The organism is Pseudomonas sp. Q2-TVG4-2 (genome assembly GCF_013620795.1).
GTDB lineage: Bacteria > Pseudomonadota > Gammaproteobacteria > Pseudomonadales > Pseudomonadaceae > Stutzerimonas.
Map to the genome: position 1 here is coordinate 226,627 of NZ_LGLW01000001.1, position 452,899 is coordinate 679,525.

A 452,899-nucleotide genomic window follows, 5' to 3' on the forward strand; every position below is an offset into this window, starting at 1 on the left:
CATGGCGGCGAACATCGCCGCGGCGGCGATGCCGATGATGACAATCGTCATAACCAGTTCGACCAGGGTCATGCCGCGTTGAGGTCCCGTCATGCCACCTTCCCTTCCTGCGCCCGGGCGACCGCATGGTGCGTCGCCATCCCGTCGAAAATCATGAAGTGGTTTCCACGGGCGGGACGGGTTGCCGGCGAATGCCTGACGCGCATTGGTGGGCGGGTGATACCTCATCCACTCTACGGTTGCGCTACGTCGAGACTGATCAACGCGCGTAGCATCGAAAGCTAAATCACGCTGAAACGACGGTCGAAGCGTTCCAACGCGTGGATCGTTCGAGTTGGCAGATTCAGCCCTGACGAGCGCTGTTCTCACTGAGCCGCCTCGATAAAGCCGGTCGCTGCGTGGACGGTGAGAGTGAAGTCACCGACCTTCGCAACCTTATTACCGGTGGCACAGGTAATTGCCGGAGTGGCGGCAATACAGCCGAGGGAATTGAACATGACATCCAGCCCTTGTTGAACTACCACACCGCTGGGAGCGGCAACGGGATAAGCGTCACCGGAAGGATCTTTAATCGAGCTACTGCTGCAACTACCGTTGCCGTAATCCAATGTGTAACCGGCACTATTAATCGTCACATTAACCAGACACCCACTAGCTACAGCCAGCTTTTGTCCATGACGAACAGCGGCCAACGCTTGTTCAAAATAAAAGCGGCTATCGAACGTCTTTGTCTGAAAAAAACGCGGTCCCACCACAGTGGCGAGGATGCCGATGATCACAATGACCATAACAAGCTCGATGATGGTGAAACCGCGTTGGTTTTTCATCTGGGCGCTCTTGTTCAGCAGAAGCTGGGGCGGTAGCAGCGTAGGGCGGGGGGGCCCGCCGGACCATGGATCGGCGGGTTGCTCTTCTCGGTGCTTCTGTACGTTGTGCTGGCTGTCAGACTCGACTGGCTGCACCCGCCCTATCCCGCCCGCACTATAGTATGGGCCGAGTTAACAGCCGCCGGTCGCAGGGGCAACTGCGGTGATTACTGGCGCAGTATTAGCCGCAGTGGATTGCGCATAAGTAAATGAGCATATAGTTCCTTGAGCAACGGTAACGACATTGTTTGCTGCTGTAACCGTGAACTCCCCGCTCAGCTGTGCTGCGTTAGTGATATCCGCAACCGTCGCCGCGAGATAACCGTTAACCATACTAAGAGCCTGCCCTTCGAGCGTAACAGTGCCGGTCGCACCGGTTTGAACCGGGCTGGCAACCAGCGCCGCGCTATGGGCAATTGCACTGGCCGAGCGCACTGCACCAAGAGCACCGTTAAGCGAAGCCCGGCGAGCATCACCACTGAAATCGGCAAACCGTGGCAACGCTACCGCCGCCAAAATACCTAAAATGACAATCACCATAATCAGCTCAATCATGGTGAAACCGCCCTGTTGTTTATTCATTTTTAGCTTCCTTAGTTTCAGTTAAACGCGTAGGTAACTGCGCCGGTATTAGCGTTGTAGGTAACCGTGTCGTTACCGCCATCGTTGCGGTAGGTAAAGACACATTCGGTATTCGAAGTGCTGACCGCCGTCGAATAGTCGGAATCTGCCGCACCAACTGACGGGGCAGAGCCTTGCAGAACGTTCGCAAACACTTCATTGCAAGTAGCGACCGACATCGCCGCGGTAGCGCCTGCGTTATCTCCCCGACTCACTCCAATTGGCCAGCCATTAGCGTTCACATCAACCAACCCGCCGCCAAAACCGCGAACATTTTGTTGGCAGCTGGTGGTCTCACAACCGAGAGTGCCGCCACTGCGGTTGATCTCATATTGCGCACGAGCGAGCATTACAGCCGGGGCCAGCGCACCAGCTGTCCCTTTGACGGCGGCTTGGTGGGCATCTTTCGTAGCGTTCATAAATTGCGGTAGAGCGACCGCAGCCAATATGCCAACGATCGCAATAACCACCACCAGCTCGATCATGGTGAAACCTGTTTGTTTGCTCATTCCTGTTTCTCGTTATGTGTTGGTTAACGCGGCCTTCCGTAGCCGAACCGGTCTGGTTGTACTGACGAGTCATCCATGAACCGTCAGCGATTATCTGCCCCAATCTGACTGTGACTCGGCACTTCAGCCTGATCGGATGCGCGTCTGCGCCGTTGAGTTGTCATGCTTAGCTCACTGCTCGGCCACCTGCTGGCGTTCTCCCGCTACCCCCTCCCCTGCGCCGCACTACCCAGTTCCCACATCGGCAGGAACACCCCCAGCGCAAGCACCAGCACCATCACGCCCATGCAGACGATCAGAATCGGCTCGATGGCGTCGGCCAGTTGCCTGAGGTCGTAGTCGACCTCCTGTTCGTAGAAGTCGGCGACTTCGATGAAAAGGTCGTCCAGCGCACCGGTTTCTTCGCCGACGGCCATCATCTGCAGCACCAATGGAGTGAACAGGCCGGAATTGTGGGCCGAGCGGGTCAGCGCTTCGCCGCGCTCGACGCTTTCTCGGATCCCGATAATCGCTTCACCAATATGGCGGTTACCGACACTGGCGCTGTTGATCGAAAGGGTTTGCAGGAGTGGCACACCGGCGCGGTACATCATGGCGAAGGTGCGTGTGAAGCGCGCCAGGGCGATACGTTCGAAGATGCCGCCAACGACGGGCAGGCGTAACTTGATGCGGTCCCACTTGAGTCGACCGGCATCGGTCTCGATCCACTTGAAAAAGCCGTAGAGCCCGCCGACGACGCCGAGCAGCAGGAACCACCACCAATCGCGCATGAAGTTGGAGGTGCCGATCAGCACGCGCGTAGCCCAGGGCAACTGTGCGTGGAACTGGGCGAATACCTTTGCGAAAGCAGGAATCACCAGCAGGTTGATCACTGCCAGCGCGACACCCATCGCGACCATGACGAAGATGGGGTAACGGGTCGCCTGCTTGATGCGCTTGCGGGTTTCGCGCTCCAGTTCGAGGTAGGCCGACAGCTGTTTAAAGGCCTGATCGAGCTGGCCGGTGTTTTCACCGACGCTGACCATGCTGACGAACAGGTCGTTGAACACTTTTGGGTGGGCGTTCAGCGCTACGGCCATCGACTGCCCGCTCTCGAGACTGGCGCGCACGTCCTGAAGAATCTGCCGGAAAAACAGGTTTCGATTGGATTCGGCCAGGCCGCCGATGGCGCGAATGATCGGTACACCCGCTTTGCTCAGGCTGTACATCTGCCGGCAGAAGATGATCAGCTCGTCCAGGTCGACGCGTTTGCGTCGCAGCTTGTCGCTCAGCATGGCCAGCGCATCGCCGCGGCCTGCCTGAGCCTCGTTGGCTTCGATGGTCAGCGGGGTGATCTGCCGAGAGAGTAATTCGCCTGCCACCGAGTCAACGCTGGCACCCTCGAGCGCACCGCTGACCTTGCCCCCCTGGGCATTACGGCCGGTATAGCGGAAGGCGGGCATCAGGCGCGCCCTCCAACTGTTTTTGAGGCCGACGGTTGCCGCCGTGCGCTATCCAGAAGCGCCCCCTCACCCCAACCCCCTCCCCGCAGGGGAGAGGGAGCTTCCGTGCTGACGTGGGGTTCAGTGATATCTGAGGGTTGCGAGCACGCCGTACCTACGTAGGAGCGAGCTTGCTCGCGAAAGCGACGCTCCGCCGGGCACTCTAGATTCGCCAGCAAGCTGGCTTGTATGTCGTAGAGTGATCGTTCCCATGCTTCGCGTGGGAACGCAGCCTGCAATGCTCCGCGTCGCTGGGATGCAGAGCGTCCCGCCCTGAGGTTCCACGCAGGAGTGTGGGAACCTTCAATGCGGCTCCCGTAGGAGCGAGCTTGCTCGCGAACACGCTTTTCCGTGCCGCCTTGGTTCGCGAGCAAGCTCGCTCCTACAAGAATGGGGTGACGGAGTCGCGAGGCAATCACGCCGTCACCTCATCATCCGCCAAGGTCGCGCAAACCTTGAGGACTTCATCGACACTGGTGATGCCGGCGATCGCGTAATCCAACGCGCACTCGGCCAGCGGCCGGTAGTGCGGTTGTTCACGTGCGGCTTCGGCGAAGCCCTGTGGATCACCGCGACGCAGTGCGGCGACCATCGGCTCGTCGAGTTCGAGCAGCTCGTAGACGCCGATCCGTCCGCTGTAACCACTGTTGTGACACTGATGGCAGCCGCTGCCACGGCGGAAGCGCTTGTCAGCCAGCGATCCGCCATGCAGCGTCTCCAACCAGGCCAGCTGACGCGGATCGGGTTGATGGTCTTCCTGGCAGTTTTCACAGACGCGGCGGATCAGGCGCTGCGCCAGCACCGCGTTGAGCGCGGTGGCGACGAGGAAAGGTTCCACGCCCATATCGATCAAGCGCATGGCGGAGGTCAGAGCATCGTTGGTGTGCAACGTGGACAGCACCAGATGACCGGTGAGTGCGGCGCGCAGGCCGATCTCGGCGGTTTCCTGGTCGCGGATCTCGCCGACCAAGACGATGTCAGGGTCTTGGCGCAGCGCGGCGCGCAGCACGCGGGCGAAGGTCAGTTCGATCTTGGCGTTGACCTGCACCTGGTTGACCCGCGGCAGGCGGTATTCGACCGGGTCTTCTACGGTAATGATCTTCTTTTCCGGGCTGTTCAGCTCCGAGAGGCCGGCGTACAGCGTGGTGGTCTTGCCCGAACCGGTCGGGCCGGTGACCAGCACCATGCCATGCGGTCTTTGCAGCAGCCGGCGGAAGCGATCGAGCATGGCCGGCGGCATGCCGGTGCCATCGAGCTTGAACATCGCACCGCTCTGATCGAGCAGACGCATCACCACCGCCTCACCGAATTGCACGGGCATGGTCGATACCCGCACGTCGAGGTTGCGGTTCTTCGCCCGGATGTTGAAGCGGCCATCCTGCGGCAGGCGTTTTTCGGAGATGTCCAGGCCGGACATGATCTTCAGGCGCATGACCAGCGCCGAGGCGACGCGGTGTTCCTTCATCACCTGTTCGTTGAGCACGCCATCGATGCGCTGGCGGATGCGCACCACGCCATCATCGGGCTCGATATGAATGTCGGAAGCCTTCATCTGCACGGCATCCTCGAACAGCGTTTGCAGCAGGCGCACCACTGGCGCATCGCTGTTGCTGTCCGCGCCGAGGCGGGAAAGATCGAAATCGCTGTCCTGCAGTTCGCCTTCCAGCTCACCGGCCAGCGACGCGATCTCACTGGTGCGTCGGTAGAGCTGATCGAGCGCGCCCAGTAGCTCGCTCTCACGAACCACCGCAGGGAATACCCGTTTACCCAGCAGGCGCTCCATCTCGTCCTGGGCGAACAAGTCGAGCGGATCGGTCATGCCGACCAGCAAGCCACCCGCCTGGCGCGACAGCACGATGACGCGAAAGCGCCGGGCCACCGACTCGGGCAAGCTCTGCGTCAGTTGATTGTCGAACTTGTAATGCTTGAGCTCGACGAAAGGGATCTTCAATTGCTCGGACAAGGCCTGAAGCAGGCGGCCCTCATCGATGAAGCCGAGATCGAGAACCGTGCGGCCCAGCTTCGAGCCGGTACGTTTCTGATCCTGCAGGGCAAGTTGCAACTGGGCGTCGCTGATCAGCCCGGCCTGGACCAGAACGTCGCCGAGGCGAATCTTGCGCTGGCGAATGTCCTGAGTCATCTCGTTCCTCCCAGGGAACCGGCGCGTTCGATGGCGAACTGACGCGCGCTGTCGTCCAGATCCTGCCCCTGCAGGGCGAGGCGATAGTGCCGACCGGCCTGTGCCGGCTGATCGAGTTGTTCCAGCGCGATCGCTAAACCCAGTTGCCAGGCGGCCTGGCTCGGCCGTATCGAAGTGAGCTGATGGTAGATCGCAGCGCTGGCAGACCAGTCACCGACCTGCTGATAAAGCGCTGCGAGTACGGCGTGATAGCCGGTGTTGCGCTGCAGTTCGGGGGCGTTCTGCTGCAACGTGGCGATGGCTGCAGCTTGATCACCCCCCTGCAGCTGCCCGCGAGCAAGCAGCTCACGGAGTTCTGCATCGAAGGGCCGCGCCTGCAACTGAGCCGGCAACCAGCTGAGCAGCGCAGCAGTGTCACCTGCGCCAAGATAAGCTCGGGCCAGCCAGCGACTGATCTCCGGGTCGTCTGGTTGAGCTAGATGAAGCGCCTGCAACTGTTGGATAGCCGACAGGTGATTACCCCTAGTCAGGGCCTGGCGCGCGCTGGCAAAAGCATCGGGTTGATGAGCGCCAATGCTTAGGCGCTTAGGATCAGCCGGCGTGGGGCGCTTAGCGGCAGCCACGGGACGAGCCAGAGCTTGCTGCGCTGGGGCCTCTTCTGCCCGGGCTGACACTGCGGCCGGTTCAGCCGGCCGGGCCTCGCGCGTCACCCAATCCGGCAGCTGCGCCTCGTCCAGATCAACCGACTCGGCCACCGGCATCGATATAAATTGCTCGTCATCCTCCGGTCCGCTCAGGGATATATCCAGCCACAGCTGTGAGCGACTACCCACTGACTCAAGCCGATCAGACACGTTCAGCCGATCACCAAAACCGACCACCAGTACGTTTATGCTGCCGCCCTGCGGCTCGACTCGCCAGGACAGGGTCTGGCCGCCTTTTTCGATGCGCCCCGTGCGCGTCTCGCCCGAGAACTCGACATCCTTAAGCTGAAAACTAACCGAGCCGGCGGTATCGATTCGCTGATAGCTGACGGGCCGATCCAGCAGAAGCTGCAGCACGAAGCGACGACCATCGTTTTGCGGGAGCACGTCCAGCAGTTGCGTTTGCGCAGCAACCTCAGGAGTCGGCGAGACCTGCTCGACCGCCTTCGCCGCGACCATTGGGGGTTCGACAGCGGCGCGCGGGCGATCGAAAAGAACGAACAGGACGATCGCTATAAGTACCGTGGCCGCGCCGATCAGCAGCCAGCGCCGCAGACGCTCAGAGTGTTTGCGCCGTTTCGCACCGGCTTCGTCCACGGCATAGATGCTGCCCAGCTGCTGGCGTTCGGCCGGCGCGGCGCGGCGCGCCTCCAGATCACGCAGCATGTCATTTACCAGACTCATGGCAGCACCTCGGTGAGGTGCACCAGCCAGGGCCAGGCGCCAGCTATTAGCGCCAGCGACAGGCAGGCGCCGGCCAGGGTCCAGCCGAAGCGCCCCGTAAGGCTTAGCCAGAGAGGTCGGGCGCCTTCGGTGTCTTCCAGCGCACGGCGGACGTGAGCGACCAGGACCTGGCGCGCGCCCTCACCGAAGGCAACCATCAGGCACTTATTCGCCAGTATGTTCAGCAGGCGCGGAATACCGCCGCTGCCACGTACCAACAAACGTACCGCTGGAGCCTGGAACAGCGGTTCGCCACGGTAGCCTGCTACGGCGAGGCGCTCCTGCAGATACCGCGTGGCATCGCTGACATCCAGCGGCCGCAGGCTGTAGGAAAAGGTGATGCGTTGACGCAGCTGGCGGAAGTCCTCGCGTGCAAGTGTCGCGTCCAGTTCTGGCTGGCCGAACAGCACCACCTGCAGCAGCTTGCGGTGCTCGGTCTCCAGATTGGTCAACAGACGCAAGGCTTCCAGCGTTGCGGGCGGCAGCGCCTGCGCTTCGTCGATCAGTAGGACGGTGCTTTTGCCGTGCCCGGCCAGTTCGATCAGCCGCGCGTGCAGCGCAGTGAGCAAGCCGTGATTGTCCAGGTCCACCACGTTGGTGATATGTAACTCGTGCGCCAGCGCCTGGCGTAAGGCCATGGGCGTCAGCGTCGGGTTGGGCAGCCACGCAACCTGATAGCGCTCGGTGTCCAGCTCGTTCAGCAAGGCGCGGCAAAGCAGCGTCTTCCCTGTGCCCACCTCGCCAGTGACCTTGATGAAGCCCTCACCCTCGCCCAGCGCCACGCGTAGCAGATTGAGGCAGGCCTGATAAGGCGCCAGCTGGACCAGAAAGCCGGTGTTCGGCGAAAGCGCGAACGGCTTTTCGCGTAGCCCAAAAAAAGCTTCGTACATGCCGGCCGTTACCTTGTCGACCGGAAGGATTCGGCGGACTTGCGCAGCTCATCCAGCCAGACCTGATCGTCCACGACTTGCGGCCGCATGAGGATGACCAGTTCGGTCTGTTGCAACGCCTTGCGCTGCTGCTGGAACAGCGTGCCTACCACTGGCAGCTTCGACGCCCAGGGAATGTTGGCATCGGTGTTGGTATTGCGGTTTTCCAGCAGGCCGCCAATGACGACAACTTGGCCGCTGCGAGCGCGCACGATCGAATCGGACTGGCGTGTGGTCGAGAGCGCCAACGGCAAATTGAAGACGTTATCCGAGCCTCCCAGCTGGATGCTCTTGTTCTGGTCCTCCACGCGGCTCACGGTGGGCCGTACGTGCAGCGTGACCTGGCCGCTCTCATCGATCTGCGGTGTAACGTCGAGAGAAATTCCGGAGAAGAACGGCGTCAGAGTGATGTCCAGGTCCGGTGCGGTGGTGCCGCCCACGAGTGAAGTGGTGGTGGTCGAGACATCGGTCACGAAGAACTCGTCGGTACCGACTTTGATGACCGCCTTCTGGTTGTTGAGGGTAGAAATCCGCGGGCTGGACAGCACGCGCACCTCGCCCTGAGTCTCCAACAGTTGCAGTACACCGGTGAAGTCGCCGACCTGTACGGCAGCGCTGAACACGCCGCCAACATTGTTCGGGCCGCTCAAGGCATCGCCCTGCACGCCGAGACTGAAATCGGCGTTGCCCATGCTGCCGAGCTGCGCCCAGTTGATGCCGGACTGGAAGCCGTCGGATAGATTCACTTCGAGAATCTTCGTTTCGAGAATGACCTGACGCTGCAGGTTGCGCTGCGCCTGGACCAGAAAGCGTTCCACCGCCTGCTGGTCTGCGCTGGACGCACGCACCACGAGCAACCCACTCTGCGGATTAACGACCACCTGATTACCCTCCTCGCCGCCGATCATCATCTCGATCACGGCGCGCACTTCGCTCCAGAAATCCACGTTGCTGGTGGTCAGCAATTGGCTGGCATTGACGGTCGATGAGGTGCTGCTGGTAGTGGTGCCGGCCGCGCCGACGCCAGTGTTGTCGCTGCTGGTCACCTGACCCGAGCTGACCCGCGTGTCGGTCATGCCCTGGCGCTGAACGTTGAGATAATCCAGGTCGTAGGTTCGGGTGATCGCCTGATTCGGCTGGATCTGATAGCCATAAGCTGTGCGGCGGTAATCGTAGCCGTAGCTGTCGCGAACAGCCGCCAGGGTTTCTTCCAGGGTCACGTTGCGCAGACTGAAGGTCACATTTCCGGTCACGCCAGGATGCACCAGCAGGTTCTCGCCGGCGCTATCCATCAGACTCAGGAAAAACTCACGAGCGGGCATGTCGCTGACTGCCACATCAAAACGTGGTCCCGTTATGATGCGGCTGTCGCCCATCGCCAACGGTGGAATCAGACCTGCCTGAACCGACGCCGGCGGCGCAACCTTTCGCTGGCTCTGTTCCAGGCTTTCGTCGAACAGGCGGTTGCTCTGTTCGTACAAACGCTTGTCGCCATCTTCAAAGGTCTGGCAAGCGGAAAGCAGGCAAAACAGGCTCAACACGCCGAAGCGAGACGTCAGGGTCGGCATCATGGTTGGGTACGGCTCGTTTGAATGATGGGGGCGCTCAGACGCAGCTCTTGCTGCCGGCCGTGGCGATCGATGACGACGGAGTGCGGGCGGATCGCGGAAATGCGGGCGTCGCCAAGGTGATCGCCGACCTTTAGGGTCTGCCCGTCGATCACGGCGTGAGCGCGGCCTCCGCTGCGCAGAATGGCTTGCAAGCGCAACACCGAGGTCGCCTCGGTTGGCGCGTCGCCGACGACTCGTCCGGCGGGCGGCTGGGTCGGGTCTAGTGCGAACACAGGTGCGGAGGCGACCAGCGAAGCCAGGCCGAGGATCTTGACGGCAAACTTAAACACCAACCCACCCCGCATCGCGACTCAAGGTATGCAGATCGAGCGTGACGCGAGCCCGATTGGCACCACCCTCCCCCACTTCGTAATTCAGAGTGTCCCAATGCAGGCGCCAGCCGCTGGCCTGAATCGCATTGAGGTAGCCGAGCAGATCGAAATAACCACCTTCCAGCGTCAGGCGCAGCCCATGGCGATAGAACACCACCGGCGGCATCTTCTCCTTCGGTTCGGACACTGCAGATGTAGGCAGGGCGAGCGGTGCAGACGAGCTTTCCAAGGCAACCAGCTTGAGCTTTGCCTGATTGCGCAACAGATCCTGCAACAAGGCCTTCATCTTCGCCGGGGACACCAGCGTGCTGGTTTCCACATCAATGCGCTGCAGCAATTCATCACGGCTGGCCTGCGCTGTCGCCAGTGCCTGCCGGTAGCTCAGATTGGGATCGGTGACGAGCTTGGCCTGGATCTCCAGCAAGTGGTTGTCGGCCGCGAGTTGGCGGGCATGGGCCTCATTTTGCCGATTGGCTTCAGCGGTAATCCGCAAACCCAACGGCTCAGCGACCAACAGCACGTGGAGCATGATCAGCAGCGCCAGGCCCGCACCGTAAGTCAGCCACTGCTCGCGTGGCGCCAGGTTCTGCCAGTGCTGCGCGAGCTTATTCATCGCCCTGCTCCACTGCCTGTGAGGACAACCGGAAACGCAGCAGATCCTGCCCGTCTCGCTGAAGATCTAAATGTGCGAAGTTCCGGCCACGGAACGCTGTGCTCTGACCGAGGCTTTGCAAATAAAGCGGAAGGAGTTCCTGGTCCTGGGTCAGCCCCCGAAGCGCCAGATCGTCACCGCCGGAGTGCAGGCGAATCTGCGTCAGCCAGAGCCCTTGCGGTGGGTGTCGATCAGCAAGGCCCTGCAGCAGCGCCGCGAAGCCACTACTGCGCTGGGCATCGAGTGCTTTCAGATGGTCGGCCAAACGCTCCAGCTCGTGATTTTCCGCCTCGTGCTCGGCCAGCTGCTGGGGTAGCTTCGGATCGAGTCTTGGTTCACGAAAGTCAGCCTTGATCGCTTCGAGCGTGGCTTCGGCCTGTATAGCCTGTTGTTCGGCCAGCCTGGCAACAACGCGGGCTGCATGCAGCTGCCAACCCTGCCAGGCGCCATGGATACTTAGCGCGGCGACAAGAAGAGCTGCTCCCAGCCGCATCTGACGCGGCCGTGGCCCACCGCCACGCCGGCGTTCGCGTTGATACAGATTGATGTTCTGCATCAGCTCGCTTCCTGGCGGAGGGCAGCGCCAACCGCGCCAATACAGAAGGCCTGGCTCGACTCGGGAAGATCGCTCGCCGGCTGGCCGGGAAACAGGTCACGTAGGTCCAGCCGCTGCAGATTGACCGCAAGCCCGGCGGCAAGCGCCTGATGAGTGCGTTCACCATCCTGCTTCATGGGTAGCAGTAGCAGGCGGCTTATATAGCCTTTGCCTAACTGGCTTTCGTAGTAGTCCAGTGAGCGCTGTATTTCCAGCGTCATGCCGGCCAGATCCTGTTCGGCCCGCGCCAGTCCGTGCTCCATACGCCGCGCCATATAGAGGCCGACACTGTTTTGGACGGTGACGAGTCCTTCACTGGTACGCAGACGCAGCAATGCCAAATTCACTGCGTCCGCGCCAGCCAGCAGTCCCAGGTTGCGAAAGGCCATTTCGGTAATGTCGATGCTCGCCAGGGTCAGGCCGGCGTGCTGCACCAACGAGCGAGCCCCGTTCATTCGAGATTTGCTCAGCACAACGCAGTACACCATGCGCGTGCGGCCGCGATAGGCATCCTCGGACAGGCTGAAACAATCAATGACAACGTCTTCCAGTGGCTCGCTGATCAGATCCTTGACACGCCAGCGCATCGCGTCACGTAGCTCGTCGGCTGGAATTTCAGGCGCTTCCAACAGAAACATTTGATAAGCGGAAGGATGCAGCAAGACGTTGACGGGCATGCCATTCAAGCCATGATCAGCAACAGCCTGTTTGAGCAGTTCGGCTTGAACCTCAGGCTTGCCTTCCAAATAGACGCAACGCTGCAACCGCGGCGCCTCGCCATGAGCGCGCTGAATTTGTGCAAGCGCAATGCCTTGCGGCCCAGGCTCGATGCCTAGCAGGCTGCCTGCGGCGGCTTTGCGACGCTTGAAAAACAAATCCATTGGGAAAGACACTCCTGGCACGACTCGGTGGTTCGGGTACGCGTAAGCAAGCGGTTCTCTGGCTAGCTCTCCGAGCTGATATCAAATAGCCATCGCCCAGCGAGCGAGACTCTAACAAAATGCATCGGCGAGTCCAAATAATGTCGCGCGCCAGATTCAGCGGCTGTTACGTCAAAAAAGCAGCATAACTGGCTGATATGCCGCCGGATCGATATCCACGGCTAACCCATTCGTCGCCCTGCAGCTAAAAGATTCGGTAGGCCGATGAGCGGCACGGAATACGACGGCTGCTCCATTCGCGCCGCTTGGAGCGGCGCATAACAAGCGCGGGCGTAGGTAGACGGAGCAGTAGCGGAAACGACCGGGGCATCTAAAACAGTCGAAGCTGCTCGAACCCGCTGCGCAGATCAATCAGCCGCACGCCGACGCCGATCAGCCGCACCGGGCGCTTGCCGCGCGCGAAAGCGCCGGCGAGCAAATCGGCGTAATCCTCAAGTTCGAGGCCAGCCCCCGCCTGCTCCAATGTGGTCTGGGTGAAATCGTGGAACTTCAGTTTGACGAAGGGCTTGCCCGGCCGATAACCGCTATCGAGCCGCGCCATCCTCTTGGAGAGCTGTTCGAGCAGCTCCGGCAATCGCTTGAGGCAGGCAGCGAGATCCGGCAGATCGCGATCATAGGTATTTTCGACACTGACTGACTGGCGACGGCTTTCCACTTGGACCAACCGCTCGTCGATCCCATGTGCCAGTCCCCACAGCCTTTCGCCGAACGAGCCGAAATCCCGGACCAGGTCCAAGCGCTTCCAGGTACGCAGATCGGCGCAGGTATGGATGCCCAGTCGCTTCAGCTTTTCCGCCGTGACCCGGCCGACCCCATGCAGCTTGTTGACCGGCAACGCCAACACGAACTCATCGACCTGATTCGGAGTGATTACACACAGTCCGTCCGGCTTGTTCCAATCACTGGCGATTTTGGCGAGAAACTTGTTCGGCGCAACGCCTGCGGAAACCGTGATGCGCAGCTGCTGCCAGACCCGCCGGCGGATGTCTTGGGCAATGCGGGTGGCGCTGCCGGCAAAATGCTCGCAACCCGTCACGTCTAGATAGGCCTCGTCGAGTGACAGAGGCTCGATCAGATCGGTATAGGTCCGAAAGATCCCCTGTATTTCACGCGATGCTTCCCGGTAGGCATCCATACGGGGCCGAAGGATCAGCAGATCCGGACAGAGCTTCAGCGCATGCCCGGATGCCATCGCCGAGCGCACACCATACGCACGCGCTTCGTAATTGCAGGTGGCAATCACGCCACGACGATCTGCCAGCCCACCTACCGCAATTGGCCGGTTTGCGAGACTGGGGTCGTCACGCATTTCGATGGCTGCATAGAAGCAGTCGCAATCGACATGGATGATTTTTCGGGTCGGATTAACGGCGGGAAACTCGTAGCTGCACCAATGAACGCCCTCATCGCAGACGACTTGCAGCGGACGGGGACGGGCCGGCGAACATTATCGCTGATCCGTCGCTCGACGAGGACACTACTGGACCACTCGACTCAAGGCGTGCGAACAATACTCCAGGCACCGAGTCGGAATTAGGGAGGTAGGACCTAATATCCCAATACCGGAGGATCTTATGAAAACCATACCCCTGACCGCTGCAATCTTCGCCAGCCTTGTTGCCACCGGCGCGATGGCCAATCAGGACGACATGCATGACGACGCTCACGGCACAACGGGTGATACCCACGGCAGCGCCATGAGCGAGAACCATCAGCGCGCCAATACCGCTAATGTCGGGAAAGACGGCAAAACCATGGATCAGAAAATGAAAAACGAGGTGCAGGATGATTGGCGCGAAGACGCCGAAGAACGCCGCGACGCCGATACCAGCAAGCCGGAACAGCGCTAGGGTCTGTTGCCGTTTCGTCGCGGTCGCGACGGAGCCGGTTTTTTGCGTGAGACAAGGCACGAGTCGCGCAGTTTGGCTGCTCCAAATAAGCGATGAGGAACGCCGTCTTGCGCGAAACCGGCTCGTCTCTGCGGGTTGCGCGCAAATGACCCCAGCCCAAAGGCGGGTTAAAGCTCGAGGGGATAAGGCTGGACCAATGCCTTGCCGTACCCCTCGACGAATTCCGCCGGCATTCGCTTGGGCTTGCCGTTCGATAGCTGGATGCAGACAAAGGTAGTCTGGGCACGCAGCAAGGTTGCGCCATCGACGGGCCTGATCAGCTGAAAGGTGCGCTTCATTTTCAATCGCTGATCCGAATCGACGATCCAAGTCGCCAGCTGCAGGCGATCACCCCGATAGGCCGCCGCCAGGTAATCGATTTCATGCCTGAGCACCGCCATTGCACGATCCAGCCGACGATAGTCCTCTAGCCCCAGCCCGAGGCTCTGCGAGTGCTGCCACGCGCACCGCTCCAGCCAAGACACGTACACCGCGTTATTGGCATGACCCAGCTCATCGATATGTTCGGCCTCGACGGTGAAGTCGATGATGAACGCGTCGGTCTGGTCCCAGATCATGCATACCCCTCGCTGTGCTGTGCGCCGTCGGATCGCGGCCATACCTATTGGAAGCCAGACGTTCATGAATGTCACGCAGGCGGTCATCTTCTGATGACGGGCCATTCAGCGCCTTTTATCGTTTCAGGCTGATGAAAGCGCCTGTCAACGGCTGCAGCCGATTTAAATCGCGCCCAAAACAAAAAGGGCCACTTCGTTAGAAATGACCCTTTGATGCCCAAAACGGGCAAAAAAAATGGCGTCCCCTAGGGGACTCGAACCCCTGTTACCGCCGTGAAAGGGCGGTGTCCTAGGCCACTAGACGAAGGGGACGAAACCTTCGATGAACAGATCGCGAAAACCGCTACGACCCGTCGTGGATTGGTGGAGCTAGACGGGATCGAACCGTCGACCTCTTGCATGCCATGCAAGCGCTCTCCCAGCTGAGCTATAGCCCCGGATTTAACGTCTCCCGACTCGCGCCGCTTACGCTTCGCGTTCTGAATAATGGCGTCCCCTAGGGGACTCGAACCCCTGTTACCGCCGTGAAAGGGCGGTGTCCTAGGCCACTAGACGAAGGGGACGCAAAGCCCTTCAAAGGCAACCGATCGAACCGACCGGTGTGGCAATCGAGATTGGTGGAGCTAGACGGGATCGAACCGTCGACCTCTTGCATGCCATGCAAGCGCTCTCCCAGCTGAGCTATAGCCCCATCTCGAGGACGGGGCGCATATTAGGTGCGGTCCTGCACAGTGTCAACGATATTTTTCCCTCAACTCGAAGATTTTCTGGCATCAGAACAAATACTTACCGCCGACGAGTGGCGACAGCGAAACCTTATGAAGCGGCACAAGTGCATGCCGCCACTCAAAAGCAGGTCAGACCATCGATGCGTACAGCTTTTCCCACTCCTTCACTTCTTTCTTCGATGCGCCCCCTAGCAGCTCTAGCGCCTGACGCAGACGGAAACGAGTCAGGTCCGGACCAATTATCTCCATCGCATCGAGTACCGACACCGAACTGGCTTGACCGGTGATAGAAGCGAACATCAAGGGCATCACGTCGCGCAGCTTCAGCTCCAGATGCGCAGCGACGGCTTGGATACAGTCTGTAACGCGCTCCTTGTCCCACTGCCGTAGCGCTTCGAGCTTCCACAGCGTGAGCTGCAGTACCTGACGGACCTGGGTGGGATCGAGTTTCTTATGTTCGAAGAGTGCCGGGTCGAGGTTGAGCGCACCCGAAAAGAAAAAGCCCGCCAACGGAGCGATCTGGCTGAATGTCTCCACACGCTGCTGCACATGCGGGGCAATCTTCATCATGTAATCGGGATTGAACGCCCACTTCTGCACCTGCTCCGCAAACTGCTCGACCGACAGCTCGCGCAGCCACTGGCCGTTGAGCCAAGACAGCTTCTCGACGTCGAAGATAGGCCCGCCCAGCGACACGCGATTAATGTCGAAGTGCTCGATCATTTCCGTCAGGGTGAATTTTTCGCGCTCATCAGGCATGGACCAGCCCATGCGCCCCAGATAGTTGAGCATCGCCTCAGGCATGAAGCCCATGCGTTCATAGAAGGTCACTGATGTCGGGTTCTTGCGCTTGGACAGCTTGCTCTTGTCCGGATTACGCAACAGCGGCATATAGCACAGCTGCGGCTGCTCCCAGCCGAAGTATTCATAGAGCTTGATCAGCTTCGGTGCGGACGGCAGCCACTCCTCGCCGCGCAACACGTGGGTGATGCCCATCAGATGGTCATCGACGACGTTGGCGAGGAAGTAGGTCGGCAATCCGTCGGCCTTCATCAGGACCTGCATGTCCATGCGATCCCAGCCGATCTCAACCGTGCCACGGAGCATGTCCTGCACCTGACAGACGCCCTCGGTCGGTACTTTCATGCGGATCACATGGGACTCGCCCGCCGCGATGCGCTGCTGCGCGGTATCGGCGCCGATGTGCATGCAATGGCCGTCGTAGCGCGGCGTTTCCTTGTTGGCCATCTGCTCGGCGCGCACTTGATCGAGGCGCTCGGCACTGCAGAAGCAGGGGAAGGCATGGCCTTTGGCGACCAGCTCATCGGAATACTTCTTGTAGATCTCGCCACGTTCACTCTGCCGATACGGACCGTGCGGGCCGCCAACATCCGGACCCTCGTCCCACTCGATGCCCAGCCAGCGCAGCGCATCGTAGATCTGCTGCTCAGATTCACGCGTCGACCGCAGCTGATCGGTGTCCTCGATACGCAGGACGAACTGGCCGCCGTGCTGGCGAGCGAAGCAAAGGTTGAACAGCGCGATATACGCGGTGCCTACGTGAGGATCGCCGGTGGGAGATGGCGCGATACGGGTGCGAACGGTGGTCATGATGTTCTCGAATCGGGAGCACAAGGAAAACACAGCGGCTGGCGACGTCCATGCTGCTCATCGCCGATCAGCGCTTGTAGAAGGCGCGATGTTAACAGGCGCACCTCTACCGGCTCCACCAGACAAGATCCGTGACAGGCATCGACGCACCCTCTACTGAAATACGCTGCGTGCGGGAGCGCATAGAGCCCGACAGGCCCACTCGTGGTCACTTGATGACCACGTGCAACCAAGCGATCAGACCTGCAGCAGGCGGTCGCGCAGCTTATGGATTTCGTCGCGGGTCTGCGCCGCGGCCTCAAATTCCAGGTCGCGTGCGTAGGCGAGCATCTTCTCCTCCAGCTGACGAATCCGCTTGGTGATTTCGCTTGGTGAGCGCAGCTCGTTCTCGTAGCGTGCGGCCTCCTCCGCCGCCTTCGCCTCGCCTCGGCGTTTCTTGCTGCGCGATCCCGGCACCGTGGCACCTTCAAGAATGTCCTGGACATCTTTGAACACACCCTTAGGGACGATGCCGTGCGCCTCGTTGAAGGCGATTTGTTTGTTGCGGCGACGCTCGGTTTCGCCCATGGCCCGCTCCATCGAGCCGGTGATGCGATCAGCGTAGAGGATCGCCCGGCCGTTGAGGTTACGCGCGGCACGGCCGATGGTCTGGATCAGCGAGCGCTCGGAGCGCAGAAAACCTTCCTTGTCCGCATCGAGGATCGCCACCAGCGATACCTCTGGCATGTCCAGGCCCTCGCGAAGCAGGTTGATTCCGACCAGCACGTCAAATACACCCAGGCGAAGATCCCGGATGATTTCCACCCGCTCGACGGTGTCGATATCCGAGTGCAGATAGCGCACCCGAACTCCGTGATCGCCGAGGTAATCTGTCAGGTCTTCAGCCATCCGCTTGGTCAGGGTCGTCACCAGTACCCGCTCTTCCTTGGCGACGCTTTTGGTAATTTCCGAGAGCAGGTCATCGACCTGAGTCAATGCCGGCCGCACCTCGATCTGCGGATCGACCAGGCCTGTCGGCCGTACCACCTGCTCGATTACCCGCCCGGCATGTTCTGCCTCGTAAGGCCCCGGGGTCGCCGAGACGAAGATGGTCTGCGGGCTGATGGCTTCCCATTCGTCGAAACGCATGGGCCGGTTATCCAACGCTGAAGGCAGGCGGAAACCGTACTCAACCAGCGTTTCCTTACGTGAACGGTCGCCTTTGTACATTGCACCAACTTGCGGCACGCTGACGTGGGACTCATCGATTACCAGCAGCGCATCGGCCGGCAGATAGTCATAAAGCGTCGGCGGCGCCTCCCCCGATGCGCGCCCCGAGAGGTAGCGCGAGTAGTTCTCGATGCCATTGCAATAACCCAGCTCCATGATCATCTCCAGATCGAAGCGGGTCCGCTGCTCCAACCGCTGCGCCTCCACCAGCTTATTGTTCGCTCGCAAATAATCGAGCCGATCCTTGAGTTCCACCTTGATCTTCTCGATGGCCTCCAGCAGCGTTTCGCGCGGCGTCACGTAATGGCTCTTGGGGTAAAAGGTGAAGCGCGGCAGTTTGCGGATCACCTCGCCGGTCAGCGGATCGAAGGCCGACAGACTTTCCACCTCGTCGTCGAACAGCTCGATGCGCACCGCCTCGAGATCGGATTCGGCGGGAAAGATATCAATCACGTCGCCACGCACGCGGAACGTCGCACGGGCGAAATCCATGTCGTTACGGGTGTATTGCAGGCCGGTCAGGCGACGCAGCAGCTCGCGCTGATCAAGGCGATCACCCCGGTCGACGTGCAGCACCATTTTCAGATACGACTGCGGATCACCCAGGCCATAGATGCAGGAGACGGTGGTAACGATGATCGCGTCCGGGCGCTCCAGTAGCGCCTTGGTCGCCGACAGCCGCATTTGTTCGATGTGGTCGTTGATCGAGGCATCCTTCTCGATGAAAGTATCGGACGACGGCACATAGGCTTCCGGCTGGTAATAGTCGTAATAGGAAACGAAGTATTCCACCGCGTTGTTCGGGAAGAACGCCTTGAACTCACCATAGAGCTGAGCGGCCAGGGTCTTGTTCGGCGCCAGCACCAGTGTCGGTCGCTGCACATGAGCGATGACGTTGGCAATGCTGAAGGTCTTGCCGGAGCCCGTCACGCCCAGCAAGGTCTGATGCGACAACCCGGCCTCGATGCCTTCGATCATCTGCCGAATGGCTTCAGGCTGGTCACCGGCGGGCTTGAAACGCGTGACCAATTCGAACTGCGACATATCGACCTCTTATGATTGCAAGCCGCCCGAACACCGAGCGATTAGGCGCTTCTGCAGCGTTCGCAGCGCCCGAGGTGCAGCAGTGCGCTGCAGGACGCCGAACGACTCGCCATTCAATGCGGGCGCCGTCGGGGATATCAAGTGCGTCGCCTGTCAGCACAGCGCAAGCGAGGCAAATGGGCAACAAAACAGCCCCGCGTCATCAGAAAAACCGCCCTAGCATATCGCGACGAAGGACCAGGCCCGTTATACTCCTGCCCCGTTTGCGCACGACCCTCCGCGCCGAAGCGAGGGTGCTGTTTCATTTACCTCCTTCTCTTCGAGCCTTCCCACCATGAGTTTGTTCTCCGCTGTCGAAATGGCGCCGCGCGACCCGATCCTCGGCCTCAATGAAGCCTTCAATGCCGACACGCGGCCGAACAAGGTCAACCTGGGCGTTGGCGTCTACTACAACGAAGAAGGCCGCATTCCCCTGCTGCGCGCTGTTGCCGCCGCCGAGATGGCCCGCTTGGAGCTGAACGCCCCTCGCGGCTATCTGCCGATCGAAGGGATCGCCAGCTATGACATGGCCGTGCAGGGCCTACTGTTCGGTGCCGACTCTGCCCTGGTTGCCGGCGGTCGCGTGGTCACGACTCAGGCCTTGGGCGGCACTGGCGCACTGAAGATCGGCGCCGACTTCCTCAAGCGCATGCTGCCGGACGCGGTCGTGGCCATTACCAACCCGAGCTGGGAAAACCATCGTGCGCTGTTCGAGTCCGCCGGTTTTCCCGTGCAGAACTATAGCTACTATGACGCCGCCAGCCACGGCATTGACCGCGCCGGCATGCTGGAAGACCTGAAAAACCTGCCGCCCCGTTCGATCGTCGTGCTGCACGCGTGCTGCCACAACCCGACCGGCGTTGACCTGCAGCCGGAGGACTGGAAACAGATCCTCGAAGTGCTGCGTGCCAATGACCACGTGCCGTTCATTGACATCGCTTATCAGGGCTTCGGCGACAACATCGAAGAAGACGCCGCCGCCGTACGGCTGTTCGCTGAATCAGGCATGAGCTTCTTCGTTTCCAGCTCCTTCTCCAAGTCGTTTTCGCTGTACGGCGAACGTGTCGGTGCCCTATCGATGGTCACGCAGAGCCGTGACGAATCGGCACGTGTGCTTTCGCAGATCAAGCGCGTCATTCGCACCAACTATTCCAACCCGCCCACTCACGGCGCCACCGTGGTGTCGGCCGTGCTCAACAGCCCGGAACTACGCGCGATGTGGGAAACCGAACTGGGCGAGATGCGCACCCGTATTCAGGACATGCGCCTGAGCATGGTCCGCCAACTGGCCGAGAAAGGCGCCAAGCAGGACTTTAGCTTCGTCGCCAAGCAGCGCGGCATGTTCTCTTACTCCGGCCTTACCGCAGCTCAGGTCGAGCGCCTGCGCGTCGAGTTCGGCGTATACGCCATCGGCACCGGGCGTATCTGCGCAGCGGCTCTGAATCATCGCAATCTGGACCACGTCACCGACGCGATCGTCCAAGTCCTCTGATCTGCAGAGGGTTGACTTCCCCTTTGTAAACAGTAGGATACGCACCGCTGTTCCGCGATAGCTCAGTCGGTAGAGCAAATGACTGTTAATCATTGGGTCCCTGGTTCGAGTCCAGGTCGCGGAGCCAACTTCAAAGCCCCAGGTGATAATCTGGGGCTTTTTTTGTGGCCGCTGGACTTTCACCAGACACCATGTCCCAGGTGATTCGCTTCGCTCACCCCTTCGGGGCCGCGCTGAAGCGCGTTCTGCTGCGCAGTCGAGTCCAGGTCGCGGAGCCAACCTCAAAGCCCCAGTTGATAATCTGGGGCTTTTTTTGTGGCCGCTGGACTCTCACCAGGCACCATGTCCCAGGTGATTCGCTTCGCTCACCCCTTCGGGGCCGCGCTGAAGCGCGTTCTGCTGCGCAGTCGAGTCCAGGTCGCGGAGCCAACTTCAAAGCCCCAAATGACAACCTTGGGCTTTTTTGTATCCGCCGGACTCTCGCGACCCTGCAGGAGCCAGCTTGTTAGCGCTCCGCGCTCCGCGCTCAGCCGCTGCCCCGAACCCGCATTACCCATTGATCGGGAGCAAGCTCGCTCCTACGAAAAGCCTGACATGCAACGGTCTGCACAAAGCTTATCTCGAGAAACGAAAACGCCCCGCATCGGCGGGGCGTTTTCGTTATACGGCAGTGCTTATTGCGCTTCGGTGTTTTCAGCCGATTCGCCAGCTTCGGCCTCGGACTCAGCGGCCGGAGCGGCTTCGTTCTCGTCGCCTTTGATGCCCAGCAGTTCGAGGTCGAAAACCAGCACCGAGTTGGCCGGGATCAGCGGGCTCGGGCTCTGCTCGCCATACGCCAGCTCACTCGGGATGTACAGTTTGTATTTCTCACCCACGTGCATCAATTGCAGACCTTCGACCCAACCCGGAATCACACCACCAACAGGCAGATCGATGGGCGTGCCACGCTTGATCGAGCTATCGAAAACGGTGCCGTCGGTCAGGCTGCCTTCATAATGAACGGTGACGATGTCATCCGGACCCGGCTGAGGGCCTTCGGCTTCTTTGATCACTTCGTACTGCAGACCGGACTCGGTGGTCTTCACGCCTTCACGCTTGGCGTTCTCTTCGAGGAACTTCTTCCCGGCCGCAACCGCTTCCTTATTCATTTCGACCATGCGCTCTTCGGCGCGTGTCTGCAGATAGGCGAAGGCTTCCATCAGCTCTTCGTCGGTCAGCTTCTGCTCTTTCTTACCAATGGCATCGTCGATGCCTTGGGCAACCGCATTCGAATCGAGATCAGCCATGCCTTCCTGAGCCAGGCTCTTGCCCATGTTCAGGCCGATGCCATAGGAGGCTTTCTGCGCCGGAGTCTCCAGCTTGGCGCTGGTTTCCGAATCACAGCCCGCCAGGACCAGGCCAACCAGGGCTATCGCAGACGCCAAACGTTGATGTCTCATTCTGTTTCCTTAAATACGCTTGAAGGGGTGAAGCAAATTGATTGCCGGAGCTTAACAGCCGTCCCTAACAGTGGCTACCGAGCGCGCCGACGTAATACGTAAAGACAATGCAAAGTAAGGAAGTGCCGCACGAAACGCACAAACAGATGAAAAACTCAAAACGTAGGCGAAAAAAAAGCGACCCTAAGGTCGCTTTCTTTTCGAGCTATCAAGGCGTTCAGCGGTCCTTGATGGCGAATATGGCGCAGCGGACGGGACTCGAACCCGCGACCCCCGGCGTGACAGGCCGGTATTCTAACCGACTGAACTACCGCTGCGCTAAAACCTCGAGTGGTGGGTGATGACGGGATCGAACCGCCGACCCTCTGCTTGTAAGGCAGATGCTCTCCCAGCTGAGCTAATCACCCGTTTGCTCTCGAAGTGGGGCGCATTCTAGAGAGGGTTCCGAACCTTGGCAACCCCCTTTTGAAAAAAAAATTGAAGAACTTACAAAGACTTAGGAAACCCACTGTTTATGCCCGTTTTTGCGGTTTCCATCGGCATTGCGAGTTTTCAGGGTTGGCCTGCGTTACAGGGAGGAGAATAATGCGCGCTTTGCTTTTACCGGAGTTTCAATCGCCATGTGGTTTCGCAACCTGCTCGTCTACCGTCTCACTCAGAACGTCCCTTTCGATGTCGAGACACTTGAAACCGCACTGGCCGCCAAGCCCGCCCGCCCCTGCGCCAGCCAGGAGCTGAGCACTTACGGTTTCGTCGCCCCCTTCGGAAAAGGCGAAGACGCACCTTTAGTGCATGCCAGCCAAGGCTTCCTGCTGATCTCTACGCGCAAGGAAGAGCGCATCCTGCCCGGTAGCGTGGTCAAGGACGCACTGAAGGATAAGGTGGACGAGATCGAAAACGAGCAGATGCGCAAGGTCTACAAGAAGGAGCGCGATCAGCTCAAGGACGACATCATCCAGTCTTTCCTGCCCCGGGCCTTCATTCGCAAGTCCGGCACCTTCGCCGCCATCGCGCCAGAGCAAGGCCTAATTCTGGTCGATGCGTCCAGCCCCAAGCGCGCCGAAGACTTGCTTTCGACCCTGCGCGAAGCCATCGGCTCGCTGCCGGTGCGCCCGCTGACTGTAAAGATCGCGCCCTCGGCAACCATGACCGACTGGGTCAAGACCCAGAAAGCTGCGGATGACTTCTTCGTCCTCGACGAATGCGAGTTGCGTGACACCCATGAAGACGGCGGCGTGGTGCGCTGCAAGCGCCAGGACCTGACCAGCGATGAAATCCAGCAGCACCTGGAAGTCGGCAAGCAGGTCACCCAGCTGTCACTGGGCTGGCAGGACAAGCTGTCGTTCCTGCTCGACGACAAACTGGTCATCAAACGCCTGCGCTTCGAGGAATTGCTGCAGGATCAGGCCGAACAGGACGGTGGCGATGACGACCTCGGCCAGCAAGACGCCAGTTTCCTGCTGATGATGCTGACGTTCAAGGAGTTCCTCCCCGCGCTGTTCGAAGCCCTCGGTGGTGAGGAGGTTCCGCAGGGCATCTAAACTGCCTTGCGCGCCGTCAGCGTCAGCCACGCTGACGGCGTTCCCTCAATAACTACAAGGTAAACCCGATGCGCGCCCTCGCCGCCCTCAGCCGCTTTGTCGGCAACACCTTTGCCCTTTGGGTCCTGCTGTTCGCCGTTCTCGCCTTCTTCCAACCCAGCTGGTTTCTCCCGGCCACCGCCTGGATCGTCCCGTTGCTGGGGCTGATCATGTTCGGCATGGGTCTGACGCTTAAAACGGCTGATTTCGCCGAGGTTGCGCGGCGTCCGCTGTGGGTGGCACTAGGCGTCGGCGCACAGTTCATGATCATGCCGGCGCTGGCGTGGTTGCTGTGTCAGGTGCTGGGCCTGCCTGCGGAGATCGCCGTCGGGGTCATTCTGGTCGGCTGCTGTCCGGGCGGAACGGCCTCCAATGTCATCGCCTGGTTTTCCCGGGGCGACGTCGCGCTCTCGGTCGCGATTACCGCAGTGACCACCCTGCTCGCGCCGCTGGCGACACCGGCGTTGATCTGGCTGCTGGCTTCGGCCTGGCTGCCGGTCAATTTCGGCGCACTGTTCATGTCCATCGTGCAGATCGTGCTGCTGCCGATCGCACTTGGCCTGGCTGCGCGCCGCCTGCTGGGTAACCGGGTGCATCAGGTGGTCGAGGTGCTGCCGCTGGTTTCGGTGGTCAGCATCGTGATCATCGTCGCGGCAGTCGTCGCAGCCAGCCAGGCAAAGATCGCCGAATCCGGCCTGCTGATCATGGCGGTAGTGATTCTGCATAACAGCCTTGGGCTCGGCATTGGCTATCTCGTCGGTCACCTGTTCGGCCTGCCGCTGGCACAGCGCAAAACACTGTCGATTGAAGTTGGCATGCAAAACTCAGGACTGGGTGCCGCCCTGGCCAGCGCCCATTTCTCGCCGCTGGCAGCGGTGCCCAGCGCGCTCTTCAGCGTCTGGCACAACCTGTCTGGCGCACTGCTGGCAACCGTATACCGTCGAATGAAAGACGATGATCAACCAGCTCGCTAGCCGTTGAAGCGCCACGGGTCCGGGCCACTTGCCCGGCCCTCCTGAATGTGCAAAATAGCGCCTGCTGAGGACGACCTCAGGCTGTACAGACTCACCGGGGACGGCCCCACCCAATCACCGTCCTGTCGAGGTGCGCATGTCCTGGATCATTCTGTTTCTTGCCGGTCTGTTTGAGATCGGCTGGGCCGTTGGCCTGAAGTTCACCGAGGGCTTCACCCGCCCGATCCCTACCGTGCTAACGATCGCTGCCATGACGGCCAGCCTGGGTTTGCTGGGTCTGGCGATGAAGGAATTGCCGCTGGGCACCGCCTACGCCATCTGGACCGGCGTGGGTGCGGTGGGCACCGTAATCGCCGGAATCATTCTGTTCGGCGAATCGATGAGCCTGTTCCGTCTGGGTAGCGTATTGCTGATCTGTGTTGGCTTGCTCGGTTTGAAACTCAGTCATTGAGGACACAGTAACAGCAGCCGGTGGAACGCCGGCTGCCGCCTCATCAGCCGTGCAACGCAGGCTCGCGATAGTGCCGCGAGCAGGCTCCGCCATCCGCGCGAAACAGATGGCACTTGTTAGCCAGCAGGCCGATCGAGAACGCCTGGCACTCTGCGACACGGCGATTGCCATCACTGGTCACCGCCACCATCGCTTCGACGCCTTCCAGATTCAGGTGCAGCAAGTTGTGATCGCCAAGCCGCTCGGCCACGGCCGAGGGCACATCGAGCCCTTCGACCGGAGCCGACAGATCAAAGTGCCGCGCGCTATCGCCCATGTTGAACAGGCATACCCAGACTTCATCATCCAGCCGACGTTAGTACACCAGCAGCGCCTCGTCATCGTAGACGGTGCGCATGCTGCCTTCGATCAGCAGGCGCTGGTCCTGACGCAGGCGAGGAACGTCGATAGATGTTTAGCATCGAGTCCGGCTCCGGCTCTTGCGCGGCTACCGACAGCGGCAGGTGCCGATCGGGCGGCAACCAGGGTTGCTCACGGCTGAAGCCACCGTGCTGGTCCTGGTCGTGCCGGGGCATAGGCGTGCGGCAACCGTCGCGACCTTTGAATTCGGGCCAGAAGCGGATGCCGCAGGGATCGACCAATTGCTCGAATTGCAACTCGGCTTCATCCAGACCCAGCTCTTCGCCCTGATAGAGGCAAACACTGCCGCGCATGCTCAGCAGCATCGCCATGAACATCCGTCCGCGAGCATGATCCGGCATGGGCAAGATCAATGACCTGCTTGAAGTCTTCCAACGTACCGAACAGCGGATCCACACCGCGGTAGTCGGAGACGTCGTAACCAAAGTCCTTCATCGGCGAGGTGAAGAATGGCGATAGCCAGATGGCGTCGACGTTCAGGCTGGCGATGTAGTCGCTCTTCTCGACCACACCGAGCAGATCGCCGACCCCATCGCCATTGCTGTCGAAAAAGCTGCGCGGGTAAACCTGATAAATGACGCCGCCGCGCCACCAGTCATTGCGATTCATACAACCAACCTTCGATGTTTGGGGGAACACGCCGCCACTCTAGGTGCGTCAACCCGCCGCAACATCCGCCCGGCAGTGCATTACCGAGGCGTAAGAACCGGGCGTAGAGGCAGGCCGAACGGGGGGCGTAGTGCGAACTGGCAACCGCTAGCCAAGCTTCCACCGGGGAATCGCCCTTCGCCGCGATGCGCTCCGCCATAAATCCGTCAGACAACAAGCGAATCGACACTTATCTGTCACGAGCAGGCTATAGGATCAGCTCAGTTCCAGGACTGACACCGCAGTAGCTGCCGCGCTGAGCAGGGTTCCCGCGCCGCCGCACCAGTCGGGAGCGACACGCATCCACCAACCATGGAGAGACCTCATGTTCAAGTGCAAGCCCCTCGCAGCCGCCATCATTGCGATCCTGGCCACTCAGGCCTACGCCGACGACAACAGCGCAGAACAGAACCAGTCCGGTGCGGACAACATTGCCGAAGTCACTCAGACTGGCGGTCAGGACAACCTGTCCTATCAGTCGCAGATCGGCGCCAGCAACGACGCCATGGTCACTCAGAATCAGGCCACCCTGTCGGACGCCGTTCAGACCCAGACCGGCAACATGAACCTTGCCAACATCGTGCAGAACTCGACCGAGCAGAGCGAAGCGATCCAACTGCAAGACGGCAACAACCATGACGCGAGCATCGTCCAGAGCGACTCCTTCGGCGCCAGCGCTCGCCAGTACCAGGCAGGCAGCTACAACACCGCCATCACCGAACAGACCGCGGCTGATCTGAGCACCGCCGTGACCGATCAGGAAGGCAACGACAACTTTGCCGAAACCATCCAGAGCAACACCGAATCGAGCGTTTCGGAGCAGCGTCAGGTCGGCAACGACAACATCTCGCTGGTGTGGCAGGAAGGCGGCGCGGGCAATGACGCTATCGTCACTCAAGAAGGTAACGGTAATGACGCGACCGTTTACCAGGTCAACGCTTTCGGTTCGAACGCCGAAATCAATCAGCAAGGGGATTTGCAGGTTGCATCAGTAAGCCAGGAAGGGTCGGACCACTCGGCCAGCATCCAGTCCATGGGCATGATGAACGAGGCCTACATCGACCAGAGCGGCTCACTGCAGACCGCCTCGATCTACCAGGACGGCGTATCCAACAGCGCGGATATCTTCCAGGCTGGCGAAAGCAACAGCGCTACCACCGAACAGACCGGCGACAACAACTACATTACCGTCGACCAGCTCGATGGCAGCTTCCAGACGGCTTCGCTACAGCAGACTGGCGAGTACAACGAAGCCTACGTCACCCAGCAAGGCACCGATCATCTGATCGATTTTGCTCAGGACGGTAGCGACAACCTGCTCACCGCCAGCCAGACCGGCAATGGCAACGAGCTGACAGGTTCGAGCTATGGCGACAACAACCGCGTGGATGTGGTGCAGGACGGCGACCTCAACGTGGCCGACATCCAACAGATCTACGGCTCGGACAACGAAGTCAGCCTGACGCAGACCGGCGAAGGTCATCTGGCTCAGGTGCTGCAGGGTGGTACTGCCAACCAGGCGATCCTCGACCAGAGCGGCATGGGCAACTCCGCCATGGTGTCGCAGATGGGCTCGGGCAACATGGCCATCGTGACCCAGCAGTAAGCGGTACCGGCAGCCGGCCTAGAGCCGGCTGCCGTTTCGGCTCTCAAGCAAATCAGCGGCTACGGGCCGGATTACCCACCACGGTCGCACCCGCCGCAACATCCCGAGTCACTACACTGCCCGCCCCGATCACGGCGTCATCGCCGATGGTCACGCCCGGCAGGATAATCGCACCCCCACCAATCCAGACGTGCTCACCGATCACCACCGGACGCCCGAATTCGAGGCCGCTACGGCGCTCTTGTGCATCGCGTGGATGGTCTGCAGCGTAGATCTGCACGGCTGGCCCGATCTGCGTGCCGGTACCGATGCGTACCTCGGCCACGTCCAGGATGACGCAGTTGAAATTGAAAAACACATCGTCAGCCAGGTGGATGTTGTAGCCGTAGTCACAGTGAAACGGCGGTCGCACCACCGCGCCTTTGCCTACGCTCCCCAATAGCTCCTTCAGCAAGGCCCGACGCACCGCGTATGTTTCGACGAGCGCTGCGTTGTAGCGCGCCATCCAGGCCTTTGCCGCGGCCTGGTCGGCCTGCAGCTCGGGGTCGTCTGGCCGGTACAAGTCGCCGGTCAGCATCTTCTGCTTTTCAGTCATCGGCATGTCTGGCTCCGGTGGGACAAGAAAATGCACCCGACCTTGGACCGGCCGGAAGCGTAATCGGTCATGCAACGCTACTCGCCCTGGATCTTGCTCAACAGGCTGCGCGCCAATTGCACGGCCTCGTTGCGATGGGTGATGTTGAGCTTCTGATACAGGCTGCGGATGTGCGTCTTGGTAGTGGTCGGTGCGACGTTGAGGTGCTCGGCGATCTGCTCGTTCGATTGTCCGGCATGAATCAGGCTGAGCACCTGCCATTCGCGCCGGGTCAGTGGCGAATGGCGGATCAGCTCGGGCACGTCGGGCGATTGATAATGTCCTGAATCACCGCTTCGTCGAGGGTGATGCGAGTCGCCCGGCTGAAGTCGCGCTGCTGCTGCGCCAACTGGATCAGGCGATCGGCGCGTTGCGCTTCGAGTTCGTCGAGCCGGCGTTCGTGCTGCAAGGCCTTGAGCATCGCGATCAGTAGCTTGCCGATACGCAGGAAGCTGCCGATGGCGCCCGTGCTGCTGGCCAGCGTTAGCGCCAGCTGCAGGTGGTCCAGTGCCTGTTGGCGCTCCTCGCGCTGCCAATGCAGTTGCGCGAGGAGGATATGGTTGCGGTTCAAGGCCATGATCAGACCGTGCTGCTCGGCCTCGACCTGCAACTGTCTGAGGATCGGTAGCGCCTTGTCCGCCTGCTTCAATGACAGATAGGCCCGCGCGTGATTGCGGCCGTTGTACTGGGCGAATGATTGACGCCGCGTTCGAGCGCAGGCGCCGTGAGCAACCATTGCTGGATCGCCGTCTTGTCCTGGGTCGAATCCCAGTAGCTGAGCATCACCGCGTGGGCATTGGCGAGCCAGTCGACGTGATAGTTATCACCGGCAAGCATGCTCTGCATCTTGCCGCCCTCCGCATGCTGGATGCCGGCGACTTCACCTACGCTCCCGCGGTCTGAAAGGCGACAGCTGGACGCACGTCTGCGCATAGATCGCACCTACCTGGACAACCCCGGCAACGAGTATTACCTCGTGCTCTACGCCAGCGAAAACCAGTTGTCGGGCCAGACCACCCTGGAGCACCCCGCCAAGGCCTACACCAAGGCGCTCGGCAACGAGCCGCCCAGCCTGCCCGATCCAATCGCGCAGCATTCGCCCACCGGGGTGATCAAGACGGTGCTGGTCGAAGACAAGGTCGCTGGCCAGCAAGCAAACACCTATGTACCCGCCTACAGCATCGGTCGTGAAATGGGGAATGATCTGCCTACCGTACCCGCAGCGGCGGTGCTACCGGAAACCCAGGCCTACTAACGCCAGGGGATCGACGCAGCGCTGGCGAGCAAGGACCTTGAGCGTGCGCTACGGCTCGCCGACGAAGCTGCAAGGGTCGGCGATGCCAGCGCCAAGACCTATCTGCTGGAGCGCATCCAAATCAAGTAGAGACGACGCGGCGGCCTGCGCCTAGCGCCGGTCGCCGCGTAGCAAACTGACCTGCGCCTGCAGCTGCTGACGATTGGCATCGGTCGCGGCGACAGGCGCGCTGGCGATCAGGTCCACCTGCGACCAGATCCGCCGGAAAAAGCCCTTGTTCGGGTCGCGGCTGAAGAAGCTACCCCACAGCCCTCGCAGCGCCATGGGCACCACGGGCACCGGATTCGCCTCGAGAATGCGCTCCACCCCCGCCCTGAACTCGTTGATCTCGCCGTCGGCGGTGAGCTTGCCTTCGGGAAAGATACATACGACTTCGCCGTTGCTCAGATAGCGGCTGATGCGCTCGAACGCCTCGGCGTAGATCGCTTCGTCTTCATGTCGCGCCGCGATGGGCACCGCGCCGGCCGTTCGGAAGACGAAGTTCAGCACCGGGATACGGAAGATCTTGTAGTACATGACGAAGCGCACGGGCCGACGCACCGCTCCGGCGATCAGCAGCGCATCGACGAAGGACACATGGTTGCAGACCAGCACCGCCGGACCATCCTCGGGGATCGCGTCGAGCCCCTGATGGCGCACCCGATACATGGAGTGGCCAAGCAGCCACACCAGAAAGCGCATGCTGAATTCCGGCACGATGCTGAAGATGTAGGCGCTTACCGCCACGTTCATCAGCGACACGACCAGGAACAGCTGCGGAATCGACAACCCCGCGACACTCAACAGCAAGATGGCGACCAGCGCCGAAGCGACCATCAGCAGCGCATTGAGAATGTTGTTTGCCGCGACCACCCGCGCCCGCTCGTGCTCCGCAGTGCGCGACTGGATCAACGCATACAACGGCACGATGTAGAAGCCGCCAAACACCCCAATGCCGAGCACCGAGGCGAGAATCCACCAGGCCTGGCCGAACCCCAGCAATCCCAACCAATCGTGGGGCGACGCGCCCAGCGGGAAGCCCCCCGAATGCCACCACAGCAAGAGGCCGAACAGGGTCAGGCCCATGGAGCCAAAGGGCACCAGCCCGATTTCCACCTTGTGGCCCGAGAGCCGCTCGCAGAGCAGCGAACCAAGGGCGATGCCCACTGAGAACACCGTCAGGATCAGCGTGACGACCGTTTCATCGCCATGCAGCAAATCTTTCGAATAGGCCGGGATCTGGGTCAGGTAGGTCGCGCCGAGAAACCAGAACCATGAGTTACCGATCAGCGAGCGCGACACCGAAACGCGCTGCCCCAGCCCCATGCGCAGGATCGCGCCAGTCTGACGAAACAGGTTCCAGTCCATCTGCAGCGACGGAAAGGACGCGCCGGTTGCCGGTACTCCGCGGCTGGCGAGGTAACCGGCGATTGCCACCAGTACCACACTGCTGGCGATCAGCTGAGCGTAGCCCTCGCTGGCCATCATCACGCCGGCCGTAATGGTCCCGGCGAGAATCGCCAGAAAGGTGCCCATTTCCACCAGTGCGTTGCCGCCGACCAATTCGTGATCTTCGAGCAATTTGGGCAATACCGAATATTTCACCGGCCCGAACAGCGCCGACTGGGTACCCATGCAGAACAGCACCGCGAGTAGCAACGGCAGGTTGCCCAGTAGCATGCCGGCAGCACCGGCGAGCATGATGAAGATCTCACCGGCCTTGATCGCCCGGATCAGGCGCTCCTTGGCGAATTTCTCGCCCAGCTGCCCGCCCAGCGCAGAGAACAGAAAGAACGGCAGGATGAATAGCAGCGCGCACAGGTTGATCAACAGGCTGGTATCGGCGTTAGAGCCAATCTTGTAGAGGATCGCCAGAATCAACGCCTGCTTGAACAGGTTGTCGTTGAACGCACCCGACAGCTGGGTCAGGAAGAACGGCAGGAAGCGCCGTTTGCCGAACAGGGTGAACTGCGAATGGGGAGAGGTCATCGATCCGGTTCCATGGAGAAGACGTTGCTTGTTGGAGCGTGGCTGGCCACAGAAGGACACATCCGGGTCGCTGTCGATTGGCGTGCTGAGCGGCTCTTCACATTGGCAGCTGCCCGAACGCCCAGCGCAAGAGAAAGAAACACAGCAGCCCGCCGGCGATGGTCGCCAACAGGTTGCGGGTAACCGCCGCGATGAGAATCGCGAACAGCCCTCCGAGCAGGTAGGCATTTTGCCAATCCAGCGCCCACTCTCCCTGGGGCATCAACATGCCCGGCACCACGATGGCGGTCAGCACGGCGACCGGCACGTAATGCAGCCCCTGCTCCACCAGTCGGGGGAAGCGCAGGTCAGGCCAGGCGAAGAAGCTGTAGCGAATCATGAACGTGATCGCCAGCATGCCGAGGATCAATAGCCAGGTTTGCATCACTGCACCTCCGTGAGCAGACGGCGCTCGGCGCGCTGTTCGAGCCAGACGCCGACGATGATGCCGGCCAGCGCCGCAGCGATCAGGCCCAGTTTGTACGGCAGCTCCCAAGTCAACAACGCCACAACCGCGGCCACCAACGCCGAAGCCACCTGCGGGCGGGTGCGCATCATCGGCACGGCGATGCCAATGAAGGTCGCGATCATGGCGAAGTCCAAGCCCCAGCTGGCGATGTTTGGTACCGCCTGGCCAAAGGCGATACCGGCCAGGGTTGCCAGTTGCCAGCTCAGGTACATGGTCAGCGCCGCCCCGAAGAAGAACCAATGCTTGTACGGCGAGGCATCGTCGCTAGCATAGCGATGCTGAATGACAGCGAAGGCCTCATCGGTCAGCCAGAAGGCCAGCGGCACCCGCCAACGGCTCGACAGATGACGCACGAACGGCTGCAGCGCCGCGCTGTAGAGCGCATGACGCAGGTTGACCACGAAGGTCGTGAGCAACACGACGGCGGCGCCAACCCCACCGGTAATCAGGGTAATGGCGATGAACTGTGCAGAGCCTGCGAACACCAGCGCCGACATACCAATCGTCTGCCAGGTGGAAAGGCCAGCGCCGATCGAGAGCGTGCCGAAGATGATGCCAAACGGTATCGCGCCGACGATCAGCGGGAGGATATCGCGACAACCATGCAAGAACTCCTGCAAGCGGGACATCGTGGCTCCTTAGGTGTGCACCGCAGACGATGATGGGCTACGCGCCGCCATTACGGCCGGAACATAGGGGATGAAGACGGACTGATGACCGCGGTCGAACCGTCCATGGGAACGACAGACATTATCCTATGTTGGCGCCGAGGGCGACGGGCGCGCAGCGGTGCTCCCGCGACGAGATCCCGCCTCGCTTGCGCGCTGGCCGGTCGCAACGGATCAGCCGTTGGCGCGCGATTCCAGCAGTTCTTTGACGGCGGGCCATTCACGGTCGGTAATGCTGAACAGGACAGTGTCGTCCAGCCTTCCATCAGCGAGGCGACGATGGTTGCGCAGCAGCCCTTCTCGCTGGGCGCCGAGTTTTTCGATGGCACGCTGGGAGCGCAGGTTGCTGGCAGCCGTTTTCAACTGCAGGCGCACCAGCTGCCACTCCTCGAAGGCGTGTCTGAGCAACAGGTACTTGATCGCAGTATTCAGACCGCTGCCGTGCTCGGTCCTGTCCAGCCAGGTCCAGCCGAGTTCACTGGCCGGCAGCGATGGATTGAAATCCGCGAAGCGGGTGGTACCGACGATGCGATCTCCCATGCGCAGGGTGAACACCACCGCCCGACCTTCGCGCTGTTCGCTGAGCGCGAAACGATACCAGTCCGGGCGCAGCGGGCCGTTGAGGTAGACCAGTTCGTCACGGTTATGCTCGGCAAGCTCCACCAGGGCCGTGATATCGGTTTCTGCTAGCGGGTCCAGACGCAGGGCTCCCCGCTGCAACGTGACCGGGCGCGGCGTGAACATCAAAGATTCTCCTGATGATATGGGCGGAAGGGGCGCTGTTGTGATCGCAACACAGACAGGAAGTGCCCGGCAACCAAGGCCATCTGCACGACACTGCGACCCGAGGCGAGCCTGGCAACGTGACGCCCCACTGGCGGCAGAACACGGCGGCGATTTAGCGCGTGGCCAGACCAGCCAGCAGATCGTCTAGCCCGGGCGCTCTCGCCGATCCGCCCGTGACCACTCACCTCATGCGACCATGGTCGCAACCGCAACACGCCAACCTCTTTTACTGCGAAACTTTGCAAATTCATTTATCAATAAGCGGCAGTCTTCCGGCTATCCCAGAAACCTGCCGAGCCTGAACGGCCGACCGAGTGGCATCTCGGTCTGAACAGTCGCATTGCATCGCCTGACCCTGGTCGGCATAACGCGCAATCGACCGCCATATCGGCTCGGACAGGGGGGCCGCTCTTCATTTGTTGTCTGGAGTTCGCATGTCGTTGTCCGGTGGGCTGATCGCGCTGGTCGCCTTCACTTATATGGCCGTGCTGTTTGCCATTGCGTTCTACGGCGATCGCAACAGCGCGCCGATGTCCCCGCGTATGCGCGCCTGGGTCTATAGCCTATCGCTGGCGGTCTACTGCACAAGCTGGACCTTCTTCGGCGCCGTCGGCCAGGCCGCCGAGCAACTCTGGTCCTTCTTGCCTATTTACCTCGGGCCGATCTTGCTGATGCTGCTGGCGCCCCATGTGATCCAGAAGATGATCATGATCAGCAAGCAGGAGAACATTACCTCCATCGCCGACTTCATCGCCGCGCGCTATGGCAAGTCGCAGTTGCTGGCGGTGGTGGTCACGCTGATTTGCCTGGTCGGCGTACTGCCCTATATCGCGCTGCAGCTCAAGGGCATCGTGCTCGGCGTGAACCTGCTAGTCGGCAACCACGGAGAGGCGGCCGCCGGTTCCGGTGCGCAGGACACAGCGCTGATCGTGTCGGTGGTGCTGGCGCTGTTCACTGTGCTGTTCGGTACGCGCAACCTGGACGTCACCGAACATCACCGCGGCATGGTGCTGGCGATCGCCTTCGAATCGCTGGTCAAGCTGTTTGCCTTCATCGCGGTCGGCGTCTTCGTCACGTTCGGTCTGTATAACGGCTTTGGCGACTTGTTCAATCAGGCCTACGATTCGTCTGAGCTGACCGGGTTCTGGGAAGAAACGGTGAACTGGCCGTCGATGCTGGTGCAGACGACCGTCGCGCTGATGGCCATCGTCTGCCTCCCGCGCCAGTTTCACGTGACCGTGGTGGAGAACATCGAACCGCGCGACTTCCACTTGGCGCGCTGGATCTTCCCGTTGTACTTGGTGCTTGCCGCCATCTTCGTCATTCCGATCGCCCTGGCCGGGCAGATGCAGCTACCGGCGGGCGTCAGTTCCGACTCGTTCGTGATCAGCCTACCGCTGGCCGAAGCGCATCCGGCGCTGGCAATGCTGGCGTTCATCGGCGGCGCCTCGGCGGCAACCGGCATGGTCATCGTCGCCAGCGTGGCGCTGTCGACCATGGTGTCCAACGACATGCTGCTGCCCTGGTTGCTGCGTCGCAAGGAGGCCGAACAACCCTTCGAGGTGTTCCGCCACTGGATGTTGTCGGTGCGCCGCATCAGCATTGTCGCCATTCTGTTGCTGGCCTATGTGAGCTACCGATTGCTCGGTTCCAGCGCCAGCCTGGCAACCATCGGCCAGATCGCCTTCGCCGCGCTGACTCAGCTGGCACCGGCCATGGTCGGTGCGCTGTACTGGAAGCAGGCCAACCGGCGCGGCGTGTTCGCTGGCCTCGCCGCCGGCGCGCTGGTCTGGGTCTACACGCTGATTTTGCCGCTGCTGGGCTGGCCACTGGAGATGTTCCCCGGTCTGCAGTGGATGTACACCACCGAGCTGCCGTTCGATACCAGCGCGTTGACGCTCGGCGTAATGTTGTCGCTGGTGAGTAACGCGACGCTGTTCTTCTGGGTTTCGATCCTGTCGCAGACTCGCGTGGCCGAGCATTGGCAGGCCAGTCGTTTCATCGGCCAGGAAATCCACGCCACGCCGAACGCCCGTCGGCTGCTCGCCGTGCAGGTCGAGGACCTGCTCTCTCTCGCCTCACGCTTCGTTGGCGCGGAGCGGGCGGAGCTCAGTTTCCAGCGCTTCGCCCGGCGCCACGGTCATGACTATTCGCCCAAGCAGCAGGCCGACGGCCAATGGATTGCACACACCGAGCGGCTGCTCGCGGGTGTCCTTGGCGCGTCCTCGACCCGCGCAGTAGTCAAGGCCGCGCTGGAAGGCCGAGACATGCAGGTCGATGACGTGGTGCGCATCGTCGGCGAAGCGTCCGAGGTCCTGCAATTCAACCGCGCCCTGCTGCAGGGGGCGATCGAGAACATTACCCAGGGCATCAGCGTGGTCGACCAGTCGCTGCGGCTGGTGGCCTGGAATCACCGCTATCTGGAGATCTTCGACTACCCGGACGGGCTCGTGTATATCGGTCGGCCCATCGCCGACATCATCCGCTACAACGCCGAGCGAGGCCTCTGTGGTCCCGGCGACGCGGATACCCATGTGGCCAAGCGGCTGTACTGGATGCGCCAGGGGCGTGCGCATACCTCAGAACGCATGTTCCCCAACGGCCGGGTGGTCGAACTGATCGGCAACCCGATGCCCGGCGGCGGCTTTGTCATGAGCTTCAGTGACATCACCGCCTATCGCGAGGCGGAACGGGCGCTCAAAGATGCTAACGAAAGCCTGGAGCAGCGCGTCGCCGAGCGCACCCAGGAACTGTCGGAATTGAACAAGGCACTGACCGAAGCCAAGAGCACCGCCGAGGCCGCCAACCAGTCGAAGACGCGCTTTCTCGCAGCAGTCAGCCATGATCTGATGCAGCCGCTGAATGCCGCGCGGCTGTTCTCCGCCGCCCTCTCCCATCAGCATGACGCGTTGCCAACTGAAGCCCGGAAGCTCGTGCATCACCTGGACGGCTCGCTACGCTCGGCTGAGGATCTGATTTCCGACTTGCTGGACATTTCCCGCCTGGAGAACGGTCGCATCACGCCCGATCGCAATCCTTTCCCGCTGGCCACCCTGTTCGACACACTGAGCACTGAGTTCACGGTGCTGGCCGCCGAGCAGGGCGTCGTTTTCAAGGTGCATGGCAGCCGGCTGCGGGTCGATAGCGACATCCGTCTGCTGCGCCGCGTACTGCAGAACTTCCTGACCAATGCCTTCCGCTACGCCAAAGGCCGCGTGGTGTTGGGCGTGCGCCGTCAGGGCTCCTCCTTGCGGCTCGAGGTATGGGACCGCGGTCCAGGCATCGCCCAAGACAAGCTGCGGGTGATCTTCGAGGAATTCAAACGTCTGGACAGCCACCAGACCCGCGCCGAGAAAGGTCTGGGGCTGGGGCTGGCGATTGCGGACGGCTTCTGCCAGGTCCTCGACCACCCTCTGTCGGTGCGCTCCGTACCTGGCAAGGGCAGCGTGTTCAGCGTGACGGTTCCAATCGCCAGCAATGTCGTCCGGCAGGTGAAGGCCAATGGCAATGGCGAAGCGCAACAAACCGCGCTAACCGGCATTCAGGTGCTGTGCATCGATAACGAAGACAGCATTCTGGTCGGCATGCACAGCTTGCTGTCGCGTTGGGGTTGCCAGGTCTGGACCGCCAGCAACCGGGCCGAATGCGAGGCGTTGCTGAGGGACGATGTACGACCGCAGCTGGTGCTGGTCGACTACCACCTGGATCATGGCGAAACCGGTTCTGACTTGATGGCCTGGTTGCGTACCCGTCTCGGCGAGCCGGTACCGGGTGTCGTAATCAGTGCCGACGGGCGACCCGAACTGATTGCCGCCATCCACGCAACGGGATTGGACTTCCTTGCCAAGCCGGTCAAGCCGGCTGCGCTGCGCGCGCTGATGAGCCGTCACGTGCCGCTGCACTGAAGCAGACTTGCGCCAAGACAAGTCTGCGCTAAGCGCGATGGCTAAACTGAAGCGGTCCGAAGCGGCCGGCATATCCGGCCGCAGGGCTGCTCGCAACCTCGGCATTCATATTCCCGCGGGTGCTGCTGGAAGTCGGCTTGATCAACCGAGCACTGCTGCCGTCGTGCTGGCGCCAATGCTGACCGCCGGTTTGATCTACCTGGCCGGGGCGCGGTTGTATTACCTGCGCGCCGGGCACCAGCCTCAAGCGGTGCCGAGCCGCCGTTGAAGACCCGTTCGAGTTTGGCCCTGCGCTGCGGTTTGCCGGCCTGCTGGTGGTCATCCTGTTTTCTCGTCGAAGGTGCACAGCGATTGCTGGGCGATATGCGGCCTGCTCGCCGGGCTTGCGGTGTTGTGGCTGGCATGACGTAGCGCAACGCTCAATCCTCGGCTTCTTCCAGCGGCGTTTCGGCCCCGGCGCGCTCCAGCCAGTCGGCCGGCAATCGCTTGCTGGCGCGGGCGCCCAGCAGTTTCAGCTGCTCGGCGCGCCCCACCAGATTGCCGCGTCCGTCGGTGAGTTTGTTACGTGCGCCGACAAAGGCCTTGTCCAGCTGCTGCAGACGATTGCCGATCTCGTCCAGATCCTGGATGAACGCGGCGAACTTGTCGTAGAGCGCCCCTGCCCGCTCGGCAATTTCACGGGCATTCTGGCTCTGCCGCTCCTGCCGCCACAGGCTGTCGATCACTCGCAAAGTGGCAAGCAAGGTGGTCGGGCTGACGATCACGATGTGCTTGGCGTAGGCGTCCTGGAACAGCTCCGGATCGGCCTGCAGCGCCGCGGCGAACGCCGCCTCGATCGGCACGAAGAGCAGCACGAAATCCAGACTCTGCAATCCTTCGAGACGCTGATAGTCCTTCAGCGACAAGCCCTTCAGGTGATTACGCAGGGACAGCACATGCTGTTTGAGTGCCAACGCGCGGCTGCCTTCGTCTTCGGCGCAGGTCAACGCCTGATAGGCGGTGAGACTGACTTTGGCGTCCACCACCACCTGCTTGTCGCCCGGTAACTGGATCAGCACATCAGGCTGGAACCGTTCGCCGTCGGCACTCCTCAGGCTGACCTGCGTGTGATATTCGCGTCCTTTCTCTAACCCCGCATGTTCAAGTACCCGCTCGAGGATAAGCTCGCCCCAATTACCCTGGGTCTTCTGTCCTTGCAGTGCGCGGGTCAGGTTGGTCGCCTCGTCGCCCAGTCGCTGGTTGAGCTGCTGCAGCCGCTCCAACTCTTTGGCCAGCGAAAAACGTTCGCGCGCCTCATTCTGGTAGCTTTCCTCGACGCGCTTTTCGAACGACTGGATGCGTTCCTTCAATGGGTCGAGCAGCTGCCCGAGCCGTTCATGGCTGGCCTCGGCAAAGCGTTGTTCGCGCTCTTCGAAGATCTTTCCAGCCAGCTCGGCGAACTGCGCACGCAGCTCATCCCGGGCGCCCTGAAGGTCTTCCAGGCGTTGCTCGTGGGTCTTTTGCTGTTCGTTGAGCTCGGCGCTAACCGCTGCATGAGCGGCACTCAGCGCGCGCAGCTCAGATTGCTGCGCATCACGCTCGGCCTCCAGATCGTTGAGCGCATCTCGCGTTTCCATACGCTGCGCCTGAAGCCACTCGGTTTCGCGGCGTAAGGCTGCCAGCTCGGCCTGCAGTGCCGAGCGTGATTCGCTGAGGTCGGCATGGGCGAGGCGACCAGCCTCGAGCTGCGCACTCAAGCCCTCCTGCGCCATGGTGGCCTGAGTGAGACGCTCGTCGAGCAAGGCAAGCGCGGCCTGGCGCTGGGAGAGACGATGCTGCAGGAACATGGCTAGAGCAGCCAGCAGCACACAAAGGGAGCCAAGGCCGACGAGCAAATAGGTGGGATCGAGAGGCATGAAGGGCTCCGGCTGAATTGCCCGGCAGTATAGCCAGCCGAGATGTGCCGGTCAGGCCGAACGCTCTGTCCAGGCCGCTGCGGGCTGCCTTGCCGTGCAGCCCGTTGGAAGCAAGCCCTAGCGCTTGGCGAGGAACCGCTGGAGAACCCGTGAGGCCTCGGCGGACCCCTGCGCAGCGGCCTGTTCCAGCCAATGTCTGGCCTTACCCAGCTCGCGATACTGAGGCTGGCAGTACAACTGCCCTAGCTCCAGTTGCGCCTGACAATCGCCCGCACGGGCGGCCTGCCGTAGCAGTTCGAAACCGATGCGCCGATCGCGCTGGCTGTCGCAGTCCGTGCAGAGCAGCCGTCCGAGGCGACTCTGCGCTTCGACCACACCTTCGAGCGCCGGCTGCTTGAGCATCTGGCCAGCGATTCGTTTGACACTTTTGGTCTGTCCTAGACGCTGGCTGTCCAGCAGCCACAGCGCCATGCGCAACGGCAGGCGCGGAGAAGTTGAAGTGCTATCGACCGTAGTCGATGCGAGAGGACGCGTTCTCATGGTCACCGAAAGCTTCGGGGGGACAAGGGCGCGCACTCTACTCCTTTTTTCACAGAGTTAAAGTCTTGATAAAAAACTTAAAAAGCGAACCGGATCACACAAAAAATTAATCCACAGAAGCTGTGGATAACTCGGTGGACAAACAGGTTACAGATTTCCCTAGGGCCTGTGGCTAGCGGCCTGCGGTTAAACTGGCGCTTTTTTCACCAATGAAAAATCTCTTTATTTTTCAGCAAGTTATTATCGATCTATGCTTTGGCGCGGTTTGCGACAGTTTGTCATAAGCGCTTGACAAGGCGCTCCGACGAATGTGCACAAGTTTGGCACGGCAACCATGAAATGCCCGTTCCAAGCGGTTTTGAGCAGCCAGGCGCCTATGAACACGGAACTTTCGGCCGTGTGACCGGTCGTCGGCCGCACCAGCGCAGGGCACATCGCGCATGAGCATCCGCCGGCTTATGCTGATGCATCGATCACAACGGGAAGGGTCATGTCCAAGCGGCGGAAAGTCCTGGTTCTGGCAGTAGTAGGGTTGCTTCTGGTCGTACTGGGTATCGGTGCCTATGGCGGCTTGCGCTGGCAGCAACTCAAACGTGAGCTCGGCATCGTCACGCTAGACGTCAGCGGTGTGCAGTTATCGGCTAACCAGCTTGAGGTGCGACAAATTGTCTTGGTTCTACAGCCACTAGGCGACGAATGGCTCTCGGTGCGGGTCGATAGCCTGCGGCTCGACATGGAAAGCTGGTGGCGGCCGCTCCCGTTTCAGTCGTTGAGCATCAAGCATCTCGAAGCCCAATGGCGGCCGGCATCTGACGCGGATGTCGCCGGTGCGCCGCTGGCCGTCCCCGATCGGCAGCAACTGGAACGCTGGGCGACCTGGGCACCGCGTACCGGGCATATCAGCTCGTTCGGCCTGACCCTTCCTTGCGAGAGCGGCACCTGCCGAGAACAGGGTGAAATGAGCTGGCAGCATACGGGCAAGGCGGTGCTACCAGCCACGCTGAAGCTTCAACTTCGGCGCGACGCGCATCAGTTGGCACTGGTGCTAGGCGCCCATGAACAATCCCGCGAAACCCATGTGGATCTCCAGCTGCAGCTGGACGGCCAGCAGCGCCTAACCATGCAGAACCAGCTGACGACCGATGCCGACACGACACTGTGGCGCGGCACGCTGGCTATGAGCGAGCTGCCGGAGGCATCATGGCTGATGGACTGGCTCGGCGACTGGCTGGCCTATGATCCGCCGACTCTTCCCGAGTTGCCCGAGCGGATGCGCATCGGCGCCGGTTGGGCGCTGCAGGTCGATACAGAGGACCTGGCGGGCGGATGGAAAACCTTGGACGGCGAGTTTCGCCTGTCCGCCAACCTGCCAGCGCCCTGGCCAATCGTGGGCATCGGTCAGGTGCAGGGACGGCTCGACCTCACCGCCAAAGCCGACCGTGGCACCTGGATACCCACCGAGCTGACCACCGATCTGCTGCTGCAACCGGCGGCAACGCTGGTCGCCGAACTCCCGGCAGAGCTGAGACCCGATGCGGTTAGCCTGCAAATCACGCCCGCCGCAGCCAACCAATCGGCTGCGGCGCTGCCTTTGCAGGCGCAGCTAGCCGTCAGCGGCCCCACGTCGCTCACGCTCCACAGCCAACTCGTGCTTGGGATCGCCGCGCCCTACAGGCTATCGTTCGAACAGACCCGACTTCGCGTGCAAAGCGCCGAACTCTCTTTGCCTGAGATGAGCTTGAAAGGCCTTGAGGCCGACCTGCGACTGCATGGCCACGCCTCTGCAGAAACCGCTGCCGTTCGGCTCGACAAGGGTTCGCAAATTGCCCTGACGCGCTTCACCAGCGGCACGGATCTGGTGGCGAACACGCTACAACTGAACCTATCCGGCTTCGATATCGAGACGAAGTTCTCAGATCGCGAGTTACAGACATTATCGACCGAAGGCCAAGCCGCGATGACCATTGCCGAGCTCAGGCAGCCGGCGCTGCGACCACAAGGCTGGCGATGGAGCGGTCGACTCGATGCCGGACGCGAACGGCTCTTGCTCGAGGGGCCGCTGAGTAACGACGCCGGACTCACCCTGCCCGTGACGCTCGACCATAACTGGTCCAGCAGAGCGACCCGCTTGAACCTGAGCCTTCCCGAACTCTTCCTGCGCGCAGGCAATCCCTTGGCCGCGACCCTTGCCGATTGGCCACAGGTGCTGGAACTGAACACCGGAAGGCTGCAGGGCCAGGGACAGTTCGACCTACCGGGCAATGGCCCTCTCGAGGCAAAGGCGACGCTCAGTGCCAAGGGACTCGGCGGTATCTATGACCGCACCGAGCTGCGCGGACTGAACACGACACTATCGGTCGCGCTGCGGCGAGATCAGTTGCACCTGGAAATACCCGAACTGACGCTGCAGGAAGCCAATCCCGGCTTCACCTTCGGTCCGCTAAGGTTCAACGGTGAATATGCCGGCAACATCGATCACCTCGACCGAGGCCGACTCGCCTGGACAACAGCCGAGCTGCAACTGCTCGGCGGGCGCCTCTGGCTAGACCCGGGCAAAGTCGACCTGGCTGCCGAAACGCAACAGCTGAACGTTCATCTGCGTGGCCTGCAGCTACCGCTGTTACTCGAGGCCTATCCCACCGAAGGGCTGTCCGGCACGGGTGTGATTGACGGCGAACTCCAGCTGCAGCGCAGCGAAGCAGGCATCAGCATCGAACAGGGATCGCTAAAGGCGCGCGAGCCGGGTGGCACCTTGCAGTTTCGTTCGGCGAAGATCCAGGCATTGGGTCAGTCAAACCCGGCGATGCGGCTCGTGACCGAGGCGCTGGATGACTTCCACTACGAGCTGCTCGCCAGCGATGTGCACTATGCCACCGATGGCACGCTCAACCTGGGCCTCAAGCTGCACGGGCAAAACCCGGCATTGGAAGGCGGTCGCCCGATCAACTTCTCCATCAATCTCGAAGAAGACATTCCGGCTCTGCTAACCAGTCTGCAGTTGTCTGATCGCGTCAGCGAGACCATTCAACGACGCGTGCAGGAACGCCTCAGACCAGACCGTTGAAAAAACGAAGGCGAGGCAAGGAAAAACAGCCGAGAACGCGGACCCGGCTCGCGCGCGAGTTTACGAGCTGTAATGAGCAGTCTGACTGGGCTCGCAACCGAGGCTGTTTTAACGCAGCATTGCCAACGCAGGTAGTTTTTTAAAGGCCTGTTGAGGCACTGTAGCGACACCCCCGCCCAGGAGAACACCGTCATGCGGTTGTGCCACCCCATCAGCGTTCTGACGCTGGCCCTGCTGGCCAGCGCCTGCACTCCACGAGTGGAACTGGCCGTGCCCAACGAGCCGATCAACATCAACCTCAACGTGAAAATCGAGCACGAGATCTACATCAAAGTGGACAAGCAGCTCGACTCGATCATCAATGAAGACAGCGGTTTGTTCTGAGGAGCCTTATGAAAACCTACCTGAAACTCGGAACCCTCCTCATGGCGCTGTGCCTGGCTCTGCCTGCCGCTGCCATGTCGCTCAACGAAGCCATGGCCGCGCTAGGTCAGGCCAAGGCCAGCGGCCAGCTCGGCGAAAGGCCCGACGGCTATCTCGGAGTCGTGCAAAGCACTGGCCAGGCGGAGGAGATCGCCAGTCAGATCAACCAGGCCCGGCGCGCCGAATACCATCGTCTGGCGCAGAAAAATGGCATCAACGTCAGCGATGTCGAAGTGATCGCAGGGAAGAAAGCCATCGAGAAAACACCGCCCGGCCAGATCATCCAGCTCAACGGCAGGTGGGTGAAGAAGTAAGCGAAGAGCTTGCGGGGTGCTGATCGCGCCCCGCATGGCTGTCCTTCAGAACCAGGCCGAAACCGTCAATGAACCGAATTGATCATGCTCGTCCTGACCATGAAATTCCCGAGTTCGCCAGACGCTGGCGAATGCCAGCTGCCAGCTGTTCCAGGTCAATGCGACACCGGCCTTGGCGTCACCCACCCACTCCCGACTGTCTACCGAATGGCTGCTCTTAAAGGTATTACCTTCAAGCAACATGTTGTGGGCCATATACCGCCCTTCCACGTTGGCGAAGATGTTCCAGGCAAACCCGCCCCCCTGGTCGAAGAACATGCTGCCACTCTGGGCCGGCGCTACAGCCGGGATGCTGAAGCTGCGTGCTAGCCCTTGCCCGATCCGCAAGCCCAACCCGGCAGAACCGTAGGTGTAGAGATTACCGAGTGAGAAGCCGGCGCTCGGCCCGTACTCAAACTCCAGTCCGGCGAAACGTTGCTGCAGCCACCAGCGGTGCTGGTAGGCCAGGTTGACGAAGGGCTCGTTGCGCAGCTGATTGTCCCAGCCCTTGGGCTCGTCGCTGTCGGTCACGTCGTGCACTCGGCGCTGAACTCGTTCCGCGCCCGCCGCAGGCCCGACTATCCCGAGGTCCAGGTGTAGACCACTGGTCCCGCGCCAACCGTCATGCTGCGTCGTGGAATGGATCGACAGGCCCGCAAACAGCAGGCCGGCATAGGGTCGATCGTCTTCGATAAGCCCCGCTCGCTCGATATCATTGGGCGTGTAAATCTGATGGCCAAGCCGATAGGCAATATTGTCGACTTCGTCCGCCGCCCAACCCGGCACGGTTTCAGCGAACCGCCGCGACCAATGATCACCATCCGGCTCGAACGAGCGCATCAATTCAAAGCCATTGGTGTAGTGGCCATCGCTGCCGGTCGCGATGATGTCATTCTCGATCTTCAACGAGTACAGATCAGCATGGCTGATCACCGGAACACAGCCGATGAATACGGCGAGAAGAACGCGAGCGTGCAAGTACGGGATTGCCATGGCCAGCTCCTTGGTTACATGCAGCAGGGAATGTATGGTTATAGAGCACAGCGGCCGACCAAACGTTCAGGTGCCCTAGCCGCACAAGGCGCAGCGAGCCGCCCTTGTTCAGAGCCTAGCCCACTGGCAAGGCCCCGCTGCTCAAGTGCCGATCACGCCTCCATCGTCTTTGGTGATCAGAACCGTCGAGGACCGTGGACGAGTCTTACCGTCATTCGCCGGGAAACTCAGCTCGGGATGCTGCACGTTGATCCACATGGCACGGTAGTCCGGGCTCCAGGTAATGCCGGTGATCTCGCAGCCGCGCGGGCCGACCAGAAAGCGCCTTACCTCGCGGGTTAGCGGGTCGGCACAGAGCAGCTGGTTGGTCCCCATCGCCTGCATCGCCGCTTCTTCGTCACCGAAGTCAGTCTCGATCCACAGCCGGCCGGCATTGTCGAAGGCCAGCCCATCGGGCGACGAAAAGATATCGCCATTAATGGTGCCAGTGAGGTTGGCCGGCACCGCCTGCCCGTCCGCATTCCTGGCGCCGGGATGCTCGCCCGCCAGCAGGAAGATCTCCCAGGTAAACGCGGTCGCGGTCGGATCGGCGCCCTCCTCGCTCCAGCGCAGGATCTGGCCGTGCAGGTTGACGGGGCGCGGGTTGGCCTTGTCGGTTGGCCATTTCACGCCGCGGGTGTCGTTGTTGGTAAGGGTTACGTAGACCTCGCGAGTGCGTGGATGCACGGCAACCCACTCCGGTCGATCCATTGGTGTCGCGGCCACCTTGTCGCCAGCGGCGCGGGCATTGAGCAGCACCTCGGCCTGATCGGCGAAGCCGTTCTCCGCGGTCAGGCCGTTCTGCCCATGGACCAGCGCCAACCATTCGCCGCTGCCATCGGTATTGAAACGCGCCACATACAGGGTGCCGCTGTCCAACAGCTGACGATTGGCCTGATCGTCTCCCGGCACATAGCGGCCGGTGGGGACGAATTTGTAGACGTACTCGCCCTTGGTGTCGTCGCCCGAGTAGAAGGCCATGCGGCCATCTTCGCCCAGCGAGAGCACCGAGCACTCGCGGCAGTAGCGACCAAGGGCGGTGCGCTTGACCGGTTTGCTCTGTGGATCGAACGGGTCGACTTCCACCACCCAGCCGAAACGGTTCGGCTCATGTACATGGCCGCCGTGAGGTTGCGTCGGGCCAGGGGTGGCGTTGAAGCGCGGGTCGGCAGTTTCCCAACCGTAGAGTTTGCTAAGGCCCTTGCCCTCGATGCCGTAGCGTTTGTGAGATACACGTTGAGCAAGGTCGTCAGCATCGTGGTTGACGAAGTAGTGGTGCCAGTTTTCTTCGCAAACCAGATAGGTACCCCAGGGCGTGATGCCGCTGGAGCAGTTGTTCAGCGTCCCGATGATTTCCTGCCCGCTCGGGTCGGAAGCGGTTTTCAGCGCCTCGTTGCCGGCCAGCGGACCGCTCACGGCCATGGGCGTCATGGCCGAGATGCGCCGGTTGTAGCGCGACGGCATGACCCGTTGCCATCGGCCCTGCGCATCCTTCTTCACTTCGATGACGCTGACGCCGTGGGCCGCCTGCTCCTTGCGCACCTCATCCAGCGGACGTTTGCCGTCGGTGTAGGTCATGCCGTTGGGGTGTAATGGCGGGTTCACGTACTCGTGGTTCATCACCAGCAGGCCATGGCTGTCCGGGTTTTCCGGGAAGGGGAAAAAGTGCATGCCGTCATGGTTATCGCCCGCCTGCTTGAGCTGGGCCTGCCAGTCATCCGTGGCGTCCGGGTTCCACTCGGGGGCGTCTGCCATGACGGCATCCCCCCAAGAAAAGAAGGTCCGTGCGCTGTAGCCCGGTGCGACCTGCACACTGTCGAACGCCGGATCGAGCTGCGGAGGAATACCCTCAAATCCCATCAGCGATTCGCCCTGCACGGCGCGGCGACAGGCGCCCAGACTGCCGCCGAGAAAGCCCAATGCAGCCAGGCCCAATCCGCCCTTGAGCAGACTGCGCCGACTGCGATCGATCAACTGGCCCAGCGAGGCGTTGGAGCTTGGATTGATGGACAGGTCGTCCAGGGCGGAAAGGTTGGCGTGAAAATTCTGGAAATCCTGTTTCATCAGTGACTCGTTCAAATGGGTCCGATCCGCATCACTGGATGCGGTAATGAAAGGTAACGGTCACGGCGCGACCATCAACGATCCGAGGCTGATAGCGAAAGCTTTTGGCAGCTATGAGTGACGGCCGGATAAGAGCGGGTGGTCGTCGTCCAGCGCTTTTCTGGGCGGTTCCGGGCGATCCTGTTCGATCCGCAGATCAACCTGCGGTTCCCGAACGGCTTGCCCGGCCCGCGGATCAGCAAGGGCTGTTGTAGGACCGGCAGCAACTGAAGGCAGCTGACGTTTCGCTCGGTGCGGCGCATATGGCGCTATGGCTCCGATCGAGCTTCCGCACGAGGGCCATCCGGTTCGCCAGTAGACGATACCTGCACCGACTCGGCATCGTTCCGGGTCTGCTGGCGATTCAATGTTGTGAGCGCTCGGCGCAGCAACAAGACGCGATCCCGGCCACAGTGAGAAACGCAATAAGCACCGCTATGGCATGTTCATTCATTGCGCCCTGCCTCACCTGCAAGATCGGCATACGGGACAGCGCTTTGATACTGAATGCACATTGCTGAAGCCAACGGTACGGCAGGAGGTCGTCCAAATGCCTGGGCGTGGGTTGCAGAAGATGTGACCAGGTGTGCGACAAATCGGTTTGCAGCGGGTCCTACCCTGGAACTACGGAACGACTCTAGATAGCAAGGAGGACCACATGCATCGGGACTACACCAGGCAATACCATCAGCTGCGCACGCACATCGAGCGCATGCTCGGCAGCGGAGCGGTGATCGCGAAGAGAGCCCCGCTCACGATCAGGCGTGGGGACCAGCTGTTTCGGGTCTCGTGGGGGATGCTGATTAGCGAGCTGACGCTCGTTGACCATTAGAAAAAATCGGCCGGACTAAGCCAACCTGGCAGAGCCAGGCATATCAGACCAGCCCATCGAACCGCGCATAGGGGTTACCGCATTGGCAGCCGGTAGAACCGGTAACGAAGAACACCGTAGGATGGGCTCGTGCTGTCGACGCAGATAGTCTGCGTCGACACCATGAAGTCTTAGTTCCAGATTCTCCAGTGCAGATGGGCGATCCGGACGCACACGTCACAACTTTCTGACGTTTTTACTCAAGTGATTCGGTTAGCCATCGACGCACCTTTCGACGCTCGCGGCGCGACAACAGCTGATGAGTAAAGGGGCTTTCGGGTCGCAGAACGCAATCCGGATCGCCGCGATCATCCAGACGGAATCGCCGAAGAACACCTATCGGATGCCGCTCGGGACCGTAGAAGGCCACCGCCCGGATCTCCAACGTGTGAAATTGCCAGTCGCCAACGGGTCTATGGCCATCGAGCTCGATCCGATGGCGCTCCGCAACGCTGCGCAGCATTCCCTGGAAGGTGCCAACGTGGATGAACTCACCACTGCGAAGGGGCCCCTGATGGGTCGTCTGATAGATCGGAAGGTCGGGTAAGGCGCCGTCCTCGTCGTCGATGCTCTGTCTGATGTCAGTCACATCAAGTTCCAATGGCCCCTTCGACGTCTCGATGGAGACCACCAGCTGATTAATGAACATGGGCTCGGCGCTCATGTTGGAAATCAGGCAAAGCGAACTCAGCCCCTTGCCGGCACCGCGATTGATAATAAGGCTCGGCTTGCGCTGACGTCGGAAGTTCAGCAGTAACAACTGCGCATAGAACACCCATACCAGCAGCGTGCTGGCGGAGATGGTCAGCGAAATCAGCTGGTGATTGTTTTTCAGCCATTCGATCATCTGGGGCCTCGAAGAGTTGTGAGTTGCTGAGACAGCGCAAAAACAACGCAGTGCCAGCTCGCTCGACGCAGCAACAAGATTGCGACCCCCGATGCAGAGGAAAGACCGCAGACCGAACCGGCAAGGGTCGATGGCGTGGCTAGGCGAAAAGGGCCTTCAAGCAACGTGGCATTTGCGCTTGACGTGTAAACCGATCGTTTTACACTGGCTGTATGGATAAACGCAGTGAAATCATCGCGGGCGCAGCCCGCATATTCGAGGCAGAGGGCTTCCGGGGCGTCGGCGTCGATCGTGTGATCGCCCCATCCGGAGCCTCCACCCGTACGCTCTACAAGCACTTCGGGTCGCGTGACGGTCTGGTCATCGCCGTGCTCGAAGCAAGACATCGCCGCTTCATGAATCAGCTATCTGAAGGGGACACGCCGAAGAATGATCCTGTCGGAATGCTTTTCGATACATTGCGGAGCTGGATAGAAGTGCATGGCGCACGAGGTTGCATGCTGCTGCGGGCGCGCAGTGAATACGGCGACGCCAGCAAGGAAATCGTTCTGCTTGTCAGCCGGCAGAAGCACGAATTCCGTGATGAGGTCGCGAGGCGCGTGGAGCGTGTGCTCGGTCGGAAAGACGCCGTGCTCTCCACACAAATCTGGCTATTGTTCGAAGGCGCAACCGCCGCGGCGAGCGTTGCGGACGCTTCGGTCGTCGACGATGCCAAATGCGCTGTGCTATTGCTTCTTGAAAAGGCACGGATGGACCAGCCGTGAGCCGCCGCGTCAATCTGGTGGCCGCCGCCTTCGCCCTGACAGCGTTATCCTACGGACTGGCACGGTTCGCCTATGGTTTATTGCTGCCGCAGATCCGTGCCGATCTTGGACTAGGCGTTCCTGAAGCAGGATGGATCGGTGGGAGCACCTTCGCGGCATATTGTGCCGGTATCGTCCTCGCTTTTTCGTGCAACGGCAGGATCAGTCCTCGTGTGATCACACTCCTGGCTGGCCTGGCCGCGACGGTGGGGCTGGGAATTGTTGTCGTGGCTACGTCGGGGCTTTCGTTGGGCTTGGGCATTGCACTCGCGGGGTTGAGTACAGGCTTGACCTCTCCCCCACTCGCCTCTGCTATATCCATGCAGTTCGGTGAGAAGGATCGTCCTAAAGCAAACACAGTGATCAACGCTGGGACAGCCGCCGGAATCATATTTTCCGGCATGGCGGCCATCATGGCTGCCGGAGCCTGGCGCGACCTCTATGTCCTGTTTGCACTGATCGGTGGTGGAATAACCCTATGGCTCTGGTTCGCCGTACCTCCGCGTATGGTCGGTGGCGGTCCCAAAGGCTTCGCATTTGGGACCCTGAAGCGGCCTGGCGTTCTGGCACTTTGCTGCAGCGCATTTCTCATGGGCCTGTCGAGCACTGCGATATGGACGTTTGGTGCCGATATTCTGCGTGGTGAATTTGGCTTTACCGATGCCAATATTGCATGGGCCTGGATTGCACTTGGCACAGCGGGCATCACCGGGTCCCTCACCGGAGTGCTCACCAACCATTACGGTAAACGGCGAATCCAGACGTTCGCGCTTCTTGGGATGGCGCTTGGGACCATTGGATTGAGTACGTCGTCATTTTCACCAGCCTATGGGTTCGCCGCGATGGGCATTTTCGGCGCCGCCTATATTATTTCTTCAGGCGCTTATCTCATTCAGGGCATCGACCTTCTTCCGGATCGTCCGGACCTCGGCTTGGGTGTCCCATTTCTTGTTCTTGCCCTCGGCCAGACAGCAGGCACTCCACTCTTCGCCGCCACACTGAGTGCAGTAGGCGTTCTCAATGCCCTCTTTGCCTTTGCCGCCGCGGCTTGTTTTGCTATCGCCATCTACCCCTTGAAGCGGGAGACAGCGGCGGCTCTTCAGAGTGGTCAATGCTAGGCGGCTTGCTCGACTGCGTCGGGGCCGGTGGCCCTATGGTTCGAAGGAAAATCTTACAGTTCGCGCTAACCCAATGGCCGATGTCCTCCAGATCTGCCAATGCTAGTACGTTCGCGGTATGGCCGAGATTGGCACATCCCAAATAGGGGCGCATGTACAAACATTAACGTGGTGAGACAGTTCCAGTTACGGCGAAAGCTCGATGATCCCTCGCTGGATACCAAGTATCACCGCGTGCGTTCGATTACTTGCTCCGAGCTTGTCCATGATTTTGCTCAGATGCCCTTTAACTGTGTCTTCACCTATTGCCAGGGCAACAGCCAGATCCCTGTTGGACAGCCCATTGGCGACCTGTTGCAGCACTTGGACTTCTCTTGGGGAGAGACCGTCCTGATCGATGTTAGCGGCCAATTCCGCCGCGATCTCTGGTGGATAGTGGCGTTTACCGGCAGCCAACGCGCGTATGGTTTCAATGAGCTCATGGCGTAGCGTACTTTTCAAAAGATAGCCGCGCGCTCCCGCCTTGATCGCTTGCAACGCCCTTACATCACCTCGGTACGTCGTAAGTATTGCAATCCGAGCTTGTGGAAATTCCGACATGATAGAGCTGATAGCGCCGATGCCGTTGAGTTCCGGCATCTGGACATCCATGAGGGTGACATCTGGCTGCATCGCACGGTATAGCCCGATAGCCTCCAGCCCGTTGGACGCTTCGCCGACCACGCTTATGTCCTCGAAACCTCCCACCACCGCTGTAATACCCTCGCGTATCAGCGGGTGATCGTCCACGACCAACACGGTGATGGGTTTCTTGATGCCAACCATAGATTTACCCTACCTTACGGAAACGGGTTTGCGTGCTGCCGATTGTAGGTTCATAGGCAACGGAGCCAGGTAGTGACAGGCTGATCCGCGTACCCTTTCCCGCATTGCTTATTATCGACAGAGTCGCGTCAATTCTTTCGGCACGTTCATACATTCCCCTCAGGCCGCCGTGCTCAGGTCGTCCACGCATTCGCTGATAAACCGGATCAATGCCGACTCCATCATCGGCAACAAGCATATCGAACCGATGCGGAGTGTACGTAAAGGTGACGGAAATCTGAGTAGCCTGGGCATGGCGAAGCGAATTGAAAACCGCTTCCCTTCCTACCTGATAGAACGCATCGCGAACGGTGCTCCTCAGCAGCGCTGGCTGACCTATATTGCTAACACGGTACGTAGCAGAACTTAACCCTGCCTCCAGCCGCAACGTTTGAAAAGCGGCGGCCAAGTCCTCCTCCGGGGCCATCTGGCCACGCAAGCCCGTGATCCGGTCGCGGCCCTCAGCAATCACCTGCTCGGCCCGGTCCAGCGCCCGCTCCATTGAATGGCGAGCACGAGAGTCGTTGGGCAAACTATCGGCGACTGCCTGAAAGCTGAGCATCATGCCCTGGACGCTTTGCAGTAAGGTGTCATGCAACTCGCGCGCGATGCGCTCGCGCTCCTGGAAGCGCGCTTCCAGACGCTTCCTGAGGGTTATCTTCTCGCGCCGCGTATAAAAGCGCGACAGCCAGAACGCCAACGCCAGCAACGTTCCTGTAAAGCTCAGCAGGAATCCCGGGCGCAGATAGAAAACCTGGGGAATGATGACAGTTAAAGTCGCGTCAGGAAGATTGAAACTTCTATTCTCGCCAAGCGCACGGACCTGAAATTCGTAATCACCCGGTGGCAGGCTTGGGAAAACAGCTTGCCTGGAGCGCTCAGCATCGACCCATTCAGAGTTGTGGCCATTAAGCCGGTATTGAAAGCGCATGGCGTCCGGTGCGGCAAGATTCAATCCAGAATAGGTAATAATCAGCTTTTCCGGCGCGTCTGATAACCGAACGGCTGCGCCGGAGAGATCAATATCGACTCCATCGGCTGCCAGCGACTTGATCGTGACGGCGGATGGTTGTGTCATACCCCTTGGTTGGTATGGGTCAACAGGAACGACCCCGTTTCCGGTGGCGAACCAGAGCAACCCTTCTTTCGTGAAGACTGCCGTGGGCACCGGCAATACCTTGTAGGGATCCATGGGAAGCCGCCCAATGTGATCATGCGAGCTGTACAAGAGCGTGTCACCACCGGCTATTACCCGCTCGATCTCTGCTGCGGGCAATTTGAAGATGCCGCCGCGGCTGTGCACCCAGATATCCATCCCGGACCACCTGCGTTCTTTTCAGCCGGTACGGCGACCAGCCCATAGATATTCTGAAAGGGTCCGGCAGCCGGCAGCTCCAGACGATGAAAGCGTCCATCCTTGAGATACGCCAAGCCGTGCTGGCCCCCTACCCATGTGCGCCCGGGCAAATGCAGCATTGCCGTAACGTGCCCAATGTTCAGGCCTTGCTCATCACTCCAGCGTGCAACCTTCTGCTCATCGACGGATATCAGAAGATTGTCGCGGTAGCCGAACCACAGCCGACCCGCCAGGTCTCGTGAAGCGGTGACTGGCATCACTTGTCGTTCGGCATCACTGACCGGCTCGATGCGTCGCCAGCGCTGATCAGCCCAGACGAAAAGCCCCGCCCGGTTGATCGAGACCCATATAGCGCCATACTTATCTACCGTCATTGCCCTTACGGCTGACTCGCGGGCGGATTCCACAGGCAGTGTCGCGATGCGCAGCGGCCCGTCATCTGAAAGCGAAAAGATGCCCCGGTGCCCGCCAATCAACAAGCCGTGCTCCTTGCTGTTCACCAACGTGGTGATCGGCATGTTCAATTCCGGGGTGGAGTGGATGTTGCCCCCGACGCTTATCAACTGACCGCTGCCAGTGCCGACCCATAATGAACCATCACCACTTACCGCCAATGCATGACTGCCCGCCTCGACGGGCAAAGCGAGGGGCGACGTTGTTCTGCGCGTGAGTCGATCCAGGCCCGCATCCGTGCCCACCCATAGAGTGCCATCGCGATCGATTAGTTGGGCCAACACCCTGTTGGAGCTAAGCCCGTTCCGAACAGTGAACGAGCTGATTGGACCCTGATCCTTCGCAAACCTAGGACGCTGCCCGACAGCCAGGTGATGCACGCCGGATCCTAGCGTGCCCAGCCAAGCGCCTCCCTGCTCGTCCAGAACCATACTGACCGAGCGTAATGCCGGTATCTCTTCAATTTCAGCGGTGGCATAGCCTGTTTTTTTCAGACGCAGCAGATGACCCCGGGCACGATCAGCTACCCATATGTCGCCTGCAGAGGAAGAGGTAATATTGCTGATCGATTGACTCTTGATAGCGACTGGTATGAACGCAGATGCCCCTGGAGGGAGCGTAAATAATTGCTCTTCGCTTGCTGCCCAGACATAACCATCTACGTCGACATGCACCGCTCGGGCATGGCCCTCTGTATAGCCCGCCTCCTTGCCAACCCGGCGCCAACCCGTACCGTCATGCCGGGCAAGCCCATCATCCGCCGCGACCCAAACCTGACCTTGCTGGTCCTCGACCATGCCGTAAATTACCCCACCGGGAAGACCTGGATCAGCCGGTTGCAGGGCGCCGTTTGCGCTGATCAGGCGGGCACCACCGGCTCGAAGCCCCACCCACAGGCCTTTGTTGGTGCTGAGAAGCGCCGAGACCACACCGAGCGGCTCACCGTCAGCAGGCACGAATTTCTCGAACTCAAAACCATCGAAGCGATACAAGGAATCATGAGTACCCAGCCAAAGGTACCCATCAGCGGTTTGCGCAAGCGCTCCCACAGCACTTGGGCCATGGTCGCTGGCAGTCCAGCGGCGATGGTCCAGGTCTTCAGAAATGCGCGCCGATACGCTCGTACACGCAATGCAGCCAAGCGCAAGGCTCAGCAGCAAAACCACGTAAGTTCGCACGATACTTCAACCCAGGCCTAAGCCTACCGAGGACTAATGGGACGGCTTCATTAGTCATGTTACCGAGTCAAAACAATGCGCGGTAATGAATTACGTAACTCTCAATCCCGTCGTTGGGCTTCTTGATGCCCGCGTTTGAATAAAGGATTGCGCGCAACCCTAGTTCATGGCCACCGACGAAACGAAGGCCAGCGCCTAATCGATCTTCAAACTGGAACGAGGACCCAAGGCCATTGTTTTCGATTTCTGTATCCTCAAATGCCGCGATACCGATGCCTGCCTCCAGATAGGGTTTCACTGCCCCACCACACGAATACCGGTGCAAGCGAGAGGCTCTGGTTACTAGCGGTCTTGTCTCCTTCCCAGTAGGTACCCCGCATCCCAGTAGCCCGTCAGCCTACCGATTCCTGTCTGGAACCAGCTGCGATTGAACTCCTTTTGCACACCCAGCCGATAAGTCGTCGTTGACTCGCCAGTGCGCCCAACCGCAGCGGTAAAGTCCAAAGCGTGGACAGCGGTCACCGAAGCAAGCGCAACTACCGCGAAAGAGATCAACCTTTTCATAACGTATTCCTTGTCAGATATCGGTATTTCATCGCACCTCCCGAGCGGCCAGGCCCTGGTGCATCGCGTCCACTCGACAGGTTCCGGTGCGGGTAGTGGCAAGCCCGCAACGAGGTAGTCGATAATGGGGCCTAAACGAAGCGCAAGAGATCGCTTGCAACGCCGGAAACGCCACAGGTTTGCGCATCAACCCGGCAATAGGGATATTTCCCTCAGCGGGCCGCTCGCGGTGTGGCCGGCGGTAGATCTTCCGGCAACGCAATGAACTCCGCATCGTCGGCATCCGGCAGCTTCATCCTTCCCGCCTTCCAGTCAGATGCTGCCTGGGCAAGCCTATCCTTAGAGGAGGACACGAAGTTCCAGTGAATGAACCGCTCTCCGACCGAGTCGCCGCCAAGGACCATCACTCTGGAATGTTCCAGGGCACGCACGCGTGAAGCGGCGGCGCCGAGCACCAGCATCCTGCCGCTCTCGTAGCGCGTTCCATCAAACTCCACGGCCCCGGTCGCGATGTAGAATGCACGCTCCTCATATCCGCCCGGAATCTCAGCAGTGGCGCCCGCGGACATGTCGAGATGCGCGTAGAACAGCGGTGAGTGCGTTTCGGCTCCGGCGGTCAAACCATAGGCACTGCCGGCGATGAGCTGTCCGACCACGCCTGCATGGTCCCACTGCGGTAGATCGAGCCCTGCATGGTGAGAAAAGGACGGAGCGATCTCCTCCTGCTCGGTTGGCAGCGCCACCCAAGCCTGGATACCGTGCAGATGATCGCCATGCACCCGGGCGTACTCGAACCGCTCGCTATGCGTGATTCCCCGTCCGGCGGTCATCCAGTTGACTTCCTGCGGTCTGATCGCCTGTTCGTAGCCAAGGCTGTCCCGATGCATCACATTTCCAGCAAACAGATAGGTCACCGTTGACAGGCCAATGTGCGGATGCGAGCGGATGTCGACACCCGCATCCATACCAGGCTGGAGATCAAGCGGCCCCATATGATCAAAAAAGATGAACGGGCCCACCATGCGCTGCTTCGCAAACGGCAGCACGCGGCCCACTTCCAGGCCGCCGCCGAGGCCGCGGCGCCGCTGCTCAATGAGCATTTTTATCATTTCGTCTCTCCTGATCGAACTTTGCCATCAAACGTCCTGGCCCGGACCAAGGGCGCTCCTTGGCCTCAAACCTCATCGGGGCCACTGACAGATCATCGTGTCTTGTCAGGCACCGGCGTATTAAGCAGCTGTGTCTCCCACAGGAAGGCGATGCCGCTACCGCCGCTATGCTGCCTCATAACGTCGACCATACCTTCGAGGTTGTCGGTTCGGGCCCAATCACGCTGCCACTCGGCCGCCACAGCCAACCAGGTCATCATGTTCACTCCGGCCCCGATCATGCGCTGAATGGCAACCTCGTGGGCCTCGACTGAGACAGCGCCAGACGCATCGGTTACCACCGCCACATCCCAACTTTCTCCAGCAGTCTGGATGGCTGGCATGGCGACGCAGATCTCGGTCCACAGCCCGGCGATGATCAACTGCTTTCGGCCTGTCGCCTTGACCACGTCCACCACCTTCGGGTCCTCCCAGGTATTGATGAGCGTCCGGTCGATCACCTCCTGGTCAGGGAACACGTCGGTGAAGATCACGCCGCCCTGAGCAGCAAGCACGCTCGTCAGAATGGTGGGTACGTTGAACGCCTTGGCTGCCTTCGCCAGGCCCGCCGAGTTGTTGATCACCATCAGTGGCTCGTGGCTGTTCAAGTTCGCCAGCTGGAACGGCTGGTGGTCGATAAGTACGAGTACCGAGTCTTCCGGACGAAGAAGCGAAGCAAGGCCGTTACGGAAAGCCATGGACCCATCCTCTATTGTCATTGTGGCTCATCTGGTTTCTTGACAGATGTGCCGCTAGTGGTTTCGTGAAACGCTCGCACACTGTCGCAAAGCACCCGCGCTTTTTATTGGATGACTGTCTGAGGTAGGGATGAGTGTGTGATCGGAACCAATCTGTGTCCGCATGCGAACCGCCAGGTTGGTTTTCAGCAGGACATCGTTGACCTGCGGTAGTAGGACCGGGATCGCTTACCTGCCCGGCTGGATCACCATGAACATGTGGCTAGCGGTACATTCGTGCCAATCATGACCCGGCATCCACCACCTCCTGCGGGCGTCTGCGTCATTCGACCAGGTCATTTGCCCAGCGCAGCCGAAAATCCGCCCCTCGCTTGCTTCTAGGCAATCGGATCTGAAATGGACCACGTCAGTTTAGGCGGCTGGGTAGATACCCACTCAAGCGGCACCTGAAGTGACGTCAATACGTGCCGTCCGGCGCGCACCGCTTTGAGCATGCGTTTACAGCATGGCCGTACCAGAACGGCACACCAGTTCAATCCACGTTAGCCGCACATTGCGATAGTGACAACGCGTCTCCAGCATCGCTCCAACCAGAGCATTGCTGGAGAGCGCGTGCGCTGCCGAATGCTCGCAAATAGCGAAGTCGAGCATCTCCATGGCCGAAAAAATCGCTAATGGCAACGAAAGGTGACCCAAGTGACCAACCCGAAACTCGAACTGCTGACCCCCAGCAACTGCCAGGTGATCTTCATTGATCAGCAACCGCAGATGGCCTTTGGTGTGCAAAGTATCGATCGCCAGACTCTCAAGAACAACGTTGTGGGTCTGGCCAAGGCCGCCCGCATATTCTCGATCCCGACCATCATCACCACTGTCGAAACCGAAAGCTTCTCCGGCCACACCTACCCAGAACTGCTGGACGTCTTCCCGGACGCACCGATTCTCGAACGTACCTCGATGAACTCCTGGGACGACCAAAAAGTGCGTGATGCCCTCAAGCGCAACGGCCGCAACAAGGTCGTGGTTTCAGGGCTATGGACCGAGGTGTGCAACAACACTTTCGCCCTGTCGGCCATGCAAGACGCCGGCTACGAAATCTACATGGTGGCCGATGCGTCCGGTGGCACCAGCCAGGCGGCGCACGACTACTCCATGCAGCGCATGATCCAGGCAGGTGTGGTTCCGATGACCTGGCAGCAGGTCCTGCTGGAATGGCAGCGTGATTGGAAAAACCGCGACACCTATGACGAGGTGATGGCCGTGGCCAAGGGGCATTCCGGCGCCTACGGCATGGGCATCGATTACGCCTACACCATGGTGCACAAAGCGCCAGAGCGTGTGCAGCACGGTCCGACCCTGGCGCCTGTGGTCGCGTCTATCTGACTGCTCGGTCCGGGGCGGCAAGTTGCTCGCCTCGGCCCGCTCGCCGGCCCATGAGGGCTCAAAAAGCCCAGAGCCGCAAGTCGATCCAGATTCCAGTCGACGTGGTCAGCCACAGGCGCGCCTCGTTTACAAACCCACTGCTCATCGGCAGTGGCCGGAGCAATAAAGCATGAACACTAGCGCAGCAGAAGCAGCCGAAACCGTCACCCTGGTCGTTCGTCACCGCGTTCGACGCGGCCAGGAACAGGCGTATGAAGCCTGGCTGAGACACATCGTCGCCGTTGCTAGCGAGAGCGCTGGGCACTTGGGCGTCGATGTGGTCCGCGGCATCAGTGGCGGCCTTCCGCTATTTACCTGCGTGCTTCGCTTCAGCTGCCCAGAACACCTGCGTAGCTGGCTTGATTCGGCACAGCGACGCCTGCTGATCGAGGAAGCGAAACCCTTGCTTGCCGATGGCGACCAGACCGAGGTCAGCACCCTCAATGATTTCTGGTTCGTGCCGGCTGATGAAGAAAGACAACCACCGCGCTGGAAACAGGCGTGCCTCACTTTCGTCGTGATTCTGCCGTTGAGCCTGCTGATGCCGCAGCTCTGGCGACCGCTGTTTGCCTGGGAACCTGCGCTGGGCGCCTACCTGCCGAGCAACACGCTGATCACCCTCAGCATCGTGCTGCTTGTTGTGTATCTGTTCATGCCGATGGCAACGCAGCTGTTTGCCAGTTGGCTGAACGGCACCGAGAAGAAACGGACATGAGCGCCGATAAGCCCACCAGCGAAAGCCGTCGTCAGTTCGTCACTACAAGCTCGGTACTAGGCGCCGCCGGAATGCTTTGGGCCGCCCTTCCCTTCGCGGGTCATGCCGGCCGATCTTTCGCCACTACTCGAGGAAGCAACATGAGCGCCGATACCATCCTGTTCAATGGTCACGTACATACCGTAGACCGTGAAAACCCACAAGCCAGTGCCGCGGCCATCAAGGATGGACGGTTCCTGGCAGTGGGCGACGACGCCACTGTGATGGCAACACGCGGCGACAAGACTCAGATCATCGACCTGCAACGCCGCTGCGTCATTCCTGGCCTCAACGACTCCCACCTGCACTTGATCCGAGGGGGACTGAACTACAACCTCGAGCTGCGCTGGGAAGGAGTGCCATCCCTGGCCGACGCCCTGCGCATGCTCAAGGAGCAGGCCGACCGTACGCCGACGCCGCAGTGGGTACGGGTGGTTGGCGGCTGGACCGAATTCCAGTTCGCAGAAAAGCGCCTGCCGACCCTAGACGAGCTGAACAGGGCCGCGCCAGATACCCCGGTATTCGTCCTGCACCTGTATGACCGCGCCCTGCTCAACCGCGCCGCACTGCGCGCCGTGGGCTACCACAAGAACACCCCCAATCCACCCGGCGGCGAAATCCAGCGTGATGCCAGCGGCGAGCCCACTGGCATGCTGATCGCCCGGCCCAACGCATTGATCCTCTATGCCACGCTGGCCAAGGGACCGGCGCTACCGCTGGAGTATCAGGTCAATTCCACACGCCAGTTCATGCGCGAACTCAATCGTCTGGGCATGACCAGCGCCATCGACGCAGGCGGCGGTTACCAGAACTATCCGGACGACTACAAGGTGATCCAGGAACTGGCCGACAACGATCAGCTGACCGTGCGAATCGCCTACAACCTGTTCACCCAGAAGCCGAAGGAAGAGCTGACCGACTTCAAGAACTGGACCGGCAGCGTCAAGCTGCACCAGGGCGACGACTTCCTGCGCCATAACGGCGCCGGCGAGATGCTTGTGTTCTCCGCCGCCGACTTCGAGGACTTCGTCCAGCCACGCCCGGATCTCGCACCGAGCATGGAGGAAGACCTGGAGCCGGTGGTACGCCATCTGGTCGAGCAGCGCTGGCCGTTCCGCCTGCACGCCACCTATGACGAGTCCATCTCGCGCATGCTCGACGTGTTCGAGAAGGTCGACCGCGACATACCCTTTAACGGCCTGCCTTGGCTGTTCGACCACGCCGAAACCATCAGTCCGCGCAACATTGAGCGCGTGCGTGCACTCGGAGGTGGCATCGCCATCCAGCACCGCATGGCGTTCCAGGGCGAGTACTTCATCGACCGGTACGGTGCCAAGGCAGCCGAGGCCACACCGCCGATCCAGCGCATGCTGGCCGAAGGTGTGCCCGTCGGCGGCGGCACCGATGCCACCCGCGTTGCCAGCTACAACCCCTGGACGGCACTGTACTGGCTGGTCAGCGGCAGAACCGTCGGCGGCACACAGCTGCACCCGCAGGGCCTGCCGCGCAACACCGCGCTGCAACTGTTCACCCATGGCAGCGCCTGGTTTTCCAGCGAACAGGGCAAGAAGGGCCAGATCAAGGTCGGTCAGCTCGGCGATCTGGTGGCGCTGACGGCGGATTTCTTCAGCGTCGAGGAAGAGCAGATCAAGTGGCTCGAGTCGGTGCTCACCATGGTCGGCGGCAAGGTGGTGCATGCCACCTCCGAGTTCGACAAGCTCGCTCCTCCGACCCTGCCGGTTGTGCCGGATTGGTCACCCGTAGCCAAGGTGCCGGGGCACTGGAAGCCTACGGTTGCCCCGCTGTCCGCCAGCATCCACCAGTGCATCGGTGCCTGCTCGGTGCATGCACACCAGCATGACCGCGCGCGCCGCAGCAGCATTCCGGTCAGTGACCATCAAGGCTTCTGGGGTGCGTTCGGGTGTTCGTGCTTCGCATTCTGAACCTTGCTATCCAGCAGCCGGCCTCCAAAGGCTGGCTGCTCGGCGTAGCCCTGATGGGTGCAGGTGGCCATGCCGTTGCCAACAACGCCGACGAGCGCGGCAGCTGGAACCTGCTGCTGCGCAACTATTTCCTGCGCGACCGCCCGGGGCCAAGCTACCAGCAGGAATGGGCGCAGGGCTTCATTGGCAACCTGCGTTCGGGTTTTACCGAAGGGACGCTCGGACTCGGCCTGGATGCCCATGCCTTTCTCGGCATCAAGCTCGACGGTGAGCGTGGCCATGCCGGCACCGGCCTGCTCCCGGTCGATGCCCAGGGGCGCGGCCAAGACTACGCCTCTGCCGGCGGCGCCCTCAAGCTGCGCATGGGCGACCATCTGCTGCGCTATGGCGAGATGACGATCGAGACGCCGGTGTTCGATACCGGCGACAAGCGCCTGCAACCGGAGTACGCCACCGGCGTGCTGCTGGAAAGCACGCTGTCGCCCGACCTGTTGTTCCAGGCAGGTCGTTTCACCCGGTTCAAGAACCAGGACGGCAGCTCGTCCCACGACGACTTCAGCGGCTATGGCGCCTCGACCCGGGGGGCGGCCATCTCCCTTGCCGGTGTTCGCCTGTTCAATAGCCGAGACCTCAGCGCTGCACTCTATGCCTCGCGCCTCGAAGACACCTGGAACCAGGGCTATCTCAACCTGAAGGCCCAGCGCGGCAGCTGGACCCTCGACGGCAATCTATACCGCACCCGCGATCAGGGCGCTGCCCGCGCAGGTGACATCGACACGCTGGCCTACAGCGTGTTGGCAAGCTACCGCCGCGATGCGCAGACCTTCACCCTGGCTTATCAGCGAATCGATGGCGACACTCCTTTCGACTTCGTCGGTGGTGACTCGGTTTACCTGGCGAACTCGGTCAAGTACGCCGACTTCAACGGCGCCCAGGAACGCTCCTGGCAGGCACGCTACGACCTGGATTTCTCCGCATTGGGTATTCCCGGCCTGAACCTGACGGCACGTTACGTCAGCGGTCATGGGATCGATGGCTCGCGTGCGCCGGCCGCAGGCGCCTACGCGCCACGGGATCCTCTTCGCACCACGTCTGGCGGCCGCCATTGGGAGCGGGACATCGACCTGCGTTACACGGTGCAGCAAGGCGCGGCGAAAGGCCTGCACCTGAGCCTGGCCCATGTCAGCCACCGCGGCAACGACGCCCAGGACAAGCGCGACATCGATCGGCTCTACATCATCCTTGAATACCCAATACAAGGCCTGTTCTGACCATGACCACTGCCAAGCAATCCCCCTGGAGTGCGCTCAACCACCGCACCTTCCGCTGGCTGTGGCTGGCCAGCATCGCCTCGAACATCGGTACCTGGATGCACGAAGTCGGTGCCGGTTGGCTGATGACCTCATTATCGGCCAGCCCGTTGAACGTGGCGCTGGTGCAAGTCGCCGGGTCTGCGCCGATGTTCTTCCTGGCGCTGCCAGCTGGCGCACTGGCCGATATCGTTGACAAGCGCCGCTATCTGCTCTGCGTGCAACTGTGGATGGCAACCGTGGCGATCATCCTCGCGGGGTTGACCTTGAGCGGGCTGATGACTGTGATGCTGCTGTTGCTGTTGACCGTCGGCATGGGCATAGGCACGGCGTTGATGATGCCCGCCTGGTCAGCCTTGACGCCGGAGCTGGTCGACAAACGCGATCTGCAGTCGGCGATTTCGTTATCCAGTCTGGGCATCAACGTGGCGCGCGCCCTGGGGCCGGCCATCGCCGGGGTGTTGGTCAGCCTGAGTGGTCCCTGGGCCACTTTTGGCTTGAACGCGCTGTCTTTTTTTGCCGTCATCACCGTACTGGCAACGTGGAAGCGTGAGCCGACCACGTCAGCTTTCCCTGCTGAGCGATTTTTCGGCGCGATGCGTATGGGTTGGCGCTACAGCCGCAGCTCAATGCCTTTGCAGGCCGTCCTGGTACGCGCGGCGGCCTTCTTCGTCGGCGCCAGCGCCGGGATGTCGCTGCTGCCGTTGATCGTACGTGGCGAGCTGCAAGGCAGCGCAGCTGATTTCGGCGTGCTGTTGGGGAGCGTTGGCATCGGTGCAGTGGTTGGCGCCATGTTGCTGCCCAGGGTGCGCGAGACGCTGAGTCCGGACGCCCTGGTCGCCGTCGCCAGTGTCATCTATGCCCTTGTGCTGTTTGCGCTCGCGTCGCTGCGCACGCTCTACGCGCTCATCCCGGTGATGCTCCTCAGCGGTGCCGCCTGGATCGCAGTCTTGTCCAGTCTGCAACTGGCCGCCCAGACATCGGTGCCGAGCTGGGTCCGTGCGCGAGCGTTGTCCGTATATATCCTGGTGTTTTTCGGCAGCATGGCTGCAGGCGGTGCGCTGTGGGGCCTGGTCGCCAGCCGCAGCTCGATCGGCACCGCCCTGCTTAGCGCCGGCGCCGTACTGCTGCTGGGTATTGTCCTGACCATGCGATTTCGCCTGCCGGTAACCGATGCGGATGATCTTGCGCCCTCGCTGCATTGGCCGACGCCGGTGCTGAGCGACGATCAGAACCTGGAACGCGGCCCGGTGAAGGTCATGATCGAATACGACATTGCGCCGGAACGGGAGGCCGCGTTTCGCCAGGCCATGCTACAGGTCCGCGGGATGCGACAGCGCAACGGTTCCTACTCCTGGGGACTGATGCAGGACAGCGAGAATCCACGGCTTTGGCAGGAATTCTTTTTTGACGAATCCTGGCTCGAACACCTGAGCCACCATCATCGAATCACCCGCGCAGAACAGCGTATCGAAGCCGCAGCCAGACGACATCAGACCGATGGCGTTGCGGTGCAGATCCAGCACCTGATCTCACCCGCCCTAGTTAAACGCGGCCTTTAGAAGTAGGACGCCCCCCTTGAGCAAACTGGTGGTCTTTATCCATGACGCCTGGCTGACGCCAGCCAGTTGGGATCATTTTCAAAGCCGCTTCACTGCCTGTGGCTATGTTTGCATCGCATTGCCATGGCCGCCCCTGAACGACTCACCAGCGAACTCGCTTGGCTTGGGTTTATCCGGGCTGGTTGAACATCACGCGGTCTTGATCGGTGCCATGCCGCAGCCGCCGCTGTTGGTTGGCCATGGCTTTGGCGGCTTGATCGTTCAGTTATTGATCGACCGAGGCTATGGCAGCGCTGGCATCGCAATCGCGCCGGTACCACCGCGCGGCATTCGTCCCGGAGTGCTGGCCTTCGATCTGCTGCCGGTACTGTTAAGCGCAGGCTGGAGTCCCCAGGTCGACTTGCGCTTCAAGCGATTCGCGACTGATATCGCACCGACCGTGCCCCACACCGAGCAGCTCATGCTGTTCAAGCGACACGTGGTGCCAGCGCCGACGCGAATTTTCTATGAGGCGGCACTGGGAATCGGCAGCCGGGTCAACTTCGCCAATGATCAACGTCCGCCCCTTTTGTTGCTGACTGGCGCGGACGACCGAAGCATCCGGGCAAGCCTCGTCGCGTCTAGCTACCGTCACTACCAACGTTCGGTCGCACCCACTGCGTATAAGTGTTTTACCACTCATAGCCACTGGTTGATCACCGAGGCGAATTGGGAAGAAGTGGCGGATTATGCGATCGAGTGGGAACAGGCTCAATCAGGGCGATTTTGACCAAGCGTAAGGTACCGACATGATTCGATCAATCGCTCATGCTCCCGCCCCTAAGCTTGGCGAATAACCGAACCCACGCGGTCGCCATAGGCATCTAGCGCGGCTTCGCCAACTTATAAGTAATCCCAGTACGTGCGTACCAAGAGCGCGCATCGATCCAAGCCGGGACTCGACGGATTCGGTCATCGTTACCACGACGATGGTTTCGCTTGGAGCGTAAGCTCGATGAATGCAGGTCCAATTAAGACACTGGGATATCTCGATCCCCTCTGGGATCCGATCTACGGCTACGCCCAGGTAGAAAAAATCGGTGACCGCCTGCGCATCATCGGCCAAATGAGTCACGACACAGATGGAAACTTAATCGGCGCCGCGCCGGTGGATGCCGAAGGTCTACCCACCGACTGCTCGAACATGGCACTGCAGTTGCGCATGGCCTACGCCAACGCTAGCAAGCTGCTGATGCTTTTCGGCGGCAGCTTGGACGATGTTATCGAGGAAACGCTCTACGTCGTAGATTTCGGAGCCGCGGTCCCGGTGATTGAGAACGTGCGGCAGCAGGCCTACGGCACTCGCTGGCCCCAATGTAAGAGCAGGCTGGCCAGGACGCCTCTGCTTCTATTCCCAGAACAACTTGTGGAGATCGCGCTGACTGCCAACATCTACAAATGCCATTCGCACCTGAACTCAGGGCAAACGGCATCCGCTTCGAGGAAGAACGAAATGACCGGTACCGATTAGATCCGCAAGTCATTCGTGCGCGGCCAGGCAGACCATGGCTGCCTATAAGCCAGTCACAGCGTCTCCTTCCAGCTGTCCCAGCGGCCCTCATTGATGCGAGCCGTGGGCGCCATGCCTGTCGTGTACTTGTCTTCGGCCTAGAGTCACTCGGCTGCCACCAACGGGTCGGAGCTGATATCTAGGCACTGCTGTCCCCGTCCTGACCAAACATTCGCCGCCACATTTTCGGTGACAGCCCCATCTCACGGCGAAAGGTACGGCAGAAATGAGACTGGTCACAGAAGCCGTGACCAAACGCGATCTCGGTGAGCGAAGTAGAGCTGACCAGCATGACCTGTCGCGCCGACTGGATCCGCCGGCGCGCCACATAGGTCAGTGGCGCAACGCCAAGGGCCTGTTTGAATGCATGAGAAAAATGACTGACGCTGAGGTTGAGGACGGCCGCCAGTTGCGGCGTGCGAATAGTGTTCTGCAGATGCTGGCCGATGAAACTATCCAGGCGGCGGATTTGCCATCCCGCCAAACCGCCATTCCTACGCGACTTCCGGGGCGGCACTGATGTGGCGGGCTGGAGCAGTTCGATGGCCTGCGAGAGTCGGGCAGATGCCCTTTCGCTGTCGTTATGCATCACCGCCTGGGCATCGCTCAGCAGCGTCAGCAGCACCTGAACCTGCTCCGCTGGGATCGCTTCGAAGCGGAGATCGACTACCGGACCGTCCAGTGTCTTGGGAAACATGACCTGGGGGTGGCTCATCATGTTCATGGCGTCTGTCTCCGGATTATCCGAAGCCAATGATGTTGCCCGCCATGCACAGTGCAAAGCCCACTTCAGGGGGGGCTGTACCCCCTCGAAAGTGTGGCCACCATGATTCAGGCGCCTCCTTTTGGCCTGAATGCGGCCAAACACCTTGAGCAGATCAGAGGGATGTATCAGTACAGCATTAAAATCGCTGCTGACTCGCTCTCGCCCCGCAACCAATCAGTCGCCCGTCCACTTTGGATCCCTTGGCTTGGCAGCTGCCGCTTACAGCGGCAGCTTTCGGGCCGGAAGCGGAAGTCTAGAGCAAGGAAAAATCTGTTCCCTTTGCCGACGACCCCCGCCAAGACTGAATACAATATGCGCCCGACTAGCCTGGGCCATGAAAGTGGCAGCCTCGAACAAGGAACTCTCCTCATGGCCTCCCCAGATAAACAGCAAAAACGCGCCCAGCGGGCCAAAGCCAAGGCTAAGCAGAACCGTTCGGGCAAGACCAAAGCCAATGTCGTCCATCCGCTACTGGCCAATTCGCTGATCAACGAGCCGTTCGATGATGTCGAAATCGACCTGAGCACCTTCGACTTCAAAGATATCGAAGAGAACGGTTTCGACCCCGCGCACTTCGAAGATCTGTTCCAGGCGATGAATGTCGGCGAAGGCATCAGCCTGCTAGCGATGTGCCTGGTATTCCTTCAATACCCAGTGTTGGAGCTGGTGGTCGCTGAGGAAGCTGAAGATGCTGCCACCGACTTTATGATGGGTCTGTTAATCATCTATCGCGGGATCTACCACGATGAAGACGAAGACGCGGCGGTGGACTGGATCGGCGGCGACGCCTTCCAGCATGCCTACAATGAAGCGTCGGTGATCCTGCAGAAGAAGAACGCTCGCAGCAACCCTGACGCCCGCGTTTAGACGCGCGACGAGCAGCTATGCTGGCACGTTTATCCGGCAAGTGTGCGGCCCAGCCGGAAGCGAGCAGCCAGGCGATGCCAGTGGTCGTTGAACGTTACGACGAAATCTGGCTGCCCTTCAGACAGTAACCCCCTGGATTGCATGCCCGACGAACGGTCGATTCCTTGAATTGACATATCGGTAAATCTCGATATTATCGCGCCATGGAACTGATCGACGCATTCAAGGCCCTCTCGAACCCGACACGCCTCAAGATTTTGAAAGGCTTGAAGGATCCCTCGAAGAACTTCCCTCCACAGGATGAAGGGGACGTTCATACGGTGGGCGTTTGCGTCAGCAGTATTCAGGAAGGCGTCGGGCTGTCGCAGTCGACGGTGTCCGATTATCTGGCAACGCTGCAACGGGTGGGTCTGGTCGAAGTCCGTCGTATCGGGCAGTGGACCTACTACAAGCGCAATGAAGGCAACATCCGTGCGCTTGCCGAGCTGATAGGCAAGGAGCTGTAATTTTTTAACTCACGATATCTGGAAATCTCGATATCTCTTTTTACCAAAACAAGGGACCCACAACACACTGAGACAGTAGCGAAAACCCGCGCATTTTTTTGCTATTGCATATCTGGATTTCCCTATATCCCTTTTTAACGAAGCGAGGATTTACCCATGAAAGCACAGATACTGAAAGCGTTTGGCGGCCCGGAATCGTTCGAACTGCGTGACGTCTCCAAGCCCGTACCGCAGGCAGGACAAGTACTGGTCCGTGTCCACGCCACCTCCATCAACCCGCTGGATTTCCAGGTCCGCCGTGGCGACTACACCGACTACGTGCCCCTGCCGAGCATTACCGGGCATGACGTTTCCGGTGTCGTCGAAGCCGTCGGCCCGGGTGTGACGAGCTTCGTGCCAGGCGACGAAGTCTGGTACACCCCGCAAATTTTCGACGGCCCCGGCAGCTATGCCGAGTACCACGTGGCAGCCGAAAGCATCGTCGGCAAGAAGCCTGCCTCGCTGAGCCATCTCGAAGCGGCCACCCTGACCCTGGTTGGCGGGACCGCGTGGGAAGCACTGGTCGTGCGTGCGGCGCTCCGTGTGGGCGAAAGCATCCTGGTGCACGGCGGCGCAGGCGGCGTCGGCCACGTGGCGATCCAGCTGGCAAAAGCCATCGGCGCCAAGGTGTTCACCACCGTGCGCGAAGCGAACTTCGAGTTCGCACGGAACCTGGGTGCCGACGTGGTCATCGACTACGAGCAAGAGGATTACGTCGACGCCATCCTGCGCGAAACCGATGGCCGCGGCGTCGATGTGGTGTTCGACACCATCGGCGGCAACACCCTATCGCGCAGTCCCGACGCCCTCGCACAACTGGGCCGCGTGGTCTCCATCGTGGACATCGCCCAGCCGCAAAACGTCATTCAGGCGTGGGGCAACAACGCCAGTTACCACTTCGTGTTCACCCGGCAGAACCGCGGCAAGCTCGATGAGCTGAGCGCATTGATCGAGCGCGGCCAGCTGCGGCCACACATTGGCGCGGTCTTTTCGCTCGCCGACATCCCGCGTGCCCACGCCCTGCTCGAAAGCCCGAACAATGGCCTGCGCGGAAAGATCGCGATCGCCGTCGAGCCCTCGCTCATCCCTTAAGCGCCAGTTCAACCGTTCACGTCACGTTGGAGAAAACCCATGATTTACGAGATCGCAGTGCTCCCCGTTCACCAGGAACGCGTCGAGCGTTTCAAACGTGCATTTGCCGAGGTCGAACCGTTGCTCAAACGCGCAACGGGTTACGGCGGCCATCTGCTCGCGCAAGGCATCGAAACGCCCCAGGTCCTCAACCTCATCGTGCGCTGGCGCTCGCTCACGGACCACAAGGACTTCGAAGCGGGTGAAGACCATCAGGTGTTCATGGACGCTCTAGAGAACTACTTTTCGGAAGAACCGACGGTCTACCACATCGAAGGCGCACCGTTTACGTCCGCAGAACACAACGTTCAGAACAGCTTCTTTGACCAGGCATCGCCACTTCTCAGCATGTTGCCGCCGGTAAACCCTGTTCGTTGCGAGAACCATCAGGCGTGATGTCGCCCCATCACGATTTGACCTGACAGCCCCTGTTTGAAGCCCACGGCTGCCAGGTCATACAGCTGCTCAGTGCGCTGACCTTATTGCGACAACCGTTAAGCAAGCACCGATTGAAGATGGGATCGGCTGACCGCTGCTGTCCGTCAGCAGCCCGTCAAGAACGCGGGCTTCCCCTATCGGTTGCCCGAGTAAGTGGCCCGCACCTTGCCTTTGTTTTGAAACATCCAAACCGTTATTCAATTACTTGGAGTCGAGATATGAACCGCAAAACAGCAACCCTTGTTTCCGCCAGTATTGGCCTACTGTTGTCTTTTAGCGCACTCGCTGAACGCACACCGACACCTTATACCTACGGAACCAAACTCGATATCGTGAAAGTTGTCTCCATACGGACCGAAGACAGCCCGGTCTGCAAGCCGGTGGACTACATCATGAAATACATCGATTCGATGGGGAAAACCCAGGCGCTTAAATACAAGGCTCATTCCAGTGCATGCAGCAAACGGCGCTAACACCTTCCGTGCGGCGCCCCGTGATTTTCCTCTTGTTTCAACCTGCGACGTACAACCCTGGCGCTAGCCGCTTCTGCCTCCCCTCGGATGAAGAGCTAGACAGTCTGTACTCTGTACGACTGTTTCTGGCCGGTTAGCGACCGCCGCTCTGGCTAGCCATCCTTGTTCTCCCACACGTGGAGGACTTGCCATGAACATCATCGCTACCTGCAGCCGTCAGCGCTGGAACAAAGGAAAATTGGTCGGCAGAAAACCCGCTCCGACTGAGAGATATCTGGGCCATCCGAGTAAGGCTCCAAATTGCAGAAAGAACCCGGGATCTGGCTCTCTTCGATCTGGCCATCGACAGCAAGCTTCGAGCCTGTGACTTAACCAAGCTCCGTGTGCGCGATTCTTCGTAGGACCTTAGAGCTGCCGTAAGGCGCGCTTTCGATGCTTACGATCCATTTCAATCATGCTTAGGCGAACCCAGCATTCGACGCATGCACAGCAACTAGAGCTAAGATAAGCATCATCATTAGTACGCAGTGGGCGGTACGCAGCTTGGTACGCACGGAATCGGCCAGTTAGCGCGCTCTGTATCGGACCGCTGGACACAGAGCCAGCCCTTAACAAGCGCAGGTTAACAAACCGATTAACATCGAATTGAACTGTGTAGATACATCGACTTGTTCTGACATCGCTAAGCCCGACGTAGGCTATAGCGCCTCGCCGCGAGTAGTACCTAGCTAGATATCCAAGCTGGTACCATCAAAATTGAATATCAAAAACCCCGTAGTCAACGGGCCTACTTCATACGTGAAACACAAGCGCAGAGTTTCTATCCTCGCGTTTCTATCGATCCTTGATCAGTCACATAGCGTCATCCGCACCAAAGCTCGGTATGGAGGCAGCGACATGCGAAATACTATCTGCGCGGCAGAGCTGCCTGTGACACTCGAAGGACAGACCAAGCAGGCATTAAAGTGGGCAACAGAGCGCGGCCTGAAATAGCAGACGGTGAAGATGCGCCGCTATCGGGGCGACACGTGGAACGAGGCGTTGCGTCCGAATCTGCGCCCCCGGACTTGGATGAAAGGGTGGACGATGAACCCAGCCCGCTCAGAATGATCCTGTGGCGCTCACTAGTCTTCCTAGCGAGGGACGGCCTCCTTGCGGCCTCGGCTTGCGAGCGCGCCTTCAGTCCATCGCCAGCTGTAAGTGGGCGCTGGCTTTGGCATGGCCTTGCGCTGGCTTTGGCATAGCTTAAGACGGCCCGATTGCTAGATTTCGCGCTGGCTTTGGCACTCGGTAATATCCGGAGCTCTCCACAGACTGCACAGCCTACCACCTCAGATATTCACGTGTTGAGTGTCGCCAGGTAGTCCTCAGGCGAGACGCCCATCGCCTGGCAAACGGCCAGAGCCGTGTCGTCCAGCCGCTCAACTGCTGGATCCTTACCCTTGGGTTGCCGACTTTTCAGGGCTGCAATGTCCTTCCTGATTTCCGCTACCAACTGGCTCGCGTCGCGCTGCACCACGGGAGTGGAAGCCACGTTGAAGCGAGCAGCAGCCAAGGTCGGCAATGAATTCATGCCGTCGAGTGCCGGAAAGTTGGTGAGTCCTACATGGTGCAACTCAAGCACTTCGCCGGTTCGTTTGTCATAGCTGAAAACCGGACTTAGGTAGCGGTACTCCTTGCCCGCAATCATGGCTGCTGCATTCTTTGTCCAGCCGACCTGGGTGGCGAACCCCTGAGTAGCCCACGCTCTTTTCCTGCGAGGTAAGGCGGTCATCGGTGGCGATGTTGTAAGCTTCCAGGCCGCTCGTAGCGAGCATCAAAGGCACCGCTGCCCGCCCCAGCCACTTGCCGGCCCCTTTGAATTTGCCGCGCGGCAACAGATCGTCCCCGGCGTCGATCAGCTTCTCGGCGGCGCTTGCAGGGCCGAAACTTTTAGGCATGTTGACGACAAACACCGAAGGCACCCCGGCTGCCTCTTCGAGCGCCTTTCCCATGGCCACGCCACCGGCCAGCTGAGTTCCGCCTTTCAAGGCACCCAACATCTTGCCGCCCGAGGCTAAGCCTTTGAGAAGGTGATAACCGCCATAGAGCGCTCCGCCTGCGGCAACACCAGCTGCGACACCGGTGCCAACTTGGCCTATACGCTTGTTTTCCATTGCGGCCTCACCCAGCGCCCCAGCCCACTCGTTGGTTTTGGAGATCAACTTCGTTAGCGGATCGAGGGCAGGCTCGAACATCGTGGCGAAAGTGGACTTAGCCGTTCCTCTCAATGATTCAAGCTGCGCGTTGTAGCCCTTAAGACGTTCCTGGAGCTTCTCCTGCAGGCCTACCGCTTTTCCCATCTGGCCGACCATATCTTCATAAGAGCCAGCACCCTGACGAAGCAGGATCTGGGCGGCACGGCCGCCTTCATCGCCAAACATTTTTTGCAAGAACCCAGCGCGTTTCGCAGTGCCCATTCCGTCGAGGCGCTTACGTAGGGTGTCGAGGATCTCGACCGTGCTTTTCAAGTTGCCATTGGCGTCCTTGAATGCATCGACTTGAACCGCCTGGCGGAAGAAGGCACTTAGGCTGGTGCCGCCCATCGAGCCTTTCAGGCCGCCCTGGTCCAGGGTTGCAAGAAGCGCGAACATTTCTTTGCTATCGCGTCCCAGGCCAGCCATCGAGCCAGCGGCGTACTTGGCACCCTCTGCGATAGATGTGAAGCTGGCTGTACTGGCAGATCCGGCTGCGCCTGCCTGGTTTGCCAGCATCATGAACTGGTCGCCGGCCAGGTTGAACGGCGTTGCGATGGAAATCAGGTTTTCACCGGCCATCACCGCGTCTATACCTTCATAGGCAGCAAGCGCTGCAGCCGCAGCGGCAGCGCCTTGCTTGCCCACGATCTGCTCAATTTTCGCTCCGCCTTTGAGCAGCTCCTTCTCTAGATTGACGATTTGCGATTGATCGAAAGGGGTCGATTTTTGGATATCGAATGCGGTTGCCTTGATCTCCTGAAGTGCTTTGTCCATCTCAAGCGCGCTATCGACGGCACCCATAAGCTCAGTTTTTACACCGAGCATCGCTTCCTGTAGATCGCCTGCGACCGCCACTCCAGGTTTTATTCTGTTGGCGACGAATAGCCCGCTAGAAGCCTTCGCGAACGAACCGGCCATATCGGCGAAATGACCACGTACATCGTCACTTACCCGGCTGAGCCTGCGCAGTTCCTGCTGACTCTTACGGCTGAAGTTACTGACGTCACGCTCACCCCGCTGCAAGCCAACGCCAAGGAGACGGCTATCGGCGCTGAGGCGTAGAGCTACATCAAGATCGTTGCTTGCCATGGTTTGTCAGCCGTTTCGCGTAATGATCGAGTTCGGTCGGAGGAATACCCAGGATCTCGGCACGAGACCAGCCTGTCCGCATTGCCAGTAGCAGGATCAGATCCCAGCTGTCTCGCTGGTTGGCGGCTCGCCGTTTCCCATGATGTCGAGGCGCGTTTGCGCATCACGAAGCGCCAGAAAATCGGCTTTCGCTTTGATCATCCTGCGTACGAACGGGCCGGTGTAACGCTGACCATCGGTAGTGGTAACTTCCGTGATCTGACGCACCGCTTGTTCGGCATAAAAAGCGAGACCATTTTCAGTACCGCCAGCCTCAGCTGCAGCATCGATAAGATCATCCAAGAGCGCCTCACGCATGGTGAAGTTCGTATAGGTGACACCGGAAATTTCGATGCCGCGCGGTAGGATTCCGGTTACGGTGAAAGTTTGCATGTTTACTCCTGGTTGGCCTCGGCTGGGCGATTGTCGAAAAGATTGGATAGCTCACGCTCGATGGGCGATTGTGCAATGAGCTGTTCCTCAAGTAGCGAAAGGCGCTCGCTCGCGTGTGGTTGCAGTTGGGCTTCAACTGAACGGCGGTGGTGCTGCATCACACGCGGTGTCGCGCTTTCGATACGGCCCGCAAAAGCGGCGCGCTCGGCCTCGCCGAGCTGATAGCCGATCTGGGTTGAAGACTGAACAGCGGATGTATGTTGATCATTGATTGGCATGGCGCACCTTTTCGACTTGACCAGGGATGCACGGGAGAAGAGTTGCGGCAGGGGATGGCTCCTTGAGGATCTCCCAAATGCGCCGGTCGCTCAGGCTGAATTGAGTGGCGAGCTCCTTCACCATTGGCACCATGCTGCGACCGTTGCGCAGGCCATCCTCGACGGTCTTGTGGATGGCTATTTTTCGCGCGGCACGAAGCGCTGACTCACAGCGCGGCACATACAGCGTTACGCCGCCGTAGTGATTGCGCAGGAGTGTCGCCAGCTCAGTGCTCCCCAACGCGCTGGCCAGCTTGGCCCGTGCTTCAATGCTTGTAGCGCCCTTCTTGCCGTTACGCGTAGGAATTACCCAGGTCGTCCCGCCAAGCTTCGCAACTACATGGAAGGCATTTGCATAGCCGATGAACTCGGCCATTTCATGCACTTGCGCCGGAAGAAATTGATCAACTACGGCAAGGTCGGCTCCCACCGAAAGCAATGTCTGAGCAAGGTTGTTACCACTGATTTGGATAGACACTCGGCCGGCCTCTTGAAGAATGCGCTGAATACCTAGTGAATTAGATTCAGTAGGCAGGGCCGGGTGTAGCTTGAAGGGGTTCAGTAGACTGAAGAGCTTCAGTCTGAGGAGCAGTTTTCAGAGGTGTTTGTAGGCGCTTGCGCAGAAGCTTCACTGAGGAACGTTGGCGGCCTCCGGCAGGCACGTTAGACCGCCGTTAGAAACGGCGATCTATGGGTATGCTAAGCAACCCCATCCGATAAGGCTGCAAAAGCCGCCATGAGCGTTGTTGGTGTATTGCGGCTTTCGGCGAGTGCAGCATGGAATGGCCGCTCTTACCAAACGATCGAAAAGAACCGCGCCGGGGGTTCAGAAAATCGGCTCGTCGTCGGCTCGCTGTGGCACAGCAGCAAGGTGGGAGCGCTGCTGTGGCGTCCCGTGCTGGCCGACAAAGCCCTCCATCGCTGTTGATAGCGGATGCTCAATGTCGAAGTCGCCATACATTTTCAGGAAGGCTTGCCAGCGATGACGGAGCACGCCCTTGCGTCGCATGCTAGGAACCACCCAGATCCAATCGAGTGACCAGACTTCTTTCCTCAGAGCGAAGGCACATGCGCCCACGATTGTTCCAGATGCGTGTGTACCTGTGTGGTCGGCAAATAGGTAACCATGATAATTCGGCGATGCCTTCTTCGATTGGCAGCCGTTCCATTGCAGGAAGTCATATCGAAAGTCCCGCTTGAACCGGAGGGCTCGCTCGTAGACTTCCTGGTGCATCCAAAAGGGTGAATCGGAATCGACCAGTTCGGGGTTGGAATGTCGCTCCAAGCGATTCGCGAAGCGTCTGTCTGGCCGAGGTTCCAATAACCTCTTAAGCCGTGCATGTTCGCGTCGGTGGGCAATGCTCGACTCCAGATTGCCCTTGGTGTAGGTCATTCGGCAATAGTCGCACGTGACTTCCTGTCGCGGCTTGATGTTGCGATGTTTCGGACCCGTGATATCTAGGCGATATGCCTTACCTTCAACTTTGGTAAGTTTGAAGCGGTAGCCATTGGCGCCTTTGAAATACTCTTCGCTCCAGGCGTGGGGCCCGACCGCTATATCGGATCGCAGCGTTACCTTTTTTCGATGGCGCTGCTGCTCGTAGCTATACAGGCAAACCTCGCTGTCGGTTAGGTATTCCTTTTTCGCTAAGGGCTTGGCAAGCCGGGCGATCAGTCGTTCTGGATTTACGGCGAATCCTAGATCTTCCAATGCGATTAGCAGCGCAGCGGCGTCGGCCGCCTGCATGCCTTGGCACCCGAAGCTATCACCGTTGGCGTATCGCGGTTTTGGGTAGACGTAACGAATCGGAATGGCTAAGTAAGCCGCTAGTTCTTTGAGCATTCGACCAAGGCCATAACCGCCTCGCGTTTCGGTTTCAAGGATCAAATCCTCGAAGTCGGTCATGAAGATAACGCCGGTACGCAGAAGCGCTCGCTCTCGCTCGGATAGTGCATTCCCGCGAGCCCTTTGGGGGCGTACTTCCTTAAGGAGGCTTACAAGCTCATCCAGGATGGAGGCGGGCAATGTGGGGTGCATATGGCATCCTTCGCTCAGCGCTAGATCGTAGTGGCATTTCGGTCTAAAGCTATCATCAGCGATGGCGGCAACACAGCCCGAAGCATGCAGAGTTAGGGCTGTGACGCGTTCGATATCAACACGAATACCACTTTCCCGAGGTTAGGATCGTACAACTTACCACCACGTTGAATCATCGGTGGAAAAGGACCTGTGTAGCGGCCCCTTATGAAGCGATAGCGCGCATACCGGTCCCCTGGCTTATCAGCGATCATTGCTTGTGCCTCTGACTGAACGCGGTACAGGTTCACCGAGATTCGGCGCAGACACCCGCGCACCGAGCGCCGCAGATCTTCTAAGAGATCATCGTCTATCTGGAGAGCAGGGTAGCTAGCCGCCGCTAAGGTTCGGAGATCTTCCAAGGTCGCTGCCTGTGCTGGTACCCACTCCAGGACGCGGTTATGCAGGCGCTCCAGTTTTGCCAGGCTGGCTGGCACGCGCTCTTCTCCGATTAGAACAATCGTGCCATGGCTGGCGTTGTATAGATCGGTGAGGATGTTCGCGACGGCTTTATCAAGGAGATATTGCACGTCATCAATAATCAATGGGCGAGCGCTTCGCGATAGCTGATCTGCCGCCGCATCTACCATCTCTGATAGCGTACGGCCGGGCGCGATGCCCATCTCTTTAAGGATGGCCAGCAGGAAAGTTTTTTTCGTCCAGGTGTAGCGGCACTCGATGTAATAGCCTCGATACATATTTGCTGCAAACGTGGCGCCAATGGTCTTGCCCAGCCCGCTCGCGCCATACATCACAACCAGCCCTGGAAGGTTTTCTGGCCTGGTCTTGGCTCGCTCCATCGCGCTTGCCAATAGGCCAACATTAGTCAGCGGGACGACCTTTACTTCGTTCATTGTCTGCACACCTCTCGGGCAACGTGCCCCTTGCTTATGGTTGGGACGGCTTCGCCGTGTAGTCAAAAACTCGTTGCACTGCTGTGAAGTCTGGGTGTTTTGAATAGCGAGCGTGCCAGCGCGCTTCCGATGTGCTTAACGGTTCGCCCGTATCGATGCGTCGGTCGAGTTGCTTCCAGAGGCGGTATCGAGCCATCGAGTCGCCTGGCACTTCGAACTGGTCTGTAGCTGGTGCCAGCAGTTGGCCGGCATAACGCTGGGCGCTGGCGAGATCCTCGCCAGTGAGCTGGGCGGATGGCGCCGAGGTCGGTGCAATCATTTCCACTCGCTTGCCGGTGAGCGTTTCGAGTTTGTCCAGGGCGCGTTTCATCTGGCCTTGCTCGCGCTTCTCATAGGCTTGCTCGATCAGCGGCTTGGGCATGTAGTCGCTGGCGTTGCCGTCAAGCAGTGCCTCGCCGAGCAGCTCGCCTTCCAGCGTTCTTACCCAGACACGCGAGGCGTCGCGCACGTCGTAGGCCACCCTGATCTCTTCGCCGTGCAGGTCGCGCAGCGCGTCCAGGAAGTAGCGCTGGCTGGCCCAGGTGACTTCGCCACGGCGTGTCGGGCGGATAACTTGCGGCCGCATCAGGTCGTGGACCAGCTCGGCCGGGGCGAGCATCGGCTCCCAGCCTTCGGCACGGGCCGCTTCCCAGGCCTCGTTCGGGCTCATGTGGCGCAACTTGCCGGTTTCGGGGTCGCGGATCTTTTCCAGCCCCCGGTGAGGGCGGGCGTTGTACGCCTCGATCTCGAACTCGACGCCCGACATGAACTCGCTGAACGTAGGCAGCAAACGGGTGGTACCGGTCTCGCGCAGCTGCTTACGGCTGACGCGGTGCACCTTGGTACCGGCGTGCTTGTCCATGTCGGCGCCGATGTAGCTGGTGAGCTTCTTGGCTGCGTTGACCCATATGGTCTGGTGGACGCGCTCGATCAGGCCGCGCGCCTGGCTGTTGTATGGCAGGGCATGTGTCATGGTGCCGCCGAGGCGGTCGACCACTTCACGCACCGCGCTGTTGGCGAAGCCGGAGCCGTTGTCCACATAGAAGATGGCAAACATGCCGCCGCGCGTGATCGCATCGCGCAGGGCATCCATGACGCCGATGGTCGACTCGGCCTCACCGATAGAAATGCCGAGGATTCGACGCGTGGCTACGTCGATGACGGTGGTGGTTTCGGGGCGGTACGGCTTGCCGGTACGTGGATTCAGAACCTCGGCATCGAACTTGTGGCCATCGGCGGTGAAGACGTCGCACGGGAACAGGTTTTTGGTTGTGCGGCGGCGGAAGGGCTGCAGCGCCTTGAGTTCCTGCGGCGTGCGTCGACCGGCTTCGCGTGCCTCCGGGCTCAGCTTGTTAAGGAAGCGGCGCACCTGGTGGATGCTCGGCCGCTCGCCCTGGCACTTGGTCGCGAACTCGGCATAGCTGGCTTCCACGCTGGGCTTGGTCGGGCGCTGAAAGCAGCGCAGGAATCCCTTAGCCCAATCCGGCACGCCCATGTCCTTGCCGCCACGTGCGGGTGCCAGGCCGGTTTCACCCTGCTTGCGGTAGTCGGCGAGCCAACGCTTGAGCGTCCGCTCGGAAAGAGTGCGGTCATCCGTCTTGCGATCATTGGCGCGAACCAGCAGCTCGGACAGGTAGGGGCTGAGCTGGTCGTTTTTGGCCAGGCCAACCAGCGCCAGGATTGCCCGCTGCTGGCTGATGGTCTGGCTCATACGCTCGATTTCACGCACGAAGCCAAGGCGGGCGGTCATGACTGAGCGCTGTTTTTCGCTCAAGCGTGACGCTGTTTTCTCGTCACGCTGTGTTGAACCTGACGCTTCGGATACGGCTGTAGGTGGCTCGCTGGCGACCGATGCGGCGATCAGCGCGGCCTGGGCTTCGGGCGGCAGTGCGGCAAAGGCGTATTCGATGGCCTTGCTACCGGGACGGCGCTGGCCTATCCAGCGCTCACGCTGGGCTCTAGCTTTTACGCTGCGAGCGGTGCCCGGCATGCCGAGCAACCCTGCAAGCTCTTGGGCTGTATACCAGTTGCGCATCGGTGCCTCTCTCGTGCCGGCCAGTTGTTCGCCGAATGAAGCTCCGGCCCGATAAGGGGCCGAAGTGACCGTTTAGGATGCCCGGCGAGCGGCACCGAGAAGCGATTCGGCGTCCTGGACGAGCAGCAGCAAAGCGCGCGATACGTTGGCCACATCACGTGGGCCAGCGTCTTCGGTCACGCATGTGGAAAGCGCCGTTAGAAGATCCTGGACAGCCCCAAGTCGCCATTCGGCTGCATCGAATAACGAGGCCTGAGAAGCGCTGCGATCAAGGAAGAGAACGGGTTTACTGCAGCCCTGTGAGCCAGACTCAAGCGCCATGAAATTAGCCATGAGTCACCACCTTCGGCAGCACGGCCTCAAGAGAGCGGGCTTTTGCCATGGCTGTGTTATAGCGAGAAAGACGGACGGACAAAGAGGAGTCGGCGTGCAGCGCGGCTATCGCGATAGCACGGTGATAGGCTGCGCGAGCTTTAGCCGGATTGAGGCTGAGAATGTGACGTTTGGTCATGATGTGGAGCGCCTATGTTGCGGTCTGTTCTCCGCGCCCACGACGCCAATCATGGGTGGGCGGAACCGTGCAGGTTGGCGTACCGGACATAGGAACCGGCGCTCCCGAAGGAGCCCCACACGGCCCGCCCATAAAGGCCTTGCCATGCGCTGGACACAAAAAAACCGCTCTAACGGCGGTGTGTCCGCCTATGTGTCAGGACGCCAATCCTGATCGCTGAATTTGCAGCGACGGAGGAACATTAGCGAGTTGCGATGGACATGGCAATAGCTAACGTTCCCAAGGGAACAAAACCGAGAGGGGAATCGGTCGTTCGGACAGTTCCGTTTCTTTTCGTTATCTCTTTTCGTTTTCGGCGTCACTGTCTTGGTTGCGAGCCTTCAAAATCGGGGCTTGCAGAAGATTCGGACGAATCGGCCCTCTGTTTCGCTTTCTCGTCCGATTGTCCCCTTAGGAAACGGACGTTGAGGTTGCCAAAACTTGGGCACGGTGAGGATAGGTCTAGCGGTATCTGTCCTACGGACGAAATTCAAATTCCTTTCAACATCGGTCAATGCGGGAAAAAATCGAAAGTTTGACCATTTCTCCGCAACCCCTGTGGCTGCGAGCGTTGGCCAGCTTGTGAGAAACCGTGGTCGCGGACGGTTGCCGCTATCAAGTTGGTCAAGGTAAGTTGAAAGGGCTTTGGGTGGCACCGCTGCTGGTCCGGTGTTTTACCGGCTTTTTGGCTATGCCAAACGTTGCGCTAATTTTTCGATTTTCCGCTTGCTAAATGGGTTTTTGGTTTCGCGCGCCTTTGGCATTGATTCCGCTTCATCCGCCGTCCCGTCCCGCTCGCAACCCCGCGCCACGCTTGGCTTTCCGGTTTTATCCGGCTTCTTCCCGACTCATCCCACCGACAGTTCCCTTTATGCCAAAGATAAAACCTCCTCACACCAGCGCGAAGGTATCCAACCCGGTATCCATCAAATCGATCCATCCAGGCCACACGGCAAATTCGTTCGTAGCCATGGTAGAAAGCGCTCACGACCGACGCTCAACTGGAGCCGCGCAGAAGCGACCGTCCGCAGATCCCAAGGAACCTCGAAGAGGCAGCGGCAGAGGCAACGACCAACAGAGACAAGCCGACGCCGCAGTGTAGGTCAAAACCTTTAAGCAGACCCAATAAACGAGAAAGCCCCGGAATCCGGGGCTCTCAGGTAAAGTAGTGGCGGAGAGATAGGGATTTGAACCCTAGGTACCCGCGAGGGTACAACGGATTTCGAATCCGTCCCGTTCGGCCACTCCGGCATCTCTCCAGCGGCGCGCATCATAGCAGTTCGTGAGCGATTGTCGAACCCCACGGCGCTGCTTTTTTCTCGTTATTCAGGGTGTTGCGTTGGCCTGCCGCAGTTTAGCTCCGGCTGAGGCCAACCTGCTGGTTTCGGCCAGCCGTCATGCTCAGGCGGTAAGGCGGGTCAGGGCTTCGCGATACTTGTCAGCGGTCTTCTGCGCGACTTCGACCGGGACCGGCGGCGCTGGCGGCTCCTTGTCCCAGCCGGTGGATTCCAGCCAGTCACGGACGAACTGCTTGTCGAAGCTCGGCGGGCTGCTGCCTTCCTGATAGCTGGCGGCGGGCCAGAAGCGGCTGGAGTCGGGTGTCAGCACTTCGTCCATGAGCGTCAGGCTGCCATCCTCGTCGAGACCGAACTCGAACTTGGTGTCGGCAATGATGATGCCGCGAGTCGCCGCGTAGTCGACGGCAGCGGTGTAGAGCGCGATGGAGGTATCACGCACCTGAGCCGCCAATTCCTTGCCGATGACGGCCTCGCACTGCTCGAAGGAGATGTTTTCGTCATGGTCGCCAACGGCAGCTTTGGTCGACGGGGTGAAGATCGGCTGCGGCAGCTTGGCCGCTTCCTTCAAACCAGCCGGCAGCTGGATACCGCAGACGGTTCCGTTTTTCTGATATTCCTTCCAGCCGGAGCCAACGATGTAGCCACGCACGATGGCTTCAACCGCAACAGGCTTCAATCGCTTGGCAACTACCGCGCGACCTTCTACCAGCGGCAACTCTTCAGCCGAGACCACATCCTCAACCTTGTCACCCGTAAAGTGGTTGGGGACCAGATAGGCGAGCTTATCGAACCAGAAGTTGGAAATTGCGGTGAGAATCTTGCCCTTCTCAGGGATCGGCTCGGCGAGAATCACATCGAAAGCCGAGAGCCGGTCGGTGGCGACCATGAGCATGCGCTTGTCGTCGACTTCGTATAGATCACGGACTTTGCCGGAGTAAATTTTCTTCAGGCTGAGGGCATTCGGAGTGGTCATGGTACTTCTCACGGTTACCGAGCCATCGATACGGTACGCAAATTGGCAGCGTAGCGATTGGGTCTTCATCAAACGAAACAGGCGAAACCGAAGGGTTTCGCCTGGATTGGTTGGAGCGGGCTGATTCGCCAGATCAGTCCAGGCTATCCTTGAGCATGTTCAGCACGCGTTGCGCCACATCGGCGGGCGCGACGGTGTCGAGGTTTTCGTCGAGGGTCACCTGTACGTTGCCGCCCACGTCGGTCACGCGAACCTGATAGCGCTCGGCGCGAGCCTCTATCTCCTCAGGATCTGGCGCCCCGCCGAACAGCCGGGAGAAGAAGCCGGGTTTTTCGTCCGGGGTCGCTGCGCCTTCCGACAGGTTGATGTAGTAAACGCCCAGGCTACGATCCAAGTCTTCGACGAGGATGTCACTGGAGGCCAGCGCTCGGCCAACGCTCGACCAGGCACGATTGAAGTCGGTATCGAGCTGCAGCACCGGCGCGCCGCTACCGGCTTCGCTGAGTGTCACGCGGCTAGGCGCATCGAACTCACGTTCGGCAAGCAACGAGGCCGAACCGCCTTGTGCGGCGCTGCTGTTCAGACCTGCCTGCAATTCATCGAGCAGCACGCGGTCGAGTTCGGCATTAGTCGGTACGTCAGGCCAGGAGACGTCGGCATTGCTACCTACGGGACGCTGAACGCTGAGCAAAAATATTTCGCTGGTATCGCGCTGCACACCCGGCTCGATGCGAACTCGGGCCCGGGTCTCACCGTCACCCAGGCCGAGGTTGCGAACCAACGCTGGCGCCAGCTGATCGCGGGTTTGCCAGGCGGTAACGAATTCGCCTATCTGAGGGCGCTCCTCAGCGATCTGGAAGCCATTGTCGGTGAAGAACTGTCGGGCCGCAGCCCAAACCTGCGAAGGCGCACGCATCGCAACGAGCCAGCGCGCGTCTTCCGACGTCTGCAGACTGAACTCGCTGGCCTCTTCAGCGATCAGCAACCGCTGGGGCCGCGGTACTTCGTATTTGCCCGTTGCGCGGGTATCGGCCACCTGTTGAGGGATCGGCAGAAGCGGCTCGATCGGGCGCAGCTCGACATCAGCCGGGACCTGCATCGGCGGTACCTGCTGTGCCTGCAGGTAATCGCTACCACGGTCGCGGAAATATCCGTCTTCGCCCCATAACCAGCCACAACCGCTGGTTCCAGAGATGATCAGGGCTAGGGTCGAGAGGCCGGCCAGTCGCTTCATGCATGTTCCTTCATTGTTAAACCAGTACACCGGATACTGTTCAGGCCAGCACACCGGACTGACGCATAGCGTCGCGAAGCGGCTCTTGGCAGCGTTGGCTGAGCCAGGTCAGAGGCAGGCGAATACCGTCCGGCATCAGGCCCATTTCATGCAGTGCCCACTTTACCGGGATCGGATTGGCCTCGAGGAACAAGGTCTGATGCAGCGGCATCAACAGCGCATTGATTGCACGTGCCTTTTCGGCATCGCCCGCAATCGCAGCCGCGCATAGCTCGCTCATCGCCCGGGGCGCAACATTCGCGGTGACGGAGATATTGCCCTTGCCGCCCATCAGCATCAGTTCGACAGCAGTGGCATCGTCGCCGGAATAAACGAGGAAATCCTTACCGACGCGATCGAGCACTTCCTGGCCGCGATTGAGATCTCCAGTCGCTTCCTTGATACCGATGATGTTAGCCACCTTGGATAAGCGCTCGACGGTTTCCGGCAGCATGTCGCAGGCAGTGCGGCCGGGCACGTTGTAGAGTATCTGCGGAATGGCGACAGCTTCGGCAATATGGCGGAAGTGGAGGTACATGCCTTCCTGGGTCGGCTTGTTGTAGTACGGCGTGACAAGCAGACACGCATCGGCACCGGCGGCCTTAGCGTTTTCCGTCAGCTCAACGGCTTCGCGAGTGGAGTTGGCACCGGTGCCGGCGATAACCGGTATACGGCCATTGACCTGATCCACCACGCGACGAATCACTTCGATGTGCTCGGGCACTTCGAGTGTTGCCGACTCGCCAGTGGTACCAACCGCAACGATTGCATTGGTGCCTTCCTGTAGATGGAAGTCCACCAGTTTGCTCAGGCTATCCCAATCAAGACCACCTTGCGCGTCCATGGGAGTGACCAACGCCACCATACTGCCCGCAATCATGCAACCCACTCCTGCCGGAAAAAGAGAGGCGTTATGGTACAAGGCTCCTGAGCGCTTTGCGAGTACGCTGGATGCATCCTACGGTCGGAACGATAAGGTCGTGGCGATGCACTTTCTAATGAGTACCCTGCCCACGCATTCCCTCTGACGATGGTTTTCGCTACCCTTAGCCCTTTTTCGGCTTGGCTGGCCGACCGATTCATCACCGCCAGGAAACTGCATGTCCACCCCTCCAGTACCCCGAGAACAATTTCTCGTCATCAGCGCCATGGGCCGCAGCCCAATGGCGCTCACCAACGTGCTTTGCCGAGCCAGCAATGAGAATCGCTGCGCCGTAGTCAGCACGCGCCTGACCCGCCATGGAGAGTGCTGTGCGCTGATCCTGGAGATCACCGGAACCTGGGACGCCCTTGCTCGCATGGAGACCGCACTGCCGGGTCTGGCCAAGAAGCACGAGTTCACCACCAACGTGGTGCGCAGTGAGGCATTGGAAACCCGCCCGCAAGCGCTGCCCTATGTGGCCTATGTCAGCTCGGTCTACCGTCCGGACATTCTCAACGAGTTGTGCCAGTTCTTCCTCGATCACCGCGTCGAGCTCGAGAGCCTCACCTGCGACACCTATCAAGCGCCCCAGACCGGCGGCACCATGCTCAACGCGACGTTGACCGTCACGCTGCCGGCGGGCACGCAGATCAGCTGGCTGCGTGACCAATTTCTGGATTTCGCTGATGCACTGAATCTGGACGCCCTGATAGAGCCCTGGCGCCCACAGAACCCTTGAACAAAGGAAAACCAGAAATGCCCGTGGAAATCGATCAACCCGTCCCGCCCTTCCAGGCTCAGGCCACCAGCGACACCCTGGTCAGCCGCGACTCATTGAAGGGCAAGCAGGTAGTGCTCTATTTCTACCCGAAGGACAACACGCCTGGCTGCACCACCGAAGGTCAGGGTTTCCGAGATCTGCATGGGGCGTTCAGCGAAGCTAATACGCTGATCTTCGGTGTCTCACGGGACAGCCTAAAGACCCATGAAAACTTCAAGGCCAAGCAGGCCTTTTCCTTCGAGCTCATCTCCGACAAAGATGAACAGCTCTGCCAGCTGTTCGACGTGATCAAGCTGAAGAAGCTCTACGGCAAGGAATACATGGGCGTGGATCGCAGCACCTTCCTAATCGACCGCGAGGGCGTGCTTCGCCAGCAATGGCGAGGCGTGAAGGTTCCCGGGCATGTCGAGGCCGTTTTGCAGGCCGCCCAGGCACTGCATCACCAATAAGCGAAAGGCCGGCAAATGCCGGCCTTTTTCGTTCTAGCTAACGCTTTCCACCACCGGGACTGTAGCTGCCCTGCGCGGCCAGGCGTACAGCACCGCCTTGAACAAGGTGGCCAAGGGAATCGCAAAGAACACCCCCCAGAAACCCCAGAGCCCGCCAAATAGCAGGACCGAGCAGATGATGACCACAGGATGAAGGTTGACCGCCTCGGAAAACAGCAAGGGCACCAGGACGTTGCCATCCAGTGCCTGGATGATCGCGTAGGCCACCATCAAGTAAATGAACTGATCACCCAAACCCCACTGGAATAGCCCAATCAGGGCGATTGGAATGGTTACCACCGTGGCGCCGATATAAGGCACCACTACGGAGATACCTACCAGCAGGGCCAACAGCGCTGCGTAGTTCAGCTCCAGCGCCACAAACACGGCATAGGACACCACGCCACAGATCAGGATCTCGATCGCCTTGCCACGAATGTAGTTGGCGATCTGCATGTTCATTTCCTGGGAAACCTGAGTGATTAGCGCACGCTCCCGTGGCAGATATCCGCTCAGCCAATCACTGATCTGTTGGCGATCCTTGAGGAAGAAGAACACCAGAATAGGCACCAAGATCAGATAAATCATCAGACTCAACAGCAGCGGCAGGCTGGATAAGGACGAAGTCAGCACTACCTGACCATAACGGCCAACCTCACCCCGCATGAAATCGATGCCACGCAGCACCTGCTCTTCGGTCAGCAGCTGCGGATAGCGCTCGGGCAGCAGCAGCAACAGCGACTGCCACTCCACCAGCATCCTAGGCAACTCGTTGAAAAGTGTTAGCACCTGCTGCCAGACCAAAGGCACGAGGAACAGCATGCAGACCGTGAGCACCCCGACGAACATCAGAAACACCAGCCAGACCGAAACCAGGTGCGGAATCTTGACGCGCTCCAGCGTGCCAACCAGGCCCTGCATCAGAAATGCCAGCACCAGCCCGGCGAGGACCGGTGCGAGCATATCGCCCAGCGTCAGCACCACAGCGAAGGCGACCACAAGCAGTACAGCCAGAACCACCGCTTCCTCGTCGGAGAAGTAACGATGGATCCAACCGCGCAGTACATTGAGCATATCTTTCCTTAACGACTTCAGGCCTTGCGCAGCCAGTAACGATAGAGACCTTCATCCGCCTCTTCACGCAGCAGCGTGTGGCCGGCCAGCTTGGCGAAACTGCGGAAATCCCGTTGCGAGCCGGGATCGGTCGCGGTGACTTTCAACACTTGGCCGCTGGCCAGCCGATTCAGTTCAAGCTTTGCCTTCAGCAGAGGCATCGGGCATTCCAGCCCAACGGCGTCCAATTCGGCATCGCAGACACTCTCCGGCACACTCTGTTGAGTCATATTCATCTCCTCGAAAGGAACGCAGGATACCGACCTGCGCCCGCCCCTGGCCAGTTACCCTGGCGCAAGGCTACAGTAACGCTCCTGCTTTCATGAGCCAGTCTGGATGAAATTGCTGCGCCCCACTCTGCTGACACTGGCATGCCTGATCGGGCAGCCAGTTATGGCCAATGACCTGCCCTCCCTCGGCGATTCCAGCTCAGGCATCGTCTCGCCAGAACAGGAACATCAGCTGGGCCGCGCCTGGCTCAGCCTGCTTCGTGGCCAGGTTCCGCAGCTGTCGGACCCATTGCTTAAGGATTATCTGGAGCGCAGCGTTTATCGCCTGGCCGAGACGAGCCAGCTACAGGACCGCCGCCTCGAGTTCGTACTGCTCGACAGCCCGCAACTGAACGCCTTCGCTGCGCCGGGTGGCATCATCGGAGTCAATGGCGGCTTGTTCCTTCATGCACAAACCGAAGCCGAATACGCCTCCGTCCTGGCACACGAGTTGGCGCACCTGTCCCAACGGCACTTCGCTCGTGGGCTGGAAGCGCAGAAGCGCATGCAGCTGCCGCTGATGGCGGCAATGCTCGCCGGCGTCGTAGCGGCCGCGGCTGGCGCGGGTGATGCCGGCATCGCCGCGATCGTCTCGACCCAAGCAGCCGCGATCCAGGCGCAACGGCGCTTCTCTCGACAGAATGAGCAAGAAGCCGACCGCATCGGTATCGTCAATCTTGAACGCGCCGGCTACGACCCGCGCGCGATGCCGGAGATGTTCGGTCGCCTGATGCGCCAGTATCGCTACGACCAGAAGCCGCCGGAATTTCTCCTCACTCACCCGGTCACCGAATCACGTATCGCCGATACCAAAAACCGCGCCGAGCAATATCCGGACGTGGGCGTCGAAGACAGCCTTCGCTACCAACTCATGCGTGCAAGAGTGGACCTGAAGTTCGAGAGCACACCAGGCGTAAGCGCAAAGCGCTTTCGGGCCATGCTCAGCGAAGATGTAAATCTCGACGCGGCCCGCTATGGTCTGGCGCTAGCACAGATCAAGAGCGGCCAGCTTGAGGAAGCTGCCATCAACTTGAAGCCATTGTTAGCAAAGGAGCCAGACGATGCCACCTACAACCTGGCCCAGATCGAGCTCGACATCACCTCCAACCGCCTTGCCGCCGCACGCGAGCGCACCCAGACCCTGCTCGGCCTGTACCCCGGCAGCTACCCGGTACGCCAGACGCACATCGACCTGCTGATCAAGGAAAACAAACTGCAAGCGGCCGAGCAAGAGCTGGACGCTCTGGTCAAAGACCGCTCCAAGGACCCGGACATCTGGTACCAGGTATCGGAGATCCGCGGCCTCACCGGGAACATCATCGGCCTGCATCAGGCCCGTGCGGAATTCTTCGCGCTGGTCGGTGATTACGATCAGGCAATCGAGCAGCTGGATTTTGCCAAACGTCGCTCGAACAGCTTCCAGATTGCCTCACGTATCGACGCCCGACAGCAGCAGCTGATCGAAGAGAAGCGAATGGTCGAAGAGATGTTGCGCTGAGTCATACGGCGCCGAACGGCGCCGCTTCCACCCCCCACGTTTAAAGCATTGGGTCAAGCGTTGCCAGCTTGCTTAATACGCGCGGCCTGCGTGAAGTCCAGCATGCGCTTCAGCGGCTTGACTGCGCGCGGAATCAGCGCTGGGTCAACAAAGATCTCGTTGCTGCCGGTACGCAGGCAGTCCAGGGTACGTTCAAGCGTGTTCATCGCCATCCACGGACAGTGGGCGCAACTGCGGCACGTGGCGCCACTGCCGGCTGTCGGTGCCTCGATGAATTCTTTGTCTGGGCAGAGCTGCTGCATTTTGTAGAAGATGCCGCGGTCGGTGGCGACGATGAAGGTTGGATTTGCCAGCGTCTGTGCCGCCTTGATCAGCTGACTGGTAGAGCCCACGGCATCCGCCAGGGCGATTACCGATTCAGGCGACTCGGGATGAACCAGAACGGCAGCGTCCGGATACAGCGCCTTCATATCTTCCAGCTGCTTCGCCTTGAACTCCTCATGAACAATACAGGCACCATCCCATAACAGCATGTCGGCGCCGGTCTCACGCTGCACATAGCTGCCAAGGTGCTTGTCAGGTGCCCAGATGATCTTTTCGCCGTTATCCATCAAGCTCTCGACGATCTCCAGCGCACAGCTCGAGGTCACCACCCAGTCAGCCCGCGCTTTCACTGCGGCAGAAGTATTGGCATAGACGACCACCGTGCGCTCGGGATGCTGATCGCAAAACGCTGAGAACTCATCCACCGGGCAGCCGAGATCCAGCGAGCAAGTAGCGTCCAGCGTAGGCATTAACACGCGCTTTTCGGGGTTGAGGATCTTCGCCGTCTCACCCATAAACTTGACACCGGCAACCACCACGGTCTGCGCCGAATGTTCATTGCCAAACCGGGCCATTTCCAGCGAGTCGGAGACACAGCCTCCAGTTTCCTCGGCAAGCGACTGGATCACCGGATCGGTGTAGTAGTGGGCGACGAGCACCGCGTTCTGCCGTTTCAACTCGACGGCGATATCGCTGCGCAATTGCGCTTCTTGCTCGGGCGTTAGCGGCTTGGGCTGCTTGGCCGCCAGGTGAGCCTGCACAAGAATACGTTCGGGTATCTGCGTCATGTTCGCGGTCCTGCAAAGCACGTTATTGCATGAAGCGCCGAGCACCCGCCGGTCAACCGGATCGGCTCGGACAAGGCGAAAGGGAGAAGCAACACGATATGTAGATTCCGCCTTCCTGCCCGCTCAAGGGGCAAGAATACTAGCCGAAGCCTCGGCAAAAGGGAAAGCGAGGGGCTACCTGGCTACGCATTTCTGCGCCGCCCAAATGAAAACCGCCGGCGTTGGCCGGCGGTTTTCATTTTCGATCACACGTGCTTGAGCATGTGACCGCGTTCTTCCAGATTGATGTGCCATTCCATGGCTTCGCGCAGCATGTGCGGGGTCTGGCCGCCTCTGTCGCAAGCGCCTTCGAAGTACTGGTTCAGCGCCTCACGGTAGGACGGATGCACACAGTTATCGATGATCACGCGTGCCCGCTCACGCGGCGCCAGCCCCCGCAGGTCGGCCAAGCCTTGCTCGGTGACGAGGATTTCCACGTCATGTTCAGTGTGATCGACATGCGCAACCATCGGTACGACGCTGGAAATGTTGCCGCCCTTGGCGATCGACTTAGTCACGAAGATGGCCATGTTGGCGTTACGTGCGAAATCGCCCGAACCACCGATACCGTTCATCATCTTGGTGCCGCCGACATGCGTCGAATTGACGTTGCCATAAATGTCGAATTCCAACGCGGTGTTGATACCGACAATACCGAGACGACGCACCAGTTCCGGATGATTGGAGATCTCCTGAGGACGCAGCACCAGCTTGTCCTTGTACTTCTCCAGATTGCCGAATACTCGATCATTGCAACGTTCGGACAGCGTAATGGAGCAGCCGGAGGCAAACTTCATCTTGCCGGCGTCGATCAGCTCGAAGGTGCAGTCCTGCAATACTTCGGAGTACATCACCAGATCTTCGAACGGCGAGTCGATCAGACCACACACTACGGCGTTGGCGATATTGCCGATACCGACCTGCATCGGACCGAGGTTGTTTGGCAGACGGCCGGCCGCCACTTCCTTCTTGAAGAACTCGACCAGGTGATTAGCGATCGACTGGGTATCCTCATCCGGCGGCGTAACAGTGGAATAAGAGTCCGGCTGCTCGGTGATGACAATCGCGGCGATTTTTGCCGGGTCAATGGGAATGGCAGTGGTGCCAATACGGTCGTCCACCTTGGTCAGCGGAATCGGACCACGATTAGGACGCTCGCCCGGGAAGTAAATGTCGTGCAGACCTTCCAGATTCAGGTTGTGAGCCAGATTCAGCTCGACGATGATCTTGTCGGCAAACACGGCCAGGTTGGCGGAGTTGCCTACGGAAGTGGTCGGGACGATGTGGCCCTGCTCAGTAATGCTCACGGCCTCGACGATGGTGACGTCCGGGCGCTTGATCTGGTTGTTGCGCATCTGCTCGACGGTGTGCGAGAGATGCTGATCGATGAACATGACCTCACCCTGGTTGATTGCCTTACGCAGGGTGGCATCGGCCTGGAACGGCCCACGGCGAGCCAGCAGACCAGCTGCGGCCATCTTTCCATCCAGATCATTGCCCAGGCTGGCGCCGGTAATCAGGCTGATCTTCAGCTTCTCATCCTTCGCACGATCGATCAGCGCCAGCGGCACTGCTTTCGCCTCACCCGCGCGGGTAAAGCCGCTCATGCCGACGGTCATGCCGTCTTTAATAAGAGTAGCGGCCTCTTGGGCGCTCATGACCTTGCTCTGCAGGGAGGACAAGCGGATGCGATCGGAATACATTTGAGCCTCAAACCAACGGACAATCGGGAGGTCGCAGTCTATTACGTTTGATCTCGCCCTGGTCACAGACCAAGGTCGTAGTGAAAAACGGCAGTTATAACCAAACGAAATAAACATTTCGTTTTCGGCAGACTGTAGACATAAAAAAGCCGGATGACCCGTCGGCCTCCGGCTTTCTGCTCCCAAGGGAGAATATGGTGGGTCGTGTAGGATTCGAACCTACGACCAATTGGTTAAAAGCCAACTGCTCTACCAACTGAGCTAACGACCCAATGCGGGGCGCATGATACTGATTTGATTAGGTAAATCAACGCTTTTCGAGAAAAAATCTTCAGCGATAGCGAGTCGGATCCGAGACACCGGCCTCTTCGAAGCCCACCGCCCGCAAGCGGCAGCTGTCACACTTGCCACAGGCACGCCCATCGTCATCGACCTGATAACAAGACACCGTCATGGCGTAATCGACCCCCAGCCTAATACCCGCCTGGATGATCTCCGCCTTGCTCAGATTCTGCAAAGGTGCCCGGATAGCAAAGCCTCGCCCCTCGACACCAGCTTTGGTCGCAAGATTGGCCATGCGCTCAAACGCCTCCACGAACTCCGGCCGGCAATCGGGGTAACCGGAATAGTCGATCGCATTCACGCCGATGAAAATGTCACGCGCCCCAAGCACCTCCGCCCAACCCAAGGCCAGAGAAAGAAACAGGGTGTTGCGCGCAGGCACGTAGGTCACCGGAATTCCTTCGCCCAACTCTTCAGGCACCGGAATACTGGTATCGGTCAGCGCCGAGCCGCCGATACCATTCAGATTCATACCGATAACCTTATGCTCGACCACGTTCAACTGTTGGGCGACCCGCTCTGCCGCCTGCAGTTCCGCACGATGGCGCTGACCATAGTCGAAGCTCATGGTGTAACAGGCATACCCTTGCGCCTTAGCGATCGCGACCACAGTTGCAGAGTCGAGTCCGCCAGAGAGAAGAATCACGGCTTTTTTATCAGTCATTGCGGTTACCTGCTGCAAGCACCGGAGCCCTACAGACGTGAAGGATGCTCCGGAGGTATCAGTGGCCGGGTGCGTCGTTCCAGAGAATCTTGTGCAACTGAAGCTGCAATCGCACCGGGAGATTATCGCTGACTATCCAGTCGGCCAGAGCGCGAGCGCTGATCTGCCCATGACTGGGCGAAAACAGCACCTCGCCGGCACGCGCATCCAGCCGGTACTCGATGAGCTTTGATACGGCCCAGTCGTAATCTTCCCGTGAGCAAATCACGAACTTCACCTGGTCATTGGCGGTAAGCTCGCCGATGTTCTCGTATCGATTGCGACTCATCTCGGCCGAACCCGGTGTCTTCAGGTCGACGACCCGGCTCACCCGCCTGTCTGTATCGGAAATATCCAGCGCACCGCTGGTTTCCAGAGACACTTCGTACCCCGCATCACAAAGCAGGCGCAACAAGGGCAGGCAATTCGGCTGAGCCAGTGGCTCACCGCCGGTGACACAAACGTAGCGAGGATTGTAGGAGCCGACCCGATCGAGAATCGTCTCGAGCGGCATGAGCTCGCCGCCGCTGAACGCGTAGGCAGTATCGCAATATTGACAGCGCAGGGGACAGCCGGTCAGGCGAACGAACACAGTGGGTAATCCACTGGTACGCGTTTCCCCCTGCAACGAGTAAAAAATCTCGGAAATTCGCAGGGTATCTTGCATATCAGCCACGGGCGTGACGGCTAAACAGGCCATCCGCCTCCGTTGCGGGAAAGGGATGGCGATTCTAACGAAAAACCCGCCGAGTAGGCGGGTTTTGTTTAGCTAACCAAACGATGGCGACTTATCGATTCAGTTGACGCTGAGCCAATTGCGCGGCCGAGCTGTTCGGGTAATCGGCAATCACCTGGCGAAGAATCCCGTTGGCCTTGTCACGGTTGCCCAGGCGGACCTCAACATCAGCCAGTTTGTACAGTGAATCCGGGACTTTGTTGTGCTGCGGATACGCCTGGCTGACCTTGGCGAATGCCTGGCCTGCGCCTTGCAGATCCCCTTTTGCGAGGTTCACTTCGCCCAACCAATACTGCGCGTTGCCTGCGTACGGGCTGTTGGGATACTTACGCAAGAAAGCGGAGAAGGCCTGACTGGCCTTTTCGAAATCTTTCGCCTTGATCAGATCAAACGCGGCGTCGTAATACAGCTTTTCCTTTTCAGGGTCGGCTGACTGACCAATCGCCACTCCTTGATCTGAAGCGCCTTCACGCGCCTGTATAGAACCGCCGGCACCGTCCGTGCCAGCGGTTGAAGAATTCTGACTAGCCGATCCGCCTGATGAGGCGCCCGACAAGCGAAGATCCAAATCCTGATAACGCTCCAGCCCTTCCTGCTTCAGGCGCTGAATTTCGTTCTGTTGCACTTCTAGCATTCCGCGCAGTTGCGCGATCTCTTCCTGCATCTGCTGCAGTTGAACGAAGAGCATGCCCTGCGCCGAAGACGGAGCTGACGCTCCGCCTCCGACATAGGCACCGCCCGTATCCGCCCCAGAGGAGTAACCGGCCTCAGGCGCACCACCTTGGGTTTGCGAGTCGTATTCCACCACCGGGACCTGGGCCACCGCGAAAAACGGTAAACCAAGCGCAATAAGCGTCAGAGCGTAACGGTGCTTGAGCATGGCTTATTACTTACGCAGCTCAACGCGACGGTTCTGAGCCCAGGACTGCTCGTCGTTACCCATGGCAACCGGACGCTCTTCGCCGTAGGAGACCAGTTCCAGCTGAGCAGGAGACACGCCCTGCAGAACCAGGTAGCGCTGGACCGCCTTGGAACGACGCTCACCCAGAGCCATGTTGTACTCGCGAGTACCACGCTCGTCAGTGTGGCCTTCCAGCACGACACGGTTGCCAGCGGACTGCAGGTCCTTGGCGTGAACATCCAGAGCGCGCATGGCTTCTGGCTTCAGATCCGAGCTGTCGTATTCGAAGTAGAAAGTGGTGATGGCGCGCAGGGCAGCTTCTTCGCCGCTCATGCTGCCGTCGACAGCACCGCTGTCAGCGCCATAGCCAGCGTTAGGATCAACGGCGGTGGAACCTTCGCCAGAGTCGTCGCCGCCCTTGGAGGAACAACCAACAGCTACAGCCATAGCCAGAGCCAGCGCAGCGAACTTACCGAATTTCAGCATTTCCATGTGTAACAACCCCAGTTGTGTTTTTGGTTAGGTAAAGCGTTGATACCGCATCAGTTCAGGTAAGGGGACCACGATGGCTCACGGACTTCGCCTTGAGCAGTAGGAAGCGGGAGCCTAACTCGACCATTGATTGATACGAGCATCAAGACTCCCCGGCCCTGCTGGCGGGTCGCGTAGATTAGCATGGTGCCATTAGGCGCAACAGTGGGCGACTCATCTAAACTCGTCTCGGAGAGTATCCGTAAATTGCCGCGCTGCAGGTCCTGTGCCGCCACCTTGAAATTGGTATAGCCCTCCTGACGATGAATCATCACCAGCGTCTTCTCGTCGGCAGAAAGCTTCGGGTTGGCGTTGTAGTTGCCAACGAAGGTCACCCGTTCGGCGTTGTTACCACCGAGACGCTGCTTGTAGATCTGAGGCTTGCCGGCGCGATCCGAGGTGAAGTATATGGTCTGACCATCGGAACCCCAGAAAGGCTCCGTGTCGATCGCATAATGATTGGTGAGCCGCTGCAATTGGCGAGACCCGAGATCCATGACGTAGATCTCCGGATTGCCATCCTTCGACAGCACGAACGCCAGGCGATTGCCATCCGGTGAAAATGCCGGTGCACCGTTGAGCCCTTCGAAATTGGTGATCTGCTCGCGGCGACCGGTATCGATATGCTGCATGAAGATGCGGGGGCGTTTTTGCTCGAACGATACGTAGGCGATACGGCGCCCGTCAGGCGAATAGCGGGGCGACAGAATCGGCTCACGTGACTGCAGCAGGGTCACGGCACGAGCACCATCGTAATCGGAACGCTGCAATGTATATCGCGTATTTGCCCCGCCGAGGCGTTCGACGGTGACGTAGAGCAGACGCGTGGAGAAGGCACCCCTGATACCCGTGAGCTTCTCGAAGGCCTGATCGGCTGCGTAGTGCGCCATGTCGCGCAGTTGATCCTGGCCGCCGCCCACAGTGCCCGTCATGACCTGTTGTTCCGTGGTGACGTTAAACACCTCATAGCGGATCTGCAGCTTCCCGGCGGAGGGCGCGATATTGCCAACCATGACGTACTGGGCGCCGAGCGCCTTCCAGTCACGAAAGATGATTTCGCTGCCGCGAGTCGGCAGACTGATCATGTTCTGCTTCGGGATAGGCTCGAAGATACCCGTATTGCGCATGTCGTTACCGATGATCTCGGCCATGTCTTCTGGCAGCACGGTTCCCCCCTGCCAACCGAACGGCACCACAGCGATCGGAATCGCACGATCGGCACCACTCGTAACGACGATGTTCTTCTCTTGCGCCACGGCATTACCCAGCACGAACAGGAGAAGGACGATAAAACCTCGAAAGTAATTGATCACAACGCTAAATCCTCAGGCGTAAATGTCATCGTGAACGAGCGATACGGCTGAAACTCCTGAGCAGAGAGCCCCTGCATCTCGGTCAGCCGACCAATATTCTTAACCGCTGCAACCGCGGAATTATCGAACGGCGCATCACCACTGGAGCGCGATACCGTCACAGCGGTGATGGTGCCGTCCGGCAGCATGTTGACCCGCAACGATACGGACATGTTATTTCGCGCCGATGGCGGCCGGGTCCAGCCCTCTGCTGCGCGCATCCGGATCAGATCATCGAAGTTGCCGGCGACCTGATCACCTTGAGTATCAGCCATGGCTTGCTGGCGCTCCGTGTCCTCGGACAACAACTCGGCAAGCGCTTGAGCCTTTTTGTCCTCCGCAGCCTTGCGAGCGGCTTCGGCGGCCTTTTTCTTCGCTTCTTCCGCAGCCTTCTTCTTTGCGGCTTCGGCTGCCGCCTTTTTCTTCGTTTCTTCGGCGGCTTTCTTTTGTGCCGCCTCAGCTGCAGCTTTTTTCTTCGTTTCTTCGGCAGCCTTCTTTTTCGCCGCTTCGTCTGCCGCTTTCTTCTTGGCGATATCCGCCTGCTTCTTCTGCTCGGCTTTTTTCGCCTCTTCGGCTTTCTTGGCTTCGGCTGCCTTTTGGGCAGCATCGGCCTTCGCTACCTCGGCCTTTCGAGCTTCCTCAGCCTTTTTTTGTTCCGCAGCTTTAGCAGCGGCCTGCTTTTGCTGCTCGACCTTGCGCTGCTCCATCTGTTCGGCTTCGTACTGTTTGGCGGCCGTTTTCTGCGCCTCGCCAGCAATCTTCTGATTGGTCTGGGTCTTCGCCTGACTCTGCGATTTAAGCTGATAAAGAGTCGCCTGAACGATTGGCTTGGACGGCGGCAGCTCCGGCGTCATGGCGAAGCTGACAAAGAGCATTCCGAAGATGATGACGTGCAGCCCCACCGCCAATATGGTGGGCCAGTAGTAACTCTCCGAGCGCGAACGTTCCGGCTGCTGCATCAAGGCGCCTCAGTAATCAGGCCGACATTACCCACGCCCGCTTCCTGCAGCCCGCCCATCGCGGACATCACCGAACCGTAGTCCACCGCCTTATCGCCGCGCACGAACACCTGGACCTGCTTACCCTGACTGCGGTTCTGATTCATGATTGCGGTGACCGCCTTGGTCATTTCCTCCAGCGTCAGCGCCTGATCCTGCACGGTCTCGGTATCGACTTCACTACCGATGTTCCAGAAATAGGTCTTGTCCGCCTTGATCGAGATGGTCAGCACGCGGGCATCATTATCCTGAGGCAGGACTTCGCTGCTGACCTTGGGCAGATCGACCTTCACGCCCTGGTTGAGCATCGGCGCGGTCACCATGAAAATCACCAGTAGCACCAGCATCACGTCGATGTAAGGCACCACGTTCATTTCGGCGACAGGTTTGCGTCTGTTGCGAATTCTTGCCATGGCCTGCGGGCCTCAATCTTCTGTGGTGTGAACTTTGCGATGGAGGATCGCCTGGAACTCGTCGGCAAAGGTGTAGTAGCGGCCGATGAGCATCTCGCCACGGGCCGAGAACCGGTTATAGGCAATGACCGCTGGGATCGCCGCGAACAATCCGATGGCGGTGGCGATCAAGGCCTCAGCGATACCCGGTGCCACGGTCGCCAGGGTCGCTTGCTGAACCTGGGCCAGGCCACGGAAGGAATTCATGATGCCCCAGACGGTCCCGAACAGACCGATATAGGGGCTGGTCGAACCGACAGTAGCAAGGAACGGCAGGCTCTGGTCGAGCTTCTCTTCCTCGCGGGAGATCGCAACGCGCATGGCACGGTTGACGCCATCCATCACTGCGTCCGGATCCACACCTTGCTGCTGGCGGAGGCGGGAGAACTCCTTGAAGCCGGCACGAAAGATCTGCTCGACGCCGGAGTCTGGGTCTGGGTTGCTGCCGGCCTGGCGATACAGTTTGGAAAGGTCGATGCCCGACCAGAAGCGCTCTTCAAAGCTGTCCAGCGCACGTTTGGCGGCCCGCAGCATGTTGCCGCGCTGGAATATGATGATCCAAGAGGTCACCGAGGCGCCTACCAAGATCAACATGACCAGCTGAACCACAAAGCTGGCATTGCTGATCAGGCTCCACATGGACATATGATCGACGTTGGCTTCCACGCTTACTCTCCTACTGGGGATAGACCCGACCCGGCGAAAGCAGCACGCAGCGCTTCGGGAATGGGGCGGGGTTTCAAACTCTCGGTGCGCACACAAGCCACCACGAACTGCCCTTCGCAGAGCAGTAAATCATCCTTCGCGCGTCGCACCTGCTGCTTGAAACGCAGGCTTGCACGCTTGACCTCCGCCACTTCGGCAGAGACCAGCAATTCATCATCCAGCCTTGCCGGCGCGAAGTAACGCGCTTCGCTGGAATGCACGACAAATAGCAGGTCTTCACCTACCAGTTGCGACTGGGCGAAACCCAGGCTGCGCAACCGCTCGGTACGGGCCCGCTCCATGAACTTGAGGTAATTGACGTAATAAACGATGCCGCCCGCATCGGTGTCTTCGTAATAGACACGACACCGAAGTGAGAACGGTTGAGCATGTGATTCCGCGCGCATACTAGTGCCAGGCCCTGCAAATGCCAATCGGGTGGAAGAACAATATTTTTGTCACGCTGTGTCATCTTCGAAGAGGTCGCCTACTGGCGAATCGCCCATGCGTTTCGGCAGGTTCAGACCGAAATGCAGATAGGCGTGGCGAGTCACCACCCGCCCTCTCGGCGTGCGCATGATGTAGCCCTGTTGAATCAGGTACGGTTCGAGAACATCCTCGATAGTGTGACGCTCTTCGCTGATGGCGGCAGCGAGGCTATCGATACCCACGGGGCCACCATCGAACTTCTCGATCAGGGTCAGCAACAGCCGGCGGTCCTGGTGATCCAGGCCACGCTCGTCGACGTCGAGCATATTCAAGGCGAGATCTGCGGTCACTCGAGATATTTCGCCGTTGCCACGAACTTCGGCGAAATCCCGGACGCGCCTTAGCAGTCGGTTGCCGATACGTGGCGTACCGCGGGCGCGGCGGGCGATTTCCAATGCGCCCTCGGGCTCGATGGGCAAACCGAGAATACCGGCAGACCGCGTCACGATCGTTGCCAGGTCGGCGGTGGAGTAGAACTCGAGGCGCTGCACAATACCGAAGCGGTCGCGCAGCGGGTTGGTCAGCATACCGGCCCGCGTGGTAGCTCCCACCAGCGTGAACGGCGGCAAGTCGAGCTTGATCGAACGCGCGGCTGGCCCCTCGCCGATCATGATGTCTAGCTGGAAGTCTTCCATCGCCGGGTACAGCACCTCTTCGACGATGGGCGACAGGCGATGGATTTCGTCGACGAAGAGGACATCGCCCTCCTCCAGGTTGGTCAGCAACGCAGCGAGGTCACCCGGCCGCTCAAGCACCGGCCCAGACGTGCTTTTTATCGATACGCCCATTTCCTGGGCGATGATATTGGCCAACGTGGTCTTGCCCAGACCCGGCGGACCAAAGATGAGCGTGTGATCGAGCGATTCCTTGCGCGCCCGTGCGGCACGAATGAACAGATCCATCTGCTCGCGCACGACAGGTTGCCCGATGTAATCGGCCAGGCTGAGTGGGCGGATGGCACGGTCGAACTGCTCTTCGCGGTCACGACCGGTGGCGGTAATCAGACGATCAGCTTCGATCACTAGACCATTCCCTTGAGTGCACGGCGGATCAGGTCTTCACTGCTCAAATCGTCTTCCTGTACGGCGGATACGGCACGGCTGGCTTCTTGTGGCTTGAAGCCCAGCGAGATCAACGCACTGACGGCATCGCTCTCGGCGCTTGAGACTGCCACAGCTCCGCGGGGTTCCACTACCAAAGTTGCGATGGACGGCATGGTCTCCCAAGCCTTGAAGCGATCCTTGAGCTCCACCAGCAGACGCTCGGCGGTCTTCTTGCCCACGCCGGGAATCTTCACTAGCACAGAGGTATCCTGGGCCTGGACACAACGCACCAACTCGTCCACTTCAAGCCCCGACATCAATGCCAGCGCCAGCTTGGGACCCACGCCGTTGAGCCGGATCAGCTCGCGAAACAGCTCACGATCACGCTTCTCAAAGAAGCCATACAGCAAATGCGCGTCCTCACGCACCACTAGATGGGTATGCAGCGTCACCGGCTCGCCTACCGCAGGCAGGCGGTACAGCGTCGTCATCGGTACCTCGACCTCGTAACCGACGCCATTCACGTCCAATATCAGATGAGGCGGCTGCTTTTCAGCCAGGGTGCCGCGCAAACGTCCAATCACAAACTCTTCCTCCTTTGGCCGACATGCCGTGCCGCAGCCGAAATACTCAATCAGCACTATGACTCGGGCGAACGTTTCGGCCGAGCCCATACCCCTTACAGGCGCAGGCGCCCCCCGCGCCGTTTGGCACCGGCCAGCCCATGCGGAATCAGGCTCTGCCGATGATGGGCGTGACACAAGGCGATTGCCAGAGCGTCGGACGCATCGATCTGAGGCTTCTGCACCAGCTTCAGCAGATGCATCACCATCATCTGTACCTGCTGCTTATCAGCTCCGCCAGTTCCGGCGATGGCCTGCTTGACCTGGGTGGCGGTGTACTCGGCTATTTCCAACCCCTGCTCCGCGGCGGCCACAATGGCAGCTCCGCGGGCCTGCCCGAGCTTGAGCGCGGAATCTGCGTTGCGCGCCATGAAGACCTGTTCGATGCCCATGGTCACTGGACCATGCAGGCGAATCACTTCGCTAACGCCGGTAAATACCGCCTGCAGGCGAGCGGATAGCTCGCCGCTGCCGGTGCGAATGCAGCCGGACGCGACATACTCACAGTTGCGGCCGGTATCACGGATTACGCCGTAGCCGGTAATTCGTGAGCCGGGGTCGATCCCCAGAATAAGCGTCATGCCATCGCCATACTGTCTATTTATCCAGCCAGCAGTATAAGGAGCTCCCTGCGCGGCGACCAGCGACATAACGAGACGCCATGGCCACGCCGGCAAAAAAAGACCAACAAAAAGCCGGAAGCGCCGAGGGTCGCTTCCGGCTGTGATGTTGCGCAACGGATTAGTCCAGCTGCTCCATGATCTCATCTGAAATTTCAGCGTTGTGATAGACGTTCTGCACGTCGTCCAAGTCTTCCAGCGCATCGATCAGACGCAGCACTTTCTGGGCGGTTTCCAGATCGGCGAGCGGCGCAGCAATCGACGGGATCATGGCGATATCCGCCTCCTCGCCTTTGAACCCAGCGGCGCTCAGCGCCTCGTTGACGGCATGAAAATCAGCGAAGCTGGTCGACACCAAAGCCGAGCCATCCTCACCCATTTCCACATCATCGGCACCGGCTTCCAGCGCTGCTTCCATCAGCGCATCCTCATCCACGCCCGCGGCGAAGCTGATCTGGCCCTTGCGATCGAACATGTAGGCGACCGAGCCATCGGTCCCCAAGTTGCCGCCGTGCTTGCTGAACGCATGACGCACTTCCGCAGCGGTGCGGTTGCGGTTGTCGGTCATGGCTTCGACGATGATGGCGACACCGCTGGGTGCGTAGCCCTCATAGGTCAACTCCGCCATGTTGTCGGCTTCGTTGGTGCCTGCACCACGTGCGATAGCGCGGTCGATGGTGTCGCGGGTCATGTTGGCAACCAGCGCTTTGTCCACCGCCAGACGTAGCCGAGGATTGTCCGCAGGAGTCGGCCCGCTCTTCGCGGCAACAGTCAGTTCACGGATGATCTTGGTGAAGATCTTGCCGCGCTTGGCGTCCTGGCGCCCCTTGCGATGCTTGATGTTGGCCCATTTGGAATGACCAGCCATAACTGCCTCCCTTTCTGATCAACTTTTCATCTTGCTTAAACCAAGAGCCCAGGTTTCCCTGGGCTCTTGCGTCGCCGTCACTCGGCTTTCGGCTGCTCGCGCAGGCGAATGTGCAAGTCCCTCAATGCTTTGGCATCTACCGCACCCGGCGCCTGGGTCATCACATCCGCCGCGCTCTGGGTTTTCGGGAAGGCGATCACCTCACGAATTGATTGCGCGCCGGTCATCAGCATGACCAGACGATCGAGACCAAACGCCAGACCGCCATGCGGCGGTGCACCGTATTTGAGCGCATCGAGCAGGAAGCCGAACTTCTCGTTCTGCTCCGCCTCGCTGATACCGAGAATGCGGAATACGGTCTGCTGCATTTCCTTGCGATGGATACGGATCGAGCCGCCACCCAGTTCGGTACCGTTGAGCACCATGTCATAAGCGCGCGACAGCGCACCGGCGGGATTCGCCTCGAGCTCTTGCGGGGTACATTTGGGCGCAGTGAACGGGTGGTGTAGGGCTGAAAGCGAGCCATCGTCGTTTTCCTCAAACATCGGGAAATCGACGACCCACATTGGCGCCCATTCGCAGGTCAGCAGGTTCAGGTCGTGACCTAGCTTGATACGCAACGCACCCAGGGCCTCAGAAACGATCTTGGCCTTGTCGGCCCCAAAGAAGACGATGTCGCCGTCAACCGCACCGACGCGGTCGAGGATGACGTTGAGCTTGTCTTCCGGGATGTTCTTGACGATCGGCGACTGCAGGCCTTCCACGCCCTTGGCGCGCTCGTTGACCTTGATGTACGCAAGGCCCTTGGCACCGTAGATGCCGACGAACTTGGTGTAGTCGTCGATCTGCTTGCGCGGCATGCTGGCACCGCCCGGCACACGTAGCGCGGCGACTCGGCACTTGGGGTCGTTTGCCGGACCGCTGAAGACCTTGAACTCGACCTGCTGCAGCTGATCCGCAACGTCGACCAACTCCAGCGGAATACGCAGGTCCGGCTTGTCGGAACCATAGCGCCGCACGGCCTCTTCGAAAGGCATGTGCGGGAACTCGCCAAACTCGACGCCCAGCACTTCCTTGAACAGCTTGCGCACCATGCCTTCGGTAATACCGATAATGTCGGACTCGTCGAGAAAGCTGGTCTCGATGTCGATCTGGGTGAATTCCGGCTGACGGTCGGCCCGCAAGTCTTCGTCACGGAAGCACTTGGCAATCTGGTAATAGCGATCAAATCCGGCCACCATCAGCAATTGCTTGAACAGCTGGGGCGATTGAGGAAGAGCAAAGAAGTTGCCGGCGTGGGTACGGCTGGGAACCAGATAATCACGCGCACCCTCAGGCGTCGGACGTCCTAGTATTGGCGTTTCTACGTCTAGGAAGCCGTTCTCGTCGAGGTAACGGCGGATGCTGGTGGTGATGCTTGAGCGCAGCTTGAGCTTCTCGGCCATTTCCGGTCGACGCAGGTCGATGAAGCGATAGCGCAGCCGGGTTTCCTCACCCACATCGCTGTATTCGTTGAGCGGGAACGGTGGGGTTTCCGCCTCGTTCAGCACTTCCAGTTCATAACCCAGCACTTCAATGGCGCCGGAAGCCATGTTCGGGTTGCGCGCGCCCTCAGGACGCAGACGCACTTTGCCGTTGATTTTCACGACGTACTCGCTGCGCACCTTGTCGGCGGCGGCAAAGGTCTCGGCGCGGTCTGGATCGAACACCACCTGAGCCATGCCTTCGCGATCGCGCACGTCAAGGAAAATGACCCCGCCGTGATCGCGGCGGCGATGAACCCAACCGCAAAGAGTGATTTCCTGGCCGTCCAGGCTTTCGTTCAACTGGCCGCAATAGTGGCTGCGCATCATGGTGAGGTTCGCTTCTCGTATCTTGGAAATTCGTTGGGGTCGCTCGACCCGCGACTGGACAGACGGCTGCTTCGCGGCGCCCCGCCTGAGATATCACCTGTCGGCACTGAAGGAGCGCTCAGCATCAAAGCGCGGCGCTACCCGTACGGCAAACGAGCCGCCCGACACAAGCGCGGGATTATATCTGCATAATTGCTTCAACGCAGCCGGCACCGATAGCCTTGTACCATCGAGGTGATAGACAACCCGGTTGAACCGAAGACCGCTCTGAAGCTTCAAACCGATGATCGTTACGTGACATCGCGCTCACTCACCAAATGCACTCACTTCTGGCATAACTGTCAGTGAATTCATCAAACGGGAGACAACCATGGAAATCGACATTGGCATTGCCGAACAGGATCGCGCCGCTATTGCGGACGGTTTGTCCCGCCTGCTGGCCGACACTTACACGCTTTACTTGAAGACCCACAACTTCCATTGGAATGTGACCGGGCCGATGTTCAACACCCTGCATACCATGTTCGAAACCCAATACACAGAACTTGCGGTGGCCGTGGACGACATTGCCGAGCGTATCCGTGCGTTGGGCTTCCCCGCTCCAGGCACTTACGCCGCCTATGCAAAGCTGTCGTCGATCAAGGAGCAGGAAGGCATTCCTTCCGCCGATGAGATGATCAAGCTACTGGTTGAAGGACAGGAAGCGGTTGTTCGCACCGCGCGCGGTATCTTCCCGCTGCTGGAAAAAGTCAGTGATGAGCCAACCGCTGATCTTCTGACCCAGCGTATGCAGATCCACGAAAAAACCGCATGGATGCTGCGCAGCTTGCTGGCCGCCTGATACGAGGCATCGTGTCGGCTCACAACGAGACAGCCGCCCACGCGACTGTCTCGTCCTTGGGGCCATGAACCAAACACACCTCTGCTGCCCATCAACCTAAAGTTAGCAACCCAAATAGGCTTGCGCCCCGCCTCTTCCCTCACCTGGTCATGGCGTGCCATTTGAGCAGCGCCTTCCTTTACTGTTAAATACGCGCGCGCCGCAGGCTGGGCACCATCAAATACGAGCGATCGCTCTGCCCACGCTCAGCTTCCAATTTTGCCCAACGCCTGCCGCTTTCTATCGTGCTATTTAACTGCGAGTCATATGAATGCTTAAGATCATCCATGTATTAACGGGCGTAGCTGCCTTGGTATTGTCATTCGTACCCAGCCTCACCGGCGCAATGCCGCTTCTGGTACAACCCGAGGCGCTATGCCTGCTCCTTCTCGGTCTGCTGAACGTCCAATTTGCCTCATCTGTGAACCTTGCGGCGAGCGGGCATAACCGCCCAATTCTGCTGGGCGCATCCGCGCTGTTGATTATGGCGGTCGTGATCCAGGCCGCTGTATTGCTGATGCCGATCGCTGCCATTGCAAATCAACCAGCCACTCTTGCCAGCCTTGTGCTCGTCTTTATCTCCGTATTGCTGCAGCTGGCTACAGCTCAATCCAAAGACGTACGCACAACCGATCGCAACCAGCTCTCACATAACCGTAATAGCCAGCCTAAACGCGCGACAGCACCGGCAGCCGGACGCGAGACGGGCACGGTCAAATGGTTCAATACCTCGAAAGGTTTCGGCTTTATTTCGCGCGACAGCGGCGATGATGTCTTCGTCCACTTTCGGGCCATTCGAGGCGAAGGCCACCGGGTGCTGGTAGAAGGTCAACGCGTCGAATTCACCATCATGATGCGCGACAAAGGTCTTCAGGCCGAAGATGTAGTCGCAACCCAATAAGATAGTTAACGCCAAACGCCAGAGCCAAGCTGGCACTGGCGCTCTCGCTCCCGCCGCAGCTTGTCAATAGTGCGGCGGAGGCCCTTCATCCTCCTCTCCACTCATCCTGCTCTGCATATCTTCCTGCCGCCTGGCGAGCAATCCCAGCTGCGCCTGCAGCCGCTCGACCGCACGCTGCTGCGCAACCAGAACATCATTCAACGTCTGAATTGTATCGTCCTGAAAAGCCAGGCGTGCCTCTAGATCGATGATGCGCTGCTCCAGCTCCATTACGTCACTCCACAAAACGAAAATTATCAGTGAGCACCAGCTTCAGCTTCTGCTTGATCGCCTGAACCTGCGTTTCACTATAACGGCTAGCCGGCTGATGCCCCCATACCGGCGCTGGCCAGGCTGCATCGTCCCTGCGCCGAGCGATTACATGCATGTGCAACTGACTCACCATGTTTCCCAGCGTCGCCACGTTCATCTTGTCCGCGCCAAAAATGTCTTTGAGCGTCTCAGCCAGTGCCGTTGCCTCCCGCCAAAGGGCTTGCTGATCAGCAGGGTCCAGCTGAAACAACTCACTGATCTCTTCGCGACGAGGCACAAGGATGAACCAGGGATAGTTGGCATCGTTCATCAGCAGCAACCGACACAGTGGGAAATCACCTAGATTCAGCGTGTCGTGCTCCAGACGCGAATCAAGAACGAACATAGCGGCGCTCCTCATATTTCCAGATAATCAGCGCAGCACAAACCGCGCCTGGTCGTCCCGCGCGAGGATACTCCAAAGCCCCGACACAACAGCAGCCCAAAACGCACCAAACCAGCGCTCGCACGCTCCGAACCAGCCCAGCTTTAGAGCCATCCAGACCTGGAGGCAGGCTAAGATTGCCGCAAAATACGCTCTTTTTCATTCTGAGCACGGTTATTGCTTTGAAGAAAAAAGCATTGAACGAGGGGGGAGAAAAACGGAAATAGCTGGGTTAAGCTTGCTCGCGCTAGTTTACCCAGCTACACAGTAATTCTCGGGATGTACATTCCAGGCTTGCTGCAGGTTTCGACCAGCTAGGCAAACAAGGATTGAATTGAGCTTGTATACCGAAAATAAAAGATGCCTCTTTCCGGCGCACGCAGGAAAGCAAGCACCAATTTGAAACCAAAGGAGCAATCACTATGCAAGTGATGAAGTGGAGCGTAATCGCCATGGCCGTTGCGGCCGGCACGTCGCAGATGGCATTGGCGTCCAGCCAGTCTGAATCGGAAGGCTTCGTTGAAGGCAGCAGCCTGACCATCTTCAACCGCAACCTGTATATGAACCGTGATTTCCGCGACAACGGCGCTGGCGGCACCCCGACTCAGAACGGTCAGAGCTACCGCGAAGAATGGGGCCATGGCTTCATCGGTACCTTCGAGTCCGGCTTTACCCAAGGCACCATCGGCGTAGGTGTTGATGCAATCGGCCTGCTGGGCGTGAAACTGGATACCGGCCGCGACCGTAACGGCAACGGCATCTTTCCGGTAGGTTCGGATGGCCGCGCCCAGGATGACTATTCGGAAGCGGGCGCCGCGGTTAAATTCCGCGTTTCGGATACCGTGCTGAAATACGGCACCCAGTTCGTAGCCCTGCCAGTGTTTTCGACAGACGATGCACGTCTACTTCCAGAAACTGCACGCGGCGCTCTGATCACCAGCAGCGAAATCGAAGGCCTCGAACTGAATGCGGGCCACTTCACTGCGCTGAGCGGCAAGGGTCAAACTGGCCATGACTCCGAAAATCTGGAGGAGATCAACTTCGCCGGTGGTACATATGCGTTCAGCGATAGTCTTAGCACTTCGCTGTACTACTCCGATGTGAAAGATACTTTCCAGAAGATCTACGGCAACGCCAACTACAGCATGGGTCTCGGTGCAGAGCAATCACTGGCCTTTGATTTCAATATCTACCAGAGCGACTACGAGTCGGAGTATACCGGTACCGGTAGCGACGAAGACAACACCATCTGGAGTCTCGCGGGTACTTACGGCATCGATGCGCATAAATTTACCGTTGCCTATCAACAATCCCACGGCGGCTTCAATGGCGTCGGCTATGCGTACGGCCCCGACGCTAACGGCACCGTCTGGCTGGGCAACTCCGTCCAGTACTCCGATTTCAACGGTGAAGACGAGAAGTCCTGGCAAGTACGCTACGACGTCGACATGACCTCCTTCGGCGTTCCGGGCCTGAGCTTCATGACCCGCTACCTGAGCGGCTACGACATCAGCACTCCAACCGGCGAAGGCGAAGAGCGCGAATGGGACGTTGAAGCCAAGTACGTCGTGCAAGACGGGGCCGCCAAGGACCTGTCGCTTCGTCTGCGTCACGCCAGGTACTGGTCCGACACCGACTACGCGCCGATCAACGGTACTGACCTAACCGATCTGCGCCTGATCGTCGAGTATCCGCTGAGCATCCTGTAATACAGGATCATCAGCTATAGCTTGAGCAACACAGGAAGCCCGGCACTCGCCGGGCTTCTTCGTTTACGAGGCAATCGTCCACGTTAACCATTCTGTACGTTACCCTGCGCCCGCCGTACAATGCCGAGCCAAACTTCTCCGCTCTGCAAGGACACAACGGCCCACATGCGCACCAGTCAGTTCCTGCTCTCGACCCTCAAAGAAACGCCTTCCGACGCGGTAGTCATCAGCCATCAGCTGATGCTGCGTGCCGGGATGATTCGCAAGCTGGCTTCAGGTCTCTATACCTGGATGCCGATGGGGCTGCGTGCGCTGCGCAAGGCCGAGGCCATCGTTCGCGACGAGATGAGCAAGGCCGGCGCGCTGGAAGTATTGATGCCCGCGATTCAGCCTGCCGAGCTTTGGCAGGAGTCGGGGCGCTGGGAACAATACGGCCCTGAGCTGCTTCGTCTGAAGGACCGCCATGACCGCGAATTCTGCGTCGGCCCGACCCACGAAGAAGTCATCACCGACCTGGCACGCAACGAGCTGAACAGCTACAAGCAGTTGCCGATCAACTTCTTCCAGATCCAGACCAAATTCCGTGACGAAATCCGCCCACGCTTCGGCCTGATGCGTGGCCGCGAATTTCTCATGAAGGATGCCTACTCGTTTCATGCAGATCCGCAATCGCTGCAGGAAACCTATGACCGCATGCATCAGACCTACTGCAACATCTTCACTCGCCTGGGGTTGAATTTCCGTCCCGTGCAGGCAGATACCGGATCGATCGGCGGTACCAACTCGCATGAGTTCCACGTGCTGGCCGAATCCGGTGAAGACGACATCGCGTTCAGCGATAGCTCCGACTATGCAGCCAACATCGAGAAGGCTGAGGCCATCCCTCGCGAGACTGAGCGTGGCGCCGCCACCGAAGAGCTGCGCCTGGTGGACACGCCGAACTGCAAGACAATTGCCGCACTGGTCGAGCAGTTTCAGCTGCCCATCGAAAAAACCATCAAGACGCTGGTCGTGCATGGTGCCGAGAAAGGCCAGCTGGTTGCACTGGTCGTTCGTGGCGACCATGAACTGAATGAGATCAAAGCGGCGAACCTGGCTCAGGTCGAAAGCCCACTGGTATTCGCGACCGAAGCGGAAATCCGCACCGCCATGGGCGCCGGACCTGGCTCGCTGGGCCCAATGAACTTGCCGATCAGCTGCATCATCGATCGATCGGTCGCACTGATGAGCGACTTCGCCGCGGGAGCGAACCAAGAAGACAAGCATTACTTCGGCGTCAACTGGGAGCGTGACCTGCCGCTGCCGGAAGTTGCCGATTTGCGCAACGTGGTCGCTGGCGATCCGAGCCCCGATGGCGTTGGTACGTTGGTGATCAAGCGCGGCATTGAGGTCGGCCACATCTTCCAGCTCGGCACCAAGTACAGCGAAGCGATGAACTGCAGCGTCATGGGCGAGAACGGCAAGCCGGTCACCCTGGCCATGGGCTGCTACGGCATCGGCGTTTCGCGTGTCGTTGCCGCCGCGATCGAGCAGAACTACGACGACCGCGGCATTCTCTGGCCGGATGCCCTGGCGCCCTTCCAGATCGCACTGATACCAATGAAGTACGAGAACCAGGCCGTGCGCGAGGCAACCGACAGGCTCTACGCAGAGCTCACCGCTGCCGGCTACGACGTGCTGCTTGATGACCGTGACAAAAAGACCAGTCCCGGCGTCAAATTCGCCGATATGGAGTTGGTCGGCATCCCGCACCGCATCGTCATCGGCGATCGCGGGCTTGCGGACGGCACACTGGAATACAAGCATCGTCGCGATGCCGAAAGCCAGGCCATCGCCGCTGCCGACATCCTTGAGTTCATCAATTCGCGCGCCAGCCGCTGACGGAAATCATGCTCAACCGAAGTGCTTCAACCTGCGCCACGCTTTGCGTGGCGCTTTTTGTAGGTGGCTGCGCCAACCAGCTGCCCCAACGCAGCGAACACGAAGCCCGTATCGAGCGCAAGCTGATCGACCACAGCCTGCGCATCGAAGCGGGAGAGCCGTTATTGGAGCTGCCTCAGCGGCGTATTCGGGTCGTCGACCAGAAGACCTTCGAAGTCACCGATTTCGAGGTGACCCGCCGCTATGATCGCTATACCCCGTACCAGGCGTGGCGAGAGCTCTATGAGATTCCATTGGGCGCTGTTGCGGTTGTCGCCGGCATTGGCGCAAACGTACTCAATGTGGCCATGCTCGGCAATCTGCCGGAAAGCGCTACGCGCGATTGGATCAGTTACGGTTTCGCCGGACTCAATCCATTCGTCAACGCCGAGTCCAATGGCCGCTCGCAGCAGAACCTCGCCAGCCTCGACGAACAACGTCGCGATGCCCGCCTCGAGTATTCCAGCCTGCCCTGGGCGGAACGCCCGGTGCAGGTCATTGCTGGCACCGAGACCCACGAACTGAGCACCGATCGCAATGGTGTACTGCGGCTGAATCTGCTCGACGGTCCATTCGCTGATCAGGACATCAGCCAGGTCGGCAGACTCCTGCTGCAGATCGAAGACCCTGAAGACGCGACCCGCGCTGACGCGACGTTGCTGGTCAGCCGCAGTCTGCGCGGAAAGCTGCTCGAAGCCCATGACCTCATCTTCAACGACCTGGAAGGCGACGACGTCAGCCAGTGGGTACATCGGGTCAAGCGCCTCTCAGAGCTTGGACTCGAGGAGGAAGCCAGTGAGCTCGAACAGAGCCTGATCGAGTTGACCCGTAACGATCCCGACCTACAGCAAGAATTCCTTCGCACGCTGATGCAGGACGCTGGCCGTCAGGCCAGCGATCCGGGCGAAGACGACTGAGGCCGCGCCGTGAAGGCCCTCCCCTGGCTGTGGCTGGTGGCATTCATGGCGACCTCGCCAGTCGCTGCGACTGTTCGACAGGCACCGGAACCGGAACTGCGCGAACTGATGCAGCGTACCGTGGCGGAGGCCGAAAGCTTTCAGGATCGGTTTGACGCAGAGGTCTGGCTACTGGATATGTCGACGCGCCTCAAGCGCTATCTCCCCAATCCGCAAGAACGGCTGACACTACTACGGTTGGTGCACCAAGAAGCGAGCAAGGCGGGTCTAAAACCCGACATGGTACTGGCACTGATCCACGCCGAAAGTCACTTCGACCGCTTCGCCATTTCCAGCGTCGGCGCGCAGGGCATGATGCAAGTGATGCCGTTCTGGAAGGCGGAACTGGGGCGCCCGCAGGACAACCTCACCGACAACGCAACCAATCTGCGCTATGGATGCACGATCCTCAGCTATTACCTGAAGAAGGAAAACGGCGATATCAATCGTGCATTGGCGCGCTATAACGGCAGCCTCGGCAAGCATCGTTACCCGGCGAAGGTCATCGGTCTCTGGCAGGATTTCTGGTACGTAAAACCCTGAGATCCGCCGCAGCACTCGCCGGCATTGCTCTGCTATTGCTGCCGTAGTTTCTCCAGACGAGCGAGCAATCCCTCCGCGGTCTGCTCGCCAACCAGACTCTCCCGCACCTTCCCGGTAGCATCCACGATGTAAGTTACAGGCAACACTGCACTGCGCGACAGATCCAAGCGCTCTGCCGGATCGACGCTGAGCACCCTGAACCCGATCCCCAGCGCTTCGGCCGCCGTGATCAGCTCATCGCCCTGAAGCCCGTCGAAATTCACCCCGAGTACGGTGACGTCATCTCTCGATTGGTCCAGCGCGTTCAGCTCAGGAATTTCGGTCCGGCAGGGGCCACACCACTCTGCCCAGTAATTGACCAACACCCATTGATCTTCGAGTTGCCGCGCCGTAACAGCTTCGCCGTGCTGGTCGGGTCCCCAATCTTCTGCACAGCCCGCCAACGCCAGGCTGGCGAGCAAACCGAGCAGCCCAACAGATCGCTTGATCATCTTCGTTCCCTTGCAATGCCGAGTATCGGCTCGTTTCATACCCGCCGCGCCTGCAACCAATCTGCGACACTCCCCCCGAACAGGCTGGCCTGCTCTTTGTTCAGTAACTCCATGGATTGGCGCAGTGTCGGATACCAGGGCTCGTCCAGATGCTCCGGCAGCGCCTGCCTGCCCGAGAGTGGCCAGGGATTGCAGCGCAACAATTCATCGAAGCTGTAATGGTTGAGATCGCGGCACAACACCCAGCCTGACGATCCCGTCCGGCAAACGAGCTGCTCCCGCTCGAAGAATTCAAGGATCTCGTCCCATTCGTCTTCAGGCAGCTCCCAGCCGCTTCGATGGGCGTCGCGCAAGCGTACCTCACGCCCTGCCTGCTGGTTTTCGTAAAGAACCCTTAACAACCCGAGCATCACCAGCAGACGCGGAACCGAGCGACGCCGCCATCGCTGCGACGAAGACAGCCCGCACACCAGCTCGGCACCGAACAGCACTATCATCCAGGAAAGGTACACCCAGAGCAGAAACAGCGGTACCGCGGCGAAGGCGCCGTAGATGAGCTGATAGCTTGGAAAGTAGCTGACATACAAGCCGAACAGTTGCTTGGCCGCTTCGAACAGAACCGCGGTGAAAACACCGCCGACGATAGCGTGCCGCAGCGGCACCCGAGTATTCGGTACGGCGGCGTAGATCAGCGTGAACGCCGCGACACTGAGCACCAGCGGCATCGCCTTGAGTACAGTGCGGGCACCGATCAGCGCATGCGGGCCTGAAATCAGCGATAAGGAGGTGATGTATGTGCTCATGGCAAAGCCCGCGCCCAGCAACAACGGTCCGAGGCTGAGGATCGCCCAGTAGAGCAGAAAGCTCGAGATTCCGCGGCGCGGTTGGCGCACTCGCCAGATCACGTTAAAGGCTTTTTCAATAGTCAGGAGCATCATCAGGGCCGTTGCCATCAAAAACCCCACGCCGAACCAAGTGAGCTGGCGTGCCTGATCGGTGAAGGCGACCAGATATTGCTGAATGGTTGCACCCGTGGATGGGATGAAGTTGCTGAAGATATACATCTGGATCTGCTCGCCGATGCCTTGAAACGCCGGAATGGCGGAGAGCATGGCGAAGGTCACCGTCATCATCGGCACCACCGCGAACAGCGTGGTATAGGTCAATGCAGCAGCGCTGTGTGGGCCGCGGTCCGCCAGAAAGCGTTGCACCAGGAAGCGGCCAAACTCGGTGAAATCCTTGATCCGTTGCTGCATTCCATCCCCTCGGTGCCCACCGCAATCGTCAGAACCCGCTTGTTCACAGGCTTGGTCGCAAGCGAAAGCCTACCTTGGCAGACAGCCATCCGCGACCGGCGTTTCAGGCCTCGCTGCATTGAAGGTTAGAATGGCCACCTCCACTGGCGCGAAGCAATCACAAATGACCGAACTGACCCTTTACCACAATCCACGCTGCTCGAAGTCACGCGGCGCACTGGAGCTACTCGAACAGCGCGGCCTGAACCCTACCGTCATTCGCTATCTGGAGACACCTCCTTCAGCCGCCGAACTCAAGCAAATCCTCACTCGCCTGGGCATCAGCCCGCGGCAGTTGCTGCGCAGTGGCGAAGAGGAATACAAGACGCTCAACCTGACCGACCCATCCCTGACCGATGCCGAAATCATCGAGGCGATGATCACTCACCCCAAACTGATCGAGCGCCCCATTCTGGTTGCCGGTGATGTTGCGGTGGTTGGCCGTCCACCCGAGAAGGTACTGGAGATCCTGCCATGAGCGCGCCGTACGTCCTGGTGCTGTACTACAGCCGCCACGGTGCCACTGCCGAGATGGCGCGGCAGATTGCTCGCGGTGTCGAGCAGACCGGCCTCGAGGCGCGACTGCGCACCGTGCCAGCAGTGTCCACCGAGTGCGAAGCGGTAGCGCCTGCCATTCCAGAGCAAGGCGCGGTCTACGCAACCCTCGATGACCTGAGGAACTGTTCCGGCCTGGCACTTGGCAGCCCGACCCGCTTCGGCAACATGGCCGCCCCACTGAAATACTTTCTCGACGGCACAAGCGGGCTCTGGCTGACCGGCGAGCTGGTAGGCAAACCCGCCGGCGTATTTACCTCGACTTCCAGCCTGCATGGCGGGCAGGAATCGACGCTGCTATCCATGCTGCTGCCCCTGCTGCACCACGGAATGCTGGTGCTCGGCCTTCCCTACAGCGAGAACGCCTTGCTAGAGACCCGAGGCGGCGGCACACCCTACGGCCCCAGCCACCATGCGGGCGCAGACGGTAAGCGTCTGCTGGATGAGCATGAAATCAGCCTCTGCCGCGCACTGGGCCAACGCCTCGCGCAAACCGCCAAGCGTTTGGAGAATGCCCGTGGCTAGAAAGCCCAAACCGCTCCCGTCTCTGGAATGGCTGACGCCCCGAGTGAAACTCAGCCGGTCGATCAGCCTGGCCAGCTTTATCGGCCTCGCCGCCCTGCTCGTCGTCTGGAACCTGGCATTCGCCGACCTGCACGGTGCGCGTACCTGGGTGGTGGTCTGCATTCAGCTGATTCCGCTGCTTCTGGTCGCGCCAGGCATGATCTCTGGCAGCCCACGCGCCCATGCCTGGACCTGCTTCATCGTCAATCTGTACTTCATTCAGGGCGTGCTCGCCGCGATCAACCCGGCCCGGATGGTTTACGGCTGGCTGGAAGCGATCATCAGCCTGACGCTGTTCATCAGCGCCCTGCTCTATACCCGCTGGGCTTATCAGTACGAGCGCAAAGCAGCAGGCGAGAGTTGAGGCAGGCCTGGAATTGAAATGAGGCGTCGCTCGGGCGCCTGCTCAGGTATCGGAGGGCTAAAGCCCACCGACTGGCGGCCTTGGTCGATCGACGGAGCTAGCCCAGCAGCCGGACCCTTACCAGCCGAGCGTTTCCTTGAGAAAGGGGATGGTCAGCTTGCGCTGTGCCTGCAACGACGCCTGATCGAGCCGATCGAGCAGTTCGAACAGCGCACTCATGTCGCGCGCGCCGCGAGTGAGGATGAAGCGACCGACATCATCCGGCAGGTTCAAACCACGGCGCGACGCGCGAAGCTGCAGCGCGCGCAGCTTGTCCTCATCGGACAGCTCCTGCAGCTGAAATACCAGCGAGAGGCTCAAGCGCGACTTGAGGTCCGGCAGCTGCACAGCGATTTCCCTCGGCGAGGCATCGGCGGCGAGCAGCAGCCGTCGGCCGCTATCGCGCAGCCGATTGAACAGGTGAAAGAGCGCCTCTTCCCATACCGGATCGCCGGCCACGGCATCCAGGTCATCCAGACAGACCAGCTCGCTCTGTTCCAAGTTGTCCAGTAGCGCTGGTCCGTACTCGGCAACCTCTGCCAATGGCAAATACACCGCCAGTTCGCCTCGCTGCTCGACGCGCAAACAGGCAGCCTGCAGCAGATGACTGCGCCCGACGCCGGTATTACCCCAGAGGTAGATCAACTCGTCGGACCAACCGGCCTCCGGCGAGCAGACACGCTCGACGTAGCCCAGCGCAGCGGCATTGGCGCCCGGATAGAAGTTGACGAAAGTGGCATCGTCACGAAGGCGAATGCCCAGGGGGAGCTGAATGGGTTTCATGATTGGCGAGGTGGGTCGACCGGCGGCTCTGCGTAAAGGTCGGAGAGTTTATAGAGATCATGCACGTGGCGCAGCAGAACCATGATCACAGCCGCCACCGGCAACGCCAATAACACGCCGGTGAAACCAAACAACTGACCGCCAGCCAACACCGCGAAGATCACTGCAACCGGGTGCAGACCGATCCGATCGCCCACCAACAACGGCGTCAACAGCATGCCTTCGAGCATCTGCCCGACCGTGAATACCGCCGCAACGCCCAGCAATGGATAGGGCTCGAGGCCGAACTGGAACAGCACCGCAACCACTGCCGCACCGATGCCTACCACGAAGCCCATGTAGGGCACGATACTGGCGAGGCCGGCCAGCACGCCGATCAACAGGCCCAGCTCGACGCCGAGCAACATCAAGCCGACCGAATAGACCACGGCCAGCGCCAGCATCACCAGTAACTGCCCGCGCAGGAAGGCACCGATGACCTCATGACATTCGCGCATCAATGCCATGACGGTTTCCTCGCGCCGTCGCGGCAACAATGCCCGCAGCTTGGCCATGATCAGATCCCAGTCCCGCAGCAGATAGAAGCACACCACCGGCACCAGCAGGAGATTCGCCAGCCAGGCCAGCAAGGCAATACTCGACGCTGTCGCCTGGCTGAGGATGATCGCCACCACATCCTTGGTGCTGCCGAGATTGGCGGAAAATGCGCTTTTGATCTGATCGAAGCGCCAGAAGTCGTCGTCGAGGCCGAACTGCGCCTGCACCCAGGGCAACGCCGTTACCTGCAGCCAATCAAGCCCCTGCGGCGCCAACTGATACAGGTGCATCAGCTGCTTGCCAAGCATGGGCACCAGCACCAGTAGCAATAACAGACACAACAGAATGAACAGCGTGAATACGAAAATTACGCCCCAGGTGCGCGACAGCTTCCAGCGCTCCAGCCGGTCAACAAGGGGGTCGCCCAGATAGGCCAACAAAATGCCCACCAGAAAGGGCGATAGGATCGGCGAAAGCTGATAGACCAGCCAGCCAAGCAGTAAGAGCGCCGCCAGCCAGAGCCAGCGGTTGGTGTGAGTGATGCTCATGGTCAGGACGCCTTGTTCCGGTTGATTCGATGCCGCATGGCTTCTGCAGGCGAAAGGAAGGTTACGAACCGAAGAGCATCGCTAGCTGCGGCACTCGTTTTGCCCGCCGCCGCCAGCGATCGGCCATACCGCTACCAGCGGAAGCGCAGCACCTCGCCTTGATCTTCTGGCGGGGACTGTTCGGCTGCAGGCGGACCCGGCTCCTCGAGCGGTGCCTCGGCATCGATCGGTTGCGCATCGTCTGCGGCTGCCAGCACCGCAGTATCAGCGGGCTGCGTACCGACGCGCTCGGCCGGAGCCTGATTATCGAGTGGCTGCGCATCGATTTCATCGGCCGGCACTTCCTGAAGGCGCGCCAGAGCCAACTGTGCCCGCAGTTGCTCAGGGCTGGCATTGAGGCGATACACCAACCGATCGCTTTCGACTCGCTGCAAGCGAGCACCGAACGGTTCGAGCAGGCGATCCAGTTCGGCAAAGCGCTCAACATCAGCGCCCAGGACCTCAAGGGTAATCTCGGACATCTCACCCGGCGCGATGCGGTATTGCGGTGCAAGGAAGGTGCTAACGGCCAGCATCACCTCGTCTGCGACGGCGGCGCGGCTATCGCCGCTCGCCTTGCCCTGCGCCTGCTTGTCACCAAGCCAGAGCCGCCAGCTGGCCTCCCAGGTTTCACCTGATTGCCTCGCCAGTACTGCCAGCAGCCCATCGGCATCGTAACGTTCCGAGACATCACGGAGCGCCTGGGGCTCATTCGCCGTCACAGTCTCGGCAGTGGTTGCGAGCTGCTCACTCAGATCGGCCAACGGCAAACGCAACGGCAAGCCCCTATGTTGGGCCGCCGCACGCAGGTCGGACGAGCCTTCCTGCGCATCACCGACGAGCTGAGAGCCGTTGACCGATTCGCTCAGCCACCAGGTCAGGATGCTCGGGCGATCCACTCCCCATAAAGACAGCCCGGCGGACCGCAGGGCACGCTCGGTGGTGACCGGGTCGAAGCTGACCACGACCGCATCGTCTTCATAGCCGTATCGGCTGACGAGTTGCTGGGGATCCGCGCGCAACTGCGAAACCCGATCAGACTCGGCCTCACCCGTCAGGCGCAGCACCAGCGTATCGAATGCCTTGCGCAGCGCCTCTTCACGCGCCTCGGGCTGTTGGCTCGCGACCGGCTCTCGCACCTTGTACAGATCGTTGAGAGGTGCCGCCATGGCGTGGACGGAAACGACCGCGCAGCACAGAATCAAAAGACGGGAGATAAGGCGCATGGAGATACTCGCTGGCTGGCCAGTCACGGGGGGAGCCAGCCGGTCGCGCGACGACGACCGGGCTCGGCCACGGGGAATCAAGCGCTATACCTTAAACAGGCGTCTGGAGCGGGGCAACCGTCGCACTTGTGAGTTGCGCCTCCGGCAACAAAAATCTGGGCGGTGTGCACCGAGGTTTTGCTCTGTGATCCGCACGCGGGATGGTCGCTATCCGGCAAGCCTGATAAAATCGCGCGCTTTCCGCAGACCGGTCCGGCGCCTTCGCCACGTCGAGACAACCGCCTCGTCGCACCGGTCGCCCCGCACTCTCTTCACAGGTCCGGATCTCTATGAGCAAGCAACCCTCCATCAGCTACAAGGACGCCGGGGTCGACATCGACGCAGGCGAAGCGCTGGTCGAACGCATCAAGGGCGTGGCCAAGCGCACTGCGCGTCCTGAAGTCATGGGCGGCCTGGGCGGCTTCGGCGCGCTCTGCGAAATTCCAGCCGGCTACAAGCAGCCGGTATTGGTGTCCGGCACTGATGGTGTTGGTACCAAGCTGCGTCTGGCGCTGAATCTGAACAAGCACGACAGTATTGGCCAGGACCTGGTGGCCATGTGCGTCAACGACCTGGTGGTCTGTGGTGCTGAGCCGCTGTTTTTCCTCGACTATTACGCCACCGGCAAACTCAATGTGGATATCGCCGCCACCGTCGTCACCGGCATCGGCGCGGGCTGCGAACTGGCCGGCTGCTCGCTTGTGGGCGGCGAGACCGCCGAGATGCCTGGAATGTACGAAGGCGAAGATTACGACCTCGCCGGTTTCTGTGTCGGCGTAGTGGAGAAGAGCGAGATCATCGACGGCTCGAAAGTGACCGCCGGCGATGCGTTGATTGCCCTGCCCTCCTCCGGCCCGCACTCCAACGGCTATTCGTTGATCCGCAAGATTATCGAAGTGGCCGGTGCCGATATCGAGAGCACTCAACTCGAAGGCAAGCCGCTCACCGAACTGCTGATGGCGCCGACCCGCATCTACGTCAAGCCGCTGCTCAAACTGATCAAGGACACCAGCGCGGTGAAGGCCATGGCACACATCACCGGTGGCGGTCTGCTGGACAATATTCCGCGAGTACTGCCTGAAGGCAGCCAGGCGGTCATCAATGTCGCCAGCTGGCAACGTCCGGCGGTCTTCGACTGGCTGCAGCAGCAGGGCAACGTCGACGAGCACGAAATGCACCGCGTGCTGAACTGTGGCGTCGGCATGGTCATCTGCGTCGCCCAGGACCAGGTCGAGACCGTCCTCGACAATCTGCGCGGCTCCGGTGAAAAGCCTTGGGTGATCGGTCAGATCGCAGCGGCTAGCGAAGGTGCCGAGCGCGTCGCACTGAATAACCTGAAAAGCCATTGATGAGTGCGGCCTGCAACGTCGTAGTACTGATATCGGGGTCCGGCAGCAACCTGCAGGCCCTGATCGACAGCCTCGGCGCGGACAACCCGGTGCGCATCTGCGCGGTTGTTTCGAATCGCGCCGACGCCTTCGGCCTGCAGCGTGCGCAAGCTGCCGGGATCGCCACTCACGTGGTGCAGCACAAGGATTTCGCCGACCGGGAGGCCTTCGACGCTGCGTTAATGGAGCTCATCGATACGCATCAACCAGAGCTGGTGGTACTGGCCGGCTTCATGCGAATCCTCACATCAGGCTTCGTTCGCCACTACCAAGGCCGTTTGCTCAACATCCACCCGTCCCTGCTGCCGAAATACAAGGGCCTCGACACCCATCGTCGCGCACTGGAAGCAGGCGATCAAGAGCATGGCTGCAGCGTGCATTTCGTCACTGAAGAGCTCGATGGCGGCCCCGTGGCCATACAGGCTGCCTTCACCGTCGAGGCCGATGAGCGCATCGACAAGCTCACCGATCGGGTGCACGCCGCCGAGCACATCATCTATCCGCTGGCCGTCCGCTGGTTCGCCGAAGGCCGCTTGCGCCTTGCCGAGCAAGGCGCGATGCTGGACGGAATCCTGTTGCCGGCTACCGGCCATCTGTTACGAATCTAGGAGATATTATGCGTCGCGCCTTGCTGCTCGCTCTTGCCGTGCTGGCCCTGCCAGTTCAGGCCCTAGAGCTCAAGCCCTTCTCCGCCAGTTACACCGCGGACTGGAAACAGGTTCCCGTCAGTGGCACCGCCCAGCGCAGCCTTCAGAAGCTTGACGGGGAAACCTGGGAGCTAGACTTTGAAGCGTCCATGCTGGTCGCCAGTTTCAATGAACGCAGCACCTTCAAGGTGGAGGGCGAAACCCTCGTACCGCAGAAGTATCGCCTGAAGCGCAGCGGACTCGGCAAAGGCAAGACCATCAAGCACGACTTCAACTGGGCGGCCAAGCAGGTCGTTGGTGAAGATCGTGGCGACCCGGTCAAGCTGCCACTCAACCGCGGCCTGCTGGACAAATCCACTTACCAGATTGCGCTTCAGCACGCGGTGGCGGCGGGCGAACAGAGCATGAGCTACCAGGTCGTCGACGGGGATGAAATCGAAACCTACGATTTCCGCGTACTCGGAGAGGAAAGGGTCAGCACCAAAGCCGGTCAGGTCGATGCAATCAAGGTCGAACGCGTGCGTGACCCGACGCAAAGCAAGCGCCAGACAATCCTCTGGTTCGCCACTGACTGGGATTACCTGTTGGTCCGCCTGCATCAGGTGGAAAAGGACGGCAAGGAATACCAGATCATGCTCGAAGAAGGCACCGTCGGCGGTAAAACCGTAAAAGGTGACTGATTCCAACTGCGCCAGCCCGCTGGCGCAGTGACTCCCTCCGTCACACCGGGCCCGACCATGACTTTTCCCCGCTCCCTACTACTGACTCTGCTGCCGCTTTTCGCCGCCTGCCAATCCTCGCCCTGGGGCGATGAGCCACCTGGACACCCCATTGAGCGGCTGCAGGGCGAGGTTGCGCTCAGCGATGGCATGCTGCTGTTGCGTACTTGCCAGGGCCAGCGGCAGGTGGAACTGCTCGATGCCGGCGCAACCGGATTGCCTGAGGATGCTCAGGCGCTGCTCTCCGAATCTGGCCAACCATTATTCGCCGACGTTCTCGGCAGGCTGATCTCGCGAGCGGATGGCAGCAGCCAACTGCATCTGACCCAGGTCTATCGTTTGCAGGGCGAAGGGCATGGCTGCGATAACAGCGAATTCGCTCAATTGACACTGCGTGCTAGCGGTCACGAGCCGGGCTGGAGCGTACGCATCACAACTCAAGGTATGTTGCTCGAGCGCCCCGACCAGGCGCCCTTGGCCGTACCTTATCTAGAAGAACAGTTGCCGGGCGGGCAGACCAGCTTCAGCAGCGAGGCCAACAACCAGCGCATTGATCTCTGGGTTGCCCCGCAACGCTGTATCGACAGCGCCTCGGGCGCCGTCACTCACCTGACTGCCGAGCTGCGTCTGGACGACCAAACCTTACGTGGCTGCGCCTACTACGGCGGCGCGCGCACCGAATGAACTACCGAAGCGCGCATTTGCGCGCTTCCCGACGCTTCGAAGACCCGACCATGAATGACGACCTGTCCCTGCTGCAGCCCTACCCGTTCGAGAAACTTCGCGCCTTGCTTGCCGACGCGCAGCCGCCGGCCGTAAAACGCCCAATAGCACTGTCGATCGGTGAACCGAAGCACCCTTCACCTGGCTTCGTCGCCCAGGCACTGGCCGCCAATCTCGATCAGCTGGCGGTATATCCATCCACCCTGGGAATTCCTGCCCTGCGCGAATCAATTGCCCGCTGGTGCGAGCGTCGCTTCGGCGTGGCGGCAGGAAGTCTCGACCCGGCGCGCCACGTGTTGCCAGTCAACGGCACCCGCGAAGCGCTGTTCGCTTTCACGCAGGCAGTCGTCAACCGCAGCGCTGATGCGCTGGTGATCAGCCCCAATCCGTTCTATCAGATCTACGAAGGTGCGACGCTTCTGGCCGGTGCGACACCGCATTATCTGCCGTGCACTGCCGAGAACGGTTTCAATCCGGATTTCGATGCGGTCTCAGCCGATACCTGGCGACGTACGCAGATCCTCTTCCTCTGCTCGCCCGGCAACCCAACTGGTGCGCTGGTACCACTCGAGACACTCAAGAAGCTGATCGCCTTGGCCGACCAGCATGACTTCGTCATCGCCGCGGACGAGTGTTACAGCGAGCTGTATTTCGATGAGGGGCGACCGCCAGCGGGACTGCTGACCGCCTGCGCCGCGTTGGGCCGCGATGACTTCAAGCGCTGCGTGGTCTTTCATAGCCTGTCCAAACGCTCGAACCTGCCTGGACTTCGCTCAGGATTCGTCGCGGGCGACGCGGACATCCTCAAGGCTTTCCTGCTCTACCGCACCTACCACGGCTGCGCCATGCCCCTGCAGACACAGCTGGCCAGTATCGCCGCCTGGAATGACGAAGCGCATGTACAAGCCAATCGTGAGCTATACCGCGAGAAATTCGATGCAGTGCTGGATATCCTCACGCCAGTGATGGATGTGCAACGGCCCGATGGCGGCTTCTACCTATGGCCGAAGACGCCCACCGATGACCAGCAATTCACTCGCGAGCTGTTTGCCCGCGAGCACGTAACCGTGGTGCCCGGATCCTATCTATCACGTGCGGTACATGGCGTCAGCCCCGGCACGGATCGGGTCCGCATGGCGCTAGTGGCGCCGCTGGCCGATTGCGTCGAGGCGGCCGAGCGAATCCGCACCTTTATCGCCACGTTATGACGCCGGAGCCGGACGTTGCGGCGTCCGGCTTACCGGTTCAGGCAACACCTGGCGGGATCTTGTCCTTGCCGTAGTCGCGCAGTTTTTCCAGGTTTTCCGGTTTCATATGTTCCGGGATGTCCGCTGTGGTGGTTTCATCGCGCTTGTCGCGTTCGTCCACATCCGGCTTTTCGGGCTCGTTCATGGCGTCCTCCGTCAGATTGCGTTCTCTTCCCAGATTAGCTCACCGTCGTCGCTGACCTCCCTGACCTTGGTCAGGGCCGCCTCGGCTGCGACATCAGCCTCGGATGCGAGGTCGTAACGCCGGCCGTTGGCCACCTTGACTACCCGAGCATTTTCATCCGTATCGCGACGCTTCACGGCAATCACTGCCTCGAAACCGCCCTCGGCTGGAACGGCAGACGAAATGGCCTCATGGTTTTCGAAATGCTTGCGTGCCATACATGACCTCATCGTTGCGATTGTGATCAGTGGACAACGTGGAAGGAGAAAAAGGTCGAACGGGTTTCAGGATGAACCGACAGCCGTTGCCGCGACTCCACCACTAACAAAATGATCGGGAGCCCAGCCATGCCCATGAACGATATCTATACCGCCAACGCGCCTTCGCGCGACGAGGTCAACGCCCTCGAGGGATTCACCCTGCTCGAATTCGGCACGGCCTGGTGCGGTCACTGCCGCGCGGCACAACCGCCGTTGAGCAGCGCGATGGGCGAGCGCGACATTCGCCACCTGAAAGTCGAAGATGGTCCAGGCCGACCACTCGGCCGTTCATTTCGCGTCAAGCTGTGGCCAACCCTGATTTTGATGCACCGGGGAGAAGAGCTGGGGCGCGTAGTGCGCCCCACCAGTACTCAGGCGATCGAAGAGTTACTCAGCCAGACCGATAGCACTACGGACTGACCTATAGCAGGGCGAACCTGAACCAGAGCGCGGCGTCCCGCTCGATGCAGGCACAGCCTCAGACGGCAGGCTTTGTCTCATCGTGGCATAATCCGCGGCCCAGTTTGGCCGGAGAATGCGGAGCTGTTATGCCCGAGAAAAGCAAAGGACTGTGTCTGTACGGCATCAAGGCCTGCGACACCATGAAAAAAGCCCGTACCTGGCTCGATCAGCAGGGGCTAAGCTATGACTTCCATGACTACAAGAGCGCCGGGATCGACCGCGCCCATCTGGAAGCCTGGTGCGACGAACACGGCTGGCAGATTGTTCTCAACCGTGCGGGTACCACCTTCCGCAAGCTGGACGACGCGCAAAAGGCCGACCTCGATCAGGCCAAGGCCATCGAGCTGATGCTGGCCCAACCGTCGATGATCAAGCGCCCGGTGCTCGACCGGGGCGACAAAACGCTGATCGGCTTCAAGCCGGACATCTACGCTGCCGAGCTGGCAGCCAAGAACTGACACCCGCTCGCCATGACGAGCGTGATTGATAAGAAGGATTCCCCCATGAGCAATACACTATTCAGCCTGGCCTTCGGCGTCGGCACCCAGAATCGTCAGGGTAGCTGGCTGGAAGTCTTCTATGCGCAGCCGCTGCTGCACCCGGCCGGCGAGCTGGTCGCCGTCGTCGCCCCGCTACTCGGCTATGAAGGCGGCAACCAGGCCATCAGCATCAGCACCACCCAGGCCGCACAATTGGCCGATGCCATCAAGCCGCTCGATGCCGTTCAGCATGCACTCTTGACCCGCCTGGCCGAGAGCCAGCGCCCACTGGTGGTCACGCTGCTGGCCGAAGACGCGCCATTGACCTCCACCCCCGAGGCTTACCTCAAGCTGCACCTGCTCTCCCACCGCCTGGTCAAGCCCCACGTCCTGAACCTGACAGGCATCTTCCCCCTGCTGCCCAACGTCGCCTGGACCAACCAGGGTGCGGTGGACCTGGCCGAACTGGCCGAGCGTCAGTTGGAAGCTCGCCTGAAGGGTTACTTGCTGGAGGTCACTTCGGTAGACAAATTCCCGAAGATGACCGATTACGTGGTCCCGGCTGGTGTGCGCATCGCTGACAGCGCGCGTATCCGTCTCGGCGCCTACGTGGGTGAAGGCACCACGGTCATGCACGAAGGTTTCGTCAACTTCAACGCCGGCACCGAAGGCCCCGGCATGATCGAAGGCCGCGTATCGGCTGGCGTATTCGTCGGCAAGGGCTCGGACCTGGGCGGCGGCTGCTCGACCATGGGCACTCTGTCTGGCGGCGGCAACATAGTCATTTCGGTTGGCGAGGGCTGCCTGATCGGCGCCAACGCCGGCATCGGTATTCCGCTCGGCGATCGCAACACCGTTGAAGCCGGTCTCTATATCACTGCCGGGACCAAGGTGAACCTGCTCGACGAACAGGGCGCACTGGTCAAGGTCGTCAAGGCGCGTGAGCTGGCCGGCCAGAGCGATCTACTGTTCCGCCGCAACTCCCAGAACGGTGCCGTGGAATGCAAGACCCACAAGTCCGCGATCGAGCTGAACGAAGCGCTGCACGCGCATAACTGACCGCTTGGCTGGAAGTTCTGAGCCGGAAGCTGGAAGCAACAGCCCACCGCTTTGGCTTCCGGCCTCCAGCTTCAGGCCTAACGCTATGCTCATGTCCCCCTGGCGTTCCGACTTTCCGGCCCTGGCGATTCTCGAAGCCCAGGGCCAGACCTACCTCGACAGTGCTGCCACGGCACAGAAACCCCAAGCCCTGATCGACGCGCTGACCGGTTACTACACCTGCGGTACCGCCAATGTTCATCGCGCCCAACATCAGCCGGCTGAACGCGCGACACGCGCCTTCGAAGACGCACGGATCAAGGTGGCGCAATGGCTCAATGCGGCCTGCCCGACCGAAATCGTCTTTACCCGCGGCGCCACCGAAGCGTTGAACCTGCTCGCCTATGGTCTCGAACCGCTGATTGAGGCGGATGACGAGATCGTCGTCAGCGCGCTGGAACATCACGCCAATCTTCTGCCCTGGCAGCAACTGGCAAAGCGGCGTAACGCCAAGTTGCTGGTGTTGCCGCTGAACGATCGCGGTGTGATCGACATGGAAGCCGCCGCCAGCCTGATCGGCCCACGAACTCGTTTGCTTGCCGTCAGTCAGCTGTCCAATGTGCTCGGCGTCTGGCAGCCGCTTGCGGAGTTACTGCCCCTGGCCAAAGCCCAGGGCGCGCTGACGGTGGTTGACGGTGCTCAGGGCGTCGTTCATGGCAGGCACGATATGCAGTCGCTGGCCTGCGACTTCTACGTGCTGTCCAGCCACAAGCTTTACGGGCCGGAAGGCGTCGGCGCGCTTTATGGCCGCGGCGAGTCGCTGCTCAAGCTCAGGCACTGGCAATTCGGGGGCGAAATGGTCCGTGTCGCTGATTTTCACCACGCCGAGTTCCATGCTGCGCCGTTGGGCTTCGAGGCCGGCACGCCGCCCATCGGAGCGGTCATTGGTCTCGGTGCGACACTTGATTACCTGTCCCGATTGGACGCAGCGGCCGTGAGCGGTCACGAAGAGGCCCTGCACATGAGACTGCTGGCAGGGCTCGCGGTACGCAAAGGTGTGAGGCTGCTGGGCGAGCCGCGGCTCGCGCTGGCCAGCTTCACCGTCGATGGCGTGCATCATGGTGATTTGGCGCACCTGCTCACTGAGCAAGGTATTGCCATACGCAGCGGAACGCACTGCGCCCAACCCCTGATGAGCGCGCTGAAGGTCGATGGCGCCATTCGCGTATCGCTCGGACTGTACAACGATGGCACCGATTTGGAGCGCTTCTTCAGTGCCCTCGATCAGGCTCTGGAGTTGCTGCAATGAGCGAGCTTCCCGCTGCGGCCAGCGAAACCCTGCAACGCTTCCAGCAAGCCGCCGGCTGGGAACAACGTGCGCGCCTGCTGATGCAGCAAGGCGATCGCCTCGATCCGCTCGACGAAACCGAGCGCACCGACAGCAACCTGGTTGCTGGTTGCGACAGCAAGCTGTGGCTGATCGGCGAGACGCGCGGCGATCATTGGCACTTCCGGGGCACCAGCGAGGCGCGCCTGCTACGCGGCTTGCTCGCTGTCCTGCTGGTGCGTGTCAACGGTTCGCGAGCAGACGAGCTGCAGCGGCTGGACGTGGCGGACTGGTTCGGGCAGCTTGGGCTGGCTCGGCAACTTTCACCCTCCCGTGCCAACGGTATGAATGCCGTGTTCCAGCGGATGCGCGAGCTGGCATCGGCCGGCTGATCGAACTCCTCGCGGTCGATGGGTTATCCGCCCGTCTTCAACAACCGTAAAGCCATCAGCCCCGAGTGCGCTCCGCAGGCCGCCTTGCCCCGGCGACCAACTTGTCGACCGCGCGTGCTGCTGCCACCAGGCCGAAACTGGCGGTGACCATCATCGCTGCGCCGAAACCGCCAGCACAGTCGAGCTTGACCCCTTCGCCTACGAAACTCTTGCTTTGGCAGACGCCACCGTCCGGCTTGGGATAGCGCAGTTGCTCGGTGGAAAACACGCAGGGCACACTGTAGGTGCGGCCCGGCGTGCGGGAGAAGTTGTACTCGCGACGCAGCAACGAGCGCACCTTCGCCGCCAGCGGATCGTTGAAGGTCTTGTTCAGGTCGGCGACCTGGATCTGCGTTGGGTCCACCTGCCCACCGGCGCCGCCGGTGGCGATGATCTGGATCTTCCGTCGCTTGCACCAGGCGATCAGCGCCGCCTTGGCCGGCACGCTGTCGATGCAGTCGATGACGCAATCCATCTGCTCGGTGATGTACTCGGCCATGGTTTCTCGGGTAACGAAGTCGGCGATCGCATGCACTACGCAAGCCGGATTGATGGCCCGGATGCGCGCGGCCATCTCGTCAACCTTGGGTTTGCCGACCGCGCCTTCCAACGCGTGAACCTGCCGATTGGTATTGGTGATGCAAACATCGTCCAGGTCGAACAGGCTGATCTCGCCCACCCCGCTTCGCGCCAGCGCCTCGGCCGCCCATGAGCCAACCCCGCCGATACCCACCATCGCCACATGCGCCGCCGCCAGCCGCTCGAGACCGGTGGAACCGTAGAGGCGCGCGATACCACCGAAACGCTGATCGTCGTTAGACATGTCGATCCCCCAGGGAAAAGTCGGGCGATTATAGGACCTTCGTTGTTTCCGACACAGGGCTGGCGGCTTGTGGCAGTCCTCCGGGGCGAGGCGAGCCAACGACCCGGCTCTGCGACGCATTGCCGATGAACAATCCCAAGCAACGCAAGCCACGGTGGAAACGGGTTTTGCTTTAATATGGCGCCCCTTCCCCCGCCTGCCTCGGAGCCGTGATGACTGCCGCCGCCCTCTCGCCAACCCTCGAACTCGCCTGCGAGCTGATCAATCGTCCGTCGGTGACCCCACTGGACGAGGGCTGCCAGCAACTCATGAGCGAGCGTCTTGCCGACTGCGGCTTCGCCATCGAGCCGATGCACATCGAGGACGTCGAGAACTTCTGGGCAATTCGCGGCAACGACGGCCCGGTGCTGTGCTTTGCAGGTCATACCGACGTGGTGCCTACCGGTCCGCTGCAGGCGTGGCAGAACCCGCCCTTCACAGCGCGCATCGACGAGCACGGCATGCTCCACGGTCGTGGCGCGGCGGACATGAAGGGCAGCCTGGCATCGATGATCATCGCGGTGGAACGCTTCACCGCTGACCACCCCGATCACAAGGGACAGATCGCTTTTCTCATCACCAGCGACGAAGAAGGTCCAGCCCACCACGGCACCAAGGCGGTGGTCGAGCGCCTGCGTGAGCGTGGCCAGCGATTGGATTGGTGCATCGTCGGTGAGCCATCGAGCACTCAACTGGTCGGCGACGTGGTGAAGAATGGCCGCCGCGGCTCGCTCGGCGGCACCCTGACGGTGCGCGGCCAGCAAGGCCACGTGGCCTATCCGCACCTGGCGAAAAATCCGATTCATCTCGCGGCGCCGGCACTGGCCGAATTGGCTGCCGAACACTGGGACGATGGCAACGCGTTTTTCCCGCCGACCAGTTTTCAGATTTCCAACCTCAACTCCGGCACCGGCGCCACCAATGTCATCCCCGGCACGCTGGAAGCGGTGTTCAACTTCCGCTTCTCCACCGAGTCCACGGTTGAGGGGCTGCAGCAGCGCACCGCGGCAATTCTCGACAAGCACGGTCTGGATTGGAGCGTTGATTGGGCGCTGTCGGGCCTGCCATTTCTTACCGAGCCGGGTGACCTGCTCGACGGCGTCGCCAAGGCGATCCGCAGCGTAACCGGTCGCGAGACTACACCCTCCACCAGCGGCGGCACCTCCGATGGCCGATTTATCGCCACCTTGGGCACCCAGGTCGTCGAACTCGGCCCGGTCAACGCGACCATCCACCAGGTCGACGAGCACATCCTCGCCAGCGATCTCGATCTGCTGACCGAGATCTACTACCAGACCCTGGTCAATCTGCTCGCATGCTGACCTGTCCTATCTGCCAGGCCGCACTGAGTCGGGTCGACAACGGGGTCGCCTGCTCGGCCAATCACCGTTTCGATCGTGCCCGCCAGGGTTATCTGAACCTGCTGCCGGTACAGCACAAGAACAGCCGGGCGCCCGGTGACAACCAGGCCATGGTGGAGGCGCGTCGACGCTTTCTCGACGGCGGCCACTATGCCCCGCTGGCCGAGCGCCTGGCGCAACTGGCCGCCGATCGCTCTCCACAGCGTTGGCTGGATATCGGCTGTGGCGAGGGCTACTACACCGCGCAGATCGCTCAGGCGCTGCCGCATGCCGAGGGCTACGCGCTGGACATCTCCCGCGAGGCGGTCAAGCGTGCCTGCAAACGTGCGCCGCAGCTGGAATGGCTGATCGCAAGCATGGCCCGGGTACCGCTTGCCGACGCCAGCTGCGATCTGCTCGCCAGCGTGTTCAGCCCATTGGATTGGAGCGAAGCCCGGCGCCTGCTCGCCCCTGGTGGCGGGCTGCTGCGTATGGGCCCGACCCGCGAGCACCTGTGGGAACTGCGCGGCCTGCTGTATGACGAAATACGTGACTACGATGACGAAAAGCACCTGTCGCTGATTCCCGACGGCATGCATCTGGCGTACAGCGAAACCCTCACCTACGAGCTGCAGCTGGACAGCGCTGAAGCCCGCGCCGACCTGCTGGCCATGACGCCGCACGGTTGGCGCGCCAGTGCCGAACGCCGAGCGGCGGTAATCGGCGCGCCACTCAAGGTTCGGGTTGCGATACGCTACGACTGGATCGAGCGAGACCGGTAAATCGCCTTGGAAGCAGGCAGGGGCAGCGGCTGACCCGCTTCGATGCTCACGCGGTTGCTAGCGGTCCCGCTAACACTGCACTCACTGATCAACCTGTAGTAACCACCACCAGACAAGGCCACCGCCCATGCGTCAACCGGACATCGAGATCTACCTCAGGGACGCCAGCCAGGACGCCGTCACCGATTGGCTCAACCAGGCCGTCGGGCCCTGCTCACCATGGCAACCCAAGGGCAAGACCTTCAAATGCAAGGCCGGCGACATCCCGGTGACCTGGCTGCCGAAGGCGGTCGGCAAATGGCACAGCCTGCTGCTGGAAAGCGACGCAACGCCGTGGGAGGACGATATCGCCTGCGCCCGCGACGCCTACGCGGCGCTGGGGGTGGAAGTCCGCTGCGCGCCAGGCGGCTGGCAGGAAGAAGAATCGGTTGAAGATGCTGATCGCTGGATGAGCGTCAGCGAGCGCGGCGAGGCGGAGATCATCTGGCGTACCGACTGAATGCCGGCTCATGCAGCGGCCGGTGCATTCAGGCGCAGCACATGAAAAAGCCCGTCAATCGACGGGCTTTTGTTTTCCGAGCGCGGCTATCAGAGCCCCGCCACGTCCTCGGCCTGCAGGCCCTTCTGCCCTTGGGTCACCGAGAACTCCACCTGCTGACCTTCGGCCAGAGAACGGTGGCCTTCGCCACGAATAGCCTGGTAGTGAACAAATACATCCGCACCACTGCCACGCTGGATGAATCCATAACCCTTGGCATCGTTGAACCACTTGACGGTTCCTGTTTCGCGCTCAGCCATCCTACTTCTCCAACTCGATTCTTATTATTCCCCGTTCGGGGAGGGACGATCAGCCCTGAGCCGCTGCGGGCCGCCTGACAGCAGGATAGCGGAGCAGGCGTGACAAGCGTGTTTCAGGGTGATCGCCGGACGAGTATAGAACAGGAAATATTCTCGTCTTCGAGTTTTTTGCGGCCATCGATGGCAGTAGCAAGCTGACGCCACTGCTGTCGATGGGTCCGCTCAGCGATGCTGATGGACGGCAGCCCGATCAACCCGTTCTGCGCCGGCGCCACAGCCACATCAACAGCACGCCCAAGGTCAACACCAGCGGGACCAGGGCAATGTTGAAGAATTTCAGCACGCGTCCCAGCGCCTCGATGTCGGCGTTGAGTTGGTAACGCACCTCGCGTAGCTCCTTGCGAATGCGCAGTTTCTCCTGCATGTATCCCTGCAGCGCTGCCTGTTGTTCGGCGGTGAGCGCTATCGCACCTTCCGCGTTCGGGTCCTGCAATTCGGCAAGCTGCGCCTCGGTGGCAGCCAGGCGTTGCTGCAGCGCTTCCTCTTTCTCGCGGAAACGGTTCTCGGCCTCTCGCTGCAATTCTTCGACGACCACGAACGGCCGGGCGAAGCGCCCACGCGAGCGAACACTGATTAGCGCATCGGTGCCGGACAGATTGTCCAGCGCATTGACCACGAAGGTGCCATTGTCGGCCCAGGGCTGCGGCATGCGCTGCCCGAAGAAGTCCTGCACCTGCACCCACATGCGATCAGCCAACAGATCGGTATCCGCCACCGCAATGACGTTAATACTGGCACTTTCCTTTAGCCCGTCCTTGCGGCCTTCGATGCCGTTCGGGTAGGCCGACTGCGCCGGACCCTGGATGCGCGCGACAAGCGTATAGCGCTCGCCCGAGGGCTCTAGGTCACGCAGCAGCGCCTCGGGATTTTCAAGCGTCGCGAAGCGCTCCGCCTCGAACGGCATGGCATAACTGGAACTCTGGACCAGTGGCGTGAAACGGGTCGTGGCGCGCTCCAATGGTTCGAGGAAGCCGGCCGTGGCCATGGTCAGGCTTTCCAACGAGGCGGTGGTGACGTCATCGATATCCATGGTGCGCTGCGGCAGGTTCAGCCAGCCCGGGTGCCGGACCGGTCGGCGCTCGGCACCTACGCCTACCGACATCGCATAGGACGCATCGCCTACCACCTGGCCCGGTGCCATGCGCACACCCCAGGCCTTGAACAGCGGCTCGAGGTCCGACGACTTGCCGTCGCCAAACTCGCCCGGCCCGATGCCCATACCCGGATCGGCTTCGCTGTACGGATCGAGGAACACCAGCAGCTTGCCGCCACGCAGGACGAACTGATCGATGGCGTAGAGCGTCTGTTCCGGCAGATCCTTGGGATGCACCAACATGAGTACCGAAACGCTGACCGGAATCATGTCAACGTCGCGCTTGAGGCTTTCGATATGAAACAGCTGACGGATTTCCTCCAGCACCATCCATGGCGGCGTTGCCTGCTGGGTGCGCATGTCGAAACCGCCCGTGATCGGCAAACCCGAGAGGACGCCGACGACGGGCAACTGCGGCGATGCCAGGCTCTGAATCAGGCGGCTGAGCTCATATTCCAGAAACTCTTCCTGATCCAACGCGAAGAACGGGATGCTCTGCGTCTGTCCGTCGGCATTGGTGCCCGCGAGACCGAAGTAGATCTTGTCACCGCCCTGGTTCAGCGGCACGGCCTGCAGCCCGAGTTCGGCGGCACGATCTTCGTCTTCCGAAAACGGCTCGGGGTCGATCACCTGCAGCTTGAGCTTGCCGTCAGCCTCACGCTCGTAAGCACGCAGCAGTTCCTCCACACGTCGCGCGTAATTGCGCAGCGCTACAAGGCCCTTGGTCGCCTCATTCGAATAGAACAGATGCAGCTCGATGGGTTTTTCGAGCCCCTCAAGAATGGTCTCGGTGCCTTCGGAGATGGTGTAAAGCTTCTGCTCGGTCAGGTCCAACCGCGCATCGGTAAATACCAGACTGGAAAAGGCGTTGAATGCCAGGAAGGCCAGCGCGATCAGCAGCAATCCGGCACCCGAATACATCACTCGTTTCATGTGGGTTTCCTTATGCCGCTTTCTTCAGATCGACGACCACGGCGGTGGCTGCCAGCCAGGCGATGATCAGCGTGACGAAGTACAGCAGGTCGCGCAGATCGATGACGCCCTTGCTGAGTGAATCGAAACGGATCAGGAAACTCAGCGATGCCACCGCATCGACCAGCCACTGCGGCGCCCAGGCGAAGACGTCGAGCACCATGGGTAGCCCGCTGACGATGAACAGGAAACACACGCTGACCGCCAGAATGAACGCGATCACTTGGTTCTTCGCCAGCGCCGACATGCACGAGCCGATCGCCAGAAAGGCCCCGGCCAAGAGCCAGCTACCGAAATAGCCGGTGGCGATTGCGCCGTTGTCCGGCTCGCCGAGGTAGTTGACGGTGATGACCATCGGAAACGTCAGCAGCAGCGCAATCCCGGTGAACACCCAGGCTGCGAGAAACTTGCCGGTGACCGCCTCGAAGCGGGTAATTGGCAGCGTCATCAACAATTCGATGGAGCCGGATTTGCGCTCCTCCGCCCATAGCCGCATGGCGATAGCCGGAATCAGGAACAGATAGAGCCAGGTGTGGAAGCTGAAGAACGGTACGAGATCCGCCTGGCCGCGTTCGTAGAAGCCACCCAGGTAGAAGGTGAACACTCCGGACAACACCAGGAAGATCAAAATGAACACGTAGGCGAGCGGCGTTGCGAAATAACTGCCCAGCTCGCGTTTGAAGATCACCGGCAACTGGCTCATAGCGCCTCCCCACGAGTCAATGTTCGGAACACTTCATCCAGCCGGCCACGTTCCACATCCAGCTCCTTCACCGCCCAACCTTGTTGGGTAATCAACGCGTTGATCTGCGGGAAGATCACCTGCCCTGGCTTGGCCAGGACCGTAACGCTATGTTCGCGCTCGTTGAATTCGACCCCAGCTACGCCTGGCAGCGCCGCCAGCGCGATGTCATCCAGACGGTCACTACTGACCAGCGTCACCGCCTGGTGATACCTGGAGCGGCTTTCCAGCTCGAACGGCGTGCCATCGGCCACCAGCCGCCCGCTGGCAATCACCACCGCACGGGTGCAGACCGCCGTGACCTCTTCGAGGATATGGGTGGAGATGATCACGATCTTGTCCTGCGCCAGTCCGCGGATCAACTCGCGCACCTGATGCTTCTGGTTCGGATCCAACCCATCGGTGGGCTCGTCGAGGATCAGTACGCGAGGATCATGCAGAATCGCCTGGGCCAACCCGACACGGCGCTTGAAACCCTTGGACAGGGTCTCGATGCTCTGACCGAGCACCGTATCGAGCTCCACCTGGCCTGCTGCCGTGTCGACCCGCACCCGCTTGTCTAGGCCGCGATAACCGCGAACCTCGGCAATGAAATCGAGAAAGCCGCGCACCGTCATGTCGCCGTAACAGGGCGCCCCCTCCGGCAGATAACCGATCTGGCGCTGGGCCTGCAGCGTCTGGGTCTGAATGTCACAGCCGAAGATACTCGCCGTGCCGGACGTCGGTGCCAGGAAGCCGGTCAGCATCTTCATGGTGGTGGATTTGCCGGCCCCGTTGGGGCCGAGAAAACCGAGCACTTCGCCGGGCTGGACGTTGAATGACAGCGCGTCCACTGCCGTGTGCTGGGCAAACCTTTTTGTCAGATTCTTCAGTTCGATCATCGTTCTCACCCATGGCGGACCCACGGCCGAACTCGGCAAGACGGGTCCAATGCGGGCCGGACTATAAAAAGAGCACGACGAGCATTGCAACCAGAGCGGGCGTCGCAGCGGCGGATATCGCCACGCGCAGGCGCCTCGCTTCTACTATTCTCAAGCCGGCCCGGCCATAGCGAGGCCCGCCACATCGGCGGCTGCCCAGGCTATGCACATGGGATAACCGCTGGCGCTCGATAAGCAGCGAATCCGACATTTTTTTCTGGGGAACATCTGCATGATCATAGCCATCACCCGTTTCCAGCTGCCCAAACCCATTACGCCGAGCGAGGCACGCGAGATATTCCTGAGCACAGCGCCGACCTACCAAGCCGTGGCCGGCCTCGTCCGCAAGCACTATGTGCTCTCTGAAGACGGGACCACAGCCGGCGGTGTCTATCTGTGGAATTCGCGAGCCGAAGCGGACGCCATGTATACCGACAGTTGGAGGGCGTTCGTGCGGGAGAAATACGGCACCGATCCATCGGTCACCTATTTCGACAGCCCTGTCGTGGTCGACAATGTTGCCCAAGAAATTTTTGCGAACGACTAGCCTGCTTGATTGGGTGCTGATAGCGCATAGATGCTCGCCCTTTATCGAACGGCCATGCGCGCTGAGCCTGTAGAGGCGCCTGAGCAGCCATTCCGGTAAAAAGCACACTCCTGCTCGATTCATTCGCTGGGCGCACCCACTCCGGCCGGACGCTGATTCGCTTCGCCCATAGGATCGGCTACTGTCCACGCTTTAACCTCAAAGCTGGATCGACAAACGAATGGACGACGCCGCGCTCTTGGTTATCGATCAACAAAAAGGCATCGATCACCCCAGCCTGGGCCAACGAAACAACCCGCACGCCGAAGCGGTGATTCTCGCCCTGCTAGCCCACTGGCGCGAGCGCGGGCGGCCAGTGATTCATATCCGACATCGTTCTTCGAATAGGGACTCGGTGTTCTGGCCCCAACAGGAAGGCTTCGAATTCAAGCCCGAGTTTCAGCCCGGCGAGACCGAAACAGTCATCGAAAAACCCACGCCCTGCGCGTTCGCCAGAACCGATCTCGAAGCGACTCTGGCGCAATTGGGTATTGGTTCTATCGTCATTACCGGGGTCGCAACAAACAATTCGGTAGAGGCAACGGCAAGGACTGCCGGCTGCAGAGGCATCAATGCTTATGTGGTCGAAGATGCTTGTTTCACCTTTGCCAAGCGGGACTTCCAGGGCCAGCTGCGTAGTGCTGAAGCGGTACATGACATGTCGCTGGCAAACCTGGATGGTGAATATGCGAAGGTCGTCAGCTCGGAGAAATTGCTGCCGCTTGGCGTTAATACCGTCAACGACGGCATCCATAGCGCCCGTTCGAAGGAATGAGTGGTGCTTAGCACCAACCTGTGAGCCATCAATGGCTGACCCTTTCCTTTTTAGCGAGCAGCTGCCGGCAAGCTGCACGTCGTTGTCCATGCTGAACATTCGACGTCAGTCCCGCACCCAGCCGCTTGGCCAGGACTCACTCGCCTGTGACGGGCTACTCTAGTCAACCAACCCGAGCCGAACTGGAAATGCTATGCGCAGCGATGAGATCAAAGCCGTCTTCGATCAACAGGCCGCTAGCTACGACGAGCGTTGGGCCAGAACGGCGCCCATTCGAGACGCGCTGCACTTCATTCTTGAAGCGGTATTGGCGGAACTACCGACGGATGCACGAATGCTCTGCGTCGGGGCCGGTACAGGAGAGGAAATCGTTTATCTCGCCAAGCGCTTTCCTCGCTGGTCCTTTACCGCCGTGGAGCCATCCGGCGCCATGCTCGATGTGTGCCGCGACAAGGCGGTGAAGGGTGGCTTTGCCTCGCGCTGTCATTTTCATGAAGGGTATCTGGAATACCTGCCTGACCAAGGCGCTTTCGACGGCGCGACGTGCTTCCTCGTGTCCCAGTTCATTCTGGATCTCGAAGCCCGTGCCGACTTCTTCCGGGCTATTGCCACAAGGCTTCGTCCTGGGGCGATATTGGCGAGCTCCGATCTAGCCTCCGATACCGGTTCCGCCCAGTACGATGCCCTTCTCAAGCCCTGGCTGACGATGATGGCGGCCGCTGGTATTTCGGCGGCCGCCGTTGAGCAGATGCGTGCAGCCTACGTCAAAGACGTTGCGATCCTGCCTCCTGCACGGGTAGCGTCCATCATCCGATCGGCCGGCTTTGACGCGCCGATCCCTGTCTATCAGGCAGGCCTTATCCATGCGTGGTTTTCCAGACGTGAGGCAGCCGACGCGCCATGAATCGCTCGCGGGCCCTTGCCTTCCTGATCGCCGCCTTCGCGGGCGCTGCCATCTGGGCGCTGTCTCCGTGGCTGACCGGCCATGCCGAGCCATGGGATGCGGGCGGTGTGTACTACACCGCAGCGTTGATCGGGACGGGCTTACTGACAGGCTTAATCGTGCCGAAGCCGCTCTGGGCACTCTATACCGGAGGCGTCTTCGGGCAGTTCATGTACTTGTTACTCCTGCCGTCTGGCCCGCTGATCGCCGTCGGCCTCGTATTTCTGTTGTTGTGGTCGCTGCTGTTTCCGGGCGGTGCCTACCTGGGCGCTCGCGTTCGCAGTAGCCGTCGCCCCGATGTGGGTTGATGACCGTACGGTGGCGCTTCGCGACGACCCAGCCTTATCCACATTGCGGTTTCGCTAAGACCGCGCCCGAACGAACTACTCTCCGGTTTCCCAACTTTTCCGTCTTTAAGTGAGTGAAGTCAGCCATTCGAAAGGATTAGACCTTTTGCTGACCAACCCCGCTTACGGCACACTTGCCGCCTTCGAGGGCACCGCCCCCCTTATCTAGCCGAACCTACCGTATGACCCGCTCCCCCATTCGCCGTCTGATCTTCTTCGTAGTGCGCCGCGTGCTGTACTTCTGGGTGCGCTCGGAAACCATCAATCAATCCGCATTTACCCTCAAGCTGGACCGCAGCAAGCCGGTGTTTTACGTCCTGCAGCGCGCTTCGCTGAGTGATCTGGCGGTGCTCGATCATGAATGCAGCAAGGCCGGTCTGCCGCGCACGGTGGCCGAGGTGGCGGTGGGCGATCATATCGAGCCGGCGGCATTCATCTTTCTCAACCCCGCCGCCAGCTGGTTCGGCACGCGAACGCGCGTCGAACCGCCCGCGCCACTGGTACGTCTGGTCGGCGCGCTGGAACAGAACGCGGTGGACAACGCGCAAGTCATTCCGGTAACGGTGTTCTGGGGGCAGAATCCGGCGCGTGAAACCAGTCCCTGGAAGCTGCTGTTCGCCGACAGCTGGGCTGTAACTGGGCGGCTGCGCAAATTGATGAGCATGATCATGCTCGGCCGCAAGACCCGTGTGCAGTTCTCCGCGCCGATCCAGCTCAACGAACTGGTCGCGCAAAACAAGGGCCACGAGCGCACGCTGCGCATGGCCCATCGCATGCTGCGGGTACATTTCCGTAATCAGAAAACGGCCGTGATAGGTCCGGACCTGTCGCATCGTCGTAATCTGGTCAAAGGCCTGGTGCATGCACCCCAGGTGCGTCAGGCGATCAAGGAGGAAGCCGAACGCGAAAATATTTCGCTGGAGAAAGCTGAAGCCCGCGCCTTGCGCTACGGCAACGAGATCGCATCGGATTACGCCTACACCGCCGTGCGCTTTCTCGAGCTCGTGCTGTCGTGGTTCTGGAACAAGATCTACGACGGTATCCGCGTCAATCATCTAGAGCCGCTACAGGAGGCGGTGCAAGGCCATGAGGTCATCTATGTGCCCTGCCACCGCAGCCATATCGATTACCTGCTGCTCTCCTACCTGCTGTTCCGCAACGGTCTGACGCCACCGCACATCGCGGCGGGTATCAACCTCAACATGCCAGTAATCGGCAGTCTGCTGCGCCGCGGTGGCGCCTTTTTCATGCGGCGGTCGTTCAAGGGCAACCCGCTCTATACGTCGGTATTCAATGAGTATCTGCACACCCTCTTCAGCCGTGGCTTCCCCGTGGAATACTTCGTTGAGGGCGGGCGCTCGCGTACCGGACGCATGCTGCAACCGAAGACCGGAATGCTCGCGATCACATTGCGCAGCTACCTGCGCTCCTCGCGCCTGCCGATCCTCTTCGTGCCGGTCTACATCGGCTATGAACGGGTGCTGGAAGGCCGCACCTATCTCGGCGAATTGCGCGGCGCGACTAAGAAGAAGGAATCGATCTTCGACATCTTCAAGGTCATCGGCGCGCTCAAGCAGCGCTTCGGCCAAGTCTGGGTTAATTTCGGCGAGCCACTGAAGCTCAACGAATTCCTTGAGCGCGAGCAGCCCGGCTGGCGTCAGCAGAACCTCGCGCCAGGTTATCGTCCTGAATGGCTTAGCGAGACCACCAACCGACTCTCCGAGCGCATCGCTCAGCGACTCAACGATGCGGCGGCCGTCAACCCGGTCAATCTGGTGGCGCTGGCCATGCTCTCCACCAGTCGCCAGGCGCTGGACCGGCGCTCGCTGGCACGCGTCCTCGATCTCTACCAGAACCTGCTGCGCGCGGTCCCCTACTCGCCCCATACGACGCTGCCGGACGGCGATGGCGAGGCGCTGATCGATTACGTGAAGGACCTCGGCCTGCTGGCCGAACAGAAGGATGCGTTGGGCAATATCCTCTTTCTGGACGAGCAAAATGCCGTTCTGATGACCTACTACCGCAACAATGTGATGCATATCCTGGCGCTGCCGGCGCTGCTGGCAAGCTTCTTCCAGAGCAGTGCACGGATCAGCCGTGAGCAAGTCCTGCGCTTCACCGAGGCGTTGTATCCGTATCTGCGCGCCGAGCTATTCATTCGCTGGGAGCCGCAAGAGCTGGCAACGGTGGTCGATCAATGGCTGGCCGCCTTCGTCGAACAGGGATTGCTCAAGCTAGACGGCGAAACCTACGTGCGACCGGCGCCGAGTTCGCGCCAGTTCGTGCTACTGACGCTGCTTGCGCGGGTTATCGTGCAGACCCTGCAACGTTTCTACATGGCGATATCGCTGTTGCTCAACAGTGGTCAGCACAGCCTCAATGCCGAGGAGCTGGAGAACCTCTGCACGGTCATGGCTCAGCGCCTGTCGATCCTGCACGGGCTGAACGCGCCGGAATTCTTCGACAAGAGTCTGTTCCGGCATTTCATTAAAAGCCTGTTGGATCAGGACGTGCTGCGTCAGGATGCCACCGGCAAGCTCGGCTACCACGACAAGCTCGGCGAACTGGCCGAAGGTGTCGCCAAGCGCGTGCTGCCCGCCGAGATTCGCTTGTCGATCCGCCAGGTGGCGCTGGAGCGGCACGAGGATGAAGTACGAGCAGATTGATATCTGCGCTAGGTACCGGACAGGAGCAACCGGAAATCATCAGCAAAAACCACGCTAACGGCGATTCGGCTTAATGCCGAATCGTTCGATCAGTAATAAGCACGACACCCATACTCAGCAGGCAATCCAACAATAATCCTTCGGCTGTAGCCGAAAGGGGCCTGTATGACACGCGCCAGTTTGATCGCCCTGTCGTTCCTCGTGGGCCTGGGTGGTTGCGCAACCCCCAGCCTGACCAATCTCACGCCCTCCTCCGTTGCACGTTCGCCGGTGCCGCTCTATCCGCTGCGGGCGCAAGTCGACGGTCGTGGAAATCGGATCGCCCACGTCAATGCGGTAATCCACGGTACGCCGTGGTCGATGATGCTGCTGCCAAGCGATCAATATGCGGTGGGCTACTTCGCCGACACCTGCGAAACCAACATTCCCTATCATTTCAGCGTCGGCTACCAGCGCCGAAATTGGCTCGGCTCCGGCTATTCGAGCACGGTGCGCGAAAAACGCTTCCCGGAAGCCTCGGGCTACGTCTTGAATGTCACTGGCGAGCCGCTGCCAGACGATTGCGCGGCATCCATCGGCCTGACGTTGCGTGTGGACAGTACAGTCGACGAGGTGGATATCGAACCTGGCGATGGCAACTGCCGATCCATTGCCAGTCGCTGCACGCTGAGGGCCGCTGTGATGGAAAGCAACGCGCACCAGGGCCACGATCTGATAGAAGTGCCGTCGGGGCACTATGTGCTTTCGTTGAGCGGTAGCGAGACCGCGGACGTGCTGAACGACGCCATTGGCGATCTGGACATCACCGATGGGCTGACGCTGATGGGGCTCGGGCGCGCCGCGAAGAACGCCGATCTCCAGGTAGTCATCGACGGTGGCGCAATCGACCGGATTTTCGATATCTATGCCGCCGCACCGCGGGCAGTGACCCTTAGCTATCTGCGGCTGGAAAACGGTCGTCCCATGGGCAGCGGCGGTGGGGCGATCTGGAATCGCGGCAACCTGCGCATGGACCGGATGCTGTTGCGCGGGAACACCATCGATCATGAGCTGGAGTCCTCCTGCGCAGCCTCTCCAAGCCGGCGCCTATGCAACCGTGGCGCGGGCCTGTTCAACGAGGGGCAGGCACTGGTCGCACGCTCGACCATCGAACAGAACTCAACCGGGCACGAATCCGGGCACGCCGGTGGCATCTCCAATATGGGCCCGGCGGCGCAGTTGTACGTGCGCGACAGCCTGATCACCGCCAATGACGCTCGCTTCTGGGGCGGGCTGCTCAACTATCAGGGCACCGTCGACATCCTGAACAGCACGTTCATCGACAATCGCAGCACCACCGGTGGCGTCCGGGCCGCGGAGATCGGCAATGTCGATGGCAGCGTATCGGTCCGCAACGCGACGTTCAGCAATCATTCGCAGCTGTTCAGCCATACCGGTACCGGCGAGTTCCGCCTGGCCAACAGCCTGGTCGAAATACGCGCCTTCAGCGATATGCCGTTCTGCAGTGGCACACTGACCAGCGGCAGCTTCAATGCCATCGGCGGCTCCGGAGGGGGACTTTACGATTTCCTCGGCGGCTGCGGCTTCACCCCGACCACCGCGGACGAAGCCGGGGTCCGCCTGTACCTCGGCGCACTGCAGGATAACGGCGGCCCGACCCGCACCGTCGCACTGCGTGAACCGCTCGAAGACAGCCCCTACTTCGACCCCATCGACATGGGCGGCGTGCTTTGCCCGGACACCGATCAGCGTGGCTCGCCGCGTGATGATCGGCAGTGCGACCCAGGCGCATTCGAGTTCTGACTCGCACAGCAGCTGACTAGCGTGCACAGGGGACTCGTTCGGCGAGTTTGCGCGCTTGCGCGCTTGCGCCAACGAAGTGGCCGATACAAGCTGCCATGGTTTTCACGCTGCGCCTGGCGCTTTAAGCTCTTCGCCTGCTTGTTGCATCATTCAGAGGATTCCCCATGTTGCGCACCACCACGTTCATCGCCGGCCTCATGCTGTCCGCCAGCGCTTACGCCCTCTCGCTTTCGGATCTCAGCCAAGGCGACGCCAGCGCCGGACTCAAGGATGCGCTCAGCCAGGGTGCCAAGGTTGCGGTGCAGCAGCTCGGGCGTCCCGGCGGATTCAGCGAAGACCCGGATGCCCGCATCGAGCTGCCGGGCAACATCGGCAAGGCCTCGCGCATGCTCAAGATGATGGGCATGGGCGCCCAGGTCGAAGAGCTGGAAACGGGCATGAACAAGGCCGCCGAGGCGGCCGTACCGCAGGCGCAGGCCTTGCTGCTGGACGCGGTTAAAAAGATGACCGTGACGGATGCCAAGGCGATCCTGGCCGGCGGCAATGACTCGGCCACTGAGTATCTGAACAAAACCAGCCGCGAGGAAATCCGCGCCCGGTTCCTGCCCATCATCAAGCAGGCCACCGACCAGGTTGGCGTCGCTCAGCAGTACAACGCGCTGGCTGGCAAGGCCTCTGGCCTCGGCGCGATCGATGCCAGATACGGCACGGTCGAAGGCTACGTGGCCGAACAAGCGCTCGATGGGCTGTTCACTGTCATTGCCGAACAGGAAGCCAGTATTCGCCAGAACCCGGCACAGGCAGCTACCAGCGTGGCGAAGAAAGTTTTCGGCGTACTGATGGGCAATTGATCAGCATGGTGGTTTGAGGCTGAAAACCGATGTACCACGGGGAAAAACTCAACGCCTGGACGCACCTTGCCGGCGGTGTGCTGGCTCTGATTGGGGCCGTCTGGCTGTTAGCGCTGGCGGCCATGGACGGCGACATCGTGAAGATCGTGAGCGTGTCGATCTACGGTTTCACCTTGGTGTTGCTGTACAGCACCTCGACGCTCTACCACAGCGTGCGGGGCCGAGCGAAAGTGATCATGCAGAAGCTCGATCACCTGTCGATCTATCTGCTGATCGCCGGCAGCTATACGCCGTTCTGCCTCGTCACGCTGCGCGGCGCTTGGGGCTGGTGGTTGTTCGGCATCGTCTGGTCTCTGGCGGTGATCGGCATGCTGCAGGAGATCAAGCCGCGATCGGAAGCACGGGTGCTGTCCATCGTCATCTACGCTGTCATGGGCTGGATCGTGCTGGTGGCCGTCAAACCGCTGCTCGGCGCACTCGGCACCGCCGGTTTCAGTTGGCTGGTCGCAGGCGGTGTGTCTTATACCGTGGGGATCGTCTTCTTCGCATACGACCATCGTTTCCGCCATTGGCACGGCATCTGGCATCTGTTCGTCATCGCCGGCAGCCTGCTGCATTTCGTGGCGGTTCTGCGCTACGTGGTCTGACCCTGACGAGTGCCGCCTTCGGCGGGCTCAAAGCTCATGCATGCGATTGACCTGCTGCGCCAGGCGCATGGTTTCCTGCTCTTCAAGCTGTAGCATTTCCCCGAGCAATTCGCCCGCCCGACCCAGACCGGGGCTACTTTCGAGCGAGCGGTACAGGTCAATGATCTGATTGTGGATGCCAAAGATTTCTCGTGAGATCTCATCGACGCTCATCTGGCCGTAGGACTCGCTATCGAGTTCGAGCACCAGCAGCTCGCCACGAACGGCATCATGGAGCCGGGTCTGCAGCGCCTGAGGGTCAGCATGCTCCTTGATCCGGGCAATGGTTCCGATCAGTTCCCGCTCATGCTGCACCAGATAGTCCAACAGCATCTTCGCCAGCGAATCGCTGCGCTCATCGGCAGCTTCTGCCATACAGTCAGCCAGCCGGGCATGAGCCTGGTGGGTCCAGTCGATCAGGTCTTCGCATCGTTCGATGTTCATGCTGCCTCCTCCGCGCTGAGGGTTGCCTGGCAGGATGTCCGGGCAATGGATCGAGCAGCGCTGTAGCCAGACCGATGCAAGCATGCCCGATGGCAATTGACCAGTGCTGGGTGTCGGCCCGCACAACAATTCGCCTTCCCCAATCTCTCGAAAGCGGGTTCAGGCGCGTTGGCGGACAGAATATCGAACGCTGTCCACCGTCGCGGCCGCTGCAACGAATCTCACCGTGACGTGCGCTCGATGATCGAATGGCATTAGCGTCAACGATAGCAAATGGTGCTCTGACAGCCGCTTGACCTTGCCATAAGGGAAAGGTTGAACATCGAGCCAAGCCGGATTGACCGGCATTCGCGAGGTTTCTCTCATGAGCATCAATCTTCAGGTACAGGGCATGACGTGCGGCGCCTGCGTCCGTCACGTGACCCAAGCGTTGAGCCCTCTCGCAGGCGTCACTGATGTCGAGGTCGATCTCGCTACCGGCCGCGTTCGAATCGAAGGCGATGCCGATAGCACGTCGCTGATCGCGGCGCTGGACGAGGCCGGCTATCCGGCACAACTTGCCAACCAGGCAAGCCCCACCTCAGCGCCCGCGAGGGGTTGTGGCAGCGGCTGCGGTTGTCGCTGATTTTTTCTTCTTCTGGAGTGTTCGCTAATGAAATTCAAACTCGCCATCATCGCCGCGCTGTTCATGGCCGGTAGCGCACAGGCCGCTGAAATCATCGACGTTCACCGCGACGCCAATTGCGGCTGTTGCAAGGACTGGGTCAAGTATCTGCAAGCTAACGGCTTCGAAGTCCGGGACCACGTGGAAAACAACATGAGCGCGGTCAAGCAACGTCTCGGCGTAGCGCCGCGACTCGGCTCCTGCCACACCGGCGTGATCAACGGCAAGTTTGTTGAAGGGCATGTCCCGGTGGCGCAAATCCTTGAGCTGAAGCAGCGTGGAGATCTGGTCGGTGCCGCGGTGCCAGGCATGCCGTCGGGCTCGCCCGGCATGGACTATGGCCAACCCGCGCAGGCGTATCAGGTGATCGGCCTGACCGCCGCCGGTAAAGATGTGATTATGGCCGACTACGCCGCGGAGTAAGTTCGCTGATTCCCGCAGCGCTCGCAGGCGTGCGGCAACCGGTCGCTTCGTGGCTGGGATCCGAGCGCGGGCGCTCCGCGTACTAAGGGCGTCGTACCCGTGCTGAAGCCAAGGTACGATCAGTCAATTTCGCTAACCGAACAGGATCATCATGCTATCCATACCTACCCGGCGAACCTTCATCAAGAGCCTGGCCGCAGGTAGCATCGTTGCCGGTCTGGGCGTTTGGCGTCAGCCCGTATGGGCGGTGGCGCGCCATGGCCAATCAAGCGATCAGGGCGTGCTCGCGGGTACCGAATTCGACCTGACCATCGACTCGCTCGGGGTCAACTTCAGCGGTCGCGAACGCACCGCGATGGCAATCAACGGAAGCATTCCCGGCCCGCTGCTGCGCTGGCGCGAAGGCGAGACCGTGACGCTGCGCGTACACAATCGACTGCCGCAGGACACCTCTATCCACTGGCACGGCATCCTGTTGCCGGCCAACATGGACGGCGTACCCGGCTTCAGCTTCGCCGGGATCGCACCGGATGGCATGTACGAGTACCGCTTCAAGGTGAAACAGAGCGGCACCTACTGGTACCACAGCCACTCGGCCTTCCAGGAGCAGCTCGGCGTCTATGGGCCGCTTGTGATCGATCCACTCGAGCCCGAGCCATTCGAATACCAGCGTGACTACGTGGTGATGCTCACCGACTGGACCGATGAAAGCCCGGCGCGGGTACTGGACAAGCTGAAGAAGCAATCCGATTACTACAACCGCGGTCGCCGCACGCTGGGTGACTTCATCGACGACGTCGCCGACCAGGGTTGGAGTGAAACCCTGACTAATCGCTGGGCCTGGGCGAAAATGAAGATGACGCCCACTGACCTCGCCGATATCAGCGGCGCCACCTACACCTATCTGCTCAACGGTCATGCACCGGACGGCAACTGGACCGGGCTGTTCGAGCCAGGCGAGCGGGTGCGCCTGCGCCTGATCAACGGCTCGGCCATGAGCTATTTCGACTTTCGCATTCCCGGCCTCAAACTCGTTGTCGTCGCAGTAGATGGCCAGAATGTCGAGCCGGTGGAGGTCGACGAGCTGCGGTTGGCGGTAGCCGAGACCGTCGACGTTATCGTCGCGCCGGATGGCAGCCAGGACGCCTACACCCTGTTCGCCCAATCAATGGACCGCAGCGGCTATGCTCGCGGCACGTTGTCGGTGCGCCAAGGCCTGAGCGCGCCGGTACCGCAGCCCGATCCACGGCCCGAGCTGAGCATGGAAGACATGGGCCATGGCGATCACGGCTCGCATGGTGCCGGCACCGAGCCGCCGCCGATGGATCACGGGGCCATGAACCACGGCGAAATGGACCACAGTCAGATGGATCATTCCACCATGGGTCACGGCGATGCCGAGCGCAGCAGCTCGATGCAGGCCCACCCGGCTAGCGAAAACGGCAACCCACTGGTGGACATGCAGACCATGATGCCACTGCCGAAACTGGACGATCCGGGTATCGGTCTGCGCGACAATGGCCGCCGTGTCTTGACCTACGCGGATCTGCGCAGCACCTTCGCCGATCCGGATGGCCGCGAGCCGACGCGCACCATCGAGCTGCACCTGACCGGCCACATGGAGCGCTTCGCCTGGTCATTCGACGGCATTCCCTTCGCCGATGCCGAGCCTATCCGCCTGAAGTATGGCGAGCGCGTGCGTTTCGTGCTGGTCAACGACACCATGATGCACCACCCCATCCATCTGCACGGGTTGTGGAGCGATCTGGAGGATGCGCACGGCCAGTTTCAGGTGCGTAAGCACACCATCGACATGCCACCCGGTTCGAAACGCAGCTACCGCGTCACCGCCGATGCCCTCGGGCGCTGGGCCTATCATTGCCACATGCTGATGCACATGGACCTTGGCATGTTCCGCGAAGTCCGTGTCGAAGAATGAAGGGGAACCCTATGAACAACTCCACGCGCAATAGCCTGATCGCGTTCGGCCTGGTCGCGGCCTTGCAGCTAACTGCCGCTCAAGCGCAAGTTGAACACGACGACCATCACCGGGATGACACCCCGTCGACGCAGAACAGCCCGCAACTCCATCAGCCAGACCGGAAGCACGGCGAGATGATGAATCACGAAGGCATGGATCACGACCGGATGATGCAGATGCACGAACAGCACATGGGCCAGGAGATGAATCACGGCAACATGGGCAAGGGTCAGATGCAAAGCAATGAGCCCGAAGGGACCAACAAGGGCCCGCAACATGACCACTAAGTTGCCCCTGGTCATCGCGTTCAGTCTGGCCGCGGCGACGAGCCAGGCGCAAGAGGCCATGGATCACTCGGGCCATGCGGGACATGGCGGCCACGCGCCAGCGCCTACGATCGAGATGGACCATGGCCGCACGGATCCTGGTCATGGCCAGGTGGATCATCACACCATGGACCACTCAAGCCATGAGATGCCGCGCCCTCCTGAAACAGGCATTCCGCCGGGACAGGCGACGCGTGCGCCGGTCCCGACCATCAGGCCCGCCGATCACAGCACCGCGTTTCCCGAGCTGCCTGAGCACCGAATGCATCAGGGCGGCATCCACTTCATGTTCCTCGCCGACCAGCTGGAATGGCAGGACGCCGACGACGCCAGTGCACTGGCCTGGGATTTCAGCGGCTGGGCCGGCGGCGACATCGATCGTCTGGCGTTTCGTTCGGAAGGCGAGCGGACCGACGGCCATACCGAAGAGGCGGAGCTGCAATTGCTCTGGAGTCACGCCATCGGTCCCTGGTGGGAAACCGTCGCCGGCCTGCGTCAGGACTTCAAGCCCGGCTCGCCACAGACCTGGGCGGCTTTCGGCGTACAGGGAATGCCGCTGTATGGGTTGGAAACCGAAGCCACCGCTTTCATCGGTGAAGGCGGCCAAACCGCGCTACGCCTGGAAGCCGATTACGACATCTTGCTGACCCAGCGTTGGGTGTTGCAGCCCACCGCTGAGCTCAACCTGCATGGGCGCAATGACGAACAGCGCGGGGTCGGCTCTGGCCTCAGCGAGGCCAGCGTCGGATTGCGCCTTCGCTATGAGATCAGCCGGCAATTCGCGCCGTACGTGGGGGTAAGCTGGAGCCGCGCGTACGGTAACAGCGCCGAGCTGCAGCGTGCCGAAGGTGAAGACACAAGCGAAGCTCGCCTGCTGGCGGGTATCCGATTCTGGTTTTAAATAGGCCGGCCCATGCTCAAGACCCTTACGATATTGCTGTTGGCTGTCCTTGCGATCATTCTGGCCGGTGCGGCAGTGGTGTATTCCGGCGTGATTAACGTCGCCGCCGATCATCCGCACAGCTCACCGGTTCACGCGCTGTTGGAAGTGGCTCGGGAGCGCTCCATTGCGGTTCGTACCGAGGGCATCGAGGTACCAGACCTAAGCGATCCGGAGCTGATCCGATCGGGCGCGGGCAACTACGATGCCATGTGCGTCGCCTGCCATCTCGCCCCGGGTGTCGCTGGCACGGAGCTGAGCCAGAACCTCAACCCGGCGCCGCCAAACCTCACCAATCGCAACCGGCCGGACGATCCCGCCAGCGATTTCTGGGTCATCAAACACGGCATCAAGGCCACCGGGATGCCAGCCTGGGGCAAGAGCATGGCCGACCCTTACATTTGGGGATTGGTCGCGCTTCTGGAGCAACTGCCGTCGCTGACCGCGATGGATTACCGGGCGCTGGTGGCAACAAGCGACGGCCATCAGCACGGGGGTGGTGAGATGGCCCCGCTCGATCACAATGACGAGCATACCGATACAGACGATCGCCCGGTCGGCAAGGATCAGGCAGATACTGACCAAAAGGCCGAGCCGGCAACCAACCCCAAAGGCCATCATCACGCCGACGGCAGCGAGCACATGCATTGATATGCTTGCCACCGCCAGGTTTCGTGAACCCGCATCGCGGTACTAGCTCTGCGGGGCTGCTGCTAGAGGCACCTCGCTCCGATCGGGCTGACGGTAAGCATCTCGCCAAACCTGATAGCGTTGGTCCTGCCAGATCCGATGGTGCAGCCGCGCCATCCCGTCCGGGTCATTGAGCAGACGCCAACGTGCCGCTTCAGCCGCGCCGGTGGGGCCCGCATCGAGGACCTGCTGGATGCGCTGCTCACGCAGCATGTCAGCACCGGCCACCACCTTGGCATGCCGTGCGCGCGCCATGCCACACACCAGCGCGTTGAAGATCGGATCCACTGTCGCTGCGATAAAGCCCTGGTGCAGGGCATTGTCCTGATTTTCTCGCGTGTAGCGATCGGTCGAAGCCAGCTCCTGCGGCGGATTGAACTCCTCGGGAATCAGGAACAGCTTGCGGCGAAAGGCCGCGAGGCCAAGACCGGTGCGGCTGGTGATCACCGATACTGGGGCCGACAGGATCAGCGACACCACGATCGGCGCCAGCCACCACAGAAATGCCGGATCGAGCCAGGCCACCAGTGCCGTCCAGAGCACACCCAGTAGCATCTGCGAACCATGCCGACGCAGGGCTTCGCCCCAGGGTGTGGCGTTATCGGCGCGCTGCGGCGAGTTCCACTGCACCGACCACCCCAGAAACGCAGCGGTGACGAATACCGTGTGAAACAGCATGCGCACCGGCGCCGCCAACATCGAGAACAGGGTTTCCAGCAGCATCGACAGCAGCAGGCGGATGCGCCCACCGTACTCGTGCGCGCCCTGAATGCAGATCAACAACACGCTCAGCAGCTTAGGCAGAAACAGCAGCGTCAGCGTCGCGGAAAACAAGGCAATGGCTTCCTCCGGATGCCATTGTGGCCACAACGGATACAGCTGGTTCGGCTGTAGGAAATACTCAGGCACCATCAGGGTGTGAATCGCCAGCAGCCCGGTCGACAATGCCAGAAAGACGAACCAGAGCGGGGCCGACAAATAGGACATGACCCCCGTGAGAAACACGAAACGATGTACGGTATGCATGCCCTTGACCAGGAACAGCCGGAAATTCATCAGGTTGCCATGGCACCAGCGGCGGTCGCGTTTGAGCTCATCGAGCAGATTTGGCGGTAGCTCCTCGTAGCTGCCCGGCAGATCATAAGCAATCCACACGCCCCACCCCGCCCGGCGCATCAGTGCCGCTTCGACGAAGTCGTGGGAGAGAATGTCACCCGCAAATGAGCCTGTTCCTGGCAACGGCGCCAGGGCGCAGTGCTCGATGAAGGGTTTGACCCGGATGATCGCGTTGTGACCCCAGTAATGAGATTCACCCAGCTGCCAGAAATTGAGCCCGGCGGTAAACAGAGGGCCATACACCCGCGTGGCGAACTGCTGCATGCGCGCATACAGCGTGTCCATGCCGGACGCCTTGGGCGCGGTCTGAATGATGCCGGCGCCAGGGTTGGCTTCCATCAGCCGCACCAGACTGGTCAGGCATTCGCCGCTCATCACGCTATCGGCATCGAGCACCACCATGTAGCGATAGCTGCTGCCCCAGCGGCGGCAGAAGTCATCGATGTTGCCGCTCTTGCGCTTCACTCGGCGGCGACGACGGCGGTAGAAGATATGGGCGAAGCCGTCGACCTCGCGGCACAGCTCCAGCCAGGCCTTCTGCTCGGCGACGCAGGTATCGGGATCGTTGCTGTCGCTGAGCACGAAAATATCGAAATGCTCGAGCTGCCCGGTTGCCTTGAGCGACTCGTATGTCGCGCGCAGCCCGGCAAATACCCGCGGCACGTCTTCGTTGGCGATCGGCATCACCAGCGCGGTACGCGCCTCGCGCGTGATCGGCTCGTCACCGAGGGTACTGGCGGAGATGTTGTAGCGATCACGGCCCTTGAGCAGCTGGAAGAAGCCCATCAGCGCAGTCCAGAAGCCCACCGAGACCCAGCAGAACAGTAACGCGAACAGCAACAGGATGCTGGTCTGCACCACATAGGGAAGGATCTGCCGCGCCGACTCCTGCAGTGGCTGCTGGAACACTTCCTGAAGATCGACCAGCGCCCAGCCCTGGTAAGGCAGCACCGATTTCATGTGCCAGGTGGCGATCACCGTCTGCATCAGCATCAGTGCCAGCAAGATTGTTCGGCGCACGGCCGCTACTTTACGCCAGCCCGAGCGTTCAGCGGACTGAGCGGGTGGCAGCTCCACCGTGCGGTTCTTCTTGCGCAGCAAACGCCACCAACTCAGCCGCAGCACGTTGGTATGCCAAGGTTCGGGGACCATCCGGGTGCGCACGATCGGTGGCGTCGAGCGGATGCAGACGCGCCCCTGGTGATCACGTGTGAGCGCTCTGGCACGCTCCAGGGTTTCGCCCCAGCCGAGTCTCAACCGTGCGGCGACCGAGCCCAGCAGGTCGTTACCGCCCGGCTCAGTGTCGCTGGTAGTCGCCACGGTTCGGGCCAGCACCCGGTGCACATCGCTCAGCTCGCCACCCTCCTGATCCACCTCGTGGATCAGGGTCTGGCGTCGTTCGGCGTCTAGCGGTAGTTGGCCGATATAGCGGCCCGTAATCGAAGGCTCTCCTGGATTATTCATGGATCGGAATCTGGTAGCTCCACGTTTCGGAAAGCGTCTTCTCGCCTTCCACAAGAGCCGCCCGCAGCTCCACCGGCCGCTTGGGGTCGCGCACCTTCAACCGCAAGGTCAGGCGCCAGCCCTTGGTCACCGGGTTATGTCGCAGGTTGTTCTCCACCAACTCGGCATTCTCGCCGATGCTGACCCGCGTGTTCATCGGCGCATCCGCCGCCCGCTCGGCCAGGTTGGGACCGACGAAGTCGACGATAAGCGCGGTACTGCCGTCGGGTTGGCGAATCAGGTTTGACTGTTTGACGTCTCCAGCAGACAGGCGCGTCTGATCGACCCAAGCGAGCTCGGGATCATGCAGCGCCGGCTCGTCCATGGTGAAGTGCAGGCGATACTCGAAGTTCAGCGGCTCGCCGGGCTCCGGTCGCTGCTCGGGTACCCAGAAGGCGACGATGTTGTCGTTGGTTTCATCAGGCGTGGGAATCTCGATCAACTCCACCCGCCCCTTGCCCCAGTCACCCCGGGGCTCGACCCAGCCACTTGGGCGCAGATCGTAGCGGTCATCCAGATCCTCGTAACGGCCGAATTCTCGGGTGCGTTGAAGCAGTCCGAAACCGCGCGGGTTCTCGACGCTATAGCTGCTGATCGATAGCCGCTTGGGGTTGTTCAATGGCCGCCAGATCCACTCATCATCGCCGGTATGGATCGCCAGCCCTTCCGAATCATGCAGCTGCGGACGGTAGTTGAGTAGTTCGCTAGGCTGATTGGCCCCGAACAGATACATGCTGGTGAGCGCGGCGATACCGAGCTTTTCCACCGGTTCGCGCAGATAGACGCGCGCCTGCACGTCGACCGTGCTGTCCTTGCCCGGCGTGACGACCATCCGGTAGGCACCGGTGGCGCGAGGTGAATCCAGCAGCGCGTAAATCACCAGGTTGCGGCGATCGGCTTGTGGGCGTTCCACCCAAAACTCGCGAAAGCGCGGAAACTCCTCGCCGCTCGGCAGCGCCGTGTCGATTGCCAGCCCGCGGGCTGACAGGCCATACACCTGGCCCTTGCCGACCACTCGAAAGTAGCTGGCGCCGAGCAGGGTCATCAGCTCGTCCGCCTTGTCCGCCTTGTTCAGCGGATAGAGCACCTTAAAACCGGCGAAGCCCAGATTCTCCAACGCTGCCGGCTCGATCTGCACTTTGCCGAATTCGAACATTTCCGGCTCGTAGCGGATCTCCTTGACACCCTTGGTGGTGATCTCGTTGATCTTTACCGGCACGTTGAAGTGCATGCCCTGATGGTAGAACTGCAACTCGAATGGCGTCGGCGCGTCATGCCAGAGCGCCTTGTCGCCGCGAAAACGCAGTTGCTGATAGTCGGCGAATGCCATGTTGCGAAACACCGGCGGTAGATTGCTCTGCGGCGCGGCATAACTCTCCGCCGCCAGCTTCTCCGCCTTTTTCGCTACATCATCGAGGGTGAATGCCCAGCCATGGCCGGCAAACAGACTCATGCACAAACTCAACGCCGTTCCCAGTGCCCGACCTTTACGAGCGCCTGTTCCGAAATGAAAGGTACGTGACACATCGCCTCCTGAGCTATCACGATTACCGCCGACCGCTTTGCGGCCCGGTTTGCCCTCGTTGGTCTACCGCAGCGGGAAATGATTCCCTGCGTAAACAAGCGAAGCGGCGAATCATCCCATGCCGCACAACCGCCGGATAGCTACCCGGAGAGGACTTTTTTAGGGTCGCCGAGCATCTCAGCGCCAAGCCGAACGAGCGGACGACGCGCGCTGCCCAACGACCACCGCGACGCATCATTGCAACGTGAATTGCCCTTGCTTCACGTGTTGCGAATCCAGCCCGATCTGCACTTCGAACTCACCCGGTTCGGCGACACGCTGCAGCTGCGCGTTAACGAATTTGAGATCATCCTCGTCGAGGCTGAAGCGGATCTCCCGCGCCTCACCCGCTTTGAGGGCGACCTTGCGAAAGGCTCTGAGTTCCTTAACCGGACGGATCACCGAGGCCACCACATCGCGGATATACAGCTGCACGACGGTGGCGCCGTCACGCTGGCCAGTGTTCGTCAGCGTGACGCTTGCGTGCAGCCCGCCCTGACGCGAGATGGTCGGGCTCGACAGGCGCACCTCGGACAATTCGAACTTGGTGTAGCTCAGGCCATAGCCAAAGGGATAAAGCGGGCCATTGGGCTCTTCGAAGTACTGCGAGGTATAGTTGCCCGGTTTGCCCTCGACATACGGCCGGCCGACCCGCAGGTGGTTGTAGTAAGTGGGAATCTGGCCCACCGAGCGCGGAAAGGAAATCGGCAGCTTGCCGGAGGGGTTGTAGGCGCCAAACAGTACATCGGCTATGGCGTGACCGCCTTCGGTGCCGCTGAACCAGGTTTCCAGGACCGCATCGGCATTCGCCTTCGCCCAGTTGAGGTCCAGTGGACGGCCATTCATCAATACCACCACCAGCGGTTTGCCGGTCCCCTTGAGCGCCTTCAGGAGTGCTTGCTGGCTGGGCGGAATCTGCAGGCTGGTACGGCTCGACGCCTCATGGGACATGCCTCGCGATTCACCCACCGCGGCGACGATCACATCGGCCTGCTCGGCAGTGGCTAGCGCTTCGGCAATCATCTCTTCGGGCGAGCGCAGGTCCTGCACGACCTCGGGGTTATCCCAGTTCAAAAAGTTCAGGTACTCAACCATGTGCGGGTCGTCGGTGATGTTGGCGCCACGTGCGTAAAACAGCACCGCGTCGTCGCCCAGCGCATCGAGCATGCCCTGCCGCAGCGTCACCGATTGCTTGGCCACACCCGCCGCGGACCAGCTGCCCATCATATCGACCGGCGAGTCTGCCAACGGACCGACCAATGCAATGGTCCCCCGCTTGCTCAGCGGCAGAGTCAGGTCATGGTTTTCCAGCAGCACAATCGACTGCCGCGCGACCGCTCTTGCCGCCTCGCGGTGCAGACGGCTTTCAGCATTGACGTCTTTCGGATCGTCCACAGCAGCGCCGATGCGCCGAAACGGATCGTGAAACAGGCCCATGTCGTATTTGGCGCCCAGCACTTCGCGCACAGCCGTATCGATTTCACCGATCTTGACCTCGCCGGACTCCACCAGGCCCGGCAGCTCCTGGCGATACAGTGAGTCGGCCATGCTCATGTCGATGCCGGCCTTGATCGCCAACCGGGCAGCCTCGCGACCGTCGCTCGCAACGCCATGACGCATCAGTTCGCTGATCGCGCCATGGTCACTGAGGGTCACGCCGTCAAAGCCCCAGTCCCGTCGCAGAAGGTCCTGCAGCAACCAGGTATTGGCACTGGCTGGCACACCGTTGATGGCATTCAGCGCAACCATCACCCCGCCCGCGCCCGCGTCGATGGCCGCACGATAAGGCGGGAGAAAATCCTGATGCATGCGCATCGGGCTCATATCCACCACGTTGTAGTCGCGCCCGCCCTCGACCGCACCGTAGAGGGCGAAATGCTTGACGCTGGCGGTCACGCTGTCGGGAGCGGCCGGCGACTCGCCCTGATAGGCCCGGACCATGGTGCGAGCGATCTCTGACACCAGGTAGGGATCCTCGCCAAAGCCTTCGGATGTTCGCCCCCAGCGGGGATCGCGGGAGATATCGACCATGGGCGCGAAGGTCATGTCCAGGCCATCAGCGCTTGCCTCGATGGCGGACACGCGCCCGCTGGTGGCGATGGTGTCCATATCCCAGCTCGAAGCCAGCCCCAGCCCGATGGGAAAGATGGTCCGATGGCCGTGCACCACGTCGTAGGCGAAGAAGATCGGTATCTTCATCCGGCTACGCAGGGCGGCTTCTTGCATCGGTCGGTTGTCATGTCGGGTGACCGTGTTGAAGGTACCGCCAATATGCCCCGCCGCCAGTTCTTCGAGAATGCGCGGGCGCGGCATGTCCTCGCCGATGCTGATCAACCGCAGCTGGCCAATCTTCTCTTCCAGGGTCATCCGCTCGATCAGGCTGGCGATAAAGGCCGGCTTGTCATCCAGCAAAGGGGACAGGGGTTCGGCGACGGCCGGCTGCAGCGAAAGACTGGCGATCAGACCGAGCAGATAAAGCCTTTTCATTGTTTGGATATTCCTTGGCCTGCGAGGCGCTTTAGGCGAACCATTTGAAGGCCGGCATGGCCGGCTGAACACCTACTGAGTATGGATATTCAGCGGCCTTACAACCAGCCGTATGGAGCGCAGAGCCAGCGCACAGCGAATCGAGTAGCGGTACATACCCGAACTGCCAAAGGCGCGCCCTCGCGGCGAAGGTGCGTTCAGGTCGAGGCCAACACAAACGCTTCGCCTCGGGGGGACTTCCCACGAGCGCGATGGCTAGGGTGCTGACCTGCGCGAAGCGCGCCCTCGCGCGAACCAGGCCGAAAACCCGCCCAACCATTTCAAATGCGCGTGCCGGGACGCCATCGCCTGGTCAACACAGACAGGTCATTTCTTCGCTGCGAAACGCTTCACCGAATCGAGCCAGTTTTCATGTAACTGGTTCTGATCGATATCAATCCCGCGCGTTTCCATTGATTCTCGGTGTCGGTCGATTTCGCCGGTCACTTCACCGAGCGACGCGCTGTTACCATCGAGCAGATGCATTTGGGTGAGCCCAAGATGGTAGAAGCGCAATAGCTTCATCGCGTCGGGATCGCCGGCCGTCGCCCCCGCAGTGACGTGGTGCATGACATTGGTGACGCTCATCAGGCTGCGCTTGAGGCGCCAGCCATACACCGCACTGGCCATCCAGGATTGCTTCCAGTAAACCAGCCGCACCAGCGCGATTGTCAGCAACAATCCTGCAATAACACCCGCCATATTCAGCCGTAGGTTGTCTCCGCCCGTCTCGCCGAACAGTGCCACCGTCAGAGTCGCCAGCCCCATCGCCAGTATCGTGAAAGTCGCCACCACGACGAGGGTGCTACGACGGGTTTGCTGCCGGTAGGCTTCAGGGCTGAGCGGCTTGATCTCGAATAACACCATGGGCGGTCCTGATGGCTGATGAGGGGAAGCATCTTTCGCGGCATTATCATCGCGCAAACGCGCCTGCGACGAAGCCCATGCTGATGAGCTGATGTACGGATTGCTGCTGAACGAGCAATGAACTGGCATAGCCAGGGGGCACACGAAGAAACGCCGGACAGCCTTAGCCGCCCGGCGCCGTATCAACGGATCAGCCTTTCAGCTTCACCGTGGTCTGCGCCACCAACTCGCCCTGATAGCGAGCGATAGTCAGCTCCTTCTCGGATGGCTGACGCGAACCGTCACCGCCAGCGATGGTCGAGGCACCGTAAGGCGTGCCGCCGTTGACTGCGGAAATATCGAAGAACTCGCCGATGCCGTAGCCGGTGGGCACGATGATCATGCCGTGGTGCGCCAAGGTGGTCCAGGTCGAGGTAATGGTCATCTCCTGCCCGCCGCCGGTCCCGGTGGATGTAAACACGCTGGCTACCTTGCCGTGCAGCGCGCCCTTGGCCCAGAGGCCGCCGGTCTGGTCGAGGAAGTTGCGCATCTGCCCGGACATGTTACCGAAGCGGGTAGGCGTGCCGAAGATGATTGCATCGTAATCGGGCAGCTCCGTCGGGCTGGCAACCGGCGCGGGCTGATCGGCCTTACCGCCCGCGTTCTTGAACACTTCCTCCGGCATGGTTTCCGGCACGCGCTTGATCGTCACCTCCGCGCCCTCGACACGTCGCGCGCCCTCGGCCACCGCGTTGGCCATGGTTTCGATGTGTCCATACATCGAGTGATACAGCACAAGAATCTTCGCCATTTCTGTTTCCTCTTCCTGGGTTTGTGTTCCGGGTTTGCTCAATCGAACCGTGCCGATCAACGAACGTCCACTAGCACGATTTCGCTGTCTTCCAACGCCTTGACCGTCAGCTGCGCCTCATCACGCACCGCGACACCGTCACCCGCCACGGCAACCAGACCACCGATTTCGATGCGCCCGGTGGCCGGGACCAGATACAGCTTCCGACCGATGCCGATCCGGTATTCGGCAACTTGCCCGGCCGAAAGTGTCGCGGCGGCCATGCGGGCATCGGCTCGAATCGGCAAGGCGTCCGCGTCGTCAGTCATGCCGCTGGCGAGGGTGACAAAGGTGCCGGCGCGCTCCCCCGTGGGAAACGGTCGAGTGCCCCAGACCGGCGGCAGACCGGATTGGTCTGGGTAAATCCATATCTGGAAAATCTCGGCAGGCTCGTCTTCCCGGTTGTACTCGCTGTGGGCGATGCCCGTGCCAGCGCTCATTACCTGCACGTCACCGGCTAGCGTGCGGCCGCGATTACCCAAACTGTCCTCATGACTGATCGCACCCTTGCGCACATAGGTGATGATTTCCATGTCTCGGTGAGCATGCATGGGGAAACCGGACTGAGGGGCAATGACGTCATCGTTCCAGACCCGCAGCCTGCCCCAATGCATGCGCAACGGATCGTGATAGTCGGCAAAAGAGAAGTGGTGGCGTGTGTCCAGCCAACCGTGACTGGCGCCGCCAAGCTCGGCATGGGGTCGTAATTCGATCATCGATAGCAGTCTCTCTAGGATGTGAGCCCGGCGCACATAACCCGCCGGGCGATGAATTACCGCCATATTCCATTGGACAGATGAATCGATGGGTGGATTTTCTCGCAAATACCCATCGATTAATTCGATGTGTTTGTTACTGGCAGTTTTCAACGCAGAAACGTAATGACCTCCTCCAATAGCTCTTCGGGTACTTCTTCCGGCAGGTAATGACCGGCCGGTAACGCCCTGCCTTGAACGTTCGCGGCCACCTCGCGCCATTCCTTCAACGGATCGAAGCAGCGCTCGACAACGCCTTTCGATCCCCAGAGCACCAGCAAGGGCGATTCGATACGTTTGCCCGTGGCGCGGTCCTCGCGGTCGTGTTCGAGGTCGATGCCAGCACTGGCCCGATAGTCCTCACAGAACGCATGAATGGTGCCGGGCAGCTTCATGCAGCGTAGGTATTCGGCGTAGGCAGCATCAGCGAAGGGATGCACGTGGTCAGCGCTGGTTGCTACCGCACTGCGCAGCACCAGTTCAGGAGCTGCTTCGAGCAGGGTTTCCGGCAGCGGCGCTGGGCGAATCAAAAAGAACCAGTGCCAGTAAGCCCGGGCGAACGTCTCGTCGGTCTGGCGATACATGGCGAGCGTTGGTGCGATGTCGAGCAGGATCAGCCGGCGCACCGCGTGTGGATGATCCATTGCCAGGCGATGACTGACCCGCGCACCGCGGTCATGGGCAAGGATATCGAAGCGTTCGAAGCCCAGTGTTCGCATCAGCTCGACCTGATCGCGCGCCATCTCGCGTTTGCTGTAGCCGCTGTGATCTGGCCCACCGGCCGGCTTGCTGCTGTCGCCGTAACCGCGCAGATCGGCAGCGACCACGGTGAATCGTTCGGCCAGTTGATCGGCAATCTCGTGCCAGATCACATGGGTCTGCGGATAACCGTGAAGCAGCAGCAAGGGCGGCCCGGACCCGCCTTTGCGATAGTTGATCGTCACATCATTGACGTTGCATTTGCCACGCTGGAACTGCTCGAACATAGGACCGCTCCTGAAGGGATCGCAGTGATTCTAGTCGGCTGTGCGGCTGGCGGATTCGAGCGGGCTCGCGGCGGCGCAACCAGGTCGCCCCGCACCATCAGGTCGTGGCAAACACCCACTCGGCACAGGCAGCCTCGCCATCTGGGCGCTGTGGTTGCGCAACTCTTTGCGCAGCCGGGCCTATTGCTGCGAATCAGGCCATAAAACTGCGCTCTCCAATTGCATGGGCAGATGTTTTATCGCTAGGTTTGCGCGGCCCATGAACGCTCAGCTTCGCCAGCAAGCGAATCAGGCGCGGACAATGATGTCCAGGCCACTCAGCACAAGGATAGTTACGATGACCAACAGCATTAACGACTGGAGCTACCCCTTTGCCAGCGGGGCCGACAGCCCTCTCGCCAACCTGACGAATCTGGCCAGAGCCAAGGGCGGCTATTACCCGATGGGTGCGAATGGTCTGTGGCATGGCGGTGTGCATTTTGACCAAGGCACCGGCGCTGCCTTCGATCAGTCCAGCGTGCGCTGCATCGCTGATGGCGAGGTCATCGCTTATCGTATCGACTCGCAATACCCGGCCAGCGAGTACACAGGCGATATCCCGCGGATCAAGCGCGCCCCGTTTTCCACCGGGTTCGTCCTGGTCAGGCATCGATTGGCATTACCGCCGCTAGGCACCTCGACCGGCCCGACGCTGGCGTTCTATAGCCTGTACATGCACTTGCAGGACTGGGCCGGTTACAACGCCCAGGCATCCCTGCTACGCCCAGCCTTCTGGTGTGACGGAACGTACCGGGTCGAAACCCAGGGATCGGACCTTAATGCGCGCGCCGAGGCCCACCCACGATCAACCATCCTGGCCGCGCTACCTAACGGGACAGAGGTGAGGATCGATGCAGGCGATGGCGAACTTCGCAAGCTGCTAAGCATCGTGAACGGCTCAACGACACCGCAGCTGGCGCCTGTCGAGGGCGTAGAAACCCTGCCCGGCTACCTCGCCATCAGATATCTCAAGGCACAACACGAACCCCGAGCCAAAGATGAAGTAGTGGTGCTGGACACACCGATACGGATCAAGGCCGGCGAGCTCATCGGCCACCTCGGTCAGTACCAGAATCACAGCGACAACGCACCCCAGCCGCTGCTGCATCTGGAAGTATTCAGCTGTGAGGACGTACCGGCATTCATCGCTTCGAGCCGAGCTCATGCGGCTCGTCTGCCGGACGAACACAAGACGCTGCTAAAAATCCACAAGGGTGCCAGCAAACTTGTCCCGCATCGACCAGGCATTGATTCGAACAATCCACCCAGCATCAACGACGAAGGCATGGTCATCGGAGTCGACCTGATCGTCCCCCAGAGCTTGCTCGACGGCCTGCCTGCGGACGCCAAGCTCATAGCGCCAGCTCGCAAAGGTGATAGATCATGCAGCCCAGAGGTCCGCTGGTGGCGTCTCGATGACCTGCTGGCGGACCAGGACGGCAACCCAATCAGCGGCTGGTTGGCCGAACAAGAAATGATCACTACTCGCCACAGCCCGTGGGAATGGGAAAGCTACACCTGCATCGAGGACGGTGAGCCCTCCGCCAGCACCCTGGCTTATCACCTCGAAGCCCTTCGACGCTTGAATGACGATGAGCGCGCGAGCTACCAAGGCGTGATCGACCTGTCCGACAAAGGCCCGATCAAGCAACGCCTGCATGCCGTCCTCGACGGCAACGGCGACAAGAAAATCACCTCGAAGGAAATCCGTGCTGCCATGGCCAAACCATGGCAGGCCCAGTCCATCGCCCAACTGATAACCCGCCACGAAAGCGAATGGCTGTGGAACCCGAACAAGTGGGACGAACTCGACGAGCTGATGGACCACAGTCCCGCTAGCCCGAATCCAAACTGGCTTGAAGAGAAAAAGCGGATCGAGAAGTTGTCGTGGTGGGAGAAATTAGGCAGTGGATGTGGACTGACGCCGGACGGGGTTGCGTGGCATTTTAATCCGGTCAGATTGATTCTTCAGCACTCAACACCAACAAAATTATTGGTCTCTAGAGAGCAGCTCTCCCAAATTATGGTCTCGGCATCTGACGAACTGATCGATAAATATCTTATTCCGATAAACGACGCGATGAAGACATTCGATATAACCACCCACTTTCGAATCGGTCATTTTCTGGCTCAAGTTGCCCACGAAACCGGTGAATTAAAATTTTCCGAAGAAATCAGCTCAGGCACACAGTATGAAGGCAGACGCGACCTGGGCAACTTCCAAGCAGGTGACGGAACAAAGTTCAAGGGGAGAGGACTACTTCAATTAACCGGCAGAAGCAACTATGAACAATGCGAGGCATTCCTAAGAACCATGGAGAAGTACTCTACGCTTGATATAACGTCCTCCAACAACAAAGCTTCCCAATTAGCTTCAGACCCAAACCTATCGGCCCTGGCCTCAGGTTACTATTGGAGCAAATTGAAACCAAAGCTAAACGCTGCCGCCGATAAGAATGATCTATTCTGGGTCTCCGTATATATCAACGGATGGAAACCCCAAAGCAAACCTTACTATCCAAACAGAGAAAGAGAGCCGAACAACATGGCTCATCGCGCTGAAATGACGGAGCGTGCGTTTAAAGTTTTAGGAATCAGACAATGAAAAAAAAATTAGCACTACTGGGAATACTCGGTGCGACAGCAAGGCCGTGCTGGGCGGAAGATATGAGTATCACCGAAATAACTTACTACAGCGGAGCTATAGCGCAAAACCAGATTGCGATGATCCTTGAGAACAACAATGGTGAAGTGCATGGCAAGTACATTCGCGAGAACGAGGGCCCTGCAGTCGCCGTTACGGGGGCTTATAACGGGAACATTCTTGAACTTATCGAGAAGCGTGACAGCACTGGGATAGCAAGAATTAATGCACAGAGGAAAGGCAGCGGAAAGATCGAAGGGACCCTCAAGGATGAGAAAAGATACAAATTTCATGCGACACCTTCGTCAAAAAGTTACAAGGAAACGATAGGTAAAATCGCATCAAACGAAAAATCTTTGATTATCAGCCTAATAAAGGGGACAGACCAAATCATCCCAATCGACACCCTTACCGATTCGTTATCGATAACGTTCGAGGACTTTACATTCGACGGCTATGCTGACATGAGAATCCTTGATCTTGAAGCTGGAGGGAACAGCTCTTATATCTATTTCGAATACATCCCAGCAACACAGAAGTTTATAAAAGCCAAACCAGAAATCTATAACCTCATTAATCCCATGATTATTCACGGAAAAAAATTAATCACCGGATTCAACAAAGATGGGTGCTGCCATTACTCAGTAACTATAATAGATGATAGCAATATATATACAGCCGACTATGACTATATATCCGAAAAAGGCACCGAAACCGTCTCCAATAGAGCTTCTGAAGCACTGACTACCACCTCAATTAACAAAGAGGTATTTGAGGAAAAGTACCTGGCGATCATCCAGAAAGGTAACCTCCAGTAAGTCATGGCTATCTTGTTGCATCTACTGGCAGAGAATATAGGCACGACCGAACAACCGCCATGTCGGATAACGGACAATAGATAGCCCGAGCACAACCTCGAAAATCAACCCAACGTCAGCGGCAAGAACAGCGCAATCAAAATCCCCAGCAAGCTCATGCCCAATGCCGCGAAGGCACCGCACTCGTCGCCCTCCTCCAGTGCTCGCGCCGTGCCAATAGCGTGAGCATTGATGCCGTAGCTCAGCCCGCGTGCGGCAGGGTGGTCGACCCCGGCCCAGCCCAGCAGCAGCGGCCCTAGTGCCGTTCCGATCACGCCAGTAAGCATCACGAAAACCGCGGCCAGCGAAGCGAGGCCTCCAAGCTGCTCGGCCACCAGCATGGCAATAGGCATGGTGGCCGCTTTGGGTGAAAGGCTCATCAGCACCGGCAGGTCCGCCCCCAACGCGCGGGCAATCGCGAGCGTCAGCACGACGCCCAACACACCTCCGCTCACCAGGGTAATGAGGATCGGCCAGAAGAGTTGCTGAATTCGTCGGATATGGCGATACAGCGGGACCGCCAGGGCCACAGTTGCGGGGCCGACCAGTACCGCGATCATCGAGGCATCGGCCTGGTAGCTCGGATAATCGATACCACACAGGTAAAGCGTGCCGACGACCAACAGCATGCCCACCATCACGGGTTGCAGCACCAGCCAGCCGCTACGCCGGTAGAGCGCAAGGGCCAGCTGGAAGGCGATCAGCGTCAGTGCAACGGAAAAGAGCGGGTGATCCAGCGTCATGGACCACACGCTGTGCCAGTCGTGTCCACTCATGCCTGATCGTCCTGTCGCCGGTCCATGCGTCGGATGAGCCGCTGCATCAGCCACCCGCAAAAGGGCACGGTTACCATCAGCGACAGGACCAGCCCGGCCGCAATGGCCGGCAGGTCTGCCAGCAGGGCATCGCTGCTGGTCATGATCCCGGCAGCCGGCACGATCAGCAGCAGCGGCAAATACTGCAGCAGCAGCGCCGCGGTCTTTTCCAGGGGTTCAGGGATGCCTCGACGTAGCAGCAGCACGCCGAAAAGCAACACCATGCCGATGATCGGCCCCGGCAAAGCGGGCAACAGCGAAAGATGGATGACGCTGCCAAGCAACTGCAGCACGACCAGCCAGGTCAGGCCTTTGAGAATCATCGGGTTTCCTTTTTCGACGGGCGGAACGGATGGGGCCGCGCACTGGCCATGCCTGCCTCGACGGCATCGGTCCCATGGCCGCGCGGGGCCGCACAGTAAAAGCCAGGACTATGGCGTGGCGCAACGGCAAGACAACAGGTGCAGATGCGCTTGAAAAAAGCGCATCAGGGATCTAACCGGCTGTGACCCGACGTCGCAGGCCTGGAGCACGCCGAAGCGATGCACCGCAGCGAGGTTACGCCAAGTCCCCGCGTAGCGCGGCACAACGCACGGCTTCCCACCAATCGGGCCCCGGAAACGCGCCGACGATAGATCTGATCCGTTTTTTTACGCCCTACCTGGGTCTGTTACGCATAGGACACCGATCCGATGATCTGCCCCGCCTGATAAGCCTGATGGGGCGTGATATGACCGAGCGAATTCCTGCGACGATCCTCAAGACCGTTGATTCAAGCAAACCAATACGCCTGACACCTGCACAGGCCGGAGGCCCAATCCACACCCGCAGTTTCGCCGGGCTGTTCCGCAATCTGCGACTGATCGGTGCCGGGCTACTGCTCCTGCTCTACTTCGGCACCCAGTGGTTGAATTGGGAGGGTCGCCAGGCTGTGCTCTGGGACCTGGGCAAACAGCAGTTTCATATCTTCGGCAGCACTTTCTGGCCGCAGGACTTCATCCTGCTGTCAGCGCTGCTGATCATCGCCGCCTTCGGCCTGTTCTTCATCACCGTCCTGGCCGGTCGCGTCTGGTGCGGCTACGCCTGCCCGCAGAGCATCTGGACCTGGCTCTTCATGTGGGCGGAAAAAACCACTGAAGGCGATCGCGGTCAGCGTATCAAGCTGGACGCCGCGCCCTGGTCATTGAGCAAACTGCTGCGTCGCAGCGCCAAACATACGTTGTGGCTGCTGGTGAGCCTCGCAACGGCGATCGCCTTCGTCGGCTACTTCACCCCGGTAAGGGAACTGATAGGCGACCTGCTCACGCTGAAACTGGGCTCGACCACCGGCTTCTGGTTGTTCTTTTTCACTGCCGCCACCTATATCAACGCCGGCTGGTTGCGCGAGCAGGTGTGCCTGCACATGTGCCCATACTCGCGCTTTCAGAGCGTGATGTTCGACGCCGACACCCTGGTCGTCTCCTACGATGCCACCCGTGGCGAAAGCCGTGGTGCGCGTCGCAAGGACAACGATCCGCGGTCGCAAGGCCTCGGCGATTGCATCGACTGCACACTATGTGTGCAGGTCTGCCCCACCGGCATCGACATCCGCGACGGCCTGCAGCTCGATTGCATCAGCTGTGGTGCCTGCATCGACATCTGCAACAGCGTGATGGACAAGATGGGCTACGCCCGCGGATTGGTGCGCTATACCTCCGAGCGCGCCCTGGAAGGGGGCAAGACCCGGCTGCTGCGTCCGCGCCTGATCGGCTACGCCGCGGCGCTGCTGATGATGGTGGGCGCCTTCGCCTGGGCGCTGGACGCCCGGCCGATGCTGTCGCTGGACGTGACCAGAGACCGCACGCTGTACCGCGAAAACATGCAGGGCCAGATCGAAAACATGTACAGCCTCAAGATCATCAACAAGACTCAGCAGCGCCGCGACTACATGATTACCCTTGGCGAGGGGCCGTTCGAACTGCATGGTCCGGGTGAGATCAGCCTGGCACCCGGCGAGATCGTCGACCTGCCGGTCAGCGTAGCGCTGGTCGAAAACAATGGCGCCTCCACCCGCGAGCTGCGCTTCGCGGTCAGCGACTCGAGCGACCCGGTAAGGCACGTGAGCGCGCCGAGCACCTTCATCTCCCCCAGGGTTCGGTAGGATGGGCGGCGAGCCGTCTTTGGTGGAACGCGAATGAGCCTGGACAAAATGAAGCGTTACGAGAAATTCGCTGAAGAAATCGCCGAGCTGATTCGCACCGGAGTCCTCGCACCGGGCGAAAAGATCCCTTCGGTGCGGCATGCCAGCCGCACCTATGGTGTCAGCCCGTCCACGGTCTTCCAGGCTTACTATCTGCTCGAAGACCATGGCCTGATTCAGGCCCGACCTCGTTCGGGCTATTTCGTCCGCAAACACGCCCAACGCCTGCTTCCAGAGCCCGAGATCGCTCGGCGCAGCGCTGAAACCACCGAGGTCGGCGTCAGCGAGCTGGTGTTCTCGGTGCTCGCCTCACTACGCGATCCGGACACCGTGCCCTTCGGCTCGGCCTTTCCCAGTCCGGAGCTGTTCCCGCTTCAGCGCCTCGCGCGCTCCATGGCGCAGAGCGTGCGCGACATGCCGGCTCGTCAAGTGATCGCCGAGATGACCGCCGGCAATCCAGACCTGCGCCGTCAGCTCGCATTGCGCTATATGGTCAGCGGCGTGATGCTGCCGATGGAAGAATTAGTGATCACAACCGGGGCCATGGAGGCGCTTAATCTCTGTCTGCAGGTGGTGACCGAGCCAGGTGATCTGGTCGCCATCGAGGCGCCAGCCTTCTATGCCACGCTACAGGTACTGGAACGCCTGAAGCTCAAGGCGGTGGAAATCCCGGTACATCCGCGCGACGGCATCGATCTGGAAACACTCGCAGAGAGCCTCGCCAGTCTGCCGATCAAAGCCTGCTGGTTCATGAGCAGCCTGCAGAATCCACTCGGTGCAAGCATGGGCGAGGTGAAGAAGCAGCAGCTCTACGATCTGCTGCGACAGCACCAGATACCGTTGATCGAGGATGACGTCTACGCCGAGCTCTACTTCACGCGAGAACCCCCCAAGCCGGTCAAAAGCCATGACCGCGACGGCCTGGTGATGCATTGCGGGTCATTCTCGAAAAGCCTCGCCCCAGGCTACCGGGTCGGCTGGGTCGCGGGCGGGCGCTACGCCGAGAAGATCAGCCGACTCAAGCTGATGACCACGATTTCACCTTCAGTGCCGGCCCAGGCGGCCATCGCCGATTACCTGCAGCATGGTGGCTACGATCGTCACCTGCGCAAGCTGCGTCACGCGCTGGAAATGCAGCAAAGCGCGATGCTCTCGTCCGCCGCGCGTCATTTCCCCGCCAGCACGCGCGTGACACGCCCCAGCGGTGGCTATTTCCTCTGGTTCGAGTTCCCCGAGCAGGTGGACTCGCTACAACTGCTCCAGCTCGCCCTTGCCCAAGGGATCAGCCTCGCACCCGGCCCGATCTTCTCGGCAACCCAGCGCTTCCGAAACTGTGCGCGGCTGAACCACGGCCATCCCTGGGATGAGCGCAGCGAGAAGGCCATGGAATTGCTTGGATGGATGATCAAATCGTTCTGAAACGACCGCAACAGTCAGCACCAGAGCGGCGCTAGATTTCGATCGTGCCTTGCAGGTACCGCACCGCATGCCCCGCAACGAAAACCCGCTCGCCTTCCACCCGGCAGTACAGCAGGCCGCTGCGACGCGAGGCCTGCAACGCGACCAGCGACGACTTGCCCAGGCGTTTGGCCCAGTAAGGCGCGAGGCCGGCATGGATCGATCCGGTGACAGGGTCCTCATCGCCGCCGTTGGCCGGCCAGAAGTACCGCGAGACGAAGTCCTGCTCGCGGCCCGGCGCGGTGATGACGACATCTAGAGGCGCCAGCGACTTGAGGGCCGCGAGGTCGGGCATCGATCGACGTACTTGATCCTCATCTTCGTACACAGCGAACCAAGCCTGGCCGTTTCTCAAGACCGCCCGAGGCACAACGCTCAACCCTTCGAGCAACGCCGCTGGTGGGTTCTCTACGCGTTCGGGTTCACGATTGGGGAAGTTCATCTCCAGCCGACCATCGTCCAGCTGCGCGACGCTGATATCGCCCACCGCCGCAGCCCGGAAGGTCAGTGGCGCGCTCGCCATTCCCTGATCGAGCAGAACGAAGGCACTGGCAAGCGTAGCGTGGCCACAAAAATCGATTTCCGTCAGTGGCGAAAACCAGCGGACATGAAAGGCTCCGTCCGGCTCACGGAGGAGGAAGGCGGTCTCCGACAGGTTGTTCTCCATGGCTACCGCCTGCATCTGCGCGTCGCTCAGCCAACGCTCCAGCGGCACCACGGCGGCGGAGTTACCCTTGAATCGCTCGTGGGTGAACGCGTCGATCTGGTGGATCGGTAATTTCATGCTCGCCATTCCTTTGCACGGCGCCCGCCACAGGCGCGCTGAACGAGCAGTCTCGCTGAGCGGCTGGCGGCCGACAATGTCTGGAATGAGATAACCGCCAGCGACGTACACACCGCTGACGGATTCAGGACCTCGAAGCCGTGCCGGCCGTAAGCGTGGGCTGAATCGGCCCCGCCAGCGGCTGGCACTGCGTCTGCGCGCCGACCTGCAGGTAGCGTTGAAGGATGGGTGCCATGCCCTTGAGGACCTGCACCGGCAGCGCTGAGGTGAAGCGAAAGCTATCTGCGCCGCGCCCCGGAACATAGGCGGTCAACGTGCCGAAGTGGTTCGGGCCAAGGTAGAAGACGAAGGTGGCGGTGCGGTTGAGTGCCAGCGAACTGATCAGCCGTCCACCGGCACCTATGGTCTGAATGCGGTTATCGCCGGTTCCGGTCTTGCCGCCAACCTGTAATGGCTCACCGTCAGTCTGCAGGAAACTTCCGCGCAGACGCCGCGCCGTGCCGTCTTCAACCACCTTGGCCAGCGCTTGGCGCAGGGCCGTGGCCACTTCGCTGTGCAGCACTCGAGCCCCCGCGTCCGGCCTGATGCCCAGTCGGGTCTCGTAAGGCGTTTCGCTGGCGAAATGCAGGCTATCGATGCGCACGCTGGGTAGTCGAATGCCGTCATTGACGATGATGCCCATCAATTCAGCCAGCGCAGCCGGACGGTCACCTGAGCTGCCGAGTGCGGTCGCCAGCGACGGCACCAGATGATCGAAGGGATAACCCAGGCGTTGCCAACGGCGATGGATGTCGGTGAACGCCTCCACCTCCAACATGATGCGGATACGGCTGTCGCGAGCGCTCTTGTGCCGGCTGCGGAACAGCCAGCCATAGACTTCCTGACGCTCAGCGGTGCTGGCGGCGATCACCTCGGAGATACCAGCCTCGGGATGCTTGGTCAGGTAACCCAGTAGCCACAGGTCGAGCGGATGAACGCGGGCGATATAGCCCTGGTCCGGCAGGCTGTAGGAACCCGGCGCGTAGCGGCTGTACAGCGAATCAAGCGCCTTGTCGCTGAGCTGGATCTCGGGCAGGTTCACCTTGAGAAAACGATCAAAGGTCGCCCGATCGGCGTCCGGCATCAGATAACGATGCACGGCGGCCAGCCGTGGCGGCGTCGGCCGCATACCATCCAGCAGCACTTCGATGCGTTGTTCGGCGGTCTTGCCACGGTACTTTTTCCAGAATCGCTGGATGAAAACGGAGCCTTCCCGGTCGGCGAAACGCCTCAGGTACTCACGCCGCTCCGGATTGTCGTCACTCTTCAACAACTCGGCACCGTTGGATGTCTGGTAGGTGCTGTAACTCACCAGATCGCGCATCAGCCGCACGAAAGGCAGATTGATCGACTCCTGCAAGGCTTCGCGCATGGTCGGCAGCCGGCCGTCGTCCTCACGGCTGAAGTTACCGAAACGATGCATACCGGCACCGGTAAAGAAACGCTCGTTCGGGCTGGCCGAGTAGCGCCGCTCCAGCGCCGCATCGAGCATTGCCGGTAGGTTGCGGTCCTCGTTCTGGATCAGATAACCCAATGCCCAGCGCGTCAGGGGATCGACTGCCTCAGCCTTGCGCAATTCACTGACGTCGCGCTGTGCATAACGGTCATGTAGCTCGGCGATAACTTCGAGATAGGTGGTCAACACACGCAGCTTGGCCGTGGAGCCCAGCTCCAGCTTACTGCCTTCATTGATGTCGAACGGCTGATTGGTATTGTCCGTCTGCACGCGCACGCGGAATCCCTGCTCGCCACGCTCGAACAACGTGAAGCTGTAACGGACGTCTGCGGTGCGCTCCGGAGACAGCATGCGCTCGCCGAACAAGCCGACTTCACCGGCAAACTCCGGATTCGCCAGGCGATGTAGGTACTCACTGACTTGCGTCTGCAATTCACCATGCAACGGCGTCGTCGCGGCCAGATCGAGGCGATCCAGCTGATACAGCGACACGCCAAGCAGGCTGCTCAGGCGCATGCGAGCGGCTGTGATGCCTTTGCTCGACGGTACTTCGCGAATACCCGATTCGACACGCAGGTTGCGGAACACGACCTTCTGTTGCAACGCGGCATTGCGCAACCGGGTGCCAATCACGCCCCCATTGGCCAGTAGGCGGATATGGCTGTCGGTCAGTTGCGCCATATCCTCGCGCCCCGCCCCTAGGTAGTAGGACGGTCGACGTTGGGCGATCAGCAGCGAAAGCACCTGACGCAGCGCCAGACCTTGAGCTTCATAGCTGGTGCCGGCGTTCCGACGTGAATCGAGCAGGCGGTTGACCTCAGCGAAGTCGGCGCCGAACCAGAGGCGCAACCCATCGGCGATTCCATGCACCTCGCCATGACCATAAGCGGCCGAGAGCGGCACGCTGTTGAGATAGTCGCGGACGATGCGTTTGCGCGTGGACAATGTCTGCTGACCTTCGCGGTAGGTGCGCACGCTCGCGGAAATCATCTGCCGAATCTTTTCTTCCGCGCTTCCGGTTCGCCCCTCAGGGGAGTGGCGATACTTCTCCACCTGGGTTGCGAGCGTGCTACCCCCGGCGGCCTGGACCGGCAGACCCAGCTTCTTTTCCACCTGGCTCACCGCCGCCATGGTGAAACGTGGCCAATCCACGGCCGGGTTGGCGCGGGGGCGCTCCGCGTTTAGCAGACCACGGTCCTCGATGAACAACAGGCTCATCGCAATGACAGGCGGCACGTCGTCGAAGGTTTCGTAGTACTGGTGCGGGTAGCTGTTGGCGTACAGGGGTTCACCACGACAATCATCGATGGTCAGCCCGGCCTGGGACTTCTCCGGATAAGGTACGAAAAAGCCGTGGCTGACGTACCGCTGCAGGGCCGGCGAAAAGCGCACCTGCTGCTGAATATCGAACCCACGTTCGGTCAGCCGCTCGAGAAATGTCGGCAATGCTGCGTAGCCAAGACGCCGGTCGAAGGGCCCGGCCTCCGGAAACTTAATACTGGTACTGGCACCTGATTCGACCTGATAGTCGAGGTTCTCCGCGTAACGGCTCAGCCAGAGCGCCTGCAGCTTCGATGTGTGCATCTCATGCCAGGCGGCATAGCCTCCGCCCGCCAGCAATGAGACGCCCAGCAACACGCCCATGCGGCGCGCCAGACGACTACCGTGAGAGGGTGTTCTACCCGGCTTGCTGGTGGATGGCACGCGCTTGCTGCCACCTGCCCGGGATGTATCGGTCCGCCATACTGCGCCCATCTTTTCCGGCCTGGCTTTCTAAGGAAATCACAGGCTTAAGCTTAGCTGGAGGCGCTTCGTTCAGCGTGCGCAAGCAGACGAACGGAAAGGCTCAAACTAGCGGGTTGAAGGCGAAACGATCAGGACCGGCAACCGCTCGATTCACTCGATCCAGCGCGGATAAAAACCGAGTTGCGCCTGCAATTGGATGTCTTGCATCTGCTCGACCTCGACAGGCAGTGGCTTCGGGTCACTTTCAGTGGCCGCGGCGTCTCCCCGGAAAAAGAAACGTCGACCATCATCCAGGGTCAGAAACAGGCCCAGAGCACCGTGCCCAGGCAGTTTTACCAGCACCAGCCGTTCGTCGCCGACCAGGTCGAGGCTCTCCCGGAACCCGTAGAACGAGCGCCGTTCGAAGCGCAGCGCCTGCCATCTGACGCCATGGGCGAATTGCGCCGGAAGGACCGCAGGAGGCGTCGCGTTGTGTGCGTAGTCGATACTCTCTGGACTGGCCAGAACCGGCACCTCGGCAAAATCGGCCAGCCCGGAGGCGTACTCCCAGCGGGCGCACCCCAATACGACCCGGTCGATCACAAGGCCGTCGCGATCAAGTTGGTCACGAACCGGCTGCACGGTTCCGTAGCGCTTTTCGCGCCATGGGATTTCGCTGTCCAGCTGCGCATCGATCTGCCGCCCCAGGCCCGTACCGAACAGTAGCCGGCGGCCCCGATGCTCGATCAGCACAGCGATGTGATTGATCGGTGGCGGTTGGACCCAGCCGCCATCACGCCAGGCAAACTCACCACTGGACAGGGTTTGCCCGGTACGGACCAGGCTGAACCGCAGTTCCGCTGCCTCCACGCTAGAGGCTAACAGCACCAGAGACATTGCAATCATCCTCAAGCGGCGCATGGCTTACGCTCCTACTCTGGGAAGAAACGGCGAGTTGTGCGGCGCTGCGAATGCCAGGGACAGACGTGAACGCCGCAGAACCCAACGACCCGGCGTCAGCGCGAGCATTCGCTCGGCGCCAGCCGGCGCGGTAATGCCCAATGCGGCGTACTGCTCGGGCCAGACCAGCTCCGCCAGCGCCTCTATCTGGAGTAGATCGCCGCTGGCGAAATCGACGAACAGCAGCCCGCAACGCGGCTCACGAACCAGGTTGCCAAGGGTGTTGAACAACCGATTGCCACTGTAATCCGGCACCCAGAGGCGGCCGTCCCGGCCGGCTTCGACGAAACCCACCGGGCCGCCACGGTGGGATATATCGACGCCTCCGCCCTGCGGATCCGGGCTGTGACTGGCGATGAACAGCGTGTCGGCAATCTGCAGCAGCGCCCGCAATTCATCGTCCAGCCCATCGCCTTTGAGCATGGGCCCTGGCTGACGGGCGGCTGGCCGGCAATCTCGCGCCTGGATGTACTTCGGGCAGTTGCCGAATGACTGCACCACCGCAACACTGAAGCCCTGGGCATCGCTTTCCACGATCCGCCCGTTCATCCGGTTGCGCCGGCGGGTCGGCCACTCCAGCCCCAGCAAACCGACCATGGCGCTCGGGCGTAACAATGGCGCAATCGGATCGTCAGCCTGCGCGCTGGCACCGACGCAAAGCAGCTCAGGGTGTGGCGACCAAGCGAACCCGGACGTCCCCCAAAGCACCGATGCATGAGGCTGCCCTTCACTGTCCACCGCCGCGACCAGCAGTGCAGGCAACTGAGCGAAGAATTCGCGATGCTGATCGGGCATGAACGAGCGGATCACCCGGCTGCCGATCTGCTCGGCTTTTTCACGCACGCCGGCACGGCTCTGCACCCATTGCTCACCGGCATGGAAGGGATTGCTCATGACCGCCGCTCCTATTCCAGGCCCGGCATGTCGATGTAACCCGGCAGCTCGCGAATGCGTGAACACCACGCCCGTACTGCCGGGTAAGGCGCCAGATCGATACCACCTTCTGGGGCCAATGCGGCGTAGGGATATACGGCGACGTCGGCGATGGTTGGCGTCTTGGTTTCAGCCAGCCAGGTGTGTTCGACGAGCTGCTGCTCGAGCAATTGCATGGCGGCCAGCGCACGGTCTGACGTCAACGCTTCGTCGATCGGCCGGCCGAACAAGCGCCCCACTCGAGCCGTGGCCGGGCCATGGTGCATCTCGTTGGCGGCGAAACTCAGCCAACCAACGATGCCTGCCTGCGTCTGTGCATCCGACGCAAACCAGGCCTCATCGGCATAACGCCGCGCCAGATAGATAAGAATGGCCTGCGAGTCGATGACCCGCACATCCCCATCCTCAAGCACCGGCACTTGCCCGCGAGGATTGATCGCAAGAAACGGCGGTTGCTTGTGCTCACCCTTCAGTAGATTCACCGGCACCACCTCAGCCGCTTGGCCGATCAGGCTGAGAAACAGGCGCGCCTTGTAGCAGTTACCGGACAGGGTCAGATCGTAGAGTTTCATCGTGTCGCTCCTTTAAGGATGGGGTTGGGTGAGGCACGACTGGATAATAGACAGACCTGTCTGTACACTGCAAGCGCAATTTATCGCTGAGATGGCGATTGGTGGGAACAGAATCGCTCCCGCATAATGGCCGTCTGAGGAGACCTACATGGCAACGAATAAGCGCGATCTGCTGCTCAGCACTGCCGAGCGGCTGTTCTACACAGAGGGCTATCACGCCACGGGCATCGATCGGATTCTCAGCGAATCCGGCGTGGCTAAGATGACGCTGTACAAACACTTCAGATCCAAGGAAGAGCTGATTCTGGCGGTACTGGACGCTCGACAGCAGCCAATGCTCGAGCGCCTACGCGAGGCGCGCGACAAGCTGCCACCACGCAAGGCGCTGCTCGGCGTTTTCGAAGGATTGAACAACATGATCCACAGCCCCAGCGCGTTCTGTGGCTGCCTGTTCATCAATGCCGCCGCCGAATATCACGACCGCGATCACCCGATTCATCAGCGTTCGGCTACTTACAAGGCACAATTTCAGACCCACCTACGCGAACTGCTCGAAGCGCTCGACGCACCGCAGCCAGCGCAACTTGCACGGCAATTGCAATTTCTGATCGAGGGTGCGCTGAGCATGGCGCACATCGAGGGGCCTGCCGATCAGGCGCTGCTGGCCAAGGCGGCGGCTGACAAATTGCTGCAAGCCGCCGGCATCTGAGAGATACCGGCGATGTGCCCTTATGCTGCGCGCTCTTCCTTCACCCGGAACCAGGCTGCATAAAGCGCCGGCAGGAACAACAGCGTCAATGCAGTCGCGACGATCAGGCCACCCATGATCGCCACCGCCATCGGTCCGAAGAACACGCTACGCGACAGTGGAATCATCGCCAGCACCGAAGCCAGGGCGGTCAGCACGATCGGCCGGAAGCGACGTACCGTAGCGTCGATGATGGCGTTGAAACGATCCTGCCCGGCGCCGATATCCTGCTCGATCTGGTCCACCAGAATCACCGAGTTGCGCATGATCATCCCTGATAGCGCGATGGTGCCGAGCATCGCGACGAAACCGAACGGCTTGCCGAACAACAGCAGGAACAGCGCAACGCCAATCAGTCCCAGCGGCGCGGTAAGAAACACCATGGCCGAGCGAGAGAAGCTCTTGAGTTGAAGCATTAGCAGGCTGACCACGACGATGACGAACAGCGGCATACCGGCATTCACCGAGGCCTGCCCCCGGCTGGAGTCCTCCACAGTCCCGCCGACTTCCAGCAGATAGCCACTGGGCAGGGCATCACGAATCTCGCTCAGCGTCGGCTCGATCTGCAGCACCAGCGAAGCCGGCTGCTGATCACCATAGATGTCGGCACGCACCGTCACGGTTGGCAGGCGATTGCGGTGCCAGATCACGCCCTCCTCGAAGCCGTACTCCAGGGTGGCAACCTGCGACAACGGCACGCTGCGGCCGCTGGCGGTGGGAATCGCCAGGCTCGGTAGCATCGACAGCATCTCCCGCTCGCGGGCGGTGCCGCGTAGCAGGATCTCGATCAGCTCGTTGTCCTCACGGAACTGGCCGGCGGTGGTGCCGGTAAAAGTGCGCTTGAGGAAATTGGACAATTCGACCGTGCTCACCCCGAGAGCACGTGCGCGGTCCTGATCGACGTTCAGCCAGACGGCCTTGCTCGGTTCCTGCCAGTCGAGATGTACGTTGGCTACGTAGGGGTTTTCACGCACCTTCGCCGCCACTTGACGCGCCAGCGTACGTACGACATCGATGTGCTCGCCGGTCACGCGGAACTGCACCGGATAGCCCACTGGCGGGCCATTTTCCAGCCGACTGACGCGCCCACGCAGTGTTGGAAAGTCATCTCTCAGCCGTTCGATCAGCCAGCTGCGCAGGGCTTCGCGCTCCTCGATGTTGTTGGCCAGCACCACGATCTGGGCGAAACTGGTGGCAGGCAGCTGCTGATCCAGCGGTAGATAGAAACGCGGCGAACCGCTGCCGACATAGGCAACGTAATTGTCGATGCCGGCGCGCTTCTCGAGCATTTTCTCGAGGCGGTGCACCTCGGCTTCAGTGGCCTTGAGTGACACGCCTTCGGCCAGCTTCAGGTCGACCATCAGCTCCAGGCGACCTGAGGCCGGAAAGAACTGCTGCGGGACGATACGGAACAGTCCGATCGCGCCGACGAAGAGCAGCAGCGTCAGCACGATCACCGTCTTGCGCCGGTGCACACACCAACGAATCACGCGGCGCACGCGCTGGTAGAACGGGGTCGAATAAGGGTCGTGGCCTTGGTCGCTACCGCCGTGCTTCAGCGCGTGACGCTTGGCCAGATCCGGCAGCAATTTCTCGCCCAGCAGAGGAACGAACACGACCGCCGCGATCCAGGAGGCCACCAGCGCGATGGTCACCACCTGGAAGATCGAACGGGTGTACTCGCCGGTGCTCGATTGCGCAGTGGCGATCGGCAAAAAACCGGCAGCGGTAATGAGCGTACCGGTGAGCATTGGAAAGGCGGTACTGGTCCAGGCGTAACTGGCCGCTTTGAGCCGATCGAAGCCCTGCTCCATCTTGATCGCCATCATCTCCACCGCGATGATCGCGTCATCTACCATCAGCCCGAGCGCCAGCACCAGCGCGCCCAGCGAGATCTTGTGCAGGCCGATGTCGAGGTAGTGCATGGTCGCGAAGGTCATCGCCAAGACCAACGGAATCGACAAGGCGACCACCAGTCCAGTGCGCACACCGAGCGAGAAGAAGCTCACCAGCAACACGATTGCCAGTGCCTCGATCAGCACCCTCACGAATTCACCGACACTGTTTTTCACTGCCGCGGGCTGATCGGAGACCTTGCGCAACTCCATGCCAGCCGGCAGCTCCTGCTGCAGCCGGGCGAACTCGCCTTGCAGCGCCTCCCCCAGCATGAGGATGTCTCCGCCGGCCTTCATCGACACCGCCAGACCAATCGCCGGTTCACCCATGAAGCGCATGCGCGGCGCCGGCGGATCGTTGAAGCCACGATAGACGTCCGCGACGTCGCCAATACGGAAGGTGCTGCCGGCAACTCGGATGGGGAAGTCGCGAATCTCCTTGACCGTCTCGAAGCTGCCGGTGACGCGCAATTGCACGCGATCGCTGGCGGTTTCGACGAAGCCGGCGGACATCACCGTGTTCTGCGCCTCGAGAGCCTGCTTGACCGCGTCAAGCGGCACGCCCAGATTCGCCAGTTTGACATTGGATAGTTCGATCCAGATTTTTTCGTCCTGTAGGCCGATCAGCTCGACCTTGCCAACGTTCTTGACCCGCTGCAGCTGCAACTGGATGCGGTCGGCGTAATCTTTGAGCACCGCGTAATCGAAGCCTTGCCCGGTCAAGGCGTAGATGTTGCCGAAGGTGGTACCGAATTCGTCATTGAAGAACGGTCCCTGGATGCCTGCCGGCAATGTGTGGCGAATGTCGCTGATCTTCTTGCGAATCTGATACCAGAGATCGGGAATCTGTTCGGAGCGCATCGAATCGCGCGCCATGAAGGTCACGTTCGATTCGCCCGGCCGCGAGAAGGAGACGATGCGCTCGTATTCGCCGGTTTCCATCAGCTTCTTTTCGATGCGTTCGGTGACCTGCCGGGAGACTTCCTCGGCGGTCGCGCCGGGCCACTGAGTCTGAATGACCATAGCCTTGAAGGTAAACGGTGGATCCTCACTCTGACCAAGCTTGCTGTACGAAAGCGCACCCACCACTGCCATCAGCAGCATCAGATAAAGAACGATCTGCCGGTTGCCCAGCGCCCAGGCGGAGAGATTGAAGCGCATCTCGATTACTCCTGAGCTGCTAGCACAACCGGACGGTTGTCACGATCGACCGCCCTCACCGGCTGGTTCTCGTGGAGCATCTGCACGCCGGCCAGCACGACCCAGTCATCGGCTTGCAAGCCGTTGAGGATGGGCACCAGTGTTTCGCCAAAGGCACCGGTTTGCACGGTAACGCGCTCCAACGTGGAATCAACCTTCACGCGCCAGACGTAGGCATTGCCCTGCTCAGCGGTGACAGCGGAAAGCGGCACGGCCAGGGGCACCTCGCCGTTGCTGCGGATCGACACCAGCGCGCTCTGACCCAGCTCGGCAGGCACATCGGTATCGGCGAATGCGACACGCGCCGAATAGGTGCGCGACTGCGGATCGGCAGCCGGCGACAGCTCGCGAATGTGGCCGGGATACTGCTTGCCCGGATGGGACCAGATTTCTACCGAGACCTTTTGGCCTACCGAATAGCGGCCCAGCGCCTGTTCCGGCAAGTTGATCGCCACCTCGCGTTCACCATCGGCGGCCAACACAAATGCGGTCTGGCCGGCGGCAACCACCTGCCCCACCTCGACTCGGCGCTGGGCGATCACCCCTTCGTGAGTGGCGCGCAGAATGGCATAGTCGACCTGGTTGTTCGCCACATCGAACTCCGCGCGCGCTTGCTTCAGACGCGCCTGGGCCGAGCGGAAGGCGTTTTCAGAGGAATCGAACTGCGAACGGCTGACCAGTTGCCGATCCATCAGCGTCTTGTAACGCTCATGCTCGGCCCGGGCGACCCGCAGGTTGGCTTCGGCAGCCGTCACCTGGGCACGGATACCCTCGAGCTGTAGCCGCACATCCTGGGGGTCGAGCTTGGCCAACGGTTGATCCTTGCTTACCCGCTCGCCAGCTTCGACCATGCGCTCAGTTACCTTCCCGCCGATTCGGAACGCCAGTTCGGGTTCGTAACGCGCGTGCACCTCTCCCGGATAGCTCTCGAACGCCTCGCTGGCCGGCTGCGGCTGAACGACCATCACGGGCCTATCCGAAACCTGCGCGGGCTCGCCATTGCCGCAGCCGGCAAGCAGGGCGAGACCTATGACACCGAAGAAAGCTAGGGCATGTCGGAACACGTTCGAATCTCTCTCTGTCGCAGGAAGGGTTCTAATACTTATACTGCGCGGTATAGTAAAAATACCGAACTCACCAGTCTAGTATTAAAACGCACATGGCAAAGAACCCACCCGCATCCTCTGGCCCAGGCCGTCCGAAGGATCCCGCCAAGCGCGAAGCCATCCTGATGGCCGCTCAGGTGCTGTTTCTCAACAATGGTTACGAAGGCAGCAGCATGGATGCCATCGCGGCCGAAGCTGGTGTCTCGAAGCTCACGCTGTATAGCCACTTCAAGGACAAGGAGGCGCTGTTCGGCGAGGCGGTGAAGACCACTTGCGAAACACGACTGCCACGCAAGCTGTTCGTGCTCGAAGATGGTTGCTCGATCAGGGAGGCGCTGCTCGACGTCGGTCATGCGTTCCAGGCGCTGGTCAACAGTCCGGAGTCCATCGGTTTGCACCGCGTCATGGTGGCCATGGCGACGCAGAATCCCGCGCTGTCACGCATGTTCTTCGATGCCGGTCCGCAGCGCTTACTGTTGGATCTGGAACAACTGATCGTCCAGGCGAACCAGCGCGGCATGCTGCGTGCGGACGAACCCATGCGCGCGGCAGAGCACTTCTGCTCGTTGATCAAGGGCGCTGCGCATTTCCGCTTGCTGATCGGCTACGCAGAGCTACCCGATTTCGAAGAATCGGCCAGACACGTGCAGGACTGCATCGTTCTCTTCATGCGCGCCTATGGCACCTCGACACCGTGACGGACTGAGCCAGGACGAGTTCGACTCGATCAACGATCGCACCGCATGCGACATCAAAGAGCCAATTGCGCGCAGGCAGACCTCGACGGCACCTGCGCTGCAAGCGAAACAGCGCGCTGTAGAAAAGCGCCCGGAAATTCGACTACAGCGCCGACAAGGTGCGGAACTCGTCCTGGGCCAGCTGATCAGTCATGCCGCTGACGAAGTCCTGCAGCATTCGGCAACGGTAATAGAACTCCCACAGCGGCCAGTCGGGCGTGCCCTCAGCGTGCCCTTTCATCGCCTCGTGGTAGGCCTTGATCAGCTGGCTAGGCAACCGCCGGGCAAGCATCTGCAGGTGTGGCTCGCTGCGACAGCCCCCTTCGGTCAAGGCCTGGAACGTCGCCGGAGCCACGCGCAGCAGCGGTGCGTAGGTGTCCAGCAATCCCTGGAGGATTCGGTATCCCTGCAGCTGCAACGTTTCCACTTCGCGATGGCAGAAGACTCGGTCCATCGCCACGTCCTTGAATGTTTGCACGATGGCGTTGGGTAGGCTGGCATCTTCGAGCAGTGCCCGGTCCAGGGTGCCGTGATACACCGCCTCGATGTTTTCGATGAACTGCTGCGCCGCGTGCTGCACCAGCGGGTGGACCAGATTCACCCGCAACCAAATGAAGAACTCGCCAACCTTGTTGATCGGTTCTTTCTCTGCACGCGATTCGGCATAGTCAACCATGCTGCGAAAGCTGCGGCCGGCTGCCGCAATCGGCTCGTCTGGCGAGCCGTGCTCGGCAAACTTGGCCAGCAACAATTGCGACAGCTGCTCGATAGTGAAGATACCCTTCTCCACCGAATCCTCGATATCCGCCAGGCAATAGGCGATGTCGTCCGCCGCCTCCATGATGTAGGCAACCGGATGGCGGGTACCGGGTTGCAGGTCCAACGCCTTTCGCAGGTCGGTGACGAAAGGTTCTTCGGACAGATAGAAGCCCGGTTTCTTATGCAGGTAGGCGCCAGCCGTGCCCTTTGCCGGCTTCGGCGCGTAGGCAGCACGGACATACTTGAGCAGGCCCGCTGTCTGGGTATAGGTCAGGTTCAGCCGCAATAGGTTGACCACCAGACGAATAGCCTGGGCGTTGCCTTCAAATTGCTTGAGATCGGCCAGCATACGGTTGCGTAGCGCTGCATCGCCCTGTCCTGCCGGTACGGCGGCCTCGAACAAGGCCTCCAGTTTGCCGCCGAACCATTCACCGATGGCGAACTCGCCAAAATGGCCGAAGGGGGGATTGCCGATGTCATGCATCAAGCAGGTCATCTCGACCAGGCTCTCCAGCGCGCCCTCGAGCCCATCAAGCCCATACTCGCCAGCCTTGTTGCCGAGCTGCTTGTATAGCGTGCGAACGATGAAACGACCGGTCTGCTGCACTTCCAGCGAGTGGGTCAAACGGCTGCGCACCGCCGCATTGCGCTCCAGTGGAAACACCTGAGTCTTCTGCTGCAGCCGACGCACGGCAGCGGAGTGGATGATGCGGCCACGGTCGCTTTCGAGCTGATCGATGACGAGTGGCAGGTCGCCCTCGGACGCCTTCAGCCCAGCCTCCACACGACCATAGGGCCGCTGACGGGAGATCTTGTCCTTGAAATTGACAGGCCGGGGCATGAATCGCGCTCGCTGGTGAAAAGAACCGCGAGCCTAGCGCGGCCCGCCGGCTTTACCAAGACCGCCGTACGCCACGTCGGACTCTGTGGACTAGAATTGGCCGCCCAACCATGAGTGAAGCACCATGAACCGGTCCGAATATCACCAACAACATGCCGAGCGAGCGACTGCCGAAGCACGACGGCTACTCGAACAGCAATCGGCACTGGGCGCGCGCTGGCTGGCCTGGGTCGCCGCAGAGCTGTATCAGCTCAGCCCGCCGGAATACGCCGCGATGGTTCGCCGCGAGCTGGCCCACCTCAATGAACGTTGAAGCTCCAGCGCTTTTCGCAGCAGGTATACACCATGCAGTGGCCGGTTGAAGGTCCCTTTCTGCGCAACCAGTTGTCACGCCTGCCTGGCACTGAAAAACCTTCGGCTATCGACAAGCGGCTCGCACGGATACCGGTCTGGCTCGATATCGAAGGTCTGCATGGTGACCGGGTTGCAGATCGTCGGTTTCACGGCGGACCGGATCGCAGCCTCTGCCACTACCCAGCCGAACACTACGTTCATTGGCGCAGCCTGTATCCGCACCGGCCGTTCGGTCCGGCCGCCTTCGGTGAGAATATCTCCACGCTGGGCATTGACGAACATCAGGTGTGCATCGGCGATCGCTTCCGCTGGGGCGAAGCATTGATCGAAGTGAGCCAGCCGCGCTCGCCGTGCGCCAATCTTGACCGATGCCACGATGCGCGCGGCCTCGCACGACAGCTGGCAAGAAGCGGCAGGACCGGCTGGCTATACCGCACTCTCGAATCCGGCAAGATCGCCATCGGCGCCGCGCTGTGCCTGGTCGAGCGCCCCTACCCGACCATCAACGTAGCGCATCTCTGGCACAGCTACATCGATGACGCCACCGCGAACAGTGAACTGGCCCGGCTCGCTGAGCTTGAGCCATTGGCATTTGAATACCGCAAGCGCTTCCGCCAGCGCCTCGATGCGAAGCGCAACCGTCGAGACCAGGGCACTCTGTTCTGACCTGTCGGCGGTGACAGCCCTCGTACCGCCTGGCCATCAAGCAATACGCGAAAAACAATACTCCTGGGCGGAACATTCCAAGTCATCTGACAACCTCCTAAAGAATTAGCCAATTGCGCCGATGAGATCCTACAACCAACATCGACTTTCCCTTACCGGCCCAAGGCATAACAATGAAAAATCTTCAGGTCCGCCACAAGTTGGCTTTAGGCTTCGCCTCCGTCCTGCTGCTGACCATATGCGTCGCCGCTATCGGCGTGTTCAGCATGGATGCGCTCATCTCCCGCAGCGACAAGGCACAAACGGCAGAAAGTCTTCTCAACGAAGCCAACGAGATCCGCTACGCGCAGGTACGCTTCGAGGAACGAGGCGATGCCAAATATGTCAGCCAGGTTGATAACGCGGTGGCAAACATCATCCGGATCGTTGAGCAGCGGAAGTCCAGCTTTTCCGAACCGCGGGACCGTAGCGATATGGAAGCTATCGCCAACGAAGCGCTCAGCTACCAGAGCGCATTCCGGAAACTGGTGGCTCTGCGCGAGCGGAAGAAACAGACCCGCGCCAACTGGGTCAACACCGGTAATGCCACCGATAAGCTGATTGGCGATCTGGAACTTCGCTGGAACGGCGTACCGGGCAATCCCGTGCTGCACCAGAGCAGCGACATTGCCAATATCGCTCTGCTGACAACGGTGCTCTCCAAACAGAACCGCCTGCTGCGCTATACCGTCCGCGGCTATTTGATGGATGAATCCAAGGAAAGCTTGCAGGCGCTCAACCAGCAGTTCGATAACCTAAATGCAGCCATCGAGCCGCTGGAAAGGGAGCTGATCGGTCCACAGGCCGAGAGCCTGAAGGTTCTCAAGACCAGCGCGAATGAATACGTCGAACTGGTGAAAAAACTGCCGCCAATCGTCGACGCGCAGCAGCAGGCTCGCTTGGCCATGGAGGCGATCTTCAGCAAGTTGTACGGTCATGCTCAAGGCATCATCGCCGGTCAGACGGAAAAGCGTACGAACGACGCCCGGACGACGAAACTACAAGTCGTCGGCATCACCCTGCTTGCGATCGTACTCGGCGTGATGGTCAGCGCTCTGATGGTTCGCCAGATCACCCTTCCACTCGATCAGGCCGTACGCCTCGCCGAGCGTATCGGCGCCGGTGACATGACCGGGCAAGAAGCCGGAAAACGCACTGATGAGTTCGGCCGACTGCTCAAGGCGATGGACAGCACACGCCGCAATCTACAACAGCTGATCGGCCATATCGGTGGCATCACTACCCAATTGGCAACTGCCTCCGACGAGCTGTCAACCGTTACCGAACAGACCAGCGCTGGCGTCAACAGGCAGCGACAGGAAACCGATCAGGTCGCCACGGCCATGCATGAAATGACTGCCACAGTGCAGGAAGTAGCGCGCAATGCCGAAGACGCATCGGGCGCAGCCAAACGCGCGGATGAGCAAGCAACCAAAGGTAACGCCGTGGTGCGACGCGCATTGGCGCAGATCGACCGCCTCTCTGGCGAGGTCAACTCATCGGCCGAGGCCATGACCCAACTGAACCAAGAGACCGATGGCATCAGCACCGTGCTCACCGTCATCAACGGTATCGCTGAACAAACCAATTTGTTGGCGCTCAATGCGGCCATCGAAGCCGCGCGAGCCGGTGAAGCGGGCCGAGGTTTTGCCGTGGTAGCGGACGAGGTGCGCAGCTTGGCGCAACGCACGCAGCAATCGACTGCGCAGATCGAGGAACTCATCGGCAACCTGCAGAAGGGAGCACGCAACGCCTCAGGCATGATGAACAGTAGCAGCGGCCTTGCCATTGAGACCGTCGTGTTGGCTCGGGACGTCGAGCAGGAGCTACAGGCGATCACTGAGACGGTGTCGATCATCCAGGCGATGAACCTGCAGATTGCCACCGCCGCAGAGCAGCAGAGTTCAGTTGCTGAAGAAATCAATCGCAGCGTGCTCAGCGTGCGTGACGTTGCCGACCAGTCTGCCGAAGCGGCCCGGGAGACCGCCACGTCCACCGCCGAGTTGGCTCGCCTGGGCAACGAACTTCAAATGCTGATCAGCCGGTTCAGGGTGTGACGGCACCCGCTCCGCAGGGCTTGGCCGCGGCGTAAAGTGGTGCTATCCAGCCCCGACAATCAGGCGTAGTCTCAACGACGTCCTATCTCGAATCTCCTACGCTCACTCCGAGGTGCACTGGCACAGAGCAGACCAACGCAGGGATGCATAACCCAGCCATCAATCCGCGAGGCGACATCATGAGCAAAGGTATGGATACAAAGAAAAATGCGAAAAAGAAACCGCTAAAGACCGCGCAGGAAAAACGCGTGGCCAAACGAGAGAAAGCCAACGGAGCGACACCTCTATTGGGCAGCCACGCTGCCCGCTGACATCCTCCAGGTTGCAGCGCCCCGCCCCGCCCGGCTCCCGGCGCGGGGCGCTTTGTCATCAGGCCGGCGAACCTCCGAATGCCGAGCGCAGACGGCCCGCCACCCAGCCCCCGCCTACATTGATGATTAGCCCCAGCATCACCAGCAGCGCACCGACGGCCTGCAGCACACCCAGATGCTCGCCCAGCAGCAACGCGGCCGAGGTCAGCCCCACCACTGGCACCAGCAGAGAGAACGGTGCCACGGTATTGGCCGGATATCGCGACAGCAGGCGACTCCATAGACTGTAGCCAAGAATGGTGGCGCCAAACGCCAGATAGACCAGCACCAGAATCGAGCTCAGACCTATCCCGCGCAACGCACTTTCGATCGTCTGTGGCCCTTCCATCAGCCAGGACAAGGCAAAGAACGGAATCGGCGGGATCAGGCTGCCCCAGACCACCAATCCCACCAGATTTACCTTGCCTACCTTGCGCGTGACGATGTTGCCCAACGCCCACATCGACGCCGCACAGATGGTCAGTACGAAGCCGGCCAGCGTCATGCTACGGTCACCTTGCATGCCGATCAGCAGCAGCCCTCCGGCGGCGATCAGCAATCCGATCAGATTGGTCGCGCGTAATCGCTCGCCGAGAAACAACGCAGCGAAGAACAAGGTGAAGAACGCCTGCGACTGCAGCACCAGCGAGGCCAGCCCCGCAGGCATGCCGACTTTCATGGCGGAGAACAGAAAGGCGAACTGACCCAGCGAAATGGTCGCGCCATAAGCCAGCAGCCAGCGCAGCGGCATCTGCGGCCTCTTGACGAAGAGAATGGCGGGAAAAGCCGCGAGCGTGAACCGGAGTCCGCCGAGCAGCATCGGCGGGATGTCATCCAGGCCGATCTTGATCACAACGAAATTCATGCCCCAGACAATGATCACGACCAGGGCCAGCAGCAGGTCCTTGGGCGACATGGCGGTTTCTCCGCAAGCAAAGACCTCATTAAAGCCTGAGCACGGCGTCGGCGCACTCATACAGCGAACACGCAAAACGACGATACAGTCGGTGCCGCCTGGTGATGCCCGGCAGCCTGAATCGCGCTCCCCTGCCGGAGACTACACGCTCAGGCCGTGCCTGTATCAGCTGCAACGGCTAGAATCGACGTCAAACGGAAACACCACCAGTTCCACATTAATCACGAGAGTAACCATGGGCGCACAGTGGAAAGCGAAACATAAGGAAGCAGCAGCCAACGCGAAGGGACGCACTTTCGGCAAGCTGTCGAAGGAAATCATGATCGCGGCCCGCAGCGGTGCCGACCCGGACATGAATCCCCGCCTGCGCCTGGTGGTGGAGCAGGCCAAGAAGGCCTCGATGCCACGCGAAACCCTGGAGCGCGCCATTAAGAAAGGCGCGGGCCTGCTCGGCGAAAGCGTCCACTACGAGCGCACCATTTATGAAGGATTCGCTCCTCATCAGGTGCCGCTGATCGTCGAGTGCCTGACCGATAACGTCAACCGCACCGTCGCCGAAATCCGCGTTCTGTTCCGCAAGGGTCAGCTCGGCGCGTCCGGTTCGGTGGCCTGGGATTTCGATCATTGCGGCATGATCGAAGCGGCACCGGCCTCTGCGGATGCCGACCCGGAATTGGCTGCCATTGAAGCCGGTGCACAAGATTTCGAAGCAGCCGAAGATGGCGCAACGCTGTTCATCAGTGACGTGACCGACCTGGACATGGTCTGCCGTGCGCTGCCCGAACAGGGCTTCACCGTGCAGTCGGCACAGCTGGGCTATCGACCGAAGAACCCGGTCACAAGCCTGACCGACGCGCAGCTCGAGGAAGTCGAAGCCTTCCTCAACGCCATCGACGCCCACGACGATGTGCAAAATGTCTACGTCGGGCTGGCGGGCTGACAGCGGTCAGTTCCGGATCTGAATCAGAAGAGGCAAGGTAATGAGCACCAACAAGCCGAACACACCCTATGCCCAGCGCGAACAGGGATATCGTGAAAAGGCGCTGAAAATGTACCCCTGGGTCTGCGGACGCTGCGCCCGGGAGTTCTCGGGCAAGCGGCTGAGCGAGTTGACGGTCCATCACAAGGACCACAACCACGACAACAACCCCGAGGACGGCTCGAATTGGGAGCTGCTCTGCCTGTACTGTCACGATAACGAGCATTCACGCTACACGGACAATCAGTATCACGCCGAAGCCAAACCGGGCAGCGATCTTGGCCCGAAGGAGACGTTCAAGGCCTTCGCCGGGCTGGGCGACCTGCTCAAGAGCAAGCCGGACTGATCCCAGCCCGGTCGCCTCGGTGCCGGTCACTTCACCAGCAGTACCGGTACCGAAACCTCATGAACCACCCGATTGGCAACCGAACCGAGCAGCATGCCGGTGAAACTCCCGAGCCCACGCGTACCCATCACCACGGTGTCACAGCCGAATTGCTGCACTGCAGCGTTCACCTGCTCCGCCACGTTACCCAGAATCGCGTGGGACTGATGCGCGACTCCGGCCGTTTGCAGCGCCGTAGCGGCTTCTTCGATTGTCCGATGCGATTTATCGAGGAAGCTCTTGTTCAGCTCTTCAACCGCGTTTGCAGTGACGAATTCGCCGTATAGCACCGGTTCCTGCTGCACGTTCAACACATGCACCTGAAGCCGCTTAGGTGCGTCGGCGGCGAAATCGATGATGTATTGCAGTGCTCGTTTGGCATTGTCCGAACCGTCGTAAGCTAGAAGAATATTGCGCATTGAGGGTCTCCGTCGATTGTTGGATACAGCATAGACCAACACCCAACCACGCCCGATCGCCAAGATCGGATCGGTTGCTCTGGATCAATACTTTGTAAAACGCCTCCATTTCAAGGCCAGCTCATGAATACACTTAGCGCAGTTCCGTATGGCATCGCTGATGCCTCATTTCAGGCAGCTGGAGGCGAGACAGGCATCGAACGTCTGGTCGCAGACTTCTATCGGATCATGGACGAGACCGAAGCTGCCGCTTGCGTGCGACAGCTGTATCCGCAAGACCTTTGCGAATCGCGCGAACGGCTGGTGGCCTTTCTCTGTGGCTGGCTGGGCGGACCTCGCCGCTACGCTGAGAAGTTCGGCAGCATCAGCATTCCGCAATTCCACACGCGCTGGAAAGTGGGAGAGGCCGAGCGAGACGCCTGGCTCGAATGCATGGCTCAAGCCATTGCCAGGCAGCGCTATCCGGCGGACTTCGCCAACTACCTGTTGGCGCAGCTGCGCGTGCCGGCGGAACGTATTCTCCAAGCAGGACAACGGGCCTGCCCGGCGCACCCACACTAGCCTGGTTCGGCTCACCATGGGCTGAGCGGCCGAACCCTGAGCTGATCGCTGCGTCATACCCATTGCGGAGGCACGATGCGCACCCCGCCGCACCCGGTTCGAACAGCGCAGTCAGGTGAGTCGACATGAAGATCCGCTTTGCCTCGGTCAACGAGCAGAAGATTCGCGATGCAGGAGAATTTCTAGGGCACAGCGGCATCGAGATCATCAATTTTCCGGTGCGCATCGTTGAAACCCAGACCGAAGACCTCTACCAACTGGTCAGCGATAAGTTACTGAGCGCCTTCAAGCTGATCGGCAAGCCCGTGTTTGTCGAACATTCCGGACTCTTCATCACCAGTCTGAACGGCTTCCCCGGCGGGCTTACGCAGGCGTTCTGGGACCGTCTGCACGCGGTGCGCTTCTCCGAACTGATCGGCAATCTGGAGGATCCCTCGGCGGTAGCACGCACCCTGATCGGCTACTGTGATGGCCGCAAGCGGCATTTTTTCGAGGGCGAGGTCGCCGGCCGGATTTCTCGCGAGCCGGCGGGCGATGAAGGCTTCGAGTGGGACAATGTATTCATTCCCGACGGCTACTCCTGCACCTTCGCCGAGCTAGGGGGCATCCATAATGATTTGTCCATGCGCAAACGGGCCCTGGAGGCCTTCGTCACACACCTCCGTGGGGCCTGAGAGAGGTAGTCGATGCAGAAGCTTTTGGAGGCGTACCGGCACAACCGCCTGATTCTTTTCGTGGGCTCTGGCGTATCGGCCAACATCGGACTGCCACCGTGGCGCAACTTGATCGACGAGATTGCGCTACAGCTCGATTACGACCCTGACGTTTTCGATACCTACGGCAATTTCCTCTCGCTCGCAGAGTATTACCGCATCAAGAAGGGCAACATCGGACCACTGCGCAGCTGGATGGACCGCGAGTGGCACAAGGATATTGAGATTCGCGATTCGGAGATCCACAGGTTGATCGTGCAGGGACGTTTTCCAGCCATCTACACCACCAATTACGATCGCTGGCTGGAAAACGCCCACGACGCGCACGGCGTCAGCTATATCAAAATCGCCAACGCCAGCGATCTGGTGAAGGCGCGCGACGGGGTTCGGCAGATCGTCAAGTTTCATGGCGATTTCGATGATGATGACTCGATCGTGCTGGACGAGACCAGCTATTACGAGCGGCTGCAATTCGAAACGCCGCTCGATATCAAGTTGCGCGCCGACACGTTGAGTAAAGCCGTTCTGTTTATCGGTTACAGCCTTTCCGATACCAACATTCGATTGTTGTTCTACAAGCTTTCTAAGATGTGGAACGAACATGAGACCCTTGGCGTCCGACCGATCTCATATGTCTTCTCACACAAACCCAACCCGGTGCAGGAAGAAATCCTCAGCCAATGGGGTATCCGAATGATTACATCAGAGGATGACGAGCCAGGACAGGCACTGCAGAACTTTCTGAAGGAACTCGTTGAGGACTGATTAAACAGTCTCGCTATTGCACCGCGTATAAGCAGTCAAGCGAAGCGTAAGCGAGTGCGATGCCATTGGACATCGCACTCCCAGGCCTCAGTAGTTGTAGCCAATACCGACGCTGTAGAAGAAAGCACCATCATCGTAGCGATCCCGCGCATCGCTCCCACTCTTGAAAAGGAACTGATATTCGGCCATTGCGGTGATGAAGGTCTTGTCCTGCACCCAGTATTTCAAGCCAACTTCCGGACCACCCATGAAGGTCTCATCGACCTCCTCGCCATAGATTCCGCCAACACTCAGCCCCACAAACGGACGGGTATTGCCGGTACCGAAATGGTAGTCGTAGAACACACGGGTCGAGCCGTCGAACTGCACGCTCTCGCCTTCCGAGTCTCGGGCATTGACTGTTTGCCGGACGCCCCACATCGAGGATTCGTCCAAATAAGTACCCCAACTACCTTGTACGGAGAACACTGTATCGTCGAAGTCCTTATCACTACTGCCCGCACCGCCCAACGTGACTTCACGGTCGCCTGCCACCGGAGCGGCAACTGCAAACGCGGGAAGCATGGCGGCGACCAGGAGGGAAGTTTTGAAAAGTTTGTTCATGACAACACCTCTTGTTCTTACTGGCGGAATACGCAACTTACGCGATGCGCATTACTAGTGACCGGAGCATGCCGAGACTGTTCACTTTATTTTAGATATACCGAGTAATTACCTATTTTCAAAAGGTTTTCTCGCCAACTCGCCGCTTCGCCAGTTAACCCATATGGATATTAGAATCGCAAGGACCCAGGATATAAACCGGTCCGCTTGTATAAAGAACTAGCTAAACGGCCCATCCCTCCCGCCGAATAATCAGGCAGAACTACCTTGGCTGGTCGCCGTCTGGTCCGGCAGCGGCTCGTCTTCAGGGTCCGTATCGAAGTCTCGTCCCATGGCGATCCGCAACCATATCGGTATTAGTAACAGGCCTACCGCCAGACATACCCAGCTGAGAGTGGAACTGCCGTCCGGTGGGGGGAACAACAAGCGGCCCACGCCGACCAGCAGCGAGAAAAGCGAAACCGCCGTGACGGCTACGGCAAACAGACGGGTACCGAGCGCCTTGACTGATACCGCTGCGCCAATGCCGTTGAGCATCGCGGCGTGCCGCCAGAAGCCGAACGGTCGCACGCGGCGATAGAAGCGTTTAAGCGTGGCATCGTCGGTGGCTGGCGTAATGAAGGTGACGAGGATGGCTGCCGTGGTGGTAACCAGCGCCATGATGCCGAGGCGTATCCACTCGCCTTCCGGATCGGTCCCCAGATAGTAGAGCAGCAAGGGCGCGGTGATCAGCGAAACACCCATTGCGGTCAGCTCGGAATATAGATTGATACGCTCCCAGAGCCACCGCAGTACCAGCACCGATCCCATCCCCGCGCCGAACAGCAGCGAAATGAACCAGGCTGTCTGGATCGAGCCCAAGTTAGCCATGATGATCATTGCAATTGCGAGAATAAGCACGTTGGACAACCGCGCCACGACCACCAGTTCCCGGTCCCTTGGCTTGCGTTTGAGCACGTGCGGCGCAAACACCCCGCCATACACATCGTTGCTCCAATAGGATGCGCCCCAGTTGAGATGTGTATCGACTGTTGAGGCCAAGGCTGCCAGCAGGCCAACCAGCATCAGCCCGCGTACACCCGGAGGCAACAGCTCCTCGATGCCCTGAACGAATAGCGCTTCCCGTCCGGCAGTAAAGCCATCGCCGGCCATTTCCGCAGGCGTGAATGGATAAAGCACCAATAGCCCGACCGCAATCGCCATCCAGAACAGACTGCGCAGGAAAATTTGCAGCCAGGCAAACACCAGCCCGGCGATCCTGGCGTCGCGGTCAGTTGGGCAGGCCATGCTTCGTTGCGCAAGATAGCCGGTGCCGTCGGAGTTCATCTGGAAGAACCATTGCAAACCAACGATCACCAGAAATGGCATCAGCGCTTCCCCAGCGTTCGCCGGAGGCGCGAACGAGAGCATTTTGCTGGCCTGATCGACACCGTAGAGTTCGACAATGCGATCGGTCAGTCCGCCCAAACCGCCGGCCGCATCGACGACGAACCAGGCATAGAGCAGCGTGCCAATCATGGCCAGACTGAACTGCACGACATCCGTCTGCACCACCGCCCGCAGCCCTCCAGTGATCGAATACATTGCAGTAAACGCAAGGATCAACAGGATCGATATGAGATTGTTGGCGCTCATCATCGCCGGCTCCAGCCCGGTGATGCTCTCGCCGAGTTGAATCCCAGTGCTGGCGATGAAACCCACAATGGGTTCGTATAGGCCGGCGGGCAGCCATAGATGCCAGGGCAGAAACACCTCGGCGATGCGGATAGCCGCCACCAGTACCATGGCGAGCACAACGCAGTTGATCACCGTGCCGTAGTAGATGGCCTTGAGTAAACGCAACGGCGTGACGCCCTTGCCGCTATAGCGCACACGAGTCAGTTCGGCATCGGTCAACACTCCGGCGCGGCGCCAGCCCACCGCAAACACGAACGCCATCAGCAAAAATGCAAGACCATAGATCCACAGTCGCCAGAGCGCGAAGACGCCTGCCGTCGCAACCAGGCCGGTCACCAAAAGTGGCGTATCAGCGGCGAACTGGGTCGCGCCCATGGAAAAACCAGCCTTCCAGCCCTTTATGGTCCTGCCCGCAAGAAAATACTCATCGAGACTCTGAGAGGCCTTGCCGCGTGCGCGCAGACCGGAACCCAGACCGTATAGGATGAAAGCCACCACTATCAGTAGATCCAACATATTGTTTTATCCTTTGTTGGAAGGGCTGCTCTAGCTGAGAACCTGCGCAACGGCCAAAGATTGCAGCGTTCGGATGAACGGGCGAAGGCACCACGCCGCCGCCCACGGACGCAGCGGCGGCCAGCATTGGTTACCATGCGCGGCGCGCCGTCAGGTATCGCTCATGTCCGAATTCCATTTGCGTCAGCTACCGACCGAGTGCCGGCCTCTACTCAACAAGTTCTACCGAGCCCACCGCAGCCATATGCGGATGCCGGCCGGGGCGTGCTGCTGGGTCGCGGAAAACACGGATATCGCTGCGGGACTCTGCATGACCCGTATCGCCGATGGCCGCTGGCTAACCGGATTGCTGGTCGCGCCAAATCAGCGCAACCAAGGGTTGGCAAAGCGTTTGGTGGCTCGGGCACTGGCCGCTAGCGAAGGAGCTGTCTGGCTGTTCTGTGAGCCGAAGCTAATCCGTTTTTACCAACAGCAGGGCTTCAGCGAGCCTTCCACGTTGCCGGAGTCGTTGGCGTCCCGCCTACAGCGCTACAACCGAAACAATACCCTCGTGGCGCTATGGCACGAGAACGAGAGAGCTGTATGTCCCCTACCGTTCTGACGATCGCTACAGCTTGCCTGCTCGACGGAGCCGGCCGGGTGCTGGTCGTACGCAAACGCGGCACAAGCGTATTCATGTTGCCTGGCGGCAAGCTAGAAGCTGGGGAGACGCCACGGCAGGCGCTCAGGCGGGAGCTTCATGAAGAGCTTGATCTAAGGATGGAGACTTCGCAGCTGCAGTCGCTCGGGCATTTCCGCTCGCGTGCGGCCAACGAACCGGGCCACTGGGTCGAAGCGGATGTCTTCATGGGTCGCCTGGCAGGCGAAGTGCAAGTACAAGCGGAAATTGAAGCATTTGCCTGGCTGGAACTGAATACGCAACAGCAGGATCATCTGGCCCCGTTGCTGCATGAGCAGGTGCTCCCTGCGTTACTTCGGCGGCTAGCCGCCGAAGGTTGAAACGCTATCAGAGCCGGTCGGGCTACGGGGAAATGGGGTCACTTGCCGGGAAAGTCTCTTCCAGCGCTTCGTCCAGGTGATCCTCATCAGCCTCGTCTGGACGGCGTTTGATCTGATCTTCCTGATCCTGCCCCGGTTGGGCAGGTGCATTCGGGTCGTTGCCGTTCATGATGAACTCCTTTGAGTGTGTCACGAACATTAGGCCACCTAGTCGAGCAGTCGTTCGCCAAACAGCCGACGATCACTCAAATTGCAGGCAAAAAAAAGGGGCGGGGCTTAAGCCCCGCCCGCCTCCTTCCCTACTTCCTTTTGTTTCCTGCTCATCGTCCTGATGAAACCACATCCAGCGGTTGATCCTGACCGACTTCCATGCCGGCTGTGCTTGTCCTTAAGCACAGGTTCGATATTAAGGCTTTGGGCGACCATAGCAAGGCTGAAAAATGCATGATGGCGCTCTGGGTCTTTATGTATCTTTTTGATAAATCCCTTTATTAACAAAATGTTATGAAAGACAGCCCCTCGAAAAAGGCGATCATCGCGGACCGTTTTCAAGCTTTGCTTACAGCGCATGTAAGCAAATACTTACATGAATTAGAGCTTCGAAGGAAATTTGGCAGAGCGAGATTTAACCCTATTGATTGGCCCGCCCGAGCGCCGCCGATTAGAAGGCGGCGCAGCAAAGCCTGAGCCTCAAGAAAAGCCAATCGTTCAAAAGGGAGTAGTGCCCCTTACCTTGCAGTAAGGGGCGCCGGGCATCAGCGAAACAGGGATTCGCTCGACAGGCCGTTACGCTCGAGTATCTCGCGCAGGCGCTTGAGTGCCTCGACCTGAATCTGCCGCACGCGCTCACGAGTCAGTCCGATCTCCTGACCGACCTCCTCCAAGGTGCAGCTTTCATGACCACGTAGGCCGAAGCGCCGGATGACTACTTCGCGTTGCTTCTCGGTCAGATCGGATAACCACTGGTCAATGCTCTCCGACAGGTCATCGTCGAGCAAAAGATCGCAGGGATCGCTCGGCCGGTCATCGGTGAGGGTATCAAGCAATGTTTTGTCGGTATCCGGTCCCAGGGACACATCTACCGAGGTCACGCGCTCGTTCAATCCCAGCATCCGCTTGACTTCGGCAACCGGCTTCTCAAGCAGGTTGGCGATTTCCTCGGGGCTGGGCTCGTGGTCGAGCTTCTGAGTCAGTTCGCGAGCAGCACGCAGATAGACGTTCAGCTCCTTGACCACGTGTATGGGCAGGCGGATGGTACGGGTCTGATTCATGATCGCCCGCTCGATGGTCTGCCGTATCCACCAGGTCGCGTAAGTGGAAAAACGGAAACCGCGCTCGGGGTCGAATTTTTCCACAGCCCGTATCAGCCCGAGGTTGCCCTCCTCGACCAGATCTAGCAAAGACAGCCCACGGTTGACGTAGCGTCGAGCGATCTTCACCACGAGCCGCAGGTTACTTTCGATCATGCGCTTGCGCCCCGCCGGATCGCCCTTTTGCGCCAGACGCGCATAGTGCACTTCTTGCTCGGGTGTCAGGAGGGGCGAAAAACCGATTTCGTTGAGGTACAGCTGAGTGGCGTCCAGCGCCCGGGTGTAATCGATGAATTTGTGTTGCTTGGCGGTTGCGGTCTTGGATCGGGTGCCCGTTGAACCGGCGCGGGATATATCGCTGACTGGATCAGCGGCCGCGGATGGTTCCATGAGTAGAACGGCATCGTCTACGTCAAACTCCGGCACTTCTTTTTTGAGAGCCATTATTGTTTTCCTGTTCTGAGTTCGACAACAGGCTCGGGCGGCACGCACTCCCTGGTAGCGCTCAAGCCCCTCCTAGTGCCGGAACAGGTAGTAGCAAATCAACGCTTTGGCAGGTATTGCATAGGATCAACAGGCTTGCCTTGGCGGCGAATCTCGAAATGCAGCTTCACCCGGTCGGTTCCAGTCGATCCCATCTCGGCAATGGTCTGCCCAGCTTTGACTTGTTGACCCTCCTGAACCAGCAGCCTGCGGTTGTGGCCGTAGGCACTTACATAGGTATCGCTGTGCTTGATGATCACAAGTTCGCCGTAACCCCGTAAACCACTGCCGGCGTACACAACAGCCCCATCAGAAGCAGCTAAAACAGGCTGTCCTAATTCCCCGGCGATATCAATGCCTTTATTCAAACTGCCGTTTGAGGAGAAACGACCGATGACCGCGCCTCCAGCAGGCCAGGCCCAGCCGCTCGCAGAGCGCGTCACCGGCTTGACCGAGATCTTCGCTGTGGGCGCCTTTGGGGCCGGTAAGCCGGGCTTGGTCAGCGGAGGTGGAGTGGGCACTGGCGTGGCAACCACCGGTGGTGTGGTGCTGGCTGGCGCAGCGGGCGGTGGCGCCGGGCGGGTGGCGATCGCACCAGGCACCTGCCGAGTAAAGCGAATCGTCTGCCCAGGATAGATCACATGTGGCGGCGGGATGTTGTTGACCCGCGCCAGGTCTCGCCAATCCCAGCCAAAGCGAAAGGCTATCGACCACAAGGAGTCACCGCGCCGAACGATGTATTGCCCGCTGGTAACGCGATCGCGACTGTTGCGATCGACGACATGTACCCCTCCCGAAGGCGGGCTGGCGCACCCGGCGAGCAAGGCGCCCGCGAACGTCGCGGCAAGCGCGCAACGGACGGAGGAGGTGAATATCCACCGTATGCTGGCTGTGAGCTTCACTGCTCGCTCCCTATGATCGGCAAGGCTGTTCAGACCGTTTCCGCCAGCGGCTGACGCCGACCGGCGAACCATTCGAGTCCGAGCACAAGGAAGATGCCGGCGATCGCCAGCACTATGGCCAACGCCAGTTGCGGGTCTTGTCCTGTCAGGTCGCCATAGGCACTGGGCAGCAGGTTCTGCTCGATCAGAGGCACCCGTTCACCTTGCGAATCGATTCGCCAGGTCAGGGTTTCCTTCCAAGGCCATACCTTGTTCAGCGAACCCAGCATCAGCCCGGTCAGGAAGGCCAGCGTCAGATCACGCCAGCGACGCAACACCCAGCTCAGCAGCCGGGCGAAACTCAGCAGGCCGACCAGACAACCCGCCGCAAAGGTCAGCATGATCCCTAGATCCAATGCCTTAACGGCCCCGAGGACGACCGGGTATAAACCAAGCAGCACCAGAATAAAGCTGCCGGATATCCCTGGCAGGATCATTGCGCAAATGGCGATGGCTCCGGCAAAGAACAGGCTGATGCCGCTCGCGCTCCACTGCACTGGCGCGGCAACGGTGATCCAATAAGCAAAACCAATACCTAGACAAAGACTGGCCAGACGAGACAGGTTGCGTCGCTGGATCTCCTTGCCGACCAGATGCACGGAAACCAGGATCAAACCGAAGAAGAAAGACCAGACCGGAATCGGATGCTGTTCCAGCAGATAGGTGATCAGCTTGGCCAGGCTGAGCACGCTGGTGAGGATGCCAGCAAACAGAACCAGCAGGAAATTCGCATTGGCGATGCGCCACGCCTCGGCCACACGGCCGCGTAGTAACGGGCCTATCGCGCTCGGCACAGCGCCGATGGAGCGCAACAATTCATCGTAGATACCGGTGATGAAGGCCACCGTACCGCCCGACACACCAGGAACCACATCCGCTGCGCCCATGGCCATGCCCTTGGCGTACAACATCAACGCGTTTTTCATGCTTCCTTCCGCTGAGATCAAACTACAGGTCCATTGAGCAGCGGCACGAAGCGTACGGTATCCAGCAGATGGCGGGAAAAACCATCTTCCTCACGAACGATCAGCATCAGCTGCTGGACTTCGCCAACCCCCACCGGAATTACCAGCCGCCCGCCGGGTGCCAGTTGATCGAGTAGGGCTTGTGGCACGTCGGCTGCCGCCGCGGTAACGATGATGCCGTTATAGGGGGCCAACGCAGGCCACCCTTCCCAGCCATCACCCCAGCGAAAGACCACATTACGCAACCTGAGTTCGACCAGACGCTCTTTTGCCCGGTCCTGCAGCGCCTGGATGCGCTCGACTGAAAACACCCGCTCGACCAGTTGTGCCAGCACGGCGGTCTGATAACCCGAACCTGTGCCGATCTCCAGAACCTTGTCCAGCGGACCATCGGCCAGCAATAGCTCGCTCATGCGAGCAACCATGAATGGCTGCGAAATGGTCTGGTTATGGCCGATGGGCAACGCGGTGTCTTCATAGGCGCGATGCGACAGTGCCTCGTCGACGAAGAGATGGCGCGGCGTTCGCCTGATGACTTCAAGTACCCGAGGGTCCGACAGGCCCTCCTCGTACAGCCGCTGGATCAGGCGGTCACGAGTGCGCTGCGAAGTCATGCCGGTGCCATGGCGCAGCAGGTCATCTTGTCCGCGATGGCTCACAGCACACCCTCCAGCCAGTTATCGAGCCCCTTGAACGCCTCATGGAAGGTCCGATCGAGCTGCAATGGAGTGATCGACACGTAGCCCTGCATCACCGCATGGAAATCGGTCCCCGGCCCACCGTCTTCGACGTCACCGGCCACCGAAATCCAATAGCCATCTTTGCCCCGCGGGTTCGCCTGCTTGACCGGCGGCTTGGCCCGGCTGCGATGCCCCAGCCGGGTCAGTTGAATGCCGCGGATGTGATCCAACGGCAGGTTGGGTACGTTGACACTGAGCACGGTGCGAGGCGGCAAGTCGAGCGTCTCTTGGTGCTCAATCAGCTTGCGCGCCACATAGGCGGCCGTCGGCAGATTATCGGGCAGCCGGGAGACCAACGAGAAGGCGAAGGCGGGCTTGCCGGTGAAGCGCCCCTCGATGGCCGCCGCCACGGTACCGGAATACAGCACGTCGTCCCCCAGGTTGGCGCCCATATTGATGCCGGAAACCACCATGTCGGGCGCCTCGTCGAGCAGCCCATTGATACCCAGGTGAACGCAATCGGTAGGCGTACCGTTCACACCGATGAAACCATTCGGCATGGTCGTAGGATGAAGCGGGCGATCCAGCGTCAGCGAACTGCTAGCGCCGCTCATATCCTGGATTGGGGCAACTACCTTGCACTCGGCGTAATCCGCCAGCGCGTCATAAAGCGCGGCGAGCCCAGGTGCATACACCCCGTCGTCGTTGGCGATCAAAATACGCATCAGATGTCCGTCTGCCCTGCCAGGCTGACCAGCTCGCGCACCACAGCAGTGGCGAAGCATCCGGTCGGCAGGACGAATTCAAGTTGCAGAATGTCAGGCTCGGGATAATGCCACGACAAGCCGCCGATGGGGAGGCGAAGAATGCGCCGTTCATGCTTCATGCCGGCTTCTGCGAGCCATTTGGCGATTGACGGTTCCGCTTCGGCGATAGCCGTCTCCGACGCCTGTATTACGCCGGCTGCGGGTGAATCCCCAGCGCCCCATAGCGGGCCGGTGGGGTGCAGATCGAGCACCGCCAGCCGTGGATCGTTGCACTCGGCTTCGCCTGCCGGAAAAAAACTGCGGCTATCGGTGAATGCCAGCAGATCGCCGACCTGCGCCTGATCCCAGCTACCCGCAGCAACTCGCTCGGCCAGGAGCCGGTTGAACAGATAGCTGCGCCCCGCCGAGAGCAAACGCGAGCGCAGATTGCGTTGAACCGGCAGTTCCTGACGCGCGGCATATTCACGTGCGCCATGGACATTGCTGCCCTCGAAGCCAAACCGTTGCAGGCCGAAATAGTTGGGCACGCCATGGGTCCTGATTCGTTCGAGGCGAGCATCCAGCGCTGCTCGATCCGCCCGTAGCTCGGTCAGGCGCAGGGTGAAACCGTTGGCCGAATGGGCACCGCGCTGCAGCTTGCGCTGATGGCGGCCCGCACTGAGAATCTTCAGCGTTTCGTCTTCGGCCCTGTCCAACTGCGGATCAGCCTTGCCAGGCAGGTGCAGACTGAACCACTGGCGGGTCAGCGCCTGGCGGTCCTTCAAGCCGGCATAGCTGATATTCCGTGCCGGCACGCCGGCCGCTCGGGCGATCCGACGGGCCGCCTCCTCGGTATTGAGGTTGCGCTTTTCTACCCAGAGCCAGAGATGTTCACCGGTGCCGGACAAAGGAATGTCCAATACCTCGTCGACCTGGAAATCCTCGGCGACCGCCTTGAGAACCGCAGTGCCGCAGGGCCCGCCATGAGCCCTGGGACCAAGCAACTGATCTTCGGTCATATCTTGACCAGCAGCGCGACGGCATGCACGGCGATGCCTTCTTCGCGCCCGGTGAAGCCAAGCTTCTCGGTAGTAGTGGCCTTGACGTTGACCTGATCCAGATCGACTTGCAGGTCTTCAGCAATATGCCCGCGCATCGTTTCGATGTGGGGAGCCATCTTCGGCGCCTGCGCGACGATCGTGGCGTCGACATTGCCAACCTTCCAGCCCTTGCCCTGCACCTGCTTGAGCACGTGCCGCAGCAGCGCCCGACTGTCGGCGCCCTTGAATTGCGGATCGGTGTCCGGGAAGTGCTTGCCAATGTCCCCCAGCGCCGCGGCGCCGAGCAGCGCATCGCTCAACGCATGCAGCACCACGTCGCCGTCCGAATGGGCTAGCAAACCGAACCTGTGAGGAATCCGCACCCCGCCGAGGGTAACGAAATCGCCCTCACCGAAGCGGTGCACGTCATAGCCGTGGCCGATACGCATAGTCTGAATACCCTGAAAAGACCAGCTCGGGATTCTACAGGACGCGACGGCAGGTTGAAGCCAGATGGCAGCCAACATGCTCTTCGAAGGATCGATACCGGTAATGAGCACCATCAACCGATTCGATCATGCATCGGAAAATCACGATATATAGTTCGCCCCATCGCGATATACCGAAGCAGGCGAACCCATGCCCGACGAATTCGACGACATCATCAAGGCACTTGCCCATCCCCTGCGCCGGGAAATCCTGCAGTGGCTAAAAGAGCCGCAGCGCTATTTTTCCGAGCAGCACCATTCGTTAGAAAGCGGCGTTTGTGCCGGGCAGATCGACCAACGGGCCGGACTGTCGCAATCAACCGTCTCGGCGCACCTGGCGACCTTGCAAAGGGCTGGGCTGATCACCAATCGCAAGGTCGGGCAGTGGCATTTCTTCAAGCGCAACGAGCCGGTCATCGCAGCCTTTCTGGCTCGTCTCGCCGAGCAACTTTGAGCGTCTTACCGACCCTTACTGAAACAGGAGCAGCATCGCTATGCCAACACTTTTTGACCCAATCAAGATCGGCGAATTCGAACTGGCCAACCGCATCATCATGGCCCCGCTGACCCGCTGCCGCGCCGAACCCGGCCGCGTGCCCGGTGACCTGATCGCTGAGTACTACGCCCAGCGCGCCGATGCCGGCCTCATCATCAGCGAAGCCACTTCGGTCACGCCGATGGGTGTCGGCTATCCGGACACGCCCGGCATCTGGTCTTCCGAGCAAGTTCAGGGCTGGAAGAAGGTCACCGACGCGGTACATGCCAAGGGCGGCAAGATAGTCCTGCAACTCTGGCATGTCGGCCGGATTTCCGATCCGATCTACCTCGACGGCCAGCTTCCAGTTGCACCGAGCGCCATCAAGCCAGCCGGACACGTCAGCCTGGTTCGCCCGATGAAGGATTACGAAACGCCGCGCGCGCTGGAGACCGACGAAATCGCGGGCATCGTTGAGGCCTATCGCAAAGGCGCCGAAAATGCACGTGAAGCCGGTTTCGACGGCGTCGAGATTCATGGTGCCAATGGCTACCTGCTCGACCAATTCCTGCAGGACAGCACCAACCAGCGAACCGACCAGTACGGTGGCTCCCTGGAGAACCGAGCGCGTCTGATGCTGGAAGTAACCGATGCCGCGATCAGCATCTGGGGCGCCGGCCGTGTTGGGGTGCATCTGGCTCCGCGAGCCGATTCCCATGACATGGGCGATTCAAACCGGGCTGAGACCTTTGGCTATGTCGCCCGTGAACTGGGCAAGCGTGGGATCGCCTTTATCTGCACGCGCGAGAAGGCAGGCGAAGACAGCCTCGGTCCGCAACTGAAGCAGATATTCGGCGGCGTCTACATCGCCAATGAACGCTTCACCAGGGACCTGGCCAACACCTGGCTGGCGGAAGGCAAGGCCGATGCCGTGGCCTTCGGCGTCCCCTACATCGCCAACCCGGATCTGGTCCAGCGCCTACGCCAGGACGCGCCGCTCAACGAGCCTCGGCCTGAACTGTTCTACGCGAAAGGGGCCGAAGGCTACACCGATTATCCATCGCTCTAGCTCCTTGCGATGGAAAGGCCCGACCGGAAGCTCCGGTCGGGCCTTTTTTCCGTTCCGCCGTCTCGGATTTGCACCAACAGATGCGACGTCATGTGCGTAATCTTCGGAAAACCACCCGTAACCCGCTCTCGCAGGCGCCAGCTTGCTGGCGATCATGGCTGGAAGTTTCCCCTCCATCCCCAGCGAGCTGGCTCCTATAAACAGGCCATCGCTTTCAGACTTTCAACGCCTGCGCATGGTGTCGCAGATGATCATCGATGAAGCTGCTGATGAAGTAGTAGCTGTGGTCGTAGCCAGGCTGAATGCGCAGCGTCAGCGGGTGCTCTGCGGCCTTGGCGGCCGCCTCGAGCGCTTCAGGCTTAAGCTGATTGGCCATGAAATCGTCGCGATCGCCCTGGTCTACCAAGATCGGCAATTTCTCTTCCGCTTTGGCGAGGAGCGAACAGGCGTCCCACTCTCGCCAGCGTGAACGATCACCGCCGAGGTAACCGGAGAAGGCCTTTTCACCCCAAGGGCAGTCGGCCGGGTTGGTGATCGGCGCGAACGCCGAAAGCGACTGGTAACGTCCGGGGTTTCTCAATGCGCAAACCAGGGCCCCATGCCCACCCATGGAATGCCCACTGATGCCTCGCTTGTCCGATACCGGAAAGTTCGCCTCGATCAGCGCCGGCAACTCATCCACTACATAGTCGTGCATGCGGTAATGCTGGGCCCAGGGCTCCTGCGTGGCGTTGAGGTAGAACCCTGCACCGAGGCCGAAGTCATAGGCTGCCCCGGGGTCGTCGGGTACGTCTGGGCCACGCGGGCTCGTATCCGGCGCGACGATAATCAAGCCTAGCTCGGCGGCCAATCGATGGGCGCCGGCCTTCTGCATGAAGTTCTCGTCGGTACAGGTCAGGCCGGACAGCCAATACAGCACCGGCAGTTTCTCGCCCTGCTCGGCCTGGGGCGGCAGATACACCGCGAAGACCATGTCGCAGCTCAAACTGGTCGAGCGATGTCGATAGCGCTTATGCCAACCGCCGAAGCTTTTTTGGCAGGAAATATTCTCGAGACTCATAGGCCCTCCGGGCAGCGCCAAGCCGCAAGCCACAAGCGGCAAGCAACGCCTGGCCACTTGAAGCTTGGAACGTGTCGTTTGCGGTTATCAGAAATGGATGACGGTCCGAATGCTCTTGCCTTCATGCATCAGGTCGAAGGCCTGATTAATCTCATCCAGCCCCATGTTGTGCGTGATAAAGGTGTCCAGCGGAATCTCACCGGCTTGCGCCTTTTCTACATAGCTCGGCAATTCGGTACGACCCTTGACGCCACCGAAGGCACTGCCACGCCAGACCCGGCCGGTCACCAGCTGGAACGGGCGCGTGCTGATTTCCTGACCGGCGCCGGCGACGCCAATGATCACCGACTCGCCCCAACCCTTGTGCGCACATTCCAGGGCGGCGCGCATCAGCTGAACATTGCCAACGCACTCGAAGGAATAATCCACACCACCATCGGTCATCTCGACGATGACTTCCTGGATCGGCTTGTCATGGTCCTTCGGGTTAACGAAGTCGGTGGCCCCCAGCTCTTCGGCGATGGCGAACTTGGACGGGTTGATGTCGATGGCGATGATCCGGCTCGCCTTGGCCATCTTCGCGCCGATGATCGCCGCCAGACCGATGCCGCCGAGGCCGAATATCGCCACGGTCGCACCTTCTTCTACCTTCGCAGTGTTAAGCACCGCACCGATGCCGGTGGTCACGCCGCAACCCAGCAGACAGACCTTGTCCAACGGCGCTTCCTTGGGAATCTTCGCCACGGAGACTTCTGGCAGTACGGTGTATTCGGAAAAGGTCGAGGTGCCCATGTAGTGGTAGATCGGCTCGCCTTTGTAGGAGAACCGTGTAGTGCCATCCGGCATCAGACCTTTGCCCTGGGTGGCGCGCACCGAGCTGCAGAGGTTGGTCTTACCGGATTTACAGAATTTGCATTGACGGCACTCGGCGGTGTACAGGGGGATCACGTGATCGCCAACGGCCAACGAAGTCACACCCTCGCCCACGGCCTCGACGATACCGCCGCCCTCATGACCAAGAATGCAGGGAAATACACCTTCGGAGTCTTCACCGGAAAGCGTGTAAGCGTCGGTATGGCAGACGCCTGTGGCGACGATGCGCACCAATACCTCGCCGGCCTTAGGCGGCTCGACATCCACTTCTACGACCTGCAAGGGCTGGTTTGGGGCGAAGGCAACTGCGGCGCGGGATTTGATAGTCATCAGCTTTACTCGTGACGTTGAAGTGCCACGCAGTGTAGTTTGCTTGGCTAACAGGTTTAATAAGCCTTCTGTGGAAACATTGTTGCTGCATAGGGATAATGCAGTGCTTCGCCATGGGGCGAGTCGTGCTTTTTCATGAGGAGGCGGATCGTGAGTCGCTGGGAAGGCCTGGACGAGTTTGTCGCCGTCGCAGAGTGCGGAAACTTCATGCGCGCAGCCGAGCAGCTGCGGGTTTCTTCCTCGCACGTCAGCCGGCAAGTGGCGCGGCTCGAAGAGCGCCTACAGGCCCGCCTGCTCTACCGCACTACGCGACGTGTCTCGCTGACCGAGGCCGGCCATACCTTTCTGGCCCGCTGCCAGCGCCTCGTCGAAGAGCGGGACGAAGCCTTTCACGCAATCAGCGATCTGCACGCTGCGCCAACCGGTCTGCTGCGCATGACCGCAGCAGTCGCCTATGGCGAGCGTTTCATCGTACCGCTGGTGAACGAGTTCATGGCGCAGCACCCACAACTGCGAGTCGACATAGATCTCTCCAACCGCACCCTGGACCTGGTTCAGGAGGGCTACGATCTGGCGATACGTCTGGGCCGACTCAGCGAGTCACGCCTGGTCGCGACGCGCATCGCTCCACGTGCCATGTATCTTTGCGCGGCGCCGGCTTACCTCGAGCGCTACGGGCGACCGCATACGCTGTCGGAACTGGCGCGGCATAACTGCCTGGTGGGCACAGGCGATACCTGGATGCTTCAGGTAGATGGGCGCGAGCAGCCATTCAAACCCACCGGCAACTGGCGCTGTAACAGCGGCCAGGCGGTGCTCGACGCTGCGCTTCGTGGTTTCGGCCTCTGCCAGCTGCCGGATTACTACGTGCAGGAGCTGCTTCGCCGAGGTGAGCTGGTTTCGCTACTGGAAGCCAACCAGCCACCGAATACGGCAGTCTGGGCCGTCTATCCGCAACGCCGCTATCCGCTGCCGAAGGTCCGTCTTCTGATCCAGGCGCTTAAGGATGGGCTTGCCAAACGATCCGAGTATCACAGCCAACGCGATTGAGTTGCAGCTGCGCCGCGCGTCCGACTGCCAAACTCAGGTGGAACCCGCGTATGAAGGCCACGTCGATATTCCTGTAGCCGGTGCCCTTTGCCATTTGCCTGGAGCTACCCGGCGATACAATCAGGAGGACATCATGCAGATTCTGGTGAACAGCAATCACAGCGTCAACGTGACCAGCAACCTCGAGGAGCACGTAAAGGCAACGGTGGAGAGCGAGCTGGAGCGTTTCGATGATCAGCTGACCCGGGTCGAAGTTCATCTCAACGACGAGAACAGCGGAAAAAGCGGCCCTCAGGATAAGCGTTGTCAGATGGAAGCCAGGGTCAAAGGCCACGAGCCGATCTCAACGACCCATAAGGCGGATTCCCTGACGCTCGCGATCGACGGTGCCGCCGAGAAGCTCAGCCATGCTTTGGCGCATGCGCTGGATAAACTCAACCATCACTGACAGCGACCCGCTAACGACCTGCCGAACCAGGCCGTCCATACCACGAGGGACCGAATCAACTGACTACAGTGAGGCCGTGCATGAACAGATTGCTCGATCGTGAAACCATGTCCCAACTGCTGGCAAAGCGCGAAGCCCCTTGCCTGTCGCTCTACCAGCCGACCCATCGCAGCTTTCCCGAACGCCAGCAAGACCCTATCCGCTTCAAGCATCTGGTGCGGGAACTGGAGGATTCACTCAAGCAGCAAGGCCGTGCCGATCAGGCCAAGACGCTACTCAAGCCGTTCTACGCACTGATCGACGACGTCGATTTCTGGAATTTCAACCGTGACGGGCTTGCCGTATTCGGCGCCGCCGATTATTTCGAAGTGTTCCGTCTGCAGCGCAGCGTGCCGGAACTCGCGGTCGCCAACGATCGAATGCATCTCAAGCCGTTGCTGCGTATCGCCCAGTCCGCCGACCGCTACCAGATCCTCGCGATTACCCTGGATTCGGTTCGCCTGTTCGAGGGTAACCGTGACGACATCGATGAAGTGCCGCTCGCCGAGGGCGTTCCAAAGACCGTTGAGGAAGCGCTTGGTCGCGAGCTGACCGAAAAAGGCCAGACCGGATTCCCACAAGGCTACAGTCGCGCCAGCGAGCGAGGCGATCCGATGCAAGTGGAAAGCGGTGGCGCGGGCCGGCAGGATGAGATCGACAGGGATCGCGAGCGCTTCTTCCGGGAGGTGGACCGCGCCATTCTCGAACACCATAGTCGCAAGTCCCGACTGCCGTTGATCCTCGCGGCGCTCCCGGAGCATCAGTATCATTTCCGCAAACTCAGCCACAACGAGTTTCTCCTACCGGAGAGTATCGAGAACGACGCATCGCTGCTCAGCCACGATGAGCTGCGGGAAAAGAGCTGGATGGTCATGCAGCCGCGCTACATCAAGCGCCTCGAAGGCTTCATCAACCAGTACGGCGAGTCGCGCGGACAGGGCCTTGCGACGGACCAGCTCGAACAGATCGGCCAGGCCACAATCGAAGGACGCGTAGCGACTCTGCTGGTAGAGGCCGAGCGGCAGATTCCAGGCGTAGCGGACAAGCAGCAGGGCAAGGCGCTGGCGGTCGACGACGGTTCGGCCACGACGCCCGATCTGCTCGATGAATTGACTATCTGGACCCTTGAGCAAGGCGGCGAAGTAATCTCAGTGCCCACCGAGCGTATGCCGACCCGGAGTGGCGCCGCTGCGATCTATCGCTACTAGTCAATCCAGTAACGACCTGGCGGGAGGAACGCACGGGATCTCCCGCCTTGTACCTGGCCACGCAACACAGCGTCTGCCGTCAGGAACGTCGGCGCTGCTCCAGCCATTGCAAGTCTTCCGGGCGAGTCACTTTTAGGTTGTCCGCACGCCCCTCTATCAACCTCGGGCTCTGCCCCGCCCACTCCATTGCCGACGCTTCATCGGTGATAGCCGCGCCCGCCGCGAGCGCGCCAGCAAGCGCATCGCGCAAGGCTTCGAGACGAAACATCTGCGGAGTGAATGCCTGCCAGATCACACTGCGATCGATGGTTTCCTGAACGCGACCCTCAGGATCAGCTCGTTTGAGGGTGTCCCGAGCAGGCGCTGCGAGCAGACCGCCAATCGGATCATCCATCAGCTTGACCAATAGATTGTCTAGGTCTGCGCGCGAAAGATTGGGCCGCGCCGCATCATGCACCAACACCCAATCGTCTTTCCCCGCCCCAAGTTCTGATAGCCGGATCAGCCCAGCGAGCACCGAATCGGCGCGCTCGGCACCGCCATCGGCACGCCGAACACGCGGGTCGTTGGCGCAACCCAATTTTCGCCAGTAAGGATCTCCAGCGGCCAGGCTAACCACTAGCCCCCGTAGCCCGGCGTGATCGAGAAAGCAGTCGAGGGTATGTTCGATGATGGTTTTGCCGGCTAGAAGCAGGTACTGCTTGGGTCGATCGGCCTGCATACGACTGCCGATACCAGCAGCCGGAATGACCACCCAGAATGAAGGAAGCATAGCCACCTTCACTCGGTAAGCTGGTAGAGAGTCTCGCCCTCTTTGACCATACCGAGCTCGTGACGAGCACGTTCTTCGACGGTTTCCATGCCCTGCTTGAGCTCCATGACTTCGGCTTCGAGAATCCGGTTGCGCTCGAGAAGGCGTTGATTTTCGCCCTGTTGTTCAGCGATCTGTTTGTTCAACCCACTGACCTGAGCGAGACTTCCCTCGCCCACCCACAGGCGATACTGCAGGCCACCCAACAGCAGGATCAGAACGACGAACAACCAGTGAGGACTGCGCATGGAAGGCATGAAGCGAATTCGGTTGGTTTCTATTGAAGGCGTATACGCGGCGATCAGCGACATGCTTCGGTTTCCCCTGCTGGCTGATTCGCCGGATATCTGCGGCGACCTTAACAGCGCCGACCCTTATCCACAAAAAAGGGCGACTACCGCCGCCCCTTTCTAGCATGCCTGGTATCAGCCGCGAAACTCGGCACGGCCGTTGTAGGCTGCTTTCCCGCCGAGCTGCTCTTCGATGCGCAGCAGCTGGTTGTACTTGGAGACGCGATCCGAGCGGCACAGCGAGCCGGTCTTGATCTGGCCTGCGGCGGTACCGACCGCCAGGTCTGCGATGGTGTTGTCTTCGGTTTCGCCGGAACGGTGCGAAATCACCGCCGTGTAGCCAGCCGCCTTGGCCATCTGGATGGCTTCCAGAGTTTCGGTCAGCGAACCGATCTGATTGAACTTGATCAGGATCGAGTTACCGATGCCCTTTTCGATACCTTCTTTGAGAATCTTGGTGTTGGTCACGAACAGGTCATCGCCAACCAGCTGAACCTTGCTGCCGATCTTGTCGGTCAGGACCTTCCAACCGTCCCAGTCAGACTCGTCCATGCCGTCTTCGATGGAAATGATCGGGTAGCGCTCGGACAACCCGGCCAGGTAATCGGCAAAACCGGCGGCATCGAACACTTTGCCTTCGCCGGCCAGATCGTACTTGCCGTTCTCGAAGAATTCGCTGGAGGCGCAATCGAGTGCCAGGGTGACGTCGGCGCCGAGCTTGTAGCCAGCATTGGCCACGGCTTCAGCAATGGCCGCCAAGGCGTCTTCGTTGGATGCCAGGTTCGGTGCGAAACCACCTTCGTCACCCACCGAGGTGCTCAGGCCACGCGCCTTAAGCACAGCCTTAAGGTGATGAAAGATCTCGGCGCCCATGCGCAGGGCATCGGCGAACGTCTTTGCGCCGACCGGCTGCACCATGAACTCCTGGATGTCGACGTTGTTGTCGGCGTGCTCGCCGCCATTGATGATATTCATCATCGGTACTGGCATGGAGTACTGACCGGGCGTGCCGTTGAGGTTGGCGATGTGCGCGTACAGCGGCAGATCCTGATCCTGTGCGGCGGCTTTGGCAGCCGCCAGGGACACGGCGAGAATCGCATTGGCGCCGAGCGAAGCCTTGTTTTCGGTGCCATCCAGCTCGATCATGGCGCGGTCCAGCGCCTTCTGATCCAGCGGGTCTTTGCCCAGCAGCAAATCACGGATCGGGCCGTTGATGTTGCTGACAGCTTTCAGCACACCCTTGCCCATGTAACGGCTCTTGTCGCCATCGCGCAGTTCCAGCGCCTCGCGGGAACCGGTGGAAGCACCGGACGGCGCGCAGGCGCTGCCGATGATGCCGTTATCCAGGATAACGTCCGCTTCCACGGTGGGGTTGCCACGGGAATCCAGAACCTCACGCCCTTTGATGTCGACGATCTTTGCCATTTTTATTAACACTCCGTAGATAGCTTCAAGGCTTCAAGCAGTTTCGATTGGCGAAAAATTCTTGATCAGGTCATCCAGCTGCTTGAGCTGGGTGAGGAAAGGTTCGAGCTTGTCCAGACGCAAGGCGCAAGGGCCATCGCACTTGGCGTTGTCCGGATCAGGGTGTGCTTCGAGGAACAGCCCCGCTAGTCCCTGACTGAGGCCGGCCTTGGCCAAGTCTGTGACCTGAGCGCGGCGACCGCCAGCCGAATCGGCACGACCACCAGGCATCTGCAGCGCATGAGTAACGTCGAAGATCACCGGGTATTGCATGCGCTTCATGATGTCGAAGCCGAGCATGTCGACAACCAGATTGTTGTAGCCGAAGGATGAACCGCGCTCGCAAAGAATCAGCTGATCGTTGCCGGCTTCTTCGCACTTGGCGAGGATATGCTTCATTTCCTGCGGTGCGAGGAACTGGGCTTTCTTGATGTTGATCACCGCACCGGTCTTGGCCATGGCCACCACCAGATCGGTCTGGCGCGACAGGAAAGCCGGCAGCTGAATGATGTCGCAGACTTCGGCGACCGGCTGCGCCTGATAGGGTTCGTGCACGTCCGTGATCACTGGCACGCCAAAGGTCTTCTTCACCTCTTCGAAGATACGCATGCCCTCTTCCAGGCCAGGGCCGCGGAAGGAGTTGACCGAGGAGCGATTGGCCTTGTCGAAACTGGCCTTGAAGATGTACGGGATGCCGAGCTTCTCGGTGACCTTCACATAGGTTTCGCAGATTTGCATCGCGAGGTCGCGGGATTCCAGCACGTTCATGCCGCCAAAGAGCACGAACGGCTTGTCGTTGGCGATCTCGATATTGCCGACGCGGATGGTCTTCTGGCTCATGCCTTGCTCGCCTTGTGATCCAGGGCCGCCTTGACGAAACCGCTGAACAGCGGATGCCCGTCGCGCGGAGTGGAGGTGAATTCGGGATGGAACTGACAAGCCACGAACCACGGATGATCCGGCGCCTCGACTACTTCAACCAGTGCGCCATCGCCGGAGCGACCAGTAATCTTCAGGCCAGCGGCCTGCAACTGTGGCAATAGGTTGTTGTTCACTTCATAACGATGGCGGTGACGCTCGACGATGCGCTCCTTGCCGTAACAAGCAAATACGTTGGAGTTCACCTCGAGTCCACACTCCTGAGCACCGAGACGCATGGTGCCGCCTAGATCGGAGGTATCGGTACGGGTTTCAACGGTACCGGCGGCATCCGCCCACTCGGTGATCAGACCGACGACCGGATGGGTGCTGTCTTTGTCGAACTCGGTGGAGTTGGCATCCGTCCAGCCGAGCACATCACGGGCGAACTCGATCACCGCAACCTGCATGCCGAGGCAGATGCCCAGATAAGGGATCTTGTGTTCGCGGGCGTACTTGACGGTCGCAATCTTGCCCTCCACGCCGCGCAGTCCGAAACCACCAGGAACCAGGATCGCGTCCATGCCTTCCAGCAGGCCGGTCCCCTGGTTTTCGATGTCTTCGGAGTCGATATAGCGGAGGTTCACTTTGGTACGGCTCTGGATGCCAGCGTGGCTCATTGCCTCGATCAGAGATTTATAGGCATCCAGAAGTTCCATGTACTTACCGACCATGGCGATGTTGACTTCTTTCTCGGGATTCAGCTTGGCGTCGACCACCCGATCCCACTCGGAAAGATCGGCACCGCCACATTCCAGTCCGAATCGCTCGACAACATAATCGTCCAGCCCTTGCGCATGCAGAATGCCGGGGATCTTGTAGATGGTATCGGCATCCGGCAGACTGATCACTGCCCGCTCTTCAACGTTTGTGAACAGCGCGATCTTGCGCCGCGAGGATACATCGATTGACCGATCGGAGCGGCATACCAGCACATCGGGCTGCAGGCCGATGGAGCGCAGCTCCTTCACCGAATGCTGGGTCGGCTTGGTCTTGGTCTCGCCGGCGGTGGCGATGTAGGGCACCAGAGTAAGATGCATCAGCATGGCGCGCTTGGCGCCCACTTCCACCCGCAGCTGGCGAATCGCCTCGAGGAAGGGTTGCGACTCGATATCGCCAACGGTACCGCCCACTTCCACCAGCGCCACGTCGGCATCGCCGGCGCCCTTGATGATCCGGCGCTTGATCTCATCGGTAATGTGCGGAATGACCTGAATGGTCGCCCCCAGGTAATCGCCACGTCGCTCGCGACGCAGCACGTCCTCGTAGACACGACCGGTGGTGAAATTGTTGTTCTGGGTCATACGTGTGCGGATGAAACGCTCGTAATGGCCCAAATCGAGATCGGTCTCGGCGCCGTCATGGGTGACGAACACCTCACCATGCTGGAACGGGCTCATCGTGCCCGGATCGACGTTGATATAAGGGTCCAGCTTGAGCATCGTGACCTTCAGGCCCCGCGCCTCCAGGATGGCCGCCAATGAAGCCGAGGCGATGCCTTTCCCCAATGAAGAAACAACACCACCCGTGACGAAGATGTAGCGCGTCATGAAAAACCCTAGAAGTCTGCGTTAAGCGGTCAGCGCCGCCGGGGAAAAGCGAAGGTGCCATTGCGCCTGGGGCGGCAATAGCGCAACTGCCACGGTTTTCGAAGAAAGCCGCAGAAGCTGTATTGGGACGGGAGCGTAGTCTACTTGAAAGACCCCATCAGCTCAAACTTGGCGTCGGTCGGCGGCGTCCAGATAAGCGAAAATGCCTGGACATTCAGCTGAGGTAGATTGGCCACAGCCACCAGTTCACCATCATAAAAGAGCAACGGCAGACGGGAGCGAACGAACCCCGGCACTCCGGCCTCGTTGAGCAATCGCTTGAGGTCGCGGCGTCCTCGCCCCGGCAATCTCAACAGCTCGCCGCCCTGGCGGTAACGCACCTGCAACGAGCCCTCACGGTCATAGCCCAGCAAACGCAGGCTGCCATTATCCGGTAGCTGCAACTCGATATCCGGCCTCAGCCAATCGATCGGCGCTTCAGGGGCAATCAGCCAGGGCCCGGAAAGCCACCAGATGCTTTCATCCCCGCGATGCAGCTCGCCGGTAGCCAACCGCCAAATCGGAGCGGCATCCGAAGCGGCGTCGCGCAGCGCATCCCAACCGGCCCAGTGATCGCTATCAGGAAGCGCCGTCAAACCCGCCAACCAATGTCGCAATACATTGCGCTGGCGGGCGGGACTGAGCGCCTTCAGTGCAACCAGCGAGAGGCTCGGTATCGGCAGCCATTGATGCCGACCTCGAATTCGAATTCGAATTCGAATTTCCCGCAGATCGATCTCGGCCAATTCATTCAGCAATTGCTGCGCCTCGCCCAGATGTTCAGCGGCTCGCGCCATGCTGCTCGAGGCTCGTGGCCACCGCTGGTGCAACACCGGCATGACCCGATGGCGAAGGTAGTTTCGCGCATGATCGGTACATTGATTGCTCGGATCGTCGATCCAAACGAACCCCTGCTCTCGCGCACACGCGTCGAGTTCATCACGCCCGGTAGTCAGCAATGGCCGAACCAGCCAGCCCTCACCCAGTGCTCGGACTGCAGGTATACCGGCAAGCCCGCGCACGCCGGCGCCACGCAGCAGACGAAACAGCAAGGTTTCGGCCTGATCATCCCGATGCTGAGCAACAAGCAACACCTCGGCGGGGTTCAAACGCTCGCTGAAGGCCGCATAGCGCGCCTCTCGGGCGGCACTTTCGAGGCTCGGCCCGGGCTCGACCTGAACGTGCACAACTTGCAGCTCTACACCCAGCCGTTCGCAGACAGACCGACAATGCGCCGGCCAATCATCGGCCACTGACTGCAGCCCGTGATGCACGTGAATCGCGCTTATCGGTGGAAGTTGTTCGCGAGCCGACAAGCGCGCCAACAGAAGCAGCAATACGGTCGAGTCGAGCCCCCCCGAAAACGCCACGTGCCAACGCGGCGCAGTACGCCAGGGTTGCAGCGCATCAAGCAGACGGGACTCGAGGGGCATGGGGTAGCAGCTCTGCAGATATAGGAATACAGCATAAACCGTAAAGCCCTGACGTTAGCCACTCGCACGCGGCACGCCCGGCGCCTACGCGCCAAAAGCCTTTTCGACAGGCACAAAAAACGGCGGGTAGCCCGCCGTTCTTGTAAGCCCAATTACCGCGATGTCAGGCGATGCCGTAGCTCATCAGGCGCTCGTAGCGACGCGCGAGCAAGGCTTCGGTATCGAGCCCCTTGAGCATGTCAAGCTGAGCGGTGAGCTCGTCACGCAAGGAAGCAGCTGTCACCGCCGGGTTGCGATGAGCTCCGCCCAGCGGCTCGGCGATAATCTTGTCGACAATACCCAGATTCTTCAGGCGCTCGGCTGTCACGCCCATCGCCTCGGCCGCCTCCGGCGCTTTGTCAGCAGTACGCCAGAGAATAGAGGCACAGCCTTCCGGCGAGATCACCGCATAGGTGGAATACTGGAGCATGTTCAGCTGATCACAGACACCAATGGCCAGGGCTCCGCCCGAACCACCTTCACCAATCACAGTAGCAATGATCGGCGTCTTCAGGCGTGCCATGACGCGCAGATTCCAGGCGATCGCCTCGCTCTGGTTGCGCTCTTCGGCGTCGATGCCCGGATAAGCACCCGGCGTATCGATGAAGGTCAGGATCGGCATCCTGAAGCGCTCGGCCATTTCCATCAGACGGCAAGCCTTGCGGTAGCCTTCCGGGCGCGGCATCCCGAAGTTGCGACGAACCTTCTCGCGGACTTCACGCCCCTTCTGATGCCCGATGATCATCACCGGCTCGCCATTCAGGCGGGCCGTACCGCCAACGATTGCGGCGTCATCGGAGAAGTGGCGATCGCCATGTAGTTCTTCGAATTCGGTGAACAGATGGTTGATGTAGTCCAGCGTGTAGGGGCGCTGTGGGTGGCGAGCCAGGCGGGCGATCTGCCAGCTGGAGAGGTTGCCGAAGATGCTCTCGGTGAGCGACTCGCTCTTGTCCTGCAGGCGAGCAATCTCATCGCCAATGTTCAGCGAGTTGTCGTTACCAACCAGGCGCAATTCTTCGATCTTGGCTTGCAGGTCGGCGATCGGCTGTTCGAAATCGAGAAAATTCGGGTTCATAGGCATCCGTCATGCGTCGACGGCCAGGCGGCCGGGAAGCTGTTCCGTTTTTTGCGCCCTACCTTACGGGACGGACGCAGTCAGGTCGAACAAAATGTTCGCAATCATGACCCGATCGAGGATCGGGCCGGTTCGAGGCGTCATCTGGGTCGCGTGCCAGCGTTGGCGCGCAAACCCGCTGCGTCCCCTATCGGTATTGCAGGAAGACGTTGTCGCGCCCGAACTGGTCACGCAATGCCTGAATCAAGTTATCGGCCGGATCGATCCGCCAGCTCTCGCCGAACTGCAACAAGGCCCGAGCGTCGCTGCCGGTGTACTCCAGCGTGATCGGGCAGGCGCCACGGTGGCGCCCACAGACATCGGCCAGCCAGCGTACCCGATCGCCTTTCAATGCTTCCCCGGCGACCTTAACTCGCAAGCTTTCAGCCAGTCCGGTGCGCGCCTCCTCGAGACTCATCACCCGTTTGGCACGCAAGCGCAAGCCACCCGAAAAATCATCGTTGCTGACCTCACCCTCCACCACCACGAGTGCGTCGGTCTGCAGTAGCGCTTGCGCACTGTTGAAAGCTTCGGCAAAAAGCGACGCCTCGATTCGTCCGGAGCGGTCATCCAGGGTAATGAAGCCCATCTTGTCGCCTTTCTTGTTCTTCATAACACGAAGATTGACGATAAGCCCCGCAATGGTCTGCTCGCCTCGTGCCGGGCGCAGATCGATGATTCTCTGACGGGCGAAGCGGCGTACCTCACCTTCATACTCATCGATCGGGTGACCGGTCAGGTAAAGCCCGAGCGTGTCCTTTTCGCCCTTGAGGCGCTCTTTCAGCGACAACTCCCGCGCCTTGCGATGGTTGGCGTAGACGTCGGCCTCCGGTTCGGCGAACAGCCCGCCGAATAGGTCCGCGTGACCGCTATCGAGGCTGCGAGCGGTCTGCTCGGCCGCCTGAATGGCCTCTTCCATAGCCGACAGCAGTACCGCGCGGTTGCGATCGATGTTGGCCTGATAGGCCTTGGGCTCGTCGGAAAAATAAGGACCAAGGCGGTCCAGCGCACCACCGCGAATCAGAGCCTCCAGGGTGCGCTTGTTGATTCGCTTGAGGTCGACGCGGCTGCAGAAATCGAACAGGTCCTTGAACGGCCCACCTTCACTGCGGCATTCGCAGATGGCCTCCACCGGACCCTCGCCCACGCCCTTGATTGCACCGAGGCCATAGATAATCCGGCCTTCATCGCTCACGGTGAACTTGAATTCGGAGTTGTTCACGTCTGGCGCGTCAATGCGCAGCTTCATGCTGCGGCACTCTTCGATCAGCGTGACCACCTTATCGGTGTTATGCATATCCGCCGACAACACCGCAGCCATAAAGGGCGACGGGTGATGCGCCTTGAGCCAGGCGGTCTGGTAGGAAACCAGGCCATAGGCAGCCGAGTGAGACTTGTTGAAGCCATAGCCGGCAAATTTTTCCACCAGGTCGAAAATGTTGCCCGCCAGGTCGGCATCGATACCATTATTGGCACAGCCCTCGATGAAGCCGCCGCGTTGCTTGGCCATCTCCTCGGGCTTCTTCTTACCCATGGCGCGGCGCAGCATGTCCGCCTGGCCGAGGGTGTAACCGCCCATTACCTGAGCGATCTGCATCACCTGTTCCTGATACAGGATGATGCCGTAGGTGGGTGCCAGGACCGGCTTCAAGCCTTCGTACTGGTAGTCTGAGTGCGGATAGGAGATTTCCGCGCGGCCGTGCTTTCGGTTGATGAAGTCATCCACCATGCCCGACTGCAGCGGGCCGGGACGGAAGAGCGCCACCAGTGCGATGAGATCTTCAAGGCAGTCCGGCTTGAGCTTCTTGATCAGCTCCTTCATGCCGCGTGATTCAAGCTGAAAGACCGCAGTGGTCTCGGCTTTTTGCAGCAGCGAGTAGGTTGCCTTGTCATCCAGCGGAATGAAATCGATGTTGACCGGTTCGAGCCCCTTGCGCGCCTGCTCCCTATTGATGGTTTCCAGTGCCCACTTGATGATCGTCAGGGTACGCAAACCGAGGAAGTCGAACTTGACCAAGCCGGCCTGCTCAACGTCGTCCTTGTCGAACTGGGTGACCAGGCTGCCACCCTCGTCATCGCAGGCAATGGGCGCGAAATCGGTGAGCTTGGTCGGCGCGATCACCACCCCACCGGCGTGCTTACCGGTACCGCGCGTAATGCCCTCGAGCTTGAGCGCCATGTCCCAGATTTCTCGGGCGTCTTCGTCGACGGCCAGAAAATCGCGGAGGGGCTCTTCCATCTCGTAGGCTTTTTCGAGCGTCATGCCGACTTCGAACGGGATCATCTTCGACAGCCGATCGGCCAGCCCGTAAGACTTGCCTTGTACCCGCGCCACGTCGCGCACCACCGCCTTGGCCGCCATGGTGCCGAAGGTGATGATCTGGCTGACGGCATTGCGACCATACTTCTCGGCCACGTAATCGATGACCCGGTCGCGGCCGTCCATGCAGAAGTCGACGTCGAAGTCGGGCATGGAGACCCGCTCAGGGTTCAGGAATCGTTCGAACAGCAGGTCATAGGCCAGTGGGTCGAGGTCGGTGATCTTCTGCACGTAGGCAACCAGCGAGCCCGCACCCGACCCCCGCCCCGGCCCCACCGGTACACCGTTGTTCTTCGCCCATTGGATGAAGTCCATAACGATCAGGAAGTAACCGGGGAAGCCCATCTGGATGATGATGTCGAGCTCGAAATTCAGCCGGTCGACATAGACCTGCTTCTTCGTCTCGTAGTCGGGCGTGTCCTTGGGCAGCAGTACCTCGAGCCGCTCCTCGAGGCCGTCGAACGAGACCTTGCGGAAGTACTCATCCATCGTCATGCCGTCTGGCACTGGGAAATCGGGCAGGAAGTAGGTACCCAACTGCACTTCGATGTTGCAGCGCCGGGCGATCTCAACGGTGTTTTCTAGCGCCTCTGGCAGGTCGCTGAACAGCTCCCACATTTCCTCGGGCGTCTTCAGATACTGCTGATCGGAATAGTTGCGTGGCCGCCGCGAGTCGTCGAGGGTCCGACTTTCACCGATACAGACACGCGTTTCGTGAGCTTCGAAATCCTCCTGCTTGATGAAACGCACATCATTGGTGGCGACCAACGGGACGCTGCAACGTTGCGCCAGTGCGACGGCGGCATGCAGGTGTTCTTCGTCGTTGACGCGACTGGTGCGCTGCACTTCGAGATAGAAGCGTTGCGGGAAGACCGTCTGCCATTCATCCAGCAACGCATCGGCCAGCGCTTCTTCGCCGTCGAGCAGCGCATGACCGATCTCTCCTTCCTTGGCGCCGGATAGCGCGATCAGCCCCTCGGCAGCGGTCTTGACCCACTCACGCTCGATGATGATCTGATCGTTGCGCTGCCCCTCGGTCCAGCCACGCGACACCAGCTCGGTTAGATTCCGGTAGCCCCTGCTGTTCATTGCCAGGAGCGTCAGTCGGCTGAGCGGGCCATCTTCCTCGCGACTGGCGAGCCAGATATCGGCACCACAGATCGGCTTGATCCCGGCACCCTGGGCCGCCTTATAGAACTTGACCAGCGAGCACATGTTGCTCTGATCCGTGACAGCCACCGCCGGCATGCCTGCACCTGCTACCGATTTGACCAGTGGCTTGACGCGCACCAGTCCGTCGACCAGGGAGTATTCGGTGTGCAGGCGGAGATGGACGAAGGAGACGGGCATGAACGAACCTTGGACTGGCGAAACGACAAGCCGGGAATTGTACCGGAAAGACTGGGTGATTAAGGCAGCCGGTGATGGGTTGCATCACCAGAAAAATGGGGGTTCGCTGATTCAGACCGGCAAGGCAACCGTGACGCTGACGGAGTCGGTCAGGGCGGCCTGTTCCAGCAGATTGCGGACAGGGGCAAACGACCGACGGTGAATGATCGTTGGGCCAAGCCGCTGCAGCGCTTCCAGATGATTCGGCGTTGGATAACCCTTGTGTGCAGCGAGGCCGTAGCCGGGATAGCATAGATCCAGGGCACACATTTCCCGGTCACGACTGACCTTGGCCAGAATCGATGCGGCGGCGATTGCCGGCACCTGACCATCTCCCTGAATCACCGGAGCGCTGGGCACCGCGAGCTGCGGGCAGCGATTACCATCAATCAGCGCCAGCCGCGGCGTCACGCTCAGGCCTTCAACCGCACGCTGCATTGCCAGCATGGTGGCGTGCAGAATGTTCAGCTGGTCGATCTCGTGCACCTCGGCGCGAGCGATGCACCAGGCCAGCGCCTTCTCGCAGATTTCATCGAACAACGTTTCACGCCGGGCCTCGGTCAGTTTCTTCGAATCATTGAGCCCTTCGATGGGACGTCGCGGATCTAGGATCACCGCCGCCGTGACGACAGGCCCACAAAGCGGGCCGCGACCGACTTCATCGACCCCGGCGACCAACTCCTCAACCAAGTTGAAATCCAGCCCAATCTGCATCAGTTCGCCCCAACCAATTCGAGTACCGCACTGGCGGCCTGACGCGACGCATCACAGCGCAGGGTTCGATGAATAGCATCGAAGCCCTCGGTCTGAATATCGCCGTTGTCCAGCAGGGGTGACAGCAGCTGCGCCATCGCCTCCGGAGTCGCTGCGTCTTGCAGAAGCTCCGGCACTAGAAGGCGCTGAGCGAGCAGGTTGGGCAGGGCCACGTATGGACTTTTCACCATACGCTTGAGGATACGGAAGGTCAGCGGCGCGACGCTATAGGCCACGACCATCGGCCGCTTGTACAGCAGGGCTTCGAGCGTCGCAGTGCCAGAGGCGATCAGCACCGCATTGCTGGCGGCCAGCGCCTCGTGGGAATGTCCGTCGAGCAGTGTCAGCGGCAAATCCCGCCCCACCAGCATCTGCTCCAGCTGTGCGCGGCGCTCGGGGCTGGCGCAGGGCACCACAAAACGAATGCCCGGACGCATTGAACGCAGCCGATCGGCGGCGGCAAGAAAGAGCTCGCCAAGACGGCCCACTTCGCCCCCCCGGCTGCCCGGCATCAGCGCCACGATCAAACCTTCCCGCGGCAGGTTCAGCGCAACCCGTGCCGCGGCACGATCAGGCTCCAGCGGGATGGTATCGGCCAGCGGATGGCCAACGAAACGCACTGCCACTTGGTGGGCATCGTAGAACTTCGCTTCGAAGGGAAACAGCGTGAGCATCAGGTCGCAGGCGTCACGGATCTTCAACACGCGCTTCTGCCGCCAAGCCCACACTGAGGGGCTGACGTAGTGCACGGTCTTGATACCGTTGCGCCTCAGCTTAAGCGCCAGGTCTAGATTGAAATCCGGCGCGTCGATGCCGATGAAAACGTCGGGACGGACATCGAGCAAGGCTTTCAGCAACCGCTTGCGGCGGGCCAGAAGCTCCGGCAATCGACCGAGCACTTCCACCAGCCCCATCACCGCAAGACGCTCCAGCGGGAAATAGGATTTGAGTCCTTGCAGCTCCATTCGGGAACCACCAACGCCGATGAATTCGACATCGGGGTGCTGCGCCCTGAGCGCCTGCATCAATCCTGAACCGAGGATATCGCCGGACGCTTCACCGGCCACTAGCGCGACTATCAGCGGCCTGGGCATATCAGCGCGTAATACCGCGGTTCGACGCCTGCACCGAGTCCCGGAACAGCGCCACTTCTGGGAATGCCTGAGCATCGGCGGCGAGCGCAGCCAGGGCGGCCTCGACTGTCAGCCCCTTGCGATAGACGATCTTGTAGGCATTGCGCAGGGCTAGGATGGCTTCGGCACTGAAGCCACGGCGCCGCATGCCTTCGAAGTTCATGCTGCGTGCCTCGGCCGGGTTGCCGAATACCGTGACGAACGCTGGAACATCCTTGCCGATCGCGGTCCCCATCCCCGAAAAGCTGTATGCACCGATGTGGCAATACTGATGGACCAGGGTATAGCCCGACAGGATCGCCCAATCGCCAACGTGCACATGGCCCGCCAGCGCAGTGTTATTCACAAGGATGCAATGGTTGGCGATTACGCTGTCATGACCGATATGCGCATAGGCCATGATCAGGTTGTGGTCACCGATGGTGGTCTCACCTCGGTCTTGCACGGTACCGCGATGAATGGTCACCCCTTCGCGGATCACGTTATGGTCGCCAATCACCAGGCGCGTCGGCTCGCCCTTGTACTTGAGGTCCGGCGTATCCTCACCCACCGAGGAAAATTGAAAAATCCGATTGTGCCGGCCGATGCGCGTCGGCCCTTTGATGACCACGTGAGACGCGATCACCGTTCCCTCGGCTATCTCGACGTCCGGGCCGATGATCGACCAGGGGCCGACCTGGACGTCATCCGCCAGTCGGGCCGCAGGATCGACGATGGCGCGAGGGTCGATCAAACTCATATCTTCTGTTCCGCACAAATAATTTCGGCAGAGCATACCGGCTTGCCATCAACCGTGGCGCGGCAATCGAACTTCCAGATCCCACGTTTGGCGCTGATGAACGAGGCCTCGAGAATCAGCTGATCGCCCGGCATGACCGGCTGACGGAAACGCAGCTTGTCCGAGCCGACGAAATAATAGAGCGTGCCATCGGCTGGCTTCGCGCCCATCATCTTGAAACCCAGCAGTCCGGCCGCTTGTGCCATGGCTTCGATGATCAAGACGCCTGGCATGATGGGGTGCTGTGGGAAGTGACCGTTGAAGAACGGCTCGTTGATGGTGACGTTCTTGTAGGCGCGAACACGCTTGGCTTCCGTGTCCAATTCCACCACCCGGTCCACTAGCAGGAAAGGGTACCGGTGGGGCAGGTATTCGCGAATCTCGTTGATGTCCATCATATGAAGAAAAAGCCCGTAAGGATTATGAGAGCCAACACGGCATCACACCGCGCAACCCGATGGTGACGCCTCTAGCAGGGCGATCAGACGATAGGGTCAGGCATCAGAAGACGTATCCCCGCATGGGGTCACGGAAGCCAGGCGTTTTTCCACTTGCTGCAGGCGACGAGCCATGTCGTCGAGGTGACGAATCCGAGCGGCACTCTTGCGCCATTCTGCGGCGGGCTGCATGGCTGTTCCTGAAGAATAGCTTCCCGGCTCGGTGATTGATCTAGTGACCATTGTCATCCCGGTAATGAACACGTTATCGCAGACCTCGATATGACCAACGAGCCCGGCGCCGCCGGCAATCATGCAGTTACGGCCGATCTTCGTACTGCCAGATATTCCCGAACAACCCGCCATGGCTGTGTTATCGCCAATCTGGACGTTGTGGGCGATCATGATCTGATTATCCAGCTTCACACCGTTCCCGATCACCGTGTCGGATATCGCACCACGATCGATGGTGGTGTTGGCGCCAATCTCGACATCGTCACCGATGCGCACACCGCCGAGCTGAGCGATCTTCTCCCAACTGCCCTGCTCGTTGGCGAAACCGAAGCCCTCGCCGCCGATCACCGCACCGGGCTGAATGACTACGCGCTCACCGATGATCACGTCATGGCACAGCGTCACGCGAGCCGCCAACCGGCCGCCGGCACCGACACGGCTTCGCGCACCGACTACGGATTGGGCGCCGACTTCCACATCGGGACCAATCCAGGCGCCAGCCTCGATTACCACCTGAGCGCCGATTCTTGCACTGGGATCGATCTCGGCACTGGGGTCGACGATGGCGCTGGGATGAATACCGAGGGACGCCCGCGGTCGTGTCTCGAACAGATGCGAGAGACGCGCATAGGTAAGATAGGGATTGGCGACGACCAGCGCCGTGCCCGCATAGCCCTCGGCATCCTTGGCGGTAAGCAGGACACCGCCGGCCTGCGTGGTAGCGAGGAATTTTCGATATTGCGCATTGGCCAGGAAGCTCAGCTGCTCAGGACCGGCATCCTGAAGCGTTGCCAGCCCGGACACCTGCAGCGAGGAATTACCGCGCAGCTCAGCCCCTAGCTGCTCGGCGAGATCGCCGAGCGTATAGACAACGCTGCTCATCAGCGCTGCTGATTCATGCGCTCGATGACTTGGCGGGTGATGTCGTATTGCGGCTTGACATCAACCACCGCGCCGCGCTCGAGCACCAAATCGTAGTCACCCTTCTTGATGACTTCTTCCACGGACTTATCCAGCTTGGGCTTGAGCTGCTTGAGCATGTCGCGATCAGCGGCAGCCTTGGACTCGTTGAGTTCCTTGGACAGGAATTGGAAGTCGCGAGCCTTCTGTTTGAATTCCAGTTCGAGACGCTCGCGCTCAGCCTGCTGCATCTTATCGCCGTCCTTACCCAGACGGTCCTGGATGCGCTTGGCGTCGCTTTCAAGCCCTTTGAGTTTCTCCAGCTGCGGACCGAATTTCTTCTCCGCATCGACCGAGTAACGCTTGGCAGCGTCTGATTCGAGCAACGCCATCTGGTAGTTCATTACCGCGATCTTCATCTCGGCGAACGCGGGGGTCGCCACTAGAGCAGCGGCAACAACAAGCAATTGAGTCAACTTACGCACGGTATATACCACTCTTCAGGAATGCGCTGGAGCATCGCTCCAGATGATTAAAAAGTTTGGCCCAGAGAGAACTGGAAGACCTGGGTGTCTGCCTCGTCCGGCTTCATTACCGGCATCGCCAGGCTGAAACTCAAGGGCCCCATGGCCGTGATCCAGGTCAGACCGACACCAACCGAGCTGGCCACGTCGCCGATATCGATATCGCTGCACTTGTCCGATTCCGGAGGGCAGTTCGTATCGTAGACGTTACCGACATCCCAGAACACCGAGGTGCGCAGCGATCGCTGGTCCTTGACGAACGGCATCGGGAACAATAGCTCCACCCCACCCTGGATCAGCACGTTACCACCATAAGGCAACGCATCCTGGTCCGGATCGGCAATGGTTCCCTCATTGCCGGTTACTGACTCGCCGCGACTCGGTGTGCTACGCGGCCCGAGACTGCTGTCTTCGAAACCGCGCACCGAGTTGAAACCGCCCGCATAGTAGTGCTCGTAAAAAGGCAGACGGGAGGTCGAACCGTAGGCATCACCATAGCCCAGCTGAGTATGCACGCGCATGGTGTAGTTCTTGGTTACCGGCACGAAAAGCTGCGCGTTGTAGTCGAGCTTGTAGAACGACAGGTCGCTGCCCGGAATGGTGGTTTCCAATGAAAGGCTTTGCGAGTGCCCGCGCGTCGCCAGTACCCCACGGTTCAAGGTGGATTCCGACCAGCCCACGGAGGCTTTGAAGTTGAGGTAACTGTCGCCCTCCTCCTCCATGAAATCGAAAATCTCGTCGACCGTATAGCGACCACTGTCGATGGTGTCTTGCTGGGCGGACAGGCCAAACGACAGCCGCGACGTCTCGCTGATTGGATAGCCGATGTTTACGCCACCACCCAGACTATCGACCGAATAGCTGGACACGTCATAATCCAACTCATCGTAATCGGTGGTGCGATAGAAAGCGTTGTAGCCCAGGCTGACGCCGTCTTCGGTCCAGTAGGGATCGACGAAACCAAAGTTGTAACGTGACTGGTATTCGCTGCGAGTCAATCCCAGGCTGACACGGTTACCGGTCCCCAGGAAATTGTTCTGGCTGATCGAGCCGCCGAGAATCAGGCCAGCGTTCTGGGCGAAGCCAATGCTCGCCATGATTGAACCGGAGGGTTGCTCCTCGACACTGTAATTCACGTCGATCTGGTCGTCGGTGCCGGGCACCTGCGGGGTTTCGACGTTCACTTCCTTGAAGAAACCCAGACGCTCGAGACGGGTCTTGGACTGGTCGATCAAATAGGTCGACGCCCAGCCACCCTCCATCTGCCGCATCTCCCGACGCAGCACTTCGTCTTCAGTCTTGGTATTGCCGCGGAAGTTGATGCGATTGACATAGGCCCGCTTGCCCGGATCAACCACGAAGGTGATTGCGACGGTATTGTTTTCGTCGTTGGTTTCCGGCACGCCGTTGACGTTGGCGAAGGTATAGCCCTCATTGCCCAGACGCCGGGTGATCAGTTCCGAGGTGGTGGTCATGACCTTGCGTGAAAAAACCTGACCTTCTTTCGCCAGCAGCAACGACTGCAGCTCTTCCTGCGGCACTTTCAGATCACCGCTCAGCTTGACGTCGCTGACAGTGTAACGATCACCTTCGGCAATATTGACCGTGACGTAGACGTCCTTCTTGTCCGGCGTGATGGATACCTGGGTGGAGGTGATATCCATGTTGATGTAGCCGCGATCCAGATAATAGGAGCGCAGGCGCTCAAGGTCACCGGACAGCTTTTCGCGAGCGTACTTATCATCGTTACGGAAAAATGACAGCCAATTGCTGGTCTTCAACTCGAACAGATCGGTCAGGTCCTCGTCCGGGAAGACCGAATTGCCGACGACGTTGATGTGCTTGATCGACGCAACGGAGCCTTCGTTGATATTGATTTTCAGCGCGACACGATTACGCGGCTGAGGAACAACCTCGGTTTCGATGGTTGCAGAGTAACGACCCTGCGCGACGTACTGGCGCTGCAGCTCATTGCGCACACCTTCGAGTGTGGCCCGCTGGAAGATCTCGCCCTCGGCGAGACCCGACTGCTGCAGACCGGAGAGCAGGTCTTCGGTCTTGATCGCCTTGTTGCCATCGATTTCGATGCCGGAAATTGATGGGCGTTCGACCACGTTGATCACCAGCACATCGCCTTCGCGGCCGAGCTGGATGTCCTCGAAGAAACCGGTGCGGAACAGGGCGCGGGTTGCGTCTACCAGGCGACTATCATCGGCCGCCTGCCCGACATTCAACGGCAAGGCGCCAAAGACGCTCCCCGCTGAGACGCGCTGCAGACCATTGACTCGTATATCGGAAATGGTGAAGGACTCGGCGTGAACTTCGGCAATCATCAGTGCGGAAATTACCGCAGGTAGCAGCAGACGTTTCATGAAGTCCTTTCTTTTCAAACCTGATAATTGAACCTGCGCTTGGCGCGGCGACATCAAGGTATATGGCGATTAAAGGCGGCCAAGGTCGTTGACCAACGCAAGCAGCATCACCCCAACAACCAGGCTGATACCGATCTGTACTCCCCAACCCTGGACCCTGTCCGACAAGGGACGTCCACGGACCCACTCGACCATATAGAAGAGCAGATGCCCACCATCCAGGACCGGGATAGGCAATAGATTGAGTACTCCAAGGCTAATGCTCAGGTAGGCGAGGAAGTTGAGAAAGTCGCCCACGCCGGACTGTGCAGAAGCGCCCGCCACTTTAGCAATGGTTATCGGGCCGCTCAAGTTTTTTACCGAGAGCTCACCGAAGAGCATTTTTCTTAATGAATCGAGCGTCAGAACGCTCATCGTCCAGGTGCGACGGAGCCCTTCGCCGACAGCGTCAACCGGCCCGTAACTGACGTTTCGAAGCATTTCTTCCGGCCATTCGGCGCCCGCGACCCCAGCCCCCAGATACCCCCGACGTTGATCGCCGTCGCCACGCTGGGCCAGGGTCACAGGCAGCTCAATAATCTGCCCATCACGCTCGAGTTCCAGCGGTACAGACTGGCCGCCGAGTGGCCTGACACGATCAATGACTTCCTGCCATTCGTTCAGAGACTCGCCATCGAGGCTGACCAAACGATCGCCTAGACGTACGCCCGCCGCTTGAGCAGGCCCCTCCGGGTCTAGCTGTGCGACGATCGGGGCGATTTCCGGGCGCCAGGGTCGAATACCCAGAGAGCCGATCGGGTCCGGCTCTTCGGCACCTTTCAGCCAATCGTTCAGCTCCAGCTGCAGCCGCTGAACCTGGTCACCGTCATTTTCGCGCACGAGCATCTCGAGCGAGCCACTTTCCCCAAGGCGCCTGATCAGCTGAAGATTGACCTCTGCCCAGCCAGAAGTGGGCTTGCCGTTGACCTCGACGATCTCCTGCCCTGCCATCAGCCCGGCGCGCGCGGCGAGGCTGCCAGCCTCGACGGCGCCAACCACAGGCCGGACCTGGTCGGTGCCGAGCATCGCCAATGCCCAGAAGAACACCAGAGCAAGCAGGAAGTTGGCCAGTGGTCCGGCCGACACGATGGCGAAGCGCTGCTTAACCGTTTTACGGTTGAATGCCTGCTCCAGTAATGCGGGCGGGACGTCTCCCTCGCGCTCATCGAGCATCTTCACGTAGCCACCGAGCGGGATCGCTGCAAGGACAAATTCGGTACCTTGACGATCATGCCAGCGCAATAATGGACGCCCGAACCCTACAGAGAAGCGCAATACCTTGACGCCACAACGGCGTGCGACCCAGAAATGGCCATACTCGTGAAAGGTTACCAACACACCCAGCGCCACGAGGGTGCCGATGATCATGTACAGCGCGCCCATATTTTCCTCTGCCCCGAAAGGCCTGTTTAGAGGCCGCCGACACCGACGACCCTGAAGCCTCGTACCGTCACGACCAGTTCGGAACGCTCAGTCGCTAGCGATTGCGATGGTGTAACCAGCGCGACGCCAGCGTGCGAGCCTGCGCATCGGCAGCCAGCACATCTGCCAGGCAACGCGCCGGAACCGATGCTTCCAGGTCCAGGACGTCCTCGATGATACTCGCGATTTCGGTGAAGCGAATGCGACCACTGAGGAACGCATCCACTGCCACCTCGTTAGCCGCATTGAGCATTGCCGGGGCTGTCCCGCCGTCCTGAGCAGCCTGCCGGGCAATGCGAAGACAGGGAAACCTCTGCTGATCAGGCGCCTCGAAGTCGAGACGCCCAGTTTGCAATAGGTCGAGCGCCGATACCCCCGAATTGATTCGCTCCGGCCAGGCCAGTGCATGCGCAATCGGGGTGCGCATGTCTGGGTTTCCCAGCTGCGCCAGAACCGAGCCGTCGATGTAGTCGACCATGGAGTGGATGACGCTTTGTGGGTGAATGACCACCTCGACCTGGTCCGGACGCGCATCGAACAACCAGCACGCCTCGATGAGCTCGAGCCCCTTGTTCATCATACTGGCCGAATCAACGGATATCTTGCGCCCCATGGACCAGTTCGGGTGCGCGCAGGCCTGATCCGGGGACACGGTAGAGAGCTGCTCCAATGGCATCTGGCGGAATGGTCCGCCGGAGGCGGTAAGCAGAATTCGCCTGACCCCTACACTGCCCAGCCCTTGCGAATAGTTACTAGGCAAACACTGAAATATGGCGTTGTGCTCGCTGTCGATGGGTAGCAACACCGCCTCACTGTCACGCAGCGCCTGCATGAACAGCGCGCCGGACATGACCAATGCCTCCTTGTTCGCCAGCAGCACGCGCTTGCTGGCCTGGATAGCCGCCAGGGTCGGACGCAACCCCGCGGCACCGACAATCGCCGCCATGACCACATCGACTTCGGGGTGAGCCGAGACCTCGCTCAGCCCACCTTCACCTACCAGCACGCGCGTTTTTACCCCATCGCCGTCAAGCTGGTATTGAAGCTCGTGTGCCCTGTCGCTATCAGCCACCACGGCATAACGGGGGCGATGCAGACGGCAAAGACCGCGCAATTCGGCGATACGACTGAACGCCGTAAGCGCGAAGGCCTGGTAGCGCTCGGGATGGCGAGCGATGACGTCCAGCGTGCTCAAACCGATGGAACCGGTCGCGCCAAGGACCGTTACCTGCAAAGGCCTGTTCACCAACCACCCCAGCCAGCGAGCCACAGCAAAACGGCGAACATCGGCACCGCAGCGGTCAGGCTGTCGATGCGATCCATCACACCACCATGCCCAGGCAGCAGTTGACTGCTGTCCTTGATGCCCGAACTACGCTTGAACATGCTCTCAGTGAGGTCTCCCACGACCGAAATCACCACAACCAGCGCAGCGCCGAGTAGCGCCAATACCAGTTCCCGCGGCGACCAGCCTCGGTAAAGACCGACGCCGAGGGTAATCAGCAAGCTGGTAATCAGGCCACCGATCAGGCCTTCCCAGCTCTTGCCCGGACTGACCTGAGGCGCCAACTTGCGGCGACCCAGGGCCTTGCCAGAAAAGTAGGCACCGATGTCGGCAGCCCAGACCAGCACCATGACTGCAACGATCAGCCAGTTACCTTGTGGCCACTGCTTGAGTATCACCAATGCCTGCCAGGCAGGAAGCAGTATCAACAGACCAATGATCAGACTGCCCGCGCGCCCGCCCCAATGCCGCTGACTGCCTGGATAGCCGAGCACCAGTGCCGTTGCAACCAACCACCAAACAACACTGAGCGGGAGCAGCCAGGCAGTAAGCATCGGCAGCCGATACAGTGCCGCCAGCAGTAGGACGATGATCAGCGCATAGCCGATTCGCGCGAACTGACCGGAAAACCCGGCCAGACGCGCCCATTCCCAGCCTCCCAGAACCACCACGATGCCAATGAAGATGGCGAATGCGAGACCTTCGAAGAGAAAGAAACCGATCAGTGCTATCGGAAGCAAAATCGCAGCGGTAATGATGCGTTGTTTCAACATTCGGCACGGACCTCTGTCTCGACCTGGTCACCAGTCTTGCCGAAACGCCGTTGCCGCTTGGCGAAGTCGGCCAGAGCGGCGCGCATGGCATCGTGCTTGAAATCCGGCCAGAACAGGTCGGAGAAATACAGCTCGGCGTAGGCCAGCTGCCACAGCAGAAAATTACTGATGCGGCGCTCGCCACCGGTACGAATGCAGAGATCCGGTAACGGCATATCACCGGTGGCGAGATAACTCTGGAAAAGTGCCGGCGTGACCTCGTCAGGATTGAGGCGGCCGTTTTGCGCTTCGCGAGCCATCCGCTGCGCAGCCTGGACAATGTCCCATTGACCGCCGTAGTTGGCGGCAACCTGAAGCACAAAGCGGCCAGACCCAGCGGTCATCTCCTCGGCTTCGAGCATCGCGGTTTGCAGCTCGGGATGGAAGCGCGAACGATCACCGATGATCCGCAAGCTAATGCCGTTCTCGTTGAGCTTGCGCGCCTCTCGACGCAGCGCGGTCAGGAATAACTCCATCAACGCGCCAACCTCATCAGCCGGCCTTTGCCAGTTCTCACTGGAGAAAGCAAACAGCGTCAACACTTCTACACCCGCCTCGGCACACACTTCGATGACAGCTCGCACCGCATCGACACCCGCCTTGTGCCCGGCCACACCAGGCAAAAGACGCCGTTTTGCCCAGCGGTTGTTGCCATCCATGATGACTGCGACATGACGGGGTACATTCCGTCCGGCGATCTGCCTGACCTTTTCCATGAAACGACTCTACCTGCGCTCAATCACGCTGCGAACAATGGGAGAAACTGCCGACAGCAATTCCTGGGGGTACGACTGGTTAGCCCCTCGCGCCTCGGTCCCAGCAGGATCGGCGCACTCCGACGTGAGCAGTACGGACGAAGTCCGGTACAGCACCATCAAACGGCCATCAGATCGCTTTCCTTGCCTTCAAGCGACTTGTCGATTTCCGCAACGTACTTGTCGGTCAGCTTTTGAACGTCGTCCTGGCCACGGCGTTCCTCGTCCTCGCTGATTTCCTTTTCCTTGACCAGGTCCTTGAGCTGCGCAATGGCGTCGCGGCGGATGTTACGCACCGCGACACGAGCATTTTCGGCTTCGGCACGCGCCTGCTTGGTGTAGCCCTTGCGTGTTTCCTCGGTAAGCGCCGGCATCGGAACGCGGATAGTGGTGCCGGCAGTGGCCGGATTCAGGCCTAGATCAGAGGTCATGATGGCTTTTTCCACCGCCTGGATCATGCCTCTATCGAACACCGTCAACGCCAGGGTGCGCGAGTCCTCAGCGACCACGTTGGCGATCTGACGCAGCGGGGTATCGCTACCGTAATAGGAGACCATCACCCCATCGAGAATGCTCGGATGGGCGCGGCCGGTACGGATCTTGGCGAATGCATGCCCCAGGGATTCCAGGGTTTTCTTCATGCGCTCCTGGGCATCTTGTTTGATCTCGTTGATCATTGGTTCTGTTCCTCGATCAGGGTTCCTTCAGCGCCGCCGAGCACAATATTGAGCAGGGCACCGGGCTTGTTCATGTTGAACACCCGCAGCGGCATGTTGTGGTCGCGACACAGACAGATGGCGGTCAGATCCATAACGCCCAGCTTGCGGTCGAGCACGTCATCATAGGTCAACTGCTCGAATTTCTCGGCATTTGGGTCCTTGAATGGATCTGCGGTATAGACGCCATCGACCTTGGTGGCCTTGAGCACGACGTCAGCATGAATCTCGATGGCGCGCAGGCACGCAGCCGAATCGGTAGTGAAGAACGGGTTGCCGGTACCGGCCGAGAAGATCACCACTTCGCCGCTCTTGAGGTGACGCATCGCCTTACGACGATCGTAATGGTCGGTCACGCCGACCATGGAGATTGCAGACATTACCAGCGCAGGAATATTCGAACGCTCCAAGGCGTCGCGCATGGCCAGCGAGTTCATGACGGTCGCCAGCATACCCATATGGTCGCCAGTGACCCGATCCATGCCGGCCGCAGAAAGCGCCGCCCCGCGAAACAGGTTGCCGCCGCCAATGACCAGGCCAACCTCCACACCTATCCCTACCAACTGCCCGACTTCCAAAGCCATCCGATCAAGCACTTTAGGATCGATACCGAAGTCTTCCGAGCCCATCAGGGCTTCGCCACTTAATTTGAGCAGAATGCGTTTATAGCGGGGATTGCGTGCACTCATCTGCTGAGCCATTGGCGTTGTCTCTCCTGCGGCGTTTGTATGACTAAGCTGGCGTTGCGGCCAGAAAATACTGCGCTATGACAACGCAGTCACGAGTTGGTGCCAGGCGGTGACTATAGCGTGGCAAGAAAACATTTCCGCCCTCCAGTCCGACAAAGAGGCCGCACGCGTGAGCGGGCAGCCTCTTCGAGGACAGCAGAAGCGTCTTATTGCTTGGTGGCGGCGACCTGAGCGGCAACTTCAGCAGCGAAGTCGACCTCGCCGCGCTCGATGCCTTCGCCTACTTCGTAACGAACGAAGGAAACGATTTCAGCGCCGGCCTTCTTCGCCAGATCGCCAACTTTGATTTCCGGATTCTTGACGAACGCCTGCTCGACCAGGCTCGCCTCTGCAAGAAACTTGCTGATGCGACCAGCCACCATCTTCTCGACGATTTCGGCAGGCTTGCCCTTGATCTTGTCTTCGTTCAGCGCCAGGAAAATCTCTTTTTCCTTGGCAACTGCTTCCTCGGAAACCTGCGACGGATCCAGGAATTGCGGATTGCTGGCCGCTACGTGCATGGCGATTTCCTTCGCCAACTCGACGCTACCGCCCTTCAGGGCAACCAGCACGCCAATGCGATGACCGTGCAGGTAGGACCCTACCAAATCAGCCTCGACGGAAGTCAGGCGACGAATATTAACGTTCTCGCCACACTTGGCGATCAGCGCTTCACGATCGGATTCCTGAGCGGCGATCAGCGGAGCGGCATCGGTCATCTTCTCGGCGAAGGCTTTCTCGACGCTGCTGTTGACGAAATTCTTGAAGTCGTCCTGCAGGGCCAGGAAGTCAGTCTGCGAGTTGACTTCGATAATCACGGCACGCTTGTTGTCGTCGGCAACCTTGACCGCGATAGCGCCTTCAGCAGCGATATTGCCTGCTTTCTTGGCTGCCTTGATGGCGCCAGCAGCACGCATGTCATCGATGGCTTTCTCGATGTCGCCGCCAGCAGCGGTGAGCGCCTTTTTGCAATCCATCATGCCTTGGCCAGTACGCTCGCGCAGTTCTTTAACCAGGGCTGCAGTGATCTCTGCCATGTTCGCAAATCCTCTCGATTCGATTTTCGATCATGCCCTCAACTCGGGCGATCAATTCGGAATTGGCAAAAAGGGGGCATAGCCCCCTTTCTGTTCAACGGGTATCAGCTATGCGACAGTCGCGCTCAGCCTTGAGCTGCCTCAGGGGCGGCTTCTTCGACGAACTCATCAGCACCACCGGCGCCATTCTGGCGACCACGCAGCACAGCATCTGCCATGGAGCCCAGATAGAGTTGCACGGCACGGATGGCATCATCATTACCAGGAATGATGTAGTCGACACCTTCCGGGCTGCTGTTGGTATCGACGATACCGATAACCGGAATGCCCAGCTTGTTGGCTTCGGAGATCGCAATGCGCTCGTGATCAACGTCGACGACGAACATCGCGTCCGGCAGGCCGCCCATGTCCTTGATACCACCCAGACTGCGATCCAGCTTTTCCAGATCGCGGGTGCGCATCAGGGCTTCTTTCTTGGTCAGCTTCTCGAAGGTGCCGTCCTGCGACTGGCCTTCCAGCTCGCGCAGGCGCTTGATCGAGGCGCGGATGGTCTTGTAGTTGGTCAGCATGCCGCCCAACCAGCGATGATCGACGTACGGCGAACCACAACGAGCAGCTTCTTCACGAACGATCTTGCCAGCGGAACGCTTGGTGCCGACGAACAGAATCTTGTTCTTGCCGGCCGCCAGCTTTTCAACGAAACGCAGCGCGTCGTTGAACATCGGCAGGGTTTTTTCGAGGTTGATAATGTGAATCTTGTTGCGCGCGCCAAAGATGTATTTATCCATCTTCGGGTTCCAGTAACGGGTCTGGTGGCCGAAGTGCACACCGGCCTTCAGCATATCGCGCATGGTGACTTGAGACATGGGACTTCCTCAGATAAGTCGGGTTAGGCCTCCACGCGTCCCGATATCCAACTCTTGCGAGCACCCAGGATACCGTGTCGACACGTGTGTGGGGTCAGGCTCGGCAGGTACTCCCGCAGAGCGGCGCGTTTTATAGCACAAAGGAGCACCAGAGGCTAGCGCAGACTCAAATCCATCACAGCAAGCAAAGCGGCCGTCAGGCGCCGATAGCGCTTCAGCCCCGCCTGCAGGCCGGGGTTCTTTGGTTTATCATTTGCCCCTTCAATACTTCCGCCTGCGCCTCTTGGCGCCAAGAGGATTGCATGACTGTTTCCATCAAGACGCCTGAAGATATCGAGAAGATGCGCATTGCCGGCCGCCTGGCCGCCGAAGTACTGGAAATGATTGCCGAACATGTCAAGCCGGGCGTCACCACCGAAGAGCTGGACCGTCTCTGCCATGACCATATCGTCAACGTGCAACAGGCCATACCCGCCCCACTCAACTACAAGGGATTCCCGAAGTCGATCTGCACCTCGATCAATCACGTGGTCTGTCACGGCATTCCCAACGACAAGCCACTGAAGGATGGCGATATTCTCAATATCGACATCACCGTCATCAAGGATGGCTACCACGGCGATACCAGCCGGATGTTCCTCGTCGGCAACGCGCCGGAATGGGCCGGGCGCCTCTGCAAGATCACCCAGGAATGCCTCTATAAAGGTATCGAGATTGTCCGCCCCGGCACCCGCCTCGGTGACATCGGCGAAGTGATTCAGAAGCATGCGGAAAAGAATGGCTTTTCTGTTGTTCGTGAATACTGCGGACATGGCATCGGCAAGGTATTCCACGAAGAACCCCAGGTACTGCACTACGGCCGAGCAGGCACCGGCCTGGAGCTGAAGGAAGGCATGACCTTTACCATCGAGCCGATGATCAACCAGGGCCGTTCGGAAACCCGTTTGCTTGGTGATGGATGGACAGCCATCACCAAGGATCGCAAGCTATCGGCACAATGGGAACACACGATCGTGGTCACCGCTGACGGCTACGAAATCTTCACCCTGCGCAGCGATGACACCATCGCCCGCACCTCGCCGTGATCGTTTACCCCTATTGACGCTCTGACGGAGGGCGATGGCATGCCTCAGGTTGATCCCGAACTGTTCGACCGCAGCCAGTTCCAGGCCGAGCTGGCTCTCAAGGCCAGCCCCATCGCCGCCTTCAAAAAGGTTATCCGCAAGGCGCGTGAAGTGCTCGATGCACGTTTCCTGGCGGGCCGTGACATCCGCCGCCTGATCGAAGACCGCGCCTGGTTTGTCGACCAGATTCTGCGAGCCGCCTGGGGGCGCTTCGATTGGAACAGCGACGCCGAAATCGCGCTGGTCGCTGTCGGCGGCTATGGTCGCGGCGAGCTGCACCCCTACTCAGATATCGACTTGCTGATCCTGCTCGAGAACAGCGATCACGAGAAATTCCGCGGTTCCATCGAGGGATTCCTGACACTGCTCTGGGATATCGGGCTGGAGGTCGGTCAGAGCGTGCGTTCGGTCAAGGAGTGCGCGGAAGAGGCACGTGCGGACCTGACAGTTATTACCAACCTGATGGAAAGCCGCACAATTGCCGGCCCTGAGCGCCTGCGGCAGAACATGCTGACGGTCACCAGCCCATCGGAAATGTGGCCGAGCAAGGAATTCTTTCTCGCCAAACGTAACGAGCAAGCGGCACGTCATTCGAAATACAACAACACGGAATACAACCTGGAGCCGAACGTCAAAGGCTCACCCGGCGGGCTGCGCGACATCCAGACAATCCTTTGGATCGCACGGCGGCAGCTCGGCAGCCTGAATCTGAGCGCGATTGTCGATCAGGGCTTTCTGACAGAAGGCGAGTACTCGCTGCTGGTATCGAGTCAGGAGTTCATCTGGCGCGTGCGTTACGGGCTGCATATGCTCGCCGGCCGTGCCGAAGATCGCCTGCTGTTCGACCATCAGCGCAGCCTGGCTGCCCTGCTCGGCTATGAAGACAGCGACGCCAAACTGGCGATCGAACGCTTCATGCAAAAGTACTACCGCGTCGTTATGAGCATCTCCGAACTCAGTGATCTCGTGGGGCAGCACTTTGCCGAGGTCATTCTTTGGGAGGGTGACAGCGGCGAACCCGTGCCGCTCAATAGCCGCTTCGTTGTACGCGATGGCTATCTAGAGGTGGCCGATGATTCGGTATTTAGACACAGGCCCTTCGCGATCCTGGAAATCTTCGTGCTGCTGGCGCAACACCCTGAAATCCAGGGCGTACGAGCGGAGACCATTCGACTGCTGCGCGACCACCGCCACCTCATCGACAATGAGTTCCGCAGCGACATACGCAACACCAGCCTGTTCATCGAGCTGTTCAAGTGCAAGGAAGGCATTCACCGCAACCTGCGACGCATGAACCGCTACGGCATTCTTGGACGCTACCTGCCGGAGTTCGGTCATATCGTCGGACAGATGCAGCATGATCTTTTTCATATCTACACCGTCGACGCTCACACGCTCAATGTCATCAAGTACCTGCGCAAGCTGAGCAAGCCCGGCGTCGCCGAAAAATATCCGCTAGCCAGTAAGCTGGTGGAGCGATTGCCCAAGCCTGAGCTCATTTACATCGCAGGGCTTTATCACGATATCGCCAAGGGCCGCGGCGGAGATCATTCGGAGCTGGGCGCGGTGGATGCCCAGGAGTTCTGCTCACGCCACAAGCTTCCAGCATGGGACACGCGCCTGGTGGTCTGGCTGGTGGAGAATCACTTGGTGATGTCCACCACGGCACAGCGCAAAGATCTCTCCGATCCGCAGGTAATCAACGATTTCGCCCAGCAGGTCGGCGACGAAACCCACCTCGACTATCTCTATGTGCTGACAGTGGCGGATATAAACGCAACCAACCCGACCCTCTGGAATTCCTGGCGGGCCAGCCTGCTGCGTCAGCTGTACACCGAAACCAAACGGGCACTCAAACGTGGCCTGGAAAACCCGCTAGGACGCGAAGAGCAGATTCGCCAAACGCAGCGCGCCGCGCTCGACAACCTGGTGCGCAACGGCACCGATCCGGACGATGCCGAGCAGCTATGGTCGCAGCTGGGTGATGATTACTTCATGCGTCACAGCTCCGTTGACGTCGCCTGGCACACCGAAGCCATCATCGAGCATCCGAGCGATGGCGGTCCGCTGGTTCTGATCAAGGAAACCACCCAGCGCGAGTTCGAAGGCGGCACACAGATTTTCATCTACGCGCCGGATCAGCACGACTTCTTCGCCGTGACCGTGGCGGCAATGGACCAGTTGAACCTGAACATTCATGACGCCCGGATCATTACCTCGAGCAGCCAGTTCACCCTGGACACCTATATCGTGCTGGATGCCGACGGCACCCCCATCGGCAACGATCCCGAGCGCACAGAAGAAATCCGCCAAGGCCTAATCGATGCGCTACGCAACCCGGACGACTACCTGACGATCATTCAGAAACGCGTGCCCCGACAGCTCAAGCACTTCGCGTTTCCGCCGCAGGTAACCATCCACAACGACATGCAGCGCCCCCAGACGATAATCGAAGTCGTCGCGCCCGACCGCCCCGGCCTTCTCGCGCGAATCGGCCAGCTGTTCCTGGACTTCGATCTGTCAGTGCAAAACGCCAAGATCGCCACGCTCGGGGAGCGTGTGGAAGACGTATTCTTCGTCACCAACGCGGACAACGAGCCATTGTCCGATCCGCAGCTGTGCATGCAGCTGCAGCAGGCCATGATCAAACAGCTGTCCCAGGAAAACGAGCACCAGCCCTCCCCGAGCAGCATCGTCATCTAGCGCCGCCCGACCTCGGAGCCCGCGCCAGCAGTAGCGGGCACTAGGTTTTGTATTTAATCCCAAGGCTTGCCGCGCGTCCTGGCCGTATACGGCAACTTCTGCTGCAACGCGGCCTTAGCCAGCACATGCGCGCTGACCGGCGCAGTCAGAAACAGAAACAGGGTAATCAGTATTTCGTGCACGCTGAGGCCGTCGCCCTGATTGCTGAAGAAGATCATCGACCCGACCACTATGCCGCCCACGCCCAGCGTGGTCGCCTTGGTGGGCCCGTGCAGTCGGGTGAAGAAATCCGGCAGGCGATATAAACCGATCGCGCCAACCAGTGCGAAGGCGCTGCCGAGTATCAAAAAAGCGCTTACCAGCAGTTCGATCCAGAAAGGCATGCAGACTCCTCAGTCGATGATCTCGCCATGCAGCAGGTGTTTGCCCACCGCAACGGTACTGACGAAGCCCATCACAGCGATCAGCAAGGCCGCTTCGAAAAAAAGATCGGAGGCCAGCCAGATACCGAACAGGACAATCAGCGCCAGCGCATTGATATACAGCGTATCGAGCGCGAGCACCCGGTCGGGCATGTCCGGCCCTTGAACCAGGCGCACCACATTAAGGATTGCTGCGAGCCCTAGAATCGCCATGCACAGCGGAATCACATACGTGAGCATTCGAATATCTCCAGCAATGGCGTTTCGTAACGGTTTTTCACCTCGGCAACCAGCGCCTCGATATCCGGTGCATCCAGCGCGTGAATCAGCAGCACCTTGTGATCGGGCCGCAACGAGGCCGATACCGTCCCGGGCGTGAGCGAAATGATGCTGGTCAGTACGGCAAGAACAAAGGAATGCTCGATCGCCATCGGGATCTCGACGAACGCTGGCTGCAGGCGCCCGCGCGGCCCGAGCACCAGCTTGGCCACGTGCAGGTTGGCAACAACGATGTCGTAGAACACGTTGATGCAAAACAGGCAAAGTTTAAGCGGCCGGCGAACTTTCGGCACATTGATCAGGAATCCTCCTACCAGCAACGGAATCACCCAGCCGAGCAAGAGCCCGAGCAACAGATGCCCCACGCTCAGCGTGTTGTTAAGCATCAGCCAAAGGCCCGCCAGCAGCAGGGTCAGCGGCGGATTGGGCAGCACACGGGACCTCATACGTCACCTCTCCGAATAATCTGCAGATAGGGCGCGAGATCGAACAGCTGTGCTGCGGTCGCCTGTACGTATGCCTGGATCGGCTGCGCCGCCACGACCAGCAGCACGCTGCCCAGCAGCAGACCGAAGGTTGCGGCGAGACGCGTCGTATCCGCCCGCCGACCGACACTGACCGCCTCGCTCGGACGCCAGAAGACCATGCTCCCTGCCCGACTCAACGCGATCACCATCCCCAACCCTCCAACCAGTACCACCGGCCACAGGATCGAGGCATCAAGGCCTGGAGGAATGGCACGCAGCAACATCACCTTGCCTAGAAAGCCCGAAAAGGGAGGCAGGCCGGCAATGGAGATAGCGCCTGCGAAAAACAGCGCGCCCAGCATTAACGGCTGCTTCAACGCCGGCGCCGAGATCAGCTCGGATGCCGTATCGCCGCGTTGCCGAGCGATGATGTCCGCCAGCAGGAACAGGCCGCCGGACACCAACGTGCTATGCACCAGGTAGTAAAGCGCCGCCCCCATCCCCGCCTCCGTTCCCAACGCGATACCGGCCAGAAGGGTCCCCACCGAAACCACCACCAAGTAGGCCAACAGAATCTGCAGATTGCGCGCCGCCAACGCGCCCAGCACGCCACCGGCAAGGGTGAGCATCGACAGCGGCCACAGCCAGTCGAGCACCATATTGCTCAGCACGCCCGCTTCGCTGCCAAAGATCAGCGTGAACACTCGGACGATGGCGTAAAGGCCGAGTTTGGTCATGATCGCGAACAGCGCTGCGACCGGTGCGGTCGCTGAGGCATAGGCACGCGGCAACCAGAAGTAGAGCGGCAGGATCGCCGCTTTCAGGGCGAATACCACTAGCAACAGATAGCCCGCGGCGGCCAGCAAAGGCGCATCGGCCGGGTCGGCGGCGGCCACCCGCCCCGCCAGATCGGCCATGTTCAAGGTACCGGTGAGACCGTAGAGCATGCTGACGCCTATCAGGAACAGCGATGACCCGAACAGGTTCAGCACGACATAATGGATACCGGCCCGAACGCGCTTGGCGCCGTGGCCATGAAGCAGCAACGCGTAGGACGAGATCAGCAGAACCTCGAAGAACACGAAAAGGTTGAACAGATCTCCAGTCAGAAAGGCACCGTTTATGCCCGCCAGCTGGAACTGAAACAACGCATGAAAATTAGGGCCACGCTCGTCGTCGCCCCGTGCGGCGTAAAGCACCGAGAAGCCCGCAAGCACCGCGGTGACCAACAGCATCAACGCGCTCAGGCGATCAAGCAGCAACATGATGCCGAACGGCGGTTGCCAGTCGCCGAGACGATACACCGACAGCTCGCCGCTATCTGCCTGCGCAAGCAGCCAAAGAGTCAGCGGCAGCAGCAACCAGGTTGCCGTGACCGACACCAGCCGTTTGAACGGCGCAGCTTGCCGATGGGCAAGCAGCAGAACGCAACCGGTCAATAACGGCAGCAGGATCGGAAGGACCAACGCATGATTCATTCGCGCGGCTCCCGACCGTCAACATGGTCGGTACGCAGCTCACCGAGGCCACGAAGCGCCAGTACCACAACAAAAGCGGTCATCGCGAAACCAATGACGATGGCAGTCAGCACCAACGCCTGCGGCAATGGGTCACCATGCTCGGCGCTCTCTCCGATAATTGCCGGAACGCCGGTCGCAAGACGTCCCATGGCGAAAATGAACAGGTTCACAGCGTAGGAAATCAGCGTCAGGCCCATGACCACGGGAAATATACGGGCGCGCAACAACAGGTACACACCACTGGTCATCATCACGCCAAGCGTGATCGCGAAGACAATTTCCATCAAAGCACCTCCTTGCACGACTCGTCCTGACTGACATGACCGATATTGGAAAGAATTAGCAGAGTTGCTCCGACGACTGCCAGATACACACCAAGATCAAACAGCATCGCGGTTGCCAGCTCGAAATCGCCGATCAGCGGCAAATGGAAATGGCCAAAGGCGGATGTCAGGAACGGCCGTCCGAACAACCAGCTACCGACCCCGGTCAAGCCCGCGATCAGCACGCCGAGCCCCGCAATGGCGTGATAGCTGAACGGCTGGCGTTGCTGCGCCCAGACCACCCCATGCGAGATGTACTGCAAGATCAGCGCGACCGCAGTGATCAAGCCGGCAATGAAACCGCCACCTGGTAGGTTGTGCCCACGCAGAAAGATAAACACCGACACCAGCAGCGCCATCGGCAATAGCACGCGCGATAGTGTATCCAGCACCATTGGATGCCTGTCGGTCGACCATAAGCGGCCGCCGTAGTCGCGAATCGGATGCGGCAGACGCAACCCATGAAGCAGGCCGTAGATACCCACCGCGGCAATAGCAAGCACGGCGATCTCGCCGAGCGTATCGAAGCCACGAAAGTCCACCAGAATCACGTTGACCACGTTGGTCCCGCCGCCCCCGGGCAGGCTGTTCTCCAGGAAGAACGACGCGATGCTGTTATAGGGACGCGTCAGCACCGCATAGGCGAGCAAGGCGATCATGGTTCCGAAGGAGGCGGCGAGAATCAAATCGCGGAAACTGCGCAGGCTGCTCGACTCCACCGGCGTCCGGTCGGGCATGAAGAACAGCGCCAGAATCAGCAGAATGATAGTCACCACCTCGACCGAAATCTGCGTCAACGCCAGGTCAGGTGCCGAGTAGCGGGCAAACGCCAGGGCCACCATCAGCCCGACCACGCTCAGCACCATCAGCGCCATGAGGCGCCTGCGATGGAAAACCACGGTCATGACCGAGGCCAGACCCAGAATCAGCAGTCCGAGCACCGTAATGCCATCCAGCGGCGTCAGCGGTACCGGCCCGCGCAGCGACTGCAGCGGTGTCAACGCATACACCACCACCAGAAGCGAACTGAACAGCATCAGCGCCAGATAGCGTTGCAGCGAACCACTCTCCATCCGTTCGGTGACCCAGCGCGCCGTTCCGGCGATGTCGTTGACCACCCGCGCGAAAACCTGCAAAGAGTCGACCCTTGGGAGCCCTTCATACCAGCGAAACGCCCACTTGCGCATCGAGTAGATCAGCAGGCCGCCGCCCAGAGCCACGAAGCTCATCGCCAGCGGAAGATTCAAGCCGTGCCATATCGCCAGGCTGTACTCGGGCACATTGCCGCCCAGGCTACCGGCCACCGCCGCAGCTAAGAGCGGCGCAACGGTATAGGCCGGCAACATGCCGACCAGCAGGCAGAGCAGCACGAGAATCTCGACTGGAATCTTCATGTACCGCGCCGGCTCGTGCGGCGGGTATTTCGGCAGATCGATCGGCTCACCATTAAAGAAGACGTCATGCACGAAACGCAGCGAGTAGGCGACCGAGAAGGCACTCGCCAGGGTCGCCAGGGCCGGAATGGTCCAGTAGAAGCTCCCCAGCAAATGCTGGTCGAGGGTCTCGGCGAAGAACATCTCCTTGCTAAGGAAGCCATTGAGCAGCGGCACCCCGGCCATCGCCAGCGACGCCACCATCGCCAGCGCCGCGGTGTGCGGCATGTATTTCAGCATGCCATTGATACGCCGCATGTCCCGTGTCCCGGTCTCGTGATCGATGATCCCTGCGGCCATGAACAGCGAGGCCTTGAACGTCGCATGGTTAATGATGTGGAAGATTGCTGCCACCGGCCCCAGGCGCGAGTCGAGGCCGAACAACAATGTGATCAGACCCAGATGACTGATGGTCGAATAGGCCAGCAGCCCCTTCAGATCGTGCTGAAACAGCGCCATTACCGCACCGATCAACAGGGTAGCCAAACCCGTCAAGCTGACCAGATAGAACCACCACTCCGAATCCGAAAGGGCAGGATACAAGCGCGCTAGCAAGAACACGCCTGCCTTGACCATGGTCGCCGAGTGCAGAAAGGCCGATACCGGGGTCGGCGCTGCCATCGCCTGTGGCAACCAGAAATGAAAGGGAAATTGCGCCGACTTGGTGAATACGCCAAGCAGGACCAGGATCAATGTCAGTGGATACAGTGTATTGGCTCGGATCAGATCGCCGGATGCCAGCACCACGCTCAGCTCGTAACTGCCAACGATATGGCCGATCAACAGGATGCCCGCCAGCAGAGCGAGGCCACCGCCGCCTGTCACAACGAGCGCCATACGAGCGCCCTGACGCGCATCGGAACGATGGTTCCAGAAGCCAATCAGCAGAAACGAAGAGAGGCTGGTCAGCTCCCAGAACATCAGCATCAAGAGGAGATTTTCAGCCAACACCACACCGAGCATGGCGCCCATGAACAGCAGGAAGAAGCTGAAGAAGCGTCCCATCGGCTCGCTTTTCGCGAGGTAATACCGCGCGTAGAGAATGACCAGCAGGCCGATCCCGAGGATCAGCAACGCAAATAGGAAACCTAGGCCGTCGAGCCTGAGACTAAGATTCAACCCAAGCTCGGGGAGCCAGGGCAGCGTCAGTACTTCCGTTTCGCCACCAAACACGGCGGCGCGCTTGGATAACAGCAGCACCAATGCCAGCAAGGGGGCCAGCCCGGCGCCGAATGCGCAAGCGGACCTGCCGTAGCGTTCGAACAATAGCGGTAGGCAGATTCCCAAGAATGGCAAAGCGATTATCAGCGCAAGCGCCATGAGCAAAAACCCCTTAAGCCGCGCAAGCGCGCGGCAGTTATATCCTTGATCGACCGGATCTCAGCCTGAGGAGGCACGGCGGTGTGCGCCGATTATCCATATCGATCGCAGCAACGTCATGATTCAAGTATTTCGAAAAACAAAAAAGGCGCAGCCCAACGACCGTACCAGACGGTATTCAGGCTACGCCTAACCCGTTACCCAACGCGCTCTGCCATCAACCTAGGCATGCTCACGGCAATGGCGATCGGCAGCTGACAAACCCAGACCACGAGCGTTGTCGGGCGCCTACCGCGCCGCGCTGCATCAAGGTGCGATACGACTGGTGCCGTTGACCGTCATGATGCGTACGCGCTGACCGACGCGAAACACCTGGTTGGGCTCTACTTCCTGGACGTATGCGCGCATGTTGCCATCGTCCTCGCGGACCGTGATCTCGACACCTTGCGCGCGGGTGATGCCCTCTTCCGCTGCTGCGCCCAGCAGCCCCCCGGCTACAGCGCCTATCACGGCGGCCACTGCGCTTCCGCGGCCACCGCCTACGCCGCTACCGGCAATGCCGCCTACCACCGCACCGGCACCGCCGCCGATCGGCGTCTTGGTACCCTCGAGCTTGACCGGGCGCAGTGATTCGATGGTGCCGTAACGGACGGTCTGCACCGTTCGCGCCTCATCGCGGGAATAGGAATCCCCAGTGAGGTTGGATGTACAACCGCCTACGGCCAGAGCCGCGGCGGTAAAGGAAGCAACGAAAATGGAGTTGCGCATGATGTACTCTCCTGGGAAACAGATGTTCATCCCCGACCGCATTGAGCAGGCGCCTGCGGCGAAGAGACGCTTGGCAGCGGCCCTGACCTGACTCAGCATTCGTGCCAGTTAGGACCGCACTTTACCCGAGGCGATCCCGCCCCGCATGCATAGCGCTCGCCCAAGCTGTATCACGAAACGACTCATGGACTACTTCGTTATCACCGTTGTGACCTTGGCCGGCCTGGTTTTCCATGCCTCGCTGTTCATTCGTTTCAGGCGCTGGGCCTACCGGGACCTGGCGCTATCCCTGCGGGCAACGATCCAAAGAAACGTGACTGGGCACTGCAACGGCTCGCAGCGGCGAAAGGCGTCGGCGTGAAAAGGAAGAAGTGCAGACTTGGCTGGAGCAGGAACTGAGCACTACAGCGCGGAATGATTGATAGAAACCGCTAATTCCCGCCCCGCGCCTTCTGAGTGCTGCTCCGAACCCAGCAGCAGTCAGCGAATCAGGGCGCCAGGCGCTCTCGCTGCCAGGTGCTGGCGATGTATCGGTAGTTGAGTCGATCATGAAGACGGCCGGGACGTCCCTGCCAGAACTCCATCCGCTCCGGCAGCAAGCGGTAGCCACCCCAGTGAGGCGGACGATGAGGGGCCTGCTCCAGAAAGCGCTGTTCGGTTTCCGCGAGCCGCCGTTCGAGCTCACCTCGATTCTGAATCACCCGGCTTTGTGGTGAAGCCCAAGCTCCTAGCCGACTGCCCAGCGGGCGCACCTGATAATAGGCATCCGACTCGGCAGCGCTGACCTTCTCGACCCTCCCCTCGATTCGCACCTGACGTTCCAGGCTCGGCCAGAAGAAGGTCATCGCAGCAAATGGACGGGCCTCCAGCTGCTCGGCCTTGGCGCTATCGTAATTGGTGAAGAAGGTGAAGCCGCGATCATCCAGCGCCTTTAGCAACAGCACACGACAATGCGGACGGCCTTCCGCATCTACCGTGGCCAGTGTCATAGCGTTCGGCTCGACCGGCAGCTGCTCGGTCTGCACCGCGTCATCGAACCATCGGCGAAAGAGCGCGAAGGGTTCCTCGGGCGCATTCGCTTCGCTGAGGCCTTCACGGGTGTAGTCGCGGCGCATATCGGCCAAGGTCTGGGTCATACAAAGCTCCGTGGAACAGTCGAAACCAAAGCTTACCGATTTGGTACAAAGGCCGCTTGACCCGCGGCAAAACAGGGCCAAACGAGGCACCCTGTCACGGCGAACGCCGCGAACCTCACTTGGCCTTGCTTACCTCTGCCGCCGCCACCTGTGTCGGTTTGGCAGGGGCTTCGCTGTACTGGGCAATCAACGCCAGCAGCGTCGGCTGAGGCACCAGCATCATTTCGACGCGACGATTCAGGGCGCGGCCTTCTTCGTTCTCGTTGGAAGCACGTGGCATATCCGAGCCCAGCCCGCGAATGCGCAGCCGGTCGTGTTTCAAGCCGCTGAGACGGAAGATCGCTGCAATGGCGCCGGCACGCTTGCGACTGATGTCGCGGTTGATTTCGACCGATCCGGTGCTGTCGGCGTGCCCCAGCACGACCACGGCGGTTTTCTCATCGCCTTCTACCAGTTTCGCCACCCGACTGATCGGGCCAAGCGTAACAGGCAACAGCATGCCGGGGCGGTCGGGATTGAACGACGCATCGACCGGCGCAGTGACCACCAGCACGCCCTCGCGACGCTCGAGTTCGAAGTGACTGTCTTTCAACGCATCACGCAACCGGGGCTCATAGCCATCCAGCCAGGCATGATCAATCACAGGATCCGACGCAGCGGCCATCTCGGCCGGCTTGTCACTGTTGGAGCTACAGCCGGCAATGGCCATGCAGAGAATGAGGGAGGCGCTTTTCAGCAGGTTCATGAGCCAGGTTCCGTGAAAGATGAATTTGCGAATACAAGCCGCGCGAGATCAGCGTGCAGCTTAAGCAAGGATCTGTCTCAAATTGTGGACGCAGGTCATTGTTATGAAAAGTCCGCCCGGAGCGAGCAGACGAGCGGTTCAACCCAGGCATGTTTTCACGGTCCGGGCCAACGCCTGCGCGCGGGGATCCATCAGGACATAGGGACCAAGCGTATTGGTGACATAACCGAACGCCACATCGCGCTGCGGATCGGCAAAACCAATGCAGCCGCCCGCGCCGGGATGACCGAACGCGCCGGGGCCCATACCAAAGGTGGCGTTCTCCACATCCGGTTGATCCAGCCAGCAGCCCAATGCGAAGCGGGTGCGGCTCAGCAGGGTGCGGTCCTCGCCAAGGCAATGCTCGCGTGTCATCTCGGTCAACAGCTCATAATCGAGCAATTCCCCTCGCAGCAGCCCGTCATAGAATCCCGCCAGCGCGCGCGCGTTGCCATGCCCGTTGGCGGCGGGCTGGGACATCCGGCGCCACTCGGGCTTATTGGAGCTGTTCATAATCGAAGGCGGGTTAGTGAACGCACGTGCCGTGAGCGACTGCGGATCACCGGTCAATGCTTTAAATACGCGCTGGGCCGCGGCATCACCGAAGTTATTCTTTTGTCGGGTCAGGTAACCGACACGATCGAACTCGGCATCTGCCAAGCCGATATGGAAGTCCAACTCCAGCGGACGAGCGGTACGCGCGACGATCGCTTCGCCCGGCTCACGGCCATCGGCGCGACGGATCAGCTCGCCAAGCAGCCAGCCGTAGGTAATCGCGGCATAGCCATGGCCATCACCGGGTGCCCACCAGGGGCTCTCGGCAGCCAGCGCCGCCGTCATCACATCCCAATCGTACAAGGCTTCGGGAGGGAGGGGTTGGCGAACGGCAGGCAGCCCAGCCTGATGGCTGAGTAGCTGCCGCAGCGTAATGCCCTGCTTGCCATTGGCAGCGAATTCCGGCCAGAGCCGCGCCACCGGCTCGTCCAGCTGCAGCTTGCCCTCACCGACCAGTTGCAGCGCAGCCACGGCGGTGAAGGTCTTGGTGCAGGAAAACAGGTTGACCAGGGTGTCACTTTGCCAGGCTTGCTCTTCAGCGTTGTCGGCCACGCCTGCCCAGAGGTCGACGACGGTTTCGCCACCAACTTTCACACAGACCGCGGCGCCACGCTGCTGGGTCTGCTCGAACAAATTACTGAACGCGTCTCTGACCGCCTCGAAACGAAGATCGAAATATCCCTGGATCTGCACGCTCGCGCCCTCTGGTTGTGTATGTAATCGACGCATTGTTTCAGTCGCACCGGATCAATGAAACAGGCTCGACGACGATTACCGGCCCATCAGCGCTTTGAATGACAGTGCATGTGGCCTACCGGGCGATGTGAAACCCGTTAGTCGATTTCGCGGCGGAATGGCGGCAGCGCGTTGAGAATGGCTTTGCCGTAGCGCTGTGTAACGACCCGGCGGTCGAGCAAGGTGATGGTGCCCCGATCTTCTTCGGTACGCAGCAGCCGCCCACACGCCTGGACCAGACGCAGCGATGCATCGGGCACGGCGATTTCCATGAAGGGGTTACCGCCACGCGCCTCGATCCATTCGGCCAATGCGGCCTCGACCGGATCATCCGGTACCGCAAAAGGAATCTTGGCGATCACCACGTGTTCACAGTAAGCGCCCGGCAGGTCGACGCCCTCGGCGAAGCTGGCGAGTCCGAACAGCACGCTCTTTTCGCCATCATCTACGCGCGCCTTGTGCTTGTTCAGCGTTTCCTGCTTGGACAGGTTGCCCTGAATCAGCACACGCCGACGCCAGTCGCGCTCCAGTCCGTCGAAAACGTCCTGCATCTGTTTGCGCGACGAGAACAGCACCAGCGTGCCCTGCGAAGCCTCCACCAGCTCCGGCAGGTCGCGCACGATTGCCGCAGTATGCGCGGCCGCGTCGCGCGGATCAGCCTTGAGATCGGGTACTCGCAGCACACCGGCGTCGGCATGATGAAACGGGCTTGGCACTACCGCAGTCACGGCGCAGCGCGGTAGCCCGGCGCGCATGCGATAGCGATCGAAACTGTTCAGCGCGGTGAGCGTGGCCGAGGTAACCAGCGCGCCGTAGCAGACATTCCAAAGATTGCGCCGCAAGGTCTCGGCCGCGAGGATCGGACTGGCATTGACCTCGATATCGAACAGCGCGCCGCCTTCGGCCAGCGTCAGCCAGCGCGCCATTGGCGGGCTGTCCTGCGGATCATCCACGGTAAAGGCGGTCCACAATTCCCAGTTGCTCTGAGCCCGGGTCAGCAGGCTACCAAACAACGGATACCATTCTTCCGCCTGATGACTGGCAATGCCGACGCCCGTCTCGCCATCCATCGCTTCTTTCAGCAGCTCGGTCAAACGGGTGAACAGATCGTTTAGCTTGGCGAAGCCTTTTTTCAGCTCGACGCCTAGCTCGATCAGATGTTCGGGCACCACGCCGCCGACAAAACGGTGACGCGGCCGCTCGCGGCCCTCCATGTCTTCGCCGGCCCTGAAATCGGCCAGCTGCTCGCAGGCGCTGAACATGAATTGCTGCTGGCTGCGCAGGTCACGGGCAATTTCAGGTACCGCCTCGATCAATCGACCGAGATCGCCCGGTAGTGGATGCTGAGCGAGCAGCTTGGTCAGGTTTTTCTCAACCTGGGCAAGCCAGTCGGCCGTCGAGCGCAGGCGGGTAAAATGGGCGAAATGGCCGATCGCCTTGTCCGGCAGATGATGACCTTCATCGAAGACATAGAGGGTGTCACGCGGATCCGGCAGTACCGCCCCGCCGCCCAGCGCCAGATCGGCAAGTACCATGTCGTGGTTGGTGACGATGACGTCGACCTTTGTCATGCCTTCACGCGCCTTGTAGAAAGCGCACTGCTGGAAGTTGGGACAGTGACGGCCGGTGCACTGGCTGTGGTCGGTGGTCAGGCGGGCCCAATCGGGATCGGCAAGTTCTTCCGGCCAGCTGTCGCGGTCACCATCCCAACGGTTGCCGGCCAGTTTCTCGATCATGCTGCCGAACAGCTTCTCGCTGCGCTCGTCCACATCGATGCGGAAGCCTTCTTCCTCGAAGAGCTGGGCGGTGGCGCTTTGCGCCTGGCCTTCTTGCAGCAACACATCGAGTTTGGAAAGGCACAGGTACCGACCACGGCCCTTAGCCAGGGCGAAGGAGAAACTCAGACCGCTGTTGCGCATCAGGTCTGGCAGGTCCTTGTGCACGATCTGCTCCTGCAGCGCGACAGTCGCGGTCGCGATCACCAAACGCTTGCCTGCGGCCTTCGCTGTAGGAATGGCCGCCAGGCTATAGGCCACGGTCTTGCCGGTACCGGTCCCAGCCTCGACCGCAACGACTGCCGGCTCGCCATCCCGACGACCTTCGTCATCGGTCTTGATCGCGCCGAGGACCTTCGCCACCTCGGCGATCATCAGACGTTGACCGTAGCGGGGCTTAAGCCCTTTGGCCTCGAGAAAGCGAGAGTAGGCGCCCTGGATCTGGGACTTGAGTTCGGTGCTGAGCATGGGCGCGGAGCTGTATATATTTTCAGTATTTCGAGTGGGTGGCTATGATAGCGCGCGTTTCCTCAATCGCCACCGGAGATTTCCCCATGACCGCTTTTGCCCTGCCCTATCTGCTCCATGTTCTGGCCGCCGTGATCTGGGTCGGAGGTATGTTCTTCGCCTGGATGGTGCTGCGCCCTGCCGCCGTTTCCGAGCTACAGGCGCCCGAGCGACTAAAGCTATGGGCCGAGGTGTTTCGCCGTTTTTTCAAATGGGTGTGGGTCACGGTACTGGTTTTGCCGATCAGCGGTATCGGCATGTGGCATATGCGCTTCGACGGGCTGGAGGGGGCGCCCCGTTATGTGCATGCCATGGCTGGCCTGTTCCTGGTGATGCTGGCGTTGTTCCTGCGCGTCCAAATGCTGCAGCTGCCAGAGCTCAAGCGCGCAATCGCCGCACAGAACTGGCCGGAAGGTGGCGCGGCCCTTGGAAAGATCCGTCGGCTAGTGGGCATCAATCTGCTACTGGGGCTTTTGGTCGTGGCGCTGGCCAGCGCGCGCCCATTGTTCTGACCGGGCGAATCGAACCGACTGCAGCATTCATGAAAAAGCCGGGCGAGATGCCCGGCTCCTTTATTGCAGTGTCGCTTCAGGGGCGCGCTTCAACCTCAGCCTCTACACGACGGTTGATGGCACGACCTTCATCTGTGGAGTTGTCGGCAACCGGACGGGATTCGCCGTAGCCCACCGCATCGACCCGGTTGCTGTCCAGACCATGCTGATTGACCAGCACATCACGCACCGCATTGGCGCGGCGCTCGGACAGGCGCTGGTTGTATGCGTCAGTACCCACCGAGTCGGTATGCCCTTCGACGACGGTCGAAGTTTGGCCATACTGTTTCATGAAATCTGCCAGGTCCCGGATATCGGCCATGCTGTCCTGTTTGACTTCAGCGCGGTCGAAGTCGAACTTGACGTCGAGCTCCACACGAACGGGTTCGGCCGCAGGCTCGGGCTCGGTAACCTGTGTCGGAGTCGGTGTCGGTTCGACGGTTTCAACCATGGCGACTGTCTCCTGCTCGGTGCCGTTGGCCCAGCAATAAGCTGCCGCCATACCGCCACCGATCAGAGCCCCATATCCTGCATAAGTACTGCTTTCTATTGCACCCAGCGCAGCACCGGTGACGCCGCCGACAGCCGCACAGCTGGGCCAATCCTGCTTCTGCACCCCTGCGCAGCCAGCCAGGAAGGTGGTCATTACAATCACGGGTACTGCTGTCCGTAAGCTACTCATTGGTTGAACCTCCTAGTTTGGGATCGGCCAGAGCGCCATGCAGACGGCATAAGCGACTCCAGTTGTAACGAGACTAGGACGGCATGTGCCACCGCGCTAGTCTTTACGCTTTGACAGATCGCGTTAGCTCCGCCCTGCGATCTGTAACGCTGACATCGAGGACCCTCAGATTGACCGTATCCAGCTCATCAAAAACGCCGCAACAGGCACTGGCCGCTCTGCTCGAACACCATGCTCCGACGCGGCTGCTGCATGTCGGCCGTAGCGATATGCCTGCAGTCGAAGCGTTCAGCCGCAGTCACGAAAATAGCTACGTCGAACGCGCCCCGGCCGCGTTTCTAACCGAAGAACTGGCCGGTCGCCGGTATGACCTGGCACTCATCGCCGATTGCCTGGAATATCTACCCAAACAGGACGGCCTACAACTACTCGGTGGCATCCGTAATCTCAATGCCAGCCGTGTCGCGGTTTTGGTTGATTTGAATGCATGCAACTGGCGGATGGCCGACTTCTTTGCCCTCGCGCTGCAGGTCACCGCCCGCTTCGAACGGCACGGGCAGACCCTGACCCTCTTCACCTACGACCTGCTCGATTACAAGCAGGTTCCGGATTGGTTGAACGCGAAGTTCTGGGCTAATCCGCAGATGTTTGGCAAATATTGGTGGTAATAAATGATGACCGATGATTCACAACGCGGCGCCAACTGCCCCTGCGGTAGCGGCGATACCCTTGGTGAATGCTGTGGACGCTATCACCGCGGACTATCGGCCCCCAGCGCGGAGCGGCTCATGCGGTCGCGCTACAGCGCTTATGTGCTCGGGCTCATCGACTACCTGAAAGCCACGACACTTCCTGTTCAGCAGGAGTCGCTGGACCTTCAGTCAATGAGCGACTGGAGCGCCGGCAGCACCTGGCTGGGACTCGAAGTTGAAGAAAGTCAGCTCATCGGAGGGCAGCCGGAACATGCGCGGGTAAGTTTCACCGCTCGGTGGCACGACCTGGCGGGAGAACATGCCCAGCATGAGCGATCGGCTTTCGTTCAGCGCGACGGCAAGTGGTACTTCATCGACCCGACCGTCCCGCTCAAAGCCGGTCGCAACGACCCATGCCCGTGCGGTAGCCGCCAGAAATTCAAGAAGTGCTGCGCCGCCTATCTGTAACGCCTACTCATAAAAAAACCGGCAAGCGCATCGCACCAGCCGGCCTTTATTTGTGTTTACTTAGCGGTTATTTCTCGACGAACGCACGTTCGATCAGATAGTGCCCCGGATCACCCATACGCGGCGATGCCTTGAGGCCGAAGCCATCCAGAACCTTGCTGGTTTCGGCCAGCATGCTCGGGCTTCCACAGATCATTGCGCGATCGTCCTCGGGATTAATCGGTGGCAGACCGATGTCACGGAACAGCTTGCCGCTACGCATCAGATCGGTCAAACGCCCCTGGTTGTCGAAGGGTTCACGAGTCACGGTCGGGTAGTAAATCAGCTTTTCTTTCAGCGCCTCGCCAAAGAACTCGTTCTGAGGGAGGTGCTCGGTAATGAATTCCCGGTAGGCAACCTCGTTCACGTAGCGCACGCCATGGATCAGAACAACCTTCTCGAAGCGCTCATAGGTTTCAGGGTCCTGGATCACGCTCATGAACGGCGCCAGACCGGTACCCGTGCTCAACAGGTACAGATGCTTGGCGGGCAGCAGATCGTCCAGCACCAAGGTGCCGGTAGGCTTGCGGCTGATCATCAGCGAGTCACCTTCTTTCAGGTGCTGTAGACGCGACGTTAGCGGGCCGTCTGGCACTTTGATGCTGAAGAACTCCAAGTGTTCTTCATAATTGGGGCTGGCGATGCTGTAGGCGCGCATCAGAGGCCGGCCTTCCACTTCTAGACCAATCATCACGAACTGGCCATTTTCAAAGCGCAACCCTGGATTACGGGTGGTTTTGAAACTGAACAGCGTGTCGTTCCAGTGATGCACACTGAGGACTCGCTCGACGTTCAGGTTGCTCATGTACGGATTCCCCTTCTAGCGCGCGATGAGCGCTTCGATAATTTACGAAAGTCTACCGACACCGTTAGTATTCGTTAAACTAATATTAACGATATGTCTTATCGGTTATATAGATATGCATTTTACGCTACGCCAACTTCAGGTATTCGTCTCGGTCGCCCGCCAGGAAAGCGTTTCCCGCGCCGCCGAGAGCCTGGCGTTATCGCAATCGGCCACCAGCACCTCATTAGCTGAACTGGAAAGGCAGTCTGGTTGCCAGTTGTTCGACCGCGCCGGTAAGCGCTTATGGCTAAACGCGCTGGGCCGCCAGCTTCTGCCGCAAGCGGTGAGCCTGCTCGATCAGGCCAAGGCCATCGAGGATTTACTGGCTGGCAAGACCGGCTTCGGCTCACTCAATGTCGGCGCAACGCTGACGATCGGCAATTATCTGGCCACCCTGCTAATTGGCAGCTTCATGCAGCGGCATCCTGAATGTCGGGTGAAGCTGCACGTGCAGAACACGGCGCATATAGTTCAGCAGGTCGCACAGCATGAACTTGATCTGGGTCTGATCGAAGGCGATTGTCAGCACCCCGATATCGAGGTGCTGCCGTGGGTGGAGGATGAACTGGTAGTGTTCTGCGCGCCCCAGCATGTGTTGGCGGGACGTGCCGAAGTGAGCCTGGATGAGCTCTCGCGCGAAGCCTGGATTCTCCGCGAGCAAGGTTCAGGGACGCGCCTGACATTCGACCACGCCATGCGCCACCATCCGGCAAAACTGAACATCCGGCTCGAGCTGGCACATACCGAAGCGATCAAGCGAGCCGTCGAGTCGGGCTTGGGAATCGGCTGCATTTCGCGATTGGCACTGCGCGACGCGTTTCGCCGCGGCAGCCTGGTTGCAGTAGAAACCCCTGAGCTGGATCTGGCCCGACAGTTTTACTTCATCTGGCACTCGCTGAAGTACCAAACTGCGGCGATGCGCGAGTTCATCGAGCAATGCCGAGCGTTGACTGCGGGGATCCGGCGCAGTGATGAGATCGTGCTGCCGACTATCGCCTGATCAGCGTGAGGCGATCAGCCACACCGAATGGAAGCGCCAGTCTGTGCAGGCTTATGAAACCACTTGGTATCGCTTTTTCGCCGATCCAGCACACGGCGTCTTCGTCAGCTGCTCGGAATCGACCCCATCTGTTGCAGCAGCAGCGCCGCCTGGGTCCGGGTGCGGACACCCAGCTTGCGGAAGATCGCGGTGACATGGGCTTTGATGGTCGCCTCGGAAACGCTGAGCTCGTAGGCAATCTGCTTGTTCAGCAAGCCGTCACACACCATGGTCAGCACTCGGAACTGCTGGGGCGTGAGACTGGCAAGGCCTTCGCTGGCCGCCTTGGCTTCGGGGCTGACATGGGCGATGTCTTGGATATTGCTGGGCCACCAGACGTCGCCATCCAGCACGACTTGCACTGCTTGCTGAATGGTTTCCAACGAGCTGGACTTAGGGATGAAACCGCTGGCACCAAACTCGCGTGAACGGGCGACTACCGCAGCATCTTCCTGGGCCGAAATCATTACCACGGGCAACTGCGGGTACTGCCCACGGAGCAGCACGAGGCCCGAGAAGCCGTAAGCGCCTGGCATGTTCAGATCGAGCAATACAAGATCCCAGTCAGAGGTCCGGGTCAGCTGGGCTTCCAGCTCGGCGATGCTTGCCGCTTCGGAAAGCCGCAGGCCATCGCCCAGACCAAGCGTTAACGCTTGCTGTAGGGCACTGCGAAACAGCGGATGATCATCGGCGATAAGGATTTCGTAAGCAGCCATGGCAGACCTATAGTTTTTATTGGCGCTTCACCGGCCTGAAGCCGGATGCCGACATCAGGCCGACATGAACCCGGATATTGCTCGGGGATGGACCAGGGTGATGATATCGCGCCACCAGTGGAAATTCGATTACCGTTCCGCATTTAATCAGGCATATCGGCGAGCTGAGCTTGAACCTGTGGCGAAATGCATCGCTTTGATGCAAAGTTTGCGGCTTTCCCATGTGAGCCCGAACATGCGTAACCAAGCCCTCCGCGCCGATTTTCTAATGCTCATTACGGCCATGATCTGGGGAAGCGCGTTTGTCGCTCAGCGAGTCGGGATGGATAACATCGGCCCGTTCCTCTTCACCGGCCTGCGCTTCGCATTGGGTGCGATCGTGCTGCTGCCGCTGGTCCTGTACCAAGGCCGCGGTGCGGCCCGACATGAGCCTTTCCTGCAGCGAGGCTTGCTGCTCGGAGGCCTCAGCATGGGGCTTGCGCTGACCTTAGGCATTAACCTCCAACAGGTCGGCCTCCTTTTCACCAGCGTGACCAATTCCGGATTCATCACAGGCCTTTACGTGATAGTGGTGCCCTTGCTTGGGTTGATTATCGGCCAGAAAACCGGAATGGGCACTTGGCTGGGTGCGATTCTGGCGGTGTTTGGTATGGCCCTCCTCAGCATCGGCGAGAATTTTCAGGTTGCCTCCGGAGATTGGATACAGCTGGCCGGCGCCTTCGTATGGGGCGTGCATGTATTGCTGGTGAGCTTCTTCGTTGGCCGCCACGACGCGATTCGCCTGGCGTTTCTGCAGTTCGTCACCTGTGCGGTGGTTAGCCTGGTGCTGGCGGGCCTGTTCGAGGAAGCCAGTCTGAACAGTATCTGGCTGGCGGCTCCGGCATTGATCTATGGGGGTATGTTCGCGGTTGGCGTGGGCTATACCTTGCAGGTCGTTGCGCAGAAGCATGCGATCGCCTCCCATGCGGCGATCATCCTCTCGCTCGAAGCGGTATTTGCCGCCATTGCCGGTGCACTGTTTCTCGATGAAAGCCTCAGCCTGCGCGGCTACTTTGGTTGCGCGCTGATGTTCGTCGGCATGCTCGCCGCGCAGCTCTGGCCACGCAGGACACCGCCAGTAATAGCCGGCGCCGAAATTCGGCAAACGGCCACCCATTGACCGACCCTGCTCGGTTAGCGGCGACCGTACGCCGCTAGCGCGCGGTGGGTAGCGTCTTCTGGATCCGGCGCGCGGTGGTGTTTAGCTGCCAGGTAGTGATCGGTGAATGCGTCGAGCCAAGTATCCAGCGCCCCCGCCGCCTGATCATCGCCTGCCAGCCCCAGGCACAGCGCAGCGACCTCGGCGGTGCATAGATGCTCGCTACGCGACGAGCGGCGCAGGCGGTAGCGTGACAACACCTCGGCATGCAGGCTCAGCACCGGTAGGTGATTCAGATAAGGGCTCTTGCGAAACATCTTCCGCGCTTCGGTCCAGGTCGCATCGAGCAGTACGAACAGTGGGCGCTTGCCAACAACCGCCTCGACCCCGGACACCACCCGGGCTGGCTCAGCATACTCACCGGGAAACACCACAAACGGCTGATATCGAGGATCAGCAAGCAGATTCAGCAAGGCGGGATCCACGCCCGTCCGCTGCCAAGTGAAAGCGTAAGTGTCAGTCACGACGTCGGCGATCAACCATCCGGTGTTGCTCGGTTTCAACGGCTCGATATCATGCATGATCAGGCACACCGCGCTGTTCGCCGGCACGCGCGGAAGCCAACCACATAGACAGTGGCTGGTCGTGATGCGGCAGCGAACGCAGCGGGGTGTACGCGAACCCCTCGCGATAAAAGGCTTGGCGCTACGGGCCAGGCGCGCCTCGCGCAAACGGGCTACGGCATGTGGCATGAGGATTTCGACCGATTCAGGTGGGGCGGCAGTTTACCAGCCCGGCTGTAAACCATGGCCGCCGCTGAACCGTGCAGACGGACACCGGTCGAACGACGGCAGTCACCAGGAGATCACCATGTACCGTCTGACCACTCTATTCACACTCTGCCTCGCCTTGCCCTTCGCCCATACCGCTTCGGCACAGGATCAAGCGCTCGGCCAGCTGCTTGAGAAGGTTGCCCGCGAAAGCAGCGTAGGCACCCCGCGCGCAATTAATTCCGACCTCCTAGACGAAGGCTACAGCGTCGACGGCAACGAGCTGGTCAACCACCTGAGCGTCCAGCCCCGTCATGCCGCGCAGATGCGCGACAACCCACAACAGGTTCGCACCCAGTTGGCTGCGAGTGTTTGCAATAACGAAGGCCTGCGTCAGTTGATGAACCAGGGAGCGGTGTTGCGCTTCGAGTTCAACGAATATCAAAGCAAGAAGCCGATCACCACCGAGCGGTATCGCTCCAGCGATTGCTGAACCTAGCTAGCCAACGGCAGCAGCAGTGCTGCCCGCGACGGATCCTTCTAGCGCAACACGCGTGGGGGCCCCTTGCCTGCCACCGCAGCCGCCTCGTCAGGCTTGAAGCGCGCCGCTCGCGGCAGGTCGAGCAACCGCGCGCACGGCGCGAGCATATTGGCCCAAGAGGTCCGATGGCGACTGCATCCCGCTTTCACCCAGGTGCCACCGCGATTGCGATAGCCCAGGACCGAGTTGCGCCGCACGTCCGGCAAGATAAGCCAAAGGTGGCCGCGCGCTACCTCCGCCGCATGTGTATGAGCACATGCGCGTTTCCATATCCTCCGGAAATAGCCGCTCGGCCGCGCCGATTGGCGGGCGAATATTCCTGAACCAGGCGACCGGATCGCCCTCTGATTGCATAGCTAGACGCTAACCGCCGGACCGACAGATCTGCTTACTTAACAGAACGCCGGCCCGGATCTACTAGGCGCAGGGACGGCATTCCCGCCTGCGCAATGGGCTACTGTTAGGCTTGTAGGGCTCGTCCTGAAAACAGTTCGCACCAGGCCCAGCAAGAACGATACGCAAGTCGGCGCCGAGCAACACTTCAGGTTCCAATACAAGGGAGATGTTGTATGCCTTTCGAACCGGATGATTATCTGTCGCGACATTTCAAGACCAGCGGCACTGAGCTGTCCAAAAAAATTGATGAGCTCGTGGCGCTAGCCGTCCCACCCACTAGCCAGAATCTGCCGTTGTATAGGGAAATGCTTGTCACCGTCCTGCGCATGGCGCAGGCCGACCGGAGCCGCTGGGATGCGAAGATTCTGCTGCAGACGATGCGGGAGATGGAGCATGCCTTCAGCCGGCTCGACCAGTTCAAGCGCCGCCGCAAGGTCACTGTCTTCGGTTCGGCCCGAACGCCTATCGAACACCCGCTTTACGCACTTGCGCGCGAGCTCGGAGAAACACTGGCCCGTTATGATCTGATGGTCATCACTGGCGCTGGCGGCGGCATCATGGCAGCCGCGCACGAAGGTGCCGGTACGGACAATAGCCTCGGACTGAACATCACTCTGCCCTTCGAGCAGCATGCCAATCCCACCGTGGACGGTACCGACCACCTTTTGTCGTTTCACTTCTTCTTTGTCCGCAAGCTATTCTTCATCAAAGAAGCCGACGCACTGGTGCTTTGCCCGGGCGGTTTCGGCACCTTGGATGAGACGCTGGAGGTACTGACGCTGATACAGACGGGAAAAAGTCCGCTGGTGCCGATCGTGCTGCTGGATGAGCCCAACGGCTCGTTCTGGAAAGACGCGCTAAGTTTTATGCGTCGCCAGCTGGAGGGTAATCGTTACATTCTGCCGACAGACATGCGCCTGATGCGACTGGTAGACAATGCCGAGGATGCTGCTGCTGAAATCGACAATTTCTACAGCAACTTCCATTCAAGCCGATGGCTAAAAGATCGCTTCGTCATGCGCATGAACCATGGCCTGACAGACGACGCTCTTGCTTATCTGAATAACGAGTTTTCCGATCTGTGTGTGAAAGGCCGTTTCGAACAACAAGCCTGCTGCGAAATGGAACTTGACGAACCGGAACTGCAAGCGCTACCCCGGCTTAGCTTCGTTTTCAACGGCCGTGACCATGGGCGTCTGCGCGAGCTGACCGACTTCATCAACGCTAAATGCAACTGGCGACCCTAAAGAGATCAAATGAGGAGCTAGGTAGAATTGCGTCTGCGACGGTTAATCGAACGACCCGCCTCGCAATAGCCTTCCGATCATTTCCAGCGAATAGCCTCGGTAACTCAGAAAACGGCCCTGACGGGCCTTTTCTCGCTGGTCGCCCGGCAACTCTCCGAACTTACGCAGCCATACCTCGTGGAGTTGCGCATTCCAATCAAAACCACTGTCGCGCAAGGTTTGCTCAATAGCCTCACGGGGCAACCCCCGTTGAGCCAGCTCCTCACGGATTCGCAACGGGCCGTAGCCCGCATTGGCGCGCATACGTACGAAGCTCTCCAGATAGCGGGCTTCGCTGAGAAGCCCCTCCTCGGCCAGACGATCCAGTGCCGGCTCGATCAACTCAGTAGGCGCACCGCGCGAGCGCAACTTACGGCTCAGCTCCATGCGCCCGTGCTCGCGACGGGCCAGAAGATCCATGGCTGCCCGCCGCACGGAGGCGGGGTTATCGAGCACAACCGGCATATGAATCAGAGATCGGCTTCGACCAGGTCTGCAGCAACCGGGTTGGCCTTGGTGCTCGGCGCAACCACCAGCAGCTTGTCGCGGATCTGCTGTTCAATCTCGCGGCCAATTTCCGGGTTCTCTTCCAGATATTTAGCGGCATTGGCCTTGCCCTGACCGATCTTGCTGCCCTTATAGGCATACCAGGCGCCGGATTTCTCGACCAATCCCTGCTGCACACCGAGGTCGATAACCTCGCCATTGCGGTAGATGCCCTTGCCATAGAGGATCTGGAATTCGGCCTGGCGGAACGGCGGCGCTACCTTGTTTTTGACGACCTTGACGCGGGTTTCGCTGCCGACCACTTCGTCGCCTTCCTTCACCGCACCGGTACGGCGGATGTCGAGACGAACCGAGGCGTAGAATTTCAACGCGTTACCGCCAGTGGTAGTTTCGGGGCTACCGAACATCACGCCGATTTTCATACGGATCTGGTTGATGAAGATCACCAGGCAGTTGGCGTTCTTGATGTTGCCGGTGATCTTGCGCAGCGCCTGGGACATCAGGCGAGCCTGCAGACCCACATGGGTATCACCCATTTCGCCTTCGATTTCAGCCTTGGGCACCAGCGCGGCCACAGAGTCGACAATGATCACGTCGACCGCATTGGAACGCACCAGCATGTCGGTGATTTCCAATGCCTGCTCACCGGTATCGGGCTGCGAAACCAGCAGGTCGTCAACGTTGACGCCGAGCTTGCCCGCGTAATCGGGATCCAGGGCATGCTCGGCATCGACGAAGGCGCAGGTGGCGCCCATCTTCTGTGCTTCTGCAATAACCGACAGTGTCAGCGTGGTCTTACCTGAGGACTCTGGACCATAGATCTCGACGATCCGGCCTTTTGGCAAACCACCGATGCCCAACGCGATATCCAAGCCCAGCGAGCCGGTGGAGATGGAGGGAATCGCCTGGCGATCGTGATCGCCCATGCGCATGACCGCGCCTTTACCGAACTGCTTTTCGATCTGGCCCAAGGCGGCAGTCAAGGCGCGCTTCTTGTTCTCGTCCATTACAATCCTCACTTGATCAAGAGGGCCAGAGGCCACAACAACAACTGTATAAGTAGACAGTATTAGAGCATAGGCAAAATGAAGCGCCTAGCCCTGAATTGGATTTTCTCCCGCCGCGAGCCGGATCAATCCGACGAGCGCCGCCTCTACGCTCTGCTCGCGTACGGCCTGTCGATCGCCGTCGAATTGAAAGCGCTGGGTCACGATCTTCTCGTCAACCGTCCAGGCCAGCCATACGGTGCCAACCGGCTTATCTGGCGATCCGCCACCCGGCCCGGCAATGCCGCTGACCGCCACACCATAACGCGCCCCACTGGCCCGCTGCGCGCCACGTACCATTGCCTCGACCACTTCGCGACTGACGGCGCCGACCTGGCTGAACAGGCCAGCCGGCACATCCAGCAGATGAGTTTTTTGCGCATTTGAATAGGTCACGAAGCCCGCCTCGAACCAGGCCGAACTGCCGGCAATGCGGGTAATGGCTTCGGCGATCCCGCCGCCGGTGCAGGATTCGGCAGTGGTGACCAGGGCGCCCTGCCGTTGCAAGGCATCGCCCAGTTGCGAGGCGAGATCGGTGAGCGTCATCGAATGATCCGGTTAATAGAAAGACAGCGGATACCCTACACCAGCCTGTCCGGTACTTCAGCCCGTCGCATTGCCGAAGTACCGGAGCGGGCGAACCGAAGCGGCGGCGACGACGGTCATGTCCCCGGCTGCGCCGGTCCGGCCAGATCGCTGTCACGGCGCCTTCCCAGACGGCCGACTGCCCTATCGCCATAGACCTGGATCGGATCGGAAAGGTTTTTCTTGATGAAGAAGGCGAACAGCGTGACGACCGACAGCATGATGCCGATGTACACCGGGCCAGGAATATCCAGCGTCGATGGATGAAATCGCAGACGCGCGGCGATGGCAAATACCGACGGGTGGGTCAGGAAGATGATGTACCCAACGCCTCCGATGGGTGCAAGCCAACGTAGCCCGCCTCCCGTCATTCGCGTCGCCGCCAGAAATATCGCGGCCCCCAGGCTGTAGCTCACGAAGTAGCGGTACCAGGTTTCACCCAGCCCGGTGTCACGGGAATAGGCCAACAGGCAGACCGGCAGCAGGAACGCATAGAACAGCCCGACCGCAGCCCAGGCGTAGCCTCCGGTATCGAGTGCACGCCCGTTATCGGTCCTTTTCCACAGTGCTCCGAGAAAGCACACGCTCACCATCAGCGGCAGCGCCACCGGTAATTTTATTTCCAGGCTGTAGCGCAGGTAGGCGAGCAGCAGCGCAAAGCCGTACTGCAGGACTAGAATAAGCAGATCCCATCGCACTGAATCGCCACGCTTCAAGATAAACAACACCAGGCAGAGCGCGTAGAAGGTGATCTCGATCTGGAGCGTCCAATACAGGCCGAGCACATTTTCAACCAGGAAGAAGCCCTGCAACATCGTCGCGTTGACGGCGACGACCAGCACAGAGAACAGCCGCGCAGGATCATCCCAGGGAAACATCACACCAAGCAGCAGTGACAGCCAGTACAAGGGAAACAGGCGAAAGAAGCGCTGATACACGAACGCCGCCACCGGCCGCTCGAAGGTGCGTCGATTTCTATGCAAGCCGGAGACGATGAAATAACCACTCAGGGCGAACAGCACCAGCACGCTGACCTTGCCGACATCCAGCACCGCCTTGGTGGTCAAAAAAAGGTAGCCAGTCATCTCGTCGAAAGCACCGTCATGCTTCATCTTGGCGATCAGATGAGAATAGGCGACGCACAACGCCGCCGCGCCGCGCAGGGCGTCGAGTCCATATAGTCGGGGCATGTCTGCTGCACTCGCCGATGGGGGAAAGGGTAAGCTCGCCAGGAACCGGCGCACGGGGAAACGCTAGCGTTCGCCCGTCAAAGGGGCCAGCGCGCTGGATAGAATTGAGACGTCATGCCCAGACGGGCAGGTATCGCATTCGTGAGCCGATGCCTTGGGTACGGCGAGGCGAAAAGCCCGGGTATGCTACCGCGGCAGCCGCCAAGGGGCGGCTGCACAGCTTAGAAGACGTATACGAGGCCGTATAAATCCGGAAAGACGCCGAGTCACCATTGGGCGACTGGTTCGGCTCTTTTCTAGCCAAAGGTTATCGGCGGCATCGGCTCGTTTGTCAAGGCGCTCGTCTCGCGTGCCATCACTCCTGGCAGCCCAGAGAAAGCCGACCCGAACCGGGTGCGAAGCCGGTCCGCCTACCAAGCGCGCCCGCCTGCTGAGCAGTGCAGCCGCGTGTTAACCTTGTGGGCTTTCAGCGGGATCCGTTACTCGTCCGGCGATTCTGCTCCACCGAGCCGCACCAGATAGACAATGCCACGCTCCGGCTCTCCGCCCCACCGAAACAGTCGAATAGCCCTAAGTTACTGATGAGCCTAGATATTTCAGATTTATCGAAACACACGCCGATGATGCAACAGTACTGGAAGCTCAAGCGCGAGCATCCTGACCAACTGATGTTCTACCGCATGGGCGATTTCTACGAGCTGTTCTACGAAGACGCCAAGAAAGCCGCGAAGCTGCTGGACATCACCCTGACCGCCCGCGGCCAATCCGGTGGCAATGCGATCCCCATGGCCGGGATCCCGTTCCACTCCGCTGAAGGTTATCTCAGTCGGCTTGTCAAGCTCGGCGAGTCGGTGGTCATCTGCGAGCAGATCGGCGATCCGGCGACTAGCAAAGGCCCGGTGGAGCGCCAGGTGGTGCGCATCATCACGCCTGGTACGGTCAGTGACGAAGCCCTGCTCGACGAGCATCGCGACAACCTGCTGGCCGCTGTGGTGGGCGACGAAAAGCTGTTCGGCCTATCGGTGCTGGACATTACCAGTGGCCGTTTCAGCGTGCAGGAATTCGGTGGCTGGGAAACCCTGCTGGCCGAGGTGGAGCGTTTGAACCCCGCCGAACTGATGATTCCGGACGACTGGCCCGCCAATCTCCCGCTTGAGAAGCGTCGTGGCGTACGGCGTCGCGCGCCCTGGGATTTCGATCGCGACAGCGCATTCAAGGGTCTCTGCCAACAGTTCGGCACCCAGGATCTGAAGGGTTTCGGTTGCGAAAAACTGACCCTGGCCATTGGCGCCGCCGGTTGCCTGCTGACTTATGCCAAGGAAACCCAGCGTACTGCCCTGCACCATTTACGCAGCCTGCGCCATGAGCGCCTTGACGACACCGTGATTCTCGACGGTGCGACCCGACGCAACCTGGAACTGGACATCAACCTCGGCGGCGGTCGCGAAAACACCCTGCAATCGGTTGTGGATCGCTGCCAGACCGCCATGGGCAGCCGCCTGCTCAGCCGCTGGCTGAACCGCCCGTTGCGCGACCGCGGCGTGCTCGAAGCCCGTCAGGACTCGATCACCTGCCTGCTTGAGCATTACCGCTTCGAGCAGATCCAGCCGCAACTCAAGGAGATCGGTGACCTCGAACGCATCCTCGCTCGGATCGGTCTGCGCAACGCCCGCCCACGCGACCTGGCACGACTGCGTGATGCGCTCGCCGCCCTGCCCCAACTACAAGACGGTATGCAGGAACTGGTGGCGCCGCATCTGATCGAGCTGGCGAATACCATCCGCACCTATCCCGAGCTCGCTGCGTTGCTGGCCAAGGCCATCATCGACAATCCGCCGGCGGTGATCCGCGAAGGCGGCGTGCTGAAAACTGGCTATGACGCTGAACTGGACGAGCTGCAATCGCTGTCTGAAAACGCCGGCCAGTACTTGATGGACCTGGAGACCCGCGAAAAAGCCCGCACAGGCCTGGCCAACCTCAAGGTCGGCTACAACCGCGTGCATGGCTACTTTATTGAGCTGCCGAGCAAGCAGGCCGAATCCGCGCCGGCGGACTACATCCGCCGCCAGACGCTCAAGGGTGCGGAACGCTTCATCACCCCGGAACTGAAAGAGTTCGAAGACAAGGCGCTGTCGGCCAAAAGCCGGGCCTTGGCGCGTGAGAAGCAGCTCTACGAAGAATTGCTCGAGCGGCTCATTGGGCACCTGGCACCGCTGCAGGAAAGCGCGGCGGCATTGGCCGAGCTCGACGTGCTGAGCAATCTGGCCGAACGCGCGCTGACGCTAGACCTGAACCGCCCACGCTTCGTCGAGCACCCCTGCATGCAGATCGAGCAAGGCCGCCACCCGGTGGTCGAGCAGGTGCTGCAAACGCCCTTCGTTGCCAACGACCTCGGGCTGGACGACGATACTCGCATGCTGGTTATCACTGGCCCGAACATGGGCGGTAAATCCACCTACATGCGCCAGACCGCCCTGATCGTACTGCTGGCGCAGATCGGCAGCTTCGTCCCGGCAAAGGCGTGTGAGTTGTCTTTGGTCGATCGCATATTCACCCGTATCGGCTCCTCGGATGACCTGGCCGGTGGTCGCTCGACCTTCATGGTGGAGATGAGTGAGACCGCCAACATCCTGCACAACGCCAGCGACCGCAGCCTAGTGCTGATGGATGAAGTTGGCCGCGGCACCAGCACCTTCGACGGGCTGTCGCTGGCCTGGGCGGCGGCCGAGCACCTGGCCCATCTGCGCGCCTTCACGCTGTTCGCGACGCACTATTTCGAACTGACGGTGCTGCCGGAAAGCCAGCCGGTGGTCGCCAACGTGCACCTGTCGGCCACCGAGCACAACGAGCGCATCGTCTTCTTGCACCACGTCCTGCCGGGCCCAGCGAGCCAGAGTTATGGCCTGGCAGTGGCACAGTTGGCCGGCGTGCCTGGGGAGGTTATCCAGCGTGCACGCGACCATCTGTCGCGGCTGGAAACCACTAGCTTGCCTCACGAAACACCGAAAATAACCGCCGGCCAGCCCGCTCCGCCGATGCAGAACGACCTGTTCGCGAGCCTGCCACATCCGGTGATCGAGGAATTGGGGCGGATCAATCCCGATGATATGACGCCGCGCCAGGCACTGGAGCTGCTATACAACTTGAAAACACGCGTCTGACGGCTAAGAAAAAGCTGCTAGAATCGCGCGCATTTTTTGGATATACGCGGCATTGCCTGGTGCTGCTATAACTGCCGAACGGGGGCGTCATTGCAACGCCACCTGACACGCCCGAGGAGATAGCTAGAAATGACCTTCGTCGTCACCGACAACTGCATCAAGTGCAAATACACCGACTGCGTGGAAGTCTGCCCGGTGGACTGCTTCTACGAAGGCCCGAATTTTCTGGTCATTCACCCCGACGAGTGCATCGACTGCGCACTCTGCGAGCCGGAGTGCCCGGCCCAGGCGATCTTCTCCGAGGATGAAGTGCCTGACGAGCAACAGGAGTACATCGAGCTGAACGCTGATCTGGCGGAAGTCTGGCCGAATATCACCGAGAAAAAGGACTCGCTGCCGGATGCCGAGGAATGGGATGGCGTGAAGGACAAGCTGCAGTACCTGGAGCGCTAGTCCGCTACCGATATAAAAAATGCCCGCTGATGCGGGCATTTTTCATGGAGCCTTGTGCGTCAGGCGCGATCGACACCTTTTTTTACGGTGTCCTTGGCTTCACCCTTCACTTGCTGCGCATCGCCTTTGATTTCCTGGCCTTGGCCTTCGTTCTTCATGCGCTCATTGTCGGTTGCCTCACCGAGGCCCTGCTTCGCCTTGCCGGCAGCTTCATTGAGGTTGCCCTTCATCTTATCTTCAGTACTGCTCATGGCATGTTCCTCTTTGCTTCGTGGGTTACGCTCAATGGACCGGATCGGCGGCTCGATAGTTTCGCTTTTCCGAGCAACGGTACCTGCAACCGGCCTTATGGAACGCCTGGAGACTCAACCGTTGCGCGCCTTCACCAAACGATTGAATAGCGGCCGGCCGGCCAGATGCAAGAACAGCGGCGCGCCAGCGATCAGGTAGAAGTAATAAGTCACGAAGCGCCAGATGAGGATGGCGGCCGCAGCGGTCGATTTGCCCACCAACGGTGTGAGCAAGGCCGCCGATGCCAGTTCGGCGCTGCCGGCGCCGCCAGGCAGCAAGCTCAATTGCCCGGCAGTCAGGGCCAGCAATTGAACGATGAAAGTCCAGGCCCAGGCGAGCTGACTACCCAGCCCCTGTAAGGTGAGATACAGCACGCTGTAACGCAGCAACCAATGCAGCGTGGTCAGGATGAATACCCCCAAGAGGATCGCCCGCGGGAGCCGGAAGCATTCCAGCAGAGCGTTGCGGAAGCTCAACACCTTTCGAGCCCAATAACGCTTGCGGGCAGACTTCATACCCAACCGGCCGACCAGCCAGCCGTTGAGCAGAAACACCTGCCGATGGAAACGCCCAAGCAACGCCAACAGCACCATCAGGCCGATCAGTAGCGCCGCGCTGAATCCAAGCAGACTGGCGATATAGGCATTCAGCGAGTGAGTCACCGCATAAATCAGCACGCCCACCAGCGCGCAAGCGAAGAACAGCAGATCGGCCAGCTGCTCGACGGCAAAGGTCGCGGTGCCCTTGGCTGGTGTCACGTCCTGGCGCAGTAACAGCGCCATCATCGTCAACGGCCCGCCGGCGCCTCCCGGTGTGGCGCAGATCGCAAACTCGGTGGCGATGACGACGCCCAGCGCCCGGCCTTGCCCCAACCGGCGCCTACCTACCAGCAGACGCAGACGCCACGCGTTTAGGTACCAGCCGAGCATGATCATGCCGAGCATACCGAGCAGCAACCACAGCGGAAAACTCACCAACCGCTCGAAGAGACCGCTCCCACCCAGCAGCAACGGAATCAGTACCGCAACCAGCAGCGCGCCAAACAGCAACCACCAGCGGCCGCTCATGCCGCGGCGCTCGAATTCAATACATGGCGATTAAGCCAATCGATCTTGGTCATTGGACGCCGCCCGTCTTGCAGCAGGCGAGTCAACAGATCCTGCCAATAATGACGAGAGAAGTCGTGGCGCATATCGACCGGATGCAGCCCCAGGCGCAGCACTGGCGCTTGCCGATGACGAGTGAGCATCTGCTCGCTGAGCAACCGCGACATGCCGCGACGCCAGGCGCTGCGCGCGCTCCAGACCAGCCCAGGGGCGTCGATGGGAGTGTAATCGGGTAGTAGGTACAAGTGCCGGGGGTCGCTGGTGTAGGTCAGTCCGGTTTTAGCCAATGCTCGCCGTGCGCCTGGCCCCAGCAACCAGGCTGGCGCTACGAACCCGTGCAGAGGCCATTGCATTCGTGCGAACAACTCGATGCCCTGCTGCAAGCGGCGTGTGGATTCAGCCTCATCCAGCGGATAGAACTCACCCTCATGGGTGAAGATGCGACGCATGAACCAGGCTCGTGGCGAACGCGGCGTCGGTGCTTCGTCAGCGTGATGACAGCCGTGCAACACGAGCTCATCGCCGCGTGCCAGCCGGCCGTCGAGCATGGTGCAGAATTCGGGATGGTGTTCGAGTCGATTGCGCCGGTGGAAATCCGGTACTACCAGCCAGGAAATCGGTATATCGCCCAGCGCATCTACCGCCTGGACGAAAGGTCGATAGTCGGGCCAGGTTTCCGGCGCCACGTCGTGCAGCACCAGCATCAGGCTCCGCTCAGCCATGCACGGCGACCGGCAGGTCGGCAGTACCCAGCACAGCGTGATAATGCGCGAGCAGCCCCGCCACCACCGCATCCCAGGCGTGATGCGCCTCGACATGCTGACGCGCCTGAGCGCCCAGCAAGCGTGGATCGTCTTCGAACAGCTCGCGTACGGTCTGTGCCATCGCCTGGGCATCCAGCGGTCGGCACAGGCGCCCAGTATGGAACGGCACCAGCTCGGGCAGCGCGCCGGCTCGCGCAGCGATCACCGGAATACCGCTTGCCATCGCCTCCAGCGCGACCAGACCGAAGGTTTCCTGATTACCGGCGTGCAACAGCACATCACAGCTGGCCATGTAACGCGCCACCTCGGATGCAGGGCAGAAACGATCGATCACCGACACGTTGGCCGGCACCCGATGGGGCATACCCGACCCCACCAACAGCAAGTGATACGGCTTGTCGAGCAGTCGGGCAGTTTCCAGCAGCACGTCGATGTTCTTCTCTCTCGAACCACGCCCGGCGAAGACCATGAGCCGCGTGTCGTCCTCGATCCCCAATTCCCGGCGTATTTCCGGATCGCGCCTATCCGGACGGAAAGTTTCCAGATCGACCCCTAACGGCTGCACGTAGACGTTACGAACGCCCAGTTCCTGCAGCTTCTCGGCCATTACCCGGCTGGGCGCCAGCACCCGGTCGAAGCTGCCATACAGGCGCGATACATACCCGTTCATGTTGGTACCAAGCCAGCCGCCGATACGGTTACTGACCAACAGCGGCAGATCGGAGTGATAGAACCCTATCACCGGAACGTCGAGGCGACGTCCAGCATCCAGCGCTGCCCAAGCGGTCATGTAGGGGTCACCAACCTCGATCACGTCGGGCCGCAGCGCGCGCAGCTGGTTGCGCCAGGGCGCCCGCCGGACCGGGAACCGGTAGCCCTTGCCGAACGGCAACGCAGGTGCGGGAATCTGGTAGATACCGGCGTGATGGCTATAGCTGTCGCCCGGCACCAGAATGCTGTGGCGAACGCCCGAATACAGTTGCAGCCGGCGGTGTTTGGCCTCGAGGTAGGTCCGCACCCCACCGCTGGCAGGTGCGTAAAACATGGTCATGTCGGCGATATGCAAGATGGAGCGTCTCCGTGAGGTCTCGATGCAGAGCCTTCGGAGGACGAATGCTGGCAAGGGTTGTATCAGCCAGACCCGGCCGAGTCATAGCCGGGCCTCGCCCCGAAAGATTCTGCAATGAAATCAATGGACCACCGACCCAGGCGGTTGTTCGTCGGTGCATTCAGCTTGCCGACAACCGATGCTGCTGGCATCAACCATCCACCCGCTTGTCGCCCTCGCCCTTGCCGTGTAGCGACGCATGCTCGATGACCGCATTCATCTCTGCACCGAACAGCAGTACCGCAGCGGAGATATAGAAGTAGAGCAACAGCACGATCACCGCCCCGATACTGCCGTAGGTAGCGTCATAGTTGCCAAAGTTCTGCACGTAGATGCCGAAGCCCACCGATGCGGCAATCCAGACGATCACCGCCAGCACGGAACCGGGCGTGATGAAGCGAAACTCCTGTTCGACGTCGGGCGTAACGTAGTACAGCAAGGCCACCACCAGCATCATCAGGATCACGACTATTGGCCAACGCAGCCAGGTCCATAGCGTCACCACGATATCCTTCAACCCCACCTGCGCGGCGAGCCATTCCATCACTTGCGGCCCGGTCACCATCAAGCCCGCTGCCGCAAGCAGAATCAGGGCCAGACCGATGGTATAGAGGACCGCCAACAGCATTAGCTTCCAGGTCGGGCGGCCTTCTTTCACATCGTACGCCTTGTTCATCGCATTCATCAGCGAGCGAACACCGACAGAGGCGGACCACAGCGCAATGAGAATACCCACCGACAGCAGGCCGCTCTTCTGCTCTTGCATCTGGTCGATCACCGGATTGACCAGTTCCAGTGCATCGGGCGGCAAGACCAACGACACCTGCCCGCGAAGCCAGGTGAAAAAGTCCTGCAGATCGAGCATGCCCAACATGGCGATTAGAAACAGCAAAAAGGGAAACAGCGAAAAGATCGCTCGATAGGCCAACGCCGAGGCATAGGTCGCCATGTCGTCATTGCTGAACTCCTTCAAGGTGCGTTTCAACAATTCGAAACTGCCAATACCCCGTGTTTCCAGCAATGCCATTGCGTTATCCCCCGAAGAATGAAGCTGAAGCCGTTGAAAATGGGACGGCCCACCTCTGGAAGAGTTCGCCCGCCGCCGCCCCGGTCGTCGTTCGTACAGCTGCTAGCGAACATGCACCTAGGTCGGGGTCTGCGGTGTCTTGGCCGGCTCATCATCCGAGGCGGAGAGGGGCAAATTCCATGTGAGCACCGTTTTCCGTCAAGGAACTTTCCGCCGCTTAAGCGCTCTTGATGGAGTCCAGTTCGGCGCATCGCTGACGGCAGTCGCAACCACACAGCGTAAAGACCGGAGCATGCGGCGGGTCTAGCTCACGGAGCCATCTCGTCCCGGCACATGTGCCGCATGGAATGCCAGACATGGCTTACGCCGTTTTTTTTTGGCCGCAGGAGCAAATGAAATGGGATACGCAACGGATGCCCCACAGCCAAGAATGAAAGCCGACCTCCTCAGATACGCCAGGCTCATCCTCACCAAAGGCAGTGGGGCTGCCGCGACGCTTGGCCTGAATATCCTGCTGGCGCGCCTGCTGGTGCCCGAGCTCGCGGGCACGGTGTTCTTCTGCGTCGCTCTAGGCATTTTCCTGTCCCTGGTGGCACGGCTAGGCTTGGACATTGCGTGCCTGAAGAACATTTCCTCTTTGAGCGACGGCCAGCAACGCCGCTATTTCCACCGTGCGCTGGGTCTCGCCGCGCTGATGAACGTTCCGGCCTTTCTAATCGGCCTGGTCGTGGTGTATTTCTCGAAAACCACCCAGGCGCATTTCGCTCATGCCGCCATCCTGTTCGGCACCACCGCCCTTGGCCTGTCACTGTTGAGCATCGCAAGCGAAACATTGAAAGCCAAGCATAAAACCAGCGAGGGGCTGTTCTGGCAGACGGCGTTTCAGCCCGCCCTGACGCTGCTGCTGGTATCAGTGACCGGCAACGACCTGACCACCGTGGCCGGCGCCTTTGCAGTCAGCTACGCTCTGGCAATTTTCGGCTCGGTATGGCGCGCCAACACGAGCCTGCCGGCTTCAGACTCATCGCACACGCTTGGCTGGCGCGAGATGCTCATCCTGTGTGTACCGCTGATGCTCATCGCAGTGATGAACAGCATCATCGAACTGTCCGATACGCTACTGCTCGGCGTGCTGCGTTCGGCTGGCGAAGTGAGCATCTACTACATTGCGGCCAAGATCGCCGCCCTCTCGACGACTTTGCTGTTCATCATCAACGGCACCATCGCCCCCGACATCTCCAAACGCTGGGCCCAGCATGACCGTGCGGGCGCCTTCGCCATCGTCAAAAGATATTCTCGCTTCATGCTGGCGCTCGCGTTAGTGATCCTGCTCGCCATAGGCCTGCTGCGTGAATATATCCTGGCCGTATTTGGCCCCGAGTACCGGGCGCAAGGTGTTTATCCCCTGCTGGTACTCGCCGTTGGCTATTTCTTCGTACTCGCCGCCGGACCGCTGGGCATCTTCATGACCATGACCGGCAATCACCGCCGCTACCTGCATAACAACATCGCGGCCTGTGTCATCAACGTGGCACTCAATCTCGTTCTAATCCCGCGCTATGGCGTCAATGGCGCCTGCTTCGCCACCGCCGTGGCGCTGACATTGAAAAACGCGCTGCTGTACATCCAGTTCAAACAAATCGAAAGGAGTCCGACGCCATGACTGACCGGGTAAACGTAATCGCTTACGGAGCCTATGACCGGCATAACTATGGCGATCTGCTCTTCGCAATCGTCCTCAAGCGTTATCTGGAGGCCGACGGCCGTTTCTCCGTACTGGTCGCGGCGACCAAGACATCCGATCTATCCAGCTATGGCGCATTGCCGACCGTCCCACTGAAAAAAGCTCTGGACGCGACGCGCCAGCAACCAAAGACGATGCTCATCGTCGCAGGCGGGGAATGTTTGACCGCGCAATGGGAAAGCATCATCGGCTACCTCGCCCCACAAGCCATCTACTACCCGATCAAGGCGAGCCCTTACTTGATTGGCCATAAGGCATTCATCCGCCTGAGCCGACTGTTTACTTCGATCCCGTCAGACATTCCGCTGGTGCTGGGTGAGCGGGACCTGCCGGGCTACAAGGTGATGTACAACAGCGTCGGGGGCAACGAAATCAGCCGGAAGAAGCCGCTGATCCACGAGGCGATCAAGCGCAACCTGAACGATTGCACCTATGTATCGGTTCGCGATCGTGAAACCTCCGCCGAACTGGACAAGCTCGGGGTCAAACACAACCTGGTGCCCGACAGCGCGATTCTGATTTCGGACATTTTCCCGCAACCGGTCGACCCAACCGAGCCCGGCCATATCGTTTTCCACATCTCTGATCATCACGCCAAGCGGCGCATCGAAGCCATTGCGCAGCAACTGACCGAGCTGAACGTCACCACAGGACTGAAAATCGCCTTGCTGACAATTGGTAAGGCCCCTGGACATTCAGACGACGGCCCGCTGGACAAGCTGCACAGCCTGCTGGGGGACGAGCGCGCCTACCGCATCGACAGCGGAAAGATCGACGACATCATCCGCTGCATCGCCACCAGCAAGCTCTACTGCGGCACCAGTCTGCATGGCGCGATCACCGCATTGGCATACGCCGTACCGCAGATAGCGCTGCTGCCGCAGCGTGTGGTGAAACTATCTAGCTTCCTCGAGACCTGGGTGCCCAAACAGTCCTGCGGGTTCGCCGAGGTTTCGCAGATCAGTCAGATCGGCACCAACCTGCTCAATGCTTTCGGCGACACCCAGCGAGCCGAATTACGAGCGGTGGTCGAAGCCATGAAGAACCGCGTGCGTACGAACCTCGATCATATGGTCGAACTCTACGATCAGGCACCGGCCCGGGGCGAATCCCCTGCCCGCGAAAACAAAAAGGCCGCAGCCGTACCCGCGAACTGATCAGATAGCGCGAAGCAAACAGAAAGGCCCGCAACGAAGCGGGCCTTTCTGTTTGCCATTGGTGCCGGTGAGAGGAGTCGAACCCCCGACCTTCGCATTACGAATGCGCTGCTCTACCTACTGAGCTACACCGGCGTCGAGCGGCGCATTATGAAATTTCGCCGGCACGGACTCAAGCCCGCGCCGGCGAAAGACGTGCCGCGTTCGGTCAGAGCCGAAGCGACCTCATACAGCGTATTACAACCCGGCGGACGTGGAACCGGTTGTGCCGGCCGTGCTCGTGGTGCCCGTCGTCGAACGAGTGGTCTCGCCGCTATTGGCATGCTGCTGCTTGACCTGAGCGGCCACCTCTTCACCCTTGGCGGATGCTTTCTGGTAGCCCTCCTCGGCCTTGTGGCGAAGGCGGTCTTTCATGCGGTCGCGCGCCTCACCCAAGGCTTCGTCCTCGCGCCGTGTCGGTGGCACCGAAGCAGCAAGCAACGCACCCAGCGCGATACCAATGGCACCGAGCGCCAGGGGTTGCTCCTGGAGCAACTGGTTGAAGCCGCCACGAGCTCGGTCAGCACCGCCGCGCAGCCGTTCAGATGCCTGGCGCCTGGAATCGCTGGCCCGAGTACGGGCGTTGCCGAGCGACTCGGAAACGCTGTGGCTCATATGGCTGGCCTTGTCCTTCATGCCAGCGCCCTGCTGCTTGAGGCCGGCGGTCTTGGCGGAGAGCTTTTCTCCCATAGAGGGGCCGGTCGACCCAGCGCCATAGCCGGTAGTGGTCACGTTCGAATGCGGCTGGCGATTTTGCCCCGCCATCATCCAGAGCAGACCGATTGAGGTCAGTACTGTCGGCACCGGGTTGGCCTTGACCGTGTTGCTCAGGTTGGAGAAGAACTCGCCGCCGCCGCCTTTTACGTAGCCCAGCGCGGTATCGATGAGTTCGCCTGGGGACAGCTTGTTTTCTAGCGCGTGAACAATATTGCCGATCTCGGCTCGCTGTTGATCGATCTCCCGCTCCAACTCGGCGGGATCCTTCTGTGCTTCGGCATCTATCTGATTACGTGTGCTCATGATGTGTGCCCCCTGACGGCTTCTTTATCCTTGTTGACCGAATGGATGGTGCGCTCGGGCTTGAAGGAAGACGCCTCGAACTTCTTCTTGCCGGCGGAAACCATGATCAAACCGATCACCACCACCACACCGCCAACGATCAGCGCGGCGAGCCAGGGCTCCATGACGTTGCTCAGGCCGTAGACAGCGGACATCAGCAGGACGATGAATCCGCCGAGCAAGACGGCCCCACCCGTAGCGACGCTCGCGGCGCCGGCCTTGGTGGCACGGATGGACTCGCTCAGTTCCGCTTTTGCCAAGGCCAGTTCCTTGGTCACCAGAGAGGGCACTTCATGGGTAAGCTGCCGCAGCAGGCCACCTACGGAGCTATCGGTCTCGGTGCGCGTACCCGGTTCCAGCGTGCTGGCCGTGGTTGTGGTCGTTGTAGTCTTACGTGCTTCGCTCATGGGAAAAGCCCTCCGTCAGTACCTTTGCCGTCTCGGCTGGAAGTGGAACCGAGGCCAGTGCCCGAAGTGGAGCCCAAGCCTGCGCTGCTGCCTGATCCGGTGCCAGCGCCTGAGGTATTGCTACCCAGGCCGGTCCCAACACCGGTTCCCGATCCCGTACCCAGTCCGCTACCGACACCTGTGCCCGTTCCGGCAGTCGACGTAGTAGAGCGAGAGGTGCTTGTCGCGGAGGAAACGCCGGCATTGCTGACGCTGCCGATGGTTCCGGACTCGCCCGTATCCAGGCGATCGTTGAGCTCGTCCTGCTCGGAGAGATACTCGTCCTGAGACGAGCCATACTGACTGCTGGAATGCTCATGGCGGCCGTAATCGCCCGTTGCAGCGCGCTGGCTGGATGCCCGGGCGAAGCGGGTCAGCCCGAATCCCAGGGCGACGCTGCCGGCAATGAACAGGCCCGGGTTGTCTCGCGCCATTCGATTCACGTCCTGGAACAGCTCGTCTACATTCTTGCCGCGAAGGTCATCGGACAGCCGCACCATGCTTTGCGCCATGGTGGACACATAATTGGACAGACCAAGGCGATCTTGCCCTTCGAGCTCCTGAGCGGCGGCCTTCGCGCTCTGCGCGACCTTCTCGAGCTCGTCGGCGGCAGTATCGCGATAGCCTTCGAGGTGGCTCTTGCCTTGGGCTTTCACCTGATCGGCTGCCTGGCGGGCCTTGGCTTTGGCGTCTTCGGTGGCATGCCCGGCCGTTGAACCGGACGTTGACTGGCCGGATGTGGACGTAGAGGCAGTAGAAGTTGAGTTGGGGCCGGTCTTAGGTTGGCCACCGTAACCAGTGATTTCTTCGTCGGGTGTAGTCATTTGATTCACCTTTATATGGCTTGGCCGGAAGACCACGGTCCGTAGGAACACAGCAACTGCGGTGGACCGCGAACTGTGTAATTTTCGGTGCGCACATATAAGGTGACCGGGGCGATATTTTCGAGTTCCATTATTTCGGTTCGCCCTTGGGCGGAGCGGCCTAGTTATGGAAGTTGCTTCCTCCTCTTGTTTGCTCGATTGTCGGCTAATGGCAAGTGGCCTCAATCTAGCTATAAGCCGCGCGCTTGTTCGGTTTAAGCGAGACGGTATTTATAACAAGCGAAACGGTTGATCAATATGAAACTAACGAGCAATTAGGCAAGGCCATCTACTCAACTCGTCAAGGAGCGAAAACGCAGCCGACGAGCAGCATTCGTTATGCCATACAGGCATCATTATTAAAGGCAAAGAAAAACGGGCCCGAGGGCCCGTTTCCTTTTATACCGGTCGTGTTACAGCGGACCGATGGTGGAGCAGGTTTTCTTCGCAGCGGCGTGCTTCTGCAGCGGCGCCAGCTGGGGACGGTGCTTACCGCTCCGAACGTCCAGGGACATGATGTTCTCACCCCAGCGAGGACCGGCTGCCCAGTAGGTGCTCGGGATGCAGTTCTCGTTCAGGTAGGCCAGCAGGTTGTCGGTAGCGACTACGGCAGACGGAGAGAAGTCCGGAATGCCATGTTCGCCTAGGTAACCGCGCAGCTTGTTCTTCTTCAGCCACTCGACCCACGGCTTGACCCGCTCGACGCCAAGCATCGGAGCGAAGGTTTCGGGGCGCTTGGTGTAGGTACCCGAGTAATCGAAGTCCAGATACTGGTGCGCTTCATAGACCAGGTTGTTCTTCGGATCGCGCATCCACGGATCGTTGATCAGCTGGGTGTTGTACTTCTGCCAATGGAAGGCGCTGGAGTAACGGTCACCTGCAATCATGATCCACTTGGCGGGGTCGATCTTGCGGATCGCCTGGCCAGCAGCCTGGGCAGTTTGCGGCCACATGTTGTTGCCGGTGTTGTACGGCTCGTTCATCAGACCGTAGCCATACAGCGCGGGGTGCTTGGACAGGTGAACAGCGATCTTGCGCCAGGTTTCAGCGAACTGCGCCCGTGGTACTTCCGGCGAGTTGATCACCTTGCCGTAGTAACGGTAGTAGTTGTGCATATCAAGGATGACCTTGATGCCGTGCTTCTGGGCGTAATCCAGCGACTGCTTGATGCGCCCCAGTTCTGCTGCATCCAGTTCAGTACCCAGCTTGGGCTGGATCCGCTCCCAGAGGAAGCCCAGACGCACCAGCTTGAAGCCGAGTTCGCTGTGACGCTTGTAGTAGGACTCATCGGCGAAGGTATAGCCCTTGTTGTAGATACCTGGCACGTTCGAAGGGTCGAACACGCCCGAACCAAAGTTCACGCCAACCAGGTCGATACCGCGGCCGTCGCTGACCACGGGAGTAGTCGGGGCCGGTGCAGGCGTCGGTGCCGGAGCGGGCGCGACGGTAGCCGGAGGCGTAGTCGTGCCGGTGCTGCTGGACACAACGCTAATGGTTTTGGGATAACCGACGGCGCTGCCAGACAACACTGTGCCGCTCAGCATGACCGAGAGGTGGGCGCCCACGTCATAGACCGCGGTGACCTTGCGTACCTGACCGTCCGCCAGCTTCACTGACGCACCGGTAACAAATGCGGCCTTGTTGGCGCCCGTATCCGGAATCGAGAAGCCGGCCGCCTTGCGGTAGATGCCGTTGTCCCAATCCCCACTGGAGAAATTATTCATCCCAGCGGTGTAAGTAGTGCTCGGCGCGGTTGGTGCTGGCGTCGGCGCAGGAGCCGGAGCGACAGCCGCCGGAGGCGTGGTAGTACCGGCGGTGGTAGATACCACGCTGACGGAATTCGGGTAACCGACAGCGCTGGCAGACAGCGCGGAGCCGCCCATCATGACCGAAAGGTGAGCACCGGCGTCATAGACGGCGGAGATCTTGCGCACCTGTCCATCAGCCAGTTTTACCGATGCTCCAACAGCGAACGCTGCCTTGTTAGCCGCGGTATCGGGAATCGAGAAACCGGGCGACTTGCGATAGATGCCCTTGTCCCAATCCGCGCTGGTGAAGCTATTCAACTTGGCGCTGTGGGTGCTGCTAGGTGCAGCCGTGGCCGGGGCGGTTGCCGCCGGGGCCGCTACCGAGTTGACCACAGTGCTGATAGTACGCGGTGCACCAACCTTGCTTCCGTCGAGCAAGCCGCCGTCAACGTAGATGCTGATGTTCTTACCGACCACATAGACCCGGGTGATCTTGCGGACCTGACCATCGGCAAACTTGATCTGCACGCCTGGTTTGAACGCTGCAATCGCGGCGGAGCTCGCAGGAACAGACAAGCCCGCAGTCCGACGCCAAACACCATTAAGGAAATCGTTGCTGGTGAACTTATTGATCGATGAAGTGAAGGCGGTCGAGGAAGACGCGCTCACTGTAATAGCTGCGGCTACTTCACCGGTAAAAGCGACAGCACTGAATACGGCTGCAAGAGCGATGGAGCGAACAAGTGCCTTGGGGGCACCAGTAAATACATTGGTAGACATTCAGTCTCTCCGGAACTTAATACTTCAAAAGGCCAAGGCCTTTAAAAAAGTGGCGGGAGTTTTAATTAAGTCGTACAGGCGCTTACTGGGCAGATGTCTCACTACGCGCAACCGGACGAACCGCGTTACAAAGGACACCGGATCACCTATGTGGAACCCGGCAATCCGTTGCGTGGCGCCTTTATAATAGGTTTCCAAAACGATTCAAAATTTATTTGACGTATTTAGATCGCCAAGCCAACGTCACATTTTTGACCGGCCATTAATCCGCTATTAGAAGATGGCTTATTGCTATCGAATGTAATAGGCACGCAGCCGCTTTAAACCGTTGCGCTAATACTCTTTAGGCGCCATTTTTTTGAATAACTGCGTCACGAAACTCAATCTCGCCTATGCGATGAGCCGACGAACGGTCACAGCAAGACCAGCGCTTTTCCGGTCGGCTTCTTGAGAGGAAGCGCCGTTTCCTCTCCGCGTTCTCTCGCGAACCATCGACACCGGAGCAGCTCATGACGCATCACGAATTCAAAGTCGGCGACCACGTCCGCTGGAACTCAGAGGCGGGCCATGTCACGGGTCGTATCGTCAAAGTGCATACCCAGGACACCGACTACAAAGGCCATCGACGGCGTGCCAGCCCCGACGAGCCCCAGTACGAAATCGAGAGCGACAAGACGGACCACGTGGCAATGCACAAGGGCAGCGCGCTGAGCAAGATTGAATGACCCCGCCTCAGCCCAAGCAGGTCTGGACGGTGGGCCACTCCACGCGCACAACCGAAGCATTCATCGCTTTGCTGGAGCATTACGGCATCCGCGCCGTTGCGGATGTACGCCGCTTTCCCGGATCGAGACGGTTACCTCAGTTCATGTCAGCAAGCCTTGAAACGGCGCTCGCCGAGCACGGCATTCAATATGAATGGATCGAGGAGTTGGGGGGGAGACGACGCGCTCCACCGGGGCCGAGCACGAGCGCCTGGCGCAACACCTCCTTTCGTGGCTACGCCGCGCACGTGAAAACCGATGAGTTTGCCAACGGGCTGCAACGGCTCATGCGTCTGGCCGCTGGGCAGCCGACGGCAATGATGTGCGCCGAAGTGCTCTGGTGGCGCTGCCACCGCTCTATGGTTTCGGATGTGTTGAAGCTGCGCGGAATCGAGGTGCTGCATATTCAGGATGAGCAGCGGCTGACCGTGCATCCCTATACCTCGCCCGCCAGGCTGGACGAAGGCCAATTGTCCTATACCGAAGGCGCAGGGACGCCATTGAAAAAGACGGGGCCAGGTGCTCACTGACACCACGCAACCGAACCCGATAAGCAGGCGGAGCACGCCTGGCTATCGGCCGCGCAAAAAAATCGGCGCAGCTCCGTGCTAGCGACGCGAGTCCACTGCATCGCATGACGGCACGCGTTGACCGATAGATGACTCGCCAGCAACTTTTCCCGGCTACAGCCTCATATGGGCCGGGAGCGATCCCATCCAAGCGTCATCACGCCGCACCACAATAAGCCAGTTGACTGATGTGTCCCCGCACGAAATGGCACACGCTTAGCTAAGCGGCTCGCTCACACACAGGAGTATTCCGTGCATAGCCTCGATCTTACCGGCATGCTCGTTGCGGCCAGACAACGACTGGCCGGCGGATCGTCGGCCCGGGTGTTCAAGGGCATGGCGACCCTGGCAATTGGTAACGGCTTGGCGAGAATCGTCGGCTTGGCCGGTATCCCGATCCTCACCCGAATCTACAGCCCTGAGCACTTCGGCGTCCTATCGGTTTTTACCGCCCTGCTGTTGATCCTTACCCCCTTGATGACCCTGCGCTACGAACTGGCTGTGCCATTACCCCGCCGGGATAGCTCAGCCATGACGCTGATGGCGGTATCGGTTTTTCTAATAGCCGTCATGACGCTGACATTGAGCGTGCTGTTCTGGCTGGTCGGCCCCGCTCTGCTGACGATGGGCTCGATGGAGGCGCTCATACCGTACCGCTGGATGCTGATAATCGCGCTGTTCAGCGCCGGTCTGTATGAAGTGCTGTTGATCTGGGCGGTGCGCCGACGTGCCTATCCCGCCATCGCCCGCACTCAGCTGCAGCAGAGCGCTACCGGTTCGGTTGCAAAAATAGCTTTGGGAGTGCTGGGATTGAAGCCGCTCGGGCTTCTGGCGGGCCAGGTGTTAGGCGCTGGCGCGGGGACGATGACGCTGATACGGATGTTCCGAGCGGACGTGAGATGCTATTGGCGCCACGTCACGCTGAGGCGAGGCTGGTGCATGCTGCTGCACTATAGAAGCTTCCCGACCTACCGCCTTCCGTCACAGCTACTGCAGATTTTCGCCAGTCAGGCGCCACTGCTGCTGACCGCGGCGCTCTATGATGCTCAGACCACGGGGCAACTCGGGTTGGCGATGATGACGTTGGCCCTGCCGATGAATCTGTTGGGGCATTCCACAAGCAAGGCGTATTACGCCGAAATCGCCTCGATCGGGCGCAAACGCCCAGCTGAGATTCGCCGGATGACCTACTCGGTGATCAAACGACTGCTGGCGCTCGCTCTTGCACCGGCATTATTGCTGCTGATGTTCGGCGAAAAGATGTTTGCCCTCGCGTTCGGGGCTCAGTGGGCGCTGGCAGGGGAGATGGCGTCGATACTGGCGCTCTATCTTCTGTTCCAGTTCATGCATGCACCGGCGTCTCATCTGCTATCGGTTTTCGAAGGTCAGCGCCTGCTATTGATGTTGAACGTACAGCGCACCCTGCTGACGCTCGGGTGTTTCACAGCCGCCTATCTTCTTGAACTACCGATCAGCTCGGTGCTGCTGCTCTATGCGATAACGCTTTCGGTGCATTACCTGTTCAGCTTGCTCGTGACGCTGCGGGTGATTCCGCGTTGATACAGGATCATCAAAGCCGTACCTCGGGGTCGATATCGATGCCGCACCGTCCCTGGTCGCGGCAACCAGGACTTCAGGGCTCGCGATTGAGCGCGCTCCAACCACCGACACGCCCACCGGAGAAGGCATTGCGCGAGAGATAGTAGAAGAACAGCGGAATACCCACGGCGTAGCGCTTGAATAGGCGACGCGGCTCGATAAGCATGCGAAACGCCCACTCCAGCCCGAGCCGACGAAAAAGCATCGGGGCACGGGGAAAGCGCTGCGCGGAGAAATCAAGAATGGCGCCGCCACAGATCAGCAACGCACGGGTGTCCATCGCCTTTTGCAGGTGCAACGCCACATGCTCCTGCTTGGGCATGCCCATCGCCAGCACGACGATCGGAAAGCGCCCTGGTACATGGCGCTCTCGGTAGAACGCCAAGTAGTCCTCGGAGTGCTTGAACCCATCTATCGCATGAAACTTGCGATCCCCGAAGAGCTTACTCGCGCCATCGCTCAACCAGGGCTCGCGGGTACCCATGGCGAACAGCTCGTAGCGATCCTCAGAGTCCCCTACAAGCTCTTCGATCAGCTCGGGGATAAAGTCGGATCCGTTGAGGTTGGACTTCGGATCCAGCCCATTGAACAAGCAGGCGATCTTGATTCCGATGCCGTCACGCAGCAGGTAATTGACCTGAAGAAAGCTGTTCAGAACAGATGGGTGACGCTGCGCGATGTTGTAGCCATGCTGATTTAGGAAACCAAGAATGGTCGGCGATTCGCGCTTCTTAAGCTCAGCGATAAAAGGGACGGTATCAGCTTCATTCAGTAGTTTCAGCTTCCCTATCAAAGGATCCGTCCTTTTGGTGAGGGGATTTTTCATAAATAGCTTCTCTGTCTGTAAATCAATGAAAGTCGGTGAGGCTCATTACGGCAAGGCTGATGGCCCGCCGCAGGACGGAAGATTCGCCTAGAAAAAACTGAACAATGCCTGCCTATGTCGGACAAACGAAGCAGCCGCTCCCGCGGTACCTTCCTGAAGAGTAGAAAGAGGTAGTCAGATGTTAAGGACACGTAGCAATTCGAAACGATCAAAAGGAATACTCCTCGGACTCACGCTTATGCTCGGGAGTGCCGCCAGCGAGGCAGAAAATATCGATCTGATCGGCCTGAACATCGGTGGTGCCGCGTTTTCCGGCAATGTCATCCCGGGAAAATATAAAACAAATTATTTCTTCCCCGCCCCCGGCTACCTTTCGAAGTGGAAAGACAGGGGCATCAAGACCATTCGCTTCCCAATCATGTGGGAGCGCCTGCAGCGTGAACTGAATGCTGAACTGGATGAAGACTATGCCCAGCTGATTGAAGGGACGCTGCAACAGGCTGCCGATAACGACATGCGCGTCATCCTCGACATACACAACTATGCCCGTTATCAAAAACAGATCATCGGAACCGATGCCGTACCGATATCGGCCTACGAGGATCTGCTCGAACGTATCGCCAAACGCTGGAAAGACCAGCCAGGTCTTTATGCCTACGACATCATGAACGAGCCACATGGCGCGGACGAATACTGGCCTGCAGCAGCTCAGGCCGGCATCGACGCCATCCGAAAACATGACAAGGAGCGCCCCCTGTATATCGAGGGCAACTTCTGGTCCAGCAGCTTTCTCTGGCCGAAGTTCAATGATCCGTTGCTGCAATTGAAGGACCCCTCCGACAAATTGATATTTTCCGCTCACCTGTACCTCGACAAACACAGTAGCGGGCAATACAAGGAGCCGCTGGAGGATGATTTCGACACCATGCTCGGCGTCAAACGAGTCAAACCCTTTGTCGATTGGCTGATCAAGCATGACAAGCAGGGCCAAATCGGTGAGTTCGGTATCCCGGCCGATGAGCCACGCTTGCTGGAAGCGATGGATAATCTGCTGGCTTATCTGCAGAAGCACTGCATTCCCATGACGTACTGGGCGGCCGGGTCGGCGTGGGGCAAATACAAGCTGTCCATTGAGCCGAAAGACGGACAGGACCGCCCCCAGTGGGACATTCTGAGCAAGTACGTCGGTCAGGGTGATTGCAGCCGCATCGGGCCAAACCACTGAGAGGTACTTGCTCTCATTTACCTATCGACCGCCTCTCGCGCGGCCGATAGGTAGCCTTCAGCTCTTCGATGATGATGTTGCCGGTGCCCATCTACCCAGTATCGATTTCGCCTTGCCGATCAGTTTCGCCTTCAGGCTGTAGGTCTTGCGCAGCGTATTCGCCTTCAGGTTGTGGACCTGGCCCGGCACGTACATTTCGTTTGTCTCGATGCAATACACCGGCTTGCCGCTAAGTTTCATGATCTCGACGGCCTGCTTGACTTCGCTTTCGACGAACAGCCGCGTCAGTGGTTGCTTGGCATAGACCTCCGCCTTGAACTTGTGATGAATATTCAGCCGACGGCGTTCCTCAGCAGTGGGAAGATCGAGCATGTGCAAGGTTCCGTACTGCACGCCATTGCGCTGCAGCCACTCCTCCGTTTCAGCCCGATACTTTTCCAGTCGGCTGGTCACCAGGTGCGCGACCTTGACCGACGGGATGAACAGCGGGCGCGTGCAACTGAGGAAGTCCCGGTAGTTCGGCCCGTCGTCGTTCTCCTCGATCGTCGGGTCGATGCAGAGCACGCCATCTATGTCCAGGCAGGCCTGGGTCAGAAAGGGATGGTGCATGACGTTCCACTCGAACACGCGAGGCTGCTCGACAAGCTCAAGGTACATGTCCACGTGGTGTCGATTGTGCCGCTCGGCGAACACCGCCATGGTCACTAAGCTGCCATCGTACGCGGCGCGAACCTGCTCCTCCGCGGCCCGCATCGACTTGGCCGAAGAGATGCTGTCGTCGACCAGGAGTATTTTCTTCGCATCCTTTGGCTTGGCCAGCTCGGCGTGTTTGTAGGTGCGGGTATTGCCTTTCTTCAGGTCATCGTTGCGCAGGAACGAGTAAAGGTCCGTCAATGGCAGGTTCTGCTTGAGCGCGATGATGCTGGCGACCAGCATCCCGCTTCGCGGTATTCCAACCACCAGATCGATATCATTCGGAATTTTGCCGGCACACTCGGTGCTTAGCCGCGATAAGTCACTCAGGCTTCGGTAATTCATTGAACACTCTCCTGCGCCCTGCGTTTAGAAGACCCACTGGAATGTATGGGCCACCTGTCCTTTCAACGCCCCAAAGAAGCGCGTAGTTGTTTAGTGTGGGTGTGCACGTAATGCAGCACATAGAGCGCGAATGCGTTGGGTTTGGAAAATTTCAAAAAGCGCGTTCTGATATCCATATCCTCACGAATCGCCTCGAAACGGCGCTTATGCGACACGCCAGTGGTATCGAAAATACACAGCGGGAATGCCAGCTGCATGACTTCGCGCTGAAGATCGAGCCCCTGAAGAAACTCTAATAACAAGCAATAGTCAGCCGACAGCTTGTAATCAAGCCTGAACTGGAACTGACGCAGCCGCTCATTCTCGAAGTACATCGTTTGATGGCTGGCCGGCAAGCCCAGCGGTGCGCGCTCAATGGGCCGCGCGCTGGTAAGTTTTAACTCGCCGTCAGCTTCTTTACGATAGAAATCGCCATAGATGAACTTCGGCGTTCCCGGCGTCTTCGACAATTCATCGTTAATACGGCCAAGTACTGCCGGGTCGGCAAGCGAATCACCGCTGTTGAGAAACAACGTATAGCCAGACGTTTCAACAGCGCGAAGGCGACCTTTGTTCATCGCATCATAGATACCTTTGTCCGGTTCTATGATTATTTCCGCCTGGTTATCATCAAGGCTCTTAAGCCATTCGCCACTGCCATCCGTGGATGCGCCATCAATAACGATCCAGCGGAAGTTCCGATAGGCCTGGCTCGCCAGGCTCCGATAGGTTTCCTTCAGGCCATCAAGATTATTCCAGTTTATAGTTACGATACTGAAACTGACCATAATTCACCTGTTCGAGATTTGCCGTAAGAGGGGTATTTGCTGTCTGCAGCTTGGCGTAATAAAGGAAGAACGCTGCAGCCATTCCATAAACATCGCCTGAAAATGTCAGCGCATTGGAAAGCGTAATGTTCAGCATGCTGACTACAAAGCTAAGTTGCAGCGCAGCCAGAAGACTGCCCTTGCCCGAGCACTGACGCATTATCCAGATGAAGCCGCCGTAGAAGATCAACGCGGCGATTGGCGTCAGGAATCCATACCGATAATAGACACCGAATATCCCGACATCAGCCAAGTAGAAGTGCGAGTTATAGATCCGTGAGAACCCACCGTTCCATTGCAGCGACAATGCGCCCATGCCGAAATAATTGTTGGCGCTGATAGCGTCCAGAATGATCGCAACTGTTCTGTCTCGCACACCTGGACCCGAGGTGGCGTCGAAGAGCAACGCATCGAATCGAGCGTATTGCTCATGATAGAACTCCGGCACCAACAGATAGGACACCACCAGAATCGCCACGCCGAGCACGCTGAGTTTCATCAACGAGTCGATACGCTTGCGGAAAATCCATACACCGGCCAATGCCCAGACCAGCATGGTCTGTCGGGTCTGCATGACCAGCCACAGATAGGCCACGAAGTAGAGAAGAATCGCCAGCCTGCCGAGGGTCACCCGATCCTTCATGCTGTACATCACCATGAAGGCGGCGATCGTGACGAAGGGCGAACCGATACGGAAACGATTCGGCCGCAAGAGATCTTCATATTGCGTCCAGTCATCGACCGTGAAGGACGCGACCTTGTTCTGCGGGATGATGCCCAGGTAGTAGGCAAAGCCCAGCGTTGCGCAGAACAGCGCTACGTACAGAAAATACTTCCCCAGCTCTTCCTGGGTCGGGGAGGCCTTGAGAAGCAGGAACAGGGTCGGGAAGAACACCAGATATTGAAAGAACCGGCGCTCTTCCAGGAATCCGTATGCCAGCGGCTGACCGAAGTTCAGGTTGGCGAGCACCGCAGAGATCAACGGCAATAGACAGCCCATGAATATGATCCATAGGCTGGTCTTGGACTGATAGACCCACTTCCATGCGACGAATAGGCAGGCCGTTGCCGCCAGAACGAGCAGCAGAAAAAGCTCCTGAAAGTACGGAATTCCGGCCCGCTTGTCGTCCGTCAGGAAGAAGCAGGTGGAGTTCAGCAGCAGCAGCATGAACAGCAGATTCTTGTACGCCAGAATTTTCCTTAACAAGCGCTTTCCCCATTTTCCAGATGTGACGCGGCGAACATAGAACCGAGCCGGCCCGGTTTGATGGCCTCGATAAGGCGACTCACCACGGCGAGGAATCGTGTGCCATGGATGGACAACAGCAGCGGCGAAAAAGTCCGCTGCTGTATGGGCAAAATGCCTTCTGTCTGACTCCGGGGTCCGCTCCGCCCCGTCCTGGTTCACTGCAGCAGCGGCACGCCCTTACGGTCATGGCCCGCTGCACAATGATCAGTGTCGGGCCTGATGCTGGTTTTCGACGAACCAGCGATAGGCATCGCGCAAGCCATCTTCCAGGCTGATGGTGGATTGCCAGCCGAGGGCTTTGAGGCGCGAGACATCCATCAGCTTGCGCGGCGTACCGTCCGGCTTGCTGCTGTCGAAGGTCAGCCGTCCTTGATATTCAGTGACCCGAGCGATGGTTTCGGCCAGCTCTCGGATGCTGCAATCGACCCCGGTACCGACGTTGATATGCGACAGCATCGGCTGGGTGTGCGCCTGGTAGGTCGCGTCATCCAATTCCATCACGTGCACACTGGCAGCGGCCATGTCGTCGACGTGGAGGAATTCGCGCTGGGGCTTGCCGCTGCCCCAGATGACCACTTCGTCGTCGCCTCGCTGGGTCGCTTCATGGAACCGCTTGAGCAACGCCGGCACCACGTGGCTGTTTTCTGGATGGAAGTTGTCGTTGGGACCATAGAGGTTGGTCGGCATCACGCTGCGGTAATCGCGACCGTACTGGCGGTTATAGCTCTCGCACAGTTTGATGCCGGCGATCTTGGCCACCGCATATGGCTCGTTGGTGGGCTCGAGCACACCGGTGACCAGCGCCTCTTCCTTCATCGGCTGCTCGGCGAACTTCGGGTAGATGCACGAGGAACCGAGGAACAGCAGCTTGTTGACGTCGTTGCAGTGCGCCGCGTGGATGATGTTCGCCTCGACCATGAGGTTCTGGTAGATGAACTCGGCCGGATAGGTGTTGTTGGCGTGAATACCGCCCACTTTGGCCGAGGCCATGTAGACCTGATCGATCTGGTTCTCGGCGAAGAAGGCGTTCACTGCCGCCTGATCGACCAGGTCCAGCTCTTCACGACCACGCGTGATGATGTTGTCGTACCCCAGCGCCTGCAGGCGGCGGACGATCGCGGAGCCAACCATGCCGCGATGCCCCGCAACGAAAATACGTGCGTCACGATTCATTTCAATTCTCCAATGTCACTGGAATGTCAAAGCCGTGCTCTTTGAGCAGGGCATGGCGCTGGGCGATTTTCAGGTCCTCGCGAACCATCTCGGCGCACATTTCCTGCACGCTGATCTCCGGAGTCCAGCCGAGTTTGCTCTTGGCCCGGCTCGGATCGCCGAGCAGGGTTTCCACTTCCGCTGGGCGGAAGTAGCGCGGATCGATACGAACGATGACGTCACCTACGTTGAGCGCCGGAGCCTTGTCCCCTTCGACGCTGGCGACGATGGCGCGTTCATCCACTCCGCTGCCTTCGAAGCGCAACTGGACGCCCAGTTCGGCAGCCGACCATTTGATGAACTCCCTTACCGAGTACTGCACACCGGTCGCAATGACGAAGTCTTCAGCTTGCTCTTGCTGCAGCATCATCCATTGCATACGTACGTAGTCCTTGGCATGGCCCCAGTCGCGCAGCGCGTCGAGGTTGCCCATGTGCAGACACTTCTCCAAACCCTGGGCGATGTTTGCCAGGCCGCGGGTGATCTTGCGAGTCACGAAGGTCTCACCGCGGCGCGGCGACTCGTGATTGAAGAGAATGCCGTTACAGGCATACATGCCGTAGGCTTCGCGGTAGTTCACGGTGATCCAATAGGCGTAGAGCTTGGCCACCGCATAGGGCGAACGCGGGTAGAAGGGGGTCGTTTCCTTCTGCGGGATCTCCTGTACCAGGCCGTATAGCTCGGAGGTGGAGGCCTGGTAGAAGCGAGTCTTCTTCTCCAGCCCCAACAGGCGAATGGCCTCGAGGATGCGCAAAGCACCCATGCCGTCCACGTCGGCGGTGTACTCGGGCGATTCGAAGCTGACCGCAACGTGTGACTGCGCACCCAGGTTGTACACCTCGTCTGGCTGCACTTCCTGAATGATCCGGGTCAGGTTGGAGGAGTCGGTCAGATCGCCGTAGTGCAGGACAAAGTTTTGGTCTTCGACGTGATGATCCTGATAAATGTGGTCGACCCGCTGCGTGTTGAACAACGAGGCGCGGCGCTTGATGCCATGAACCTCGTAGCCCTTTTCCAGCAAAAACTCGGCGAGGTAGGAACCGTCCTGGCCAGTAATCCCGGTGATCAGCGCGCGTTTCTTTTCCATTTCAGAGTACCTGTAGGTTCCAGATGACAAAGGGGGTGGTGACTCGATGCTGAGCGAACAGCGCAGGCGCGACCCAGTGCCCTGCCCCGCCAAACAGCAGGTTCGATTGATTGTTGGCAGCCGAGGTTAACGAAGCGTTACCGAGCTGCCCGACACGGACGAACGGCCCGCTCATGCGAGCATTTCCTCGTACAGTGCCTGGTACTGCCGGGCAATAACCGGGCTGTCGAAAGTGCTGGTGATCTTTTCGCGCGCGTTGAGGGCGAGCTGCGGATAGTCCGCCTCGCTCGTGACCCACTCGACGCCCTCGGCGAGGCCCTGAGCTTCGAAGGGCGCCGCCTTATAGCCGTCGTGTTTATGCGTGACGATGTCCTTCGGGCCAGTGGCATCGAAACACACCACGGGCGTGCCACATCCCATGGCTTCGGCCAGGGTCTTGCCAAACGCTTCCATCAGGCTCGGTGCAATGAAGACGTCTGCCGCCGAATACAGCAGGCGCAACGAGATGCTGTCGTGCAGATAACCGAACGAGGTGTAATCGAACCCCAGGCCATCGGCGATGGATTGGTCCAGCTTGCCGAAGAAGCACAGGTGATACTCGGCCGGATCGAGGTGCTTGAGCATCTCGAGGTATTTGCCGAAGCCCTTGTAGGTATCCTTGGCACTGGTACAACCGGTGAGGATGATTTTCTTCTCGGTATTCAGCCCCAGCAGCTGCCTGGCCAACGCTTTGTCCAGCGGGAAGAATTCGCTGGCATCGACATTGTTGTGGATAGTGCGCACGTCGAAGTCTCGGAACAGCAGGCTCTGCCTGGCCTGCTCGGACACCCAGTCGCTGATGCCAATCATCTTCATCGACTTGGGCAGGTACTTGCGCTTGCGGTTGAGCACGAAACGCGACAGGTCCCTGTCGGATGTGCTGCCGAGCTGATCGCAGCTGCCGCAGCCGGTGATGAATTTCTCGCAGCCCATGGCGTAGTGACAGCCACCGGTCATTGGCCACATGTCGCGCATGGTCCAGACCAACGGCTTGCGCAGCTTGGCCAAGTGTTTCATGTCGACGAAGCCACCGTTGACCCAGTGCAGGTGCACCACATCGGCCTCGCGGCATTCAACGCTATCGGTGAAATCGGCACCCATCACGCCGGCGCTGAACATACCCGACTGACGCCCGCGGTAGAGGCTGGCGAATGCCTGGTCGGCCTGACTCCTGGCGATGCTGATGATCTTGTCTTTCTTGCTACGGCTGACAGACACCACCGAGGTGTCGCCATGGGTGACCTGACTGTTGGTGTAGACGAGGGAGTCGACACCCAGCGAGCGCAGCCCCTGGTGCAACCAGTACGCGCCGCGAGCAGCGCCCCCGGTCAATTCACCAGCGACCAAATGTAGAACCTTCATATCAATCGAAACTCTCTTCGGGGTGCTGGGCTTTCGAATGCTGAGCCGCGTACCACCTGCGCGAGGCGATCAGCACGATCACCATCAGCGACGAATAGATGATGATGCTGGCGACGGCAAAGGCCTGGACGGTCGCCAGCGCGTTACCGATCAGCAGCGCACCGCCAAACAGCGAGAGCACACGCAGGCTGGTGCTAAATATCTCGAACAGCAGGAAACGGCCTTGCAGCGACAGCGCCGGAACCGCGACCACGCAGGGACGCGAGACGAAAATCACGTACTCGGCCAGCGCCAGCCAACGGGCATACTCACCCGCCACATGCCACTGCTCACCGAATACCAGCGCGAAGAGCCAGGGGCCGAACACCGCCACCAGGGAAAACGGCACCAGGCCTACCAGCCCCAGCGCGGTGGTTGCCTTCAATAGCATCGCTGTGACCGGTTCGCGGTCGTGGATGGCGCGGCTGATGCGCGGGTAATAAACGTCGGCAACCGACTTGCCGATCAGGTTGGTCGGCATGGTCAACGCCTGCTTGCACAGCGCGAAGAAACCCGCCGCCGCCGGGCCGAAATAAGCGGCGAGCACCAGAGTCGGCAGGTGCTGCGAGACGGCGTTGATCAGCATCACCGGGGCGCGAAACTTGGGAAAGTCGCTGTGCCGGCGTGCCAGCTCGAGCATGCTCGGATCCTTGCGCTCATCTTCGCTGGCGTGACTGTCCTCGTAAGGTTTGGCCCGCAGCATCGCCAGCCCCAGCATCGCGGCGTGCAGCGCTTGCTGCAGAGCGGTGGTGCATACCAGCACCAGCGCCGAAGACTGCACCAGACCGGCAATGGTCCGCATCGAGTTGAACAGCAGCGAGTGCCCGACCGCCACGCTCGCCGTGATACGGAAACGCTGGGTACGAAACAGCCATTGCTGGCAGATCTCCAACGCGGCCCCGCAGAACATCACGAACGGGATGAGCATCAGGTACGGCTGAATGATCTCGATCTCCAGTGCCGCAGCCAGCTGATCGCCGAAGAACAGCAGCGTCAGCGCAACGATCACTGCCAACGTCAGCGCCGTCGCCAGCGCCAGGCGCACCAGCCCTCGTGCATCGCCATCGCGCCTGGGCAGCACGATGGCGATGGGATAGGTCAGCGCAGCGACCGGAATCAGCATCATGGCCACGCTGAGGAAGGTGCCCAGTACGCCATAGGCCTCCGGCCCGTAGATGCGGGTGATCACTGGCATGAACGCCAGGGTGATCGCCTGCGCACCGGCGGTACCGGTGACCACGGTGAGAATGTTGCGCAGCAGTTTGCTGCGCATGCTTCCGTGCAACAGCGTGGTCAGCCTTTCCCGAACAGGGGAAGGACCGCGCCGCACGCCGGGCTGGTCGATGACGCTCACTCGCTGCCCCTCGTTCAGGCCTGGACCGGTTGCCGGCCGATGCCGTAGTAGCTGAAGCCTTCGCGCTTGACCTGCTCGCGGTCGTACTGGTTACGCCCGTCAATGATCAGCGGCGTGTTCAGCAGGCGCTTCAGGGCACGGAAATCCGGGCGGCGGAATGGCTTCCACTCGGTTACCAGACACAGGGCGTCGGCATCGATTGCTGCCTCGTACTGGCCTTCGACGATCTGCAGACGCCCGTCGGCGAGCCAATCCTGAGGGAATTCGCGGCGCGCGGTCTCGCGCGCAACCGGATCGAACGCTCGGACCTTGGCGCCAGCGTTGATCAAGCTGTTGATCAGAACCACGCTTGGCGCTTCGCGCATGTCGTCGGTGCCGGGCTTGAACGCCAATCCCCAGACGGCGAAGGTGCGGCCGCTGAGATCGCCATTGAAGTGAGTGGAAATCTTGTTGAACAGCGAGTGCTTCTGCTGATCGTTACGGGCTTCGACGGCCTGCAGCAGCTTGGGCTCGAAGTCGTTCTGGTGGGCGATATTGATCAGCGCCTTGACGTCCTTGGGGAAACAGGAGCCGCCATAGCCGCAACCGGCATAGATGAAGTGATAGCCGATGCGCTCATCCGAGCCGATTCCCAAGCGGACGTTCTCGACATCCACATCGAGGCGCTCGCAGAGGCTCGCGATCTCGTTCATGAAGGAAATCTTGGTCGCCAGCATGGCGTTCGCGGCGTACTTGGTCATTTCCGCATCGCGGATGCCCATGAACATGGTGCGCGGACGATTGCGGATGAAGGGCGCGTACAGCGCGCTCATCACCTGCCGGGCATGTTCGTTGTCAGCGCCGATGACGATGCGATCCGGGTGCATGAAGTCATTGACCGCCGCACCCTCCTTGAGGAATTCCGGGTTCGATACCACCGAAAATTCGATATCGACACCTCGCGCCTCGAGACGCTCGGACACTGCCGCGCGAACCAGATCCGCCGTCCCCACCGGTACGGTGGATTTGTTCACCACGATCGCCGGGCCCTGCAAGGTGTCGCCGATCTGACGCGCGACTTCCAGCACGTAGCGCAAATCAGCCGAACCGTCTTCACCGGGCGGGGTGCCGACCGCGATAAAGAAGACTTCGGACTGCTCCACCGCCTCGTTCAACGAGGTAGTAAAATGCAGACGGCCGGAGGCGTGGTTGTCAGTGACGATTTCTTCGAGGCCAGGCTCGTAGATCGGCAGAATGCCCTGCTTGAGGTTATCGATCTTGGACTTGTCGACGTCGACGCAGTAGACCGTGTTGCCCATTTCCGCGATACAGGCACCGGTTACCAGACCGACGTAACCGCTTCCAACGACGGTGATGTTCATAGCAGGATCCTCGATTTATACATTGATACAGGCGTGCCTCGGCGCAGCCCTTTCGGCGGCCGGTGCGCAATTCACTTGCTGGGCAGAATTCTGTCCAGGCCAGGTTCATTACTGACGGAACCTGGCCTGATGACGAAACGAGCGAGCCGGATCAGACCGTTTGCTGCTCGCTATAGCCATAGTGGTCGTAGTAGCCACGGAACTGGCCGTTCTTCTTGGCCTTCTCGATATCGACGTGGTTGAGCACGACACCGGTCAGCGGTGCATTGCTGTTTTGCAGCTGGCTCACACCCTTCTGCACATGCGGAATCAGCGTGCTGTCGGATTTGACGACGTAGATCACCGCATCGGCCAGCGTCGACAGGACAGCCGCGTCGCTGACAGCCTGACTCGGCGGCGAGTCGATGATGATGCGGTCATAACGGCCCTTGACCACCTCAAGCAGCTTGGCGAAGCGCGGCGAGGACAGCAGCTCCAACGGGTTGGACGGCACTGCACCGGCCGCGATCATGTCGACGTTGCCGACGGTGTGGATGCACTCTTCGAGCTTCGCATTGCCACCGATCAGGTTAACCAGCCCCGGCGTGCCCGGTTTGAAGTCGAACGCCTTGTCCAGCGTCGCACGGCGCAGGTCGGCGTCAATCAACAGCACGCGATGCAGTTGACCCATGGCGAACGCGAGGTTGGCCGATACTGAGCTCTTGCCTTCATCAGGCGCAGTGGAGGTGATCACCAGCACCTGTCGCGGCTGACTGGCTTCGCTCAGCAGCAGGTTGGTGCGGATGGTCCGTACCGCTTCACAGAAGCGCTTGTCTCCGCTGCGCTCGAACAGGTGGCTGACTTCCTTGCGCAGCTTGCGTGGCACCTGCGGAACGATGCCCATCACCGGCAACCCCAGCTTGGTCTCAACTTCTTCGGAGCTCTTGAAGGTGTTGTCGAGAATCTCGCGGATGATCGCCTGAGCAACGCCGAGCACCAGTGCCAGGAACAGTGCCACCACCAGAATCAGCTTCTTGTTCGGCGCGCTGGGTTCGGTCGGCGGGATGGCCGCGTCGACCACGCGAGCATTGGTGGAGCTCAGATCCGAGGTGGCGGTGGTTTCCTGCAGGCGGGTCATGAAGGTGTCATACAGCGCACGGTCGCTTTCGACCTGGCGCTGCAGATCACGCACCTTGAACTCCTTGCGAGAGATATCCTGGATGCGCCCTTTGTTCTCATCAAACGAGGCACGCAGCGAGTTCTCGTTGGCGACGGCGAGCTGATAGTTGCGCTCGATGCTCGCCACCACCTGCTCAACCTGTTGCTTCAGGCTGGCAGTGGCGGCATTGAGGTCGGAACGCGCCGAGACCATCGCCGGGTGACGATCGCCATAACGACGCGACAGATCCTCGACCCGCGAACGCGCCTGGGCCTGATTCGCCTTGAATTGCTGAATCAGCGGATGGCCAAGTACGGCCGGCACACTGGCCAGACGCTCCCAGCCCTGACTGCGCATGGATTCGACCTGACGGTACTGGCTCTCGGCTTCGGCGCGCTCACGACGCGCATCGATCATACGATCACCGGTGAGCGACAGCTCGTTGGCGCTGATGGTGCCCACGCCATCCAGATCGACCAGACCCTCGGCGTCCAGATAAGCCTGCAGCTTATCTTCCGACGCCTGAAGATTTTCGCGCAGGGAGACCAGGCGTTCATTCATCCAGCTGGCCGCGGTCATCGACATGTCGACCTTGGCTTCCAGCTGAGCCTCGATATATGCCTGTGCCAGTTGGTTGGTGGCTTGTGCGGCGGTCAGGCGATCGGCCATGGAGATCGACAGATAGACCAACTGGCTCTTGCCTTCGACCCAAACGGACGTCCGCTCCATGAATACCTGCGTCGCGTAATCCATGACTTGCGCTTCGGTGACCGGCTCGGCCTCTTCACCGGTCAGCGCATCGACGATGCCACCGAAATCAACCAGTGGCCCAGGCTGCTGGCGCAGATCGAATTCCGGGTGCTCGGTCAGATTCAGATCGCGAACCACACGTTCAGCCACACCGCGGCTCTGCATCAGGCTGAGCTGGGTCTGCAAGTACTCGCTGAGTTCGACAGGCGAATCAGCCGCTGGCTGGAACGACAGCACCGGGGTGCCCTTCGTCTCGATAAGTACCGACGCCACGGCTTTGTAGATCGGCGTCATCCGCGAGAGCAGGAGCACCGTCAGCACCGCAACGACGCCCACCAGCAGGGCGATGCCCCACTTGCGTGACCAGATCGCGTGCCAGATTTTTTTCAGGTCAATGAAATCGCTATCGGCCGCTGGCCCTACGGGGCGCTGCCATGGTCGGTCCGGGCGAACTGGGCTGTTCATCAGAAGAATCCTTCGTCGATGTTAATCGTGTCGCCAGGGCGGACCTGAGTGTCCATGGTGGCTTTCTCTGCAGCACGGCCGCCTTCGGAGCCCCGCACAATGGTCATGCGCTTGGTCGAGGCACGCTCGGTGAGACCGCCAGCCAGGGCGATCGCCCGATCCAGGGTGAGCCCAGGCTGGTACGGATAACCGCCGGGAAGCTTGACCTCGCCGGCAATGTAGAACTCGCGGTAATTGGCTACCGATACCGAAACGCGCGGATCGATCAGGTAACCATCCTTCAGTTTTTCCACCAGCAGATTGCGCACTTCGCTAGCGGTCTTGCCGTTGGCGTCCACTTCACCGATGAATGGAAAGGTGAAGGTGCCCGCATCGGTCAGGCGTATTTCTTCAAACGAAAGGTCCGGCTCGCCGTGGACGCTAATGCGGATCACGTCGCCCGAGCCCAGCTGGTATTGCGCGGCGCTGGCACCAGCGCTGAGCGCCAACAAGACCAGCAACGAAAAGAATTTGAACAGGTTCGGGATGCGCATGGTCGGCTCCTCCTTAGGCACTGATTAACGTCCTACCCGGCCTCAAAGGCTCAGGTCGAAACTCAGCAGGTAGACGTTTCGGTCGTAAGTCTCCGAGCTCAAGCTGGAGTCGTTTTCAGTTCTGAGGTATGACAGGGTCACGTCGATCCAGCGGTCCGGGGACCAGGTCACGCCAGCACCGTAAGCCGTTCTTTCGTCATCTCGACCGATCCCCTCGTATTCGCGGTCGGAGAAGCGGTACTGCAGCTCTGTCGCAATACGCGAGGTCCACTCGTGATCCCAGGTCGCCAGAGTGGTCCAGTCATTGATGGTGCTGGCACCGTCGTCGCCTTCATCGAATGCGCGCCGCGAGGTCAGGTTGAATGCCGAATAGGAGCGCGGCTTCCAGGTAATGCCGGCCTCCCACATCGGGCTGGTAAAGTCTTCGCGCTGGTCGCTGTCGAAATCCTTGCGCTCGGCACCAAGCTTGAAGGTGCCTGACGTCTTCGCGCCGGCAGCCCAGGTCGCACCGCCTAACAGCGCCACGTTGGTGCTGTCACGCAGGGCACTGCTGAGTTTGTAGTCGTGATCGGTATGACGAACCTCGACGAGCGAGCGTGTTCTGGAGCCAAGACGATGGAACCAGATGGAATTGAACATCAGACTGTCGCGCTCTTCTGACGCGTTGATGTTGCCGCTGTTGTGGTAACGGCGCTGTTCGTAGTTGGTACCGAACTCGAGCTGGTTACGTGCACTTTCGGCACCGAAGCGGTATGCCGCGCGGGCAATGGCCTGGCTGTACTTGTCGTTCTCGGTAGCGTCTTCGGTGTCGGCCGTTTCCTCTACGCGATGATAGGCAAGCCCCCAGCTCAGGCGATGACGTGAGGTGAACTCCATGACGCTTCTGAGCCGCAGGTGGTGGTCGGTGTTACTGGCTTCGGAATCCGAATGAAAGATGTCACTGTTAAAGGAGTATTCGAGCTCGTACTCACTGTTGCGATTCCCGGTTCCCAGCAGGAAGGTCGGATTAATGCCGGTAACCCAGGATGCCTGCTCGTTGTCTGCCAGCCCGCGATAGTTGTCGTCGTAACTTTCACGGAGGACCAGCGTAGGGGTGAACTCGAAACCACCAATGCGAATATCCTGCGGATCGTTTACGGCCCAGCTATTAGTAGCGACAAGGCACAGTAGCGATACACCTGGAAGCGTGATGTTCCTCATTATGGAATCCCTTCTCGGAGATAAATTGTTGTTCATGCCTTACTCCGGCCGCGACGCTGGCTCATGTGAGGTGGCATAGACACGCAACAGACCGCAAATATCCCCGACAGTTGCAGATTCGATGAACGGCGTGCCGCAAAGCATCAAAAAATACCTCGAGGTAGGTTCAGCGCCTCCGTTCGGACACGCTACCGCCACAGGGTGAGCGAGCCTGAACGGACCCATACGCAGCCAGCTGCAGAAACAGCGCAGCAGCCGGCCTCAGCCAGCAAATCAAACGGCAGGCGAAGCGGAAGCGATTCGGTATTTTTTTATTAGTAGAGATGCAATTGCCTGCCAAACCGACTTAACGCTCGTTCGGTCTGCCTATCCGGCCCGGCGCTAATGATTAAGCACACCAGCCGCCACCTCCCTGTCCATGGAAAGGGAAAGCCGAGGGAACTGTTGCCAGGCCCAGCGAAACCCTGAATAGCCAGGGGCCTTTTCTGGACCCAATTCGAACGTAGGGAGTTCCGCGCGCTTGCCCTCGGTAACAACCGAGAAGGACAAGCGGTAACACTGTCATGCCGGACGAACCTGACCGAAATACCGCCAAGCTATGCACGAGGCACACGAACCCGTCGGCTGAAATCGCGCAGTGGAATACGAAAAAGCCCGACCGCTTGCGGGGTCGGGCTTGCTAAGGAGTCGTGAGCGAAGGGGAAAAGGGCCAGGCCGGCCCCAATGCGCAGCTAGGCGCGCTCGATGCGATCAGGATGAATGACGATTCGGCCCTGCTTGTAGAGACCGCCGATGGCCTTCTTGAAGTTGCCCTTGCTGACCCCGAATAGCCGGGCAATTTCGTCGGCTGCCGTTTTATCGCTGACCGGGAGGCTGCCCTGGTTTTCCTGCAGCTTCTGTAGAATCAACGCTTGCAAGGCATCACCGGCTTCGCTGCCTACCGGCTGAAGGCTGAGGCTGATTTTGCCGTCTGCGCGGACTTCCTTGATGTAGCCCGTCTCGCGCGTGCCGCCGCGCAGGAATTTGAAGGCCTCGTTCTTATGAATCAGACCCCAGTGCTTGCCGTTGATGATCGCCTTGTGGCCGAGATCGGTAGGCTCGACCACCAAAAGATCAACGGATTCGCCGACCTTATAGCGCGCAGGCGTCTTGTCCAGATAGCGATCCAGCCGCGCCGTGGCGGTAATGCGACGGGTATGCTTATCGAGATACACGTGGACGACACAGTAGTCGCCCTCGTTAAGCGGGCGCTTTTCCTCCGAATGCGGCAGCAGCAGATCCTTGGGCAACCCCCAGTCAAGAAACAGACCGATCCGGTTGATTTCCACAACCTTGAGGCTGGCGAACTCGCCGACCTGAACCTTGGGTTTCTCGGTGGTTGCGATGAGCTTGTCTTCGCTGTCGAGGTAAATGAAGACGTTCAGCCAGTCGTCGACCTCGGTCGGGATGTTCTTCGGAATGTAGCGATTGGGCAGCAGGATCTCACCATCAGGCCCGCCGTCTAGATAAAGACCGAAACCGGTGTGCTTGACGATTTGCAGGCTGTTGAAGCGCCCAATTGCGGCCATGTCTCGATTCCTCTGGGTCGAAGGCGGCGATTCTAGCAGGCCGCCTGCCTCGCGGCGCGCACGCATGCGTGCCGCTATCGCGGCAATGCGTAGGCGATAACCGAGTCGCCGGCCTTGGTGCCCAGGGACCCGTGGCCACCCGCGACGACCACAACCATCTGCCGGCCAGATCGGCTCTGATAGGTCATCGGCGTCGCCTGGCCGCCTGCCGGCAGACGCGAGCGCCAGAGCTGCTTGCCGGTAGTGACGTCGTAGGCACGCACGTAGTAGTCCAACGTGCTGGACAGGAAAGCCACGCCACCCGCGGTGATCACCGGGCCACCGAGGCTCGGCACGCCCATTTCGAATGGCAGCGGCACCGGCGCTCGGTCGCGGACCGTACCATTCTTGCGCAGCCAATGGGTCTTGCCCGTGCGCAGATCAGCGCCCGCGACATAGCCCCATGGCGGCGCCGTACAAGGCAGGCCGATCGGCGATACGAAAGGCTTCAGTTCCACCGCAAACGGCGCACCGAAGTTTTCGTTCAGATGGGGCTCGCTGTCGGATACATAGGCCTTCTCGTCGTTCTCACGAGGGATCAGCCTCGAGACGAAGGGCAGATAGGATGGCGCGCTGAAAACCATCTGCCGGACCGGATCAACAGCAACGCCGCCCCAGTTGAACACCCCGAAGTTGCCTGGATAGATCAAGGAGCCCTGGGTCGATGGCGGCGTGTAGCGGCCTTCGTAACGCAGCGAATTGAACTGGACGTGGCACATCATCTGATCAATGAACGTGGCGCCCCACAGGTCGGTGTCCTGGAGCGTCGGGGGCTCGTAAGAAAGCGCCGATACCGGCTGAGTCGCGGCGGCGTAGTCACCCTCAGCTGCACCCTGAGGGGCCGGCACTTCCCGAACCGGCAGTACCGGCTCGCCTGTACGGCGATCCAGTACATAGATGTCGCCCTGTTTGGTGGGCGCCACGAGCGCCGGGACCATGCCCGACTCGGTCTGGATATCAACCAGACTCGGCTGCGCAGGCACGTCCATATCCCAGAGATCGTGGTGCACGGTCTGGAACACCCAGCGCAGCTGTCCGGTTTCCAGGTCCAGCGCAACGATCGATGAGGAGAACCGCTCACTGTTTTCGCTGCGGCTGCCGCCCCACTGGTCCGGCACCTGGTTGCCCAGCGGTACGAAAACCAGCCCAAGTTCTTCATCGGCGCTGGAGATGCTCCAGCTATTCGGTGTGCTCTCGCTGTAGGTTTCGCCTGGACCGATGGGCTCGGTCTGCTCCGGATTACCCGGATCCCAGTTCCACTTCAGTTCGCCAGTGATGGCGTCATAGGCGCGGATCACGCCGGACGGCTCGGTGGTCGAGACGTTGTCATTGACCGCCCCGCCAACGATTACGAGGTCATTGGCCACCACAGGCGGCGACGTCGAATAGTAGAAGCCCTCCGTAACGTTCGGCATGTTCTTCCATAGATTCACCGCGCCGTTCTCACCGAAGGAGGGGCAGACCTTCCCGGTCTCAGGGTCCAGCGCGATCAGCCGCGCATCAGCGGTAGGCATGAACAGACGCCGTTGGCAGACCTGGCCTTCGGTCGGCGCATCGGTGGTGTGGTAGGACAGGCCTCGGCAGGTCAGGTGCTGCCGATTGGTCGAGTCCGGCACTTGCGGGTCGAAACGCCAGCGCTCCTCTCCGGTTTCGGCGTCCAGCGCGATGACGAAGTTGTGTGGCGTACAGATATACAGACTGTTATCGATCTTGAGCGGCGTGACCTCGTAGGTGGTCTCGTTGGGGTCGCTCGGGCGGCGCACATCACCCGTATGGTAGTGCCAGACCTCCTCCAGCCGATCGACGTTACTCGGCGTGATCTGCGCCAGCGGCGAATAGCGAGTGCCATGCTGGGTGCGGCCATAGGCGTGCCAGTCGCTGGCCGGCACGTTATCGGCGGTGTTTATTTCGGCGGCCGGCGCGGTAGCCAGGGGTTGGGGCAGCATCCCTTTGATGTCGTTGCTGTCGGTGCTAAGCGCATGCAAAGCGGTCGCGCCCCAGAGCGCCACGGCGATCATCAAAGGGATTGCGCTACCGCCCCAGGCACGAGCGCCGAAATGCTGCCAGCCCAAGCGCTGTGCGATCCACGGCGTCAGGAGCCACAAGCCCAGCGGACCGATGATGCTGCCGCGTGGCGCCAGTTGCCACCAGTCGAAGCCCACCTCATAGATCGCCCAACCGAGGGCACCCAGCATCACCAGGGCATAAACCCACAGCGTAGCGCGACGTCGCGCCAGCAGCAGCGCTCCCGTCAGGAGAAAGCCCACCGCCAGGGCCGCGAAATACCAGGTACCGCCAAGGGAGATGATTTTCCACCCGCCAACGGCGAGCGTCAGCCCCAGGATGATGCACAGGATTGCACTGATGACGACCGCCACTCTCCCCTCCTTTCTAGGTTTGTCAGGCTTCGGAGATGACGAAACGATCGCGCAGCGGGCATCTCCGGAAGGTTTTTCACTGGGGCCGTCGATTCAGGGACTCGCCCGGCACTTCAGTTGACCGGTGGTGGGCAAGAACGCTCCCTGCTGAGACCAAATCAGCACATCCATTTCATCTCGCATCCAGCCCGACCCGTAGCAATTTACCGCTCGGCGAATCGGTCAGCAGGTAGAGATGGCCGTCCGGCCCCAGGCGGACATCGCGAATCCTCGCGCCTATCTGCTTCAGCAAACGCTCCTCGTGGGTGATCTTGTCCCCGTCGAGTTGCAGGCGGATCAGTGACTGATCCACCAGCGCGCCAATGAACAGGTTGTGCTGCCATTGAGGGAAGGCTTCCGAATCATAGAAAGCCATGCCACTGATGCCAGGTGATGTCTCCCAGACGTAATGCGGTGGCTCGGTACCTTCCACCACTTCGCCCTTGGCTTCAGGTACCGGTTGGCCTCCGTAGTTAATGCCATGGGTCGCCAACGGCCAACCGTAGTTGCGCCCCGGCCCGGGGATGTTGATCTCGTCGCCACCTCGCGGGCCGTGTTCATGCGTCCAGAGCCTGCCGCTCCAGGGGTTGAAGGCGGCGCCCTGCTGATTACGGTGGCCGTAGGACCAGATTTCCGGTCGAGCGCCCTCGGCTGTCACGAAGGGATTGTCGTCCGGCACCTCGCCGTCGGGATATATCCGCACCAGCTTGCCTTGAAGCTTGTCCAGATCCTGCGCTGTGGGCCGCTGGTTGTTCTCACCCAGCGCGATAAACAGGTGGCCGTCGCCATCAAAGACCAGCCGTGAGCCGAAGTGAATCCCGGTGGATAGCTTCGGCTGCTGCCGAAAGATAACCGTGAAACCTTCCAGCCCGCTCAGGTCATCAGCCAGCCGGCCGCGGCCCACCGCGGTGCCGGCTTTACCGCTCTCCCCCGCCTCCGCATAACTGAGATAAACCAGCCGATCCTGCTGGAAATCCGGCGACAGGTGCACGTCCAGCAAACCGCCCTGACCACGCGCATAGACCTCAGGCACACCCGTAAGCGGTTCGGACAGTCGCCCATCGCCGCCCACGATGCGCAGCCTGCCAGGCCGCTCAGTCACCAGCATACCGGCCCCGCCCGGCAGAAATGCCACGGCCCAGGGATGCTCCAGCCCTTCGGCAATAGCCTCCACCGTGACGCGGCCTTGTTCGCTGTCGAGATACTCGACGTCCGCGAGCGCCGAGGCAGGACAGGCCAGAACGAAACAACAGGCGAAAGCGCGGCGGGCATAGTGCGGCATCGGTAGTCCTCCGGAGCGTGACTGGAATCATCCCAAGAAGACCATGGACGATGAAAAACGCTTCAGCAAATCGGCGGCTATGGAAAATCGAACAAAAAGTAGCCAGATCTGTATAATGTCCTGTTCGACTGACCAAAGGAACCAGATGACGATGGCCTCCAAAACCACATCCGCCAAACGCAAGCCCGAACCCGCCAGCGAAACCAGCCAATCCCTGGCCGCTCAGATGGCAGCCTTCCTCAAGGCCGGTGGCGAAGTCCAGAAGATCCCCAACGGGGTTAGCGGCCAGACCCAAGGCCCATCGCGCCAGATCACCATCAGCAAGAAATAAACCTGCGCAATACCCAACCGATAAGCGAGCTTTTGCTGCCGTTGCCATACTGCAGTGGCTCGCCAGGTTCCCCCTCCGAAGCATCCGAGCCCCCAATGACCGATCCGATACGCTTGTCCAAACGCCTCGCCGAGCAACTCGGCTGTTCCCGGCGCGAGGCCGAGTTGTATATCGAAGGAGGCTGGGTCAGCGTCGACGGTCAAATCATCGAAGCACCCTTTTTCAAAGTTATCGACCAGCGCGTTGAACTGCTGCCCGGCGCCACTACCACTGAATTGCCGCCCGTCACGTTGTTATTTCACAAGCCCTCCGGCCAACCCACCGCAGCGGACCCAGCAAGTGCTCAGCTGCAGCTCGCCCAGGCGAGCCATTGGAGCGGTGACGATGCGCGCTTGACGCCCCGCGAGCGCCATTTCTCACGCCAGACGGCCTTGCTGCCGCTAGAGTCGGACGTCAGCGGGCTGGTGGTGTTCAGCCAGCAACGCGAAGTGATCCGCAAGCTAGCCGACCCGAGGGACAAGCTGGAGCAGGAGTACATCGTCGAAGTCGCTGGCGAGCCCGAGGAAGGCGGGCTTGCCCTACTGGCCAAAGGCATCGGGCATCGCGGCAGAATCCTGCCCAAGGCCAAGGCGAGCTGGCAGAACGAGACACGCCTGCGCATCGTGCTAAAGGCGCCACAGGCGGGCGATCTGCGTCAGCTCTGCGAGGCCATCGGCCTGCAAATGCTCAACTGCAGGCGCATCCGTATCGGTCGCCTGTCGATGGCCAAGCTGCCGGTGGGTGAGTGGCGCTTTCTCGGTGAGCACGAGCGCTTCTAGCAGCATCGCTTCGGGAATAACCCGACTGCTCGCGCCTTGCGGCCGCTCGGCTATGCTGATGTCAGTGACAACGGACACGCCATCTGTGGCCGCATCATCTGTTGTGATCCGACCGCTTCGCCATCCCGCCGCAAAGGTTAGCCATGCAGAGACTCGTGCTGATGCTAATGCTCGTTCTGTTGCCCTTGGTCTGTGGGGCGCAGCAGCGAGTCGAGGTATGGACCTATCATTTTTCGCCGCCTTTCATTCTCGACAACGACCAAGGGCTTTCGCATGGGTTCGTCGAGCTCCTCAATAACGACCCAGCCAATCAGGGCCGCTTTCGCTTCGACCTGTTGGAGCTGCCGCGCAAACGGGTAGATATGCGCCTTGCCCGAAAGCGACCCGGCATCCTGCTTTGGGCTACGCCGAGTTTCTTCACCGCCGCGCAGGTAGCCAATGGCAGATGGTCGAAACCATTGCTGATCGATCGGCAGGACTTCGTTTCGTTACCTGACGTACCTTTTGAATACGATGGCCCCGAATCGCTGCACGGCCTTATTTTGGGTGGCGTGCTGGGGCATCGGTATGAAGGGCTCGAAGCGGATATCGCCAGCCACGCGATTAAGCGTCAGGATGTTCAGACCGACCTGCAGAACCTCCAGAAGCTGCTCTCGGGCCGCATCAACACCTTGCTGATTCCACGCTCCACCCTGCTTTATTACCGCAAAGAGCAAAGTCTCAGGGATCTATATGTTTCGGACACCCCGCTGTACCAGTTCGCCCGGCATCTATTAATCACCGACACGCTCGGCGAGGACGTCACCGCCTACCTCAACGAATTCCTCGATGCCCTGCCGAACAAGCCCGAATGGCAGATCCTTCTGTTCAAGTATGGACTCCTGCCCATCGCCACCGAGCAATGAAACAGGCTGAACAGAAACGAAGCGCACCTGTCAGAACACGCGCTGACACATCTAAACAATCAAAGAGAACAAGGCAGCAATGAAGAACGCACTGGTGATTGGACTTCTCGCCGTCCTGAGCGGCTGCGCTGCTCAGCCGTGTGACCAACCTGGCAGCGACAGCGCCTGCCGCGCCGAGCGGCTGCTCTATCAGAACGACCTGATGCAGGCGAAGATCCTGATCTCCATCGGCGACGAAGACGGCTACGAGCTCGCCGATGCTTTGCTTGAGCGCAGTGCGCGTCTCGACGAGCGTGGCGAGATCGAGTTCTATCAGGCGCTGTTGCTGATCCGTCAGGGCCCGCAACAAGCGCCAGTGCTGCGTCTGCTGGAACAGGCGCGAGCCAAGGGCCATCCGCACGCCGTGGCGCTGCTCTACAAGATCCACCAGGAACCCTACCTGCTGAACGAGCGCGACGTCGCCAAGGCGGAAAAATACCGCCAGGCCTATGCCGAGCTGGATGTCGCGCAGAGCGGGTACCCCTCCTTCGACAAGGCGCTGGAGCTGGTTTCCCAGCTCGTCGAGCCGCCACCGCCGTTACCCGAGCGAATCGACCCCTGCGTCAATCGGTGTCTCTGATCCCCTTCAGCGAGGCGTAGGCGTCTGCGATATCTTGGGCTCCTGCTCCCCGTCCATCACGAGCTGCGCCTCCTCGCGTGTGGCGTACGGGCCGGCGATAGTCTTACCATCCATCTCCACTACCCAGCAGGTTACCCAGGTCGGACGCCAGCCCTGCGGTACTTCGTCTCCGGTCAGATGCCTGATCGTCTTCTGCATGACTACCTCCTCGTCAATTGCCGTACGGGGTGGGGCGCACCATCAGCGCCCCTACCCTAATAGGGACCACAACTCCCGTGGATTTCTCGCCGAAACAAGCCGTTGCTGTTTCGGCCCGAACTGCCGCAGCGTCCCGTTGCTCTACTGAACAGCGAAATGTCGTTTGATTTGATAACAAAAAGACGAGGACTCCGATGCAGATCCGTCAGGTGCTTGGCTGCAAGATCTTGTTATTCCTGGTGGCACTTGCCGTGCTGATGGCCGGCTGCAGCCGCATGAATCTCGCCTACCGCAACCTTGACCTGCTGATTCCCTGGACACTCAACGATTACCTGGATATGAATCGCGAGCAGCAGCAGCGCTTCCGCGCGCAGCTGCGTGAACATCTGAGCTGGCATTGTCGTACACAGCTGCCTGAGTACCTCGCTAACATCGAACGACTGCAGCGCCAGGTCCGGGAGGGTAACGTCGATGAAACCGCGCTTCGAGGCCACTATCGCGACGCGAAACAGGCGATCCATACCGTCGCCGTGGAAATCACCCCGACCACCACGCAGCTACTGCGCGACCTCGATGACGAGCAGGTCCGCGAACTCGATGAGGCGTTCGAGGATGACCGTCGCGAGCGTGAGGAGAAATACCTGCAGCCACCACTGGCAGAGCAGATTCGCGAACGTTCCGAGCGCATGCGTGAGCGGGCCGAGCAGTGGCTTGGCAGCACCAGCGCGGCGCAACGCCAGCGCATCCTCCAATGGGCGCACACGCTCGGAGCGCAGAACCAGCTCTGGTTGGACAATCGAGTGCAATGGCAGCGAGCGCTGAGTGAAGCGATCAACGAACGCCACGAAGCGGATTTCGCGCAACGCGTCGAGAAGCTGCTGCAAGACCGCGAGTCCTTCTGGTCGGCCGATTACAGAGCCGCCTTTGCTCGCACCGAGCAGGCGGCCATCGATCTGGTCAGCGACCTCTACACCATGTCCGATGCCGGCCAGCGGCGCCATCTCGATGAGCAGCTGGAAGACCTGCGCAAGGATCTGAGTTCGCTGGACTGCTTGTCCACGGCTCGCTGATGCCCACGCGCGACGCGCCGGGCAACGACCTGATAGCCCGAGCGTCCTCGCAGGTAGTTTTTCGACGGTCTGCTAGCGTCTACGGCAGTACAGCAGCAACCCCACTACGCCTGCTGCAATCCCGCCCGCCACCATCAAAGCCCGCTGCTGTGAATCACCGTTGCGCCAGCCGCCGTCGATTCGGCGTTGGCCCAACGCTGGATGGAACAGATTGCCTGAAGAAGGCGCTACCCGCTCAGCGCGACGCAACGCAGCGCCGACCAGCAGCCCCGACAACCGATCGAAGCCTGGCGTGACGAAATGTGCAAAGCGCAGCAATGTCGCCGTCACGCCGACCGAGGTGGTATGGCGCGGGTGCAGCGTCAAGCTGACCATCGCCTCTGCCACCTGACGGGGATCGCAGAGCGGTGGGGGCGGCTGCAGCGAGCGTCCTGCATAGTTCCCACCGTCGCGAAAACCGGGGGTATCGACCACAGAGGGATACACATCGCACACATGGATGCCAGGCCATTGCACAAGCTCACCACGCAATGCATGGGAGAACCCGCGCAGGCCGAACTTGCTGGCCGAATACGCCACCGCGAACGGCTGCGGCACCCAGCTGCCAACGGATAGCGTATTGATCAGAATGCCGCCGTTCTGCTGTTTGAAATAAGGCAACACCACATGTGCACCGCGCAGATAGCCGATCAGGTCGGTCTGCACCACTTGTTCATGCGCATCCAGTGGCGTCTCGTCAAAAGCGCCCACCGCCCCGACGCCAGCATTGTTGATCCAGACATCGATGCGGCCCTGACCGAACTCTGCGGCAGCAGTGGCCAGCTGTTCCACGGAGTCGCTGAGGGTCATATCCGTCGGCACTACGAGCGCTTCACCGCCGAACGCTCGGCACTCTTGCGCCGCCTCCTGCAATGCTTCGTCGTCACGCGCGGCCAGCACCACACGGGCTCCCTGGCGGGCGAAAGCCTGCGCGGCGGCGCGACCGATGCCACTGGACGCACCGGTGATCACCACCACCGCGCCTTCGAGTTTGGTTCCACTCATGCTCGCTTCTCCGGGTTTGCTGTCGTTCATAGCTGACAGCCGCGGCGAGGCAAACATTCCCTGCCGTCCCGAAGGACGACCGCAGTCAGACCATCTGCAGGGCCTGCCGGCGAGTCGGTGGCGGAAAGGCCCCGTCAAGAATGACGAGGTCTTCACTTGTGAGGTTCAGCTCTGCTGCGGATGCATTGGAACGCAGGTGCGTCGGATTGGACGATTTGGGTATTACCAGCACGCCGGGCTGGCGCAAGGCCCAGGCCAGGGCAACCTGCGCCGGTTGCGCGCCGTGCCGGCGGGCGACATCGATGACAGCGGGATGACGCAGCAGGTCGCCGCCCTGCCCTAATGGGCAATAGGCCATGACCGGCATGCGCTGCGCCTGGCACCACGGCAGCAGGTCGTATTCGACACCTCGTTCGCCAGGGTTATAGAGGACCTGGTTAGTCGCGCATGCGGGTGCAGCCAGTTCGCGCATGTCGTCCAGATCGAAGTTCGACACGCCCCAGCGGAGGATCTTGCCCTGGTCTTTGAGACGCTCGAAGGCGTCGACGGTTTCCGCCAGTGGATACTGGCCGCGCCAGTGCAGTAGATAAAGATCGATGCACTCGGTACCCAGGCGGCGCAGGCTGCGCTCGCAGGCCTCCGGCACGCCTTTGCGACTGGCGTTGTGCGGATAGACCTTGCTGACGAGGAAGACCCGATCGCGGCGGTTATGGATCGCTTCGCCGACCACCTCTTCGGCACCACCCTCGCCGTACATCTCAGCGGTATCGATGAGCGTCATGCCCAACTCGATACCGAGCCGTAGTGCGGCCACCTCGTTGTGGCGTTCGGCCGGATTTTCGCCCATGTGCCAGGTTCCTTGGCCGATTACCGGTACCACATCGCCGTCGTTCAGCTTCAAGGTCCGCATCAGGCGTTCCCTCGCGGTGCATTTTGCTCGGCAACCGGTTCAGCCCAAGGATCGTAAGTGCCGAAATTCCACAGATGCCCCTCGAGGTCGCGGCAGCTGAAGCCTCGGCCGCCGTAATCCTCGTCTTTCAACTCGATGACGATCTCGGCACCGGCGGCCTTGGCCTTGGTGTACAGAGCGTCGGCGCTGTTGACGATGACATAGGTGCTTTGCGTGGAGACCCCACCCACCTCATCCGGCTGCCTGACCTGGCGGCCATATTCCGAATCGACTACCGGCCCCAGCATCAGCATGCCGCTGCCGAAGATGAGTTGGGCGTGAATGACACCAACCTGAGGATCTTCGACCACTCGCTGCTGCTCGAAATCGAATACTCGGCACAGCCATTCCAACGCGGCCGGCACATCGCGGTAACGCAGGCAGGGGATTAGATTGGATGTGGTGTTCTTGCTGTACAGGGTCATGGAAACTCCTTCGATTGCCGCGGTAACGCCGTCAGAAAACGCACCGCATAGCATTCAGACCGATACCGGGCCCGACGTTCCCACCATAAGGTCTGCCCGTTTCGGCGCGGCCGCGACGAAACGGCAACAGGCCCTACGCACGTTCGGCCAAGCCGAGACGAATCCCCAGGCCGATCAGCACCGAGCCAAGCACGCGATCGAGCCATTGATTCAAGCGGCGGTTGCTGCGGAACGCTGAACTCGCCCGAGCTGCGAGCAACACCAGGGCACACTCGACAATGATCGCCACTAGAACCACCAGCACCCCCAGCACCAGCAGTTGCAGCGCCACCGCCCCTTGATCCGGGCGTACGAATTGCGGCAGGAATGCCATGAAGAAAATCGCCGCTTTGGGATTGAGGATATCCACCAGAATGCCTTGGCGATATGCCTGCCAGGCAGTGGTCCGCGGCCCGGTCTTGAGGTTGAGCTCGGTGCCCGCGCCCGCTGAGCGCAACGCCTGAATGCCGAGATACAACAGGTAGGCGGCACCGACATACTTGACCACGGCAAAGGCTACCGCCGAGGTGGCCAGGATCGCCGATATTCCCAGCGCCGCGGCCGCCACATGAACCAGGGCACCGCTGCATACGCCACATGCCGAGGCCACACCGACACGGCGACCGCCGGATAACGTGCGCGAAAGCACAAACAGCAAATCAGGCCCCGGTGACACGTTCAGCGCCAAGGCAGCCGAGAAGAAAACCAACCAGAACGCTGGATCCGACATCTCCGCCTCCTACTCGCCGCAACAAAAAAAGGATATTGAATGTAGTTCAGCGACCGGATGTCTTCCAGCTCTAGCCCGTATCGACGAATAAGCACTTCGTCGGAAAACCGGCACCAGAACACACTATCGACTTTTTATTGTCACCGCTCTGAACTACCTTTTTAGCGGCAAGTCCAAGCGCCAGGCCCGGCGAGGATCCCGGGCGCTACTCGTTTAGCCACTTAGCAAAGGATATGCAAATGACCGATGAAGCCCGTCTGGCGTTCGTCGCCTCGTCAGCTCGTCTCGTTCTGCTTTCCAACAGTGAATTGTTGGACAACTCGCTTCATCAATACCTTCTCGGTTGCCCCCAGTTGCGCCTGACTCGCAGCAATACACTTCGCGCTGGACTGAACGACGCGGACCTGACGCTGGTCGATGTTGGCAGCTTCGCGGACGCTGATTGTCTGCGACAGCTTCGGCAATTGCGCGACACCCCTACCGCACTGGTGAACGTTCAAGCCGAGCAGGCGCGACGGCTGCTGGAACTGCATCCCTGGGTCAAGGGTGTGTTCTACCCGAATACCAGCCGCAACAATTTCAGCCGCGGCATCAGCATCATTCTCGACGGCGGTGACTGGCTACCCCGTGCGCTAATGGAGAAGCTGCTCGGCCGCTATCGCCAACTGACACACGCCTCGCGAGCCATCGACGAGCTGTCGGTACGCGAAAAGCAGATCCTGGCACTTGCCGGCAAAGGGCTTTCGAATTCGGAAATCGCCGAGCGCCTGCACCTGAGCACCCACACCATCAAGAGCCATATTCATAACGCACTGGGCAAGCTGGGCGCATCCAACCGCGCCCAAGGCGCATCCTTGGTGATGGGCCATGTCAACGAGGCCGGTATATGAAGGCGGTATGCCTGTGCCTGGCATTGCTCGCCAGTGTTCAGGCCTATGCCGACGAGGCCGAGCTCAAGGGCTTTATCACCAATAACACGGTGTCCCGATCCGGCCAGGAGTTCTACCGCAAGTTCTGCGAGCGGCTGAACGATACCAGTGCGCTGGACTTCAACCTGGCTGTCAAAGAGCGACCATCGGCACGCTGGGGCATTCTGGTCTGGGTCGAACAGGACAACCAGCCGCTCTACCGCCGCTTCCTGCAACCGAACGTCAATGACATGGAGCAAACCGCCTATGAAGCGGCGGATTTCGTATTGCAAGAGATAAACCGTAAGAAAGTCGAAGCATTGTTCGAAGACACCATTGACCTTGCAAAGGATGAGTTATGAACCGGCTACAACAAAAAGCTACCGGCATGCTCTTGGCCGGCTTGCTGCTCAGCACTTGCGTCACCGCGACCGAACTGGTCTACACCCCGGTCAACCCTTCATTTGGTGGCAGCCCACTGAACGGCGCCTGGCTACTGGGCAATGCCCAGGCGCAAAACGACACCAAAGACCCGGATGCGATCGATCGCTCATCGCTGACCGGCACCTCGGCACTCGACCGTTTCACCAGCCAGCTCGAGTCACGCTTGCTCTCCGATCTCCTGAATAAGATGGAAGACCCCAACGGTGGCTCGTTAATCACAGATGACTTCATCGTCAACATCGTGAACCTCGACGGTAATCTGACGGTGGAAATCACGGATCGGCTGACGGGAGAAGTATCGGAAATCATTGTTAACGGCTACGGCGCCATCAATTAATTGCAAGGAGAGCAAAGGCCATGAGAAGCCTATTCGTAGCCATCGGGATGATGGCCGTTCTACAGGGCTGCGCCGTGCGCGAGCCCATGTCGGCGGACCAGGAAACCCCAACCCTTACACCCCGTACCTCGACCTATCAGGACCTGCTTGAGCTACCCCGCCCCAGGGGGCCGCTGGTGGCCGCGGTATACGGCTTTCGCGACCAGACCGGGCAATACAAACCGAGCCCGGCCAGCTCATTTTCTACCGCAGTCACCCAAGGCGCGGCCAGCATGCTCGTCGATGCCATGCAGGCCAGCGGCTGGTTCATCGTGCTGGAGCGCGAAGGTCTTCAGAACGTGCTAACCGAGCGCAAGATCATTCGCGCGTCGCAGGCCAAGCCGGATGTCGCGCCGAATATCCAGTCGGAGCTGCCATCGCTACTAGCCGCCAACATCATCATGGAAGGTGCCATCGTCGCCTACGAGACCAACGTGCGCAGCGGCGGACAGGGTGCACGCTATCTCGGCATTGGCGTCTCGCAGGAATATCGGGTCGATCAGGTCACGGTCAATCTGCGCGCCATCGATGTACGCAGCGGCCAGGTGTTATCCAACGTGATGACCACCAAGACCATTTACTCCATCGGGCGCAGCGCCAACATTTATAAATTCATTGAGTTCAAGGAGCTGCTCGAAGCCGAAGCTGGCTACACCACCAACGAACCGGCGCAGCTCTGCGTGCTCTCAGCGATCGAGGCGGCGGTCGCTCACCTGATCGCCCAGGGCGTCGATCGCCGGCTCTGGCAAACCGCCGAGAACACGCCGGCCATCGAGGCGGAACTGGCGAAATACCTCGCGACACCCACCAAGATCTGAAACAAACGCAACGGTTCGCCCGTTCGATGGATTTGACGGATCGCGGTTTAGGTCAGGATGACTTACCGCGATGCAACCAGGGATGACTGATGAACCACGTGCAATGGATTGCCCGTAACGCACTGCTGCCACTGCTCTTCGCAGCGCTAGCCAGTCCCGCCCTCCAAGCCGCCAGTCTTTCGACCTCGCTCGGCCTGACTGGCAGCGAATTCGCTCAACGCCCTGCTTACGCGACCACCCCGGCCCGGCCAGCTACCGGCGCCGCCGCAGATAACTTCACGCTCATCACCCAGGCCGGAGACCGCCTGATGGTGAAAGCAATCAGAGCGGCAGCGCGCTGGAGGCCTTCATCTTCCAGCGCAGCTATGCACACGAAGCGACCATCGCGCAGCACGGCAGCATAACCAAGGATTGATTGTTCAAGTCGGCCGCGACAACCAGGCCCGCATTGAACAGTACGGCGCGCAGAACAACGCGCAGATAGAGCAGACCGACACCGGGCATCGCAGTCGCGTTACGCAGAACGGCCAGGGTCTGAGCGTACTGGTCCGCCAGTACTCCTTGAAGCAAAGCACCACCAGGAAGTACCGCTGAAAACATTCCATGGAGAGACATAATGTTCAAGATCAAACCCCTTGTCGCTGCCCTTCTGACTGTCGCCGCCACACAGGCTATCGCCGCGGGCAACACATCCGAACAGCACCAGAACGGCATCGATAACCTCGCCCAGGTAGAGCAAAACGCCGGCACCTCGAACATGGCCAAGCAGCTGCAAAGCGGCTGGGGCAACGACGCGATGATCGAGCAGAACGGCTCGCATTCCTCATCAGCCCTACAGACCCAGATCGCAAACTTTCATCAGGCAGACGTCAACCAGACGCTCGCCGTGCGCAGCAGCTCGGTGCAATGGCAGAACGGCAAGGCCAACACTGCCCGCGCCAACCAGACCGGCACCTGGGGCAGCAGCATCGAACAACGTCAACACGGTCACGCCAACAGCGCCGAAACCGATCAGGTCGGCACTCACGACAGCGACGCCGTTACCAAGCAACAAGGCGCTCACAACGTCGCCTCCAGCTACCAGGCCGTGGCCCATGGCAGCGAATCGGCGTTGTATCAGAACGGTAACCGCAACGATGCAAGCATCACCCAGTCGTTCAGCGCCAATGACCGCGCCATGATCGATCAGCAAGGCAACGAGAACGCCGCCGGCATCGTCCAGAGCTGGAGCGTCGGCTCGGTCGCCGAGATCGAGCAGATCGGCAACCTCAACGATGCGTACGTAGCCCAGACGGGCGCCCGACACGAGGCGTACACCTATTCAGGCGGCGACAACAACAACCTGAACGTCGGCCAGCGCGGCGCCAACCAGAATGCTTTCGTCTACCAGCAGGGCAACGAGAACAATGCCGACATCGCCCAGCGCGGCAATGGCAACACTGGCACCGCCAATCAGCATGGTTTCGGCAACGTCGCAGCGATTGACCAGGGCGGCCGCAACCACGTCGCCACGGTTAGTCAGTACGGCAGCTACAACGATGCAACCGTCGATCAGCAGGGTAAGAACAACGAGCTGAACTTCACCCAGTCGGGCATCTTCAACACCCTAACCGCGGTGCAGGAAGGCGAAGGCAACCGTATCACCGGCTCCAGCAGCATTGCCGGCAACGATGTCGATATCGTTCAGGATGGCGATTTCAACCTGGCCAACGTCAACCAGTTCGGTTCCGGCAACGCCGCAACCCTGTCCCAGCACGGTGAAAGCCACCTGGCTACGGTCAATCAGAGCGGCGCCGGACACGACGCATTGGTCGTCCAGAGCGGCATAGGCAATAGCGCACTGATCAGCCAGGCCGGCTTCAACAACATGGCGGTCGTTAGTCAGCACTAACGGGTATGCAACACCGAAGCTGCCGGCCCTGTGCCGGCAGTTTCGTTTCCGGCTGCAGCAAGCAGCCCTGCCCTATGCCATCGCGCAGTATCGCGGCAGGCCGGTGACGCCCAAGGCGCTCTGTTGAAGATTCGTTGGGCTGACCCGCTGAGCCGAAGCATGCCTATTGAAGCCGGTCAGCCATCTTCCCACTCGCCTTGTCGGCTCGGATATATCTCGCACCAGCCGGCTGCTCCGATCACAAAACAATGAAATCCAAGGATTTTTATGGTATTTCCGCTGCGCTTTATCAAAGACAGCGGCGCTGCTTCGAGCGCGACGCCTGCCCAACCACTCGTATAAGCAGTCGTAACTGCATCCAAGGAGCACACCGATGAAACACAGCCTCAGCACCGCCGTTCTCGCCGCGGGCATGGCCCTCGCTGGCCAAGCCACGGCCGCTCCCATGCTTTGGCAGGACAATAGCCTGACCTATCTCTATGGGAAGAATTTCGCCGTCGATTCAGGCGAGGACGGGCGCGAGGCCGACATTCAGCAGACAATCACTTTCGAACACGCCAGCGGCTGGGTCTGGGGCGACATGTTCCTGTTCGTCGACCACAAGTGGTTCAACGGCCACTCGGGTAATGACGGGCGCACCTACTACGGCGAATTCAGCCCGCGCCTGTCGCTGGGTAAGCTCTCCGGTCAGGATTTTTCCTTTGGGCCGGTCACCGACGTACTGCTATCAGCCACTTATGAGCGTGGCGAAGGACGCAACCGTAACTACCTGCTCGGCCCAGCCGTCGACCTAGCGGTGCCGGGCTTTGATCGCTTGTCGATCAACACCTACTACCGCAAACCCGATGGCATCACCGGCCAGGCCGGTGGGCAGTGGCAGATCACCCCAACCTGGGCCATGACCTTCCCGGTGGGCAAGTCCGACATTCTTTTCGACGGCTTCATCGATTGGGTGGTCAATGACGCTGGCTCCAAGTCCGACGGCGACTTCGTCGCCAAGAATCTGCACATCAATCCGCAGATCAAATACGACCTGGGCAAGGCGCTGGAATACACGCCGGGCACACTCTATGTCGGCATCGAGTACGACTACTGGTCAGACAAGTACGGCGTCGAGGACAGCACCGACTTCAACACCGACAACAACGTGACCAACTTCATCGTCAAGGCGCACTTCTAATCGGCGACGAACGCCGAGAGACCGTCAAGCCCTCCGTCAGGCTAGCGCTGCCGCGCTTTGGCTAGCTCCACTGCCGGCGGCTGTCCGCTCACCGTAGTGGAGACCCGCATTTTACGCCGGGCCTGGAACGCCAATCCTGCCCGGTCGACGATCAGAGCGGCTGAAGACCAGTGCTTTCAATCCGCTGTCAGGGCTGATATCCGGAAACTCAGGCGGATTCTCCAGACGCTCCTGAAATATCAATTCCGGCGCCTCGGCGGCCACCCCCTCGATCAGGAAGCCCGGCCCGGTATCAGGGTCATTGATGCACGCCAGCACCGTGCCGGTTGGGGTCAGCAGCTCCGGTAGGCGCCGAAGGATCTTCTGATAGTCCCGGCTCAGTGCGAAGCTGCCTTTCTGGAAGGATGGCGGATCAATGATTACCAGATCATAGGGCCCGCTCTTCTTCACCTTGCCCCAGGACTTGAACAGCTCATGACCGAGAAAGCTGACTTTGCTCAGATCGTGGCCGTTGAGTCGATGGTTTTCACGCCCCCGGCTCAGAGCGGCCCTGGCCATGTCTAGATTGACCACATGCTCGGCGCCGCCCGCAATGGCAGCCACGGAGAATCCGCAGGTGTAGGCGAACAGATTGAGCACCCGCTTACCCTGCGCCTGCTCCTGCACCCAGCGGCGTCCGTAACGCATATCAAGAAACAAGCCGTTGTTCTGCTTGATGCCGAGGTCGAGCTGGTAACGCAGACCGTTTTCGGTGATCAGCCACTCCTCGATCGGCTCGCCTTGCATCTGCTCCATTTGGCTGTCCGGCAGATAGCGATGATGCAGCAGCAGGCTCTGCGCTCCGCTCACTTGCCAGGCAGGCTGCTGAGCCAGCGTTGTCAGCATCGACTTCAACGCCCCAAGCTCGGGCTCGGTGGGCGCGCGAAACAGCGACACCAGCATCACACCCTGCAGCCAATCCACCGTCAGGTGTTCGAGTCCCACCCAGCACCGACCGCGCCCGTGAAACAACCGACGGGTTTCAGCAGGCACATCGGCCAGGGCGGTTATCAGGTATTGCTGCAGCGTCGCGAGGGCATCCGGGTGCATGAATTCATCGTCTCGAAAAGGGCCGGCGCATTCTAAACGCGATCCCGGGAGCCTGCAGGTTCCGGCTCAGACGGCGAGCCCTGCCTGATGACAAACCCTTGGCTAACCGACCCGACGGGCACGTCCACGGTGCGTGCAGCCAGAATGCCAGACCCAACGAGAATGCATGATGAGTCTCGAAATCGCCCTCCACATAACCCGCGATACTGGCAAAGCCGAGGGTTTCGCCGTACCACGAACGAACTCCGCCGTCGCGGAGCTCGAAATGCCCAGCTCATCAGGGTTTGAGGCCGCTCTGGCGCCTCCGCGAAAATGCCCGACGCGGAACGGCACCTGGAAAGCCGAGTCGGATAAGATGACCGCGCCTCTCGACTCTGTGGAACACGGCAGGGTACTCCGAGGGGTTTTTAGCCAGACCAGCACGGCCTTTCCGGGCGTGTTCTTCCTGCCAGTCCCGCCGTCGTGGCTGGGCAGCCGGAGCAAGGAACGCGGCGACGCTCTGCGTAGCGCGTTAAGGAGTACGGAATGACTTATCCCTCTGATCATTTATTCACCGCAGACGACGAATGCCCTCGCATTTCGACCGGCAGCGAAGGCCTGGACGATATTCTAGGCGGCGGTCTGGATCCCAATCGCATGTACCTCTATGAGGGCAGCCCAGGCTCCGGCAAAACCACCATCGCCCTGCAGTTCCTCCTCGAAGGCGTGCGTCACGGCGAAACCGTGCTCTATATAACGCTCTCGGAAACCAAGCGAGAGCTGGAACTGGTCGCCAAGCGCCACGGCTGGACGCTCGAAGGCATCGATGTGTTCGAGCTAGTGACGCCCGAAGACAGCCTCGACCCCGAACTTGAGCTGACTGTGCTGCACCCGGCCGAGATGGAGCTGAACGAGACCACCAAGCAGGTTTTCGATCGAGTCAGCCAAACCAACCCGACCCGAGTGGTTTTCGACAGCTTGTCCGAGATGCGCCTGCTGGCGCAGAGCCCGCTGCGTTATCGCCGCCAGGTGCTCGCGCTCAAGCACTTTTTCACGACCCGCCGCTGCACGGTGATCCTGCTCGATGACCAGACCTCCGAGAGTGGCGATCTGCAGCTACATTCGATTTCGCACGGGGTGGTGATGCTCGAGCAGTTGGCCATCGATTACGGCGCCGAGCGCAGACGCCTGCGTGTAATCAAGATGCGCGGCATCAAGTTCCGAGGCGGCTATCACGACTTCACCATCAAGAAGGGTGGCCTGGCGATCTATCCACGGCTGATCGCGGCCGAACATCATTCGTCATTCGTGGGCGAGACGATCTCCAGTGGCAACCCGGAACTGGATCGGATGCTCGGCGGCGGGCTGGAACGCGGCACTAACGCGCTGCTGATAGGCTCGGCCGGCGTCGGCAAGTCATCGCTCGCATTGGCCTATGCCGCGGCAGCCTGCAAACGTGGCGAACAGGTGGCCTTCTTCATATTCGATGAAGGCATTGGCACGCTACTGGCACGCGGCCGGGCGCTCGGACTGGATCTACAGCCGTGGATCGAAAAGGGCCAGCTGCTTCTGCAGCAGATCGACCCTGCCGAACTGTCACCCGGCGAATTCACCGCCTCTGTACGTCACAGCGTCGAGGTACAGGGCGCCCAGCTGGTGGTGATGGACAGCCTCAACGGCTACCTGAATGCCATGCCCGACGGTCGCTTCCTGATTCTGCAGATGCATGAGTTGCTGAGTTATTTGGGTCAGAAAGGCGTTATCAGCGTGATGGTGCTGGCGCAGCATGGTTTGGTGGGCCCGATGGATACGCCCATCGATATCAGCTACCTCAGTGATGCGGTTATCATGCTGCGCTATTTCGAACATGCTGGCGTGGTACGGCGTGCATTGTCGGTGGTGAAGAAGCGCAGTGGATGCCACGAAAATACCATTCGGGAGTTTCGCCTTGGTGCCTACGGCATCAAGGTCGGGCCACCACTTGTGAACTTCAGCGGCATATTCTCGGGCACGCCGATCTACACCGGCGACGCCACTCCCCTCATGAAAGACGAGCATGACGACACCTAAGCGCGACAGCCCACTAGTAGTCGTCTTCGCTCCCATTGGCAGGGACGGGCCTGCAACGGCCGACCTGCTGCGCCGCAGCGGTATGGCTGCGGACGTTTGCCATAGTGTCGCCGAGGTGCTGGAGCGCGCCGACAACGATGCCGATGCGGTATTCATCGCTGAAGAGGCATTGTTCGGCCAGGAGCTTCAAACGCTGGCAACCTGGGCCGCTCGGCAGCCGGCCTGGTCCGATTTTCCGTTCGTGGTGCTGACCAGCAAACATCGGCAGCCGGCCGTCAGCGCCTGGCGCCAGCGCATGGTCGCGGCCTTGTGCAACGTTTCTCTGCTTGAACGTCCGGTGCAGAGCATCACCCTGACCAGCGCCGTCCAGGCGGCCTTACGCGGCCGTCTTCGCCAGTACGAAGTACGCGCGCTGATCGAGGCTCGCGAGCACGCCTCGCACGAGCTCGAGGCGCTGGTGGTCGAACGTACCCGGGCACTGGAGCAGGCCAACGTCGAGCTGCGCACGCAGATGGCGGAGCGCGCCCACATCGAAGAAACCCTGCGTCAAACCCAGAAGATCGAGGCCATCGGGCAGCTCACCGGGGGCATCGCCCATGATTTCAACAACCTGCTGATGGTCATCGCCGGCGGCCTCGACATGCTCGATCGCCGATCCGACCCGGAGCGCCGCCAGCGCTTGATGGATGGCATGCGCCAGGCCGCACAGCGAGGTGCGGCACTCACCCGCCAACTGCTGGCGTTCTCGCGCCGCCAGTCACTGGCGCCCGAGCCGGTCGACCTCGCTCATCACATCAGCCGGATGCGCGAGTTGCTTGACCGTAGCCTGCGCGGCGATGTGCATGTCGAGGTGCAATTCGCACCAGACCTGTGGCCAGTGGAAGTCGATCCGGGCGAGCTGGAGCTGGTCATACTCAACCTGGCGGTCAACGCTCGCGATGCGATGCCAGAAGGCGGCACGATCCTCCTGCAGGCCTCGAATGCGCCCGATGAGCACGTGCTCGGCCGCCAAGGGGATTTCGTTCGCCTGGCGGTGATTGACTCCGGAACCGGTATCCCGGTCGATGTACGCGGGCGTGTATTCGACCCGTTCTTTACCACCAAGGAGATCGGCAAGGGTTCTGGCCTGGGGTTGGCGCAAGTCTACGGGTTTGCTCGCCAATCAGGCGGCACGGTGTGGATCGATACCGAATTTGAGCGAGGAACCTGCGTTGTGCTCCTGCTGCCCCGCTCGGCGGCGACGCCTGAGCAAGGCCACCCCGGTAATCTGCAAATCGACATTCCGGCGGAAACCTCAGCCGGCCATGTTCTGCTGGTCGATGACGATGGAGAAGTCGCGGCGCTTGTGGGAGAAATGCTTCAGCACCTGGGTTACAGCGTGACCCATGCCGCCAGTGCCGCGGCGGCCTTGGATACGCTGGCCAACAAACGCAATGTAGATCTCGTCTTCTCCGATGTGATGATGCCCGGTGGCATGAACGGCGTGGAGTTGGCGCGAGAGATCCGTACAAAGCACTTCCGCACGCCGGTTCTGCTCACCAGCGGCTACGCCGAAGCTGCGAAGAAAGCTGCCGCCGATCAAGGCGTCTACGTACTGGCCAAGCCCTATCGACTGGAAGAGCTCGCGCTTGCCATCAAGGAAGCCTTGGCAAACGCCGCAGCACCGAGCGAGCACGCAGAGCCGCTCGCATCACTCCGGTGATCCAGACGAGCACACGCTCTCGAGCCTGAGACCGAACTAAGCGCGCCCAGCACCATCGAAACGCCAACTCCGAGCGGCGGCCACACTGCGCCCTGCAACGCCTCGCCGCAGCCCGACAAAGGAATTGGCCATGCCCGAACTGCCCCACATCGCCAGCGACTCCGCCCTCGACACCCTCCTGTCCACGTCACGCTGGACGGCGCTGCTGCTGGGTGCCGTGCTGGTGACTACGCCACCCGTATCCGCAGCGAGTGACCCGTCGCTTTCGGCCCGCGACGCGCAAAACAAACGCTTCAGCGAGCAGATCATGGCGGAGTCCCGCCAGCACTCCCCGACACTGACGACAACATACAACCACATCATTACCTATGGTCAGTCGCTCGCATCAGCTGCCGAAGGTTGGCCTGCGCTCTCGAAGCAACCCGGCTACGACAACCTGATGTTAGGCGACTCGCCACGCTCAGCGACCTTTAGCGGAGCTCGCTTCGTACCGGTGGGTGAGGCGTCGTTCAAGCCGCTCAGAGCGGTGGTCCAGCTCAAGCGAGATCCGAAGACAATTCTCGACAGCGCAGCGATCGCGAAACTGGAGCAGCGCGCCCAGGAAGAAGGCGAATCAGTAGAAGTCGGCGCGCTGAATATGGCGCGCCGTCTGTATCTGGAAAAGCATGGCGTCGAATCCGATCCCGAGCACCTGTTCGTCGCCAGCAACGCATCTACCTCTGGGCGCTCCATCTCGCAGCTGTCCAAGGTCGGCGGCACCCATGAGTACCGACGGGTGCTGCAGGCAGTGGACCAGGCCAAGCGGATCGCCGACGCGCAGGGCGCCAGCTACAGCATCAGCGCTTTTTTCTGGCTCCAGGGGGAATACGATTACGCCGAGGTGCAAGGCGGCATCAACGACAAAGCTGCCTACAAGAAGATGTTGCGCCAGCTACGCGACGACCTGAACACGGACACCGCAAAGGCCATCGGACAAGCGCAGATGCCTGCGTTCATCAGCTACCAGACCGATGCCAAGTCCTCAGTGGTCGATGGCAGTCTCGACATCGGCATAGCGCAATGGGAATTGGCGCAGGAGGAACCCAATTGGTACCTGGCCGGCCCCGTCTACCCCTACGTCGACAAGGGAACGCACCTGTCGGCCAATGGTTATCGCTGGTTCGGACAAATGCTCGGAAAGGTCTATCACCACGTCGTTGTCGAGCAGCGCGGTTGGCAACCATTGTCGCCGCGTCGCGCCACGATCGAGGGACGCGAGATTCTCATGGACTTCCACGTGCCACATCCACCGCTGGCATTCAGCGAGCCCTACCTCGGGCACAAAACCCGGATGATCGAGAATTACGGCTTCGTACTGACTGATGACGAGGGCAAGGTGCCCGTGGAAAACATCGAAGTCGCCGCCGATACGGTGTTACGCCTGGTCGTGGCGCGCGACTTGGCGGGCATCCCGACGATACGCTACGCCAGTCATGAAGTGGGCGGCGCTGGCGAGCTGCATGACAGTGACCCGACCGTAGCGGACACCAACTACGAGTACCTGCCCGAAGAAGGTATGCCGGAAGAAGCGAACATCGAGGCGCTAGTTGGCAAACCTTACCCTTTGCATAACTGGAGCATCGCCTTCGAGATCAAGGCCACCCCCGGACACGACTCGGCGCGCTGAGCGGCATGGTAGTAAAAAAGGCGCAGAGAATTCGGCTATCGGAGGAATCGCTCGTTTAGGGCACTAAGGCTTGCTTCTGATGGGTGTCGCCCCTGGTCGGACTGGTGACTATCCCCTCAGTTGCGACCAGGCTGTGTTAGGCGTCCAACACGATTCGCGAGCAAGCTCGATTTTTTTACCCAGCGCAGCTCTTTCGGTTCGCGTGCCAGGCGGTAGGCCTCTTCGCTGAACTCCTGCGAGTGCGCTTCGTCGCCAGAGATGAAGAGCATCGGACGCGGAGAAATCGTCTCGATGTCATTAAACGGGTAGAAGTTCATGAACTTGACGTTGCTACCCAGCGTCGGGTGCGTGGTCAGCTCTGGGGAAGAACTGGCGGGGGTGAACTCGCCACGGGACGTGCGGTAGAAATAATAGAATTCTCGCTGGATCGGGTGAGTATGGTCCTCCAGCTTATGCACGGTTCCGCTCGAAGACTGGTGCGCGCCGTTTGACGGCTACTACCTGTACTACCCGAGCCGGAAGCAGCCTTCGCCAGCCTTTACGCTTGTCGTCGATGCGCTGCGTCTCGCAACGCCCGCGAACCACCACTGACAGCGGTGACCTGAAAACTGACCTCTCCGAATACTCTGACCGCGGTCTCCCCCATCGACGCCGCGTAGGCGCTGCGGAAAGTACGCGCCCGGTCACAGCAGAGTGAGGTCAGGCGATGCTGCGCAAGCGCGCCATATCCTTGACCGGAGACGCGCCGAATAGCCGGCTGTATTCACGGCTGAATTGCGAGGGGCTTTCATAACCGACTCGATAACCGGCCGCCGATACTTCCAGCCCTTCGGCCATTAGCAAACGTCGAGCCTCCTGCAATCGAAGCTGTTTCTGATACTGCAGCGGGCTCATCGCGGTCAGCGCCTTGAAGCGGTGGTGCAGGCTGGAACTGCTGAGATTGACTCGGCGCGCCAACTCCTCGATGCGCAATGGCTCGACATAGTTTCGGTTGAGCCATTCGATGGCACGGTTGACCCGGTGTGATTGGCTGCCCTGCAGCGCCACGTCCTGCAGATGCCGCCCCTGCGGTCCGCAAAGCAGACGGTAGAAGATCTCGCGCAATGCCAATGGCGCCAGCACCGGAATGTCCTTGGGGTTGGCCAGCAGGCGTACCAGCCGCAGGGTGGCGTCCAGCAGCGGCGCGTCGATCCGGTCCAGATACAAGCCACGCCCGTTCGGCTCGGCGCTGTTCATGAGCGGTTCGGCTTCACTGACCAGCGCGGCGATCAGCGACGGATCGATGTCCAACCGGATGCAGATATACGGCTCGGTACTGGACGCCCGCACCACACAACCGGCCACCGGCAGCGTCACCGAGACGACCAGATAATGCAGCGGGTCGTAGCAGTACAGCTCATCGGCCAGACGTACTTCCTTGCCGCCCTGGACAATGATGCACAGGGCCGGCTTGTGTACGCCGTAGGTCATCTCGCCGGGCCTCTCGCAACGAATCAGGTGCAGCGGTTCGATGACCGTGGGGTGCATGCCGTCACCGCTGACCAGCCCCTCCACCAGTCGCGCCAGTTCGGCGCGTTGTGAACGGGTGTCATCGGCCGGGGGATTAATGAATGAGTTCATGGCAACCGGCTCCCGGGGAAACGAAGGGATTCAGCTTAGCAGGTCCGGATGAAGATGCTGTTTCTGCCGGCTGGTGACGGGTAAAGCATCGCTGGCTGCCACTCTGTCCGTAACTGCGGTTCGGCATTTGACATATCGACGCGGGGCTTCCTACTATCAAATTCAAAATCAAGTATCGCACTGCAAAACAACAACAGGCTTTTAAGCCGAGGAGTGAACGATGCATCGCCTTGCCCGCGCCACCCTGCTTGCCTCCCTTCCGCTGTATCTAGGACTGACTGGAGCCGTCCAGGCCAAAGACGTCGAACTACCCAAGACCATGGCCTGGTCAGCCTATGGCAGCAACTCCAGTGGTTACACCCAAGCCGTGGCCATCGGCGCGATGCTGCAGAACAATTACGGAACGGCGTTACGCGTGCTGCCCGGCGAAAACGATGTCTCACGCATGACCCCGCTCAAGGGTGGCCGTGTTGATATTTGCGCCTGTGGTATCGCTGCCTACTTCGGCGCCGAAGGCGTGCTGATGTTCGCCACGCCGAATTGGGGCCCGCAGCCGCTGCGGGTGATCACCACCTCCATCGCCTCGTTCTCTATGTCTCCGGCCGTAGCCGGCGATATCGAAGTGAAGACGCCAGCCGACCTCAAGGGCCGGAAGATTTCCTACATCCGCGGCGACGATGCTTTGAACAAGGGAACCGAGGCGTACCTCGCCTTCGGTGGGCTGACCTGGGACGATGTCGAGCGGGTCGATTTCCCGGGCTATGGCCGCTCGTTTGACGGCATCATTTCCGGCCAATCCGATGCCGCTTTCACCAGTACGGTAACGCCTGTCGCCCAGCAGCTGGCCAGCAGCCCGCGCGGCATCACCTGGCCAGAACTGGACCCGAACGACAAGGAAGGTTGGGCACGCATGCAGAAGGTTGCGCCCTACTTCCAACCGCATGTGATGACCTCCGGTGCCGGCGGCGTTTCGAAGGGCAACCCGGTCGATAGCGCCAGCTACCCCTACCCAATCATCGTCGGCAACGCCGATCTCAAGGACAAGACCGCCTACTCGTTGATCAAGGCCCTGCAGGACGGCCTTGACGATTACAAGGATGCCGCCCCGGGCGCCGCCGGCTACGCAATGGACAAGCAGAACATGACCTGGGTGATCCCCTTCCATGACGCTGTGGTCGATTACTACAAGGAAAAGGGCGTCTGGACCGATGCCATGCAGGCCCACCAGGATCAACTGGTCAAACGCCAGAACCTGCTGTTAAACACCTGGAAGACCTTTACCGCCGGTAACCCACCGGGAGACGAAGAAGCCTTCGCCCAAGCCTGGATGAAAACCCGCGCCGACGCCCTGCGCCAAGCTGGACTGGAACCGGTATTCGAATAACCGTCTCCAGCGGTTGGCTGTACCCAAGCGGCCGGGTTTTCCGGTCGCGTTTGCGCAAGACGGTTCGGAGCAATCGATGAATTCCACCACCGATCCCACGGGCGAGACCAAGAACCTCGGTGAGCAGGTCTCCAAGGTCCGGGCGTTGCCGCCAGCGCTGCGCTGGTTGCCGGGTACCCTGACGGTCCTGCTCACCCTGCTGACGCTCGATTACCTGTTCAACCTCGGCCTGCTCACCGTGGTGACCGGGCTGGAAACACAATTTTATTATGCGGTGGTGGCCCTGCTGCTGCCGCTGGTTTTCCTGCTATGGCCGGCGCTCGCGTCCGGGCAGGACAAGCCGGTGCCCTGGTACGACTACCTGCTGTTCATCGCCGCAGTGGCGGTGTCTGGCTATTTCGTGGTCCAGGCCGAGACCATCCTTGAACGCGGCTGGGGCTTCGACGCGCCGGCGCAGGCGGTGTGGATGAGCTATGCGTTCTGGCTGCTGATCCTCGAGGCGGCCAGACGTGCCGGCGGCTGGCCGATCGCGCTGATCGCCGCGCTGTTTTCCTGCTACCCGATGATCGCCGACATCGTGCCTGGGCCGATCCAGGGCTTCCCCTCGACGCTGGAGCAAACGGCGATCTACCACACCATGAGCACCGAGAGCGTCATGGGTGTGCCGCTGCAGGCCTTCGCCGGACTGGTGATTGGCTTTCTGATTTTCGGCGTGGTGTTGCAGAAGACAGGTGGCGGCGCCTTCTTCATAAACCTCGCCTTCGCCCTGCTCGGTCATGTTCGCGGCGGACCGGCGAAGGTGTCGATCTTTGCCAGCGGACTGATGGGCTCGATGAGCGGCAGCGTGATCACCAACGTGCTGACCACCGGGGTGCTGTCGATCCCAGCGATGCGGCGGATCGGCATGAGCCGCTCCTTCGCCGGCGGCGTCGAAGCCTGCGCCTCCACCGGCGGCGTGCTGATGCCGCCGGTGATGGGTGCCACCGCGTTTGTCATGGCGATGTTTCTCGACGTGCCCTACGGCGAGGTGGCGCTGGCGGCGGTGATTCCGTCGGTGCTGTACTTCCTCGGGCTGTTCATTCAGATCGATGCGTACGCCGCGCGGGAGAACATCAAAGGCATCCCAAAGGCCGAGCTGCCATCGGTGAGGGAAACGCTCAAGGAGGGCTGGTATTTCATATTCGTCTTCGCCCTGCTGGTGTGGATGTTGTTGGTCATGCAGCGCGAGGCCGTGGCACCCTTCTACGCCACGGCACTGCTGCTGGTGATCAACCAGTTTTCACGCAAGCATCGCTGGGGCTGGGCGCAAGTGCGCGAAACCCTCGGTTCGGCGGCCAAGCTGTTCGCCGAGCTGATCGCTATTCTCACCGCAGTGGGCATGTTGGTTGGCGCGCTGTCGATGACCGGTTTGTCCGGCACCATCGCCAACGACTTCATCCGCCTGGCTGGCGGCAGTGTGCTGCTGTTGCTGTTGATGGGTGCGCTGACCAGCTTTGTGCTGGGGATCGGCATGACCGTGACCGCGGCTTACATCTTTCTTGCCGTGGCGCTGGCGCCGGCGCTAATCCAGGGCGGCGGCATGGACCCGATGGCGGTGCACATGTTCATCCTCTACTGGGGCATGCTCAGCTTCATCACCCCGCCGGTCGCGCTCGGTGCCTTCGCCGCCGCCACGGTTGCCGGCGCACGGCCTATGGAGACCGGCCTGCAGGCCATGCGCCTAGGCAGCGTCATCTACTTCATCCCGTTCCTGTTCGTGCTCAACCCCGCGTTGATCATGCAGGGGCCCGTTTGGGAAATCGCGCTGGTGTTCTGTCAGGCCGTGGTGGGCATCGTCCTCTTCGCGTCGGCAATGCAGGGCTACCTGATCGGCATCGGCCGGCTCGGCCACAACCTGCTGACCGAGACCCTGAACCGAACGTTGATCCTGATCGCCGGCCTCTGCCTGGCTCTACCCGGCGGCGGCTCGATTCCCTTCACTCACCTGCAACTGCTGATCGCCGGCATTGCCACGGCCGTGCCGGCTATTTTGCTGGCACGCTGGAGCCAGCAGCGCATCGTGGCGTCCCGCTCAGCGCTGCTCTGACTCCTGTGCCGCCGCGTCCCAACCGGAATGCGGTGGCCGCTCTATCAACCACAGCGGATAAGACAACGCCCCGAGCCAGTCGGGGCGTTGAGCGTCTTCGCGACATCGTTGCGGCCGCTTAGGAACCTGCAACCGTCGCCGGGCTTGGCATGGCCTGCGCTCGTTGACGCAGCTGACCCTTGAGGATCTTGCCGGTAGCGGTGGCGGGCAGCGCGTCGACCAGGACGAGCTGACAGGGCCGTTTGTAAGGCGCCAGACGCTCCGCCGCGAAGCTCAGCAGCTCCGCCTCACTCACAGTGGAGCCCGCCGCGCGCTGTACGAAAGCGACAACTTCCTCGTTACCCGGAACCTGCCGCCCCACTACCGCAGAAAGCGTGACCTGGGGATGTGCATTGAGTACCGCCTCGACATCCGGCGGATAGATATTGAAGCCGGAACGGATGATCAGCTCCTTGCTGCGACCGACGATGAACAGCTCACCGTGCTCGTCGACGCGGGCGATGTCGCCGGTGTTCAGCCAGCCCTGACCGTCTAGGCAGGCACGCGTGGCCTCCGGCTGGCGGAAATAGCCACGCATGACATTAGGGCCGCGAACCCATAGCTCGCCGGTTTCCGGCGCGTCGGCGTCAGCACTCTCGAGCGGTTCGAGACGGTACTCCAGCAGCGGCAGTACGCGCCCGACGGTCGTGCTGGCGTGGCGATCATCCATACGCGTCTGGCTGATGGTGGGGCTGGCTTCGGTGAGCCCGTAGCCATTATGCAGGGTCATGCCGAAGCAGGCTTCGACCCGCCGCTTGGTCTCGCTGTCCAGCGGCGAACCGCCCGCCGAGGTGTAACGCAGCTCGGGCGCGGTCAGCATCAGCTTCTGCTGTTTGAGGTGCTCCAGAAGCCGCGAATACATGGCCGGCACACCCATTAGAACGGTAATCCGCTCGTCGGCGAGCGCATGTAGCAGCGTTGCCGGCTCGAAGCGCGGCACCGGAAAGAGGCAGGCACCGTTATACAGCGAACCCACGCACACCGACGCCAGGCCGAACACGTGTGACATTGGCAACACGCCGTAGACCCGATCCCCCTCCCCTAGCGCGCGCATCCCGCCGGAGATCGACGCTATGAAAAGAACGCCACGGTGGGTCAGCATCACGCCTTTCGGGCTGCCAGTAGTACCGGACGTATAGATCAAAGCCGCAACCTGCTCTGCACCGCTGTCATGCACCGGCTCAGGGACCGTCTCGGCGAGCGGGCTGATCATCAGTTCGCCCAGGCTGGGGTGGTCGAAGCGCTGGGCATCCTGGCGCTGGCCATGCTCGCGGGCTTCGACGGACGCGCCGGTTGTGTAGAACACCCGCCGCGGTTCGCAGTTGTCACGAATCGCATCCACTTCTGCCGCGGACAGGCGCGCATTGACGATGGCCAGCCAGGCGTCCAGTTCGCTGGCTGCCAGGAGCAGCACAACCAGCGCTCGGCAATTTTCACCCACGCTCATCAAACGGTCGCCTGGACGTACGCCCAAATCCCGCAACCAATCGGCCGCCGCACGGATTTCGCAGCCAAGCTCGGCGTAGCTCCAGCGTATGTCCCCGTCGACCAGGGCCGCGCGCTCAGGATTGCTGACGCCGAGTTGCAGCACTCGGGTACTCAGGCGCTCCGGCAGTTCGGCAATAAGCTCGCTTGCCCAGCGACCATTGATCATCTCGTCCGGAGCAGTAAAGGCGTGTGAGAGTCGCATCAAAAGACCTCACACTGACTGAAGACATGGCGGGGCATGGCGAGAAAGACGGAGCAAGGCATGGATGCCCAGCGACTGTTACGCAAAGGATGTCGGTTATTCATGGCACTCGTCCTGACCGTATTGTCGTTCTTGTTCGGCTTGTTAACGATCACAGCCTTTCGGCCATGAAGTTTCGCTGTGCGAAACAATATTTCGTTATATCGACAAACTTTTGCACAGGCAGGCAGGCGCGTCAATCGGGTCTCCACTGAACGGGGCATGTCCGGTCGACGGACCAACAGCGCTTAGCAAGCGAGTCGAAACGCGTTTCGAAGGGAAAGGATTTCGCTAATACCAGAACGGAGCGCGCCGATTAGCGCATCGGAGCGCATCGACTAGGCTGCCGAAGGAACGTTGAATTACCGGGTTTACGGCACATTAAGGGTTGACGCAGCTCGGCGGCGCAACGAAGCCGCCGAGCCGAATCAGACTGTCAGATGGGCAGATCAGCTGCGAGCACGTTCGGCGTCACGCAGTGCCTTGACCTGATCATGGTTGCGCTGCACGCCCTGGAACTGGCGTTCCACGACCGCGCGGACATCGACTGGCAGGTCCTTCTCCAGTGCCTTGCGATAGCTCTTGAGCGCGACATCCTCACCCCGTTCGCACTCGTTGAGGATCGCCTCGTCATCCTTGCCGGTGACCATTGACTTCAGATCGACCCAGCGGCGATGCATCTCGCCGGCAGTGCTGGTGGAGGTTTCCGGATCGCCACCGAGGGAGCGAACCAGTTGCTGCAGCTCGGCCGCTGCCGTCGCGCAGTCCTGCGCACGCTGGGTCAGGGTGGTTTTCAGTTGGGGATTCTTCAAATCTTCAGCACATTCACGGAAGCCTTTCTCACCGTCCTTGCTGGTTTCGATGAGATCGTTGAGCACGGAAATGGTGTCGTTGGTATCCATTGAATAGTCCCTCCTGAGGCTCAGAAAAAGCCGAAAGCAACACGGCCAAGCTATTCAATCGACTGCCGCGTTTCGGCAAAGGTTCAGCACCATCCGGCACTGCCTGGGGAACGCTCCGCTTTCCGAGCGGCTGACACCATTCTCAATGCCGGGCGGGTGCAGCCGCGGGAAGCCTCCATGCGCTAAACGCCTCTGGTTGCCTCTTATCAGCTGGCTGCGTTGGCAGGTAACCACCGAAGCGCCTCAGCCCGGTTGCCGCAACCGAACACGGCGCACCCTTGCCAGGCCATCGACAACCGCTTCGACGGCCAGGAACAGCAGCAAGCTGGCGCCAAGTACCGGCAGGCAAATGCCAAACAAAACGGCAAAGATGACCGTCATTCCCAGCGCTCTTGGCGGCAGCGCAGCCAGCGCCTGCAGCACGCCAACTCGGCGCACCGTCGTGCGACGGCGCCACCACATCAGGTATCCGAAGGCCACCAACATCGCCAGCCCGAGCGCCGTGGCGGCGAGCAGCAATTGGTTCGCCAGGCCGAACAGCGAACCCATATGCGCATCGATACCCCAGCGCGTCAGCTTGGCGGCGACCGGGAAGGTAGCGAAATCGATGCGATCGGTGATGCCCATGGTGCGTGGATCGACGGCCACGGCGTCGACCTGTGTAGGCCAGCTGCGGTCGATTTCGGTCACCGTCCAGGCGCGATCTGGCCCCGCGGCCGGGACAACCTCGACCTTGCCTGCGTCGATCCCGGCGCTACGTGCCGCGGTCAGTACCTCATCGAATAACTCCCGATTGGAGAGTGCCGGATCGCCGGACCGGTCCGGAGCCATCGCCATGCCGGCGTGGTGCGCGTGTTCGCCGGCAGGTATGACCGCTGCGCCATCAAGCGCGGTGGACACGCTCGGGGACGACATACCCAGCGCCGCACGCGCAACACCGATGTTATCCCCCGCCCAACGCGACCAGGTCAGGCCGGTGGCGGAAAAGAACAATAGCCCAACCAGCAACCACAGCCCCAGCGTTGCGTGCCAGCGTCGCAGTCGAGGCGAGCGCATCGGACCGGAACTGGATTGCCGCCGACGACGAGAAAGCCACAACGTCAAGCCACCCAGCGCGGCGACCCACAGCCAGGAAGCGGCCAGCTCGCTGTACAACCGCCCCGGCTCACCAAGCAGCAGGCTGCGGTGGAACTGGTCGAGCCATGTACGCAACGGCAGAACGCCGCTGGTGCCGTAGACCAATAGATCGCCACGGACTTCGGCGGTCACCGGGTCGATGAACACGGCACGGCTTTCCGACGCACCCGGCATCGGCGCGTTGAACATCACCCGTGTGGTGGTGCCTGGCCGAGGTGCCGGACGCACCGCCGAGAGCGTCGCCGCCTCGCCGATATAGGCCTGAGCGACTTCGACCTGTCGGGCCAGTGGCAGAGACGCACCGACGTAGTCGGTATAGAGCTGTTCGGCGTAGAGGCGATCCTCTAGCTGCGGTGTTAGCGCATAGATCAGACCGCTCAACGCGGCGATGAATATGAAAGGGCCGACCGTTAGCCCGACATAAAGATGCAAACGGATCAGCAATACCAGCAGCGGTTGCCGCGTTTGGGATACCGGAGGTGGCGCCTCGGGACAGGCGCCTGCAGTACGTGAAGACATGCTCGCTCACTCAATCAGAAAGGCCGCCAGCCGAAACAAAGGCCAACGGCAGGGTGCGACCGACAGCGGCGCGCAACGCGACAGACCGCGATCGGGCAGATGAGGTGTGATCGATCAAACGAGCGGAGATGCGCGGGGATTAAGGCTTGGCCAACGGTAGCGCGGTGACAGCGGTGGCGCCGCGTTGAACTGCAGGACGCTCAGCTGTACCTGCCGCGGTGCCTGCAGCTCCGGCGCACTGATGGGAATCGCAGCCAGGCCCGCCGAACCCGCCGCACAGCAGCAGGGCATGCCAAGGTGATGCGCAGGTACCGGCTGCGGAGCCGACTCGCCGCCATGCCCCGCATGGCTATCACGCGCCGCGACACGGAGGAAACCATGCTGGCTGGCCTCAGCCTCTGGACAATGCCCGGCCATGCCCGGCATTTGCGCACCTGCACTCATCAGCGGCATTGCGAACAGATGCAGCAGCACCGCTAGAGCGGCTATCCAGATAAATGCGCGACGGGGACGGTGCATGGGGAAGCCGAAGACTCCAGCGGGACAAAACGCAGCAGAGTCGAGGACCGAACAGTCGTCCAACAAGCTTCTGCGGCGGATTGGATTGTAGATTCCCAGGTCGATGAGCACCACGCAGCAATCACGGCAGTTTTCAACGAACCCGATTGCAGCCTACCCGCCGGGAAACTTAACGTACCAGTGCGACAGGTTTGCTCGTCGATACCAGGCGCAATCAAGCGATGCAATCCTCAGCCCGCCGACGCGCCCATCGGCTGCGGCATTCCAAGCAGGAAGCCCTGAGCTTTGGTTACCCGCAATCCGCGCAGGACCGCCAGCTCCGCATCCGTCTCGACGCCCTCGGCGATGACCTTGCTGCCGGTTTCCTCGGCGAAGCGGATTAGCGCTGCGGCCATTGCACAGCAATCGCTGTCACTGTCGACATTAGTGATAAGACTCCGGTCGAGCTTGATGACATCGGGCTTGAGCTTAAGGATGTGGCGGAAACTGGCATAGCCGGCCCCCGCATCGTCGACGGCCAGGCGCAACCCGCCTTGGCGTAGCGGATCAAGAATCGCGGCGATCTGCGTGTAGTCGACGATGGAAGTGTGCTCGGTCACCTCCAGCATCAGACGATGCAGCGGTTGCTCGGCGAGCAGGCCCACCACTGAACCATCCAGCAGCGCATCCGGGCAGACATTCAGCGACAGGTACGCATCGTTGGGAATCTGCGGGAGGTCTTCAAGTGCCGCTTCGAGCAACATGACTTCCAGCTTCGTGCGCAACCCGACTTCACCTGCCTCGTCGACCCAGCGGTCCGGTGGGCGACAGGGTTCGGGGCGAAACCGTGCCAGCGCCTCGTAGCCGACAACCCTGTCGTCGGCCAGGTGGAATATCGGCTGGTAGACCATCCAGAAATCACGCTGCTCCATGACCGTCCGGATACGATCGATTTTTTCGCGGCGCTGTTGCTCGCTGAGTGCCTGTCGCTCGAGCAACCTGCCGGCAAAGCGGGCAAACAGGCGCAAGGTACTCAGGTCGCCGTCTCCCAAGCTGGGATCCGGCTGTGTACTGAAGCAACAGAAGGTTCCGTAGAGGGAGCCGTCGCTAAAGCGAATCGGCACGCTCATGTGCGCGCCTATCGGGATCGCCAGGGTGGCCGGCAACGCCAGCGCCTCCTGGAACTCGCGGGCGTCGTGAATGAGTTCTGGCAGACGGCCGTCGACGATTCGCTGGCAATAACTGTCATCCAGCGGATCACCCTCCCCAACCACGAGCGATATCGAGTGATGCTGCCCTTCGATCTGGCGAAACACGCGTCGTCCTTCCCGAAACTCGGCAATGAAGGCGACGTCCATCCGCAGGTGGCGACGAACCGAGTGCAAAGCCTCGGTCAACGTGTCGCAAATAGGCATATCGGCCAGCATGCTCGTCGTTACCGCCGGCGATGATTCACTCCCACCAACCCGATCAGCATCCCGATTCGTCATGGAGTACCCCGTTCGCGCTTCAGCGGAAGGATCACGCGCGCTCTGATGGCCTCACGCGCTCGTTGCATAGCCAAGCGTTGAGCCTAGCGCTCATTCCGAAGGCTAATCCGATGTGGACGACGATCGGCGCTTTTGTGGGGTCTTCTGCGGTTCGGCCCCGCCTGTTTTCAAGGCAATCCAGGTTGGTGCATGGTCGCTGGCGCGGTCCTGATCCCGTACCCAGCGATCCACCCCAGCATCGAGCAAACGTGGCGCCAGATCGGCACTGAGCAGCAGATGATCGATACGCAGGCCGGAATTCTTCTGCCAGTGCTGACGGAAGTAATCCCAGAAAGTGTAGATGCGCTCGTCCGGATATCTGGCGCGTAGCGCATCGGTCCAGCCCTGACTCAGAAGGCGTTGGTAGCACTCACGGCTCTCCGGCTGCAGCAGCGCGTCCTTTGTCCAAGAGCGCGGGTTGTAGATATCTTCGTCGGTAGGCACCACGTTGTAATCGCCTGCCAGTACTACCGGGTGGCCATGGTTGTACAGCCCCGCCGCATGCTCGATCAAGCGCTCGAACCAGGCCAGTTTGTAATCGAATTTCGGCCCCGGCTGGGGATTGCCATTGGGCAGGTAAAGACAAGCGACGATGATGCCGTGCGCCGCGGCTTCCAGGTAACGGCTATGGCTATCGTCCGGATCGCCGGGCAAGCCTCGGCGGATCTCTAGCGGATCGTCACCGCGCGATAGGATCGCCACGCCGTTCCAGGATTTCTGCCCGTGCCAGATCGCTCCGTATCCGGCGGCGCGGATGTCATCGATGGGGAAGTCGGCATCCTGCGCCTTCAGCTCCTGCAGGCAGACCACGTCCGGCTGCTCGCGCTCCAGCCATTCGAGCAGATTGCTCCGACGCGCGCGGATACCGTTGATGTTGAAGGTCGCAATTTTCAGGGAATCCACAGGTCGCCTCGCACCGGTACATGTCCCTTGTTGTGACTCGCCTCGGCATGGCGTGGTTCGACGTTTTAGTCACACCGTAGGCTGAAGCGGAGCGCCGCTCGGCCCACCCTACCGAGATCGGCGTGGTTCGACTCAGCGGGTTTCCCAATAACCGGGCGCGTTGTAGACCGCCTTCAGATAGTCGATGAAAAAACGCACCTTGGCCGGCAGATAGCGCTGCTGTGGATAGACCGCCTGGATGTCGTAGGCCGGCAGCGCGAACTCGTCGAGCACCGTGACCAGCTCGCCGCGTTTGAGCTCGGCCTGAATCTCCCAGGTCGAGCGCCAGCCGATGCCGAGGCCCTGCTTGACCCAGTTGAACAACAGTTCGCCATCGTTACAGTCGAGATTGCCCGAAACACGAACCGCCACTTGCTTGCCGTCACGCAGAAAGGTCCAGCCGCGCTGCTGCCCGCCCTGTAGGTTGAATGCCAGGCAGTTATGCCGCGATAGCTCTTCCAGCGTACGCGGCACCCCCTGACGCTCGAAATAGTCCGGCGAGCCACAGATGACACGACGATTGGGAAACAGCTTGATGGCAACGTAGTTGGGGTCGGTCACCTCACCGATGCGGATGCCCATGTCATAACCGTGGCGCACCAGATCGACCACGCTGTCGGTGAAGTTGAACGACAACTGCAAGTCCGGATAGCGCGCCTGAAATGCTGGTGCGTGCGGGCCGATATGCCGCCGGCCGAACGCCGCCGGCGCCGAAACCACCAAGTGCCCGCGCACCGAGGTGCGGTCGTGGCTGATGCTGGCGTCCGCCTCATCGAAGTCTTTGAGCAACCCGCGGGCACGCTCCAGGTACTGCTCGCCCAGATCGGTCAGCGCCAGTCCGCGCGTCGAGCGGTGCATCAGCTTGACGCCCAGGTGCCGTTCCAGTGCATCGAGCCGGCGGCCCATCACCACCGGGGTGACGCCTTCTTTCAGCGCAGCGGCTGCGAAGCTGCCGCTTTCGGCCACCAGCACAAAGCTGTGCAACGTTGTGTAGCGATCCATTCGATACTCCTGATATCGACAGAACTGAAGTTTCGGCCAATTCCGCCTTTCGTTCCAGCCCTGCATGCTTGGGCCACGTATAAAAACTATCGAGTTAACGTAGGAGGAATGATCCATGGCCCGAATGAGAGCAATCGATGCCGCGGTTGCGGTATTGCGCAAGGAAGGCATCGATACCGCCTTCGGCATCCCCGGTGCCGCGATCAACCCGTTGTATTCCGCCCTGCGCGCCGACGGCAGCATCCGCCACATTCTTGCCCGCCACGTCGAGGGCGCCTCGCACATGGCCGAGGGCTATACCCGCACCAAGGCCGGCAACATCGGCGTCTGCATCGGCACTTCCGGCCCCGCCGGCACGGACATGATCACCGGGCTCTACTCCGCCTGGGCCGATTCGATTCCAATCCTCTGCATTACCGGCCAGGCGCCGCGCGCACGGTTGTACAAAGAAGACTTCCAGGCCGTGGACATCGAGTCCATCGCCAAGCCGGTCACTAAGTGGGCCGTGACCGTACGCGAGCCGGCGCTGGTGCCGCGCGTGTTCCAGCAGGCTTTCCACGTGATGCGCTCGGGTCGCCCCGGCCCGGTGCTGATCGACCTGCCGTTCGACGTACAGATGGCCGAGATCGAATTCGATATCGAGACCTATGAGCCGCTCTCCGTCTACAAGCCGGCGGCCACTCGCAAGCAGATCGAAAAAGCCATCGACATGCTCTGCGCTGCCGAGCGCCCATTGATCGTCGCCGGTGGCGGCATCTACAACGCCGGCGCAGAGGAATTGCTGGTGGAGTTCGCCGAGACCGTTGGTGTACCGGTGATCCCGACCCTGATGGGCTGGGGTTCGATTCCAGATGATCACCCGTTGATGGCCGGCATGTGCGGGCTGCAGACGAGCCATCGCTACGGCAACGCCAACATGCTGGCCTCGGACTTCGTCCTTGGCATCGGCAACCGCTGGGCCAACCGTCACACCGGCTCGGTCGAGGTCTATACCAAGGACCGCACCTTCGTGCATGTGGATATCGAACCGACGCAGATTGGCCGGGTGTTCTCGCCGGACTTCGGCATCACCTCCGATGCCGGCGCCGCACTGAAGCTGTTCGTCGAAGTCGCCAAGGAACGCAAGGCCGCTGGCAAGCTGCCGGATCGTACGCCCTGGGCCGCCGATTGCCAGGAGCGCAAGCGCACCCTGCTGCGCAAGACGCACTTCGACTCGGTGCCGATGAAGCCGCAGCGCGTGTACCAGTGCATGAACAATGCGTTCGGCAAAGACGCCTGCTACGTCAGCACCATCGGCCTGTCGCAGATCGCCGCCGCGCAGTTCCTGCACGTGTACAAGCCGCGCCACTGGATCAACTGCGGCCAGGCCGGCCCGCTCGGCTGGACCATTCCGGCAGCGCTGGGCGTAGTCGCGGCTGACCCCACTCGTAAGGTGGTGGCGCTTTCAGGTGACTACGACTTCCAGTTCATGATCGAGGAGTTGGCCGTGGGTGCGCAGTTCAAGCTGCCCTACATCCACATCCTGGTGAACAACGCCTATCTCGGCCTGATCCGCCAGGCGCAGCGCGGCTTCGAGATGGATTACTGCGTGCAGCTGGGCTTCGAGAACATCAATGCCGAGCAACAGGGCATGGAAGGCTACGGCGTCGATCACGTCGCCGTGGTCGAGGGTCTTGGCTGCAAGGCAATCCGCGTGTTCAAGCAGGAAGACCTGCGCCCGGCCATCGAACAGGCTCAGGCCTGGATGGCCGAGTACCAGGTGCCGGTGGTGATCGAGGTGATTCTCGAGCGCGTAACCAACATTGCCATGGGCACAGAGATCGACGCCATCAACGAATTCGAGGCGCTGGCCGAAGGCCGAGAAGATGCACCGACCGCGGTCGGGCTGTTGGATTGATTCAACCGTAACCAAACGCGTGGAAGACGCTTCGCGGTCTTCCACCCTACCAAGTGAACGTAGGGTGGATGTCGCGAAGCACATCCACCAATTGTCCGTACAGACAAGGAGATTCACCCATGCCCCGTTTTGCCGCCAACCTGTCCATGCTGTTCACCGAGATGGACTTCCTCGACCGCTTCGCCGCTGCTGCCGAAGCCGGCTTCAGCGGTGTCGAGTATCTGTTCCCTTACGACTATCCGGCCGAGGAAATCAAGGCACGGCTGGACGCCAACGGGCTGACTCAGGTGCTGTTCAATCTGCCAGCCGGTGACTGGGCCAACGGCGACCGCGGCATCGCCTGCGATCCAGAGCGGGTCGAGGAATTCCGCACCGGTGTCGACCAGGCTATCGCCTACGCCAAGGTGCTGGGCAACACGCAGGTGAACTGCCTCGCCGGCATCGCGCCCAAAGGCGCCGACCTCGGCAAGCTGGAGATGACCTTCGTGGAGAACTTGCGCTATGCCGCCGAGAAGCTCGAAGCCGAAGGCATCCGCCTGGTCATGGAGATGATCAACACCCGCGACATTCCCCGCTTCTTCCTCAATAACACCTCGCAGGCGCTGGAGATCCGCGCCAAGGTCGGCAGCTCCAACCTGTTCCTGCAGTACGACGTCTATCACATGCAGATAATGGAAGGAGACCTGGCGCGGACCATCGAAACCAACCTGGCGGCGATCAACCACGTGCAGCTGGCAGACAACCCTGGTCGTAACGAACCGGGCACCGGCGAAATCAACTACCGCTTCGTATTCGAGCACCTGGACCGCATTGGTTACCAGGGCTGGGTCGGCTGCGAATACAAACCGGCCACCACCACCGAAGCCGGCCTGGGCTGGCTGAAAACGCACAACGCGATCTAAGCGAACGACTGATAGATAGAAGGAGAATTCTCATGGCTAAAATCGGATTCATCGGCACCGGCATCATGGGCCTGCCCATGGCTCAGAACCTGCAGAAAGCCGGTCACGACCTCTTCCTGTCCGAGCATCACGACCCGGCTCCGGCCGCGCTGATCGAAGCAGGCGCCGTGGCCCTGGGCAACCCGAAGGAAGTCGCGCAAGAGGCTGAGTTCATCATCATCATGGTGCCCGACACCCCTCAGGTCGAAGACGTGCTGTTCCGCGAGAATGGCATCGCCGAAGGTGTCGGCCCGAACAAGGTGGTTATCGACATGAGCTCGATCTCCCCCAGCGCCACCAAGCAGTTTGCCGAGAAGATCAACGCCAGCGGCGCGCAGTACCTCGACGCTCCGGTATCCGGCGGTGAAGTCGGCGCCAAGGCCGGCAGCCTGTCGATCATGGTCGGCGGCAGCGAAGAAAGCTTCGCCCGCGCCCTGCCGCTGTTCGAAGCCATGGGCAAGAACATTACCCGTGTCGGCGGAAATGGTGACGGCCAGACCGCCAAGGTGGCCAACCAGATCATCGTCGCGCTGAACATCCAGGCGGTGGCCGAGGCCTTGTTGTTCGCCGCGAAGAACGGTGCCGATCCAGCCAAGGTACGTGAAGCGCTGATGGGCGGCTTCGCCGGTTCGAAGATCCTCGAAGTGCACGGTGAGCGCATGATCAAGGGCACCTTCGACCCTGGCTTTCGCATCAACCTGCACCAGAAGGACCTTAACCTGGCCTTGGCCGGCGCCCGCGAACTGGGCCTGAACCTGCCCAATACCGCCAATGCGCAACAGGTGTTCAGCACCTGCGCATCAATCGGCGGCAGCGGCTGGGATCACTCCGCGCTGATCAAGGGCCTGGAGCACATGTCGAATTTCTCGATTCGCAAGAAGTAACAGCTTCGAGCCAGTTGAGCCGAGCCTGCGGTAGCCACCTTCACGGGACCAGACAGAATCGGGTGGTGGCACACCGCAACGCTTGGCGCCAACGACGCTCAGAGGGTTGAACCGCACGTGCGCAACAGCCAGGCTCGCAGCGTCTCCGCAGCCTTGGCCTGTGAACAGGGCAGCTCAACCGCCGCCTTCGGGTGGCACCCTTTCGATCCGCTCGGCAGAAGGAGTCACGGCCCGACTGCCGGGTGGGTCGATTCCAGACCTTAGCGCTTGCATTGTCGAGCCTTAAGGTCTGGAATCGGCTCCAGACCCATTATAAGGAGCAGTACATGAGCCTCGATCCGCAAGCCTTGTTGCGCGAGCTGTTCTCCGCCGCTATCGATGCCGCCCATCCGCGCCAGGTGCTGGCCGACCATCTGCCCGCCGACCGCAGCGGCCGAGCCATCGTCATCGGCGCCGGCAAGGCGGCAGCGGCCATGGCTGAGGCCATCGAGGCCACCTGGGAAGGCGAACTGTCCGGTTTGGTGGTCACTCGCTACGGCCACGGCGCCGACTGCCGCAAGATCGAGGTGGTGGAAGCCGCGCATCCAGTGCCGGACGACGCCGGTGAGCGCGTCGCCCGCCGGGTTCTGGAGATGGTCAGTAACCTCGAAGAAAGCGACCGGGTGATCTTTCTGCTCTCCGGCGGCGGCTCTTCGCTGCTGGCGCTGCCGGCCGAAGGCATCAGCCTCGCCGACAAGCAGGCTATCAACAAGGCACTGCTGCGCTCCGGCGCCCATATCGGTGAGATGAACTGCGTACGCAAGCACCTCTCGGCGATCAAGGGCGGTCGTCTGGCCAAGGCCTGCTGGCCGGCGAGCGTGTATACCTACGCGATTTCTGACGTGCCCGGCGACGAAGCGACGGTGATCGCCTCCGGCCCGACCGTGGCGGACCCAACGACCTCAGCCGAAGCGCTGGCGATCCTTGCACGCTACAACATCGAGATTCCGCAGAACGTTCGCGACTGGCTGGAAGATCCTCGCTCGGAGACCGTCAAGGCGGGCGATCCCTGCCTGTCACGAAGCCATTTTCAGCTGATCGCAAGACCCCAGCAGTCGCTCGATGCGGCGGCGGAGAAGGCCCGTGCTGCCGGCATTACGCCGTTGATCCTCGGCGACCTGGAAGGTGAAGCACGTGAGGTGGCCAAGGTCCACGGCGGCATCGCCCGCCAGGTAGTGCTGCATGGCCAGCCGATCACCCCGCCTTGCGTAATCCTTTCGGGTGGCGAAACCACGGTGACAGTGCGTGGGAATGGCCGTGGTGGTCGCAATGCCGAATTTCTTCTGAGCCTCACGGAAAACTTGCAAGGCCTGTCCAACGTCTACGCGCTGGCGGGCGACACCGATGGCATCGACGGTTCGGAAGACAACGCCGGCGCGCTGATGACCCCGGACAGCTTCGCCCGCGCCGAAGCCCTCGGCCTGAAAGCTGCCGACGAGTTGGCCAACAACAATGGCTACGGTTATTTCGAGGCGCTTGACGCCCTGTTGATGACCGGCCCGACGCGCACCAACGTCAACGACTTCCGCGCCATCCTGATCCTGCCGTCGCCCCGCTAGTGGCGCGGCAGCCGCGCGAGGCTGCTAAACGTGCCTGCCTCGCGCGCTGCTACGCGCGTCTGCTGCGCGCGTTTTCTAACAACAACTGCCGATAGAGCCTGCCATGACACCCGACAAGAAGGTCAAGATCCTCGCCACCCTCGGACCGGCTACTCGCAGCATCGATGATGTTCGCGAGCTGGTGGAGAATGGCGTCAACCTGTTCCGCCTCAACTTCAGCCACGGCGAGCACGCCGACCACGCCGAACGCTTCACCTGGATCCGTGAGGTCGAGCGCCAGCTCAATCAACCGATCGGTATTCTCATGGACCTGCAGGGTCCCAAGTTGCGCGTAGGTCGTTTTGCCGAAGGCAAGGTGAATCTGGCTCGCGGCCAAACCCTGCGGCTCGACCTCGACCCGACGCCGGGCGACAGCACGCGGGTCAACCTGCCGCATCCTGAGATCATCGATGCGCTGCAGCCGGGCATGAGCCTGCTGGTGGATGACGGGCGGCTACGCCTGACCGTCATCGCCAAGCATGCCGATGCCATCGACACGCGCGTGGTAGCCGGCGGCGAGCTGTCCGACCGTAAAGGTGTCAACGTGCCCGAAGCGGTGCTGGAGCTCAGTCCGCTGACCGACAAGGATCGCCGTGACCTGGCTTTTGGGCTCGAACTGGGCGTCGACTGGGTAGCGCTGTCGTTCGTTCAGCGACCGGAGGACATTCATGAAGCACGCGAGCTGATCGGCAACCGCGCCTTTTTGATGGCCAAGATCGAAAAGCCCTCGGCCGTGCAGCATTTGCGGGAAATCGCCCGGCTGAGCGACGCCATCATGGTGGCGCGCGGTGACCTGGGCGTCGAAGTGCCGGCCGAAAACGTGCCGCGCATCCAGAAGAATATCGTCCGCACCTGCCGCCAGCTCGGGCGTCCGGTGGTCGTGGCGACGCAGATGCTTGAATCGATGCGCTTCTCCCCTGCCCCAACACGCGCCGAGGTCACCGACGTCGCCAACGCTGTGGCCGAAGGGGCCGATGCGGTCATGCTGTCGGCGGAAACCGCTTCGGGCGACTATCCGCTGGAAGCCGTGAGCATGATGAGCAAGATCATCCGCCAGGTGGAGAGTGGCCCGGATTTCCAGGCTCAGCTGGATGTACACCGGCCCAACGCCGAAGCCACTCTGCCTGACGCCATCAGCTGCGCGATCCGGCGTATCTGTGGCATTCTGCCCGTCGCGGTGCTGGTCAACTACACCGAATCTGGACGCTCCAGCCTGCGCGCCTCGCGCGAGCGACCGAGCACGCCGATTCTGAGCCTGACGCCAAACCTGGCGACAGCGCGCAAGCTGACTGTCGCCTGGGGCGTGTACTCGATGATCGATGCGCCGATGCACGACATGGAACACGTCTGCCTGAACGCACTGGAACTAGCCCGTGCCCAGGGCATGGCCGGCACGGGCGACACCGTGCTGATCACCGCCGGCGTGCCGCTGGGGCAGCCGGGAACGACTAACTCACTGCGGATCGAGACGCTCAACTAGCCGCCCGATGCCTATCCGCCTGCTCCGCACCCGTGCATGCAGGCGGGACGCTACCGGACTCAATTACCGTTCAACCAAGACTCCCGATAATGCGCCGTGCTTACCTGCCGCATGCATCGCATGCGGTACTCAACGGTGTCAGCCAGATATTCCTGCAGGCAAACCCTGTCTGCGGGGTGCTGATACTCGTGACGATCGCCCTGTACGCACCTTCGCTGCTGGCCGGTACCTTGCTTGGCCTGCTCAGCGGAACCTTTGCCGCCTGGTGCCTGGGCTATGCACGCGACGACATTGAGATCGGACTGTACGGGTACAACCCAGCGCTGCTCGGGTTGCTGACCACGCTCGTGTTGGGATCATCGGCGCTGGCGCTGCTATCGGTAACGCTGGCCGGGACGCTCTCGAGCGTGCTGCAAAGGCGTCTGTTGCGGCTCATGCGCGAGCGCGGCGGGCCGGCAGTGTTCACCCTCGCCTTCGTGCTGTTCGGCTGGTTGGTGCTGGCCTTGGCCGGAATGCTCGATTCGGTCGCCGAAGCTCGACTGGCCGAATTCCGGGTGGATGGCTGGGGTGCCCTCGGCGCCATGGCGAGCGGCGTGGGCCAAGTGATATTTCTTGGGGAGCCCGCAGCGGGCCTATGCCTGCTGCTGGCCGTACTGGTTGCCGACAAGCGCGCCGGACTATGGGCGCTCTGCGGATCGGCCGTTGGCGTGTATAGCGCCCTGCTGGCGGGTGCAACGGAGCAACAGGCGCTGGCGGGGCTGGCCGGTTACAACCCGGCGCTGGCGGCGCTGGCGCTGAGCCAGTTGCACCGCTCTGCGTTGATACCAACGCTGGGTATCGCGCTGGCCATCGTTTTCAAAATGGTATTCGACCAGTTGAGCATCCCGGCGCTGACCATGCCCTTTATCCTGGCCTGCTGGGTTGTGGCCCTCGCTACCCAACGGGCTCGGCGCCAGTCCGAAACCCGGTTCGTCTGAGTCTAGCCCTTGGTTGCGCGCGGGTCCTGGTCGCGCGGGTAAGTCCGCTCTTCTTCGATTTGGCCGTCGAGGGTGTGAATTTTCACCGAGGCAGTACGCAGCTTCATGTAGTCACGGGTCTCGTTGATGATGTCCTCCTTGGTTGTGGCTTCGAGCAGCGCCCGCTTATCCCCCTCTTCGCGCAGTACCCAACGATCACCGTCGTGCGTGATGTGGTAGTTCTCCATGCTGCAACCTCCATTGGTCATCGATAGTTAAAGCTATAGAACGCTCGCGCGCGCTGCGGTTCGATAGCGTCTCGCGGCCTCCGCCAACACAAGCGGTACTTATAACCAGAGCGGATTTATACGACCCCGCCTATCAGGATCTAAAACCATGGTGAACGGTCTAGCATTGCTATCGTTCGGCGTCGCTGACGCCTATCTTTTCGACCAGCATCAGACCCTCGGTATGGTGGTCGCCTGCCACACGCTGTGATCCTCGGCCCTACCGCGCTCAAGATCGGCTATGTAATGCCTCTACCGGCTCAGCGCCAGCTTAGTGTTGGCCGCATGAATCATAATGCGCGCTTAACTTGGGCGCAGAAGATATGACGCCGTTACCGTTTCGCTGTGCTCCCATAACGCCATAATCTGATTTTAGTTACGAGAACCATTCGTCTGCCGCTTGTTCTCTGCCGGAAACTCCTGAGACGTAACCAAGCTCTTAGTCTATGAAGGCTGATGTTGTGGTTCAGCCCTATTGCGTCTCTATCCATCGAGGAGAAAAAGACATGGCAAACAAGAATCCCGGCAACTTTGCCAATGATCGCGAGAAGGCGTCTGAAGCTGGCAAGAAAGGCGGCCACAACAGCGGCGGCAACTTCGCCAATGACCGTGAAAAAGCCTCGGAAGCAGGCCGTAAAGGCGGTCAGAACAGCCACGGCGGTGGGCGTAACAGCAACAGCTGATGAGTATCGGCACAAAAAGGGCAAAGGCTAAAACCTTTGCCCTTTTTGTTTAGCTCTTCTCCTTAAGCAATATGAATAAGTTCGGCAGACAGTTTTCCTGCGACAATAAACCGACACTCCCCGGTGCTCGGCGGCTTGAAACTTATTTATATAACGACAGATAAAAAACCCAGCAATACCTAACAGCCGCTGGAGACTAACAAGATGAACAAAGCCGATAAGGATAAATTCTCAATCAACCCGGGTGATGAGGCAGCTCCAGGAACACCCGGTACCGGCGAAAACATCTGCCCTGTATGCAACGGCAGCGGGCGCGGGGACACTGGGGAATGCCAAAACTGCGGCGGCACCGGTAAGGTGATCGAAGGTATCGGCGGAGCTTGATACCAGTCCTCCAGCCGTCAGGAGCAGCCAATGAACGTCAGCATCTTTTCCGACCAGATCATCCAGAGCCTGCTGGATACTGATTACTACAAGCTGACGATGATGCAAGCCGTGCTGCATCACTACCCCAACGCCGAGGTCGAATGGGCTTTTCGCAGCCGCTCCGGGGAAAACCTGGCGCCCTATCTCGATGAGATACGCAGACAGACCGAGGCGCTAGCTGACCTGCGCATCACTCAGGACGAGCTCGCCTTCCTCGATGGCATTCCCTACATGCAGCCGGATTTCATCCGCTTCTTGGGGCTTTTTCGCTTCGACTTGCGCTACGTGCGGGTCGAGCTCGAAGCCGGAGAGCTAGTGGTCTATCTACGTGGCCCCTGGCTCCACGTCATCCTCTTTGAGGTGCCGCTGCTGGCAATCATCAGCGAGGTACGCAATCGAGCCCGCTACCCGGACGTGACCCTTGAACAAGCCGAGGCACGCCTCGAGGAAAAACTGCAATGGCTGCGCGACGAAGCCACCGATGAAGAACTGGCGGGGTTCAATCTTGCGGACTTCGGAACCCGCCGACGCTTTTCCTTCGCGGTACAACGGCTGGTCGTCGAGCGGCTGAAAGAGGGGTTCCCGGGCAACTTCGTCGGCACCAGCAATGTCCATCTCGCCCGAACGCTGAACCTGAAGCCCATGGGCACAATGGCCCACGAATGGATCATGGCGCACCAGCAGCTGGGTCCCCGGCTGATCGACAGCCAGAGCGCGGCATTGGACTGCTGGGCCCGCGAATACCGCGGCGCGCTGGGTATCGCCATCACCGATTGCATCACCATGGACGCCTTTACCGCCGATTTCGATCTGTATCTGGCGAAACTTTTCGACGGACTTCGCCACGATTCCGGCGACCCCATCGAATGGGCGGAAAAAGCCATCGCTCACTACCGCCGCCTCGGCATTGATCCGATGACGCGACAGCTGGTGTTTTCCGATGGACTCGATTTCCTCAAGGCACTTGGCATCTACCGTGCCCTGGCGGGGCGCAGCAACACCAGTTTCGGCATCGGCACGCAGCTCACCTGCGATTTACCAGGCGTCGAGCCGACCAACATGGTGATCAAGATGACCAGTTGCAACGGCCAACCGGTGGCAAAGATATCCGACTCACCGGGCAAGACCATGTGTCGCGACGAGGCGTTCGTGGCGTATCTCAAGCATGTGTTCGGCGTGAACGCTCACTGAGCGCTGACAGATGCTGCCGAGCCACGGTTTCGTTACAAAATGTAACGAAGGAGTCGCATGAGCCTGTAGCGGTCATAGCGCCTTCATGCCTGCGGATTCGAGAAGTTTCGAAAAACAAAAAACCGCTAAGTTCGGCCGCGAGTCACCGTGATGGATTACAGAGCCGGTCAGCTGAAAACCGAAGAGTTCGATTTCGTGGTGGTCGCGACCGGCCATTTCTCCACGCCCACACACCATATTTCCCTGGCCTGGAGCGCTTTCCGGGCCGCGTGCTGCATGCTCACGATTTCCGCGATGCGCTGGAACTCAAGGGCAAGGATCTGCTGCTGGTCGGAGCAGCTACTCGGCAGAAGATATCGGCACGCAGTGCTACAAGTACGGCGCCAAGTCAGTAACGGTCAGCTATCGATCCAATCCCATGGGCTACGATTGGCCGGCGGGTTTCAATGAAGTGCCGATGCATGAACGCCTCGAAGGTAACGTCGCGCATTTCCAGGATGGCACCAGCAAGCCGATCGACGCGATCATTCTCTGTACCGGCTATCAGCATCATTTCCCGTTCCTGCCGGATGAACTGCGCCTGCAGACCAACAACCGGCTGTATCCGCTGGGCATCTACAAAGGCATTTTCTGGGAAGCCAATCCGCGCCTTATCTATCTGGGCATGCAAGACCAGTACTTCACTTTCAACTTGTTCGATGCACAGGCCTGGTACGCGCGCGATGTGATGCTCAGACGCATTCCGCTCCCAGATGCTGCCGCTATGCAGGCAGACATCCGGCACTGGCGTGGCCGCGAAGAAGCCCTGCAGACCGCTAGCGAGGAAATCGACTTTCAGGCCGCCTATATTCGCGACCTAATGGACGAGACGGACTATCCCGATTTTGGCGTCGAGCAGCAGGGCGAGCTGTTCAAACAATGGAAGCAGCACAAGAAGGCGGACATCATGGGTTACCGCAACCAGAGCTACGCCTCGACCCTGACCGGTACGATGGCGCCTCCCTTGCCCGCGCCCTGGCTGGAGATCGTCGACGATTCGTTGGAAGCCTTTCTGGACAACGATTTCCAGAGAGCCGCAGCCCTGACGGCAAACGAAACCCTCTGATATAGCGTGCCCGGCTGAAGCCGGGCGCTGTCTTGTTCTGAGTCGGCCATTGCGCCCAGCCGCAGCTTCGATTGAGCAATGTTCAGGCGGCACCCTCGCCTTCGGCGTCGGCACCAAAACTGAGTCGGTTGCGACCCTCCGCCTTTGCCCTCCGCATGCGGGTGCAGGCCATTTCGAGCAATCCAAGATGGCTCTCGGCGAAATCGAAGCAGCGCTCAGCCAGACCAATGCTTGCCGTTAAGGGTTGACCATCCGGCCTCAGCGCCAGGCCGCGCTGCACCAGGCGCTCCATCGCCCGCCTAGCCTGTTTCATATCGGTGTCAGGCATGACCACCACAAACGCATTTCCACCCCAGCGCAGCACACTGTCCGAGCTTCGCAGGCTGGCAAGCATGTTCCGCGTGCACTCGCACATCACTTGGTTCCCCGCCTCGTGTCCCCAGGTATCGTTAATCGAACTGAAATGATCCAGGTCGATAAACGCTAGCGCCAACCCCGTGTCGTTGCGCCGGGAGACATTCCACTGCAACTGCAAAATTTCCTCACCACTGCCGCGGGAGAACACCCCGGTGAGCGGATCGCGGATCGTCTGGCGCGCCAGTGCCATGGTGAAAGCGAGCTGGCTCATGCCCGCCAATGCAGCCACCGCAGCGATAAGCAACAGCAGCCAGGCATTGCCAACGAAGTCGGGCCAGTTCAGCGTTTCCCAACTGACGTACCCGACGAGTGCTTGCGCGACGAGCACGACCAAAGCCACCACCAAGCTCTCCGATAACGTCAATGGAAAGAGTGCAAGCCCGGCCATCAGCACAACCGGCAGAACGGCGTACCCGCTGACGAGCACCGCGGCGACCTCGGCGTGCGGGTAGGCCGTGAGCAGCATTTGCGAGGCGAAATGAAAAACCGCCGGAATGACAAACAGGGCAGCGATCGCTCGATAGGCATCGAACAGCGTACCGCTGGCCCGGCAGAACAGCAGCAGACAGACTAACCCGGCGCATGCCACCAACCTGAAGGTCGCTAGCCCGATCCATAGCGGGTATGTGAAAGCCATCAGGTCGATGAGACTCCACAGCGGAATCAGCACCAGGCACAACAAGGCGATCAGTCGGGCCCGGCGGAGGATTAGCGTCGCTCGGCATTGGCTCAACAGAAACGAATGTCCCTGTGGATCGACCAACTGCTTCAAGTCGTTCCGGTCGAACTCACCGGGGAGCAGGGAGGCCAGGCGATTCAGCAGACGATCAATTACTGACGGCATTTTGCTTGAACCCAAAAGAACGTTTGGCCCTGGCAGGGCGCGTGCGGCCCGATAGCAGCATTTGGTATTCCGCATCAGGCACCTGCCAAAAGTGCTTTCGCTGCAGCACAGCCTCGCCAACCAATGACCCGGATTGTTCAAGGCGGCCGGAATAGCGAGTCGAGATACTCCGTTAGCGGCGGCAATCGGCTAATCCATAGCCTCGCGCGAATATTTCTTCCATGTCGCGATCTGCCGCACATAGCGCATACAGCGTCTGCGCAATACCTACGTTCGATCGCGGGGCGAAGAGGACCGACGCAGGAGCGATCAACCGCTTGGCTGGAGAGATAGCGAACTTGTCGACCTGAGTGAATCGCGCTCGGCGAATCGAAATTAGCCGCTACACCTTATATGTAGCGGCTTTCCCACTCCGTGGGGTAGACGAAGCCCGCTCAGCGACGGTCAATCTGCTCCTGCAGATTGGCAATTTGCGATTGCAACGTGCCGATGTTGCGAGTCATCTGCGCGCGGAAGGCATCGAACTCGGACGTGTTAACCCCAGGCGTGGCGGCGGGCCGGTTATCCAGTTCGCTACGCAGGATCAACACATCCTGTTCGAGCCGGCTGATCGCCTGGCTACTGTCGCCTCGCTGCTTCAGCGCGGCGATATCCTTGTTCAACCCATCGATCCGGGCAGACAGCTTGCCCAGCTCATCCACCGATCCCTTTAGACCAGCCACCGATGATTCGAGCGTAGCCTGTTCACCGGCAACCTTCTTGACCGTCTCTGCGAGCGTTGCGGCAGTGTTTTGATGGCCCTGCAGCTCGGTGGCCATGCTCTCGACACGAGCGCCCTGATCGTCCAGGCGCTTATCCTGATTGCCCTGCCTGCCGGTCAGGCTCTGCTGCTGAGTAGTGATTGCCCGCTGCTGCTCCGCCAGATCCAGCACCTGCTTTTCCAGCTGTTTGATACGCAGCTTCAAGGCTTCGCCTTCGGTGGTGACGCTGGATTCGGTCGCCACGATCTTCCCTGAAATGTCCTGCAGTCGGCCGGTAGCGTCCTCGCTAATGCGCGCAAAGCTTTCCTGGGTGGCCACTAGCTGCGCCTCGAGCCTGGAGACCTGTTGCGTGCTCCACCAGCCCAGTGCCGCCAACAGGCCGAACAGCGCCACGATCATGATCCACAGCGGCGCGGTGCTGACGGCACGTCGCTTCTGCCGCGGCCTTGCATCGTCCGGGCTGTGGCTGACCGGCTTGCTGATTGGCTCGAGCTCCGGCGCAGGATAGGGGTCGCGGTCGCGACCGGCGGTCAGACTGGGTACGTTGTCCAGTTCGTCGTGAGCATCGTTGCGCATGGGGTACCTTTGATGGCGCGAAGCGAGAAACAGCGCGCAGTATAACGATTCAGCAGGGCCACATCAGCGGCATCGACAGGCATGAGTCGCACCTTCAGCAAGCGTTTGGCGCCGCAGCGGCTCAAGATCGTGCAGTCCAGGCGATGCTGACGGCGTGCCTTTACTCAGGTGATGAAACGATTCGCGACCTCGGCAAGCAGTCGGCCACTTACCGTGATATGCCTCCATCCGTCCTGGTGACGAAGCCGCCGCTGCCCCTGATCGCCGTGGACGGCATGGCCCATCGGCGCGGATCTATCGCCGCCAGCGCGCCGTGACCTGAACCGTTAATTGATCAGCCACTGCCTCACCGAGCTTGTCAGCTGTTGAGTGAGCTCGGCAAGTAGCTCGCCGCCATTGCGCCAATGATGCCAATAGAGTGGTACATCGATCGGATTGCCGCGATGCACATCGATCAACGCCCCGCTAGAAATCTCCGCACGCACTTGCAGCTCAGGCACCAGTCCCCAACCGAGATCGCTTTGCAGCAACCGGACAAAACCCTCCGATGATGGGCACAGATGATGACTGAAGGCGCCGCTCAGGCCCAACGAGGCCAGATAGCGATGCTGCAATTGATCATCCGGACCAAACACAATTGCCGGCGCGCGCAATAACGCTTCCGCCGGCCGACCATCATTCAGATACCTCGCAATGAACGATGGGCTGGCCAGGGCGCGATAACGCATGGCTCCGAGAAACTGACTGCGCGCACCCGCCAGCGGCCGTTCCACGGCACATACGCACGCGGCCACCTCCCCCGCTCGCATACGCTTGAGTCCTACGTCCTGATCCTCCAGCACGTGATCGAGCACGACGCCATTTGCCGTGCAGAACGGAGCCACCGCTTCGGCCCACCAGGTCGAAAGGCTGTCGGCGTTAAGGGCAATACGCAACCGCTCGGGCAGCCGCCCTTCGCTCAGCTCCGGCACTTGACCTTGCAGATCCCGCTCCAACAGACGCACCTGCTGCACGTGGTTAAGCAGGCGCCGCCCGACTTCAGTCGGCTGAGGCGGTGTGGCACGCAGCAGTACCGGCTGCCCGAGTCGCGACTCCAGCAGCTTGATGCGCTGAGATACCGCCGATTGCGACAGCCCCAGGGCCTGCGCAGCCCGATCGAACCCAGCCTGCTCGACCACAGCCGTCAGAGCGGCCAGCAACTTGTAATCGAACATCAGTTTTCCTTATGTGGCATTACAATATTTCGTTTTCCTTATACGCCGGGACCACCGAAACTGCGAGCCATCCTCAATGCAGCAGAGGCAGAGCACTATGTGGCAGAGCTATTTCAATGGGCTGCTGGTCGCGGCAGGCCTGATCATCGCCATCGGTGCGCAGAATGCCTTTGTCCTGGCGCAGAGTTTGCGCCGCGAGCATCACCTGCCGGTCGCCGCCCTCTGCATCTTTTGCGACGTCGTGCTGGTCAGCGTGGGGGTCTTTGGCCTCGCCGCGGTACTGGCGGAAAACCCGCTGTTGCTTCAGATCACACGCTGGGGAGGTGTGCTGTTCTTGCTGTCCTACGGTGTCATCGCCTTGCGTCGTGCGTCACGTCCACAAGCCCTATTCGAAGGTGCCCAGCGCGGACAACGCTCGTTAAAGAGCGTCCTGCTCGCCGCGTTGGCGGTGACTTTACTCAACCCACACGTCTATCTCGACACGGTATTGCTGATTGGTTCGCTCGGCGCTCAACAGCCAGAGCCCGGCGCCTACACCCTAGGCGCGGCGAGCGCATCAACGCTGTGGTTTTTGATCCTTGCGCTTGGCGGCGCCTGGCTGGCCCCCTGGCTCGCACGGCCACTGACCTGGCGCCTGATTGACTTGGGCGTGGCGGGAATGATGTTCGCCGTCGCCGCACAGCTGGTTTTCGTTGCCTGAGGAACGCCCGCGCTAATCGGAGGTCCACGCAGAGGGTCTTAAGCACCACAAGCCCTGCGCAGGCCTCGGCCGCGGGGCTCTGGCTTCGGCTTTCCCACACAGTTGGCGCGTGGTTTTGCCGCAGGCTGGGTGCTATGATCCTTGATTCGCGGGCATGGAGCGGAACGCTTCAGCCCGCCACAACGGCCACCCGTGAACGGCCGCAAGAATGCGCACGCATGTAGCGAGCGAAGGGAAAGACAGGCGTAAACGGACGAGCATCAGTGCAGTAGTTTTCTCCGTTCCGCGAGGCGCTGGACACCAGCGCAGACTGCCTCCTTCCGAGCCGCATCTATTCTCGACACCTGAGCAGGAGATACACCATGGCTTTCGAATTGCCGCCGCTTCCGTTTGAAAAGAACGCCCTCGAGCCGCACATTTCCGCCGAGACTTTTGAATACCACCACGGCAAGCACCACCAGGCTTACGTGACCAACCTGAACAACCTGATCCCCGGCACTGAGTTCGAAGGCAAGGATTTGGAAACCATCATCAAGTCCTCATCCGGTGGCATTTTCAACAATGCCGCTCAGGTCTGGAACCACACCTTCTTCTGGAATTGCATGGCACCGAACGCTGGTGGCCAGCCGACCGGCGCCCTGGCTGATGCCATCAACGCCGCCTTCGGTTCCTTCGACAAGTTCAAGGAAGAGTTCACTAAGACGGCCATCGGCACCTTCGGCTCCGGCTGGGCCTGGCTGGTGAAGAAGTCCGACGGTAGCGTCGGCCTGGCGAGCACCATCGGTGCCGGCAACCCGATGACCGCTGGCGACAAGCCGCTGCTGACCTGCGACGTCTGGGAGCATGCCTACTACATCGACTACCGCAATGCGCGTCCGAAGTTCGTCGAAGCGTTCTGGAACATCGTCAACTGGGACTTCGTCGCGAAGAACTTCGCCGGCTAAGTTACTGGCTGCGCCATGGGATGGCTCGTCTTATCCCATGACGCAGCAACCGAAATGCCCGCATTTGATGATGCGGGCATTTTTGTTTCAGCGGTACAACACTCGCGGCCAGGCCAGGCAGGCAAACACCGGGGCAGCGCCGGGTATGCTTGCCACGCCGCCCTCTCGGAGCTTTTCCTATGTCCAAAGCAGTTCTGATCATCGGCGCATCACGTGGCCTTGGCTTGGGTCTGGCCAAGCGATTCGCCAACGAAGGATGGCAGGTGATCGCAACCGCCCGTGATCCTCAGCGTGCGGATGAATTGAAGGCCATCGCCAATATCCGCATCGAGCCGCTTGATATAGACGATGCCGAGGGTGTCGACGCTCTTGCCCGGCAGATATCCGGGACCACGCTCGACGTGCTCTACATTAATGCAGGTACCTCCGGCACTTGCGCGCTCTCGGCCGAAACGGCCAGTCACGAGGAGGTCAGCCAGTTGTTCGTGACCAACGCAGTCGCGCCGGTGCGACTGGCCAGGCGCATGCTGCCCCTGGTCGATCCGCGCGCCGGCGTTATCACTTTTATGAGCTCTATCATGGGCAGCGTCGAAACCGGCCCCGGAATGGGCATGCCACTCTACGGTGCGAGCAAGGCGGCACTCAACCACCTGACCCGCACCTTCGTCGCCGGCCTTGGGGAAGCGACAGACCTGACCGTGCTCTCGATGCATCCTGGATGGGTCAAGACAGACATGGGCGGCGCGGAAGCACCATTGGATATCGAAACCAGTTGCCGCGGGATGGTCGAGCAGGTCACCCGCGCGGCTGGCCAGGGCGGCCATCGTTTCATCGACTATCAGGGCAAAACACTACCCTGGTGATATGCAGGGTGGCGAGCAGGCCCCTTTCAAAACACAATGCGGGTGGCAGCCCAGCCACCACCCGCTTCGATAGCCAGCCAAGCGTTCCCGAAAGGCTTTACGCCTTGGGCAACGTCACGCCGCGCTGCCCCTGGTATTTGCCGCCGCGATCCCGGTAGGACGTCTCGCACTCTTCGTCCGACTCCAGAAACAACATCTGCGCCACACCTTCGTTGGCGTAGATCTTCGCCGGTAGCGTCGTGGTGTTGGAGAACTCTAGCGTCACATGCCCTTCCCACTCCGGCTCGAGCGGCGTCACGTTGACGATGATGCCGCAGCGCGCGTAGGTGCTTTTACCCAGGCAGATGGTCAGCACGTTGCGTGGGATGCGGAAATACTCGACCGTGCGAGCCAGTGCGAAGGAGTTCGGCGGGATGATGCAGACGTCGCTCTTGATGTCGACGAAGCTCTTCTCGTCGAAGTTCTTCGGGTCGACAATTGCCGAATTGATGTTTGTGAAAATCTTGAATTCGTCGGCGCAGCGCACGTCGTAGCCGTAGCTGGAGACGCCATAGGAAATCAGGCGCTCGCTGCCCTCGCCGCGCATCTGGCGCTCGACATAGGGCTCGATCATGCCGTGCTCCTGGGCCATCCGGCGAATCCACTTGTCCGATTTGATGCTCATGGCGGGCGTCCTGATTTGGCTGGTAACTGTCAAAGAAAGGCGTGCATCTTACCGAGCCCACGAGGCCGGTTCAAAGGCCGTCGCCTGGGACCGCGCGCCGCGTCCGTCCGGCGCGGGGAAGAAACTGAAAATAATGCTCGCATTGCTGCGGAAATGCGGTATCTTTCATTGGCTGCTGCTGCATGTGTCACCGTGAATCGCTACATGTTTAGATTTCGATCCGATCATTGCTACGACTCCTTTAACTCCTTGCACACAGTCACCGTTCGGGGTATTTGCCCGTTCAAATCATCTCTACACCTTGTTCAAGGAGACATTTCAAATGTCCAATCGCCAAACCGGTACCGTTAAGTGGTTCAACGATGAGAAAGGCTTCGGCTTCATCACTCCGCAATCCGGTGACGACCTTTTCGTACACTTCCGCGCCATCCAAGGCGACGGTTTCAAGAGCCTGAAAGAAGGCCAGCAGGTTTCCTTCGTCGCTACTCGCGGCCAGAAGGGCATGCAAGCTGAGGAAGTTCAGGTTATCTAACCTGAAGCTTCTCTGAAAAAGCCCCGCTTCGGCGGGGCTTTTTTATGCCTGCAATTTGCTGAACGCCGAGCCGTCGAGCCGTCGAGCTACGGGCAGCGCTAGCCGCTGCCCGCTTATCGCCTTTTAGTCGTCGGATACCATAATGTTCGGCATCGACTGCGCAATAATCTGACCGCTCTGGGATATCCGCGCACCCACTGCGCGCGCCATCTGCTGATAGATCATGGCGATCTGGCTTTCCGGGTCGGCAATCGCCGTCGGCTTGCCTGCATCGGCCTGGGTCCGGATGGCCATGGACAGCGGCAGCGACGCCAGCAACTCGACGTTGTATTGGGCGGCCAGCTTCTCGCCCCCGCCTTCCCCAAACAGATGCTCGGCATGCCCACAGTTCGAGCAGATGTGGATGGCCATGTTTTCCACCACGCCCAGCACCGGAATGTTCACCTTGCGGAACATCTCCACGCCCTTCTTCGCATCCAGCAGCGCCAGATCCTGTGGAGTCGTGACGATGACTGCGCCGACCACCGGCACTTTCTGCGCCAGGGTCAACTGGACGTCGCCGGTGCCCGGCGGCATGTCCACCACCAGATAGTCAAGATCGTTCCAGGCCGTCTGGGTGATCAATTGCAGCAAGGCGCCGGACACCATCGGACCGCGCCAGACCATCGGCGTCTTATCGTCGGCGAGAAACGCCATCGACATAATCTGCACGCCGTGCGCTTCCAGCGGGATGAAAGCCTTGCCATCGCGGATCTCGGGACGCGTGCCCTCGGGGATGCCAAACATGATGCCCTGGCTCGGCCCATAGATATCCGCATCCAGCACACCCACCCGCGCGCCCTCGCGCGCCAGCGCCAGCGCCAGGTTGGCGGCGGTGGTGGACTTGCCTACACCGCCTTTGCCAGAAGCAACCGCGATGATGTTCTTAACGTTACTCAGCGACTCCAGCTGATCCTGAGCCTTGTGCGGCTGGATAATGCAATCGATCTGCACGTCGGCGCGCGTCACGCCTTCGAGTTGCTCTATCGCCATTGCCAGCATCTGCGCCCAGCCGCTGCGAAACAGTCCGGCGGCGTAACCGAGTTCGAGCCTCACATTAACGCGATCGCCCTGAACATCGACCGAACGCAGGCATCCGGCCGCAACCGGGTCCTGATTCAGATGAGGGTCGGTGTACTGACGCAGTACGGCTTCCACAGCTTCGCGTGTGACGGACATGACAACTCCCAAAAAACCAAAATAAAACAGGCGGGCATCTTACCCCGTGGTGCAGCGCCTGGCCCATCAGGGCGAACAAGACGACTGGCATGAGCCATTCGACCTGCCAGAGGCGCGCCAGTGCGGATGAAAAAAATGCGCCGCACCTTTATAGTTGCCGACTTACTTCGCAAACCCGACTGCAGATTTCCAATGTCCGAAGCTCGCCAGATCCTCGTTACCAGTGCCCTGCCCTACGCCAACGGTTCGATCCACCTTGGCCATATGCTCGAGTACATCCAGACGGACATGTGGGTGCGGTTTCAGAAACTGCGCGGCAACCAGTGCATCTATGTCTGCGCTGACGACGCCCATGGCTCGGCGATCATGCTGCGCGCTGAAAAGGAAGGCATCACGCCGGAGCAACTGATCGCCAATGTCCAGGCCGAACACAGCGCCGACTTTGCCGACTTCCTGGTGAACTTCGACAATTTCCATTCGACCCATTCCGAAGAAAACCGCGAACTGTCCGAGATGATCTATGCCCGCTTGGGCGAGGCCGGACATATCGCCACTCGCTCCGTGACCCAGTATTTCGATCCGGAAAAGGGCATGTTCCTCGCCGACCGTTTTATCAAGGGCACCTGCCCGAAGTGCGGCGCCGAAGATCAGTACGGCGACAACTGCGAGAAGTGCGGCGCCACGTACGAGCCCACCGAACTGAAGGATCCACGTTCGGCGATTTCCGGAGCGACGCCTGTTCTGCGTGACTCCAAGCATTTCTTTTTCAAGCTGCCGGCCTTCGAGACGATGCTGAAGGAGTGGACGCGCAGCGGTACTTTGCAGGACTCGGTCGCGAACAAGATCGCCGAGTGGCTCGATAGCGGTCTGCACGAGTGGGATATTTCTCGCGACGCGCCCTATTTCGGCTTCGAGATCCCAGGCGAGCCCGGCAAGTACTTCTACGTCTGGCTGGACGCGCCGATCGGCTACATGGCCAGCTTCAAGAACCTCTGCGCACGCCGCCCGGAACTGGATTTCGATTCGTTCTGGAACAAGAACTCCAAGGCCGAGCTGTATCATTTCATCGGCAAGGACATCATCAACTTCCATACCCTGTTCTGGCCCGCGATGCTCGAGGGCGCGGGATTGCGCAAGCCCACCGCGGTCAACGTGCACGGCTACCTGACCGTGAATGGACAGAAAATGTCCAAGTCGCGCGGCACCTTCATCAAGGCACGCACCTACCTCGAACATCTGAATCCGGAGTACCTGCGCTACTACTACGCGGCCAAGCTCGGCCGCGGCGTGGACGACCTGGACCTGAACCTCGAAGACTTCGTGCAGAAAGTCAACTCCGACCTGGTCGGCAAAGTGGTCAACATCGCCAGTCGCTGCGCCGGCTTCATTCACAAGGGCAATGGCGGCCTGATGGTCGACCAGAACGCTGCGCCGGAACTGACGGACGCCTTCCAGGCAGCCGCCCCGTCCATTGCCGACGCCTACGAGAACCGCGACTTCGCACGTGCCATGCGCGAAATCATGGCCCTGGCCGACCGCGCGAACGCCTGGATCGCCGACAAGGCGCCCTGGGCACTGAACAAACAGGAAGGCATGCATGATGAAGTCCAGGCCATCTGCGCGACCGGCATCAATCTGTTCCGTCAGCTGGTGATCTTTCTCAAGCCGGTGCTGCCGAACCTGGCCGCCGACGCCGAGCGCTTCCTAAGTGTCGATCCGTTGACCTGGAATGACCACCAGACCCTGCTGACCAACCACCAGCTGAACGCTTTTACGCCACTGCTGACCCGTATCGAGCCCGCCAAGATCGAAGCCATGATTGAATCCTCCAAGGAAGACCTCGCCTCCACCGAAGCCGCCACTCAACCCGCCGGTACCCCGGTCGGTGGCAATGGCGAACTGGTCAATGAACCGCTGGCCGCCGAGATCGCCTTTGACGCCTTCGCCGCGGTCGACCTGCGCATCGCCCTGATCGAAAAATGCGAGTTTGTTGAAGGCGCCGACAAGCTGCTGCGCCTGACACTGGACATCGGCGACGCCAAGCGCAATGTGTTTTCTGGCATCAAGAGTGCCTACCCGGACCCGAGCAAGCTGGAAGGTCGCCTGACCCTGTATGTCGCCAATCTGGCCGCACGCAAGATGAAGTTCGGCGTCTCCGAAGGTATGGTGCTGGCCGCCGGCCCCGGCGGCGACGAAATCTACCTGCTCAGCCCGGACAGCGGCGCCAAGCCCGGACAGCGCGTGAAGTAACGACCGACTCGGCCATCAGCCATATCTCCGGGTATGCCTGATGGCCAGCCGGCAGCGCATCGCTCGCTGCACAATCTTCTCAGCGGAATCAGTCATGACCGACGCACCCGACCCGACGCGTTGTCCGCTATGCGGCCAGTCCAATCAGTGCGGCCAGTGCGATCCAGCGAGCGCCCAACAGCCTTGCTGGTGCTTCAACACCGATATCGCGCCCGAAACCCGCGAGCAGATTCCGCCAGAAGCCAAAGGCAAAGCCTGCCTCTGTTCTCGCTGCGCCCGAGGCGAGCAGTCGGCAAAACCCTGATGCGCCTCGATCGCTTTCTTGCCAATCTGCCCCAGTTCAGCCACCAGCAGGCGCGTCTTTTGCTGGCATCGGGACGGATCAGCGTAAATGGTCAATCGGTACGCGACGGCACGCACGATGTCCGCGTATTCGATCGCGTCGAGCTGGACGACGAGACGCTACAGACTGGCAAATCTGCGCGCTTTTTCATGCTTCACAAGCCAACCGGCTGCGTCAGCGCCACGGCCGACCCACGGCACCAGACGGTAATCGACCTACTCGGCGAACCGCACAAGGCAGAACTGCACATTGCCGGCCGGCTCGATTTCAATACCACCGGATTGCTGATCCTGACTAATGACGGCCTGTGGTCACGTCGCCTCACCCAGCCCGCCAGCCGCCAGGGCAAGACCTATCTGGTCGAAACCGAAGACCCGATCGACCCAGACTGCGCCGTATGCTTCGCCCAAGGGCTCTACTTTCGCTTCGAGGGCCTCACTACGCTGCCCGCCGAGCTGGAGCTGCTCGACACATGCAAGGCCCGTCTGACCCTGCATGAGGGGCGCTACCATCAGGTCAAACGGATGTTCGGCCATTTCAACAACAAAGTGATCAGCCTGCATCGTGAAAGCATGGGCCCGTTGACGCTGGATGCCGGCCTCGCGCCGGGCCAGTACCGTGCGCTGACACCAGCCGAAATCGCGCAGATCTGAGCCACTCACCGAAAAGCCAACGAGCCCGCTTCATTTCCACACGGCCTTCTGGTACAAAGGCACCCCTGAGCGGGCGTCGTATAATGGCATTACCTGAGCTTCCCAAGCTCATGACGAGGGTTCGATTCCCTTCGCCCGCTCCAGATACCAAAAGCCCTGCAGACGCAGGGCTTTTTCGTTTATGGCCTGGTAGTCAGGCGGCGGAGCTCATCATCCGCGGATCAGCATCGCACCGTATGGCACATGACGACGCAGTTCGCGGCAGTCGCCGGGCGGCGGCTGTTGGCCGGGGGCGCGGTCGGGGTACCAGATTCGGCATTCGCCCGGTGGTGGCAGATGCCCCTTCGGAACCTCGTAGCCATGCTCACGGCGCTCATGAGGATAGGGCTCGTAGCGCCCATCGGCGTAGGCAACGCAGCCGGTCAATGCGGCCGCACCGAGCAAAGTGCCAATTCGGGCTATACGGGACATATCTAGGCCTTCATGTAAGTAAAGCTTAAGAATAGCCCCGCCGGCTTGCGAAATCTGCCAACGAATTCCACCCGTTTGCTAGAAATCTCAGTGCGGTGCATCGCACATCGCCGCGTTAGCGACGCATGACTGACTATCCAGATCGAGCCGAAGTGCATTGGCATCCTGAACCAGGCGCGGGCCGCAGGCGGAAAAAAGCCCTGCACGCGCAGGGCTTTTTGTTCCTCATGAGCAAACGCTAGCCGAAGCTTGGATGGCCTATGCCCGGATCAGCTTTCGGGCAGGCCGGCAGCAAGTCGCGGGTGGGGATGCCTTCGTTGCGGGTGAACTCGCAGCCATAGGCCGGATCAGCGACTAAACGTGGGTTGAGAACATCATCGCCGGCCGGCTTGATGCCCTGCTGTTCCCACTGCAGCATCGCGGCCATCGCTTCGACCTGCTCCTGGTAGCTGAAATCGCAATGGCTGGGCGCGCGGATTGCGCGTTGCACCAGCAGGTCGCCGTTGCCGTTGGCTTCGGCATTGCGGCGGTAGATCTGCTGATGCTTGAACGGCACGTACAGGTCGCCCAACGTGTGGATGCTGACCACCGGCACATCGAACTGGCCGTTCACCACCGGAATCCAGCGCAGGCCATCCGGGCGGATGCTGTTGGCTGGCGGATGGCCGATCACCCGGATGATCGAGTCGTTGAACTCACGTTCTTCCGGCGACATCGCCTTGCGCGTATCGAACTGGTAGCGGGTAGACAGGTTGCCGGTCAGGGAGTCGGCCAGAATGCCCACCACCGAGCCGTCTCGCCCCCCCGTACCAAGCACGACGCTCTGGAGGCTGGTGCGAAACCCTTCGGCGAAGATGGGACGTTCGCCGCCGCTCAGCTCACGCACGATACCTTCGAGTTTGCGGCCCTGCGCCGAGGGTTCGGTCGGGTAGGTATCCCAGAGGGCATCGATGATTTGCGGCAGCTTCGCCTGGAAGTCGGTCGCCGGGAACGTGGTCGGGCCCAGGCCAGCCAGATGCTGCGCGGCCAGGGTGAAGTTCATTAGGTATTCGAACTCATAGACGTCCCCGGTGACACCGCACATCGGCACCGAGCCGTCATAGCGGACCCGGTTGTTGGCGGTGGCATAGGCTTCCGCTTCCACCGCCGCCGCCGCCACGTGCCCACCCATGGAATGGCCGGTGATGTAGGTCTTGGTCGGCTGCGATTTGCCGGTCAGGCTGCTGAAAGCGAGCGCCAAGGCGTTGGTATCTTCGACCCCGGCACGTACATCGTAGTAATTCTTGCTGTAGCTGGAGGCTGCCCAAGCGTAGCCCTCTTGCAACAGCCATGGGCGGATAGAGGGCGGACCAACGGTAAGTTCCGCGCCGGTGCCGCGGTAGCCATGGGCGTACATGACCAGCATGCCGTTCCAGTTCGGCGGTACTTCGATCTGGTAGGACGAGCCTTCATGAATGCCGGTCCAGCGTTCGCTTGGCAAACCCGGCAGCGGCGCCAGCGGTGATTCGACCGGGACGAAGGTCCGCGAGTCCTGCTCCCGCGACTCGCTGTGAGACAACGGCGGTTTGATCGGTTTCGTACGGGCGTGAACGTCGGCGGCGATTCCGATGGTGCCAACCAGCATCAGGCCGGTAACGGTGCGCGCGCAGGCGGAAGCCAACTTACTTGGAAGCATGTGAGTCTCCTCAATTATTGTTGTTCTATCGATGCGAGTTTTTTCAGAACTGCCAGGCCGAAGCACAACGCGCATTACGACTAACCGTGGCAGAAAGCTTCGACCAGTCAAATACAACAGATACTCAGGGAGCACCCGGTGAGCTTCGTTTCGGAAATATGCCAACTGCCGCCGCGCTTATGGTGGAGGAATTGACGAGGCCGGAGAGAAACAAGAGAAGACGAGCTGCCTTGGCATTAGGCAGAGCGTGAGGCGCTGAATCGGACCGAGAGGCAACGCTCCTCGGTCCTCTGAAAACAGCTACGGTTCAGCAGTTACCTTTCTTCGCCTGCCCTGGCGGGCAATGATTGCCGCCATGATGGCCACCTCCGTCACCGATGTCGATTCCAATACCCGGCAAGCGCAGGCTGCATCCGGTCATCAGTAGGGCCGCCAGCACGACAGCCAAGGTACGAGTCATTACGGGTACTGCTTTCATGGAATACTCCTGAATTTCCGCGGTGGGCCGCCGGCCGCTCCGGCTCCTCTGCGCAGTATCCACTGGTAGTGATCTTGGCGACAGGCAGTTTCGCCACTGAAGTGATCAGGCTCGCTAATTCGCCACGGGATCTGCCAAAGCACGTCGACATTCGATGTAAAAAACATCAGCGTGATCGGTGCGTCAGCCTGCCCTCGCCGTTTAGCAGCGGGTGGCTGGAACGCGACAGGCGCTACCTGTCGCGTCCAACAATCCGCTGAAACTAGAACGCCAGGCGCATGCCCACCGTCAGGTTTCGCCCTGGCAGCAGCACATCATCCTTGATGAAGGACGTGTGCTGGCGAGCCTTTTCATCGAGCAGGTTGTTGCCCTTCAGATAGAGCAGATAGTCGGTCTGGTTCAGCGAGCCGCTATAGCTGAGGCCGGCACCGAGCATGTTGTAGCCGCCGGTTTCGGTCTCGTAATTGGCGAGATCATCCTGGCGCTGCACACGATAAAGCTCCAGTTGGCTATTCAGGACCGTGGTGAAGCGCTGATCCACACGTACGCCCAATCGGTCGGCCGGGATACGCGGCAGATCACCGCCGCCGTCTTTCAGTTTGCCCCGCACATGGTCGCCGAACAGGGTAAACGCCGTGCTATCGGTGGCCTGGAAGCGCACCTCCCCTTCGGCCCCGGTAAGGACTGCATCACGCTGGAGGTACTCGATCTCACGGTAGCCGCCGCCGATGTCATGACCGGTATCGGCGGCATAGATGAAGTCTTTTACCTCGTTCCGGAACAGGCTGAAGCTGAAGGTGGTACGACCGGCAAACTTGCGGAGGGTGACTTCGGCGTTGTGCGAGGTTTCCTCTTCGAGATCGACATTACCCAGCTCGACGGTACGAGTCGCCGCGTGCGGGCCATTGGCGTAAAGCTCTTCGGCTGTGGGCAGCCGTTGCGAGCGCGACAGCGAGAAGCCCAGCGAGTATTCCGGAGCGAAGGTCCAGACCGCACCCGCCGAAACCGACGTACCGCTATGGTCGGTGTCGCGCTGGCCATTGGCCTCGACATCCTGCCACTCATGCCGCAGCCCCAGTTCGTAGCGCCAAGCCCCAGCCGTGTATTCCTCCAGCAAGAACAGCCCGTGGTTGCGGGTCAGGGTCGGCGGCACATAGGCCTCCTCTCCCAGGGCTTCGAAATCACGACGCAACGTTTGCGCGCCGATAACGCCGCGCCAGCCGAACAGCGGCAGATGGGTGAGCTCCAATCGCGCATCGGTGGCGTCATTGTTGAAGCGTGTGCCCACTTCCCCGCCCTCGATTTCCTCATGCTGATAGTCGCTGTGACCGACACGCAGGCGCGCCAGCTCGAAGCCGGCCAGCGGGTCGCTCAGCTCGCCGCGCAGATCCCAGCGTTTCTGCCGCATGTCGACGTAGGGCACGCTGCCGTTTTCGTCCTCGTGGCCATCATGGTCATCGCCCTCCTCGTCCTCGTCGTGGTCACCGCAGTGCCATTCCGTGCCGTCGATATGACACTCGGCATGCTCATGACCGAGCAGCCCGTAGCGGTTGTTCTGCTCGCCATAAGCCATCCCGATGTAGCCACGCTCGCCGATGAAGCTGGCACCCAGGCTGAAGCTGTCGGTGTCGTTGTACGACCCCGTCTGCTTGTCCTGCGAACCCGGTATTTCGTATTCGTCGGCCTGACGCTTGGTGCCCTCGGCTCGTACGGCGAAATTGCCGCTGCCGGCGGTGATGCCGAACACGCCGGCGCCTTCGTTCGCCGCGCTGTTGGCGCGAAGCTCCAGCTCGCCCTCATAGCCCTTTGCCGGGACATAGGTGGGCACCTTCTTGTCGATGACGTTGACTACACCACCGATGGCACCGCCGCCGTAGAGCAATGTGGCCGGCCCCTTTAGCACTTCGATGCGCTCGGCCAGCAGCGGTTCGCTGGTCACCGCGTGGTCCGGGCTGATGGTCGAGGCGTCGAGCAGTTCGATGCCATCGCTCAGTACTTTTACACGCGCACCATCCAATCCACGGATAACCGGGCGTGCCGCACCGGCACCAAAGCTGCTGGAGCGAACGCCCGGCAGGCTTTCCAGGGTTTCGCCCAGGGTCGCCTCACGCCGCAGCACCAACTCATCACCCTCCATGACCGCCACTGGCGTGGTCATCTCATGGCTCTGTTTGGCCAGGCCGCTGGCACTGACCACGACGGGATCAAGTTCGACCGGATCGGCAGCCCAGGCAGTCGGAACAAGGGCCAGGCTGATCGCCCAGGCCAGCGGGTGATGTTTCGGGTTCATATGACTCTCCAGAAAGTGGCGGATGCCTTCCAAGGCAGCCGGACAGTAGCGGCGCAACAACCTTCCCAAGCAGGCTTGTTCAGCGGGCGGAGAATCTATCATGTTATATCGTAACGATTAAACGATTCTTTGCTTTCTATAAAGTGCTGCTCGTTTCAGCGGTTCAACCCCTGGCGCGCTCAGACATTGCTTCGGAGAGGCGGATCAGACAGAGCGGGAGCACGAGGACCGGGAAACCAGATAGCCGGATCGAAGGCCTGCGAGATGGGACCATGCGCATTCACGTCGAGCACGTTTGGCGCACTTGGAACAAAAAACCCCGGGGCTGAACCCGGGGTTTGGTTACGCGGCGATGCAAGTGGCGGGATAAGCGCGCACCGCGATCTTAACCGGCGTGGTACTCCGCATCCGCCGCCTCGAAGCGCTGCTGGATGGTGGCTGCCGGCTCCTTGCCCATCAGGCTGACGACGTAGATGGCGAGACTCGCAAGAATGAAGCCCGGGATGATTTCGTACAGACCGAGGCCGATGAATTCCTTCCAAACCACCACGGTCACGGCACCGACCAGCATGCCAACCAGCGCGCCGTTGCGGGTCATGCGTTTCCACACGAGTGAGATCAGCACCACCGGGCCGAACGCGGCGCCAAATCCGGCCCAGGCGTACGAGACCAGGCCCAATACCTTGCTATCCGGATTCGAAGCGATGCCGATGGCGATCAGGGCGATCAATAGCACCATGCCACGACCGACCCAGACCAGCTCGGTCTGCGAGGCGCCTTTACGCAGAAAGGCCTTGTAGAAGTCCTGCGTCAGGGCGCTGGAGCTGACCAGCAACTGCGCGCTGAGGGTACTCATCACGGCCGCGAGAACACCGGAAAGAATGATGCCGGCGACCCAGGGGTTGAACATCAGCTTCACCAGTTCCATGAATACGCGCTCGCCGTTCTCGGTGACCGCGCCAGCCAGTGCCGGGTTGTCAGCGAAGTAGGCGATGCCGAGAAAGCCCACGGTCACCGCGCCGGCCAGAGTCAGGATCATCCAGGTCATGCCGATGCGACGAGCGTTGGGGATGGTCTTCACCGAATCGGCAGCCATGAAGCGCACCAGAATGTGCGGCTGGCCGAAGTACCCCAGTCCCCAGCCCAGCAGTGAAACGATCGCGATGAAGGACAGCCCTCGGAACATGTCGAAGTTCGACGGATCCTGCGCGGCGATGGTGTCCATCGCGGTACCGAGATCACCGAGTGAGAGGATGACGAACACTGGCGTGATCAGCAGCGCAAAGATCATCAGCGTCGCCTGCACGGTGTCGGTCCAGCTCACGGCGAGGAAACCACCAATGAACACATAGAGGATGGTCGCCGCTGCCCCAACCCACAGCGCAACGTCGTACGACATGCCGAAGGTCGACTCGAACAAGCGGGCCCCAGCGACGACACCCGAGGCGCAATAAATGGTGAAGAACACCAGAATCACCAGCGCCGAGAAGATCCGCAGCAGCCGGCTGGTGTCCTCGAAGCGGTGCGAAAAGTAATCCGGGAGCGTCAACGCGTTGTGGTTGTGCTCGGTATGCACACGCAGCCGTCCGGCCACGAACAGCCAGTTGAGCCAGGCACCGGCGATCAGGCCGATGGCGATCCAGCTTTCCGACAGGCCGGCGACAAAAATTGCGCCGGGCAGGCCCATCAGCAACCAGCCGCTCATGTCCGAAGCGCCCGCCGACAACGCCGTGACGAAACTGCCGAGGCTGCGTCCGCCGAGGATGTAATCGTCGAAGTTCTTGGTGGCGCGATAGGCGGTGAAGCCGATCAGAATCATCGCCACGATATAGATCACGAAGGTGATCAGGGTTGGAGTGCTCACGTTCATTTGTATTTGTTCCTTGTGCTGCGGAGGCATCCCCGCCTCCACTGACGACACGCAGCACCAGCGATGCGAAGCGTCGGCAACGGATGGCCGAGTAACCGCCAAGGATAGCGTCTACTTCGCGTCTTGGCTCGTGACCGGGTGGTTTCGCCACTGATGAATGACGGCCGTCTCGGTACAGGGCCTGGCTGTGAGCAGAGAACAAGTGCCAAAAGCCTCTCCCAGAAGGGGTACGAGCCGGCCGGCCTGATCATTGGTCAGCTTGTTCGCGCTCGCTCCCGGCCTTCCGCCGTGAGCTGCCGCAGGGCAACGGATCGGCGCTGAAGCGGTCAGACAAGTAAGGGTCGCGCACGTCAGTCCCCCTTCACACGACATACCTGGAGGTCCGCCATGTCAGTCACGATCGATACAGCCACCGGCACCTGTTCCGCCACAGTCGCCGGCAACACCTACCGCAGCGCGATTATGGATGTGCACGTCAGTACCGACCCAGCTGCTCGGATGTCGGTCGCTCATATAGATGGCACCAGCGTGCACCTACCTGAAGAACAGGCCGAGCATCTGATCGCTGCTGGTGCCAAGGACGACCGTGAGAATCTGATCGTCGACGACTGACCAGCGGTACTCAGCGAAGCCCAGATGCAAAAAACCCGCGGCCAGGACACTGGCCGCGGGTTCTTCGTTACAGCCGGATCAGTGACCTTGGTATTCGCGCTCAGCATCCTCGAAGCGCTTGATCATGCTCGTCGAAGCGCCGCGCCCCACTTTACTGAACACCACGATGGCGATGCTGGCGAGGATAAAGCCCGGGATGATCTCGTACAGACCCAGCCCGATGAACTCTTTCCACACCACCACGGTGACGGCACCAACGACCATGCCGGCCAACGCGCCGTTGCGCGTCATGTGCTTCCAGAGCAGCGAGATCAGCACGACCGGACCGAAGGCGGCGCCGAAGCCGGCCCAGGCGTAGGACACCAGCCCCAGTACCTTGCTGTCCGGATTGGAGGCGATGCCCAGGGCGATGAAGGCAATGAGCAGCACCATCGCACGGCCGACCCAGACCAGCTCGGTCTGCGAAGCGTTCTTGCGCAGCATTGCCTTGTAGAAGTCCTGCGTCAGGGCACTGGAGCTAACCAGCAGCTGTGCGCTAAGCGTACTCATAACAGCAGCGAGGACACCGGAAAGGATGATGCCGGCGACCCAGGGGTTGAACAGGATCTTCACCAGTTCCATGAACACACGCTCGCCGTTCTCGCTGACCGGGCCGGCCAGCTCCGGATGCCCGGCGAAATACGCGATTCCGAAGAAGCCCACCGCGACGGCACCGGCCAAGGTCAAGATCATCCAGGCCATGCCAATACGGCGAGCGTTCGGGATGGTCTTTACCGAATCGGCGGCCATGAAGCGCACCAGGATGTGCGGCTGGCCGAAGTAGCCCAGCCCCCACGCCAGCAGCGAGACGATGGCAACGAAGGACAGGCCGTTGAACATGTCGAAGGCGGCCGGATTCTGCGCGGCAATGGTATCCATCGCCGCGCCCATGTCGCCCAACGCCAGGATCACGAACACCGGCGTGATCAGCAGCGCGAAGATCATCAGGGTGGCCTGTACGGTGTCGGTCCAGCTCACCGCGAGAAACCCGCCAATGAACACATAGAGAATGGTCGCAGCAGCACCGATCCACAGCGCCACGTCATAAGGCACGCCGAAGCTGCTTTCGAACAGACGAGCGCCGGCGACCACGCCTGAAGCGCAGTAGATGGTGAAAAACACCAGCACGACCAGCGCCGAGAAGATCCGCAGCGTGCGGCTTTCGTCCTCGAAACGGTGCGAGAAGTAGTCAGGCAGGGTCAGCGCGTTCTTGTTGCGTTCGGTATGCACGCGCAGGCGGCCAGCCACGAACAGCCAGTTCAGCCAGGCACCGGCGATCAAGCCGATGGCGATCCAGCTTTCGGAAAGGCCTGCGACAAAAATTGCACCCGGAAGGCCCATCAGCAGCCAGCCGCTCATGTCCGAAGCGCCTGCTGACAGAGCCGTGACAAAGCTTCCCAGACTGCGCCCCCCAAGGATGTAGTCATCGAAGTTCTTGGTGGCACGGTAGGCGACGAAGCCAATCAACAGCATCGCGCCGATATAGATCACGAACGTGATCAGGGTGGGTGTACTGATGCTCATCTTGTTCCCTCGTTAGTTGTTTTTGACGGGCGCGAGCTATTCCCGATCCCATCTGGCAGAGGGCGATGGCGGTTCGTGCCATCACCGGTGACGGACCCAATCGGGCCCATCAGTGGCGGAAGAGCGATCCGCCGACTGTCCAATTGTTGTTGTTGTGATCCGGCCGCCGGGGCGGCCGGAGTGAAACCAGGTTGCGCAGTAGAAGCTTGAATCCTAAAAGCTTCGCCCCGAGGCAGGCCTCCCAACGAAGCGGCAGAACGCACACCGCTTCCTCTGTGGAAGGCGCGCCTTCGCGGCGAACGCATGCCGCCAGGCCTACCCCCTTCAATCGTCGACCAGCGACAGCAAGGACGCGTTACCGCCCACGGCGGTGGTGTTGGTAGAGGTGGTGCGTTCATTGACGAAGCGCAGCAGGTAGCTAGGACCGCCGGCTTTCGGACCGGTACCGGACAGGCCGCAGCCACCGAATGGTTGTACCCCAACCACGGCGCCCACCTGGTTGCGGTTGACGTACAGGTTGCCGACCCGCGCCAGCGCTTCGATGCGCGCAGCGGTTTCCTCGTTGCGGCTGTGCACGCCGAGGGTCAGGCCGTAACCGGTGGCGTTGATGTCGGCGACGACCTTTTCCAGGCCCGCCGCCTCGAAACGCACCACATGCAGCACCGGACCGAATTGCTCTTTCTTTAGCTCATGAATCCCGCCGATTTCAAACGCGACTGGCGCGACGAAATGGCCATTGAGACTGCCCGGCAGCTTGGCTTCGGCGATCAGCTTGCCTTCGGCCTTGAGCTGGTCGATGTGGGCCAGCAGGCCGTCACGGGCTTCGGCATCGATCACCGGGCCCAGATCATTCTCGCGCAGGTGCGTCGGGCCGACTTTCAACTGGGCCATGGCGCCCTTGATCAGCTCGATCACCCGGTCAGCGATGTCACGCTGTACGTAGAGCACGCGCAGAGCCGAGCAACGCTGGCCGGCGCTGGTGAAAGCCGAACCGACAGCGTCCTTAACCACCTGCTCAGGCAGTGCGGTGGAATCGACGATCATGGCGTTCTGGCCGCCGGTTTCGGCGATCAGGGTGGCGATGGCGCCCTCCTTCTCGGCCAGTTGGCGGTTGATGATGCGTGCGGTGTCGGTGGAGCCGGTGAAGCACACGCCCACCACACGCGGGTCGCGGCAGAACACGCCACCCAGGGTGGCACCGTCGCCCGGCAGGAAGGCAATCGCGTCCTTTGGCAGACCGGCTTCGAACATCAGCTCCAGCGCCCGGGCCGCGATCAGGCTGGTCTGCTCAGCCGGCTTGGCCAGGACGGTGTTACCGGCGACCAGCGCCGCGGTGATCTGGCCGAGGTAGATAGCCAACGGGAAGTTCCAGGGGCTGATGCAGACGAACACGCCACGGCCTTCGTGGAACAGCTCGTTGCGCTCGCCAGTCGGGCCCTTGAGCTCCTCGCGGCCGAGTTTCAGACGCGCCTGCAAAGCGTAGTAACGGCAGAAATCGACGGCTTCACGGACTTCGTCGATGCCGTCCTGCAGGGTCTTGCCAGCTTCCAGCGTGCACATCGCCATCAGCTCGGCATGATTGGCTTCCAGCAGATCACCGAGGCGCTCAAGGATCTGCGCGCGCTGCTCGATCGGCGTCCCATTCCAGCGCGGCCAGAACGCGGCCAGGCCGTCGATAGCCTGCTTGGCCTGCTCGGCCGTGGCGAACTGGGCAGTGCCCACTTCCTGGCTGAGGTTGTAGGGGCAATACACCTTGTTCGGCGTACCGGTGAGCTTCTGCCCGCCGATCACCGGAGCGGCCTGCCACTGGCGGTCGAGAAAGGTCTGGTAGGCGCTGGACAGGTCGTTCCACTGAGTCTGGATGTTCATGTTGATGCCTTGCGAGTTGATCCGGTTGCCGTACAGCGCCGGCGGAAGCGGGATGCGATGGTTGCCGAGTGTCTTGAACTGACGCAGCTGGATGACCGGGTGATCAATCAGGGTCTCCACCGGCACGCGCGGGTCGACCAATTGATGGACGAACGACGAGTTGGCACCGTTCTCCAGCAGGCGTCGCACCAGGTACGGCAGCAGATCTTTGTGAGCCCCGACCGGTGCATAAATGCGCACGTTCTTGCGGTACTTCTCGATAACCGTGTCGTACAACGCGTCGCCCATGCCGTGCAGGCGCTGGAACTCGAATTCGCGCGGCGTCTTAAGTTCGCCAACCATCGACAGGATGCAGCTGACGGTATGCGCGTTGTGGCTGGCGAACTGCGGATAGATCACCCCGCGGGTATGCTCGGACAGCAGGTAGCGGGCGCATGCCAGGTAGGAGGTGTCGGTGCCTTCCTTGCGGGTGTAGACCGGATAGCCGTCGAGGCCCTGAACCTGGCACTGCTTGATTTCGCTGTCCCAGTAAGCACCCTTAACCAGACGCAGCGGAATGCGCGCGCCGAGCTCCTTGCCCAGCAACGTCAGCCAGACCAGTACCGGCAGGCAGCGCTTGGAATAGGCCTGGATTACCAGACCGAACTCACCCCAGCCAGCGATGGCCGGGTCACGCAGCAGTTTTTCGTAGAGTTCCAGCGATAGCTCGAGGCGATCGGCCTCTTCGGCATCGATGGTGATGCCGACGTCGAGCTTGCGCGCCAGGATGGCCAGTTCACGTACGCTGTCGAACAGCTCGGTCAGCACGCGCTCGCGCTGGGCGACTTCGTAACGCGGATGCAGCGCCGACAGCTTGATCGATACCGACGGACGCGGCCCGGGACCGACCTGCGGCTCGGCGCCAACGGTTTCTACGGCCTGACGGTAGTCAATCATGTACTTGCGCGCATCCTCGGTGGTGAGTGCCGCCTCACCGAGCATGTCGAAAGAATAGGTGTAGCCTTTTTCACGCTCCGGGCGACCGTTCTTCAACGCCTCGGAGATGCTGCGACCCAGCACGAACTGCTTGCCCATCAGCTTCATTGCCTGGTTCATCGCAGCGCGAATCACCGGCTCACCGGAGCGTTTGATCAAGCGACCCAGGACGTTCTTCGGGCGACCATCGGCGTTTTCCGGATCGACCACCTTGCCGGTCATCACCAAGCCCCAGGCGGCGAAGTTGACCAGCACATTATCGCTCTGGCCGAGGTGACGTTCCCACTCGGCGGCGTTGAGCTTGTCGCGAATCAGAGCGTCGGCGGTAGCGGAATCCGGCACGCGCAGCAGCGCTTCGGCCAGACACATCAGCATCAGCCCTTCGTGGGTATCCAGGCTGTACTGACGCAGCAGCGCATCGAGGGTATCGACCGCGTTATCCCGGCCGCGCACCGCTTCGATCAGACTGCGGGCTTCACGGCGAATGGCTTGGATGCCCGCTTCGCCGGGATCGGCCAGCTGCAACAGCTCATTCAGGTAGGCCGCCTCGTCAACGCTGTAGTTAGCGCTGATAGCGGGAAAGAATTCGGCGGCTTTCAGATTGGCGAAATCGCCCTGCAAGACTTGACCGGCTTTGAACATCGCGCCGCTCCTCTCGTGGAGTGTTGTTGTCTGGAACTGGCTCGACGAGGGGAATGTGCTGGAACTTGCGCAGCGGTTCGCCGAACGGGTAGGCGAATCTACGGCGGGGGCGTGCTGCGTTGTTGCGCAAAACTACGGAAGTTTTACAAGAAACTATGGGTTGGGTGGCCTGTCATGATGCTGTCTTAAAGCGAGAGGGCGATGCGAAGTCAGGGCACCACGACAGCAAACAGCCGTTATCGACGCAGCGCCGCTGGAGCATCGTCGCTGCTACGCAGCCGCTTTGGCGTCAGCCCGAGGTAGCGCCGAGTCGCGGTCGTCAGTGCGCTCTGGCTGGAGAAGCCGCACTCCTCGGCAATCCGCACCAGCGGCAACGGGCTTTCGCGAAGCAACCGTGCGGCGCGGTCTAGGCGGCTTTTCAACAGGTACTGATGTGGGGTCAGACCGACGCTGTCCTTGAACTGTGCATGGAAATGGCTGGGGCTCAGGCAGACCACTTGCGCCAGCTCGGCGACGGTAATGCGCCGTGCCAGATTACTTTCGATATGCGCATCAAGCCGGGCGATGTCCAACGCGCCGGTCGGCTGCCGCGTCGATTCGCCGAACACTCGCAGATGCAGCGCGCGCAACAGGACACCGCCTAATGCCCGCGCCAGCAACGGATCGCTGCCGTAACGCGCCAGTTCGGCGCCAGCATAATTGAGCAGGTTATGGAAGTCGGCATCCAGCGCCGGATAACGCGGGGTTTCGAACAGCTGCGCCAGCAGCCGCGGATCATCGACGCTGAGATCCTGCTCGTCGAGATCAATGATCAGCATGCGGTTATCGCCCCTGCCGGCGAACTCATGCTCGGCATAACCCGGCACTAGACAAGCACGCATGCGGCAGACCTCGCCACCCGAGCCGTCCACTTCGAATTCGGCGCTGCCCGACAGCGACAGTACCAACTGGTGGTAGTCGTGCGCGTGTTCATGGGCTTTGTCATCGAGGCGAAGCAGACGTGCGTTGAGCATTGTGGAGGCACCTGGGTATCGGCGCACTGTACCGGAGGCGTTAGGCTTTTCCCAGCCAGGCCGAAAAGCGCAAAGGCTCAGATAGTTTGAAATCATTCCGTCGATACCCATCTAAGGAGCATGTACTCGAGACAGGTGCCTCATGAACGACGATAGCAATCAGGAATTCGAGCAGAGCGTATCTTCCACCGGGCTGGTCCTGCCCGATCAGGATCTGCCGGACAAGCTCTATGTGATTCCGGTGCACAACCGGCCATTCTTTCCCGCGCAGGTGTTGCCGGTGATCGTCAATGAGCATCCATGGGCGGAAACGCTGGAGCTGGTCTCGAAAACACCTCACCAGCGCCTGGCCTTGTTCTTCATGGATACGCCAGCTCAGGATGCCACCAGCTTCGATCCGGATGCCTTGCCGGAACACGGCACCATGGTCCGCGTGCACCACGCTTCCCGGGAAGGGGGCAAGCTGCAGTTCGTCGCCCAGGGCATGGCGCGGGTGCGTATCCGCGGTTGGTTGCGACGCAAACCGCCCTATCTGGTCGAAGTGGAATACCCGCAGAGCGACGAAGACCCCCGTGATGAGGTGAAGGCCTACGGCATGGCGCTGATCAATGCGATCAAGGAACTGTTGCCGCTCAATCCGCTGTACAGCGAGGAGCTGAAGAACTACCTCAATCGCTTCAGCCCAAATGCACCGTCCCCGCTGACCGACTTTGCCGCGGCACTGACCACCGCACCTGGCCTGGAACTGCAGGAAGTGCTCGACACCGTACCCGTGCTCAAGCGCATGGAGAAGGTGCTGCCGTTGCTACGCAAGGAAGTCGAAGTCGCCAAACTGCAGAAGGAACTGACCGGCGAGGTGAATCGCAAAATCGGCGAGCGCCAACGCGAGTTCTTCCTCAAGGAACAGCTGAAGATCATCCAGCAAGAGCTGGGTATCACTAAGGACGACCGCAGCGCCGACGCCGATGAGTTCCGCTCACGACTGGAAGGCAAGGTGGTGCCTACTGCCGCGCAGAAGCGTATCGACGACGAGTTGACCAAGCTGTCGGTGCTCGAAACCGGTTCGCCGGAATACGCGGTGACCCGCAACTATCTGGACTGGGCCACCTCGATGCCCTGGGGCCTGTACAGCGAGGACAAGCTCGACCTGGGCCGGGCTAGGAAGATCCTCAACGAGCACCATGCCGGGCTCGACGACATCAAAAGCCGCATCATCGAGTTCCTCGCGGTCGGGGCGTTCCGCGGCGAGATCGCCGGCTCCATCGTGCTGCTGGTCGGCCCACCGGGCGTGGGCAAGACCAGCATCGGCAAGTCCATTGCCGAGTCCCTGGGCCGTCCCTTCTATCGTTTCAGCGTCGGCGGCATGCGCGACGAGGCGGAGATCAAGGGCCATCGACGCACCTATATCGGTGCCCTGCCGGGCAAGCTGGTGCAGGCGCTGAAAGAGGTCGAGGTGATGAATCCGGTGATTATGCTCGACGAGGTCGACAAGCTGGGCAACAGCCATCAGGGCGACCCGGCGTCAGCGCTGCTGGAAACCCTCGATCCGGAGCAGAACGTCGGTTTCCTTGATCATTACCTCGATCTGCGCCTGGATCTGTCCAAGGTCTTGTTCGTCTGCACGGCCAACAGCCTTTATTCGATCCCTGGGCCGTTGCTGGACCGGATGGAAATTATTCGGCTGTCCGGCTACATCACCGAGGAAAAGCTGGCGATCGCCAAACGCCACCTCTGGCCGCGGCAGCTTCAACGCGCCGGGGTGCCGAAGAACCGCCTGGCGATCAGCGACAGCGCCCTGCGCAGCCTGATCGAGGGCTACGCACGGGAGGCCGGCGTGCGTCAGCTCGACAAGCAACTCGGCAAGCTGGTGCGCAAGGCGGTGGTCAAGCTGCTGGACGAACCGGATACCAAAATCAAGATCGGTCCGAAGGACATCGAGAGCTACCTGGGCATGCCGTTCTGGCATCCGGAGCAACTGCTCACCGGCGTCGGCGTAGTCACCGGGTTGGCCTGGAACAGCATGGGTGGGGCCACCTTGCCGATCGAGGCGACGCGCATCCACACGCTGAACCGCGGCTTCAAGCTCACCGGCAAGCTCGGTGATGTCATGAAGGAATCGGCCGAGATCGCCTTCAGCTACGTGAATTCGCATCTGAAAGAGTTCAAGGGCGATCCTGCATTCTTCGACCAGGCCTTCGTGCACATGCATGTCCCCGAAGGCGCGACGCCGAAGGACGGGCCCAGCGCAGGTATCAGCATGGCCAGCGCGCTGCTCTCGCTGGCACGCAACCAGGCGCCCAAAAAGGGCGTCGCGATGACGGGTGAACTGACCCTTACCGGTCTGGTGCTGCCCATCGGCGGCCTGCGCGAAAAGGTAATCGCAGCGCGGCGTTTGAAGCTCTACGAATTGATCATTCCCGAATTGAACCGGGGCGACTTCGAGGAGCTGCCAGAGTATCTGAAGGAAGGTTTGACCATGCATTTCGCCAAGCGCTTCCAGGATGTCGTCAAGGTGCTGTTCTGATTCACCTCACCGAACCCAACGGGCTTTCGTAGCTTGTTGGGCTGCGGCTCCCTGACGACAGAACCGCCCTCGCAATCGCCATGACGCTTTACGACCGAGCGCCAGGGTCTTAAGGTTTACTCGACGCCCGAGCGTTTCCCTTTTCCTACCGAGTCGGTCGCCCATGCCTTCTGCCCTGCCCCGCCTGCTGTCGCTTGTCCCTTTGCTCGTCCTCGCCGGGTGCGCTGGCACCTCCGCCAGCAGTGTCGCGCTGACTGACGATGCGACCTGCCCGCTTTCGATGCAGCCTGGCCAGACCCTGATCCTCAGCCTGCCCAGCAACCCAGCTAGCGGTTATCGCTGGACGCTTCGCGACGTCTCGACCGCCCAGCTCAACAGCCTCGGTCCGGAAGTGTTCAGCTCGCCACAAAACGACCTGATCGGCGGCGATGGCATTTCGACCTGGCGCTTCGAGGCCGCAGAAAGCGGCAGCGGCCGCCTCTACCTTGCCTATCAGCGGCCTTGGGAAAGCGACACGGAGCCAGCTGACCTGTTCGACTGCCGCATCGAAGTGCAGTGAACCAGGGGCCAGCGCTCCACGCGCCGGCTGTCCATTCAGCCACGGCGTCCGGCCCGGCTTTCCGGTACACTACCGCCCCTGTTTTTTCAGCCTGCCCAAACGCCGCCGTGATCCACGACCCAGACCGCCTGTTCGCCAAGCCCCTCGCCCAGCCCCAGGATTTCGCCTTCAACGAAGACGTGGCGCGGGTGTTTCCCGACATGATCAAACGCTCGGTGCCGGGCTACCCGACCATCGTCGAGAACATCGGCGTGCTCGCCGCGCAGTTCGCTCAGCCGAATACCCGCCTGTACGATCTCGGTTGCTCGCTAGGTGCGGTAACCCAGGCGCTACGCCGGCATGTGAAGGCGGACAACTGCCAGGTAATCGCCGTGGATAACTCGGCAGCCATGATCGAGCGTTGCCGTGAATACCTGCACGCCCAAGACTCGATGTTCCAGGAACTGGTGCCGGTCGAGGTAATCGACGCCGACATCCTCTCGCTGCAGTATCAGCCAACCTCGCTGGTGGCGCTTAATTTCACCCTGCAGTTCATTCCGCGCGAGCAACGACCGGCGTTGCTCGGCAGGATTCGACAGGCACTGGTACCGGGCGGCGCGTTGATCCTATCGGAAAAGTTGCGCTTCGAAGGCGAGCAGGAACAGGAGCTGCTGACCGAGCTGCACATCGCTTTCAAACGGGCCAACGGCTACAGCGAACTGGAAATCGCACAGAAGCGCAGCGCCATTGAGAACGTGATGAAGCCGGACAGTCTTGAAACCCATCGCCAGCGCTTGCTGGACGCCGGTTTTACCAAAGTCGTGCCCTGGTTCCAGTGCCTGAATTTCGCTTCCCTGATCGCCCTGCCATGAATCTCGATCTGACTCCCCTTGCCTGGCGCGTTGCCGGGACACCGCTGGCTACCTGGGCCAACGGCCTGCAACAGCAACTCGACACCAAGCTCGCCATTGGCCACGGCGATCTACCGCGCTGGCGCCGGGCGGTAGATGCGCTGCCTGACATTCAGCCTGGCGGCATCGAGCTTCGCGATACCTTCCGGCTGGATGCCGATTGCGACGAGGCCACTCGTGCGGCCACCCGTGATGCGCTGTTCGGCCTGTCGCCTTGGCGTAAGGGTCCCTTCGATGTGTTCGGTGTGCACGTGGATACGGAGTGGCGCTCGGATTGGAAGTGGACGCGCGTCGCGCCGCACCTCGATCTTGCCGGCAAGCGCATCCTCGACGTCGGCTGTGGCAACGGCTATTACATGTGGCGAATGCTCGGCGCCGGGGCCGATTCAGTCATCGGCATCGATCCGAACTGGCTGTTCTTCTGCCAGTTCCACGCCATGAAACGCTACCTTTCCGAGCACCCGGTCTGGCACCTGCCTATGGCCCTGGAAGAACTACCGGCGAAGCTCGAAGGCTTCGACACGGTGTTCTCCATGGGTGTGCTTTATCACCGACGTTCGCCTATCGATCACCTATTGGACCTGAAGGACTGCCTGCTCAAGGGCGGCGAGCTGGTGCTGGAAACCCTGGTAGTCGAGGGCGACGAGCACACCGCACTGGTCCCAGAGGATCGTTACGCACAGATGCGCAACGTCTGGTTCCTGCCGTCAGTGGCAGCACTGGAATGCTGGCTGCGCAGGGCAGGATTCATCGACGTGCGCTGTGTCGACGTCAGCGTCACCTGCGTCGACGAGCAGCGCAGCACCGATTGGATGCGCTACCAGTCGCTACCGGATTTCCTCGATCCAAAAGACCGCGGGAAAACCATTGAAGGCCTGCCGGCACCAATGCGCGCCGTGCTGATCGCGCGCAAACCCTAACGACCACGCTGGCAACGCTGCTCCTCCACCAGCTGCCTTAGCGGCATCCGTAGTTTCTCGATGAGCCGCGGCCGGCTCAGGTCGCGCCCGCGCAGCTGCCGATCGCTGAGCCTGAGCAGGCGCTGGTACAGGCGCCGTTTACGCCAGGCAACGAACCAGTCGATTGCCGCTTGCTGAAGCTCGACTGGCCACATCGCCGGCATATAGAAGTCCGGCATTTCCGGCCGGCCTCGGTCTTCGAGCCTATCGCATTGCTGCTGTCGTTCAGAATGTCGCATCGCATCCTCCAACCCTTGAGAGAGTGCACGGGCGCACCCGATACCTGCCGACTGGTCGTGGTCGGCAGATTCAGATTGAGCGCGCTTGACGATTCAGACAAACGACTACAATAGAACTCTCGGTTCAGAAAATTTGAAGGCCCGCCCATGCCCGGTATGCCCGAAGAGCTTCCCCAGTCCGCAATGCCCCTGCTGGAAATCGACGTGCTGCGCACTTTCGTCTCCATCGCCGAAAGCGGCAGCTTCACGCGCGCAGCCGGGCAGATCTTTCGCACAACCTCCGCCGTCAGCATGCAGATCAAACGGCTCGAGACGATGCTCGGCTGCACGTTGTTCATCCGCGAGGCCCGGCGCATCACGCTTACCGATGAAGGCGAGCGGCTGCTGGGTTACGCGCGACGTCTGCTCAAGCTCAATGAAGACACGGTCAGCGCATTTATCGAGCCACGGCTGAACGGGCGGGTTCGCTTCGGAACGGCGTCGGATATCGGGACCCACATCCTGCCTAGCCTGCTGTCGCTGTTCGCCCGGACTCATCCCGGAATCGAGGTGAATGTGTCAGTGGGTCGTAGCATCGAGATGATCCAGCGCGTCGATGCCGGCGAGCTGGATGTTGCGCTCATCAGCGTCGGCAACCTCGGTCAGGACGACTCGCGCGGTGAGCTGATCCACCGCGAGCCATTGATCTGGGCCGGACGAGCCGGTGGCGTCGCGGTCGAGCGCACCCCATTGCCACTGGCCCTGGCCAGCCCTGATTGTGCCTGGCGCCGTCAGGCGCTGGACGCACTCGACCGAGTCGGACGTAGTTATCGCATCGCCTATTCCAGCGATCAGTGCGCAGGGCAGGAAGCTGCCATGATCGCTGACCTTGCCGTGGCACCCTATCCTCTGAGCCTGATCCGTCCTCCACTGAAGCGTCTGGAAGAAAGCGCCAGCCTGCCAGCCCTCGGGGAGTACCAGATCAAACTGCTACGGGCCACAGATCGCAGCGAACCGGTGGAGGTCCTGGCCCGGCATGTCATAGCGGCGTTTTCTGCCTATCACAAATAAACAACGCAACCGGATATCAAGCAACGACGCAAAAAGGGAGGCAGAATGGCGAAATGGCTAATTGGCTAATTGGCTAATTGGCGCAGGCCTGCTGCTGCTCTTGCTCGGCGTGGTTCTTCACTATGCGCCAGGGCTGCTGAGCTGGTTCGGCAAGCTGCCCGGCGATATCCGCATCGAATCGGAGCGCAGCCGAACCTTCATTCCGATCACTTCGATGATCATCCTAAGCGTAGTGCTGACGATCCTGCTGAACCTGTTCAGGCGATAAGTGATCTTCGCTCACCTGGAAGCTTTATCCGCGAGCTGCGGCGGTCAGGATGAGGTGTTTCATTTCTTTGACCGCTTGCTTGAAGCCAACGAACAGCGCGTGAGCGACGATGGCATGACCAATGTTCAATTCGTTGACCCCACGGATGGCAGCGATGGCTTCGGCGTTGTGATAATGCAGCCCGTGTCCGGCATTGACGATCAAACCATGGCTCAGCCCTGACTCGACACCATCGCGAATACGGGCAAGCTCGCACGCTCTCTCGGCCACACCCTGTGCATCAGCATAGCGCCCAGTATGTAATTCGATGGCCGGCGCGCCGACTCTCGCAGCGGCTTCGATCTGCCGTGGGTCGGCGTCGATGAACAGTGATACTTCGGCCCCACAGGCGGCAAGACGGTCGACTGCCTCACGGATGCGAGACGCCTGCCCAGCAACATCGAGACCACCTTCGGTGGTGAGCTCCTGGCGAGTCTCCGGTACCAGACAAACGTGCTCCGGCCGCAGCTGCTCGGCAAAAGCCAGCATCGCCTCGGTCACACCCATCTCGAAATTCATCCGCGTCTGCAGCATGTCCTTCATCAGCAGCACATCGCGCTCCTGAATATGCCGTCGGTCTTCGCGCAGATGCACAGTGATGCCATCGGCCCCAGCTTCCTCGGCATCCAGCGCGGCCTTGACTGGGTCCGGATAACGCGTGCCGCGCGCCTGGCGCAGGGTGGCAACATGATCGACGTTGACGCCGAGCAGGATTCGATTGGCTTCAGTCACGCGGGACCTCCTTGATGTTCATGAACAGTTCACGGCTGACCAGAGGCCGGCCTCCCAGATGTGGCGCCAATGCCTGCCGCATCAATCTTTTCGCTGCTGCCAGGGCGCCGGGTACTTCCCAATCGGCCTCGGCCATGGCCAGGAGTTCCGCGCCATTGAACAGGCCGGGTTGAAACTGACCCACGGGCTCCAGCCCGGTATCCGGTAACAGCCGATAGAGCCCAGCGCTGGCGATCGGATGTCCAGAAACATCCCTATCCAAGGCGAAACCGTAACCCAGCTCGGTCAGCAGCCGCCATTCGAACGCCCGCAGGATAGGCTCCAGCGGGCGCTTGGCCGCCAGCGCGGGTAGGGTTGCGACATAGTGCTCGAACATTGCGGGATGGGCGTCTTCAGCCGGAAGCAGGCGAATCAGCAATTCGTTGAGGTACATGCCGCTGAACAACGCATTGCCATCCAACCAGTAGGCCAGGCCGGCGCTCTCTAGGCGGGCCACAGCCTTGAGGTCGCTACGACCACGGAATTCCACTTCAAGCGGCACGAACGGTCTGGCCAGCGTGCCCGCCTTGCCTCGTGCGCCACGAAGCACCGCGCGCAACCTTCCTTCGGGCGTGAAGAAATCCACCAGCGCGCTGCTCTCGCGATATGGACGACTGTGCAGAACGAAGGCGGATTGGGCGGTCATGGAATGAGGCGAGCGCCGCGAGGTGGGTGATCAGCTACACGCCAATTGCAGCTGGCAACTGCAATTGGCAATCAGGTATGGCAGGAACGGAAAGCGCCAGGCTCAGCTATAGCCCAGCGAATGCAGCGCCCGCTCATCATCGGACCAGCCGCTCTTCACTTTCACCCAGAGATTGAGCATGACCTTGGAATCGAACAGCACTTCCATATCCTTGCGCGCTTCCTGGCCGATGCGTTTGATACGCTCGCCCTTGTCCCCGATGATGATTTTCTTCTGCCCATCACGCTCAACCAGAATCAGCGCATGGATATGCAGAACATGCCCTTGCTGCTTGAAGTCCTCGATCTCGACGGTGATCTGATAAGGCACTTCAGCGCCCAGCTGGCGCATGATTTTTTCGCGCACCAGTTCGGCTGCGAGAAACCGACTGCTGCGATCGGTAATCTGGTCTTCTGGGAAGAAGTGATCGCCTTCGGGCAAATGCGAGGCTACCAGCTTCTCGAACACGTCCAGATTCTGCCCGTGCTGGGCGGAAATCGGCACGATCTCGGCCTTCGGTAACTGCTGCGCCAGCCATTCGAAATGCGGCAGCAACTCGCCCTTGTCTTCCACGCGATCGGTCTTGTTCACCGCGACGATCACTGGCCCTTCGACATACTGAACGCGCTCCAGCACCAGCTGGTCCTCATCGGTCCACCGCGTGCGGTCGACCACGAATACCACGACATCGACATCTTTCAAAGCCGAGGAAGCCGTGCGATTCATATAGCGATTGAGGGCGGTCTCGCCGTTCTTGTGCAATCCGGGCGTATCGACATAGACGGCCTGGACGGCGCCTTCGGTCTTGATCCCGAGCATGTTATGACGCGTGGTCTGCGGCTTGCGCGAGGTGATCGCGAGCTTCTGTCCGAGCACGTGGTTAAGCAGCGTCGACTTACCGACGTTGGGGCGACCGACGATTGCAACGTAACCACAGCGGCTTACCGCTTCTTCCTGCAGGTGCTCATCAATCATGGCCATTCTCCACGCCCAAGGCGATCAGTGCCGAGGCAGCGGCAACCTGTTCGGCAATACGCCGGCTGGCACCCTGCCCTTGCGTCTTCTCGTTGAGCAGCGATATCTGGCACTCGACGAAGAACGTCCGGCAATGCGGCTCTCCCTGAATTGCCACCACTTCATACTTGGGCAATTCACAGGCACGCGATTGCAAGAACTCTTGCAAGCGGGTTTTCGGGTCCTTGTTGGTGTCGACCAGCGTCAACCCTTCCAGTTCGTTGGCAAGCCAGGCGAGCACGCGGTCGCGTGCGGTCTCCATGCCGGCATCCAGGTAGATGGCGCCGATCAGCGCCTCGAGCGTGTCCGCCAGGATGGACTCACGCCGGAAACCGCCGCTCTTGAGCTCACCCGAACCCAGACGCAGGTACTCGCCGAGCTCGAAGCCCCGAGCCAGCACCGCAAGGGTTTCGCCTTTGACCAGGCGCGCGCGTAGACGCGACAGCTGTCCCTCCTTCGCCTGCGGAAAGTGACTGAACAGTGCCTCACCGGCAATGAAATTGAGAATGGCATCGCCAAGAAACTCCAAACGCTCATTGTTGCGTCCGGCATAGCTGCGATGCGTCAGAGCCAGGAGCATCAGCTCCTGATCCTTGAATTGATAACCGAGCCTACGCTCGAGACGGGCTAACGAAGTGCTCACGGCATCCTTAGGCGATATTCTTTGTCGAAGTTCGCCACCAGATCGAGGTTACGGATCAGGGGCTCGCGTTTTTCGTAATCCAGATGGACCTTGAATTCGTTATTCTCGATGACGACTTTCAGCGCCTCCTCCAGATCGAGGTCGCGAATGCCGTTCACGTCCATGCCCTTGCGCACATGGCTGTAGAAGTCCCGAACGGTGCGGACCTCCATCGTCTTGTCACTTTCAACTCCGCTGATGATCTTGTCCATGGACATGTAATCAAAGTAATGCGGCAACATCTTGAATGCAGTACTGGCAAAAAACGCCACCAGGGCAAGCACCATGATCCAGCTCAGCATGGACAGCCCTTTTTGCGAACGAGCAAAACTCATGTCGACCTCTATGTCGTACGTTACCCACCAATCGGGGCGGCTCAAATATAGCGAGCCGGGCCAGGGGAACCGGGCCGTGATTCACAGACTCAGTGAATCAGCCCAACTCGGGAAAAATGCGGAAGGTTGCTGAACTTCGGATCCGGCCAGCTCATCCATACGGCAAACGCCTTGCCGACGATATTGCGATCAGGAACCATGCCGGCAAGATCGGTGGGAATCGCTGCATCTTGCCAATAGCGACTGTCATTGGAGTTGTCGCGATTGTCACCCATCATGAAGTAATGACCTTCCGGGACGCGCCATTCACGATCGGGCTCGACTCGATAGCGCCCCATCTCCTTGCGAATCAGGTGTTCTACCTCGCCCAGCTTCTCCCGGTACAGCTTAGCGCTGCCCAAGCTACCCGGCTCCTCGCCGATCAGCATCTCGGGAACCGGCTTGCCGTTTATGCTCAGCCGCTTGTCGCTGCTGTACCGAACCAAATCGCCAGGCAGACCAACGACACGCTTGATGTAATTGATGTTCGGATCGCTCGGGTAACGGAACACCATTACATCGCCACGCTTCGGGTCGCTGACATCGATGACTTTGGTGTCGATGACCGGCAGACGAATGCCATAGGCAAACTTGTTGACCAGAATGAAGTCACCCACTTCGAGTGTCGGGATCATCGAGCCAGACGGAATCTGAAACGGCTCGATGAGAAACGATCGCAGCACCAGAACGATCGCCAACACGGGGAAGAAGGATTTTCCGTATTCGATCAGAACCGGTTCCTTGTTCAAGGCGTCCAGCGTCGACTGATCGGGTTCGCCACCGGTGCGCCCCTCGTAATTCGCTATCGCAGCCCGTCGGCGTGGTGCAAAAAACACCAGATCGATAAGCGTCAGAAAACCGCATACCGCAACGGCGATGACCAGCAACAGCGGAAAATTGATCGACATCAGCTATCTACCTTAAGCACCGCGAGGAAAGCTTCTTGCGGAATTTCAACGTTACCGACCTGTTTCATACGCTTTTTGCCGGCTTTTTGCTTTTCCAGAAGCTTGCGCTTGCGGCTCACGTCACCACCGTAGCACTTGGCCAGAACGTTCTTGCGCAACGCCTTGACGGTGCTTCGCGCTACGATCTGGCCGCCTATGGCCGCCTGAATCGCTACGTCGAACATCTGTCGAGGAATGAGCTCCTTCATTTTCTCGACCAATATGCGGCCTTTGTAATGCGCATTGTCGCGGTGCACGATAAGTGCCAGCGCGTCGACCTTGTCACCGTTGATCAGAATATCCAGACGGGTCAGGTTGGCCGACTGGAAGCATTCGAAGCTGTAGTCCAGCGAGGCATAGCCACGGCTGACCGACTTAAGCCGGTCGAAGAAGTCCAGGACAACTTCGCTCATGGGCAGATCGTAGCGCACCTGCACCTGTGACCCGAGGAACTGCAGATCCCGCTGTACGCCGCGCTTCTCGACACACAGGGTGATGACGCTGCCGAGGTGTTCTTGAGGCACAAGAATATTGGCCCGCACGATGGGTTCGCGCATGTCTTCGATCAACGATAGGTCCGGCAACTTGGACGGGCTGTCGACGTAGAGGGTTTCGCCATTCTTGAGCGCCAGCTCGTAGACTACCGTTGGCGCCGTGGTGATCAGGTCCAGGTCATACTCACGCTCGAGTCGCTCCTGGATAATTTCCATGTGCAGCATGCCCAGGAAGCCGATGCGGAAACCGAAGCCCAGCGCGTCGGAACTTTCCGGCTCGTATTGCAGGGCGGCATCGTTCAGGGTGAGTTTCTGCAACGCCTCGCGGAAATCTTCGAAATCATCCGAGCTGACCGGAAACAAGCCGGCATAGACCTGCGGCTTGACTCGTTTGAAGCCGGGCAGCATTTCGACGTCCGGCGTGTTGGACAACGTCAGGGTATCGCCGACCGGTGCACCGTGAATGTCCTTGATGCCGGCGATAATGAAGCCCACTTCGCCCGCCTTGAGATCAGCCGTGCTGGTGTGCTTGGGATTGAACACGCCGACGCTATCGACCTGATGCACCTTGCCGGTGGACTTGACCAGAACCTTGTCACCTTTCTTGATCCGGCCATGGCGTACCCGCACGAGCGAGACGACGCCCAGGTAGTTATCGAACCAAGAATCGATGATCAACGCCTGCAATGGCGCGTCAATATTGCCAGTTGGCGGAGGGATGACCGCGACCAGACGCTCGAGAACATCATCCACGCCCATGCCGCTCTTTGCACTGCAAGCGACGGCATCGGTCGCGTCTATGCCAATGATGTGTTCGATTTCATCCTTAACCTTGTCGGGGTCCGCTTGCGGCAGATCCATCTTGTTCAATACCGGCATGACCTCTAGGCCCTGCTCGATAGCCGTGTAGCAGTTGGCGACGGATTGCGCTTCGACGCCCTGACCCGCATCAACAACCAGAAGTGCCCCTTCGCAAGCTGCCAGCGAGCGACTGACCTCATAGGTGAAGTCGACGTGCCCGGGGGTATCGATGAAATTCAGCTGATAGGTCTTACCGTCCCGCGCCTTGTAATACAGCGTGACGCTGTGTGCCTTGATCGTGATGCCTCGTTCACGCTCAAGGTCCATCGAATCAAGCACCTGGGCATTCATCTCACGTTCGGTCAGGCCACCGCACATCTGGATGAATCGATCAGCCAAGGTCGACTTGCCGTGATCGATATGCGCGATGATGGAGAAATTACGGATATGACTCAGGTCACTCACAGCTAAACACTCGAATACGCCGCGGGCTGATTGCCCGCCGAAAATAGCCGCAAAGTGTACCTGATAGGTCTATTCAGCGCCACGCCGGGACCCTAGAACCGTCAGTCCGTTATGCACAGCCGACAGCGCGAAATCCAAACTGACTACCCAGGCATGAAAAAACGGCTCAAAAGCCGCTTTTTCAATACCGAGACGCTTCTACTCAGCGAGTTTAAATGTGATGAAGCTCGCCCGCCCCTGGCGCAACACGCGCATGGATACTGAGCGATTCTTCGGCAACTGCTCTGCAACGCGGCTAAATGTCGATGTAGAGTCGATAGCCTGATTGTTCAGGTGGGTAATCACATCACCTGGACGCAAACCAATCATCGCAGCAGGCCCGCTCGACACCTCTGCAATCACGACCCCGCCAGGCAGGTCAAGACTACGCCGCTGTTCGGCAGTCAATTCCGACACCTTGACACCAAGCCTGTTACTGCTTTTCTCGGTACCGCCGCTGGATGCCGCGACCTCCTCCCCTTCTTCCGGCAAGGCGCCGATCTGGACAGTGAGCATCTCGCGCTCACCGTCACGAACGATACCCAGCTTCGCCTTAGCGTTCGGCTTGATGGCTCCAATGAGGTGCGGCAGGTCAGCCGACATATCAATGGCATTGCCATTGACGCTCAGAATCACATCGCCAACCCGCAAACCACCCTTGGCTGCCGGCCCCCCGTCCATTACCTGCGCGACCAGCGCACCCGCTGGACGCTCGAGGCCGAACGATTCTGCCAGGTCGCGGTTGACTTCTTGTATCACCACCCCCAGCCAGCCGCGACTGACTTTGCCCTCTGCACGCAACTGATCGGCGACGTCCATGGCAACGTCGATAGGGATAGCAAACGAGAGCCCCATGAAACCACCGGACCGAGTGAAGATCTGCGAGTTGATACCGATCACTTCACCCTGCAAATTGAACAGAGGCCCACCGGAATTACCGGGATTTATTGCCACATCAGTTTGGATGAATGGCACGTAGCTCTCACTGGGCAGGTTACGTCCCGTTGCACTGACTATCCCAGCCGTTACAGTGTGGTCGAAGCCAAATGGCGAGCCAATAGCGAGAACCCATTCGCCAGCTTTCAACGCGCTGGATTTCCCCAGCTTGACCGTCGGCAACCCCTTGGCCTCGACCTTCAACAAAGCCACATCGGTGCGAGGATCTGCACCGACAAGCGTTGCCTCCAGCTCACTGCGATCAGGCAGGCGAACAATTATTTCATCGGCGTCAGCGATCACATGATTGTTGGTCAGTACATAGCCGTCAGCGGAAATGATAAAGCCCGAACCCAGAGACTGCGCCTCACGCTGCCGGCCTCCGTCGGGCATGCCAGGAATACTGTGCTCGAAGAATTCGCGAAAAATTGGCGGCAACCCTTCAAGGTCCGGCATGTGCGGGCTCGCACTACGAGCCGGGACCTTCTGTTTGGTGCTGATATTGATTACGGCAGGTGAGGCGTTTTCCACCAAGGGTCTAAAATCGGGTAGCTGGGCATTAGCTACCTCCACCTGCCCTAGACAAAACAATGCAGCGAGAAGAGCGAAGCAGCTATTCCGTGGAACCTTCAAAATCAGTCTCCCTTGACGAAAACAATCCGGCCTGGCTATGTCCTGCCGTGCCGACCAGCATCGCTCGCAACACAATTGGCTGCAGCCCCGGATCGCCTGCCGTTCGCTGACTGCGCTGGCGCACGATCAGCCACGAAACCAGAAAACCAGCAATCCCGGCGAGCATCACGAATGGTTCGGTAGCCGACAGCTCCGAAGCGATGAGTGCCGCGGCAAACAAAGCGATCAGCGGGAAAAGATAAACAAGGATGGCGCCGCGCAGCAACACGCTTTCACGGATACCGACAACAACCGAATCACCCACATTCAGGTTTAGATCAGACAGAGCCCTTATCAGCCCGCGCCGCTCGCGTACGCCAAGCCTGTCCATCAGGCCCTGACCACAGCCGTTCCGGGCGGAGCAGCCGGAACAGGTACTGCTGCGCTGCGTCTCAACCCACACGGCACCGGACTCGATTGCGATCACACGCCCTGGCTCTTCGATCATCGCGACGCCTGATCCGCCCCAGACCGCATCGACAATGCAACTCGCTCAGCAGTGCCCAGCGGTATTTCTCCAACGACCGTCACCATAACATCGCCATCAGCAGTGGAAATGCGCTTGGATACAGCCACGGTCGGCCCCATCTGGCTGCGAGCGTCTTCGACAACAGCCCCATGCAATGGCTCGAGAAACACCGAGAAGCGAGCAAGCCCATCTCCGTAGGAAAGCCACGTGACGGACTCGTCGGACGCAGGGCTGGAACGAACATTGGAGTCAAGAAGCTGGAAGCCATCCGGAAGCCAATCAGAACGCCATTCCGGCGACACCGATTTCTGCTCGGCAGCGAGCGAAACGGGCGTACATGTCGCCCCCGCTTTAACATCGGCAGACTGGATCGAGCCTGGCGAGAAATGAGTGAATTGGAAACGCTCAAGTAATTGCCCGTTCTCATCAAGCAACAGGGACTTGAGTGGCAGCGCTGTCTCACGATCGAGGTGCAGTTCAAAACCATAACGATGCTGATCCCGTGGCCGAATAGCTAACGCCACGGTCGGACGTCCCGCAACTCGGGACTCTCCGATGATCTGAAAGTCGTACCATTTGGATAGTGTTTCAGGCTCAAGCTGCTGTTGGCGCCACGGCTTGGCATCACGCACCTGGGATGCCAGCTCTTCGCTCGCGCACTGAACCTTGCCATCTACCAGCGATACTTCCGCCGGTGGGCCGTCGAGCTGCAACAGGCGCTCCCGCAGCTGTTGGTCTTGAACGAGTTGCCAAACGGCATGACTGGAGAAGCTACCATTGCGCTCGTAAACAAAAGTGCCCTGATAGCTCTGCTTCTTTTCGGCCGCTGCGAGTCGCTGCATCCAGGCATCGGCATTAGCAGCAAAGGCCGGCATTGATAGCCAGCCTCCGAGCACCACACATAGCGGTATTACACGCATGTTTTTCCTTAACGATCTTCCATGCTGGCTGCACGCGCATAGGGCAGCGCGCTTTCAGAACCGCTACCGAACGCGGCCTGCTGAGCATGCTGGCGAACATAGGCTGGCAGTCGCTTCTCATGCCAGCTATCAGCAGACGCTTGGGCACCAGCCGTCTGAGCTTCCGGCGCACCGGCATCCTCACTGTAGCCTGCCAGTACGGCCGGCCCTTGATTGGCTTGCGGAACCGCAATGCTAGGCTGTGCGGCCTGCTGTGCCACCTGCGGACCAGCTACTTCGCTCTGGTTGTACAGGCGCACGCCTGCCAAGACAGCAACGGTAACCGACGCTGCGACGGCAAGACGACCCATATTGCGCCAGGCGAAACGCTGCGGCTTGACCGCAGTGATAGCCGGCTCATCAGCCAGCGCCGCAGACACCGCCGAAGCGATATCCAGACGAGGTTCAATCAGTTCCTTGTGCATTGCGGCACGAGCAACCTGATAACGCGACCAAGTTGATCGCATTTCGGTTTCGCCATCCGCGGCGAGCACTCGACGTAATTCCAACTCGTCCGCTTCGTTATCCATCACCGCGGACAGCGATTCATGCAGGGCTTCACGACTCATGGCGGTTCCTCTCTTGGCTGTCGCCGCTGTCTCAGGATTCATGCAACAAGGGTTGCAATGCTTTATCGATGGCCTCCCGCGCCCGGAATATCCGTGAGCGGACCGTTCCCACCGGACACTGCATTACATTTGCAATGTCTTCATAACTAAGACCATCAAATTCACGCAGTGTTAGAGCCGTACGCAAATCTTCTGGAAGTTGTTGAATGGTTCTATGAACTGTGTCTTCTATTTCATCCCTAAGAAGCGCTCGCTCCGGCGACTCGATGTCCTTGAGTGCGTGATCGCCCTCATAGAACTCGGCATCTTCGGAACTTACATCACTGTCAGGCGGCCTCCTTCCTCGGGCCACCAGATGATTTTTCGCCGTATTAATGGCGATGCGGTACAGCCAGGTATAAAAGGCGCTGTCTCCGCGAAAGTTAGCAAGCGCACGGTAGGCTTTGATAAAGGCTTCCTGCGCAACATCCTGTGCCTCGTGAGAATCATGTACGAAGCGCACGATCAACCCAAGGATCTTGTGCTGGTACTTTAGTACCAACAAATCGAAAGCCCGCTTATCTCCCCGCTGTACTCGCTCGACCAGTTGCTGGTCTTGCTCCTGGGTTAGCATAAACACTCCTCCATGACCTGGAAGGGGTGCTGCGCTCGCCTGCGAGCTGACCTGCCAGAATAGACCCGGGCTTTACACAAAAGTTCTCCCCCTTCAAGCAAGCTGTCGTGCAACACACCTGACGGCATTCGCGAGCAGCGCCTCAAAACGAATCGTTCCGATGACGCTCTCCTGATATCCACAGCGAAGCCGCACCGCCCACCGATCGATGGCCAGCTGGCCCGCATCCACAACTGTCTATAGAGACGGGCTTGCAAGAAAAGTTCCAAAGCTTCGGCCAGATAAAAACGGGGCCGCTATTTTGCCGGGGGATGCGCCTATATACTAGGGTCCGCCTCAATGTGAGAGTCCGAAATGAGCCGACATTATCAATACGACGTTCTTGTCATAGGCAGCGGCGCCGCTGGCTTGACGCTGGCGCTCAATTTGCCCACCGCGCTTCGCGTTGCGGTTCTGAGCAAGGGCGAGCTGGCCAATGGTTCGACGTATTGGGCTCAGGGCGGCGTCGCAGCAGTGCTCGATACCACCGACACGGTCGAATCGCATGTTGCTGACACCCTCGTGGCCGGTGGCGGATTGTGCAAGGAGGAAGCGGTACGCTTCACGGTCGAGCACAGTCGCGAAGCCATCCACTGGCTGATCGAGCAAGGCGTGCCCTTCACCCGGGACGAGGCCGACCGCGAGGATGGCAGCTTCGAGTATCACCTGACCCGTGAAGGTGGACACAGCCACCGACGCATCATCCACGCCGCCGATGCCACCGGCGCGGCGATTTTCAATACGTTGCTTGCTCGCACTCAGGATAGAAACAACATCGACCTGCTTCACCAGCGCGTTGCTGTCGACCTGATCACCGAACGCAAGCTGGGCTTGAGCGGCAAGCGCTGCCTTGGCGCTTATGTGTTGGATCGGACGACCGGTGAAGTGGATACCTTCCAGGCCAAATTTGTCGCTCTGGCGACTGGCGGCGCAGCGAAGGTGTACCTCTATACTAGCAATCCAGATGGTGCATGCGGTGACGGCATCGCCATGGCCTGGCGCGCGGGATGCCGGGTCGGCAATCTGGAATTCAATCAGTTTCACCCGACCTGCCTGTACCACCCAAAGGCTAAGAGTTTCCTGATTACCGAGGCGTTGCGTGGCGAAGGGGCCGTGCTCAAGCTGCCCAACGGCGAGCGCTTCATGCCGCGCTTCGATACGCGCGCGGAGTTGGCCCCGCGAGACATCGTAGCTCGGGCGATAGATCACGAGATGAAGCGACTGGGTGTCGATTGTGTCTATCTGGACATCAGCCACAAGCCCACCGAGTTCATCAAAGCGCATTTCCCGACCGTCTACGAGCGTTGTCTGGAGTTCGGCATCGACATTACTCGCGAGCCAATTCCTGTGGTACCTGCTGCTCACTATACCTGCGGCGGAGTCGTGGTCGATCAAGCGGGCAGAACCGATGTCCCGGGGCTCTACGCCATTGGCGAAACCAGCTTTACCGGGCTGCACGGTGCCAACCGAATGGCCAGCAATTCACTGCTGGAATGTTTCGTCTATGCCCAGGCCGCCGCTCAGGACATGCTCCGCGAGTTGCCCGCAGTCCTGACGCCCGCCCGCCTGCCCTGCTGGGACGCAAGCCAGGTCACCGATTCGGATGAAGATGTCATCATCGCCCACAACTGGGATGAACTGCGACGCTTCATGTGGGACTACGTCGGCATCGTCCGTACGAGCAAGCGCCTAGTGCGCGCGCAGCACCGTGTGCGCCTGCTGCTGGGTGAGATCGATGAGTTCTACAGCAACTATAAGGTCAGTCGCGACCTGATCGAGCTACGGAATCTGGCGATGGTGGCGGAGCTGATGATCCGCTCGGCTATGCAGCGCAAGGAAAGCCGGGGCTTGCATTTCACCCTGGACTACCCCGAGCAATTGCCTCAGGCGAAGGACACTATTCTGGTGCCGCCCACCTACGCCGAGTGAACTTCAGCCGGAGCCGCAAGCGCCGATGCTGATCGGCCGGCATCGCCCCGCGGGGGATGCAAACGCCACGCGTGAACCAGCGGCCTGGCACCTTGAAGCGCAACACCACGACCAGCGGCAGTGCAATGCTATCAGGCCGCAACTGGACGGGTTGCCAGCCTGCCCGCCGGCTCCAGAGCGACCAGCCGTGCTGATCATGGCGCAAGCCGAGCCAGGACGAACCGCGGGAAAGCAAGATGCGCGACGGTATCACCCAGACGGCATGCAGCAGGCATAGCAGCAGGCCGAGCAGCCGGAACCAGAACGGAACTGGCAGCACCAGCAGGGCCGCGACGGCCAACAACAGCGTTGCCACGTAAAGGCCTAGCAACAGGCCTGACGATCGCCAGTGGCATTCGAAAGTTTGATTATTTGGGCTGGACACGATCGAGGATCATGCGAACCATATAACGCAGATCTTCATCGTCCGGTTCGGCGCGCTCCATGAACCAGCCAAACATGTCCTGGTCCTCGCAACTCAGCAGCTTGCGGTAGCGGCGCTGATCCTCTTCATTCAACTGCGGATAGATCTCTTTGACGAAAGGCACCAGCAGGACGTCCAGTTCGAGCATGCCACGGCGGCTCTGCCAGAACAGGCGGTTGAGTTCAGATTGTTCGACCATGCAAATGCTCCTGAGTTGAAGCCCGGCATTATAGCGACTGACGCAACGGGCCGGCATGTTGATTAGCGGCAACCGAGCACGGAGTGTCAGCTGGCGCACGCTGTGTTTTGCCAACCTCCTGCTATGATGCCGGTCCGGATTTCTTCACGGCGACCCGTCATGACCGATACTGCTTTTTTCTGCGTCCTGTCGCACGAAGGCGTCCTGGCCGTACGTGGCCCGGACGCAAGCAAGTTCCTGCAGGGGCAACTGACTTGCAATCTGAATTACCTGGATGCCCAGCATTCGAGCCTCGGCGCGCGCTGTACGCCCAAAGGGCGCATGCAGTCAAGCTTCCGTATTCTGGAGGAAGGCGATGGTTACCTGCTGGCGATGGATCGCGAGCTGGTCCAGACGCAACACGCCGACCTGACCAGGTTCGCGGCATTCTCAAAATCCAAGCTGTATGACGAGAGCGCTCAGTGGGTTCGATTCGGTCTCAGCAAGGGCGACGGCGCCCTGGTCAGCCTCGGCCTGGATCTTCCCCAAGCAGCCGACCAGGTGGTCGCGGCGCACGGATTGATCGCGGTTCGCCTCTCCGATGGCCGCGCCGAACTTTGGATCCGCGCGACGGAAGCCGAAACCACTCAGCTGCGGCTGGCTGCGCAGCTTCCCGAGGCATCGATCGATCGCTGGCTGCTGGCGCAGATTCGCGCGGGAGTTGGTCAAGTGGTGGCGGGTACTCGTGAATTGTTCATTCCCCAGATGATCAACCTCCAGGCTCTAGGCGGCGTCAGCTTCAAGAAGGGTTGCTACACCGGTCAGGAAATCGTCGCGCGGATGCAGTACCTGGGTAAATTGAAGCGCCGTCTGCAACGCCTTGCTGCTGAAGCCAGCGACGCCGAGGTACCGGCTCCGGGTCTCGAATTATATTCGCCGGTTCACGGCTCCAGCGTGGGCGAAGTGGTCCTGGCAGCAAGCGCAGAGGGCTCAATGGAGCTGCTCGCAGTGCTGCAGGAAGACGCCGCGGCTGATGGCCGGATATTCCTCGGCTCGCCGGATGGCCTTCCGCTGACACTGCTCGATTTGCCGTACACGCTAGACGCGGACAAAGAAATCCAGCACTAGTCCTAGCCCGCCACACCCAACACAGAATTATCGATAAGGAACGACATGAGCACTCTTGCCGACAAGGTCCAGCAGGAACTGATGCAGGCGATCGAAAACGACGAGCTGGTCCTGCCGACGCTCCCAGAGGTGGCACTACGCGTCCGGGAGGCCGCAGAGGACCCAGACGTTAGTATTCCGACGCTGGCCAAGGTGATCGGCAACGACACCGCCCTCACCGCACGCATCATCAAAGTAGTCAACAGCCCCCTACTGCGTACCAATAGGGAGATCAACGATCTGCAGATGGCGATCAGCCGTCTCGGCATCAACTATACGTCGAACCTGGCGACCGGCCTGGCCATGGAGCAGATGTTCCAGGCCACCACCGACGTGGTCGACCGTAAGATGCGCGAGGTCTGGAACAAGAGCACCGAGATTGCCGCTATCAGCCACGTGCTATGCCGCAATTTCACCCGCCTTCCGGCCGACCAGGCGACACTGGCGGGCCTGATTCATCAGATCGGCGTCCTGCCCATCCTGACCTATGCCGAAGAGCACAGCGCCCTGCTCAGCGACTCTATAAGCCTCGACCATGTCATCGATCGGATCCACCCGATGATCGGCGAGAAGATCCTGCGCACTTGGGAGTTCCCCGATCCAATCGCAGTGGTTCCGGGGCAGCACTTGGATTTCTCTCGCACTTCCGACAAGGTGGATTACGTCGACATCGTTCAGATCGCTACTCTGCAGAGCTACATTGGCACCTCGCACCCTTATACGCAGCTCGACTGGAACCAGATTCCAGCGTTCGCCAAGCTGGGGCTCGATCCGAACACCCTGCTGGAGGAAGATGAAGACCTGTCCGCAGCGATGGACGCTGCGATGAGCATGCTGCAATAGCGCGCTTCGCGGGTGCCGCCCGGCACCCGCACTCCCTGCCCGCACTATTCCCGCCCCAACCTTCTCCTGACCGCTCGCCGGAATTACGGAACCGCTATTGCCGGCCCAAGTCACAAAATAGACGGCGTTTTGCCGTATCTCGCTCGTGCCCCTGGCCATGCCTCGGCGCCGTACCAGCTTGTCAGCAGATGAAGGAGAACCAACGATGACGACTAAAGCATTCCTATCGGGCACCGCGGCATTGCTATTCGGTGTAGCAGCGAATTTCGCATTGGCTGCGGAAGGTGAAAACTTCGTCGACGAAGCGTCGGCGAAGGGCATGGCGGAAATCGAGACCGCAAAACTGGCGCTGGACAAGGGCACGGCCGAGGACGTCAAGAGCTTCGCGCAGAAGATGATTGATGACCACACCAAGTCGAATCAGAAGCTCGCCGAGCTTGCCGGCCAGCATGACGATCTGGAGATGTCCGACGAAGCGACACTCATGGACAAGGCCAAGGCCATGATCCTGCAATTGCGTGATGGCGAGAACTTCGATCAGGCCTATGCCAATAATCAGGTGGTGGCCCACGAGCAGACCATCGAGCTATATCGCGAGTATGCCCAGAACGGCGAGAACCCAGAGCTCAAGAAGTTTGCCGAATCGACGCTGAAGGTACTCGAACAGCATCTGCAAAATGCTCAGGAGCTAGCCTCCGCCCACGGCAGCAAGCAGTAACGGCAGCGAGCGCCCACCCGGCGCCGCAGCCGCGGCGCCGTCTTTCAAACCTCGGCTGGAAGCTTCCAATCGATCGGTGCCAGCCCCTGCTGCTTGAGGAACTGGTTGGCCCGGCTGAAATGCCCATTTCCGACGAATCCCCGGTGAGCCGACAAAGGGGACGGGTGGACTGACTTGAGCAGCAGATGCTTGGTTGGATCGATCAGCTTCGCCTTGCTTTGGGCATGCGCGCCCCAAAGCATGAACACCACGTTTGAACGGCTTTCGCTTACCACTTCGATGATCCTATCGGTCAGACGCTGCCAACCCCGTTTTGCATGCGACCCGGCCATCCCCTGCTCCACGGTCAGCGAGGTGTTGAGCATCAGCACGCCTTGATCCGCCCAATGCTGCAGATAGCCATGACGAGGAACATCCAGATTTAGGTCGCGTTTGAGTTCCTTGAAGATGTTCTGCAATGACGGCGGCGGTGCTACACCCGGCTGCACCGAGAAACACAGGCCATGCGCCTGCCCGGCGCCGTGGTACGGGTCCTGCCCGAGAATAACCACCCGAACGTGATTCAAAGGCGTCGAATTGAGGGCATTGAAGATCAACGGACCCGGGGGATAGATAACTTTTCCGGCCGCTTTCTCTTGACGCAAAAACGCTCCCAGCTGCTGCATGTATGGCTGCTCGAACTCGTCGTGCAACGCCGCCTTCCAGCTATCTTCGAGTTTGACACGATCAATTTGGCTCATGGCGCTACTCTGGTATGCCGAGGCGCTGACCCTAAGGAAAGGCTTGGGGAGAGTCAATGTATGAGACCGAGCCAGGTGAGCCTCCGCTTATCTTGAATAAAAATGAACACGTCCGGAATGTCGCCCACCGCACACTTGTGCAACCAGCCCTCGCATAAGACCAACGAACACGTGACGAACAGTCGCAACGCGCGCTAAAAAGGTCTCGCCAACAAAAAATACAATAAGGACCTGCAATGAAACGGATTACCCTTCTGGCCCTAGGCTTGGGTTTTTGCCTGGCTGTAGAAGCCGCCGATCCGATCACCCTCGGACTCAACTATCCCCGCACCGGCAGCTATAAAGAAGAAGGCCTTTCCCAGATGCGTGGTGCGCTGCTGGCCATCGACGAAATAAACGCCAAGGGGGGCGTGCTGGGTCGGCCGCTTAAGCTTTCCACTCGCAACTCAGCCTCGCGACCGGAGAAAGCCGTGGCGAACGTCGACAAGCTGGTCGACGAAGGCGCCGCCATGCTATTTGGCGGTGCCTCTAGCGCAGTCGCCATCGCAGCAGGCAAACGCGCGAAAGAGCGTGGACTGCTCTACTTCGGCACCCTCACCTACTCCAACGACACGACCGGCAAGGACGCCCATCGCTATATGTTCCGCGAGTGCAACAACGCCTGGATGAGCGCGCAGGTATTGGGGCAATACCTGAACAAGCATCTTCCGAACAAACGCTACTTCTATATCACCTCCGATTACACCTGGGGCCATACCAGCGAAAGCTCTCTGCGTCAGGCAACCGGCACCCAGAACAGCAGCCAGCACCCCGGTATCAAGACGGCCTTTCCCGGTGCGCGCCTCTCTGACTATCGCCAAGCCTTGACCCAGGTAGCGGAGAGCGACGCCGAAGTGCTGGTACTGGTCCTGTTCGGCGAAGACCTGGTGCGTGCGATGCGGATCGCCGATGATCTCGGTCTGAACAAGAGAATGCAGGTCGCCGTGCCCAACCTGACGCTGAACATGGTCGAAACGGCAGGCCCGGACATCATGCGCGGCGTGCTGGGCACCGAACCCTGGACCTGGCGGGTACCGGACCTGGAAGGCTCGGTTGCGGGTAAGCAGTTCGTTCAGAATTACGACGAGCGTTACCAGACACACCCGTCCAGCTCGGCAGCCTCCGCCTACAGCATCGTCTATCAGTGGGCTGATGCCGCAACTCGCGCACGTAGCCTCGACAGCGAGCGGATCATCGCAGCGCTCGAGGGCCATCGCTACAGCCTGCTCAAGGATGAGCAGCAATGGCGCACCTTCGATCATCAAAACGTGCAGACGGTTTATGCGGTGAAGGTCAAGCCGCGCGAGGAGGTGCTCAAGGACCGTTTCAAGCAGGACTACTTTGAAATCGTTCATCGCCTGACGGGCGAGCAGGCTGCGCCAACCTTGGCGGAGTGGCAGGCCGAACGCCGTGCGGCTGGTCAGACGCTGGTCCTGCAATAATCCTAGAGGAGCGGCACGGTCCCATCCAGGCCGCCCCAGAACCCATCGAATCACTCCACTCGTCTACGGCCGCTGTCATGCTATCGCGACGACAGCCGCCATCCTGCAGACGACACCCCCGACAACGGCTCACAGCTAGGCTTGGCGTATCGGTATGTATTCGCGTCGCGACGGCTGAACGCAACACACGGTCTGTTCGCGCGTCTGATACAGACAATTGCATGCATTTGATCCCGACGAGGATGATCACCGCCATGAGTACGACTGCAGTAGAACCATACAAATCCGGTGTCTTCGACCTGACTCATAAGCTGACCGTGGAGAAGCATGGGCATACGGCGCTTATCACCATCAATCATCCGCCAGCCAATACCTGGGATCGCGAGTCATTGATCGGTCTCAAGCAGGTCGTCGAACACCTGAACCATGACGACGAGGTCTATGCACTGGTCGTCAGCGGTCAGGGTGAAAAATTCTTCAGCGCCGGCGCCGACCTCAAGCTCTTCGCCGACGGTGACCGCACCCGTGCACGGGAGATGGCAAAGCGCTTCGGTGAGGCCTTCGAAGCCCTGAGCGAGTTCCGTGGCGTATCGATCGCGGCCATCAATGGCTTCGCGCTAGGTGGGGGGCTTGAATGCGCGCTGGCCTGCGATATCCGAATTGCCGAACAGCAGGCCCAGCTTGGCCTACCGGAAGCGTCGGTCGGCCTGTTGCCATGCGCCGGAGGCACACAGGCGTTGGCCTGGCTGGTCGGAGAAGGCTGGGCCAAGCGGATGATTCTCTGCGGTGAGCGCGTGACAGCCGACACAGCGTTGCGTATCGGCCTGGTAGAACAAGTGGTCGAGTCAGGTGAAGCCCGGGGCCATGCGCTGTTATTGGCGTCTCGGGTCGCGCGCCAGAGCCCTGTTGCCGTACGTACGATCAAGCCGCTCATCGACTCGATGCGTAACCGCGGCCCGATTAGCCTGGCCGCCGCCGAGCGCGAAGCCTTCGTCGACCTGTTCGAAGCCGAGGACACCTTGGAGGGTGTCAACGCATTTCTGGAAAAACGCGAGCCGCGCTGGAGAAACCGCTGATCTCGGTTGCTCAACAGCGGACGCTCTGATTGTCCAGACGCGCCAGCTTTGACAGACCTGGACGCCGTCACGTCAGCATGCCGTGCCTGAACAGGCTGACGTAATTACTGCCGTAATAGCCTTTCAGCGATGGTGATGCCGACCGCCGAAATCACGGCGTTCATGCATCCGGTAATCACGCCCGTCGCGAACCATTGGCGGGCGGCCAAAGCTTTTCGGGTGATCGCGATGCCAGCGATGCGGGTGGTCGGCCCTCGACTTGCGCCCACGGTCCCAACGCTGCAGCTGGCCAATTTCACCACGGCGTTCATGGTTCCAGCGCTGCCGATCTGACCCACGGTGCCGATCGTAATATTGCGGTGGAAGTTGCCCCTGATAGCGCGGCGGCAGATTCTGCGGATACTGCCGGTGCTGCGGGTAAGGACTGCGCGGGTCGTACTGGTACGAGCGGCTGTCGACGCGATAGCTGCCGCCATCCGGCTGGTAGAACCACACACCGCCGCGCGAGTCAGCGCATGCCTGGGTCCCGAACCCCAGACCTAGCAACAGGATCACTATTCGAATCTTCATTGGATACCTCCAGCAGCCGCTCTGCCTGAAAGCTGCGGCCTCATCCCATCAGACCACAGCAAATGGCCGACCAGCACCTGATCGGACGTCCGGTGCATTTCCATATATGTCACCATCCCCCGCATAAGCCGCCCCGGACCTTCGCGGCCTTGTATGGCCGCCGCCGCTTCCCGATAATAGCGGCCTTTTAGCCTCGGCTCATGCAGAGCGCCACAGGAACCCCGCGATGACCGAACTCGCCCTGATCATGGTTAGCGCCATCCTGGTCAACAATTTCGTGCTGGTGCAGTTTCTCGGTCTGTGTCCGTTCATGGGCGTTTCGAAGAAAATCGAAACCGCCATCGGCCTGTCCTTGGCCACGACTTTCGTTCTGACCTTGGCGGCAATGTGCAGCTATATTGTTCAGCAGTACGTATTGCAACCGTTGGATCTCGAGTTTCTTCGCACCATCAGCTTCATTCTGGTAATCGCCGTAGTGGTGCAGTTCACGGAGATGGTGGTGAACAAGACCAGCCCCCTGCTCTACCGCGTGCTAGGGATCTTCCTGCCGCTGATCACCACCAATTGCATTGTGCTCGGCGTCGCGCTGCTGAATGCCAACAAATCCGAGTTCACTTTCATCACCGCCACGGCGAACGGCTTCGCGGCGGGCTTGGGCTTTTCGCTGGTACTGGTGCTGTTCGCCGCCATGCGTGAACGCATAGCTATCGCCGACGTCCCCAGGTCCTTCCAAGGCGCCGCCATTGGCATGGTCACGGCCGGGTTGATGTCGCTGGCATTCATGGGCTTCAGTGGATTGATCAAGCTATGAGTCTGGTCGTGATTGCCGTGCTCGCGCTCTTGGCGCTATGCCTGGTATGCGGGGCGATCCTCGGCTTTGCCGCGGTGCGCTTTCGCGTCGAGGGCGATCCGATCGCCGAGCAGATCAACGCGCTGCTGCCACAGACTCAATGCGGCCAGTGCGGCTATCCAGGCTGCAAGCCCTACGCAGAAGCGATCGCCGGCGGCGACAAGATTAATAAATGCCCACCGGGCGGTGAGTCGACAATCCAGGCCCTTGCCGATCTGCTCGATGTCGAGCCCGAACCGCTGGACGCCGTCGAAGGTGAAGTGCCACCCCGCGTCGCCTACATCCGCGAAGCCGAGTGCATCGGCTGCACCAAGTGCATCCAGGCCTGCCCGGTGGACGCCATCGTCGGCGCCGCCAAGCAAATGCATACGGTCATTGTCTCCGAGTGCACGGGCTGTGATCTCTGCGTGGAGCCATGCCCGGTGGATTGCATCGACATGATCGAAGTCGGCGGCAACCTGCAGAGCTGGAAGTGGGACCAGCCCTTGATGCCAGGCCAACTGATCGCCAGTGACCGGGGGCAGGCCGCATGAGCTCATTGAATGTATGGGATATCCACGGCGGCATTCACCCGCCGGAGCGCAAGGATCTATCCAACCGCACACCGACCCAGCAGCCGCCGCTGCCCGCTCGCCTGGTGGTACCTCTCGCCCAGCATCTCGGCGCACCTGCCGAACCCTGCGTCACCCTCGGCGAGCGCGTGCTCAAGGGGCAAAAGATCGCAAAGGCCACTGGCTTCGTCAGCGCACCGGTACACGCGCCCACCTCGGGAACCGTCAGCTTCATCGGGCCCCAGCCCTACCCTCACGTTTCGGGCATGCTCAGCGCGGCGATCATCATCGACAGCGATGGGCAAGACGAATGGATCGAGTTGCAGCCACAAACGAATTACCGGGCCAAGCAGCCAGCCGAGCTGCTTGAGCTGATCCGTCAGGCCGGGATCAGTGGCCTCGGCGGTGCCGGTTTCCCTGCTGCCGTCAAGTTGACAGCCCCGCCCACTCGGAAGATCCGCGCCCTGATCATCAACGGCACCGAATGCGAACCCTATATCACCGCCGATGATTTGTTGATGCGCGAGAAAGCCACAGAGCTCGTCGCCGGGATCGAGATACTGGCGCATCTGATCCAGCCGGAGCAGGTCCTGATCGGCATCGAAGACAACAAGCCCGAGGCCATCGAAGCCGTGCGCACGGCGATCGGCGATCGCGATTTTTTGCTCAAGGTGTTCCCGACCAAATATCCATCGGGTGGCGAAAAACAGCTGATTCAGATCCTGACCGGCGAAGAAGTCCCCAGTGGGGGCCTGCCTGCCGACATCGGCATGCTCTGCCAGAACGTCGGCACTTGCGTGGCCATTCATGACGCGGTGCTGCTCGGCAAACCCCTTATTTCACGCATCACCACCCTTACCGGCGAAGCCCTGGCTCGCCCGATGAACGTCGAAGCGCTGATCGGAACACCAGTGACCGAATTGCTCGCCTTTGCGGGGCTCGACAGCAGCAAACTCAATCGGCTAATCATGGGCGGGCCGATGATGGGCTTCACGCTGCCGTCGATGGATGTGCCGCTGGTGAAGACCACCAACTGCCTGCTCGCGAGCACCTTGTCGGAGCTACCGCCGCCTCCACCGGCCCTGCCGTGTATTCGCTGCGGCGAGTGCGCTGAGGCCTGTCCGGCCAGCCTGTTACCGCAACAGCTGCACTTCTTCGCGTTGGGCCAGGAGCATGAACAGCTCAAGGCCTACAACCTGTTCGATTGCATTGAATGCGGCGCCTGCGCCTATGTCTGCCCATCGAGCATTCCGCTGGTGCAGTACTACCGCGCCGCCAAGGGCGAAATCCGCTCGCTGGAGCAGAAACAGCAGAAGGCCGAACATTCCAAGCAACGATTCGAGCTGCGCCAGGAGCGCCTGCGGCGCGCCGAGGAGCAGAAGGAAGCCGATCGCAAGGCCCGTGCCGAACGCGCCGCCCGCGCCAAAGCGGTTCAGGCGGAAACCAGCTCCACGGCCAGTCAGGATGACCCGCTTGCTCGCGTTCAAGCCAACAAAACCGGAATGTCCGACGAGCAGAAGAAGCTCAAGATCGAAGCGAGCATGGCCCAGGTCGCACTGAAAAAGGCCGAGAAACAGCTCGCCGCTCACGCCACACCGGAGCTCGAATCCCAGGTGACCGAACTGCGCGAGGCCGCCAGCATGGCGCAGAAAGCACTGAGTGAGGCCATTGCGGCCACGCCCCCATTGCAAGCCGCGCGCACTCCCGCGAACGACGAGGCGCTGAAGAAGGCCAAGATCGAGGCCGCCATGCTTCGCGCCCAGGTGCGCAAGCTGGAGAAACTCGAAACCCTCGACGCCGAGCAGCAGACCGAGCTAACCCGCCTTCAAGCGCAACTCGCCACAGCCGAACAGACCCTGGCAGATGCACAAACCAGCGCGCCCGCGGCCGGCCCAACCAAAACCAAGCCTGCTGACGACGAGGCGCTGAAGAAGGCAAAGATCGAAGCCGCCATGCTCCGTGCCCAAGTGCGCAAGCTGGAAAAACTCGAAAACCTCGACGCCGATCAGCAGACCGAGCTGACCCGCCTTCAAACGCAACTCGCCGTAGCCGAGCAGACCCTGGCAGACGCACAGATCAGCGCGCCCGCGATCGCGCCACCCAGGCCCTCCGGTGACGACGCGCTGAAGAAGGCAAAGATCGAGCTGGCGATGAAGCGAGCCGAACTGAAAAAAGCTGAGAAAGCCGCGGCAGACGATGCCGAGCTGAGCAGGCTCCGCGATGGCCTGGCCAGCGCGGAACAGGCGCTGCATGACGCCGAAGCGAACTCCGGAAAGCCCGCGCCGGAATTGATTCGTAGCGAGAAACGTCCAGTGGACGAGCTGACCCGCGCGCTGAAGACCGACCTCGCCTTCGCCCGCGCCGAACTTCGCAAGCTTGAGCGCAATGAGGCCAGCGAAGCCAGCGCGCTCGAAGCCGCGCGGATCCGCCTGAGCGAAGCCGAGCGCAAGTTGCAACAGCATACCGATGCTTTAGGAGCAGGCACTCCGCAGGCTTAACCATTCTGGGGCGGTGCGTCACCAACCCGCCCACATCAGCATTCGACCGGAGAGCCAATGGCCCTGCCCCGCGTTACCTCACCGCATACCAAAGGCAACAACCGCACTCAGCGGGTCATGTTGCTGGTGCTGGCGGCAACACTGCCAGGCGTGATCGCTTTGACTTGGCTCTATGGTGCCGGCACGCTGATCAACCTGATCTGGGCGAGCGCCGTGGCGCTGGGTTGCGAGGCGCTGATCCTCAAACTCCGGCAACGTCCGGTGCAATTCTTCTTGCGCGACGGCAGCGCACTGGTCACCGCCGCGCTCCTGGCCTTGGCGCTTCCGCCCTACTCACCCTGGTGGCTGACGCTGATCGCCACCGGCAGCGCGATTATTTTTGGCAAGCAGCTCTATGGCGGCCTCGGGCAGAACCCCTTCAACCCAGCGATGATCGGCTACGTGGTGGTGTTGGTTTCCTTCCCCGTGGAAATGACAACCTGGCCTGTGCCGCACAGCGTTGGCCTTAGCGCCGGATTGCAACACATCCTCGGTATCGCCTCGCTGCCCGACGGCTGGACGCAGGCTACGGCACTCGACGTCCTCAAGGTCAACAAGAGCCTGACCATTGACGAACTCTGGGCCAACCCAGCCTTTGGGCACTTCGGTGGCATCGGTTCGGAAGTAGTCAATCTCGCATTCCTCGCTGGCGGCCTGTTTCTCCTGCACAAACGCCTGTTCAGCTGGCATGCGCCTGTCGGCATGCTCGCCACGCTCACGCTGATGAGCCTGCTCTTCTGGAACGGCTCAGGATCGGATAGCCACGGTTCGCCGCTGTTCCACCTGCTCAGCGGCGCGACGATGCTTGGCGCCTTCTTCATCGTCACGGACCCGGTGAGCAGTGCCACCAGCAACCAAGGTCGACTGATCTTCGGTGCCGGCGTCGGCATCTTGGTTTATGTCATTCGCGCTTGGGGCGGTTATCCGGACGCCGTGGCGTTCGCCGTGTTGCTGATGAACCTGTCGGCTCCCACGATCGATTACTACACCCGTCCGCGCACCTATGGCCACCGCAAGGCCGAGCGCGGCTTCAAGCTGGGCGAATGACATGATCCTTCCTGAACTCAGCCGTTCGATGTTCAAGAACAGCCTGGTGCTAGGCCTGTTTGCTGTGGTGACTGTCGGCGCTGTGACCGTGCTGCAGCAATTCACCGCCGAACGCATCCAAGCATCCGAGCGCGCCGCGCAACTACGCGCACTGAACGAAATCCTGCCCCGTGACAGCTACGACAACCAGTTGCTCGATAACAGCATCGAGGTACACGACCCGCTGCTCGGAACCCGCCAGCCACTCGCGGCGTATATCGCCAAGAAGGACGGTCAGCCCAGCGCAGTCATCCTCCAGGCCATCGCGCCAGACGGGTACAGTGGAGCGATACAGCTGCTCGTCGGCGTGCGGGCGGATGGGCGAGTCGCCGGCGTCCGGGTGGTCAGTCATCGAGAGACGCCTGGCCTAGGCGACAAAATCGAACTGGCTAAGAGCCAGTGGATACGAAGCTTCGAGAACCGCTCGCTGACCGACCCCGAAGAATCCGGCTGGGCCGTGAAGAAGGATCGCGGTGAGTTCGACCAGTTTGCCGGCGCGACCATTACGCCACGCGCCGTGGTCGGCGCGGTGCATCGGGCGCTGCAGTATTTCGATGCGCACAAGGCCGAACTGCTCAATGCCAGCGGCAGCCCGATAGCACCGGAGCAAGCTCTGGAGAGCATGACAGAACCCGCCGAAGTGACCACCCATTCACGGGCCGGCGCTGCCGCCACCCGTGACGAGTTGCAGGTCGACGAACCGCAGCCCGAGCAGAAAGGCCAGACACCATGAGCAACCCCAGCTACCGAGAACTGAGCGTCAACGGCTTTTGGAAGAATAATCCGGCACTGGTCCAGCTGCTAGGGCTCTGCCCGCTACTCGGGGTGAGCAACTCGACTGTCAACGCTCTGGGGCTGGCGCTTGCCACCGCACTCGTGTTGATCTGTTCGAACATTGGCGTGTCACTGGTGCGCGGCGTGGTCAATACGGCCGTGCGCCTACCGGCTTTCGTAATGATTATCGCCGCCCTGACCACCTGCATCGAACTGCTGATGCAGGCCTACACCTATGAGCTGTATCAGATTCTCGGCATCTTTATCCCGCTGATCACCACCAATTGCGTGATCCTCGGCCGCGCCGATGGTTTTGCGGCCAAACACAACCCGTTGATCGCCGCCTTCGATGGCCTAGTCATGGGCTTGGGTTTCGCACTGGTGCTGGTGATATTGGGCGGGTTGCGCGAACTGTTCGGGACGGGTGCGCTGTTCGCCAACATGCACCTGCTGTTCGGCCCGGTCGCTGCCGATTGGCAGATCACCTTATTCAGCGATTACAAAGGGTTCCTGCTGGCGATCCTGCCGCCCGGCGCGTTCATCGTGCTCGGTCTGTTGATCGCGCTGAAGAACCGCATCGACCAGCAACTGGCCGAACGTGCCAAGACCAGGCAGCCCATCGAGCCGGTGCAGAGCCGTCGCGTCCGCGTCACCGGGGTCATCGAGTGAAGTTGCGATCGTTATTCCTCAGTTCGACAAGCTCGACGCTCGAAACTCGAAGTTCGGGACTGCTCATATGAACGCGGAGAAACGCCGGGAGATCTTTCGCCGCTTTCACGAAGACAACCCCGAACCGAAAACCGAGCTGGCCTACAGCACACCTTTCGAACTGCTGATTGCGGTGATTCTGTCGGCACAGGCCACGGACGTCGGTGTCAACAAGGCCACGGCGAAGCTCTACCCCGTCGCCAACACGCCTGAAGCCATCTACGCCCTCGGTTACGACGGGCTGTGCAGCTACATCAAGACCATAGGCCTTTATCCGAGCAAGGCTAAGAATGTGCTCGAGACGTGCCGTATGCTTATCGAGAAACACGGCAGTCAGGTGCCGGATAACCGTGAAAACCTCGAAGCCCTGCCTGGGGTCGGCCGCAAGACCGCCAACGTGGTGCTCAACACGGCCTTTCGTCAGTTCACCATGGCGGTTGACACTCATATCTTTCGCGTCGCCAACCGCACCAATATCGCGCCCGGCAAGAACGTCCTGGAGGTCGAGCGACGGCTGATCAAGTTTGTCCCGAAGGATTATCTGCTGGACGCCCATCACTGGCTGATCCTGCATGGACGTTACGTCTGCAAGGCGCGCAAGCCGCAATGTGGCAGCTGCCGGATCGAAGATCTCTGCGAATACAAGCACAAGACCTCGGACGATTGATCGCTCTCGGGCAAAACCTATCGCCTGATTGAAAAAATCTTTTTTACGACCTCCTCTTTTGTCGCTATAAGGTGCGCCAACAGCGCGCCTTAGCCGTGGAGAAAAGACAGTGTCCGAGAAAGAAGAGATCCAGATTGAAGATGACTTCGTCGCAGACGACGAAGACGATACTGCAGAGGCTCCGGTCGAAGTGGCCAAGACCAACCTAACCAAGCGCCGAATTATCGACAACCTGCTCGAAGAACGCAGGCTGCAGAAACAGCTCAACGAGTTCGATTTCGATCTCTGAATGAAAAGCCCCGGATATCGGGGCTTTTTTGTATGTGCTCGGACTTTTAGTCCCGGCGTGAAGGCGACAGCAGTTCCACTTTGTAACCGTCCGGATCCTCGATGAACGCGAGGATGCTGGTGCCATGCTTCATCGGCCCCGGCTCGCGAGTGATCTTGCCTCCGCGGCTACGGATGTCCTCGCAGGCTTTATAGACGTCCTCCACCTCCAGCGCGATATGGCCGTAGCCGTCGCCCAGATCGTACGTATCGACGCCCCAGTTGTGAGTCAGCTCAAGCACGCTGTTGTGCGCCTCGTCGCCGTAGCCGACGAACGCCAGAGTGAACTTGCCTTCCGGGTAGTCTTTGCGGCGCAGCAGGGTCATGCCCAGCACTTCGGTGTAGAAGGCGATGGACCGATCCATATCGCCCACTCGCAGCATGGTATGCAGCAGTCTCATGGTGTGGTTCTCCTCATTTTTCGGCAAGGCAGAAAGCATAACCCCGGCTCGTGGCCGGGGTTATATCAGAGACGACGCCCCGGTCCGTTAGAACTGAGTGCGGCCCTTGTTCGCGGCAATGCGCATGCGCAGTGCATTGAGCTTGATGAAGCCGCCCGCGTCGGCCTGATCGTACGCTCCGGCATCGTCTTCGAATGTAGCGATGTTGGCATCGAACAACGAATCGTCGGACTTGCGACCGGTCACGATGACGTTGCCCTTGTAGAGTTTCAGACGGACCACTCCGTTCACATTGATCTGTGAGGCGTCGATCATCTGCTGCAGCATGCTGCGCTCCGGACTCCACCAGTAACCGTTATAGATCAGGCTGGCGTATTTGGGCATCAGCTCGTCTTTCAGATGAGCCACTTCCCGATCGAGAGTAATCGACTCGATGGCGCGGTGGCCCTTGAGCATGATGGTGCCGCCGGGCGTCTCGTAGCAGCCGCGCGACTTCATACCGACGTAGCGGTTCTCGACGATATCCAGACGACCAATGCCGTTCTCGCCGCCGACCTTGTTCAGGTAGGTCAATACTTCGGCGGGAGTCATGTCCTTGCCGTCGATGGCAACGATGTCGCCCTTGCGGTAGGTCAGCTCGATGTAGGTCGGGGTGTCCGGTGCGGCTTCCGGCGACTTGGTCCAGCGCCACATATCTTCTTCATGCTCGGTCCAGGTGTCTTCCAGCACGCCGCCTTCGTAGGAGATGTGCAGCAGGTTGGCGTCCATGGAGTACGGCGACTTCTTCTTGCCGTGACGCTCGATCGGGATTTCGTGCTTGGCAGCGTAGTCCATCAGCTTCTCACGCGAGAGCAGATCCCATTCGCGCCACGGGGCGATCACTTTGACGCCTGGCTTGAGCGCGTAGGCTCCCAGCTCGAAACGCACCTGGTCGTTGCCTTTGCCGGTGGCGCCATGGGAGATGGCGTCGGCGCCAGTCTCGTTAGCGATTTCGATCAAACGCTTAGCGATCAGGGGGCGGGCAATGGACGTGCCCAGCAGATACTCGCCTTCGTAAACGGTGTTGGCGCGGAACATCGGGAAGACGAAATCGCGAACGAACTCTTCGCGCAGGTCGTCGATGTAGATCTCCTCGACACCCATGGCCATGGCCTTGGCGCGCGCTGGTTCGACTTCCTCGCCCTGCCCGAGGTCGGCGGTGAAGGTCACCACTTCGCAGTTATAGGTGTCTTGCAGCCACTTGAGGATCACCGAGGTGTCCAGGCCACCGGAATACGCCAGGACTACCTTCTTTACGTCGGCCATTGCCATCCACTCCCGGGATTGTAAGGAAAGCGGGGATTCTACTGGTCGCGACGCCTGTTTTACAGGGGCGTGAGCGCGCTTGGCGTCAGGAGGACGGAGCGCTGCCCTCGGCTGCAGCCGTGATGGTCGCAGAACCGCGCTCAAGACGCAGGGCCACCCGCCGGTTCTTGGCTCGATTGGCCTCACCATTGTTGGGCACCAGCGGGTAGCGTTCACCATGAAAGCGCAACGTGATGTGCTCCTTCGGCACACCATTGGCGACCAGGTACTCCTCGACCGCCAACGCACGGCGACGGGATAGGTCGCGGTTGGTCAGGCGGTTGCCGCTGTTGTCGGAATGGCCGTCGAGCTGTATCCGATTGACGCTCGGGTCGGCCTTGAGAAACTGCAGAATGATGTCGAGTTTGGCTTGGGCCAAAGCATCGAGCGCGACATCACCCGTGGGAAACCCGACCTGCGACTGACGAATCTGATCGAAATTCACCGGCAGCAGCTTCGCCGTGCAAGCACGGAAGTCCTCATAGGCCTTGCCAAAACGCGCCGGCAGCAACCGCACCTCCAGCGCGTCACCGCCTTGCCGCGTGCGGTGACGCACTACCGGGCTCCGCCCTTCGAGCAAGCCGCTGAGGAGCCGGCCTGCCTGCAGCTGCGAGCTGTTGAACGGTATGTCTTCACCGCCAGACACGGCAACAAAGCCCAGATTGATATCGCTGCGTTCCGGCTGCCAGGGTGCGGCTGCTGCGAGTAGGGTCGCCGCCCCGTTGCCTAGCCAACGATCGGGGGACTGCAAACGGAAGATCGCCTGCTCGCCCGCGCGCCGCACGAATTCACCCGCGCCGAAGCCCGCCACCGGCTGTGTCAGCCGGCACTCGAACTGATCCCCTTCCACCTGCCATTGCGCGCGCTCCAAACGTGTCTGGAACGTGAGGGCATTCGCCGGGGAGGCCAGCAAACAGGTAAGAATTAGAAGACGCAAGCGCACGTAAGGCTCCACGGTAAAGACATTCAACCGGGATATCGGTGCAGCCCGTTAAAACTTGAACCTGCTCGGCATCTACCGATGCCTATTTCGTCGGCACTCGTTTCAGCGGAACGTCCCGCCTGCGGCGATTTTTTCACGCGTTTCCGGTAGCATTCCTGCACGTTTTACCCGCCTGGAAATCTGCATGTCCGACCGACTGACACTACTGCGCCCCGACGATTGGCATATTCATCTGCGTGACGGCGCAGCGTTGCCACATACCGTGGCGGACGCCGCACGCCAGTTCGCGCGCGCAATCATCATGCCGAACCTGGTTCCGCCGGTTCGCAACGCAGCCGAGGCGCAGGCGTACCGCCAGCGAATTCTCGCCGCACGCCCAGCGAGAAACGAGTTCGAGCCGCTGATGGTGCTCTACCTCACCGACGGCACGCAGCCCGACGACATACGCGCAGCCAAAGCCTGCGGCTACGTGCATGCCGCCAAACTGTATCCGGCCGGTGCGACCACCAATTCGGCGTCTGGGGTGACCCGCATCGACAATATCTTTCCGGTGCTGGAAACCATGGCCGAAGTCGGTCTGCCGTTGCTGGTCCACGGCGAAGTGACGCGATCTGAGATCGATATCTTCGACCGCGAGAAATATTTCATCGATGAGCAACTGAGCCGGGTGACCGAGCGCTTCCCCAGCCTCAAGGTGGTGTTCGAACACATCACCACCCGCGACGCGGTGCAGTTCGTCGAGGCGGCCAACTGCAACGTCGGCGCGACGATCACCGCCCACCACCTGCTCTACAACCGCAACCACATGCTGGTTGGCGGCATTCGACCGCATTTCTTCTGTCTGCCGATTCTCAAGCGCAACATCCATCAGGAAGCCCTGCTCGATGCGGCGACCAGCGGCAGCACGAAATTTTTCCTCGGCACCGACTCGGCCCCGCATGCTCAGCACGCCAAGGAAAATGCCTGCGGCTGTGCCGGTTGCTATACCGCGTTCGCGGCGATTGAGCTTTATGCCGAGGCGTTCGAACAGCGCAATGCGCTGGATAAACTAGAGGCGTTTGCCAGCCACTTCGGCGCCGACTTCTATGGCCTGCCACGCAATACCGAGCAGATTACCCTGGTACGCGAATCCTGGAGCGTGCCGGCCAATCTGCCGTTTGGCGAGCATAACGTGGTGCCCCTGCGCGCCGGCGAGACCCTGCAATGGCGGCTGGAGGCAAGCGCATGAGTGACGAGCAGTTCGACGACGAACTTGATGGCAACGTGCCTGGCAAGCCGCGCTCGCCCATGGCAAGACGCTTTCGAGGCTTCCTGCCGGTCGTAGTGGACGTTGAGTGCGGCGGCTTCAATTGCGCCACCGACGCGCTGCTGGAAATCGCCGCCGTGACCATCGGTATGGATGAACAGGGCATGCTCTACCCACAGGAAACGCTGTTTTTTCGAGTAGAGCCCTTCGCCGGTGCCAACATCGAGGCAGCGGCGCTGGAATTCACCGGCATCAAGCTCGACCACCCGCTGCGTATGGCGGTCCCCGAATCACAGGCGCTGAACGAGATCATCCGCAGTGTGCGCAAGGCGGTGAAGTCAGCCGGCTGCAAACGCGCCATTCTGGTTGGCCATAACAGCAGCTTTGATCTTGGCTTCCTCAACGCGGCCATGGCGCGCTGCGACATCAAGCGCAACCCCTTCCACCCGTTCTCCAGCTTCGACACCGCCACCCTCGCCGGCCTCGCCTATGGCCAGACCGTTCTGGCCAAGGCCTGCCAGGCCGCCGACATCGACTTCGACGGGCGCGAAGCGCACTCGGCTCGCTATGACACCGAGAAGACCGCCGAGCTGTTTTGCGGCATCGTCAATCGCTGGAGAGAAATGGGCGGCTGGGAAGAGTTCGACGAGTGAGTGGCGAGTACTACCGCTGATCGCCCAGTCGGGCATCTGGCCGGCCCTAGCGCTAACCACAGGTGATCCCGCGCTGATATCGTGCGGGATCGCCAGCGCTGATACATCAGGCCAATGCCTGCTCCAATACCCTCGCCACATGCACCGCTTCACGCTGAGCTCCGTCATGAATCTGGTGGCGGCAACTGGTACCGTCGGCGATTATCAAATCCCCGGCTTCGGCGCTGCGCACCGCCGGCAACAGCGCCAGCTCGGCCATTTGCATCGACGCATCGTAGTGCTCGCGCTCGTAACCGAAACTGCCGGCCATGCCGCAGCAGGAGGTCTCGACGGTTCTGACCTCCAGACCCGGTATCCAGCGCAGCACCTGCTCAACCGGCCGCAGCGCATCGAACGCCTTCTGATGACAATGACCGTGTAGCAGGGCTCGCGGTGCGTCCAACGCCTTAAGTTTGAGCTGCAGATTACCGACAGCCTGTTCCTTCACCAGAAACTCCTCGAACAAGAACGATGCGTTCGATAATTTCTTGGCTTGCTCACCGTAACCGTAACGCAGAAATTCGTCGCGCATGGTCAGCAGGCAAGAGGGTTCAAGCCCGACGATACTCACACCACGCTCGACGAACGGCAGCAGATAGGCGAGCGTGCGCCGGGCTTCCGCCTTGGCCTTGTCGACCTGGCCCGATGCCAGGTAGGTGCGCCCGCAGCACAACGGCCGCTCCTGTGGTGCCTGGTTGAAGTGGACCTGATATCCAGCCGCCTCGAGAACGCGACAGGCGGCCCGAGCATTATCCGGCTCCATGTAATTGTTGAAGGTATCGACGAACAGCAGGACTTCCCGGGCATGCACCGAACGGCTCGCGGGGGCGGTCGCCAGGTAATTGCCGGCGAAGCGCGGCAACGCACGTTGCTCGGCCAACCCTAGCGCGCGTTTTAGCCACTGGGACAGCAGCGGCATGCGCTCGACGAGGTCAGTCACAGCGGCCAACTGACTGGCATATGGCGCGTAGCGCGGCATTTCCGCAACCATTCGCTCACGCAGCGGCAACGGATGGGTTTTTGCCCAGGCGGCGCGGGCCTCGATTTTCATTTTCGCCATGTCGACCCCGGTCGGACATTCACGCTTGCAGCCCTTACAAGAGACGCATAGATCGAGCACAGCCTTGACGTCCTCGCTAGCCAACCCATCGGGACCCAGCTGGCCCGATAGCGCCAGTCGCAGCGTGTTGGCGCGCCCGCGTGTCAGATGCTGCTCGTTGCGTGTCGCCCGGTAGCTGGGGCACATGGTGCCGGCGTCGAACTTACGACAGTGGCCGTTGTTGTTGCACATTTCCACCGCGCTGATCAGCCCGCCAGTCGGATCAGCGCCGCTGCCGGGCGCGCTCTGCTTGCCGGTCAGCGGATCGCGCAGCACGTTCCATTCCGACCAGTCGAGCACCGGCGTTACCGGGATCGGCTGATAAGTCTTGGGGAAGCGGAAGTAACTGTGATCATCCATGCGCGGGGTATCGACGATCTTGCCGGGATTGAGCAAGTTCTCTGGATCGAATAGCTGTTTAATCTCTTTAAAAGCGGCGTTGAGCTGCGGGCCATACTGCCAAGCCACCCATTCCCCGCGGCACAGGCCATCCCCGTGCTCCCCGGAAAACGCCCCCTTGTATGCGCGCACCAGCGCCGATGCCTCTTCGGCTATGGCGCGCATCTTCTGTCCACCGTCGCGGCGCATGTCGAGAATCGGCCGGACGTGCAAGGTGCCGACACTGGCATGGGCATACCAGGTGCCCTCGGTGCCATGTTTATGGAACACCTCGGTGAGCTTGGCGGTGTATTCGGCCAAGTGCTCCAGCGGCACGGCGCAGTCTTCGATGAACGACACCGGTTTGCCGTCGCCCTTCATGCTCATCATGATGTTCAGGCCAGCCTTGCGCACGTTCCACAGCGCCGTCTGTTCCGCCGTCTCGGTCATGCTGACCACACTGCCAGGCAGCCCAAGGTCGGCCATCAGCTCGCCCAGCCTGCCGAGCCGCTCATGCAGGTCAGCCACCTCCTCACCCGCGAACTCGACCAACAGCAGCGCCTCGGGGTGGCCCATTAGCGCCTTCTCGATCACCGGCTTGAAGGAAGGATTTTCCATGGATAGGTCGATCATCGTCCGATCAACCAGCTCGACGGCCGTCGGGTCAAGCGTGACGATGTGCTGGGTCAGGTCCATGGCCTGGTAGAAGGTCGGGAAGTTCACTACTGCCAGCACCTTGTGCTGGGGCAGCGGCGCCAGTTTGAGCTTGATCCGTCGGGTCACTGCGAGCGTCCCTTCCGAGCCGACCAGCAGATGGGCCAGGTTGACCTGGCCACCCGCGTCGTAGGGGAGCGGGTTCTGACAGTCGAACAGATCGAGGTTGTAGCCGCCCACGCGGCGCAGCACCTTCGGATAATGCTCGCGGATACTGGCATTCTCGCGCTCGGCGATACGCTGTATCTCTCGGGCAATCTGCCGTACCCGATCTCCCTGTGCCATTTGATGAAGCAGACCGAAGCGAGCCTCGCCGCCATCAGCCAGCAACGCATCGATGCCGAGGACGTTGTGCACCATGTTGCCGTAGCGGATCGAGCGCGAGCCGCAGGAGTTGTTGCCGGCCATGCCGCCGAGCGTGCATTGAGCCGAGGTCGAAACGTCCACTGGAAACCACAGGCCATGCGGCTTGAGCCAGCGATTCAGCTCGTCGAGCACGACGCCCGGTTCGACCACCACGGTCAGGTTGTCTGCGTCAAACTCAACGATCTGGTTCAGCCACCGGCTGGTATCGACTACTAGTGCATCGCCAACGGTCTGCCCGCACTGGCTGGTGCCCCCACCGCGTGCCAGCAGCGGTACCTTCGCATCCCGGGCGATATCCAGGACCACCTGCAGGTCATGCTGATGACGCGGAATCACTACGCCTATCGGCGTGATCTGGTAGATCGAAGCGTCCGTCGCATAGCGACCGCGTGACGCCTTATCGAACAGCACGTCGCCGGCGATCTCGCGTTGCAACCGCGCAGCCAGCGCCGAAGAGCGCCCTGATGAAACCTTGCTCGCCGTTATTCGGGGTTCGGTAAACGAAGTCATCACGACCTCCCATGTCTGCCGTCAAAGGGAAAAATGTCAGCGCGACTCGTCCAGCGGGTTCGCTGCGAAGTAGTCCAGCGCGGCGAGTACACCGCTGCCCTTGAGCGACACGCCGGACATCTTCAAGCCGGCCTCGCAACCGCCGAGGGCGGCGATCAGGGTGAGATCGTTGCAATCACCGAGATGGCCAATGCGAAACATCTTGCCCTTCGCCTTGCCCAGTCCGGTGCCCAACGAAAGGTCGAAGCGGCGGTAGATCAGGCTGCGAACGTCATCGGCATCGACGCCTTCGGGCATTACCACACCGGTCAACACCGGCGAATAGACGCTCGGGTCCTGACACTGCACCTCCAGGCCCCAGGCTTCGATAGCTATGCGCACCCCGGCGGCCCAGCGCTGATGGCGTGCGACGACACGATCGAGGCCCTCTTCCAACAGCATGTCGAGCGCTTCGTTCAGCCCGTACAGCAGGTTGGTATTGGGCGTATATGGCCAGTAACCGCTGCGGTTGAGCTCAAGGATCTCGTCCCAAGCCCAGAAGCTCTTCGGCAGCTGCGCGCTGCGGCTGGCCTCGATCGCCTTCTCCGATACCGCATTGAAGCTGATGCCCGGCGGCAACATCAGACCCTTCTGCGAACCGGAAATGGTGACATCCACACCCCAGGCGTCGTGCTGATAGTCGGCGCAGGCCAGACCGGAAATGGTATCCACCAGAAACAGCGCCGGATGCTTGGCTGCATCGATGGCACGACGCACCGCCGCGATGTCGCTGGTCACGCCAGTTGAGGTCTCGTTGTGCACCACGCAGACGGCCCTTATGGTGTGGCTAGTGTCCTCTTTAAGGCGTTGCTCGATCATCGCGGCTTGCACACCACGGCGCCAGCCTTCGTAACCCGGTAGCCCGATGAACTCCGGCTCGAGGCCCAAACGGCGTGCCATCTTTTCCCACAGCGTGGCGAAGTGGCCGGTTTCGAACATTAGTACCCGATCGCCTGCCGACAGGGTATTGACCAGTGCCGCCTCCCACGCCCCGGTACCGGAGGCGGGATAGATCACTACCGGCTGCTGCGTCTTGAACACTTGGCGGACCTTGTCCAGCAGTTCACGGCCCAACGCGCCGAACTCAGGCCCACGATGATCGATGGTGGGCAGGCTCATCGCGCGCAGGATGCGATCCGGCACTGGGGAAGGCCCAGGAATCTGAAGGAAGTGACGGCCGGACGGGTGGAAATCAAGCTTCAACATGACGGTTCTCCAAGGCTCTTTTTCTTGTTTTTTGCGTTTTGAATTCAAAAATACTGAAAAAGCTAGCTTCGTTAGCGGATGCAGCCCTCACTCCGCAAACTGCTGATGTCGTCGTCGGTCATGCCGATGCCGTGCAATACCTCGTCGGTGTGCTCGGCAAACAGCGGAGCCGGTCGACGGATCTGCAACGGCGTGCGGGAAAATTTGGTGGGGAAGCCGATCGTTTTCATGTCACCGATAACTGGATGGCTGATTTCCTGAACCATGCCGCGAGCAAGGTAGTGTTCATCGTGCATGGCCTGGGCGAAATCGTTGATTGGCCCTGCCGGCACCCCGGCCGTGTCGCACAGGCCGAGCCAGTGCTTCCTCGGCTGCAGGGACAGGATCTCTTCGAGAATTTCTTCGAGCGCCTCGACGTTGCGGGCGCGGTCGCTATTGGTGACAAAGCGTTCGTCACCGAGCAGATCGTCGCGGTCGATCACGTCGCGGCAGAGGCGCTCCCAGGTCCGCTGATTGGCGCAGCCAAGCATCAGATAGCCGTCCCGGGTCTTGATTGCCTGATATGGCGCCGAGACGCGGTGACGTGAACCGGTGGGTTGCGGCACGGTGCCCTCGGCAAAATAGGCGGCCGCTTCCCAGGCGAACCAGGGTAGCCCGCACTCGGTGATGGCAATGTCAATGTGCTGCCCTTCACCGGTGTTCTGTTTGTGGATATAGGCAGCGAGAATCGAATAGATCGCGGTGATGCCGGCGCCGATGTCGTAAACGGCGATGCCGGTCTTCAGTGGACGCTTGCCGGGCTCGCCGGTCATCGACATCAGGCCGCTCATGCCCTGGGCGACCAGATCGAAGCCGCCCTTGTTACTGTAGGGGCCGGTCTGGCCGTAGCCGGAAATCGAGCAGTAGATGATTCCAGGATTGATTGCACGGATCGTCTCGTAGTCGATCTGCAGCGATTGCGTGACGCCCGGTCGATAGTTCTCGACGATGACGTCCGCATCAGCCGCCAGCCGATAGAAAACGTCTCTGGCCCGCTCGTCCTTGAGATTCAACGAAATGCTTTTTTTGTTCCGGTTGATTTGAAAAAAGCAGGTGGACTCGCCATTGACGTAGGGACCCATTTGTCGGCTGTCATCACCGCCATTGGCTTTCTCGACCTTGGTGACCTCGGCCCCGAGATCGCCCAGCACCATGGTGCAGTAAGGGCCCGCCATGATTTGCGAGATATCCAGGATTTTCACGTTGCTTAGTGGAAGCATGCTTGGTTCTCCAGAACTGGGATCGATGAAAGCTACTCACCGGTCCATTCGAACGGGGTCTTGCTGACGAACTTATCGACTGCGGCCTTGAAGTCGCGGCTGCCGTAACAGGCCCGTATCCAGTCATCGCTGGCGTCCGCCGGCGTACGCCGGTGCGCCAGTACTCTGTTGATAGTCTCCTTGGTCGCCTGCACGGTAAGCGGTGCGCGACCGGCAAACGCCTGCGCCCTGCGAGCGACCTCCGCGCTGATGACGTCGGGCGCGAGTACCGCGCTGACCAGACCGGCCAGTAGTGCCTCCGGTGCCTCGATCAATTCGGCCGCCATCAGTACCTCCTTCGTGCGGGGAACGCCGAGCAAATCCATGAGACGCGACACATTGGTCACCGAGAGGCAGTTGCCAAGCGTCTCGGCGATCGGCACACCAAACTTCAGCGACGGGGTGCAGTAGCGAAAATCGCACGCCAGCGCGATGGCCGCGCCGCCGCCGACACAAAAGCCCTCGAGCATGGCGATGGTCGGTTTGCGCAGGTTTTCCAAGCCCGCAATCACGCTGTCGATACGCCGCTCGTAGTTCACCCCCGCCTCGCCGCCTTCGAAGTCCGCGAACTGCTTGATGTCGGTGCCGGCGACGAAGGCTTTGCCGCCACAACCGTGGAACACCACGGCGGCGACCTGGGGATCCGCCTCCAGCTCCCGGCACAAGCGCTCCAGCGAGTCGTACATCGTCCAGGTCATTGCGTTGCGGCTCTCCGGGCGGTTGAAGCCGACCCAGGCGACGCCTTGATCAATGCGGCAGTCGACCTGCCCTTGAGACACATCACTCATCGTTGTCTCCTCTTGCTCGATGCCGCTTGCCGGCAAACGACCATCAGTTCGCCGCTCAGGCACCATAAATGAGGTTTACCAGCGCCAGCGCGAAGGCCGGGACATAGGTATTGATCAGTAAGATCGCGAAGAGCACTCCAAGGAACCACAAGTTGGTACGGGAGGTCGCCCAGATATCGGACTTGGCAATCGAGCAGGACGCGATCAACACGCTGGCAACCGGCGGCGTCTGCTGACCGATGGCCAGGTTGAGTGTGACGATTAGGCCGAAGTGGATCGGATCGATGCCGACCGCCAGCACCAGTGGCAGAACGATCGGAACAACTAGAATGATTGCTGCGGCGGAATGTAGGAAAATGCCTAGGATCAGGAAGATGATGTTGAGCAGCGCCAGAATCACATACTTGTTGCTAGTCATCTCACTGATGGAACTGGCCAGCTGCTGAGGCAGCTGTGTTTCGGTCAGGTAGAGGCCAACTACTGCGGAGCTCGCCACTAGCAACATGACCACGGCGGTCTGCACACCTGCATCCAGGCAAGCCTTGTAAAAGGAGCGCAGTGTGAATTCGCGATAGACGAACGCGCTGATGAAGATCGCCACCACCACGGCCAGGGCTGCACCTTCGGTCGCAGTAACGATCCCACCGAAGATCCCGCCAAGAATGATCACCGGAATCGACAACGCCCAGATCGCTCCTTTGAAAGCGTCCCATAGCCGCTTGGTCTGGAAGGCCCCCTCCGAAGGAAAGTTATTCTTCCTGGCCAGGTAGTAGCACATGCCCGCCAGGCCCAAGGCGCCGAGCAAACCCGGAAATATCCCAGCAACGAACATTTTTACGACCGACTCTCCTGACATCACCGCGTAAAGAATCATCGGGATCGATGGCGGCAGGATGATCGCCAAGCTGGCCGCCGAGGATGACAATGCCGCGGAGAACTCCTTGGAATAACCTTTTTGGGTCATCGCCGGAATCATGATGCTGCCGATCGCCGACACGCCTGCTACTGCCGAACCGGAGATCTCCGCGAAAAAGATCGAGGCGCCAATGGTCACCATCGACAAACCGCCCTTGATAAACCCGAGCATCGCTGAGGCCAGATCGATCAGACGCCTTGAAATGCTCGAGGCGTTCATGATTGCGCCGGCCAGAATGAAAAGCGGGATGGCAATAAGAGGGAAGCTGGTCGTGCCGTCATACATCACCATTCCGATATTCGGAAGGGCGAGTGCGCCGTAGCTGGAGAAGATCGCAACCGCTCCTACGATGCCCAGCGAGATCGCGACAGGAACATTGATCAAGATGAGAAGTATCAGCCCCACAAACATATAAAGGATGGTCATTGTTATTCTCCGGAGGGCCCTAGCAGGCCCTCGCGCTGAATGATCCGGGTCATGCCTTCGCTGGCTTGACCCCCGCCTCTTCCAATTCGTGATCAACGAACCCATCGCCTTTCGCGCTTTCAATCACTTCAGGCAGGCGCAGGATCTCAGCGATGATGAAAAGTACCGACCCTATCGGCAGCACCGATTGCGTCAGCTGCAGCGAAACGTTGGTAAGACTGATCAATGACGAGCCTTCCAGAATGAGCACAACCTGCATGCCTGTGTAAGCCAACAGCACGAAGAAGCCGATCGTGATCGCCTCGGCGAGCAAGGCGATCGGCAAGCGCAGCCTGGGAGGGAAGTAATTGACCACGGTAGGGCAACCTATGTGCGCGCCCTTCGCCGCGGCCAGAGCCGCGCCGTAGTAGGTGAGCCAAGCCAGCCCAACGGATGCCACCTCGTCGTACCAGCTGAACGGGGAACCGGCCAGCCGCGAGGCGAAACCGACCGTAACGACTAAAGTCAGCGCGATTACGTTAGCAACCACGATGATTTCCAGAAGCTTGGAAAAGCCCTTTCTAAAGGAATCCATCAGCTCTCTCCGGTCTGCCTGAAGCCCCGTAGTGCTCAGGCATTGTCAGAATGCGATCTATGCAGACAGGCGGTTACATCTGGCGAAGCTGTTCGACCTTGTCGAGCATTGCCTGGCCACCTTCGACTTCCTCGGCAAACTTCGCGTAGATTTCCTTGGAGCCATCAATGAAGGCCTGCTGATCAACCTTGTTTACCTCCATGCCCGCCTCCTCCATTTTCTTGACCAGGCTTTCATCGAGCGCTGCTCCTTGCTCCAGCGCAAAGGCTTCGGCTTCCTGAGCCGCCTCGCTCAGAACCTTCCTCACGTCTTCAGGAAAGCGCTGCCAGCTGGCGCCTGCAAGAACAAATGCGGGGGTATAAACGTGGTTGGAAAGTGAAAGGTATTTCTGGACTTCATGAAAGCGCTGGGAATATATCTGCACCAGCGGGTTTTCTTGACCATCCATGGCGCCGGTCTGCAGGGCTACGAAAGCTTCGGAGAGCGCCATCGGCGCGGGGTTGGCACCGTAGCTCTTGAACATCTCGACGCGCCATATCCCGTTTGGCGTGCGCAGCTTCAGTCCTTTGAGATCCTCCGGTACGACGATCGGCCGGGAGTTGTTAGTGATCTGCCGAACACCGTTTTCCCACACGCCGATAATTTGGTAACCCTTGCCTTCGGCGGCCTTGTACATCACATCGCGAACCACCTCGTCGCGGACTCGCTTCATGTGTTCTCGATCGGTTATCAGATACGGCATCTCGAAGAGCGAAAATTCCGGCGCAACGCTGCTCATCACGGTCGATGGCAGAGCCAGGTCGAGTGAACCCAGCTTGAGCTTGTTGAGCATTTGGGAGTCACTGCCCAACTGGCTGGAACCATAGGTCACGACCTTGGCTTTGCCCTTGAGCTTTTCGTTGACGGTTTCGGCGAATTTATTAGCTGTGATTTCGAACAGGGACCCCGGCCCACCTACGTGGCCGAGCTTGATCTGGGTTTCGGCCGCCTGGGCTGCGGATGTGGCTAGACCGAACAGGGATGCGATCAAAGCTGTCTTCAAGACTTTCATGCTGACCTCCACTCTTGTTTTTATTGAGGCGTACCGCAGGACCATCTTTTACAGTCAGGACTGACCCATCGGTCCAACTGCAACGCCGGCAGCGGCTAAACCGGCTAACGAACACCAGGGAAAATGAATTCATTATTCATAACTCGATCCAGACGTTAGACCAGCTTTTTGCTACGCGCCAGGAGTCAAGGCAAGAAAACGGTCACCGCCTGTCTTCTTCGCATGGGCAGGGCGGAGAACAAGACAATGGAATGTTTTGCAGCGCGCCACAGCCGATCACAGCCGCCATGGCTCGGGCTGTTCACAAGGCGCTGCAGGGATAGGCGGAGCGCAACCGGCCTACACAGACTGAAAGCCATGGCTCGCGAGGTTGGCAGGAGGCTCGCATGGGTGCGATGCATTGGCGCGAGTCAGACGACAGCGCCAACGGAAGTTATCAGTGAACTACCAGCCCAAAGCTGGGAGATCCAGCACGCAATCGCTTCGGCATCCGGCTGGCACCGGATCCGCTACGTTTAGCATGCATTAGGCCGGAACGATACCGGGCCGGTACCCCGCCGCTCCTATTCCAACGATGGCTACCTGCTCATCCTCGTCGGAGGAAGCGCCGCTGGCACCCACGGCACCAATCACTTCGTCGTTGTCCGAGAGTATCAGTACCCCGCCCGGCACGGGCACGAAATGTCCACCGGAAGCCGCGGCCACCGAGGCGAGAAAAGCCGGGCGCGACTCGTTTCGCTCACCCACCGTACGGCTGGACACGCCGTTGCCCAGTGCCGCGTAGGCTTTGCCCCTGGCAACCGGCAAGCGCAATGGAGCACAGCCGTCCTCACGTTCGGCCGCGATCAGGTTGCCGCCTGCGTCCATGACGAAAATTGTCAGCGGTTCCATATTCTTGGCTCTCGCTTCAGCAAACGCTGCATCAATAATTCGTCGGGCCTGTGCACGTGGGATGTCTACGCTCGAACGGTATACCTTGCCAGCCACTTTATTTCTCCATTTCTCCGAGAACCCGATACGAAGCCAGGCGAAACTGGTCAGAACAGGTCGCTAGAGGCAAAGGCGCAAAGCCTGGCGTTGGCTTAACGCCTATACACCTGCCTTTTGATGCCCCACTTTTGGCTTATGTCGCACTTATGACCTAGTTTGTATTCTTAATTCAAAAACGCTAGCAGACTTCCGTCGATATCGACAGTCGTCGTCGGATCCCAGCAAGGTTACTCATTCAGGAAACAGCCATTGGAAAAAATCCAGCACAAAATTCTTTACCAGGAAGCCGCAAACCGAATCCGCGGGCTGATTGAGCACGGGTCGTTGGTCGCAGGTGAAAAAATCTCCGAAAAAAAACTTTGTGAGACATTCGGCATCTCTAGAACGCCGCTTCGCGAAGCCCTGAAGGTTCTGACCTCGGAAGGCCTGGTGGAAATTCTGCCGAATCGGGGCGCGCGCGTGAGTCGCTTGTCACTGAGCGATGTGAAACATACCTACGATGTTATGGCGGCCCTGGAAGGACTGGCTGGTGAAGCAGCCTGCTATCGCCTGGACAACGAAGAACTGGCAGAAATCTGCGAACTTCATCAGAAAATGGTGGCTCACTATGAGCACAAAGAGCTGCAGGCGTATTTCAAGGCCAACCAGCAGATACATGAAAGAATCCTGCTCGCTTCGGGAAACCCCGTCCTGCTTGATATGTATAACAACCTTAGCCAGCGAGTAAAACGAGTCCGCTACACCATGGAAATGAACGAAGATTTCTGGCGCAAGGCGATGAACGATCATGAAGAGATGATCGAGGCGCTACGGGATCGAGACGGTAACCGCTTGGGCAATATTCTCAGAGGCCACCTCAGCCACAAGCTGGAAGCAGTCAATCTTGAAGGCGCGATCGTAGCGGACTGACGCGCGACGATCGTCGGTTATTGCTGTCAGGCGAGAGCCGCCAGGGCTGGCGGCTCGAGAGCTCAATGCGCTTGGCCAGGATTTCGATCAAGCACAATCGTTTTTGCTTACAGTGGCTTGCCGCGATTGCCGTGCTCACCGACAAACGTCTGCATGGCCTTGAGGTCGTTCGCCAGTACCGTGCAACGCTCAGGTCGCTCGAACAGGTCGGCGAGATGGGCCGGCAACTCCAGCGCCTTGCCAACGCCCGCCTTCTCGACCGCTTCAGGGAACTTCACCGGATGAGCCGTTGCCAGCGTCACCATTGGCGTTGACAGGCTGCGCCGGCACTCACGCGCGGCATAGACGCCAATGGCAGTATGCGGATCGAGCAGCTCACCCGTGGCAGTGAAGACTTCCGCGATCGTCTTGCAGGTCTGCTCGTCACCGACAGCCAGGGAGTCGAACAGCTTGCGCGCCTCAGTCCAGCGCTCGTCCTCCACCGACAACTTGCCACTGGATTTGAATGTTTTCATCAGCTCCGCCACAGCGGCGCCGTTACGACCGTGCAGATCGAACAGCAGGCGTTCGAAGTTCGACGACACCATGATGTCCATGGAAGGTGATAACGACGGGTGCAGCGTGTCCTTGTCGTAACGGTTGCCGCTCATGAAGCGGTGCAGGATATCGTTGCGGTTAGTCGCCACCACCAGCTGGCTGATCGGCAGCCCCATATTGCGCGCTAGATAGCCGGCAAAAATGTCGCCGAAGTTACCGGTCGGCACAGAGAACGCCACGGAGCGTGCCGGGCCGCCCAGCTGCAGCGCTGCATGGAAGTAGTAGACGATCTGGGCCATGATCCGCGCCCAATTGATCGAATTCACCGCCACCAGACGTGTGCCCTTGAGGAAGCTCTGGTCGGCGAAGCTGTCCTTGACCATTTCCTGGCAATCGTCGAAGTTGCCTTCAATGGCGATGTTGTGGATGTTGTCGCCAAAAATGGTAGTCATCTGCCGGCGCTGCACTTCCGAGACACGGTTGTGCGGATGCAGGATGAAGATGTCGACGTTGTCGCAGCGCCGGCACCCCTCGATCGCCGCCGAGCCGGTATCGCCGGAGGTAGCCCCGATGATCACCACGCGCTCTCCGCGCTTGGCTAGCACGTAATCAAGCAGGCGGCCCAGCAGCTGCAGGGCGAAATCCTTGAATGCCAGGGTCGGACCATGGAACAGTTCGAGCACCCACTCGTTACCGTTCAGCTGACGCAACGGCGCGACAGCGCTATGGGCAAACACGCCGTAAGTGTCTTCCAGAATCTGCTTGAAGTCGGCGTCCGGGATGCTGCCGGTCACGAATGGCCGCATCACCTTGAATGCCAGCTCGTGATACGGCAGGCCGGACCAGGATGCGATTTCCTCGACGGTGAAGCGAGGCAGGTTTTCCGGCACGTAGAGACCGCCGTCAGTGGCCAGCCCGGCGAGCAGAACATCTTCGAAATTCAGGGCCGGAGCCTGGCCACGGGTACTGATATAGCGCATATCGTCAAACCTTCGGATTGAGCTGCAAGCTGCAAGCTGCAAGAGAACCGGTGCTCCTCTTGCAGCTGGAGGCTTGAGACTGCTTTTAGTTGAGTTGTTCCACCCGGATCCGCACCACACTGCCGACCACGTCGGAAAGCGCCTCGAGCGCTGTGATCGCGTCGTCGATACGCTGTTCGACCACTCGGTGAGTGACGAGGATGACCGGCACCAAGCCGTCGTGGACCTCGGCTTCCTTCTGCATGATCGATTCGATGTTGATGCCGCGCTCGGACAGGATGGTCGCGACCTGGGCCAGCACGCCCGGATGATCCTTGGCCTGAATGCGCAGGTAATAGGCGCTTTCGCAGGCGCCGATCGGCAGGATCGGATGCGCTGAAAGCGAGTCGGGCTGGAACGCGAGGTGCGGGACGCGGTTGTTCGGGTCGGTGGTCAGTGCGCGCGCCACATCAACCAGATCCGCCACCACGGCCGAAGCGGTCGGCTCCATTCCGGCGCCGGCGCCGTAATACAGGGTCGAGCCGACCGCATCGCCGTTGACCATGACCGCATTCATCACGCCATTGACGTTGGCGATCAAGCGATCAGCCGGAATCAGGGTCGGGTGGACACGCAGCTCAATACCCGAATCGGTGCTCCGCGCAACACCCAGATGCTTGATGCGATAGCCCAGCGCTTCTGCGTAGTTGACGTCAGCGGTGGTCAGACGGGAAATGCCTTCGGTATAGGCCTTGTCGAACTGCAGCGGCACGCCAAAGGCAATAGAAGCGAGGATGGTCAACTTGTGCGCGGCGTCGATGCCCTCGACGTCGAAGGTCGGATCGGCCTCGGCGTAACCCAGCTCCTGCGCTTCTTTGAGCACGTCTTCGAAGGTACGGCCTTTCTCGCGCATCTCGGTGAGAATGAAGTTGCCAGTGCCATTGATGATGCCGGCCAGCCAGTTGATCTGATTACCCGCCAGGCCCTCACGGATCGCCTTGATGACTGGAATGCCGCCGGCAACCGACGCTTCGAACGCGACGATCACCCCCTTCTCGCGAGCCCTGGCGAAGATCTCGTTGCCATGCACGGCAATCAGCGCCTTGTTCGCCGTGACGACGTGCTTGCCGTTTTCGATGGCCATAAGGACCAGTTCACGGGCCAGGGTATAACCGCCAATCAGCTCGACGACGATGTCGATTTCGGGGTTGTTTGCAACCTCGAAAATATCGTCGGTAATCGGGGTGTCACCGGTGTTGCACTTGGGGTTCGCATGACGGGCCGCGATCTGCGCGACTTCGATTCCTCGCCCGGCACGGCGGGCGATTTCCGCAGCGTTGCGCTCGAGCACATTGAAGGTACCGCTACCGACGGTTCCCAGCCCACAGATGCCAACTTTCACCGGTTTCAAGTTGCACTCCCCATTGCCAGCGAACGGCCCCGCACAGCGGCCGAACAAAAGAGTCGCACATTACGAAGCGCACGGGATTTAGTCAAATCGGCAGCAACCCCGCAGGCCTCTTCGCTAGTCGGGTTTGCTTTGCAACCCCAGACGCCGATGCCATTGGGCGAGCGACTCATCCGGGTACTCATCGAAACAGCGATCGTCAGGCCCCACCTGCGGCTCGACCCATGACGCCTTCGAAGACAGCATGAGATGGGTGGACTCGGGTGGACTCGGCAAGTCGGTGTCGATAGCCGATACGTGCGGATGGACAAGGTCTGGCCAGTTCGGGTCCCACAACCAGAGCGCGCTGCCGCACAGCTTGCAGAAATGACGCTGGCCATCGCTGATGCGGGTTTCTCCGGTTTCCGCATCGACCATCCTGGCCTGATAGAGGCTCAGGTTCTCACGACCCTCGACCTGTAATGTCCGATGATCGCCACCCAGGTTGATTGCATAGCCGCCCGCTCCGGCCGTCTTGCGGCAGATCGAACAATAGCAGCGCATAAATGGGTATGGCTCGGCTGATTCGAGCGAAAAACGAACCGCCTTGCAGTGACAGGAACCTTCGAGCCTCATATTCGCACCTCCACGGTATGCCTTCAGGCTTTGAACGCGAGGGGCAGAACAGTTCAGCCGCTGGCAAAACGGGACAGCGGCTTCATGACCGAAGGTGCAGACCTAGCCGATTACTTGGCTTTCAGAGCCAACTCGGCAAGCTGCGGTGCTGGCTGATAACCGGGGATGATCTGCCCATCAGCCAGAATGATCGCCGGCGTACCCTGAACACCGATCAGCTGACCCAGCTCGTATTGCTCGGCAACAGGGTTTTCGCAGCTTGCGGCGGGGACTTCTTCGCGCGCTTTGGCCTTGTTCATCGCAGCGTGACGATCCTTGGCGCACCAGACGCTGGTCAGCGTATTGGCGCCGTGACTGCCCATCCCCTGCCTAGGGAAGGCCATGTAACGAACCTCGACGCCCAAGCGGTTCAGCTCGGGCACCTCACTGTGGAGTTTTTGACAGTAGCCGCAATCGGTATCGGTGAATACCGTGATATGAGTTTTGGGCTTTTGCGGTGCGAAGACCACCATCTCGCTGACGGGAATCGCCTCTATCGCCTTGGCTACCGAGCGGCTTTGGGCCTGCTCGGTCAGGTTGGTGGCCTGACCTTCCTTGAACTGGAACATGTATCCCTGGATTACGAATTGCCCGTCAGCGCTTGCGTACAGCTGCCGGCCACCCTTGAGCTGGACCTGGTACACGCCATCCATGGGACTTTCGGCAATCGATTCGATCGGCATGCCTGGCTGTATGGATTGCAGCGATTGACGGATCGCCTTGTCAGGGCCTGCAGCCAGGGCAAAGGTGCTGGCAAGACCGAGGGTCGCGGCAGCAAATAAACGAATCACGCGCATGGAGTCTCCGGGCGACTTCGATCGAGGAAAAGGGCGGCAGATTAACATAGCCGCCGCCATCCAGCTCGTGTCACCGGGGCTTCGGTCGTCGGCTTTGTGGATTGCCGCGCACCTCCGAGCGACCGCTGATCACCCGCGCGGATGATGCTGAGCATGGAGCTCCTGCAGCCGCGCGCGAGCGATATGGGTGTAGATCTGCGTGGTGGATAGATCGCTGTGGCCGAGGAGCATCTGCACGGTTCGAAGATCTGCGCCATGGTTGAGCAGGTGCGTGGCGAACGCATGGCGCAGCGTGTGCGGGGAAATCGAGGCCGCCACCCCTGCCTGCCGGGCGTGCAGCTTGATTCGATGCCAGAATGTCTGTCGCGTCATCAGGTCCCCGCGCCGACTGGGAAACACCACATCGCTGACCTTGCCGTTAAGGAGCGTCTCCCGGGGCTCGCGCAGATAGCGCGTCAGCCAGTGCAGCGCTTCCCCGCCCAGCGGCACCAGACGCTCCTTGTTGCCCTTACCAAATGTACGCAACACCCCCTGGCGAAGATTGAGCTGCTCCAGGCTCAGGCTGACCAATTCGGTCACGCGTAGACCGGTCGCATAGAGAACCTCCAACATAGCCCGGTCGCGCATTCCCAGCGGATCGCCGATGTCGGGAGCGGCCAGCAGAGCTTCTACGTCCGTCTCGGATAACGCCTTGGGCAATGGCCGGCCGAGCTGCGGCAGATCGACTCGCAGCGTAGGGTCAACCGAGATGGAGCCCTCGCGCAGCAAGAATCGATAGAAACCACGAAGGCCGGAAAGGAGCCGCGCTGTAGAACGCGCCTTGTAATCGCTGGCTAGACGCCAGGCGAGGTGGTCGAGAATCACGTCCCGGCCCGCGTCGATCAAGCGGACGTCGCGCTCGTCGAGCCAGCTATTGAACAGCGCCAGATCACTGCGATAGGCCTCGCGGGTATTGTCCGACAGTCCGTTTTCAAGCCAGAGAGCATCAAGGAAACGGTCAATCACGGGGTCATCGAGTGCGGGCATGAAAGAATCATCAGCAAGTGAAGGCGCATTAGTGTTCCATAGCCCGCATCCGCCCTGCCAGGCTCAACCCCAATCCAGATTGGCGGAGTGAATTGGCAAGAGGACTGGGAAGAACTCGCTGCCAGGCCGAGTCGTGACGCTGCATGCCTAGCTGAGCGGATATCGCCGAACAAATAAACGCATTTCCAGGCCACTGAAAGCAAATGAACGGCCAAAAAAAAAGCAGCCCGAAGGCTGCTTTTTTGAAGGAAACTTTCCTCAGGAAAGTTTTTCCTTGATACGGGCTGCCTTGCCGGACAGCGCGCGGAGGTAGTACAGCTTGGCTTTACGGACATCACCACGGCGCTTAACGCTGAGGCTGTCGACCATTGGGCTGTAGTACTGGAAGGTACGCTCAACACCAACACCGTTGGAGATCTTGCGAACGGTGAATGCGCTGTTCAGGCCGCGGTTACGCTTGCCAATCACGACACCTTCGAAGGCCTGCAGACGCTCACGCTCGCCTTCCTTTACCTTCACCTGGACGACTACAGTGTCACCGGGGGCGAACGGAGGCAGTTCTTTGGTCATCTGCTCAGCTTCGAGCGCCTGGATAATCTTGTTGGTCATGCTGTGCTCCTAAGGCAGGCCGTCATGGCGTGCCATCGATACGTTAACTATCGTCCCGCTGACGGATGTATTCCTTCAGCAGCTTTTGTTCTTCCCCAGAAAGCGAGCGGCTATCCAGAAGATCAGCGCGGCGTTCCCAGGTCCTTCCGAGGGACTGCTGCAAGCGCCAGCGCCGGATGTGTTCATGGTTGCCACTAAGCAGCACCTCTGGAACACGTTTGTCCGCATACACTTCCGGTCGCGTGTAGTGCGGGCAGTCGAGCAGGCCGTCGGTAAACGAATCCTCCTCGGCGGAATCAGCATGACCCAGCGCCCCGGGGAGCAAGCGGGTCACGGCATCGACCAGCACCATGGCCGGCAATTCACCACCGGACAACACGTAATCGCCAATCGACCATTCCTCGTCGACGTGCGCTTCGATGAAACGCTCGTCAATACCTTCGTATCGACCGGCAATGAGGATAAGTCCCCCCTCCTTCGCCAGATCGCGGACATCAGCCTGTTTCAGCTGACGCCCCTGAGGCGACAGGTAAATCACCTTCGCCTTCTCGCCAGCGGCCTGCTTGGCATCTGCCAAGGCAAGCTCTAGCGGCTTGATCTTCATCACCATGCCGGGGCCGCCACCGAAAGGTCGATCATCCACTGTCTGGTGACGATCTTCGGTATAGCTCCGGGGATTCCAGCACCGTAGCTCCAGCAGCCCCTGCTTCACCGCTCGACTAGTAATACCGTAGTCACGGATGGCAGCGAACATGTCTGGAAACAGACTGATCACTTCGACACGAAAGCTGGACATATCGCTCAGAAGTCCGCGTCCCATTCGACGTGCATCTCGCCTGCATCCAGATCGACCCTTAAGACGCAGGGGTCGGTATAGGGCAGCAAACGTTCACGATCATCCAGGCTACCGTCAAACGGCTTGACTACCAGCACATCGTTGGCGCCGGTCTCAAGCAGATGATCCACCCGCCCAAGCACTTGCCCGAGCTGATTGATGACCTTCAGGCCCTGAAGCTGGAACCAGTAATACTCATCACCAGTCAAGTCAGGCAGTTCATCACGAGGGATGCAGATCTCGAAGTCGGCGTACGTACGCGCCACTTCACGATCAGTCAGTCCATTCAGCGTAGCCACCAGAATCTTGCCCTGGAGGCGCCCCTTGACCAGCTCAACCTGTTTGACTTCGTCGCCTCGCCTGAGCGTCCAGCGTCGATAGTCCAGCAGATTTTCGATCGGATCGGTAAAGGAATAGATCTTTACGTCACCACGCACGCCATGCACCGAAACGATCTTGCCGATAACGATAAGGTCTTCGGCCGGGGCTGACGTGGCGTTCATGTGTTTCAGGCAGCAGCCTTGGAAGCTTCCTTCAGCAGCTGAGCAACACGCTCAGACGGCTGTGCGCCCTGGCCCAACCAATAAGCGGCACGCTCCTGGTTTACCGAGAGCTTCACTTCTGCACCCGAGGCAACCGGATTGAAGAAACCGATGCGCTCAACGAAGCGACCATCACGCGGGTTGCGGCTGTTGGTCACGGTCAGGTGGTAGAAAGGGCGCTTCTTGGAGCCGCCACGGGCGAGACGAATAGTTACCATGTGAACATCGTTCCTGTAGTCGGTACAGCAAATCTGAATGCAGGGCCCAAGGCCCGAAAGGCCGCATATTCTAAGGATTATCCGGACTTTTGCAAATGGCTTTTTCAAAAACAACCGCAGTCCTCTGCAGCAGGCCCATCCCGCTTCGGCGGCGACCAGCAACGGGCCGCGCCGAAAGCCTTGGAAGCTAGAACTTCGGCATCCCACCACCGCCTGGGAACATACCGCCCATGCCGCGCATCATCTTGGCCATGCCGCCTTTGCCGCTGACCTTCTTCATCATCTTCTGCATCTGTTTGTGCTGCTTGATCAGGCGACCAATGTCCTGCACCTGCGTGCCGGAGCCCATGGCGATGCGACGCTTGCGCGAGCCGCTGATGATATCCGGGTTGCGGCGCTCGACAGGCGTCATCGAGTTGATGATGGCTTCCATCTGCTTGAACTGCTTCTCGGCCGCGCCTTGGGCATTGCCCATCTGCGAAAGATTCACGCCGCCGATCGACGGCAGCTTGTCCATCAGCCCGCCGAGGCCGCCCATGTTTTTCATCTGCTGAAGCTGATCACGGAAATCTTCCAGATCGAAGCCCTTGCCCTTCTTCAGCTTCTTGGTGAGTTTCTCGGCCTTCTCCCGATCCAGGGTCTGCTCGGCCTGCTCGATCAGGCTGAGCACGTCACCCATGCCGAGGATGCGCGAGGCGATCCGGTCCGGATGAAACGGCTCGAGCGCATCGCTCTTCTCGCCCATGCCGAGGAATTTGATCGGCTTGCCGGTGATATGACGGACCGACAACGCGGCACCACCACGCGCGTCACCGTCGACCTTGGTCAGCACCACGCCGGTCAGCGGAAGTGCTTCGCCGAACGCCTTGGCGGTATTGGCCGCATCCTGGCCGGTCATCGCATCGACCACGAACAGCGTCTCGGCCGGCTTGATCGCCGCATGAACGGCCTGGATTTCGGCCATCATTTCGGCATCGATCGCCAGCCGTCCGGCGGTGTCGACCAGCACCACATCGATGTATTTGAGCTTGGCCTCGCGAATAGCCGCCTGGGCGATCTCCACTGGCTTCTGGCTGGTATCGGATGGAAAGAAGGTCACGCCCACTTCCGCAGCCAAGGTTTCCAGCTGCTTGATCGCTGCCGGGCGATAGATGTCTGCAGAGACCACCAGTACCGACTTCTTCTTGCGCTCCTTGAGGAATCGCGCCAACTTGCCGACCGTCGTGGTCTTACCCGCGCCCTGCAGGCCAGCCATCAGCACCACGGCCGGCGGCACTACGCTGAGGTCGAGGTCTTCGTTGGCGGCGCCCATCAACTCTTCGAGTTCTGCGCGCACGATCTTTACGAAGGCCTGACCAGGCGTCAGGCTTTTGGAGACCTCCGTCCCGACAGCCCTGTCCTTGACCCTGGCGACAAACTCCTTGACCACCGGCAGCGCAACGTCGGCCTCGAGCAGCGCCATACGCACTTCGCGCAGGGTGTCCTTGATGTTGTCCTCGGTCAGCTTGGCCTTGCCGGTAACATGGCGAAGCGTCTGGGAGAGGCGGTCGGTTAGGTTTTCAAACATGTGCCATTTCCACGCTGGATGTGGTTAAGGCACCGATTATAGAAGCTGCGACCCCCGGGCCGGTACCCCGCCGTCGATGCTTTTCATCGATACCGCTCAACCAACCCCAACGAAGGACGGCACGGTCTTCCAGCAAGCCCACCGCGTCCAGCCCCACCGAGCAACAAACCGCTCTGTCCGCGCACTTTTGTGCGCCCAGTGTTTGTGCCACACTCAGCGCCTTTCGAGCCTGCTAACAGACCTATGCACCCTCTGCTACCGAGCCTAGCCGCCGCCTGCCTATATGCTGGCGTCACCGGATACCAAGGCCTGCGCCTGGCGCAACGCACCGTGCCTGACAAACGTCTGCTTCTCGCCCTGGGCGCGCTGGCGCTCATGGCACACGGGGTGAGCCTATTCATTCAGCTATTGTCGCCGAGCGGCCTGCATCTTGATTTCTTCACAGCCTCGAGTCTGATCGCTGCAGCCGTGATCCTCCTGATCCTGCTCGCGCTTTACCGCATGCCGGTCGAAAACCTTCTGCTACTGCTCTTTCCGCTCGGCTGCCTTACGGTGCTTTTCGCCCAGTTCGCCCCGTCCGGCACCGCGCCGGCCATCACCGAGCAACCGGGCATCCTGGCCCACATCCTGCTGTCGATACTGGCTTACGGGATGCTCACGATTGCGGTTTTCCAGTCCTTGCTGCTGCTCCTGCAGGACCACCACCTCAAGCACAAACACCCGTCCGGCCTGATCAAGAACTTCCCACCTCTGCAGACCATGGAAAGCCTGCTGTTCGGCTTCCTTCTTGCCGGCTGGCTGCTGCTGTCGGCATCGCTGATTTCCGGCTGGCTGTTTCTCGATAACCTTTTCGCCCAGCATCTGGTGCACAAGACGCTATTGTCAGTGGTGGCCTGGGTGGTCTTCGGCATGCTGCTGTGGGGCCGACATCAGCTTGGCTGGCGCGGCTACAAGGCCATTCGCTGGACCCTTGCAGGCTTCTGCCTACTGATGCTGGCCTACTTCGGCAGCAAACTGGTCCGCGAATTCATCCTGCACATCTAGGGCCACTACGTGGAACATTTACACCCCGGCTTTCTGGTCGGCATGCTGGTCTTTTTGCTTTTGTGCTCGGCATTCTTCTCCAGCTCCGAAACCGGAATGCTCAGCCTCAACCGCTACCGCCTGCGCCACCAGGCCAAGGAAGGACATCGGGGCGCAAAACGCGCGAGCACGCTGCTTGAACGGCCGGATCGGCTACTCGGGACCATTCTGGTCGGCAACAATTTCGTCAATATCCTCGCCTCATCCATCGCCACGGTGCTGGCGATCAAGCTGTGGGGCGAGGCCGGTATCGCAATCGCGACCATTGGCCTGACCATCACGCTGCTGATTTTCGGCGAGATAACCCCTAAGACCCTCGCCGCTCTGCGACCCGAGGCGGTCGCCTATCCGGTCAGCCTTCCGCTGCTGCTGCTGCAGAAAGTACTGTATCCGCTGGTGGCATTGCTCAATTGGATCAGCAACGGCCTGCTCAGGCTGCTCGGGGTCGATCTATCCAACAAGGGTAACGACAGCCTGTCCACCGAAGAGCTGCGTAGCGTCGTGCATGAATCGGGCAGCGACATGCCGATGAACCGACAAAGCATGCTGCTCGGCATCCTCGATCTGGAAAGGGTCACGGTCGATGACATCATGATTCCTCGCAACGAAGTTGCCGGCATTGACCTTGAGGACGATCTGGAAACCATCGTGACCCAGCTGCGCACTACCCCTCATACCCGCCTTCCGGTGTATCGCAAGGACATCAATCAGATCGAAGGCATCGTGCACATGCGGCAGATCGCGCGGCTACTCAGCCACGATCAGCTTACCCGGGAAAGCTTGCTTGACGCCTGCAATGAGCCTTACTTCATTCCCGAGAACACCCCGCTCTCCACTCAGCTGGTCAATTTCCAGAAGCAGAAACGGCGTATCGGTATCGTCGTCGACGAATACGGCGATGTGCTGGGGATCGTTACCCTGGAAGACATTCTCGAAGAGATCGTCGGCGAGTTCAGCAATCAGGACGCCTTGCGCAGCCCGGACATTCATCCGCAGGACGACGGAACCCTGGTGATCGACGGCGCCGCCTATCTGCGCGAAGTCAACCGAGCCCTGGGCTGGCACCTCCCCTGTGACGGCCCCAAGACCCTCAACGGCTTGATTACCGAAGCGCTCGAGCATATTCCGGATAGCGGTATCTGCCTGCAGATCAACCAGTACCGGCTCGAGATCCTGCAGGCCGCAGACAATCGCGTCAAAAGCGTACGCGCCTGGGTGATCGAAGACACCCAGGATGCATCGAGCGACGCGCTGTGACGGTATTGATTGCGTTGGCGCCCTAAAACAGTAACCCGCTTGCGCGTGCCCGCTCATGGCAACGCAGCAGCACCTGGCGCCGCTCCTGGTTGTCCATGCGACTCCAGCGACGGATCTCGTCGATGCTGCGCTGACAGCCGGTACAGAAATCCTCCTCATCCAACGCGCAGATACTGACACAGGGCGAGGCGACCGGCTTATCCTCGGTGCTCAATCGTCCTGCTCCACTAGGCCGCGCGCGTAGCGCTGGGCGTTATGCACATAATGGGCAGCGCTCGCTTCAAGCATCTTTTTCTGTTGCTCGTTCAGCTCGCGAATCACCTTGCCGGGCGACCCCACCACCAGTGACCCATCCGGAATTTCTTTGCCTTCGGCGATCAGCGTGTTGGCGCCGATGATGCAGTACTTGCCGATTTTCGCCCCGTTGAGAATCACTGCATTGATCCCAACCAGGCTGTAATCGCCTACGGTACAGCCATGCAACATAGCGTTATGCCCAACCGTGACCCCAGTTCCCAACGTCAGCGGGTAGCCCATATCGGTATGCATGACACTTCCGTCCTGCACGTTGCTGTTCTCACCGATGTGGATAAGCTCGTTGTCGCCACGTAACACCGCACCAAACCAGACATTAGCGCCTGCATCCAGGCGGATCTTGCCAACCAATGTGGCATTCGGTGCTACCCAGCTCTGCGGATGGGTTTCAACGCGGGAATCACCCAGGCGATATTTCACGGTCATGACCTCTTCTGGCTCAGATCGATATAGGAAGCGGGAGGCCGGCGCATTTCGATCCTGGCGTCGTACACCAGGTTTACCAGCTCAACGATCATGATGGCCGTCAGTCCCCAGATTTTGTATTCGCCATACCGGTAGGACGGCACGTACCAGGCGCCGCCCTGGTAATCAATTCGGTGGGTGACCTCGCGCGCGTCCTGACAAAAGAATTCCAGAGGCACGGAAAAGACCGAAGCAATCTCCGCGTCGTTGGCGCGATATTCGACATAATCCGGCACGATGCCGACATAAGGAGTGACATGGATGCCGTGCAGCGAAACCAGACTGCTGAGCGGCCCGACAATTTCCACCATGCCCGGCGCCAGGCCTACTTCTTCTTCCGCTTCGCGCAGCGCCGTATGGATCAGGTCTCGGTCCTCCGGATCACGTCGGCCACCTGGAAACGCCACTTCTCCACCGTGGGTGGACAGGCCGCTGGCGCGAAGAGTCAGCACCAGCTCCGGTGAGTCGCTGCGCGTTATCGGCATCAGCACGGCCGCCTCGGGCATTCGGCCTTCCGGCTCCAGAAGATGCGGAGAATAATCACGCACCCGTTGGAGAATTTTGTCCAGCATGAAACTTCTCTTTCTATCGTTGACTGGCATCATGGCATGAATCACCGAGGCGCCCAAGACAGGCAAAGCAAAACCCGACGGCTCTGGCGCTGCCAGAGCGAACGCGGTAAATAGGCAAGCGGTTGCTGAAAAAATCTTTTTGCGGCAAACCGGCACCTAACAATGCCAGACCACCAGCGAACCCTGAACGACTGAGAATGGCAGGCAAACCGAAGGAAGCGCGATGAAATTCTGCAGCCAGTGCGGCGGCTCGATCACTGAGCGAGTGCCTGATGGGGATAACAGGACCCGGTTCGTCTGCGCCTCATGCGATACGGTTCACTATCAGAACCCGCGCATCGTTGCCGGCTGCCTGCCCGTATGGGAAGACAATGTCTTGCTCTGCCGGCGCGCGATCGAGCCACGTCGCGGCTATTGGACGCTGCCGGCCGGTTTCATGGAGAACGGCGAAACCGTGCAGCAGGCCGCGGAACGCGAAACGTTGGAGGAAGCCTGCGCCAGGGTCACAGACCTTCAACTTTATACACTGTTCGACCTGCCGCATATCAACCAGGTCTATATGTTCTTCCGCGCCGAACTGGTCGACGAACAATTCTGCGCTGGGGACGAAAGCCTGGAGGTCAGGCTTTTCCGACAAGCCGACATCCCTTGGTCTGAGCTGGCTTTCCCGACTATTGGGCGTACCCTAGAATACTTTTTCGCCGACCGGGTGCAGCAGACCTTCCCGGTGCGCAACGAAGCCATCGAAGCAATGCGGGTGGCGCGCAAACAGGTCTGATGCCGTAAAGATTCAGGAATGCTCCAAATGCGCTGGCTGTTAGCAATCTTCTGCTTCACGTTTGCCGCCCTATCCCACGCTACTGCTGCGCCAGCATTCGATGATGCCTTCATCGACAAGGTGCTGGTGGTCAAGTCCGAGCGCCAGCTTCACCTCATCAGCCGCGGCGTCACCATGAAGAGTTATCGGGTGTCGCTAGGCAAACAACCGGGCCCCAAGGAACGCGAAGGCGATCAACGGACACCCGAGGGGCTTTACTGGATCGACTGGCGCAAGACTTCCGATAAGTACAACCTGGCGATGCACATCTCCTACCCGAACGCTAAGGACCAGGCACGTGCCAGCCGTGACGGTTCGCGGCCAGGCAGCATGATCATGCTGCATGGCACCCCGCTCGACGAAGAATATCCCGAGTGGTTCTTTCATACGCTCGACTGGACGGAGGGCTGCATCGCTCTGAAGAACGATGACATGCGCGAGATCTGGAACCTGGTGAAGAACGGCACACTGATCGAGATTCGCCCCTGATCAGGAGCGCCGGGCTTGGCAGCAAGCAAGGCAGCGCGTTAACGTGAAAACCATTCCCTCGCCTTTCGGTCACCCATGACGAAGACAGCTTCAGACGAGCAATTGCAGCTGGACAATCAGCTGTGTTTCGCCCTGTACTCCGCCTCACTGCAGATGACCAAGGCCTATAAGCCGTTGCTGAAGAGCATCGGCCTGACCTACCCGCAATACCTCGCAATGCTTGTGCTCTGGGAGGCCGACGGCCTCACCGTCGGCGAAATCAGCGCCCGCTTGCTGACCGAACCCGGTTCGCTGACACCGCTGCTCAAGCGCCTGGAAGCCGAAGGCCTGATCAATCGGACCCGCAGCACCAGCGATGAACGCGTGGTTGAATTGCATCTCACTGATGCTGGACGGGCCATGAAAGAGCGCGCCCGTGATTTCCCCGCCTGCATGCTGGAATGCACCGGTCAATCGCATGAAGCCTTGCTCGCACTGCGTGACCAGCTCGCATCCCTTCGTAGCGCGCTGCTGAAACGCGGCTAAGCGCGCGCAGAACTCCCGCTTTACATGCCCCTGTCAGCCCGGCCAGCCTCAACGACGCTTTATCTTGCGCGCAAACTATTTGCGCGATAAATTGCGGCACCAGCCACCTTAAAGGGACGATAATCATGCAGGCCATCACCGCACTCTATACCGCAACCGCCACTGCGACCGGGGGCCGCGACGGCGGCGCTGCGTCATCAGACGGACTACTCAACGTTAAGCTCTCCACTCCTCGCGAACTGGGTGGGCAAGGCGGAGACGGCACCAACCCCGAGCAACTGTTCGCCGCCGGCTATTCAGCCTGTTTTATCGGTGCACTCAAATTCGCCGCCAGCCAGCTGAAGCAGCCGCTTCCCGCCGACACAGCGGTCACCGGTAAAGTGGGTATCGGTCAGATTCCGGGCGGATTCGGACTCGAAGTAGAGCTGACCGTCAACCTACCGGGCCTCGAGCAGTCGGCCGCCGAACAGCTGACCGAAGCCGCGCACAAAATCTGCCCCTATTCCAACGCCACCCGAGGCAACATCGACGTACGTCTGAGCGTCAGCGTCTGATCGAGTCCACGCCCGACACGCATAAGAAAGCCCGAGCCGCCAACAGCGAACTCGGGCTTTTCGTTGCCTTGCTCAATCAGAACTGTAAGTCGGACAATCGCCACACCTCGAACGCAGGCGTTTCGTACGGATGGGTGCGTTTGAGCGCTTTGACGCTGTCATGAATCAGCTCGTCGGCCACGACCAACTCGACTTTCCACTCGGATACCGAGTGCACCTGGCCTAGCTGCCCGAGGAAAGGCTTACTGCCTTCGAGCGGCCGATACTGGCCGTGCCCGAGCACTTGCCAGCAGCAGCTGTCGTACGCGCCGATCCGCCCGGCACCAGCTGCAAAAACCGCTTTCTTGACTGCATCCAGATGGCTTTCCGGAACATAGAAACACAGCTTGTACATCAATATCTCCGCATAGAGAACTGTCGACGGAACACCTTTGCCCACCGACGCAACCAGGTTTGCCGAATCCGGCTCGGCACATCCAAGTGCCAACTTCAGACGTTGCCGTATGCGCTTGGTTCACCAGCCCTGGTCAACCGAATCACAGTTATGAAAAAAGCCCGGAGCGCCAGCACGCTTCCGGGCTATTTCGTTCCGCCTGGCTCAGTCGACCCAGACTCGCGCGTTGCGGAACATGCGCATCCAGCCACCATCTTCCTGCCACTCGTCCGGGCGCCAGGAGTTGGTCACCGCACGGAACACGCGCTCCGGATGCGGCATCATGATGGTTATCCGGCCGTCACGCGTGGTCAGACCGGTGATACCGCGCGGCGAGCCGCCTGGGTTGGCCGGATAGCGCTCGGTGACCTTGCCGTGATTGTCGATGTAGCGCAACGCAACGGTGCCAGAGAGATCGGCCTCGAGCAGTGCTTCTTCGCTTTCGAACTCCGCATGCCCTTCCCCATGCGCGATGGCAATAGGCAGACGGGAACCGGCCATGCCCTGAAGGAAAATCGATGGCGAGTCCTGAACCTGAACCATGGCTACACGCGCTTCGAACTGCTCGGAGCGGTTGCGCACGAAGTGCGGCCAGGACTCGCTGCCAGGCACCAGTTCGTGGAGATTGGAGAACATCTGGCAGCCATTGCAGACACCTAGAGCGAAGCTGTCCTTGCGCTCGAAGAAGGCACTGAAATCTTCACGGGCGCGGCTGTTGAACAGAATCGACTTGGCCCAGCCTTCGCCTGCACCGAGGACGTCGCCGTAAGAGAAACCGCCACAGGCCACCAGCCCCTTGAATCGCTCGAGGCTGATGCGTCCCGACAGGATGTCGCTCATATGCACGTCGACCGCTGCGAAACCGGAGCGATCAAATGCCGCCGCCATCTCGCTCTGACCATTGACGCCCTGTTCGCGCAGAATCGCCACTTCGGGCCTGATGCCACGCTTGATATAAGGCGCCGCGATGTCTTCATTGACATCGAAGCCCAGGGTGACGCTCAAGCCGGGATTGTCTTCTTCGAGCAGCGCATCGAATTCTTGATCAGCGCAATCGACGTTGTCCCGCAGGCGCTGGATCTGATAACTGGTCTCGGACCACTGACGTTGCAGCAGACGGCGATCGCCGGCGAACACATCCGAACCCTCGAATTTGATCGCCACGTGCGCGTTGTTGACTGGCTGGCCAATGACCGAAACGCAGTCGGCGAGACCTGCGGCGCTGAACTGTGCGAGAACAACCTCGGTGTCGCCCTGGCGCACCTGAATCAGCGCGCCCAGTTCTTCGTTGAACAGCGCCGCGGGAATCTGCGCCGTATTCTCGGCCAGACCATCAAGGTTGAGGTTGAGACCGCAGTGCCCGGAGAACGCCATTTCCAGCGCAGTGGTCAGCAAGCCGCCGTCCGACCGGTCATGATAGGCCAGCAACAGTCCGTCAGCGTTGAGACCCTGGATCACGGCGAAGAAGGCCTGCAGGTCTTCGGCGTCATCGACATCCGGCGCCTGGCGTGCCATCTGGCCGTAGACCTGTGCCAGGATCGACGCGCCCATGCGGTTCTGACCGCGGCCGAGATCGATTAGCACCAGATCGGTTTCGCCCTTGTCCAGACGCAGCTGCGGTGTCAGGGTCTGGCGAATGTCCACCACTGGCGCGAAACCGGACACGATCAGCGACAACGGCGACGTCACACTTTTTTCGGCGCCCTCGTCGGTCCAGCGGGTCTTCATCGACATCGAGTCCTTGCCGACCGGAATGGTGATGCCCAACTCCGGGCACAGTTCCATGCCAACCGCTTTGACCGTGTCATAGAGACGCGCATCTTCGCCCGGATGGCCAGCAGCGGCCATCCAGTTGGCGGAGAGTTTGATGTCGGAAATCTTCTCGATGCGGGCAGCGGCGAGGTTGGTCAGGGTTTCGCCAATGGCCATGCGGCCCGATGCCGGCGCGTCCAGCAATGCCAGCGGCGTGCGCTCGCCCATGGCCATGGCTTCGCCTGTGTAGACGTCATAACTGGTAGCCGTGACGGCGCAATCGGCCACCGGAACCTGCCAAGGGCCGACCATCTGATCGCGCGCCACCATGCCGGTGATGCTGCGGTCGCCGATGGTAATCAGGAAGCTCTTGCTGGCCACCGCCGGATGATGCAGCACGCGGTCGATCGCTTCGGACAGGTCTACCTGATCCGCCGCGAAATCATCGCCAAGCTCAGCCTCGCGAGCCGCGCTGCGGTGCATGCGCGGCGCCTTGCCGAGCAGTACGTTGAGCGGCATGTCGACCGGATCATTGCCAAAATGGCTGTCGGAGACGGTCAGATGCGGTTCGGCGGTGGCTTCACCGACGACGGCGAAGGGACAGCGTTCACGCTTGCAGATGGCTTCGAAGCGCTCCAGATCGGCCGCGTCGACCGACAGCACATAGCGCTCCTGGGATTCGTTGCACCAGATCTCCAGCGGCGCCATACCCGGCTCGTCGTTGGGTACTTTGCGCAGCTCGAAGCGCCCGCCGCGACCACCGTCGTTGACCAGTTCCGGGAAGGCGTTGGATAGGCCACCGGCACCGACATCGTGAATGAACTTGATGGGGTTCTTGTCGCCCAGCTGCCAGCAGCGGTCGATGACCTCCTGGCAGCGGCGCTCCATTTCGGGGTTGTCCCGCTGCACCGATGCGAAATCGAGATCCGCCGAGCTGCTGCCGGTCGCCATCGACGAGGCCGCGCCACCGCCGAGACCGATCAGCATCGCCGGGCCACCGAGGACGATCAGCTTGCCGCCGACCGAGATATCGGCCTTCTGTACGTGATCTTCGCGGATGTTGCCCATGCCGCCGGCGAGCATGATCGGCTTGTGGTAACCGCGGACTTCCTCGCCATGTGGGGTATTGATCGATTGTTCGAAGGTACGGAAATAACCGTTCAATGCAGGCCGACCGAACTCATTGTTGAACGCCGCACCGCCCAGTGGGCCTTCGATCATGATGTCCAACGGCGTGACGATGCGTTCCGGCTTGCCATAAGGGACTTCCCAAGGCTGCTCGAAGCCGGGGATGTTCAGGTTGGAAACGGTAAAGCCAGTGAGACCGGCCTTGGGTTTGGCACCACGGCCCGTGGCGCCTTCGTCACGGATCTCACCACCGGAGCCAGTAGCGGCCCCTGGGAACGGCGCAATGGCTGTCGGGTGGTTGTGGGTTTCCACCTTCATCAGGATATGCACCGGCTCCTGGTTGGCCGCGTATTCGCCGGTTTCCGGGTTCGGATAGAAGCGCCCCGCCACATTGCCGACGATCACAGCGGCGTTGTCCTTGTAAGCGGACAGCACACCTTCGCCGTGCAGCTGGAAGGTGTTCTTGATCATCCCGAACAGGGACTTGTCCTGGTTCTCGCCGTCGATATCCCAGCTGGCATTGAAGATTTTGTGGCGGCAATGCTCGGAGTTGGCCTGGGCGAACATCATCAACTCGATGTCGTGGGGATTGCGCCCCAGATCGGTGAAACTGGCCACCAGATAATCGATCTCATCGTCGGCCAGCGCCAGACCCAGCTCCACATTGGCCCGCTCCAGCGCAGCGCGCCCGCCGCCCAGCACGTCAACGGCGGTCAATGGCTTCGGCTGGGCATGGCTGAACAGGTTCGCGGCGTCTTCGAAGCGCTCGAGCACCGATTGGGTCATTCGATCATGCAAGGCCGCAGCGATCTGTTGGGCCTCGTCGTCGGAGAAGTCCCCCGCCACGTAATAGGCGATGCCACGTTCCAAGCGTTGAATCTTGTTGAGCCCACAGTTGTGGGCAATGTCGCTGGCCTTGCTCGACCAGGGAGAGATGGTTCCGAAACGGGGGATCACGAGGAACAGCCGACCGGACGGTTCCTGAACCGGTACGCTCGGACCATATTTCAGCAGCCGGGAGAGCACGTGCTCCTCGTCCGCGCCAAGCGTGCCGGAAACTTCGGCGAAATGGGAAAACTCGGCGTACAACCCGCTCACGGCGGGGACCTTCGCGGTCAGTTGTGCCAGGAGCTTGCCGTGACGGAAGGCGGAAAGAGCGGGAGTGCCGCGCAGGATCAACATCGTCGGAACAGCCTCGGAGAGGGGAGCAGTCGGGCCGCGTATTCTAGCCCATGACAGCGTTCGAGGCTAAGCCTGCTGGAAGCTGGGAGCGATTCAGGGTGACGGCTGACGCCGATCGCCCGGCAAGCACGGTAGGGCCGGCCGGGCGGTGCTCCGCTTCAGCCCACCCTACCCCCAAACATGTCGCTGTGCCCTTAATGCAATATCTGGCTCAGGAACAGCTTAGTGCGCTCATTGCTCGGATTGGTGAAGAAGGTTTCCGGATCGGCTTCCTCCACGATCTCGCCCTTATCCATGAATATCACCCGATCGGCGACGGTGCGGGCGAAGCCCATTTCATGGGTCACGCAAAGCATGGTCATCCCGCTTTCGGCGAGGCCAACCATGGTATCCAACACTTCCTTGACCATTTCCGGATCCAGCGCCGAGGTAGGCTCGTCGAACAGCATGATCTTCGGTTTCATGCACAGTGCGCGGGCAATCGCGACCCGCTGCTGCTGGCCGCCCGAGAGCTGTCCTGGGAATTTGTCGGCCTGCTCCGGAATCCGTACGCGTTCCAGATAATGCATCGCGATTTCCTCGGCCTGACGCCGGGGCAGCTTGCGCACCCACATCGGCGCCAAGGTGCAGTTCTGCAGTACGGTGAGGTGCGGGAACAGATTGAAATGCTGGAACACCATGCCGACCTCGCTGCGAATTGCCTCGATCTGCTTCAAATCATTGGTCAGCTCCACACCATTGATCACGATGCGGCCCTGCTGATGCTCCTCAAGACGATTGAGGCAGCGAATGGTGGTGGACTTGCCTGAGCCCGACGGTCCGCACAGGACGATGCGCTCGCCCTGGGTGACGTTGAGGTTGATGTCCTTGAGTACGTGAAACTGGCCGAACCATTTATGTACGCCCTGCATCTGAATGACCGGTTCACCGGCCCGCTCAGACTGCTCAGGTTGCAGAGATGTGTCGTTCATGATGTTTTCCTTAGTTCCGGTGGCCGGTGTCGAGCTTGCGTTCCAGATGCATGGAATAGCGCGACATACCAAAGCAGAAAATCCAGTAAACCAGCGCAGCGAACACGTAACCCTCGGTCGACATGCCGAGCCAGGCAGGGTCGGAAGTGGCGCGTTTGATGCTGTTGAGGAAGTCGAACAGGCCGATGATGATCACCAGGCTGGTGTCCTTGAACAGCGCGATGAAGGTGTTGACGATGCCCGGTATGACCATCTTCAGCGCCTGGGGCAGGATCACCAAGATCATGCTGCGCCAGTAACCCAGGCCCATCGCCGCAGCCGCCTCGTATTGTCCTTTGGGGATAGCCTGCAGGCCGCCGCGTACCACTTCGGCGATGTAGGCCGCCTCGAAGAAGACCACCATCACCATCGCCCGCATGAGCTTGTCGAGATTCATCTCCTCGGGCAGAAACAGCGGAAGCATCACTGAGGACATAAACAGCACGGTGATCAGCGGTACGCCACGCCAGAACTCGATAAAGGTCACGCACAGCACGCGGATCGCCGGCATGTCCGAACGCCGGCCGAGCGCCAGCAGAATGCCAAGCGGCAGCGCCCCGGCGATGCCCACTGCTGCGATGACGATGGTCAGCATCAGCCCGCCCCAGCGGCTGGTCGATACCGTTTCGAGACCTAGAAAGCCGCCGTGCAACAGCCAGTAGGCAAGCAATGGATACACCACCAGATAGGCGATGCCATAGCGCACCTTGTGTCGCATCTGCCGCAGGAACAGGGGCGCAGCGCCGATGATTGCGAGCCAGGCGGTCGCATCTACCCGCCAGCGCAGTTCCGGTGGATAGAAGCCGTACATGAACTGGCTGAAGCGCGTCTGCACGAAGACCCAGCACGCGCCCTCGCGGGTGCAGTCGGCCCGCGTCTCGCCGGTCCAGTCGGCCTTGATGATTGCCCACTCGATGATGGGCGGAACGATCAGCCAGATCAGATACAGCCCGACCAGCGTGAGTAGCGTATTGATCCAGCTGGAGAACAGATTGGCCCGCATCCAGCCCACCACACCGATATTGGTGGACGGCGCCGGCAGGTCCGGTTTGAAGGTATGGGTCGTCATGCGCTCGTCCTTACCGCTCGATCAGCGCAATGCGCTTGTTGTACCAGTTCATCAACAGCGAAATGCTGATACTGATGGCGAGGTACACGCTCATGGTGATGGCCATGGTTTCGATCGCCTGGCCGGTCTGGTTCAGCACTGTGCCGGCAAACAGCGAGACCATGTCGGGATAGCCGATCGCAGCCGCCAGCGAAGAGTTCTTAGCCAGGTTGAGATATTGGCTGGTCAGCGGCGGAATGATCACGCGCAGCGCCTGCGGGATGATCACCAGACGCAGTACCCGCCCCGGGCGAAGGCCCAGCGAAGCGGCTGCTTCGGTCTGTCCATGACTAACCGACTGGATTCCGGCGCGTACTGTTTCACCAATAAAGGCTGCGGTGTAGATCGACAGCGCCAGCACGATCGAAACCAGCTCGGGTATTACAACCCAGCCGCCGCGAATATTGAAACGCTGCAGCTCGGGGACCTCCCAAAGGAACGGCGCGCCGAAGAGCAGCGCACACAACCCCGGCAGCGCAATGAACAGCGCCAGGCTGCTCCAGAACACTGGAAATAGCTGACCGGTGGCGTGACGCCGCGCCCGCGCCCAACGGTTGAGCATGACGATCGCCACCAACGCCACGAACAGCGCTATCCAGAACGGCCAGAAGCCGTCCCCTGCGCTGGGCGAGGGCATCTGAACACCACGATTGTTCACGAAGATCACATCCCACAGACTCAGGCTATCCCGCGGTCCCGGCAATGGTGCAAGCACGGCGAAATAGACGAAGAAAATCTGCAGCAGTGGCGGGATATTACGGAAGGTCTCGATATAGACAGTGGCGATTTGACGGATCAGCCAGTTCGGAGACAACCGCGCCACTCCGAGAATGAATCCGATAATAGTCGCCAGGATTATCCCGATGACGCTGACCAGCAACGTATTGAGCAAGCCGACCCAGAACACTCGTCCGTAGGAATCGCTCTCGCTGTAGTCGATCAGGTGTTGAGAAATGCCAAAACCGGCAGCGTTATCGAGGAAGCCGAAGCCTGACGTAATGCCCCGGTGAGCGAGGTTGGTCTGGGTGTTGTGGAACAGAAACCAGCCGATGCCTACGACTGTTATGACGGCGATGACCTGGAACAGCCAGGCACGCGCCTGCGGATCCGTGAGCAGCGAGCCGCGCGCTACCCCCGTTTTGGCGATGGTTCGCATCAAGAAACCTCATCAGGCACAGCCGGTGCGAGTGCACCGGCAGCGCTCATCCTTGAAACAAGGCCGGCTTCCCGCCGACCCGGCTCGGTCAACGCACCGGTGGCGCGTACTGCAGACCTCCATTGGTCCAGAGCGCATTCAGACCACGTTCGATCTTCAGTTCGCTACCGGAGCCAATGTTGCGCTCGAACACTTCACCATAATTGCCCACTTGTTTGACGATCTGCACCGCCCAGTCCTTCGGTAATTTCAAGTCCTTGCCGTATTCGCCCTCCGCCCCGAGCAACCGTGCCACATCGGGATTCTTGGTGTTTTTTGCAGTTTCCTCGACATTTGCAGCGGTTACGCCCAGCTCCTCAGCATTGATCATCGCCAACAACGACCAGCGCACGATGTCGAACCATTCCTCGTCACCCTGACGCACGGCCGGGCCGAGTGGTTCCTTGGAGATAACTTCAGGCAGCACGACGTAATCGCCCGGATTGGCCAGTTTGATGCGCTGTGCGTACAGCTGGGACTGGTCAGAGGTGAGCACGTCGCAGCGACCGGACTCCAGCGACTTGGCGCTTTCGTCAGAGGTGTCGTAAGTGATCGGGGTGTACTTGAGGTTGTTGGCTCGGAAATAGTCGGAGAGGTTCAGTTCGGTGGTGGTACCCGCCTGGATGCAGACGGTGGCGCCGTCAAGCTCCTTGGCGCTAGACACACCGACCTCCTTGTTGACCAGGAATCCCTGTCCGTCATAGTAGGTGACGCCAGTGAAATTCAGCCCCATCGCCGCATCCCGCGAACTGGTCCAGGTGGTGTTTCGCGAAAGCACGTCGACTTCACCGGATTGCAGTGCAGTGAAGCGCTCCTTGGCGGTCAGCGGGCTGAACTTGACCTTGCTGGCGTCGCCAAATACTGCAGCCGCTACCGCGCGGCAGACATCCACATCGATTCCCTTGTACTCGCCCTTGGCATCGGTGTAGGAGAAGCCCGGCAGCCCGTCGCTGACGCCGCACTGCACGAAGCCTTTGCTCTTCACCGCATCCAGGGTCGCCCCTGCCTGCGCCAAGCCGCTGGTGCCCAAAAGTGTCGCGGCGCCAAGCACGGCCAGTGTGGATTTAACCCTTATCATCGAAACCTCCAGTTTGCTTTTATTCTGCGGGGTCGGGGCCTTCTGTCGGCATTGCCATACGCCAGCCGACACGCGTCGTCCGGTGCGGCAGAAGTACCTGACCTGAGTCTAGTCGCCGATTGATTATCAGCAACTCCCGCCGATGCGCTTGTTCACGAGAACGTGGACGACATCGGCGCATATGGCGCAAGGGAACAAAGCAAGCGGCATACCAGATCGAATAAAAAGCATGCTCGGCACTTTTGCACGCTTCATCGGAACCATCAGTACAGGTAACCTCGCCGCAAATTGCTGCATTGACCCCCGCGCTCGCCCCAACTTGAGGCGAGCCCCAGCCGGAGCCCGACATGAGTGCCCCCTTGATCATCGAACCCGCAACAACCGCCGACTCATGCGTTATCTGGCTGCACGGCCTCGGCGCAGATCGCTATGATTTCCTGCCGGTGGCCGAAGCCCTGCAGCAACGCTTGTTGCGGACACGCTTCGTATTGCCTCAAGCGCCGACTCAGGCGGTGACCATCAATGGCGGCTGGGCGATGCCAAGCTGGTACGACATCCTGGCCATGAGTCCCGCGCGCGCGATCAACCAGGCACAGCTCGAACAGTCAGCTCAAGCCGTGATAGCGCTGATCGAGGCGCAGCGCGACAGCGGCATCGACCCTCGACGCATCTTCCTAGCAGGATTCTCCCAAGGTGGCGCAGTGGTCTACCACACCGCCTTCCTGCGCTGGGCCGGACCGCTCGGCGGGGTCTTGGCACTGTCCACCTACGCGCCCACGTTCGGCGCCGATCTCAAGCTGTCTTCGTCGCAGGCAAGCCTGCCGGTACTGTGCCTGCACGGTGCGCAAGACAATGTCGTGTTGCCCTCGATGGGGCGCGCCGCTTATGAGTGCCTGGGGCAAAACGACGTCGCCGCCGAGTGGAAGGAATACCCTATGGCTCACGAGGTACTCCCGGATGAGATCCGCGATATAGCTGATTGGCTCGCCGTTCGTCTCGATTGATCGGCGTGACAAGCTTGAGCGCGTCATCTGCAAAATGTGACGTTGCACGCCTGCCTCCCGGCCAACTACGGCTACGCTTGGCATGGGTAGATCCAGACTCGATGCGCCTGCCGTTGTAGCGCTCATCGCGGCCATACGAAGCCGACCCAGCCGGCAGTTACGGGGCACCTGCGATAGTCATGACGAAGATCATCCAGCCGGGTGCTGCAGTCATGCAGCTTGTCGAGTGGCGGGCCGAGATGCGACACCTCAACCAGGCGCGCCTGCTGGACAATGTGGACGAGCCCTGCTTGCGGCTGATGCAGGAGGCGTTCGAGCCCTGTCTGATTGAAGCCGGCGGCATTCTGCTTTCGCCACTCGAGCACAATCACTTCCTTTACCTTGTGCTTGAAGGCGAACTGGCTGTTCACCTCGACTCGCTCGATAGCCACCCGGTGCGTGCGATCGGACCAGGTGACTGTGCCGGTGAAATCAGCTTCATGGATAACCTGCACCCTTCGGCCTACGTCGTTGCGCTCAAACCTACGGTGCTGCTGCGGCTGCATCGCCGCGCAATGCCGCTGCTTACCCGCTCGCCGAAGCTGATGCAGAACCTCGCGGAATTGCTCTGCCAGCGCGTCCGCCTAAGCGATCGGCTGATCATCAATAGCGAACAGAACGCCAATCTGGACACGCTCACTGGCTCGTTCAACCGGCGCTGGCTGGAGCACATCTATAACCGCGAAAGCACCCGCTGCGCATTCAATGGTCAGCCGCTCTCGGTCCTCATGCTCGACGTCGACCGATTCAAAGACTACAACGACAGGCACGGCCACCTCGCGGGCGATCACGCGCTTTGCCTGGTGGTCGACACACTGGGCAAACTTCTTCGTCCGACCGATAGCCTGGTGCGCTACGGCGGCGAGGAATTCGTGATCCTGCTTCCCGACATGGCATTGGACGATGCACGAAATGTTGGCGAGCGGCTGCGCCAGAGCCTTGAAGCGATCACGTCGTTCCGCTCACCGATAGGCACGCTGCCTGGTGTGACGATCTCGATTGGCGTCGCGCCAATGCAGCCAAAGGATGAACTGGAAACATTGATTCACACCGCCGATCAGGCGCTTTATCAAGCCAAGGCGCGGGGAAGAAACCGCGTGTGCGGCTGAGCGGACACAGCGCCCGCAGCCTGCCGCATGACAACGGTGATACCGGGCCAGCGCAAGTCTTCGCCGTATCTGCTTCTTGCATTACACTGGCGGGCGAACCTATAGATAGAGACGAAACCGTGCTCAAAGCACTAAAGAAGATATTTGGCAAAGGCCCGGCCGAGCAACCTGCCGCCCAACCCGCTGGCAACACCCCGAAGCATGTAGACATTCCTCGTTCTGCGCCTCCCGAAGCGCCAGCCACGCAGCTAGCCGACACGGCTGTGACCGCGGCGCCCAAGCCTCGTCGCCAAAGTTCCAGCAAACCTGCGGCATCACCCGTCCTAGCCTGGGCGCTGGAAGACTTTCAGGTCGAGCCGGCCGAGGGCAAGACACGCTTCCATGACTTCAAGCTCGCCCCGGAACTGATGCACGCCATTCACGATCTGGGTTTCCCCTATTGCACTCCGATCCAGGCCCAGGTTCTGGGGTTCACACTCCAAGGCCGTGATGCGATCGGACGCGCCCAGACCGGCACCGGTAAAACCGCAGCCTTCCTGATCTCCACCATCACCCAATTGCTGCAGACACCGCCGCCCAGCGACCGTTACATGGGCGAGCCACGCGCGCTGATCATTGCGCCGACCCGCGAACTGGTGGTGCAAATCGCCAACGACGCGCTGAACCTGACCAAGTACACCGGCCTGAACGTGATGAGCTTCGTCGGCGGTATGGACTTCGACAAACAGCTCAAGGCACTGGAAAGCCGCTATTGCGACATCCTCGTCGCCACGCCGGGGCGACTGCTCGATTTCAATCAGCGCGGCGAAGTGCACCTGGACATGGTTGAAGTGCTGGTGCTCGATGAAGCCGACCGGATGCTCGACATGGGCTTCATCCCGCAGGTTCGCCAGATCATCCGTCAGACCCCGCCAAAGAGCGAACGCCAGACGCTGCTGTTCTCCGCCACCTTCACCGAGGACGTGATGAACCTGGCCAAGCAATGGACGACCGACCCGGCGATTGTAGAGATCGAGGCGGTGAACGTTGCCAGCGACTCCGTCGAGCAACACGTCTATGCCGTGGCGGGCAGCGATAAGTACAAGCTGCTCTACAACCTGATCACTCAGAACGACTGGACCCGTGTGATGGTCTTCGCCAACCGTAAGGACGAGGTTCGTCGTATCGAGGAACGCCTCACCCGTGACGGCATCAGTGCCGTACAGATGTCGGGAGACGTGCCCCAGCACAAGCGGATCCGCGCATTGGAAGGCTTCCGCGAGGGCAAGATTCGCGTCATGGTGGCAACCGACGTCGCCGGCCGCGGAATACACGTCGATGGCATCAGTCACGTGATCAATTTCACCTTGCCGGAAGTTCCGGATGATTACGTGCATCGCATCGGCCGCACCGGTCGGGCCGGCGCGACCGGGACCTCGATCAGCTTCGCCGGCGAGGACGACGCCTTTGCCCTGCCGGCGATCGAAACGCTGCTGGGTCGCAAGATCAGCTGCGAAATGCCGCCAGCCGAACTCCTGGCACCGGTTCCGCCCAAGCGCTGAGCGTCAGCCCACGGCAATAAGAACAGAAAAGGCGAAGCCATAGGTTTCGCCTTTTCTGTTCTTATTGCCTGATACCCCAAGCACCGGGCCAAATGGTCCAGATGAGACGTTGGTCCGCAAAAGCGCCTAGAGTTGAATAAAGCCATTCAATCCCAGGAGCTTCCCATGGATCGCCTTAATCTCATGGTATTGCTGATCATCGCGAGCTTTGTGCTGATGGGAGCAGGCTTCAATTATCGTGAGCAAAAATGGGGGCCCGCGCTGCTCGGCCTGGGTATTCTGTCGATGCTCTCCACGCTTTTCTATAAGCTCCAGATCACCTTCGGCTAAGGCCTTACTCCTGCCGCCACCGCTGCGCAGCAATCTGGTCGCTGCAACGTCCCTCCACCCAGCGCGGGCCGGACGGGGTGTCTTCTTTCTTCCAGAACGGCGCGCGAGTCTTCAGGTAATCCATAACGAAGCGACAGCCATCGAACGCAGCCTCGCGGTGTGCGCTGGCGGCGCCGACGAATACGATTGGCTCGCCCGGCTCGAGTCGTCCGACCCGGTGCAGTATCTCCAGCTTGAGCAAAGGCCAACGTGCATTCGCCTCCTCAATGATCTTCTGCAGCGCCTTCTCCGTCATCCCCGGGGCATGCTCGAGGAACATCCCGGCGACATCCTGTCCGTCGTTGAAATCGCGCACATAGCCGACAAAGCCGGTTACCGCGCCGATGCCGAGGTTGGCGGCGTGCAGTGCATTGAGCTCGGCGCCCGGGTCGAACGGGGCCTGTTGGACACGCACGCTCATCTCAACCTCCTGTCACGGTAGGGAAGAAGGCCACTTCATCGCCGTCGGCCAACGGCTCGTCTAGCCCGCACAGTTCCTGATTGCGAGCGCACATCAAGTGCTGCTCGCCCAGTACCGACCATTCGTTGCCGCGCGCCAGCAACTGCAGCCTGAGATCGTCGACCTGCCGAAGCGACGCGTCCCACTCCACTTGCTCGGTATCGAGGCCAAGTGCCTCACGATAACGTGCGAAATACTGCACCTGGATCATGCTGGCACCTGCCAATGTCCACTTTTTCCACCCAATTTCTCCAGCAGCCGGACACTCTCCACGACCATGCCCTTATCGACCGCCTTACACATATCGTAGATAGTCAATGCCGCGATACTCGCCGCCGTCAGCGCTTCCATTTCGACACCGGTCTGACCGGCCAGCTTGCAGCGTGCCTGAATGCGCACGCAGTCATCCCCTTCCGGTTGAAGCTCCACCTTGATGCTGGTCAGCAGCAACGGGTGGCAGAGCGGTATCAGTTCGTGGGTCTTTTTCGCCGCCTGGATGCCGGCAATACGGGCCACGGCAAAAACGTCGCCCTTGGGATGGCCACCCTGCTGAATCATTTGCAGGGTTTCGGGGCGCATACGCACCTTTGCCTCCGCCACCGCCTCGCGAGCGGTTATAGCCTTGGCGGTGACGTCGACCATGTTGGCGCGGCCGTTGGAATCAAGGTGAGTAAGCATAAACAGGCGACTCCGAAAATCGATGCGGCACATTGTATACACAGTATGCCGCTCCGAGCCCAACCGGCCGCCTTCATCCGGTGTGCATCAGCGGACTACATATGGGCCTCGGCATACTCCGCCAAGACCGAACGTGGGACGCCCTGCAAGGTGATGTGCATGCCGTGTGGAAAATCCTTGAAACGCTCGGTGAGGTAGGTCAGCCCCGAACTGGTGGCCGACAGATAGGGCGTATCGATCTGCGCCAGGTTGCCCAGGCATATCACCTTCGATCCGCTACCGGCCCGAGTGATGATGGTCTTCATCTGGTGAGGTGTGAGGTTCTGACATTCGTCGATCAGGATCAGGCTCTGCTGGAAGCTGCGACCACGGATGTAGTTCAGGGATTTGAATTGCAGCGGCACCTTCTGCAGGATGTAGTCGACGCTGCCATGAGTACTTTCGTCATCCATGTGCAGCGCTTCGAGGTTATCGGTAATTGCACCGAGCCAGGGCTCCATCTTTTCCGCTTCGGTACCCGGTAAAAAACCGATGTCCTCATCCAACCCCTGCACGCTACGCGTGGCGATGATCCGCCGGTAACGCTTGCTCACCACGGTCTGCTCGATGGCCGCGGCGAGCGCCAGAATGGTCTTGCCGGAGCCGGCTGCGCCCGACAGGTTGACCAGATGGATGTCTGGATCGAGCAAAGCGAACAGCGCCAACGCCTGATGGATGTCGCGAGGACGCAGCCCCCAGGCTTCCTGATGCATCAGCGGCTCCTGATGCATATCAAGCAATAGCAATTCGTCCGCCTTGATGCCCTTGATCCAGCCGACAAAGCCCTGCTCGTCGAGGATGAATTCATTGATGTGCACGGCAGGCAGGTTGTCGATCAGCTGAACACGGTGCCAGGTCCGTCCATGTCCTTGATGAGTATCGACCTTGCTGACTCGGTCCCAGAACGACCCGCTCAGACTGTGGTACCCGCGCGATAGCTGGCCTACGTCGTCCACCAACTTGTCGGTGTGGTAGTCCTCCGAAGCGACACCGCAGGCACGCGCCTTCAGGCGCATGTTGATGTCGTTGGTGACCAGCACCACCGGAACACCGCTGCTGCGCCGTTGCAGGTCGACGACCTGGTTAATGATCTTGTTGTCGTTGAGATCTTCCGGAAGCGCGCTGGAGTCAGCGCCCTTGCTCATCAGGATCGATAGGCTGCCGCAGGGCCCGCTCTTCTCGCGCTGGATAGGCACGCCAAGCTCGACCTCCTCGGGCGTAGCATCGCCCAACACCTTGTCGATCAGGCGAATGGCCTGGCGGCACTCCGCCGCCACGGTGTGCTTGCCGGTCTTGAGCTGGTCCAGCTCTTCCAGCACGGTCATCGGAATGGCGACCTGATGCTCCTGGAAATTCAATAACGCGTTGGGATCGTGGATAAGGACGTTGGTATCAAGAACGTAAAGGGTGGGCTGAGTAGCGCGGGGTCTGCCGTAGTCATCCATACGCGTTCACCTTTTCGGAGCCGGGACGACGGAGGGCCGGATGCTCTCCGCCGTAGAGAAAACCACCGTGCGCGAGGTGAGCGGACTTGGGTGGCAGGGGCCTGGGGCCACCCAGAGGCCGCCACCTGTGAGTGCAGGTTTCGGCGGTCTTGATGTCGTAATACCGCAAAACAGATGACAGGAAAAAGTCTTTTTCAAGCAACCAAGGTTTTTTTCTCTAGACGACGAATTACCCTTGGCGGATGCCCGAGGCAAAACTAGGCTCACTGGTTGACCTAGGCGCTTTTGTCGCACCGATTCACTTCGGCCGTCACATGGACCAACTCCGAAAAGTCTGCCAACTCGGCCTTGTAGCGATCCGCCGAATGCGCCTGATGGGTAACGATGGTGACGATGCAGCTGTATTGCGCTCTGCCTACGCGCCACAGATGCAGATCGGTCACTTCGGTATCAGGTACCGCCTCCAATTGCTCTTGCACGCGCCGCACCAGCGGGTTGTCCATTTCTCGGTCCAATAGCGCTTTCCCGGTATCACGCAGCAGGCCCTTGGCCCACACCAGAATAACCATCGCCCCGATGATCCCCATCAGCGGGTCCAGCCAGTTCCAGCCAAAGTATTTGCCCCCGAGCAGGGCGATAATCGCAGCGACCGACGTCAGCGCATCGGTCAGCACGTGGACGAAGGCCGCATGGCGATTGAGGTCCCGCCCTTGCGCTGTTGGTAGGTCGTGATCGTGATCGTGATCGTGATCGTGATCGTGATGAGCATGGTGGTGGTCATGCTCATCACGCAACAACCAGGCAGACAGCAGATTCACGGCCAGCCCGATCACCGCCACCCATAGCGCTTCGTCGAAGCCGATCTGCGCAGGCGACCAAAAGCGCGACAGCGACTCGATAATCATCATCAAGGCCACCACAACCAATAGCATCGCACTGGCAAAGCCCGCCAGGACCTCGATTTTCCAGGTCCCGAAGGCGAAGCGTCGGTCGTGGGCGTAGCGGCGCGCCAGTAGATAGGCGATCGCTGCCATGCCGATGGCCACCATATGCGATGCCATATGCCAGCCATCGGCCAACAGCGCCATGGAGTTGAACAGGTAGCCTGCAACGATCTCGGCAATCATGGTCAAGCCGGTCAGCGCCACCACGGCCCAGGTCTGCCGCTCAGCCCCGCGTTCAAGAGGGCGATAATCATGGGCGTGTGCCCAGCGGGAATGTTCGCAGTCGGTCATAAGCACTCCGTTTCGTTACGCAAGCTTGCCCTTTTACACCGAGGCAAGGTCAACCTTCCGGTTAATCGCGGCCATAGCTGGAGCCTGGGGAGGCATAACGCCTAGAATCGGCCCACATCAAAGGAGACCGATGCATGCTGATGGTGATTTCGCCGGCCAAGACCCTGGATTACGACACCCCCCCGACGACCAAACGCTTCACTCAACCTGAACATCTCGACCACGCCCAGCTGCTGATCGATCAACTGCGCAACCTGTCGCCACAGCAGGTCAGCGAACTGATGCATCTCTCGGACAAGCTGGCGGCACTGAACGTGGCCCGCTATGGAAGCTGGACACCCGGATTCACCCCGGACAATGCCAAGCAGGCGCTCCTCGCCTTCAAGGGCGATGTGTACACCGGGCTAAATGCCAGCGACTTCTCCGAACAGGACTTCAATTTCGCGCAAACCCACCTGCGCATGCTCTCCGGCCTGTACGGCGTCCTGCGTCCACTTGATCTGATGCAGCCCTATCGATTGGAAATGGGAACCAAGCTGGCCAACGCCCGCGGCAAGGATCTTTACGGGTTCTGGGGCGAACGCATCAGCAACTGGCTTAACGATGCGTTGGCGGCACAGGGCGACGATGTACTGCTCAATCTGGCTTCGAACGAATACTTCGGCGCGGTCAAGCGCAACGCCTTGAATGCCAGAGTCATTGACGTCGATTTCAAGGACATGAAGAACGGCCAATACAAGATCATCAGCTTCTACGCCAAGAAAGCACGCGGCCTGATGACCCGCTACGTGATCAAGGAGCGCATCGAGCAGCCTGAACAATTGAAGGCGTTTGCTTACGACGGCTATCGCTACAGTCCGGATGACTCGTCAACCGATCATCTGGTGTTCCTTCGCGACGCTCAAGCCTGAAGCGATTCTGACCGCCCCCTCGCTTATGAACCGAGGGGGCCTCCTTCCCTGCCTGCTTGTCCTGCCCATCGTCCTACCTCGGCGCGCCACGTTCGCCACTGCCTATCGCTGCATACCGGCCGAACGCCGTCTGCGATGGGGGCTGACTGGCACTTTCCCTTGCTCCTAAAAACCGATCAGCGGCGACCACAGAGGGAACTATCCGAAGGCCCTGGCAATCATAAGCGCGTACCGGCATTTCCAGATGGAAAGGGACGTCGCACATGAACGTGCAGTGGAATTCACAAAAGAGTTTTCAAGTTGCCAGCCAGGGCAGCCCGACTGGGTCGCCGGGCACGGCGAACCGAGGGCAGACAGGCCGGATAAGGGCCGTGTCGGAACTCACCACCCTGCGCCAAACGCGCCAACGGCAGCCAGGCGGAGCGCAACTGAAAACCGCGCAAACCCGCTCGAGTCAGATCGATAAAGGGCTTGCAGGCACTCATTTCGGAACGGCAATCGATCTCGCAGTTTCCCGTGCGGCAGCAATCGACCATCAGGCAGTACCCCAATATTCAGGCTCGGAGCGCGTAATTCGCCCCGAGGGCAGTTTTTCGGCTGGAAAACGGAGCTTGACGGCACGCGGCACCTGAAGGCCCGACCAAATTAGTACGGCGAGCACAGGTCTCTGGCCGCCGAAATGGATAAGAAGAACTCCCCCTTCTCAACGATTCAGGAGATACAGCATGATTCCGGTCATCCTCTCAGGCGGCAGCGGTTCCCGGCTCTGGCCTCTTTCGCGCAAAGCGTTCCCTAAGCAGTTTCTCGCCCTCACGGCTGAGCAGACGCTCTTTCAGCAAACTATTGAACGGCTCGCTTTCGAAGGCATGCAGCCGCCTCTGCTGGTTTGCAACAAGGAACATCGCTTTATCGTAAAAGAGCAATTGGCAGCACGTAAGCTGGGCATTCAGGGTCTTCTGCTCGAGCCCTTCGGCCGCAACACCGCTCCGGCAATTGCCATCGCCGCAATGAAACTGATCGAGGACGGCCGCGATGAACTGCTGCTGGTGCTACCGGCGGATCATGTGATCGAAGATCACAAAGCCTTCCAGCGCTCGCTGGCTCTGGCCACCAATGCTGCGGAAAACGGTGAAATGGTGCTGTTCGGCATTCCGGCCACCAGCCCTGAAACCGGCTATGGCTACATCAAGTGCGACCATAACGAGCGCAATGGCCTGCCGGAAGGCGTCAACCGAGTCACCAACTTCGTAGAGAAGCCTGACGAAGCGCGTGCCCAGCAGTATGTTGAGTCGGGTGATTACTACTGGAACAGCGGCATGTTCCTGTTCCGCGCCAGCGTGTTTCTGGAAGAACTCAAAAAGCATGACCCGGACATTTATGACACCTGCGGGGCCGCGCTGGAGCGCAGCGCCAAGAATGGTGACGAAGTACTGATCGATCCTGAGACCTTCGCCTGCTGCCCGGACAACTCGATCGACTACGCAGTAATGGAAAAGACCGAACTGGCCTGCGTAGTGCCGATGTCGGCTGGCTGGAGCGACGTGGGCTCCTGGTCTTCGCTCTGGGACGTGCTGGAAAAAGACGAGAACGGCAACGTGACCAGAGGCGACGTGATCGTCGAAGACAGCCGTAACTGCCTGGTTCACGGCAATGGCAAGCTGGTCACTGTGGTGGGCCTGGACAACATCGTTGTGGTCGAGACCAAAGATGCGACCATGATCGCGCATAAGGATAAGGTCCAGGACGTC

The 452,899-nt window shown here is 60.2% G+C and carries 428 protein-coding genes, 11 tRNA genes and 16 pseudogenes (2 of these 455 running past the window's edge); 182 read left to right on the forward strand and 273 right to left on the reverse strand.

Annotated elements, in window-relative coordinates; genetic code table 11:
• The 14 genes from H3028_RS01125 to dinB form a co-directional block, all read right to left on the reverse strand.
• Positions 1-72: the 5' portion of a prepilin-type cleavage/methylation domain-containing protein gene (locus H3028_RS01125; protein WP_181295233.1), read on the reverse strand. 309 nt of this gene lie to the left of the window's left edge; only the first 72 of its 381 coding nucleotides appear in the window; it begins with the start codon at positions 70-72; the stop codon falls past the left edge of the window.
• 293 nt (positions 73-365) lie between these two features.
• Positions 366-827: a type II secretion system protein gene (locus H3028_RS01130; RefSeq protein WP_181295234.1), complete on the reverse strand. Its 462-nt coding sequence runs from the start codon at positions 825-827 to the stop codon at positions 366-368.
• A gap of 171 nt (positions 828-998) precedes the next feature.
• Positions 999-1,448 (reverse strand): type II secretion system protein, encoded by a 450-nt coding sequence (locus H3028_RS21445; protein WP_181295235.1) that lies wholly within the window; start codon positions 1,446-1,448, stop codon positions 999-1,001.
• A 17-nt stretch (positions 1,449-1,465) separates the two neighbouring features.
• Complete coding sequence (locus tag H3028_RS21450) at positions 1,466-1,996, reverse strand: type II secretion system protein (protein ID WP_181295236.1); 531 nt, start codon at positions 1,994-1,996, stop codon at positions 1,466-1,468.
• A gap of 203 nt (positions 1,997-2,199) precedes the next feature.
• Entirely contained in the window at positions 2,200-3,438 is a 1,239-nt protein-coding gene (locus tag H3028_RS01145) for a type II secretion system F family protein (RefSeq protein ID WP_181295237.1), read from the reverse strand.
• 454 nt (positions 3,439-3,892) lie between these two features.
• Positions 3,893-5,617, reverse strand: coding sequence for a GspE/PulE family protein (locus H3028_RS01150; RefSeq protein WP_181295238.1), 1,725 nt, complete (start codon positions 5,615-5,617; stop codon positions 3,893-3,895).
• On the reverse strand, positions 5,614-7,005 hold the full coding sequence (locus H3028_RS01155; RefSeq protein WP_181295239.1) for a lipopolysaccharide assembly protein LapB: 1,392 nt from the start codon (positions 7,003-7,005) through the stop codon (positions 5,614-5,616). The genes H3028_RS01150 and H3028_RS01155 overlap by 4 nt, the downstream gene beginning before the upstream one ends.
• Positions 7,002-7,934 carry an ExeA family protein gene (locus tag H3028_RS01160; protein ID WP_181295240.1) on the reverse strand — a complete coding sequence of 311 codons (933 nt, stop codon included), beginning with the start codon at positions 7,932-7,934 and terminating at the stop codon, positions 7,002-7,004. Before H3028_RS01160 ends, H3028_RS01155 begins: the two co-directional genes overlap by 4 nt.
• 8 nt (positions 7,935-7,942) lie before the next feature.
• A complete protein-coding gene (gene mshL / locus H3028_RS01165) occupies positions 7,943-9,544 on the reverse strand; it encodes a pilus (MSHA type) biogenesis protein MshL (RefSeq protein WP_181295241.1) in 1,602 nt (533 codons plus the stop codon).
• Positions 9,541-9,873: a Type II secretory pathway component gene (locus tag H3028_RS01170; RefSeq protein WP_309109509.1), complete on the reverse strand. Its 333-nt coding sequence runs from the start codon at positions 9,871-9,873 to the stop codon at positions 9,541-9,543. Before H3028_RS01170 ends, mshL begins: the two co-directional genes overlap by 4 nt.
• Positions 9,866-10,528, reverse strand: coding sequence for a type II secretion system protein GspM (gspM, locus tag H3028_RS01175; RefSeq protein WP_181295243.1), 663 nt, complete (start codon positions 10,526-10,528; stop codon positions 9,866-9,868). The genes H3028_RS01170 and gspM overlap by 8 nt, the downstream gene beginning before the upstream one ends.
• Complete coding sequence (locus tag H3028_RS01180) at positions 10,521-11,123, reverse strand: PilN domain-containing protein (RefSeq protein WP_181295244.1); 603 nt, start codon at positions 11,121-11,123, stop codon at positions 10,521-10,523. Before H3028_RS01180 ends, gspM begins: the two co-directional genes overlap by 8 nt.
• The gene (locus H3028_RS01185) at positions 11,123-12,043 is read right to left on the reverse strand and encodes an MSHA biogenesis protein MshI (protein ID WP_181295245.1); all 921 of its coding nucleotides are present in this window, start codon (positions 12,041-12,043) and stop codon (positions 11,123-11,125) included. The genes H3028_RS01180 and H3028_RS01185 overlap by 1 nt, the downstream gene beginning before the upstream one ends.
• Positions 12,044-12,413: 370 nt before the next feature.
• Positions 12,414-13,454, reverse strand: coding sequence for a DNA polymerase IV (dinB, locus tag H3028_RS01190; protein WP_309109520.1), 1,041 nt, complete (start codon positions 13,452-13,454; stop codon positions 12,414-12,416).
• 223 nt (positions 13,455-13,677) lie between these two features.
• Between dinB and H3028_RS01195 the strand changes: the two genes are divergently transcribed.
• On the forward strand, positions 13,678-13,953 hold the full coding sequence (locus H3028_RS01195) for a hypothetical protein (protein ID WP_181295246.1): 276 nt from the start codon (positions 13,678-13,680) through the stop codon (positions 13,951-13,953).
• Between the two features lie 167 nt (positions 13,954-14,120).
• On the opposite strand, the gene H3028_RS01200 is transcribed toward H3028_RS01195, so the two are convergent.
• The 7 genes from H3028_RS01200 to uvrB form a co-directional block, all read right to left on the reverse strand.
• Complete coding sequence (locus tag H3028_RS01200) at positions 14,121-14,570, reverse strand: thioesterase family protein (RefSeq protein ID WP_181295247.1); 450 nt, start codon at positions 14,568-14,570, stop codon at positions 14,121-14,123.
• A gap of 236 nt (positions 14,571-14,806) precedes the next feature.
• Positions 14,807-14,882: transfer RNA gene (locus tag H3028_RS01205), tRNA-Glu, on the reverse strand.
• Positions 14,883-14,931: 49 nt separating this feature from the next.
• Positions 14,932-15,007 (reverse strand) — tRNA-Ala (locus H3028_RS01210).
• A 50-nt stretch (positions 15,008-15,057) separates the two neighbouring features.
• Positions 15,058-15,133: transfer RNA gene (locus tag H3028_RS01215), tRNA-Glu, on the reverse strand.
• A gap of 52 nt (positions 15,134-15,185) precedes the next feature.
• Positions 15,186-15,261, reverse strand: a tRNA-Ala gene (locus H3028_RS01220).
• Positions 15,262-15,427: 166 nt separating this feature from the next.
• On the reverse strand, positions 15,428-16,909 hold the full coding sequence (gene gltX / locus H3028_RS01225) for a glutamate--tRNA ligase (RefSeq protein WP_181295248.1): 1,482 nt from the start codon (positions 16,907-16,909) through the stop codon (positions 15,428-15,430).
• A 237-nt stretch (positions 16,910-17,146) separates the two neighbouring features.
• Complete coding sequence (gene uvrB / locus H3028_RS01230; RefSeq protein ID WP_181295249.1) at positions 17,147-19,162, reverse strand: excinuclease ABC subunit UvrB; 2,016 nt, start codon at positions 19,160-19,162, stop codon at positions 17,147-17,149.
• Positions 19,163-19,496: 334 nt separating this feature from the next.
• On the opposite strand from uvrB, the gene H3028_RS01235 reads away from it, so the two are divergent.
• Positions 19,497-20,693 (forward strand): amino acid aminotransferase, encoded by a 1,197-nt coding sequence (locus H3028_RS01235; protein WP_181295250.1) that lies wholly within the window; start codon positions 19,497-19,499, stop codon positions 20,691-20,693.
• Between the two features lie 51 nt (positions 20,694-20,744).
• Positions 20,745-20,820: transfer RNA gene (locus H3028_RS01240), tRNA-Asn, on the forward strand.
• A gap of 547 nt (positions 20,821-21,367) precedes the next feature.
• Here the strand turns inward: H3028_RS01240 and H3028_RS01245 are convergent.
• The 3 genes from H3028_RS01245 to H3028_RS01255 form a co-directional block, all read right to left on the reverse strand.
• Positions 21,368-22,132 carry an FKBP-type peptidyl-prolyl cis-trans isomerase gene (locus H3028_RS01245; protein WP_181295251.1) on the reverse strand — a complete coding sequence of 255 codons (765 nt, stop codon included), beginning with the start codon at positions 22,130-22,132 and terminating at the stop codon, positions 21,368-21,370.
• Between the two features lie 240 nt (positions 22,133-22,372).
• Positions 22,373-22,449, reverse strand: a tRNA-Asp gene (locus H3028_RS01250).
• Between the two features lie 14 nt (positions 22,450-22,463).
• Positions 22,464-22,539 (reverse strand) — tRNA-Val (locus H3028_RS01255).
• Positions 22,540-22,752: 213 nt separating this feature from the next.
• Here H3028_RS01255 and rdgC point away from each other — a divergent pair.
• The 3 genes from rdgC (at position 22,753) to sugE (ending at position 25,137) form a co-directional block, all read left to right on the forward strand.
• On the forward strand, positions 22,753-23,673 hold the full coding sequence (gene rdgC / locus H3028_RS01260) for a recombination-associated protein RdgC (protein WP_181295252.1): 921 nt from the start codon (positions 22,753-22,755) through the stop codon (positions 23,671-23,673).
• Positions 23,674-23,741: 68 nt separating this feature from the next.
• Positions 23,742-24,686 (forward strand): bile acid:sodium symporter family protein, encoded by a 945-nt coding sequence (locus H3028_RS01265; RefSeq protein WP_181295253.1) that lies wholly within the window; start codon positions 23,742-23,744, stop codon positions 24,684-24,686.
• Between the two features lie 136 nt (positions 24,687-24,822).
• On the forward strand, positions 24,823-25,137 hold the full coding sequence (sugE, locus tag H3028_RS01270; protein WP_181295254.1) for a quaternary ammonium compound efflux SMR transporter SugE: 315 nt from the start codon (positions 24,823-24,825) through the stop codon (positions 25,135-25,137).
• Between the two features lie 43 nt (positions 25,138-25,180).
• Here the strand turns inward: sugE and H3028_RS01275 are convergent.
• Positions 25,181-26,166, reverse strand: a pseudogene (locus H3028_RS01275) (alpha-amylase family glycosyl hydrolase).
• Positions 26,167-26,530: 364 nt separating this feature from the next.
• On the opposite strand from H3028_RS01275, the gene H3028_RS01280 reads away from it, so the two are divergent.
• Positions 26,531-27,811: a hypothetical protein gene (locus H3028_RS01280; protein ID WP_181295255.1), complete on the forward strand. Its 1,281-nt coding sequence runs from the start codon at positions 26,531-26,533 to the stop codon at positions 27,809-27,811.
• Positions 27,812-27,863: 52 nt separating this feature from the next.
• On the opposite strand, the gene H3028_RS01285 is transcribed toward H3028_RS01280, so the two are convergent.
• On the reverse strand, positions 27,864-28,412 hold the full coding sequence (locus H3028_RS01285) for a sugar O-acetyltransferase (RefSeq protein ID WP_181295256.1): 549 nt from the start codon (positions 28,410-28,412) through the stop codon (positions 27,864-27,866).
• Positions 28,413-28,483: 71 nt separating this feature from the next.
• A pseudogene (locus H3028_RS01290) lies at positions 28,484-29,291 on the reverse strand (LuxR C-terminal-related transcriptional regulator); the annotation flags it as partial.
• A 12-nt stretch (positions 29,292-29,303) separates the two neighbouring features.
• Here H3028_RS01290 and H3028_RS01295 point away from each other — a divergent pair.
• Positions 29,304-29,829 (forward strand): annotated as a pseudogene (locus tag H3028_RS01295) (MalM family protein); the annotation flags it as partial.
• Between the two features lie 21 nt (positions 29,830-29,850).
• Here the strand turns inward: H3028_RS01295 and H3028_RS01300 are convergent.
• The 4 genes from H3028_RS01300 to H3028_RS01315 form a co-directional block, all read right to left on the reverse strand.
• Positions 29,851-31,728 (reverse strand): MFS transporter, encoded by a 1,878-nt coding sequence (locus H3028_RS01300; protein ID WP_181295257.1) that lies wholly within the window; start codon positions 31,726-31,728, stop codon positions 29,851-29,853.
• Between the two features lie 97 nt (positions 31,729-31,825).
• Entirely contained in the window at positions 31,826-32,152 is a 327-nt protein-coding gene (locus H3028_RS01305; RefSeq protein WP_181295258.1) for an AzlD domain-containing protein, read from the reverse strand.
• Positions 32,152-32,865 (reverse strand): AzlC family ABC transporter permease, encoded by a 714-nt coding sequence (locus tag H3028_RS01310; protein WP_181295259.1) that lies wholly within the window; start codon positions 32,863-32,865, stop codon positions 32,152-32,154. Before H3028_RS01310 ends, H3028_RS01305 begins: the two co-directional genes overlap by 1 nt.
• Positions 32,866-33,078: 213 nt before the next feature.
• Positions 33,079-33,648, reverse strand: coding sequence for a GNAT family N-acetyltransferase (locus H3028_RS01315; protein ID WP_181295260.1), 570 nt, complete (start codon positions 33,646-33,648; stop codon positions 33,079-33,081).
• 476 nt (positions 33,649-34,124) lie between these two features.
• On the opposite strand from H3028_RS01315, the gene H3028_RS01320 reads away from it, so the two are divergent.
• Together H3028_RS01320 and H3028_RS01325 are read left to right on the forward strand one after the other, a co-directional pair.
• On the forward strand, positions 34,125-37,595 hold the full coding sequence (locus H3028_RS01320; protein ID WP_181295261.1) for a PAS domain-containing hybrid sensor histidine kinase/response regulator: 3,471 nt from the start codon (positions 34,125-34,127) through the stop codon (positions 37,593-37,595).
• 37 nt (positions 37,596-37,632) lie between these two features.
• Complete coding sequence (locus H3028_RS01325; RefSeq protein ID WP_181295262.1) at positions 37,633-37,863, forward strand: hypothetical protein; 231 nt, start codon at positions 37,633-37,635, stop codon at positions 37,861-37,863.
• A 151-nt stretch (positions 37,864-38,014) separates the two neighbouring features.
• On the opposite strand, the gene rmuC is transcribed toward H3028_RS01325, so the two are convergent.
• Together rmuC and H3028_RS01335 are read right to left on the reverse strand one after the other, a co-directional pair.
• On the reverse strand, positions 38,015-39,490 hold the full coding sequence (gene rmuC / locus H3028_RS01330; protein ID WP_181295263.1) for a DNA recombination protein RmuC: 1,476 nt from the start codon (positions 39,488-39,490) through the stop codon (positions 38,015-38,017).
• A gap of 117 nt (positions 39,491-39,607) precedes the next feature.
• Positions 39,608-39,961 (reverse strand): tetratricopeptide repeat protein, encoded by a 354-nt coding sequence (locus H3028_RS01335; protein WP_181295948.1) that lies wholly within the window; start codon positions 39,959-39,961, stop codon positions 39,608-39,610.
• Between the two features lie 559 nt (positions 39,962-40,520).
• Here H3028_RS01335 and H3028_RS01340 point away from each other — a divergent pair.
• The 3 genes from H3028_RS01340 to H3028_RS01350 all read left to right on the forward strand — a co-directional run bounded on the left by H3028_RS01340 (position 40,521) and on the right by H3028_RS01350 (position 43,831).
• Positions 40,521-43,094: a YdbH domain-containing protein gene (locus tag H3028_RS01340; protein ID WP_181295264.1), complete on the forward strand. Its 2,574-nt coding sequence runs from the start codon at positions 40,521-40,523 to the stop codon at positions 43,092-43,094.
• 192 nt (positions 43,095-43,286) lie between these two features.
• Positions 43,287-43,478: a YnbE family lipoprotein gene (locus tag H3028_RS01345; protein ID WP_168425755.1), complete on the forward strand. Its 192-nt coding sequence runs from the start codon at positions 43,287-43,289 to the stop codon at positions 43,476-43,478.
• An 8-nt stretch (positions 43,479-43,486) separates the two neighbouring features.
• On the forward strand, positions 43,487-43,831 hold the full coding sequence (locus H3028_RS01350; RefSeq protein ID WP_181295265.1) for a YdbL family protein: 345 nt from the start codon (positions 43,487-43,489) through the stop codon (positions 43,829-43,831).
• Positions 43,832-43,876: 45 nt separating this feature from the next.
• On the opposite strand, the gene H3028_RS01355 is transcribed toward H3028_RS01350, so the two are convergent.
• The 3 genes and pseudogenes from H3028_RS01355 to H3028_RS21155 all read right to left on the reverse strand — a co-directional run.
• The gene (locus H3028_RS01355; protein ID WP_181295266.1) at positions 43,877-44,863 is read right to left on the reverse strand and encodes a lipid A deacylase LpxR family protein; all 987 of its coding nucleotides are present in this window, start codon (positions 44,861-44,863) and stop codon (positions 43,877-43,879) included.
• 141 nt (positions 44,864-45,004) lie between these two features.
• On the reverse strand, positions 45,005-46,966 hold the full coding sequence (locus H3028_RS01360; protein WP_181295267.1) for a PhoX family phosphatase: 1,962 nt from the start codon (positions 46,964-46,966) through the stop codon (positions 45,005-45,007).
• 31 nt (positions 46,967-46,997) lie between these two features.
• A pseudogene (locus H3028_RS21155) lies at positions 46,998-47,105 on the reverse strand (energy transducer TonB); the annotation flags it as partial.
• 558 nt (positions 47,106-47,663) lie between these two features.
• Between H3028_RS21155 and H3028_RS01365 the strand changes: the two are divergent.
• Positions 47,664-47,837: a hypothetical protein gene (locus tag H3028_RS01365; RefSeq protein ID WP_181295268.1), complete on the forward strand. Its 174-nt coding sequence runs from the start codon at positions 47,664-47,666 to the stop codon at positions 47,835-47,837.
• A gap of 235 nt (positions 47,838-48,072) precedes the next feature.
• Here H3028_RS01365 and H3028_RS01370 read toward each other — a convergent pair whose 3' ends face one another.
• Positions 48,073-48,723, reverse strand: coding sequence for a hypothetical protein (locus H3028_RS01370; RefSeq protein ID WP_181295269.1), 651 nt, complete (start codon positions 48,721-48,723; stop codon positions 48,073-48,075).
• A gap of 212 nt (positions 48,724-48,935) precedes the next feature.
• Here H3028_RS01370 and H3028_RS01375 point away from each other — a divergent pair, with 212 nt between their 5' ends.
• Together H3028_RS01375 and H3028_RS01380 are read left to right on the forward strand one after the other, a co-directional pair.
• Positions 48,936-49,487, forward strand: coding sequence for a TetR/AcrR family transcriptional regulator (locus tag H3028_RS01375; RefSeq protein WP_181295270.1), 552 nt, complete (start codon positions 48,936-48,938; stop codon positions 49,485-49,487).
• The gene (locus H3028_RS01380; RefSeq protein WP_181295271.1) at positions 49,484-50,644 is read left to right on the forward strand and encodes an MFS transporter; all 1,161 of its coding nucleotides are present in this window, start codon (positions 49,484-49,486) and stop codon (positions 50,642-50,644) included. The genes H3028_RS01375 and H3028_RS01380 overlap by 4 nt, the downstream gene beginning before the upstream one ends.
• A gap of 186 nt (positions 50,645-50,830) precedes the next feature.
• On the opposite strand, the gene H3028_RS01385 is transcribed toward H3028_RS01380, so the two are convergent.
• The 6 genes and pseudogenes from H3028_RS01385 to H3028_RS01410 all read right to left on the reverse strand — a co-directional run bounded on the left by H3028_RS01385 (position 50,831) and on the right by H3028_RS01410 (position 56,906).
• Positions 50,831-51,469 (reverse strand): response regulator transcription factor, encoded by a 639-nt coding sequence (locus H3028_RS01385; RefSeq protein WP_181295272.1) that lies wholly within the window; start codon positions 51,467-51,469, stop codon positions 50,831-50,833.
• A gap of 4 nt (positions 51,470-51,473) precedes the next feature.
• A complete protein-coding gene (locus H3028_RS01390; RefSeq protein ID WP_181295273.1) occupies positions 51,474-52,823 on the reverse strand; it encodes a histidine kinase in 1,350 nt (449 codons plus the stop codon).
• On the reverse strand, positions 52,757-54,484 hold the full coding sequence (locus H3028_RS01395) for a two-component regulator propeller domain-containing protein (RefSeq protein ID WP_181295274.1): 1,728 nt from the start codon (positions 54,482-54,484) through the stop codon (positions 52,757-52,759). Before H3028_RS01395 ends, H3028_RS01390 begins: the two co-directional genes overlap by 67 nt.
• Before the next feature lie 79 nt (positions 54,485-54,563).
• Positions 54,564-55,060, reverse strand: a pseudogene (locus H3028_RS01400) (acyloxyacyl hydrolase).
• Positions 55,061-55,272: 212 nt separating this feature from the next.
• Positions 55,273-56,169: a pirin family protein gene (locus tag H3028_RS01405; RefSeq protein ID WP_181295275.1), complete on the reverse strand. Its 897-nt coding sequence runs from the start codon at positions 56,167-56,169 to the stop codon at positions 55,273-55,275.
• Positions 56,170-56,261: 92 nt separating this feature from the next.
• A complete protein-coding gene (locus H3028_RS01410) occupies positions 56,262-56,906 on the reverse strand; it encodes a hydrolase (protein ID WP_181295276.1) in 645 nt (214 codons plus the stop codon).
• Between the two features lie 696 nt (positions 56,907-57,602).
• Between H3028_RS01410 and H3028_RS01415 the strand changes: the two genes are divergently transcribed.
• The 7 genes from H3028_RS01415 to H3028_RS01445 all read left to right on the forward strand — a co-directional run bounded on the left by H3028_RS01415 (position 57,603) and on the right by H3028_RS01445 (position 65,407).
• Positions 57,603-58,289, forward strand: coding sequence for a hydrolase (locus tag H3028_RS01415; protein WP_181295277.1), 687 nt, complete (start codon positions 57,603-57,605; stop codon positions 58,287-58,289).
• A gap of 169 nt (positions 58,290-58,458) precedes the next feature.
• Positions 58,459-59,043, forward strand: a complete 585-nt coding sequence (locus tag H3028_RS01420; RefSeq protein ID WP_181295278.1) for an antibiotic biosynthesis monooxygenase — start codon at positions 58,459-58,461, stop codon at positions 59,041-59,043.
• A 140-nt stretch (positions 59,044-59,183) separates the two neighbouring features.
• Positions 59,184-61,025 (forward strand): amidohydrolase, encoded by a 1,842-nt coding sequence (locus tag H3028_RS01425; RefSeq protein WP_181295279.1) that lies wholly within the window; start codon positions 59,184-59,186, stop codon positions 61,023-61,025.
• 53 nt (positions 61,026-61,078) lie between these two features.
• A complete protein-coding gene (locus H3028_RS01430) occupies positions 61,079-62,296 on the forward strand; it encodes an OprD family porin (protein WP_181295949.1) in 1,218 nt (405 codons plus the stop codon).
• A gap of 2 nt (positions 62,297-62,298) precedes the next feature.
• Positions 62,299-63,897 (forward strand): MFS transporter, encoded by a 1,599-nt coding sequence (locus H3028_RS01435; protein WP_181295280.1) that lies wholly within the window; start codon positions 62,299-62,301, stop codon positions 63,895-63,897.
• Between the two features lie 16 nt (positions 63,898-63,913).
• On the forward strand, positions 63,914-64,666 hold the full coding sequence (locus tag H3028_RS01440) for an alpha/beta hydrolase (RefSeq protein ID WP_181295281.1): 753 nt from the start codon (positions 63,914-63,916) through the stop codon (positions 64,664-64,666).
• Positions 64,667-64,891: 225 nt separating this feature from the next.
• The gene (locus H3028_RS01445) at positions 64,892-65,407 is read left to right on the forward strand and encodes a RidA family protein (RefSeq protein WP_181295282.1); all 516 of its coding nucleotides are present in this window, start codon (positions 64,892-64,894) and stop codon (positions 65,405-65,407) included.
• 178 nt (positions 65,408-65,585) lie between these two features.
• Here H3028_RS01445 and H3028_RS01450 read toward each other — a convergent pair whose 3' ends face one another.
• Positions 65,586-66,170: a helix-turn-helix domain-containing protein gene (locus H3028_RS01450; RefSeq protein ID WP_181295283.1), complete on the reverse strand. Its 585-nt coding sequence runs from the start codon at positions 66,168-66,170 to the stop codon at positions 65,586-65,588.
• A gap of 411 nt (positions 66,171-66,581) precedes the next feature.
• On the opposite strand from H3028_RS01450, the gene H3028_RS01455 reads away from it, so the two are divergent.
• The 6 genes and pseudogenes from H3028_RS01455 to H3028_RS01480 form a co-directional block, all read left to right on the forward strand.
• Positions 66,582-67,079, forward strand: coding sequence for a hypothetical protein (locus H3028_RS01455; protein WP_181295950.1), 498 nt, complete (start codon positions 66,582-66,584; stop codon positions 67,077-67,079).
• Positions 67,080-67,282: 203 nt separating this feature from the next.
• Complete coding sequence (locus tag H3028_RS01460; protein WP_181295284.1) at positions 67,283-67,585, forward strand: helix-turn-helix transcriptional regulator; 303 nt, start codon at positions 67,283-67,285, stop codon at positions 67,583-67,585.
• A 156-nt stretch (positions 67,586-67,741) separates the two neighbouring features.
• Complete coding sequence (locus H3028_RS01465; RefSeq protein WP_181295285.1) at positions 67,742-68,716, forward strand: zinc-dependent alcohol dehydrogenase family protein; 975 nt, start codon at positions 67,742-67,744, stop codon at positions 68,714-68,716.
• A gap of 39 nt (positions 68,717-68,755) precedes the next feature.
• Complete coding sequence (locus H3028_RS01470) at positions 68,756-69,151, forward strand: antibiotic biosynthesis monooxygenase (protein WP_181295286.1); 396 nt, start codon at positions 68,756-68,758, stop codon at positions 69,149-69,151.
• A 260-nt stretch (positions 69,152-69,411) separates the two neighbouring features.
• Positions 69,412-69,666 (forward strand): DUF2790 domain-containing protein, encoded by a 255-nt coding sequence (locus tag H3028_RS01475; protein WP_181295287.1) that lies wholly within the window; start codon positions 69,412-69,414, stop codon positions 69,664-69,666.
• 190 nt (positions 69,667-69,856) lie between these two features.
• Positions 69,857-70,058 (forward strand): annotated as a pseudogene (locus H3028_RS01480) (integrase); the annotation flags it as partial.
• Between the two features lie 947 nt (positions 70,059-71,005).
• Here H3028_RS01480 and H3028_RS01485 read toward each other — a convergent pair.
• The 14 genes from H3028_RS01485 to dapA all read right to left on the reverse strand — a co-directional run bounded on the left by H3028_RS01485 (position 71,006) and on the right by dapA (position 83,720).
• Positions 71,006-71,356, reverse strand: a complete 351-nt coding sequence (locus tag H3028_RS01485; protein ID WP_258237666.1) for a phage protease — start codon at positions 71,354-71,356, stop codon at positions 71,006-71,008.
• Complete coding sequence (locus tag H3028_RS21160; RefSeq protein WP_258237667.1) at positions 71,307-72,992, reverse strand: phage tail tape measure protein; 1,686 nt, start codon at positions 72,990-72,992, stop codon at positions 71,307-71,309. Before H3028_RS21160 ends, H3028_RS01485 begins: the two co-directional genes overlap by 50 nt.
• Before the next feature lie 96 nt (positions 72,993-73,088).
• Entirely contained in the window at positions 73,089-73,424 is a 336-nt protein-coding gene (locus H3028_RS01490; protein ID WP_181295289.1) for a hypothetical protein, read from the reverse strand.
• A 2-nt stretch (positions 73,425-73,426) separates the two neighbouring features.
• On the reverse strand, positions 73,427-73,702 hold the full coding sequence (locus H3028_RS01495) for a hypothetical protein (RefSeq protein WP_181295290.1): 276 nt from the start codon (positions 73,700-73,702) through the stop codon (positions 73,427-73,429).
• A complete protein-coding gene (locus H3028_RS01500; protein ID WP_181295291.1) occupies positions 73,689-74,117 on the reverse strand; it encodes a Mor transcription activator family protein in 429 nt (142 codons plus the stop codon). Before H3028_RS01500 ends, H3028_RS01495 begins: the two co-directional genes overlap by 14 nt.
• 450 nt (positions 74,118-74,567) lie before the next feature.
• Positions 74,568-75,647 carry a hypothetical protein gene (locus H3028_RS01505; RefSeq protein ID WP_181295292.1) on the reverse strand — a complete coding sequence of 360 codons (1,080 nt, stop codon included), beginning with the start codon at positions 75,645-75,647 and terminating at the stop codon, positions 74,568-74,570.
• A gap of 224 nt (positions 75,648-75,871) precedes the next feature.
• On the reverse strand, positions 75,872-76,672 hold the full coding sequence (locus H3028_RS01510) for an AAA family ATPase (RefSeq protein WP_181295293.1): 801 nt from the start codon (positions 76,670-76,672) through the stop codon (positions 75,872-75,874).
• Positions 76,673-76,706: 34 nt separating this feature from the next.
• Positions 76,707-78,746: a Mu transposase C-terminal domain-containing protein gene (locus H3028_RS01515; RefSeq protein ID WP_181295294.1), complete on the reverse strand. Its 2,040-nt coding sequence runs from the start codon at positions 78,744-78,746 to the stop codon at positions 76,707-76,709.
• A 72-nt stretch (positions 78,747-78,818) separates the two neighbouring features.
• On the reverse strand, positions 78,819-79,079 hold the full coding sequence (locus H3028_RS01520) for a hypothetical protein (RefSeq protein ID WP_181295295.1): 261 nt from the start codon (positions 79,077-79,079) through the stop codon (positions 78,819-78,821).
• Positions 79,072-79,257, reverse strand: coding sequence for a hypothetical protein (locus tag H3028_RS01525; RefSeq protein WP_181295986.1), 186 nt, complete (start codon positions 79,255-79,257; stop codon positions 79,072-79,074). Before H3028_RS01525 ends, H3028_RS01520 begins: the two co-directional genes overlap by 8 nt.
• Before the next feature lie 1,208 nt (positions 79,258-80,465).
• Positions 80,466-80,555, reverse strand: a tRNA-Ser gene (locus tag H3028_RS01530).
• A gap of 142 nt (positions 80,556-80,697) precedes the next feature.
• On the reverse strand, positions 80,698-81,567 hold the full coding sequence (locus H3028_RS01535; protein ID WP_181295296.1) for a phosphoribosylaminoimidazolesuccinocarboxamide synthase: 870 nt from the start codon (positions 81,565-81,567) through the stop codon (positions 80,698-80,700).
• A gap of 133 nt (positions 81,568-81,700) precedes the next feature.
• Complete coding sequence (gene bamC / locus H3028_RS01540) at positions 81,701-82,801, reverse strand: outer membrane protein assembly factor BamC (protein WP_181295297.1); 1,101 nt, start codon at positions 82,799-82,801, stop codon at positions 81,701-81,703.
• A 40-nt stretch (positions 82,802-82,841) separates the two neighbouring features.
• Positions 82,842-83,720 (reverse strand): 4-hydroxy-tetrahydrodipicolinate synthase, encoded by an 879-nt coding sequence (dapA, locus tag H3028_RS01545; RefSeq protein WP_181295298.1) that lies wholly within the window; start codon positions 83,718-83,720, stop codon positions 82,842-82,844.
• A gap of 220 nt (positions 83,721-83,940) precedes the next feature.
• On the opposite strand from dapA, the gene H3028_RS01550 reads away from it, so the two are divergent.
• Both H3028_RS01550 and H3028_RS01555 read left to right on the forward strand, forming a co-directional pair.
• Positions 83,941-84,501 (forward strand): glycine cleavage system protein R, encoded by a 561-nt coding sequence (locus H3028_RS01550; RefSeq protein WP_181295299.1) that lies wholly within the window; start codon positions 83,941-83,943, stop codon positions 84,499-84,501.
• A gap of 17 nt (positions 84,502-84,518) precedes the next feature.
• Positions 84,519-84,992, forward strand: coding sequence for a peroxiredoxin (locus tag H3028_RS01555; RefSeq protein WP_181295300.1), 474 nt, complete (start codon positions 84,519-84,521; stop codon positions 84,990-84,992).
• Positions 84,993-85,025: 33 nt separating this feature from the next.
• Here the strand turns inward: H3028_RS01555 and H3028_RS01560 are convergent, their stop codons facing one another.
• Together H3028_RS01560 and H3028_RS01565 are read right to left on the reverse strand one after the other, a co-directional pair.
• Positions 85,026-86,105, reverse strand: a complete 1,080-nt coding sequence (locus tag H3028_RS01560) for an AI-2E family transporter (protein ID WP_181295301.1) — start codon at positions 86,103-86,105, stop codon at positions 85,026-85,028.
• A 17-nt stretch (positions 86,106-86,122) separates the two neighbouring features.
• Entirely contained in the window at positions 86,123-86,374 is a 252-nt protein-coding gene (locus tag H3028_RS01565) for a sulfurtransferase TusA family protein (protein WP_181295302.1), read from the reverse strand.
• Positions 86,375-86,480: 106 nt separating this feature from the next.
• Between H3028_RS01565 and H3028_RS01570 the strand changes: the two genes are divergently transcribed.
• Positions 86,481-87,911 carry a M48 family metalloprotease gene (locus H3028_RS01570; protein ID WP_181295303.1) on the forward strand — a complete coding sequence of 477 codons (1,431 nt, stop codon included), beginning with the start codon at positions 86,481-86,483 and terminating at the stop codon, positions 87,909-87,911.
• 53 nt (positions 87,912-87,964) lie between these two features.
• Here H3028_RS01570 and nadA read toward each other — a convergent pair whose 3' ends face one another.
• The 17 genes from nadA to aspS form a co-directional block, all read right to left on the reverse strand.
• Positions 87,965-89,023, reverse strand: coding sequence for a quinolinate synthase NadA (gene nadA / locus H3028_RS01575; RefSeq protein ID WP_181295304.1), 1,059 nt, complete (start codon positions 89,021-89,023; stop codon positions 87,965-87,967).
• A gap of 245 nt (positions 89,024-89,268) precedes the next feature.
• Complete coding sequence (locus H3028_RS01580; protein ID WP_181295305.1) at positions 89,269-90,765, reverse strand: acetyl-CoA hydrolase/transferase family protein; 1,497 nt, start codon at positions 90,763-90,765, stop codon at positions 89,269-89,271.
• A gap of 195 nt (positions 90,766-90,960) precedes the next feature.
• Positions 90,961-91,036: transfer RNA gene (locus tag H3028_RS01585), tRNA-Lys, on the reverse strand.
• 60 nt (positions 91,037-91,096) lie between these two features.
• Positions 91,097-91,771, reverse strand: coding sequence for a 7-cyano-7-deazaguanine synthase QueC (gene queC / locus H3028_RS01590; RefSeq protein ID WP_181295306.1), 675 nt, complete (start codon positions 91,769-91,771; stop codon positions 91,097-91,099).
• A 58-nt stretch (positions 91,772-91,829) separates the two neighbouring features.
• Entirely contained in the window at positions 91,830-92,477 is a 648-nt protein-coding gene (gene queE / locus H3028_RS01595) for a 7-carboxy-7-deazaguanine synthase QueE (protein WP_181295307.1), read from the reverse strand.
• Positions 92,478-92,598: 121 nt separating this feature from the next.
• Entirely contained in the window at positions 92,599-93,426 is an 828-nt protein-coding gene (gene ybgF / locus H3028_RS01600; RefSeq protein ID WP_181295308.1) for a tol-pal system protein YbgF, read from the reverse strand.
• A gap of 6 nt (positions 93,427-93,432) precedes the next feature.
• Positions 93,433-93,939 (reverse strand): peptidoglycan-associated lipoprotein Pal, encoded by a 507-nt coding sequence (pal, locus tag H3028_RS01605; RefSeq protein ID WP_168425738.1) that lies wholly within the window; start codon positions 93,937-93,939, stop codon positions 93,433-93,435.
• A 50-nt stretch (positions 93,940-93,989) separates the two neighbouring features.
• A complete protein-coding gene (tolB, locus tag H3028_RS01610; protein ID WP_309109521.1) occupies positions 93,990-95,267 on the reverse strand; it encodes a Tol-Pal system beta propeller repeat protein TolB in 1,278 nt (425 codons plus the stop codon).
• 20 nt (positions 95,268-95,287) lie between these two features.
• Positions 95,288-96,289 carry a cell envelope integrity protein TolA gene (tolA, locus tag H3028_RS01615; RefSeq protein ID WP_181295310.1) on the reverse strand — a complete coding sequence of 334 codons (1,002 nt, stop codon included), beginning with the start codon at positions 96,287-96,289 and terminating at the stop codon, positions 95,288-95,290.
• Positions 96,289-96,741 (reverse strand): protein TolR, encoded by a 453-nt coding sequence (gene tolR, locus H3028_RS01620; protein ID WP_168425741.1) that lies wholly within the window; start codon positions 96,739-96,741, stop codon positions 96,289-96,291. The genes tolA and tolR overlap by 1 nt, the downstream gene beginning before the upstream one ends.
• 12 nt (positions 96,742-96,753) lie before the next feature.
• Positions 96,754-97,446, reverse strand: a complete 693-nt coding sequence (tolQ, locus tag H3028_RS01625; protein ID WP_181295311.1) for a protein TolQ — start codon at positions 97,444-97,446, stop codon at positions 96,754-96,756.
• Positions 97,447-97,448: 2 nt separating this feature from the next.
• A complete protein-coding gene (ybgC, locus tag H3028_RS01630) occupies positions 97,449-97,892 on the reverse strand; it encodes a tol-pal system-associated acyl-CoA thioesterase (protein WP_181295312.1) in 444 nt (147 codons plus the stop codon).
• Between the two features lie 51 nt (positions 97,893-97,943).
• Positions 97,944-98,996, reverse strand: a complete 1,053-nt coding sequence (ruvB, locus tag H3028_RS01635) for a Holliday junction branch migration DNA helicase RuvB (protein WP_181295313.1) — start codon at positions 98,994-98,996, stop codon at positions 97,944-97,946.
• Complete coding sequence (gene ruvA / locus H3028_RS01640; protein WP_181295314.1) at positions 98,996-99,601, reverse strand: Holliday junction branch migration protein RuvA; 606 nt, start codon at positions 99,599-99,601, stop codon at positions 98,996-98,998. Before ruvA ends, ruvB begins: the two co-directional genes overlap by 1 nt.
• Before the next feature lie 95 nt (positions 99,602-99,696).
• The gene (gene ruvC / locus H3028_RS01645; RefSeq protein ID WP_168425746.1) at positions 99,697-100,221 is read right to left on the reverse strand and encodes a crossover junction endodeoxyribonuclease RuvC; all 525 of its coding nucleotides are present in this window, start codon (positions 100,219-100,221) and stop codon (positions 99,697-99,699) included.
• Between the two features lie 160 nt (positions 100,222-100,381).
• The gene (locus tag H3028_RS01650) at positions 100,382-101,128 is read right to left on the reverse strand and encodes a YebC/PmpR family DNA-binding transcriptional regulator (RefSeq protein WP_181295315.1); all 747 of its coding nucleotides are present in this window, start codon (positions 101,126-101,128) and stop codon (positions 100,382-100,384) included.
• Positions 101,129-101,205: 77 nt separating this feature from the next.
• The gene (gene aspS, locus H3028_RS01655) at positions 101,206-102,981 is read right to left on the reverse strand and encodes an aspartate--tRNA ligase (protein ID WP_181295316.1); all 1,776 of its coding nucleotides are present in this window, start codon (positions 102,979-102,981) and stop codon (positions 101,206-101,208) included.
• Between the two features lie 370 nt (positions 102,982-103,351).
• Here aspS and H3028_RS01660 point away from each other — a divergent pair, with 370 nt between their 5' ends.
• The 3 genes and pseudogenes from H3028_RS01660 to H3028_RS21165 all read left to right on the forward strand — a co-directional run.
• Positions 103,352-103,822 carry a Dps family protein gene (locus H3028_RS01660; protein WP_181295317.1) on the forward strand — a complete coding sequence of 157 codons (471 nt, stop codon included), beginning with the start codon at positions 103,352-103,354 and terminating at the stop codon, positions 103,820-103,822.
• Between the two features lie 310 nt (positions 103,823-104,132).
• A pseudogene (locus tag H3028_RS21455) lies at positions 104,133-104,450 on the forward strand (cold shock domain-containing protein membrane protein); the annotation flags it as partial.
• Between the two features lie 102 nt (positions 104,451-104,552).
• Positions 104,553-104,762, forward strand: a pseudogene (locus H3028_RS21165) (cold-shock protein); the annotation flags it as partial.
• A gap of 63 nt (positions 104,763-104,825) precedes the next feature.
• Here the strand turns inward: H3028_RS21165 and H3028_RS01670 are convergent.
• Both H3028_RS01670 and H3028_RS01675 read right to left on the reverse strand, forming a co-directional pair.
• A complete protein-coding gene (locus H3028_RS01670) occupies positions 104,826-105,032 on the reverse strand; it encodes a SlyX family protein (RefSeq protein ID WP_181295319.1) in 207 nt (68 codons plus the stop codon).
• 4 nt (positions 105,033-105,036) lie between these two features.
• Positions 105,037-105,459, reverse strand: a complete 423-nt coding sequence (locus tag H3028_RS01675; protein WP_181295320.1) for an HIT domain-containing protein — start codon at positions 105,457-105,459, stop codon at positions 105,037-105,039.
• A gap of 461 nt (positions 105,460-105,920) precedes the next feature.
• Here H3028_RS01675 and H3028_RS01680 point away from each other — a divergent pair, with 461 nt between their 5' ends.
• The 4 genes from H3028_RS01680 (at position 105,921) to H3028_RS01695 (ending at position 110,626) form a co-directional block, all read left to right on the forward strand.
• A complete protein-coding gene (locus H3028_RS01680) occupies positions 105,921-107,207 on the forward strand; it encodes an OprD family porin (RefSeq protein ID WP_181295321.1) in 1,287 nt (428 codons plus the stop codon).
• A gap of 165 nt (positions 107,208-107,372) precedes the next feature.
• Positions 107,373-109,088, forward strand: coding sequence for a proline--tRNA ligase (locus tag H3028_RS01685; protein WP_181295322.1), 1,716 nt, complete (start codon positions 107,373-107,375; stop codon positions 109,086-109,088).
• A gap of 8 nt (positions 109,089-109,096) precedes the next feature.
• Positions 109,097-110,044 (forward strand): hypothetical protein, encoded by a 948-nt coding sequence (locus H3028_RS01690; RefSeq protein WP_181295323.1) that lies wholly within the window; start codon positions 109,097-109,099, stop codon positions 110,042-110,044.
• Between the two features lie 45 nt (positions 110,045-110,089).
• Positions 110,090-110,626, forward strand: coding sequence for a transglycosylase SLT domain-containing protein (locus tag H3028_RS01695; protein WP_168423196.1), 537 nt, complete (start codon positions 110,090-110,092; stop codon positions 110,624-110,626).
• A 32-nt stretch (positions 110,627-110,658) separates the two neighbouring features.
• On the opposite strand, the gene H3028_RS01700 is transcribed toward H3028_RS01695, so the two are convergent.
• Positions 110,659-111,117 (reverse strand): TlpA disulfide reductase family protein, encoded by a 459-nt coding sequence (locus H3028_RS01700; RefSeq protein WP_181295324.1) that lies wholly within the window; start codon positions 111,115-111,117, stop codon positions 110,659-110,661.
• 35 nt (positions 111,118-111,152) lie between these two features.
• Positions 111,153-112,373, reverse strand: a complete 1,221-nt coding sequence (locus H3028_RS01705; protein WP_181295325.1) for a virulence factor BrkB family protein — start codon at positions 112,371-112,373, stop codon at positions 111,153-111,155.
• Positions 112,374-112,536: 163 nt separating this feature from the next.
• On the opposite strand from H3028_RS01705, the gene arsC reads away from it, so the two are divergent.
• From arsC to H3028_RS01720, 3 genes are read left to right on the forward strand one after another with little or no spacing between them, the layout of a single operon-like run.
• Entirely contained in the window at positions 112,537-112,890 is a 354-nt protein-coding gene (gene arsC, locus H3028_RS01710) for an arsenate reductase (glutaredoxin) (RefSeq protein WP_181295326.1), read from the forward strand.
• A complete protein-coding gene (wrbA, locus tag H3028_RS01715) occupies positions 112,887-113,492 on the forward strand; it encodes an NAD(P)H:quinone oxidoreductase (protein WP_181295327.1) in 606 nt (201 codons plus the stop codon). Before arsC ends, wrbA (H3028_RS01715) begins: the two co-directional genes overlap by 4 nt.
• Positions 113,485-113,895, forward strand: a complete 411-nt coding sequence (locus H3028_RS01720) for a DUF2069 domain-containing protein (protein WP_181295328.1) — start codon at positions 113,485-113,487, stop codon at positions 113,893-113,895. Before wrbA (H3028_RS01715) ends, H3028_RS01720 begins: the two co-directional genes overlap by 8 nt.
• Positions 113,896-114,012: 117 nt before the next feature.
• Here H3028_RS01720 and hda read toward each other — a convergent pair whose 3' ends face one another.
• From hda to H3028_RS01735, 3 genes are all read right to left on the reverse strand, one after another.
• Positions 114,013-114,717: a DnaA regulatory inactivator Hda gene (gene hda, locus H3028_RS01725; RefSeq protein ID WP_181295329.1), complete on the reverse strand. Its 705-nt coding sequence runs from the start codon at positions 114,715-114,717 to the stop codon at positions 114,013-114,015.
• Positions 114,714-115,802: an AI-2E family transporter gene (locus H3028_RS01730; RefSeq protein WP_181295330.1), complete on the reverse strand. Its 1,089-nt coding sequence runs from the start codon at positions 115,800-115,802 to the stop codon at positions 114,714-114,716. Before H3028_RS01730 ends, hda begins: the two co-directional genes overlap by 4 nt.
• Before the next feature lie 131 nt (positions 115,803-115,933).
• The gene (locus H3028_RS01735; protein WP_181295331.1) at positions 115,934-117,067 is read right to left on the reverse strand and encodes a DUF2066 domain-containing protein; all 1,134 of its coding nucleotides are present in this window, start codon (positions 117,065-117,067) and stop codon (positions 115,934-115,936) included.
• 329 nt (positions 117,068-117,396) lie between these two features.
• Here H3028_RS01735 and purM point away from each other — a divergent pair, with 329 nt between their 5' ends.
• The 5 genes from purM to dapC are packed head-to-tail and all read left to right on the forward strand — an operon-like array spanning position 117,397 to position 121,791.
• Positions 117,397-118,455, forward strand: a complete 1,059-nt coding sequence (gene purM, locus H3028_RS01740) for a phosphoribosylformylglycinamidine cyclo-ligase (protein ID WP_181295332.1) — start codon at positions 117,397-117,399, stop codon at positions 118,453-118,455.
• A complete protein-coding gene (gene purN, locus H3028_RS01745) occupies positions 118,455-119,102 on the forward strand; it encodes a phosphoribosylglycinamide formyltransferase (RefSeq protein ID WP_181295333.1) in 648 nt (215 codons plus the stop codon). The genes purM and purN overlap by 1 nt, the downstream gene beginning before the upstream one ends.
• An 8-nt stretch (positions 119,103-119,110) precedes the next feature.
• The gene (locus H3028_RS01750) at positions 119,111-119,821 is read left to right on the forward strand and encodes a DUF3108 domain-containing protein (protein WP_181295334.1); all 711 of its coding nucleotides are present in this window, start codon (positions 119,111-119,113) and stop codon (positions 119,819-119,821) included.
• Positions 119,822-119,878: 57 nt separating this feature from the next.
• Positions 119,879-120,544: a COG3650 family protein gene (locus tag H3028_RS01755; RefSeq protein ID WP_181295335.1), complete on the forward strand. Its 666-nt coding sequence runs from the start codon at positions 119,879-119,881 to the stop codon at positions 120,542-120,544.
• A gap of 50 nt (positions 120,545-120,594) precedes the next feature.
• Positions 120,595-121,791 (forward strand): succinyldiaminopimelate transaminase, encoded by a 1,197-nt coding sequence (gene dapC / locus H3028_RS01760; protein WP_181295951.1) that lies wholly within the window; start codon positions 120,595-120,597, stop codon positions 121,789-121,791.
• 37 nt (positions 121,792-121,828) lie between these two features.
• Here dapC and H3028_RS01765 read toward each other — a convergent pair whose 3' ends face one another.
• Together H3028_RS01765 and H3028_RS01770 are read right to left on the reverse strand one after the other, a co-directional pair.
• A complete protein-coding gene (locus H3028_RS01765) occupies positions 121,829-121,975 on the reverse strand; it encodes a hypothetical protein (protein ID WP_181295336.1) in 147 nt (48 codons plus the stop codon).
• Between the two features lie 11 nt (positions 121,976-121,986).
• Positions 121,987-122,232, reverse strand: coding sequence for a hypothetical protein (locus H3028_RS01770; RefSeq protein WP_181295337.1), 246 nt, complete (start codon positions 122,230-122,232; stop codon positions 121,987-121,989).
• Positions 122,233-122,361: 129 nt separating this feature from the next.
• On the opposite strand from H3028_RS01770, the gene H3028_RS01775 reads away from it, so the two are divergent.
• From H3028_RS01775 to H3028_RS01795, 5 genes are all read left to right on the forward strand, one after another.
• Positions 122,362-122,694, forward strand: a complete 333-nt coding sequence (locus H3028_RS01775; RefSeq protein WP_181295338.1) for a thioredoxin family protein — start codon at positions 122,362-122,364, stop codon at positions 122,692-122,694.
• A gap of 128 nt (positions 122,695-122,822) precedes the next feature.
• Positions 122,823-123,194 carry an ArsC family reductase gene (locus tag H3028_RS01780; protein WP_181295339.1) on the forward strand — a complete coding sequence of 124 codons (372 nt, stop codon included), beginning with the start codon at positions 122,823-122,825 and terminating at the stop codon, positions 123,192-123,194.
• Positions 123,195-123,239: 45 nt separating this feature from the next.
• On the forward strand, positions 123,240-124,274 hold the full coding sequence (dapD, locus tag H3028_RS01785) for a 2,3,4,5-tetrahydropyridine-2,6-dicarboxylate N-succinyltransferase (protein ID WP_181295340.1): 1,035 nt from the start codon (positions 123,240-123,242) through the stop codon (positions 124,272-124,274).
• An 85-nt stretch (positions 124,275-124,359) separates the two neighbouring features.
• The gene (locus H3028_RS01790; RefSeq protein ID WP_181295341.1) at positions 124,360-125,562 is read left to right on the forward strand and encodes an aminotransferase class V-fold PLP-dependent enzyme; all 1,203 of its coding nucleotides are present in this window, start codon (positions 124,360-124,362) and stop codon (positions 125,560-125,562) included.
• Positions 125,559-125,972 (forward strand): SufE family protein, encoded by a 414-nt coding sequence (locus H3028_RS01795; RefSeq protein WP_181295342.1) that lies wholly within the window; start codon positions 125,559-125,561, stop codon positions 125,970-125,972. The genes H3028_RS01790 and H3028_RS01795 overlap by 4 nt, the downstream gene beginning before the upstream one ends.
• Positions 125,973-126,027: 55 nt before the next feature.
• Here the strand turns inward: H3028_RS01795 and tcdA are convergent, their stop codons facing one another.
• Positions 126,028-126,834, reverse strand: coding sequence for a tRNA cyclic N6-threonylcarbamoyladenosine(37) synthase TcdA (gene tcdA / locus H3028_RS01800; RefSeq protein ID WP_181295343.1), 807 nt, complete (start codon positions 126,832-126,834; stop codon positions 126,028-126,030).
• Between the two features lie 212 nt (positions 126,835-127,046).
• Between tcdA and dapE the strand changes: the two genes are divergently transcribed.
• The 3 genes from dapE to H3028_RS01815 all read left to right on the forward strand — a co-directional run bounded on the left by dapE (position 127,047) and on the right by H3028_RS01815 (position 129,494).
• Positions 127,047-128,195 carry a succinyl-diaminopimelate desuccinylase gene (gene dapE, locus H3028_RS01805; protein WP_181295344.1) on the forward strand — a complete coding sequence of 383 codons (1,149 nt, stop codon included), beginning with the start codon at positions 127,047-127,049 and terminating at the stop codon, positions 128,193-128,195.
• The gene (locus H3028_RS01810; RefSeq protein WP_181295345.1) at positions 128,189-128,995 is read left to right on the forward strand and encodes a putative RNA methyltransferase; all 807 of its coding nucleotides are present in this window, start codon (positions 128,189-128,191) and stop codon (positions 128,993-128,995) included. Before dapE ends, H3028_RS01810 begins: the two co-directional genes overlap by 7 nt.
• Positions 128,996-129,122: 127 nt before the next feature.
• Positions 129,123-129,494, forward strand: coding sequence for a hypothetical protein (locus tag H3028_RS01815; RefSeq protein WP_181295346.1), 372 nt, complete (start codon positions 129,123-129,125; stop codon positions 129,492-129,494).
• Positions 129,495-129,583: 89 nt separating this feature from the next.
• Here H3028_RS01815 and H3028_RS01820 read toward each other — a convergent pair whose 3' ends face one another.
• The 4 genes from H3028_RS01820 to H3028_RS01835 form a co-directional block, all read right to left on the reverse strand.
• A complete protein-coding gene (locus H3028_RS01820; RefSeq protein ID WP_014852307.1) occupies positions 129,584-129,793 on the reverse strand; it encodes a cold-shock protein in 210 nt (69 codons plus the stop codon).
• A 250-nt stretch (positions 129,794-130,043) separates the two neighbouring features.
• Positions 130,044-131,879, reverse strand: a complete 1,836-nt coding sequence (locus H3028_RS01825; RefSeq protein ID WP_181295347.1) for a Gldg family protein — start codon at positions 131,877-131,879, stop codon at positions 130,044-130,046.
• 10 nt (positions 131,880-131,889) lie between these two features.
• Positions 131,890-132,621, reverse strand: coding sequence for an ABC transporter permease subunit (locus tag H3028_RS01830; RefSeq protein ID WP_181295348.1), 732 nt, complete (start codon positions 132,619-132,621; stop codon positions 131,890-131,892).
• Entirely contained in the window at positions 132,618-133,541 is a 924-nt protein-coding gene (locus tag H3028_RS01835; RefSeq protein ID WP_181295349.1) for an ABC transporter ATP-binding protein, read from the reverse strand. The genes H3028_RS01830 and H3028_RS01835 overlap by 4 nt, the downstream gene beginning before the upstream one ends.
• Positions 133,542-133,812: 271 nt before the next feature.
• Here H3028_RS01835 and H3028_RS01840 point away from each other — a divergent pair, with 271 nt between their 5' ends.
• The 8 genes from H3028_RS01840 (at position 133,813) to H3028_RS01875 (ending at position 142,198) form a co-directional block, all read left to right on the forward strand.
• On the forward strand, positions 133,813-134,127 hold the full coding sequence (locus H3028_RS01840; RefSeq protein ID WP_181295350.1) for a monooxygenase: 315 nt from the start codon (positions 133,813-133,815) through the stop codon (positions 134,125-134,127).
• Positions 134,128-134,347: 220 nt separating this feature from the next.
• Complete coding sequence (locus H3028_RS01845; RefSeq protein WP_181295351.1) at positions 134,348-134,941, forward strand: cysteine hydrolase family protein; 594 nt, start codon at positions 134,348-134,350, stop codon at positions 134,939-134,941.
• A 193-nt stretch (positions 134,942-135,134) separates the two neighbouring features.
• Positions 135,135-135,845 carry a class I SAM-dependent methyltransferase gene (locus H3028_RS01850; protein ID WP_181295352.1) on the forward strand — a complete coding sequence of 237 codons (711 nt, stop codon included), beginning with the start codon at positions 135,135-135,137 and terminating at the stop codon, positions 135,843-135,845.
• Entirely contained in the window at positions 135,842-136,192 is a 351-nt protein-coding gene (locus tag H3028_RS01855) for a hypothetical protein (protein ID WP_181295353.1), read from the forward strand. Before H3028_RS01850 ends, H3028_RS01855 begins: the two co-directional genes overlap by 4 nt.
• 221 nt (positions 136,193-136,413) lie before the next feature.
• A complete protein-coding gene (plsB, locus tag H3028_RS01860; RefSeq protein ID WP_181295354.1) occupies positions 136,414-138,897 on the forward strand; it encodes a glycerol-3-phosphate 1-O-acyltransferase PlsB in 2,484 nt (827 codons plus the stop codon).
• Between the two features lie 165 nt (positions 138,898-139,062).
• On the forward strand, positions 139,063-140,700 hold the full coding sequence (locus H3028_RS01865; RefSeq protein WP_181295355.1) for a choice-of-anchor Q domain-containing protein: 1,638 nt from the start codon (positions 139,063-139,065) through the stop codon (positions 140,698-140,700).
• 164 nt (positions 140,701-140,864) lie between these two features.
• Positions 140,865-141,551: a DUF4197 domain-containing protein gene (locus H3028_RS01870; RefSeq protein ID WP_181295356.1), complete on the forward strand. Its 687-nt coding sequence runs from the start codon at positions 140,865-140,867 to the stop codon at positions 141,549-141,551.
• Positions 141,552-141,580: 29 nt separating this feature from the next.
• A complete protein-coding gene (locus tag H3028_RS01875; protein WP_181295357.1) occupies positions 141,581-142,198 on the forward strand; it encodes a hemolysin III family protein in 618 nt (205 codons plus the stop codon).
• A 27-nt stretch (positions 142,199-142,225) separates the two neighbouring features.
• Here the strand turns inward: H3028_RS01875 and H3028_RS01880 are convergent, their stop codons facing one another.
• Entirely contained in the window at positions 142,226-142,681 is a 456-nt protein-coding gene (locus H3028_RS01880; protein WP_181295358.1) for an ATPase, read from the reverse strand.
• Positions 142,682-143,045: 364 nt separating this feature from the next.
• On the opposite strand from H3028_RS01880, the gene H3028_RS01885 reads away from it, so the two are divergent.
• The 6 genes from H3028_RS01885 to H3028_RS01910 all read left to right on the forward strand — a co-directional run bounded on the left by H3028_RS01885 (position 143,046) and on the right by H3028_RS01910 (position 147,666).
• Positions 143,046-143,306, forward strand: coding sequence for a heavy-metal-associated domain-containing protein (locus H3028_RS01885; RefSeq protein WP_168423013.1), 261 nt, complete (start codon positions 143,046-143,048; stop codon positions 143,304-143,306).
• Positions 143,307-143,333: 27 nt separating this feature from the next.
• Entirely contained in the window at positions 143,334-143,768 is a 435-nt protein-coding gene (locus H3028_RS01890) for a DUF411 domain-containing protein (RefSeq protein WP_181295359.1), read from the forward strand.
• A 151-nt stretch (positions 143,769-143,919) separates the two neighbouring features.
• A complete protein-coding gene (locus H3028_RS01895) occupies positions 143,920-145,707 on the forward strand; it encodes a copper resistance system multicopper oxidase (RefSeq protein WP_181295360.1) in 1,788 nt (595 codons plus the stop codon).
• Between the two features lie 11 nt (positions 145,708-145,718).
• Positions 145,719-146,036: a hypothetical protein gene (locus H3028_RS01900; RefSeq protein ID WP_181295361.1), complete on the forward strand. Its 318-nt coding sequence runs from the start codon at positions 145,719-145,721 to the stop codon at positions 146,034-146,036.
• Positions 146,026-146,976 (forward strand): copper resistance protein B, encoded by a 951-nt coding sequence (locus H3028_RS01905; RefSeq protein WP_181295362.1) that lies wholly within the window; start codon positions 146,026-146,028, stop codon positions 146,974-146,976. Before H3028_RS01900 ends, H3028_RS01905 begins: the two co-directional genes overlap by 11 nt.
• A gap of 12 nt (positions 146,977-146,988) precedes the next feature.
• Positions 146,989-147,666: a cytochrome c gene (locus H3028_RS01910; RefSeq protein ID WP_181295363.1), complete on the forward strand. Its 678-nt coding sequence runs from the start codon at positions 146,989-146,991 to the stop codon at positions 147,664-147,666.
• A 42-nt stretch (positions 147,667-147,708) separates the two neighbouring features.
• On the opposite strand, the gene mdoH is transcribed toward H3028_RS01910, so the two are convergent.
• From mdoH to H3028_RS01945, 7 genes are all read right to left on the reverse strand, one after another.
• Positions 147,709-150,285, reverse strand: a complete 2,577-nt coding sequence (mdoH, locus tag H3028_RS01915) for a glucans biosynthesis glucosyltransferase MdoH (RefSeq protein ID WP_181295364.1) — start codon at positions 150,283-150,285, stop codon at positions 147,709-147,711.
• The gene (locus H3028_RS01920; RefSeq protein WP_181295365.1) at positions 150,278-151,777 is read right to left on the reverse strand and encodes a glucan biosynthesis protein G; all 1,500 of its coding nucleotides are present in this window, start codon (positions 151,775-151,777) and stop codon (positions 150,278-150,280) included. Before H3028_RS01920 ends, mdoH begins: the two co-directional genes overlap by 8 nt.
• Positions 151,778-152,083: 306 nt before the next feature.
• Positions 152,084-154,375, reverse strand: a complete 2,292-nt coding sequence (gene bglX / locus H3028_RS01925; RefSeq protein WP_181295366.1) for a beta-glucosidase BglX — start codon at positions 154,373-154,375, stop codon at positions 152,084-152,086.
• A gap of 366 nt (positions 154,376-154,741) precedes the next feature.
• Complete coding sequence (locus H3028_RS01930; protein ID WP_181295367.1) at positions 154,742-155,281, reverse strand: DUF3087 domain-containing protein; 540 nt, start codon at positions 155,279-155,281, stop codon at positions 154,742-154,744.
• Positions 155,282-155,471: 190 nt separating this feature from the next.
• Entirely contained in the window at positions 155,472-156,071 is a 600-nt protein-coding gene (gene wrbA, locus H3028_RS01935; RefSeq protein ID WP_181295368.1) for an NAD(P)H:quinone oxidoreductase, read from the reverse strand.
• 56 nt (positions 156,072-156,127) lie between these two features.
• Positions 156,128-156,826, reverse strand: a complete 699-nt coding sequence (locus H3028_RS01940) for a pirin family protein (RefSeq protein ID WP_181295369.1) — start codon at positions 156,824-156,826, stop codon at positions 156,128-156,130.
• 149 nt (positions 156,827-156,975) lie between these two features.
• On the reverse strand, positions 156,976-157,851 hold the full coding sequence (locus H3028_RS01945; protein WP_181295370.1) for an alpha/beta fold hydrolase: 876 nt from the start codon (positions 157,849-157,851) through the stop codon (positions 156,976-156,978).
• Positions 157,852-158,188: 337 nt separating this feature from the next.
• On the opposite strand from H3028_RS01945, the gene H3028_RS01950 reads away from it, so the two are divergent.
• Together H3028_RS01950 and H3028_RS01955 are read left to right on the forward strand one after the other, a co-directional pair.
• Positions 158,189-160,495, forward strand: coding sequence for a hypothetical protein (locus tag H3028_RS01950; protein ID WP_181295371.1), 2,307 nt, complete (start codon positions 158,189-158,191; stop codon positions 160,493-160,495).
• Positions 160,492-161,352, forward strand: coding sequence for a hypothetical protein (locus tag H3028_RS01955; protein ID WP_181295372.1), 861 nt, complete (start codon positions 160,492-160,494; stop codon positions 161,350-161,352). Before H3028_RS01950 ends, H3028_RS01955 begins: the two co-directional genes overlap by 4 nt.
• 104 nt (positions 161,353-161,456) lie before the next feature.
• Here the strand turns inward: H3028_RS01955 and H3028_RS01960 are convergent, their stop codons facing one another.
• A complete protein-coding gene (locus tag H3028_RS01960; RefSeq protein ID WP_181295373.1) occupies positions 161,457-162,167 on the reverse strand; it encodes an LrgB family protein in 711 nt (236 codons plus the stop codon).
• Positions 162,164-162,529, reverse strand: coding sequence for a CidA/LrgA family protein (locus H3028_RS01965; RefSeq protein ID WP_168423028.1), 366 nt, complete (start codon positions 162,527-162,529; stop codon positions 162,164-162,166). Before H3028_RS01965 ends, H3028_RS01960 begins: the two co-directional genes overlap by 4 nt.
• 407 nt (positions 162,530-162,936) lie before the next feature.
• Here H3028_RS01965 and ccoG point away from each other — a divergent pair, with 407 nt between their 5' ends.
• Entirely contained in the window at positions 162,937-164,346 is a 1,410-nt protein-coding gene (gene ccoG, locus H3028_RS01970) for a cytochrome c oxidase accessory protein CcoG (protein WP_181295374.1), read from the forward strand.
• Between the two features lie 48 nt (positions 164,347-164,394).
• Complete coding sequence (gene mapR / locus H3028_RS01975; RefSeq protein ID WP_181295952.1) at positions 164,395-165,804, forward strand: GntR family transcriptional regulator MpaR; 1,410 nt, start codon at positions 164,395-164,397, stop codon at positions 165,802-165,804.
• Between the two features lie 31 nt (positions 165,805-165,835).
• Here mapR and H3028_RS01980 read toward each other — a convergent pair whose 3' ends face one another.
• The 5 genes from H3028_RS01980 to H3028_RS02000 form a co-directional block, all read right to left on the reverse strand.
• The gene (locus H3028_RS01980; protein WP_309109522.1) at positions 165,836-166,615 is read right to left on the reverse strand and encodes a PhzF family phenazine biosynthesis protein; all 780 of its coding nucleotides are present in this window, start codon (positions 166,613-166,615) and stop codon (positions 165,836-165,838) included.
• 136 nt (positions 166,616-166,751) lie between these two features.
• Positions 166,752-169,877 carry a transglycosylase domain-containing protein gene (locus H3028_RS01985; RefSeq protein WP_375154386.1) on the reverse strand — a complete coding sequence of 1,042 codons (3,126 nt, stop codon included), beginning with the start codon at positions 169,875-169,877 and terminating at the stop codon, positions 166,752-166,754.
• 141 nt (positions 169,878-170,018) lie between these two features.
• Positions 170,019-170,768 carry a Zn-dependent hydrolase gene (locus H3028_RS01990; protein WP_181295376.1) on the reverse strand — a complete coding sequence of 250 codons (750 nt, stop codon included), beginning with the start codon at positions 170,766-170,768 and terminating at the stop codon, positions 170,019-170,021.
• Positions 170,769-170,771: 3 nt separating this feature from the next.
• On the reverse strand, positions 170,772-171,701 hold the full coding sequence (locus tag H3028_RS01995; protein WP_181295377.1) for a pyridoxamine 5'-phosphate oxidase family protein: 930 nt from the start codon (positions 171,699-171,701) through the stop codon (positions 170,772-170,774).
• An 11-nt stretch (positions 171,702-171,712) separates the two neighbouring features.
• Entirely contained in the window at positions 171,713-172,312 is a 600-nt protein-coding gene (locus tag H3028_RS02000) for a glutathione S-transferase family protein (protein WP_181295378.1), read from the reverse strand.
• 148 nt (positions 172,313-172,460) lie between these two features.
• Here H3028_RS02000 and H3028_RS02005 point away from each other — a divergent pair, with 148 nt between their 5' ends.
• A complete protein-coding gene (locus tag H3028_RS02005; protein ID WP_181295379.1) occupies positions 172,461-173,021 on the forward strand; it encodes a TetR/AcrR family transcriptional regulator in 561 nt (186 codons plus the stop codon).
• A gap of 20 nt (positions 173,022-173,041) precedes the next feature.
• Here H3028_RS02005 and H3028_RS02010 read toward each other — a convergent pair whose 3' ends face one another.
• Complete coding sequence (locus H3028_RS02010; protein WP_181295380.1) at positions 173,042-176,116, reverse strand: efflux RND transporter permease subunit; 3,075 nt, start codon at positions 176,114-176,116, stop codon at positions 173,042-173,044.
• A gap of 5 nt (positions 176,117-176,121) precedes the next feature.
• Positions 176,122-177,219 carry an efflux RND transporter periplasmic adaptor subunit gene (locus H3028_RS02015; RefSeq protein ID WP_181295381.1) on the reverse strand — a complete coding sequence of 366 codons (1,098 nt, stop codon included), beginning with the start codon at positions 177,217-177,219 and terminating at the stop codon, positions 176,122-176,124.
• A gap of 95 nt (positions 177,220-177,314) precedes the next feature.
• Between H3028_RS02015 and H3028_RS02020 the strand changes: the two genes are divergently transcribed.
• Positions 177,315-177,959: a TetR/AcrR family transcriptional regulator gene (locus H3028_RS02020; protein ID WP_181295382.1), complete on the forward strand. Its 645-nt coding sequence runs from the start codon at positions 177,315-177,317 to the stop codon at positions 177,957-177,959.
• Positions 177,960-178,101: 142 nt separating this feature from the next.
• Here the strand turns inward: H3028_RS02020 and dgt are convergent, their stop codons facing one another.
• Entirely contained in the window at positions 178,102-179,598 is a 1,497-nt protein-coding gene (gene dgt / locus H3028_RS02025) for a dGTPase (RefSeq protein ID WP_181295383.1), read from the reverse strand.
• A 124-nt stretch (positions 179,599-179,722) separates the two neighbouring features.
• Between dgt and H3028_RS02030 the strand changes: the two genes are divergently transcribed.
• The 5 genes and pseudogenes from H3028_RS02030 to H3028_RS21170 all read left to right on the forward strand — a co-directional run bounded on the left by H3028_RS02030 (position 179,723) and on the right by H3028_RS21170 (position 183,025).
• The gene (locus H3028_RS02030) at positions 179,723-179,911 is read left to right on the forward strand and encodes a hypothetical protein (RefSeq protein WP_181295384.1); all 189 of its coding nucleotides are present in this window, start codon (positions 179,723-179,725) and stop codon (positions 179,909-179,911) included.
• Between the two features lie 32 nt (positions 179,912-179,943).
• Positions 179,944-180,618 (forward strand): MOSC domain-containing protein, encoded by a 675-nt coding sequence (locus H3028_RS02035; protein ID WP_181295385.1) that lies wholly within the window; start codon positions 179,944-179,946, stop codon positions 180,616-180,618.
• A gap of 266 nt (positions 180,619-180,884) precedes the next feature.
• A pseudogene (locus tag H3028_RS21510) lies at positions 180,885-181,859 on the forward strand (methyl-accepting chemotaxis protein); the annotation flags it as partial.
• A complete protein-coding gene (locus tag H3028_RS21515) occupies positions 181,842-182,714 on the forward strand; it encodes a methyl-accepting chemotaxis protein (RefSeq protein ID WP_375154390.1) in 873 nt (290 codons plus the stop codon). The pseudogene H3028_RS21510 and the gene H3028_RS21515, both read left to right, overlap by 18 nt.
• A 179-nt stretch (positions 182,715-182,893) precedes the next feature.
• On the forward strand, positions 182,894-183,025 hold the full coding sequence (locus H3028_RS21170) for a hypothetical protein (protein ID WP_256059203.1): 132 nt from the start codon (positions 182,894-182,896) through the stop codon (positions 183,023-183,025).
• Positions 183,026-183,083: 58 nt separating this feature from the next.
• On the opposite strand, the gene H3028_RS02045 is transcribed toward H3028_RS21170, so the two are convergent.
• Complete coding sequence (locus tag H3028_RS02045) at positions 183,084-183,980, reverse strand: EamA family transporter (protein ID WP_181295387.1); 897 nt, start codon at positions 183,978-183,980, stop codon at positions 183,084-183,086.
• A gap of 235 nt (positions 183,981-184,215) precedes the next feature.
• Here H3028_RS02045 and H3028_RS02050 point away from each other — a divergent pair, with 235 nt between their 5' ends.
• Together H3028_RS02050 and H3028_RS02055 are read left to right on the forward strand one after the other, a co-directional pair.
• Entirely contained in the window at positions 184,216-184,920 is a 705-nt protein-coding gene (locus H3028_RS02050) for a YebC/PmpR family DNA-binding transcriptional regulator (protein WP_181295954.1), read from the forward strand.
• Between the two features lie 40 nt (positions 184,921-184,960).
• Positions 184,961-185,305 carry a YajD family HNH nuclease gene (locus H3028_RS02055; protein ID WP_181295388.1) on the forward strand — a complete coding sequence of 115 codons (345 nt, stop codon included), beginning with the start codon at positions 184,961-184,963 and terminating at the stop codon, positions 185,303-185,305.
• A gap of 26 nt (positions 185,306-185,331) precedes the next feature.
• Here the strand turns inward: H3028_RS02055 and H3028_RS02060 are convergent, their stop codons facing one another.
• Entirely contained in the window at positions 185,332-185,763 is a 432-nt protein-coding gene (locus tag H3028_RS02060) for a universal stress protein (RefSeq protein WP_168423044.1), read from the reverse strand.
• Positions 185,764-185,886: 123 nt separating this feature from the next.
• On the opposite strand from H3028_RS02060, the gene H3028_RS02065 reads away from it, so the two are divergent.
• From H3028_RS02065 to H3028_RS02075, 3 genes are all read left to right on the forward strand, one after another.
• Entirely contained in the window at positions 185,887-186,324 is a 438-nt protein-coding gene (locus H3028_RS02065) for a group II truncated hemoglobin (RefSeq protein ID WP_181295389.1), read from the forward strand.
• Positions 186,325-186,449: 125 nt separating this feature from the next.
• A complete protein-coding gene (locus tag H3028_RS02070) occupies positions 186,450-186,998 on the forward strand; it encodes a non-canonical purine NTP pyrophosphatase (RefSeq protein WP_181295390.1) in 549 nt (182 codons plus the stop codon).
• A 12-nt stretch (positions 186,999-187,010) separates the two neighbouring features.
• On the forward strand, positions 187,011-187,802 hold the full coding sequence (locus H3028_RS02075) for an SIR2 family protein (RefSeq protein ID WP_181295391.1): 792 nt from the start codon (positions 187,011-187,013) through the stop codon (positions 187,800-187,802).
• A gap of 87 nt (positions 187,803-187,889) precedes the next feature.
• Here the strand turns inward: H3028_RS02075 and H3028_RS02080 are convergent, their stop codons facing one another.
• Together H3028_RS02080 and H3028_RS02085 are read right to left on the reverse strand one after the other, a co-directional pair.
• Positions 187,890-188,405, reverse strand: a complete 516-nt coding sequence (locus H3028_RS02080; protein WP_181295392.1) for a hypothetical protein — start codon at positions 188,403-188,405, stop codon at positions 187,890-187,892.
• Positions 188,406-188,657: 252 nt separating this feature from the next.
• Positions 188,658-190,598, reverse strand: coding sequence for a sodium:solute symporter family protein (locus tag H3028_RS02085; RefSeq protein WP_181295393.1), 1,941 nt, complete (start codon positions 190,596-190,598; stop codon positions 188,658-188,660).
• Positions 190,599-190,761: 163 nt separating this feature from the next.
• Between H3028_RS02085 and H3028_RS21175 the strand changes: the two genes are divergently transcribed.
• Together H3028_RS21175 and H3028_RS21180 are read left to right on the forward strand one after the other, a co-directional pair.
• Complete coding sequence (locus H3028_RS21175) at positions 190,762-191,199, forward strand: GNAT family N-acetyltransferase (RefSeq protein WP_258237668.1); 438 nt, start codon at positions 190,762-190,764, stop codon at positions 191,197-191,199.
• Positions 191,181-191,597, forward strand: a complete 417-nt coding sequence (locus H3028_RS21180; RefSeq protein WP_258237669.1) for an NUDIX domain-containing protein — start codon at positions 191,181-191,183, stop codon at positions 191,595-191,597. Before H3028_RS21175 ends, H3028_RS21180 begins: the two co-directional genes overlap by 19 nt.
• A gap of 22 nt (positions 191,598-191,619) precedes the next feature.
• On the opposite strand, the gene H3028_RS02095 is transcribed toward H3028_RS21180, so the two are convergent.
• The 8 genes from H3028_RS02095 to ispF all read right to left on the reverse strand — a co-directional run bounded on the left by H3028_RS02095 (position 191,620) and on the right by ispF (position 198,211).
• Positions 191,620-191,766 carry a hypothetical protein gene (locus H3028_RS02095; RefSeq protein ID WP_181295394.1) on the reverse strand — a complete coding sequence of 49 codons (147 nt, stop codon included), beginning with the start codon at positions 191,764-191,766 and terminating at the stop codon, positions 191,620-191,622.
• A 586-nt stretch (positions 191,767-192,352) separates the two neighbouring features.
• Positions 192,353-193,351 carry an RNA polymerase sigma factor RpoS gene (rpoS, locus tag H3028_RS02100; protein WP_168423052.1) on the reverse strand — a complete coding sequence of 333 codons (999 nt, stop codon included), beginning with the start codon at positions 193,349-193,351 and terminating at the stop codon, positions 192,353-192,355.
• Positions 193,352-193,449: 98 nt separating this feature from the next.
• Positions 193,450-194,265: a peptidoglycan DD-metalloendopeptidase family protein gene (locus H3028_RS02105; RefSeq protein ID WP_309109523.1), complete on the reverse strand. Its 816-nt coding sequence runs from the start codon at positions 194,263-194,265 to the stop codon at positions 193,450-193,452.
• Positions 194,266-194,321: 56 nt separating this feature from the next.
• Positions 194,322-195,257 carry a DUF368 domain-containing protein gene (locus H3028_RS02110; RefSeq protein ID WP_181295396.1) on the reverse strand — a complete coding sequence of 312 codons (936 nt, stop codon included), beginning with the start codon at positions 195,255-195,257 and terminating at the stop codon, positions 194,322-194,324.
• A gap of 17 nt (positions 195,258-195,274) precedes the next feature.
• Positions 195,275-195,910, reverse strand: a complete 636-nt coding sequence (locus H3028_RS02115; RefSeq protein WP_168423201.1) for a protein-L-isoaspartate(D-aspartate) O-methyltransferase — start codon at positions 195,908-195,910, stop codon at positions 195,275-195,277.
• Positions 195,911-195,951: 41 nt separating this feature from the next.
• The gene (gene surE, locus H3028_RS02120) at positions 195,952-196,701 is read right to left on the reverse strand and encodes a 5'/3'-nucleotidase SurE (RefSeq protein WP_181295397.1); all 750 of its coding nucleotides are present in this window, start codon (positions 196,699-196,701) and stop codon (positions 195,952-195,954) included.
• Positions 196,701-197,741, reverse strand: a complete 1,041-nt coding sequence (gene truD, locus H3028_RS02125; RefSeq protein ID WP_181295398.1) for a tRNA pseudouridine(13) synthase TruD — start codon at positions 197,739-197,741, stop codon at positions 196,701-196,703. The genes surE and truD overlap by 1 nt, the downstream gene beginning before the upstream one ends.
• Entirely contained in the window at positions 197,738-198,211 is a 474-nt protein-coding gene (ispF, locus tag H3028_RS02130; RefSeq protein WP_181295955.1) for a 2-C-methyl-D-erythritol 2,4-cyclodiphosphate synthase, read from the reverse strand. The genes truD and ispF overlap by 4 nt, the downstream gene beginning before the upstream one ends.
• A gap of 190 nt (positions 198,212-198,401) precedes the next feature.
• On the opposite strand from ispF, the gene H3028_RS02135 reads away from it, so the two are divergent.
• Positions 198,402-198,704, forward strand: coding sequence for a helix-turn-helix transcriptional regulator (locus H3028_RS02135; protein WP_181295399.1), 303 nt, complete (start codon positions 198,402-198,404; stop codon positions 198,702-198,704).
• Positions 198,705-198,744: 40 nt separating this feature from the next.
• Positions 198,745-199,794 (forward strand): alkene reductase, encoded by a 1,050-nt coding sequence (locus tag H3028_RS02140; protein WP_181295400.1) that lies wholly within the window; start codon positions 198,745-198,747, stop codon positions 199,792-199,794.
• A gap of 214 nt (positions 199,795-200,008) precedes the next feature.
• On the opposite strand, the gene fghA is transcribed toward H3028_RS02140, so the two are convergent.
• Both fghA and H3028_RS02150 read right to left on the reverse strand, forming a co-directional pair.
• Complete coding sequence (fghA, locus tag H3028_RS02145; RefSeq protein ID WP_181295401.1) at positions 200,009-200,854, reverse strand: S-formylglutathione hydrolase; 846 nt, start codon at positions 200,852-200,854, stop codon at positions 200,009-200,011.
• 87 nt (positions 200,855-200,941) lie between these two features.
• Positions 200,942-202,057: an S-(hydroxymethyl)glutathione dehydrogenase/class III alcohol dehydrogenase gene (locus tag H3028_RS02150; RefSeq protein WP_168423060.1), complete on the reverse strand. Its 1,116-nt coding sequence runs from the start codon at positions 202,055-202,057 to the stop codon at positions 200,942-200,944.
• Between the two features lie 150 nt (positions 202,058-202,207).
• Here H3028_RS02150 and H3028_RS02155 point away from each other — a divergent pair, with 150 nt between their 5' ends.
• The 3 genes and pseudogenes from H3028_RS02155 (at position 202,208) to H3028_RS02165 (ending at position 204,802) form a co-directional block, all read left to right on the forward strand.
• Positions 202,208-203,107, forward strand: a complete 900-nt coding sequence (locus H3028_RS02155) for a LysR family transcriptional regulator (protein WP_181295402.1) — start codon at positions 202,208-202,210, stop codon at positions 203,105-203,107.
• Between the two features lie 133 nt (positions 203,108-203,240).
• Positions 203,241-203,543, forward strand: a pseudogene (hpf, locus tag H3028_RS02160) (ribosome hibernation-promoting factor, HPF/YfiA family); the annotation flags it as partial.
• Between the two features lie 92 nt (positions 203,544-203,635).
• Positions 203,636-204,802: a hypothetical protein gene (locus H3028_RS02165; protein WP_181295403.1), complete on the forward strand. Its 1,167-nt coding sequence runs from the start codon at positions 203,636-203,638 to the stop codon at positions 204,800-204,802.
• 79 nt (positions 204,803-204,881) lie between these two features.
• On the opposite strand, the gene ispD is transcribed toward H3028_RS02165, so the two are convergent.
• The 23 genes from ispD to rpsB all read right to left on the reverse strand — a co-directional run bounded on the left by ispD (position 204,882) and on the right by rpsB (position 230,960).
• Entirely contained in the window at positions 204,882-205,574 is a 693-nt protein-coding gene (gene ispD, locus H3028_RS02170; protein ID WP_181295404.1) for a 2-C-methyl-D-erythritol 4-phosphate cytidylyltransferase, read from the reverse strand.
• 8 nt (positions 205,575-205,582) lie between these two features.
• On the reverse strand, positions 205,583-205,861 hold the full coding sequence (gene ftsB / locus H3028_RS02175; RefSeq protein WP_045161323.1) for a cell division protein FtsB: 279 nt from the start codon (positions 205,859-205,861) through the stop codon (positions 205,583-205,585).
• Positions 205,862-206,038: 177 nt separating this feature from the next.
• The gene (gene eno / locus H3028_RS02180) at positions 206,039-207,328 is read right to left on the reverse strand and encodes a phosphopyruvate hydratase (RefSeq protein ID WP_181295405.1); all 1,290 of its coding nucleotides are present in this window, start codon (positions 207,326-207,328) and stop codon (positions 206,039-206,041) included.
• Positions 207,329-207,361: 33 nt separating this feature from the next.
• The gene (gene kdsA / locus H3028_RS02185; RefSeq protein WP_181295406.1) at positions 207,362-208,207 is read right to left on the reverse strand and encodes a 3-deoxy-8-phosphooctulonate synthase; all 846 of its coding nucleotides are present in this window, start codon (positions 208,205-208,207) and stop codon (positions 207,362-207,364) included.
• Positions 208,204-209,835: a CTP synthase gene (locus tag H3028_RS02190; protein ID WP_181295407.1), complete on the reverse strand. Its 1,632-nt coding sequence runs from the start codon at positions 209,833-209,835 to the stop codon at positions 208,204-208,206. Before H3028_RS02190 ends, kdsA begins: the two co-directional genes overlap by 4 nt.
• Positions 209,836-209,975: 140 nt before the next feature.
• On the reverse strand, positions 209,976-211,307 hold the full coding sequence (gene tilS, locus H3028_RS02195) for a tRNA lysidine(34) synthetase TilS (RefSeq protein WP_181295408.1): 1,332 nt from the start codon (positions 211,305-211,307) through the stop codon (positions 209,976-209,978).
• A gap of 163 nt (positions 211,308-211,470) precedes the next feature.
• Positions 211,471-212,421: an acetyl-CoA carboxylase carboxyltransferase subunit alpha gene (locus H3028_RS02200; protein WP_181295409.1), complete on the reverse strand. Its 951-nt coding sequence runs from the start codon at positions 212,419-212,421 to the stop codon at positions 211,471-211,473.
• 187 nt (positions 212,422-212,608) lie between these two features.
• The gene (gene dnaE / locus H3028_RS02205) at positions 212,609-216,130 is read right to left on the reverse strand and encodes a DNA polymerase III subunit alpha (protein ID WP_181295410.1); all 3,522 of its coding nucleotides are present in this window, start codon (positions 216,128-216,130) and stop codon (positions 212,609-212,611) included.
• Positions 216,131-216,241: 111 nt separating this feature from the next.
• Positions 216,242-216,883: a ribonuclease HII gene (gene rnhB, locus H3028_RS02210; protein ID WP_181295411.1), complete on the reverse strand. Its 642-nt coding sequence runs from the start codon at positions 216,881-216,883 to the stop codon at positions 216,242-216,244.
• Positions 216,883-218,016 carry a lipid-A-disaccharide synthase gene (gene lpxB / locus H3028_RS02215; RefSeq protein WP_181295412.1) on the reverse strand — a complete coding sequence of 378 codons (1,134 nt, stop codon included), beginning with the start codon at positions 218,014-218,016 and terminating at the stop codon, positions 216,883-216,885. Before lpxB ends, rnhB begins: the two co-directional genes overlap by 1 nt.
• Position 218,017: 1 nt before the next feature.
• A complete protein-coding gene (gene lpxA / locus H3028_RS02220; protein ID WP_181295413.1) occupies positions 218,018-218,794 on the reverse strand; it encodes an acyl-ACP--UDP-N-acetylglucosamine O-acyltransferase in 777 nt (258 codons plus the stop codon).
• Positions 218,791-219,231 (reverse strand): 3-hydroxyacyl-ACP dehydratase FabZ, encoded by a 441-nt coding sequence (gene fabZ / locus H3028_RS02225; protein WP_181295414.1) that lies wholly within the window; start codon positions 219,229-219,231, stop codon positions 218,791-218,793. The genes lpxA and fabZ overlap by 4 nt, the downstream gene beginning before the upstream one ends.
• A gap of 96 nt (positions 219,232-219,327) precedes the next feature.
• Positions 219,328-220,389: a UDP-3-O-(3-hydroxymyristoyl)glucosamine N-acyltransferase gene (lpxD, locus tag H3028_RS02230; protein ID WP_181295956.1), complete on the reverse strand. Its 1,062-nt coding sequence runs from the start codon at positions 220,387-220,389 to the stop codon at positions 219,328-219,330.
• The gene (locus H3028_RS02235; protein WP_181295415.1) at positions 220,386-220,889 is read right to left on the reverse strand and encodes an OmpH family outer membrane protein; all 504 of its coding nucleotides are present in this window, start codon (positions 220,887-220,889) and stop codon (positions 220,386-220,388) included. The genes lpxD and H3028_RS02235 overlap by 4 nt, the downstream gene beginning before the upstream one ends.
• Positions 220,890-220,936: 47 nt before the next feature.
• A complete protein-coding gene (gene bamA / locus H3028_RS02240) occupies positions 220,937-223,300 on the reverse strand; it encodes an outer membrane protein assembly factor BamA (protein WP_181295416.1) in 2,364 nt (787 codons plus the stop codon).
• 69 nt (positions 223,301-223,369) lie between these two features.
• On the reverse strand, positions 223,370-224,722 hold the full coding sequence (gene rseP / locus H3028_RS02245) for an RIP metalloprotease RseP (protein ID WP_181295417.1): 1,353 nt from the start codon (positions 224,720-224,722) through the stop codon (positions 223,370-223,372).
• Between the two features lie 94 nt (positions 224,723-224,816).
• On the reverse strand, positions 224,817-226,007 hold the full coding sequence (ispC, locus tag H3028_RS02250; RefSeq protein WP_181295418.1) for a 1-deoxy-D-xylulose-5-phosphate reductoisomerase: 1,191 nt from the start codon (positions 226,005-226,007) through the stop codon (positions 224,817-224,819).
• Complete coding sequence (locus H3028_RS02255) at positions 226,004-226,819, reverse strand: phosphatidate cytidylyltransferase (protein ID WP_181295419.1); 816 nt, start codon at positions 226,817-226,819, stop codon at positions 226,004-226,006. The genes ispC and H3028_RS02255 overlap by 4 nt, the downstream gene beginning before the upstream one ends.
• On the reverse strand, positions 226,813-227,574 hold the full coding sequence (gene uppS / locus H3028_RS02260; RefSeq protein ID WP_181295420.1) for a polyprenyl diphosphate synthase: 762 nt from the start codon (positions 227,572-227,574) through the stop codon (positions 226,813-226,815). The genes H3028_RS02255 and uppS overlap by 7 nt, the downstream gene beginning before the upstream one ends.
• A gap of 158 nt (positions 227,575-227,732) precedes the next feature.
• Entirely contained in the window at positions 227,733-228,290 is a 558-nt protein-coding gene (gene frr / locus H3028_RS02265) for a ribosome recycling factor (RefSeq protein WP_181295421.1), read from the reverse strand.
• Complete coding sequence (gene pyrH, locus H3028_RS02270) at positions 228,287-229,030, reverse strand: UMP kinase (RefSeq protein ID WP_019342381.1); 744 nt, start codon at positions 229,028-229,030, stop codon at positions 228,287-228,289. Before pyrH ends, frr begins: the two co-directional genes overlap by 4 nt.
• 194 nt (positions 229,031-229,224) lie before the next feature.
• Positions 229,225-230,094 (reverse strand): translation elongation factor Ts, encoded by an 870-nt coding sequence (gene tsf / locus H3028_RS02275; protein ID WP_181295422.1) that lies wholly within the window; start codon positions 230,092-230,094, stop codon positions 229,225-229,227.
• 125 nt (positions 230,095-230,219) lie between these two features.
• The gene (gene rpsB, locus H3028_RS02280) at positions 230,220-230,960 is read right to left on the reverse strand and encodes a 30S ribosomal protein S2 (protein WP_181295423.1); all 741 of its coding nucleotides are present in this window, start codon (positions 230,958-230,960) and stop codon (positions 230,220-230,222) included.
• Positions 230,961-231,262: 302 nt separating this feature from the next.
• Here rpsB and map point away from each other — a divergent pair, with 302 nt between their 5' ends.
• The gene (gene map, locus H3028_RS02285; protein ID WP_181295424.1) at positions 231,263-232,045 is read left to right on the forward strand and encodes a type I methionyl aminopeptidase; all 783 of its coding nucleotides are present in this window, start codon (positions 231,263-231,265) and stop codon (positions 232,043-232,045) included.
• 39 nt (positions 232,046-232,084) lie between these two features.
• Positions 232,085-234,787 carry a [protein-PII] uridylyltransferase gene (locus H3028_RS02290; protein WP_181295425.1) on the forward strand — a complete coding sequence of 901 codons (2,703 nt, stop codon included), beginning with the start codon at positions 232,085-232,087 and terminating at the stop codon, positions 234,785-234,787.
• A 53-nt stretch (positions 234,788-234,840) separates the two neighbouring features.
• Here H3028_RS02290 and H3028_RS02295 read toward each other — a convergent pair whose 3' ends face one another.
• The 11 genes from H3028_RS02295 to dinG all read right to left on the reverse strand — a co-directional run bounded on the left by H3028_RS02295 (position 234,841) and on the right by dinG (position 246,772).
• Positions 234,841-235,170 carry a Na+/H+ antiporter subunit G gene (locus H3028_RS02295; RefSeq protein WP_181295426.1) on the reverse strand — a complete coding sequence of 110 codons (330 nt, stop codon included), beginning with the start codon at positions 235,168-235,170 and terminating at the stop codon, positions 234,841-234,843.
• A gap of 9 nt (positions 235,171-235,179) precedes the next feature.
• Positions 235,180-235,449 (reverse strand): K+/H+ antiporter subunit F, encoded by a 270-nt coding sequence (locus H3028_RS02300; RefSeq protein WP_181295427.1) that lies wholly within the window; start codon positions 235,447-235,449, stop codon positions 235,180-235,182.
• A complete protein-coding gene (locus H3028_RS02305; protein WP_181295428.1) occupies positions 235,434-235,934 on the reverse strand; it encodes a Na+/H+ antiporter subunit E in 501 nt (166 codons plus the stop codon). The genes H3028_RS02300 and H3028_RS02305 overlap by 16 nt, the downstream gene beginning before the upstream one ends.
• A complete protein-coding gene (locus tag H3028_RS02310) occupies positions 235,931-237,433 on the reverse strand; it encodes a monovalent cation/H+ antiporter subunit D (RefSeq protein WP_181295429.1) in 1,503 nt (500 codons plus the stop codon). The genes H3028_RS02305 and H3028_RS02310 overlap by 4 nt, the downstream gene beginning before the upstream one ends.
• Positions 237,430-237,759: a Na+/H+ antiporter subunit C gene (locus H3028_RS02315; RefSeq protein ID WP_181295430.1), complete on the reverse strand. Its 330-nt coding sequence runs from the start codon at positions 237,757-237,759 to the stop codon at positions 237,430-237,432. Before H3028_RS02315 ends, H3028_RS02310 begins: the two co-directional genes overlap by 4 nt.
• Entirely contained in the window at positions 237,759-240,551 is a 2,793-nt protein-coding gene (locus H3028_RS02320) for a monovalent cation/H+ antiporter subunit A (protein WP_181295431.1), read from the reverse strand. The genes H3028_RS02315 and H3028_RS02320 overlap by 1 nt, the downstream gene beginning before the upstream one ends.
• A 306-nt stretch (positions 240,552-240,857) precedes the next feature.
• Positions 240,858-241,319: a hypothetical protein gene (locus H3028_RS02325; protein ID WP_219919801.1), complete on the reverse strand. Its 462-nt coding sequence runs from the start codon at positions 241,317-241,319 to the stop codon at positions 240,858-240,860.
• Between the two features lie 488 nt (positions 241,320-241,807).
• The gene (pdxH, locus tag H3028_RS02330; protein WP_181295432.1) at positions 241,808-242,455 is read right to left on the reverse strand and encodes a pyridoxamine 5'-phosphate oxidase; all 648 of its coding nucleotides are present in this window, start codon (positions 242,453-242,455) and stop codon (positions 241,808-241,810) included.
• Positions 242,456-242,570: 115 nt separating this feature from the next.
• A complete protein-coding gene (locus tag H3028_RS02335; protein WP_181295433.1) occupies positions 242,571-243,200 on the reverse strand; it encodes an OmpA family protein in 630 nt (209 codons plus the stop codon).
• A gap of 138 nt (positions 243,201-243,338) precedes the next feature.
• The gene (locus H3028_RS02340; RefSeq protein ID WP_181295958.1) at positions 243,339-244,487 is read right to left on the reverse strand and encodes a serine hydrolase domain-containing protein; all 1,149 of its coding nucleotides are present in this window, start codon (positions 244,485-244,487) and stop codon (positions 243,339-243,341) included.
• Between the two features lie 140 nt (positions 244,488-244,627).
• A complete protein-coding gene (gene dinG, locus H3028_RS02345; protein ID WP_181295434.1) occupies positions 244,628-246,772 on the reverse strand; it encodes an ATP-dependent DNA helicase DinG in 2,145 nt (714 codons plus the stop codon).
• Positions 246,773-246,858: 86 nt separating this feature from the next.
• Here dinG and H3028_RS02350 point away from each other — a divergent pair, with 86 nt between their 5' ends.
• Positions 246,859-247,323, forward strand: a complete 465-nt coding sequence (locus tag H3028_RS02350) for a CopD family protein (RefSeq protein WP_181295435.1) — start codon at positions 246,859-246,861, stop codon at positions 247,321-247,323.
• Between the two features lie 76 nt (positions 247,324-247,399).
• Here H3028_RS02350 and H3028_RS21520 read toward each other — a convergent pair.
• Positions 247,400-247,792: pseudogene (locus H3028_RS21520) on the reverse strand (OmpA family protein); the annotation flags it as partial.
• A 422-nt stretch (positions 247,793-248,214) separates the two neighbouring features.
• On the opposite strand from H3028_RS21520, the gene H3028_RS02360 reads away from it, so the two are divergent.
• On the forward strand, positions 248,215-248,712 hold the full coding sequence (locus H3028_RS02360; protein ID WP_181295436.1) for a DUF6231 family protein: 498 nt from the start codon (positions 248,215-248,217) through the stop codon (positions 248,710-248,712).
• A gap of 6 nt (positions 248,713-248,718) precedes the next feature.
• Positions 248,719-249,204, forward strand: a complete 486-nt coding sequence (locus tag H3028_RS02365; protein WP_181295960.1) for a YchJ family protein — start codon at positions 248,719-248,721, stop codon at positions 249,202-249,204.
• Between the two features lie 67 nt (positions 249,205-249,271).
• Here the strand turns inward: H3028_RS02365 and fpr are convergent, their stop codons facing one another.
• Entirely contained in the window at positions 249,272-250,048 is a 777-nt protein-coding gene (gene fpr / locus H3028_RS02370; RefSeq protein WP_181295437.1) for a ferredoxin-NADP reductase, read from the reverse strand.
• Between the two features lie 115 nt (positions 250,049-250,163).
• Here fpr and H3028_RS02375 point away from each other — a divergent pair, with 115 nt between their 5' ends.
• Positions 250,164-251,090, forward strand: coding sequence for a LysR family transcriptional regulator (locus tag H3028_RS02375; RefSeq protein ID WP_181295438.1), 927 nt, complete (start codon positions 250,164-250,166; stop codon positions 251,088-251,090).
• Between the two features lie 104 nt (positions 251,091-251,194).
• On the opposite strand, the gene erdR is transcribed toward H3028_RS02375, so the two are convergent.
• Positions 251,195-251,845, reverse strand: a complete 651-nt coding sequence (erdR, locus tag H3028_RS02380) for a response regulator transcription factor ErdR (RefSeq protein WP_181295439.1) — start codon at positions 251,843-251,845, stop codon at positions 251,195-251,197.
• A 235-nt stretch (positions 251,846-252,080) separates the two neighbouring features.
• On the opposite strand from erdR, the gene H3028_RS02385 reads away from it, so the two are divergent.
• A complete protein-coding gene (locus H3028_RS02385; RefSeq protein WP_181295440.1) occupies positions 252,081-253,004 on the forward strand; it encodes a DMT family transporter in 924 nt (307 codons plus the stop codon).
• A gap of 14 nt (positions 253,005-253,018) precedes the next feature.
• Here the strand turns inward: H3028_RS02385 and H3028_RS02390 are convergent, their stop codons facing one another.
• The gene (locus H3028_RS02390; protein WP_181295441.1) at positions 253,019-253,735 is read right to left on the reverse strand and encodes a tRNA-uridine aminocarboxypropyltransferase; all 717 of its coding nucleotides are present in this window, start codon (positions 253,733-253,735) and stop codon (positions 253,019-253,021) included.
• A 118-nt stretch (positions 253,736-253,853) separates the two neighbouring features.
• Here H3028_RS02390 and H3028_RS02395 point away from each other — a divergent pair, with 118 nt between their 5' ends.
• Positions 253,854-254,246, forward strand: coding sequence for a PA3611 family quorum-sensing-regulated virulence factor (locus H3028_RS02395; protein ID WP_181295442.1), 393 nt, complete (start codon positions 253,854-253,856; stop codon positions 254,244-254,246).
• 47 nt (positions 254,247-254,293) lie between these two features.
• Here the strand turns inward: H3028_RS02395 and H3028_RS21190 are convergent.
• Positions 254,294-254,621, reverse strand: a pseudogene (locus H3028_RS21190) (xylulose 5-phosphate 3-epimerase); the annotation flags it as partial.
• 242 nt (positions 254,622-254,863) lie between these two features.
• Here H3028_RS21190 and H3028_RS02400 point away from each other — a divergent pair.
• Positions 254,864-255,937 (forward strand): LOG family protein, encoded by a 1,074-nt coding sequence (locus H3028_RS02400; protein ID WP_181295443.1) that lies wholly within the window; start codon positions 254,864-254,866, stop codon positions 255,935-255,937.
• Between the two features lie 42 nt (positions 255,938-255,979).
• Here H3028_RS02400 and recX read toward each other — a convergent pair whose 3' ends face one another.
• The 4 genes from recX to H3028_RS02420 form a co-directional block, all read right to left on the reverse strand.
• A complete protein-coding gene (recX, locus tag H3028_RS02405) occupies positions 255,980-256,441 on the reverse strand; it encodes a recombination regulator RecX (protein WP_181295444.1) in 462 nt (153 codons plus the stop codon).
• A gap of 5 nt (positions 256,442-256,446) precedes the next feature.
• Positions 256,447-257,490 carry a recombinase RecA gene (recA, locus tag H3028_RS02410; protein WP_181295445.1) on the reverse strand — a complete coding sequence of 348 codons (1,044 nt, stop codon included), beginning with the start codon at positions 257,488-257,490 and terminating at the stop codon, positions 256,447-256,449.
• Between the two features lie 87 nt (positions 257,491-257,577).
• Positions 257,578-258,075: a CinA family protein gene (locus H3028_RS02415; protein WP_181295446.1), complete on the reverse strand. Its 498-nt coding sequence runs from the start codon at positions 258,073-258,075 to the stop codon at positions 257,578-257,580.
• Between the two features lie 116 nt (positions 258,076-258,191).
• Positions 258,192-259,304, reverse strand: coding sequence for an acyltransferase (locus tag H3028_RS02420; protein WP_181295447.1), 1,113 nt, complete (start codon positions 259,302-259,304; stop codon positions 258,192-258,194).
• 593 nt (positions 259,305-259,897) lie between these two features.
• On the opposite strand from H3028_RS02420, the gene mutS reads away from it, so the two are divergent.
• Positions 259,898-262,465 (forward strand): DNA mismatch repair protein MutS, encoded by a 2,568-nt coding sequence (gene mutS / locus H3028_RS02425; RefSeq protein WP_181295961.1) that lies wholly within the window; start codon positions 259,898-259,900, stop codon positions 262,463-262,465.
• Between the two features lie 129 nt (positions 262,466-262,594).
• Entirely contained in the window at positions 262,595-262,918 is a 324-nt protein-coding gene (gene fdxA, locus H3028_RS02430) for a ferredoxin FdxA (RefSeq protein ID WP_181295448.1), read from the forward strand.
• Between the two features lie 59 nt (positions 262,919-262,977).
• On the opposite strand, the gene H3028_RS02435 is transcribed toward fdxA, so the two are convergent.
• The 5 genes from H3028_RS02435 to H3028_RS02455 form a co-directional block, all read right to left on the reverse strand.
• A complete protein-coding gene (locus H3028_RS02435) occupies positions 262,978-263,169 on the reverse strand; it encodes a CsbD family protein (protein WP_181295449.1) in 192 nt (63 codons plus the stop codon).
• Positions 263,170-263,283: 114 nt separating this feature from the next.
• On the reverse strand, positions 263,284-264,276 hold the full coding sequence (locus H3028_RS02440; protein ID WP_181295450.1) for a lysylphosphatidylglycerol synthase transmembrane domain-containing protein: 993 nt from the start codon (positions 264,274-264,276) through the stop codon (positions 263,284-263,286).
• Positions 264,273-265,037: a DUF2334 domain-containing protein gene (locus H3028_RS02445; protein WP_181295451.1), complete on the reverse strand. Its 765-nt coding sequence runs from the start codon at positions 265,035-265,037 to the stop codon at positions 264,273-264,275. The genes H3028_RS02440 and H3028_RS02445 overlap by 4 nt, the downstream gene beginning before the upstream one ends.
• The gene (locus H3028_RS02450; RefSeq protein WP_181295452.1) at positions 265,030-266,145 is read right to left on the reverse strand and encodes a glycosyltransferase family 1 protein; all 1,116 of its coding nucleotides are present in this window, start codon (positions 266,143-266,145) and stop codon (positions 265,030-265,032) included. The genes H3028_RS02445 and H3028_RS02450 overlap by 8 nt, the downstream gene beginning before the upstream one ends.
• A gap of 193 nt (positions 266,146-266,338) precedes the next feature.
• Positions 266,339-267,214, reverse strand: a complete 876-nt coding sequence (locus H3028_RS02455; protein ID WP_181295453.1) for a YihY/virulence factor BrkB family protein — start codon at positions 267,212-267,214, stop codon at positions 266,339-266,341.
• Positions 267,215-267,644: 430 nt separating this feature from the next.
• On the opposite strand from H3028_RS02455, the gene H3028_RS02460 reads away from it, so the two are divergent.
• Together H3028_RS02460 and H3028_RS02465 are read left to right on the forward strand one after the other, a co-directional pair.
• Complete coding sequence (locus H3028_RS02460) at positions 267,645-268,877, forward strand: polysaccharide biosynthesis C-terminal domain-containing protein (protein WP_258237670.1); 1,233 nt, start codon at positions 267,645-267,647, stop codon at positions 268,875-268,877.
• Positions 268,874-270,115, forward strand: a complete 1,242-nt coding sequence (locus H3028_RS02465; RefSeq protein ID WP_181295455.1) for a polysaccharide pyruvyl transferase family protein — start codon at positions 268,874-268,876, stop codon at positions 270,113-270,115. The genes H3028_RS02460 and H3028_RS02465 overlap by 4 nt, the downstream gene beginning before the upstream one ends.
• Before the next feature lie 59 nt (positions 270,116-270,174).
• Here the strand turns inward: H3028_RS02465 and H3028_RS02470 are convergent.
• From H3028_RS02470 to H3028_RS02490, 5 genes are all read right to left on the reverse strand, one after another.
• Positions 270,175-270,250 (reverse strand) — tRNA-Thr (locus H3028_RS02470).
• A 102-nt stretch (positions 270,251-270,352) separates the two neighbouring features.
• Positions 270,353-271,174, reverse strand: a complete 822-nt coding sequence (locus H3028_RS02475; RefSeq protein ID WP_181295456.1) for a DUF3618 domain-containing protein — start codon at positions 271,172-271,174, stop codon at positions 270,353-270,355.
• Positions 271,171-271,620 (reverse strand): phage holin family protein, encoded by a 450-nt coding sequence (locus H3028_RS02480; RefSeq protein WP_258237671.1) that lies wholly within the window; start codon positions 271,618-271,620, stop codon positions 271,171-271,173. The genes H3028_RS02475 and H3028_RS02480 overlap by 4 nt, the downstream gene beginning before the upstream one ends.
• Positions 271,617-272,483, reverse strand: a complete 867-nt coding sequence (locus H3028_RS02485; RefSeq protein WP_258237672.1) for an apolipoprotein A1/A4/E family protein — start codon at positions 272,481-272,483, stop codon at positions 271,617-271,619. Before H3028_RS02485 ends, H3028_RS02480 begins: the two co-directional genes overlap by 4 nt.
• A gap of 452 nt (positions 272,484-272,935) precedes the next feature.
• On the reverse strand, positions 272,936-275,050 hold the full coding sequence (locus tag H3028_RS02490) for a glycoside hydrolase family 5 protein (protein WP_181295457.1): 2,115 nt from the start codon (positions 275,048-275,050) through the stop codon (positions 272,936-272,938).
• A gap of 509 nt (positions 275,051-275,559) precedes the next feature.
• On the opposite strand from H3028_RS02490, the gene H3028_RS02495 reads away from it, so the two are divergent.
• The 3 genes from H3028_RS02495 to H3028_RS02505 all read left to right on the forward strand — a co-directional run bounded on the left by H3028_RS02495 (position 275,560) and on the right by H3028_RS02505 (position 277,943).
• Entirely contained in the window at positions 275,560-275,775 is a 216-nt protein-coding gene (locus tag H3028_RS02495) for a DUF2945 domain-containing protein (protein WP_181295459.1), read from the forward strand.
• Entirely contained in the window at positions 275,772-276,344 is a 573-nt protein-coding gene (locus H3028_RS02500; protein WP_181295460.1) for a DUF488 family protein, read from the forward strand. Before H3028_RS02495 ends, H3028_RS02500 begins: the two co-directional genes overlap by 4 nt.
• 291 nt (positions 276,345-276,635) lie before the next feature.
• The gene (locus tag H3028_RS02505) at positions 276,636-277,943 is read left to right on the forward strand and encodes an oligosaccharide flippase family protein (RefSeq protein WP_181295462.1); all 1,308 of its coding nucleotides are present in this window, start codon (positions 276,636-276,638) and stop codon (positions 277,941-277,943) included.
• Positions 277,944-278,016: 73 nt separating this feature from the next.
• Here H3028_RS02505 and H3028_RS02510 read toward each other — a convergent pair whose 3' ends face one another.
• Positions 278,017-278,808, reverse strand: a complete 792-nt coding sequence (locus H3028_RS02510) for a WecB/TagA/CpsF family glycosyltransferase (RefSeq protein ID WP_181295463.1) — start codon at positions 278,806-278,808, stop codon at positions 278,017-278,019.
• Positions 278,809-279,046: 238 nt separating this feature from the next.
• Between H3028_RS02510 and H3028_RS02515 the strand changes: the two genes are divergently transcribed.
• A complete protein-coding gene (locus H3028_RS02515) occupies positions 279,047-280,033 on the forward strand; it encodes a glycoside hydrolase family 5 protein (RefSeq protein WP_258237673.1) in 987 nt (328 codons plus the stop codon).
• A 57-nt stretch (positions 280,034-280,090) separates the two neighbouring features.
• Here H3028_RS02515 and H3028_RS02520 read toward each other — a convergent pair whose 3' ends face one another.
• From H3028_RS02520 to H3028_RS02590, 15 genes are all read right to left on the reverse strand, one after another.
• Positions 280,091-281,071, reverse strand: coding sequence for a phosphoribosyltransferase family protein (locus tag H3028_RS02520; protein ID WP_181295465.1), 981 nt, complete (start codon positions 281,069-281,071; stop codon positions 280,091-280,093).
• 62 nt (positions 281,072-281,133) lie between these two features.
• Positions 281,134-281,898 (reverse strand): glycosyltransferase, encoded by a 765-nt coding sequence (locus H3028_RS02525; protein ID WP_181295467.1) that lies wholly within the window; start codon positions 281,896-281,898, stop codon positions 281,134-281,136.
• A complete protein-coding gene (locus H3028_RS02530; RefSeq protein ID WP_309109510.1) occupies positions 281,861-283,345 on the reverse strand; it encodes a hypothetical protein in 1,485 nt (494 codons plus the stop codon). Before H3028_RS02530 ends, H3028_RS02525 begins: the two co-directional genes overlap by 38 nt.
• A gap of 45 nt (positions 283,346-283,390) precedes the next feature.
• A complete protein-coding gene (locus tag H3028_RS02535; RefSeq protein ID WP_181295468.1) occupies positions 283,391-284,359 on the reverse strand; it encodes a GDP-L-fucose synthase in 969 nt (322 codons plus the stop codon).
• Between the two features lies 1 nt (position 284,360).
• On the reverse strand, positions 284,361-285,485 hold the full coding sequence (gmd, locus tag H3028_RS02540; RefSeq protein WP_181295470.1) for a GDP-mannose 4,6-dehydratase: 1,125 nt from the start codon (positions 285,483-285,485) through the stop codon (positions 284,361-284,363).
• Between the two features lies 1 nt (position 285,486).
• Positions 285,487-285,660, reverse strand: a complete 174-nt coding sequence (locus tag H3028_RS02545) for a hypothetical protein (protein WP_181295471.1) — start codon at positions 285,658-285,660, stop codon at positions 285,487-285,489.
• The gene (locus tag H3028_RS02550; RefSeq protein ID WP_181295473.1) at positions 285,657-286,886 is read right to left on the reverse strand and encodes a glycosyltransferase family 4 protein; all 1,230 of its coding nucleotides are present in this window, start codon (positions 286,884-286,886) and stop codon (positions 285,657-285,659) included. The genes H3028_RS02545 and H3028_RS02550 overlap by 4 nt, the downstream gene beginning before the upstream one ends.
• Position 286,887: 1 nt before the next feature.
• Positions 286,888-288,279 carry an oligosaccharide flippase family protein gene (locus H3028_RS02555; RefSeq protein ID WP_181295474.1) on the reverse strand — a complete coding sequence of 464 codons (1,392 nt, stop codon included), beginning with the start codon at positions 288,277-288,279 and terminating at the stop codon, positions 286,888-286,890.
• 14 nt (positions 288,280-288,293) lie between these two features.
• The gene (locus H3028_RS02560; RefSeq protein ID WP_181295476.1) at positions 288,294-289,640 is read right to left on the reverse strand and encodes a UDP-glucose/GDP-mannose dehydrogenase family protein; all 1,347 of its coding nucleotides are present in this window, start codon (positions 289,638-289,640) and stop codon (positions 288,294-288,296) included.
• 151 nt (positions 289,641-289,791) lie between these two features.
• Positions 289,792-291,993: a polysaccharide biosynthesis tyrosine autokinase gene (locus H3028_RS02565; protein WP_181295477.1), complete on the reverse strand. Its 2,202-nt coding sequence runs from the start codon at positions 291,991-291,993 to the stop codon at positions 289,792-289,794.
• Positions 291,993-292,526, reverse strand: coding sequence for a polysaccharide biosynthesis/export family protein (locus tag H3028_RS02570; protein ID WP_181295478.1), 534 nt, complete (start codon positions 292,524-292,526; stop codon positions 291,993-291,995). The genes H3028_RS02565 and H3028_RS02570 overlap by 1 nt, the downstream gene beginning before the upstream one ends.
• 42 nt (positions 292,527-292,568) lie before the next feature.
• On the reverse strand, positions 292,569-293,726 hold the full coding sequence (locus tag H3028_RS02575; RefSeq protein WP_181295480.1) for an outer membrane beta-barrel protein: 1,158 nt from the start codon (positions 293,724-293,726) through the stop codon (positions 292,569-292,571).
• A gap of 731 nt (positions 293,727-294,457) precedes the next feature.
• Complete coding sequence (locus H3028_RS02580; RefSeq protein ID WP_181295481.1) at positions 294,458-295,294, reverse strand: S1 RNA-binding domain-containing protein; 837 nt, start codon at positions 295,292-295,294, stop codon at positions 294,458-294,460.
• Positions 295,295-295,368: 74 nt separating this feature from the next.
• Positions 295,369-297,711: a glucose/quinate/shikimate family membrane-bound PQQ-dependent dehydrogenase gene (locus tag H3028_RS02585; RefSeq protein WP_181295483.1), complete on the reverse strand. Its 2,343-nt coding sequence runs from the start codon at positions 297,709-297,711 to the stop codon at positions 295,369-295,371.
• 172 nt (positions 297,712-297,883) lie between these two features.
• Complete coding sequence (locus H3028_RS02590) at positions 297,884-299,032, reverse strand: PQQ-dependent sugar dehydrogenase (protein WP_181295485.1); 1,149 nt, start codon at positions 299,030-299,032, stop codon at positions 297,884-297,886.
• A gap of 151 nt (positions 299,033-299,183) precedes the next feature.
• Between H3028_RS02590 and H3028_RS02595 the strand changes: the two genes are divergently transcribed.
• The 4 genes from H3028_RS02595 (at position 299,184) to H3028_RS02610 (ending at position 301,705) form a co-directional block, all read left to right on the forward strand.
• Positions 299,184-299,363 carry a hypothetical protein gene (locus H3028_RS02595; protein WP_025240851.1) on the forward strand — a complete coding sequence of 60 codons (180 nt, stop codon included), beginning with the start codon at positions 299,184-299,186 and terminating at the stop codon, positions 299,361-299,363.
• A 95-nt stretch (positions 299,364-299,458) separates the two neighbouring features.
• Positions 299,459-300,181, forward strand: coding sequence for an RNA pseudouridine synthase (locus H3028_RS02600; RefSeq protein WP_181295487.1), 723 nt, complete (start codon positions 299,459-299,461; stop codon positions 300,179-300,181).
• A 143-nt stretch (positions 300,182-300,324) separates the two neighbouring features.
• Positions 300,325-301,086 (forward strand): ABC transporter substrate-binding protein, encoded by a 762-nt coding sequence (locus H3028_RS02605; protein ID WP_181295489.1) that lies wholly within the window; start codon positions 300,325-300,327, stop codon positions 301,084-301,086.
• Between the two features lie 79 nt (positions 301,087-301,165).
• A complete protein-coding gene (locus H3028_RS02610; RefSeq protein ID WP_181295491.1) occupies positions 301,166-301,705 on the forward strand; it encodes a hypothetical protein in 540 nt (179 codons plus the stop codon).
• A 6-nt stretch (positions 301,706-301,711) separates the two neighbouring features.
• Here H3028_RS02610 and H3028_RS02615 read toward each other — a convergent pair whose 3' ends face one another.
• The gene (locus H3028_RS02615; protein ID WP_181295492.1) at positions 301,712-301,903 is read right to left on the reverse strand and encodes a hypothetical protein; all 192 of its coding nucleotides are present in this window, start codon (positions 301,901-301,903) and stop codon (positions 301,712-301,714) included.
• A 194-nt stretch (positions 301,904-302,097) separates the two neighbouring features.
• Here H3028_RS02615 and H3028_RS02620 point away from each other — a divergent pair, with 194 nt between their 5' ends.
• Positions 302,098-302,973 (forward strand): DUF6279 family lipoprotein, encoded by an 876-nt coding sequence (locus H3028_RS02620; protein WP_181295493.1) that lies wholly within the window; start codon positions 302,098-302,100, stop codon positions 302,971-302,973.
• 72 nt (positions 302,974-303,045) lie between these two features.
• Here H3028_RS02620 and H3028_RS02625 read toward each other — a convergent pair whose 3' ends face one another.
• The 4 genes from H3028_RS02625 to H3028_RS02640 all read right to left on the reverse strand — a co-directional run bounded on the left by H3028_RS02625 (position 303,046) and on the right by H3028_RS02640 (position 306,160).
• On the reverse strand, positions 303,046-304,017 hold the full coding sequence (locus tag H3028_RS02625; protein WP_181295494.1) for an SDR family oxidoreductase: 972 nt from the start codon (positions 304,015-304,017) through the stop codon (positions 303,046-303,048).
• A gap of 85 nt (positions 304,018-304,102) precedes the next feature.
• Entirely contained in the window at positions 304,103-304,927 is an 825-nt protein-coding gene (locus H3028_RS02630; protein ID WP_181295496.1) for an aldo/keto reductase, read from the reverse strand.
• Positions 304,927-305,391: a VOC family protein gene (locus H3028_RS02635; protein ID WP_181295498.1), complete on the reverse strand. Its 465-nt coding sequence runs from the start codon at positions 305,389-305,391 to the stop codon at positions 304,927-304,929. The genes H3028_RS02630 and H3028_RS02635 overlap by 1 nt, the downstream gene beginning before the upstream one ends.
• Positions 305,392-305,524: 133 nt before the next feature.
• On the reverse strand, positions 305,525-306,160 hold the full coding sequence (locus tag H3028_RS02640; RefSeq protein WP_181295499.1) for a LysE family translocator: 636 nt from the start codon (positions 306,158-306,160) through the stop codon (positions 305,525-305,527).
• Positions 306,161-306,399: 239 nt separating this feature from the next.
• Between H3028_RS02640 and H3028_RS02645 the strand changes: the two genes are divergently transcribed.
• The 7 genes from H3028_RS02645 (at position 306,400) to H3028_RS02675 (ending at position 311,777) form a co-directional block, all read left to right on the forward strand.
• Positions 306,400-307,050: a response regulator transcription factor gene (locus H3028_RS02645; RefSeq protein WP_181295500.1), complete on the forward strand. Its 651-nt coding sequence runs from the start codon at positions 306,400-306,402 to the stop codon at positions 307,048-307,050.
• Positions 307,047-307,430: a curli production assembly/transport protein CsgE gene (gene csgE / locus H3028_RS02650; RefSeq protein WP_181295501.1), complete on the forward strand. Its 384-nt coding sequence runs from the start codon at positions 307,047-307,049 to the stop codon at positions 307,428-307,430. Before H3028_RS02645 ends, csgE begins: the two co-directional genes overlap by 4 nt.
• The gene (locus tag H3028_RS02655; protein ID WP_181295503.1) at positions 307,427-307,849 is read left to right on the forward strand and encodes a curli assembly protein CsgF; all 423 of its coding nucleotides are present in this window, start codon (positions 307,427-307,429) and stop codon (positions 307,847-307,849) included. Before csgE ends, H3028_RS02655 begins: the two co-directional genes overlap by 4 nt.
• A 20-nt stretch (positions 307,850-307,869) precedes the next feature.
• Positions 307,870-308,706 carry a CsgG/HfaB family protein gene (locus H3028_RS02660; RefSeq protein ID WP_181295504.1) on the forward strand — a complete coding sequence of 279 codons (837 nt, stop codon included), beginning with the start codon at positions 307,870-307,872 and terminating at the stop codon, positions 308,704-308,706.
• Between the two features lie 411 nt (positions 308,707-309,117).
• Complete coding sequence (locus H3028_RS02665) at positions 309,118-309,300, forward strand: curlin repeat-containing protein (protein ID WP_181295505.1); 183 nt, start codon at positions 309,118-309,120, stop codon at positions 309,298-309,300.
• Positions 309,301-309,322: 22 nt separating this feature from the next.
• Positions 309,323-310,597 carry a hypothetical protein gene (locus H3028_RS02670; RefSeq protein WP_181295506.1) on the forward strand — a complete coding sequence of 425 codons (1,275 nt, stop codon included), beginning with the start codon at positions 309,323-309,325 and terminating at the stop codon, positions 310,595-310,597.
• 373 nt (positions 310,598-310,970) lie between these two features.
• Positions 310,971-311,777: an outer membrane protein OmpK gene (locus H3028_RS02675; RefSeq protein ID WP_181295508.1), complete on the forward strand. Its 807-nt coding sequence runs from the start codon at positions 310,971-310,973 to the stop codon at positions 311,775-311,777.
• A 111-nt stretch (positions 311,778-311,888) separates the two neighbouring features.
• On the opposite strand, the gene H3028_RS02680 is transcribed toward H3028_RS02675, so the two are convergent.
• Positions 311,889-312,866, reverse strand: a complete 978-nt coding sequence (locus tag H3028_RS02680) for a class I SAM-dependent methyltransferase (RefSeq protein WP_181295509.1) — start codon at positions 312,864-312,866, stop codon at positions 311,889-311,891.
• Positions 312,867-313,391: 525 nt separating this feature from the next.
• Between H3028_RS02680 and H3028_RS02685 the strand changes: the two genes are divergently transcribed.
• The 3 genes from H3028_RS02685 to H3028_RS02695 all read left to right on the forward strand — a co-directional run bounded on the left by H3028_RS02685 (position 313,392) and on the right by H3028_RS02695 (position 318,283).
• Positions 313,392-314,915 carry an ATPase domain-containing protein gene (locus H3028_RS02685; RefSeq protein ID WP_181295512.1) on the forward strand — a complete coding sequence of 508 codons (1,524 nt, stop codon included), beginning with the start codon at positions 313,392-313,394 and terminating at the stop codon, positions 314,913-314,915.
• On the forward strand, positions 314,902-316,617 hold the full coding sequence (locus H3028_RS02690; protein WP_181295514.1) for a response regulator: 1,716 nt from the start codon (positions 314,902-314,904) through the stop codon (positions 316,615-316,617). Before H3028_RS02685 ends, H3028_RS02690 begins: the two co-directional genes overlap by 14 nt.
• 130 nt (positions 316,618-316,747) lie before the next feature.
• The gene (locus tag H3028_RS02695) at positions 316,748-318,283 is read left to right on the forward strand and encodes a sialate O-acetylesterase (protein ID WP_181295517.1); all 1,536 of its coding nucleotides are present in this window, start codon (positions 316,748-316,750) and stop codon (positions 318,281-318,283) included.
• 185 nt (positions 318,284-318,468) lie between these two features.
• Here the strand turns inward: H3028_RS02695 and H3028_RS02700 are convergent.
• Positions 318,469-318,753: pseudogene (locus H3028_RS02700) on the reverse strand (hypothetical protein); the annotation flags it as partial.
• On the opposite strand from H3028_RS02700, the pseudogene H3028_RS21525 reads away from it, so the two are divergent.
• Positions 318,749-318,874: pseudogene (locus tag H3028_RS21525) on the forward strand (LysR family transcriptional regulator); the annotation flags it as partial. The pseudogenes H3028_RS02700 and H3028_RS21525 overlap by 5 nt on opposite strands.
• A 108-nt stretch (positions 318,875-318,982) precedes the next feature.
• Here the strand turns inward: H3028_RS21525 and H3028_RS02705 are convergent.
• Positions 318,983-319,903, reverse strand: coding sequence for an AraC family transcriptional regulator (locus tag H3028_RS02705; RefSeq protein WP_181295518.1), 921 nt, complete (start codon positions 319,901-319,903; stop codon positions 318,983-318,985).
• Positions 319,904-320,123: 220 nt separating this feature from the next.
• Here H3028_RS02705 and H3028_RS02710 point away from each other — a divergent pair, with 220 nt between their 5' ends.
• Together H3028_RS02710 and H3028_RS02715 are read left to right on the forward strand one after the other, a co-directional pair.
• A complete protein-coding gene (locus H3028_RS02710; protein WP_181295519.1) occupies positions 320,124-321,287 on the forward strand; it encodes a TAXI family TRAP transporter solute-binding subunit in 1,164 nt (387 codons plus the stop codon).
• A gap of 76 nt (positions 321,288-321,363) precedes the next feature.
• Entirely contained in the window at positions 321,364-323,373 is a 2,010-nt protein-coding gene (locus H3028_RS02715; RefSeq protein ID WP_181295520.1) for a TRAP transporter fused permease subunit, read from the forward strand.
• Positions 323,374-323,491: 118 nt separating this feature from the next.
• Here the strand turns inward: H3028_RS02715 and H3028_RS02720 are convergent, their stop codons facing one another.
• The 7 genes from H3028_RS02720 to H3028_RS02750 all read right to left on the reverse strand — a co-directional run bounded on the left by H3028_RS02720 (position 323,492) and on the right by H3028_RS02750 (position 331,670).
• Positions 323,492-325,102 carry a class I adenylate-forming enzyme family protein gene (locus H3028_RS02720; RefSeq protein ID WP_181295521.1) on the reverse strand — a complete coding sequence of 537 codons (1,611 nt, stop codon included), beginning with the start codon at positions 325,100-325,102 and terminating at the stop codon, positions 323,492-323,494.
• 488 nt (positions 325,103-325,590) lie between these two features.
• Complete coding sequence (locus H3028_RS02725; protein ID WP_181295524.1) at positions 325,591-326,043, reverse strand: PA2169 family four-helix-bundle protein; 453 nt, start codon at positions 326,041-326,043, stop codon at positions 325,591-325,593.
• A gap of 243 nt (positions 326,044-326,286) precedes the next feature.
• Positions 326,287-327,699, reverse strand: a complete 1,413-nt coding sequence (locus tag H3028_RS02730; RefSeq protein ID WP_181295525.1) for a PepSY domain-containing protein — start codon at positions 327,697-327,699, stop codon at positions 326,287-326,289.
• A 114-nt stretch (positions 327,700-327,813) separates the two neighbouring features.
• Complete coding sequence (locus H3028_RS02735) at positions 327,814-328,218, reverse strand: DUF2946 family protein (RefSeq protein WP_181295527.1); 405 nt, start codon at positions 328,216-328,218, stop codon at positions 327,814-327,816.
• 230 nt (positions 328,219-328,448) lie between these two features.
• Positions 328,449-329,624, reverse strand: coding sequence for an EAL domain-containing protein (locus H3028_RS02740; protein ID WP_258237698.1), 1,176 nt, complete (start codon positions 329,622-329,624; stop codon positions 328,449-328,451).
• A gap of 165 nt (positions 329,625-329,789) precedes the next feature.
• The gene (xth, locus tag H3028_RS02745; protein ID WP_181295531.1) at positions 329,790-330,629 is read right to left on the reverse strand and encodes an exodeoxyribonuclease III; all 840 of its coding nucleotides are present in this window, start codon (positions 330,627-330,629) and stop codon (positions 329,790-329,792) included.
• Between the two features lie 132 nt (positions 330,630-330,761).
• Positions 330,762-331,670, reverse strand: coding sequence for a LysR family transcriptional regulator (locus tag H3028_RS02750; protein ID WP_181295534.1), 909 nt, complete (start codon positions 331,668-331,670; stop codon positions 330,762-330,764).
• A 115-nt stretch (positions 331,671-331,785) separates the two neighbouring features.
• Between H3028_RS02750 and gcl the strand changes: the two genes are divergently transcribed.
• The 6 genes from gcl (at position 331,786) to H3028_RS02780 (ending at position 339,486) form a co-directional block, all read left to right on the forward strand.
• On the forward strand, positions 331,786-333,567 hold the full coding sequence (gene gcl, locus H3028_RS02755; protein ID WP_181295535.1) for a glyoxylate carboligase: 1,782 nt from the start codon (positions 331,786-331,788) through the stop codon (positions 333,565-333,567).
• A gap of 119 nt (positions 333,568-333,686) precedes the next feature.
• Entirely contained in the window at positions 333,687-334,469 is a 783-nt protein-coding gene (hyi, locus tag H3028_RS02760; protein ID WP_181295538.1) for a hydroxypyruvate isomerase, read from the forward strand.
• 32 nt (positions 334,470-334,501) lie between these two features.
• Positions 334,502-335,392 (forward strand): 2-hydroxy-3-oxopropionate reductase, encoded by an 891-nt coding sequence (locus H3028_RS02765; protein WP_181295539.1) that lies wholly within the window; start codon positions 334,502-334,504, stop codon positions 335,390-335,392.
• 326 nt (positions 335,393-335,718) lie between these two features.
• Positions 335,719-336,990, forward strand: coding sequence for a glycerate kinase (locus tag H3028_RS02770; protein ID WP_181295541.1), 1,272 nt, complete (start codon positions 335,719-335,721; stop codon positions 336,988-336,990).
• Between the two features lie 103 nt (positions 336,991-337,093).
• Positions 337,094-338,509, forward strand: coding sequence for a pyruvate kinase (gene pyk, locus H3028_RS02775; protein ID WP_168423176.1), 1,416 nt, complete (start codon positions 337,094-337,096; stop codon positions 338,507-338,509).
• A gap of 89 nt (positions 338,510-338,598) precedes the next feature.
• Positions 338,599-339,486, forward strand: coding sequence for an urea transporter (locus H3028_RS02780; RefSeq protein WP_181295543.1), 888 nt, complete (start codon positions 338,599-338,601; stop codon positions 339,484-339,486).
• Positions 339,487-339,488: 2 nt separating this feature from the next.
• Here the strand turns inward: H3028_RS02780 and H3028_RS02785 are convergent, their stop codons facing one another.
• Complete coding sequence (locus tag H3028_RS02785; RefSeq protein ID WP_181295544.1) at positions 339,489-339,713, reverse strand: DUF2188 domain-containing protein; 225 nt, start codon at positions 339,711-339,713, stop codon at positions 339,489-339,491.
• Positions 339,714-340,276: 563 nt separating this feature from the next.
• Here H3028_RS02785 and H3028_RS02795 point away from each other — a divergent pair.
• The 4 genes and pseudogenes from H3028_RS02795 to H3028_RS02810 all read left to right on the forward strand — a co-directional run.
• Positions 340,277-340,435, forward strand: a pseudogene (locus H3028_RS02795) (general stress protein); the annotation flags it as partial.
• A 204-nt stretch (positions 340,436-340,639) separates the two neighbouring features.
• Positions 340,640-340,819 carry a hypothetical protein gene (locus tag H3028_RS02800; RefSeq protein ID WP_181295546.1) on the forward strand — a complete coding sequence of 60 codons (180 nt, stop codon included), beginning with the start codon at positions 340,640-340,642 and terminating at the stop codon, positions 340,817-340,819.
• A 30-nt stretch (positions 340,820-340,849) separates the two neighbouring features.
• On the forward strand, positions 340,850-342,052 hold the full coding sequence (gene pncB / locus H3028_RS02805; RefSeq protein ID WP_181295548.1) for a nicotinate phosphoribosyltransferase: 1,203 nt from the start codon (positions 340,850-340,852) through the stop codon (positions 342,050-342,052).
• A 141-nt stretch (positions 342,053-342,193) separates the two neighbouring features.
• A pseudogene (locus H3028_RS02810) lies at positions 342,194-343,157 on the forward strand (NAD(P)-binding domain-containing protein); the annotation flags it as partial.
• A gap of 82 nt (positions 343,158-343,239) precedes the next feature.
• Here H3028_RS02810 and H3028_RS02815 read toward each other — a convergent pair.
• The 3 genes from H3028_RS02815 to H3028_RS02825 form a co-directional block, all read right to left on the reverse strand.
• A complete protein-coding gene (locus H3028_RS02815) occupies positions 343,240-344,418 on the reverse strand; it encodes a diguanylate cyclase (RefSeq protein ID WP_181295550.1) in 1,179 nt (392 codons plus the stop codon).
• 434 nt (positions 344,419-344,852) lie between these two features.
• The gene (locus H3028_RS02820) at positions 344,853-345,755 is read right to left on the reverse strand and encodes an ATPase (RefSeq protein WP_181295551.1); all 903 of its coding nucleotides are present in this window, start codon (positions 345,753-345,755) and stop codon (positions 344,853-344,855) included.
• Between the two features lie 326 nt (positions 345,756-346,081).
• Positions 346,082-346,969, reverse strand: coding sequence for a LysR family transcriptional regulator ArgP (locus H3028_RS02825; RefSeq protein ID WP_181295553.1), 888 nt, complete (start codon positions 346,967-346,969; stop codon positions 346,082-346,084).
• Between the two features lie 97 nt (positions 346,970-347,066).
• Here H3028_RS02825 and H3028_RS02830 point away from each other — a divergent pair, with 97 nt between their 5' ends.
• From H3028_RS02830 to H3028_RS02840, 3 genes are all read left to right on the forward strand, one after another.
• Positions 347,067-347,669: a LysE/ArgO family amino acid transporter gene (locus tag H3028_RS02830; RefSeq protein ID WP_181295555.1), complete on the forward strand. Its 603-nt coding sequence runs from the start codon at positions 347,067-347,069 to the stop codon at positions 347,667-347,669.
• 362 nt (positions 347,670-348,031) lie between these two features.
• Entirely contained in the window at positions 348,032-348,613 is a 582-nt protein-coding gene (locus H3028_RS02835; RefSeq protein WP_181295557.1) for a superoxide dismutase, read from the forward strand.
• A gap of 179 nt (positions 348,614-348,792) precedes the next feature.
• The gene (locus H3028_RS02840; protein WP_181295559.1) at positions 348,793-349,476 is read left to right on the forward strand and encodes an SDR family oxidoreductase; all 684 of its coding nucleotides are present in this window, start codon (positions 348,793-348,795) and stop codon (positions 349,474-349,476) included.
• A 97-nt stretch (positions 349,477-349,573) separates the two neighbouring features.
• Here H3028_RS02840 and dcd read toward each other — a convergent pair whose 3' ends face one another.
• Complete coding sequence (gene dcd, locus H3028_RS02845) at positions 349,574-350,140, reverse strand: dCTP deaminase (protein ID WP_045161043.1); 567 nt, start codon at positions 350,138-350,140, stop codon at positions 349,574-349,576.
• 322 nt (positions 350,141-350,462) lie between these two features.
• Here dcd and H3028_RS02850 point away from each other — a divergent pair, with 322 nt between their 5' ends.
• Positions 350,463-350,672 (forward strand): cold-shock protein, encoded by a 210-nt coding sequence (locus tag H3028_RS02850; protein ID WP_003282211.1) that lies wholly within the window; start codon positions 350,463-350,465, stop codon positions 350,670-350,672.
• Positions 350,673-350,795: 123 nt separating this feature from the next.
• Here the strand turns inward: H3028_RS02850 and apbC are convergent, their stop codons facing one another.
• Entirely contained in the window at positions 350,796-351,890 is a 1,095-nt protein-coding gene (gene apbC / locus H3028_RS02855) for an iron-sulfur cluster carrier protein ApbC (protein ID WP_181295561.1), read from the reverse strand.
• 192 nt (positions 351,891-352,082) lie between these two features.
• Between apbC and metG the strand changes: the two genes are divergently transcribed.
• From metG to H3028_RS02875, 4 genes are all read left to right on the forward strand, one after another.
• The gene (gene metG / locus H3028_RS02860) at positions 352,083-354,140 is read left to right on the forward strand and encodes a methionine--tRNA ligase (RefSeq protein ID WP_181295563.1); all 2,058 of its coding nucleotides are present in this window, start codon (positions 352,083-352,085) and stop codon (positions 354,138-354,140) included.
• A 94-nt stretch (positions 354,141-354,234) separates the two neighbouring features.
• Positions 354,235-354,444: a cysteine-rich CWC family protein gene (locus tag H3028_RS02865; protein WP_181295564.1), complete on the forward strand. Its 210-nt coding sequence runs from the start codon at positions 354,235-354,237 to the stop codon at positions 354,442-354,444.
• The gene (locus H3028_RS02870; RefSeq protein ID WP_181295565.1) at positions 354,444-355,136 is read left to right on the forward strand and encodes a pseudouridine synthase; all 693 of its coding nucleotides are present in this window, start codon (positions 354,444-354,446) and stop codon (positions 355,134-355,136) included. Before H3028_RS02865 ends, H3028_RS02870 begins: the two co-directional genes overlap by 1 nt.
• 69 nt (positions 355,137-355,205) lie before the next feature.
• A tRNA-Gly gene (locus H3028_RS02875) sits at positions 355,206-355,279 on the forward strand.
• Positions 355,280-355,346: 67 nt separating this feature from the next.
• Here the strand turns inward: H3028_RS02875 and H3028_RS02880 are convergent.
• From H3028_RS02880 to putP (H3028_RS02900), 5 genes are all read right to left on the reverse strand, one after another.
• Entirely contained in the window at positions 355,347-355,607 is a 261-nt protein-coding gene (locus H3028_RS02880) for a hypothetical protein (protein ID WP_181295567.1), read from the reverse strand.
• Positions 355,608-355,845: 238 nt separating this feature from the next.
• On the reverse strand, positions 355,846-357,282 hold the full coding sequence (locus tag H3028_RS02885; protein ID WP_181295569.1) for an alpha/beta hydrolase: 1,437 nt from the start codon (positions 357,280-357,282) through the stop codon (positions 355,846-355,848).
• A 307-nt stretch (positions 357,283-357,589) separates the two neighbouring features.
• Entirely contained in the window at positions 357,590-357,760 is a 171-nt protein-coding gene (locus tag H3028_RS02890; protein WP_181295570.1) for a hypothetical protein, read from the reverse strand.
• Positions 357,761-358,022: 262 nt separating this feature from the next.
• On the reverse strand, positions 358,023-360,050 hold the full coding sequence (locus H3028_RS02895; RefSeq protein ID WP_181295572.1) for a TonB-dependent receptor: 2,028 nt from the start codon (positions 360,048-360,050) through the stop codon (positions 358,023-358,025).
• A 385-nt stretch (positions 360,051-360,435) separates the two neighbouring features.
• A complete protein-coding gene (putP, locus tag H3028_RS02900) occupies positions 360,436-361,920 on the reverse strand; it encodes a sodium/proline symporter PutP (RefSeq protein WP_181295573.1) in 1,485 nt (494 codons plus the stop codon).
• 387 nt (positions 361,921-362,307) lie between these two features.
• Between putP (H3028_RS02900) and H3028_RS02905 the strand changes: the two genes are divergently transcribed.
• Entirely contained in the window at positions 362,308-362,532 is a 225-nt protein-coding gene (locus H3028_RS02905; RefSeq protein ID WP_181295575.1) for a DUF3203 family protein, read from the forward strand.
• Positions 362,533-362,610: 78 nt separating this feature from the next.
• On the opposite strand, the gene putP (H3028_RS02910) is transcribed toward H3028_RS02905, so the two are convergent.
• From putP (H3028_RS02910) to H3028_RS02920, 3 genes are all read right to left on the reverse strand, one after another.
• A complete protein-coding gene (gene putP / locus H3028_RS02910) occupies positions 362,611-364,095 on the reverse strand; it encodes a sodium/proline symporter PutP (protein ID WP_181295577.1) in 1,485 nt (494 codons plus the stop codon).
• Between the two features lie 324 nt (positions 364,096-364,419).
• The gene (putA, locus tag H3028_RS02915) at positions 364,420-367,581 is read right to left on the reverse strand and encodes a bifunctional proline dehydrogenase/L-glutamate gamma-semialdehyde dehydrogenase PutA (RefSeq protein ID WP_181295578.1); all 3,162 of its coding nucleotides are present in this window, start codon (positions 367,579-367,581) and stop codon (positions 364,420-364,422) included.
• Positions 367,582-367,817: 236 nt separating this feature from the next.
• A complete protein-coding gene (locus H3028_RS02920; RefSeq protein ID WP_181295579.1) occupies positions 367,818-368,594 on the reverse strand; it encodes an AraC family transcriptional regulator in 777 nt (258 codons plus the stop codon).
• A 142-nt stretch (positions 368,595-368,736) separates the two neighbouring features.
• On the opposite strand from H3028_RS02920, the gene lon reads away from it, so the two are divergent.
• The 4 genes from lon (at position 368,737) to cmoB (ending at position 373,487) form a co-directional block, all read left to right on the forward strand.
• Positions 368,737-371,118 carry an endopeptidase La gene (gene lon, locus H3028_RS02925; RefSeq protein ID WP_181295581.1) on the forward strand — a complete coding sequence of 794 codons (2,382 nt, stop codon included), beginning with the start codon at positions 368,737-368,739 and terminating at the stop codon, positions 371,116-371,118.
• Between the two features lie 163 nt (positions 371,119-371,281).
• Positions 371,282-371,677, forward strand: a complete 396-nt coding sequence (locus tag H3028_RS02930) for a protease inhibitor I42 family protein (protein ID WP_181295583.1) — start codon at positions 371,282-371,284, stop codon at positions 371,675-371,677.
• Between the two features lie 110 nt (positions 371,678-371,787).
• Positions 371,788-372,528 (forward strand): carboxy-S-adenosyl-L-methionine synthase CmoA, encoded by a 741-nt coding sequence (cmoA, locus tag H3028_RS02935; protein WP_181295964.1) that lies wholly within the window; start codon positions 371,788-371,790, stop codon positions 372,526-372,528.
• Positions 372,525-373,487 carry a tRNA 5-methoxyuridine(34)/uridine 5-oxyacetic acid(34) synthase CmoB gene (gene cmoB / locus H3028_RS02940; protein WP_181295585.1) on the forward strand — a complete coding sequence of 321 codons (963 nt, stop codon included), beginning with the start codon at positions 372,525-372,527 and terminating at the stop codon, positions 373,485-373,487. The genes cmoA and cmoB overlap by 4 nt, the downstream gene beginning before the upstream one ends.
• Here the strand turns inward: cmoB and H3028_RS02945 are convergent.
• Positions 373,484-373,765, reverse strand: a complete 282-nt coding sequence (locus H3028_RS02945; protein ID WP_181295586.1) for a hypothetical protein — start codon at positions 373,763-373,765, stop codon at positions 373,484-373,486. The two genes, cmoB and H3028_RS02945, sit on opposite strands and share 4 nt — an antisense overlap.
• Before the next feature lie 156 nt (positions 373,766-373,921).
• On the opposite strand from H3028_RS02945, the gene H3028_RS02950 reads away from it, so the two are divergent.
• Positions 373,922-374,815, forward strand: coding sequence for a LysR family transcriptional regulator (locus H3028_RS02950; RefSeq protein ID WP_181295965.1), 894 nt, complete (start codon positions 373,922-373,924; stop codon positions 374,813-374,815).
• A gap of 61 nt (positions 374,816-374,876) precedes the next feature.
• Positions 374,877-375,083: a DUF2905 domain-containing protein gene (locus H3028_RS02955; RefSeq protein ID WP_181295587.1), complete on the forward strand. Its 207-nt coding sequence runs from the start codon at positions 374,877-374,879 to the stop codon at positions 375,081-375,083.
• A gap of 24 nt (positions 375,084-375,107) precedes the next feature.
• Here the strand turns inward: H3028_RS02955 and pdxJ are convergent, their stop codons facing one another.
• From pdxJ to rpoE, 12 genes are all read right to left on the reverse strand, one after another.
• Entirely contained in the window at positions 375,108-375,854 is a 747-nt protein-coding gene (gene pdxJ / locus H3028_RS02960; RefSeq protein ID WP_181295588.1) for a pyridoxine 5'-phosphate synthase, read from the reverse strand.
• Positions 375,847-376,539, reverse strand: a complete 693-nt coding sequence (recO, locus tag H3028_RS02965; RefSeq protein ID WP_181295589.1) for a DNA repair protein RecO — start codon at positions 376,537-376,539, stop codon at positions 375,847-375,849. Before recO ends, pdxJ begins: the two co-directional genes overlap by 8 nt.
• A 102-nt stretch (positions 376,540-376,641) precedes the next feature.
• Positions 376,642-377,553, reverse strand: coding sequence for a GTPase Era (era, locus tag H3028_RS02970; protein ID WP_181295590.1), 912 nt, complete (start codon positions 377,551-377,553; stop codon positions 376,642-376,644).
• Positions 377,546-378,235: a ribonuclease III gene (rnc, locus tag H3028_RS02975; protein WP_168423613.1), complete on the reverse strand. Its 690-nt coding sequence runs from the start codon at positions 378,233-378,235 to the stop codon at positions 377,546-377,548. The genes era and rnc overlap by 8 nt, the downstream gene beginning before the upstream one ends.
• A complete protein-coding gene (locus tag H3028_RS02980) occupies positions 378,232-378,609 on the reverse strand; it encodes a DUF4845 domain-containing protein (protein ID WP_168423612.1) in 378 nt (125 codons plus the stop codon). Before H3028_RS02980 ends, rnc begins: the two co-directional genes overlap by 4 nt.
• An 89-nt stretch (positions 378,610-378,698) precedes the next feature.
• Positions 378,699-379,556, reverse strand: a complete 858-nt coding sequence (gene lepB, locus H3028_RS02985) for a signal peptidase I (protein WP_181295591.1) — start codon at positions 379,554-379,556, stop codon at positions 378,699-378,701.
• Entirely contained in the window at positions 379,556-381,355 is a 1,800-nt protein-coding gene (lepA, locus tag H3028_RS02990; protein WP_181295592.1) for a translation elongation factor 4, read from the reverse strand. The genes lepB and lepA overlap by 1 nt, the downstream gene beginning before the upstream one ends.
• 198 nt (positions 381,356-381,553) lie before the next feature.
• The gene (locus tag H3028_RS02995) at positions 381,554-382,921 is read right to left on the reverse strand and encodes a DegQ family serine endoprotease (RefSeq protein ID WP_219919870.1); all 1,368 of its coding nucleotides are present in this window, start codon (positions 382,919-382,921) and stop codon (positions 381,554-381,556) included.
• 22 nt (positions 382,922-382,943) lie between these two features.
• Positions 382,944-383,450, reverse strand: a complete 507-nt coding sequence (locus H3028_RS03000; RefSeq protein WP_181295594.1) for a SoxR reducing system RseC family protein — start codon at positions 383,448-383,450, stop codon at positions 382,944-382,946.
• A complete protein-coding gene (locus tag H3028_RS03005) occupies positions 383,447-384,391 on the reverse strand; it encodes a MucB/RseB C-terminal domain-containing protein (RefSeq protein WP_181295595.1) in 945 nt (314 codons plus the stop codon). The genes H3028_RS03000 and H3028_RS03005 overlap by 4 nt, the downstream gene beginning before the upstream one ends.
• A gap of 8 nt (positions 384,392-384,399) precedes the next feature.
• Positions 384,400-384,999 carry a sigma-E factor negative regulatory protein gene (locus tag H3028_RS03010; protein WP_181295596.1) on the reverse strand — a complete coding sequence of 200 codons (600 nt, stop codon included), beginning with the start codon at positions 384,997-384,999 and terminating at the stop codon, positions 384,400-384,402.
• 31 nt (positions 385,000-385,030) lie between these two features.
• Positions 385,031-385,612, reverse strand: a complete 582-nt coding sequence (gene rpoE / locus H3028_RS03015; RefSeq protein WP_019342233.1) for an RNA polymerase sigma factor RpoE — start codon at positions 385,610-385,612, stop codon at positions 385,031-385,033.
• Positions 385,613-385,966: 354 nt separating this feature from the next.
• Between rpoE and nadB the strand changes: the two genes are divergently transcribed.
• A complete protein-coding gene (nadB, locus tag H3028_RS03020; RefSeq protein WP_181295597.1) occupies positions 385,967-387,580 on the forward strand; it encodes an L-aspartate oxidase in 1,614 nt (537 codons plus the stop codon).
• On the opposite strand, the gene H3028_RS03025 is transcribed toward nadB, so the two are convergent.
• Positions 387,549-388,004: a protein YgfX gene (locus H3028_RS03025; RefSeq protein WP_181295598.1), complete on the reverse strand. Its 456-nt coding sequence runs from the start codon at positions 388,002-388,004 to the stop codon at positions 387,549-387,551. The genes nadB and H3028_RS03025 overlap by 32 nt on opposite strands.
• On the reverse strand, positions 387,988-388,242 hold the full coding sequence (locus tag H3028_RS03030) for a succinate dehydrogenase assembly factor 2 (protein WP_181295599.1): 255 nt from the start codon (positions 388,240-388,242) through the stop codon (positions 387,988-387,990). The genes H3028_RS03025 and H3028_RS03030 overlap by 17 nt, the downstream gene beginning before the upstream one ends.
• A 159-nt stretch (positions 388,243-388,401) precedes the next feature.
• On the opposite strand from H3028_RS03030, the gene H3028_RS03035 reads away from it, so the two are divergent.
• The 3 genes from H3028_RS03035 to H3028_RS03045 all read left to right on the forward strand — a co-directional run bounded on the left by H3028_RS03035 (position 388,402) and on the right by H3028_RS03045 (position 390,949).
• On the forward strand, positions 388,402-389,349 hold the full coding sequence (locus tag H3028_RS03035; protein WP_181295600.1) for a folate-binding protein YgfZ: 948 nt from the start codon (positions 388,402-388,404) through the stop codon (positions 389,347-389,349).
• A 45-nt stretch (positions 389,350-389,394) separates the two neighbouring features.
• Positions 389,395-390,231, forward strand: coding sequence for an HDOD domain-containing protein (locus H3028_RS03040; protein ID WP_181295601.1), 837 nt, complete (start codon positions 389,395-389,397; stop codon positions 390,229-390,231).
• 205 nt (positions 390,232-390,436) lie between these two features.
• Entirely contained in the window at positions 390,437-390,949 is a 513-nt protein-coding gene (locus H3028_RS03045; protein WP_181295602.1) for a DUF4142 domain-containing protein, read from the forward strand.
• A gap of 44 nt (positions 390,950-390,993) precedes the next feature.
• Here the strand turns inward: H3028_RS03045 and ung are convergent, their stop codons facing one another.
• The gene (gene ung, locus H3028_RS03050; protein WP_181295603.1) at positions 390,994-391,689 is read right to left on the reverse strand and encodes a uracil-DNA glycosylase; all 696 of its coding nucleotides are present in this window, start codon (positions 391,687-391,689) and stop codon (positions 390,994-390,996) included.
• Positions 391,690-391,925: 236 nt separating this feature from the next.
• Between ung and H3028_RS03055 the strand changes: the two genes are divergently transcribed.
• On the forward strand, positions 391,926-393,170 hold the full coding sequence (locus H3028_RS03055; protein WP_181295604.1) for an ABC transporter substrate-binding protein: 1,245 nt from the start codon (positions 391,926-391,928) through the stop codon (positions 393,168-393,170).
• Positions 393,171-393,424: 254 nt separating this feature from the next.
• A complete protein-coding gene (locus H3028_RS03060; RefSeq protein ID WP_181295605.1) occupies positions 393,425-394,246 on the forward strand; it encodes an enoyl-CoA hydratase in 822 nt (273 codons plus the stop codon).
• A 123-nt stretch (positions 394,247-394,369) separates the two neighbouring features.
• Here H3028_RS03060 and H3028_RS03065 read toward each other — a convergent pair whose 3' ends face one another.
• Positions 394,370-394,816: a hypothetical protein gene (locus tag H3028_RS03065; RefSeq protein WP_181295606.1), complete on the reverse strand. Its 447-nt coding sequence runs from the start codon at positions 394,814-394,816 to the stop codon at positions 394,370-394,372.
• Positions 394,817-395,042: 226 nt separating this feature from the next.
• Here H3028_RS03065 and rsxA point away from each other — a divergent pair, with 226 nt between their 5' ends.
• The 8 genes from rsxA (at position 395,043) to H3028_RS03105 (ending at position 402,278) form a co-directional block, all read left to right on the forward strand.
• Positions 395,043-395,627 (forward strand): electron transport complex subunit RsxA, encoded by a 585-nt coding sequence (gene rsxA / locus H3028_RS03070; RefSeq protein ID WP_181295607.1) that lies wholly within the window; start codon positions 395,043-395,045, stop codon positions 395,625-395,627.
• The gene (gene rsxB, locus H3028_RS03075; RefSeq protein WP_168423596.1) at positions 395,624-396,199 is read left to right on the forward strand and encodes an electron transport complex subunit RsxB; all 576 of its coding nucleotides are present in this window, start codon (positions 395,624-395,626) and stop codon (positions 396,197-396,199) included. Before rsxA ends, rsxB begins: the two co-directional genes overlap by 4 nt.
• On the forward strand, positions 396,196-398,715 hold the full coding sequence (gene rsxC, locus H3028_RS03080) for an electron transport complex subunit RsxC (RefSeq protein WP_181295608.1): 2,520 nt from the start codon (positions 396,196-396,198) through the stop codon (positions 398,713-398,715). Before rsxB ends, rsxC begins: the two co-directional genes overlap by 4 nt.
• A 57-nt stretch (positions 398,716-398,772) precedes the next feature.
• Positions 398,773-399,801, forward strand: coding sequence for an electron transport complex subunit RsxD (gene rsxD, locus H3028_RS03085; protein WP_181295609.1), 1,029 nt, complete (start codon positions 398,773-398,775; stop codon positions 399,799-399,801).
• 1 nt (position 399,802) lies between these two features.
• Positions 399,803-400,573, forward strand: a complete 771-nt coding sequence (rsxG, locus tag H3028_RS03090; RefSeq protein WP_181295610.1) for an electron transport complex subunit RsxG — start codon at positions 399,803-399,805, stop codon at positions 400,571-400,573.
• The gene (locus tag H3028_RS03095) at positions 400,570-401,283 is read left to right on the forward strand and encodes an electron transport complex subunit E (protein ID WP_181295611.1); all 714 of its coding nucleotides are present in this window, start codon (positions 400,570-400,572) and stop codon (positions 401,281-401,283) included. Before rsxG ends, H3028_RS03095 begins: the two co-directional genes overlap by 4 nt.
• Before the next feature lie 67 nt (positions 401,284-401,350).
• Positions 401,351-401,989, forward strand: a complete 639-nt coding sequence (gene nth / locus H3028_RS03100) for an endonuclease III (RefSeq protein ID WP_181295612.1) — start codon at positions 401,351-401,353, stop codon at positions 401,987-401,989.
• Between the two features lie 109 nt (positions 401,990-402,098).
• Positions 402,099-402,278, forward strand: coding sequence for a PA3496 family putative envelope integrity protein (locus H3028_RS03105; RefSeq protein ID WP_025240742.1), 180 nt, complete (start codon positions 402,099-402,101; stop codon positions 402,276-402,278).
• A 46-nt stretch (positions 402,279-402,324) separates the two neighbouring features.
• On the opposite strand, the gene gloA is transcribed toward H3028_RS03105, so the two are convergent.
• The 3 genes from gloA to H3028_RS03120 all read right to left on the reverse strand — a co-directional run bounded on the left by gloA (position 402,325) and on the right by H3028_RS03120 (position 405,004).
• Positions 402,325-402,717, reverse strand: coding sequence for a lactoylglutathione lyase (gene gloA, locus H3028_RS03110; RefSeq protein ID WP_219919807.1), 393 nt, complete (start codon positions 402,715-402,717; stop codon positions 402,325-402,327).
• A gap of 87 nt (positions 402,718-402,804) precedes the next feature.
• On the reverse strand, positions 402,805-404,022 hold the full coding sequence (locus H3028_RS03115; protein WP_181295614.1) for an argininosuccinate synthase: 1,218 nt from the start codon (positions 404,020-404,022) through the stop codon (positions 402,805-402,807).
• Positions 404,023-404,107: 85 nt separating this feature from the next.
• On the reverse strand, positions 404,108-405,004 hold the full coding sequence (locus tag H3028_RS03120) for an OmpA family protein (protein ID WP_181295615.1): 897 nt from the start codon (positions 405,002-405,004) through the stop codon (positions 404,108-404,110).
• A 184-nt stretch (positions 405,005-405,188) separates the two neighbouring features.
• On the opposite strand from H3028_RS03120, the gene pyrC reads away from it, so the two are divergent.
• Both pyrC and rnt read left to right on the forward strand, forming a co-directional pair.
• Positions 405,189-406,232, forward strand: coding sequence for a dihydroorotase (gene pyrC / locus H3028_RS03125; RefSeq protein ID WP_181295616.1), 1,044 nt, complete (start codon positions 405,189-405,191; stop codon positions 406,230-406,232).
• Complete coding sequence (rnt, locus tag H3028_RS03130) at positions 406,229-406,903, forward strand: ribonuclease T (RefSeq protein ID WP_181295617.1); 675 nt, start codon at positions 406,229-406,231, stop codon at positions 406,901-406,903. The genes pyrC and rnt overlap by 4 nt, the downstream gene beginning before the upstream one ends.
• Positions 406,904-407,009: 106 nt before the next feature.
• On the opposite strand, the gene H3028_RS03135 is transcribed toward rnt, so the two are convergent.
• From H3028_RS03135 to H3028_RS03170, 8 genes are all read right to left on the reverse strand, one after another.
• Entirely contained in the window at positions 407,010-410,009 is a 3,000-nt protein-coding gene (locus H3028_RS03135) for an FAD-binding and (Fe-S)-binding domain-containing protein (protein WP_181295618.1), read from the reverse strand.
• Between the two features lie 36 nt (positions 410,010-410,045).
• Positions 410,046-411,254 (reverse strand): alanine--glyoxylate aminotransferase family protein, encoded by a 1,209-nt coding sequence (locus tag H3028_RS03140; RefSeq protein ID WP_181295619.1) that lies wholly within the window; start codon positions 411,252-411,254, stop codon positions 410,046-410,048.
• A 71-nt stretch (positions 411,255-411,325) separates the two neighbouring features.
• Entirely contained in the window at positions 411,326-412,513 is a 1,188-nt protein-coding gene (locus tag H3028_RS03145) for a CaiB/BaiF CoA-transferase family protein (RefSeq protein WP_181295620.1), read from the reverse strand.
• 32 nt (positions 412,514-412,545) lie between these two features.
• Positions 412,546-413,340, reverse strand: coding sequence for an enoyl-CoA hydratase/isomerase family protein (locus tag H3028_RS03150; RefSeq protein WP_181295621.1), 795 nt, complete (start codon positions 413,338-413,340; stop codon positions 412,546-412,548).
• Positions 413,341-413,395: 55 nt separating this feature from the next.
• The gene (locus H3028_RS03155) at positions 413,396-414,787 is read right to left on the reverse strand and encodes a TRAP transporter large permease (RefSeq protein ID WP_258237674.1); all 1,392 of its coding nucleotides are present in this window, start codon (positions 414,785-414,787) and stop codon (positions 413,396-413,398) included.
• A complete protein-coding gene (locus H3028_RS03160) occupies positions 414,732-415,256 on the reverse strand; it encodes a TRAP transporter small permease (protein WP_181295622.1) in 525 nt (174 codons plus the stop codon). The genes H3028_RS03155 and H3028_RS03160 overlap by 56 nt, the downstream gene beginning before the upstream one ends.
• Positions 415,257-415,329: 73 nt before the next feature.
• On the reverse strand, positions 415,330-416,307 hold the full coding sequence (locus H3028_RS03165; protein WP_181295623.1) for a TRAP transporter substrate-binding protein: 978 nt from the start codon (positions 416,305-416,307) through the stop codon (positions 415,330-415,332).
• 525 nt (positions 416,308-416,832) lie between these two features.
• A complete protein-coding gene (locus tag H3028_RS03170) occupies positions 416,833-417,294 on the reverse strand; it encodes a heme-binding protein (protein WP_181295624.1) in 462 nt (153 codons plus the stop codon).
• 252 nt (positions 417,295-417,546) lie between these two features.
• On the opposite strand from H3028_RS03170, the gene H3028_RS03175 reads away from it, so the two are divergent.
• Positions 417,547-418,206, forward strand: coding sequence for a GntR family transcriptional regulator (locus tag H3028_RS03175; protein ID WP_181295625.1), 660 nt, complete (start codon positions 417,547-417,549; stop codon positions 418,204-418,206).
• A 107-nt stretch (positions 418,207-418,313) separates the two neighbouring features.
• Here the strand turns inward: H3028_RS03175 and thrC are convergent, their stop codons facing one another.
• From thrC to ffh, 10 genes are all read right to left on the reverse strand, one after another.
• On the reverse strand, positions 418,314-419,723 hold the full coding sequence (gene thrC / locus H3028_RS03180; protein ID WP_181295626.1) for a threonine synthase: 1,410 nt from the start codon (positions 419,721-419,723) through the stop codon (positions 418,314-418,316).
• An 85-nt stretch (positions 419,724-419,808) separates the two neighbouring features.
• Positions 419,809-421,113, reverse strand: a complete 1,305-nt coding sequence (locus tag H3028_RS03185; RefSeq protein WP_181295627.1) for a homoserine dehydrogenase — start codon at positions 421,111-421,113, stop codon at positions 419,809-419,811.
• 114 nt (positions 421,114-421,227) lie between these two features.
• Positions 421,228-421,725 carry a GFA family protein gene (locus tag H3028_RS03190; protein WP_181295628.1) on the reverse strand — a complete coding sequence of 166 codons (498 nt, stop codon included), beginning with the start codon at positions 421,723-421,725 and terminating at the stop codon, positions 421,228-421,230.
• Positions 421,726-421,835: 110 nt separating this feature from the next.
• Positions 421,836-422,561 carry a thioredoxin fold domain-containing protein gene (locus tag H3028_RS03195; RefSeq protein ID WP_181295629.1) on the reverse strand — a complete coding sequence of 242 codons (726 nt, stop codon included), beginning with the start codon at positions 422,559-422,561 and terminating at the stop codon, positions 421,836-421,838.
• 129 nt (positions 422,562-422,690) lie between these two features.
• On the reverse strand, positions 422,691-423,587 hold the full coding sequence (xerD, locus tag H3028_RS03200) for a site-specific tyrosine recombinase XerD (RefSeq protein WP_181295630.1): 897 nt from the start codon (positions 423,585-423,587) through the stop codon (positions 422,691-422,693).
• Positions 423,588-423,845: 258 nt separating this feature from the next.
• Positions 423,846-424,196 (reverse strand): 50S ribosomal protein L19, encoded by a 351-nt coding sequence (gene rplS, locus H3028_RS03205; protein WP_021208319.1) that lies wholly within the window; start codon positions 424,194-424,196, stop codon positions 423,846-423,848.
• A 43-nt stretch (positions 424,197-424,239) separates the two neighbouring features.
• Positions 424,240-424,992 carry a tRNA (guanosine(37)-N1)-methyltransferase TrmD gene (gene trmD / locus H3028_RS03210; RefSeq protein WP_181295631.1) on the reverse strand — a complete coding sequence of 251 codons (753 nt, stop codon included), beginning with the start codon at positions 424,990-424,992 and terminating at the stop codon, positions 424,240-424,242.
• Positions 424,993-424,997: 5 nt separating this feature from the next.
• Positions 424,998-425,534 carry a ribosome maturation factor RimM gene (gene rimM, locus H3028_RS03215; RefSeq protein ID WP_181295632.1) on the reverse strand — a complete coding sequence of 179 codons (537 nt, stop codon included), beginning with the start codon at positions 425,532-425,534 and terminating at the stop codon, positions 424,998-425,000.
• Between the two features lie 5 nt (positions 425,535-425,539).
• Positions 425,540-425,791, reverse strand: coding sequence for a 30S ribosomal protein S16 (rpsP, locus tag H3028_RS03220; RefSeq protein ID WP_168423577.1), 252 nt, complete (start codon positions 425,789-425,791; stop codon positions 425,540-425,542).
• A gap of 187 nt (positions 425,792-425,978) precedes the next feature.
• Positions 425,979-427,358 carry a signal recognition particle protein gene (gene ffh, locus H3028_RS03225; RefSeq protein ID WP_181295633.1) on the reverse strand — a complete coding sequence of 460 codons (1,380 nt, stop codon included), beginning with the start codon at positions 427,356-427,358 and terminating at the stop codon, positions 425,979-425,981.
• Positions 427,359-427,601: 243 nt separating this feature from the next.
• Between ffh and H3028_RS03230 the strand changes: the two genes are divergently transcribed.
• Positions 427,602-428,402, forward strand: a complete 801-nt coding sequence (locus H3028_RS03230) for an inner membrane protein YpjD (protein WP_181295634.1) — start codon at positions 427,602-427,604, stop codon at positions 428,400-428,402.
• A gap of 9 nt (positions 428,403-428,411) precedes the next feature.
• On the forward strand, positions 428,412-429,698 hold the full coding sequence (locus H3028_RS03235; RefSeq protein WP_181295635.1) for an HlyC/CorC family transporter: 1,287 nt from the start codon (positions 428,412-428,414) through the stop codon (positions 429,696-429,698).
• A gap of 22 nt (positions 429,699-429,720) precedes the next feature.
• On the opposite strand, the gene H3028_RS03240 is transcribed toward H3028_RS03235, so the two are convergent.
• Genes H3028_RS03240 through H3028_RS03250 form a run of 3 tightly spaced genes read right to left on the reverse strand, consistent with a single transcriptional unit; the run spans position 429,721 to position 431,050 of the window.
• Positions 429,721-429,912 carry a DUF1289 domain-containing protein gene (locus tag H3028_RS03240; protein ID WP_181295636.1) on the reverse strand — a complete coding sequence of 64 codons (192 nt, stop codon included), beginning with the start codon at positions 429,910-429,912 and terminating at the stop codon, positions 429,721-429,723.
• A complete protein-coding gene (locus H3028_RS03245; protein WP_181295967.1) occupies positions 429,909-430,433 on the reverse strand; it encodes a gamma carbonic anhydrase family protein in 525 nt (174 codons plus the stop codon). The genes H3028_RS03240 and H3028_RS03245 overlap by 4 nt, the downstream gene beginning before the upstream one ends.
• Before the next feature lie 2 nt (positions 430,434-430,435).
• Positions 430,436-431,050 carry a CoA pyrophosphatase gene (locus H3028_RS03250; protein WP_181295637.1) on the reverse strand — a complete coding sequence of 205 codons (615 nt, stop codon included), beginning with the start codon at positions 431,048-431,050 and terminating at the stop codon, positions 430,436-430,438.
• A gap of 223 nt (positions 431,051-431,273) precedes the next feature.
• Between H3028_RS03250 and H3028_RS03255 the strand changes: the two genes are divergently transcribed.
• The 4 genes from H3028_RS03255 (at position 431,274) to H3028_RS03270 (ending at position 433,435) form a co-directional block, all read left to right on the forward strand.
• Positions 431,274-431,828 carry an NUDIX hydrolase gene (locus H3028_RS03255; protein ID WP_181295638.1) on the forward strand — a complete coding sequence of 185 codons (555 nt, stop codon included), beginning with the start codon at positions 431,274-431,276 and terminating at the stop codon, positions 431,826-431,828.
• A 27-nt stretch (positions 431,829-431,855) separates the two neighbouring features.
• Positions 431,856-432,356 carry a murein L,D-transpeptidase family protein gene (locus H3028_RS03260; RefSeq protein WP_181295639.1) on the forward strand — a complete coding sequence of 167 codons (501 nt, stop codon included), beginning with the start codon at positions 431,856-431,858 and terminating at the stop codon, positions 432,354-432,356.
• A gap of 75 nt (positions 432,357-432,431) precedes the next feature.
• Positions 432,432-432,881 carry a MarR family winged helix-turn-helix transcriptional regulator gene (locus tag H3028_RS03265; RefSeq protein WP_181295640.1) on the forward strand — a complete coding sequence of 150 codons (450 nt, stop codon included), beginning with the start codon at positions 432,432-432,434 and terminating at the stop codon, positions 432,879-432,881.
• A gap of 125 nt (positions 432,882-433,006) precedes the next feature.
• Complete coding sequence (locus H3028_RS03270) at positions 433,007-433,435, forward strand: organic hydroperoxide resistance protein (protein ID WP_181295641.1); 429 nt, start codon at positions 433,007-433,009, stop codon at positions 433,433-433,435.
• A 76-nt stretch (positions 433,436-433,511) separates the two neighbouring features.
• Here the strand turns inward: H3028_RS03270 and H3028_RS03275 are convergent, their stop codons facing one another.
• The 6 genes from H3028_RS03275 to H3028_RS03300 all read right to left on the reverse strand — a co-directional run bounded on the left by H3028_RS03275 (position 433,512) and on the right by H3028_RS03300 (position 442,321).
• Positions 433,512-433,829 (reverse strand): YqfO family protein, encoded by a 318-nt coding sequence (locus tag H3028_RS03275; RefSeq protein WP_181295642.1) that lies wholly within the window; start codon positions 433,827-433,829, stop codon positions 433,512-433,514.
• A gap of 204 nt (positions 433,830-434,033) precedes the next feature.
• Positions 434,034-437,930, reverse strand: coding sequence for a phosphoribosylformylglycinamidine synthase (purL, locus tag H3028_RS03280; RefSeq protein WP_181295643.1), 3,897 nt, complete (start codon positions 437,928-437,930; stop codon positions 434,034-434,036).
• 194 nt (positions 437,931-438,124) lie between these two features.
• Positions 438,125-438,901, reverse strand: a complete 777-nt coding sequence (locus H3028_RS03285; protein WP_181295644.1) for an amino acid ABC transporter ATP-binding protein — start codon at positions 438,899-438,901, stop codon at positions 438,125-438,127.
• A gap of 10 nt (positions 438,902-438,911) precedes the next feature.
• Positions 438,912-440,009, reverse strand: coding sequence for an amino acid ABC transporter permease (locus tag H3028_RS03290; RefSeq protein WP_181295645.1), 1,098 nt, complete (start codon positions 440,007-440,009; stop codon positions 438,912-438,914).
• Positions 440,010-440,019: 10 nt separating this feature from the next.
• Entirely contained in the window at positions 440,020-441,204 is a 1,185-nt protein-coding gene (locus H3028_RS03295; RefSeq protein ID WP_181295646.1) for an amino acid ABC transporter permease, read from the reverse strand.
• 88 nt (positions 441,205-441,292) lie between these two features.
• Positions 441,293-442,321, reverse strand: coding sequence for an amino acid ABC transporter substrate-binding protein (locus tag H3028_RS03300; RefSeq protein WP_181295647.1), 1,029 nt, complete (start codon positions 442,319-442,321; stop codon positions 441,293-441,295).
• Between the two features lie 347 nt (positions 442,322-442,668).
• Between H3028_RS03300 and H3028_RS03305 the strand changes: the two genes are divergently transcribed.
• The 4 genes from H3028_RS03305 (at position 442,669) to H3028_RS03320 (ending at position 446,344) form a co-directional block, all read left to right on the forward strand.
• Entirely contained in the window at positions 442,669-443,325 is a 657-nt protein-coding gene (locus H3028_RS03305; protein WP_181295648.1) for an alpha/beta hydrolase, read from the forward strand.
• A 212-nt stretch (positions 443,326-443,537) separates the two neighbouring features.
• A complete protein-coding gene (locus tag H3028_RS03310) occupies positions 443,538-444,473 on the forward strand; it encodes a GGDEF domain-containing protein (RefSeq protein ID WP_181295968.1) in 936 nt (311 codons plus the stop codon).
• A 119-nt stretch (positions 444,474-444,592) separates the two neighbouring features.
• The gene (rhlB, locus tag H3028_RS03315; protein WP_181295649.1) at positions 444,593-446,014 is read left to right on the forward strand and encodes an ATP-dependent RNA helicase RhlB; all 1,422 of its coding nucleotides are present in this window, start codon (positions 444,593-444,595) and stop codon (positions 446,012-446,014) included.
• Positions 446,015-446,179: 165 nt separating this feature from the next.
• Positions 446,180-446,344, forward strand: coding sequence for a hypothetical protein (locus H3028_RS03320; RefSeq protein ID WP_168423559.1), 165 nt, complete (start codon positions 446,180-446,182; stop codon positions 446,342-446,344).
• Positions 446,345-446,348: 4 nt separating this feature from the next.
• Here H3028_RS03320 and moaE read toward each other — a convergent pair whose 3' ends face one another.
• The 5 genes from moaE to dmeF all read right to left on the reverse strand — a co-directional run bounded on the left by moaE (position 446,349) and on the right by dmeF (position 450,240).
• Positions 446,349-446,804: a molybdopterin synthase catalytic subunit MoaE gene (moaE, locus tag H3028_RS03325; protein WP_181295650.1), complete on the reverse strand. Its 456-nt coding sequence runs from the start codon at positions 446,802-446,804 to the stop codon at positions 446,349-446,351.
• 1 nt (position 446,805) lies between these two features.
• Positions 446,806-447,054, reverse strand: coding sequence for a MoaD/ThiS family protein (locus H3028_RS03330; RefSeq protein ID WP_181295651.1), 249 nt, complete (start codon positions 447,052-447,054; stop codon positions 446,806-446,808).
• A complete protein-coding gene (gene moaC / locus H3028_RS03335; protein WP_181295652.1) occupies positions 447,051-447,521 on the reverse strand; it encodes a cyclic pyranopterin monophosphate synthase MoaC in 471 nt (156 codons plus the stop codon). Before moaC ends, H3028_RS03330 begins: the two co-directional genes overlap by 4 nt.
• A 95-nt stretch (positions 447,522-447,616) precedes the next feature.
• Positions 447,617-449,005, reverse strand: coding sequence for a PhoH family protein (locus tag H3028_RS03340; protein WP_181295653.1), 1,389 nt, complete (start codon positions 449,003-449,005; stop codon positions 447,617-447,619).
• Positions 449,006-449,280: 275 nt separating this feature from the next.
• Positions 449,281-450,240 carry a CDF family Co(II)/Ni(II) efflux transporter DmeF gene (gene dmeF, locus H3028_RS03345; protein ID WP_181295654.1) on the reverse strand — a complete coding sequence of 320 codons (960 nt, stop codon included), beginning with the start codon at positions 450,238-450,240 and terminating at the stop codon, positions 449,281-449,283.
• A 134-nt stretch (positions 450,241-450,374) separates the two neighbouring features.
• On the opposite strand from dmeF, the gene yaaA reads away from it, so the two are divergent.
• From yaaA to H3028_RS03360, 3 genes are all read left to right on the forward strand, one after another.
• Positions 450,375-451,151, forward strand: a complete 777-nt coding sequence (gene yaaA, locus H3028_RS03350; RefSeq protein WP_181295655.1) for a peroxide stress protein YaaA — start codon at positions 450,375-450,377, stop codon at positions 451,149-451,151.
• Between the two features lie 263 nt (positions 451,152-451,414).
• Entirely contained in the window at positions 451,415-451,783 is a 369-nt protein-coding gene (locus tag H3028_RS03355; protein ID WP_181295656.1) for a hypothetical protein, read from the forward strand.
• A 93-nt stretch (positions 451,784-451,876) separates the two neighbouring features.
• On the forward strand, positions 451,877-452,899 hold the 5' portion of the coding sequence (locus tag H3028_RS03360) for a mannose-1-phosphate guanylyltransferase/mannose-6-phosphate isomerase (RefSeq protein WP_181295657.1). The gene runs 423 nt beyond the window's last position; the window shows 1,023 of its 1,446 coding nt (coding positions 1-1,023); it begins with the start codon at positions 451,877-451,879; its stop codon lies beyond the right edge, outside the window.

Excerpts from the sequence above, each read along its gene's own strand:
- H3028_RS02305 (WP_181295428.1), bottom strand. The coding sequence starts at position 235,934 with ATGAGGTCCCGTGTGCTGCCCAATCCGCCGCTGACCCTGCTGCTGGCG.
- H3028_RS02300 (WP_181295427.1), bottom strand. The coding sequence starts at position 235,449 with ATGCTCACGTATGTGATTCCGCTGTGCATGGCGATTCTAGGGCTCGCA.
- H3028_RS01680 (WP_181295321.1), top strand. The coding sequence starts at position 105,921 with ATGCAAGTGATGAAGTGGAGCGTAATCGCCATGGCCGTTGCGGCCGGC.
- H3028_RS21180 (WP_258237669.1), top strand. The coding sequence starts at position 191,181 with ATGTCCCCTACCGTTCTGACGATCGCTACAGCTTGCCTGCTCGACGGA.
- H3028_RS02575 (WP_181295480.1), bottom strand. The coding sequence starts at position 293,726 with ATGAGGAACATCACGCTTCCAGGTGTATCGCTACTGTGCCTTGTCGCT.
- H3028_RS01485 (WP_258237666.1), bottom strand. The coding sequence starts at position 71,356 with ATGATTGCGGGCAAGGAGTACCGCTACCTAAGTCCGGTTTTCAGCTAT.
- H3028_RS03300 (WP_181295647.1), bottom strand. The coding sequence starts at position 442,321 with ATGATAAGGGTTAAATCCACACTGGCCGTGCTTGGCGCCGCGACACTT.
- H3028_RS01160 (WP_181295240.1), bottom strand. The coding sequence starts at position 7,934 with ATGTACGAAGCTTTTTTTGGGCTACGCGAAAAGCCGTTCGCGCTTTCG.
- H3028_RS02110 (WP_181295396.1), bottom strand. The coding sequence starts at position 195,257 with ATGAAAAACGCGTTGATGTTGTACGCCAAGGGCATGGCCATGGGCGCA.
- H3028_RS02945 (WP_181295586.1), bottom strand. The coding sequence starts at position 373,765 with ATGCGACATTCTGAACGACAGCAGCAATGCGATAGGCTCGAAGACCGA.
- H3028_RS01155 (WP_181295239.1), bottom strand. The coding sequence starts at position 7,005 with ATGAGTCTGGTAAATGACATGCTGCGTGATCTGGAGGCGCGCCGCGCC.
- bamC (WP_181295297.1), bottom strand. The coding sequence starts at position 82,801 with ATGAAGCGACTGGCCGGCCTCTCGACCCTAGCCCTGATCATCTCTGGA.
- H3028_RS02510 (WP_181295463.1), bottom strand. The coding sequence starts at position 278,808 with ATGAAAAATCCCCTCACCAAAAGGACGGATCCTTTGATAGGGAAGCTG.
- dapD (WP_181295340.1), top strand. The coding sequence starts at position 123,240 with ATGAGCAATACACTATTCAGCCTGGCCTTCGGCGTCGGCACCCAGAAT.
- H3028_RS02365 (WP_181295960.1), top strand. The coding sequence starts at position 248,719 with ATGACCGATGATTCACAACGCGGCGCCAACTGCCCCTGCGGTAGCGGC.
- mshL (WP_181295241.1), bottom strand. The coding sequence starts at position 9,544 with ATGATGCCGACCCTGACGTCTCGCTTCGGCGTGTTGAGCCTGTTTTGC.
- H3028_RS02010 (WP_181295380.1), bottom strand. The coding sequence starts at position 176,116 with ATGCGCTTCAATCTCTCCGCCTGGGCGCTGGGCAACCGGCAGATCGTT.
- H3028_RS03260 (WP_181295639.1), top strand. The coding sequence starts at position 431,856 with ATGCGCTGGCTGTTAGCAATCTTCTGCTTCACGTTTGCCGCCCTATCC.
- H3028_RS01280 (WP_181295255.1), top strand. The coding sequence starts at position 26,531 with ATGTTCAAGTGCAAGCCCCTCGCAGCCGCCATCATTGCGATCCTGGCC.
- H3028_RS02460 (WP_258237670.1), top strand. The coding sequence starts at position 267,645 with ATGAAAGCCGACCTCCTCAGATACGCCAGGCTCATCCTCACCAAAGGC.
- H3028_RS03190 (WP_181295628.1), bottom strand. The coding sequence starts at position 421,725 with ATGAGGCTCGAAGGTTCCTGTCACTGCAAGGCGGTTCGTTTTTCGCTC.
- gltX (WP_181295248.1), bottom strand. The coding sequence starts at position 16,909 with ATGACCACCGTTCGCACCCGTATCGCGCCATCTCCCACCGGCGATCCT.
- H3028_RS02870 (WP_181295565.1), top strand. The coding sequence starts at position 354,444 with ATGCGCCTCGATCGCTTTCTTGCCAATCTGCCCCAGTTCAGCCACCAG.
- H3028_RS01895 (WP_181295360.1), top strand. The coding sequence starts at position 143,920 with ATGCTATCCATACCTACCCGGCGAACCTTCATCAAGAGCCTGGCCGCA.
- H3028_RS01235 (WP_181295250.1), top strand. The coding sequence starts at position 19,497 with ATGAGTTTGTTCTCCGCTGTCGAAATGGCGCCGCGCGACCCGATCCTC.
- H3028_RS02895 (WP_181295572.1), bottom strand. The coding sequence starts at position 360,050 with ATGAACCCGAAACATCACCCGCTGGCCTGGGCGATCAGCCTGGCCCTT.
- ispD (WP_181295404.1), bottom strand. The coding sequence starts at position 205,574 with ATGCTTCCTTCATTCTGGGTGGTCATTCCGGCTGCTGGTATCGGCAGT.
- H3028_RS03095 (WP_181295611.1), top strand. The coding sequence starts at position 400,570 with ATGAGCAACCCCAGCTACCGAGAACTGAGCGTCAACGGCTTTTGGAAG.
- trmD (WP_181295631.1), bottom strand. The coding sequence starts at position 424,992 with ATGTCCAGCTTTCGTGTCGAAGTGATCAGTCTGTTTCCAGACATGTTC.
- tcdA (WP_181295343.1), bottom strand. The coding sequence starts at position 126,834 with ATGTCTAACGACGATCAGCGTTTCGGTGGTATCGCGCGCCTCTACGGT.
- H3028_RS02830 (WP_181295555.1), top strand. The coding sequence starts at position 347,067 with ATGTGGCAGAGCTATTTCAATGGGCTGCTGGTCGCGGCAGGCCTGATC.
- H3028_RS01505 (WP_181295292.1), bottom strand. The coding sequence starts at position 75,647 with ATGACCGACTTCGAGGATTTGATCCTTGAAACCGAAACGCGAGGCGGT.
- H3028_RS01310 (WP_181295259.1), bottom strand. The coding sequence starts at position 32,865 with ATGTCCCGCTTGCAGGAGTTCTTGCATGGTTGTCGCGATATCCTCCCG.
- H3028_RS02045 (WP_181295387.1), bottom strand. The coding sequence starts at position 183,980 with ATGTCGCCCAAGGACCTGCTGCTGGCCCTGGTCGTGATCATTGTCTGG.
- H3028_RS02630 (WP_181295496.1), bottom strand. The coding sequence starts at position 304,927 with ATGCGGACCTTGAAGCTGAACGACGGCGATGTGGTACCGGTAATCGGC.
- putP (WP_181295577.1), bottom strand. The coding sequence starts at position 364,095 with ATGAGCATCAGTACACCCACCCTGATCACGTTCGTGATCTATATCGGC.
- era (WP_181295590.1), bottom strand. The coding sequence starts at position 377,553 with ATGATTGATGAGCACCTGCAGGAAGAAGCGGTAAGCCGCTGTGGTTAC.
- H3028_RS02335 (WP_181295433.1), bottom strand. The coding sequence starts at position 243,200 with ATGAACCTGCTGAAAAGCGCCTCCCTCATTCTCTGCATGGCCATTGCC.
- H3028_RS02640 (WP_181295499.1), bottom strand. The coding sequence starts at position 306,160 with ATGTCGGATCCAGCGTTCTGGTTGGTTTTCTTCTCGGCTGCCTTGGCG.
- yaaA (WP_181295655.1), top strand. The coding sequence starts at position 450,375 with ATGCTGATGGTGATTTCGCCGGCCAAGACCCTGGATTACGACACCCCC.
- H3028_RS01490 (WP_181295289.1), bottom strand. The coding sequence starts at position 73,424 with ATGCAAACTTTCACCGTAACCGGAATCCTACCGCGCGGCATCGAAATT.
- H3028_RS01995 (WP_181295377.1), bottom strand. The coding sequence starts at position 171,701 with ATGAGCAATCCCTTCCATGCCGGTGAGCAATGGGTGCAGAGCCGTGCC.
- H3028_RS03250 (WP_181295637.1), bottom strand. The coding sequence starts at position 431,050 with ATGCTGGACAAAATTCTCCAACGGGTGCGTGATTATTCTCCGCATCTT.
- fabZ (WP_181295414.1), bottom strand. The coding sequence starts at position 219,231 with ATGATGGACATCAACGAGATTCGCGAATACCTGCCCCACCGGTACCCT.
- H3028_RS02930 (WP_181295583.1), top strand. The coding sequence starts at position 371,282 with ATGCCTTCTGCCCTGCCCCGCCTGCTGTCGCTTGTCCCTTTGCTCGTC.
- tolA (WP_181295310.1), bottom strand. The coding sequence starts at position 96,289 with ATGCAGCAGCCGGAACGTTCGCGCTCGGAGAGTTACTACTGGCCCACC.
- H3028_RS03265 (WP_181295640.1), top strand. The coding sequence starts at position 432,432 with ATGACGAAGACAGCTTCAGACGAGCAATTGCAGCTGGACAATCAGCTG.
- H3028_RS01245 (WP_181295251.1), bottom strand. The coding sequence starts at position 22,132 with ATGAGACATCAACGTTTGGCGTCTGCGATAGCCCTGGTTGGCCTGGTC.
- csgE (WP_181295501.1), top strand. The coding sequence starts at position 307,047 with ATGAAGGCGGTATGCCTGTGCCTGGCATTGCTCGCCAGTGTTCAGGCC.
- sugE (WP_181295254.1), top strand. The coding sequence starts at position 24,823 with ATGTCCTGGATCATTCTGTTTCTTGCCGGTCTGTTTGAGATCGGCTGG.
- H3028_RS01700 (WP_181295324.1), bottom strand. The coding sequence starts at position 111,117 with ATGATCAAGCGATCTGTTGGGCTGCTCGGTTTGCTCGCCAGCCTGGCG.
- H3028_RS01495 (WP_181295290.1), bottom strand. The coding sequence starts at position 73,702 with ATGCCAATCAATGATCAACATACATCCGCTGTTCAGTCTTCAACCCAG.
- ispF (WP_181295955.1), bottom strand. The coding sequence starts at position 198,211 with ATGCGTATCGGCCACGGCTATGACGTGCACCGCTTCGGTGAGGGCGAT.
- H3028_RS02455 (WP_181295453.1), bottom strand. The coding sequence starts at position 267,214 with ATGGCATTGCTGGAAACACGGGGTATTGGCAGTTTCGAATTGTTGAAA.
- H3028_RS01500 (WP_181295291.1), bottom strand. The coding sequence starts at position 74,117 with ATGGCCGAGTTCATCGGCTATGCAAATGCCTTCCATGTAGTTGCGAAG.
- H3028_RS02500 (WP_181295460.1), top strand. The coding sequence starts at position 275,772 with ATGACCCCGCCTCAGCCCAAGCAGGTCTGGACGGTGGGCCACTCCACG.
- H3028_RS01430 (WP_181295949.1), top strand. The coding sequence starts at position 61,079 with ATGGGTGCAGGTGGCCATGCCGTTGCCAACAACGCCGACGAGCGCGGC.
- H3028_RS01690 (WP_181295323.1), top strand. The coding sequence starts at position 109,097 with ATGCTCAACCGAAGTGCTTCAACCTGCGCCACGCTTTGCGTGGCGCTT.
- H3028_RS21170 (WP_256059203.1), top strand. The coding sequence starts at position 182,894 with ATGAGCAAAGGTATGGATACAAAGAAAAATGCGAAAAAGAAACCGCTA.
- rsxC (WP_181295608.1), top strand. The coding sequence starts at position 396,196 with ATGAGCTCATTGAATGTATGGGATATCCACGGCGGCATTCACCCGCCG.
- H3028_RS02730 (WP_181295525.1), bottom strand. The coding sequence starts at position 327,699 with ATGTCTTCACGTACTGCAGGCGCCTGTCCCGAGGCGCCACCTCCGGTA.
- H3028_RS01945 (WP_181295370.1), bottom strand. The coding sequence starts at position 157,851 with ATGTTCGAGCAGTTCCAGCGTGGCAAATGCAACGTCAATGATGTGACG.
- H3028_RS01850 (WP_181295352.1), top strand. The coding sequence starts at position 135,135 with ATGCGCAGCGATGAGATCAAAGCCGTCTTCGATCAACAGGCCGCTAGC.
- H3028_RS01325 (WP_181295262.1), top strand. The coding sequence starts at position 37,633 with ATGGCTAAACTGAAGCGGTCCGAAGCGGCCGGCATATCCGGCCGCAGG.
- H3028_RS02050 (WP_181295954.1), top strand. The coding sequence starts at position 184,216 with ATGGGCGCACAGTGGAAAGCGAAACATAAGGAAGCAGCAGCCAACGCG.
- rmuC (WP_181295263.1), bottom strand. The coding sequence starts at position 39,490 with ATGCCTCTCGATCCCACCTATTTGCTCGTCGGCCTTGGCTCCCTTTGT.
- H3028_RS01580 (WP_181295305.1), bottom strand. The coding sequence starts at position 90,765 with ATGTATTCCGATCGCATCCGCTTGTCCTCCCTGCAGAGCAAGGTCATG.
- rsxG (WP_181295610.1), top strand. The coding sequence starts at position 399,803 with ATGATCCTTCCTGAACTCAGCCGTTCGATGTTCAAGAACAGCCTGGTG.
- H3028_RS01420 (WP_181295278.1), top strand. The coding sequence starts at position 58,459 with ATGAACACTAGCGCAGCAGAAGCAGCCGAAACCGTCACCCTGGTCGTT.
- H3028_RS01750 (WP_181295334.1), top strand. The coding sequence starts at position 119,111 with ATGCGTCGCGCCTTGCTGCTCGCTCTTGCCGTGCTGGCCCTGCCAGTT.
- H3028_RS02550 (WP_181295473.1), bottom strand. The coding sequence starts at position 286,886 with ATGAAGGTTCTACATTTGGTCGCTGGTGAATTGACCGGGGGCGCTGCT.
- dapE (WP_181295344.1), top strand. The coding sequence starts at position 127,047 with ATGACTGCCGCCGCCCTCTCGCCAACCCTCGAACTCGCCTGCGAGCTG.
- H3028_RS03005 (WP_181295595.1), bottom strand. The coding sequence starts at position 384,391 with ATGCGTGTAATACCGCTATGTGTGGTGCTCGGAGGCTGGCTATCAATG.
- rsxB (WP_168423596.1), top strand. The coding sequence starts at position 395,624 with ATGAGTCTGGTCGTGATTGCCGTGCTCGCGCTCTTGGCGCTATGCCTG.
- fghA (WP_181295401.1), bottom strand. The coding sequence starts at position 200,854 with ATGAGTCTCGAGAATATTTCCTGCCAAAAAAGCTTCGGCGGTTGGCAT.
- H3028_RS03115 (WP_181295614.1), bottom strand. The coding sequence starts at position 404,022 with ATGGCCGACGTAAAGAAGGTAGTCCTGGCGTATTCCGGTGGCCTGGAC.
- H3028_RS02190 (WP_181295407.1), bottom strand. The coding sequence starts at position 209,835 with ATGACGCGCTACATCTTCGTCACGGGTGGTGTTGTTTCTTCATTGGGG.
- H3028_RS01410 (WP_181295276.1), bottom strand. The coding sequence starts at position 56,906 with ATGGCTTTCCGTAACGGCCTTGCTTCGCTTCTTCGTCCGGAAGACTCG.
- putP (WP_181295573.1), bottom strand. The coding sequence starts at position 361,920 with ATGAACGTGAGCACTCCAACCCTGATCACCTTCGTGATCTATATCGTG.
- lpxA (WP_181295413.1), bottom strand. The coding sequence starts at position 218,794 with ATGAGTTTGATCGACCCTCGCGCCATCGTCGATCCTGCGGCCCGACTG.
- kdsA (WP_181295406.1), bottom strand. The coding sequence starts at position 208,207 with ATGAGCCAGAAGACCATCCGCGTCGGCAATATCGAGATCGCCAACGAC.
- H3028_RS01900 (WP_181295361.1), top strand. The coding sequence starts at position 145,719 with ATGAACAACTCCACGCGCAATAGCCTGATCGCGTTCGGCCTGGTCGCG.
- H3028_RS21175 (WP_258237668.1), top strand. The coding sequence starts at position 190,762 with ATGTCCGAATTCCATTTGCGTCAGCTACCGACCGAGTGCCGGCCTCTA.
- H3028_RS02400 (WP_181295443.1), top strand. The coding sequence starts at position 254,864 with ATGCCTTTCGAACCGGATGATTATCTGTCGCGACATTTCAAGACCAGC.
- H3028_RS01955 (WP_181295372.1), top strand. The coding sequence starts at position 160,492 with ATGAAAAAAAAATTAGCACTACTGGGAATACTCGGTGCGACAGCAAGG.
- H3028_RS01455 (WP_181295950.1), top strand. The coding sequence starts at position 66,582 with ATGGCCTCCCCAGATAAACAGCAAAAACGCGCCCAGCGGGCCAAAGCC.
- purL (WP_181295643.1), bottom strand. The coding sequence starts at position 437,930 with ATGTTGATCCTGCGCGGCACTCCCGCTCTTTCCGCCTTCCGTCACGGC.
- tolR (WP_168425741.1), bottom strand. The coding sequence starts at position 96,741 with ATGGCAAGAATTCGCAACAGACGCAAACCTGTCGCCGAAATGAACGTG.
- pal (WP_168425738.1), bottom strand. The coding sequence starts at position 93,939 with ATGGAAATGCTGAAATTCGGTAAGTTCGCTGCGCTGGCTCTGGCTATG.
- H3028_RS02950 (WP_181295965.1), top strand. The coding sequence starts at position 373,922 with ATGCCCGAAGAGCTTCCCCAGTCCGCAATGCCCCTGCTGGAAATCGAC.
- arsC (WP_181295326.1), top strand. The coding sequence starts at position 112,537 with ATGACCGAACTGACCCTTTACCACAATCCACGCTGCTCGAAGTCACGC.
- xerD (WP_181295630.1), bottom strand. The coding sequence starts at position 423,587 with ATGCCCGCACTCGATGACCCCGTGATTGACCGTTTCCTTGATGCTCTC.
- H3028_RS02485 (WP_258237672.1), bottom strand. The coding sequence starts at position 272,483 with ATGACTACACCCGACGAAGAAATCACTGGTTACGGTGGCCAACCTAAG.
- queC (WP_181295306.1), bottom strand. The coding sequence starts at position 91,771 with ATGACTGATAAAAAAGCCGTGATTCTTCTCTCTGGCGGACTCGACTCT.
- cmoB (WP_181295585.1), top strand. The coding sequence starts at position 372,525 with ATGAATCTCGATCTGACTCCCCTTGCCTGGCGCGTTGCCGGGACACCG.
- H3028_RS01865 (WP_181295355.1), top strand. The coding sequence starts at position 139,063 with ATGACACGCGCCAGTTTGATCGCCCTGTCGTTCCTCGTGGGCCTGGGT.
- H3028_RS01470 (WP_181295286.1), top strand. The coding sequence starts at position 68,756 with ATGATTTACGAGATCGCAGTGCTCCCCGTTCACCAGGAACGCGTCGAG.
- H3028_RS01960 (WP_181295373.1), bottom strand. The coding sequence starts at position 162,167 with ATGAGTGGACACGACTGGCACAGCGTGTGGTCCATGACGCTGGATCAC.
- H3028_RS02715 (WP_181295520.1), top strand. The coding sequence starts at position 321,364 with ATGAATTCCACCACCGATCCCACGGGCGAGACCAAGAACCTCGGTGAG.
- H3028_RS01780 (WP_181295339.1), top strand. The coding sequence starts at position 122,823 with ATGCCCGAGAAAAGCAAAGGACTGTGTCTGTACGGCATCAAGGCCTGC.
- H3028_RS02395 (WP_181295442.1), top strand. The coding sequence starts at position 253,854 with ATGTACCGTCTGACCACTCTATTCACACTCTGCCTCGCCTTGCCCTTC.
- H3028_RS01460 (WP_181295284.1), top strand. The coding sequence starts at position 67,283 with ATGGAACTGATCGACGCATTCAAGGCCCTCTCGAACCCGACACGCCTC.
- H3028_RS02880 (WP_181295567.1), bottom strand. The coding sequence starts at position 355,607 with ATGTCCCGTATAGCCCGAATTGGCACTTTGCTCGGTGCGGCCGCATTG.
- H3028_RS01820 (WP_014852307.1), bottom strand. The coding sequence starts at position 129,793 with ATGGCTGAGCGCGAAACAGGAACCGTCAAGTGGTTCAACGATGCCAAG.
- H3028_RS01735 (WP_181295331.1), bottom strand. The coding sequence starts at position 117,067 with ATGCGCCTTATCTCCCGTCTTTTGATTCTGTGCTGCGCGGTCGTTTCC.
- H3028_RS01705 (WP_181295325.1), bottom strand. The coding sequence starts at position 112,373 with ATGCAGCAACGGATCAAGGATTTCACCGAGTTTGGCCGCTTCCTGGTG.
- H3028_RS03140 (WP_181295619.1), bottom strand. The coding sequence starts at position 411,254 with ATGTTGAAGCTTGATTTCCACCCGTCCGGCCGTCACTTCCTTCAGATT.
- H3028_RS02035 (WP_181295385.1), top strand. The coding sequence starts at position 179,944 with ATGCAGTGGCCGGTTGAAGGTCCCTTTCTGCGCAACCAGTTGTCACGC.
- H3028_RS02620 (WP_181295493.1), top strand. The coding sequence starts at position 302,098 with ATGCAGATCCGTCAGGTGCTTGGCTGCAAGATCTTGTTATTCCTGGTG.
- H3028_RS01795 (WP_181295342.1), top strand. The coding sequence starts at position 125,559 with ATGAGCGAGCTTCCCGCTGCGGCCAGCGAAACCCTGCAACGCTTCCAG.
- H3028_RS01990 (WP_181295376.1), bottom strand. The coding sequence starts at position 170,768 with ATGCGCCGCTTGAGGATGATTGCAATGTCTCTGGTGCTGTTAGCCTCT.
- H3028_RS02310 (WP_181295429.1), bottom strand. The coding sequence starts at position 237,433 with ATGAATCATGCGTTGGTCCTTCCGATCCTGCTGCCGTTATTGACCGGT.
- H3028_RS01145 (WP_181295237.1), bottom strand. The coding sequence starts at position 3,438 with ATGCCCGCCTTCCGCTATACCGGCCGTAATGCCCAGGGGGGCAAGGTC.
- H3028_RS01450 (WP_181295283.1), bottom strand. The coding sequence starts at position 66,170 with ATGAACATGATGAGCCACCCCCAGGTCATGTTTCCCAAGACACTGGAC.
- H3028_RS01885 (WP_168423013.1), top strand. The coding sequence starts at position 143,046 with ATGAGCATCAATCTTCAGGTACAGGGCATGACGTGCGGCGCCTGCGTC.
- hda (WP_181295329.1), bottom strand. The coding sequence starts at position 114,717 with ATGAAACCCATTCAGCTCCCCCTGGGCATTCGCCTTCGTGACGATGCC.
- H3028_RS01965 (WP_168423028.1), bottom strand. The coding sequence starts at position 162,529 with ATGATTCTCAAAGGCCTGACCTGGCTGGTCGTGCTGCAGTTGCTTGGC.
- H3028_RS02325 (WP_219919801.1), bottom strand. The coding sequence starts at position 241,319 with ATGCGCAACTCCATTTTCGTTGCTTCCTTTACCGCCGCGGCTCTGGCC.
- H3028_RS02590 (WP_181295485.1), bottom strand. The coding sequence starts at position 299,032 with ATGCCGCACTATGCCCGCCGCGCTTTCGCCTGTTGTTTCGTTCTGGCC.
- H3028_RS01200 (WP_181295247.1), bottom strand. The coding sequence starts at position 14,570 with ATGATCTGGGACCAGACCGACGCGTTCATCATCGACTTCACCGTCGAG.
- H3028_RS02765 (WP_181295539.1), top strand. The coding sequence starts at position 334,502 with ATGGCTAAAATCGGATTCATCGGCACCGGCATCATGGGCCTGCCCATG.
- H3028_RS02735 (WP_181295527.1), bottom strand. The coding sequence starts at position 328,218 with ATGCACCGTCCCCGTCGCGCATTTATCTGGATAGCCGCTCTAGCGGTG.
- H3028_RS03340 (WP_181295653.1), bottom strand. The coding sequence starts at position 449,005 with ATGGATGACTACGGCAGACCCCGCGCTACTCAGCCCACCCTTTACGTT.
- H3028_RS02525 (WP_181295467.1), bottom strand. The coding sequence starts at position 281,898 with ATGGTCAGTTTCAGTATCGTAACTATAAACTGGAATAATCTTGATGGC.
- H3028_RS01425 (WP_181295279.1), top strand. The coding sequence starts at position 59,184 with ATGAGCGCCGATACCATCCTGTTCAATGGTCACGTACATACCGTAGAC.
- H3028_RS01890 (WP_181295359.1), top strand. The coding sequence starts at position 143,334 with ATGAAATTCAAACTCGCCATCATCGCCGCGCTGTTCATGGCCGGTAGC.
- H3028_RS02980 (WP_168423612.1), bottom strand. The coding sequence starts at position 378,609 with ATGAGTTTTGCTCGTTCGCAAAAAGGGCTGTCCATGCTGAGCTGGATC.
- fpr (WP_181295437.1), bottom strand. The coding sequence starts at position 250,048 with ATGAGCAACCTGAACGTCGAGCGAGTCCTCAGTGTGCATCACTGGAAC.
- dmeF (WP_181295654.1), bottom strand. The coding sequence starts at position 450,240 with ATGACCGACTGCGAACATTCCCGCTGGGCACACGCCCATGATTATCGC.
- eno (WP_181295405.1), bottom strand. The coding sequence starts at position 207,328 with ATGGCAAAGATCGTCGACATCAAAGGGCGTGAGGTTCTGGATTCCCGT.
- H3028_RS01340 (WP_181295264.1), top strand. The coding sequence starts at position 40,521 with ATGTCCAAGCGGCGGAAAGTCCTGGTTCTGGCAGTAGTAGGGTTGCTT.
- H3028_RS01305 (WP_181295258.1), bottom strand. The coding sequence starts at position 32,152 with ATGCAAACCTGGCTATTGATCCTCGGCATGCTGGCGATCACGTTCATG.
- H3028_RS01345 (WP_168425755.1), top strand. The coding sequence starts at position 43,287 with ATGCGGTTGTGCCACCCCATCAGCGTTCTGACGCTGGCCCTGCTGGCC.
- H3028_RS02780 (WP_181295543.1), top strand. The coding sequence starts at position 338,599 with ATGCGCCGTGCTTACCTGCCGCATGCATCGCATGCGGTACTCAACGGT.
- H3028_RS01825 (WP_181295347.1), bottom strand. The coding sequence starts at position 131,879 with ATGAAACGAGTGATGTATTCGGGTGCCGGATTGCTGCTGATCGCGCTG.
- H3028_RS02535 (WP_181295468.1), bottom strand. The coding sequence starts at position 284,359 with ATGAATCGTGACGCACGTATTTTCGTTGCGGGGCATCGCGGCATGGTT.
- H3028_RS01775 (WP_181295338.1), top strand. The coding sequence starts at position 122,362 with ATGCCCATGAACGATATCTATACCGCCAACGCGCCTTCGCGCGACGAG.
- gmd (WP_181295470.1), bottom strand. The coding sequence starts at position 285,485 with ATGGAAAAGAAACGCGCGCTGATCACCGGGATTACTGGCCAGGACGGT.
- H3028_RS03065 (WP_181295606.1), bottom strand. The coding sequence starts at position 394,816 with ATGAAGATTCGAATAGTGATCCTGTTGCTAGGTCTGGGGTTCGGGACC.
- pyk (WP_168423176.1), top strand. The coding sequence starts at position 337,094 with ATGACACCCGACAAGAAGGTCAAGATCCTCGCCACCCTCGGACCGGCT.
- H3028_RS01355 (WP_181295266.1), bottom strand. The coding sequence starts at position 44,863 with ATGGCAATCCCGTACTTGCACGCTCGCGTTCTTCTCGCCGTATTCATC.
- H3028_RS01765 (WP_181295336.1), bottom strand. The coding sequence starts at position 121,975 with ATGAACGAGCCCGAAAAGCCGGATGTGGACGAACGCGACAAGCGCGAT.
- queE (WP_181295307.1), bottom strand. The coding sequence starts at position 92,477 with ATGCAAGATACCCTGCGAATTTCCGAGATTTTTTACTCGTTGCAGGGG.
- H3028_RS02320 (WP_181295431.1), bottom strand. The coding sequence starts at position 240,551 with ATGGCGCTTGCGCTGATAATCGCTTTGCCATTCTTGGGAATCTGCCTA.
- H3028_RS02420 (WP_181295447.1), bottom strand. The coding sequence starts at position 259,304 with ATGCCCCGACTATATGGACTCGACGCCCTGCGCGGCGCGGCGGCGTTG.
- H3028_RS02465 (WP_181295455.1), top strand. The coding sequence starts at position 268,874 with ATGACTGACCGGGTAAACGTAATCGCTTACGGAGCCTATGACCGGCAT.
- dinG (WP_181295434.1), bottom strand. The coding sequence starts at position 246,772 with ATGCTCAGCACCGAACTCAAGTCCCAGATCCAGGGCGCCTACTCTCGC.
- H3028_RS03255 (WP_181295638.1), top strand. The coding sequence starts at position 431,274 with ATGAAATTCTGCAGCCAGTGCGGCGGCTCGATCACTGAGCGAGTGCCT.
- H3028_RS01660 (WP_181295317.1), top strand. The coding sequence starts at position 103,352 with ATGGAAATCGACATTGGCATTGCCGAACAGGATCGCGCCGCTATTGCG.
- H3028_RS02565 (WP_181295477.1), bottom strand. The coding sequence starts at position 291,993 with ATGAACAGCCCAGTTCGCCCGGACCGACCATGGCAGCGCCCCGTAGGG.
- rimM (WP_181295632.1), bottom strand. The coding sequence starts at position 425,534 with ATGAACGCCACGTCAGCCCCGGCCGAAGACCTTATCGTTATCGGCAAG.
- H3028_RS03295 (WP_181295646.1), bottom strand. The coding sequence starts at position 441,204 with ATGCGAACCATCGCCAAAACGGGGGTAGCGCGCGGCTCGCTGCTCACG.
- H3028_RS02435 (WP_181295449.1), bottom strand. The coding sequence starts at position 263,169 with ATGAGCAGTACTGAAGATAAGATGAAGGGCAACCTCAATGAAGCTGCC.
- H3028_RS02065 (WP_181295389.1), top strand. The coding sequence starts at position 185,887 with ATGAATACACTTAGCGCAGTTCCGTATGGCATCGCTGATGCCTCATTT.
- H3028_RS01560 (WP_181295301.1), bottom strand. The coding sequence starts at position 86,105 with ATGCTCAATGTACTGCGCGGTTGGATCCATCGTTACTTCTCCGACGAG.
- H3028_RS03355 (WP_181295656.1), top strand. The coding sequence starts at position 451,415 with ATGAACGTGCAGTGGAATTCACAAAAGAGTTTTCAAGTTGCCAGCCAG.
- H3028_RS02850 (WP_003282211.1), top strand. The coding sequence starts at position 350,463 with ATGTCCAATCGCCAAACCGGTACCGTTAAGTGGTTCAACGATGAGAAA.
- H3028_RS01730 (WP_181295330.1), bottom strand. The coding sequence starts at position 115,802 with ATGAGCATCACTCACACCAACCGCTGGCTCTGGCTGGCGGCGCTCTTA.
- H3028_RS02545 (WP_181295471.1), bottom strand. The coding sequence starts at position 285,660 with ATGAGCGGGCCGTTCGTCCGTGTCGGGCAGCTCGGTAACGCTTCGTTA.
- H3028_RS01510 (WP_181295293.1), bottom strand. The coding sequence starts at position 76,672 with ATGAACGAAGTAAAGGTCGTCCCGCTGACTAATGTTGGCCTATTGGCA.
- H3028_RS02075 (WP_181295391.1), top strand. The coding sequence starts at position 187,011 with ATGCAGAAGCTTTTGGAGGCGTACCGGCACAACCGCCTGATTCTTTTC.
- H3028_RS01845 (WP_181295351.1), top strand. The coding sequence starts at position 134,348 with ATGGACGACGCCGCGCTCTTGGTTATCGATCAACAAAAAGGCATCGAT.
- rpsP (WP_168423577.1), bottom strand. The coding sequence starts at position 425,791 with ATGGTAACTATTCGTCTCGCCCGTGGCGGCTCCAAGAAGCGCCCTTTC.
- uppS (WP_181295420.1), bottom strand. The coding sequence starts at position 227,574 with ATGGAAAAGGTCAGGCAGATCGCCGGACGGAATGTACCCCGTCATGTC.
- H3028_RS01910 (WP_181295363.1), top strand. The coding sequence starts at position 146,989 with ATGCTCAAGACCCTTACGATATTGCTGTTGGCTGTCCTTGCGATCATT.
- H3028_RS01555 (WP_181295300.1), top strand. The coding sequence starts at position 84,519 with ATGCCCGTGGAAATCGATCAACCCGTCCCGCCCTTCCAGGCTCAGGCC.
- H3028_RS02080 (WP_181295392.1), bottom strand. The coding sequence starts at position 188,405 with ATGAACAAACTTTTCAAAACTTCCCTCCTGGTCGCCGCCATGCTTCCC.
- H3028_RS01950 (WP_181295371.1), top strand. The coding sequence starts at position 158,189 with ATGACCAACAGCATTAACGACTGGAGCTACCCCTTTGCCAGCGGGGCC.
- ybgF (WP_181295308.1), bottom strand. The coding sequence starts at position 93,426 with ATGCTCAAGCACCGTTACGCTCTGACGCTTATTGCGCTTGGTTTACCG.
- H3028_RS01875 (WP_181295357.1), top strand. The coding sequence starts at position 141,581 with ATGTACCACGGGGAAAAACTCAACGCCTGGACGCACCTTGCCGGCGGT.
- bamA (WP_181295416.1), bottom strand. The coding sequence starts at position 223,300 with ATGAAACGTCTGCTGCTACCTGCGGTAATTTCCGCACTGATGATTGCC.
- H3028_RS03195 (WP_181295629.1), bottom strand. The coding sequence starts at position 422,561 with ATGCGCGTGATTCGTTTATTTGCTGCCGCGACCCTCGGTCTTGCCAGC.
- recO (WP_181295589.1), bottom strand. The coding sequence starts at position 376,539 with ATGACCGCCCAATCCGCCTTCGTTCTGCACAGTCGTCCATATCGCGAG.
- H3028_RS01320 (WP_181295261.1), top strand. The coding sequence starts at position 34,125 with ATGTCGTTGTCCGGTGGGCTGATCGCGCTGGTCGCCTTCACTTATATG.
- H3028_RS02030 (WP_181295384.1), top strand. The coding sequence starts at position 179,723 with ATGAACCGGTCCGAATATCACCAACAACATGCCGAGCGAGCGACTGCC.
- H3028_RS03160 (WP_181295622.1), bottom strand. The coding sequence starts at position 415,256 with ATGGATTCCTTTAGAAAGGGCTTTTCCAAGCTTCTGGAAATCATCGTG.
- plsB (WP_181295354.1), top strand. The coding sequence starts at position 136,414 with ATGACCCGCTCCCCCATTCGCCGTCTGATCTTCTTCGTAGTGCGCCGC.
- purN (WP_181295333.1), top strand. The coding sequence starts at position 118,455 with ATGAGTGCGGCCTGCAACGTCGTAGTACTGATATCGGGGTCCGGCAGC.
- frr (WP_181295421.1), bottom strand. The coding sequence starts at position 228,290 with ATGATCAACGAGATCAAACAAGATGCCCAGGAGCGCATGAAGAAAACC.
- aspS (WP_181295316.1), bottom strand. The coding sequence starts at position 102,981 with ATGATGCGCAGCCACTATTGCGGCCAGTTGAACGAAAGCCTGGACGGC.
- H3028_RS01180 (WP_181295244.1), bottom strand. The coding sequence starts at position 11,123 with ATGCAGAACATCAATCTGTATCAACGCGAACGCCGGCGTGGCGGTGGG.
- H3028_RS03285 (WP_181295644.1), bottom strand. The coding sequence starts at position 438,901 with ATGAACGACACATCTCTGCAACCTGAGCAGTCTGAGCGGGCCGGTGAA.
- H3028_RS02495 (WP_181295459.1), top strand. The coding sequence starts at position 275,560 with ATGACGCATCACGAATTCAAAGTCGGCGACCACGTCCGCTGGAACTCA.
- H3028_RS02625 (WP_181295494.1), bottom strand. The coding sequence starts at position 304,017 with ATGAGTGGAACCAAACTCGAAGGCGCGGTGGTGGTGATCACCGGTGCG.
- H3028_RS02415 (WP_181295446.1), bottom strand. The coding sequence starts at position 258,075 with ATGACGCTCACCGATCTCGCCTCGCAACTGGGCGATGCCTTGCAACGG.
- dapA (WP_181295298.1), bottom strand. The coding sequence starts at position 83,720 with ATGATTGCGGGCAGTATGGTGGCGTTGGTCACTCCCATGGACGCGCAA.
- H3028_RS03060 (WP_181295605.1), top strand. The coding sequence starts at position 393,425 with ATGAGTACGACTGCAGTAGAACCATACAAATCCGGTGTCTTCGACCTG.
- ybgC (WP_181295312.1), bottom strand. The coding sequence starts at position 97,892 with ATGCGCGCGGAATCACATGCTCAACCGTTCTCACTTCGGTGTCGTGTC.
- rseP (WP_181295417.1), bottom strand. The coding sequence starts at position 224,722 with ATGGGCGCGCTGTACATGATCATCGGCACCCTCGTGGCGCTGGGTGTG.
- H3028_RS01870 (WP_181295356.1), top strand. The coding sequence starts at position 140,865 with ATGTTGCGCACCACCACGTTCATCGCCGGCCTCATGCTGTCCGCCAGC.
- metG (WP_181295563.1), top strand. The coding sequence starts at position 352,083 with ATGTCCGAAGCTCGCCAGATCCTCGTTACCAGTGCCCTGCCCTACGCC.
- H3028_RS03000 (WP_181295594.1), bottom strand. The coding sequence starts at position 383,450 with ATGATCGAAGAGCCAGGGCGTGTGATCGCAATCGAGTCCGGTGCCGTG.
- H3028_RS03270 (WP_181295641.1), top strand. The coding sequence starts at position 433,007 with ATGCAGGCCATCACCGCACTCTATACCGCAACCGCCACTGCGACCGGG.
- H3028_RS02905 (WP_181295575.1), top strand. The coding sequence starts at position 362,308 with ATGTCAGTCACGATCGATACAGCCACCGGCACCTGTTCCGCCACAGTC.
- ung (WP_181295603.1), bottom strand. The coding sequence starts at position 391,689 with ATGAGCCAAATTGATCGTGTCAAACTCGAAGATAGCTGGAAGGCGGCG.
- purM (WP_181295332.1), top strand. The coding sequence starts at position 117,397 with ATGAGCAAGCAACCCTCCATCAGCTACAAGGACGCCGGGGTCGACATC.
- H3028_RS02885 (WP_181295569.1), bottom strand. The coding sequence starts at position 357,282 with ATGCTTCCAAGTAAGTTGGCTTCCGCCTGCGCGCGCACCGTTACCGGC.
- H3028_RS02660 (WP_181295504.1), top strand. The coding sequence starts at position 307,870 with ATGAGAAGCCTATTCGTAGCCATCGGGATGATGGCCGTTCTACAGGGC.
- H3028_RS03310 (WP_181295968.1), top strand. The coding sequence starts at position 443,538 with ATGCAGCTTGTCGAGTGGCGGGCCGAGATGCGACACCTCAACCAGGCG.
- H3028_RS01840 (WP_181295350.1), top strand. The coding sequence starts at position 133,813 with ATGATCATAGCCATCACCCGTTTCCAGCTGCCCAAACCCATTACGCCG.
- H3028_RS02440 (WP_181295450.1), bottom strand. The coding sequence starts at position 264,276 with ATGAGCGGCCGCTGGTGGTTGCTGTTTGGCGCGCTGCTGGTTGCGGTA.
- wrbA (WP_181295327.1), top strand. The coding sequence starts at position 112,887 with ATGAGCGCGCCGTACGTCCTGGTGCTGTACTACAGCCGCCACGGTGCC.
- pyrC (WP_181295616.1), top strand. The coding sequence starts at position 405,189 with ATGTCCGACCGACTGACACTACTGCGCCCCGACGATTGGCATATTCAT.
- truD (WP_181295398.1), bottom strand. The coding sequence starts at position 197,741 with ATGACCGAAGATCAGTTGCTTGGTCCCAGGGCTCATGGCGGGCCCTGC.
- H3028_RS02690 (WP_181295514.1), top strand. The coding sequence starts at position 314,902 with ATGACGACACCTAAGCGCGACAGCCCACTAGTAGTCGTCTTCGCTCCC.
- H3028_RS02445 (WP_181295451.1), bottom strand. The coding sequence starts at position 265,037 with ATGGCTGAGCGGAGCCTGATGCTGGTGCTGCACGACGTGGCGCCGGAA.
- dgt (WP_181295383.1), bottom strand. The coding sequence starts at position 179,598 with ATGCCCCGGCCTGTCAATTTCAAGGACAAGATCTCCCGTCAGCGGCCC.
- recA (WP_181295445.1), bottom strand. The coding sequence starts at position 257,490 with ATGGACGAGAACAAGAAGCGCGCCTTGACTGCCGCCTTGGGCCAGATC.
- H3028_RS01285 (WP_181295256.1), bottom strand. The coding sequence starts at position 28,412 with ATGCCGATGACTGAAAAGCAGAAGATGCTGACCGGCGACTTGTACCGG.
- pyrH (WP_019342381.1), bottom strand. The coding sequence starts at position 229,030 with ATGGCTCAGCAGATGAGTGCACGCAATCCCCGCTATAAACGCATTCTG.
- H3028_RS02520 (WP_181295465.1), bottom strand. The coding sequence starts at position 281,071 with ATGAATTACCGAAGCCTGAGTGACTTATCGCGGCTAAGCACCGAGTGT.
- H3028_RS01390 (WP_181295273.1), bottom strand. The coding sequence starts at position 52,823 with ATGGATATCTGGGTGCACAGCCGCGGCGGCATCTTCAAATTGCCCGCA.
- H3028_RS03010 (WP_181295596.1), bottom strand. The coding sequence starts at position 384,999 with ATGAGTCGTGAAGCCCTGCATGAATCGCTGTCCGCGGTGATGGATAAC.
- H3028_RS01465 (WP_181295285.1), top strand. The coding sequence starts at position 67,742 with ATGAAAGCACAGATACTGAAAGCGTTTGGCGGCCCGGAATCGTTCGAA.
- H3028_RS03290 (WP_181295645.1), bottom strand. The coding sequence starts at position 440,009 with ATGACGACCCATACCTTCAAACCGGACCTGCCGGCGCCGTCCACCAAT.
- H3028_RS02865 (WP_181295564.1), top strand. The coding sequence starts at position 354,235 with ATGACCGACGCACCCGACCCGACGCGTTGTCCGCTATGCGGCCAGTCC.
- H3028_RS01570 (WP_181295303.1), top strand. The coding sequence starts at position 86,481 with ATGAAATTGCTGCGCCCCACTCTGCTGACACTGGCATGCCTGATCGGG.
- H3028_RS02615 (WP_181295492.1), bottom strand. The coding sequence starts at position 301,903 with ATGCAGAAGACGATCAGGCATCTGACCGGAGACGAAGTACCGCAGGGC.
- H3028_RS02390 (WP_181295441.1), bottom strand. The coding sequence starts at position 253,735 with ATGCCACATGCCGTAGCCCGTTTGCGCGAGGCGCGCCTGGCCCGTAGC.
- H3028_RS02750 (WP_181295534.1), bottom strand. The coding sequence starts at position 331,670 with ATGGATCGCTACACAACGTTGCACAGCTTTGTGCTGGTGGCCGAAAGC.
- H3028_RS02350 (WP_181295435.1), top strand. The coding sequence starts at position 246,859 with ATGACCGCTTTTGCCCTGCCCTATCTGCTCCATGTTCTGGCCGCCGTG.
- H3028_RS01435 (WP_181295280.1), top strand. The coding sequence starts at position 62,299 with ATGACCACTGCCAAGCAATCCCCCTGGAGTGCGCTCAACCACCGCACC.
- H3028_RS02570 (WP_181295478.1), bottom strand. The coding sequence starts at position 292,526 with ATGCGCATCCCGAACCTGTTCAAATTCTTTTCGTTGCTGGTCTTGTTG.
- H3028_RS01790 (WP_181295341.1), top strand. The coding sequence starts at position 124,360 with ATGCTCATGTCCCCCTGGCGTTCCGACTTTCCGGCCCTGGCGATTCTC.
- H3028_RS02165 (WP_181295403.1), top strand. The coding sequence starts at position 203,636 with ATGAACAGATTGCTCGATCGTGAAACCATGTCCCAACTGCTGGCAAAG.
- H3028_RS02785 (WP_181295544.1), bottom strand. The coding sequence starts at position 339,713 with ATGGAGAACTACCACATCACGCACGACGGTGATCGTTGGGTACTGCGC.
- H3028_RS21515 (WP_375154390.1), top strand. The coding sequence starts at position 181,842 with ATGGACAGCACACGCCGCAATCTACAACAGCTGATCGGCCATATCGGT.
- H3028_RS01830 (WP_181295348.1), bottom strand. The coding sequence starts at position 132,621 with ATGAGCCAGTTGCCGGTGATCTTCAAACGCGAGCTGGGCAGTTATTTC.
- H3028_RS01855 (WP_181295353.1), top strand. The coding sequence starts at position 135,842 with ATGAATCGCTCGCGGGCCCTTGCCTTCCTGATCGCCGCCTTCGCGGGC.
- H3028_RS02710 (WP_181295519.1), top strand. The coding sequence starts at position 320,124 with ATGCATCGCCTTGCCCGCGCCACCCTGCTTGCCTCCCTTCCGCTGTAT.
- H3028_RS03155 (WP_258237674.1), bottom strand. The coding sequence starts at position 414,787 with ATGGGTTCGTTGATCACGAATTGGAAGAGGCGGGGGTCAAGCCAGCGA.
- uvrB (WP_181295249.1), bottom strand. The coding sequence starts at position 19,162 with ATGTCGCAGTTCGAATTGGTCACGCGTTTCAAGCCCGCCGGTGACCAG.
- H3028_RS01520 (WP_181295295.1), bottom strand. The coding sequence starts at position 79,079 with ATGGCTAATTTCATGGCGCTTGAGTCTGGCTCACAGGGCTGCAGTAAA.
- H3028_RS02255 (WP_181295419.1), bottom strand. The coding sequence starts at position 226,819 with ATGTTGAAACAACGCATCATTACCGCTGCGATTTTGCTTCCGATAGCA.
- H3028_RS01130 (WP_181295234.1), bottom strand. The coding sequence starts at position 827 with ATGAAAAACCAACGCGGTTTCACCATCATCGAGCTTGTTATGGTCATT.
- H3028_RS01755 (WP_181295335.1), top strand. The coding sequence starts at position 119,879 with ATGACTTTTCCCCGCTCCCTACTACTGACTCTGCTGCCGCTTTTCGCC.
- bglX (WP_181295366.1), bottom strand. The coding sequence starts at position 154,375 with ATGAAAAGGCTTTATCTGCTCGGTCTGATCGCCAGTCTTTCGCTGCAG.
- H3028_RS03055 (WP_181295604.1), top strand. The coding sequence starts at position 391,926 with ATGAAACGGATTACCCTTCTGGCCCTAGGCTTGGGTTTTTGCCTGGCT.
- H3028_RS02670 (WP_181295506.1), top strand. The coding sequence starts at position 309,323 with ATGTTCAAGATCAAACCCCTTGTCGCTGCCCTTCTGACTGTCGCCGCC.
- H3028_RS02605 (WP_181295489.1), top strand. The coding sequence starts at position 300,325 with ATGCAGAGACTCGTGCTGATGCTAATGCTCGTTCTGTTGCCCTTGGTC.
- H3028_RS01405 (WP_181295275.1), bottom strand. The coding sequence starts at position 56,169 with ATGATAAAAATGCTCATTGAGCAGCGGCGCCGCGGCCTCGGCGGCGGC.
- ffh (WP_181295633.1), bottom strand. The coding sequence starts at position 427,358 with ATGTTTGAAAACCTAACCGACCGCCTCTCCCAGACGCTTCGCCATGTT.
- H3028_RS02695 (WP_181295517.1), top strand. The coding sequence starts at position 316,748 with ATGCCCGAACTGCCCCACATCGCCAGCGACTCCGCCCTCGACACCCTC.
- H3028_RS02840 (WP_181295559.1), top strand. The coding sequence starts at position 348,793 with ATGTCCAAAGCAGTTCTGATCATCGGCGCATCACGTGGCCTTGGCTTG.
- H3028_RS03330 (WP_181295651.1), bottom strand. The coding sequence starts at position 447,054 with ATGATCCAGGTGCAGTATTTCGCACGTTATCGTGAGGCACTTGGCCTC.
- H3028_RS02720 (WP_181295521.1), bottom strand. The coding sequence starts at position 325,102 with ATGCGACTCTCACACGCCTTTACTGCTCCGGACGAGATGATCAATGGT.
- hyi (WP_181295538.1), top strand. The coding sequence starts at position 333,687 with ATGCCCCGTTTTGCCGCCAACCTGTCCATGCTGTTCACCGAGATGGAC.
- H3028_RS02610 (WP_181295491.1), top strand. The coding sequence starts at position 301,166 with ATGAAGAACGCACTGGTGATTGGACTTCTCGCCGTCCTGAGCGGCTGC.
- H3028_RS01675 (WP_181295320.1), bottom strand. The coding sequence starts at position 105,459 with ATGTTCGTTCTTGATTCGCGTCTGGAGCACGACACGCTGAATCTAGGT.
- moaE (WP_181295650.1), bottom strand. The coding sequence starts at position 446,804 with ATGAGCGTGCGTGTCCAACAGGCCCCGTTCGACCCGGGCGCCGAGCTC.
- rdgC (WP_181295252.1), top strand. The coding sequence starts at position 22,753 with ATGTGGTTTCGCAACCTGCTCGTCTACCGTCTCACTCAGAACGTCCCT.
- fdxA (WP_181295448.1), top strand. The coding sequence starts at position 262,595 with ATGACCTTCGTCGTCACCGACAACTGCATCAAGTGCAAATACACCGAC.
- lepB (WP_181295591.1), bottom strand. The coding sequence starts at position 379,556 with ATGTCGATCAATTTTCCGCTGTTGCTGGTCATCGCCGTTGCGGTATGC.
- H3028_RS02705 (WP_181295518.1), bottom strand. The coding sequence starts at position 319,903 with ATGAACTCATTCATTAATCCCCCGGCCGATGACACCCGTTCACAACGC.
- H3028_RS01300 (WP_181295257.1), bottom strand. The coding sequence starts at position 31,728 with ATGACCTCTCCCCATTCGCAGTTCACCCTGTTCGGCAAACGGCGCTTC.
- H3028_RS01905 (WP_181295362.1), top strand. The coding sequence starts at position 146,026 with ATGACCACTAAGTTGCCCCTGGTCATCGCGTTCAGTCTGGCCGCGGCG.
- H3028_RS02725 (WP_181295524.1), bottom strand. The coding sequence starts at position 326,043 with ATGGATACCAACGACACCATTTCCGTGCTCAACGATCTCATCGAAACC.
- H3028_RS21450 (WP_181295236.1), bottom strand. The coding sequence starts at position 1,996 with ATGAGCAAACAAACAGGTTTCACCATGATCGAGCTGGTGGTGGTTATT.
- nadB (WP_181295597.1), top strand. The coding sequence starts at position 385,967 with ATGAGCCGACATTATCAATACGACGTTCTTGTCATAGGCAGCGGCGCC.
- H3028_RS02600 (WP_181295487.1), top strand. The coding sequence starts at position 299,459 with ATGACCGATCCGATACGCTTGTCCAAACGCCTCGCCGAGCAACTCGGC.
- H3028_RS03230 (WP_181295634.1), top strand. The coding sequence starts at position 427,602 with ATGCACCCTCTGCTACCGAGCCTAGCCGCCGCCTGCCTATATGCTGGC.
- H3028_RS03040 (WP_181295601.1), top strand. The coding sequence starts at position 389,395 with ATGAGCACTCTTGCCGACAAGGTCCAGCAGGAACTGATGCAGGCGATC.
- gcl (WP_181295535.1), top strand. The coding sequence starts at position 331,786 with ATGGCCCGAATGAGAGCAATCGATGCCGCGGTTGCGGTATTGCGCAAG.
- gspM (WP_181295243.1), bottom strand. The coding sequence starts at position 10,528 with ATGAATAAGCTCGCGCAGCACTGGCAGAACCTGGCGCCACGCGAGCAG.
- rnhB (WP_181295411.1), bottom strand. The coding sequence starts at position 216,883 with ATGCAGATTGGGCTGGATTTCAACTTGGTTGAGGAGTTGGTCGCCGGG.
- H3028_RS02150 (WP_168423060.1), bottom strand. The coding sequence starts at position 202,057 with ATGACTATCAAATCCCGCGCCGCAGTTGCCTTCGCCCCAAACCAGCCC.
- pncB (WP_181295548.1), top strand. The coding sequence starts at position 340,850 with ATGAACGTCAGCATCTTTTCCGACCAGATCATCCAGAGCCTGCTGGAT.
- H3028_RS02095 (WP_181295394.1), bottom strand. The coding sequence starts at position 191,766 with ATGAACGGCAACGACCCGAATGCACCTGCCCAACCGGGGCAGGATCAG.
- dapC (WP_181295951.1), top strand. The coding sequence starts at position 120,595 with ATGAATGACGACCTGTCCCTGCTGCAGCCCTACCCGTTCGAGAAACTT.
- H3028_RS01815 (WP_181295346.1), top strand. The coding sequence starts at position 129,123 with ATGCGTCAACCGGACATCGAGATCTACCTCAGGGACGCCAGCCAGGAC.
- H3028_RS02740 (WP_258237698.1), bottom strand. The coding sequence starts at position 329,624 with ATGCTGGCCGATATGCCTATTTGCGACACGTTGACCGAGGCTTTGCAC.
- dnaE (WP_181295410.1), bottom strand. The coding sequence starts at position 216,130 with ATGCCCGTCTCCTTCGTCCATCTCCGCCTGCACACCGAATACTCCCTG.
- H3028_RS02475 (WP_181295456.1), bottom strand. The coding sequence starts at position 271,174 with ATGAGCACACGTAATCAGATAGATGCCGAAGCACAGAAGGATCCCGCC.
- H3028_RS02085 (WP_181295393.1), bottom strand. The coding sequence starts at position 190,598 with ATGTTGGATCTACTGATAGTGGTGGCTTTCATCCTATACGGTCTGGGT.
- H3028_RS02800 (WP_181295546.1), top strand. The coding sequence starts at position 340,640 with ATGAACAAAGCCGATAAGGATAAATTCTCAATCAACCCGGGTGATGAG.
- tilS (WP_181295408.1), bottom strand. The coding sequence starts at position 211,307 with ATGCCCCTCGAGTCCCGTCTGCTTGATGCGCTGCAACCCTGGCGTACT.
- H3028_RS02770 (WP_181295541.1), top strand. The coding sequence starts at position 335,719 with ATGAGCCTCGATCCGCAAGCCTTGTTGCGCGAGCTGTTCTCCGCCGCT.
- H3028_RS03135 (WP_181295618.1), bottom strand. The coding sequence starts at position 410,009 with ATGACTTCGTTTACCGAACCCCGAATAACGGCGAGCAAGGTTTCATCA.
- H3028_RS03035 (WP_181295600.1), top strand. The coding sequence starts at position 388,402 with ATGACCGATACTGCTTTTTTCTGCGTCCTGTCGCACGAAGGCGTCCTG.
- H3028_RS01880 (WP_181295358.1), bottom strand. The coding sequence starts at position 142,681 with ATGAACATCGAACGATGCGAAGACCTGATCGACTGGACCCACCAGGCT.
- rsxA (WP_181295607.1), top strand. The coding sequence starts at position 395,043 with ATGACCGAACTCGCCCTGATCATGGTTAGCGCCATCCTGGTCAACAAT.
- H3028_RS02890 (WP_181295570.1), bottom strand. The coding sequence starts at position 357,760 with ATGAAAGCAGTACCCGTAATGACTCGTACCTTGGCTGTCGTGCTGGCG.
- H3028_RS01195 (WP_181295246.1), top strand. The coding sequence starts at position 13,678 with ATGAAAACCATACCCCTGACCGCTGCAATCTTCGCCAGCCTTGTTGCC.
- H3028_RS01385 (WP_181295272.1), bottom strand. The coding sequence starts at position 51,469 with ATGGTTGGCATCAAGAAACCCATCACCGTGTTGGTCGTGGACGATCAC.
- H3028_RS03320 (WP_168423559.1), top strand. The coding sequence starts at position 446,180 with ATGGATCGCCTTAATCTCATGGTATTGCTGATCATCGCGAGCTTTGTG.
- H3028_RS01985 (WP_375154386.1), bottom strand. The coding sequence starts at position 169,877 with ATGGGCGCAGTATGGCGGACCGATACATCCCGGGCAGGTGGCAGCAAG.
- H3028_RS02480 (WP_258237671.1), bottom strand. The coding sequence starts at position 271,620 with ATGAGCGAAGCACGTAAGACTACAACGACCACAACCACGGCCAGCACG.
- H3028_RS03305 (WP_181295648.1), top strand. The coding sequence starts at position 442,669 with ATGAGTGCCCCCTTGATCATCGAACCCGCAACAACCGCCGACTCATGC.
- H3028_RS02655 (WP_181295503.1), top strand. The coding sequence starts at position 307,427 with ATGAACCGGCTACAACAAAAAGCTACCGGCATGCTCTTGGCCGGCTTG.
- lon (WP_181295581.1), top strand. The coding sequence starts at position 368,737 with ATGAACGACGATAGCAATCAGGAATTCGAGCAGAGCGTATCTTCCACC.
- map (WP_181295424.1), top strand. The coding sequence starts at position 231,263 with ATGACTGTTTCCATCAAGACGCCTGAAGATATCGAGAAGATGCGCATT.
- H3028_RS02490 (WP_181295457.1), bottom strand. The coding sequence starts at position 275,050 with ATGTCTACCAATGTATTTACTGGTGCCCCCAAGGCACTTGTTCGCTCC.
- H3028_RS01265 (WP_181295253.1), top strand. The coding sequence starts at position 23,742 with ATGCGCGCCCTCGCCGCCCTCAGCCGCTTTGTCGGCAACACCTTTGCC.
- H3028_RS01835 (WP_181295349.1), bottom strand. The coding sequence starts at position 133,541 with ATGATCGAACTGAAGAATCTGACAAAAAGGTTTGCCCAGCACACGGCA.
- rpoE (WP_019342233.1), bottom strand. The coding sequence starts at position 385,612 with ATGCTAACCCAGGAGCAAGACCAGCAACTGGTCGAGCGAGTACAGCGG.
- H3028_RS01365 (WP_181295268.1), top strand. The coding sequence starts at position 47,664 with ATGCATCGGGACTACACCAGGCAATACCATCAGCTGCGCACGCACATC.
- H3028_RS01375 (WP_181295270.1), top strand. The coding sequence starts at position 48,936 with ATGGATAAACGCAGTGAAATCATCGCGGGCGCAGCCCGCATATTCGAG.
- H3028_RS01525 (WP_181295986.1), bottom strand. The coding sequence starts at position 79,257 with ATGACCAAACGTCACATTCTCAGCCTCAATCCGGCTAAAGCTCGCGCA.
- H3028_RS02825 (WP_181295553.1), bottom strand. The coding sequence starts at position 346,969 with ATGTTCGATTACAAGTTGCTGGCCGCTCTGACGGCTGTGGTCGAGCAG.
- H3028_RS02385 (WP_181295440.1), top strand. The coding sequence starts at position 252,081 with ATGCGTAACCAAGCCCTCCGCGCCGATTTTCTAATGCTCATTACGGCC.
- H3028_RS02515 (WP_258237673.1), top strand. The coding sequence starts at position 279,047 with ATGCTCGGGAGTGCCGCCAGCGAGGCAGAAAATATCGATCTGATCGGC.
- H3028_RS01475 (WP_181295287.1), top strand. The coding sequence starts at position 69,412 with ATGAACCGCAAAACAGCAACCCTTGTTTCCGCCAGTATTGGCCTACTG.
- H3028_RS01360 (WP_181295267.1), bottom strand. The coding sequence starts at position 46,966 with ATGAAACAGGATTTCCAGAATTTTCACGCCAACCTTTCCGCCCTGGAC.
- H3028_RS02290 (WP_181295425.1), top strand. The coding sequence starts at position 232,085 with ATGCCTCAGGTTGATCCCGAACTGTTCGACCGCAGCCAGTTCCAGGCC.
- H3028_RS03275 (WP_181295642.1), bottom strand. The coding sequence starts at position 433,829 with ATGTACAAGCTGTGTTTCTATGTTCCGGAAAGCCATCTGGATGCAGTC.
- H3028_RS01335 (WP_181295948.1), bottom strand. The coding sequence starts at position 39,961 with ATGGCGCTGTGGCTGCTGGACAGCCAGCGTCTAGGACAGACCAAAAGT.
- H3028_RS02815 (WP_181295550.1), bottom strand. The coding sequence starts at position 344,418 with ATGCCGTCAGTAATTGATCGTCTGCTGAATCGCCTGGCCTCCCTGCTC.
- rplS (WP_021208319.1), bottom strand. The coding sequence starts at position 424,196 with ATGACCAACAAGATTATCCAGGCGCTCGAAGCTGAGCAGATGACCAAA.
- H3028_RS01315 (WP_181295260.1), bottom strand. The coding sequence starts at position 33,648 with ATGTTCACGCCGCGCCCGGTCACGTTGCAGCGGGGAGCCCTGCGTCTG.
- H3028_RS02560 (WP_181295476.1), bottom strand. The coding sequence starts at position 289,640 with ATGAACATCACCGTCGTTGGAAGCGGTTACGTCGGTCTGGTAACCGGT.
- H3028_RS01535 (WP_181295296.1), bottom strand. The coding sequence starts at position 81,567 with ATGACCACTCCGAATGCCCTCAGCCTGAAGAAAATTTACTCCGGCAAA.
- H3028_RS02020 (WP_181295382.1), top strand. The coding sequence starts at position 177,315 with ATGGCAAAGAACCCACCCGCATCCTCTGGCCCAGGCCGTCCGAAGGAT.
- H3028_RS01185 (WP_181295245.1), bottom strand. The coding sequence starts at position 12,043 with ATGGATTTGTTTTTCAAGCGTCGCAAAGCCGCCGCAGGCAGCCTGCTA.
- rsxD (WP_181295609.1), top strand. The coding sequence starts at position 398,773 with ATGGCCCTGCCCCGCGTTACCTCACCGCATACCAAAGGCAACAACCGC.
- H3028_RS02200 (WP_181295409.1), bottom strand. The coding sequence starts at position 212,421 with ATGAACCCGAATTTTCTCGATTTCGAACAGCCGATCGCCGACCTGCAA.
- ruvC (WP_168425746.1), bottom strand. The coding sequence starts at position 100,221 with ATGACGCTTATTCTGGGGATCGACCCCGGCTCACGAATTACCGGCTAC.
- H3028_RS01150 (WP_181295238.1), bottom strand. The coding sequence starts at position 5,617 with ATGACTCAGGACATTCGCCAGCGCAAGATTCGCCTCGGCGACGTTCTG.
- H3028_RS02005 (WP_181295379.1), top strand. The coding sequence starts at position 172,461 with ATGGCAACGAATAAGCGCGATCTGCTGCTCAGCACTGCCGAGCGGCTG.
- H3028_RS01350 (WP_181295265.1), top strand. The coding sequence starts at position 43,487 with ATGAAAACCTACCTGAAACTCGGAACCCTCCTCATGGCGCTGTGCCTG.
- rpoS (WP_168423052.1), bottom strand. The coding sequence starts at position 193,351 with ATGGCTCTCAAAAAAGAAGTGCCGGAGTTTGACGTAGACGATGCCGTT.
- H3028_RS01670 (WP_181295319.1), bottom strand. The coding sequence starts at position 105,032 with ATGGAGCTGGAGCAGCGCATCATCGATCTAGAGGCACGCCTGGCTTTT.
- H3028_RS03165 (WP_181295623.1), bottom strand. The coding sequence starts at position 416,307 with ATGAAAGTCTTGAAGACAGCTTTGATCGCATCCCTGTTCGGTCTAGCC.
- H3028_RS01685 (WP_181295322.1), top strand. The coding sequence starts at position 107,373 with ATGCGCACCAGTCAGTTCCTGCTCTCGACCCTCAAAGAAACGCCTTCC.
- H3028_RS02295 (WP_181295426.1), bottom strand. The coding sequence starts at position 235,170 with ATGCCTTTCTGGATCGAACTGCTGGTAAGCGCTTTTTTGATACTCGGC.
- H3028_RS02375 (WP_181295438.1), top strand. The coding sequence starts at position 250,164 with ATGCATTTTACGCTACGCCAACTTCAGGTATTCGTCTCGGTCGCCCGC.
- H3028_RS02000 (WP_181295378.1), bottom strand. The coding sequence starts at position 172,312 with ATGAAACTCTACGATCTGACCCTGTCCGGTAACTGCTACAAGGCGCGC.
- H3028_RS01940 (WP_181295369.1), bottom strand. The coding sequence starts at position 156,826 with ATGATCGAATTACGACCCCATGCCGAGCTTGGCGGCGCCAGTCACGGT.
- H3028_RS02680 (WP_181295509.1), bottom strand. The coding sequence starts at position 312,866 with ATGCACCCGGATGCCCTCGCGACGCTGCAGCAATACCTGATAACCGCC.
- mapR (WP_181295952.1), top strand. The coding sequence starts at position 164,395 with ATGAAGCGTTACGAGAAATTCGCTGAAGAAATCGCCGAGCTGATTCGC.
- H3028_RS01695 (WP_168423196.1), top strand. The coding sequence starts at position 110,090 with ATGGCGACCTCGCCAGTCGCTGCGACTGTTCGACAGGCACCGGAACCG.
- wrbA (WP_181295368.1), bottom strand. The coding sequence starts at position 156,071 with ATGGCGAAGATTCTTGTGCTGTATCACTCGATGTATGGACACATCGAA.
- H3028_RS02645 (WP_181295500.1), top strand. The coding sequence starts at position 306,400 with ATGACCGATGAAGCCCGTCTGGCGTTCGTCGCCTCGTCAGCTCGTCTC.
- H3028_RS02675 (WP_181295508.1), top strand. The coding sequence starts at position 310,971 with ATGAAACACAGCCTCAGCACCGCCGTTCTCGCCGCGGGCATGGCCCTC.
- nth (WP_181295612.1), top strand. The coding sequence starts at position 401,351 with ATGAACGCGGAGAAACGCCGGGAGATCTTTCGCCGCTTTCACGAAGAC.
- H3028_RS03150 (WP_181295621.1), bottom strand. The coding sequence starts at position 413,340 with ATGAGTGATGTGTCTCAAGGGCAGGTCGACTGCCGCATTGATCAAGGC.
- mdoH (WP_181295364.1), bottom strand. The coding sequence starts at position 150,285 with ATGAATAATCCAGGAGAGCCTTCGATTACGGGCCGCTATATCGGCCAA.
- H3028_RS02595 (WP_025240851.1), top strand. The coding sequence starts at position 299,184 with ATGGCCTCCAAAACCACATCCGCCAAACGCAAGCCCGAACCCGCCAGC.
- nadA (WP_181295304.1), bottom strand. The coding sequence starts at position 89,023 with ATGACGCAGATACCCGAACGTATTCTTGTGCAGGCTCACCTGGCGGCC.
- H3028_RS01930 (WP_181295367.1), bottom strand. The coding sequence starts at position 155,281 with ATGGTGTTATTCGAGATCAAGCCGCTCAGCCCTGAAGCCTACCGGCAG.
- H3028_RS03145 (WP_181295620.1), bottom strand. The coding sequence starts at position 412,513 with ATGCTTCCACTAAGCAACGTGAAAATCCTGGATATCTCGCAAATCATG.
- H3028_RS02070 (WP_181295390.1), top strand. The coding sequence starts at position 186,450 with ATGAAGATCCGCTTTGCCTCGGTCAACGAGCAGAAGATTCGCGATGCA.
- H3028_RS02115 (WP_168423201.1), bottom strand. The coding sequence starts at position 195,910 with ATGACTTCGCAGCGCACTCGTGACCGCCTGATCCAGCGGCTGTACGAG.
- H3028_RS02835 (WP_181295557.1), top strand. The coding sequence starts at position 348,032 with ATGGCTTTCGAATTGCCGCCGCTTCCGTTTGAAAAGAACGCCCTCGAG.
- tsf (WP_181295422.1), bottom strand. The coding sequence starts at position 230,094 with ATGGCAGAGATCACTGCAGCCCTGGTTAAAGAACTGCGCGAGCGTACT.
- gloA (WP_219919807.1), bottom strand. The coding sequence starts at position 402,717 with ATGAGACTGCTGCATACCATGCTGCGAGTGGGCGATATGGATCGGTCC.
- H3028_RS02685 (WP_181295512.1), top strand. The coding sequence starts at position 313,392 with ATGACTTATCCCTCTGATCATTTATTCACCGCAGACGACGAATGCCCT.
- H3028_RS01515 (WP_181295294.1), bottom strand. The coding sequence starts at position 78,746 with ATGCGCAACTGGTATACAGCCCAAGAGCTTGCAGGGTTGCTCGGCATG.
- H3028_RS21160 (WP_258237667.1), bottom strand. The coding sequence starts at position 72,992 with ATGGCAAGCAACGATCTTGATGTAGCTCTACGCCTCAGCGCCGATAGC.
- rnt (WP_181295617.1), top strand. The coding sequence starts at position 406,229 with ATGAGTGACGAGCAGTTCGACGACGAACTTGATGGCAACGTGCCTGGC.
- H3028_RS02820 (WP_181295551.1), bottom strand. The coding sequence starts at position 345,755 with ATGCGCAACGATGCTCACGACGAACTGGACAACGTACCCAGTCTGACC.
- H3028_RS02060 (WP_168423044.1), bottom strand. The coding sequence starts at position 185,763 with ATGCGCAATATTCTTCTAGCTTACGACGGTTCGGACAATGCCAAACGA.
- moaC (WP_181295652.1), bottom strand. The coding sequence starts at position 447,521 with ATGCTTACTCACCTTGATTCCAACGGCCGCGCCAACATGGTCGACGTC.
- H3028_RS03045 (WP_181295602.1), top strand. The coding sequence starts at position 390,437 with ATGACGACTAAAGCATTCCTATCGGGCACCGCGGCATTGCTATTCGGT.
- H3028_RS02920 (WP_181295579.1), bottom strand. The coding sequence starts at position 368,594 with ATGCTCAACGCACGTCTGCTTCGCCTCGATGACAAAGCCCATGAACAC.
- H3028_RS01550 (WP_181295299.1), top strand. The coding sequence starts at position 83,941 with ATGTCCACCCCTCCAGTACCCCGAGAACAATTTCTCGTCATCAGCGCC.
- dcd (WP_045161043.1), bottom strand. The coding sequence starts at position 350,140 with ATGAGCATCAAATCGGACAAGTGGATTCGCCGGATGGCCCAGGAGCAC.
- putA (WP_181295578.1), bottom strand. The coding sequence starts at position 367,581 with ATGTTCAAAGCCGGTCAAGTCTTGCAGGGCGATTTCGCCAATCTGAAA.
- H3028_RS02140 (WP_181295400.1), top strand. The coding sequence starts at position 198,745 with ATGCCAACACTTTTTGACCCAATCAAGATCGGCGAATTCGAACTGGCC.
- apbC (WP_181295561.1), bottom strand. The coding sequence starts at position 351,890 with ATGTCCGTCACACGCGAAGCTGTGGAAGCCGTACTGCGTCAGTACACC.
- H3028_RS03030 (WP_181295599.1), bottom strand. The coding sequence starts at position 388,242 with ATGGTCGAACAATCTGAACTCAACCGCCTGTTCTGGCAGAGCCGCCGT.
- ccoG (WP_181295374.1), top strand. The coding sequence starts at position 162,937 with ATGACCGAGCGAATTCCTGCGACGATCCTCAAGACCGTTGATTCAAGC.
- ftsB (WP_045161323.1), bottom strand. The coding sequence starts at position 205,861 with ATGCGCAGTCCTCACTGGTTGTTCGTCGTTCTGATCCTGCTGTTGGGT.
- thrC (WP_181295626.1), bottom strand. The coding sequence starts at position 419,723 with ATGCGCTATATCAGTACCCGTGGCCAGGCTCCGGCCCTGAATTTCGAA.
- H3028_RS02135 (WP_181295399.1), top strand. The coding sequence starts at position 198,402 with ATGCCCGACGAATTCGACGACATCATCAAGGCACTTGCCCATCCCCTG.
- H3028_RS01565 (WP_181295302.1), bottom strand. The coding sequence starts at position 86,374 with ATGACTCAACAGAGTGTGCCGGAGAGTGTCTGCGATGCCGAATTGGAC.
- H3028_RS21445 (WP_181295235.1), bottom strand. The coding sequence starts at position 1,448 with ATGAATAAACAACAGGGCGGTTTCACCATGATTGAGCTGATTATGGTG.
- surE (WP_181295397.1), bottom strand. The coding sequence starts at position 196,701 with ATGCGTATTTTGATCGCCAACGACGACGGGGTGTATGCACCTGGGCTC.
- H3028_RS02315 (WP_181295430.1), bottom strand. The coding sequence starts at position 237,759 with ATGGAAATTGTCTTCGCGATCACGCTTGGCGTGATGATGACCAGTGGT.
- H3028_RS01370 (WP_181295269.1), bottom strand. The coding sequence starts at position 48,723 with ATGATCGAATGGCTGAAAAACAATCACCAGCTGATTTCGCTGACCATC.
- lpxB (WP_181295412.1), bottom strand. The coding sequence starts at position 218,016 with ATGCCCAGGCCGCTGATAGTCGCGCTAGTGGCCGGTGAAGCGTCCGGC.
- H3028_RS01770 (WP_181295337.1), bottom strand. The coding sequence starts at position 122,232 with ATGGCACGCAAGCATTTCGAAAACCATGAGGCCATTTCGTCTGCCGTT.
- pdxH (WP_181295432.1), bottom strand. The coding sequence starts at position 242,455 with ATGACCCAGACCTTGGCCGATATGCGCCGCGACTACACCCGTGAAGGC.
- H3028_RS02055 (WP_181295388.1), top strand. The coding sequence starts at position 184,961 with ATGAGCACCAACAAGCCGAACACACCCTATGCCCAGCGCGAACAGGGA.
- H3028_RS02580 (WP_181295481.1), bottom strand. The coding sequence starts at position 295,294 with ATGGCCGCAATTGGGCGCTTCAACAGCCTGCAAATCGTCAAGCACACC.
- H3028_RS01810 (WP_181295345.1), top strand. The coding sequence starts at position 128,189 with ATGCTGACCTGTCCTATCTGCCAGGCCGCACTGAGTCGGGTCGACAAC.
- H3028_RS01650 (WP_181295315.1), bottom strand. The coding sequence starts at position 101,128 with ATGGCTGGTCATTCCAAATGGGCCAACATCAAGCATCGCAAGGGGCGC.
- erdR (WP_181295439.1), bottom strand. The coding sequence starts at position 251,845 with ATGGCTGCTTACGAAATCCTTATCGCCGATGATCATCCGCTGTTTCGC.
- H3028_RS02635 (WP_181295498.1), bottom strand. The coding sequence starts at position 305,391 with ATGACCCTGTACAGCAAGAACACCACATCCAATCTAATCCCCTGCCTG.
- rpsB (WP_181295423.1), bottom strand. The coding sequence starts at position 230,960 with ATGTCTCAAGTCACCATGCGCGATATGCTGAAGGCCGGTGTGCACTTC.
- H3028_RS01445 (WP_181295282.1), top strand. The coding sequence starts at position 64,892 with ATGAATGCAGGTCCAATTAAGACACTGGGATATCTCGATCCCCTCTGG.
- recX (WP_181295444.1), bottom strand. The coding sequence starts at position 256,441 with ATGCCGGTTGTGCTCGATAACCCCGCCTCCGTGCGGCGGGCAGCCATG.
- H3028_RS01920 (WP_181295365.1), bottom strand. The coding sequence starts at position 151,777 with ATGAGTCTGTTTGCCGGCCATGGCTGGGCATTCACCCTCGATGATGTA.